We start from the raw sequence: 461,373 nt of genomic DNA on the forward strand, positions 1-461,373 counted from the left end.
GCAGCAGCCGCTGGACGTGCGCGCCGGCGCGGGCGCGCTGCCGCCGACGCTGGTCCTGGCCGCCGAGCGGGACGCGGCCACCCCGTACGGCGGGGCCCTGGAGCTGCACCGGCGGCTCGCGGGTTCGGCGCTGGTGACCGAGCGGGACGCCGGTACGCACGGCATCGCGGGCGGGCCCAACGCCTGCGTGAACGGCCATCTGGAGGAGTACCTGCTCACCGGCCGGGTCCCGGGGCGGCGCGCGTTCTGCGCACCGCGCCCGGAACCGGCGCCACGGGCGGAGCCGGAGCGGCGTACGGAGCCCCGGCCCGCGGCCTGATCAGGCGAGGTCCGCGACGAGTTCCGCGATGTCCTTGCGGCGGCCCGTGTAGAACGGGACCTCCTCACGGACGTGCATCTGCGCACCGCGCCCGGAACCGGCGCCACGGGCGGAGCCGGAGCGGCGTACGGAGCCCCGGCCCGCGGCCTGATCAGGCGAGGTCCGCGACGAGTTCCGCGATGTCCTTGCGGCGGCCCGTGTAGAACGGGACCTCCTCACGGACGTGCATCCGGGCCTCGGAGCCGCGCAGGTGCCGCATGAGGTCAACGATGCGGTACAGCTCGTCGGCCTCGAAGGCGAGGAGCCACTCGTAGTCGCCGAGGGAGAACGAGGGGACCGTGTTGGCGCGCACGTCGGGGAAGCCGCGGGCCATCCTGCCGTGGTCGGCGAGCATGCGGCGGCGGTCCTCGTCGGGCAGCAGGTACCAGTCGTAGGAGCGCACGAAGGGGTACACGCTCACGTACGCGCGGGGCTCCTCGTCGGCGAGGAACGCCGGGATGTGCGAGCGGTTGAACTCGGCGGGCCGGTGCAGCGCCATGTTCGACCACACCGGCTCGAGCGCACGGCCCAGCCTGGTGCGGCGGAAGAGGTTGTACGCCTCCTGGAGCCGGTCGCTGCTCTCGGCGTGCCACCAGATCATCAGGTCGGCATCGGCGCGCAGACCGGACACGTCGTACGTGCCGCGGACCGTGACGTCCTTGGCGGCGAGCTGGTCGAACAGGTCCTGGACCTCGTCGGCGTACCCGGCGCGGTCCTCGGGCAGCACGTCCTTCAGCTTGAAGACGGACCAGAGGGTGTAGCGGATGACCTCGTTCAGGTCCTTGGCCAGCTTGCCCTTGTTCGGGATCCGGTCGGGTGCGGGGGTGGTGGCGTCGTCGCTCATGTCCCTTATTCTCCCGCTCCCCCGTGGAGGGTTTCTCACCGGGTGGCGGTGACGTCCCGCACGTCGTGCGGGGCCTCACTTTGGTTCCGGCCGGCGGCGTCGGCGGCCTCGTACGCGCTCGCGATGCACGCGGGGATGCCGACGCCGTCGTAGGCCGCGCCGCACACGGCCAGCCCGGGGAGGGCCGCGAGGTGCTCGCGGACGCGGGCCACGCGCGCGTGGTGACCGACGGGGTACTGCGGCAGGCCGTCCTGCCAGCGGGTGACGCGGGTGGCGACCGGGGTGGCGGCCAGGCCGGTGGCGGCCAGCAGATCGTGCCGGGAGACCTCCACGATACCGGCGTCGTCGCGGTCGAGGATCTCCGTCTCGCCGTGCCGGCCGACGGAGGTGCGCAGGACCGTGAGGTCCGGGTTCTCCTCGTCGATCCAGCCCCATTTGCGCGAGGCGAAGGTGGACGCCTTGATGGTGCGGCCGTCGACGGGCGGCACCAGGAATCCGCTGCCCGCGGGAAGACCGGTCTCCGCGCGGCGGTAGGCGAGCGTGACGAGCGCCATGGAGGCGTACTCGACGCCGGCCAGCTCCGCGGCGGCGCCGGGTGCCTCGGCGCGCAGCAGCCGTGCGGCGGCCGGGGCGGGTACGGCGACGACGACGGCGTCGGCGCGCAGCTCCCGTTCCCCGGTGACGACCCGCCAGCCGCCGGCCGGCTCCCGGCGCAGTTCGGTGACCGGGGTGCCGGTACGGATCTCCCCGCCGCGGGCCCGTACCGACTCGGCGACGGCGAGCGGGAGGGTGCCCACGCCGCCCTCGATGCCCATGAACACCGGTCCGGTCGGCTGTGCGGCGGTGGCGGCGGCCTCGGCCTGGATCTCGCGGACGCCCTCGGTCAGGGAGGTGTGCGTCCGCGCGGCCTGGAACAGCCGGGGGACGGCGGAGCGCATCGAGATCCGGTATGCGTCGCCCGCGTACACGCCTCCCAGCAGGGGCTCGACCAGCCGGTCGACGACCTCGCGGCCGAGGCGGGCCGCCACGTACTCGCCCACGGCGACGTCGTCGCCGACCTCGGTGCGGGGCAGCTCGGCGTCCTGGCAGATCCGGGCGAGGCCCTCGTCGGAGAGCACCCCGGTCAGGGCGGCGGCGGAGGAGGGGACGCCCATGACGTGCCCCTTGGGCATGGGGCGCAGGGCACCGCGTGTCCACAGCGACGCGGTCGCGGTGGCCGGCGGCCGGAGCCGGTCGGTGAGGCCCACCTCCCCGGCGAGGGCCACCGCCTCCGGGCGGCGGGCCAGAATCGACTCGGCGCCGAGGTCCACGCGGGCGCCCGCGATCTCGCCGGGCAGCAGCTTGCCGCCGACCCGCTCCGAGGCCTCCAGCACGGTCACCCGTGCCCCTCGCCCGAGCAACCGGTGCGCGGCGGCCAGTCCGGCGATGCCGGCTCCCACGACGACGACCCGCTGCTCCGCACCCGTGTGTGATCCGCTCATGGCTCCACCCTCTCAGACGCCACCGGCGGTCCCACCGGGGCCGTCCGGCCCTGGTGGGACCGCTTCGGGACCGTTTCGGGCCATCGTTGCGCCGCCCTGCGGCGTCGTAGGAACGTCATCGGTCGCGAACCCCCGGGGGGAACCCGCATGCGCACACCACGATCCGCACGGCCGGCACACGCCACGGCGGTCCTGCTGTTGGCCGCCGTCCTCGCCCTGGCCGGATGCAGCGGCGCGGGCCCGAGCTCCGACTCCAGCGCCTCCGACGGCAAGGCCGCCGCCGCGCCGGCCGGCGCCCAGGAGGGCACGGAGGAAGGGGCGAAGGGGGCGCGGCGCGGGAAGGAGTTCCCGGCAGCTCGGGGGACGGCTCGGCGGCGGACGGCTCGCGCGCGAGTGCGCCGCCCGCGGACCGGTCCACCGCCGCCGGGCACGTCGTCCGCACCGCCACCCTGACCGTGCGGGTGAAGGACGCGCCGAAGGCGCTGGCCGGGGCCCGCACGAGCACGGAGACCGCGGGCGGCTACGTCGGCGACGAGAACACCCGTCTGGACGCGGAGGGCCACGAACTCACGCGTGTGGTGCTGCGCGTGCCCGCCGACAAGTACGACGAGGTCCTCGCGGACCTCGAGGGCGCCGGCAGGCTCGTCGAGCGCAGCGCGAAGGCGGAGGACGTCACCGACCAGGTCGTCGACGTCGAGAGCCGGATCAGGACGCAGCGCGCCAGCGTGGCCCGGATCCGCGAGCTGACGGACCGGGCCACCCGGCTCGGTGACGTGGTCACCCTGGAGGGCGAACTCAGCACCTGTCAGGCCGACCTGGAGTCCCTGCTCGCCCGGCAGGCCTCCCTGAAGGACCGCACGAGCCTGGCCACCATCACCCTGGCCCTGTCCGAGACGCAGGTGGAGCAGGGAACCAAGGACGACGACCCCGGGTTCCTGGACGCGCTCGCCGACGGCTGGGACGCGTTCGTGACCATGCTGCGCTGGCTCGCGGTGGCGATCGGCGCGGCGCTGCCGTTCGCGGCGGTGGCGGCCCTGCTCGCGCTGCTGCGGCTGAAGGCCCTACACCCCGGGCTGTCCCGCCGCACACGGCCGGCACCCGCCTCCCCGCCCCTTCCCGCGCCCCGGTCCTCGTCCGCGGGCACTACGGGCCCGGACCCCGCGGGAGGCCCCGAAGGAGGCCCCTGAGCCGGTTACGAAGTGACCGGCCCCCGTAACGTGGTCGCATGACCACGAGCACGAGCACGAGTACGGGCACGGAACGCCTGGTGGTGATCGGCGGTGACGCCGCGGGGATGTCCGCGGCGTCGCAGGCGCGCCGGCTGAAGGGGCCGGACGAGCTGGAGATCGTGGCGTTCGAGCGCGGGCGCTTCACGTCCTTCTCGGCCTGCGGCATCCCCTACTGGGTGGCCGGTGACGTCGCCGAACGCGACGAGCTGATCGCCCGCACGCCCGAGGAGCACCGCGCACGGCACATCGATCTGCGGATGCGCACCGAGGTCACGGAGATCGACCCCGGCCACAACCGGGTGCGCGCACGGGACCTCGATTCCGGCACCGAGTCCTGGACGTCGTACGACAAGCTCGTGATCGCGACCGGCGCGCGGCCGATCCGCCCGGAGCTGCCCGGCATGGACGCCTCCGGTGTGCACGGGGTGCAGACCCTGGACGACGGTCAGGCCCTGATCGACACACTGGAGCGCACGACCGGCCGCCGCGCGGTGGTGGTCGGCGCGGGGTACATCGGTGTGGAGATGGCCGAGGCGATGATCAACCGCGGCTACGAGGTGACCGTCGTCAACCGCGGCCGGGAGCCCATGGCGACCCTCGACCCCGACATGGGGCGCCTGGTGCACAGGGCGATGGAGGGCCTGGGCATCACCATGGTGAACGGCGCCGAGGTCACCGGGCTGCTCACCGGGGACGACGACAGGGTGCGGGCCGTGGCCACCGCGGACGCCGAGTACCCGGCGGACGTGGTGGTGCTCGGCATCGGGGTGCGGCCGGAGACGGGCCTGGCGCGGGCGGCGGGACTGCCCCTGGGCAAGCACGGCGGGCTGCTCACCGACCGGTCGATGCGGGTCCGCGGGTACGAGAACGTCTGGGCCGGCGGCGACTGCGTGGAGGTGCTCGACCTGGTCTCCGGGGAGGAGCGGCACATCGCGCTCGGCACGCACGCCAACAAGCACGGCCAGATCATCGGCTCGAACGCGGGTGGCGACTACGCCACCTTCCCGGGCGTGGTCGGTACCGCGGTCAGCAAGGTCTGCGACCTGGAGATCGCGCGTACCGGTCTGCGGGAGAAGGACGCCCACCGCGCGGGGCTGCGGTTCGAGACGGTCACCATCGAGTCGACCAGCCGTGCGGGCTACTACCCGGACGCCTCCCCCATGACGGTGAAGATGCTCGCCGAGCTGCGCACGGGCCGCCTGCTCGGGGTCCAGATCGTCGGCCGGGAGGGCGCGGGCAAGCGCGTCGACACCGCGGCGGTCGCCCTCACCGCCGGGATGACGGTGGAGCAGATGACCATGCTGGACCTGGGCTACGCCCCGCCGTTCTCCCCCGTCTGGGACCCGGTTCTGGTGGCGGCCCGCAAGGCCACCACGAAGATCCGCGCCACGGCGGGACGGCCGTCGCCGCGTACGTCCTGACAGCCGTCCTGCCGCGCGGTCCCGCCTACGCGGTCCCGTTGATCCGTTCGATCGCCTGCCGCGCCTGCTCCGCCGGAGGCCGCGCATGGTCCGCCGCGGTCCGGGGCGGCAGGGACGACAGGGACGAGACGGAGGCGCTGGTGCCGCCGGTACCGGGGAGACCGGCCGCGCCGGCGGCCCCCGCGCTCATGGCAGCCGGCGGCTGCTCCCCCGTCGGCTTCGCGTGGGCGGCGGTGGCCCGCGCCGAGCGCAGACGGTGGCGCACCGCCTCGTCCAGCGTCACCGGCCGCTGCATCTGGGAGGCGAGCTGCCCCGCCTCCTGGCCGAGCCGGGCTACGTCCTCCCAGGAGAGGCGCACCACGAGCGTGAGTTCCGCCTCCCCGTCGGGCAGCGCCTGCATCGCAGCGGTCACTCGGTCGTTCATGGTCTGTTCCTCACGTCGGCCCCGCGGTCCCTTCCCCGCGCCGCGGGCGGTTGGGAAGGGATACGCAGGGCCGGACGACGGTGTTCAGCGGGCGGCGGGTTCGCCCGGGGCCGCGCGGGCACACGTGGGACGTGGTCATCCCCGTTCATGACGTGAATCCGGCACGGCGCACCCCGTGGGTCACCTACGCGCTGATCGCCGCGAACTTCGTCGTCTTCGTGTTCCTCACGCCCGGTGTCGTCGGCTCCCTGACGGGCAGTGGGAGCAGTCTCGCAGAACTGTGCGACCTCCAGGCGTTCCTGGACCGGTACGCGGCCGTGCCGCAGGAGCTGATCCACCACCGGATGCCGCGCCTGGTGCCCACGGGCGACACGGGGGTGGGCCCGCAGGGACCGGGGTGCGTGGTGGGGCCGCCGGCGTACGACAAGTCACCCGGGCTGAGTGTGCTCACGGCGATGTTCCTGCACGGCGGCTGGCTGCACCTGCTGGGCAACCTGCTCTTCCTGTGGATCTTCGGCAACAACGTCGAGGACCGCATGGGGCACATGCGGTACCTGCTGTTCTACCTGCTCTGCGGGTACGCGGCCTCCTACGGGTTCGCTCTCACGAACACCGGCTCCGCCGCTCCCCTGATCGGCGCCTCGGGAGCCATCGCGGGCGTCCTCGGCGCCTACCTGGTGCTCTATCCGGCGGCACGCGTCTGGGTCCTCGTGCCCTTCCTGGTCTTCCTGCCGCTGCGGCTGCCGGCCTGGATCGTGCTCGGCCTGTGGTTCGTGCTGCAGGCGGCGTACTCGTCCGGTGCGGGCGTCACCGACGCCGGGACGGTGGCGTACGCGGCCCACGTGGTCGGCTTCGTGGCCGGCATGCTGCTCGCCTGGCCCCTCAAGCCGGGTACTCCCCCGCCCCCGGAGCCGCGCGGCCTGCTGTTCGGCAGGCGGGCGCGGCCCCGGCCCCCGTGGTGAGCGGCCCGCGTGGTCAGCGGGCGGTGACGGTGTGGACGTGGTCCACCAGGCGGGTCAGCGCGTCCGGGTCGGTGGTCGGCATGACGCCGTGGCCGAGGTTGAAGACATGGCCCTCGAGGCCCTCGGCCGCGGCCAGCACCTCACGGGTCTTCGCCTCCACCGCCTCCGTGCCGGCGAACAGCACGGTCGGGTCGAGGTTGCCCTGGAGCGCCTTGTCGGGGCCGACGCGGCGGGCGGCCTCGTCCAGCGGGACACGCCAGTCGACGCCGACGACGTCCGCGCCGGCCTCCCCCATCAGGCCGAGGAGTTCGCCGGTGCCGACGCCGAAGTGGATGCGGGGGACGCCGTGGCGGCACACCGCGTCGAGGACCTTGGCCGAGGCCGGCAGCACCGAGCGCCGGTAGTCGGCCGGGGCGAGCGCGCCGGCCCAGGAGTCGAACAGCTGGACCGCGGAGGCGCCGGCCTCGACCTGCACGGTGAGGAAGGCGGCGGTGATGTCCGCGAGGCGGTCGAGGAGGTCGGCCCAGAGTTCCGGGTCGCCGTACATCATCGCCTTGGCGTTCTCGTACGTGCGGGACGGGCCGCCCTCGACGAGGTAGCTGGCGAGGGTGAACGGGGCGCCCGCGAAGCCGATCAGCGGGGTGGCACCGAGCTCGGCGGTCAGCAGGCCGATCGCCTCGGTGACGTAGGAGACGTCCTCGGGGGTGAGGTCGCGCAGCCGGGTCAGGTCGGCTCGGGTACGGAAGGGCTCCTCGACGACGGGGCCGATGCCGGGCTTGATGTCGAGGTCGATGCCGATCGCCTTGAGCGGGACGACGATGTCGCTGAAGTAGATCGCCGCGTCGACGTTGTGGCGGCGCACCGGCTGGAGCGTGATCTCGGCGACGAGGTCGGGGCGCATGCAGGAGTCGAGCATCGCGATGCCCTCGCGCACCTTGCGGTACTCCGGCAGTGAGCGGCCCGCCTGCCGCATGAACCACACCGGAGTGTGCGGCACCGGCTCACGCCGGCACGCCTTGAGGAAGGCACTGTCGTACGTCTGGCTCGGCTGCTTGCCCCGCGGGCTGACATTGGCGCTCACCCGGCCAGTCTCCCACGGCCCGCCGGCCGTCCCGCACCGCAGGCCACCCGCGCGTCCCGACCCGCGCCGGGCCGTGTCCCGTCTTCCGCGCCACGCCGGTGCGACACGATCCGGACACCGTTGCCCGCCACGGGTGTCCCTCCCCGCGCCGGGGCCCGCTTCCGCTTAACCTTCCCCGCATGGCTGCGGCTCAGGGACGACTGTCGGACGGCACGGGCGGAATGGACGAAGCGAAGGACACCGATGCGGATCTCGGGCTCGGGGGCACGGCGCCCCCGTTGCCCTTCCGGACCGCCGTCGACGCGCTGCGGGGCGCGCGGCTGCGCCCGCAGATCGAAGTGGAGACCACCCCGGCGCCCAAACGGCTCGCCCCGTACGCGTACGCGCTGGAGGCGGCGGTCGTGGACGGCGACGAGGACCTGGCCGACGGCCGGCTGGTGCTGCTGCACAACCCGGCCGGGCACGACGCCTGGCGGGGCACCTTCCGTCTGGTGACGCTGGTGCGCGCGGAGCTGGAGCCGGAGATGGCGGCGGATCCGCTGCTTCCGGAGGTGTGCTGGTCCTGGCTGACCGGGGCGCTCGCGGCGCGCGGTCTGACGTACCGCGAGCCGGGCGGCACGGTCACGCGGGCGAGTTCGCACTACTTCGGCGGGCTGTCCGAGCGCCCCGCCGCCTCGCAGATCGAGATCCGTGCCTCGTGGACACCACGGGAGGGCCAGGACGGGGCGCCGGACACGGCCACGCATCTGGTGGCGTGGTGCGATCTGCTGGCGCAGGTCGCCGGGCTGCCGCCGGCCGCCCCGGGGGACGCGTCGGTGGTGACGCTGCCTCAGCGGCGGGGCCCGCAGTCGCGCTGAGCCCGCCGCGCCGCCGGAGCCCCCGCGGACGCTGATCCCGCACCCTGCACCCGCGGCCCCTGCAACATGCCGCGCCGGGCCCCGCGTGGGGCTCCCGGCGGTCCTCGAGACCGGTCTTCGGACCGGTCTCTTCGTCGTTCCCGGGCGGGGCGCCGAACCGGTCGCCGGGCCGGTCGCCGAACCGACCGCCGGACTGGTCGCCTTGTCGACTCACCGGCCTCCCCGCCGCCGATCTCCCCGGCAATCCCTTTGACGACCTTCTTGGGGATCTCTTTGTCGATACGGCCACTTTCGGAAGCGTTACGACGCGGACCGAAACCGTTCGGTCTTCGAATGATCGACCGTGCGTCCGAATTGCACGGATTGTTACTCACTGGATCGTGATCATTCTCTAAAGGAGATCGGGTCTGCTGCCGAAGACGACTGTGACCTTGAAAGCACGGTTGAGCCCGGCCCGCCCCCACGAGCCGGCCCCGTCCCGCCGCCACCCCAGGAGGCCTGGTGTCCGTTCTCCTCGAGCAGCCCGCAAGCCTGGTCGCCTACCGCCCGAACAAGCCGACCGCCATGGTGGTCGTGGCCGACCCCCGCGTCCGTTCCACCGTCACCCGCCATCTGTGGGCGCTCGGTGTACGCGACGTGATCGAGGCCTCGTCCGTCGCGGAGGCTCGTCCCCGCATCGGCAACCCCCGCGACATCTGCGTCGCCGAAGTCCACCTGCCGGACGGCTCCGGCCTCACCCTTCTCTCCGAGACCCGGGCCGCGGGCTGGCCCAACGGCCTCGCCCTGTCCGCCGCCGACGACCTCGGCGCCGTACGCAACGCCCTCGCCGGCGGAGTGAAGGGCTACGTCGTCACCGGCACCCGTACCAATCTCGGGCTCCCCTCCCGCCCCGGTGCCGCCCCCATCGGCGGCGCCCGCCTGCACCGCCGCCCTCCGGGTGCCCCGGGCCACCCGGGCGGCTACCGTGAACTGTCCGGCCGTGAGGTCGAGGTGCTGCGGCTGGTGGCGGAGGGGCAGTCGAACAAGGCCATCGGCGTCTCGATGGGCCTGTCCGCGCTGACCGTCAAGAGCCACCTCGCCCGCATCGCCCGCAAGCTCGGCACGGGCGACCGCGCCGGGATGGTCGCGGTCGCCCTGCGCACCGGCATCATCCACTGACCTCTCCCACCGGGCACGCGCCGGACTGACTTGTTTACGACCCCCTGGGGCCCGCCGACGGAACGTTCCGTCGGCGGGCCCCTTCGCGGCATGGATACTCTTGACAGGTGACCGACGCCCACGACACCGCAGCAGACAGTGCCCTGCGAACCACCGGAGGCGCCCCTCCGGACGACGACGGATCTTCTGCTACGGAGGCGCCGATCCCCTTGCTCGAACCGCGCGAGGGCATTCCGCCCGTGATCACGGACGACGCCGCCCTCGCCGAGGCGATCACCGCCTTCGCCGCGGGCACCGGCCCCGTCGCCGTCGACGCCGAGCGCGCCTCCGGCTACCGCTACGGCCAGCGCGCCTACCTCGTCCAGCTGCGCCGCCAGGGCGCCGGGTCCGCGCTGATCGACCCCGTCGCCTGCCCCGACCTGTCGGGCCTGGGCGAGTCGCTGTCCGGCGTCGAGTGGGTGCTGCACGCCGCCACGCAGGACCTGCCCTGCCTGCGCGAGATAGGAATGCTGCCCACCCGTCTCTTCGACACCGAACTGGCCGGCCGCCTCGCCGGTTTCCCCCGCGTCGGACTCGGCGCCATGGTCGAGAACGTGCTCGGCTTCGTCCTGGAGAAGGGCCACTCCGCCGTCGACTGGTCCACCCGTCCGCTGCCCGAGCCCTGGCTGCGCTACGCCGCCCTCGACGTCGAGCTCCTGGTCGACCTGCGGGACGCTCTGGAGAAGGAGCTGGACCGGCAGGGCAAGCTGGAGTGGGCGCGGCAGGAGTTCGACGCGATCGCGTCCGCGCCGCCGCCGGAGCCCCGCAAGGACCCCTGGCGGCGCACCTCCGGCATGCACAAGGTGCGCAGGCGCCGGCAGATGGCCGTCGTACGGGAACTGTGGCAGACCCGGGACCGGATCGCCCAGCGCCGGGACGTCTCGCCGGGCAAGGTGCTCTCGGACGCGGCCATCGTCGAGGCCGCGCTCGCCGTGCCGGCCACCGTGCAGGCCCTGGCGGCACTGAACGGGTTCGGTCCGCGCGTGGGGCGGCGTCAGCTGGAGCAGTGGCAGGCGGCCGTGGACCGGGCGCGGGCGCTGAGCGAGACGCAACTGCCGCAGCCCGGCCAGCCGGTGACCGGCCCCCCGCCGCCGCGCGCCTGGGCGGACAAGGACCCGGTGGCCGCGGCCCGGCTGTCCTCGGCCCGCGCGGGGGTGAGCGCGCTCGCCGGGCAGCTGAACATGCCGCAGGAGAACCTGATCACGCCGGACACGGTGCGGAGGGTGTGCTGGGAACCGCCGCAGCCCGCCGACCCGGAGTCCGTCACGGTCGCGCTGGCGGGGTACGGAGCACGGCAGTGGCAGGTGGAGCAGGTGACGCCGGTGCTTGTCGCCGCGCTTGCCTCCGACGGGTCAGCGGGGGCCTGAGCGCCGTCGGCAGTGCGGGTCCCGGAGCGGGTGCGGGTGGGTCGTGGCCGGTCGTGCCCGCCCGGCGGAGCCGCAGGTCCGCACAGCCCCGCGCCCCTTGGAGGTGGCCCTCGTTCAGCCGCCTGCGGCGGAGCCGCACGTCGATGCGGCCCCGTGCCCGTGCAGGACACCGTCGGCTCGGTCTCCGGTCACAAGGGACCCCCTTGGTTCGTCGCCCCCTCATGAGGCCCTTGAAGCGGATGAAGCGGACCGGGGACGTCGAGATCGCGCCAAGATCCTCGACGGCCGTGAAGCGTGCGCACCGGCCCCGTCCCTCGTCCCTGCCGGTTCGACGGACTCCGCCGACGGTGTGACCTTCACCGCTCGGACCCGCGGGACTGTGCAGCCACATTACCCGCAAGTAGCATAGGCTCTGAGCGCGCGCTCAGCGCAACGCAGCAGTGCCATCCCGCACCCTGGAGGAGAGCCATCGTGCCTCGTACCGTCAGGGACGTCGTCTTCGTCGACGGCGTCCGCACCCCGTTCGGCAAGGCGGGCCCGAAGGGCATCTACCACGAGACCCGTGCCGACGACCTCGTCGTGAAGGCGATCCGGGAGCTGCTGCGCCGCAACCCCGGACTCGATCCGAAGAAGATCGACGAGGTCGCGGTCGCCGCGACCACGCAGATCGGTGACCAGGGACTGACCATCGGCCGCACCGCCGGCATCCTGGCGGGCCTGCCGACCTCGGTCCCGGGCTACTCCATCGACCGCATGTGCGCGGGCGCCCTGACCGCCGTGACCACGGTGGCCGGCTCCGTCGCCTTCGGCGCGTACGACGTCGCCATCGCGGGCGGCGTCGAGCACATGGGCCGCCACCCGATGGGCGAGGGCGTCGACCCGAACCCGCGGTTCGTCTCCGAGAAGCTGGTCGACGAGTCGGCCCTGTTCATGGGCATGACCGCGGAGAACCTGCACGACCGTTACCCGACGATCACCAAGCAGCGCGCCGACGAGTACGCGGTCCGCTCACAGGAGAAGGCCGCCAAGGCGTACGCCAACGGCAGGATCCAGGCCGACCTGGTACCGGTGTCGGTGCGCCGCACCAACGCTGAGGCGGGCGAGACGGGCTGGGGCCTGGTCACCACCGACGAGCCGATGCGTCCCGGCACCACCCTGGAGAACCTGGCCGGTCTCAAGACGCCGTTCCGCGTCCACGGCAGGGTCACCGCCGGTAACGCGGCCGGTCTGAACGACGGCGCCACCGCCTCGGTCATCGCCTCCGAGGACTTCGCCCGCGAGAACGGGCTGCCGGTCAAGATGCGCCTGGTCTCCTACTCCTTCGCAGGTGTGGAGCCCGAGGTCATGGGCTACGGCCCGATCCCGGCGACGGAGAAGGCCCTCGCCCGGGCGGGGCTGTCCATCTCCGACATCGGCCTGTTCGAGATCAACGAGGCCTTCGCCGTCCAGGTGCTGGCCTTCCTGGAGCACTACGGCATCGCCGACGACGACGCGCGCGTCAACCAGTACGGCGGCGCCATCGCCTTCGGTCACCCGCTGGCCTCCTCCGGCGTCCGCCTGATGACGCAGCTGGCCCGCCAGTTCGAGGAGCAGCCGCACGTCCGCTACGGCCTGACCACCATGTGCGTCGGCTTCGGCATGGGCGCGACGGTCATCTGGGAGAACCCGCACTTCGAGGGGGACAAGTGAGCACCACCGCCGAACTGCTGAAGGGCGCGTCCGCGCTCTTCCCGGACGAGGTCGTCACGACGGCCCACGTACGCCACTTCGAGCTGCCCCTGGGCGCCGGGCGCTTCGCCCTGATCACGCTGGACAACGGGCTGGACCACACCAAGCCGACCACCTTCGGCCCGCAGTCGCTGGCGAACCTGGACGCCGCCGTCGACCAGGTCGAGAAGGAGGCCGCGGACGGCACGATCGTCGGTGTCGGCATCACCGGCAAGCCGTTCATCTTCGCCGTCGGCGCCGACCTCAAGGGCGTCGAGCAGCTGAGGGAGTGGGACCACGCCCACGCCATCGGCAAGGGGGGCCACGACGTCTTCAAGCGGCTGTCCACGCTCGCCGTGCCCACCTTCGCGTACTACAACGGCGCGGCGATGGGCGGCGGCGTCGAGGTCGGCCTGCACTGCGCCTACCGCACGGTGTCCTCGGCCATCCCGGCGTTCTCCCTGCCCGAGGTCTTCCTCGGCCTGGTCCCCGGCTGGGGCGGCTGCGCCCTGCTGCCGAACCTGATCGGCGCCGAGAAGGCCGTCTCGGTGATCATCGAGAACAGCCTCAACCAGAACAGGCAGCTCAAGGGCGAGCAGGTCTACGAACTCGGCATCGCGGACGCGATCTTCGAGGGCGCGGACTTCCTGGAGCAGTCGCTGATCTGGACGGCGGCCGTCCTCAAGGGCGAGATCGTCGTCGAGCGCCCGGTGATCGACCGCGGCGAGGCCTGGGACCAGGCCGTCGTCAAGGGCCGGTTCATCGCCGACTCCAAGGTGCACGGCGCCGCCCCGGCCGCCTACCGGGCGCTGGACATCATCGCCGCCGCCAAGGACGGTGACCTCCAGCAGGGCTACGACGCCGAGGACAAGGCGCTCGCCGACCTGATCATGGGCGGTGAACTGCGCTCCGGTCTCTACGCGTTCAACCTGGTGCAGAAGCGCGCCAAGCGTCCTGCCGGTGCCCCGGACAAGAACCTGGCCCGTCCGGTCACCAAGGTCGGTGTCGTCGGCGCCGGTCTGATGGCCTCGCAGCTCGCGCTGCTGTTCCTGCGCCGCCTCGAGGTGCCGGTCGTCCTGACCGACATCGACCAGGAGCGCATCGACAGGGGTGTGGGCTACGTCCACGCCGAGATCGACAGGCTGCTCGGCAAGGGCCGCGTCAACCAGGACAAGGCCAACCGCCTCAAGGCGCTGGTCACCGGTGTGCTGGACAAGGCCGAGGGCTTCGCGGACGCCGACTTCGTCATCGAAGCGGTCTTCGAGGAGATGCGTGTCAAGCAGCAGGTGTTCGCCGAGGTCGAGGCGGTCGCCCCGGCGCACGCGATCCTCGCCACCAACACCTCCTCGCTGTCGGTGTCCCAGATGGCGTCGAAGCTGAAGAACCCCGAGCGGGTCGTCGGCTTCCACTTCTTCAACCCGGTCGCGGTCCTGCCGCTGCTCGAGATCGTCCGCGGCGAGCAGACCGACGACGCCTCGCTGGCGACGGCGTTCGGCGTGGCCCGGAAGCTGAAGAAGACGGCGGTGCTGGTCAAGGACGCCCCGGCGTTCGTCGTGAACCGCATCCTGACCCGCTTCATGGGCGAGGTCCAGAACGTCATCGACGAGGGCACCCCGGTCGAGACCGCCGAGAGGGCCGTCGAGCCGCTCGGTCTGCCGATGTCCCCGCTGGTGCTCCTCGAACTGGTCGGCCCGGCGATCGGGCTGCACGTCTCCGAGACGCTCAACCGGTCCTTCCCGGACCGCTTCACCGTCTCGCCGAACCTCAAGGCGGTCGTCGAGGCCGGCAAGCGCGGCTTCTACGTCCACTCCGCCGGCAATCCCGCCGGGCCGGAGCTGGACCCCGAGGTCGCCGCGCTGCTCAAGCAGGGCGACACCGTCCTCACCGAGGAGCAGGTGCGGACCCGGGTGCTCGACGCGGTGGCGCAGGAGATCGGGCTGATGCTCGACGAGGGCATCGTCGCCGAGGCCCAGGACATCGACCTGTGCCTGATCACCGGCGCCGGCTGGCCCTTCCACCTGGGCGGCATCACGCCGTACCTGGACCGGGAGGGCGTCTCCGAGCGCGTCACCGGCAAGCGGTTCCTGGCCCCGGGCGTGGCGAGCGTCCCCGCCTGATCCGTCCCGGAGCACGGCAGGGGCGGTCCGTACGGAGTCGATCCGTGCGGGCCGCCCTCTTCGTCTCATACCGGACCCCGCCGGGCCCCACCGGACCGCGCCGGGCCGCGCCGGGCCCCACCGGACCGCGCCGGGCCCCACCGGGCCGCGCCGGGCCGCGCCGGACCGCGCCGGGCCCACCAAACCCCGCTTAACCGCGCCGGACCCCAGCGGGCCGTGGCCTTCGCGCGAGGTGGAGACAGGCAGAGAGGAACCCCGCGAGCGGGCACCTGCGGGCACCTGCGGGCACCTGCGGGCACCTGCGGGCACCTGCGGGCACCTGCGGGCACCTGCGGGCACCTGCGGAACAGCATTGCGTGGGAGCCTGGCCGCATGGAGAACAGCGCCGCCCTGCTCGTGATCGTCGACTCCGCGAACGTCGTCGGGTCGGTGCCCGACGGGTGGTGGCGGGACCGCCGGGGTGCCGCGGAGCGGCTGCGGGACCGGCTGGCCGAGCGAGGGCTCCCGGGCCGTACGGACCCTGCGGAGCCGGTGGAGATCGTCCTGGTGGTGGAGGGGGCCGCGCGGGGCGTGGAGTCGGTGCCGGGGGTGCGGGTGGAGTCGGCACCGGGCAGCGGCGACGACCACATGGTCGGCCTGGTGGCCGGTGCGGGTGAGCGGCCGGTCCTGGTCGTCACCGCCGACCGCGAGCTGCGGCGCCGGGTGACGGCCCTCGGCGCGACGGTGGCCGGCCCGCGGACGGCCCGCCCCTGAGGGCCTGTCCGGTGGATCATGCCGGAGACACGGGATCCGGCGTGCTCTCCACCCCCGAGCGCTTCGAGCGGGGGTACCCCCAGCCGCGTTGTCGTCGGTTGCCGGCTCCGGGAAGGACCTCCCCTCTCCCCCGCCCTGATCCGCCGGCCGGGCCCCGCCCGGCGAAAACCCCCGGCCCCGTGCTCCGCGCCGAGGGGCGGTCCGCGCGGGGCCGGGGGCAGAAGCCAGGAGCTCTACCGGGGCGCCCGGCCCGACGGTTCTGCGGGCTCGGCGGGGCCGGCCCCCTCACCGCGTCCCAGGCGGCTGTGGCTGCGGCTGTAGAGGAAGTAGACGACGACGCCGAGCGCCATCCAGACGCCGAACCGCACCCAGGTCTCGGCGGGCAGGTTCAGCATCAGCCACAGCGAGGCGGCGACCGACAGGATCGGCAGGAACGGCACCCACGGGGTGCGGAAGGCCCGCGGCAGGTCGGGGCGGGTCCGGCGCAGGATGATCACGCTGAGCGCGACGATGACGAAGGCGAACAGCGTGCCGATGTTGACGAGTTCGGCGAGTTCCGTCAGTGGGGTGAATCCCGCGAGAACCGCGATGACGACGCCGAGCAGGATGGTCGGCCGGTGCGGGGTCCTGAACCGGGGGTGGACGCGGGAGAAGAAGCGGGGCAGCAGTCCGTCCCGGCTCATCGCGAAGAACACCCGGGTCTGGCCGAGCAGCAGGATCATGCAGACCGTGGTCAGGCCGACGGCGGCACCGAAGCTGATGAAGCCCGCGTACCAGGGATGCCCGGTGGCCTTGAACGCGTCCGCGAGCGGGGCGTCCACGGAGAGCTCGCTGTAGTGCTGCATGCCGGTGACGACGATCGACACGGCCACGTACAGCACGGTGCAGATGAACAGCGAGCCGAGGATGCCGCGGGGCATGTCCCGCTGCGGGTTCCTGGTCTCCTCGGCGGCCGTGGCGACGATGTCGAAGCCGATGAAGGCGAAGAAGACCACCGAGGCGGCGGTGAAGATGCCCAGCACGCCGAAGTTGGACGGCGCCCATCCGAAGATCAGCTGGATGAGCGGTGAGCTGAGACCGCCACCGGCCTCGACGGGCTGTGCCTCGGGGATGAACGGGTCGTAGTTGTCGGCGGTGATGAAGAAGACACCGGCGACGATGACGACGAGGACGACGATCACCTTGATGGCGACGACGATCGAGGTGACCCGGGCTGACAGCTTCATGCCGAGGACGAGGACGCCGGTGAGGACCAGCACCAGGGCGGCGGCGAGGATGTCGAAGCCGAAGCCCTCGGCGCCGTCCCGGACACCGAGCGAGGCGGGCAGCTGCCAGCCCGCGTTGTCCAGCAGCGAGTGGATGTACCCGGACCAGCCGACGGCCACCACCGCCGTGCCGAGCGCGAACTCCAGGACCAGGTCCCAGCCGATGATCCACGCGGGCAGTTCGCCCAGGGACGCGTACGAGAAGGTGTAGGCGGAGCCCGCCACGGGGACGGTGGAGGCGAACTCGGCGTAGCAGAGCGCGGCGAGCGCGCAGACGACTCCGGCCACCGCGAAGGCCAGGGCCACCGACGGCCCGGCGTTGTTCTTGGCGACCGTACCGGTGAGGACGAAGATGCCGGTACCGATGATGACACCGACGCCGAAGACGGTCAGATCCAGCGCGGACAAGGACTTCTTGAGCGCGTGCTCCGGTTCCTCGGTGTCACGGATGGACTGCTCGACCTTCTTCGTCCGGAAGAGGGTGTTGCTCACGGCTGCCTCCCACGCTGCGTCGTCCCCGGCATGATCGAGAGGGGACCTGAAACGTGTGCCCCGGCACCAGCGTGTCCACGCGAACGGGCCGCCCGTACCACTCTTCGCAGTGGCGCGTACGACCCGTTCAGGCGTATCGGCGAAGGGAGCGGGTCAGTCGCGGGCCGGTTCGACCGAGTCGGCGGCGGAGCGCGCGTATCCGCCGTCCAGCTTCGAGACCAGGCCGGTGACCTGGCGGGCGATGTCCGGGGCGGTCAGGCCGATCTCCGCCATGACCTCGGCGCGCGAGGCGTGGTCGAGGAAGCGCGGCGGGATGCCGAAGTCGCGCAGCGGCAGGTCGACGCCGGCGTCGCGCAGGGCTTGCGCGATCGTCGAGCCGACCCCGCCGACGCGGGAGTTGTCCTCGACGGTGACGACGACGCGGTGCTTCTCGGCGAGCGGGGCCATGGCCTCGTCGACGGGCTTGACCCAGCGCGGGTCGACGACGGTGGTGGAGATGCCCTGCCGGTCGAGCAGGCCGGCGATCTCCAGGCACATCGGGGCGAGGGCACCCACGGAGACCAGCAGCACGTCCGGGGCGTCGGTGCCGGGCTCGCGCAGGACGTCCATGCCGCCGACGCGGCCCACGGCCGGTACGGCGGGTCCGACGGCGCCCTTGGAGAAGCGGACCACGGTCGGCGCGTCGGTGACCCGCACGGCCTCGCGGAGCTGGGCGCGGACCTGGTCGGCGTCGCGCGGGGCGGCCAGCCGCAGCCCGGGGACGACCTGGAGGATCGACATGTCCCACATGCCGTTGTGGGAGGCGCCGTCGGTGCCGGTGATGCCGGCCCGGTCCAGGACGAAGGTGACGCCGCACTTGTGCAGGGCCACGTCCATCAGCACCTGGTCGAAGGCGCGGTTGAGGAAGGTGGCGTACACGGCGAACACGGGGTGGACCCCGCCGTGGGCCAGGCCCGCGGCGGAGGCGGCTCCGTGCTGCTCGGCGATACCGACGTCGTAGACCCGGTCCGGGAACCGTTTGGCGAACCTGTCGAGACCGACGGGCTGGAGCATGGCCGCGGTGATGGCGACGACATCCTCGCGCTCCTCGCCGAGCTTGACCATCTCCTCGCCGAAGACGGACGTCCAGTCGGCGCCGGAGGAGGCGATCGGCAGGCCCGTGTCGGGGTGGATCTTGCCGACGGCGTGGAAGCGGTCCGCCTCGTCCGCGAGGGCGGGCTGGTAGCCGCGGCCCTTCTCGGTGAGGCAGTGCACGATCACCGGGCCGCCGAAGCCCTTGGCACGGGTGAGGGCGGACTCCAGCGCCCCGATGTCGTGGCCGTCGATGGGGCCGACGTACTTCAGGCCCAGGTCCTCGAACATGCCCTGTGGGGCGATGAAGTCCTTGAGGCCCTTCTTGGCGCCGTGCAGGGTGTCGTAGAGGGGCCGGCCCACGACCGGGGTGCGCTCCAGGACCTCCTTGGTGCGGGCCAGGAAGCGCTCGTAGCCGTCAGTGGTGCGCAGGGTCGCGAGATGGTTGGCGAGGCCGCCGATGGTGGGCGCGTAGGAGCGCTCGTTGTCGTTGACGACGATGACCAGCGGGCGGTCCCTGGCGTCGGCGATGTTGTTCAGCGCCTCCCAGGCCATGCCACCGGTGAGCGCGCCGTCACCGATGACGGCGACGACGTGGTCGCCGGCCTTCCGCAGCTGGTTGGCCTTGGCCAGGCCGTCGGCCCAGCCGAGGACGGTGGAGGCGTGGCTGTTCTCGATGACGTCGTGCTCGGACTCGGCCTGCGAGGGGTAGCCGGAGAGGCCGCCCTTCATCTTCAGCTTGGAGAAGTCCTGCCGGCCGGTCAGCAGTTTGTGCACGTAGGACTGGTGTCCGGTGTCCCAGAGCACTTTGTCCCGGGGGGACTCGAAGACGCGGTGCAGGGCGAGGGTGAGCTCCACCACGCCCAGGTTGGGGCCGAGGTGGCCACCGGTCTTGGAGACCGCGTCGACGAGGAAGGTCCGGATCTCCTCGGCCAGCTGGTCCAGCTCCTCCGGGGTGAGCCGGTCCAGATCGCGCGGTCCCCTGATGCGGGTCAGCAGCGGCACCCGTGCCTCCTTGCAGTAGAGCTGATCGAGCTGTTGCCGGGCTCGTCGAGTCTAATGTTCCGGTCCGGTGCCCTGCGTCCGGGCGGTGCTTCATACGTCACGTCCTCGGCCCTACCCATGACCGGACCGCGCTACAACACGTGACGCGACACGTGACGCGACATGCCTGTGCCCGGTACCGCACGGGTACCGGGCACAGGATGTGCTCCGCGGACGGTGCCGCCGCGGGAGCGGCAGGCGGGCGCGGCTAGGCGCGGCCCGCTGTCTTCTGGGTCTTGCGGGTGACGGCGTCGATGACGACGGTCGCCAGCAGCACGCCACCGGTGATCATGTACTGGACCGGCGAGGCGATGCCCTCGAGGGCGAGGCCGTACTGGATCGAGACGATCACCAGCACACCGAGGAGCGCGTTCCAGGTGCGGCCACGGCCACCGAAGAGAGACGTACCGCCGATCACGGCCGCGGCGATGACGTTCATCAGGAACTCACCGGTGCCCGCGCCCTGGTTGGCGGAGGCGATCTTCGAGGCGACGAAGAGGCCGCCGATCGCGGCGAAGGTGCCGGCGACCGCGAAGACCGAGATCCGGACCATCTCCACGTTGATACCGGCACGGCGGGATGCCTCGACGCTGCCGCCGAGCGCGAAGACCTTGCGGCCGTAGGTGGTGCGGCGGAGCACGAAGTCGGTGAGCACGAGCACCGCGAGGAAGATCACCACGGCGAGCGGGAGGCCCTTGTGCTGGTTGTAGACGATCGCCACCACGAAGGCGACGACGGCCAGCAGCACGGTGCGCACGATGATGTCGTTCAGCGGACGCGAGGGGATCCCGGCGGCCTCGCGGCGGCGGTTTCCCAGGAACGCGGCGAGGAAGTACGCGACGACGGCCACGGCGGCAAGGCCGTAGGCGGCCGCGACATCGGTGAAGTAGTAGCTGGTGAACTTCCCGACGATGCCGTCGCCGTCCAGGTTGATCGTGCCGTTGCTGCCCAGTATCTGCAGCATGAAGCCCTGCCAGAACAGCAGGCCGGCCAGGGTCACGGCGAAGGCGGGGACGCCGATGCGGGCGAAGAAGAAGCCGTGGATCGTGCCGGCCACCGTGCCGGTGAGGATGGCCAGCACCAGGGCCAGCACCTCGTTCATCCCGTGCGAGACGTTCAGCACCGCGAAGGCCGCGCCCGCGACGCCGCTGACCGAGCCGACCGACAGGTCGATCTCGCCGAGCAGCAGCACGAAGACGACGCCGACGGCGATCATGCCGGTGCCGACCATGGCGACGGACATGTCGGAGAAGTTGCCGGCGGTGAGGAAGTTGGAGTTCAGGCCGGTGAAGATGGCCCAGATCACCACCAGGCCGATGACGACGGGGACGGACCCGAGGTCACCGGCCTTCATCTTGCGCTTGAACTCGCCGAGGTAGCCGGCGAAGCCCTGCTCGCGGACCAGCAGCCGGGGGTCGACGGCGGTGACCGCCGCGGCGGCCGCCGCGGTGTTGTCGACGACGTGGCCGTCCGTCGGCGTCGAGGTCTTTTCGGTGCTCACTTGCTGACCTCCCCATGGGTACGCGCCGCACGACGGGTCACGGCGTTCTCCGTGGCGCCGGTGATGGCGGAGATGATCTCCTCCTGCGAGGTCGACTTGACCTCGAAGATGCCGTTGTTGCGCCCGAGGCGCAGGACGGCGACCTTGTCCGCCACGGCCTTGACGTCGGCCATGTTGTGGCTGATGAGGATGACTGCGTGGCCGCGCTCGCGCAGCCGCTCGACCAGGTCGAGGACCTGCGCGGTCTGCTCGACGCCGAGAGCTGCTGTGGGCTCGTCGAGGATCACCAGCTTGGGCTCGCCGAGCATGGACCGGGCGATCGCCACGACCTGGCGCTGACCGCCGGAGAGCGAGGCGATCGGGATGCGGACGCTGGGGATGCGGATCGACAGCGTGTCGAGCAGTTCCCGGGAGCGGCGCTCCATCTCCACCTCGTCCAGGACACCGCGCTTGTGGATCTCCCGGCCCAGGTAGAGGTTGCCGACGACGTCGATGTTGTCGCACAGCGCGAGGTCCTGATAGACCGTCGCGATGCCCAGGTTCTGGGCGTCGTGCGGCCTGTTGATCTGGACGGCCTTGCCGTCCCACTCGATGACGCCCTCATCGATGGGGTGCACGCCGGCGATCGTCTTGACCAGCGTGGACTTTCCGGCGCCGTTGTCACCCACCAGGGCGACCACCTCACCGGCACGGACCTCAAGCTCTACGTCGGTGAGCGCCTGGACGGCACCGAAACGCTTGGAGACCCCGCGCAACGCCAGCACGGGCGTAGCGGACACGTGAACCATCTCCTTCGCCGCCTGACCCGGCGGGAGGTTGTGCAGAAGTTGGGGGGTGTTCCGACCGGCGCCCCGCGTAGCCTGCGGGGCTGGTGTGTGCGGGGCGCCGGCGGAGCTCATGGCAGTCGGTCCCATACGGGAGTCCGGTGTGGGCTCCCGTACGGCTCGGGGGACTGGGGGACTGCTGGGATCAACCGGTCTACTTGAGACCGACCTTGTCGCAGGCGGCCTTGTACTTGGCCGTGCAGATCTCCTCGACCGTGTAGACACCGTCCTTGATCACGGTGTCGTTGATGTTCTCCTGGGTCAGCGACACGACCGGGACGAGCACCGAGGGCACGCCCTTGGTGGTGGGGCTGTCGACCGAGTCCTTGGCGATGGAGTCCAGCGACTTGCCCTGGGCCAGCGCGACGGCCATCTCGGCGGCGGCGTCGGCCTCCGGGGCGTACGGCTTGTAGACGCTCATGTACTGCTCACCGGTGACGATGCGCTGCACACCCGCGAGTTCGGCGTCCTGACCGGTGACCGGGACGTCGATGCCGGCGGCCTTCAGAGCGGTGATGATGCCGCCCGCCATGCCGTCGTTGGCGGAGTAGACGCCGACGATCTTGTCCTTGCCGATGGCGGAGATGGCGCCTTCCATGTTGGCGTTGGCGTTCTCCGGCTTCCACTCCTTGGTGTCGTACTCGCGGCCGACCTCGACCTTGCCGTCGAGGACGGAGTGCGCGCCCTCCTTGAACAGGGCGGCGTTCGGGTCGGTGGAGGAGCCGTTCATCATGACGATCTGGCCGTCCTCGGCCTTGTCGCCCAGCGCCTCGAGCAGGGCCTCGCCCTGCGTCTTGCCGACGGTCACGTTGTCGAACGAGGTGTAGGCGTCGATCGGGCCCTCGGCCAGGCGGTCGTAGGCCACGACCGGGATGCCGGCGTCCTTGGCCTTCTTGACCGAGCCGGCGATGGCCTTGGCGTCCACCGCGTCCAGGATCAGCACGTCGACCTTGTTGGTCACCATCGTGTCGACCTGCTGGTTCTGCTGGCTGGCGTCCTGCTTGGCGTTGGCGTAGACGACCTCGGCCTTGTTGTTCGTGAGCTCCTTGATCTTCTTCTCGATCAGGGGCTTGTCGAACTTCTCGTACCGCGCGGTCTGGTTCTCCGGCAGGAGCAGACCGACCTTGATGTCGTCGCCCTTGGCGGCGGAGTCGCCCGAGTCGCTGTTGTCGTCACTGGACTCGGCGGCACTGCCGCAGGCGGCGAGAGAGACGGCCAGTGCTCCGGCGGCTACGGCAATGGCGGTACGACGCATACGGGTGTTCACTTCAGAAACCTCCCTGACGAGGCCGCAACGTTGCGGCCGAGGTGGCTGGAAGTCAACTCGGCCACACGTGCGACGTCAAGAAGTAAATCCTTAACGAGATGGCAACGGTGCCAATCGTTCTCTAAGTGAAGGCGGGGGAGGTCGCGGCGAGGGTGTCGTTCACCGTACTGTCCAACAGGGTCGAATCGCCCATTTCGCTCAGGGCGAGGGCGAGGGCGCCGAGCACCTCCGCACGGCCCCCAAGTGCCCCGGGCAGTACGGACAGCTGGCGTGCGGCACTGGGGATCGCATAGCGGCCGACGGACTCCCTTATGGGCCCGAGGACCAGTTCACCGGCCTCGGCGAGGTCACCGCCGAGAACCACCCTGCTCGGGTTCAGCAGATTGCAGAGATTGGCGACTCCGCTGCCGATGTGACGGCCCACGTCGGCGATCACCCTGCGGCAGCCCGGATCACCGTCCCGCGCCAGCCGTACGACACCCTCCATGGTCAGTTCCGTGCCGTGGCTGGGCTGGAGCAGGGGCAGCACGTAACGGGCCGCCGTGAAGGTCTCCAGGCAGCCGCGGTTGCCGCAGCGGCAGACGGGGCCGGACTCGTCGAGCGTGATGTGCCCGATCTCACCCGCGGTGCCGCCCGGCCCCCGGTAGATCTTCCCGTCGATCACCAGACCGGCGCCGACGCCGCTGGCCACCTTGATGTACGCCAGGTCGCGCACGCCCCGGCCGCTGCCCCAGACCATCTCGCCGAGAGCCCCCAGGTTCGCGTCGTTGTCCACGTGCACGGGCACGCCGAGCCGCCCCCGCAGCTCCTCGGCGGGCCTGGTGCCGGTCCAGCCGGGCAGGATCGCGGTCGAGCCCAGGGTGCCGGACTCCACGTCGATCGGGCCGGGCACGCCGAGGCCGACCCCGGCGATCTTGGCGCGGTCCACGCCGGTCGCCCCGATCAGCCGGTTGACCAGTTGTTCCGCCCGGTCGAAGCCCTGGGCCGCGGAGGCGTCCACGTCCAGCGGCTCGGACTCCTCGGCGAGCACCTGGTGGGCCAGGTTCCCGACCGCGACCCGTAGGTGGGTGTGCCCGAAGTCCACGCCCACGACGATCCCGGCGTCCCCGCTGAGCGAGACGCTGCGGGCCCGGCGGCCGCCCGAGGAGGTGGGCGTGACCTCGACGGTCCCGCTCTTCTTCAGTTCCCGGACGATATTGGACACCGTCGCCGCCGAAAGGCCCGTGGTCCTCGCGATCTCGGCCTGGGTGAGCGAGCCGGCCAGACGTACTGCCCGGACGACCCGCTCAAGATTGGCTCGGTGCAGCGACGACTGCGACCCCGGAGTCTCCACGACGACCTCCTGCGCGCGGGGCCGCTTCGGTGGGGCCCCGTTCCGTGTCCAACTAGTGAACTCTAAGATGAGCTGTTCGGGTTGCCTCACGTCAAGAGGTTGAACCATTTCCGGGTCCTTGGACACACGTGCGCCCGTCGCCGGCCGGGGGAGAGCGGCGGGTGCGCGAGGCGACCCGGAGGGTGACGCCGGATCCGGCGCGGTCCGGGCGGCGGGCTCTACTTCAGGGCACCCGCGGTGAGTCCCTGCACGACCTGGCGCTGGAAGACGATGTACGCGGCGAGCACCGGGAGCATCGCCATCACGAGGCCGGCGAAGAGGCCGGACCAGTCCCCCTTGTAGCCCTGGCTGACGGCCAACTGCACCAGGCCCTGGGTGAGCACGTGCTTGTCCTCGTCGGTGTTGAGCACGGTGGGCAGCATGTACTGGTTCCACTGGCCCAGGAAGTTGAAGATCCCCACGCTGATCAGGCCCGGTTTGGCCATCGGGAGCATGACCTGGAAGAATGTCCTGCTGTGCGAGGCGCCGTCCACGAACGCGGCCTCCGCCACGCTGCCGGGCAGCGTCCGGAAGAACGCGGTCAGGAAGAACACCGTGAACGGCAGCGAGTACGCGACGTAGACCAGGATCAGCCCGTGGACCGTGTTCAGCAGGCCCATGTTGTTGACGACGTAGAACAGCGGGACCAGGGCGAGCATGATCGGAAAGCTCATGCCTCCGATGAACAGGTAGTAGATGAACCGGTTGCCCGGGAACTCGAAGCGGGCCAGCACGTAGGCGGCCATCGAGCCCAGCACCAGGGTGCCGATCAGGGAGCCGCCGACCACGAGGACGGTGTTGAGGAAGTAGTCGCTCATGTCGGCCTGGGTCCAGGCCCGCGACCAGTTGTCGAAGTGCAGCGAGTCCGGCAGCGACCAGGGTGAGCCGAAGATGGAGGCGTCGTCCTTGAAGGACGTCATCACGGCCCACACCAGGGGCAGCACCACCATGATCGCCCAGATCACCAGGATGCCGTGCGAGAAGACGTTGAGGACGCCGCCCTCCCGCTTCTCCCTCGGCTCCTTCGCGGGCGTGCCGGGCGGCGGGCCGGCCTTGGTGAGGGTGGCACCGGGCTCGGCGGGTACGGGCGCAAAAGGCTCGGTCGTCTTCATCGGATCAGTACTCCAGCCGCTCGCGCCGCCCCAGCCTCATCACGAGGGCGGCGAACGCCAGCGTGACGAGGAGGAGGGCGACACCGATGGTGGTGGCGTAGGCGGCCTGGCCGTCGCGGAACGCCTTCTGGTACACGTACAGGACCATGACGGTGGTCGAGTAGTCGGGGCCGCCGGGGCCGGTCGTCATGATCTGTACGACCGCGAACGACTCGGCGCCCAGCGCGAGGATGCCCATGTAGACCCAGCCGGACTGCACGGTGTCCCAGAGCAGCGGCAGGGTGATGCGGAAGAAGGTCGTGAAGCGGCCGGCGCCGTCCAGCAGCGCCGCCTCGTAGAGGTCCAGCGGGATGGAGGCCATCCCGGCGGAGAAGAGGACCACGAAGAAGCCGACCGTGGACCAGACGAGGACCGCCATCACGCACCACAGGGCGAGGTTCGGGTCGCCCAGCCAGATCGGCTGGACACTGTCGAGCCCGATGCCGCGCAGGAACGAGTTGATCGCACCACTGTCCGGATTGTACGCGAACGCGAACAGCAAAGCGACGATCGCAATGGAGAGCACCTGCGGGAAGAAGTAGACGATCTTGTAGAAGGTGGAGCCCCGGACCCCCGCGACCACCGGCCCGCCGCGGCGCCGCCGCCCGCCCACATTGATCATGAAGGAGAGGAACAGCGCCAGGCCGATCGTCGCCACCGGCACCAGCAGGGCGAACAGCAGGCTGTGCTGCAACGACTTCCAGAAGATGTCGTCGTCCAGCATGCGTGCGTAGTTGGCGAACCCGACCATCTCGAAGTCGGGGCTCAGACCGGTCCAGTCCGTGAACGAGTAGTAGATCGACTGGACGAACGGCCAGACGACGAAGAGCGCGTACAGCCCCAGGGGAACCGCCAGGAACCCCACGATGAAACGGTACTTGCCGTGCTGCATGTGCTGCGACCCCGATCTGCGCGCGGGCTGCCACCGGGGCCCGCCCGGCAACGGCGTACCGGACGGGCCCCGGTGACGGGTGCTCACTGCTTGTTCTGGTTGCTCCGGCTGTTCACTGGTGCTTGTAGTGCTTGATCGACGAGTCCTTGGCGGTCCCGTCGGCGAAGGCCTGGATCTTCTTGATGGTCTCGGCCGGGGTCGCGCGGCCGGCCATCATCTCGCCGAGCCCGGAGACACCGATCTTCTCCTTCTGGAGCTGCACGTACCAGTCCTGCAGGCGCGGGTTCACCACGTTCTCCCCGGCCGCCTCCAGCGCGGCGACACCGGACTTGAGGCCCGGGGTCAGTTCGATGCCGTCGGTGCCGCCGTTGTACGCGGTCAGTGACTTCACCTTGCCCGTGAAGTTCCTCGAGGACGCCTCGCCCAGCATGATGCGCAGTTGTTCCATGCCGCCGGCCGCGTTCGCCGCCTTGGCGGGGACGACGAAGGGCTCGCCGCCGGAGGCCCAGATGGTGCCGAAGGGCAGCTTGTCGGAGGAGTCCAGGCCGGTGGGCGCGGAGACGGCGAGGTCGAAGTCGTCGGGCATGACGTTGGCCGCCTCGTTCTCCACCCAGGAGCCGTTCGGGATGAACAGCGCGTCGCCCTTGGCCCAGGCGGTCTGGGACTGGATGTGGTCCAGGCCCGGGGTGCCCTCGAGGACGTATCCCTTCTGCTGGAGTTCGTAGTAGGCCTCGAAGCACGCCTTGACGGCGGGGTGCTTCCAGGCGTTCGGCTCCAGGTTGTCGATGGCGTCGAGCACCTCGCGCCCTCCGACCTTGCCGATCATCGGGTACAGCGAGAAGGGGATGTAGTACGGGTACTTGCCGGCGTAGGTCCAGCCGGCCATGCCCTTCCTCCTGGCCTTCGCGCAGACCGCGAGCATCTGGTCCCAGGTCTCGGGGTACTGCTCGTCGAGCGAGTCCAGCGCCTTCTGCGAGTACCAGACGCCGTAGACCGTGTAGGCGTAGTAGAGGATCCAGACCTGCTCGCCGTCGAACTGGCCCATCTCGACGATGCCGGGGCGCAGCGTGTCGCGGACCTTGGTGCCCGGGTCGTCGTAGGAGGGTGCGTCCAGCAGCGGGGTGAGGTCGGTGAGCTGCTTCTTGCCGACCAGAGTGCCCATGTCCATCTGCTCGGCGCCCGAGTTGTCGATGAGGTCGGGCGGGGTGCCCTGGTTGAAACGCGGCTGCAGGGTGGACTGGATCTTCTGGGTGGCGGAGAACTTCACCGTCGCGCCGGGGAATGCCTTTTCGTACACCGTCACGGCGTCCTCGGCGTACTCCTTGCCGAAGCCGCCGTCGAACAGGACGAATTCCATCTGCGCGGTGTCATTGACGCCGAGCGGGTTCTTCGCGGTCTTCTTGCCCGCCTCGGCCTTCTCCTGGTCGTCCCCGCCGCCGCTGGCGCACGCGGACAGGAAGCTCATCGTGGGGACGGAGATCAGGCCGAGCGCCGCAGACCGCTTGATCAGGTCGCGGCGGCCCACCCCCGCGGCCGGGCGGACGGGGGTGGGGTGGCCGGGAACGCCTCGCTCGCGGATGCCGTCGTACTCGGCGGAGTTGGATCCCATGCTCAAGTCCTCGCCTTCTCCAGGACTCAGGCGGTGAACCGGATCCTCCCCGGCACCGCGTTCGGGTCGTGCTGGGTCGTGCAGGAAGTGCGGGCAGTGCAGGACGGGGTGGCACTTGCTGTTCGGGAGCTGTGAAGAAGCCCGGAGTGCCGACAGGTATAGTCCACTTTCCGCCGACGGAGCAAGATCGAACACAAGGTTCACCGGTGGTCTTTTCCGAGTTGAGACCTGGCGGAAATATGAGCGGTCGTCGTGTTCCGAAACGGAAGAATCCCTGCCTCCGGGCCCGAAGGCCGCATTCAACACCCTTGACACCACGCACCCCTTGACCCACTACTGGTGCTTGCGCAGCAATTCTGACAACGTTGTCCAGCCCAGAGAGGGTGCTCGCGCATGCAGCACGGAGTTCGGCACAGATGGGGCCCGGTGGTCGTCGCGGCGACCGCCTTCGCCGTGGCGGGGGCCTCCCCGGGCGTCGCGGTCGCACTTCCCGGGGCACCCGCGAAGGCGGACCGGGAGTTCGCTTCGTCGTTCGAGGCCGGTGAACCCGCCCCCGACTGGCTGAACACCGTCGACACCACACCGGGCGGCAAGAAGCGCGCCTCGGGCGTCGACGGCGGTTACAGCAGCGGCATACCGGGCAATGTCACCGACCACGTCACGGACGTGCGCGCCAGCTCGGAGAACGCGGGCGGCGGGGAGGTGAAGGAGAACCTCGTCGACGGCGAGCCCAGCAGCAAGTGGCTGGCCTTCACGTCCACCGGCTGGGCCGAGTTCGACCTGGACGCACCGGTCGAGGTGGTCCGGTACGCGCTCACCTCGGCCAACGACTTCGCCCCGCGCGACCCGCGGGACTGGACCCTGAAGGGCTCGGCCGACGGCGAGAACTGGACGGCCCTCGACACCCGTTCGGGCGAAACGTTCGCCGAGCGCTTCCAGACGAAGATCTACGACCTGGACGCGTCGGCCGTCGCCGGGTACCGGCACTTCCGGCTGGAGATCACCAGGAACGGCGGGGCGGACGCGCTCCAGCTCGCCGACGTCCAGTTCTCCACCGGCGGCACCGAGGAGCCGGTCCCGCAGGACATGCTCTCGCTGGTCGACCGCGGCCCGAGCGGCTCACCGACGGCGAAGTCGGGCGCCGGATTCACCGGAAAGCGTGCCCTGCGTTACGCCGGCCGGCACACGGCCGACGGGCGCGCCCACTCCTACAACAAGGTCTTCGACGTCCAGGTGAAGGTCGACCGCCGTACGGAGCTGTCGTACAAGATCTTCCCGTCGATGACGGACGGCGACCTCGACTACGACGCCACGAACGTCTCCGTCGACCTGGCCTTCACCGACGGCACCTACCTGAGCGACCTGCGCGCCACCGACCAGCACGGCTTCCCGCTGACGCCTCGGGGTCAGGGCGACGCCAAGGTGCTGTACGTCAACCAGTGGAACAGCGTCGAGTCGGGGATCGGCTTGGTCGCGGCCGGCAAAACCGTCGACCGGATCCTGGTGGCGTACGACTCCCCCAAGGGCCCCGCGAAGTTCCGGGGCTGGCTGGACGACGTGTCGCTGAAGCCGGTGCGGCCCGAGCGGCCGAAGGCCCACCTGTCCGACTACGCGGTGACGACCCGGGGCACCAACTCCAGCAGCGGCTTCTCACGCGGCAACAACTTCCCGGCGACCGCCGTGCCGCACGGCTTCAACTTCTGGACGCCGGTGACCAACGCCGGTTCCCTGAGCTGGCTGTACGACTACGCGCGCGGCAACAACGCGGACAACCTGCCGACGATCCAGGCGTTCAGCGCGAGTCACGAGCCGAGCCCCTGGATGGGCGACCGGCAGACCTTCCAGGTGCTGCCGTCCGCCGCCTCCGGCACCCCGGAACTGGGCCGTGAGGAAAGGGAGCTGGCCTTCCGGCACGAGAACGAGACCGCGCGGCCGTACTACTACGGGGTGCGGTTCGAGAACGGCCAGAAGGCGGAGATCGCGCCGACGGACCACGCGGCGGTCATGCGCTTCACCTATCCCGGCGACGACGCGAGCGTCCTGTTCGACAACGTCACCGACCAGGCCGGCCTGACCCTCGACGAGGAGAACGGCACCTTCAGCGGCTACTCGGACGTGAAGTCCGGGCTGTCCACGGGCGCCACCCGGCTGTTCGTGCACGGCGAGTTCGACAAGCCGGTGACGGACGGCTCCGCCGAGGGCGTCAAGGGCCGTCTGCGGTTCGACGCGGGCAAGGACCGGACGGTCACCCTGCGCCTGGCCACCTCGCTCATCAGCGTCGGCCAGGCGAAGGACAACCTGCGCCAGGAGATCCCCGAGGGCCGCTCCTTCGACTCGGTCAAGCGCAGCGCCCAGCGGCAGTGGGACAGGCTGCTCGGCAAGGTCGAGGTCGAGGGCGCCACCCCGGACCAGTTGACCACGCTCTACTCGAGCCTCTACCGGCTGTACCTGTACCCGAACTCGGGCTTCGAGAAGGTCGACGGCACGTACAAGTACGCCTCTCCCTTCTCGAAGATGCCCCAGCCCGACACCCCGACGCACACCGGCGCGAAGATCGTGGACGGGAAGGTGTACGTCAACAACGGCTTCTGGGACACCTACCGGACCACCTGGCCGGCGTACTCCTTCCTGACCCCCTCCCAGGCGGGTGAGCTGGTCGACGGGTTCGTGCAGCACTACAAGGACGGCGGCTGGACCTCCCGCTGGTCCTCCCCCGGCTACGCCGACCTGATGACCGGCACCTCCTCGGACGTCGCGTTCGCCGACGCGTACGTCAAGGGCGTGAACTTCGACGCGGAGGCGGCGTACGACGCGGCCGTGAAGAACGCCACCGTCGTGCCCCCGTCGTCGGGCGTCGGCCGCAAGGGCATGGAGACCTCACCCTTCCTCGGCTACACCGGCACGGAGACGCACGAGGGCCTGTCGTGGGCGCTCGAGGGCTACCTCAACGACTACGGCATCGCCCGGATGGGCAAGGCCCTGTACGAGAAGACCGGCGACAAGCGCTACGAGGAGGAGTCCGCCTACTTCCTCGACCGGGCCCAGGAGTACGTCAACCTGTTCGACTCCGGGGCCGGGTTCTTCCAGGGGAAGAACCCGAAGGGCGACTGGCGCGTCGAGTCCTCGAAGTACGACCCGCGGGTGTGGGGCCACGACTACACCGAGACGAACGGCTGGGGCTACGCCTTCACCGCCCCGCAGGACAGCCGGGGTCTGGCCAACCTGTACGGCGGGCGCGACGGTCTCGCGGACAAGCTCGACGAGTACCTCGCCACCCCGGAGACGGCCTCCCCGGAGTTCAAGGGCTCCTACGGCGGGGTCATCCACGAGATGACCGAGGCGCGGGACGTCCGGATGGGCATGTACGGGCACTCCAACCAGGTGGCCCACCACGCCCTGTACATGTACGACGCGGCCGGGCAGCCCTGGAAGACGCAGAAGAACGTCCGTGAGGTGCTGTCGCGGCTCTACACCGGCAGCGAGATCGGGCAGGGCTACCACGGGGACGAGGACAACGGCGAGCAGTCGGCCTGGTTCCTGTTCTCCTCCCTCGGCTTCTACCCACTGGTGATGGGCAGCGGCGAGTACGCCGTCGGCTCCCCGCTGTTCAAGAAGACGACCGTGCACCTGGAGAACGGCCGTGAGCTGGTCGTCAAGGCGCCGAAGAACAGTGCGAAGAACGTGTACGTCCAGGGTCTGAAGGTCAACGGCAAGAGGTGGGACAAGACCTCGCTGCCGCACTCGGTGCTCGCGAAGGGCGGGGTCCTGGAGTTCGACATGGGCCCGCGGCCCTCGTCGTGGGGCACCGGCAAGAAGGCGGCGCCCGTGTCGATCACCCAGGACGACGAGGTGCCCACGCCCCGCGAGGACGTGCTGAAGGCCGAGGGCGCCCTGTTCGACAACTCCTCGGCGACCGGCGCCACGGCGTCCACGGTCGACCTGCCCGTGGGCGGGGAGACGAAGGCGGTCCAGTACACGCTGACGTCCTCGGGACAGGCCGAGGCGCCCACGGGCTGGGTCCTGCAGGGGTCGTCGGACGGCACGACGTGGAAGACCCTCGACAAGCGCGACAGGCGGGCGGACGACCCGGACGCCTTCCGCTGGGACCGGCAGACACGGGCCTTCTCGGTGGACAGGCCGGGGACGTACGGCCACTACCGGCTGGTCCTCAGCGGTGAGGCGGCGCTGACGGAGGTGGAACTCCTGAGCTGAGCCGAGCCGGCTTCGCGCCGGGAGGCGGGTCCGGGGCCGTGACGGCCCCGGACCCGCCTTCGTCGTGACGCGGGTTCAGCCGACCCGGCAGGGCAGACTCGTTCTGCCGTCGCCTCCGGAGCCGGAGGTGACGTAGCCGAAGGTGGCGCTCTCCCCCGGATCCAGCTCACCGTTGTAGCCGGCGTTGTGGACCATGACGTCCTGGCCCTGATAGGTGGCGTTGCCGCTCCACAGACTGTCGATCCGCTGGCCGGCCGGGAGGGTCCAGTCGACCATCCAGCCGAGCATGGGGACGTCACCGCTGTTGGTGACGGTCACCTGGGACTGGTAACCGCCGTTCCAGCTGCCCGTCGTGCTGCGGGTGGCGGTGCACTGGCCGGGGACGGGCTCGGTCGGCGGGTTGCCGGGCACCTTGATGCCGGTCACCTCGCCGTTGCCGCCGTCGAAGACGACGTCGGAGCAGGAGTAGAAGGTCTCCGCGCTGTCCGAACGCTGCCAGACCATGTAGACGATGTGGCGGCCGGACTTGCCCCCCGGGAGCTGCCCGGTCCAGGAGTAGTTGGCGTCGACGGTGCCCGGGGACCCGTTGAGCGGCGGGTGGTCGACGGAGAGGAACGGCTGCTCCTCCATGTCGTCCCAGGTGAGGGTCTGTGTCGGGTCGAAGCCGTCCTTGGTGATGTACACGTAGAACCAACCCGGGTGCGCGGCCCAGGCGTTGTAGGAGAAGTCGACGGTGGCGCCCGAGGTGAGGTGGGTGAGCGGCCAGTCGTCGCGCGGCTGGTTGAATCCGGTGAAGCTGGAGTTGCCGCCGCTGCACAGCTGCCCGTCCGGCACGAAGCCGTCGGTACGGCCGGCGCCGTCGGAGCGCAGTACGGAGAACCAGTTGTAGAACGGCGTGGTGCCGCTGACCTGTGCGGCGGCCTTGCACGCCGGGTTGACCGGCTTGATCTCGCCGGTGTCGGTCAGCCCGTCCTGCCAGCACAGGAAGGTGCGGCTGGCGGGCTTCATCGGCGTCCCGTGCGCCTCCGCCTCGCCGCCCGCGGTCATGACCAGGCCGACGGCGGGGAGGGTGGCGAGGAGGGAGACGAGGACCAGGAAGAGGGCTCTGGTACGGGTGGGGAGCGTGGGCCGGGGAGCGGTGCCGCCCCTCGTTCTTGTCGGGATCATGACACACCTGTCCGTCGCTGCGGGTGCTACGGGTCACGGGTCGTGCACATGGGTGCGCGCGCACTGCGCGCGCGGTTGCGTTGCGCGTGCGGTCGCACGGGTACGCGTGGGGCCGAGCGAGATGGGAGCATCCTGCGACGGGTTCCGGTCCGACGAAGGATGGGAGCGCTCCCATCCCACTCGTACGGGGAAGGTAGCGCCGCGGGCTCCGCTTGTAAACGGGTGGCGCAACGACGGCCGGGGCGAGGGGCGGTTACCAGCCGTTCCGCCGCGGCGGCGGGACCGGGCGGACCACAGGGGCCGCACCCCGTCGGGCGGGGTGCGGCCCTCGACTGTCCAGCGCTGTCGCTTACGTGCTGATCAGGCTGCGCAGCACGTACTGCAGGATGCCGCCGTTGCGGTAGTAGTCCGCCTCGCCGGGGGTGTCGATGCGGACGACCGCGTCGAACTCGACGCCCGTGTCGGTGGTGACCTTCACCGTGCCCGGGATGGTGCCGTTGTTCAGCTCGGTGACGCCGGTGAAGGAGAAGGTCTCCTCGCCGGTGAGGCCGAGCGTCTCGGCGGTGTGGCCCTCCGGGAACTGGAGCGGCAGGACGCCCATGCCGATGAGGTTCGAGCGGTGGATGCGCTCGTAGGACTCGGCGATGACGGCCTTGACGCCGAGCAGCGCGGTGCCCTTGGCCGCCCAGTCGCGGGACGAGCCGGAGCCGTACTCCTTGCCCGCCAGAACGACCAGCGGGATGCCCTGGTCGATGTAGTTGCGCGAGGCGTCGTAGATGAACGACACCGGGGCTCCGCCTTCGCCTTCGGCGGACCGTGTGAAGTCGCGCGTGTAGCCGCCCTCGGTGCCCGGCGCGATCTGGTTGCGCAGGCGGATGTTGGCGAACGTGCCGCGGATCATGACCTCGTGGTTGCCGCGGCGGGAGCCGTAGCTGTTGAAGTCGCGGCGCTCGACGCCGTGCTCCGTGAGGTACTTGCCGGCCGGGGTGTCGGCCTTGATGGCACCGGCCGGGGAGATGTGGTCGGTGGTGACCGAGTCGCCGAGCTTGGCGAGGACGCGGGCGCCGGCGATGTCCTCGACCGGGGCCGGGTCCATGCCCATGCCCTCGAAGTACGGGGGCTTGCGGACGTAGGTGGACTCGGTGTCCCACTCGAAGGTGTCGCCGGTCGGAATCGGCAGCGCCTGCCACTGGGCGTCGCCGGCGAAGACGTCGGCGTAGGACTTGGAGAACATGTCCTCGCCGATGGTGTTGGCGACGACGTCGTTGACCTCGGCCTCGGTCGGCCAGATGTCCTTCAGGAAGACGGGGTTGCCGTCCTGGTCCAGGCCGAGGGACTCCCGGGTGATGTCCACCGTCATCGAGCCGGCCAGGGCGTACGCGACGACCAGCGGCGGGGACGCCAGGTAGTTCATCTTGACGTCGGGGTTGATCCGGCCCTCGAAGTTGCGGTTTCCGGAGAGGACCGAGGTGACGGCGAGGTCGTGCTCGTTGACGGCCTTGGAGACCTCGTCCGGCAGCGGGCCGGAGTTGCCGATGCAGGTGGTGCAGCCGTAGCCGACCAGGTTGAAGCCGACCTTGTCGAGGTACGGCGTCAGGCCCGCCTTGTCGAAGTAGTCGGTGACGACCTTGGAGCCCGGGGCGAGAGTGGTCTTGACCCACGGCTTGCGGGTCAGGCCCTTCTCGACCGCCTTCTTCGCCACCAGGGCGGCGGCGACCATGACGTACGGGTTCGACGTGTTGGTGCAGGAGGTGATGGCGGCGACGGTGACGGCGCCGTGGTCCAGCTCGTACTCGGTGCCGTCGGGGGCGGTGACCTTCACCTTGTTGCTGGGTGCGCCGTTGCTGATGGCCGGGGCGTCGGAGGCCGGGAAGGACTCCTTGCTCGCCTCGTCGACGTCGCCGCTGTCCTTGACGTAGTTGCGTACATCCTGGGCGAACTGGGCCTTGGCGTCGGCGAGGACGATGCGGTCCTGAGGGCGCTTCGGGCCGGCGACGGAGGGCACGACCGTGGCGAGGTCGAGCTCCAGCTTCTCGGAGAAGTCCGGCTCGGCCTGCGGGTCCAGCCAGAGGCCCTGTTCCTTGGCGTACGCCTCGACGAGGGCGACCTGCTGGTCGCTGCGGCCGGTCAGGCGCATGTAGTTCAGCGTCTCGTCGTCGATCGGGAAGATCGCGGCGGTGGAGCCGAACTCCGGCGACATGTTGCCGATGGTGGCGCGGTTGGCCAGGCTCGTCGCGGCGACGCCCTCGCCGTAGAACTCGACGAACTTGCCGACGACGCCGTGCTTGCGCAGCATCTCGGTGATGGTCAGCACCAGGTCGGTGGCGGTGGTGCCGGGCTGCAGCTCGCCGGTCAGCTTGAAGCCGACGACGCGCGGGATCAGCATGGAGACCGGCTGGCCGAGCATGGCGGCCTCGGCCTCGATGCCGCCGACGCCCCAGCCGAGGACGCCGAGGCCGTTGACCATGGTGGTGTGCGAGTCGGTGCCGACCAGGGTGTCGGGGTAGGCCTTGCCGCCACGGGTCATGACGACGCGGGCCAGGTGCTCGATGTTCACCTGGTGGACGATGCCGGTGCCGGGCGGGACGACCTTGAACTCGTCGAAGGCGGTCTGGCCCCAGCGCAGGAACTGGTAGCGCTCCTTGTTGCGGCCGTATTCCAGGTCGACGTTCTGTTTGAACGCGTCGTTGGTGCCGAACTTGTCGGCGATGACGGAGTGGTCGATGACCAGTTCGGCCGGCGCGAGCGGGTTGATCTTCGCCGGGTCGCCGCCCAGTTCCTTGACGGCCTCGCGCATGGTGGCGAGGTCCACGACACAGGGGACACCGGTGAAGTCCTGCATGATCACCCGGGCCGGGGTGAACTGGATCTCCTCCGACGGCTGGGCCTGGGAGTCCCAGGAGCCGAGCGCACGGATGTGGTCGGCGGTGATGTTCGCGCCGTCCTCGGTGCGGAGCAGGTTCTCCAGCAGCACCTTCAGGCTGTAGGGAAGGCGCGCGGCGCCCTCGACCTTGTCCAGCCGGAAGATCTCGTACGACTCGTCGCCCACCTGCAGCGTGCTGCGGGCGTCGAAGCTGTTCGCCGACACGACAGTCTCCTTCATTGATGTGCGCGTACCACCACACCGCAAACCCTTTGCGGCTACCGCCACGTGGTGCCGCCACTACCCCTCGACGGATCCGCTAAGGTAAGGCCAAGTTAGGCATCCCTTACCGGATCGCGGCGGCTGCGGCGCACCTCGGCAGATATCTCGATGTCGAGATAACCCTAATACACTGCGGCCGAATGGTCATGCGCGGGCCCGCCCCGAATGTCCGCCGACGTCGAACCAAGTCCGTGGAGTTCCTTGCCATCCAACGTAGTCGTCGCAGGTCATAGCGTTGGTGAGCGGGCACGGCCACACCAGCGCCCTCGTCAGTCAAGTTAGTCGCCGCAGGTCAGCGCGGGCGGACGACTGGATTCGCTGTCCAAGGACACCCGCCCCGAATCTCCGCGTGCCCGGACTCCGGACGCCCCGCCCCTTCCGGACGCCCCGCCCCTTCCGGGCACCCCGCCCACCCCGGGCGCACCGACCGGAACGGCCCACCCCCGCACACTCCCCCGCAGTACCCGCAGCCCGTCGTCACCGGGCCCGGACGGGGTATGCGCACGGGGAGGGGCGTCGTACACCCGACGCCACGAACCCAGTGAGGGAGACAGGGGTGCCGCTCACGTTCCGCAAGAGCTTCAGGATCTTTCCGGGGGTGCGCCTCAACATCAACAAGCGCTCCTGGTCCGTCACCACCGGCGGCGGGCGCGGGCCGCGCCACACCACGAGCAGCACCGGACGTCGCACGACATCGATGGATCTGCCCGGGCCTTTCGGATGGCGGCGCACGCGCAGCACCCGACGCGGCAGGCGGCACTGACTCCACATCACCCGAACGGCCCAGCAGCGAGACCCTCGGGAGGCGCCATCTCATATCTGAGATAACCTAAGTCCCATGTCAGACGACTACCTCGTACGCATCGGCAAGCTCATCCGTGACGCCCGGCAACACCGCGGCTGGACACAGGCACAGCTGGCGGAGGCACTCGCCACCAGCCAGAGCGCCGTCAACCGTATCGAACGCGGCAACCAGAACATCAGCCTTGAGATGATCGCCCGCATCGGTGAGGCGCTCGACAGCGAGATCGTCTCCCTGGGCTACTCCGGTCCGATGCACCTGCGGGTCGTCGGCGGCCGCCGCCTGTCGGGCGCCATCGATGTGAAGACGAGCAAGAACGCGTGCGTGGCACTGCTGTGCGCCTCCCTGCTCAACAAGGGCCGCACGGTGCTGCGCCGCGTCGCCCGCATCGAGGAGGTGTACCGCCTCCTGGAGGTGCTGGGCTCGATCGGCGTCCGCACGCGGTGGATCAACGAGGGCGTCGACCTGGAGATCGTGCCGCCCGCCACGCTGGACCTCGACTCCATCGATGCGGACGCGGCCCGCCGCACCCGCTCCATCATCATGTTCCTCGGCCCGCTGCTGCACCGCACGGACCGCTTCATGCTGCCGTACGCCGGCGGCTGCGACCTCGGTACACGTACCGTCGAGCCGCACATGATCGCGCTGCGCCGGTTCGGCCTGGAGATCGCCGCGACCGAGGGCCAGTACCACGCGGTGGTGGACCGTTCCGTCAGCCCCGGCCGGCCGATCGTGCTGACCGAGCGCGGGGACACGGTCACCGAGAACGCGCTGCTGGCCGCCGCCCGGCACGACGGCGTGACCGTCGTCCGCAACGCCTCGTCCAACTACATGGTCCAGGACCTGTGCTTCTTCCTGGAGGCCCTGGGCGTCAGGGTCGAGGGCATCGGCACCACCACGCTCACCGTGCACGGCATGGAGACCATCGACGTCGACGTGGACTACTCCCCCTCCGAGGACCCGGTAGAGGCGATGAGCCTGCTCGCCGCGGCCGTCGTCACCGAGTCCGAGCTGACGGTGCGCCGGGTGCCGATCGAGTTCCTGGAGATCGAGCTCGCGGTCCTGGAGGAGATGGGCCTCGACCACGACCGCACCCCCGAGTACGTCGCGGACAACGGCCGCACCCGGCTGGTCGACCTCACGGTCCGGCCCTCCAAGCTGGAGGCGCCGATCGACAAGATCCACCCGATGCCGTTCCCCGGCCTGAACATCGACAACGTCCCGTTCTTCGCGGCGATCGCGGCGGTGGCGCAGGGCCAGACCTTGATCCACGACTGGGTCTACGACAACCGCGCCATCTACCTGACCGACCTCAACCGCCTCGGCGGGCGCCTCCAACTCCTGGACCCCCACCGCGTCCTGGTGGAGGGCCCCACCCGCTGGCGCGCCGCCGAGATGATGTGCCCCCCGGCCCTGCGCCCCGCCGTGGTCGTCCTGCTGGCGATGATGGCCGCCGAAGGTACGTCCGTCCTCCGCAACGTCTACGTCATCAACCGCGGTTACGAGGATCTGGCCGAGCGCCTCAACTCGGTGGGGGCGCAGATCGAGATCTTCCGGGACATCTGAGCAACGGCTGCCGCCGCACCCTATGTGACCTGCGCGAATGCGGGTCTGGAAGGGGTGCGGCGGCGCCTCTGGGACTTCTCTGGGACTTTGGGCCGGGGCCGGGCTGTTCCCAGTCGCTTGGGAGCTACCCGAAAACGGCGTCTATGGCGGCGCTGCCACGTGCGCCCGCGCGGGGCAGGAAGTGGGCGTACTTCCGGAGCGTGAACCCGGGATCCGAGTGGCCGAGCCACCGAGCCAAGGAGACGACCGACTCACCGGCCTCCAACTGCTCGGAGGCGTAGAAGTGACGCAGGGCGTGGTAGCCGTGCTCTCGCGAAGGCTCCCACACGCGGGCTCCGTCCGGAGCGTTCTCCTCCAGCGAGGCGATCACGCCGGCCTCGGCCAGAGCGGGCTTCCAGACGTAGGAGTTGAAGTAGTTCCGGTTGATCGCCTTCCGCTCGCGTCCGGCCACCAGGAGGTTGTGCGTCCTCGGCCGGCGATGCTTGGCTTCCACCGGTGTCTGCGGAGGGCTCGGGTCGTCCCACGGCATGGTGACCGGCACGGGCGTGAAGAGGTCGATGTGCCGCCACAGGGCCTTGGCCACGCTGGGAGGCAAGGGCACGTCACGCACCTTGCGCCCCTTGGGAAGTGCGAAGCACAGCTTCGTCCGCACCATCTTGACCTGCCGTCGGATCCGGACGACGTCTTGATCGAAGTCGATGTCCTCCCTGGCCAGGCCGAACGCCTCTCCTTGCCGGAGCCCGAGTCCCGCACCGATCTCGATGAGGACTCGGTAGCGCTCCGGCAGAGCGGCACGCACCGCAAGCACTCGATCTGGCGGCCACGCTTCGACCCGCCCGGGAGCGGCTGCCGGAGGTCGGACCGTACTGGCGCGGCAGGGGTTGCGTGCGAGCCGGCGGTCTTCGACGGCCGCTTGCAGGATGCCGGACAGCGTCGCCCAGACGAGCCGGATGGAGGTAGGACCGAGGTCCTTCTCCAACCGCTTCTTCCAGCTCCGCAGCGCTTCCGTTCCGACGCTGTTGAGCGGCAGCGCGCCGAGGTGGGGGACGATGTGCCGACGTACCCGCTGTTCGATGCGCTCCAGAGTGGACGGGTCACCGCTCTGGGTGGGCCACCAGTGGGCCGAGACATAGTGAACCCTTCTCGGTAACGTCTCGTGACGGTTTGTGATCTTCGTTCAGGTGGTGCGGCCGTGTTCCATCTGGAGCAGGACGAGGGCGGCTCGGGCGATCCGGGTGATGCTGCCAGGGTCGAGGCTGACCCGGCGCAGAGCCTTGAACGTGACTTTGAGCAGGGCATTGACTCTGCTGCTCAATTCGAGGGATGGTCACGCACCGCATCCGAGAGGGGCCGGACCGCCTCCTCGCGAGGCCCGTTCCACGCGCCCCGTCGACGGGCCGGCGTCACTCTCCGCAATTGAGCAACAGAGTCGGCATTCGCGCGCTCGGCGACGCCGTGGATGCCACGGATCACCTTGTTGAACGTCTGCTGTTCGAGGTCGAGTTCGCCGCCCTGCGGCTTCTTGGCCGGGTGGCGGAAGCCGTCGCCGGCGTTCTCGTAGCCGAGATCGGTCAGAGTCGGGATGTCCAGAGTGGCGGCGAGCCGGTTCAGCGCGCCGATCAGGTTGTGGGTGCGCGCGCAGGTGGTGTCGTGCTCGCGGCCGGGGCGGACCGGGGACACCCAGAGCGGCCAGCCGTCCGGGGCGGAGATGACCTGCACATTCCCGCCATGATGCTTGTGCTTCCCGGACCACCAGAGATCTGCCCCGTTGGGACCGGGGGCGGCGACGCGGTCGGTGCGGATGACAGTGCCGTCCAGGTTGAGGTGGGTGTACCCGGCGGCCGCCGCCCGCTCCAGTGCGGTGGCCAGGTCCGGGGCGTGGTCGGCGAGCACGGTCAGCCCCTCGTGGAGATAGCGGTAGGCGGTCGGCACCGAGATCCGGCTGTCCCGGGCGAGTTGGGCCAGCCGGGTTCCGTCGACGAACCACCGCAGGACGAGGATCCCCTGCTTGAAGACGCCCAGGGCGCGGGTGTTCTTGCGGGTGCCGAGCCGGTCGCGGTGCTCGCGCAGGAGCCGGGCCAGGGTCTCGGCGGTCTCCCTGCCGACATCGAGCACGGCGGTGTAGGTGATACTGGTCAACGTGTGAAGCCTCTGGCCGTACGGAACTTGATTTTCGCAGACCTGTTCCTACCAGGGGCTTCACCCATATCTGACAGCGGGGCACTCGACGCGGTCCGGCTCACCCCGCACGCGGTCACGCACTGCAACCGTCACGTTGCCGAGAAGACCTCAGTGACCTGATGCCCGTGTTCAATGAAGTCGGCTTCACTCCGTCGGTGTCGAAGGTCTCCGCGCTCTGGTCGGGCACACCGGTAACGGTGCGGTTGGACGACCTGGACCTGATCTGCGCTGCTCTTCAGTGCACGGTCGCGGACCTGCTCGTCGCCGAACCTGTGGCCGGGAAGACGCCGGTGGCCCAGGACGAGGGGCTCGCGACGGCTGCGGGCGAGCCGCCCAGGCCGGTGCCACGCCGGTCCACCGGGGCGGGGCGGCCCAGGTCACTCCCACCGAACTGAGGTGGCCCCAATACGAAAGCGCCCTAAGCGCCTGCCCTCGCTGGGGCAGTGCACCGGCTGCCTCGGCTGGGGGCTGCGGGTCCAGTCACCGTTCTGCTCCCCCTGCCACCAATGGCGCTCCAAACGGAACCACTCGGAGGGCGAGTGCAGACGGTGCAAGCGACTGTGGCGCATCAACGACGAAGGCTTCTGCCGGGCGTGCGTCGTAGCTGTCACCGAGTACGACGCGGCCTGGTACTTCGAACCCGCACAGGCCGCAGAGCAGCCGACATGGACCCAGCTCGCGTTCTGCCTGCCCGCTTCCGTCCGCCGGCCTGCTCTGCCCACCGGTACCTACCGCCTGCAGACTGACGGCCGCTACCACGCACCTGGCTGGGCACGCGCTCAGCGCCCCGCCCTCGCCGTGGACGACGAGCGGATCTGTCCGCCGCAGCGCGTGGACAGGTGGCCCTGTTCCCTGCGCCGTACCGGCTGCTGGAGCGCCACGCCATCGCGATTCGCAGCCGATTCCAAGACGATCTGATCCGACTCAAACCGCTGGTCGGTCAATTGCAGGCCGAGCACTGCCTCGGGCGTGCCTGGCGCGTCAGTGCCATGAACATGTTGGCCCTTGCGCTGGCGGCACGCGACGCGGCCGGCCAGGAGCTGGTCGACGCCGCGATCCTTGACGCCCTGCCTCACCGGCCCGTCGGAGTCACCCGGGTCCTGAACAAAGTCGGCTGGCTTGCCCCCGGCCTGGACCGCGAGGTGGTCCTGCTGCCGCACGCCCAGCGGGCGCGCCCCCAATCTGAGCCACGAAGTTGCCATCACTGCCTTTCGTGGGGCCGAAACCAAGTGTGCGACGCCTGTAGGAACTGGCGTCGTGTATACGCTGACCAGCAAGGATGCTGCGGTCGGTGTGGCGCCGGGCCGCTTCCTCTTCGGAACGGTCGATGCCGCGACTGCACTCGACAGCGCCTTCGCCTGGGTCCTGACACCGACGCCTCTACCTGGCGACAACTACGTTTTGCCGGACCGTCCTTGGCGAACGGCAGCGCGGCCCGTCGCAAGCTCCGCGCGGATCGCCCAGAGCTCAGTCCGCCAGCCGTACTTGAAGGTCAGGCGACGATCTTCGAGATCGAGCGGGACTGGCGCCCGCTGGCCGGAGCCCTGCTGCCAGCCCCGCTACCGCCGGTGAAGGCCCTGCTGGCGGACTTCGCCCGATACACCACCGAGAACCGCTGGAACCAGAAAGTCCACGAGCCGATGGCTCGGGTTCTACGAGTGGCCGCCACCTGGCTGGGCGCCGACACCGTCTTCCGCGAGGAAGATATTCGGGTGATGCACCGCGTGTTCGGCGGCAAGGGTCGCATCCGCGGGCTCGTCGCCTTCCTGGACCAACGCGAACAGCTCGTCACCTCGCCGCCGCGGCGCAACCGCCACGAGGCTTTCGTCCAGCGCACCATCGCCGCCTTCCCTCCACGAATCAGCGACGAACTCGGCACGTGGGTCGGGGTCTTGCGTGGCGCCAGCAGGCCCCACCACCGCGTCACCGACTACGCCACTCTGCGCCGCTACCTCATCTACCTGGCCGCGCCACTCGCTGACTGGACCACCCGCTACACCACCTTGCGTCAGGTGACCAAGGCTGACGTCACAGCCGCTGTCACCGCGGTCAAAGGCCCACGCGCCCACGAGCGTGCTGTGGCGATCCGGTCGCTCTTTCGAGCCCTGAAACACACCAAGCTCGTCTTCGCCGACCCCACCCGCGGCGTTCGCATAACCCGTCAGGAACTGTTGCCCACAACTCTGACCCCCGACCGGCTGGCCGGGCTCTTGGAGACCAGCTCCAACCCGGCCACCCGTCTGGTTCTCACCCTGGTCGCCCTCCACGCAACAAGCGGCACCGACCTGCGCGACCTCGTCCTCTCCGACGTGCTACTCACCCGACGGCAACTTCTGATCCGCCGCCCCCACGGCCGTCACGTCGTCCACCTCGACAACACCACGGATGCCCTACTGCATGCCTGGCTCCGCTACCGCCATCAGCGTTGGCCACGCACCGTCAACGCGCACCTCCTGGTCACTCAACAGACCGCCAGCGTGACCGATCCTGTCTCCGCGGACTACGTCTACAGGCGTTTCGAGCCCGCCGGTCTGACTCTGCGCGCAGTTCGCGCCGACAGAATCCTGGACGAGGCCCGCGAGACCGAAGATCCCGTCCACCTCGTCCGTGTCTTCGGAATCTCCATCACCACTGCCATGAAGTACATCCACGCTGCCCACCCCCACCGCGCCGGCCCTGTTCCTCGCTGAGGCAGACGGCCGCCCCCGGGAAGCACCTGCACCCCCAAATAGCGTCACTCCAGGACCCTGACCTGCCTTCACGATGGCGGCAGCTCAGTGTTGAGTCTCTCGGCAGGCACTCGCTCGATGCGGGTCCATCCCCTCCAGCCCCGCTCCTCCAGGATCGCCAACAGCCGCGCGGCGTGCGGTGAGGACTCGACCATGGTTGAGTCCAGCAGGTCGACAAACTGATCGTCGATGCCGTCATCGGCACCCACCTCGCCAGCCTCTACAGCGCGAACCATCAAGCGCTCCATGATGTCGGCGACCTCGACGACCCGCGGGTCGTCGGCCGACCAGTCGAGTGCCCCGCTGAGAAGGCCGTAGAGCTTCACCATGTCGGGGTCGTCCAGCTCCTCGTGCTTCTTGGCGATCACGGAGTCGATCGAATGCGGCACCTGTGCGGCGATCATGATCCAGGCGTCCCGTTCCATCTCGATGTACCGTTCCTCAACGCCGAGACCGCGCAGCCGGTCAAGGTAGTCCACGACGCTCTGCGGGAGCGCCAGGTGCTCTCCGGCGGCGAGCCTGGCGAGTCGGCTGCGGGAGTCCTGCAGCCGCCGGATCTCGGCACGCAGGGCCTTGTCGATCTCCTGGACGCCGCCGGCGAACTCCTCCGGGCCGGCGTCAAGGAGTTCCTGCACCCGGGCCAGCGGCACGCCGGCGTCTGCGAGGGTGCGGATCCGGATCAGTCGCACGACCGCGACAGCGTCGTAGGTCCGGTATCCGGACCGGTCGCGCTCGGGCTCCGGCAGCAACCCGATCCGGTGGTAGTGACGTACCGCCCGCACCGTCACCCCGGCGTACGCCGCGAGCTGGCTGATGGTGAGCATGGGTCTCAGCCTGCCTCAGGCGATCTTCCGGCGATAGGCGGCCATCGCGAAGATGTACGCCACGACGAGGATGCCGAGACACCACGCGAGGGCGGTCCAGATGTCGTCGCCGACCGGCTGCTGGGCGAACAGGTTGCGGATCGTGTTGACGATCGACGTCACCGGCTGATGTTCGGCGAACCAGCGCACAGGGCCGGGCATCGTCTTTGTGGGCACGAACGCCGAACTGACGAACGGCAGGAAGATGAGGGGGTAGGCGAACGCGCCAGCGCCCTCGACCGACGACGCGGAGAGCCCGGGGATCACGGCGAGCCAGGTCAGCGCCAGGGTGAACAGGAGCAGGATGCCGGTGACCGCGAGCCATGCCGACACGCCTGCCCCTGAGCGGAAGCCCATAAGCACAGCGACGCCCACGACGAGCACGAGCGCGATCAGATTGGCGACCAAAGAGGTGACGACGTGGGCCCACAGCACACCCGACCGCGCGATCGGCATGGACTGGAATCGTTCGAAGATCCCGCTCTTCACATCGGTGAACAGCCGATACGCGGTGTAGGAGATGCCTGAGGCGATGGTCATAAGCAGGATGCCGGGCAGCATGTAGTTCACGTACGGAACCGACCCGGTGTCGATGGCGCCGCCGAACACGTAGACGAACATCAGCATCATGGCGACCGGCGTGATGGCGGTCGTGATGATGGTGTCCATGCTGCGTGTGACGTGGCGTAGGGTCCGCCCCGTGAGTGCGGCAGTGTCGTTGAAGAAGTACGTGGTCATCCTCGTCCCCCAGTTGTCGTGCCAGTGACGTCGCTCTTGTCGCTGCCGCCGATGACTGCGAGGAAGATTTCCTCCAGAGTCGGCTGCTTCTCGACGTACTCGACCTTGGCGGGTGGGAAGAGCTGCTTGAGCTCGGTGAGGGTGCCGTTGACGATGATCCGCCCCTGGTGGAGGATCGCGATCCGGTCGGCCAGCTGCTCTGCCTCGTCCAGATACTGTGTGGTGAGCAGCACCGTCGTTCCGTGGCCGGCGAGTTCCTTGACCGCATCCCACACCTCGATGCGCGCCTCGGGGTCAAGACCGGCCGTCGGCTCATCCAGGAAAATCACCGGCGAATTCCCGATGAGGCTCATCGCGATGTCCAGTCGGCGGCGCATCCCACCCGAATACGTGGACACTCGCCGCGCACCCGCCTCGCTCAGGGAGAAACGCCTCAGCAGGTCATCCGCGGTCGCGCCGGGGTCCTTGATGTGGCGCAGCCTGGCGACCAGGGCGAGGTTCTCCCGACCGCTGAGGATCTCGTCTACGGCCGCGAACTGTCCGGTGAGACTGATGGACTCCCGCACATTCGCCGCTTGCGTGGCGACATCGAAGCCATTGACGCTCGCCGCCCCCGCGTCGGCCTTCAGGAGCGTGGCGAGGATCCTCACGGTCGTGGTCTTGCCCGCCCCATTGGAGCCGAGCAGGGCGAAGATGCTGCCCGACGCCACGTCGAAGTCCACACCGCGCAGCACTTCGAGCTTCCCGTACGACTTCTTGAGACCTTGCACGCGAATCGCCGGACCGGCGATCGATTGGGCTGTCATGGTCATCTGCCTCCTTCGCGGAGCTGTTCCAGGCGACTACGCGGAAAGCTCCTCCCGGAAGGATGGAGGGTTGACCCAGCGTCAAGGTCAAGCCCGTTCCGACCACGGCACTCAGATCGCCGACCGGCCAGACACACTGCAGCGATGACGGGCCGCTCGCCCCGAGCTCGTTCGGCCGCGAACCCGCCATACTCATAGCTGTCGGTGAACCACCCACGCGTCGGTTCCTGCGACTCACCGGCCAGAAATCGACGAACCCGCCTGCTTCGCCCGGCGGGCACGTCGACCCCGGCGAGACGAGCCTCGCGGCCGCGGCCCGAGAGCTCGCTGAGGAGACCGGCGTCCACGTCACCACCGACAGCCTGCGCCCGATCGGCGTCTGGGACGCGCCCGACCGCGACCCGCGCGGCCGGTACGTCACCGTCGCGTACGCGGCCGTCGTCCCGGCCGGCACCCAGATCGTCGCCGGAGACGACGCCCGCACCGCCCGCTGGTGGCCCCTGGACCACCTGCCGGAGCGCCTGGCGTTCGACCACGCCGACGTCCTCCGTGCAGCCACGGCCTCCTGACGCACCAGCACGAGACACCACAGCGCCGCGCCCCGGACCAGACGGCCGGGCGCGGCGCTTCCTGTTCCCCCTTCGCCGAGGAGCCGTCGCGTGTTAGCCACCGTCGTCACCGCCGGCCTCGCCGTCGTCGCCACCCTCTTGGGCGCGATCGTGTCCGGCCGATTCCAGGAACGCGCCGCCGAACGGCAGGTGCGCGCCACCCACGGCGAAGCGATCCGCCGCGACCGCCTGGAAGCCGTCTCCGCCCTCGCCTGCGCCGCCAGCGACCACCGCACGGCGATGTGGATGCGCGGCGACGCCATCCTCAAGGGCGCCGGCACCGACCGGATCGAGGCCCTGCGCAGCCAGAGCCACATGACCCGCAGTGCCGTCACCCGCCCCCTGGTCGCCCTGCGCGTCCTCATCGAGGACCAGGCCGTGCGCGCCGCCGCCGATCGCATGATCACGCTGACCTACGCGATCCGGGACGCGTACGCCACAACCGAGGACCTGACCTCCGCCCGCGAGGCCGCGAAGACCGCCCACGACGACTTCGTCAACGCCGCCGCCCGCTACCTGCGCCCCACGAGCAGCCGCCCCACCTTCGAGCAGGAGACCACCCGATGATCCGTCGCTTCCGCCGCTGCGGCCCCGGCACCCTCACACCCGAGGACCAGGCCGTCGTCGACCGGTTCCGCGCGATGCTCACCGCCCTACGCAACCCGCAGCCCTGGACGCCCGGCCACGCACAGGACATCGCCGTGCGGATCGGGCCCTTCGTGGAACGCGCCCACACCCGGCCCGGCGACGACCACGGCCCCGACATGATCGCCGTCGCCCTGGTCCACCCCGCCACCCCGCACGCCGACGCCTACCTCCACGGCCGCCAGCTCGGCTACACCGACCGCGGCTGGCTCCGCTGCCAGACCAACGCGATCCTCGGCTTCTGGCAGCCCGGCTACGCGATGCTCACCCACGCCGCCGCCGACCTGCCCCTGCCCGACGACACCGGCATGGAACCCGCGCACTACGCCCTCTACATCGAGGCCCGCAACCGCGACGACAGCCGCGACGGCTACACCCTGCTGCGCGTCGGCCCGTACACCCAGACCCGGCACGCCCAGCAGGACTACGACCGGCTCACCGCCGCGCTGGACGGACGCGATACCACCCTCGTGCCCGACTGCCGCGTCTCCGCGCGGTACGCACCGTTCGACGTCAGCGACCACCAGCTGTTCGCCGACCCGTACGAGGCCGACGCCGTGGCGCTCCTGGACGCCGCCGTCGCGGGGGTGAGCGCGTGTCCGCACCGGCCCTGTACGAGATCAAGACCAGCGAGGGCGACGACGGCACCGTGCACCCCGCCGAACAGGTCTGGACGCCCTGTGCTGACGGCACAGCCGACCACGGGTTCATCGCCCACCAGGGCCTGTTCGTCGCCGGAATCGACGGGGGCGCCGACGATGACCTCTACCCGGTCGGCTTCCTGGTCCCGACACCAGCGGTGGGCCGACATCATCGATGCCGCCGCCGCGTACATGGCCCGGACCCACGGCTGGCGCAACCTCCACCTCTACCCGGGCGACGACCCAGCGGTCCTCATCCCGCGCATCCCGCGCGCTGTCCACGCCCACGGCGTCTTCTTACGACACCCCGGCCCTTGTGTATAGGCGGTCAGTGACCAGCTGTGTAAGCGGTACCTCGGGGCGGGTGGCATATGTGCCATGAGGGCTTACCAGTCAAGGCGGACCACGAGCTTGAGTCGGTCGGTACAGGCGACTCCGGGCTATGGTGCTGACACGCGTTCACCAACGGCCGGAGCCTGTCAATTTTGGTGAGTCAGGATTTTGCGGCTATCCCTGAGCTGGGATCTCTGCGTCGGGGTGACGCGGGTCGGTCGGCTTGTTGATCCAGACGGTGCCGGGGAGTTTCGGGGGTTCGGGGGCCTTGCGGACGAAGCGTTCGGGGTGCCGGTCGTAGACGGAGGCCAGGACGTCGGCACGCATCTCGCGGAGCTGGTCGGCGAGACCGAAGTGGACGTCGAAAGGCGTGTGCATGCCGATCCCCGAGTGTCGGGGCGCCAGGTTGTACCAGTCGAAGAAGTCTTCGCACCAGGCGCGGGCGTCCTCGATGCACCCGAACCGGTCCGGATAGTTATGGCGGTATTTGAGGGTTTTGTACTGGCTCTCGCTGAAGGGATTGTCGTTCGAGGTTTTCGGGCGCGAGTGCGACTTGGTGACGCCGAGGTTGGACATCATCTGTGCGACGTTCTCGGCGACCATGGGCGAGCCGCGGTCGGAGTGGATCGTCAACTGCCCTTCTCCGATGGTGTACTTGGCGATGCTGGAGGACAGGAACTGCTCGGCCAGCTCCTTGTTCTCGTGACCGGCGAGCATCCAGCCCACCGTGTAGCGGCTGTAGATGTCCACGATCGTGTAGAGGCAGTAGTAGCTGCCCTTGACCGGACCCTTCAGCTTCGATATGTCCCACGACCAGACCCTGTTCGGGCCCTCGGCGACCAACTCCGGTTTCTTGCGCGGCGGGTGGGTTGCCTGCCGGCGCCGTTCGCGGACCTCGCCGTGCCCGCGCAGCAGCCGGTACATCGTCGACTCCGAGCACAGATAGGTGCCCCTGTCCAGCAGGACCGCGTAGATCTCGCCGGGCGCCATGTCCGCGAACTCCTCACTGTGCAGCACGTCAAGCACCTCCTCCCGCTCGGCCGCCGACAGCGAACGCGGGTGCGGCCGACGCTCGGCACGCGGCCGCACCGGCGCCGGGGACCGGCGATGATGCCGGTAGTACGTCGCCCGACTCACCCCGAGCGCGGCACATGCCCGCACCCGGCCGACCACACCTGCCAGCTCCTCCAACGCCGCAACCCTGGCCCGCTCGAAACCGGCCCGCACCTCCTCGGCCCGCACCTCCTCGGCTCCGGCTCCGGCTCCGGCTCCGGCTCCGGCTCCGGCTCCGGCTCCGGCTCCGGCTCCGGCTCCGGCTCCGGCAGGATCTTGGCCGACCGCCACTCCGGCGCCTGCCGCCGGGTCCAACTCCTCGCTGGAGATGGCTACTTCGTCTCGCCCGTGCTCGTCGCACCGCCAGTGGCGAACTGGTCCAGCAGTGCCGAGAGTCTTGACTGGACCTCGATCACCGTCTGGGCCTTGCCCAGCTCGTTCTCCAGCCGGGCGACCTTCGCCTCCAGGCGGACGATCTCCTTGTCCCGCGGATCGGCCTTCGGCCGCCCCGCCGGCGCGGCGAGCGCGGCCTTCGCGCCCGCGTCCCGCTGCTCCCGCCAGTTCGCGATCAGCGACGAGTACAAACCCTCCCGGCGCAGCAGGGCTCCCTTGCCCTTCTTGTCGAGTGTCTCGTACTCGGCGAGGATCCTCGCCTTGTACTCCGCGGAATACCGGCGCGGACCGGCTGAACGGGGCTCTACCTGCGGATCAGGGGTCCCGTGGTCGTTGATGCCGGCCACTTGGGCACTACTCCTTCTCCACCCTCAATACATCGAATCATCCAGTATGCCTGACCCGCCCAAGAATGACAGAGAGGGCAGTCACCCCGTTCCTGCCCCGGCGCGAACGATAAGGAAGCCACGCCTTCCAGTGCACAGCGTTCCATTCCGGCTTGACCTGAGCAGGGCTCGGACCGCGCGTGAGGGCAGGGCACGCGCGTGCCCTGCCCTCACGTCGTCGAACGTCAGGAAACGGGGAACCAGGCCGCCAAGCGCTTCGCGATGACCGGTACATCGATGTTGTCCTGCGCAACGTCCTCGACGAATGGGCCGGCAATGGAGACAGGCGGTGGGGCGGTGCTGGCACTGACGCCGTTGAACCGCAGGAAGACGCGCATGGCAAGCCAAGCGGTGCGCTTGTTGCCGTCGATCAGCGCGTGATTGCGGGCGACGGAGTGCAGCAGTGCTGCAGCCTTCTCGTGCAGCGTGGGATACAGCTCGGTTCCGAACACGTTCGTCCGGGGTCGTTCGATCGCTGACACCAAAGGCCCATGTCACGCACGCTGTGCTCCGTACCATTGACCGTACGGGCGATGGCCAGGATTTCGTCGAGCTGGATGTAGCGCACGTCGGTCACTTCAGGTAGTCCAGGATCTCCGTATCACTGTCCATGAGCTCGACCAGAACGTCATCGACCTTCAGCTCGGCCCGGTCCTGGGCGTCACGGATGGCCTCGATGGCGAGTTCCTGCTTGCTGCGGCCCTCTCGGCGAGCCCGCTCGGTGAGCTTCGCGTCAAGGTCGTCGGGGAGTCGGAGTGTCATCGCCATACACCCATGATACCAGTCCGGTATCAACGGTGCTCTTGGTGGGGATCCCATCCGAAGCGGCGTGACGCAGGGCCTTAGTGGTCTGCGTCGTAAGTCCTTCGGGGGTTGATCATGCGGCTGGGGCGGCGGAGGATTCTGCCTGGTGATCGGCGGTGTGCCGGTCGAGCCTGGCCAGTAGATCGTCCAGGTCGGAGGTGGTGAACTTCCACTGGAACGGCTGTGCCGTGGTGTTGTAGCGGTCTTCGAATGCTCGGAGCCTGTCCTCGACCTCGTTGAGGTCGGTGAAATCGTTGGGTGTCACGACCTTGCGCTGCACGACGGAGAAGTAGATCTCCACCTGGTTCAGCCAGGAGGCGTGGACCGGGGTGTGGACGAGGACCGCGTTCGGGTAGGCGACTCTCAGCCGGTCGTTGAGGTGCCCCGGAGTTTCCGGACAGGGACCCAATAGGGTTGTTGGGTCTTCGAATTTAGTCGGGGAGGGCCGCCCGTGACCTGTACCGCCGGTTGCCGAGAGTGACCGTCGTGGGTGCGTGAGGGGTGAACGCAGACCGCCCGCGCTGCTTGTGGATCATGACTGGTGTCTAGACAGCCGATCTTCAAACAGACACGGGCGGCATGGGCCACGATACCGGCGCGACGGCGCTGTTCGATCTGGAGGGGTCGCGGTGGCCGAGGTCGTCCGCGACGAGGACGGGATACGTACGGTGCGTCTGGTGACCACGGCCCCGGCGGCGCGGGCCTGCCCGGCGTGCGGGACCTTCGCCACCCGGGTCAAGGAACGGGCCGTGACGCGGCCTCGTGACCTCGCCCATGGCGGTGGCGCGGTACGGATCCGCTGGCACAAACGGCGCTGGCAGTGTCGTGAAGATGCCTGTGAGCGGGGCTCGTTCACCGAACAGATTCCCCAGATACCCGCACGGATGCGGCTCACCGAGCGGCTGCGGACCGCGTGCGGGCAGGCCGTGGCCGACGGCGGACGCACCGTGGTGCAGACCGGCCGCGACCTGGGGCCGTCCTGGCCGGTCGTCATGCGCGCCACCCGCACCTACGCCGAGCGCCACCTGCCCGCCGCACTGCCGACGACCGAGGCGATCGGGATCGACGAGACGAGGCGGGGCAAGCCGGTATGGAAGCAGAACCCGGACACGGAGAAGTGGGAGCTGGTCGCGGATGCCTGGCACATCGGCTTCGTCGACGCGATCGGCGGACGCGGCCTGTTCGGCCAGGTCGAGGGCCGCAACGCGGACTCGGTCGCCGACTGGCTCAGCGCCCAGCCCGCCGCCTGGCGCGAACACGTGCGCTACGTCGCCATCGACCTGTGCGCCACCTTCCGCGCCGCAATCCACCGCGCCCTGCCCCACGCCACCGTCGTCATCGACTGCTTCCACATCGTGCAACTCGCCCAGCGCCACCTCGCCGACCTGCGCCGACGCCTCACCTGGAAACAGCACGGCCGCCGGGCCCGCAAGGGAGACAGCGTCTACACCGTCCGCAAACTCCTGCGCCGCAACAAGGAAGACCTCACCGGAGAACAACTCGCCCTGCTCAAGGTCGAGTTGGAGTACATGGGCACCTACGGCCGTCAGATCTACGCGGCCTGGCAGGCCAAGGAACTCCTGCGTGACCTCCTCGGCCTGGCCGTCCACCGCACCCACGTCACCCCCGACCGCTCCGCGATCTCCGCAGCCCGCCACCGCTTCAACGCCCACGTCGCCGACCACGCCCACCTGCCCGAACTCGTCACCCTCGCCGAAACCGTCGATCAGTGGTGGAACGGCATCGAGGCATACGTCCTGACCGGGATCACGAACGCCGCCAGCGAGGGCAACAACCGCGTCATCAAGCTCGACGCGCGATGCGCCTTCGGCTATCGCAACCGCGCCAACCAACGCCTACGGTCACTCTGCGCGACCACGAGACGAGCCCGCCGCGAGGGGGTCCCCGACTAACTTCGAAGGGTGTGGCTCCTTTGGAGGGACAGGCTGAGCTGGGCATTTGCCGGTTGGGCTCGACTGCCGGTCGTGGAGATCCTTTCGGAACCAGCAGGTCACGCCCGCGCGTCGCATCAAGATCGACAGCGCGGAGGGTGCCGGTCACCGCGTGACCCGCTGTCGTGGTCGAGTCGATCACTCGGGCGTGCCTCAAGCCGCAGTTCACGCAGCTAGGGCCGTCCCTCCAAAGGAGCCACACCCAACTTCGAAGACCCGTGAAGCCCAGACTGAGCTCGCGCCACCTTCATGCCGGACACCGCCAGACCAGTAAACAGGTTCCCGTCTGGCTTGTCCCAGGACAGCATTGAGGCCCTGGTTTTGATGTCGTCTAAGCTTTACGACACGTCATCGGCGGTTCACTTGCGTTCGCCTTCTCAGCCCACACCTGCCATATTTAGTACGGCTTTTCCATGACGCTCACCACCACGGCTCATTCACCGCAGCAGCTCATGGTGGTTTGACACCTGCACCTGCATGCCGATGCCGAAGGACCTACCTTCATCTCCACAACAGCATGGCAACTGTTCGTTCCCGTCTTCTACATCAGAACCTCACAATCACCTTCTGGACACACCAACCTCGATTCTTCACTTGCGGTGTGACGTCGGTCGGTTCGGCGGTTTGCCCGTAATGTCCCCTGCCGTTCGAGGACGGGCCGTCGCGTGACGCTGCGGGGCGTCGGGTTCCACGGGCCCGAGGGTGCTGCGGGTCCTCTCCTCTCCGCTGTCGTCGGGGCGGGGCCGACCGTCAGGTGTGGGCCGGAAGCTGGGTGGCCCGCTGCCAGGCGGTGGCGAACGCCGGCGCCCAGGGCCAGGTGCGGTCGAGGTGGAGGGTGCGTCTGCGTGCGTGGGCGGTGAGCCGGGCGGGCAGGTGGTAGAGCCTCCTGCGGATCGTCTCCGGTTCGGCGGCGGCGAGTTCGGGCTCGTCATGCAGGAGAAGGAGCCTGGTCCATGCGTCGAGGTCCGCGGCGATAGTGGCAGCCAGCACCCAGGCGGCGTTCAGCTGCCAGGACTTCGAGGGCAGCAGCCCGAGGCCGATCCGCTTGATCGCCTTGACACGATCCTCGACCTCGGCATGATCACGGTAGAGAGCATCGACGAACCACACCTGCCCGGAGCCGGACACCCCGGAAAGCCCCTGGTGGGCGGGAATGTTCGTGGCGACGATCTGGTAACGCCAGCCGGTGCGCTGCTCGAACGCGGTCAGCTTCTTCAGATCGCGGCGCGAGGGCTTGACCCGGCGCACGATCAGCCGCATCCCCTCGGGCCAGCCGCTCAGGTCGCGCACCCCGGTCAGCTCGGCGACCTGGTAGGTGACCTTCTGTCCGTCCGGGCCCTTGATCTCGTGGACCTCGCCGTCCTGCCGCAGCGCGTCGTTCCACACGTCCGCGGGCAGCAGTGCGATCGCGGCCTCGTCGGCGGTATTGATGGCCCAGCCGGTCACCCAGCGCACTCGGCGGCGGCTGGTGGTCAGCGCCTGCAGATGCTCAAGGAGGCCGTGGCTGAAGGCCGCGCCGTCGATCCTCACCAGCAGCTTCGACCACAGCGGCAGCGGAGTTGCCGCAGCGCGGCGGCCAGCACCGTCTTGTGGTCGGCGACGTCGTTGGACGCCGCGTTGCCCGGCCGTAGCAGCATGGTCACGCACTCGCGGGTATTGGCCAGCCAGGCGCCCAGCGGGTGATGTCCGTAGCCGCCCTTGAACGTGCCGGCCGCGCCGTCCTTCTTGCTGGTGCAGGTCACCAAGGTGGCATCGAGATCCAGGACGTACCAGTTGGTGAGCGTGCGCCCGCATACCGAGATCCACGGGAACCCACCGGGCCGCAGGGCGAGCAGCGTCCACACCCCACGCCGTATCACGGCGCGCACGCGCTCCACCCGGGCTCCGACAGGGCCGTCGATGGCTTCCAGCGTGCGCCACAGGGTGCTGTCCGAGACCGGACGGGGGAAGAACGGCCTCCAGTGCTGCTGCAGTTGCTCGGCCTGCAGGACATTCCTCGCGCCGAGGACGATCGCGCAGGCCAGCTGGACCAGGGCCATCCCGCGATCCCGCCACCCCGGCCCGACGCCGCGGGGCAGCGCGGCGGCCAGGGCGCGGGTCAGCCCGACCCGGTCCGCGATCCGGTGCAGCAGCACCACGCCCGCATGCCCGACCAGGTTCTTGCCGTCGGCCCGCACAACGAGCCGACGATCCCATTCGGTAGCCTGCACCTGTTGGGTGCCCCCACTCTGCGACGTTCTTGATCTAGGAAGTTCAGATCATCGCAGGTCAGGGGCACCCTTCCGCTATCAGGGCGTCACATCACTGACGGACGGCCCTCGTAGCTGAATACACGAGGCCAACGCCATGGCAGAATCGTTCTTCGGGGCCTTGAAGAACGAGCGGGTTTCCCGCGTGACTTACCTGACCCGAGAGGCCGCCCGACAGGACATCACTCGATACATCGAACTCTGGTACAATCACAAGCGCCTCCACTCGACTATTGGTTACCGCCCGCCGCGAGAAGTCCACGCCGAATACACGGAGTTGCACATAGCTGCGTGAAATAGACGGTCAGCTCACTGTCCGGAAAACGCGAGGCCCCTCAAGCCCCACCCTGGGGCGCTTCCTGTCCGCAGACCCGGTCCCCGGTGGCAGCTGCAACGCCTACGACTACGCCTGCGCCGACCCGATCAACAACGAGGACGTGACCGGCTGCGCGACCTGCCGGGTCCCTAAGCACGCCTGGACCGGCCGCAGCTATACGACCGTCTTGCGTACCACCGGCTGGAGCTACGGCAGCTGGCAGAGCTACAACTACCACTGGTTCTGGGACGTCGTCAGCGGCGACTGGGGCCCGCTGCCCATCTCATCCTGGAAGCGCCAGTACAAGTACCGCAAGCAGTACGTCTTCAAGTGTAAGGTCGTGGCCTGGTACGGCTGGGGCAGGCAGAAGATCCTCGCATCCTTCGAAACCCGCTACCAGTACTCCTACCGCGACCGCACCACGTACCGCGTCGCATGGTCGGGCTACAAGTGGACCCGCACCGGCGGCTGGAGCTGGGCCCGAACATCACGGACCTACGTCTCCTACTACCGCATCGTCTACACCAAAGGCTGACCTGGACACTGAGGTCTTCTCGGCAACGTGACGGTTGCGGTGCGTGACCGCGTGCGGGGTGAGCCGGACCGCGTCGAGTGCCCCGCTGTCAGATATGGGTGAAGCCCCTGGTAGGAGCAGGTCTGCGAAAATCAAGTTCCGTACGGCCAGAGGCTTCACACGTTGACCAGTATCACCTACACCGCCGTGCTCGATGTCGGCAGGGAGACCGCCGAGACCCTGGCCCGGCTCCTGCGCGAGCACCGCGACCGGCTCGGCACCCGCAAGAACACCCGCGCCCTGGGCGTCTTCAAGCAGGGGATCCTCGTCCTGCGGTGGTTCGTCGACGGAACCCGGCTGGCCCAACTCGCCCGGGACAGCCGGATCTCGGTGCCGACCGCCTACCGCTATCTCCACGAGGGGCTGACCGTGCTCGCCGACCACGCCCCGGACCTGGCCACCGCACTGGAGCGGGCGGCGGCCGCCGGGTACACCCACCTCAACCTGGACGGCACTGTCATCCGCACCGACCGCGTCGCCGCCCCCGGTCCCAACGGGGCAGATCTCTGGTGGTCCGGGAAGCACAAGCATCATGGCGGGAATGTGCAGGTCATCTCCGCCCCGGACGGCTGGCCGCTCTGGGTGTCCCCGGTCCGCCCCGGCCGCGAGCACGACACCACCTGCGCGCGCACCCACGGCCTGATCGGCGCGCTGAACCGGCTCGCCGCCACTCTGGACATCCCGACTCTGACCGATCTCGGCTACGAGAACGCCGGCGACGGCTTCCGCCACCCGGCCAAGAAGCCGCAGGGCGGCGAACTCGACCTCGAACAGCAGACGTTCAACAAGGTGATCCGTGGCATCCACGGCGTCGCCGAGCGCGCGAATGCCCTGCTCAAAGTCACGTTCAAGGCTCTGCGCCGGGTCAGCCTCGACCCTGGCAGCATCACCCGGATCGCCCGAGCCGCCCTCGTCCTGCTCCAGATGGAACACGGCCGCACCACCTGAACGAAGATCACAAACCGTCACGAGACGTTACCGAGAAGGGTTCACTGACCGAACCTGATTAATGTGGCGCTCCGCGGATCCCTCTGCGGAGCGCCACATCCGCTTGCAGCCTTCAACAACTGGTGAAAGCCTGCCCACCTCCGTACGGGAGACACTCATGCTGTTCGTCATCGCCATTATCGGAATCTCCATACTCGGCTTCACCCTGTGGTACTCGGCGCGCGTCGCCAGAATGCGCGGCCTGCCCCCGTGGCGCAGGTTCCTCCCCCTCAGCCTTCTTGTGTTGTCCATCGCAGCCAGCCTGCTGCGAGCCGCCGACATCCCCCAGGTCGCGAACGCTGTCGCCTTCCCCCTGCTCCTGGCCGCGATCGCGGTGTCCCTGATGGAAGTACGGGCCGAGAGGAGCCGGCGCACACCAACGGTGACGCAGTAGAAAAACCCCACCCTTCGGGTACCCCGCGCCCCTGAGCTGCCCCGGCTGGCCTTCCCTAACCAGCCGGGGTCTCGCTTGGTTAGAGCTTCTCAGCCGATGATGGCGACAGGGGCGTCCCAGGCGTTGCGGTCGACTGTGATGGTGTAACCGCCCCGCGTTTCCTTGCTATTTACCATGTACTGGTGGCCGCGACTGTGGTTGGTGTACTGAGCGGGGTTCCACGGCCAGTCGGTGGTGGTCGTGTTCTTTTTGTCCCACAGTGCGTACCAGAGGTTGCCTGGCAGGTCCGTCTTGTTCGGGGCGGTGGCGATAGCCTTGGCACTGGAGCTGCTGAAGCCGTAGAGGCCGCCACGGTAGGTTGCGTTCCGCAGCGTCTTGGTGAAGGAGCGCACGTAGGTCAGAGTGGCGTCGTTGCACGCCTTGTCGGTGATGTCGTACGACTCCATGTTCAGGTAGATCGGGCTGCCGGCTTTCATCCCGAGGGCTGATGCCTTGGCCACCGCGTCCTTCGCGTTACTCGCACCGACGGAGGCCGCCGTGGAAGCGGTGAATCTTTCCGGGTTTGCGCTCTTCTGGCAGGGCGGCTGCGCGCCGACGTAGAGCGGAATGAGCTTCCAGCCGGTGGAGTTGACCGACTTCGCCCATGACTTGGTCAGGTTGGGCTGAGCGCAGCCACGGTTCTTGCCGCCGATGTAGACAGCGGCGGCGCCATAAAACTTCGTGTTCCACGCTTTCATCGCCGCGAGCGAGGGCGCAGTGCACGTATCGAACGCTCGACCGGTGTACGTCTTCTGTGCGGGCCAAACGGTGGCCGCCATGGACGTCTGCGCTGCGATCCCGGCACCCGCAGCGACGGCGACCCCCGCCGTCGCCCAGGCGATGTAGCGGCTCTTTTTGGACAGCCGATGACTGGACAATCCCCACCCCATTCGTATGGCAGCCTATGGCCGCCGTGAATCCGACGCGCCCGCAGAGGACAGCTTGCGCTACCCCGCAACTCGACCGCAGTACGGGTGCAGCGTCTGCGTAGTGGCGCGCCCTCCGCTTCGGATGCCCGAAGCGGATCGCAGAATAGCCGACGTCCGTGTCGTGAAGGTGAGCAGCTTCGCGTGGGCTCGGTTGGCGGCTGCACCAACGCTGACGCCGGTCCGTGTGCAAGCCGACAGCCTTGATTCCGATAAGTGACTTGCCTAATGAACTGCCGGGCACTGCGGGCGGAGGGAATCTGAACTCACCGACCTACAACTTCCTGGCTGCCCTGCCGGCCGATCCCGACGCTCTGCTGAAGCGGATCCGCGACGACGCCGAGGAGAATCACGGTGCCGGTTCCGACTCCACGACGGGACCGGACCAGGAAGCCTTCGTCACGATCGGCGACCTTCTGCGCAATGGAGCGACTCCCCCGAGACCACCGCGGCTCTCTACCGGGCCGCTGCCCTCATCCCCGGAGTCGACGCCGTTTCCGACGCTGTGGACGCGGCAGGCCGACACGGGGTCGCCGTCGCCCGAACACACGGCGGCGAACGCACTGAGTGGATTTTCGACAAGAGCACGGCCCGACTGCTGGGTGAGCGCACGGTCCTCGTGGAGGACAACGCGTGGGGGAAGGCCGGCACCGTCGTCACCTCCGTCGCCCTCATCGACAGCGGCATCGTCGACGAGGCCGGACAAACTCCCTAGCCTCATGAATTCACCAGGCGGGCGGCTGCTGGTGACGGTGTGTGAGATCAGCAAAGGAGGGTGCCTCGACCTGCGATGATTCAGCTTCTCTACGACTGGATCATGCTGGGAAGGAGGCACCCTCCGGGTGTCGAAGCTTACTGGGTGGGCGGAGGGCTTGTCGCTGTCGACGGGCGGGCGGAAGCTGGTGGGCAAGGCAGGAATCGTGCCGGTGCGGCGTCTCGCGGACAAGGTCGGGCTGACCGACGCGCTGTCGTCGGCGCTGGTGCGGCGGGACTTCCATCCGGTGCATGACCGGGGCGGGGTGTTGGTGTCGGCGGCGTGCGCGGTGCTGCTGGGGTCACGGTCGATCGCGGGGATCGATATGATGCGGCAGGCCGCGCTGATCCTTGGCCATCCGGCCTCCGCCTCCACGCTGTACCGCACGCTGGACGGGATCGGCCCTCTCCAGCTCGACAAGATCGCCTCGGCGCCGGCCAGGACCCGCTCCAGGGTGCACGACCTGATCGACCTGCGCCCCGGCGGGTTCCCCTGGATCCGGGTGGACGGCCGACCACTGACCGGCTGGACAGTCCTGGACATCGACGCCTCCTTCGTGCCCGTGCACTCCGACAAGGAAGGCGCCGAAGCCCACCGCAAAGGCTTCGGCCTGCACCCGCTGCTGATCTTCCTGGACAACACCGACGAGCATCTGGTGTGCCGGCTACGGCCGGGCAGCGCCGGGTCGAACACTGCCGTGGACCACATCGAGGTCGGCGCCGAGGCGATACGCCAGCTGCCCACCCGCCGACGCCGGAAGGTCCTCTTCCGCGCTGATGGTGCCGGCGCCACCAAGGAGTGGCTCACCTGGATCACATCAGGCGGCGGAAACAAGGCCAACACCTGGGATTACTCGGTGGGTTGGACCCGCGATGACGACTTCTGGACCGCGCTGGCCAAGGTCCCCAAGAAGGCGTGGACGCCCGCGCTCGACGCGAAGGGAAAGCCACGCGAGGACGCCGCCCTGGTCGAGATCACCGACCTGCTCGACCTCACCGGCCGGCCCGGGAGCCTGCGGATCGTCGTGCGCCGCGAGCCGATCCACCCCAAGTACGAAAAGGACCTCAAGCCCTACGAAGTGGCCACCGGCTTCCGCTACACCGTGATCGCCACCAACACCCCAGGCCGTCAACTGCAGTGGCTCGACGCCCGTCACCGCGTCCACGCGCACGTCGAGTCCGGCATTCGAAGATCAAAAGCGCTCACCCTGACACGGCTGCCCTCGGCCAAGTTCGCCCTGAACCAAGCCTGGTGCACCCTGCTCGCCCTCACCATGGACCTGATCTCCTGGCTGCAGCTCCTCGCCCTCGACGGCAAACTCGCCCGCGCCGAACCCGCCACCCTGCGCAGCGAACTCTTCGACATCCCCGCCAAGCCGGCCGACCACGCCCGCAGCCGGGAGCTCAAGTTCGACCCCGCCTGGCCCGCCGCCCACCGGGCCGTCGCCGCATGGGACCGCGTCCAGGACCTGCCCGACACCGGCTGACCACCAATCCGTCGCCCCAACAGCCCGGAAGGAGAAGACCCGCAGCACCCTCGGACCGTGGAAGCCGACGCCCACCGCGACGACACGCGGCACACCGCCCTGACCGGCACCGATCACCCAGCGGAACGAACCGCCGGAAACCGGACACCTCAGCCGACCCCCTCAAGCCGGCGCGCGCACGTGAATGATCGAGGGCTGGCCCCTGGAGAAGTCTCCGTGGACGGTCTCGCCGTAAGGAGTCGGCATCACACACCGCCGTCCGGTTGTGTTGATGTGCGCCAGACCCTCTGGCAGGGTGCGGACATCAAACGGGGAGGGACTCATGCTGAAGCAAGTCGCCGAGGGTGTGCTGATCCACCAGAGTAAGTTGCTCGAGAACAACACCGTTGTCGTGCAGGGCAAGGACGGCGTGCTACTCGTAGACGCCGGGATTACCGGTGCCGAAATGACCTGCCTGGCGAACGACCTTCGAGAGCTGGGCCGACCCGTGGTGGCAGGGTTCTCGACGCATCCTGATTGGGATCACGTACTCTGGCACGCCGAACTCGGCGAAGCGCCTCGTTACGGCACAGCCCGCTGCGCGGACTTTATGCAGGAGGTGCTGTCGAACGCGGACTGGAAGGCAGGCATCGTCGAGGGGCTGCCGCCGGAAATCGCTGAGGACACACCGCTCGACCTGTACGGCCTGATCACTGGTCTGCCTGCTGAAACCGCGCAGCTTCCCTGGGACGGCCCCAAGGTGCGGATCATCGAGCACCCGGCGCATGCCCCGGGCCATGCGGCCCTGTTGATCGAAGAACGCCGAGTTCTCATCGCAGGCGACATGCTCTCCGATGTCTTCGTTCCCATGCTCGACGACACCGATAACCCGACTGAGGACTACCTCATCGGGCTGGGGCTGCTTGAGGGCGTAGCGGACGACGTCGATGTCCTCATCCCCGGACATGGGTCCGTCGCCAAGGATGAGAAGGTACGCGCAAGGATCAAACTGGATCGAGCGTACGTGGAGGACCTACGTAACGCCCGGGTTTCCAGCGACCCACGGGTCGTATCGCCCAAACCCGGCTGGGAGTGGGCAAGCGGCATTCACGAAGGGCAGGCCCGAAACCTCGCCCGACGAAGCAAGCGCGAAGGGACGCCCTGACCAGAGAACTGCTTTTGCCACAAGACGCCCCTGAACCGATGACCAAGGCGACGACGATCACCACGACGAAGTTGTTCAGCGGGACCACGGGCACGACGAGCGGCATGGTGCCCGCATGCAAGCGACGAAGCTCAGTCAATCGCTGTCTTTCGGTCGGATGTTGTGGTTGAACCGGAACAGGTTGTGCGGATCGTGCAGCGTCTTCACGCGTCGCAGCCGCTCGAGGTCCTCGGCCGCGAAGAGTTCCCGCACCTGCTCCTGGCGGACCGGGGCGCCGTCGTTGTAGACGGAGTTGAGGCTGCGGCCGACGGTCCACTGCTTCAAGGCGTCGTAGACGCGCTGGTGGATCGGCCGGGCTGCGGTGGACGGCGCGGCCGTGCCGCCGGTCATCACTCGCAGCATGTACGCGGCGTCACGGCCCCCGACCGCGCCCGGGTCGGTGGGCCGACGGGCGAACGCCCCACCGAGGTGACGGATGTCGACGATGCAGGGGACGGCCGCATCGGGTCCAGCCACGTCCATGACGGTACGCAGGGCCGTCGGATCGAGCTCGCTCAGCAGGACGTTTCCGCCGAAGTAGGCGTGCGGGACGTGCGGGTCCTGGTAGATGGTGCCGACCTCCGTGTACGGCATTTCCCGGACGGTGTCGATCAGACGCGGGCCGAGCGCACGCAGGGGCGCCACGAGCCGTTCGCCCTCCTCGGCCGATCCCGTGAAGGCGATCCGGACGTGTGCGACGTAGCGTCCGCGCAGCGGCTCGGGGACGGACGGCATCGATGGGAAGGTCATGAGGCCGATCGAGGAGGTGAGTTCCTCGGGCAGCGTGAGGGTCCACGCGCGGTAGGCGTGCAGCAGGTCGACGGGGTGGTCCGCGGCGAAGTGGAGGCCGCCGCCGTAGAGCCTGGCCACCGGCACGAGGGCGGTCTCGACGGCGGTGACGGTGCCGAAGTTGCCGCCGCCACCGCGCAGCGCCCAGAACAGGTCGGGGTCGGAGCCGGCCGTGACGTGGCGCAGCGCGCCGTCGGCGGTGACGATGTCGATGGCGCGGACGTAGTCGCTGGCGTAACCGGTCCGGCGGCCGAGCAGGCCGACACCGCCGCCGAGGAGATAGCCGACGACGCCGATGTGCGGAGCTGAGCCGTTGACAGGGGCCAGACCGTGCGGGGCGGCCTGCTCGATGACCTCTCCCCACAGCACACCGGCCTGGGCGCTGACGGTTCCGCCGTCCGCGTCCACCACGACGGCCTTCATCCGGCGGGTGGTGATGAGTACGCCCTCACCGTCCAGGGCCGTGACGATGCCGTGTCCGGTGGACTGCACGGCGACGGGCAGTCTCCGCTCGGCGGCGAAGCGGACGGCGGCGCGCACGTCCTCGGGGCGGGTGGCGCCGACGACGACGGCGGGCCGGTGCCGGAAGCCGGTCTGGAATCCGGTCCGTTCCTCGTCGTACCCTCGGCTTCCGGGCAGTAGGACGGGGCCTCGTACCTCCGCGGCCAGCGTCTCCACGTCCGCGCTCATCCGTTGTTCTCCTCCCCGGGACGACGGGCCGCCGTCCCGTGTGTGCCGCTCGGTGGACTGGTCCGCTACCGCAGGTACGAGTTGTCCTGCACCCAGTGGAAGTCACGGCCGACCAGCGGGAAGGTGCCGAGGTCGCGGCGGCGCAGATGCAGGCGGAGGTGGTAGCCGTCGGCGTCGCCCTCAAGGATCAGGCGATCGTCGGCCGGGCGCTCGAAGGTGAACGTCACCTGCCACTTGGGGTCAGCCATCTTGGTCAGCGCGACCGAACGGGCGTTCATGTCGATCGCCGCCATGCAGGGGTCGAGCGAGTCGTCCATGTGCTGGATGACCACGGCGTCGGCGGAGTCCACGACGACTCGGCGCCAGCGCCGGCCGTCGGTCGTCATGGGCGGGTGCCGCTCGCCGTCGATGGAGAAGTCGGTGACGTCCCAGACGCCGTACAACTCGGGCTTTTCCTGTCCACCCCCGTGGTTCTTCCAGAACGACCAGTCGTTGCGCAGTTGTGCGCCGAGCAGCCAGAGCCCCGCCCCCGCCTGCAGTGCGGTGGCGATCCGGTTCACCCTGCGGGAGCGGAAGAGGTCCGTGGGGACGGCAGCGGGGACCGGGCGGTCCGTGAGCAGGGCTCCGGCCAGGCGAGGCGTGTGCGGGGCCAGCAGAAGCAGGCTGAGCAGGAGGAGGTGGAAGGAGTGGACCTTGACGGGGACGTCGAAGGTCATGTTGAGGAGGAGCACCTGTGCCATCTCCGCCGCTGACACCAGTGCGCCCAGCGAGGCCGTGCGCGGAACGATGAGCAGCAGCCCGCCCGCGATCTCCGCGCAGCCGAGCAGCATCTGGTACGGCTTGGAGGACCCCGTCTGCGCCCACAGCAGGCCCATCGGGCTGAGGTCGCCGAGCGGCTCGACGAGCTTGGAGGGCGGCAGCTGGAACTGGAGCGGGACGGCCTTGGCCGCACCGTAGGAGAACATCTGCCCCGCGAGGCAGAAACGGGCGGCCAGGCGGACCCACTTGTCCAGCGCCGCGCAGTCCGTCCAGTTCCGGTCCAGCACGGACCAGACCGGGGTGGCCACGGCGGCGCCCGCGAGCCAGCAGAGCTGCCCCGCCCAGGTGTGCGGGTCGTCGCCGCCGTCGAAGCGGTCACCCAACTCCCTGCCGAGGACCCGCACGGACATCCAGTTCCGCACCGTGCGTACCTCCCAGAGCTTCGCCCAGGAGTCGGCCGCTTCCTGGAGACGCCCCATGCCGCCGCCGCGCAGGGCCAGATAGACCTGAGGGGAAGTCAGGCAGTACAGGCCGGCGTAGGCGAAACCGAACCGGTAGGCGGCGCGGGCGGCCCCGGTCCAGGGAGGCGGGGCCGGGGAGGCGCCGGCCGACGGGACCACCCGTCGGGCCGTCCGGCCGGCCGGTGAGGACGCGACGGCCCGCAGCCACTTGCCTACTCGCACCTTCATCGTTCATCACCTTCGCAAGGGCCGTCTTCGGTGGTCGCGTCAGCTACGGCGGAAACGTCCGAGCCGGGCGTGCACGTCAAGGAGTTCGGACGTGGTCGGGATGATGCCGCGTATGTGGGTCTCGTCGATCGACTCCACCGTCCAGCCGTCGGCGAAGCCGTGCCGCAAGTGGTCGGCCGAGCGCTTGGGGCCGGGTGGCTCGTCGTTGTCCGGAAGCGGCGCCGGTATCTCCTCGACGGCCTCGGCGAGCCGCGCCTGCATCTCCGCGGACCCCCGGTCGCTGATCGAGAGGATGTGCGCCACCGCCCCCGGGCGGCAGGCCCGGTGCAGGGCCGCCGCGTAGGAACGCAGCGTGTCGCCCTCGAAGGTGTGGGCGAGGCCGGAGTCGATCACGGTGTCGAAGCACCCTTCCCAGCCCTTGAGGTCGAGGGCGTCGGCGACTTCGAAGACGGCGTCGAGTCCGCGTGCCCCGGCCTTGTCGCGGGCGAGGGAGATCGCCGTCGGGGACAGGTCCAGCCCTGTCACCGCGTACCCCTTGCCCGCCAGGTGGAGGGCGTCCTCACCGGTGCCGCAGCCCGCGTCGAGGACCGCGCCGCCGATGAGTCCCGCCTCCTCCAGGGCGGCGTAGGCGGGCTGGGGCGCCCCGATGTCCCACGGCGGGCGTTTGCCGAAAGGGCTCTCCCCACGGTAGACGGCGTCGAACACCTCGGTCATCGGGGCGGGTCCGTCGGGTGCGGCGACAGGTTCAGTCATGGCTGCCATGATTGCGTCGCCCCCCGGCGCGTCCCCGGTCTCTTGCGGACTTCTGTCAGGGAGGCATCCCCGCCGGTCAGCGCGAACCGTACTTGCGGACCGCGAGCGGGGCGAACACCGCGATCAGGCCGACCGACCAGGCCACGGTCTGGAGGACGTAGCTCGTCGCCGGGCCCCCGGTGAACAGTGCGCGCAGGGCGTTCACGGCCGCCGTCATGGGGCTGTGGGCAGCGTACGCCTGGAGCCAGCCCGGCATCGTGTCGGTCGGTACGAACGCCGAGGAGATCAGTGTGAACGGAAAGATCCACACGCCGCCGACCGCCTGAGCGGCTTCCGCGTTGCGCACCGAAAGCCCGAGGTAGGCGGCGAACCACGACACCGCGTAGCCGAACAGCAGCAACAGCAACAGGCCGGCCAGCGCGGGCAGGAGGCCGTTGTGGAACCGGAAGCCGACCATCACGCCGACTCCGACGGTCACACAGGCCACGCCGACGTTGCGGAAGATCTCCGACAGCGTGCGCCCGATGAGCACGGCGGTACGGCTCATCGGCATCGAGCGGAAGCGGTCCATGAGGCCCTCGTGCATCTCGGCGGCGACCCCGATGGTCGTGCCGGCCGCGGAGCCGTAGAGCGCCATCTGGACGAGGACGCCGGGCAGCAGGAACTGGACGTAGCGTTCGCCGCCGACGTCCATGGCGCCGCCGAAGACGTACGTGAACAGCAGGATGAACATCACCGGCTGGACCAGCGAGAACATCACCAGGTCGGGGCTGCGCAGCACGTGCCGTACGTTGCGCAGCGTCATCTGCCACACGTCGGAGAGCCACCACCCGAGGGTGTTCCGCGACGGCGTGTACGACGTGCCGCTCTCCCGTGTCAGGGTGGTGGAGGTCATGTGCGCCCGGTTTCCTTCCCGCTGTTGCGCTGGTCGACGCCGTGATCGGCGGAGCGGCCGGTCACGGCGAGAAAGACGTCGTCGAGAGTGGGCCGGCGGAGCGCCACGTCACCGATCGCGATCCCCGACTCCCTGAGCAGGTGGAGCAGGTCGGGCAGGGTGCCGCCGTCGGGCAGCGGAGCGTGGACCACCATCTTCTGCGGGTCGGCGACCGGGTCGGCGCCCAGCCGCTCCCGCAGGAGCCGCACCGTCTGTTCCATGCCTTCGCCGTCCAACAGCGTGATGCCGACCCGGTCCTGACCCACCTGGGCCTTCAGCTCGTCCGGGGTGCCGCCGGCGATGACCCTGCCCCGGTCGATGACCGACAGGGAGTCGGCGAGCTGGTCCGCCTCCTCCAGGTACTGCGTGGTGAGCAGTACGGTCGTGCCCTCCGCGACCAGTTCGCGCACGAGCCGCCACACCTCCATGCGGCTGCGCGGATCGAGGCCGGTGGTCGGCTCGTCGAGGAAGATGAGCCTGGGCCGCGCCATGAGGCTGGCGGCGACGTCGAGCCGGCGCCGCATTCCGCCGGAGTAGGTCCTGGGCTGCCGGTCGGCCGCGTCGTCCAGGCCGAAGCGTTCCAGCAGTTCGCTCGCGCGGGCCCGGCAGTCGGACTTCGACAGCCGGAACAGCCTGCCGATCATGTGCAGGTTCTCGCGCCCGGTGAGGAGTTCGTCGACGGCGGCGTACTGGCCGGTGAGGCCGATGACCGACCGGATCCGGCCGGGGTCGTCACGCACGTCCACGCCGAACACCTCGGCCGCTCCCTCGTCCGGCCTGATGAGGGTGGCCAGGACCCGGACGGTGGTGGTCTTGCCGGCGCCGTTGGGGCCGAGCAGGCCGTGCACCGTGCCCTCGGACACCGTGAGGTCGAGGTGGTCGAGTGCGGTGAGCGAGCCGAAACGCTTGCACAGTCCGGCCGTTCTGATCGCTGCTGGCATCTGCCGTGGTTCCTTTCCGATTCCGACGCAACCCCGAATCGAGTAGTGGCGGGGCAACCGGCTCAGCGGCGCACAGCACCGAGCAACGCCGACATGTGGATGGCGTCGGCGGCCGCGGCGCCCGCCGCGGCCGACACGGTGACCGACTGCTTCCAGCGGCTGGTCAGGTCCCCGGCCGCGTACAGGCCCGGCACGCTGGTGCACTGGGAGGCGTCGACGCCGATGAAGCCGGCGTCGTCGACCATCAGCTTCAGCTCTTCGGCCGCCTGCCTGACGACGGGTTGCTGCCGCTGTCGCGGCGTCCAGACCAGGGTCTCCCGCTCCAGGACCCGGCCGTCGTCCAACTCGACGGCGTACAGCGCCCCTTGGTTGTGGTGCAGGCGGCGGACCGTTCCCGTGACGACCTCGCCCCCGCTGCTCCGCGCCGTCGCGCGAGCGGTCTCCAGGCCGGGCATGGACTCCTGGCAGATCGCGATGGTGTCCTCGCTCCAGGCGAGGAAGGCCACGGCCGACAGTCCCGCGAGTTCCGCGTTGTCGGCGACGGTCGCCCAGCGCCCGCCGGCGTTCTCCTCGCCGAGGCAGAACGGGCAGTGGATCGCGCTGCGGCCCCAGCACTCCGCGAAACCGTCCACGTCGGCCGGGAGGACGTCCACGACACCGGTGGCGAGCAGAACGGTTCGGGCCTCGACGGTCCCGCCGCCGACGGCGACCCGGAAGCCTCCGCCCGGAGCGGGGGTCACGCTCTCGGCGTCGGCCTCCAGCCGCTCGACGGTCGCGTACCGGGAGAGTTCTTTCCAGGCGCGCGCCCGGAACTCGGCGGGTGTGACACCGTCCATTCCGACATGGCCGTGAACACCCGCCGACGCGCTGTTGCGCGGTGCCCGTGGGCTGTCCACGACGGTCACCGGGTGCCGGTATCTGGCCAGGCCGAGCGCCGCGGTGAGCCCGGCGGGGCCGGCTCCCACGATCACGGTGGTGTGGTCGGCGTGCGAGGACATCGGTCTGATCCCTTCCGTCGGGCGGCGTGAGCGGGTCCGTCCACCGTGGGAGCGGTCCGGCGGGTGCGCGGTGGGGAACGCCGGAACGGGCTGTCGGCGGGCGGAGGCCGTCGGCCCGCATTGTGGTCGCCGCCGCGGTGCGGGAGAGGTGCGGGCGAAAGAGGTGAGCCAGACAGTCGTGCGCGTACGGCGGTACGGGCGACGTCGGCTTTCGGCCCGGCGCGGGCCGACGACGGTCAGCGGCCCCCGCCCGCCCTCCCTGTCACCAGGCGGGAGGGCGGGCGAGGGCCGCATCGCGTCAGGCGCCGACGTACTGTGCGAGGTGCTCGCCCGTGAGGGTGGGGCGGTCGGCGACGAGCTCGGCGGGCGTGCCCTCGAAGACGATCTTTCCGCCGTCGTGGCCGGCGCCGGGGCCGAGGTCGATGATCCAGTCGGCGTGCGCCATGACCGCCTGGTGGTGCTCCACGACGATGACCGTCTTGCCGGCGTCCACCAACCGGTCAAGCAGGGCGAGCAGTTGCTCGACGTCGGCCAGGTGCAGGCCGCTGGTCGGCTCGTCGAGGATGTAGACGCTGCCCGTTCCGGCCATGTGACCGGCGAGCTTGAGCCGTTGCCGCTCTCCGCCGGAGAGGGTGGTGAGCGGCTGGCCGAGGCTGAGGTAGCCCAGGCCGACCTCGGCGAGCCGGTCGAGGACGGCATACGCGGCCGGCGTCCGTGCCTCACCGCTGCGGAAGAACTCGGCGGCCTCGGCCACCGGCATCGCGAACACCTCGCTGATGTCCCGACCGCCGAGCCGGTACTGGAGCACCGAGGTCTGGAACCGCTTGCCCTCGCACTCCTCGCAGGTGGTGGCGACGCCGGCCATGATCGCCAGGTCGGTGTAGATGACACCGGCACCCTTGCAGGTCGGGCAGGCGCCCTCGGAATTCGGGCTGAACAGGGCCGGCTTGACCCCGTTGACCTTGGCGAACGTCTTGCGGATCGGTTCGAGCATGCCGGTATAGGTGGCCGGGTTGCTGCGCCGGGAGCCCTTGATGGGCGACTGGTCCACCGTGACGACGCCGTCGCGGCCCGCTACCGAGCCGTGGATCAGGGAGCTCTTGCCGGAGCCCGCGACGCCGGTGAGTACGGTGAGCACACCGAGCGGGATGTCCACGTCGACGTCACGCAGGTTGTGGGCGTTCGCGCCGCGTACCTCCAGCACACCGGACCGCTCGCGCAGGGACGGCTTCAGTGAGGCCCGGTCGTCCAGGTGCCGTCCGGTGACGGTGCCGCTGGCCCGCAGGCCCTCGACGGTGCCCTCGAAGACGACTTCGCCGCCCTTGGTGCCGGCGTGCGGTCCCAGGTCGACGACGTGGTCGGCGATCACAATCGTCTCCGGCTTGTGCTCCACGACCAGCACGGTGTTGCCCTTGTCGCGCAGTTGCAGCAGCAGGTCGTTCATCCGCTGGATGTCGTGCGGGTGCAGGCCGACGGTGGGCTCGTCGAAGACGTAGGTGACGTCCGTGAGCGCGGAGCCCAGGTGGCGGACCATCTTGACGCGCTGGGCCTCACCGCCCGAGAGCGTGCTCGATGACCGGTCGAGCGAGAGGTAGCCCAGGCCGATCTGGACGAACGAATCGAGGGTCTGGCCGAGCACGGTGAGCAGTGTCGTGACCGACGGGTCGGTGAGACCGCGGGCCCAGGCCGCGAGGTCGCTGATCTGCATGGCGCAGGCGTCGGCGATGCTCAGGCCGTCGATCTTCGCGGACCGGGCGGTCTCGCTGAGCCTGGTGCCGTGGCACTCGGGGCAGACGGAGAACTCCACCGCCCGTTCCACGAAGGCACGGATGTGCGGCTGGAGCGTCTCCTTGTCCTTGGACAGGAACGACTTGCGCACCCGCGCGAGAAGGCCCTCGTAGGTGGTGTTGACGCCCTTGACCTTGACCTTGACCGGGTCCCGGTGCAGGAAGTCGTACCTCTCCTGCTCGGTGTAGTCGCGGATCGCCTTGTGCGGGTCGAGGAAGCCCGACTCGGTGAACGACTGCACCACCCAGCCGTCGGGTTTCCAGCCGGGGACCATGACCGCGCCGTCCGCGAGCGACTTGGAGTCGTCGAGGAGCTGGGCGGGATCGATGTCCGAGACGGTGCCCATGCCCTCGCAGCGCAGGCACATGCCGCCGACGACGCTGAAGCCCTTCTCGATCTTCTTGCCGTTCACCACGAGGACACCCGAGGCGTCGGCCGAGGCGACGTTGAAGGCGAACGCCTTCTGCGACCCGATGTGCGGCTTGGCGAGGCGGCTGAAGAGGATGCGCAGCAGTGTGCCCGCGTCGGTGGCGGTGCCGACCGTGGAGCGGAGGCTGCTGCCCATGGGCTGCTGGTCGACGAGGATCGCGGTGGTCAGCCCGTCGAGCACATCGACCTCGGGCCGCGCCAGGGTGGGCATGAAGCCCTGGATGAAGGCGCTGTACGTCTCGTTGATCAGCCGCTGCGACTCCGCGGCGATCGTGTCGAACACCAACGAGCTCTTGCCCGAGCCGGAGACCCCGGTGAACACGGTCAGCCGCCGTTTGGGGACCTCCACATGCACGTTCTTGAGGTTGTTCTCACGAGCCCCGTGCACCCGGATCAGATCGTGGCTGTCGGCGGCACACAGCCCAGGAGGCGGGGTGTCCGTCTCCGTGCCAGCGGTCATGTTGTCCCTCCCGTTCGTCGGACGCGGCATGCCTTCGTCAGGTGACGTGGTGACGAGTTCCTGAACGTCCCGGTTCATGGGACTCAAGCGTATACCTGCAAAGTCGGTTGAGGGTTTTGAAGAAGCTCTTCGAGAAGCTAAGCGGATTCCTTGGGATATAGTCTCAAACCGTGAAGCACCTGCGTCCGTTCGACCTGGCCCGTGAGCACGGCATTTCCACCCAGGCGGTCCGCAACTACGAGCGGGACGGGTTCATCCCGCTCGCCCGGCGCGCCCCGTCCGGCTACCGCACCTACACCGAGACCCACGCGGCGGCCCTGCGCGCCTATCTGGCGCTCGTCCAGGCGTACGGGTACGCCACGGGCGGAGAGATCATGCGGTCGCTCAACACAGGCGACCTCGACGCCGCGCTGACGGCCGTCGACCGCGGCCACGCCCAACTGCTGCGCGACCGAAGCACGCTGGACGCGGTGGGACGGGCGGTGGAGCACCTCACCTCCGCCCCTGGCCCCGCCGAGCACACGTCCGCCAGCAGCGAGCCGCTCAGCATCGGCGAACTCGCGCGCCGTCTGGGGGTGACCGCGGCGACCCTGCGGAACTGGGAAGCGGTGGGCATCCTCATCCCGGCGCGCGAGCCGGTCACCGGCCACCGCTCGTTCGGCGCCACGGACGTACGCGACGCCGAACTGACCCATCTCCTGCGGCGCGGGGGCTACCCGCTGGAGCACATCCGCACGGTGGTCCGGCAGATCCGCACGGCCGGCGGCACCGAGGCGCTGTCCGCCGCCCTCGACGACTGGCGGCGGCGGCTCACAGCCCGCGGCGTGTCCATGCTCGGCGCGGCGGCCCAGCTCGGCGGGTACGTGGCCCATCTGGGCGTCCCAGCCGGACCGCCGGCCACCACGGAACCGGCTCCCGCGCCGGGGTACCCGCCGACGGTTTGAGACCTCGCGGCCCGGCGGGTCCGCCCGCTGCACCGACGGCATCGCCGTAAGCCTCAACGGGTCTTTCAATGATTCGATTGACAGACATGAGCAAGGACTTTCACAACCTTTCCGTGGCCTCGTGCGCTGTGCTGGCGCTCGGCGAACCCACCCACCGGGAGCCCGCCTTCGGGTGGGTGCGCAACGAGTTGTTCGCCCGGCTGGCCGGCCTCGGCTTCCGCTCGATCGCCCTGGAGACCGACCGCGTGGCCGCGCTGCGCGTCGACGACTTCGTCAAGGGCGGCGACGGCGATCTCGACGAGGTGGCGCGAGAGGGCTTCTCCCACGACTTCGGGAACCTGGAGACCAACCGGCGCCTCGTCGCCTGGATACGCGAACACAACGCGACCCGGCCGCCGGAGGAGCGGCTGAGCTTTCACGGCTTCGACGTCCCTGCGGAGACGACCAGTGCCCCCAGCCCGCGGCGCTGTCTCGAATTCGCCCGGGACTACCTGCGGCTCGACCTCGACCTCGCCGGGCTGCTGGGCGCGGACGAGCAGTGGAGCCGTACGGAGGCGGTGATGGACCCGGCCATGTCGGTCGGCGCCACGCCCGAGGCCGAGCGGCTGCGGTCCCTCGCCGACGACATGCTCACCCTGCTCCACTCCAACGCCGCCGAGCGGATCGCGCAGACCTCGCGCGCGGAGTGGCTCCGGGCCAGGGCACACCTCACCGCCGGCCTCGGCCTGCTGCGCTACCACCGGCAGGCGGCCCAGCGCCTGGAGAACAACGACCGGCTGTCCCGGCTGTTCGCCACCCGGGACGCGCTCATGGCACAGAACCTCCTCGACATCCGCAGCATCGAGGGCTGAGGTGCCCCGAGGTTTCTTGCTGCTGCCGCCGGCCGGACGGTCGGGCCGGGTGCGGATCACCCAAGTCTCCGTCCCGTGCGGCAGGCGTGCGGGCTGCCGCGCCGTCGTATGGCCCGTACCGGTGAAGCTTCCGGTACCGGCCCTGCTGCCTCGGCGGTGAAGCCAGGTCGTGTCCTTATGCTCACGACATGGTCCAGGTACAGGAGCAGCCGGCGCTGAGCCGCAAGCTCGGGGTCGGCAGGCGGGCAGCCTGGTCGCTCGCCGCGGTCGCCGTGCTGTGCCAGATTCCCTACCCGCTCGTGTCCGGCTCGCTGCGTGATGTGCTCACCGTCGTCGGCGTGGTGGTCTTCTGCCTCGCGTCCATGGCGGCCGCCGCTCTGCGGCACGGTGTGCGGGGTCCGCTGGTGCTGTTGGCGGTGGCAGGGCTGGGCGGCCTGGCGGTCGAGGTCGTGGGGGTGCGTACGGGCTTTCCGTTCGGTACTTACGAGTACACGGGGACGTTGGGGCTGGGCGTGGCGGGGGTGCCGGTGGTGGTGCCGCTCGCCTGGATCATGATGGCCTGGCCCGCGCTGGAGGCGGGACGGTTGCTGGCCCCGGGCCGGGGGCATGCGGGGCCCCGTTCGACCCGGGTGCGAACGGCGGTGGCCGGAGGGTGGGCGCTGGCGTCCTGGGACGTTTTCCTCGATCCGCAGATGGTCGATGCCGGTCACTGGAGCTGGACGGATCCTCATCCGGCGCTCCCCGGGGTGGAGGGTGTGCCGCTCACCAATTTCCTCGGGTGGGTAGCCGTGTCCGTCGTCATGATCGCCGCGATGGACGCGCTCTGCGGGCACGCGGTGCGGCGCCCCGCTGAGGACGGCCGGCCCGCCGGCCCGGCTGTCGTGTTGTACCTGTGGACCTACGCCTCCTCGGTCATGGCGTGCCTGGTGTTCTTCAGCCGTCCGCAGGTGGCGCTGGTGGGTGGTGTGCTGATGGGGCTGGCCGCCGTCCCGCTGGCAGTGCGGGTGGCAGGTGCCGCCGGGAGGCGGAGGTGAGCCGGCTCCACGCCGCGCGGGCGTTGACCGCGGGGGGCGCGTTGCTGGCGGTCGCCGGCACGGTGCACAGCGCTCTGAACAGCAGGAGCCTACGAGTTCCCCCGCCGGATCCGGCGCCGGTGGGCGAGTCGGTGTCGCTTCTGCTGCCGGTACGCAACGAGGCCGGGCGTGTCGGTCCCGCGCTGCGGTCGCTGCTGGCTCAGGAACGCCTGCTCCGGGCAGAGGTCATCGTGCTCGACGGCCAGTCCACCGATGACACCGGCGCCGTGGTGCGCCGCCTGTGCGGATCGTATCGGCACGCCCGGGTCGTGCACGGCACGGCGCCGGAGCCCGGTTCGCCGGGCAAGGCCCATGCCTGCCATCAGCTCGCGTCGCTCGCGCAGGGCAGCGTGCTGGTCCTCGTGGACGCGGACGTGGTGCTCGCGTCGCACACGGTGGCCTCCTCAGTGGGCTTGCTGCGCTCGTCCGGACTCGATCTGGTCTCGCCCTTCCCCTGTCAGGTCGCCGAGGGGCTCGCCAACCGGCTGTTCCAGCCGCTGCTGCAGTGGTCGTGGCTCACCCTGCTGCCACTGCGGCGGGCGGAGACCTCACCGAGGCCGGGGCGGTCCGCGGCCAACGGCCAGTTCCTCGCCGTGGACGCCACCGCTCTGCGCAGATGCGGCGGGTTCGCCGCGGTCGACTCTGCTGCTCAATTCGGGGGAGGGTCACGCACCGCGTCCCAGAGGGACCGGCCGGGGCCGGACCGCCTCCTCGCGAGACCCGTTCCCTGCGCCCCGCCGACAGGCCGGCGTCCCTCTCCGCAATGGAGCAACAGAGTGACGGTCGCGGACAAAGCCCTCGAGGACACGGCGCTCATCCGGGCGCTCAAGCGCGTCGGTGGCCGGGGCGGTGTCGTGGACGGCAGCCAGATCGCGGTCTGCCAGATGTACGACGGCTGGCGCGAGCTGCGAGAGGGGTACGGCAAATCCCCGTGGGCGGCATTCGGGTCCGGCGGCGGCGCGGCAGCAGTGTGCACTCTCCTCACCTGGGCGTACGTGGTGTCGCCGTTGGCGGCATGCTGGGGATCGCGCTGGGGGGCGGCCGGATACGCCGCAGCCGTGACGGGGCGGGTGCTGACCGCGCGGCGCACGGGCGGGCGACGCTGGCCGGACGCGCTGGCCCACCCGGTGTCCGTCACACTGCTGGCGGTGCTGACGGGATGGTCCTGGCTCGGCCACCGCCGCTCCACGTTGTCGTGGAAGGGCAGGCCGCTGCGAGGGCGGTGCTGAGATGCCCCGCGTCGCCGTGATCGGAGCCGGCATGGGCGGGCTGGCAGCCGCTGCCCGGCTCGCCCGTCAGGGTCACCACGTCACCGTGTACGAGCGGGCGGCCACCTGCGGGGGCAAGCTCGGCACCGTACGCCGGGACGGTTTCGTCTTCGACACCGGGCCGTCGCTGCTGACTCTGCCCGAGGTCTATCGCCGCCTGTTCGCGGACACGGGGGCTCCCTTGGAGCGCTGCGTACCGCTCATGCCGGTCGAGCCGGCCTGCAGCTACCGGTTCGCCGACGGAACTCAGCTGGTGATGCCCGGTGATCCGCGCCTGGTGCCCGGTGTGCTGGACGACACTCTGGGGGGAGGAGCCGGGGCGCAGTGGGCCCGGCTGCACGAGGCCTCCGGCGAGTTGTGGCGGCTGGTGGGCGAGAGTGTGCTGCGCCGACCGCTCGGCGGCCCGGCCGGGCTGCTGCGTCGCTCGGCGCGGCCCCGGGGGCTGACCGCTGTCGCCCCCTGGCGCAGCCTGCGGGGCACCGGCCGGCACTATCTGCGCGATCCTCGGCTGCGCATGTGGCTGGAGCGCTACGCTACCTACAGTGGCTCCGACCCTCGACGCGCACCTGCCGTCCTGGCAGTGGTCTCCTACGTGGAACAGCGCTACGGCACCTGGTACGTGCCCGGCGGCCTGCGCCTGCTGGCCGACGCCCTCGAGCAGCGGTGCACCGAGCTGGGGGTGCGATTCCGCTACAACTGCCGGATCGCCGCAGTGGACGCCTCGGCCCGCGGTGTCACCGGTCTCCGCCTGGCGGACGGCGGCACGGCGGCAGCGGACATCGTCGTCTCCGGCATCGACGCGAGAACGCTCTACGGCCACCTGACGGCGGACCGGCGCGGGCGTCGCCCCCTGGCTGCCCTCGCGCGCGCCCAGTCCTCGCTCGCCGGGTTCGTCCTCCTGCTGGCGCTTCGCGGGCGGGATCCTCGGACACCCCACCATCGCGTGCTGTTCCCGGCGGACTACGACGCCGAATTCGATGCCGTGTTCGGTATGCCGGGCCGTCCCGCCATCGATCCCACGGTGTACATCAGCGCGCCGGACGACGCCGCGCTGCGTCCCGATGACGGGCATGAAGCCTGGTTCGTTCTGGTCAACGCCCCCCGGCACTCCTTGGACGGCACCCGCGGCACCGTCGACTGGACCGCTCCGGGACTCAGGGAGTCCTATGCCGAACGCGTCCTGGACGTCATGGCCGACCGCGGCATCGACGTGCGCCCACGACTGCTGTGGTGCGAGACCCGCACCCCCTTCGACCTGGAACAGCAGACCGGCAGCCTGGGGGGCGCCATCTACGGCAGTTCCTCCAACGGCATCCGGGCCGCCTTTCTCCGGCCGGCCAACCGCTCCCCCGTGCCCGGGCTCTTCCTCGTCGGCGGATCCGCCCACCCCGGCGGCGGTCTGCCGCTGGTGGCGCTGTCCGCGGAGATCGTCGCAGCCGACATCGGCAACGCCTGACCCCACCGGCCGTTGTGTCAGCGCCCGCGCCACCCCGGCCGTCAACTGTACGAAGCCGACCCCCTGCGGCCACCGTCCAGCCGATCACGCACACCTCGGCCCAGTTCCCCCCCCCTGTGCCCGGCGTACCGTCGGGCGACAAGCTGGTAGCCGACGAGCAGGACCGTGTGCAGCAGGTACATCCACAGGCCCGGCGCCGCGACGACTCCGGGCACGACGAGCCCGCCGAACGGCACGCTCCAGTCGACCGGGACAGCCAGGAACAAGACGAACCCACCGAGGAAACCGCACAGGAAGGCCCCCGTCACGAACGCGGCCAGAACCGTTGCCCGCAACCCCGCGACACCCACGCCGACGAACCGGAAAAGCAGGAACACCTCCGTGGAGAGCAGAAGCCACAGCAAGTGGAAGGCCAGGACGGCGGACCAGCCGAGGCGGTGACCGCCGGCATCGGCCAGTCGGGCCAGCGGCGGGGCGGCGTACAGAACGATGCTCATGAGCAGCGGGCCCGCCGCCAGTGCCGGCACCAGCCTGCCCCGCCATGCGGTGAACGTGTCGTCCCGCGCCGCCACGGGCGACAACGGCCGACCGACCGGGACGACAGCCCGTCGGGGCCGCCGGTCTTGTCGCACCGGACTCCTACGACCAGGCTCCAAGTCGATCGGCCGCTCCCGGAGAACGACCTCCACGAAGCGCAGACCTGCGGCTTTGCCTCGATGATCTGTCCGTCGTCGTCATGGCTTTCCGTCACCACGAATGTGAGACCGAGCCCGGCGAACGGTGCGACTCGCTTGTCCGGTCTCAGTCGTTGCTCATGTCGGTGCTGGCGGAGGACGGCAGTACCGACGCTGCAGCACCGAGAGAACGACTGGTCCGAGGAGAGGGACTCGCTGAAAAGCCGTACGACAGCCTGGGCACCCTGGGCACACACCCGCTGATCGTGTTCGAGAAGGGCTGCCTGCTGCCTCCCCGCGGCACCGCGCGAGGGCGCGCGCCTCAGGCATCACCGCCCGCTCTTCCACCGTCGGAGTACGGCGTTGCGGACTCGGGCAGCCCCGCCATCCGCGGCAGCAGTTGTGCGGCGATCAGCGTCGAGAGGGCGGAGTGGTCGCCACTGCCCCCGTCGGTGCGTACGACCACCGGCTGCGGCGCCTTCAGCACCAGTTCCGCTCCCACCTCGAGGCGGCGACGGGCCAGTTCGTACTGCAGCACCGCGCGGTTGTCGCGGTAGGCCTGGGCGAGGGCGCGCTGGGCACGAGCCTCGTTCTCGGCGGAGATCAGGCCGCTGCGGCCGCGGGTCTCGATCTCGAAACGTACCCGCTGGGCGTTGGTCTCCTGCTCCTCGAGCAGCTGGGCGACCTGCTCACGGGCCCTGTTCAACGCGGCCCTCACCTCGACGATGCGCGCGTCGCGCACCTTCTTCGCCCGCTCGATGTCCATGCCCAGGCTGTCGATACGGCGCTTGCGGATCAGGCCCCACTCCTGCTCGTACGCCGTGCGCTCCTTGGCGATGCGCTCCCTGGTGGCCAGGTGCTGCTGGTACTGGGTCGGCAGCTGGACGTCCGGGATGTTGGAGCCGGTGATGCGCACGCCGTAGCGCGAGAGCTGGCTGTTGAGCAGCTCCTGCATGTCGGCCACGTCCGAGCCGCGCAGGTCGTACGCCCGCTCCGTGCGCATTCTGCGCGCCCGCTGCCGGATGGCGTCCTGGACCGCGCTGGACAGGACCAGGTCGAAGTTGCCCGCGCCGATGGTGCGGACGAACAGCACCGCGTCCGTGATACGGAACTTCAGGAAGAACTCGATCGACCGCAGCGGGACGTTCTCCTGCGTCGGGCAGGCCATCACCGGGGCCGAGTACGGGATCTCGGTGGCCACGTCGACCACGAAGTCCACCCTCGACCACGGGTGCCAGAGATAGTGGCGGCCTGCGTCCAGAGTGCCGGTGACCGCGCCGTAGCGGGTCAGGACGCCGTGGGTGCCCTGCTCGATCTCGACGATCGAGGAACGCCACCACCAGAGCCCGCCGATCAGGAGGAGGGCGACCCCGGCGGTGTAGGAGAGGGTGGCGATCGCGCCGTACGCGATGTCCGCGGCGCCGTCGGCGTCCGCCTCACGCAGGGTCAGCATCACGCCCGCGAGGAGCGCGAACAGGCCGAGCCACAGCGGCAGCATCCACCACAGCCTGCGCCGGTGGCGGGGAATGATGACCGGGGTGAGGGCGCCGGACTCGCCGCCACGGAGCAGCTGGGCGATGTCGCTCCAGGGCGCCACCGCCTCGGAGATGACCGACCTGCGGTTCATATGTGCGGTACTCACTGACCGGCCTCCTCGGAGAAGTCGGTGGCGTCGGGGTTCTCATGCTTCCCGGCATGCTGTTGGGCTGTCCGACCCGCGGTGGTCGTCGCACCCGCGGCGTCCGCCGTCTCTCCGATCGGCGCCGACGGGACGGTCGGCCGCTCGGTCTCCCACAGCGTGCCGATCTCCGCCTGACGTCCGGCGACGCGGTCGGCGACCTCGGTCAGCCGCGACCGCACGGCGGACATGTCCGCCTCGGTGAACAACTCCTCCCCGCGCTCGCCGACCAGCTCCCGTGCCAGCTGCAGGAAGTCGACTCCGACGGCACCTCTGTCGTCCACCGAGCCTCCGATGCGGACCAGGCGCGGCAGGCGGTCGGCGACCTGCTCGAGGGTGTCGAGGATCTGCTGCTGGTAACGGTACTCGAGGATCTCCGGAGCCTCGGCCGCGGTCATCGCGCGGATGTCGAGGGCCTGTGCCTCCAGCAGCGCCGCGTTGGCCTTCGCCTCGGACTCGGCCTGGACGTAGCGCTGACGGGCCAGCGCCTGGGCGCGGTTGGTCTCCCGCTCCACGGCGGTGTCCATCTGTGCCTGGTACTGAGCGATGTCGGCCTCGATGGCGGAGAGCGTCTCGTGGCTGGTCGCCAGCTCCTTGCTCAGGTCGCCCTCGTCCTGCTCCTTGCGGAGCATCAGTGCGTACTCGTGGGTGTACGCCTCCTTCGCCATCCGCACCATCTCCGGCGCGGCCAGGTCCATGCGGTACGCACGGTCGGACGGTTCGGCGTGCGTGATGTTGGCGTTGGTCAGCTCGACCGCGGGCCGGAACTGCTGGTTCAGCTGTTCGAGGAGCCGGCCGGTGTCCTCGCCGACCATGTCGTAGATCCCGGCCGCCTCCTGCTCGTAGATGAGGCTGCGGATCGTCTCGCTGACGGCGTTGCTGAGCTTCTCCTCGAAGCCGCGTACCGCACCCAGCGTGTAGACGAACTCGGTCGGATCACTGATCCGGAACTGGATGAACAGGTCGATCGAGGCCTTCACCCCGCCCTTGGTCGGGGCCTCGCGCACCGGGGCGTTGAACGGGTACTCGCGGGTGGTGTTGAGGATGTACGAGACGCGCTTCCACGGGCTGATCAGGACCACCCGGCCGGGGCCGACGACCTTCTCCAGCTTTCCGAAGCGTGTGATCAGCGCCTGGGAGCCGTCCGGGACCATCACCATGCCCTGACGCCACCACACGAAGAGGGCCGCGAGCACGGAGATGATCCAGTAGTGCAGCCCGAAGAGCGGGTTGGTCAGCGGGCTGTCGTCCACAGTGGACACGACGGCGGTTCCCACCACGCCCAGGACGAGCAGCGACAGTACCGGCAGCATGCTCAGGAAGGAGCGGCCCTTCGGCAGCACCATGGGGCAGATCGCATGGACCTGCTCCCGGCCCTCGCGCTGCTGCTCGCTCTGGTTGAGCGCTTCGCCGGCCTCGTCGAGAGCGACGGTCTTCTGGTGCATGACCGTGGCTATGGAGCCGCCCTGTTCGCGGGCGGCCGGGAAGTCGGCGGGGTCCATGCCCTCTTCCTGCGGCGGGGACGCGTCCCTGCCGGAGCCGTCCTGCCCGTGGCTCTGCTGCCGCCCGGTGCGCCGCCGGATCTCCTCTTCGGCCGCCTGCCGCGGGTCGGCGCCGGACGCCACCGTCGAGGCCATCCTGCGTAGGTTCTGGGTCCTCGCTTGTGCCACAGTTCCCCCTTTCTTGTTCGTCTTTTCGTTCGTCTCGCTTCGGGACTTACCGCTTGTGCATGATTTCGATCGTGCTACAGGGTTCCGGCCATGTCACACCACAGGCGCGGGTGCGAACAGCCGGGAGACCGATCGTGACCACACTGATGAGGAGAGGGATGCCCACCGGCGGCGTCGACGGACACCGGAAGGCATGTCGTCGCCGGAGCGACCCGGGCTCAGCAGAAAAGATGTTCGCAAGCCCTCCCACGGGCTCCACCGCACGGATGAGAAGTGGCTCCACGGCGTACGAGGTCGACCTGGCCCCACCACTGAGCGGACGGAGGTGCTGGGCGCTGGTCCGACAACGGCTCCGCCGCCTCCTCGGATCCCTCGGAGAGATCGGTGGAGCGGTGGGAAGACACCGGTAGGGTGGGCCGTTGTGGACGTGGGGACAGGAAACGAGATGGTCACCGTCCCGTCGGGACGGGTGACGCTGTCGGACCGGCGGACACAGAGCAGTTGGCCGGTCGAGGTCGCGCCGTTCCAGATGTCGGCGTTCCCGGTCACTCAGTCCTGGTATGCGCTGGTCACAGGCCGATGGCCGGGTAGCACCCGAGGCGAGCGACTGCCGGTCGAGGGTGTTTCGTGGTGGGACGCGGTCCAGTTCTGCAACGCCCTGTCCCGGCGCGAGGGGCTGTCGCCCGCGTACGACTTGTGCGTCGACGCCGGGACGGCCGAATGGGACACCTCCGCAGACGGGTACCGGCTGCCGACCGAGGCCGAATGGGAGCACGCCTGTCGTGCGGGGACCACTGGCGCGAGGTACGGCCGGCTCGACGAGGTCGCCTGGTACCAAGGCAACTCCGACGGGCGGATCCGTGCTGTCGGCGGCAGGCAGCCCAACGCATGGGGTCTGTACGACATGCTGGGCAACGTGTGGGACTGGTGCTGGGATGTCTACGACGCCGAGGTGTACGGCACCTACCGGGTACTCCGTGGCGGTGGATGGGCCGACGAGCACTGGAGCTGCCGGGCGTCGGTGCGGCGGCGCAGCCACCCGACCTTCCGGATCGACGACGTGGGTTTCCGCATCGCGCGCTCCACACCACCGCCTCGGCCATGACTGAACCGTTCCGGGTTCGATGGGGGACTCTGATGTGCCCCGGGTTGCGTGAGTCGAGTTGCGGGGGTCCAGGCGATCGAGGGGGTCGACTTCGGTTCGAACTCGATGGGTGTGAGAGTACGGTTCGCGCCGTGATGCCCGATTCGCGATGAGGTCTGGGTGAGGTGCCCTGTTCGGTGGGGTGGGCTGGTGCTCAGGGGTGGGGCTGGGTGAACAAGCCGGGCTCGGGCTCGGTGAGGATGCCGCGGGTTACCAGGCGTTTCAGCTTGGACCGGATGCCCTCGGTGTTCTTCGGCAGGATCGGAAGGTCGAGGGCCTCGCAGCTGTCGCGGGCCCGCATCGGGGTGCCGGTGTCGGCGAGGACCGTGAGGATCTGCTGGTGGGCGGGGTGTTCCGGCACCTCGGCGTGGGGTGGATCGTCGACCGGTGCGGGGAGGCTGAGGAGGGTCTTGCGGGTGATCTGCAGATTCTCGCTCTCGGTGTCGAGCTCGCGGAGGCGGGAGTTGAGTTCGGCGATCTGGTCCCGGAGGCGTCCGGCCTGCTCGGAGACTTCGCTCATCCGGACCTCGACGTAGGCCAGTACGGCCTCGACCTGGGGGATCTCACTCACGCGTCCCTCCGGGAGGGGAGGGTGATGCCGGTGAGGCGGCGGATCATGACCGACGTCATCGCCCAGAACACCCGCGAGCGGGAGGAGGCGAGCCGGTGTTCGTAGTCACGCACGAGACGGCGGTAGAACATCAGGATCCCGTTCGTCTGTTCCACGATCCATCGCTTGGCCTGCGGGACGAAGCCCTTGTCGGCCGGGTTGCGCTCGACGATCTCGACATCGATGCCGAGAGTCCTGCCGTGGTCGACGACGCTCTTCTTGAAGCCCTGGTCGACCAGGGCCTTCTTCACCGTGTCGGTCTGCGCGGCCACGCCGTTCAGCAGGGCGATGCCGGCAGCGTTGTCGTGTGCGGACGCCGGCAGGGCGACGGCCTCGACGACGAGGCCCAACACGTCCACGGCCAGGCATCTCTTCCTGCCCGGCACCTTTTTCGAAGCGTCCTTGCCCGTTGTGCCGGCCGGGACGCCGACGGCCGCGTGGATGCTCTGGGTGTCCAGGACCACCAGACTCGGTCGGCTAATCGCTTCCGGCTCTCGCGCGGCTGCCGGCGCAGGAGGTCGTGCACGGTCTGGCCGGTCCCATCGTCACACCAGGCGGCGAAGCAGTAGTACGTCGCACTCTTCGGGGGCAGATCGTGGGGCAGGTACTTCCACTGACAGCCGGTGCGGTTCTGGTGGAGGATCGTGTTGACGATCTCCCGCATCGCGTATCTGCCCTGATGGCCGGTGGCCGAAGGGTGCTCGGCCTTCCAGGCGCTGATCACGGGCTCGATCAACTTGCACTGCTCGTCGGTGAGATCACTCGGGTACGGCTTGCGACCACTCATCCTGCCACCCAAGCGAACCCCGACCGAACGCCTGACCGGAAGAGACGCCCCAACGCCACCCCATCGAGCGACACCAAACCCGGTATCACAGTGCGAACCGCACTCTCACAAACCAGCCCACGGACCTCCTCGTACTCCGGTGAGGTTTCGTGATCAGGACGGTGCCGCCTTCCCGGAGGTTGAACGCGAGGTCGGATTCCCGCCGACTTCCGGCGCGGGTGCCGACAATGCTCGACGCCATGAACCGACTTGAAGGAAACGTGGCCCTGGTCACGGGCGGAAGCCGGGGTATCGGTGCCGCTGTGGCGTTACGACTGGCCGAAGCAGGTGCCGACGTCGTCCTGACCTATGAGAACAGCACGGAGCGCGCCACCGAGGTGGTGGAGCGGATCAGGGCCGGGAGGCGCCGGGCCCTTGCCGTCCAAGGCGCCGCGCCACCGTCCTTCCGCGCGTCCTCGTCGCGGCCCGCAGCCCGGCCCAGGCCGTGGCTTTCGACGCCCCACCGTTCCTCCCGAGTCAGGGGCCGACAGAACTGAAATGCGGAAGAGACGTTTGTTCGGGCGCGATTGGTGCACACGATGAGCTGACACAACCTTTACACGACGGAGCGGAGACACCTCATGGGCATCATTGCGTGGATCATCATCGGTCTGCTCGCCGGCGCCATCGCCAAGGCCCTGATGCCGGGCAAGGACCCGGGCGGCATCATCATCACCATGCTCATCGGCATCGCCGGCGGTCTGCTCGGCGGCTGGCTCGGCAAGGTCATCTTCGGCGTCGACTCCATCGACGGGTTCTTCGAACTCTCCACCTGGATCGCCGCGATCGTCGGCTCGCTCATCCTGCTCGCCCTCTACCGCCTCATCGTCGGCAACCGACGCTCGCACCGTCACGCATGACCCGTCGAGGCATACGCCCTCGAACCCACCTGGACGGCTCCCTCCCCTGTTCGCAGGAGCGGGAGCCGTCAGGGTGTACGGACAACGCGCTTCGGACGAGGGCTGAGCGCAGCCTCGTCCGGGCACCGCGGCCTGGTGGCGGGCGTGGGGCGGCGGCTCGCCGCGCTCCGGCGTGCGCGGCCCGGCGCTCGTCGCGCACGACCGGGCCGCGGAATTCCGTGACCCGGTGACGGCGTACGGGAAAAGGCGTCGCACCGCCTGCCGGACCGGGGACGACGACGGCGACCCCGACTACCGCGCCCCCTCCCCCGGCGACCGGGAGCGCGACAGCGCCTTCCCGAACGGCCTGCCGGACAGCTCGGGCAGCTCCGGGGGCTCGTCCGGCAAAGGCGGCGGCTGGAACTGCGCCCGCACCCGCTGGTGCTGACGCGGACACCCAGCTCCGCGCGACCGCCCCGCAGGAGGACGTCGCCACCGCCGGCTCCCTGCCGATGCGGTACGCCGGGTACGGGCCACCCGCGGAGCTGGTCGCGCTGTGGCGGCGGTGCGGCGGTGCACCTGGAGCCGGCCGGGGCGGGCAGTCGTCCGGGACGCGGGTGGCCCGCCGGGCGGTGACCACGGACACGCGGATCGCCCCCGAGCGCCTCGGCCACGTCGCTCCGGGCGCCCGCCGCCATCCGGGTACCCCGGCCTCGTCCATGACCACGGCCCTCCCATCCGGGGGAAGGGCCGGGTCGGCACCCGCGCTGGAAGCCAGCTCGCCGTGGTCACGACCACATCGCCGGACTCCAGCACCGGGGTTCTGGGCACTCGGGTGTCCCGCTGCCAACGGCCGATCGCCGCCATCAGCTCCTGGGCCAGCACCGAGTCGGCCGGCTGGATTCGCTGGGGCACGGTAGACGCAGCCGGAGAAGGGCTGCTGGAGACGGCGGGGTCCGGGGTGCCCGGAGCGGCTTCCGTTCCCTCCGGCCCCTTCCCCTCCTCCGGCTCCTCAGCGCCGCCCGATTCCTCAGGGCCCCCCGACTCCTGAGCAAGGTCGGCCCGCGACAGGGTGACAAGAGAGCCCGCCGAGGGCTGGACGCCGATGTCGTATCCCAGTGCCCGGAGGTTGTCAGCCACCACCCGCACGTCCGGGCCAACCATGCCCACCGTGTCCAGGGGCCGGTACAGCGGGGTGGACCCGTAGAACACCCCGGCCGGCCGGTTGTCGACCCGGTAGAGCTGGTGGCCACGCCTGACGGTCGCCCCGACCGCCGGCAGCCAGGTCACCATCCCCCGGCCGAGGCGCTGCTGATCCCACGGGGGCTGCCGTAGTCGAGCGTCCCGTCGAGGGACACCGAGTCCGACAGATCGGTGCACTGCACAACCGCCGTGCTCACCGGCGGAGTCGCGGCTTTCGACGGGGACCGGGCGACCTGAGCCCAGTGCGGGACGAGGACCACGCCGCCCGCGACGACTGCGATCACCACTCCCCCCACGATGAAGGCCGTTCGGCGGGTCGAGCGGTGCCGAGGTGCGTCCGGGTCCGCGGGGCCGGACTCCTGGCCGGGGTCGACCGGTCGGCGCGAGCCAGGTAGGGGCGACCTGACTTTCGAGGTGTGGCGCGGCATGGACGACAGCCCGTCGGCCGGATATGAAGGTCCGGTCAGGGCCGCATGAGTGCCCCGTCCGGGCGATTACAGTCCCGGCTATGTGCGCGAACGTCCTGGTTGCGGAAGACGACGTCAAACAAGCCGAGATCATCGGCCACTACCTTGTGCGAGAGGGCCATGCGGCCCGGCTCATTCACGACGGCCGCACCGCCTTGGAGGAGATTCGCCGCCGGCCTCCCGATCTCCTGGTGCTGGACGTCATGATGCCCAGCCTCGACGGACTGGACATATGCCGCATATTGCGCGCCGATCCCGCCCATGCGGGCCTCCCGGTGCTGATGCTCACCGCGCGTACCACGGAGGAAGACCTGCTGCTCGCCTTTGACCTGGGCGCGGACGAATACGTCGCCAAGCCCTACAGTCCTCGCGAGCTGATGGCCCGCATCCGCAACCTGCTCAAACGTGTGGAACGGCTGGCGGAAGCGGAACTGTCCTTGCGTGCGTCGATGGGTACGGCGGGCGATACCACCGGTGTACTCACGGCAGGGGCGATCGCGGTCGACCCCCGGCGCCACACGGTCACCGTCGAGGGGCGGCCGGTGCTGTGCACGGCCGGGGAGTTCGACCTGCTCGCCGCCATGGCCGCCGAGCCGGGGCGGGTCTTCACCAGGCGCCAACTGCTCGCCGTCAGCCGGGGCACGAACGCCTACATCACCGAGCGAACCGTCGATGTGCACGTGTTGAACCTGCGCAAGAAGATCGAAACCGACCCGCGTTCCCCGGTCCACCTGCTGACCGTCTACAAGGTGGGCTACAAGCTCAACGACCGCACTCCGGCGGGCGCCTCCCTCCCCTCGGACAGCCGGTGAACGCCGCCCCTGCCCCCGGGCCCGGGGGCAGGCTGCCGGTCCACCGCAGTCTGCTCTTCCGGATGCTCGCCTCCTCACTGCTCATCGTGGTCTGTGCCATCGCGGCCACCGCCTGGCTGGCGGTACGGACCACCACCAACGCCGTACGGGACCAGCAGGGGCAGGTCCTTGCCGACGACACCATGATCTACCGCACCCTGATGTCGTACGCCGCAACGCATCCCGACTGGAGCGATGCCGAACCGGTGGTGCGCGACCTCGCCCGCCGAACCGGCCGACACGTCACCGTGACTCCGCAGGACACCGCGCAATCGGTGACGGGCGGGCCGGTCCGTGCCTCCCGCTCCCACGGCAAGCCATTCGCCACCATCGACCCGCTGCACACCGATCCGTTCCTGTCACCGCAGGCCAAGGGCGGCAGCATCGACCCCACCGCGCTGGGCCCCTACGCACTTCGGGCATCAGACCGGCAACGTCTCGGCCATGCGGCGGACGCCGTCGCGACATGCCTCACCGACGCGAGCGTGCCCTTCGAGCGTTCGACCTCCCCGGCGGGCCGTCCGATCATCGCGCTGCTGCACGACGTCTCGCTCAAGGAGCAGATGACAGGCGCAGACCAACAGCAGCACCGCGCCAAGCGCGCCGACGAATGCGGACTGCTCGAACTGGACGTTCCGACCGCCGGCGAGGACCGCGCACTCACCACTCTCAACCAGGTGGTCAACGCCTGCCTGCGGCGCCAAAGGCTGCCCACGGTGCGCCTCGGACTGGACTTCACGTCCGGCACCACGGCGCAAGACACCGGCACGCACTCGGCGCAGAACTGCATCGACACCGGCCGCCGCGAACAACTCGCGCCCTACGTCGCCCCCGCGGCGCTGCTGTACGTCGGCAACACCTCCGGCTCGACGTCCGCTCCCTTCGACCTCTCGCCGGCCAACGTCCTTCGGACACTCGTGGTCACCGCGGCGGTCCTGCTGCTCGCCGCGTTCGTCACCGTCGTGACCGGCATCCATCTGGTCCGCCCGCTGAGAGCCCTGACCAGGGCGGCCCAGGACCGCGACGCACACCTGCCCCCGGTGCCGGTCGTCCGGCACGACGAGATCGGCCGGCTCACGGCGGCGTTCAACGAACTCTCCGAGCACCGAGCACGCACCGAACAGCAACGCAGGGTCATGGTCAGCGACATCGCCCACGAACTGCGCACTCCGCTGAGCACCATCCGCAGCGCCCTGGAAGCGACTCAGGACGGCATCATCGAGGCAGACCAGCACCTGACGGCCTCCCTCCTGGAAGAGGTCCTGCTGCTGCAGCACGTCATCGACGACCTGCAGGATCTCGCCGCCGCCGATGCAGGCACCCTGCGGCTGTACCCGGAACCGGTCCTGGCCGAGGCCGTTCTGCGGCATGTGACGGACGCCCACCGGACCGCGGCGGAGAAGGCGGAGGTCACGCTGCTGGTCCACAACCCGGCCCGACTGGACCTGTGGGCCGATCCACTGAGGCTTCGTCAGATCGTCGGCAACCTCGTATCCAACGCCGTCCGTCACACACCGCCCGGCGGCCGAGTCACCCTCCACACACACAGGGACGATGCCACGGCCGTCATCGAGGTGACCGACACAGGCACCGGCATCACGGAAGAGGATCTGCCCTTCGTCTTCGAGCGATTCTGGCGAGCGGAGAAGTCCCGCAACCGCAAGACCGGCGGCAGCGGGCTGGGCCTGTCCATCGCCAGGAAACTCACCGAGGCGCACGGCGGCGTGCTGTCGGCTGCCGGCGCGCCCGGACGCGGCGCCACCTTCACCATCAGACTTCCCCTGAGCGAAGAGAACGAAGGGACAGAAACATGAATGCGCCGTCCTCGGTCCCGGCCACCGCCTCGTCGGCGTGGTCGCACAGCAGGGTGGTCATCGGCTTCCTCCCGAGACGTTCTCCAGGACCACGGCGAGCGCCTGGCCGACTCCGATACAGATGGCGGCGACGCCCCACCGCTGTCCCGACTCCCGGAGCCGGTGGGCGAGGGTGCCCAGGATCCTGCCGCCGGAGGCGCCCAGGGGGTGGCCGAGTGCGATCGCGCCGCCCTTGGTGTTGACGGTCTCCGGATCGACGCCCCAGGCGTCGACGCAGGCCAGCGACTGGACGGCGAAGGCCTCGTTGAGCTCGACGGCGGCGACGTCGGACCAGGTGATCCCGGCCCTCTTCAGCGCCCGGTCCGCCGCCTCCACGGGGGCGTATCCGAACATCTGCGGGTCCAGCGCGGACACACCGCGGCCGGCGATGCGGGCGACGGGGTCGGTGCCGATGCGCGCGGCGGCGTCGCCCGAGCCGAGCAGGACCGCCGAGGCGCCGTCGCTCAGCGGGGAGGCGTTGCCGGCCGTGATGACGCCGCCGGGGCGGAAGACGGGCTTGAGTCCGGCCAGCTTCCCGGCGGTCGAACCGGGGCGGATCCCCTCGTCCCGCGTGACGGTCGTGCCCTTGGCGTCCGTGACGACGGGCACCACCAGGTCGTCGTAGAAACCCGCGTTCCAGGCGTCGTCGGCGAGGTTGTGGGAGCGGGCGGCGAACTCGTCCTGCCGGTCCCGGGCGATGGAGAAGCGGTCGGCGAGCTGCTCGTTCGCCTCGCCCAGGGAGACGGTCCACTCCTTCGGCATGCGCTGGTTGACCAGCCGCCACCCGAGCGTGGTGGACACGGCGCTCACGTCCCCGGCGGGGAACGCGCGCGAGGGCTTGGGCAGGACCCAGGGCGCCCTGGTCATCGACTCGACCCCGCCGGTGAGCACGATGTCCACGTCGCCGGTCTCGATGGCGCGGGAGGCGATGACGGCGGCGTCCAGGGAGGAGCCGCACAGCCGGTTGACGGTCGTGGCGGGGACCGAGGTGGGCAGTCCCGCGAGGAGTACGGCCATCCTGCCGACGTTGCGGTTGTCCTCGCCCGCGCCGTTGGCGTTCCCCCAGACGACGTCGCCGATCTGCGCCGGGTCGAGCGCGGGGGTCTTGGCCAGGGCCCCGGTGACAGCCACCGCGGCGAGGTCGTCGGGCCGGACGTCGGCGAGGGCCCCCGAGAACTTGCCGAAGGGCGTTCTCGCTGCTGCGTAAAGGTAACTGTCGCTCACGCCCTCACGGTACGAGCGCCCGCTTCACCATGTCCAAGACCTGGTCCGCATCGATTCATAAGGCCGCCTCACAAAATGGGGCGTATGGAACTCCGCCGGCTCCGCTGGACCCGTCGATGAACAAGTGACCTGCTTCCAGCGCCTTGTGGCGATCCGGCCAGCAATGTGACCTTGTGGAACACGCTACTTATTCTCCGCCGGTCTCCTTCTTCCTCGCCCTGGCCGAGGAGTGCCATTTCGGGCGCGCGGCCGCCCGGCTGCACGTGGCGCAGCCGGCCCTGTCCCGGCAGATCAAGCAGTTGGAGCGGGAGCTGGGCGGCCCGCTGTTCCACCGGTCCACCCGGCACGTCGAGCTGACCGAGGCCGGCCGTCACCTCACCGACTACGCACGCGCCCTCGTCACGGAGGAGGAACGCGCGCGGATCCCTCTGCGGGAACTTGCCACCGGTCACGCGGGCCGGGTCTCGGTCGGCTTCGTCGGCACGGCCGCCTACGACGTCCTGCCGAAGGTCGCCCGCACCGTACGGGCGAAGCTGCCGGGCATCACCCTGGACCTGCGGGGTGAGCTTCTGCCCCCGCTGTTCGTCGAGGGCCTGCTCTCCGGCACGTTCGACCTCGCCGTCCTGCGGGGCGCGGTGTCGAAGGAGAACATCCGCACCACGCCGCTGCGGTCCGATCCGCTGGTGGCCGTGCTGCCGCCCCGCCACCGGCTGGCGGGGCGCCGGAGCATCCCGCTGAAGGCCCTGGCCGACGAGCCGTTCGTCATCCACCCCTCGCAGTCCCGGTCCTCGATGTACGACCGGGTCCTGTCCGCCTGCCGGCGGGCCGGTTTCCGTCCCGCCCCGCTCATCGAGGCCGGCGAGACCGCCACCCTGGTCGGCCTCGTCGCGGCAGGGCACGGCGTGGCCCTCGTACCGCAGTCGGTGCAGAGCCTGAACCTCGACGGCGCGGCCTACGTACCGCTCACCGGCCCCGAGTCCGTCGAACTGGTACTGGCCCGCCGCACGCACCGCGTCCCGGCCGCGGCCGATCAGGTCGCCTCGGTGATCGAGGACCGTGTCCGCGGTCATCCGTGACGAGCATCCGTCCGGCCCGACGAGGGCGGGCTGCCGCGCTCTCGCGGCAGTGCGGGCACCCCGTCCCTCGTCCGTGGAGGTGTGCTGCGCTCCACGTCACTGCCGGGCGGCACCCCGGCGGAGGAGGAAGGCCACGGCGGCGGCCACGACGAGGACCACTGCGGCTGTCCCGGCCCAGGCCGCGGCGGACAGGCCGCCGTCCTCCGCCTCGGTGTCGGCGGACGCGGCCCGGGCGGGCGGCGATGCCGCCGTCTCCTCGGCGGCCGGGGCGGGAGACGGGGCCGGGGCGCTTTCGGGTGCGGTGGGCGAGGGACCGACCGATGCGGCTCCGGGGGCGGCGTCCTCGAGTTCGAGGACCGGGGCCTCGTTGCCGTGGCCATGACCGTGACCGTCACCGCCGGGCTCCGTCAGTTCGATCCACCGGTCGATGCGGCCGTCGCTGTAGCTCTGGAGCGTCTTGAAAGCCAGCTCCTCGACGTCGGGGAGCTGACGGACGACCACCGAGTACTCCACGTCCTCGCCGGCCTCCACGGCGGGGCCCCTGACGGTGTAGCCGTCGTCGGTGGCGGTGAGCTTCCAGCCCTTGGGGCCCTCGCCGTAGGTCACGTCCGTGGGCTCGATGCCCTCGGGCAGGACCACCCTCAGCTGGGTGATGCCGGCATCGGCGGACTCCGAGGCGGCGGCGAAGGTGAGCGTGACGTCCTGGGCGAGTGCCCGGGCGTTGTCGGACTCGACGTGGACGTGGGCGGCGGCGGGTGCGACGGCCAGCAGAAGGGCGGCGGCGGTTGCCGCGGTGACCAGGGCCGGACGGCGTACGGCACGCAGGCGGACGGGGGAAGGGAACACTGCTACTCCAGGCGTGGGTGGGTGGGGCGCGCTGTTCAGCGGCTGGCGCCCCGGCAGGGTCGGGTGGCGGGAGACAACCGCGCCCGGGGCGGCCCCCTCCGTGACACCACGTCCGCCAGCACCGCCCCGTCCGGCGGTACGGGCGCCGGCCACAGGGCTGTCGGGGGTGCCGGCGGTTCCCACCGCGCCGGGACCGGGCCGGCCCCGGCCAGGGCGCCGAGTGCCGTCATGGCGTCCCGGGCCGCGCCCACGGCCGCCGTCAGCCCTCGCGCCGGCGACCAGCAGACACGGTCGGCCCGGTGCAGCAGTACGGCGACCAGCACGGCGACGAGAACGTGCACACCGGTCATGGCCGGCGAGCCCGCCGCCCCCTCGTACCATCCCGGGTGGACGCCGGCCGGGTCGGCCACGTGGTGCACGTGTCCGGGCCGCGCGAGAGGGGCGGTCCGGTGTACGTGCCCCGCCATCAGCCACAGGTGCAGCCCGACCTGCGCGGCGGCGCACACGACCGTCACCGTGGCCAGGGAACGCGGCCGCCGGACACCGAGCAGCGCCACGGCGAAGAGCACGGCGACCGCCGCCCCTCCCTGCCGCCACGGCACCGGCCCCTCGGCCACCAGATGGTGCCCGCCGGCCCCCGACACCACGGAGACCACGGCGAACACCGCGGCCCGGAAGAGGGGCAGTGGCACACGGGGCGTCATGTCGGGTTCGGGCATGGCCCGCTCATCATGGGGCATCGGGCCTCCACTTGACAGGCGGTCCGACGACAAGCGGGCACTTCGGCTCGAACCACGCCTTCCGGTACGTCGTCCGTTCGCGGTGGCCGGCCGGACCGCGGTGACCGTGACCACCACCGTGACCACCAAAATCGCCGCATGCGTTGCCTTGCACCCGTTTCCACCCAGCGGAAGGATGCTGCTCATGGCAGGCAACGCCGCGACGCCCGGACGCTCGGTGACCAGTCGCGCGCTGGCGGTCCTGGGCGCCTTCGACGGACGGCATCGTCAGCTCGGTCTCACCGACCTCGCGGGCCGGGCCGGTCCTTCCAGTAGATCCCGGCGCCCGACCCGGGCCTTCACCTGCCGCTCCAGTTCCGGCCCTTTGATCCCGCCCGCCGCCAGCACCTCCCGTGTGTACCCCTCCGTCTGCAGCAGCCCCGGCACCACGCTCACCGCGAAGTGCCACAGGCTCACCGCCTGCGCCTCCAGCGCCATGTACCGCCGGTACTGCTCGCGGAACTGCGTGTGGTCCCCGGCGGCCAGCTCCCACAGGGCCAGCAGCATCCCCGGGGCCCCGTAGTACTGGTCGAGGGCCTGGGCAACCTCGGGGCTGCCCGGAGTGTCGCCCTTCTCCATCTTTCCGAAGAGCGGCCAGTCCCAGCCCAGCCGCTCTCCGAGCTGCCGCAGGCTGACGCCTTTCTGGGCCCGCAGCCGTCGTAGCTCCTCGGCGAACCGCTGACGCGGTTCCTGGCTGCGGCTCGTGACGACGCGGCGCTGCGACAAGGCCGTTCACCTCCACGGACGGTGCGGAAGGCGCGTCCTTCCTCGCTCTCGTGACGCGCCGAGGACGCAACCCGGTGCGCGGTGTTGGGGGAATACCGTCGTTTCACGCCGATTCACCCGGTCGTATTCCCCTACCGTGTGCCCGCCGTCGCCTTCTCCGGGGACACCACCGTGTTCCAGTGGACCGTGCGGTCGCACCAGTGGTCGAGGAGGACGTGGTCGTGGCCCACGGCCAGGAGGCCGGCGCCGGTTTCGGTGCGGTAGGACTCGACCACCGCCACCAGCGCGGCCGTCGTCGACGCGTCGAGCATCGCGGTCATCTCGTCGCAGATCAGCCAGCGGGGGCGGAGCACCAGTGCGCGGGCCAGGCAGGCGCGTTGGAGCTGGCCGTCGCTGACCTCGTGGGGGCGGCGGGTGAGGAGGTCGGGGGTGAGGCCGACGGCGGTGGCCAGTTCCGGGACGCGTTCGGGGACGGTGTCGCGGCGGCCGGTGGCCCGCAGGGGTTCGGCTATCAGGTCGGCGAGGCTCAGGCGGGGGTCGGCGGAGAGGCGGGGTTGCTGGAAGACCACGCCGAAGATGGTGCGCAGGTCTCGCGGGGCCCGGTGGCGCCAGTGGCGTACCGGGGTGCCGTCCAGGAGGAGGGTGCCCGCGTCGGGGCGGTGCAGGAGGGCGGCGACCCGGGCCAGGGTCGACTTGCCGCAGCCGCTGGGGCCGAGCAGGCCGACGGCCTCGCCGGGGGCGACGGTCAGCGCGGCGTCGCGTACGACGGGGGCCGAGCGTCGGTCGTAGCCGGCGGTGATGGCGCGCAGTTCAAGCACGGGCGTTCTCCGGAGCGGGACCGGCCTCGACGACGGGGTGGTGGCAGGCGGCCGTGGTGGTCAGGGGCGGGAGGGTGGCGCAGGTGGGGGTGGCCCGGTCGCAGCGGGGGGCGAAGGCGCAGCCTTCGGGGAGGGCGCCGAGTTCGGGGGGCATGCCGGGGATGGGGGTGAAGGCTCGGTCGGGGAGGGCGTTCAGGAGGCCCCGGCTGTAGGGGTGGCTGGGGCCGGGGGTGCCGAAGAAGGCTTTCGCGTCGGCGAGTTCGACGATGCGGCCCGCGTACATGACGGCGACACGGTCGGCGATGCGTTCGGCTGCCGCCAGGTCGTGGGTGATGATCAGGAGGGCTCGGTCGCCGGCGGCGTCGACGTGGCCGCGGAGTTCGTCGACGGTGTGGTCGACGAGATCGTGGTCGAGGCCGGTGGTGGGTTCGTCGGCGAGGAGGAGGGGGGCATCGCCGACAAGGGCGAGGGCGGTGGCGGCGCGCTGGGCGAGGCCGCCGGAGAGTTGGTGCGGGTAGCGGTCGAGGTGGTCGGCGGGGAAGGCCGCGCGGGCGGCGGCCTTTTCTGCTGCGGCGCGCAGGGCCGCGCGGCCTCGGATTCCCGTGAGGGCGGCGACCGTCTCCTCGGTCTGTGCGCGGATGGTGCGGACGGGGGTGAGGTGGGCGGCCGGGCTCTGCGGAATGAGGCCGACGCGCCGGCCGCGCACGGTGCGGGCGAGGGTGCGTTCGTCGGCCGCGAGCAGGTCGAGGTCGCCGAGGAGGGCGCTGCCGGCGGTCTGTGCGTTGGCGGGGAGCAGGCCGAGAAGGGCGGAGGCGAGGACGGACTTGCCGCAGCCGCTCTCGCCGACCAGGGCGAGGCATTCGCCGGGCACGACGTCGAAGTGGGCGTCGGTGACGGCGGCGACGGGGCCCGGGCCAGGCACCAGGAAGCGCACCGACAGTCCGCGGACCGACAGCACGGGAGGTCTCTCGGTCACAGCATCAGCTCCGATCGGCGGCGGGGGTTGATCCGTTCCCGCCACACTCCGGCGAGTCCGGCGATGGCGAGGGTGGGGATGATCAGGAACAGGCCGGGGAAAAGGGTGGGCCACCACTGGCCTGCGAGCAGGGTGCCGCGGGCGCCCTGGATGAGGGTGCCGAGGCTGGCGGTGTGGGTGGGCAGGCCGAGGCCGAGGAAGGACAGCGCCGATTCGTGCCACATGGCGTGCGGGATCATCAGGACGGCGGCGAGTCCCGCCTGCGGCAGTACTCCGGGGAGCAGGTGGCGCAGGACGACCCGCCGGCGGGAGGCGCCGCCGGAGACGGCCGCGTCGATGTACGGGCGGGAGCGCAGGGAGAGGACCTCGGCGCGGACGATGCGGGCGGTGGACAGCCAGTGGGTGGCGGCGACCGACACCACCACCGGCCAGACGCCCGGCCGGAACATGGCGACGATGAAGATGCCGAGCAGCAGGTGCGGGACGGAGGAGATGGTGTCGACCAGGCGCATGACGAGGCGGTCGACCCAGCCGCCGAGTGCTCCGGCGGTGGCTCCGACAGCGGTGCCGATCACGGTGGCGGTGAGTGCCGCCACGACTCCGACGAGCAGGGAGACCCGCAGGCCGTAGACACAGCGCAGCAGCAGGTCGCGGCCCACGTCGTCGGTGCCGAAGGGGTGGGCCCAGCTCGGCGGGAGGAGCTTCGAGGCGAGGTCGACGGCCTGCTGGTCGAGCTGGACCAGCGGCGGGACGAGCAGGACCGCGAGGGCCGTGAGGCCGACCAGGGTGGCGGAGACGCGCAGGCGCAGGGTGTGGGTGGAGCGGCGTGCGGTGCCGCGTGAGCGCCACCCGGCCCCCGCCGCGGGTACGGTCGCGCCGGCCTTCTCGACGGTGGTGTCAGTCATCGGAATCACATCTCACTGAGCTTCACCCTCGGGTCGGTCAGTCCGTACAGGAGGTCCGCCAGGAGGTTCCCGGCGAGGACGGCGGCGGTGGCGAGGGTCGTCAGCGCGGCCAGGAGCGGGAAGTCGACGGCGGTGGCCGCCTCGACGGTGGCGGCGGCGATGCCGGGCCAGCTGAAGACGGTCTCCACCAGCAGGGCGCCGGTGATGAGTTCGGGTACGCGGGAGCCGATCAGGGTGAGGACGGGCAGGAGTCCTGAGCGCAGGGCGTGGCCGAGCAGGACGGTGCGTTCGCCGAGGCCGCGGGCGCGGGCGCCGCGTACGGGGTCCTCCGCGAGGGCGTCGCCGACGCCTTGGCGTACGTACAGCGTGAACCAGGGGAGCTGGGAGAGGGCGAGGACGCCGGCGGGGAGGATCAGGTGGTGTGCGACCTGTCCGGCGGTGACGTGTTCGCTGCCGGTGTCGGTGAGGCCGCCGGCGGGGAGGACGTCGAGTTGGAGGGCGAACAGCCAGACGGCGAGCAGGGCGGTCCAGAAGACCGGTGCGGCCTCCAGGGAGTACGCGAGGGAGGTGACCGTGCGGTCGAGGGGTGAGCCGGGGCGTCGGGCGGCGAGCACGCCGAGCAGGGTGCCGAGCAGGACGGCGACGGCGAACGCGGCGGTGCACAGCAGCGTGGACCACACGATCCGCTCGCCGATGGCCTCGGCGACCGGTTGGCGCAGCACGCTGGACTGGCCGAGGTCGCCGGTGACGGCGGAGGTCAGCCATTCCCACCACTGGGCGGCGAAGGGGCGGTCCACGCCGAGGTTCTCGCGGAGCCGGTCGAGGGTCTCCTGGTCGGCGCCGAGGGCGGCGGTGCCGGCGTAGGCCTTGACGGGGTCGAAGGGGGAGGCGGCGGCGATGGCGAAGACGCCGAAGGTGACGACGAGGAGGACGGGCACGGCGAGCAGGGCCCGCCGTGCCACGAGGCGGGCCATGGGGCCCCAGGGCAGTGGGGTCACTTCTTGGGCTGCCAGTTCTCGGCGTTCCACCAGGGGCCGCTGGCGAAGCCGTGCTCGTGCGGTTCGACCTGGGTGGTGAGTCCGTCCCAGCGGTCGGCGAGGACGTAGAGGTGGTCGATGTGGGTGAGGAAGGTGTAGCCGGGGTTCTTGACGAGTTCACGCTGGAGGTCGTCGTAGGCGGCCTTGCGGTCCTCGGGGTCCTGGCTGCGGCGGCCGGTGTCGAGGGCCTCGTCGACGGCGGGGTTGTCGTAGCGGGCCATGTTGTTGAAGCCGTCACCGGCGAGGGAGGAGTGCAGGAGGGTGTAGAGGCCGAAGTCGGGGTCGCCGGTGCTGCCGAAGCCGGCGAGGACGGCGTCCTTGCCCATCCGGGGTTCGATGACCTCCCAGGTGGCGCCCTCGACCTTGACGTCGATGCCGGCCTTCTTGGCGTCGGAGGCGTAGGCGAGGGCGTGGTCCTGGCGGACCTTGTCGCCGGAGGGGTAGAAGAGAGTGAAGCCGGCCCGGACGCCGTCCTTGGCGCGGATGCCTTCCTCGCCGTCCCCGCCGGTCTTCCAGCCGGCCTCGTCGAGGATGCTGCGGGCCTCGTCGAGGTCCTGGGGGCGTTCGACGTCCTTGGTGTACCAGGGGTCGTCCAGGGGCAGCGGGCCGTAGGCGGGGCGGCCGGCTCCGTCGAGGATCTTGTCGACCATGGCCTCGCGGTCCACGGCGAGGTCGAGGGCGCGGCGGATCGCGGTGTCGCCGGTGACCTCGTTCGCGGTGGGGAGAGTGACGGCACGGAAGTCGTAGGAGGTGGCCTGGTGGGTCTTGAGGCCGTCGTCGTTCTTGAAGGTGGCGGCGAGGTTGGGCGGGAGGGTCGCGCCGTCGAGGTCGCCGGAGCGCAGGCGGGTGGCGCGGACGTCGTCGTCGGCGATGACCGCCATGGTGAGCTTTTTCACCTTCGGGGCGCCGCCCCAGTAGTCCGGGTTCGCCTTGAAGGTGAGCTTCTCGCCCTTGCTCCAGCCGGTGAGGACGTACGGTCCGGTGCCGACCGGCTCGGTGTTGAAGGCGCCGGTGTTGGGATCCTGCCCGGCGGTGATGTGCTCGGGGACGATGGGCAGGACGGTGCGGGCGGCGAAGGCCGCGTACGGGTACTTGAGGGTGAAGACGACCTTGTCGTCGCCGCCCGCGCGGACCTTCTCGACGGCGTCCAGTTCGCTCTTGGCGGTGTTGTTGGTCTTGTCGTCGAGCACCGTTTCGTACGTGTGGACGACGTCCTCGGCGGTGAGGGGTTCGCCGTCGCTGAACGTCACGCCGGAGCGCAGGGTGTAGGTGTAGGTGCGGCCGTCGTCGCCGATCTCGGGCAGGGCCTTCGCCAGGGCGGGCTCGAGTTCCAGGTCTGCGTCCCGGGCCAGCAGCCCGTCGAAGATCTTGGAGTTGCCGTCCTTGCCGTAGCCGAGCAGGGGGCTGAGGGTGTCGGGTTCGGAGGGAACGCCGATCACCACGGACTCGGCGGACCCGCCGCCGTGCACACCGGCGTCCGAGCCGCCGGTCGGCGCCGAGCAGGCGGCGGCCAGCGCGAGCGCGGCGGCCGTGGTCGCCGTGCCGGTGGTACGCCGTATTCGTCGGGTCGTCATCGAACCTCACACCTCTGCTGACTGGAATTCGTTGTTGCATATTAATTGCAGCAAGGTTCTGCCCAGGGCCCCGGCCCCTCATGCCGACGTTTCGGGGAACAGCGGCGCCGGGGTGCCGCCCTTGTCATCGGCGTGCGTCGGGTGTCAAGGCCGCAGGTGTGCGCCGGGGTGCGAGCTGTGCAGCGCCGTCCGCGCGCCGCGGCACCTGCTTGTCACCGGGCCGGAGCCGGTCTACTGTCGCCACGCCTTGGTGAACGGGAAATCCGGTGCGATACCGGTGCGGCCCTCGCCACTGTGATCGGGAAGTCCGGCTCCGGCCCCTGGTCCTGTCCCCGACAGGACCGACGGGCAGCCACTGGGTCCCCCTGGGACCCGGGAAGGCGGAGTTCGGGCGGTGGTACCCGTCAGCCAGGAGACCGGCCAAGGCGCGTCAACCATCCACGAGGTGCTGGAGAGGGTCTGCTGAGTCATGCATATTGCCGAAGGTTTTCTGCCACCGGCGCACGCGGTCGCCTGGGGTGCCGCGGCGACGCCGTTCGTCGTCCACGGCGCCCGGTCACTCATCCGTGACGTCAGGGAACATCCCGAGAGCACGCTGTTGCTCGGCGCCTCGGGAGCGTTCACCTTCGTTCTGTCCGCGCTGAAACTCCCCTCGGTTACCGGGAGTTGTTCCCATCCCACCGGCACCGGGCTGGGCGCCATCCTGTTCCGGCCGCCGGTCATGGCGGTGCTGGGCACCATCACCCTGCTGTTCCAGGCCCTGTTGCTCGCCCATGGCGGGCTGACCACGCTGGGCGCCAACGTCTTCTCCATGGCGGTGGTCGGGCCGTGGGCGGGGTACGGCGTGTACCGGCTGGCCCGGCGGTACGGGGCGCCGCTGATGGCGGCGGTGTTCTGCGGCGCGTTCGTCGCCGACCTGTCCACGTACTGCGTCACCAGCGCGCAACTGGCGCTCGCCTTCCCCGATCCGGGGAGCGGGTTCCTGGGCGCGCTCGGGAAGTTCGGCTCCATCTTCGCCGTCACGCAGCTCCCGCTCGCGGTGAGCGAGGGGCTGCTGACCGTGCTGGTGATGCGCCTGCTGGTGCAGTCCAGCAGGGGTGAACTGACCCGTCTCGGCGTGCTGGTGGCCAAAGCCGCCCGCAACAGGCCTGCCTCGTCGGCGACGGCGGGTACGGAATCGGAGGTGGCGCGATGACCAGGAACGCGAAGATCAACTCGCTGCTGCTGCTCGCCGTGGCCGCGCTCGCGGTGCTGCCGCTGGCGCTCGGGCTCGGCGACCACAAGGAGGAGCCGTTCGCCGGTGCGGACGGTGAGGCTCAGACCGCGATCACCGAGATCGAACCCGACTACGAGCCGTGGTTCTCGCCGCTGTACGAACCCCCGTCCGGTGAGATCGAGTCGGGGCTGTTCGCCCTCCAGGCCGCCGGCGGCGCGGGGGTCCTGGCGTACTGCTTCGGGGTGCGGCGCGGGCGGCGGCAGGGTGCGGAGCGGGCACGGGAGCAGCAGTCGGCGGCCGGCACCGGACCGGGCTCCGGCACCGGCACCGGCACCGGCTCCGGCTCCGGCTCCGGTGAAGCGGTCTCCCCCGGGCCCCGGGCCTGATCGCGCGTGCTGCCGATCGACGTGGCGGCGCACAGCAGTCGCTGGCGCCGCCGTCATCCGGTGGACAAGGCCGTGCTCGGACTGGGGCTCACCGTGCTCGCGGTCTCCCTGCCTCCATGGCCGGGCGCGGCTCTGGTGCTGGTGACCGCGCTCGCGGTGCTGCTGGGCCCGGCGGGGGTGCCGGGCCGGCGGCTGTGGCGTGCCTACCGGGTACCGCTGGGCTTCTGCGTCACCGGGACGCTCACGCTGCTCGTGCAGGTGGGCGGACCGGACGGGTGGGTGTCACCGGCCCCCGAAGGGCCGCTGCGTGCAGGCGAGTTGCTGCTGCGCACCTCGGCGGCGTCCCTCGGGGTGCTGCTGTTCGCGTTCACCACGCCGATGTCGGACCTGCTGCCGCGCCTGGTACGGGCCGGGGTGCCCGCACCCCTGGTGGACGTGGCCCTGGTGACGTACCGCATGAGCTTCCTGCTGCTCGACTCCGTGCGCCGGGTCGGTCAGGCGCAGGCGGCCCGGCTGGGGCACACCGCCCGGGCGGCGTCGTGGCGTTCGCTGGGCGGGCTCGGCGCGACGGCGTTCGTCCGGTCCTTCGACCGGGCGGCGCGACTGCAGGCGGGGCTCGCCGGGCGCGGTTACGACGGCACGCTGCGCGTCCTGGTGCCCGAGGCGCGGATCTCCGTACGGTTCACGGCCGTGAGCGTGCTGCTGCTCGTGACGCTGGCCACCGTCACCCTTCTCCTGGAAAGCCGCATGTCATGAGCGATCCCGCACCGAAAGGTCCCGCGCTGGTCGCCCTGCGGGACGCGTCCTTCGCCTACGAGGACGGCCCGGCCGTACTGAGCGGCCTCGACTTCGAGGTGCGTCAGGGGCGCGCACTCGCGTTGCTGGGCCGCAACGGCAGTGGCAAGACCACGTTGATGCGGCTGCTGAGCGGTGGACTGCGGCCGAGCGGCGGTGAGTTGACGGTGGAGGGCCGGCCCGTGCGGTACGACCGCAAGGGACTGACGCGGTTGCGGACGACGGTGCAGCTGGTGGTGCAGGACCCCGACGACCAGTTGTTCGCGGCGTCCGTGGGGCAGGACGTGTCGTTCGGGCCGCTGAACCTCGGGCTGTCCGACACGGAGGTGCGGGCGCGGGTCGCACAGGCGCTGGCGGCACTCGACATCACCGCGCTCGCCGAGCGGCCCACCCATCTGCTGTCCTACGGGCAGCGCAAGCGGGCCGCGATCGCGGGGGCGGTGGCGATGCGGCCCCGTGTCCTGATCCTGGACGAGCCCACCGCGGGCCTCGACCCGGACGGTCAGGAACGGCTGCTCGCCACCCTCGCCGGACTGCGTGAGCGGGGCACCACGGTCGTCATGGCCACCCACGACGTGGACCTCGCCCTGCGCTGGGCCGACGACGCGGCGCTGCTCACACCGTCCGGGGTACGTACCGGTCCGGCGGTCGTGATGCTGGCCCGTACGGACCTCCTCGCGGCGGCCGGGCTGCGGCTTCCGTGGGGCATCGCGGCCGCGCACCTGCTGCGTGCGTGGGGACCGCCGGCCGAGGGGGGTGCCACCCCTCGCACCCCGGAGGAACTGGCAGTGGTGGCCGCGGCCTGCCGGCGGAGTGCTCCACTCACTGATCGCATCATCCGGAAAATCCCCCTTGCGGGTGATCCCGACGACCCTGCGTCCTGACTCCGCGCGATCACAAAAACGTTCCGCGACTCTGCTGCGCAATTACCCGGCGTGATGACGCCGTGCCGATACGGCCTTCAGAGCGCGTCGCAGATGCAGGCAGGCCGGGCGCGGCCGAGCCCTGAAAGCACGGCACGTGATCGCTCGCCGAATTGAGCAGCAGAGTCTTCCGCTACCGCAAAGTCGGCCGAAAAGCAGTCGCCGGGAGGCGGGATGAAGACGTCGAACCGGCGTCGAAGCGAGGGGCGTTGCGGGTGCGAGGAGCAAGCGGTACCCCTGCTCCAAGCCTCCCGGACACGCTGGTAGCCACCGACATCCTTAACACGCTGCCATGTTCCACCAGCAAATTCGGGCTCTTCGCTCGCATCTGTGGGTCGGTCAGGTGCGGCCGGGTAGTGGTCGGGTGTAACCGGCCAGGCAGAGCAGGATCATGGCGCGGAGGGCGGCGACGCTGCGGAAGCCGTAGGCTCGGCGGATCAGCAGGCGGATCTTCGTATGCATGGCCTCCACGCGGGCGTTGGTCAGTGCGCAGGCCAGGGCGTTGGCGATGTCCGGGCGTCTGGCCCGGGTGGTGCGGGCCGGCTTGACGAACGGGGCGAGGCGGCTGCGGCAGGCCCAGCGAAGCCAGGCGTCCAGCAGGTACACCCGCTCCGGCCCGCCGGGCGCGAACACTGCCCGCAGTTGCTCCTTGAGCAGGTAGGCGCGGTACAGCGGCTTGTTCGTCTCCTGGATCAGTGTGGGCTTCAACTCCTGCTTCCCGGTGAGGTTTTCCGGTTTCTTCCACAGTGCCCAGGCAGGTGACGGTGGCACCGGCCGGCATGGTGCCGCCACTGAGGGAGACCTCGGTGGCCGACTGACGCATGATCATGTGGATGTCGGGCACCTGCTGCGCGGTGGACATGAAGCTCCCTGATGAGGTCCAACAACTGATGTAGTGCGCAGAGTTATTGATCGTTCATCGGCCGGGACAGTCCTGTCCCGGGTCCTCTCGGGTGCTTGGTGATCGTTGGCCGAAAGTCGCCCTGCGCGAACCGCTTCCGGTGCCCCGGATGCCCCGGTCCGGTCACAGGTCTCCCTCCTTGGGTGACGGCCCCGGTGCGGGAGGGGACGTGTGCCGGGTCGGCGGACCGGCCATGAGCCGGCGCGGGTCGGCGGCCCGGGTGATGGCCGACTCGACGGCGGCGATGCGGTCGCCGAGGAGGGCGAGGGCGGCGACGGCGCGGGTGAGGGCGTCGTCGTCGGGGCCGCCCAGGGCGTGGGTGCGGACGTGGGCGGCCTTGACCTCGGCCCAGCGGGCGGCCTGTGCGGCGGTGAGTGTGCCGCGCAGTTCGGCGAGCTTGAGCAGGTTCGCCTCGGCGCCGGTGGTGAGGGTCTGTGCCTCGGCCGCGTAGTGGTCGTCGACGACCGCGGAGAGTTCGGTGTCGTTCATGACCGGCTGGATCCGCTGGGCGATCTTGTTCATGTTGCGGTAGGAGCCCTGGAGCCGGAACGGCGGCTCGCTGCGGGCGTCGTCGGACTGGGCGGCGGAGGCGATGTAGGCCTCGTTGACCGCGAGGACCGTGCGGCGGGCGGTCAGCAGGTGGCGCAGGACGGTGAGGACGCGGTCCAGTTCGGTGGGCGCGTACGGGTGGGTGAGCCGGTCGGCGTGGGCGGTGGGGTCGCCCTCGGCGAGGCGGATCAGCAGGTCGAGATCGCCGCGGTCGCGGCCGGCGAGCGGGGCGAGGACGGTGTTGGCGGTGAGGGCGTTCTCGACGAAGCTGGCGGCGAAGGCGTCGTCCTTGCCGGTGAGGACGTCGCCGAGGTTCCACACGTCGGCGCGGTTGGCCAGCATGTCGGGCACCCGGAAGAGGTCGCCGGACTCGGTGTAGGGGTTGCCGGCCATGCAGACGGCGAAGCGCTTGCCCCGCAGGTCGTAGGTGCGCGGCGCGCCTTCCCACACGCCCTCCACACGGCGGGTGGCGTCGCAGAGCGGGATGAACTTCTGGAGGAGTTCGGGCGAGGTGTGCTGGATGTCGTCGAGGTGGAGGAGCGTGTTGTTGCCGGCGGCCAGCGCGAAGTTGATCTTCTCGATCTCCTGGCGCGCGGTGGCGTTCGGCGCCTCGGCCGGGTCGAGCGAGGTCACGCGGCGGCCGAGTGCCGGGCCGCTGACCTTCACCAGGACGAGGCCGAGCCGGTCGGCGACGTATTCCACGAGGGTGGTCTTGCCGTAGCCGGGCGGGGAGACGAGCAGGAGCAGGCCGCCGGTGCCGGTGCGGCCCGACTCGCCGGTGGTGCCGAGCTGTTTGGCGAGGCTGTCCCCGATGAGGGGGAGGTAGACCTCGTCGACGAGGCGGTTGCGGACGAACGACGACATCACGCGCGGGCGGTGGTCGTCCAGGCGCAGCCGGGTGCGTTCGGCGGTGACCAGGGCGGTGCGGCGGCGCTGGAAGGCACGGAACGCGGGGGTGTCGCGGTCCCTGAACTCCTCCGTGCGGGCGAGGAATTCGTCCAGACGGAGAGTGAGACGGCGGTCGGTGATGCGGGGGTGGGTGCCGAGCAGGCCGTCCACGGTGACGGTGAGGGGCGCGTCGCACTCGTGGCGGGGCGTGTCCGGGCAGAGTTCGGCGGCGACGGCTTCGGCCAGGTCGCCGGGGGTGAGGGGGCTGCCGGTGGCGGCGGCGTACGCGCACAGCCAGGCCTCGACGAGCTGGCGGCGGGCGGCGAGACCGGTGAGGGCGGGCAGGTCCTCGTCGTAGGCCTCGGTGGCGACGGTGCGGCGGAACTTGTCGAGCAGGGTGCGGGTCTGCGCGCTGATGACGAACCCGTCCGGGCCGGTGGTGAGTTCGTCGAGGAGGTAGGCGGCGGCGGCTTCCGGGCGGGCCGACGACGCACCACCCGTGCCGCTGCCGTCCCCGTCCCGGTCGGCGATCCCGCGGGCGAGTTCGGCGCGCAGGTCGGCGAGGGCCTGGGGTGGGCCGAAGGCGTCGCGGACGCGGGCGAGGGCGCGGGCCCGGCGGGTGAGGTCGGCGCGTTCGGGGGCGGTGGTGCCGTGCGTCCAGTGGAGCAGGGCGAGGGCGCGGGCGGCGGGCTCGTGGCGCAGGAGTCCGGCCCCGTCGTGCAGGGGCCGGACGGCGGTGATCAGGGCGGTCGCGTCGTGGTCGTGGATGCCGCGCTCGTATCCCTCGTCGTAGGCCTCCTCGGCCGCCCGGCGGACGAGGGCGGCGAGATCGTCGGGGCCGTGCAGGGCGTCGGGGCCGTGCTCGTGCAGCAGGCGGGCGGCCAGGTGTTCGGCGCGGTAGACCTCGGGCGACTCGGACGGCAGGTGCCGGTTCCAGTAGCGGCGGCCGTCGTCGAGGGCCGGGTCGGTGACGGGTGCGCGGTAGTCGGTGCCGGTGAGGGCGAAGGCGAGGCCGTCGCCGTGCGGGACGAGGGTGAGGTCGAGGGGCCGGGTGGTGACGGCGAAGCGGTGGCTGCCCAGGCGGACGGAGCGGCCTCCGTCGGCGTAGAGGTCGGTGCGGTCGCGCAGGGCGCGGGCGGCTTCCTGCCGGGCGGAGCGGAGCCGTCCGTCGAGTTCCTCGGCACGGACCCGGTCGCCGAGGTCGCGGAGTTCGTCGGCGGTGCGGCGGACCTTGTCGACCAGGGGGTCGGAGACGAAGTAGGTGCTGACCTCGTCGGCGTCGGCAAGGGTGGCGCAGCGGCGGGCGATGGTCTCCAGGACGCGTTCGGCGGCGGAGGCGAGCTGTTCGGCGCGGCGGGCGCGGGCGTCGGTGAAGCTCTGTTTGCGGACGGTGAACGCCTGGTAGATCTGGGTGCGTTGGTCGACGAGTTCACCCAGGACGTCGTCGAACTCCGCGAAGCGGGACTCCAGGGTTTCCAACTGGGCGAGAACGCGAGTCAGTTGTTTGTCACAGGACTCGGGGTCGGCGGCGGCCGCGAGGGCGCCGGTGACGGTCTGGCCGAGCAGGGCGAGTTCGGCGGCGAATCCGGCGCGGGCCTCGCGGTCGCGCAGGCCGCGGCGGCGGGCGTCGAGGGTGGCGCGGGCGCGGTTGACACCGCCGAGTGTTTCGGCGACGCGTTCCAGGACGGCGGTGCGGACGGTCGCGTCGCCGATCTCGAGTCCGGCGACGACCTCGGTCACCGTCCGCAGCCCGTCGGCGAGTTCGTCCAGGCGGGCGGCGACGGGTGCGGCCTCGGCCGCGGTGGCCGTCTGTTCGGCGTCGGCGACGAGGCGTTCGACGTCGGCGTGGTGGGCGGCGAAGGCGTCCTCGTGGGCGAGGTGGGTGACCGCGCGCCGGCCGAAGGAGTCGAGGTCGTGGCCGGCGTCGGCGGCGAGTTCGTCGATGCGGGCGTGGTCGGCGTACCGCATCTCCTTCAGGGTCAGCAGATGGCCCCGGGCGTGGCGGAGTTCGGTGAGACCCGCGACCCAGGCAGCGGCCTCGCGGGGCTGCTCGCCACGCAGCCGGCGGACCACGGAGCCGATGCGGCCGGCCGCCTCGTCGAGCGCGGCGGCGGCACGGCGGCTGAGGTCGCGTACGGTCTCGAACTCGTCCAGGACCTGTTCGGCGGTGGTCCGCACGTCCTCCAGCGGGCCGCGCAGGTCGCCCAGTTCGGGTTCGCCGAGCCAGTGGTGGGCGTCGGCCGTGCGGACGCAGGCGGCGGCCAGGGCCTCGTACACCTCGGTCGTCGGGGTGGTCTCGGTGACGGAGCGGACCAGGGCCAGACAGGCGGAGACGCCGCGGACGAGGTCGGCGTTGCCGACCCGGTCGAGGGGGCCGTCGCCGACGGGCTGGGCTGCGGCATGGGTGTCGGAGACGTAGGGCGAGTGCCACAGTTGGAGCGGGTGGACGCGGGCGGGTTCGTCGCCGTCGGGCCGCAGCAGGATGAGTGCGCCGTCGTCGAAGAGCGCCCAGCCGTGGCAGCTCAGCGGTGCGGCGACCTCCTTGCGGATCACGTTGTAGGGCAGGAGCAGGGCGCGGCCCCGGCCCGGGGCGTGGAAGGCGTACAGCACGTCCTCGCCGTTGGGCGAGCGCACCTCGTGCTCGAACTCCATTCCGCTGGTGTCGAGTGCGTACGTCTTGTGGGTGCCGGCGGCAAGGCAGTAGCCGCCGGGGAAGACGATGCCCTGGTCCTCGGGCAGACGTCGGCAGCCCTGGCCGATGCCGTCGAGGCGGACGACGGTCCGGGTGAGGGTGTTGAAGACGAGGTGGCGGTGCGCGGTCTCCTTGTAGGGCAGGACGCGCAGCAGGATCAGCGCGCCGACGCGGGCGTGGGCGATCTCCGCGTCGGCGAGGGACTGGAGCGGCTCGTCGACCGGTTCGGTGTGGATGCCGTCGGGGGTGCCGGTGTCGTTCTCCGTCTTGACGGTGAGGGTGCCGCCGAGGGTGTCGGCGAAGAGTTCGTCCAGGACACGCACGTGCGGGTGCCGACCGACGACGTGGTCCTCGCGGGTGGTGCGGGTCCATTCGATGTCCGGGGCCGGGGTGCGGGCGTGGTCGCGGTCGCCGCGCGCGTCGAGGAAGGCCGCCCGGCCGTCCTCGGACACCGACCAGTGCAGGACGCGGATGTCGCCGGCCTTCTCGCCGGTCTGGAACACGGCGAGGAGTTTGCCGTCGACGCGGCGCAGCCGCAGCAGGCGGGCCTGACGGTAGTAGCGGTGCAGGGCGCCGAACTCACGCAGGAACCCGGGATCGTCGAGGAGTCCGGGAACGGCGTCGTCGGGCAGCCGGTTCAGGGCGCGGTCGTGCACGGCGAGGACGTCGCCGACGGCGGTGTCCGTCTCCGGGCGCGGATGGGCACCGTAGCCGAAGAGGAGCACGTCGCCCACGGCGACGATGTCGCGGGGCACGCTGGTGCGGTCGGTGCGCAGCCGTTCGGTGCCGGTGAGGCGCAGTTCGGCGGCACCGAACGTCTCGATCCGGAGCCGGTTCAACTCCTCTGCGCGCCGCGCGAGTTCGGTGGCCTGCGCGGTGAGGCGGTCGCGCAGCACCTGGTAGGTGCCACCGTCGACGGTGTCGTGCACGGCGGTGCCCGCGCCCGCCGGGTTGCGCGCGCCCTCGGCAGACTGCTGGTCGGTGCCCGTGCCGGGTGTCTCGTGGGTGCCGGTGGTCATGGCTGCCTCCTGCCTTTCGAACGGGAGCGGCCGGGGAGCCGCCGTCCCCTGCGCGGCGGCTCCCCGACCGGGGGTGGTCAGGCCCTGGCGTGGTCGTTCAGCGCGGCCAGCGGGGTGTCTGCGAGGCCCAACTCCGCAGCTTTTTCGATCAGTTGCTTGATCCGGCCGGTGTTGTCGCCCCCCGTCTGCATCAGCTTCACGAGCAGCGCGGACACCGTCAGGTTCTGCACGTCGGCACTCGACACGGAGCCCAGGATCCGGCTCACGCCGTCGGTGAAGCTCGCCGAGCCGTCCAGCCACGGGCCGGCGAGGGCCTGGGCGGTCTCGGAGTGCTGGACGAACCCGTCGAGGCCCTTGCCGAGCGCGATGGAGGAGACCAGCCGGTCGAAGAACACGGACTCCCCGCCGACGATGTTGATGTCGGCGTTCTCCAGACCGGTCGCGAGCACCGTGGCCTGGGCCTCGGCGACCTGCCGCTGCACCTCGAGCCCGGCGAGCCGTACGTCCTTCTCCGCCTCGAGGCGCAGCCGGTACTCCTCGTGGCCGCGGGACGCCTCGTCCAGCGCGGCCATCGCCGCCGCCTTCTCGGTGAGGCCGGCGGCCTCCGCCTTGAGCCTGCCGCTGATGCCCTCCGCGTCGGCGAGCGCCTTGGCCCGCGCGCCCTCGGCCTCGGCACGCATCCGGGCCTCGGCCGCCTCGGCCTCGGCACGGCCGGCCTTCTCGATGACGTCGGCCTCCTTGTCACGGACCTGTACGAGGGCGAGTCCCTCGGCGGCGGCCTCGGCCTGGATGCCTTCGGCCAGCCGCACCTTGGCCTGGGCGTCGAGGTCGGCGCTCTTCAGCCGGGCCTCGGCCAGGGTCAGTTCCTCGGCGGCGCGGTGCGTGGCGGACACCTCGGCGGCCTCCGCGGCCTTGATGTCCTTGACCAGCTTCTCCTGTGCCTCGGCCTCGGCGGCGATGATGACGGCCTGGCGCTGGCGTTCCGCCTCCTCCACGGCCCGCAGCTTCTTGATCGACTCCTCCTGCTCGGCGACCGTACGGTCCACCGCGACGCGCTCCCGGACGACCTCGGCGATGTCGCGCTTCTGGGCCTCGACCTCCTTGTCGGCGGCGATCCGGGTCAGCTCGGTCTCCCGCTCACGGGCGATGACCTCGAGCATCCGGTCCTTCTCGATGCGTTCGCTCTCCACGGCGATGACCCGCTCGCGGTTCTTGGCGGCGACGGCGACCTCACGCGCCTGGTTCTCGCGCTGCACGCCGAGCTGCTCCTCGGTGCGCAGGAAGGCGCTCTGCGCGCGCAGCCGCTCCTCCTCCACCACCCGCGCCGTCTCGGCCTCCTCACGGGCCCGCACGGTCTCTATCTCACGGCGCTGCTTGATCTCGGCGTCGGTCTGCCGGCGCTCCAGCTCGAGGATCGCCTCACGCGCGTCGACGTTCTGCCGGGTGATCTCCTTCTCCTCGCCGCGCTGGGCCTCGTTGGTGCGGACGTGTTCCACGGCCGTCAGCTCGGTGATCTTGCGGATGCCCTGCGCGTCGAGCACGTTGCCCGGGTCGAGCTGGGCCAGCGGCGTCTGCTCCAGGAAGTCGATCGCCGCGTCCTCGAGGTGGTAGCCGTTGAGGTCGACGCCGATGACCTCGATGATCCGGTACCGCAGTTCCTCGCGCTTGGTGTAGAGGTCGGTGAAGTCCATCTGCTTGCCGACGGTCTTCAGCGCCTCGGAGAACTTCGCGTGGAACAGCTCCTGCAGCGTGTTCCGGTCACTGGCCCGCGCGGTGCCGACGGCCTGCGCGACCTTGATGACGTCCTCGACGGTCTTGTTGACCTTGACGAAGAAGGTGATGCGGATGTCCGCGCGGATGTTGTCCTGGCAGATCAGGCCTTCCTTGCCGGCCCTGGTGATCTCGATGGTCTTCACCGAGATGTCCATGACCTCGGCCCTGTGCAGCACGGGCAGCACCGTCTGCCCGGTGAAGGTCACGTCGACCTTGCGGACCTTGGAGACGATGAGCGCCTTGCCCTGCTCCACCTTGCGGAACAGCCGGGACATGATGAACAGCACGACGAGTGCGGCGAGCAGGCAGACGCCGACGAGCACGGCGATGCCCACGGTGGCAGCATCCATGGGATACGTCCTTCGGAGCTGGGTGACGGACAGAAGTGACAGGTCGGCGCCGGGCGCCGAGGAGTGCGGCGGCGGGGCCGCCCCGGTGCCTCCCGGCCCGGACCGTGCAGGTGGTGACGGCGTGACGTGGTCACGGTGTGGTGGTGACGTGACGGCCGTGCGGCGGTGGCGTGGTGGTGTGCGGCACGTGTGGCTCGCGCGGGAGCCGTTCGCCGGCTCCGCCACGAGACACGCCGGGCAAACCGCCCCGGTTCCCGCCGGGTCCGCGGAACTACCGGGAGGGCCCGGGTTCGTCGGGCACCAGACGGTGCAGCGGACGCACGAAGAAGCGGGTCAGCCGCCAGGCCGCGAGGAGGGCTCCGGCCAGGGCCGGAAGGCGCAGCAGTCCCCTGCCGGGCCCCTCGGGGACGTGCGCGTCCAGCAGCACGGTCACGCCGGTGGCGAGCAGCCAGGCGAACAGGGTCAGCAGGGAGAGCGCGAGAGCGACCGGCACTCCGCCCATCCCCCAGGCGTCGAGATCCGCGTCCGGGTCGAAGGCGTGCGGTGTGGTGACGCCGACGGCCACCAGCAGCCAGAAGCAGGCCGCCACGACGAGGGCTGCGGTGAGCAGAAGCGTGGGCAGGCCTGTGGCGGCCTCCGCGATCATGTGCATCCTCGGCCACCCCCTTTCCCGATCCCCGCGTCCCGCGTTCCGCGGGTCGCGCCCCTCTGACGGCTCGCGCCGACGGCAGCACCGGCCCCCGGTGGTTCCGGTGCCTCGCACCTGCCGGTACCAGGCACCAGAACCGTCCGCGGTGCTCCCCGCGGACCATGATGGCCGGTCAGGCACCGCTCACGCATTGCCGGTTTCCGGCAATATTCCCTAGGGTCTGCATGCCGGGTGCGTGATCGGCACCCGTCGGGACGGCGTCAGGGGCGCGTCGGGATTTGGGGAGTGACGTGGCGGAGCGGGAGATACCCGAGGACTATCTCGAAGGCTTTGCCCAGATCCTGGAGGAGGTCGCGGCTACCGGCCGGCACCTCTCCCGGGAGGAGCTGAGCTCCCGTCGGGCCCTGGGGGAACGGGCCGCGGAGGCGGGCTTCGGTCTGCGCGCCCTGGTACGCACGCACCTGACCGCCACGCGTGAGGTCTGGCCGCGCGGCCAGGGTGATTCGGCCGAGGAGGCGCTCTCCGCCGTGCAGCAGGCGGTGGACGCGTTCGCCGAGGGCTACGAGCGGGCGCAGCGCCTCGCCGTTCGCCAGGAGGAGGCGGCCCGGCGGGAGTTCATCGACGACCTCCTCTACGGCCGCAGTGACCTGGGCCGGCTCGCCGAACGCGCCGAACGCTTCGGCCTGCGGCTCTCCCATGAGCACGCGGTCGCCGTCGCACGGGGCCCCGTCGCCTACAACGAGGGCGACGCCGTCCCGCGGCGGGTGGAGCAGGCCCTCAACTCCCGGTTCGGCAACCGCAGCATCCTCCTCACCACCAAGGACGGCCGTTTGCTGTGCATAGCCCCGGGGCACCAGGGCGAGGTGCTCACGTACTTCGCCAAGCAGGCGCACGCCGCCACCGACGGCGGCCAGGTCGCCGTCGGCCGCCCGCAGTCCGGGGCCGGCGGGGTCGTCCAGTCCTACGAGGAAGCTCTGAGCACGCTGGAGATCGCCGAACGGCTGGGGCTGGACGAGCCGGTGCTGCACGCCGCCGAACTGCTCGTCTACCCCGTCCTCGCCCGCGACCGCCAGGCCATGTCCGACCTGGTGCACAGCACCCTCGGCCCGCTCACCTCGGCCCGGGGCGGTGCCGGGCCGCTCCTCGAGACGCTCACCGTGTACTTCGATTCGGGCTGCGTGGCGGCGGAGGCGGCCCGGCGGCTCGCACTGAGCGTGCGGGCGCTGACCTACCGGCTGGAACGCATCCACAAGCTCACCGGTGCCAACCCGGCCGACCCCGCCCACCGTTACATGCTCCAGACCGCGGTCATCGGCGCCCGCCTGCTGGACTGGCCGGCCGAGCAGCTCTGATCCGAGAGCCGTCGCGGCCCGGCCCGGCCGGACGGCGGGCGGGCGGGTGCCGCTCGTTCAGTCGCGGACCAGAGTGACGGTCCGCTGGTGGACCGCGTGGAACTCGGGCAGCAGAAGGCCGTCGACCGTACGCAGTTCGGTGAGAGTGACCTCGACGTCGGCGGCACCGGCCTCCACGGCGCCGTCGGGGGCCTTTCCGGTGTTCTCCCAGCCGTGGGTCTCGCCGTCGCACTCCGCCAGGGTGCCGCCGGCGCTGTACCGCGTGGTGGCGTCGCCCTGGTGGACGGAGGAGCCGACGAGGACCGGACCGGAGGTGTCCAGGCAGCGGTACGTGCCGGAGAGGGTGACGCTGCCGTCGGCGGCGATCCGGCCCTCGGAGTCCACCGTCACGGTCCCGCCGGGTGCGGCGGACGCCGCCGGGGGCGCGGCGACGCCGAGCAGCAGCGCCCCGCCGGCCGCGGCGGCGACGAGGACGGAGCGCACGGACACGGGTACGGCGACGGACGCGGGCAGAGACATGAGGAACCTCCCGAAGCTCACGGAATGGGGCAACCACCCATACCGGCGGAGCGGGCCGGAGGCGGTGACCTCACCCCTCCGGTGGCGAGTTGGCACCGGCCGTCGGGGAACCGTCCCGGCACTGTCCGGGAGCTGTCGCGCTTCGCGGCGGACCGTTCCGACGGGCTGCCGGCGGGGGCATGGTCCGGGTGGACGACCCGTTCGAATCGATCCGCCCATGCGGAGGTCCGCCATGTGTACCCACCGGACGTCATGCCCCGGCCCCCCGGGCAGGTCCCCCATGGGGTCGCCGCCCACCCTGAGCAGGGCCGGAGCCTGATGCGCGACGGTGCGACCGTCTTCGACGACCCGGGCGAACCGCTGCCCGGCAGCCGCGCGATCGCCCCGCACCGGCCCCCCGCGGGCCGCCCCACCGTCGCCGCCTGACCGGACGCGGTACGGCACGACGCACACACGGCACGGCGCGTCACCCGGAGCAGGAAACGCCCCGGCACCGGAACCTCCTTGTCCGGTAAGGGAGATGACCAGGCCTGATGCCGATGCCCCGGGGAAAGGCACCGATCGGCACGACCTAAGATGATCAACGTGTCCGACCAGTCTGCCCCACGGTCTCTCATCGTCACGTTCTACGGCGCGTACGGCCGCTTCGTGCCGGGCCCCGTGCCCGTCGCCGAGCTGATCCGGCTGCTGGCCGCGGTCGGCGTCGACGCCCCCGCCGTGCGCTCCTCGGTGTCCCGGCTCAAGCGGCGCGGGCTGCTCCTGCCGGCCCGCACCGCGCAGGGCGCGGCGGGCTACGCGCTGTCGCCGGACGCCCGTCGGCTGCTGGACGACAGCGACCGCCGCGTGCACGCCGCCGCGAGCCCCGGGGACGAGGGCTGGGTGCTCGCCGTGTTCTCCGTACCGGAGTCCGAACGGCAGAAGCGTCACATCCTGCGCTCCCGCCTGTCCGGTCTCGGCTTCGGCACCACCGCTCCGGGCGTGTGGATAGCGCCGGCCCGGCTGCACGAGGAGGCCAGGCACACCCTGGAGCGGCTGCGGCTGGACGGTTACGTCGACCTCTTCCGCGGCGAGCACCTCGGGTTCACGCCCACCGCCGAGGCGGTCGCCCGCTGGTGGGACCTGGCCGGGATGGCCAAGGAGCACGAGGCATTCCTGGACCGGCACACGCGCGTACTGGACACCTGGCAGCAGCGCGAGGACACTCCGCCCGAGGAGGCGTACCGCGACTACCTCCTCGCTCTCGACTCCTGGCGCCACCTCCCCTACACGGACCCCGGGCTCCCTGCCGGGCTGCTCCCCGAGGACTGGCCGGGTACGCGCTCGGCGCGCGTCTTCCACGGCCTGCACACGCGCCTGCGGGACGCGGGGGCGGCCTTCGTCGGCCTGTGACACGTGCCACATGGCACTTGACGTGCGACTCACGGCTCACGAAGCTTCCTTCCGGCATCGCACGTCACTGATCCGTGACCACCGTCATGATTGCGCGACAGAGGGGCCGGGCATGATCGACGCAACGGGCCCGAGAGCCTGTCCGGCGGGGCGGGGGCATACCGTTCACACACTCCGGAGACACGGCGTCCGTCACCGGCCGACGGCACCACCTGGGGGCTACGCCGTACCATTGAGTAATTGAAAGCAGGACCGCCCGCCTGCTCTCCATGATCGGATCCAGCGTGTACGAACCCTCGGCCTCCGCCTCCTGGCGCGTCGCGCTGCCGCACACCACCGCGGCCGTGCCCGTCGCCCGTGCGCTGGTCCGTACCGCGCTGGCCGAGCGGGAGCACGCCCCGGACAGGGACACGGCGGAGCTGCTCACCGCCGAACTGGTGGCCAACGCCGTGGAGCACACCGCCGGGGGCGCGCCGATCGAACTGGTGGTGGAGTTGCTGCCGACCGGCTGTCGGGTCGAGGTGCACGACACCGACCCGCGGCCGCCCGCCGAGCTGACCCGCCCGCCGCTCCGCGAGCCGGACCCCTGGCAGGAGCACGGGCGCGGGCTGCTGCTGATCCGCACCCTGAGTTCGTCGTGCGGCCACCGCCCGACCGCGTCGGGCAAGGCCGTGTGGTTCCGGCTGCCGGCGGTGCCACGCCAGCGCCGGCCCGACTGAGCCGGGCCGGCCGACGCCGCCCCGGCTCAGGCCAGGGTCGCCACCAGGACCGCCTTGATCGTGTGCATCCGGTTCTCCGCCTCGTCGAAGACAACCGAGTGAGCCGACTCGAACACCTCGTCGGTCACCTCCAGCGACTCCAGGCCGTGCTTCTCGTACACCTCACGGCCGACCTGCGTCCCCAGGTCGTGGAAGGCCGGCAGGCAGTGCAGGAAACGGACGTCCGGGTTGCCGGTGGCCCGCAGCACGTCCATGGTCACCGCGTACGGCGCGAGAGCGGCGATGCGCTCGTCCCAGACCTTCTGGGGCTCCCCCATCGAGACCCAGACGTCGGTGACGACGAAGTCCGCGCCCGCGACGCCCTCGGCGATCTCCCCGGTGAGCGTGATGCGGGCCCCGCTGGACTCGGCGAGCGTGCGCGCCCTGTCGATGACGTCCTGGGCGGGCCAGTAGCTCTTCGGGGCGACGATGCGGATGTCCATGCCCAGCAGGGCCGCGGTGACGAGGTAGGAGTTGCCCATGTTGAAGCGTGCGTCGCCGAGGTAGGCGAAGGAGATCTCCGTGACCGGCTTCCCGCCGCCGTGCTCGGTCATGGTGAGCACGTCGGCGAGCATCTGGGTGGGGTGCCAGTCGTCGGTCAGACCGTTGTAGACGGGCACGCCCGCGTGGGCGGCGAGGGTCTCGACGGTGGACTGGGAGTCGCCCCGGAACTCGATCGCGTCGAACATCCGGCCGAGCACCCGCGCGGTGTCCTTCGCGGACTCCTTCTTCCCGATGTGCGAGCCGCTCGGGTCGATGTACGTCGTGGAGGCACCCTGGTCGGCGGCGGCGGCCTCGAAGGAGCAGCGGGTGCGCGTCGAGGGCTTCTCGAAGATCAGCGCGATGTTCCTGCCCTGGAGGTGACGGGTCTCGGTGCCGGCCTTCTTGGCGGCCTTCAGCTCCGCGGCCAGGTCGAGCAGGCCGAGGAACTCCTGCGCGGTGAAGTCCACCTCCTTGAGGAAGTGGCGGCCGGCGAGGGCGGTCGGGACTGTCGCCATGGGGCGCTCCAGAGGTACGGGGGCAGGATCGGGCCAGATCGGACACAAGGACGCTTGGAAGTCTATACGATCATCAGCATTTATATGCACCCTCTCCTCTGCTCCTGGGTTTCCCCTAGACCGCCTCCCGCTCGACCGGGCAGCTCATGCACCGCGGTCCGCCCCTGCCCCGGCCCAGTTCGCTGCCGGGGATCTCGATCACCTCGATGCCCTGCTTGCGCAGATGCGTGTTGGTGGTCGCGTTCCGCTCGTAGGCGACGACGACGCCCGGTTCGACGGCCAGGACGTTGCAGCCGTCGTCCCACTGCTCGCGCTCGGCGGCGTGGACGTCCTGGGTGGCGGTCAGCACCCGGATCTCGCTGAGCCCGAGCGCGGCGGCGATCGCGCGGTGCATGTGCTCCGGCGGGTGGTCGGTGACCTTCAACTCCCTTTCCCCCGAGCCGGGTTCGATGGTGTACGAACGAAGCATGCCGAGGCCCGCGTACTGGGTGAAGGTGTCGCCGTCGACCATCGTCATCACCGTGTCCAGGTGCATCACGGCACGTCGCTTCGGCATGTCGAGGGCCACGATGGTCTCGGCGGAACCGGCGGCGAACAGCTTGTGCGCCAGCATCTCCACGGCCTGCGGGGTGGTCCGCTCGCTCATGCCGATCAGCACCGCGCCGTTGCCGATGACCAGGACGTCCCCGCCCTCGATGGTGGACGGGTAGTCGGCCTGCCCCTCGGACCAGAGGTGGAAGCTCTCGTCGCGGAACAGCGGGTGGTGCCGGTAGATGGCCTCGAAGTGCACGGTCTCGCGCTGCCGGGCGGGCCACCGCATGGCGTTGATGGAGACCCCGTCGTAGATCCAGGCGGAGGTGTCGCGGGTGAAGAGGTGATTGGGCAGCGGGCGGAGGAGGAAGTCGTCGAGTTCCATCGCGTGGAAGCGCACGGACGTCGGTTCCGGATGGGCGTCCAGGAACTCCCGCTTGGTCATCCCGCCGACCAGCGCCTCGGTCAGCTCGGCCGACGGCAGCGTCTCGAACGCCGCGCGGAGGTGGTCGGTCGCCAGCGGGCCGTACTCCTTCTCCTCGAAGACACGGTCCAGGACGAGCGAGCGGGCCGCCGGGACGTCCAGCGTGGAGGTGAGCAGGTCACCGAAGAGGTGGACGGTGACCCCCCGGTCGCGCAGGACGTCGGCGAACCCGTCGTGCTCGGCGCGCGCCCGGCGCACCCAGAGCACGTCGTCGAACAGCAGGGCGTCCTTGTTGCTGGGGGTGAGCCTTTTGAGCTCGAGATCGGGCCGGTGCAGGATGACGCGGCGCAGCCGTCCGGCCTCGGAGTCGACGTGGTAGGTCATGTCTCCATCCTGACCACCGGAGGGGCCGTTCACCCCTCCTCGGACGGGACGGACGGGACGGACGGGACGGAGGAGGGAGGAGGGCAGGCGTGAACCACACCTCGCGGCTGTTCATGACTATCTCGGCGTACGCGGGGAGCTGGTGCAGCCGCAGCCCCCGGAAATACCGGGAGTGCGACGCGCAGTAGCCGTACCCGGCCCAGCCCGCCAGGTCCGAGCGCTTGGCCGTCTCTCGGAAGCAGCCGCAGCCGACCGGGGTGGAGTCGACCAGCCACACGTCGTCGTTCCACAGCATGGTGTCCCGCGCCAGGATCCGGATCATGCTGGTGACCAGCGAGGACGCGGCACGCAGCCGCTTGTTGTCACCGGACTGCTGGGACACGTAGGGGAACAGGCGGCCGAAGTCCCGCTCGATGCGGCGAAGCCAGCGCCGCTCGGAGGTGTAACCGAGCAACGCCGACAGCACCGCGAGGGTGACCAGTTCGGCGTCACCGAGCGTGGGTGCGATCCCGACGGCGGGACGCCACGGGGCCAACCATGGCCGAGCCTTCAACTCGTCGTCGATCCGGGCACAGGGTGCCGGCGCGAGGGTGTCCAGGTCCGTCTTCACACACTGGCATTGGACGCCCTCGTCCCATGTCCGCAGGCCATCCCTTGGTGACGAACAAGCGGATACGGCGAGGTGTCCACAAGTCGTTCCAGGCGCTGGAGAAGGACATCCGCACATGGATCGACTCGTGGAACGACAACCCCAAACCGTTCGTCTGGACAAAGACCGCCGACCAAATCCTCGAATCGCTGGCCTCATACTGCCGACGAATTACAGACTCAGGACACTAGGGCAATGGCAATGCCCGCGCCCCGGCCGGGGCTGGCTTCGCCGTCGCGCAGCCAGTCGGCAAGCTTGCGTACGCGTGGGTCCTTCGGGCCAGCGGCTAGGTAGAAGAGCGACTCGTCCGCCGGGGAGTCGTCACCGCCCCAGCGGACCACCCCCGCGCAGTCGGTGACGATGTCCCGCACCATGGCCTTCTCCAGTGGGAAGAGGCTGCCCGGCGCGGACGCCCCTGGACGGATACGGACTGCGGTGCCCGACGCCAGGTTGGCCTGGGGGGTTCTGAGTTCGGGCTCGTTCACTTTCTGCCAGCCCACGAGTTCGCCCGAGCGGATCTCCGTAACCTCGTAGTGGTACCGGCGCACCACGTGCAGCAGGATGGCCTCCGGGTCGCCGATCCACACCGGCACGTCGAGTCCGGTGCCTGCCACCGCGCGGGTCCACACCTGGGTGTCGCGGTCGGCGTTCTGCTGCACTGGCCACCCGTTCGGGGTGGTGTCCGGGCGCTTCGGAGCAGTTTTCTGCCCCGACGGGCCGGTCTCAGCCGCCGATGCGGCGGTCGGTCCCGACGCCAGGCCGGCAGCGGTCATCGCGGTCACCACGGCCGCGGTCCTCACCACTGTCCGGCGCGATAGTCCGTCGTTCATAGCTCTCTTCCTCTCCTCGGATCTCGGTCTACGGATCTCATTGCGCAGGGTTCGCCCGGCAGCGTTCGCTCAGCCGAATCCGATGGCCAGGAAGAATGGGGCAAGGGTCAGCGTCGCTGACACGGGCCAGTACGGGTATGGCGGCGCCTCAGTGAACAGCCTGCGTCGTATCCACCGATTGATCAGGGCCCAGACGCCTCCGAAAAGGGCCACCACCGGGACAACGATGACCAGCCACAACAGCATTCCGTCGTCCTCGTTGGGGTCCCGCTGTGTCCATCCCAGCTCTGCCAGCGGCCCGTTGGACAGGAAATACCAGGTCAGGAAGATCGGCACCATGGCCGGAATTCCGAACAACAGGTTCGCCACCACCGGAACAAGGGACTTCCACAACCGCGCGTTCTTCACGAGCCCTCCGGGTTCAGCTGGCTCGGCTGAGCCTGTTGTAGTTCTCCAGCACGTGGTACAGGCCGATCAGCTCGCGACCGTACTGAGCTGCGGCGTCTCCGGTGCCGTTGTAGCGGGCCAGGAGGGCCTGGGTGTCAGCCTGGCCGGTGGTCAGGTTTGGGCGGGGCGTGCCGAGCCGGTGGGCGTTGTAGAGCGTGAGGTAGGCGACGGACGGCAGGTTGTACTCGGGTTCCTGGAGGTAGTTCCAGACGGCCCGCGTATCGCTGCCGCTCAGAGGGGTGCCGTTGATGATGCCCTCCTGCACGCAGTAGTTGCGGGCTTCAATGGTCGCCCAGGCGAAGATCTGCCCCCAGCCGGTGCTGCTGTCGTCCCGCAGCCCGAGCTTGACGGCTTCGTCGGCTACCACGTCGAGCGGGTTAAGCTTGCGCAGCTCCCACAGGACCGGGGCCTGGAGGAGGGCTTTTCGCACCTTGAGCGTTCGCGCCAGGTTCGTGAACAGCCAGTCGGCTTCCATGATCCTGTTGAATGCCTCCGTCGTGGACACCACGTTATACGTCACCCAGTCGCCGTCCGCCGTCCACCCTTCGCCACCGGTCTCCGGGACACCGATCGACGTCAGGTACGTCTGGACAGCGCTCAGCAACTGTGACCGGTAGGCAGCCTTGTCGAGGTCGACGTCGAGATCGCGCTCCGTCGGCCTACCGGGGTCGAAGTCACCCTGGCCGGTGTCGCGTCCGGAGGCGATGTTGTTGTCGATCTCGATCGACGAACTGCCTGATCCGATGGTGATCGTAGAGATTTGGTCGAACGCCCAGTTACTGGGCAGTGGGTAGCCAAGGTTGCCGGAGAAGCCCGAGGACATGTCGGAGACAAAGCTGGTCGCGGCGTAGCCGGCGTCGGCGACACGCTGGCAGACGTTGCGGGGACCGTAGACGCCGATCCCGTAGGCCGAGTTCTCGCCGATCGTCCGCATCACGCCCCGGAAGTGCGGCAGGATGAAGTCGGTGATCTCGCCGTCCATGGCGTCGTAGTCGACCGCGAAGTAGATGATCGTGCCCGGCCTGAAGCCGTGCATTCTGGCCCACTCGATGGCGTTGGTGGCATCGATACATCCCTGTGGGTAGCGGAAGTAGTCGGCCGAGCGGCTCCAGGTCTGGTAGATCGGGAAGCAGCGGAGCCCGTAGTCCTTGATGGTGGCCAGTTCGCCGGGCTGGATCTGCTTCTCCGGCAGGGAGGCGCTGGAGGGGTTGAAGAGGTAACGGCCGATGTAGGCGTAACCGGCGTCCTTCAAAGCCTGTGCACGCGGAGGTGTCACCATGGTGACACCGTCACAGGCGGTCCCCTTGCGGGATTGGTCACCGTAGGAGACGAGCAGCGAGGCCCACGTCTGGAAGTCGCCCAGCCCAGTGACAGGCAGCTTGGAGAAGGACTGGAAGCTCTCCACGCCGGTCTTCACTGTGGGGGTGAAGTTACCGAAGGGGACGCTGCGCTTGTTGAGGATCATGCCGGCGGTGAAGAGCTGCGCCCAGACTCCGGTGCTGCCGACCGAGACCGTGTGGGACTTTAGGCCGGCCTGGGTACCGGGGCCGAAGACTCCGTTCGCTGTACCGTCGGCCATGCCGAGCTCGTACTGGATCGCGAAGAGCATGGATTTGGCGACGTCCCGCGAGTGGTGGCCGTCGCAGGGGATGGCGTAGAAGTCCTTGCGCAGCAGGTAGCGACCGTTCAGCCATTGCTGGATGGACCGGATGGTGTCCGAGCCACCGCTGACGGTGACGTAGGCGTCCATGTTGAACAGGCCCTTGGTCGTCTTCGGCCAGAGGGAACCCCCCGGGTAGACGGCGTCGGCGCCCATGTCCCGGTGGAGCTTCGGCAACGGCGGCCTTGACCCTGGCGTTGTAGATGCCGTCGATCTCGCCGCCGTCGTAGCCCTTGCAGTAGAGGGCGGACTGGATGATGCGACAGAAGTTCGCGGACGGGACGGTGGTCTCGTCGATCTTGCCGTATAATTCGCCGATCTTTCCGAGGGTGGTTGGACCGAACGCATCGGAAAGCGCGGTGATGCCCATTTCGTACTGGAGTGCGCGAGTCAGTGCGTACATGGCAGGCCAGCCGGTCCGACCGTTCTCCGCCAGCTTGGATATGCCGAGGGTGGCACCGTTGTTGTATGTGAGGTTCACGAATCTCTGGGCGCGAAGCACTAAATCGTCGGTCATGACAGTTCCTCTCAGTGAAGGAGTACGGGAATGGGTGGCCGCCGACATGGAGAGGGCGGGGCGTCCGCCACGGGGCGGCCGTCAGCAACCACGTTGACATGGCACGTTTCGCAGAGGCTGCGGATTTCGGCGTGATCGCGGTTGTGACATCGGCGCCAGCCGGGTAGACGCCTGCGGACGGGGCAGCGCCAGGTCGTCGCGGACGGCATGCCCGGTTTGGGTGATTGGCCGGGCGGTGGGGCGATACACGCCTCCTGTCTACACTCTCGACTTCCGACGTTCTGGGGGGTCTGTGAGGTCACGCGGCGTAGTCGGGGCTGGCCGTGGCCCGCGCTTGTTGGACGGCGCGGATTTCCGTAGGGGTGGGCTGACCGGAGTGGGTGGGCATAAACCTCGATTCTTCACTTGCGGTGTGACGTCGGTCGGTTCGGCGGTTTGCCCGTAATGTCCCCTGCCGTTCGAGGACGGGCCGTCGCGTGACGCTGCGGGGCGTCGGGTTCCACGGGCCCGAGGGTGCTGCGGGTCCTCTCCTCTCCGCTGTCGTCGGGGCGGGGCCGACCGTCAGGTGTGGGCCGGAAGCTGGGTGGCCCGCTGCCAGGCGGTGGCGAACGCCGGCGCCCAGGGCCAGGTGCGGTCGAGGTGGAGGGTGCGTCTGCGTGCGTGGGCGGTGAGCCGGGCGGGCAGGTGGTAGAGCCTCCTGCGGATCGTCTCCGGTTCGGCGGCGGCGAGTTCGGGCTCGTCATGCAGGAGAAGGAGCCTGGTCCATGCGTCGAGGTCCGCGGCGATAGTGGCAGCCAGCACCCAGGCGGCGTTCAGCTGCCAGGACTTCGAGGGCAGCAGCCCGAGGCCGATCCGCTTGATCGCCTTGACACGATCCTCGACCTCGGCATGATCACGGTAGAGAGCATCGACGAACCACACCTGCCCGGAGCCGGACACCCCGGAAAGCCCCTGGTGGGCGGGGATGTTCGTGGCGACGATCTGGTAACGCCAGCCGGTGCGCTGCTCGAACGCGGTCAGCTTCTTCAGATCGCGGCGCGAGGGCTTGACCCGGCGCACGATCAGCCGCATCCCCTCGGGCCAGCCGCTCAGGTCGCGCACCCCGGTCAGCTCGGCGACCTGGTAGGTGACCTTCTGTCCGTCCGGGCCCTTGATCTCGTGGACCTCGCCGTCCTGCCGCAGCGCGTCGTTCCACACGTCCGCGGGCAGCAGTGCGATCGCGGCCTCGTCGGCGGTATTGATGGCCCAGCCGGTCACCCAGCGCACTCGGCGGCGGCTGGTGGTCAGCGCCTGCAGATGCTCAAGGAGGCCGTGGCTGAAGGCCGCGCCGTCGATCCTCACCAGCAGCTTCGACCACAGCGGCAGCGGAGTTGCCGCAGCGCGGCGGCCAGCACCGTCTTGTGGTCGGCGACGTCGTTGGACGCCGCGTTGCCCGGCCGTAGCAGCATGGTCACGCACTCGCGGGTATTGGCCAGCCAGGCGCCCAGCGGGTGATGTCCGTAGCCGCCCTTGAACGTGCCGGCCGCGCCGTCCTTCTTGCTGGTGCAGGTCACCAAGGTGGCATCGAGATCCAGGACGTACCAGTTGGTGAGCGTGCGCCCGCATACCGAGATCCACGGGAACCCACCGGGCCGCAGGGCGAGCAGCGTCCACACCCCACGCCGTATCACGGCGCGCACGCGCTCCACCCGGGCTCCGACAGGGCCGTCGATGGCTTCCAGCGTGCGCCACAGGGTGCTGTCCGAGACCGGACGGGGAAGAACGGCCTCCAGTGCTGCTGCAGTTGCTCGGCCTGCAGGACATTCCTCGCGCCGAGGACGATCGCGCAGGCCAGCTGGACCAGGGCCATCCCGCGATCCCGCCACCCCGGCCCGACGCCGCGGGGCAGCGCGGCGGCCAGGGCGCGGGTCAGCCCGACCCGGTCCGCGATCCGGTGCAGCAGCACCACGCCCGCATGCCCGACCAGGTTCTTGCCGTCGGCCCGCACAACGAGCCGACGATCCCATTCGGTAGCCTGCACCTGTTGGGTGCCCCCACTCTGCGACGTTCTTGATCTAGGAAGTTCAGATCATCGCAGGTCAGGGGCACCCTTCCGCTATCAGGGCGTCACATCACTGACGGACGGCCCTCGTAGCTGAATACACGAGGTAAATCGGGCGGCGATGATCGTGCGGCGGAGCTTGGCGATCATGTCGGACGGTGACGGGTCGATCTTGGTGGTGTACCAGGAGGGTACGCGTTCGCGGTGGGTGGCGGCATCGTCGGGCTGATGGCCGTGGAGGACGTACCAGATGACGGTGATCGTGTAGCAGTACAGGCCGAAGGGGACGGTGCGCTCGACGGCAGCCCGGGTGCGGTTGCGGGCCTGGCCGACGCCGAGGAGGTGGCGGCCTTCGGCGAAGATGACCTCGATCGACCACCTCCACGCGTGCCGGGTGACCAACTGCGGGGCGGGGGTGGTGAGGTCGGTGGTGATCAAGGCGAGGTCGTAGCCGGTGTCGGTGTGGTCGTCGCGCGGGAGAATCAGGCGGACGGTCTGGGTGTGGAAGGAGCCGTACCACAGGCAGGTGGTCTCGGCGAGGAACACGGTGTCGGTGCATTGGTAGCGCCTGACCTCGAACGATGCGAAGGCGAGCCTGGCCGCGAGTTCTTTGGCGGTGCCGAGGCGGTCGCACTTGAGGGCAGGTCGGCCGCGCCTGCCGGTGCGGGGTGGGGCGAGGTTGCAGAGGACGGCGGTGGCGGGCAGCCGGGTGGTGAACGTGACATTTGCGGGCAGGTCGCGCAGGGATTTGCCGTGGTGGGCGGCATCCGCGACGACGTGCAGGCGCCGACGGTAGTGACAGGCGGCCAGGAAACGGAGCATGGAAGCGGCGATGTCGACCTTCGACTTCTCCTGTCCGGGGCGCCACAGGCGGGCCATCACCGGCAGGCACACCGGCCGCGCCAGGACCGGGAGTTCGACGACCAGGCCGATGACGACGAAGCAGGTCCCGCGCCCGACCGGCTTCGGCCCTGGCGCGGCGCCGTCGTGCTGCCAGGCCGCACCGAACACACGCTTCCCGCGCCGCTTGAACAGGGTGTCGTCCACCGCCACCGTCAACACCGCACCCTCGGCAAGGAGCCGGCGGACGATCAGGTGGGACAGCGAGATGCCCAGGATGTCCGCGTTCCAGCGGGCCCGGGAGAAGAAGGCGTGCGCCCGGTCATGCGACCAGACGCGCGTCAAGCCGGCGCCGGAGAGCATCCCGGTCACCGTCGACTGGCCGGTCTGCGCGATCAGCCCCGTGACCATGGCGGAGAACGTGACGAACGTCGGAGCAGTGAAACTGCCCCCGACCGACTTCAAGACGGCGAGCAGCGAACTGGTTACGGTCGGATCCGGAAGCATCGGCGGGTCCCTCCCCGGAGGAGACGAAAGCACCGCCGATGCCTCTCTGCTGTCCACCGCCAACGCGGCCCAACAGCCTCACATCACCCACCCGGGCGACCCCCACGACGATCAGCCAGAACGACGAAAGTCGAGGGCCCGTGCCGGTACTTGATTACCTCGCAACAACAACGGCCCCCACCGGGCCGGCAGGCGTCCGGCCCCATGGGGAAACTCCAGTCCGCCGTCCGACCTTCCACGGGCAGAGACCAGGCAGGACTCGGACGCCGGATGTGACTACGGGTTCAGGCACCTGCGCCGGCTCCGGTCCGACGCCGCCGACGGTCCCGCCCCGGGCCGGACGTTCCGTAGGCGGTCGCGCCGGACTCGTCTGCGTCGGCCGCCGGCCCGTCCTGCCGCCGCATGCCCCCAACGACTCGCGTCACCGTCGTCCTGCCCAGCGGCCGGGTGGCCACCGCGGCCCTCGCACCGCCAGGAGCGGAACGCCGGGGTGGCCGTCGTGGCTCCCTGCCGTGCCGCCCGCACACCGGATCAACCGATGCCCCCGGCGGGGTCGGCGGCCGGTGCTCTGCGCCGATCGCCGATCCCCGGCTGCCGCGGAGACCGCGCCTGGAGGCGGTCGGCGTCCGCCTGGCATAGCGTTTGCCGTGAGGGGCCGGGTCGACAGCGGCGACAGGAACGGCGGACCAGCGGTGGAGCAGCACGAGGACGGAGCTTCCCCCCGGGCGGATGACGGATGGTGGTCCGGTCGGCTGCATGAGCTCTGGCGTGTCGCCGACACGGCGCAGGACGTGACGGAGCTGGAGGTTTTCCTCTACGGCATGCTGCTCCGCATGCCCGGTGTGCTGGCCGTCGTGGGCACCCGATGGAGCGGGGGGCTGCTGCGCTGTCTGCGGAGTGCCACCCTGGCGGAGCCGACGCCGTCGCTCATTGAATTCGAACAGAATGTTGGCGAGGCTGCCGCCGCCGGGGTTCCGGCCGACGATCCGACCGTCACGGTTCACGAGGTGTCGGAGCTCGACGGCTCCCTGCCGCATGTCCGGGTTCTGGTGGCGGCGGGCGCCCGGAACGTGGCCGGGTGTTCCGTGCAGCTGGGGCAGGGAGGCTGGGCGTCGCTCATGGTCGGCACCGCGGCCGGGAACACGGTCGATGCGACGCTGCGGGCCCGGTTGAAGCAGGTGGCCGAGGTCACCATGGTCTCCGACAGGCGCATCATGGCACGACGCGAGGACGAGCTGCGTCGGGTGAGCGACGCCTTCCTGGCGGAGGCGTCGTTGCAGATGGATTCGAGCCTCGATCTGGAGAGGACCGTGCAACGGGTGGCCCGGACGGCTGTTCCCGCTGTCGCCGAGGGGTGCGTCCTGCACCTGCGTCTTTCCGCCGGGCTGACTCCCGTGGCCCACTCGCACGTGGACGCGGGCGAGCAGCAGTGGCTCGGTGCGCTCGCGGCCGGGGACCGCTGGCTCGCCGATGTGCTGCAGCAGGTCGTCGACCGCGGGCAGGGGCTGGTGTTGCAGGGTGACGAGCTGGACGGCGGTCCCTTCGGGCCCGCCTCGTCCGGGGCCGGACCGGCCGTGCGCGCGCTCAGTGTGAATCCACTCAAGGCCCGGGGGCGGACTCTGGGCACTCTGACCTTCCTGTACCACCGGACGAACATCGCCGAGATGCCCTCGCGGTTCCTTGCCGATCTTGCCGACCGGGCTGCGTTGGCCATCGATACCAGCACCCTGTACGAACAGCGGCGCCGGCACGTGGTCTCCCTCCAGCGGCATCTGCTGCCGAGAGAACTGCCACGGATCCCGGGTCTCGTCCTGAGTTCGGCATACGAAGTGGGCGATGTCTCGCTCGATGTGGGTGGTGACTTCTACGACGCCGTCCCGGGGCCGCGGGGCGGGGTGACGCTCCTCATCGGTGACGTCTGCGGCCGCGGGGCGGAGGCTGCGGGACTCACCGGTCTGGCCCGCCACACCCTGCGCACCCTGCTCGAGGACGGCAGAACGCCCGAGCACGCGCTGGGACGGCTGAACCAGGCGCTGGTCAGGGAGGGCACGTCCCGCTTCGTGACGGCGCTCGTGGCGGCCCTGGTGCCGGACGGAAAGGGATTCCACCTGCGTTACTGGAACGCCGGACATCCGGCGCCTCTGGTGCGGCGCGAGGACGGCGCTGTGGAGGAGCTCGCCGCCCACGGCGATCTGCTGGGTGTGCTGGAGAAGATCGAGTACGGATCCGGGTCGGCACATGTGGCGCCGGGGGGTGCGCTGGTGCTGTTCACCGACGGGGTGACCGAGGCGAGAGCGGCTGACGGAACGTTCTTCGAATCCTGTCTGCGGGACGCGGTGACCCTGCAGGGAGCCGGTGAGGCCCAAGGGTTCGCCGAACGGCTGGCGGCGGCTGTGGTGGAATTCCGGGCCACGGGTGCGGACGACATCGCCGTGCTCGTCGCCCAGGCGGAGATGGTCGCGTGAGCGGGCCGGCCGGGGATGCGAGGGTCGATCACGGTCTCGTCTGGGTGGTCGAGGATTCGGCGGAGGACGCCGAGGCGATCCGGCGGGCGCTCGGGCGCACTCATCCGGATCTGACGCTGCTGTTCACGGACAGGGGGGCCGGGGTCGCCGAGCGGTTGCTGGAAGCCACCCGACGGCCGGGGCTCGTCCTCCTGGATCTGAACATGCCCGGTCTCAGCGGAGCCGCGGTGCTCCGATCGATCCGCACCATGCCCGAACTGGACAACGTGACCGTGGTTGTCTTCACCTCGTCCACCGCGCCGGACGAGGTCGACGCGACCTACGCGGCAGGGGCCGACAGCTACGTCTACAAGCCGGTCAATTTCGAACTCTTCCGCACCGTTCTGAAGGGGGCCGTGGACTACTGGCAGAGAAGGGCGAAGGGTGGGGGCGAGGGCCCTTCCGCTCAGTCGCCGCCTTCCTGACCCAGGGTGAAGCAGAAGCTGGACCCGCGGCCGGGTTCGCTTTCGAGCCACAGCTCGCCACCGTGCCGTTCGACGATCCGTCTGACGATGGCGAGACCCACGCCGGCGCCTCCGCCGCGTTCGTCCTGCCCGTGCAGTCTGCGGAACAACTCGAAGACCTCACCCTGTTGCTCGGCCGGAATCCCGATGCCGTTGTCGCGGACCACGACGGTCTGCCGAGGGGGCCCGCCTGCCGGCGTGCGGAGTGTGTCGACCAGGACCTCGACCGTGCGGTCTCCCTGATCGACGGCGTACTTGGCGGCGTTCACCAGGAGGTTGACCAGGACCTCGTAGAGCCGGTGCTCATCGGCGTACACCTCGGGCAGATCTCTTCTGACGACCCGCACGTGGGCCTCTGCCAGACGTTCCCCGGCCACGTCGAGTGCGGAGTCCAGCACCTGATCCAGTGGGACGCGGACGCGGCGCAGCCCGCCCCGGCCCAGCTGGGCGAAGCGCAGCAACGAGTCGAGCAGGTCGTCCATGCGGCCGGCCAGTCGCCGCATGGTGAGAAGCCGTCGGACGGTCGTCGCGTCGAGGTCCTCCGCGGCGTCCTCCATGACGAAGGTCACGGCGTTGGAGATGCCCCGCAGTGGTTCCTTGAGGTCGTGGGCTGCCACATGGGCGAACGAGTCGAGGTCGGAGTTGGTGACCCGTAGCTGTTCGTTGAGCGAGGCCAGTTCGGCCTCGTGCCGGAGTACGAGACCGGTCAGCGTGCTCCAGAGCTCCAGCGCGGTGGCGCGGTCGGTCGGCGTCCAGGGCAGGCTCTGCCCACGGACCGCCGCGCGGAAGACCGCACCCGACCCGCGAGGGGTGAGCCGTTCGCCCCGCGGGCCGACCTGGACGGGCCGGGAAGGGTCTGCGGCCCATCGGCGGGCGGTGGGGCGGTCCCTGCGGAACCAGGCGAGGAAGTCACCCGCGCGGCTCAGCGTCACCATCAGGATCCCCGCCGGGCCGCCTTCCGTCATCCCGCCGCCGGGCTGGTCCGATTCCTCGGACAGACGGTCCGTGCTCCAGACAGTGCCCGGTGACAGTCCTGCCGCGCGGGTCCGGAGGGTCTCCAGCAGAGCGGGCGCCACACTCATCCCGCTGGTGGTGCTGCGGCCGCCGCGGCGGAGTGCCGCGCCATCGGCGTCCAGCAGCTTCCTGAGTGCCTCGTCGTCCGCCAGGAGCGAGTGCTCCAGATCGGACGTGAGCCGGGAGGTGATCCGGTCGAGGCGCTCACGGGACGCGCGGAGCGCCTCGGCCTGCTCTCGTTCCTCGATGACCGCGAGTTGCAGGGAGAAGGCGACAGCGAAGAACTCACATGCCGCCCGCAGTTCCGGGGGGATCGTGGCGGCGGCGTCGCCATGACAGGCGATCAGCCCCCAGAGCCCTCCCTCACGAAGGACACTGACCGACATCGACGACTTCACACCGATGTTCCGCAGGTACTCCAGATGAAAGCCGGACACGGTGCGCAGTACGGAGTTCGACAGGTCCAGCGGCAGGCCGGAGCCGGCCTGCCGCTGGGAGTGCAGGCCCACACTGGTGTCGTCCACGTCGGCGATCACCCGGATCCAGTTGTCGCGGTAGAGCCGCCTCGCCTGGGGCGGGATGTCACTGGCGGGGAACCAGAGCCCCAGCCAGGGCTCGTGGCCGCCGGTGAGCGCCTCCGCGACCACCTCTCCCGGCCCGTCCTCGCCCTCGAAGCGGTAGGCGACCACTCGGTCGAAGCCGGTCAGCGCCTGGACCTCATGGGCGGCCGCCTGGCAGCACTCGGCCACTGTCGTCGACGATCGAAGCCGTGCCAGGGACCGCCGGACGCCCTGGTAGTAGCGCGCGAAATGCGGCAACGCGACGGTTCGGGGCTCGCACTCCAGGATGATGAAAGGCCCCTGCCGGTGTGCGGTCACGTCGAACACCCGGGGGACGCCTGCCACATCGACGGAGACGGGGAGAACCAGGCTTGCCGCCTCGTGCTGAGCGCTGACCTCCAGAGCCTGGGCCCAGTCCTCGGGAGACAGCACCCGCGTGATGGGGCCCCCGACCAGTTCCTCGGCCGCGATTCCCAGCAGGCCGCCGGTGTTCAGGGCTGCGGTGTCCACGGTGCCGGTATCGGCCTCCACCGCCAGCAGGGTGCCATGGGACTGGATCCGGCCGAGCAGGTGAATGGGCTCCTGGATGCATTCGTTGAGGTCGAAGCCGACGACCGCCGCGGCTTCGGCCTCCCGCCCGGGGTCCGGAAGGGACATCTCTTCTCCCATGTACCGTGTTCTCGATCCGGTCTGGTCAGCTGTCCGGCCCGCCGAGATCCTTCCACGGCGCCCTGGGATCGAGGGGCTGCTGCGGGTGCGTGTCGTCGCTTCCGGCGGCGGCCACCTGCATGACTCCGGACCGTCCACCGGTGAGGTGCCCCCGCGCACGGACGCGCACCACAAGCGCACCGGAACAAGCGGGGAACATCGGGGAACCACGGTGAAAAGGACCCGTCCCGAAGAGATCCCAGAGCCACCGTTTACCCGGCAGAGCATGGGCGTGGCCCGGCTTTCGGACGTCCAGGGCGCTCCAGGCCGCCGTGGCGGTGCAGTCGGCCGCCACCGGGAGGATCCTCTGCCGAACGCGTTGGACGGCCCCGAGCTTCTGCTTCTGCTTCTGCTTCTGCTTCTGCTTCTGCTTCTGCTTCTGCTTCTGCTTCTGCTTCTGCTTCTGCTTCTGCTTCTGCAGAGCCTCGGGCCTGCCGGGAGTGTGTGCAGGCCTGCCGACGGCCGGAGGGGCTAGCTCAGCTGGGGCTGGACCTGGGAGGAGATCAGTTCCAGGTGGTCGAGGTCGGACAGGTCGAGGATCTGGAGATAAATGCGGCCGGCGCCGGCCTCGGCGTAGCGGCCGATCTTGTCGACGACCTCGGCGGGGGAGCCGGCGAGGCCGTTGGTGCGCAGTTCGCCGGGCTCGCGGCCGATCGCGGCGGCGCGGCGTGCGATCTCCTGTTCGTCCTTGCCGACGCAGGCGACCAGCGCGTTGGAGTACACGAGGGCTCCGGGGTCGCGGCCCGCCTCCTGCGCGGCGGCGCGCACCCGGCCGAACTGGCGCTCGCTGTCCTCGGCAGAGGCGAACGGCATGTTGAACTCGTCGGCGTACCGCGCGGCCAGCCGGGGTGTGCGGACGGCGCCGTGGCCACCGATGAGCACCGGGATCTTGGGCTGGGCCGGCTTGGGGAGCGCCGGTGACCGCGTGAGGTCGTAGTACGTGCCGTGGAAGTCGTAGGTCTGGCCGGCCTCCGTGGCCCACAGGCCGGTGACGATCTCCAGCTGTTCCTCCAGGCGGGCCATCTTCTCCTTCGGGAAGGGAATGCCGTACGCCTTGTGCTCTTCCTCGAACCAGCCCGATCCCAGGCCGAGTTCGACTCGGCCACCGGACATCTGGTCCACCTGGGCGACCTGAATGGCGAGGACGCCGGGGAGTCGGAAGGTGCCGGCGGTCATCAGGGTGCCGAGCCGGATGCGCTTGGTCTCGCGGGCGAGGCCGGCGAGGGTGATCCAGGCGTCGGTGGGGCCGGGCAGGCCGTCCCCGGAGCCCATTTTGAGGTAGTGGTCGGAGCGGAAGAAGGCGTCGAAGCCGAGGTCCTCGGTGGCCTTGGCGACGGTGAGCAAGGTGTCGTAGGTGGCCCCCTGCTGGGGCTCGGTGAAGATACGGAGATCCATGCCCCCATCCTGCCTGCTCGGCCCCGATACGGCCCGGCCGACCCCTCGCGCCCCTCGCGCCCGTGCCGTGCCTAGCCGGTCTCGCGCTCGGCGAGGGCCCGGTCGCGGTCCGCCAGCTTGCGGAGCATCTCCAGGACGCGGTCGCGGGCCTCGTCCGCCGCGTCGATGGCCTCCACGCACTGCCAGTACGCGGTCTCGTCGACGGCCCGGCCGACCCCTCGCGCCCCTCGCGCCCGTGCCGTGCCTAGCCGGTCTCGCGCTCGGCGAGGGCCCGGTCGCGGTCCGCCAGCTTGCGGAGCATCTCCAGGACGCGGTCGCGGGCCTCGTCCGCCGCGTCGATGGCCTCCACGCACTGCCAGTACGCGGTCTCGTCCTCCGCCGAGGAGGCCATGCCGACCAGCGCGATGCCGACCTCGCCGAGCAGTCCGCCCAGGTGCAGCAGGGCCTGCCGGGTGTCGCCCAACTCGGTGAGCAGGGCGGCGCGCAGCTCACCCGGACCGAGTCGCGGGGTGTCCAGCACACGGCAGCCTCGTCCCGCCAGCTCGGTCAGCCCCAGTGCCTCACCGCGCAGTTCGGGCGGGCCGGTGACCGCGAGGCGACCGCCTATCGCCTGCGCGAGTGCCTGCGCCTGCCACACCTCGGCCGAGAGCTCCGGCATACCGCCGGCGGTGGTGAGGGCCCGCCTGCTCGTCACTACGAGCCGCACAGCGTCCATGCGCCGCCCCTGTCTGTCCGACGCGCTGCCCACGCGTCCGCCCAACTCTCCTGTTCACTACCCAGAGTGAGTCCGTTTGAGACGGAACATCGAACAGAAGGCGGAAATCTGGGGACAACAATTCGAAAACGGTCGGCATGTCGAATGCGGAGAGTGATAGCGGAGAAGTCCGCTCCGGGGGTGCTCCGCAGAGGGCGGTCCGCGGAGCACCCCGTTCAGACCGGGAAGCGGTGTTCGTTGCGGTCGATCTTGGCGTTCAGGGCGGCCAGGGGGTCGATGCCGAGCACCTCGCACAACTGGAGGAGATACGCGAGCACATCGGCCACCTCGTCGCCGACACGGTGCGCGGTGGCCGGGTCGTCCATGACGCGGGCCGACTCCTCCGGCGTCATCCACTGGAAGATCTCGACCAGTTCGGAGGCCTCCACACTGAGCGCGGCGACGAGGTTCTTCGGGGTGTGGTACGGCTGCCAGTTCCGTGCCGCGGCGAACTCGGCGAGCCTGCGCTGGAGTCCGGCCACGTCGAGCGGGGCGATCAGGTCCGCGGGGGCAGGGGGGCGCGTCGGGTGGGGCGTGTCAGTCACGGGTCAGGTGTACCACCGTCACCCCGTCCACCCCCGCGGCCCAGGACGCGTCGCTCACCGCGCCGACCAGCCGGATGTGCCCCCGCTCGCACATCCGCGCCGCCAGCCGCAGCAGTTCCGCGCGCTGGAGCGGGTCCATGCCCCGGTCGAGCCCGTCGGCGAGCACGGTGAGGGTCTGCAGCGCGGCCGGGACCTCGCCGGGCGCGTCGACCTCCAGCACCCCTGGTCCGGTGAGCAGCACCAGCGCGAGCGCGACGTACCGCAGCTCGCCGTCGCCCAGGCGTCCGAGCGCGGTACGGATTCCGTCGCCCCGGTCGAGCAGGGCGCGGACCAGGCCACCGCCGTACGGCTCGGCGAGCAGGCCGGTGACCGGCCCGGCGCATCCGGCGCGTACGGCGGAGACCAGGAGCCCGTACCGGATCGCGCACTCGGTGTGGGTGCGCCACAGCACGTCGGCGAGGTTGCCGCAGCTGCCGAGCAGCCGCCCGGTGCCGGTCGGCACGGGGTCGCGCATGCCGTCGGGCCGGGGGTCGCAGGCGAAGACCGAGCGCAGGGCGACCACCATCTGCTCGGCGGCGGCCAGCACCCTGCGCTCACCGGGCGTCCTGCCGGCGACGCGCAGCGGCAGCAGTGCCGTGCCCAACCGGTCGTCGGGCAGCGGGCCGCGGGTGACCGGGGCGGTCCCGGCGGTGTGCCACGCGGCCTGCACGGTACGGCGCCCAGGGTCGCGCAGCGCGGACTCCAGCAGGACCACCCCGTCAGCCGTCAGCCGCTCCCCCGCGATCCGCAGCGTGGGTTCGGCCTGGACGGCGACCTCGAGCCGGACCGGGCCCTCGGGGCCGTCGGCGGTGCAGCCGATGCGGAAGCCCCGGCGGTCCTGTGCGTCGGCACGGGCCCGTTCCGGCACGCACGCGTCCGGCTCGGAGAACGCCTCGCCGAGTTCGGCCCCGCCACCGAGCCGGGCGAGCGCCTCGTAGGCCCGCAGGGCGCTGGTCTTGCCGCTGCCGCTGGCCCCGGCCAGCAGGGTGAGGGGGCCGAGCGGAAGCCCGGTGTTGCGGTGCCCGGCGAAGGCGGACAGCAGCAGCTCGGTGATGTGCGGCCGGTCGGGGCGCCAGCGCTCCTGGGCACCGCCGTCCCCGGAGGAGGCCCCGGCGGACGGGACGGAGGGCAGGCGGGAAGACAGGGAGGGGGGCGGAGAGGAAGAAGACAGGGAGGACGTGGCCGGCGGCGACCGGTGAGGCAGGGTCATGCGCGGGACGCTAGAGCTCCGGAGCGGGGCGAACCGTTCCGCTTGTGCGCTCTTCCCACGATCGGGCGAAGCGCCGCCCCGCCCGTTCACTCTCCCGTGCCGGGCCTAACCGCTTCCGGGAATCCCCATCCCCTGCATCAGACCGGTCACCTCGGTGTCGGCCGGGGTCAGCAGGAAGACGTTGCGGTCGACGCGGTGCATGCCGCTTCCCAGGCCGAAGACGACGCCGGTGCTGAAGTCCAGTATCCGCTTGGCCACGTCACCCTCCGCGCTGGTGAGGTCGAGCAGGACCGGTATCCCGGACATCAGCGTCTCCGCGACGTCACGGGCGTCCGCGAACACGCTCACCCTCAAGACCACGAGGCGGCGTCGCGCCTCGGCCTCGGGGGCGGACCGGTGACCCACCGAGGACGGCCAGGCGTCGTGGCCCCGCAGCGGGACGACCTGGGCGAGTCCCTCCCACTGTTCGTCGGTGACATCGTGGCTGTTCACCGGCATGCTCCGTCCTGGGTGGTGCTGACTGTCTGCATCGGGCAATTCTTACGCATGGTCACCTGTTCGGCCCAACAGCGACACCCTCCGCCACCCCGGAACGCCCGGGTCCGGCACTTCTGCCCCGGGGCCGGGTCAGGTAACTTCTACCTCGCTGTAGATACTGACTGTCGACAGCGGCCGGGGACCGGTCCGGCGCGGGAACATGCTCCCTGTCCGAAACGTTGGATCGCAGACAGATTCAGTCCGGCCGACCGGCTCATCGGCCACCCGGTACATCCACGAGGAGTCATGCACGTGTCCGCCAGATCGACGGACCCCCCGGGGCACAGTCCCCGACCATCCCGTCACGCAACTGTTGAAATCGGCACTCGGCGGGGTGGTGTTCGATGAGTGCCGCAGAGGCCTTTCTGGGCCTGCTCGCCGTGTTCGTGCTCACCGCCGGCACCGGTTACTTCGTGGCCCAGGAGTTCGCCTACGTCTCCGTGGACCGGCTCGCGCTCGCCCGTGAGGCCGAGGCCGGGGACCGCAGGGCCGCCCGCGCTCTGAAGGTGCTGGAGCGGCTGTCCTTCATGCTGTCGGGCGCCCAGCTCGGCATCACCGTGACCGGTCTGGTCGTCGGTTTCATCGCCGAGCCGTCGGTGTCCGCGCTGCTCAGGCCGGTGCTGTCCGGTATCGGACTGCCGGATGCGGCCCTGAGCGGTATCTCGGTCGTGCTCGCGTTCGTGCTGGCCACGATCGTCCAGATGGTGCTCGGTGAGCTGGCCCCGAAGAACCTCGCCATCGCCGTGCCCGAACGGCTGGCGAAGGCGCTGGCCGGCTCGACCCTGGCGTATCTGAAGGTCGTCGGACCGCTGGTGCGGATCTTCGACAATGCCGCCTCCAGCCTGCTGCGCCGCATCGGCATCGAGCCGGTCGAGGAGCTGCACCACGGTGCCACGCTGGAGGAGCTCGGTCATCTGATCGGCGAGTCCCATGAGAACGGGTCGCTGCCCGGGGACAGAGCCACCCTGCTGGACCACGCGCTGGAGTTCTCCGAGCGGACCCTGCACGCGGTGATGGTGCCGCGCGCGGACGCCGTCTTCGTCCGCGGGGAGGCGGGCGCCGACGAGGCGGTCGGCCTGATCGCGGCGCACGGCCACTCCAACTACCCCGTGCTCGGTGACCACCCCGACGACGTCGCGGGGGTGCTGGGTGTGCGCGAACTGATGGCGGTGCCCGCCGACCGGCTGGCCGGCGTCACCGCCGGCCGGCTGGCCAGGCGGCCCCTGCTGCTGCCGGACACCCTTCCGCTGCCGGACGCGGTCGCGCGAATGCGTGAGCAGGAGGACGAGTTCGCGGTCGTCCTCGACGAGCACGGTGGCGTGGCCGGCATCGTCACCTACGAGGACATCGCCGAGGAGCTGGTCGGTGACATCGCCGACGAGTCCGACCAGGTCTCCGAACTGGCGGTCGCCGACGGCGACGGCTGGCTCGTGGACGCGGGCCGCCGGCTGGACGAGGTGGCCGAGGCCACCGGCGTCCAGCTGCCCGAGGAGGACGGCTACGAGACGGTTGCCGGCCTGATCGTGGACCGGCTGGGCCGTTTCCCCACCGTGGGTGACCGGGTCACCGTCGAGCTGCCCAGGGACGGCCACGCGGTGATCGACGTACGCACCCTGGACCGGCACGTCGCCGAGCGGGTGCGGGTCACCCGGACCGCGCCCCCGGTGGAAAACGACACGGAGAAGACGGAGGAGTCCGCATGAGTTTTCCGATGGCTCTCTTCGTGACCGTGCTGTTGCTGATCGGCAGCGGGTTCTTCGTGGCGGCCGAGTTCGCGCTGGTCGCCGCCAAACGGCACCGCATGGAGAAGGCGGCGTCCGAGGGACGGCGCGGCGCCAATGCCGCGCTGGCCGGCATGCGCGAGCTGTCGCTCATGCTGGCCGGTGCCCAGCTGGGCATCACGGTGTGCACGCTGGGCCTGGGTTCGGTGTCCAAGCCCGCGATCTCGCACGAGCTGGACCCGCTGCTGCACGCCCTGGGGCTGCCCAGCGCGGTCAGCTACGGCGTGGCGTTCGCCATCGCGATGATGCTGGTGGTGTTCCTGCACATGGTGGTCGGCGAGATGGCGCCCAAGTCGTGGGCGATCGCCCACCCGGAGCGTTCCGCGATGCTGCTCGCCCCGTCGTTCAGGGCGGTGGTGAAGGTCGTCCGGCCGCTGATCCACGTGCTGAACGTGGTGAGCAACGCACTGGTGCGGATGTGCCGGGTGAACCCGCGCGACGAGCTGGCCTCGGTCCACGACCGTGAGCAGCTCACCCACCTGGTGGTGGAGTCGGAGCGGCTCGGACTGATCAGCAAGACGGACTCCCAGCTGCTGACCCGTTCGCTGACCGAGCCCGACACCCCGGTCGGCGCCCTGCGGATCCCGGCCGAGGAGATCGACTCGGTGGAGGGTGACGCGGGGGTCGACGAGGTGCTGCGGGTGGCCACCGCGTACGACCGGACCCGGCTGCTCGTCCGTGACGGCGGCACCGTCCTCGGTGCGATCCACGCGCGGGACGCGCTGGTCGCCCGTGCCCGGGGCCGTGCCACGAGCGCCCGCGAGCTGGCCCGCCCGGTGCCCGAGCTGACGGACACCACAACGGTCGCCGACGCAATCGACGTGCTGCGCCGCCGCCGGGGCACGCTGGCGGTCGTCCGGGACGACTCGGGCCGGCTGACCGGCATGGTCACGCTGGACGACCTGCTGGCCCGGCTGATGCTCCCGGTCGGGGGCTGACCAGCACACCGGGCGCGAGCACGACAACGCGTCGGCCGGTCCGCGCCATGCGGGCCGGCCGACGCGCTTTTGCTCAGCGCAGGCGGCGATCGGGCCGGCCGGGCGGCCGGCCCGATCGCCGTCACCAGTCTGCCGCCGGGGCGCGCCGACGCGGCCGCGCAGAGCATCGCGTTCGACGTCCTGGGCAGCGGCCACAGCCTCGCCTGCCTGGTGTGCGGCATCGCCGCCCCGGTGGCCACGGTCGTGACCGTGGCGGGCATGGCCGGCATCCGTGCTCCCCGGACCCCGGGGAGGGGACACGCCGCCGCGAAGAACCCGTCGGCGCGGCCCCAGGCACCGACAGCGGTCCGACCAGGCCGTTCGCGCACCCCGTCCCCCTCACGAAGGCCCCGGCCATCGGCGCGCACCGCCGGACGGCCGGGGTCTTCCCCGCAGGTCAGCCCGCGACGACCGCCTCGGCCGCCGCGATCCCGCACACGCGCGCCGCCCCGTGCGTGGCGACGTGCAGCGCACCGCGCGGTGCGGACTGCGGCACGCCCATCTCCACGACCACGGTGTCCGGCCCGGCCGCGAGCAGGGTGTCCAGGGCCGTACGCATCCACACGTGCCGGTGCTCGTCGCGGACCACGGCGACCACGCGCCGGCCGGCCGCGGCCTCGAGTGCCCGCGCTCCCGCGTCGGGGCCGGTGAAGGAGCCGGTGGTGGTGCCCGGCAGCAGCCGCTCCAGTTCCGCGCCGACGCCCCAGGGGGTCTCGTCGCCGACGGCGATGTTGGCGGCGGGGTGGAGGGTGGCCACGTACACCGGTCCGGTGACCGGTGCGGCGGGCCTGCTGCGGGTGACGGTCACCGCGCGGCGGGCCGCCGTGAGGCCGATCCCCGGCTCCCGGTCACCCCCGGGGCCCTGGGAGCACCGCATCCCGGCGGTCCAGTCGGCCAGGGCCCGGACCCGGGCGGCGGCGTCGGCGAGCCGCTCCTCGGAGAGTTCGCCCGAGCGGACGGCGGCGACCAGCGCGTCCGTCAAACCCCGTACCGTGCCTTCGTTGCACAGCCCGCCGCCCACGCAGATCGCGTCGGCGCCGGCCGCGATGGCCAGGACGGCCCCGTGTTCGAGGCCGTAGGTGCCGGAGACGGCGCGCATCTCCATGCCGTCGGTGACGATCAGGCCCTGGTAGCCGAGTTCGCCGCGCAGCAGGTCGGTGAGGATGCGGCGGGAGAGGGTGGCGGGGCGGTCCGGGTCGAGGACGGGGACGCGGATGTGGGCGCTCATGACGGCGCGGGTGCCGGCCGCGATCGCGGCCCGGAACGGCTGGAGTTCGCGTTCGTGGAGCGTGGTGGCGTCGAGATCGATGTGCGGGACGGCGTGGTGGGAGTCGACGCTGGTGTCGCCGTGGCCGGGGAAGTGCTTGGTGCAGGCGGCGACGCCGGTGGACTGCAGGCCCTCGACCCAGGCGGCGGTGTGCCGGGCGACCAGGTCGGTGTCGCCGCCGAAGGAGCGGACGCCGATGACCGGGTTGTCGGGGTTGGCGTTGACGTCGGCGGAGGGAGCCCAGTTGAGGTTGACGCCGCACTCGGCGAGCCGGCGGCCCAGTTCGCGGGCGACGGCGTGGGTGAGAGCGGTGTCGTCGACGGCGCCGAGGGCGTGGCTGCCGGGGAAGGAGGATCCGGTGCGGACCTCGAGCCGGGTGACGTCGCCGCTCTCCTCGTCGATGGCGACGAGGAGGTCGTCCCGTTCGGCCCGCAACTGCGCGGTGAGGGCGGCGACCTGCTCGGCGGTCGCGACGTTGCGTCCGAAGAGGGCGACGGAGGCGAGCCCTTCGGAGAGCCGGCGGCGCACCCAGTCGGGCGCGGTGGTGCCGGCGAAGCCCGGCTGGAGCACGGCGAGGGCGTCGCGGGTGAGGGTGCCGGTGCCGGCGGTGGGTGTCGTCATCGAAGCGTCAGCCCTTCACGGCGCCGTCGGTCAGGCCGCTGACGGCCTTGCGCTGCAGGAAGATGAAGAGGATCAGGATGGGGAGCGCGAACAGGGAGGAAGCGGCCATCGTCGCGCCCCAGTCGTCACCGAAGGCGGTGCGGAACTGCGACAGCCACAGCGGAAGCGTCTGCGCCTCGATGCTCTTGTTGAGGATCAGGACGAGGGGGAACTCGTTCCACGCGGTGATGAAGCCGAACAGGGACGTGGCCATGAGGCCGGGCGCCAGCAGGGGGAAGATCACCTTGACGAACGCCTGGGTCCGGGTGCAGCCGTCGACCATGGCCGACTCCTCCAGTTCCTTCGGCACGGCGGCCACGTAGCCGCGCAGGGTGAGGAGCGTGAGGGGCAGCACCATCATCATGTAGAACGCGGTCAGCGGTACCAGGCTGTCGAGCATGTCGCTGTCGCGCACCAGCATGTAGAGGGCGATGACCATGACCTCCCAGGGCGCCATCTGGGCGAGCATGAAGGTCACGATGAAGCCGCGCCGCCCCTTGAAGCGCATCCGGGCCAGCGCGAAGGACGCGATCAGGGCGATGGCCAACGACAGCAGGACCGCGGCCACGGTGACGGTGACGGAGTTGCGCACCAGCGTCCAGAAGTGGTCCGCGTGCACGGCCCGGTCGATGTGCTCGAGGGTGACGTCGGTCGGGAACCACACGGGGTTCTCGGAGATGATGTCGCCCTGCGGTTTGAAGGCTGTGGCGAACATCCAGTAGACCGGGAACGCGAACCCCACGAAGAGGACGACGGCGGTCGCGTTGGGCCAGATACGGCCGAAGAGTGAGTGCTTCACAGCTCGTCCTCCTCCTGCTTGGTCACCGCGCGCAGGTAGTACGAGGTGATGACGATCAGCACCAGGATGGTCAGGAACGAAATGGCCGCGCCCATGCCGAAGTGCTGGTTTCCGACGCCCTCGACGAAGGCGTAGATCGGCAGGGTCTCGGTGAGCCGGTCCGGGCCGCCCTCGGTGACGGCGAAGATCTGCGGGAACGCCTTGAAGACCCAGATGACCTCGAGGAACGTCGTGGCGTAGAGGAAGGGCCGCAGGAACGGGAAGGTGACCGAGACGAAGCTCTTCCAGGCGCCGGCCCCGTCCAGGGACGCGGCCTCGTACAGTTCCCTGGGGATGGTGGTGCTGGCTGCGTACAGGTTGATCGCCACGAACGGGACCGACTGCCAGACGATCAGCAGGGTGATCACCGAGAACGCGGAGAACTGGGTACCGAGCCAGTTGTAGTCCGCCATGGAGTGCCAGCCGAGCTTGTCCAGCGTCCAGTTGACGACACCGAAGCGCTGGGCGAAGAGCCACTGGTAGACGGTGGTGGCGGCGATGACGGGCATGGCCCAGGCGAGGACCAGGCCCAGCAGGAGCAGCAGCCGCATCCGGCGTCCCAGCCGGGCGAGCAGAAGACCGATGAGGGTGCCGAACCCCATGATCAGCACCACGTTGGCCGCGGTGAAGTAGACGGTGCGCCTGACGACCGCCCAGAACTCCGGACCTCCGAGGGCCTCCCGGTAGTTGTCGACCCCGTTCCATTCGGTCAGGTGCTGGATGAGCTGCCGCGCGTTCAGGTTCTGGAACGACAGCATGCCGTTCTTCACCAGGGGCCAGCCGAGCAGGATCAGCGTGGCGGTCAGGGCCGGCAGCAGGAGCAGGTAGGGGACTGCGGCCTTCCGGCCGCGTGTGGCCCTGGAACCGCGTGTCCCACGCGGGCCCGAAGGGGCCTCGGCCTTGCGGACGTCGGGCTCCCCTGCCGTGTCCGTGTCGCGGGTCTGCACTGGCATGACTTGTCGTCTCTTCCATGGCCGTACGAGCAACACAGCTGATGCCGGGGGTGCCGTGCGACGGCGCCCCCGGCACGAGGCGTCAGCTCTCCTGAGCCAGACGCTTGTTGATCTCGGCTTCGACGCTCTTGGCGGCCTCGGCCGGGGACTTCCCCTTCAGCACCGCCGTCATGTAGGCCTTGATCGGGTTGGGGGTGTTCTCCACCGCGGCCCACTGCGGGATCAGCGGGGTGGTGCCACCGCCGGCGGCGGCCGGGGCCGCGGCCTCCGCGACCGCGTTGCCCTCCAGGCTGGACTCCAGGGACTGCTTGTTCGGGATGACGCCGTTGACCTTGGCGAGGGCACCCTCGAACTCGTCGGACAGAGCGATCCTCAGGAACTCCTGGGCCAGTTCCTGCTTCTCGCTGCCGGCGGCGACAGCGAGGTTGGAGCCGCCGAGGAAGACGCCCTCGGGCTTGTCCGCCGTCTCACCGGGAATGGTGAAGTAGCCGAGGTCCTCCTCGATCTCCGGGTTGGCCTTGACGGCGGTCGCCGCCTCCCAGCCCATACCGATGAACGCACCGGTCCTGCCCTTGGCGAAGACGTCGGCCTGCTGCGGGGTGGCCTCGTCCTTGTCCTTGGGGGCCTTGGAGAAGGAGGCGTACTTCTGGTAGATCTCCATCGCTGCGGTGACCTTGGGGTCGGCGAGGTTGGAGACGTACGTGTCGCCCTCCTTCTTCACCAGGTCGGCACCTTGGCCGATGATCAGGCCGTCGAGGAAGTACCAGTTCTGGCCGGGCATGTAGATCGGCTCGGCGTCGGTGTTCTTCTCGATGGTCTCGAGGGCCTCGAAGAACTCGTCCCGTGTCTTCGGCGTGTCCTTGATCCCGGCCTCGGCCCAGATCGCCTTGTTGTAGATGACGACGCGGTTGGCGAAGTACCACGGAGCGGCGTACTGCTTGCCCTCGAAGACGGAGGACCGGTTGACCGAGTCCGTCCACTCGGCGCCGATCTCCTTCTTCAGGGCCTCCAGTTCGGCAAGGCCTCCGGTCGCCGCGTACGACGGGGTCTGGGTGTTGCCGATCTCGATGACGTCCGGCGGGTCGTTCTCGGAGAGGGCCGTGGTGACCTTCTGCTGGATGCCGTCCCACTTCTGGGTCTCGAACTTCAGCTTCGCGCCGGTCTTCTTCTCGAAGGCGGCCTGCACGTCCTTGCTCCAGTCGGCCGGCGCCGAACCGTCCATCGTCCAGACGACCAGGGTCTGCCCCTCGAAGCCGTCTGCTCCGGTGTTCTTCCCGTCGCCGTCGTCTCCTCCGCACGCAGCGACGGAGAACACCATGCCCGCGACCCCGATCGCGGCTATCAGCTTGCGCTTCACGCGCCACCCCTCCTCAGGAATGCCTTCCACACCCACGCCCTCGGCGGTGACCCTCGCAGCGGCGCGGCACTCGGCGGGCTGGGACCCGGCTTCCGTAAATGGTTTAGACCAGCAAGGGGAGCTTGGCCTAGACCTATGACCCTGTCAAGGGTCGCGCAACCGATCCCCCAAGCCGTTACCGGCGTCTCTCACGGGGCCCGGAACTCCCCCCGGACGGGGACGTGTCGAGAGTTGGACTAGACCAGAAGAAGACGTGCGGCTATAACGGGACCGCCGAGCGTGCGGCGCCGAACCCGGCCGTCCGCCAACGTGCACCGCGGCCGGCGCCTGCCGTCCGCGCCGCCGGACCCCGCACCCGGAAGGCAGGTCATGAGCACGGACCTCAGCAGCGCCCAGGCCGAGACGGGGGCACCGGACCCCGCCGGCCGCGTCCCGAAGTACTACCGCATCAAGCAGTGCTTACTGGGGATGACCGAGGCGCGCCCACCGGGCTCGCCGATGCCGGCCGAGCGCTTCCTCGCCCTCGAGTTCCGCACCTCGCGCACCACCGTGCGCAAGGCCCTCCAGGAACTGGTGAGCGAGGGCCGGCTGGTCCGCATCCAGGGCAAGGGCACCTTCGTCGCCCGCCCCAAGATCTACCGGACCCTCCAACTGACCTCGTACACCGAGGACATGCGCAACCAGGGACTCACTCCCGCCTCCCAGGTCCTGGAGATCGGCCACATGGCGGCCGGTGAGGAACTGGCGGCGCTGCTCGAGGTGGAGCGGGGCGAGAAGGTGCTGCGGGTCGAGCGGCTGCGACTGGCCGGGGGCGAGCCGATGGCGATCGAGGCGACCCACCTGTCGGCGCGCCGCTTCCCCGGCCTGCGCCGGAACCTGGCCCGCAGTACCTCGCTCTACACCACGCTCACCGAGGTCTACGGCGTGCGCCTGGCGGAGGCTGACGAGACCATCGAGACCTCCCCCGCCACCCCGCGGGAGGCCGGACTGCTCCACACGGACGTGGGCCTGCCGATGCTGCGGCTCTCCCGCCACTCACGGGACGAGCAGGGAAAACCGGTCGAGTGGGTCCGCGCGGTGTACCGGGGCTCGCGCTACCGGTTCACGGCGACGCTGTCCCGGCCGGCCCCCTGCCCCCCTCCGGCCCCCGACGCCTCCCGCCCCTGATGCCGCCCGGACCCGGAGGGTGATTGGTCTGGACCTTTATGTGGTCCGGACGGTACACACGGATGGTCCATCTGGCTTCCACCCCGAGGACCCACCACATGGCCATTCGGCAACGCGCCATCACCCTCGGCACGTTGGGCTTCGGCACGAGCGTCGACGAGGAGACGTCGTTCCGGATCCTCGACCGTTTCACCGAACTGGGCGGCACCGTCCTCGACACGGTCGACAACTACGCGTTCTGGGTCGACGGCGCGATCGGCGACGAGAGCGAACTCGTCCTCGGCGCCTGGCCCGAGAGCCGCGGGGCGCGCGACCGCGTGTGGAGATCCCCGCCGCGTACGACCACCCGGGCACACCGCCCCGGCTGACGGCGCTCCGCGAGGTGGCCGGGGAACTGGGGGCGACCGTGAACCAGGTGGTCCTGGCCTGGCTGCTCGACCACACCCCCGGATCCTGCCGATCGCCGGGGCAGCCGGGTCGCACCGGCTGAGGAGGCCATGGCGGCGGGGCCCCACCTGTGACAGTGACGACTCCTACGCGCCCGAGCACCGCCACGTCCTCGCGCCGAGGGCGGTCGCGTCGGGCGACCCCGTGTGGGTGCTGTCCGGCAGCGCCTACGCCACCAGCTATACGACCCGTGGCTTCGACGGCTTCGCCCCGCTCCCCCACACCTGCGTGGGCGCGAGCAGCGGCGGTGCGGGGAGAGGTGGTTCACCGGAGGGCTCCGGTCGGGAGCAGGTGCCGGCCGGCCTGCGTGTCCGCACCCTCGCCGAGGGCGGCTGGCCGAAGGTCGCCGCCCTGGAGGCCGAGGTGTACGCGCCCGCCGGGCTGTCCGAGGGCCGAAAGGCACTGGAGTCCCGGGGCCGTGCCGTGCCTCCCCTGCGGCCTGCTTCGTCCTGGAGGCCGGCGACCGCATCGCCGGCTATGTACTCGTCCTGCCCTACCCGCCGTCGCGGTGCCCGGACCTGGAACGGCCCGAGGCGGAGTCCTTCGCCTCCTCCCATCTGCACCCGCACGACCTGGTCGTCGCCGACGACCTGCGCGGCCGGAGTCTGGGCAGCAGGCTCGTACGCCATCTCACCAGGGCCGCACGGCAGCGGTACGAGGAGGTCTCCCCGGTCGCCGTGGGAGGCACCGAGAGCTTCTGGGACCGGCACGGTTTCCGGCCCGACCGTCAGGTCGAACTCCCTCGTGCTACGGCGAGAACACGGTCTACCTGTCCAGCCCTGTCCCGGACGGCCCGGACGGCCCGGACCGACACCCCTGAAACGGAGGGCTGACGTCCGTGTCCCGTCCCCTCGCACCCCGCGCCCCGCGCCCCGCACCCCGCACCCCGCACCCCGCGCCCCGCACCCCGCACCCCGCACCCCGCACCCCGCACCCCGCAGGCTCGACGCCTTCCGGCGCGACCAGCTGGCCACCGCCGCACTGTTCTGCTTCCCCGGCTTCCAGTACGCCATGGGTCTCCCGGCTGCCGGCCCTCAAGAACCGGTTCGACCTCGGCGAGACACAGCTGGACCTGCTGCTGATGGTCTGCGGGGTCGGCGCCGCGGTGTCCTTCCCTCTGGCCGCCCGGCTGATGCGGCAGCTCGGTTCGCGGTGCCTGGCGCTCTGGTCGGCGCTGGCTCTGGCGGCGGTGCTGCCGGCGCTGTCCGCGACCGGTTCCTATCCCCTCGTCCTGCTGGTGGTGTTCGTCGACGGGGTGGCCGTCGGCTGTCTGAACGTCGCCATGAACGCGCAGGGCGCGGCACTCGAGGCCCGGTGCGAGCGGGCGGCGGTGGCGCAGCCGCACGCCAGGTTCAGCGCGGGCTCGCTCACGGCCGCGCTGCCCGCCTCGGGGACGACCGCCATGACGCATTTCGTATCCGCGCACCTCGCGGCCGCCGCGGCCCTGCTCCTCCTCCTGCTGCTCGCCGTCGCGCGCCCCGGCTGGCGGCGCCGGGGCCCAAGCCCGAGGAGGCTGCCGCCAAGGGCGTCCGGAGCTTCGTCGGTGCCTCCAGGGCGGCGCTCTGACTGGGCTGCGCGATGGTGTTCGGCACCGTCACCGAGGGCGCGATAAACGACGGGTCGGCGCTCTGCCGCACGGTGGAGACCGGGACGTCGGGGCAGCTCGCGCCGCCGGGCATCACCGTGGTCTCGGTGGTGATGGTGCTGGCCCGCCTCCTCGGCGACGGTTGGCGTGGCCGCCTGGGCGACGCCCGGGTCGTCCACGTCGGCGGTGTGGTGGCCGTACCGGTCTCGCGCTCGCCCTGCTGGCCGGCGGGACCTGGCCCGCGCTGATCGGCTTCGCCGGTGTGGGCCTGGGCATGGCGACCGTGACGCCCTGCCTCTACGTCGCCGCCGCGGAGGGCCCGAACGCCCTGACCCTGGTCGCGGCGATGGGCACGACCGGTCTGCTGGCGGGCCCGGCACTGATCGGCTTCGTGGCGGGACGCACGGATCTGACGGTCGGCATGGCGGTGGTCGCCGCCTCGGCACTGCTGGTGTCCGTCTCCGCGCGGCGCATCACCTGGCACAGGCCGGGCAAGCCCGCTCCGGCCGGTGAGGGGGGGGCGGGGCCGGTTGAGGCGGTGACGCCCGTGCGGCACAGAGGTCAGGCCTGTGCCGCACGGGCTGCCGGTGGCCCGGTCAGGGCTCCCGGGGCGGTGCGCCGCCGGGTGCCGTGATGCGGGCGATCGCCTCGAGGGTCAGGGCGCGGTCGTGGGGTTCCCTGGAGAGGGCGAGGTGGAGGGTCAGTCCCTCGATGAGGGCGTCGAGCTGGCGGGCGGTGTCCGGGGCGAAGTACTTCTCGAGGTGGACCCGGCTGCGGCGCATCCACTCGCGGGTGAGTTCCCGGTAGGCGGGCCTGCGGGCGGCGAGGGCGTACAGCTCCTGGGTGAGCACGAGGTCACGCGTGCTGTCCTCGGACAGGGCGTGGATGAGGCCGGCCACGGCCTCGCGGGCCTCCTCGGGGCCGGACGGCGCCGCGAGATGGGTGTCGAAGATCGCGACCACATGGCCGGTGAACTCGCTGAACGCCTCCCTGAGCAGCTCGTCCATCCCGCTGAAGTGGTACGTCATCGACCCCAGCGGCACCCCGGCGCGCCGGGCGATCTTGCGGTGCGAGACCGCCGCGAGCCCTTCCTCGGCGATGAGGTCGAGGGTGGCGGCGATGATGCGTTCGCGGCGCCGCGGGTCGGTGTGTCCGGTGGCCACGGGAGCCTCAGATGCTGCGGACCGGGCGGGCGGGGCTGCCGACGGCGACCACGTTCGCCGGCACGTCCTTGGTGACGACCGCGCCGGCTCCGATCACGGAGTTGTCCCCGACGGTCACCCCGGCCAGGACGACGGCACCGCCGCCGATCCATACGTTGTCGCCGATGGTGATCGGCTGCGCGGCTTCCAGCTTGTCGCGCCGGGGCCCGGGGTCCACGGGGTGCGTGGGGGTGAGGAGCTGGACGCCCGGGCCGATCTGGCAGTCCTCGCCGATGACGATGGCCGCGACGTCGAGTGCGGTCAGGTTGTAGTTGACGAAGGTGCGGGCCCCGATGGTGATGTTGCTGCCGTAGTCGACGTACAGCGGCGGTCGCACATGCGCCTCCTCGCCGACGGATCCGAGCAGCTCGGCGAGGACCGACTGCGCCGCGACGGCGTCCTCGACGAAGGCGGCCTGGAAGCGGGCGGCCAGGCGTACGACCTCCTGCTGCCGGCGGGCGATCTCGGGGTCGTCGGCGATGCAGGGGGCGCCCGCCCGCATCCGTTCCAGGTTCGTACGGGGGTCCTGTGCGAAGTAGTCCGTCGCCATGGGATGACGGTACCCTTCGGAGCGTACGAACGTACACCCCCTCGTCGCCACGTGCCCGGCCCGTGGGGCCCGTCTCGTCACGGCCGGGACGAGACGCCACACTCGGCACGTGGCATCGCTCTACCGCAGTACGGCGGGCAGGGAGTTCATCCGGCGCTGATGCCTCGCCCGTCTCGACGCGTGGCCGGTACCGCACGAGCGGAGGACCGTGACCGCCCAGGGCACGCGGACCCATGTGGTCCTCGCCGGATCCGGTGCGACGACGGTACTCGGCACGTGACATCGCTCTACCGCAGTACGGCGGGCAGGGAGTTCATCCGGCGCTGATGCCTCGCCCGTCTCGACGCGTGGCCGGTACCGCACGAGCGGAGGACCGTGACCACCCAGGGCACGCGGACCCATGTGGTCCTCGCCGGATCCGGTGCGACGACGGTACTCGGCACGTGACATCGCTCTACCGCAGTACGGCGGGCAGGGAGTTCATCCGGCGCTGATGCCTCGCCCGTCTCGACGCGTGGCCGGTACCGCACGAGCGGAGGACCGTGACCACCCAGGGCACGCGGACCCATGTGGTCCTCGCCGGATCCGGTGCGACGACGGTCGCGTTCGTCCCGGGCACCAGCTTCAACGCCGCCACGTCCCTGCCGCTGGCCACGGCCCCGGTGGACGCCGGCCACCGGGTCCTGCTGACGGCCCGTCCCCGGCCAGACCGGTCCCAGCTCCGGCGCACGCGGTCCGTCCGGCGGCCGGCTCGCGTGGTACGGAGCGTGGCTGGGCGAGGTGATCGAGCAGATCGCGTCCGGGCCGGTGGCCGTGATGGGCCACTCCTTCTGCGCCGCCGTCGCCCTGTCCAGCGACTCCCCCCGCGTCGACCGGCTCGTCCTGGTCTCCCCCGGCGGACTGACCCGGCTGAGGGTGACCCCCTGGGTGCCGGCCGCCTCGGCCGCCTGGTTCCTGCGGCCCGCGCCGGCACACAGCGCCCGGCTCCTGCGCCCCATGCTCGCGCCCGGCCTCCGCCCCGCGGGAGACTGGTCGGCTGGATGACCCTGGTCGCCCTCCACTCCCGCTCCAGCGGAGCACCCGGCGCCGCCGTCCCGCCCGCACGGCCGGTCCCCCGCCTGGTCGTCGGCGGGGAACACGACGTCTCCCTTCCTCCGCGGCGGCTCGGCCCGGCGGCGCGCACCGCACTCGGCGCCGACCTCCAGGTGATTCCCGGGGCAGGGCACCTCGCGGTCGAGGAGCACCCCGCGTACCTGTCCGCCCTGCTGGACCTGCCGGACCGGACCGCCCCCGGCACCCCTACGGGGTGGACGGGCGCGTGGACGGCCGGCGGCCGGATCCGGGCACCGCGGAAGCCCTCCCCCGCTCCGCTCCCCCGACACCACCTGCCGCCTACCGCTCCGCACGTGATGCGCCACCGGCCCGCAGCACCCTCGCGAGGACGACCACGAGCGCGCCCGCGAGGGGGACCACCAGCAGGCCGAAGCGCAGGCCGGCCTCATCGGCGACGAGGCCGACGACCGGTGGGGAGAGCAGGAAGCCGAGCCTCATCAGCCAGGAGACGATCGTCAGGCCCGATCCGGGCCTGAGGCCGGGCAGTTCGTCGGCCTCGTGCATCGCGGCGGGTACGAGGGTCGCCACACCGAACCCGGCTGCGGCGAAGCCGAGGACGGTGCCGGGCACCGTGGGCACCGCCAGCGCCAGACCCATGCCGGCCGCGGCGACGAAGCCTCCGGCGCGGGCGACCGCGCGCTGGCCGAACCGGTCGACGAGCCGGTCGCCGAGGACCCGGCCGACGAACTGGGCCCCGGCCAGGGCGATGAAGCCGGACGCCGCCAGCGCCGCCGACGCGTTCAGTGAGTCCGAGAGGTAGAGAGCGGCCCAGGAGTTGCCCGCGTCCTCGACGAGGGTGCCGGCGGTGGCGATGAGGACGAGCGCGGCCAGTACGTACCGCGTGCGCGAGGTCAGGCCGGGGCTGCCTCCCCTTGTGGGCTCCTTCTCCCCGGGCTCTTCCTGCACCTCCGTCTCCTCGGCCGGCCCGGTGTCGGGTCCCGGCAGGCAGAACCGCAGGGCGACACAGGCGGCGACGCCGAAGACCAGGCCCGAGATCAGCAGGTGTGGCCCGAGCGGGAGACCGAGCGCGATGGCGCCGGCGGCCATGGCTCCGCCGGTGACGGCTCCGATGGACCAGACGGCGTGGAAGGAGTTGATGATGGAGCGCCCGTAGCGGCGCTGCACCCGCAGCCCGTGGGCGTTCTGCGCGACGTCGGTGAACGCGTCCATCGCGCCGGCCAGGAACAGCGCGACCGCGAACAGCACCACCGACTGGACCAGTCCGGCGACGAGGATCCCGGCCGCGGTCAGCAGGGTGCTCGCCACCGCGGCCCGCGCCGAGCCCAGCCGGCGGACGAGGACCCCCGCCCCCAGCCCGGCCACGACGGCCCCCGCCGGGAACGCGGCGACGGCCAGCCCGTAGGCGGCGTTGCCGATGCCCAGATCCGCCTTGATCTGCGGATAGCGCGGCAGGAGGTTCGCGAACAGGGCGCCGTTGGTGAAGAAGAGCACGGCGACGGCCGCACGGGCCTGCCGCTCGGCCGGGCCCGTGCGGCGCAGCACGTCAGTGGTCATACGCCGGACCCTATCCGCAGAGCGTACGAACGTACACTCTCTTTTCCGGCGGCACGGCCGACGCCCGGTTCCGGCCCCCGGACGGGGACCGGAACCGGGCGCGTGGGGACTCTGGCGCGCCCCTAGCCGTTGTAGGTCTCGAACTCGGCGATCCGCGGGGTGCCGTTGGAGCTGGTGATCTCGAAGGTGACCTTGCGCAGCGAGGTCCGCGGGAAGGAGATGACACCCGCTCCGCTGCCGGATGTCAGGACGGCTCCGGTGTCGTGGTCGAGGACCCTCCAGTTCCGGATGGTGCCCTCGGCGCCCGCCGCCTCCCGGATGTTGATCTTCGACACCGAGGTGGCGGACGGCCACTTGACCGAGACGGAACCGGTCGAACCGCTCGGCGACCAGTAGCTGCTCATGTTGCCGTCGATCACGTTGCCGTAGCTCGTGCCACTGGCCTTGCTGGAGCCGTCGGCACCGGCGCCGAGGCTGAGGTTGATCCCGGTGGGGGGATCGGTCGGGCCGGTGGGCGGGTCGGTGGGGTCGGTGGGCGGGTCGGTCGGGCCCGGGTTCTGCGGGGTGCAGTTGCCGTTCGAGACCCGGTTGCCCTTGTTGGCGCCGGCCGTTCGGTTCACCACGTCCGGTACGCAGTTCGCGTTGTCGAGGCTGTGGGAGTAGGGGATGCCGACCGAGGTGTTGGACGTCGGGTTCGGGCCGGCGGGCTGCTTGTCGCCGCTGCGGCTGGACCAGGTCACGTTGTCGAAGATGTTCCCGCTGACCTGCCAGTAGCCGGCCTCGCTGGTGTAGAAGGTGCCGAGAACGTCCTTGGAGTCCTCGAAGTAGTTGTTGTCCACCTTCGCGCGTGCCCCGGCCCGGGAGTTGATGCCGGACTCGTGCACGTCGACGTAGTGGTTGTTGTAGATGTGCGAGATACCGCCGCGCAGCAGCGGGGTACGGGAGTCGATGTTCTCGTACTTGTTGTGGTGGAAGGTGACGTAGCCGTTGGAGCGGTCGCTCTCGCTGGACCCGATGAGGCCACCGCGGCCGGAGTTGCGCAGGATGCTGTACGACAGGGTCACGTACTGGGTGTTGTTCTTCAAGTCGAAGAGGCCGTCGTAGCCCTCCGACTCGCCGCCGGACGCCTCCAGCGTTGCGTGGTCGACCCAGACGTTGCGGACGCTGCTCTCCATGCCGATGGCGTCGCCGCCGTTGGAGGTGGGAGAGCCGGACTTCTTGACGTTCCTGACGGTGACGTTCTGGATGATGATGTTGCTGGACTCCCTGATGTGGATGCCCAGCTGGTCGAAGACGGCGCCGCTGCCGACACCGACGATCGAGACGTTGCTGATCTGCTTGAGCTCGATCACGCCGTCGGCGGTGTTGCAGCTGCTGCCCGACACCTTGCTGGTGTTGCCGTGGTTGATGGTCCCCTGGACCTCGATGATGATCGGGGTGCTGCTGCTGGCCCGGTTGCACAGGGCCGCGTGGATCGCGGTGCCCGTGGTGGCGCGCACCGTCTGCCCGCCGGCGCCGCCGGTGGTTCCGCCGTTCTGCGTGGCGTAGCCGGTGGCGCTGCCGGTGACGGCCGCCGACGCCGAGGACGTCGACGCCACCAGCCCGGTCGCGGCCGCGAGGGCCGCCGTGGCCAGCGTCGCACCGAGGCGCACTGCTGCTGATCTCTTCATCCGTGTCTCTCCCTGTTCGTCTGCACGTGCCGGGGGCGGACTGCATGGATGGACCGGGGCGACCACAACGGCCGGCCTTAATGGCATGGGCATGTCATGTAGAGCACGGCCGGATTCGCCGGACCTCTCTCCGGACGGCTCCGGCCACACTCGGCCGTACTGCGACCACGCCCTGCCGGCACCCTGGTCCTGCCCTGCTGCGGGTGCTGTTCTCCGAGGTGGTTCTTCGGCTCCTGCTCGGCTCTTGCTCGGCTTCGGTGCGACCGGACCGACCGCCGCCACGAGGGCCCGGGGGGCATGTCGGCCGACGCCGGCCGCGGGATCACCGCGACCGTGCTCCCGCGCCGGACCTGTGGCGGCTTCTGCGCGAAGTCCCCGGCGAACGCGGCGACTTCACTCCACTGGTCCCGAACCGACAACCGGGGAAAGCGCTTTCTCACCGCGAGAATAGGGCGGCCCGGACCAGCCTGGCAAGGCTCTGGACGCCATGGGTGCGCTCTTTCGTATCTCATACACCAGACGCTGTTCACACTCATCCGGCCCCCGGCAGAGGGGAGTCCAGAGGGAACCCGCCCAAGCCCTCGGCCCCGCAGCCGGGCCCGTTCCGGGCGGCGACGGCTTCCCGCAGCCACGCTCGACTCCTGCCGGCGGCGGTACCCCTGGAAGCGATCCCGGTCGGTCGGATCCGGCGAGGGGCCGACCCATGGACCACCCCTTCTCCGGCGAGGGCACTCGGACGGCAGTCCGGCCAGACGCATATGCCAGCCAAAAGATCGATACTGGCAGTCGATGCACGACAAAAGAAGGTTTTCAGCTTGCATGTGCGGCAGTATGATCGGCACGCGCATGGCCGTCGGACCGGGCCGTGAGAAGCAGCAGGCAGAGGGAGCAGCCCTGTGACGACCCGCCCCGCACACCGGACCCGCCCGTCCCGCTCGGGCTGCTCGGTCCGCCGGACGCCGAGGACGCGGGCGGCCGGTGCCGGCGCTGTCGTGCTGCTGGTTCTGGGGGCCTCGACCGCCTGTTCCTCGTCCTCCGACGACGGCTCCTCGCCGGCGCGCGGGGACACGCGCGTGTCGGGCACGGTGACCGTGTTCGCCGCCGCGTCCCTGACGGAGAGCTTCACGACGCTGGGCGAGCGGTTCGAGAAGGCGAACCCCGGCACCGAGGTCACGTTCAGCTTCGGCGGCAGCGACGGCCTCGCCGCCGGCATCACCAGCGGCGCCCCCGCCGACGTCTTCGCCTCCGCCAGCCCCGGGACGATGAAGATCGTCTCGGATGCGGGGGACGCCACCGGCACCCCGGCCACCTTCGTCCGCAACCGGCTGGAGATCGCCACCCTGCCGGACAACCCGGAGGGCGTCTCCTCGCTGAAGGACCTGACCGACGCGAAGCTGAAGGTCGTCCTGTGCGACAGGGAGGTGCCGTGCGGGGTCGCAGCGCAGACGGCACTGGACGCCGGCGGCCTGAAGCTCACCCCCGTGTCGTACGAGCAGGACGTCAGGAGCGCCTTGACGAAGGTCGCGCTGAAGGAGGCCGACGCCGCCCTCGTGTACAGGACCGACGTACGCGCGGCGGGTGACAAGGTGGAGGGCGTGGACTTCCCCGAGGCCGCAGAGGCCGTCAACGACTACTCGATCACCCTGCTCGAGGACGCCCCGAACGCCGAGGCGGCCGAGGCGTTCGTCGCGTACGTGCGGTCCGACGGGGGTCAGCGGGTGCTGGCGGACGCCGGGTTCCTGACGTCGTGATCCCGGCGGACACCTCCGGCACGCGGACCGGCACCCGCAAGGGCCTCCGCAAGGGATCCGGTCCGCGGCGGCGCCGCGTGGGGGCGGCGGGCGGGCAGGGCGTACCGCTGCCCCTGCTGCTGCCCGCGCTGCTCGCGCTGGCGTTCCTGCTCGTGCCGCTGCTCGCGCTGCTGGTCCGGGCCCCGTGGCAGAGCATGCCCGAGCAGCTGACCAGCCCCGCGGTGTGGCAGGCGCTGCGGCTCTCCCTGGTGTGCGCCACCGCGGCGACGGCGGTGAGCCTGGTCCTCGGCGTCCCACTGGCCTGGCTGCTGGCACGTACGGACTTCCCCGGCCGGGGCCTGGTGAGGGCACTGGTGACACTGCCGCTGGTGCTGCCGCCGGTGGTGGGCGGTGTCGCCCTGCTCATGGCGCTCGGCCGCAACGGCATCGTCGGGCAGCGGCTGGACCAGTGGTTCGGCATCAGTCTGCCGTTCACGACGGCCGGGGTGGTGGTCGCGGAGGCGTTCGTGGCGATGCCGTTCCTGGTCATCAGCGTCGAGGGCACCCTGCGGGCCGCCGACCGCAGGTACGAGGAGGCCGCGGCCACGCTGGGCGCGTCCCGCTTCACCGCCTTCCGGCGGGTCACGCTGCCGCTGATCGCGCCGGGCGTCGCGGCGGGCTCGGTGCTGGCCTGGGCGCGGGCGCTGGGCGAGTTCGGGGCGACGATCACCTTCGCCGGCAACTTCCCCGACCGGACCCAGACCATGCCCCTGGCCGTCTACCTCGCCCTGCAGAGTGACCCGGAGGCGGCCATCGCCCTCAGCCTGGTCCTGCTCGCCGTCTCGATCGCGGTGCTGGCCGGCCTGCGCGACCGCTGGTTGACGGCGTCATGACCCACACCGGGAAGCGTGAGCACGACGGCACCACCGGATTCGGCGAGGGCCCTGCCGGCCTCGACGCCCACCTCGTCGTCGACCACGGCACCTTCCGCCTGGACATCGCGCTCACCGCCGCGCCGGGCGAGGTCGTCGCCCTGCTCGGCCCGAACGGTGCCGGCAAGAGCACGGCACTGCGCGCCCTGGCCGGCCTCACGCCCCTCACTACCGGCCGTCTCCGCCTGGACGGGAGGGAGCTGGACCGCCTGCCGCCCGAGTCCCGTCCCGTGGGCGTCGTCTTCCAGGACTACCTCCTCTTCCCGCACCTCACCGCCCTGGACAACGTGGCCTTCGGCCCCCGCTGCCAGGGCGCCACGAAGGCTCGGGCACGGGCGACGGCCGCCGCCCTGCTGGACCGCATGGGCCTGGCGGACCACGCCGGTGACAGGCCCCGCCGTCTCTCGGGCGGCCAGGCCCAGCGCGTGGCCCTCGCCCGTGCCCTGGCCACCAGCCCCCGGCTGCTCCTCCTCGATGAGCCCCTCGCCGCCCTGGACGCCCGTACCCGCCTGGAGGTGCGCGCCCAACTCCGCCGCCATCTGGCCGCGTTCGAGGCCGTCGCCGTCCTGGTGACGCACGATCCGCTCGACGCGACGGTGCTGGCCGACCGTCTGGTGGTCGTGGAGCACGGCAGGGTCGTCCAGCAGGGAACTCCCCGGGACATCGCCCGTCACCCGCGCACCGACTACATCGCCCGGTTGGTCGGCCTGAACCTCTACACCGGCCGGGCCGAGGGCCACACCGTACGGCTGGACGGCGGCCCGGCGGTCACCATCACCGAGGACCTGGCCGGTCAGGTCTTCGTCGCGTTCCCGCCCGGTGCCGTGACCCTCCACAGCAGCCGCCCCACCGGTTCCAGCGCACGCAACCTCTGGCACTGCGAGGTGGGCGGAATGGAGACCCACGGCGACCAGATCCGCGTGGACCTCACCGGCGAACTCCCCCTGGCCGCCGACCTCACCACGGTCGCCGCCGCCGAACTCGGCCTCCACCCGGGCACGGACGTCTGGGCCACGGTCAAGGCGACCCAGACCCACGCCTATCCGGTCTGACCGGCGTCCGGACCGGTCGGCCCGGACGGCGGCGCCCCCTTTCACCGGCTCAGCCGGAGGGGCGTGGGTGGTTCTGGTCGCGCCAGGCCCGGGGCGAAACACCGTAGGCCTGCCTGAACACCTTGCTGAAGTGGGTCGCGTCCACGAAGCCCCAGCTCCGGCCCACTGCCGCGATGGTCCGCAGCCGGCCGTTCGGGCCGGCCAGTTCCCGTCTGCACTCGGCCAGGCGGTGCGAGCGGATCCAGTCGCCGAGGCTGATGCCCGACCGGGCGAGCACCTTGTAGAGGTGACGGACCGAGACGCCGTGCGCGGCGGCGATCCGCGCGGCCGAGAGGCCGGGGTCGGCCAGGTGCGCCCGCATGTACCGAGTGATCCGCAGGCTGAGCGTCGCCTCCAAAGGCTCCCTGGCAAGGCTGGAGTCGCCGAGTTGGGAGGTCACGACCGCGCGGACGAGCTCGATGCTGGGCTCCACGGCGGCGGCGTGCGGGCCTCGGTGCATCTCCTCGTCGTCGGCCAGTCCGGAGAAGTACGTGAAGGCGAGGCCGGCAAGCGGGTTGTCGGAACCGAGGGGAACCGCGGCAACGTCTCGCAGTAACCGCTCGGGAAGCGAGAGGACCGAGCGGGGGAAACGGATGAAGTGGTGGCCGACTCCCTCCTCGAAAAGAAGCGTGTAGGGAGTCGCTGTCTCGTAGAGAGCGAATTCTCCCGGTCTCAGCAGGCACTGACGGCCGCTCTGCACCACCAGGCTGGTGCCCGCCATCTGGAGTCCGAGGAAGACCGCGGGTTCCTCGTCCCTCCGGGCCAGCCGCTGAGTCCGTTCGACAGTCACCGCGGTCGCCCGCGCCGAGCAGATCCTGATGGGCCCGACGGTGCCGAGCCCGATGCGAACCGAGAGGTCATCGGCCGGAAGATGGTGATCGATGTCGACCGGCACGACGGATTCCCACACCGCGTGCCGGATTGTTTCCTCGCGTTCCCCGGGCGGCACGAACGCGGTGTCCAGGACCGGGCTCACAGGGCCGGCCCTCGTCCGCACCCGGCGTGGAGCCGGGCTGCCGACGCCTTCGCCCGTTTCCTCACAAGTCCCCTCTCGACACGGACAGTTCCCACGTCAGCATCGCAGCGATCCGGCCCGCCACACAACGGTTTCGAGCGGCGTGGCAGAGGCCGTGCGGAGTCTCTGCCTGGCACGACGCCGGTTCACGGGGGTCGCCACAGCGGGCTGCGAGCGCCGGACGCCGCCGTCGCCCGGTCCGGGTGCACCACTGACAAGGTTCCGTGCACGCATGGCAAATTCCGAGCCCCACGAGCCTCCTAGGGTCTGCTGGCGGAAGCCGTCGTCCTGAGGGCGGCACTGAAATCACGGGAACCGACATCTGGAGTAGAAGAATGCTGAAGGTTCGAGGCAAGCGCTCCAAGTCCGCCGTCGCCATGGGTGTGTTCCTCGCCGGTCTCGTCAGCGGCGCCCTCACCGGTGCTCCGTCCGCGACCGCAGCCGACTATCTCCCCTGTACTACCGGGGGATACCTGTACAACAAAGTGACGAACCCCACCTCCTACAAGTACATCCCCTACGTCGGGACTTCCAACTACTGCTGGCTCAAGAGCGGAATGAGCAACACGGCAGTCCGTGCGCTTCAGAAGAACCTGAACCACTGCTACGGCAAGAACCTGGCGTTGGACGGCGTCTTCGGATCCCTCACCAAGTCGGCACTCGTCTCCGTCCAGAAGAAGGTGGGGGTGACCGCCGACGGTGAGTACGGCCCCCACACGCGGAATGCGATGGTGTGGGCGAACTACAGCATGGAGACCGGAGCGAAGATCAACTGCAACTGACCGGTGGATCAACAGCAAGCCAGTCGGTATCGCTTCAGCACCCCCTCCGCGGGGCGGCGAACGCGAGGCCCTGACGCCTTCCCCGGAACCTGGACACGAAAAGGCCGTGGCCTCCGCACGCACCACCCGCGGAGGCCACGGCCTGTCGGTTCAGCTGCCCAACTGCCGCTCTCTGAAGGCCGACACGTAGGAGGACCATCCACCGGCCCGGAACACCAGCACCGGGCCGTGCGGCACCTTGCTGTCCCGCACGGGGACGACGGCGGCGAAGCCGTCGGAGACCTCGACGCACTCGCCTCCGTCCTGGTTGCTGGAGTTGCTCCTGCGCCAGGCTGCGGTACTCAGGTCCACGGGTCGTACAGCTCTTCCTCCCACATCGCCAAGGCGAACTTCCGCGACTCAGCGGGCGACAACGCCAGGTCGCGCATCGCATTGCATGCACCATGCAAACGCTCGACTCTTGCGTTTTCCTCAACGGGATCGCCCCGGTAGCCGCTCTCCGTGCAGGCCACCGAACGTCCGTTCGTCAGCCTCAGGAACATCACAGTGGCGTTCGTCAGGCCATGCAGCCCAGCATTCAACGGCAGCGCCTGCACCGTCACGTTCGGCCGCTCCGTCACGCCCGCCAGGTACTCCAACGGCCCTCGCCACTCCCCCGCATCACGTAACGGCGTCCGCAGCACCGCCTCCGACAGAATGGTCCGGAACGGAGGGGCCTTCTCGCCGTCCAGCAGCTCACGCCGTCCCATCCGGGCGTCGACCTGCACCGCAAGGTCCGCCGTCAGCGGCTCGACCACGCACACAAGACCGCCTCGGGTCTGGTCCGCGCACACGATGTCATCGCGCACGAAGACCTCAAGATCCGCGACATGGTCAAGGTCCCCAGGCCGAAGCCCGACCCCGAACAGCCGGGCGTGTCCCTGCCCAACGGGGCCGCCGCGAAAGCCGGACTCAACCACTCGATCCCGGATGCCGGACGGGGGGTGTTCCCGACGATCCTGCACGCCAAGGCTGAAAGCGACGGACGAGAAGTGATCGCCGTGGTCCCCCGCAACACCTCCCGGGCCTGCCCCGAATGCAGGCACGTATCGGCGGAGAACCCGGTCCGGCTCTTGTTCATGACTGACCCCGTGAGTGTCCTGGCGTTGATCAACGCGCCGGCGGAGTCGTTCTTCGCCCGCGTCGAACGGGAGCTTCTGCGCGAAGAACGGCGGTCGAGCGGTTCCGAAGCCCGAACGGCAGTCTTCTCCCGGCTGCCCGGCACGACCACCGAAGAAGGGGTTCCGCTCTTGGCCGTACCGGTCCGATCGAGCCCGCTCGGGTGGGACGCGCCGTCTGGTTCTTCCCTCGCCGCCCTTACCCGACGGCCTTCTCGGATCCCGGTCCAGGATCTTCGGGGCTCCCCGGTCCGGGGGGCGGCGGGGTGGGGGGCGGCGGGGTGGGGGCGGCGGGGTACGGGGCGATGGGGGACCGGCGGGGGATGCCTGCTCGGTCTGCTGGGGCGTGTGCGCCTGTGGAAAGAGCTGCCGGACTCCGGTGGTGTTCAGGAGGCGTTCCAGGGACGGGGGCGGGTTGTCCAGGTGCAGCCGTACGTCTCGCGCGGTGGTCTTGCGGTGGATCATCAGTAGGACGGAAATGCCCATGGAACTGCAGAACCGGAGTCCTGCACAGTCGAGACGCAGGTCCTGCAGGTCGGGGTGGGTGGTGAGGCATTGGGCGGCCTGCTCCACCAGTTCGTCGCTGGTGTCGTAGTCCAGATCACCGGCGAGACGGAGGTGTGCGGTGCCCTGCCCGGCTTCAACGGTGAGGGTGAAGGGGCGGTGGGGCAGGGGGGTCATGTGCAGGCTCCGGGGTGTGTTCCGGCCGGCACGGGTGCGCCGTCCAGGGCGGAGCGCGCCCGGTCGAGCAGCCGGGTGGACCGGGGGAAGTCCTTGAGTTCGGTGGCCAGGATGTTCAGTGCGGGCCGTAGGGACCGGGCGGGCACGTGGCGTGCAGTGAGAATGCCGGCGGTCCAGGTGATGAACGTGGTGAACACGTCGTCGTCATCGGTGTAGAGGGCCACCGTCAGAAATTCGACGATGTGCGCGATGTCCTCCGCGGTGCGCTCACGCTGTGGAGCGGTGTAAGCGGCCATCGCGGTGACGTGGTCCTCCAGTTGCGTGAGGACTTCCTTGACGAGTTGTCTCTGCGAACGGGCGACCAGTGTGTATTCCTGGTCGGCGAGGTGGGGCAGGTCATCGATCCGCTGCCGCCCGGCGGCGAGGACGGACGTGGGGATTCCGTCGGCGAGCCGCTGGGCCGCGGCGCGCGCGTCGGGGGCCCAGGCGTCGGCTCCGAGCAGACGGGCGAAGCGGCCGTCGGGCCCGAAGGCCGCTCCGCCGACGAGGACAGGGACCCCGACGGCTTGGCAGGCGATGATCGCCGTGTGGGCGACAGACAGCCGGGTGGGGACCGAGGAGGAGAGCGCGACCGCGTCCACAGCGTTGTTGTGGAGGTGGTCGATGAGGTGGGGGGTGGGCACCTGGGCGCCCAGGAAGTCGACCTGCCAGCCACGCAGGGTGAGGACTTCGGCGAGGAGACGGGCCGGCAGGACGTGCCATTCCTGGTCCACGCACGACACGGTGACGCGGCCCAGGACAGGCGGGGTGCGGGCGGCGGGGTGGTGGGCGAGGACGGCGATGATGCGCTCGGTTATGGCACTGGCGGCATGTTCCTGCGCGACGCTCAGACGGTTGGCCGCCCACTCGGTACCGACCTTCGCCTGCACCGGGGCCATGAGATCCAGCAGAACCGTTTCCGCGTCCACGCCGTCCTCCAGGGCGGCGAGGACGATCTCTGCGGCACGGTGTTCGTCGCGGCTGGTCACCGCCGTCCACAGCCGGCCCCGAAGAGCCTGTAGGTCGTCGGTGCCGAAGCCGTCGCTCGCGTTCATGCGGTGCGCCTGCCCTGGGTGTGCCCGTTCACCGCGCTCAGGGGGGGCGTGTGCGGGGCACCGATGACGACGACGGCCATGTCGTCGTGGCTGCCGTCGCGCAGCCACTGCGAGGCGAGCATCTGGATCCGCTCGACGACGGCCTCCCCGGGCAGGCCGGCGCACTCCGACAAGGCCTGCTTCAGGCGCTCTTCGCCGAACAGTTCGTCGCCGAGCGGCCCGCCGCGGGCCTCGGTGAACCCATCGGTGTAGAGCAGGCACGTCTCGCCCGGTTGCAGGACGGTCTCGGCCGAGTGGGCCTCGATCGTCGGAAGGGCTCCGATCAGGGTGCCGCGAGTGGGGACCTCCTCGACGCTTCCGTCCGTCCGGACCACCAGGGGGGCGGGGTGACCGGCCGAGGTGAGGCGCAGCCGTACCTGGTTCTCCGCGCGCTGTACCGAGGCCATCACCAGGGTCGCGAAGCGGGTGTGGTGAGAGGTCAGGAGTGCTCCGTTGAGAAGCTGCAGCATCCGCTCGTGGTCGTCTGCCATCGGCACCAGTGCCTGCAGGGTGTTGCGGATCTTGCCGGTCAGAACAGCCGCGTCCAGGCCCTTGCCGCACACGTCGCCCAGGACCACCAGCGACGCGTCGGCCTCGGTGCTGCCGGGGTGGACGTCGTAGAAGTCGCCGCCCACCCGCTCACGGGTCCCGGCGGGCCGGTAGCCGCCGGCGATCTCCACCCCGTTGAGCCGCCGCAGTCGGGGAGGGAGCAGATCACGCATCAGGGTCTGGGTTATGGCGCTCTGCTCGTTGTAGAGGCGGGAGGCGGACAGGGCGGCGCCGGCCCGGGCGGCGAACAGCCGGGCGAAGACCTCTTCGTTCTCACTGAACTGCGCGTGGTCCGTGCTGCGCAGCAGGATCAGGGCTCCGGCGGGCACGCCGTGGCCGGGCAGCGGGATCACGACGACCGACCGGATCGTCCCGCCGAATCCTTGCGGGACGACCCAGTCGGGCAGTGTCGCGGGGTCGATCCAGCGTGAGGGGACGGGCGGGAAATCCTGCAGCGCCTCGCTGAGGCCCGGGATCTGGGACGGATCAGCCGCGATTACGGTGCGGGTGACCTCCTGGCCCGCGATGCCGTGTGCGACGGGCAGCCTGGTGCCGGACGACGGGGCGACGACGACCGCCGCGTCCGCGAGGAACTCGGCGGCCATCTGTGCGGTGGCGGCCATGCATCTGTCGGTGTTCAACGAGGCCAGCAGGACGTTGGAAGCCTCCGCGAGGAACCTGGTGCGTTCGCGCTCGGTGGCGAGCGTCTCTTCGGCGAGCCGCCGGTCGGTGTCGTCGACCAGCCACCACAGCACGTTCCCGTCCTGGCTCCAGGTGGGGTGTGCCTCGAAGCTCTGGGCCGCGATCCAGCCCGATACCGGAGGCAGAGCCCTGGTGCCCTGGTGCCCCCGGGCAGAACGTGGTCCGTGCACGACCGCTTCCAGGTGGGCCCGGGCGAGCCAGCCCGGGACCGTGTCGAGCATGTTCGCCCCGGGCACCATGCCTTCCAGGAGAAGAGCGGCCGCGGGGTTCGCCTCCACGACGGTGCCGACCTCGTCGGCCATGATCACGGGGTGGGGGGCCAGGGTCCACAGACCGGAGGCGGGGCTCTGCGGGGGTCTCGAGACAGGGAATCCCTCGGTAGAGGCCATGAAGAGGGCCCGCCGGGGCGAACCACACCACCCTTCCCATTGGACGAAAAATACTTAGCTTGCGGCAAACATTACCCAGGCGCGTCCTCGATGGCAACCCGCTCCCGCGCGCGCAGCCTTCCAGGAAGGGAGTACCGTGCGCGCCCCTCACGAGGCAGGCCCGGAATCTCCGCGGAGAAGTCACATGACTGGTGTCCGGGGGCCGGCGGGGCCTGTCCGGCGGGCCGGGGCGGAGGCGTCCGCCGGCGTCTTTCGCGCCGGGGCGAGGGGGCCGCGGGCCCGGCCCTCCCGGCTTCCGCATGATCCGCCGGGCCGGCTCTAGCGGTCCCGGCCTGCGGCGGGACGGCCGTGCCAGTCCAGACAGACCACCAGAGAGTCGTCCGGGGCCGGGCCGGAGCCGCGATGTCCGAGCAGCTCCTGCAGCATCGCTCTGGGCACCTGCGAGGCGGGCAGCAGACGCGTGCTGGTGATGGACGCGGCCAGTGCGCGGAGGCTGTACTTCTCACCGCTCGGTGACAACGCGTCGTAGACGCCGTCACTGACGAAGAGCAGGCGGTCTCCGGGCTCGACCCTGAAGTGCTGCGGAACGTAGGCGGTGTCCTCGAACATGCCCAAGGGCATCTGCGCCTCCAGTTCGATCGCCTCGACCGTCCCCTTGCGTACCCGCCACACACGCGGCGAACCGGCGTCGATGATCTCCACGTCCCCGGTCGGGAGGTGGAACCGGAACAGCAGCGTCGACAGGTAGCGGCTTCCCTGGTACTGCCCGTAGACGGCCTGATCAGCCAGATAGGCCTGATCACTCAGGTCCAGGCCGGCACGGCGGGCATTGCGCAGGGCGTTGACCGCAAGGCTGGTCAGCAACGCGGCGTCGATCCCCTCGCCCATGCCGTTGCTGACGGTCACGTACAGGTCGTCGGCCGAGGCCGACCAGTCGAAGCTGTCGCCGAAAATGGCGTACGCGGGCTCCAGCTGGGCGCCGAGGCTGTACTCGGGCCGGGTGCAGGAGCCACCGGGCAGCAGCTGCCACTGCATCTCGGCGGCCAGCGTCAGTCGTTCCGCCCTGCGCGCCTGCAGGAACAGATCGGTGTCCCGTCCCGCGACCACCACCTCGTGCGCCAGCGCGTCGGCGCACTGCTGGAGCTCCTCCAGCACGTCCGCCGCCAGTCCGTCCTCGCCGGTCTGCACAGTGACGCTCAGGACCCCCAGCCTGTCCCCCCGGACACTGACCGGCAGGTGCACCGTCACCGTGGATGCCACGTCGTCGTACACACAGTGCGGTTCCTGGGCGCCGAACGCACGGCCCGAGGCACTCTCGTGCACCGACACCGGCGGATGGGTGTGCGGCAGTACCTCGACGGGCTGCAGCCTCTTCATGGCATAGTCGGCCATCAGCAGCTCCACCGACCGGGCATGATGGCGGCGCTCGATCAGGGAGCGGGTCACGTCGAAGATCTCGTGGGGCGCGGCCTCGCGCAGCGAGCGCTCGACCGCGCTGGGGCTGTCCACTGGTGCCGGTCCCTCTTTCCTTCGCATATCTTCGTCTGTGCGACTGCCCACATCGACCAGCCGGAACGGCCGCGAACGGCCCACTCGGGAGTGTCACATGCGCGAGGCCCCCACATCACTCCACCAGCACGACTCACGTACCGTGCCCGAAATCGGCCAGGTCCTGGAACTCCTCGAAATCGCCTGGGAGCGTAGCCGCGGCATGCTCGGTACCGCGCCGCTCTCCGCCGCTCAGACACGTGTGATGTTCATCATCGAACGCGAACCGGGTATCAATCTGAGCACGCTGGGCCGCCGCCTTTCCGCTGCCGCGCCGTCCGTCACCCGCCTCTGCGACCGTATCCAGGCCGCCGGGTTCCTCCGCCGGACCCCGCGCCCCCAGGACCGTCGCGAAATGCAACTCGAGCTCACCGACACGGGCATCGCCCACCTGCACGGCATCAGGCAGCGCCGGGAGCAAGCGCTCCATCAGGCCCTGAGCCGCATGACTCCCGACGCTCAGCACGCCCTCGCCACCGGAATCAGCGCACTGTGTGACGCGGTCAGTGAACCCTTGCAGACCTTCGGCCACCAGGAAACCGCCTGACCCACGCGCCTCGTCCGAGGGATCCGGCCCACCGGGCCATCCGGCTCAGTGGCCGTCGGACCCGCCCGTCATCGGCCACGGCGAGCCGGGCGCAGGCAGGGGTTCATGGTGATGCGACGGACCGCTCCCGGGGGCGACGGTGTCGTATCCGCCGGCTGCGTGCGCGTCGAGGCGTCCGGTGCCCCGGGGAGAGGGTTCCGCCACCCGTGGTCCGCCACGGACCACCAGCCTCTCCGGCCGCCGGAGTCCGGGATGCCGGGATGCCGGGATGCCGGGTGAACGGATCGGTGTGCTCAGAGGTAGCGGCGGATCGGCACCACAGCCGCTTCCCGGGCCCGCTGGAGGAGGTCGCGGCGCTTCCACCGCCCGCGCTCGATCAGCACGCTCTTCTCCCGGTCCTCGTCGAAGTGCCCGTCCAGGGCGGCGGTGAACTCGGAGTCCATGACCGCGAGCATGACCTCCTCGTCGTGGGAGAGCGAGCGCCGGTTGAAGTTGGTCGAGCCGACCAGCGAGGCGATCCGGTCGACGGTGACGACCTTGGCGTGCATCATCGTCGGCTGGTACTGGTAGATCTTCACACCGCAGGCGGTGAGGTCTTCGTAGTAGCGCTGTCCGGCGAGCTGGCAGACCCGTTTGTCGGTGTGCGGGCCGGGCAGCAGGATCTCGACCTCCACCCCGCGCCGGGCGGCGGCGCAGAGCAGCTCGGTGAAGTAGGCGTCGGGGGCGAAGTAGGCGGTGGTGAGGCGGACGCGTTCCTCGGCGGATTCGAGGACGACGCGGATCAGGGTCTGCATGTCCTGCCAGCCGAAGGAGGCGGAGCCGCGCACGACCTGGACGACGGCGTCACCCTCGGGGGCGGTGCTGACGAACCGGTCGCGGTCGTCGAAGAGGTCGTCGTGGCACTCGGCCCAGTTCTGGGCGAAGGCGGCGGCGAGGCCGTCGACCGCGGGCCCGCGGACCTGTACGTGGGTGTCGCGCCATTCGTTCTCGTTGCGCGCGTCGCCGCACCACTCCTCGGCTATCCCGACGCCGCCGGTGAAGGCGGTCGCCTCGTCGACGACGAGGACCTTGCGGTGGCAGCGGTGGTTCTGCTTGAAGGGCGAGAGGGCGAGCGGCTGGCGGAACCAGGCCACGTGCACCCCGGCCTCGTCCATGAGGTCCAGCTGGTCCTTCTCTATGGGCCGGCTGCCGAAGCCGTCGAGCATGAGCCGTACCCGGACTCCGGCACGGGCGCGCTCGGCCAGCGCCTCGGCGAACTTGTGCGCGATGTCACCCCGCCAGTAGACGAAGGTCATCATGTCCACGGTGTGCTCGGCGCCCCGGATGGCGTCGAGCATCGCGCCGAAGATCTCGTCGCCGTTGCGGAGCGGGACCAGCGCGTTGCCCTCGGTGGCCGCGATACCGATCAGCCGCTCCAGCCTGCGTCTCAACCGCAGTGAGCGTGCGTCGCGGGCTGCCGTGTCCAGATCCGCGCGGTCGTCCAGTTGCGTGTCTTCGGGTATTTCTGTGACGCCAGACATGTTCCACCTGTGTAGACAAAGGACGAGGGAACGGCCGGGTTCGAGCGCTCCCGTGCTCCGGAAGCCGGCATCCGTGAAGCGGCCTGCCGTGCTCCGGACCTGGTCAGCTGCCGCCGGCCGCCGGATCCAAGCAGAGGGCTTGTACCCCCGAAGCCCTCGGGGATGCCGCCACCCGGTTTCCTCGTTCCGGGACGAAGGCCGACTGCCCCTGTGCCGGGTCTCCCCCGTTCGTTCCACCCCCGGCGGCGCGGATCGTCCGGTTCCGACCCCGGCCGACGGACGCTTCCCCAACTGCGGTCGAGCAGGTAGGCGAACAACGCGTCCAGATCCTCGGCCGCGCCCCGCGCGAGGGGCACCCCGTGCGGACCGTGGCGCGCGGCGTCCGGATGCCGGCGCGCCTCCTCGCGGGCTGCGGCCCGCCCGCCTCCTCCACCAGCATGGCGCGTGCGCCGCCGCCGCGCCGTCCAGCAGCCCGGGCGCCTCCAGCAGCACCGCCAGTTCCCGCGCGGCCGGCATCCGGTGGGGCGGGAGCAGGCGCTGAGGATGCGTCAGCACCCAGGCTGTACCACCCGAGGCAGGGTGCACTCGGCCCAGACCGTCCTGCCGGGGCCGAGGCGGTCGCCGACGCCCCAGTCGACGGCGAGCGCGTCGGCGAAAACCAGGCGGGGAGGTGTGGGGGCGGTCGCGGGGTGGGCCCTCGGGGCGGCGGCGAGGAGTCTGACGCGAAAGGCGGGGCTGGCGTCGTGGTTCCGGCAGTGGGCAGTCGTTCGGCGCGTAGTGGCGCTTGCATGTCGAAGACCAGCAGCATCCGCACGAGTGACACCCTCGTCCTCCTCCGGACGCGGCGCAGGAGCGCCTCCGGGCCCGGACGGCGGCTCAGTCATCCTGCGCTCCCCGCCGGGGCAACCCGCGCCCCCATCGCTCGAGCGAGCGGCGGGCACCTTCGCCGAGTACCCCGTACGACCGGGCGTGGAACCTCACCGGCCTGGTTCTGCTCCTGGCCGGCCTGGTGCCCGGTGTCCGCACCGCCCGGCCCGGCAGGCCGGATCGAGGGCTCGGGCGCTGGTGGGCGCGGGCTCCGCAGTCCCTCGGGTCCCGATGATCAGCGGGCTGTGGAGCTGGGCTTGGTGGCTGTCGGCGTGTCGGGGTGGAGGGTGAAGACTCTGTCCAGGCCGGCGATGTGCAGGATGCGGGCGGTGTTGTCGGGGACTGCGGCCAAGGCCATGCCGCCGCTCTGTTCCGTGGCCAGGTTGCGTGCCACCAGCAGAGCGGTGATGCCGCTGGAGTCGCAGAATTCCAGGCCGGCCAGATCCAGGACCAGCAGTTGCCCGGCAACCAGGGTGAGACGGTCCAGGGCCTGACGGAGTTCGGGTGCCGTCGTGTAGTCGAGGTCCCCGGTGATTTCCAGTACGGGACCGGTGGCCGCGTCTCGGGCAGTGATCGTCAGCGGGCTCATGTCAGGTCTTCACTCGTGAGGGCGGGAGACGGGGCGGGCACGCCGAGGGCGAGCAGTGCCGTGTCGTCGTCGAGTCCGTCGCCGAAGCCGTCGAGGAGCCCGGCCAGGGCGGCGACAAGGGCCTGGGGCCCCGCCGCGGGCTGTGCCGAGATGAAGGCGCGCAGGGCGTCATCGCCGTAGAGCTCGCGCTTGGGCCCGGTGCGGGCTTCGGTCAGGCCGTCGGTGTAGAGCAGCAGGGTGTCGCCGGGGAACAGCCGGGTGCGGGCGGCCGTGAACTGTGCCCGGGGCAGGGCGCCGATGAGCATGCCGTCGGGGGTGGGCAGGTAGTGCGCGGCGCCGTCGGCACGCTGGACCAGTGTGGAGGGGTGGCCGCCGGAGGCCAGGTGCACGCCGACGTGGTCACCGCCCGGGTCGAGGAGGCCGAAGACGGCGGTGCAGTACCGAGGGTCGCCGCTGGTGTACCGCTCGTGCAGCACGGTGTTCAGGGTGGTCAGTACGGTGACGGGGTCCGGGTCGTGCAGGGCGGTCGCCCGCAGGGTGTAGCGGACCAGTGAGGTGACTGCGGCGGCCTGGGGGCCCTTGCCGCACACGTCGCCGAGGAAGAACGCCCACCGGTCCGCGCCGAGGGGGAACAGGTCGTAGAAGTCTCCGCCGAGAAGATCCGGAGAGGCGGTGTGGTAGTAGGAGCCGGCTTCCAGGCCCGGAACCGCGGGCAGCTCGGCGGGCAGCAGGCTCTGCTGCAAAACGGCGAGGGCTTCCTGAAGTCGTTTGCGGTCGACCTCGGCCTGTCGGCGCGCTTCTTCGGCTTCCTGGCGTCCGCGCAGCAGTTCGGTCTCGTAGGCACGACGGTCGCGGGCGTCGAAGACCGTGGTGCGGACGAGCATCGGTCCACCGTCGTCGCTGGTCTTCACCTTCGAGGTGACAAGCACCGGCATCCGCTGCCCGTCAGCGGTTCTGATGTCCAGGGCGACGCCGCTGACCTCGCCGTTCATCTGCAACAGCGGGGCGAAGTGCGTCTCGTGGTAGAGCTTGCCGCCCACGGTGAGCAGATCGCCGAACCGCATCCGGCCCGCCACCTGCTCCCGCGAAAGACCCAGCCACTCCAGGAGGGTGGTGTTGATCTTCGCGATGGTGCCGTCCATCAGCGTCGACAGGTAGCCGCAGGGTGCCTGTTCGTACAGCTCCTCCGCGCTGTCCTCCAGCAGGACGGTGAAAGCCATGTTGGTGGCCTCCGTATCCTGCTCCCCGTCCGGGCATTGACTGCCGCGGCCCATCAGCCGGCCTCTTCTATGAAGTCGGTGATCGCCACCGCGGTGGCCTGTGGTGCGCTCAGTTGCGGACAGTGCCCCGTCGCCTCCAGCGTGACCAGGCGGCTGCCCGGGATCGCTTCGTTGACGTAGGCACCGACCTCGCGGGGGGCGATCGCGTCCTGCTTGCACTCCAGCACCAGCGTCGGCACCGTGACCGTCTTGAGGTCTTCGCGGCTGTCGGACAGGAACGTCGTGCGGGCGAAGACCCGCGCCATCTCCGGATCGGTCGCGCAGAACGAGGTGGTCAGCTCCTGGCCGAGTTCGGGCCGGTCCACGTTCCCCATGATGACCGGGGCCATCGCCGCCGACCAGCCCAGGTAGTTCGACTCCAGGGATTCCAACAGCTCACCGATGTCGTCCGCGCTGAACCCGCCCCGGTACCCGTCCTCATCGATGTAGCGGGGCGACGGAGCCACCATCACCAGGCGGGAGATCCGCTGGGGCGCCTTGGCCGCTGCGAGAACCCCGACCATGGCACTGACCGAATGCCCCACGAAGATCACATCCCGCAGGTCCAGCTCCTCACAGATGTCCAAGACATCCGAGGCGTAGCCCTCCAACGAGTTGTAGCGCTGCTCGCTCCAGGCCGAAGGGTCCGAGCGGCCGGAGCCCACGTAGTCGAAGAGCACCAGCCGGAAGTCCTCGGCCAGCGTGGGGACCACCAGGCGCCACAGATTCTGGTCACAGCCGAACCCGTGCGCCAGCAGGAGCACCGGCCCGTCCACCCGGCCGGTGACGGTGACGTTGTTCCTGCGGCGGATATCCATGCCCACCGGTTTCCCCTCACCGACGGCGGGCGAGCCGAGAGCGGGGCCACTGGTCCGGCTGTGGAGGGAACGGCCGTCCGTGGATGCGGGGTTCATTCAGAACCTTCCTCGATGCGGCCCGTACCAAGGAATTCCCGCCACGCAAGAGAAGTGCGGGGTTCGCAGAAACGAGCCGAATGAAATGCGAAAACAAGTCCAACCTGCAGTGAATCCGGTACGGATACAGGCGGGGGTGACCCCACGCGTGAGCTCGGGACGGGAAACGTCCGCAGCGGGGCGCCCGCACCCCGGGAGGTGTCCCCCCGCTACGAGTGCGCGCCGCCGCGAGTGCGGGTCGGCGTCAGGCGGGAACGATGTTCTCGGCCGTCAGGCCCTTCCGGCTCGGCGCGATGTCGAAGGTGACCTTCTGACCTTCGAGCAATTCGTGGAAGCCCTGGGCGGCGACGTTCGAGAAGTGGGCGAACACGTCGGCGCCGCCACCGTCCTGCTCGATGAATCCGAAACCCTTTGCCACGTTGAACCACTTTACGGTGCCAGATGCCATGCCATACCTCCTTTGGGGCAGTAAGCGCACCGGGACCCGAAATGCGCGAGTATCGGATCGCCGCAATCACACCCCTCCCGGAACGACCGGAAATATAAAAGCGCTCCCAACGGCTGAACGTGCCGTTCGAGGCGCTTGAATGGGGAACCAGGTCTGCAACCGATATCGACAGTAACACACCACGAAGACCGGTACATATGACATGATTCCATTCTGCTCGTTGTGGTAAAAACACTCCCGGCGCGGCACGTTTAACCCTCACCTCGCGGTCGCAGCTATTGATCCGGCCGGAGCGCAACGTTCCGGGAAGACCGGTCGCTGTTCACGGACACGTCAGCGCCGCCGTCATCCTGATCGAGGAAGCCGAAGCCTGACTCCTGCGGCACAGCGCGGTGAACCGCGCATGCCGGCGGCGTGGGGGAAGGAGGGGTTCCGCACCATGACAGCCGACTCGGACACCGCCCGTACGTCACGCCCCGACACCCGTATGCAGGGCCCGCCGGAACCCGGGCACGCCGCCTCAGGACACGGGCGGGCCGGAGGGGGCGGCGGTCCGGCGGTGTTCGGCGTTGATGCGTTGGGCTTCTTCGAGCCGGTCCTCAGAGGATGATGATGCGGCAGGCGGCCTCGACGGGGGCGCCTTGGCCGACGAGCTCCCGGGCGCGGGCGGCGATGCGCAGCCGGCAGCGGGAGTAGCGGCGGTGGCCGCCCGCAGAGCGGAGCGGGGTGATCAGTCGGACCTCTCCGACGGCACGGAGGAAGCCCTGGGTGGTGCCGAGTATCTCGGCGGCCCGGCCCATGGCGTGGGCGGAACAGTCGTCGCCGTCGAGACGGCCGAACGAGTCGTGTGCCGTCATCGCACCTCTCTGCGAAACGCGTGGAGGGGCCCTGGCGCCGTACTGGCACCAGGGCCCCGAAGGAACTGCTACACCATCTGCCGGCCCTGATACTGCACCGGCCCTCTGTTTCCGCGGACCCGACCTGAACGCTGCCGGGGGTGCGGGGATCGCGGTTGCTCGACCGGAGACCACCTCACTGTCGATGTCCTGCGGTACCCGGGCTCAAGCCACCTGCCCGGGCGATCCTGATGGCGCCGAAGTCCTCCGTTCTTCCCTCTGAACCGATCACTTGCCAAACGGATACTGCGTACTGCTTGCACTGCTGATACTGCGGACCACCGGCGGCCTGGGACAGCGCCACCCTCCGGCAGCCAGCCCCGTCGCCCGTCCTGCGTCTGCTCTGGCTTGGAACCCCACTGCCGGACCTCCCGGTACGCGCGTCCGCGGCCGACGCCTTTACCGAGGAACCACTGACAACCGCACTGCTGGCACTGCGCTACTGCTCACGGCGGCCCCTGATCACTGCGGGCCACCCGGTCCGGTCGTCAGCCCCGTCACCATCCTGCGACAACCCTGGCTTCGGAACTCCACCACCGCACCGAACTGCGTGTACTGCTGCCCGGCAGTTCATCTCTGCCGGGCCCTGCTCGATCTCGGCTACAAGAGAAACCATAACCACACTGCCATCCAATGTCTACTCTCGACAGCATAGATTTTCGTGTGCCAGCCAGAGAGACAGTCGACCCCGGCCACTGTGGGGAGTACGCGACGGCCCCGCTGCAGCCGGGCCCCCACTCCGAGCGGCGCCGTGACGGACCGCGGCGGTGTCCACCACGCCACGCTCGGCACCGCTCGCCCGTACGACCTCAGCCGGGGAGGGAGAGGGGAACAACTCCGGCGGCGCCCGCCGGAGTCGCCGACCGGGTTGCAGGCCCCGCTCAGAGGGTGGTCGGGACCGCTGGCCCAGACCTCGCCGGGCACGCCGCCACGTTCCTGCTCCAGTGCTCCAACTCGGCTCGTGGGACGCCGTTTTGATCGTGAACACCCCTCGGGTATGAGGGATGTGCCGTCTCGTCACGGGGGCGGAAGCCAATTCCGCGGACCGATATCCGGCCAGGCGATCGAGTACCCGACTCCGGGCAACGCGTGCAGACGCACGGCCGGGATGCGGCCGTGGAGTCGCTCACCCCGTCCTCGGCCGATCCCTCCCGGCCCCGGAACATGCTGAGCACGGGGGAGAGTACGTCCTGATACGGAACTACGACGGCATGAAGGAACGCCGAGAAATCTGCTCGGCCAGGCGCGACCGGTTCGACATCGTCGATGTGCCGCGTATGGGCTTCCCGATGGCGGACGGCCGTGGTAACCCCAACACGTCGGCCGACTACCGCGCGGTGGTCGAGGCTCTGTACACCACCGCCTGCTCCGTGCGCCCGATCGCCAAGAAGACGGGTGGACCGGACGCACACCGTCGGCCCGCTGGAGAGGCTGTGGTCCGCGGGCGCCCCCGCCGTCACCGTGCCGAGGGGGCACCGGGCACGGACGGCACCCGGTCCGCCGGCGTGACGGTCACGGACCTCCTGCGGGGCCGGACCGCTCGTCCTGCACTCCCGCCGCCGGTTCCACCCGCCTCCTGCCGTCGAGTTCCGCCCCGAACCGGCCGGCACCGCCGTCAGCTCGTCGTCGTCCACACAGCTCATCCCGGTCGAGGAACCGTCCGGCGCGACCGCGAGTACTCGCGGTCGGGCAGTCGCCCCAGTTCCCCGTCACGTCGCCGCGTCACGGCCAGCTGTCCGGTGAACGGTGAATCCGGGTGAGTCGACGTGCAGTGGTCGGCCGCGTCCACATCGGCGGCGCACTGCGGGATCAGGGCGAACGAGTGGAGCAGGTTCTCCGCAGCGCCGGGCCGCTCCACGAGCCGGGTGTCCCCCTGCCCGTCCGGACAGGACGACCGGTCCCCCTGGGGCTTCCACCTGTCCGGGGGCCTCGGCAGCGGCTCCAGGAGACCGACCCCGACCCCGGTGTCGGCCAGCCGGTCGCCGTCCGCCCCCGAGGCGTGCGGTGTCGGACGGACGCGTGGCCATGGGCGTCCCACACGGCGGCAGCGGACCGTTCGTCGAGTGGTCGGCCGACAGGCACATCCGTTCAGGGGCTCTGTGATGCAATGGCACCTGCCCGGCACCGGGCTTGGCGTCGGCCCCTCGCACACGTGGGACGGAGCCCTGAGCGCCAGCGAGGAGTCACCGTGACCGTATGCGGGCCCGACGGAGACAGTGGGCCGGCCGTTCGTACTCCTGGGAACGGGGGTGGCCAAAGCAGGGTGATGACGTTGGCGGGGACGCTGGCGGCGGCGGAGGCCGCGGCGCCCGTAGAGTCGCTCGACGTGATCGCGCGCATGCTCAGGGAACGCCTCGGGGCCGCGTCGGTGTCGTTCCTGATCGCCGACTTCACCGGCAGCTCGGTCGTACGGCTGGGAGCCTCGAGCAGCATCGATACCGATGAGCCCGCCCGGCGCATCCCGCTGCGGGGCACCCTGTACGACGACGTGATCCGCACCCAGCGGTCGAGGGTGGAGGACAAGGGTGAGGGCGCGTTGGTGCGGATCGTCGCCCCGGTGACCAACCGGGGCGACGCCATCGGGCTCCTCGAACTGTTCCTGCCCGCGGTGCCGGACGCCGAGGTGATGCGGGAGATCGGCGAGACCGCGCACGCGCTGGCGTACATCGTCATCGCGAACCGGTCCTTCACCGACGTGTACCAGTGGGGACGGCGCACCACTCCGCTGAGCCTGGCCGCGGAGATCCAGCACCGGCTGCTCCCGGCGTCGCTGGCGTGCGAGGCCGCCCAGTTCACGGTCTCCGGCGCGCTGGAGCCCGCCGACCACGTCGGGGGTGACACCTTCGACTACGTGATCGACCGGGACACCGTCCAGCTCTCCGTCACCGACGCCATGGGCCACGAGGTCGCCGCCGCACTGCTGGCCACCCTCCTGGTGGGCGCCCTGCGCCGGGCCCGGCGGGCCGGGGGCGACCTCGCCGAACAGGCCCGCCAGGCCGACCGGGCCATGCTGGATCACGGCCGCCAGGGCTACGTCACCGGCCAACTCCTGCGCATCAGCCTGCTCGACGGCAAGACCGAGTTCGTCAACGCCGGCCACCCCTGGCCCCTGCGTATGAGGGACGGACAGGTACAGGAGATCGTTCCAGAAGTCGATATGCCGTTCGGCTTCCAGATCCCCCACACCTACCGGATCCAGTCGCTGGATCTGCGGCCGGGTGACCGGCTGGTGATGCTCACCGACGGCATGCTGGAGCGCAACGCAGGCAGCCTCGATCTGTCGGACCTGATCGTCCGAACCCGCGGTCTGCATCCCCGCGAAGCCGCTCGCACCCTCATCACGGCGATCTCCGACGCCAGCCAGGGCCACCTGCAGGACGACGCGACCGTCATATGCCTGGACTGGCACGGCATCGGCCACTCCCAGCGGGACGCCGACACCGGCGCCGACCTCGCCGACGCCTCCGCCCCGTCACGGACGGGGCGGGCCACTCCTGGGCACTGACTCGTGGGATGCCCGGGCACTGTCCGAGGTGCCGGAGGCAGGTGCCGAACGCATCGGCGCGGCCCCGAGGGCCCGATCGAGGACGTGGTGGGGGTGACGGAGGCTCGTCGACACCGGCAAGGTGAAGTACCCCGGTCTGTCCAACACCGGCACGACGCCATCCGGCGCGCCCACGCGGTACACCCGGCCCGGTCCTGCAGCACGAGTACTCGATCTTCGCCCACGCCTCCGAGCAGTTCTTCCCGCCCTGAAGGAGCTCGGCGGTCAGGCCCTGTTCTCGGGCCTTCCCGCCAGGCTCCACGAGTCGATGAGCGTCGCAGATTTCGATCAGACCTCCCCAGTACTTCGGGCACCGGCCGTTCTTGTCCGTGGCTCCTCCATCAGCTTCCGAACCGGCATCGAGGCATGCACCCGGGCCTTGAGGCGGCGGCGTCCGCCCTTGGACACGCCTGCGAACACCGGCACGATCAGGTCATGCACCTCGTTGTCCGGGTCGACCGACCCGCCCGCCCCCGGCACCCGCAGCGGCATGCCGCAGTGCGCGAACAGCGGGAGGCCGTTGCCGGACCGGGCGCCGTAGAAGGCCCGCTGCAGCTCGCCCGTCACTACCGCGCAGAAGCCGCGCCCGGGGGCCGGGCGAGCCGTCGGAGCGCGCGGTGGCGTCAAAGCACCCGTAGACGGTCCACCGATCGGGGGATCCTGCCTCAGAGATCGAGCACAAATCACACACGTCCCCTCTACATACTGGCCCCGATGGTCTAGATTGACCGTGCTTCAGCTGTTCGGACACAACGCGACCAATGATGATCTATAGGTCAGGCGCTACGGAGAGCCGGCAGTCGTTTCCCCGGCGCCAGACGTGGGGATGATCTGTTCTCGGAGCCCGAGAGAGAGCCCTGGGTGCGGGGAGCACCCGAGGCTTCGACGGGCTCCCCTGCACCTTGAGAGTCCGGCAGCACATGCGAGTGTGCTGCCACCAGGGCGGCTTGTTCCCACAGCTCTGAAATAGCGGGGACGTCATGCGGGGGGCGGGGGCCTCCCGGGGGGAGGAACAGTGCGGGGGGGCGGGGGCCTCCCGGGGGAAGGAACAGTGCGGGGGGCGGGGGCCTCCCGGGGGGGGGGAGGAACAGTGTTAGGCGAGCACGTCGAACCACTGGGGACCTGGGGGGTTCTGTGCGGCAAGGGGGATTAGTCGGCCCGTTCCCGTCGGCACGCGGGCGTCTGGCGAACGGGACAATCGGCCGGCCCGCGATCGACTGGGAGCAGCGGTACCGCCGTACCGTGATCACCAGCGATACCGTGACCACCGCCTTCGTGGTGGCGGCGATCGGCAACTTCTTCGGGGTCAGGGACGCGGCCAACTGGCACGAGAAATGGGGGATCCTCGCATTCGGCACCGAGCTGCTGGTGCTGGGAGCGCTTGCGGTGGGCCGGTCGTGGGCTCCGGCCGTGCTCGGCCAGGGCGCCGAGGAATTCCGCCGGCTCGGACGCTCGCTGTTCGCGGCGACCGTCGTACTGGCGCTCGGCGGGATCGCCCTCACCTCGCGCAACGTCAAGCTCTGGATCTTCGTCGTGATCCCCGCGATCGCGCTCATCACCATGACCGAGCGGTATCTGCTGCGCCTCTGGCTGCACAGACAGCGGAAGGAAGGACGGTGCCTGAGACCGGTGCTCGCTGCCGGGAGCCCGGCCACCGTGCGCGACCTGATCACCCGGACCCGCAAGTTCCCGCACCTCGGCTGGCGGGTGGACGCGGTGTGCACGACGGACGGTCCCGGGCTCGACGGCGACCAGCTGGACGGAGTGCCGGTCGTCGGCCCGCTGGCGGACGTCGCGGGCCACGTCCGCCGCGACGGCTACCGTGTCGTCGCCGTCACACCGGACCCGCACTGGTCACCGGACCGGCTGCAACGGCTGGCTTGGAACCTCGAAGGCAGCGACGCCGAGATGATCGTGGCCCCCGTGCTGATGGAGGTGGCCGGCCCGCGGCTGCACATCGACGCGGTGCTCGGGATCCCGCTGCTGCGGGTCAGCATGCCGACCTTCACCGGGGGCCGCCGGGCGGTCAAAGGGGTCGTCGACCGGATGGGCGCGGCGATCCTGCTGATGCTGTTCGCGCCGCTGATGCTGTTCGTCGGGCTGCTCGTGGTGGCGGACAGTCGGGGTGGGGCGTTCTACCGCCAGCGAAGGGTCGGCAAGGACGGCCGTGAGTTCACCATTCTCAAGTTCCGCACCATGGTGGCCGGGGCCGACGGGGCACGTGCCGAGCTGGCCGACCGCAACGAGGGCGCCGGTCTGCTGTTCAAGCTCCGCCGGGATCCGCGGGTGACCCGGGTGGGAGCGGTGCTGCGCCGGTACTCGATCGACGAGCTCCCGCAGCTTTTCAACGTGCTCACCGGATCGATGTCGCTCGTCGGTCCGCGGCCTCCGTTACCGGAGGAGTCCGCTGCGTACGGCCCGGACATCCGGCGGCGGCTGCTGGTCAAGCCCGGCCTCACCGGTCTGTGGCAGATCAGCGGACGCAGCGACCTGTCGTGGGAGGAGGCGGTCCGGCTGGACCTGCGGTACGTGGAGGACTGGTCGCTCGCCCTGGACACGGTGATCTTGTGGAAGACGCTGCGTGCGGTGCTCCACGGGCAGGGGGCCTACTGATGCGCGGAGGTCTGCAACTCAACGGTCCCGCCGGCGTGCGGACCGCAGGCCGGCAGGGCCTGCCTGGGGGGAGGAACGGGTCATGAGAGTGAGCGTTTTCGGGCTCGGCTACGTGGGCTGCGTGTCGGCCGCGTGCCTGGCCAGCATGGGACACGAGGTCATCGGGGTGGACGTGAACCAGGTGAAGGTCGGCCTGGTCAACGACGGCAAGGCCCCGGTGGTCGAGGAGCGGATCGGCGAGCTCATCGCCGAGGTCGTGCGGACCGGAGCGTTACGCGCCACCGGCGACGTCCGCGAGGCGGTCATGGGCAGCGAGGTGTCGCTGGTCTGCGTGGGCACGCCGTCGGAGCCCAACGGCAGTCTGTGCACCGCGTACTTGGAGCGGGTCACCGAGCAGATCGGCGCCGCGCTGGCCGAGCGGGGTGGGCGGCACACCGTCGTGTTCCGCAGCACCATGCTTCCGGGCACCTGCCTGAACCTGCTGGTACCGATCCTGGAGAAGCACGTCGGCGGCACGGCCGGGGTGGACATCGGGGTCGCGGTCAACCCGGAGTTCCTGCGCGAGGGCACGAGCGTGCGGGACTTCTTCGACCCGCCCAAGACCGTCATCGGCGAGCTCGACCCGGCAAGCGGCGATGCGGTGACGGCACTGTACGACGGCTTGCCCGGTGAGGTCTTCCGGGTGCCGGTCCCGACGGCCGAGGCGATCAAGTACGCGGACAACGCGTTCCACGGCCTCAAGATCGGCTTCGCGAACGAGCTGGGAGCGGTGTGCCAGGCGCTCGGGGTGGACTCGCACCAGGTGATGGACGTGTTCCTGGCCGACCGCAAGCTGAACATCAGCCCCGCCTACCTGCGGCCCGGCTTCGCTTTCGGTGGCTCCTGCCTGCCCAAGGACCTGCGCAGCCTGGTCCACGCGGCGCAGCGGGCCGACGTCTCGGTGCCCATCCTCGCCCACGTGCTGCCCTCCAACTCCGACCATCTGCAGCGCGCGGTGGAGCTGGTCGAGCGTACCGGCAAGCGCCGGGCGGGCCTGTTCGGGTTGTCCTTCAAACCCGGCACCGACGACCTCCGCGAGAGCCCGCTCGTCGAGCTGGCGGAGAGACTCTTCGGCAAGGGCTACGACCTGCGGATCTACGACGCCAACGTGAGCCTCTCCCGGCTGCTCGGCGCGAACCGCGAGTACATCGAGACCCGGCTGCCGCACCTCGCGCAGCTGCTCGCGGATTCCGTCGACGAGGTGCTCGAGCACGCCGAGGTGTGCCTGGTCGGGACCAGGGACCCGGCCGTGCTGTCGGCGCTGCCCCATGGCGACGGCCCGGTGATCGTCGACCTCATCCACCTTCCCGACGCCGAGGCGCGCCGGGCCGAACCGGGGTACGTGGGCCTTGCCTGGTGACACATCGTTCGATGACACGGCCGGCGGCGACCGGCCGGACCGGCGCGCGCTGATCCTGGTGGAGAACCTGTCGGTGCCGTTCGACCGGCGGGTGTGGCAGGAGTGCACGACGCTGCGCGACGCGGGCTGGAAGGTGCACGTCATCTGCCCCCGGGGGAGTAAACGGGACACGGAGCCGGAGGTGGAGATCGACGGGGTGCGGATCCACCGCTACCCGTTGCGCGCGGCCACCGGAGGGCCGGCCGGCTACCTGCGGGAGTACGGATCGGCGTTGTGGCATACGGTCCGGCTGGCCCGGAAGGTCGGCCCGGTCGACGTGGTCCACGCCTGCAACCCGCCCGACCTGCTGTTCCTGCCGGCACTGTGGCTGAAGCGGCGCGGAGCGCGGTTCGTCTTCGACCAGCACGACCTGGTACCCGAGCTGTACCTCTCCCGGTTCGGCCGCGGCAGAGACCTGCTCTACCGCGCCGTGTGCGCGCTGGAACGGCTGACCTACCGGGCCGCGGACGTCGTGCTCGCCACGAACGAGAGCTACCGGGACGTCGCGGTGCGCCGTGGCGGCCGGCGGCCGGCGGACGTCTTCGTGGTGCGCAGCGCACCCGACACCGGCCGGTTCCACCCCGTACCGCCGGAGCCGGAGCTGAAGCGCGGCAAGCCTCATCTGCTGTGTTACCTCGGCGTCATGGGCCCGCAGGACGGCGTCGACTACGCCTTGCGGGCCCTCGCGAAGCTGCGCGACGAGCTCGGGCGGACCGACTGGCATGCGGTGTTCGTCGGCGCCGGCGACACCTTCGACGCGATGGTGGAGCTGTCCCGGCAGCTCGGGCTCTCGGAGCAGGTGCAGTTCACCGGGCGTATTCCGGACGCCGACCTGGTGCGCTACCTGTCCACCGCGGACGTGTGCCTCTCCCCCGACCCGCACAATCCGCTCAACGACGTGTCGACCATGAACAAGGTTCTGGAGTACATGGTGATGGGCCGGCCGATCGTCTCGTTCGACCTCCGGGAGGCGCGAGTCTCCGCCGGTGACGCCGCCGTCTACGCGCCCGCCGACGACGAGGCCGGGTTCGCCCGGCTCGTCGCGCGGCTGCTGGACGAGCCGGAAACGCGGTCCCGGATGGGAAGGATCGGCCAGGAGCGGATCAACGGGCCGCTGTCCTGGCGCAATTCGCAGGCGTCGCTGCTCGCCGCCTACGCCGCCGCCTGCCGTGACCGCCCTCCGGTGCGGGCGGGCGGCCCTCACCGGACAGGGAAGAGGCCGCGCCGTTGAGCGACGACACGATACGCCTGGTGATGATCGGGCGGCTGATCCGCCGGCGCCGGCGGCTGCTCACCGTCCTCGCCGTGCTGGGTGCGCTCGTCGGCCACGGCACCTCCCTGGTGTTCCCCCCGCGCTACACGACGTCGGCGTCGGTCCTGCTTCCGGGGGCGTGGCAGGAGCGCGAACTGCTGACGCAGGCGGAGATCGCGGCCAGTTCGGTGGTGGTCGACCGCGCGGCCGCCGAGCTCGACTGGGACGGGGTCGAAGGAAGCGACCTGCGGGACCGGGTGGCCGCCAGGGTCACCGACGGGAACATCATCGAGGTCTCGGGCATTGCCGACACCCCCGAGCGCGCACAGCAGCTCACGGACCGGATGGCCGAGCAGTTCGTCACCTACGCCGCGCGTGTCGTCGGCGACACCACCGACCCCGAGGCGGCGGCACGGCCCGAGCAACTCCGGCAGCTCGTGCTGCGGACCAGCCGCCGCATCACCGAACTGGCCGACGCGGCCGACCCGGGGCAGACCGTGGAGAGCGTGCAGACCCGCACCGAGCTCGCGAAGCTGCGCACCGCGCTGCAGGAGGCCGTCACCAAGCTGGACCAGGCCGACCCCGCCGCGGCCGGGGCCGGCCTGGTCGTCATGGGGCCGGCGGCCCGGCCGGACGGCGAGGCACCGCCGACGAGGCCGCAACTCGTCGCCGCCGGGGCTCTGCTGTTCTTCCTCCTCGCGGTCGTCGGCCACCTCACCGCCGCCCGTAGGAACCGCCGGCCGCGAACCGGACCGGAGATCGCCGCGGCGCTCCGCTCGACGCCGCTGGGGACCGTCGACGTACCTGGTGGACGGCCCGCGCACCGACCCGGGGACCACGGTCCGTGGGCCCGGGTGAGCCGGCTGCTCGGCGCCGGCACCCGGTGGGACGTACCCCTCCCGCGGGCGTCCGGCGACGAGGCCGGCCGGCAGCTCCGCTACCGGCGGGTGTGCGCCCGCCTCCGGGACCGGCTGCCTGCCCCCCGGCGGCTGCTGGTCGTGGTTCCCGACGGCGACGGGATCGCCCTCCGGGCCGCCGAGCGGCTCGCCGACGTGGCCGGAAACGATCCGCGCCTGCGGGTGGTGCAGGTACCGGTGCCCCGGCCGATGGTGCCGGACCACGGCGGCGAGTCCGGCGCCCTCGTCGTGCTCGGCGCGGGTGACTGGACCTCGGAGGAGCTCACCGGCCTCGCCGAGGCGTGCGCGGACGCGGGGCACGAGGTCGTCGGGGTCGTCCTCGCCGGCCCGGTGCCCGCCCCTCCGGCACGGACCACCGGCCGTCCCCGGGACGCCGCGGTGCCGACACTCGCGGTGGGCGACAGCGCGACAGGGGGTTCGGCGTGACGATGCCTGCGACGCCGGGCTCACCGGCCTCCGCCCCCCTGCTGGACCTGCACGCGCTGGTGGTCGCGGTGCGCAGACGGCGCCGCCTCTGGTCCGCACTGGCCCTGCTGGGGCTGCTCGCCGGCGCGGCGGTGGCGGTCCTCCTGCCGCCGCCACCGACCGCGGTGACCAAGGTGCTGGTCGCCCACCAGCAGGACCAGCCGAACGACCCCGGGACACTCATCCGTACCGACGCCGCCCTGCTGCACACCACGCGGATCGCCGGTGAGGCCCTGAAGGTCCTGGAGTCCCCGGAGAGACCGGAGGACTTCATGGAGGACTACGAGGGGCTCGGCCTGACCAACAACCTGCTGCAGATCACGGTGACCGGTGACAGCGACACGGAAGCGGTGGCCCGCGCCGGGGCACTGGCCGACGCGTTCGTCGCGGACCACGTGCGGCGGATACAGGAAGCCGCGAACACCGAGGCCGAGACCCTGATCGAACAGCAGGACCGCATGCGGGAGGAACTCGACCGGGTCAACGAGGCGATCGGGGACGGACCGCCGCAGGGCGGGCCGCAGGATTCGGCGAACATGGAGTCGGTCTTCGCCCGCCGGGCCGAACTCACCTCCCGGATCACCGACTTCGGGCAGCGCGCCGCAGAGGCACGCGTCGGCACGCCCCGACTCGTCGCAGGCACCCAGATCGTGGACGTGCCGCGCGTGGTGCGGCACTCCCTGCCCGGGACGGCCGCCGCCAACGCCGCGATCGGGCTCGTCCTCGGGCTCGTCCTCGGGCTCGCGGTGGCCGCGGTCACCTCGGTGGTGGCGGACCGCCCCGTGCTTCGCCGCGACATCGCTGCGCACCTCGGCGCCTCGGTGATCGCTGAGTTGCCCCGCCGGACGGCCGCGCCGTGGCGGCGTCGCCGGACCCGGGCGGCACGCACACGGCTCACCACGTCCCTGACCCGCACCGTGCGCGGCTCCGCGGAGTCGGTGTCACTGCTGGAACTGGGCTGTGCGCACGGAGCGAGCGACATCGCCCTGGACCTCGCCCGCGCGCTGGCGGCGGAGGAACCCGTGGTCGTCGTCGACGGTCTGCCGGGGCCGCAGCTCTCGGGCCGCCGCCCGAAGCCCGGGGGCCCGGCCGTGGTTGACGCCGAGCGGGCCACGGACGTGCCGCCCGGGGATCGCCGGCTCGGCGTCGGCTCGGTGGCGCCCGGCACGGCGTGGACCGACCTGCGGTATCTCGGCACCCGGACCGTGCTCGTCGTGCGGGCCGGGCACGGCAGCGCCGCGTGGCTGCACACCGTGGCGCGGCAGCTCGCTGAGCAACGCGTCGCGGTGATCGGCGTGGTGCTGATCGACCCCGATCCGCGGGACCGGACCGACGGCACGCTGTGGGACGGCCCGCACACCGGCCCGCGCGGCCACGGTGAGCGGACGGCCCGGCAGGGCGGGACCGGCCCGCGGCGGACCGAGCGGCAGCCGATGCCGGCGGCACGGGTCCCGGACAGCGACCAGGAGGTGTGGTAGCACATGTGTGGCATCGCAGGCACGTACCGATGGCCGGACGGGAAGGCCGTCACCGACCGGCTCACCGACACCCTCGCCCACCGCGGCCCGGACGGGGCGGGCCGGTACGGCCACTCCGTGGGTGACGGCGAGGTGCACCTCGGGCACCGCCGGCTGGCCGTCATCGACCTGTCCGGGACCGGCGCCCAGCCCATGGTCTCCGGCGGCCTCGCCCTGACGTACAACGGCGAGCTGTACAACGCGCCCGAGCTGCGCGCCGAACTGGCGGCCGCCGGGGTGCGCTTCCGCGGCACCTCCGACACCGAGGTGCTGCTGGAGGCGTGGCGGCGCTGGGGCACGGGCTGCCTTCCCCGACTGCGCGGCATGTTCGCGTTCGGGATCTTCGACGAGCGGACCGGTGAGCTGGTGCTCGCCCGCGACCAGCTCGGCGTCAAGCCGCTGTTCCTGCTGCGGCGCGGCGAGGGTCTGGTGTTCGCCTCCGAACTCAAGGCGCTCGCCGCCGTGACCGGCGGATCGCTGGAGGTGGACCACGCGGCGCTGGTGGCCTCGCTGCTGTACTACTGGGTGCCGGACTCGCGGTGCGCGTTCCGCGAGGCGGAGAAGCTGCCGCCGGGGAGCTGGCTGAGGTGCCGGCCCGACGGCCGGGTGGAGCGCGGCCGGTACTGGAACCTGAGGGACGTCGCCGCCGAAGCCCGGGAGCGGGCCCTGGCCGGTGAGCAGCCGGACATCGCCGCCGTCGTGGAGGAGTCGACCCGGCGTCACCTGCTCTCCGACGTCCCCGTGGCGACCTTCCTCTCCGGTGGTCTGGACTCCAGCTATCTGACCGCGCTCGCGGCCCGTGACCGGCCCGGGATCTCCGCGTACACGATCGGCTTCCGCGCCGAGGACGCCAGGTTCGAGGCGATGCCGGACGACCTGCGTTACGCCCGGCAGGTGGCCGAGCGGTTCGGTGTCGACCTGCGCGAGATCGAGATCGCCCCGGACGTACTCGACCTGCTGCCGCGGATGACGTACCACCTGGACGAGCCGATCGGCGATCCCGCCGCGATCAACACGTTCCTGATCTGCTCGGCCGCCCGGGAGGCCGGGGTGAAGGTGATGCTCTCGGGGATGGGTGCCGACGAGCTGTTCGCCGGGTACCGCAAGCACCTGGCCAACCTGCTCGCGCTGCGCTACCAGCGCGTCCCGCGGCCCCTGCGGCGCGGGGTGTCCGGCGCCGTGGACCGGCTGCCGGTGGCCACGGCGCGCCGGGGGTACCGGTCGGTGCGCTTCGCGAAGCGGTTCCTGTCCTTCGCCGACCTGCCGGAGGAGACCGCGTTCCGGCGCAGCTACACCCTGTACGACCGGCACGAGCTGCTCGCCCTGGTCGATCCGGATCTCGCCGGGACGGTCGACGACGTGCTGACCGAGCACGCGGACGTCTACGGGGACAACGGTCTCGACGATTTCGTCAACCGCATGTGCCTGGCCGACGCCCGCATGTTCCTGCCGGGCCTGAACCTCGCGTACACGGACCGCTCCAGCATGGCCGCCTCGACCGAGGTGCGGGTGCCGTACGTGGACGTCGAGGTGGTGAAGGCGGCGTTCGCCGTGCCCGGCCACCGCAAGATCGCCGGGCGGCAGGGGAAGGCCGTCCTCAAGAAGGCGGCCGACTCCGTCCTGCCCCGGGAGATCGTCTACCGGCCCAAGGGCCTGTTCAGCGCCCCGCTGCGGGCCTGGATGAGCCGGGACCTCGCACCACTGGTGCGCGAGGTGGTCAACGACGGTGAGCTCGTCCGTTCCGGGTTGCTGCGCCGCGACGCGCTCCAGCGGCTCGTCGCCGAGGACGCCGCCGGACAGCAGGACTTCTCCAAGCATCTGTGGCACGTGCTGACCCTCGAGTACTGGTACCGCGGCGCGACCTCCGGGTCCGGCCAGAACCCTCCGACGGCGTAGAGAACAAGAGGACTTCGGGTGAAACAGGTCGTACAGAACTACAAGAGCGGCGAACTGGCCCTGCTCGACGTGCCGGTACCGGGGTGCAAGCCGGGCGGGGTGCTGGTCCGCACCGCCTACTCGCTGATCTCCACCGGGACCGAGCTGATGAAGGTGTCCGAGGCCGGCATGTCGATGCTGGGCAAGGCCCGTTCCCGGCCGGACCAGGTGGCCAAGGTGGTGCAGAGCGTGGCCGTCAACGGGGTGCCCGCCACCTACCGCAAGGTGATGGGCAAGCTGGACTCCTGGACGCCGCTGGGCTATTCGCTGTGCGGGGTGGTGGAGCAGGTCGGCGCCGGGATCGACGACGTCAAGGTCGGCGACCTGGTGGCCTGCGCCGGAAACGAGCACGCGCTGCACGCCGAGCTGAACTGGGTGCCGAAGAACCTCTACGCACCGGTGCCGGACGGTCTCGCGCCGCAGCACGCGGCGTTCGGCACCGTCGGGTCGATCGCGCTGCAGGGAGTGCGCCGGGGCGAGTCGCAGCTCGGCGACGTGGCGCTGGTCATCGGCCTCGGGCTGATCGGCCAGTTGGTGGTGCAGCTGCTCGCCGCCTCGGGGGTCCGGGTCGTCGGGGCCGATCCCGACCCGGTGCGCTGCGAGCTCGCCGAGCGGCTGGGCGCGGCGGCCTGCGGCGACCCCGGCTCCCCGGCCGTGGAGCAGGCCGTCGCCGAACTCACCGGCGGCCTGGGCGTGGACCAGGTGTACCTGGCCGCCGGCGGCGGCAGCAACCAGCCCGTCGAGCTGGCCGCCCGGCTCTCCCGGGACCGGGGCCGGGTGATCGACATCGGCAAGTGCCGTCTCGACCTGCCGTGGAACGCGTACTACGAGAAGGAGCTCGACGTCCGGTTCTCCCGCAGTTACGGCCCCGGACGCTACGACCCGGAGTACGAGCTGGAGGGCCGGGACTACCCGGTCGGCTACGTGCGCTGGACCGAGCGCCGCAACCTGGCGTGCTTCCTCGATCTCGCCGCCCGGGGCCGCCTCGACGTGGAGCCCCTGGTCTCCCACACGGCCGACTTCGACGACGCCGTCGAGACGTACCGGAGTCTGGAGGGAGGCGGGCTGAAGGCCGTGGCCGTGCTGTTCCGGTACCCCGGGCGGACGGTGGAGACGTGGGCCCCGGAGGTGACCGTGCCCTCGGTGCGACGTGGCGGCTCGATGTCCGCCCCGGTCCGGGACGCCGGGACGCCGGTGCGGCTCGCGTTCGTCGGCGCGGGCAACTACGCGACGTCGATGCTGCTGCCGCACCTGGCGGGGCGCGACGGTGTCGAGCTGTCCACGGTCGTCACCACGACGTCGCTGTCCGCGGCCAACGCGCAGCGGAAGTTCGGCTTCGCCGGGGCGACCACCGATCTCGACGCCGTGCTCGGCGACCCGTCCGTCGACGCGGTGTTCGTGGTCACCCGGCACAGTTCGCACGCCGGCCTGGTCGGGAAGGCGCTGCTGGCCGGCAAGGCGGTGTTCGTGGAGAAGCCGCTGGCGCTCACCGAGGACGAACTGGCGGGCGTGCTGGCGGCGGTGGAGGAGTCCGGCAACGACCGGCTCCAGGTGGGCTTCAACCGCCGGTTCGCGCCGCTGCTGCGGGAGGCCCAGGAACGCTTCGGTCCCCGCACCGGGCCGGGGCACGTCCGCTGCCTGGTCAACGCGGGCCGCCTCGGCCACGGCAGCTGGTACCTCCAACAGGACACGGAGGGCTCGCGGTTCGTGGGTGAGGGCGGACACTTCATCGACACGGCGAGCCGACTGCTCGGGGCCGACCCGGTCTCGGTGTACGCGCTCACCACGCCCGGCGGCGAGGACCTCCAGGTGGTGCTGCGCTACCCGGACGGGTCCACCGCCACCATCAGCTACGTCACCACCGGCCCGGCGGGCTTCCCCAAGGAGACCCTGGACCTGGTCGCGGACGGCCGTGCACTGCGCCTCGACGACTTCGTCCGTGCCTCTGTCTACGACGGCCGCAAGCGGTGGGTCAGTTCGCGGCTGCCCAAGGCCCGGGACAAGGGCCAGTCCGCCCAACTGGCCGCGTTCGTCAGGGCGGTGCGGACCGGCGGGCCGATGCCGGTGCCACTGGAGTCGCTGGTCGCCACCACGGCGGCGACCCTCGCCGTGCGGGCGGGCCTGGCCGCCGGCGCGCCGGTGACGCTGGCGGGCGCGCGATGACGATGAGCGCGGGCTGGTACCTGCGGCGGCTGTCCCGGATGGGGCCGCGGGAGGTCGGCGGCCGGGTGGGCGACGCGGTGCGCAGGCGGCGGTGGCGGTCGGCCCGGCCGCCGGACTGCCCGGGCGTGACCGGTGCCCGGTTCACCGCCGTCCTGCCCGCCGGGACGATCGCCGCGGTGCCGCCGGACGCCGCGAAACGCCTCGTCGCCGAGGCGGACCGGCTGATGGCCGGGCACACGGAGTTCTTCGGGGTGGAGCGCGCCGACCTGGCCGACCCGGACTGGTGGTTCGACCCGAGGACCGGGCGCCGGGCTCCGGGGGGCTACGCCTTCGACGTGCCGTACCGGGACGAGGACTCGGTCGGCGACATCAAGCAGATCTGGGAGCCGTCCCGGCACCAGTACCTGACCGTGCTCGCCGCCGCCTACGCGGTCACCGGGGACGAGCGGTACGCCGAGCGCGTCGCCGGGCACCTGCGGTCGTGGTGGGCGGCCAACCCGCCGCTGCGCGGGGTGCACTGGACCAGCGGCATCGAGCTGGGCATCCGGCTGCTGTCCTGGGTGTGGATCCGCCGACTGCTCGACGGCTGGCCGGGCGCGGCCGGGCTGTTCGAGGACGACCCGGTGGTACGGAACCAGATCTGGCACCACCAGCGCTGGCTGGCCGCCTTCCCCAGCCGGGGGTCCTCGGCCAACAACCACGTCGTCGCCGAGGCGACCGGGCAGTTCGCCGCGGCCTGCGCGTTCGGCTGGTTCCCCGACTCGGCGCGCCTGCGGGCCGACGCGCTGCGGTCGCTGGAGCGGCATCTGCGCGGCAACACCTTCGGCTCCGGCCTCAACCGCGAACTCGCCACCGAATACCACGGACTGGTGCTGGAACTCGGCCTGGCCGCCGTCGCCGAGGCCGACGCCGCGGGCGTGCCGGTGCCCGCGACCGTACGACTGGTGCTGCTGCGGATGACGGACGCGCTCGCGGCCGTCGTGGACGACCGGCTGCGGCCTCCCCGCCAGGGGGACGCCGACGACGGGCACGGTCTGGTCGTGGACGGCGCGGGCACCGACCGCTGGGGCTCGCTGCTGGCCACCGGAGACGCCGTGTTCGGCCGGCTCCCGTGGTGGCCGGAGGTGACCGGCACGGATGTGCGCACCTCGCTGCTGGCCGCGTTCATCCGGCCCGGAGCTCCGGTGCCTTCCGGCCGCGCTCCCACGCCCGGCATCCACCCCGGCCGTACGACACTCGTGGACAGGTGGCTCCGCCCGGCGGCCCGCACCCGCCGAGCGGCCCCCCTGGACAGGTGGCTGCGCCGCGTGACCGGCGACGCCGCCCGCCGGGGGCAGGCACCGATCCTCGCGGCGCCCACCCCTGGCGGGGACAGCGGGAACCCTCCGGCAGGCTCCACCCCGGCCGTGTCCCGCCCGGCGAGCCGGCCGGACCACTTCGCCGACGCGGGGCTCACCGTCCTGCGCGGTCCGGAGGGGATCTGGTGCCGCTGCGACGGCGGCCCGCACGGGTTCCTCTCCATCGCCGCGCACGCCCACGCGGACGCGCTGTCCGTGGAGGTCCGGCACGACGGGGTCGACGTGCTCGCCGACCCGGGGACCTACTGCTACCACGGGCAGCCCGAGTGGCGGCGGTACTTCCGTTCGACCCTCGGCCACAACACCCTGGAGCTGGACGGCGCCGACCAGTCCGTCTCCGGCGGCCCGTTCCTGTGGACCCGGCACGCCCGCAGCCGCGTCCTGTCCGTGGACACCTCCGGCGAGGACGTGGCCCGCTGGTGCGCCGAACACGACGGGTACGGGACATCCGTGCACCGCCGCCGGGTGGAACTGACGTACGCCACGCGGGAGCTGAGGCTGGTCGACGAGGTACGCGGCCCGCGCCGGGCCGTCCGGCTGGCGTTCCACCTCGGCCCCTCGATCACCGCGGACATGGCGGGCAACCGGGCGGTGCTCACCTGGACCCGGGGCGGCGAGGACCGCTCCGCGGTGCTCGACCTGCCCGCGCGGCTGGACTGGCGGGCGCACCGCGGCGAGAGCGACCCGCCGCTGGGCTGGTACTCCCCCGGCTTCGGCCGCAGGGAACCCGCCACCACGCTGGTCGGCACCGGCCTCACCGACGGCACGGAGGGCTTCACCACCGTGCTGGGGTTCAAGGACTGAGGGGAGGAGGGCAGTTGGGGAGCACTTGGCGGCGCCGGGCGTTACCGGCGGCAGCGCTGGCACTGGTCCTGCTGGCGGCGACCGGCTGTGACAGCACGCCGGACGCACGGCCAAAACCGACCGCCACGCCGTCCACCCCCGTGGCCCGGGTGTGTGCCGATCCCGAACCCGGGCCGGCCAAGGCGCCGGCGGGAGCGGTGACCGTGGACCCCGCGGTCACCGGTGACCTCGCCGCGAAGACCAGGAGCAGTCCCCCGAACACCACCTTCTGGCTCCGTCCGGGCACGCACCGGCTCGAGCCGGACCGCTATGCCCAGGTCGTCCCCAAGGAGGGCAACACCTACCTCGGCGCGCCGGGCGCGGTGCTCGACGGCCGGAAGACCAACCAGTACGCGTTCGGCGGCACCGCCCGGGACGTCACCGTCCGCCACCTGACCGTGCAGGGCTTCGTCGCACCGCACGACGAGGGCGTCGTCAACCACGACTCCGCCGACGGGTGGGTGATCGAGCACGCGACGATCCGGAACAACACCGGCGCCGGGCTGATGGCCGGCGCCCGCCAGCAAGTACGCGCCAACTGCCTCCGTGACAACGGCCAGTACGGCATGAACGCCTACCAGGCCGGCAACCGCATCACCGGCCTGGTGGTCGAGGGCAACGAGATCACCGGCAACAACACCGGCGACTGGGAGCGGAAGCGGCCGGGCTGCGGCTGCACCGGCGGCGTCAAGTTCTGGGCCGTCGACGGCGCCGACGTACGCGGCAACTGGGTGCACGACAACCGCGGAACCGGACTGTGGGCGGACACCAACAACAACGACTTCCGCATCGAGGACAACGTGCTCGAGGCCAACGACGGTGCCGCGCTGATCTACGAGACCAGCTACAACGCTGTCGTCCGGGGCAACACGATCCGGCGGAACAACTGGGTCGAGGGACGCAGGTACGCCGACCGCGGCGACACCTTCCCGTTCGCGACCGTCTACGTGTCCGAGTCCGGCGGCGAACCACGGGTGCGGGCCCGCACGGACAGGATCGAGATCCACCGGAACGTCCTGGAGGACAACTGGTCCGGGATCACCCTGTGGGAGAACGCCGACCGGTTCTGCAACAGCCCGGCCAACACCTCCTCCGGTGACTGCACGTTACTGGTGAAGGACACCGCCCGCTGCGCGCAGCCGGCGATCGCCGCCGCACCCCTCCACTCCGACTGCCGGTGGAAGACCCAGCGGGTGGACATCCACGACAACCGCTTCCTGCTGGACAAGTCCGTCGTCGACTGCACGGACCGGTGCGACCGCATGGCGGTACTGGCCAACTACGGCACCCACCCGGACTGGTCGCCGTACCAGGGCGAGCGGGTCGCCGAGGCGGTCACCCACGGGCAGCACAACCGCTGGCACGACAACGTCTACGTCGGAGCGTGGAAGTTCGTCGCCCACGACCCGAGCCGGGTGCTGGACCGAGGGCAGTGGCAGGGCGCGCCGTACCGGCAGGACGCGGGCAGCACCTTCCGTACCCGGGACGGTGGTTGACATGGGTGCCGACCGCATGCCGAGGGCCGTCAGGACGGCCTGGGGGCTGCTGGTCCTCAACACGCTCGGCTCCGCCGGCGCGAAGACCGTCGTGCCGCTGCCCCGCTCCCTCATCCAGATGGTCACCATGGGCGCGCTGGTCGCCGCGTTCGTGCTGGCGCTCACGGTCAATCTCCGGCTGTGCGTCCGGCCGAGCGCCTTCCTGTTCCTGCTCACCCTGCTGCTGGTGCCGAGCGTGCTCGCCAGCGCGAGCCTGGAGTCCGGGTTCGGCGCGCTGTTCCGCTGCGCCCGGCTGACTCTCTTCGTCGGCACGCTGTGGCTGCTCAGCCGCTGGTGGAACGGCGGCACGGCCTTCGTGCGGCACCACATCCGGATGTACTTCCTGGTGCTGTGCTCGGTGGCCGCCGGGCTGGCCGTCTCTCCGGGGGCCGCCCTGCCCGACCTCTACGGCGGGCGGCTGGTCGGCGCGTTGTGGCCGCTCACCCCGCCGCAGATCGGACAGTACGCCGCGGTGATCACCGGGCTCACCGTGCTGCTCCTGCTGGGCCGCCGCACCGACCGGGGCAGCGCGGCCCTGGTCGTCGTGCCGGCCCTGGTCCTGCTCTCGCTGACCCACACCCGTACGGCCACGCTCGGACTGATCGCCGGGCTGGGAGTGGCCATGGGCTCGCTCGTCCTGACCAGCGCCGCCGCCCGCCGGTTCTTCACCTGGGCGGTGCTGTGCGCCGCCGTGGCCGCGGTGGGGTTCGGCTCCGCGCTGCAGGCGTGGTTCCTGCGCGGACAGAGCCAGGAGAACCTCACCAGCCTCACCGGCCGGGCCAAGGTGTGGGACGCCCTGCTGGCGGCACCCCGGACGGCCTCGGAGTACCTGTTCGGCGCGGGCCTGGGCGACAAGTCGTTCGGCGGGTTGCCCATCGACAACAGCTGGCTGGCCGTCTACCACGAGCAGGGGACGACCGGGGTCACCCTGGTCGCGGCGATGATCGCCGTGCTGGGCGGTGTCGCGCTGCTGCGGCCTCCGTCGCTGTCGAGGGCCTGCGCGCTGTTCCTGATCAGCTACTGCGCCATCGCCTCGTACACCGAGGCCGGGCTGGGCGACGCCTCGCCGTATCTGCTGCATCTGACCGTGGCCGCATCCCTGTTGGCGGCGCCCGCCGCGGCCCCTTCCCTCGCGGCGCCCGGGGGCCCCCGGCGGCGCGTTCCGCGGTGGGCCCAGAGTTCGGAGGTGACCTGAGCATGCACGTCCTCGTGGTGCACAACCGCTACGCCTCGGCGCAGCCGAGCGGGGAGAACAAGGTCGTCGACCAGGAGACGGCGCTGCTGCGCGGGGCCGGCCACCGGGTCGGACTGTTCGAGCGGCGCAGCGACGACATCGCCGGCCGGTCCCTGCCCGGCAAGGCCGCACTGCCGCTGCTCGTGCCGTGGAATCCCGCGGTCCGCAGGGAACTCGCCGCGCGGCTGCGCCGCGAACGGCCGGACGTGGTGCACATCCACAACGTCTTCCCGCTCCTGTCGCCGGCGGTGCTGGCCGCCTGCGCCGACGCCGGCGTGCCCGCCGTCGCCACGCTGCACAACTACACCCAGGTCTGCCCGCCCGGCACGCTGCAGCGGGACGGCCGGCCGTGCGCCGAGTGCGTCGGAGCCTCGCCGCTGCCCGCCGTCCGGCACGGCTGCTACCGCGGCTCCCGGCTGGCCACGGTGCCGCTCGCGGTCAGCCTGTCGGTCAACCGGCGACGGTGGTGGTCCGGCGTGGAGCGGTTCTTCTGCATCTCCGCGGCGCAGCGCGACGTCCTGGTGGAGGCCGGCATGCCCGCCGGACGGCTGGCGGTGAAGCACAACTTCGTGCCCGACCCGGAGGTCCGCCGGGCGGGTGACGGTGAGCATCTGCTCTTCCTCGGCCGCCTCGCGGAGGCCAAGGGCGTGCGGCTGCTGATGGCCGCGTGGGACGAGATCGCCACCGGCGGCGGCGCGGGCGTGCCGCTCGTGATCGTCGGGTCGGGGCCGCTGGAGCGGGAGGTGGCCGCCTGGGCGGCGGGCCGGGACGACGTGCGGTACGCCGGCCTGTACGACACGGCTCAGTGCCGCCAGGCCGTCGCGCGGTCGGTCGCCGTGGTGGCTCCCTCGACGTGGTGGGAGACCTTCGGCCTGGTGGTCGTGGAGGCGATGGCGGCAGGGGTACCGGCCGTCGCCGCCGGGCACGGCGCCTTCGCCGAACTCGTCGAGGACGGGAGGACGGGGCTGCTGCACCGGCCGGGCGACGCCGCCTCGCTCGCGTCCTGCCTGCGCCACATCACCGCCGAGGCGGCCCGTAACCGGGAGATGGGGCAGGCGGCCCGGCGCCGTTACGAGCAAGACTTCAGCCCGGCCGTCGGGCTGGAGCGCCTGCTGGAGGGGTACCGCACCGCGGTCGCGGGGCGGTCGGGCGGCGGGGACGGCCCGCCGCCGGGGGACGGAAGCACTGGCTCGCGGCGGGATCACCCGCGCGGGCGGGATGGGGGCAGTAGATGACACGATGCCGACTCTGCGGCTCGGGGGCGCTCGCGAGCGTCGTCGACCTGGGGGCGACTCCGCCGTGCGAGAGCTTTCTCGCCGCGGACCGACTGGACCGGCCGGAACCGGCGTACCCGCTGCATCTGCGGGTGTGCACGGACTGCTGGCTCGCGCAAATCCCTCCGCTGATCACTCCGGAGGAGACGTTCACGCAGTACGCGTACTTCTCCTCCTACTCGACCTCCTGGGTGGAGCACGCGCGCACGTTCGTCGCCGACGCGGCGGCCCGGCTGGGTCTCGGCGCGGACTCTTTCGTGGTCGAGGTCGCGAGCAACGACGGGTACCTGCTGAAGCACGTGGTGGACCGCCGGATCCGCTGCCTCGGCATCGAGCCGTCGGTGAACGTCGGCGCCATCGCGCGGGACGCGGGTGTGCCCACGCTCACGGCGTTCCTCGACCCGGCCACCGGTTCCGGCGTCCGCGCCGAGCACGGCCCGGCGGACCTGGTCGTGGCCAACAACGTGTACGCGCACATACCCGACGTGGTCGGCTTCACCCGGGGGCTGCGCGCCCTGGTCGCCGACGACGGCTGGGTCTCCATCGAGGTGCAGCACCTGCTGACCCTGATCGAGGAGAACCAGTACGACACGATCTACCACGAGCACTTCCAGTACTACACGGTCGCGGCCGCGGCCCGGGCGCTGGCGAGCGGCGGACTCACGCTGGTGGACGTGGAGTTGCTGCCGACGCACGGCGGTTCCGTCCGGCTGTGGGCGCGGCCGGACGGGGTGGCCGGGGAGCCGTCCCGGCGGGTGGCCGACGTCCTGGACCGGGAGAAGGCCGCCGGGCTGCAGGAGCTCTCCGGGTACGCCGAGTTCGCCGCCCGGGTGGCCAAGGTACGCCGTGACCTGCTGCGGTTCCTCATCGAGGCGGCCGAACGCGGCGAGACGGTCGTCGGCTACGGCGCGCCGGGCAAGGGCAACACCCTGCTCAACCACTGCGGCATCCGGCCCGACCTGCTGCCGTACACGGTCGACCGCAACCCCTACAAGCACGGCAGGTTCACCCCCGGCACCCGCATCCCGATCCTGCCGCCGGAGCGGATCGCCGTCGACCGGCCGGACTACGTCCTCGTGCTCCCGTGGAACCTGCGGGCCGAGCTGACCGAGCAGCTGTCCTTCGTGCACGAGTGGGGCGGGCGGCTGGTCTTCCCCATACCGGAACTGAGCATTGTCGAGGTCGAGCGATGAAGGTCGTACTGTTCTGCGGCGGTTACGGGCTGCGGATGCGCAGCGGGACCTCCGACGACGTGCCCAAGCCGATGGCGATGGTCGGGCCGCGCCCGCTGATCTGGCACATCATGCGCTACTACGCGTACTACGGGCACACGGAGTTCATCCTGTGCCTCGGCTACGGGGCGCACCACATCAAGGACTTCTTCCTCAACTACGAGGAGACGACGTCCAACGACTTCGTCCTGCGGGGCGGGCGGACCGAGTTGCTGTCCACCGACATCGCCGACTGGACGATCACGTTCGCGCAGACCGGCATCGAGTCGCCGATCGGGGAGCGGCTGCGCCGGGTGCGGCACCACCTGGACGGCGACGAGATGTTCCTCGCCAACTACGCCGACGTGCTCACCGACGCCCCGCTGCCGGAGATGATCGACCGGTTCGCGCGGCGCGACGCCGGCGCGTCGATGATGGTGGTGCCGCCGCAGTCCTCGTTCCACTGCGTGAACCTGGGCGAGGACGGCCTGGTGGGGGGCATCACCCCGGTGAGTGAACTGCCGCTGTGGGAGAACGGCGGTTACTTCGTCCTGCGCCGGGAGGTCCTCGACCACATCCCCGAGGGCGGTGACCTGGTCGCCGACGGATGTGCGCAGCTGGCCAAGCAGGGGCGGCTGGTGGCCCACCGGCACCGCGGTTTCTGGAAGCCGACCGACACCGTGAAGGAGCGGGCCGCGCTTGACGAGGCCTACGCCCGGGGCGACCGCCCGTGGGCGGTGTGGGAACGGGACGGTGCGGGCGCCGGGGCGAGGGCGTGATCCGGCTCGGCGCCGGGCGCCTGGACCGGCTCGCCGCGGTGGGCGCGCACTGCGACGACATCGCCATCGGCGCCGGCGGCACGCTGCTGACGCTGTGCCTCGCCCGGCCCGGGATCCGCGTCGACGCGCTGGTGCTCTCCGGCGGCGGCGAGCGGGAGCAGGAGGAGCGGGCCGCGCTCGCCGCCTTCTGCCCCGGTGCCGACCTGCGGCTGACCGTGCTCAAGCTGCCGGACGGCCGGATGCCGGCGCACTGGGAGGAGGCCAAGGCCGCGGTCGAGGAACTGCGCGCACGGACCGAACCGGATCTCGTGCTGGCCCCGCGCACCGAGGACGCGCACCAGGACCACCGCGGGCTGGCGCGGTTGATGACCACCGCGTTCCGGGACCACCTCGTGCTCGGCTACGAGATCGTCAAGTGGGACGGCGACCTCGGCCGGATGGCGGCGTACCAGCCGTTGTCGCCGGAGACCGCCGAGCGGAAGGTGCGGCTGCTGCAGGAGCACTACCCCTCGCAGCGGCACCGGCCCTGGTACGACCGGGAGGCCTTCCTGGGGCTGGCCCGGATCCGCGGCATCGAATGCCACGCCCGCTACGCCGAGGCGTTCGCCGTCACCAAACTCACTCTCGACCTGGGGGAATGAAGCGTGCGTGTACTGCTGACCGGACACCAGGGCTACCTGGGCACCGTGATGGCCCCGGTCCTCACGGCCGCGGGCCACGAGGTCGTCGGTCTGGACGCCGGCCTGTTCGCCGACTGCGTCCTCGGCCCGGCGCCCACCGATCCGCCGGGGACACGGGTGGACCTGCGGGACATCACGGCCGAGCACGTGGCCGGGGTGGACGCCGTGATCCACCTGGCCGCGCTGTCCAACGACCCACTGGGCTCGCTGGCACCGGAACTCACCTACGACATCAACCACCACGCGTCCGTGCGGCTCGCCGAACTGGCCCGCGACGCGGGGGTCCAGCGCTTCCTGTACGCGTCGACCTGCTCGGTCTACGGGGCCGCCGGCGGCGACGACCTGGTGGGCGAGGACGCCCCGCTGCGCCCGGTGACACCGTACGCGGAGTCCAAGGTGCGGGTGGAGGACGACCTGCACGCGCTGGCCGACGGCGACTTCAGCCCGGTGTACCTGCGCAACGCCACCGCGTTCGGATACTCTCCCCGGCTGCGTGCCGACATCGTGCTGAACAACCTGGTGGGCCACGCGCTCCTGTCCGGGGAGGTGCTCGTGCTCTCGGACGGCACTCCCTGGCGTCCGCTGGTGCACGCCGCCGACATCGCACGGGCCTTCGCCGCCGCGCTGACCGCACCGCGGGTGGCGGTGCACGACCGGGCGTTCAACATCGGCGGCGAGATCAACAACGTCACGGTCGCGGAGATCGCCGGGCAGGTCGCCGAGGCGGTGTCCGGCTCCAAGGTGGTGATCACCGGGGAGACCGGCGCCGACCCGCGGTCCTACCGGGTGGACTTCTCCCGGTTCCGGGCCGCGGTGCCCGGCTTCGACTGCGAGTGGACGGTGAAGCAGGGCGCGCTCGAACTCGCCGACGCCTACCGGGAGCACGGGCTGACCCGGGAGGACTTCGAACGGCGCTTCACCCGCCTCGCCGTGCTGCGCGCGGCCTCCGGCACCGGGACCGTCGACGACACCCTGCGGTGGCGCCGGTGACCGAGGTCGGCGAGGAGATGCACGCGCTGGTGGAGCGGTTGTACCCGCTGTGCCGGAGCATCACCGGCGACGGTGTGCGCGCCACCCTGGAGATCGTCGGCGAGTACGCCCCGCTCGAGGTGCACGAGGTGCCGACCGGGACCCGGGTGCTCGACTGGACGGTGCCGCAGGAGTGGAACATCCGGGACGCCTACATCGCCGACACCGCCGGCAACCGGGTCGTCGACTTCGCCGCGTCCAGCCTGCACGTGCTCGGCTACAGCGTGCCGGTGTCGGCGACCATGCCGCTGTCCGAGCTGCGCGGACACCTGCACACCCTGCCGGACCACCCGTCCTGGGTGCCGTACCGCACCAGCTACTACAAGCCGGAATGGGGGTTCTGCCTGGCCCAGGAGACCCTGGATGCGCTGCCGGACGGCGAGTACGAGGTGCGCATCGACTCCACGCTCGCCGACGGCCACCTCACCTACGCCGAACACGTGGTCCCCGGGCAGGTCCCCGACGAGGTGATCGTCTCCTGCCACGTCTGCCACCCGTCGCTCGCCAACGACAACCTGGCCGGCATCGCGGTGGCGGTCTTCCTGGCCCGGGCGCTGGCGGAGCAAAGTCCCTACTACACCTACCGGTTCATCTTCGCCCCCGGCACCATCGGGGCGATCACCTGGCTCGCCCGCAACGCCGAGCGGGTGAATGGGGTATCCCCTGCTCAAGCGGAGCCGAGAGCTGGGGGAAGGGTCCGGCACGGCCTGGTACTGGCCTGCGCCGGCGACCCGGGCGACCTGACCTACAAGCAGAGCAGGCGCGGCGACGCGGAGATCGACCGGGTGCTGCGGCACGTGCTGGCCGCCTCCGAACGCCCGCACCGGATCGCCGAGTTCACTCCGTACGGCTACGACGAGCGGCAGTTCTGCTCGCCCGGGTTCGATCTCGGCGTGGGCTCGCTCAGCCGGACCCCGTACGCCGGGTACCCCGAGTACCACACCTCGGCGGACAACCTGGACTTCGTCTCCCCTCGGGCGATGGCGGACACGCTCGCCGTCTGCCGCGAGGCGTTCGCCGTCCTGGACCGCAACCGGCGGTACGTCAACCTCAGCCCCTACGGCGAGCCGCAGTTGGGCCGGCGCGGGCTGTACGACTCGCTCGGGGGCCGCAGCGACGCGAAGCACGCCCAGATGGCCATGCTCTGGGTGCTGAGCCTCTCCGACGGCGAGCACAGCCTGCTGGATGTCGCCGAGCGGTCCGGGCTGCCGTTCGACACCGTCGCGGTCGCGGCCGACGCCCTGCACGGTACCGGGCTGCTCAAGGCATGACGCCGATGACCACCGAGGGGGAGAAGGCAAGGCCGAGGGCGACGACCGCCAGGCGGGCCGTCGTCGGGCGGCTGTCCTGGGGACTGGCCGACCAGGCGGCCTCCAGCATGACCAACTTCGCGGTGGGCATCTACGTGGCCCGCTCGCTCGGGCTGACCGCGTTCGGCGTGTTCAGCCTCGCCTGGGTGACCTACGGAGTGGTGCTCAACGTCTCCCGCGGAGTGGCCACCGACCCGCTCATGGTGCGCTTCAGCGGCGTGTCGGACGCGTCCTGGCGCGGAGCGGTGGCCCGGTCGTCGGGTACCGCGCTCGGTGTCGGTGCCGCCCTCGGCACCGCGTCCGCGGTGGCCGGTCTCGCTCTCGGCGGCCGTGTGGGGACCGCGTTCGCCTGCCTCGGAGTCGTACTGCCGGGGCTGCTGCTGCAGGACGCGTGGCGGTTCGCGTTCTTCGCCGCCGGCACCGGGCGGAAGGCGTTCGTCAACGACGTCGTGTGGGGCGTCGCGCTCGCCCTGGCCATGGTGGCGGCGGCCCGCGTGGGCAGCGTGTCCGCCTTCGTGCTCGCCTGGGGCGGGTCCGCCGCGGTGGCCGCGGTGTACGGCTGCCTCCAGTCCGGCATCCGGCCCCGCCTGGCCGGAGCGCGCGAGTGGGTGCGCGAGCACCGCGACCTCGGCTACCGGTACCTGGTCGAGAACGTCAGCAACAGCGGCGCGAGCCAGCTGCGGGCGTACGGGCTCGGCGCGATCGTCGGGGTCGGCGCGGTGGGTGTGATCCGGGGGGCCGAGCTGCTGCTCGGCCCGTTCCTCGCGCTGCTGATGGGGCTTTCCCTGGTCACCGTCGCGGAGGCGGCGCGGGTGCGGCGGCGGGCCCCGCAGCAGCTCGGCAGGTTCTGCCTCCTGCTCGGCGGCGGGCAGGCCGTCGCCGCGCTGCTCTGGGGCGGGGCCCTGCTGCTGGTGCCGGACCGGCTCGGCGAACTCGTGCTCGGCGGTGTCTGGAGTTCTGCCGCGGAGCTCATCGTGCCGGTCACGCTCGGCGTCGCGGGCGCAGGACTCGGCACCGGCGCGGCGGCCGGGCTGCGCGCGCTCGGCGCGGCCCGGCTCAGCCTGCGCAGCCAGCTGTTCGCCTCCGCCTGTTACGTCGTCGGCGGGCTCGGCGGGGCGGTCGTGGCCGGTACGGCCGGCTCGGCCTGGGGCGTCGCCGCCGCGACCGTCTGCGGCTCGGCCGTGTGGTGGCTGCACCTGCGGTCCGCCCTGCGCGAGCACCACCAGAACACCATCCGCGAAGTGAGGACGCCATGACCGACCGACCCCGGCTGAGCATCGGCCTGCCCGTGTACAACGGCGAGGAGTACCTGGCCGAGTCGTTCGACGCCCTGCTGGGCCAGACCTACGAGGACTTCGAGCTGGTCGTCTCCGACAACGCCTCGACGGACGGGACCCAGGACATCTGCCGGAGGTACGCCGCGCGGGACTCCCGCATCCGGTACATACGGCTGTCCCGGAACATCGGCGCCGCGCCGAACCACAACCACGTGTTCACCGCGTGCCGCGGTGAGCTGTTCAAGTGGGCCTCGCACGACGACCTGTACGCCCGGGACCTGCTGCGGCGCTGCGTGCAGGCGCTGGACGAGCGGCCCGACGTGATCCTCGCGCACACCGACCAGGCGGTCGTCGACGGCGACGGCCAGGTGAAGGTCCCCTACGCATACGGGCTCGCCACCGCCTCGCCGCGTGCGCCGGAGCGCTTCCGCAGCATGCTGTTCGAGCCCGGCGGCGACGACTTCTACGGGGTGATGCGGGCCGATGTGCTGCGCCGGGTGAAGCCGCACGACAGTTACCACCACGCGGACCGCACGTTCGTCGCCGAGATCACCCTGCACGGCCCCTTCCACCAGGTGCCGGAGCTGCTGTACTTCCGCCGCGACCACCCCGCCCGCGCCGAGCGGGCGAACCCCTCCAAGCGCTCCCGGTGCGTCAATCTCGACCCGCGCCGGGCCGGCCTGCTGCACCCGACGCCCCGGCTGCTCGCCGAGTACGTCTGGGGCTTCGTTTCGGCGATCCGGCGGGCGCCGCTGTCCCCGGCCGACCGGCGCGCGTGCTACCGCCACCTGGCCGCGTGGATGACCAGCCGGGTCCGGCCGGGCGCCGGCGAGCGGGTCGAGGACCGCGCCCCGGTCGACCCGGCCGGGCTCACCGTCTCCGTCGACGCCCTCGTCGCCGGCCGTGAGGGGAGGCGGGCGTGACCGCTGCCCGCGTCGGGGTGTTCGGCCTGCTCGGCTCCGGCAACCTCGGCAACGACGGGTCGCTGGAGGCCGTGCTCGGGTACCTCCGCGCCGAGCACCCGGAGGCGGTCGTGGACGCGCTGTGCGGCGGACCCGAAGTCGTGGCGGCCCGGTACGGGATCCCCGCGACACGGCTGCACTGGTACCGCGGGGAGTACCGGACCGCGTCGCGGGCGGGCGCGATCGTGGGGAAGGGGCTGGGCAAACTCGTCGACGCCGTCCGCACCGCCGCCTGGGTGCGCCGGCACGACGTGGTGATCGTGCCGGGCATGGGCGTCCTGGAGGCCACGCTGCCGCTGCGGCCGTGGGGCTTCCCGTACTCGCTGTTCCTGCTCTGCGCGGGCGGCCGGCTGCTGCGCACCCGGGTCGCGCTGGTCGGCGTCGGCGCGGACACGATCAGCGACCGGCCGACCCGGACCCTGGTGCGCTGGTCGGCGCGGCTGGCCACCTACCGGTCGTACCGGGACGCCCTGTCCCGCGACGCGATGCGGGCGATGGGCGTGGACACCGCGCGCGACGAGGTCTACCCGGACCTCGCGTTCGCCCTGCCGACGCCGCCGGCGGGCGCGTCCCCGGGCCCGCCGGGCCACGTCTGCGTCGGTGTCATGGACTTCCACGGCGGCAACGACGACCGCGCCCGGGCCGAGGAGATCCACCGGCGCTACCTCGACGGGACGATCCGCTTCGTGCGCACGCTGGTCGGGGAGGGCAGGCCGGTCCGGCTGCTCACCGGCGACGCGTGCGACGCGCCGGTGGCCGGGGCGATCCTCGACGCGGTGGGCTCGCCGCTGGTCACCGCTGCCGAGGCGACCTCGCTGGCCGACCTGATGAAGGAGACGGCGGCTGCCGACACCGTGGTGGCGACCCGCTACCACAACCTGGTCTGCGCGCTGAAGACCGGCACGCCGACGCTCGCACTCAGCTATGCGGCGAAGAGCGACACGCTCATGGCCCGGATGGGGCTGGACGCGTACTGCCACCCGGCCCGCGAGGTCGACGCCGACCGGCTGCTCGGGCAGTTCCGGGCGCTGGAGCGGAGCTCGGCGGAGCTGCGGCGGACCCTCACCGAACGGAACCTGGTCGCCACCGCGCAACTCGATCACCAGTTCACCGCCCTGACGGCGGCCCTGTTCCCGGCGACCGGCCACGACCACGACCACACCCTGCGGGAGACCCCGTGAAAGCGACCGAAGTCCCGGCGATCACCGGCGCGTACCTGTTCGAGCCGACGCCTTACGCCGACGAACGCGGCTTCTTCTGCCGCACCTTCGACGCCGGCGTGGTCCGCTCGGTGGGCCTCGACCCGGACGCCTTCGTCCAGGACAGCCTGTCCCGCTCGGTCCGGGGCGTGCTGCGCGGCCTGCACCTGCGCTCCGGCGGCGGCGAGGCCAAGCTGGTGCGCTGCTCGTACGGGAGGATCTTCGACGTCGTCGTGGACCTGCGGACGGACTCGCCGACCTACCTGGGCCGGGCCTTCTTCGAGCTGTCAGGCGAGACGCAGGCGACCCTGTACATCCCGGCGGGGTGCGCGCACGGCTTCCAGGCGCTGACCGGCACCGCCGACACCTCGTACCGGATCGACCGTCCGCACGATCCGGCCGAGGACGTGACGATCGCCTTCGACGACCCGGAGCTCGCCATCCCCTGGCCGCTGCCGGTCACATCGATGTCCCTGCGGGACCGGGAGGCGCCGAGCCTCGCCGAGGTCCTGAAGCAGAAGGAGAGCTGAGACCGGCGTGGACACCCCAGACACCCCAGACACCGAAGAGTTCCTCCTGCCCCGGTCGCGGCAGGCGAACGAGCGGCTGCACGCCCTGGTCCCCGGGGGCGCGCACACCTACGCCAAGGGCGACGACCAGTACCCCGACAACCTGGCCCCGGTCATCAGCCACGGCCGCGGTGCTCACGTGTGGGACGTCGACGGCAACCGCTACATCGAGTACGGCTCGGGCCTGCGGTCGGTCAGCCTCGGCCACGCCCACCCACGCGTGATCGAGGCAGTGCGGCGGGAACTCGGCCGCGGCAGCAACTTCGTCCGGCCGTCCGTCGTGGAGGTCGAGGCCGCGGAACGCTTCCTGGCCACGGTGCCGACCGCCGAGATGGTGAAGTTCGCGAAGAACGGCTCCGACGCCACCACCGCCGCGGTGCGCCTGGCCCGCGCCGCCACCGGACGCCCGCGGGTGGCCCTCTGCGGCGACCATCCGTTCTTCTCCGTCGACGACTGGTTCATCGGTACCACGCCGATGCCGGCCGGCATTCCGGCGGCGACCACCGAGCTCACCGTGGCGTTCCCTTACGGGGACCTGGCCGCCACGGAGGAACTGCTCACCCGGTACCGGAACGAGGTCGCCTGTCTGATCCTCGAACCCGCCGGCCGCACCGAGCCTTCCCCGGGCTCTCCACTCCGTTCGAGCGGGGGAGACCCCACTCCCGGGTACCTCGCCGGTCTGCGCGAGCTGGCCGACCGGCACGGCTGCGTACTGATCTTCGACGAGATGATCACCGGATTCCGCTGGTCCGAGGCAGGCGCCCAGGGCCTGTACGGCGTCGTCCCCGACCTCTCCACGTTCGGCAAGGCGCTGGGCAACGGGTTCGCCGTCTCCGCGCTGGCCGGACGCCGCGATCTGATGGAGCGGGGCGGGCTGCGTCACTCCGGCGACCGGGTGTTCCTGCTGTCCACCACGCACGGTGCGGAAACGCACTCCCTGGCCGCCGCGACGGCCGTGCAAACCATCTACGTCGAGGAGGGCGTCACCGCGCGGCTGCACGCCCTCGGCGAGCGGTTGGCCGCCGGTGTCCGCGACGCCGCGGCCGCCATGGGCGTCGGCGACCACGTCGTCGTCCGGGGCCGGGCCAGCAACCTGGTCTTCGCCACCCTCGACGAGAACCGGCAGCCGTCGCAGCAGTACCGCACCCTGTTCCTGCGCCAGCTCATCGCGGGCGGGGTGCTGGCGCCGTCGTTCGTGGTGAGCAGCGCGCTCGGTGACGCCGACATCGATCACACCGTCGACGTGGTGGCCCAGGCCTGTGCGGTGTACCGGAAGGCACTGGACGCCGGTGACCCCGCTCCCTGGCTGGGCGGACGACCGGTGAAGCCCGTTTTCCGCCGCTTGGCGTGACGTCAGCGAGGCTCCGGGCGACCGGCGTCGGCCATCCGGTCAGCCGTCCGGTCGACCAGCCACGCGGTCGCCGGTGTCACCGCCAGTGCGGTGCACCAGCCGCCGAGGACGTCGGTCGGGTAGTGCGCGCCCAGGGCGACCTGCGCCCAGCCCATGGCGGCGCCGGCGACCAGTGCCGCGGCGAGCACGAGTAATGCGCCGGCCGTCCTGCCGAGGCCGAGCCTGCCGGTCGCGAGCAGCGCCACCACGAGGGCGAACGCGGTGAGGAAGGCGGTGTGCCCGCTCGGGTAGGACAAGTTGTCGTCGCCGTGGATGGTCCGTCCCACCAAGGGCTTGATCAGCTTCGTCGTCCCCACGGCCAGGCCGGCGCCGGCAACGACGAGCACCGCCGCGCGGGGCCACCGAAGCAGCAGGCAGCCCGTCACGGTGACCCCGACCAGCGTCGCCGCTCCCACCGGCTCCCCCAGGAAGTCCGTGGCCAGAGCGGCGTTCCGCAGCGACGGCCCCACGCCCTCCACCACCGCCCAGATCCACGTGTCCACTGTGCCGGGCTCGCTGCCGTCGGCGTACAGGGCCCCGAGCACGCCGACCACCAGCGCGCCGAGGACCGCCACCGCCCCGAGCCACCCGCGCAGCGACGGGGGCAGCACCACGGGCACCGGACGACCGGCCATACGCCCGCCGCGGGTGAGCCGGGTCAAATCTTCTTCCCACATCGGTCCATCATCGCCGCCGCGCCCGGCGGATGCTCCGCCCTGCGGACAACTCCCCCGCGACGACCGCGTCAGTGTCCCTTGCCGTCCAATCCGGAGGAGCGGGACTCCTGCCTGGTGGCCGACGTCACCGCGCCGGGGCCCGAACTGGCGGCTGCCCTCGGCCGCGCGGACCTCGTCCTGCTCGCCGTCCACCAGTACTGCAACGACACCTCGTGACCCGAAGCAGTCGTTGCAGTACTAGGCCGTGGCCTTCAAGGCCGTCGCCCCCGTGACCCGGCTCATGCCCCCGGGCGCGCTGCTCGCCGACACGCTCTCCGTCCGGACGGGCACGGCTGCGGAACTCGCGGCCCGTGCCCCCGGGGTCGAGCACGTCGGTCTCAACCCGATGTTCGCCCCGGCCGCTGGCATGGCGGTAGGCCCGTGGCTGCCGTGGTCACAAGGGAGGGGCCCGGCGTCGCCGCCTTGCTGCGGCTCGTTGAGCACGGTGGCGGGAGGCCCGGCCCCGGCCGGCCCCTCTGGGATGCGGTGCGTGACCATCCCTCGAATTGAGCAGCGAAGTCGCGAGGTGGGCCCGGAACATTCTTGCGGCGGTGCTGACCTGGGTTGGCCGACCGGCGGGAGGGCGGCGGCGGGTGTCAGGGAGGCAACTGCCGTCTGCTCCAGCTTGCACGCGGCGTGCATCATGAACTGACCGAGCATCTTGCAGTCGTCGCTGTCGGTAATGACCCCACCCCCTTCCGTCGCGATCCGCCTGCAGCCCGCTCCTCTCCCACTCCACGCCGGCCCCGCCATGTGTGCGTCGGTGCATCCGGTCGCCATCGTGGGGCAGAATCGCTTCCGGCCGTCCCTGCAGAGGCGTCCCGGACAGCAGACGAGGAAACAGTGACTGACACCGAGCAAGCCGACCGGCCGGACCCTCTCCGCGCCGCGCACCGCAAGGTCGGCGGAATCCATGTCGTGACCTTGCACGGCGAGATCGATCACGACGTCGAGGGCATCTTCCGCGATGCCCTGCTGGGAACCGCTGAAGCAGCACCGGCGCGGATCGTCGCCGACCTCAGCGGGGTGAGCTTCATGGACTCCACCGGCATCAACATCCTCATCGCCACCCATCTGCGGACAACGCAGGCACAGGGGTGGGTGCGCATCGCCGGTGCCCAGCAACCCATACAGCGCCTCCTGCAGGTCACCGGAGTCGACGCTTTCATCCCCTGCCACCCGACGACCGAGCAGGCTGTGGCCTCCTGACAGCGCCCCACGCCGAATCGGAGCACTGGCATGTGCAGGGGTCGAGCCGTCAGCCGAAGACTCACCGCAGTGGGCGAGGTCTTCCGGCGGCCTGCTGAGGCCCCCACCCCCTTCGCCAGGGCCGCCCGCGAAACCTCTGAGACCCCGCCCGCCGCAGGCCCTCCCCTGGTGTCACCACCGCGCAGACTCCGGCCGTCACCCCGACACCGGCCGACGAACCTCTCCGAGCCGACGGCGAAGCACACGACCGGCACTCCCCCGACCCCGGGCCGGCGCACGTCGCCGCCAGGATCCGGGCCGCCCGCAACGGCCGCGCCACGACGGTTCCCCTCCTCCGCAGCGACAGCCTCTTCCACCTGCGCCGGCTACGGGCCCGCGGAGAGCAGGCGCGTGTCTGCGTACTCGGCGCGATGAGCGCCCCGCCCGGCGTCTGCGAGGGCGACCGTGTCGCCGTGGCAGACGGCTCCGAGATCGCCGCTAAGGCGTGTGACCTGGTCGAACGTCGTGCGGTCCACAGACCGGCGGTCGCGCACGTCTCACAGGACCGGGGCATCCACAACGAGGCCGTGCGCGGCCGGGTCCGCCGCGCCGAGACCGAACCGCGGCGAGCAGAACGCGGTCGGGGCGCACTCGCGGTGAGGAGCACCCCGGCGGGTCGGTCTGCTGACACCCCGGCACTTGATGGGGTGCGGGTCGGCTACGGGTTCACGCACATGGCGTAGAGCCCGAAGTCGGCGTTGCTCCGGCCGTCCGTGGTCTGCGCCCACCAGCCGTCGTTCGAGCCGGTCTCCGCCGCCCTGGCAGGCCGGCCGGCGAAGGTGCTGCCCCCTACGCGTTCGGTTCCCTCGAGGCCACCGCCGGTGATGATCTTTCCGGCGGGGCACTTGAGGAGGCCGCCGACCGGGTTCTCGTCCGTACCGGCGCAGCGGTGGAGCGAGAGGTCGTGCACGGGCAGCGAGCAGATCGCGTAGACCGTCGCGTTCGTCGTGGCGCTGCCGAGGTCGTAGCCGCCGACGGACCACTCGTTCACCTGGGAGGAGCCGGCGCCGTAGGTGGGGCAGGACGAGCTGAGGCCCGTCCTGCCTCCCTGGTTTTCGCCACCGCCACCAATGACGGCCTTCCCCACCGGGCAGGAGGCTGTGGCGGTCTGCCCGGCGGGTGCCCGGGCTCGGCGCACCGGCTACCAGCAGGGGGACGACGGGCCCGAGCTGGGCCGGCAAGGTCTGGGGCCAAGGAGGATTCCGGCCAACCGCGCGCCGGGGGAGGCCACGCGCGGGGCCGTACGGGGGTGCCTCGAATCTGCCGAAGTGGCCCACGTCTACCGTCGTCTTCGTCGACGGGTGCCGGTCAGGGCGAGCTCCCGCGAGCAGGATCTTCCGTCCGTGAGACAAACCCGCCGAGTCGCCGTGGGTCTTCCACCGTCGCGTACCCGGCGGCGATCTCGTCGACCTGCCGGTAGCCGGTGCGCAGCAGAAAGGTGTTCAGGCGGCCGTGGGACTTGGCACCCAGGACGAAGAAGTCGGGCTCGGGGCTGCGGAGCTGGGCGATGCCGGTGGCCGGCTGAGTGAGGCAGTCACCGCCCGCCGCGCCGAGCAGGGCGGCGGAGAGGTTCATGGGGGCGCCGGTGGCGTAACACTCGTGGACCTGGAGCTGACGGTAGAGGGTGTGGTCGCCGGTGTAGCCGGTGAGCGACACGACGTGGTCGGCGAGCACCTCGCGCGGACCGTAGGCGGTGGCGAGGCGTACGAGTACGCGGTCACCGTCGGCGACGGTCGACAGCGAGTGGACGTGGGCTCCGGTGTGGACCGACACCCGGCGGTGTGCGCCCGATGCCAGAGCCTGTGCGGTGGAGACGAGTTCCTGGCGTCCGGGCAGAGTGTCGCCCGGGACGGCCCCCCAGTCGGGCGCGGGGCGGCGTACCACCCATTCGAGACGCGTCCCGGGGAGCGCGGCGAGGTCCCGCGCGGCGGTCTGGGCGGACTTCCCGGCGCCGACCAGGAGAACGGTTCCCGCCCAGCGGTCGAAGGAGCCGTTGACCGAGGGCAGGGTGCGGGTGATGCGGGAGTGCAGGGCCCGTTCACCCGGAGCGGGGATGCCACCCAACCCGAGGGTGTTGGGATGGGAGTAGGTACCGGTGCAGTCCAGGACCAGGCTCGCTTCGGCGGTCTCCTCTCCGTCGGGGGCGTCCAACAGGAGTCTGAAGGGGGCCGCCGCCCGGGTGTCGGTGCCGATCTGTTCGTGTTTGAGCAGGCCGGCGCGCGCGACGCCGGCCACGGGGGTGCGGTAGCGGATCCGCCCCTTGAGCGCCGGGAGTTGTGCGAGCGGAGAGAGCACCTCGTCGACGAGTCCGTCGCCCGTGGGGCACGCGTCGCCCGTGGGTGCGTGCGGGAGATGGGCACGCATCCGGCGCGAGACGTTCAGGTCCCATGGGGTGAAGAGACGTACGTGGCCCCAGTCGCGTACATGGGCGGCGGCGCTGTCCGCCGCCTCGTAGACCGTGAACGGCCATCCGGCGTCGGCGCAGGCGAGGGCGGCGTCGAGGCCGACGGGTCCGGCACCGAGGATCGCTACGTGCGGTTGGTGCTGCTGCATGGTGGTGGGCTCCCTCGGTGCACGCGTACGGGTCGGGTCAGACGGCGCAGTGGACGGGCCGGGGAAGGCTGCCGTCGTTCAGGCGGGCGGTGAAGAACCGTTCGGTGACCAGCTCCTTGCCCGCGGCGAGCGAAGTGCCCGCGGGGGCGAGATACAGGTCGGGGCTGGTGGCCAGGTCGGCACCGGCGGGGTGCCAGTGCAGGCCGTCGGCCGTGACGGTCAGTTCCGGGATGCTGGAGTCCTCGCCGATCTCCGTCCCGGTGTCCGAGAAGCCTCGGCGCAACAGCGGACGTACGGCGAAGTGGCTGGCGGGCAGGCCGAGTCCGGCCAGCAGTTCGGCGACCGCCGGGATCTCGTGCGTGTTGTCCGGGGTTTCGGTGAGGGCGATTCGCGGGGGCAGCCCGAGGTCGACGAGGTGGCGGATGCCGTCCAGGGTGCGCAGCCAGGAACCGGCGCCACGGTGTGCCTCGTGCGCGGCCGGCGTCGCGCCGTCGAGGGAGGTCTGGACGGTGAGTTTTCGGCCCGCCAGGGCGGGGAGTCCGGCGGCCCGCCGACCGCGCAGCAGCATCGCGTTGGTCATGACGACCGTGGGCAACCGCGTGGTGGCATGGTCGAGGAGGCCGACGATGTCGGGGTGGAGGAAGGGCTCGCCGCCGGTGACGTACAACTCGGTGAACCCTGCATTTACGGCCTCGTCGACGAGTGCGTGGAAGTCGGTCGCGGGCAGTGTGCGGGGGGCCGCCTTAGGGGACGAGGCGACCGCGCAGTAGTCACAGGCCAGGTTGCAGTGGAAGTTGGTGTAGACCCAGAGTCGTGACGGGAAGTACGCCGTTCCGAAGAGGGGGACGACGGGGCGGTCGCCTTCCACGGCGCCGGCGGACGCGGCCTCGCCCCAGCCGTCGTCAGCGGGTCGGAAACCGCTCGGCAGGGTGGAGCGGTACAGATGGAAGCGGCCGCGCGAACGTTCGCGCGGCGGGAGGATTTCCAGGCAGGTCGTCCACCAGCCGGTCTCGATGGTCTCGGTGAAGATCTCGGGCAGTCCGGCGGCGCGCATCGAGGCGGCCTGCGCCCGCCAGTCGTAGGAGAGCGGGACCAGCTCGGCGGTCGGGCGCCCGCCGTCCAGGTCGAGGATCGCGTACCAGACCTCACGGCGGCCGTCGTTGGCCGGCTTGCCGAGCACGCCGACGTTCACCACCAGGGTGTCGGCGACCCGACGCTGCCAGGGCAGGCCGCTGTGGGTGCACAGCACCACGTCGGCGCCCGAGGCCTCGGCGCGCAGGCGGTGCTGTTCGTCGGGGAGCGACTCCCACCAGAAGTCGTTCAGCGCCAGCGTCGAGCCGTGAACCATGTGCACGTCGACGCCGTCGATGGTCTCCCGGCTCTCGGTGGGCAGGGTGCCCATCCATGCGGCGAAGTCACGGCGGGTGGTGGCGAGCGTGTGGTCGTAGACGAGTTGGGCGTACTCGTTGTCCTTGGCGTCGCGATAGCCGCAGCCGCAGTCGGTGTCCCCGCGCGCGATCGCCACGTCGTAGTTCCCGGCGACGCACTCGACGTCGTTGTCGGCGAGGATCGGCCACAGCGCGTTCACTTCGGCGCCGAAGCCGCCCAGGTCACCCAGGCAGAACAGTCGCTCGCAGCCGCGGGCGCGGGCGTCGTCGACGAACGCCTGGAGGGCGTACGGGTTTCCGTAGGGGCCGCCGCTGACTGCGATGCGCATGGGACTGGTCTCCAGGAAGTCGGGGGAAGGGCGGAGAGGGCAGGGGGTGGTTCAGGGACGGGGGGTGCGCGCCGCTGCCGCGCGTCTGCGCCCGAACAGGCTGGGGCCCGCTGCGTAGCGGGTGCGGATGGCCTCCGGATCGACGCCGGCGAAGTACAGCAGTTTCAGGTACTGCATGAAGGCGATCATGCGCCAGGTGCCGTGTGCGACCAGACGGCGTGAGGAGGCCGTCGAGGTCGCGGGCAGCAGGCGCAGCCGGCCTCGGCGGTGCAGGCGCCTCGACATCTCCAGGTCCTCCATGATGGCCAGGTCGGGGAAGCCGCCGAGGGCGTCGAAGTCGGTACGTCGGACGAACATGGCCTGGTCACCGAAGATGTGGTGAAGGCACCGCGCGCGGGCGTTCGACGTCCGCGCAAGGTAGTTCAGGCCGGGGGTTCTGCGGTCGAAGCGGAGGGTGAGCCCGCCGGCGACGACGGCCGGGTCTGCGAGAGCGGCCTGGATCTGGTGCAGGGCGTCGGGGTCGACACTGGTGTCGGCGTGGACGAACCAGAGGATGTCGCCGCAGGCGTGCCGGGCGCCCTCGTTCATCTGCCTGGCCCGGCCGCGCTCGCTGGTCACCACCGTGGCGTGGAGGGAGGCGAGTTCGACGGTGGCGTCGGTGGAGCCGCCGTCGACGACGATCAGTTCGCAGCCGCGGAAGTCCCGGCACAGGCGGCTCACCGCACTGTGGACGGTGGCTTCCTCGTTCAGGACCGGGACGATGATCGAGACTCGGGGCGGGGTCAGGGGCATGACGTCTCCTCGGGCCGGAGCAGAGCGGCGATACCTGGCGGCAGCATCGGATCCCTCAGGAGCGCCGCCGCGTCCGCGGGGGTGTCCAGGTCCCGGAGCGGACGAAGCGTCCCCGTGCTCAGCCCGCCGTCACGGGCGAGGGCGCGGGTGGCGGTCAGGACCCGGTCCGTGCTCCAGACCTCCGGGTCGAGGGCGAAGAGGGAGGTGTGGGGGGCGCGCAGGCCGATCAGGTAGTAGCCGCCGTCCAGCGCGGGGCCCAGTGCCACGTCATGGTTCTGCAGGGCGGTGAAGGCGGCAGTCAGATGGCCGCCGGTGAGGGTCGGTGCGTCGGTGCCGACGACCAGCAGGGGTCCCGCGCCGTCGGCGAAGGCGTCGGCCACGGCCGCGGCCAGGCGCTCTCCGAGGTCGGTACCGCGCTGGAGCAGCAGGCGGACGCCGGCGGACACCGTCGTGCGGATGGCGTCCTCGCCCTCGTGCGGGGAGAGGGCGAGGTAGGTCCTGGGGGTGTGGGAGGTGGCCAGTTCCGCGGTGTGGCGGATGAGTTCGGCCTGGAGATCCGCGCAGCGCGGAGGGCTCAGCAGCGGGTGCAGCCGGGTCTTGACCAGTCCGGGACGGGGCGCCTTGGCCATGATCAGGACGGCGGGAGTGCCCTGGGTGGCGAGGGTGCTCATGCGTCGAACCGGTGGACGAAGCCGGTACCGGCCGTGCTGTCCAGTGCGGGGAGCGCGTGTGCCGCCAGCGTCGCGAAGACGTCCTTACTCAGGGCCATGCGGTCCAGGAGAGCCTGCACCGGTTCCGGTTCGGTGGCGACTCCGTTGGCGTGGTCGGTGACGAAACCGACCAGTGCCATGGGCAGTTCGGCCTCACCGGCCAGAACGACCTCCGGGCCCGCGGTCTGGCTGATGGCGGACACCCCGGCCGCGGTCAGGGCGGCCACCTCGGGGCGGGAGTTGAACCGGGGGCCGTCGACGTGCCCGTACACGCCCCGCGACACGACGGGCACTCCGGTCGCCCCGGCCGCGGAGATCAACGCCTGGCGCAGTGGTGCGCTGAAGGGACGGTCGAAGATCCAGTGCCCGCGACCGGCCGCGCCGGGTGTGTCGTACCAGGTGCACGGGGTGCCGTCGGGCAGCCGGTTGGCGGGGAAGTACAGATCGTCGAAGACCACCAGGGAGCCCGGCGGGACGGTCGGGTCGAGGGATCCGCAGACGGTGAAGGACACGAGGGCCTCCGCCTCGCGGGCCAGCAGAGCGGAGAGGTTCGCCTTGTGGTCGACCTGGCTGGAGAGCCGGTGGTGGCCGGCGCCGTGCCGGGAGAGCTGCACGATCTCCGCGTCCCCGAGGCGTCCCTCGGTGACGGTGACCTCGCCGTGGTCCGTGGTGACGGTCAGCTCCGTCGCACCCTGCAGGTGGGGCCAGTCGTAGCTGCCGGAGCCGGTGATCACGCCTATGCGCATGGTCTACTTCTTCTCCTTCGGTGACGTTCCGGACGAGCGATCGACGGTGGTGCGGACTCCGACGATCGGCAGCAGGGTACGCAGTGCCGCGTTCTCGGCCGGATCGAGTACGGCGTGCTGCACACAGGCGGGGACGAGAGCACCGTCCTCGGGGTGGGCCATGGCGTAGTGGCAGGCGGCCAGCCGCTCCTGGGTCTCGCGCAGCCCGGGGTCCTCCGCCTGCTCGCCGCGCTGCATCATCTCCCAGGCCGGGGCGACGACATCGGCGTCCATGAACTGGTGCATCACGAAAGTGACCGGGCGCGCCCGCATCCGGTGCCGGACCAGCCGCAACAGTCCGACGCGGCGGGCGGTGCGGGCCAGCCAGCGAAGCCCCGTCACCACGGTGGACGGGTGGCGGGCCACCACCCGCAGGAGCCTGGCCGTGAGGAGGGCGGGCGGGGTGCCCGTGAAGGTCACCCTCCCGAAGTACCGGAAGAACGCGTCGCGCACGGCGAGGTCGCGCGGGTCGTCGCCGTCGAGGAACGGATACCAGCGGCGGCCGGTGTAGAAGCCGTAGGCGGTGCGGTTGCAACGCACGTCGCCGTTCTCGAAGACCCGGTGGTCCAACCGGGTTCCGGCGCCACGCTCGATTTCCGCCCACACCGCGTCCGGGGTCGCCTCGCGGAACTCCTCCTTCCAGCGGCGCTCGTCGCCGAGGAAGGCGGCGGGCTGGAAGGAGAACATGCCGTAGTCCATGGCCCGGCAGTCGCGGATCACGCTCGCGACCTCGTCGAGGTTGCCCGGGGTGACGGTCATGTTGTGGGCGAGGAAGAACCGCACCCCGTGCTCACGCCGCAACCGGACGAACATCGCGGCGAACCGTGCCCGGTACGGGTGGAGCGCCTGCTCGTTCGGCGGGCTTTCGATGCCGCGTCTGCCGTACATGAACTTGTCGAAGTGCGCGGCGAAGGACAGCCGGCCGAAGCGCCGTGTGCCGTCCGGGCCGAGGGCGAGCCGGGTCAGGTAGCCGTAGTCGAAGTCGCCGTGGGTGAAGCTCATCGGTTCCCGGCCGTGCTCCCGCATGACTGCGAGCGCGGCGGCGTGGTCGTCTGGGGCGAGCAGGCTCACCTCTCCACCGATGAGCTGGGCGTGCGCGCGCGGGCCCCGTAGCTCACGCAGCAGGCGCATCTGGGCCGTGACCTGTTCGTGGGTGTGGGGGCCGTCGACGCGGACCTGGTTGGCGTCCCGTGAGTGGTAGCAGGGCGTGCACTTGAGGTTGCACTTGGGGAAGACGCCGTGGGTACCCTCGCAGCCGACGCCGTGCCGGCCGAGGATCTGGCCGGGAGTCCGGGCCACGGCGGGGAGCTCCGCCCAGCGGCGTTCCATGGCCGCGGCGAATTCGGCGTCGTAAGGGCGGGTGGCGCGCTCGAGGGCGCGCAGTTTCGCGGTGATCCGCATCAGTGGTTCTCCAACAGGGTTCGTTCCGTACGCGCTGTTGCGGGTGACGAGGCGGCCCTGGTCCGGCGCAGGCGGCGCCACAACAACCAGGCGTACAGCAGCATCAGAGCGTCCTCGACCAGTACGTACCAGCGCAGTGGCTGAGCCAGGTAGGTTCCGAAGCAGCCGCAGTTGTCCAGGACGAGTCCGCGGGCGAACGCCTGGGAGGCCAGGACAGCCCACACCACTGCCACGCCCGTGTACGACCAGACGGGTGCGGCGGCGCGGGAACGGGGCCGGGCGAGGAACCAGAAGGCCGTCACGGCCTCGGCGCCGATCAACGCCACCGTCAGGGCGGTCGAAACCGCGCCGGACGGCAGGCCGTAGGCGGTCATGACGGCGGGCATCGCGTTGAACGAGGCGAGCTGGCCCAGCGCCATCGCCGCGAGGACGGCGCCCAGGACGAGACGGAGGATCATCGGAGCACCGCCCTGCGGAGTTTGAGCAGCGCGCCTATGGGGCCGCTGCCCCGGGCCAGGCGGGCGTGGACGTCGGCCAGCGCGGTGTGCCAGGGACCGTCGGCGTACGTGGGGTACGGGTGCACGGTGCGGGCGTAGTCGGAGGGGGTCCAGCCCAGGCGTACCGCCGCCGCCGGATGGGCGATGGTCTCCCCCGCCCTCGGCGACACGACCGTCGCTCCGACGATCTTCCCGCGCGGGCCCAGCACCAGGGTGGTGAAGCCCTCCGTGCGGCCGTCGGCGACCGCCCGGTCGACCCGGTCGTTGTCCAGCGTGTGGACGCGTGCGGTGTCGCCGTACTTCTCGCGCGCCTCGTCGGTGGTGAGGCCGACGCGGGCGATCTCGGGGTCGGTGTACGTCACCCAGGGCACCGCGCGGTAGTCGATGGGACGGCGCACACCCAGGAGGGCGTCGGCGGCGGCAGCTCCGCCCTGCGTGCCGCCCAGGTGAGTGAAGGCCGAATGGCCGGTGACGTCGCCGGCGGCGTAGATCCGGTGGTTGGCGGTGCGCAGCCGGCCGTCGGTCCGGACGTGACCGGTCTCGGTCAGCTCCACACCGGCAGCCTCCAGGCCGAGCCCGTCGGTGTCGGCGCGGCGGCCCGTGACGGCCAGCAGTGTGTCGTACGGGAGAGGGCCGCCGGGCCCGTGGACGGCTCCGGCGTCGACCTTCTCGGCGCGGTAACCGGTCAGCACGGTGGCTCCCTCGGCCTCCAGCCGTTCCCGCAGTACCTGCGAGGCCCGCGGTTCCTCCCGGGGCACCAGGCGGTCCATCGCCTCCACAAGGGTGACCTGCGAGCCGAGCCGGGCGAACGCCTGGCCCAGCTCGCAGCCGATGGGTCCACCGCCCAGCACGACGAGACGCCGCGGGAGTGCGGTCAGCTCCCAGACGGTGTCGCTGGTCAGCGGCCCGGCCTCGGCCAGGCCCGGGACGGGCACCAGGGCCGGCGTGGAGCCGGTCGCGATCAGGGCGTACCGGAAGAAGACCTTCCGCCCGCCCGCGGTCAGGGTTCTCCGGTCGGTGAAGGAGGCCGCGCCTCGTGTCACCTCCACGCCGAACGGAGCCAGTGCCCCGGCCGAGTCGTGCGGCTCGACCGCGCCGATCGCCCGCTTCACCTCGCCCATGGCCGCCGCGAGGTCGGCCGGGCCGGACACCGTCGGGAGACCGTAGGCAGCGGCGCGGCGGGCCGCTTGCACGTCGGCGGCCACATGCAGCAGCGCCTTGCTCGGTACGCACCCCGTCCACAGACAGTCCCCACCCAGCCGGTCCCGCTCGACGAGCAACACACGGGCGCCGAGGCGCCCGGCGGTGCGGGCCGCGGTCAGGCCGGCACTGCCGCCGCCGATGACCACCAGGTCGTACGTACTCATCGAGTGGGCTCTCTCCGGTCGGTGCGCGGCAGGGGACGCGAGGGGAACCCGGTGACGCCTCCACGGCCTTCCCTTCTCGGTCACACGATTCCTGCCCGGTGGGCCGGCCGGAATCATCCAGCCCGAACCGGCGTGTCCGAAGCGGAATGTGGAGCCCTCCCGGCAGGGTTCCCGGCGGCAGGCACAGGGCGCGAGGGGTTCGCGGGCCGCGACAGAGACGAGGACCGGATGAACGAACAGGAATGGCGACGTTTCATCGCCGCCTACCACCACGCGCATCCCGGCATCACCGAACAGCTCTTCACCCTGGCCGACACCTCCCCGTACGCCTGGCTGGCCGAACCACTCCACGGCATCGAGGGCACGGTCCTCGACCTGGCCTGCGGTTCGGCACCCACCCGAGCGGAGCTTCCGTACGCCGAGTGGGTCGGGATCGACCTCTCGGCGGCGGAGCTGGCCGAAGCGGCGCGGCTTGGCCGAGGGCCGCTGGTGCGGGCCGGAGCGGACTCGCTCCCGACGGCCTCCACGAGCGTCGCGGGCGTGTGCGCGGCCATGTGCCTACCGGTCCTCACCCCCTTGCCGCAGGTGCTCGAGGAGGTTCGGCGCGTGCTGCGCCCGGGCGGGACACTCGCGGCGCTGGTGCCCTCCCAGACAGGGCTGACCACGTCCGGCATGCTCGGATGGCTCCGGGTGATGACCGCCCTGCGCGCCGTACGTCAGCCCTGGCCCAGCCCGCAGGCACGGGACGGGCTGGCCGCCCTGCTACGCGATGCGGGGTTCCACGTCCGCTCCGACGAGCGACACGTCTTCACCCTCGCCATCGACTCGGCCGACGCCGCGGCCCTGCTGCCCGACGCCCTGTACCTGCCCGGACTGACGCCTCGGCGCGCCGAGGCCGCAAAGCGCTCCCTGGCACGGTGGGCGGCCCCGGGGCGACGCCTTGAGCTGCCGCTGCGCCGCGTGGTGGCCTGCCTCCCCACCGGACAACCATCAGAGGAGCCCATATGAGCCGCCCGGCAGCCCCCTCACCCGCGACCGGGCCCCCGCCCTCCGATGGGGCGGCCCCGGACAGGCCGGCACCGCGGTCGGCGCGCGCGGCGTGGACACGGCTGGCACTTCTGGTGGTCCTGCTGGCGGCGCTCGGCTCCTTGGGTGTGTGGGGAGGAGCGGACCTGTTGCGGGAGGTGCGCCAAGGTGTCGATTCACTCGGCCCGTGGGGGCCGGTGGTGTTTGCCGTCTGCTACGCCCTGGCGGTGACGGCGTTGCTGCCCGGTTCGGTGCTCACCGCGTCTGCCGGGGTGCTGTTCGGGCTGCCGCTGGGGGTCGGTGCGGTACTCGTGGGAGCGACGGCGGGTGCGGCCTTGTCGTTCGGCATCGCCCGTCGGCTGGGGCGTCCGGTGGTGGCCCGGTACGCCGGCTCGGGACGGCTGGCCCGGCTGGACGCCCACCTGACACACCGCGGATTCGCAGCCGTCCTGCTCCTGCGGCTGGTGCCGCTGTTCCCCTTCTCGGTGATCAACTACGGAGCGGGAGTGGCCGGGGTCCGCTTCTCCTCCTACCTGACCGCCACAGCCCTGGGCATCGTCCCCGGCACCGTCGTCTACGCCGGGCTCGGCGGCTCGCTGCGCGATCCCATCTCTCCCGGGCTGTGGATCGCGTCGGGCGGCCTGCTGCTCCTCAGCGCGGGCGGCTGGTGGGCGGCCCGGTTCGTCCGCTCCCACGGCGGGGAGGTCACCGCGGCTGCCGACGGCCGGTGACGCCCGGGCGGACGCAGTCTGGTTCAGGCACAGCGGAGTCGGAATGGCGGGCCATGCCCAGCGGGTTTCCGTCCCGGCGGCGAAGTCCGCCGGGACTCACGGCAGCACGCGGCAGAGGAGAGACATGGCGACGATCGGCGTACGGCCGGAGCGACAGGAACCGGACTCGACCGTGGCGGAATCGGTCAAGGACTACTACGGCAGGGTCCTCGCGTCCTCCGCGGATCTGAAGACCTCGGCCTGCTGCACGGACGCGGTACCGGCGCCGCACATCGCCGCGGCTCTCGGCGCAGTACACGACGAGGTCATGGAGCGCTTCTACGGCTGCGGCTCGCCCATCCCACCCGCGCTTGAGGGGGCCACCGTGCTCGACCTGGGCTGCGGCAGCGGACGCGACGTCTACGTGCTGTCCCAACTGGTGGGTCCCACAGGCAGGGTGATCGGCATCGACATGACCGAGGAACAACTCGCCGTCGCCCGGCGCCACCAGGACTGGCACGCCAAACGGTTCGGCCACGCCAACACCGACTTCCGCCACGCCTGCATCGAGGACCTGGCCGCGGCCGGTATCCCGGACGTATCCGTGGACCTCGTGGTCTCCAACTGCGTGGTGAACCTCTCGCCGGACAAACCGCGCGTCCTCGCCGAGATCTTCCGGGTCCTGCGGCCCGGCGGCGAGCTGTACTTCTCCGACATCTTCGCCGACCGGCGCCTGCCCGCCGCTCTCCTGGACGATCCCGTCCTCGTCGGCGAGTGCCTCGCCGGCGCCCTGTACACCGAGGACTTCCGCCGCGTCCTTGAAGGCACCGGATGCCCTGACGCCCGCACCGTCGCCGATTCCCCGGTGACGATCAGCGACCCGGGCATCCGGCAGAGGATCGGCTTCGCGACCTTCACGTCCCGCACCGTCCGCGCCTTCAAACTCCCGCTGGAGGACCGCTGCGAGGACTACGGCCAGGTCGCCGTCTACCACGGCACCGTCGCCGAGTACCCGCACGCCTTCGACCTGGACGACCACCACCGCTTCCACACCGGTAAACCGAAGCTCGTCTGCGGCAACACCGCCGACATGCTGAGCGCCACCCGCTACGCGCCGCACTTCTCCGTCACCGGCGACAAGAACCGGCACTTCGGCCTCTTCCCCTGCGGCCCTGGGGACAGCGGCCCGGACGCGCAGGCGTCGCCGGGCTGCTGCTGACCGAAGCCGCCCCGCGTGCGGGATCGCCGCCGTGGGCTGTCCCGCCCTGAGCGCTGCGAGGACTGCGGCCAAGTCGCCTTCCTCTCCCACGTCGGCCACGAGTTCGACTCGGCGGGCACCGGACCACTCTCGGTATCAGCCGGCGGTTCAGCCCCCTGCGCTGCCGCGCCGGTCAGACCCCGCCGACGCGGTGAGCCGGTGGGCGAAGCGTCGTACCCGGGCGGACGCGAGGGGGACGGGCGCGCGCTGCGGGGTGCGTCGGAGAGACGCTTTGATCAGCTGGAGCAGTTCCAGGCTGCCGCTGCACGCCCAGCACGCGCCGACGTGCGCGGCAACCCGTGCCCGGCGCACACCCCTCAGCTGCCCGTCTGCGTACGCCTCCACATCACCGCGCAGGCATACGTGCCGCAGCTTCTCCCGGCACTCCGCCCACACCTGTACCGGCCTGGGGACGTGCTGCTTCCTCATGGACGGGAAACCCGGTTCGAGCCGCGGCGCATTCCCCTCGCACACGCCTCCGGGCCTTCGGTCGCCCAGCAGGCGCTGACGCAAGCGCGCCGACGTGCAGATGAGGGTGGATGAGGGTGGATGGAATGGGCCGAACAGGCCAGCGGGTTCCCCACGTGTGGAAGACCGAGTGACACCGCCGCCTGCCCCGGCGGACCCGCGGGGTGCGGCGTTCGCCGCCTACGTGCTGCCGGAGGTGGAGGTGCTGCTGCGGGTGGCGATGACGCTGACCACGCAGCGCGCGGACGCCGAGGATCTGGTGCAGGACACGCTGCTGCGGGCCTACCGGGCCATCGACGGGTTCGACGGCCGGCACCCTCGGGCCTGGCTGCTGACGATCATGCGGCGGGCCGAGATCAACCGGCACCGCCGGCGCCGCCCGCACCTCCTGGACGACCCGGACACCGACCTTGACCGCCTCAGCACCACAGGGTCCCAGGGCTCGGCGGAGGAACTGGTGGTCGGCGAGGCGTTCGACGAGGTGGTGGACGCGGCGCTGTCCGCGCTGCCCGACAAGCACCGGCAGGTGGTGCAGCTGGTGGATATCGACGGCCTCACTTACGCCGAGGCCGCACACCTGCTGGATGTGCCCGAAGGAACCGTGATGAGCCGGCTGCACCGCGCCCGCAGACGGATACGTGTGCGGCTGTCCGCGGCGGGACTGGCACCGAAGCGAGGTGTGACGTGAACAAGCGCCCATGGTGGGCTCGCCGCTCGGGCGAGCGCAGGATGAACTGCATGCAGGTGGCCCGGGTGCTCCAGAAGTATCTCGACGGTGAGACCGACGAGATCACCGCCCGCAGGGTCGCGGTCCATCTGGAGGACTGCCGGCGCTGCGGTCTGGAAGCATCGGTCTACCAGGAGATCCGCGGTGCGCTGGCCCGCCGCGCGGAGCCCGATGCGGACGCGCTGGCACGGCTCACCGCGTTCGGCCGGTCTCTCGTGCACGACGGGCAGGTCCAGGCCGGGGACGCACCGGACAGCGCCTCGCCGCCGGCCGGTGCGTGAGCGGGACCGATCCGACGGGGCGTCTGCCCTGATCGAACGGCTGCCTCGACCGTGCCTGCGCCCAGCACGCCGGTACCCGGACCGGCCGAGCCCGCGGTCCCGCGCGCCCCTGCTGCCGGTCGGCGAGGTCCATGGCTCGGTCGGCGGCTCATTTGTCACCCGGGCCGGGGGGGGAGGCGGTCCTTCCGCGCCTGTCTCGGCACCGCTCCGGGTATCGGCGTGCCACTCCTCTTCGAGGATGCTGAACACCAGGCTGTCCCGCCAGCCGTCCCGGATCCACGCCGTGTGCCGGTGGTGCCCCTCGTACGTCATGCCGAGCTTCTCCAACACGCGGGAAGATCCCCGGTTGCGGGGGTCGCACGTGGCGCGGATCCGGTGGAGTCCCCACCGGTCGAAGCCCAGCGAGAGCAACGAGCGCCCGATCTCCGTGCCGATGCCCCGCCCCCACACCCTCGGATGCACGACGTAGGAGATCTCGCCCTGGCGCTGTGTGTGACCGCGGAGGTGCAGCTCACCCATACCGACAACGGCGTTCCCGACGCGCGCCACATGGGCCAGCCTCCGCGGTGGTTCGTGCGCCCAGGCTTCGGCCGCCGCCCTCGCGAAGTCGCGTGTCCGCTCCTCGGTGTTCGGCCCCCAGGGCTGGAAGCGGCAGGCTTCGGGCAGGCCGGCCCACGAGTGGACCGCCTGCCAGTCGGTGAACACGATCCTGTGCAGGGTCACCGGGCGTCTACTCATGGGCTGGTCCTCTCAGCGGGAGCCGAGCGGGTACACGGTTTCGCGGGCACCCGCTCATCGCAGGACGTCCCCGGCCGTCAGGAAGGTCTCCAGTTCACCGCGGGTCGGGAGCAGTTCGCAGTCGCCGGGGACGGACACGGCGTAGGCGCCCATGGTGCAGGCTGTCCGGAGCCGTTGGACGGGATCGGCTCCGCGCAGGCGTTCTGCCAGGTATCCGGCAACGAAGGCGTCGCCCGCCCCGACGGTGTCGACGACGGGGACGGACAGCGCCGGTTCCTCGTGGACCGTGCCGTCGATGTGGGCCGTGCATCCCCTGACGCCGGTCTTCACGACGGCCTCCCGCGGCCCTGTCGCCGCCAGGTCCGCGGCCAGGGACTCGGGAACGTCCACCTGGGAATCGAGCACGAGTTGGGCTTCCTCGATCCCGGCGAAGACGATGTCCGCCTCCGCGACGAGCCGTCGCAGCTCGCGACAGGCCGTGGCTCGGTCCCAGAGCTTGCTGCGGTGGTTCACGTCGATGCCGACGCGTACGCCGTTCGCCTTCGCCGCGGCGACCGCGTCCCGGGCGGCCTGGCGGGCGGAGGCGCTGAGGGCCGGGGTGATGCCGGTGAGATGCAGGATCGCGGCCCGCCGGACCGCGTCGACCGGGATGTCGCGTGAGGTGAGGCGGGAGCCGGCCGATCCGGCGCGGTGGCAGTCGACACGGACCACGGCGGCGGCGCGGTGGTGGCGGACCATGAGGCCGGTGAAGGACGCGTCCCGGACCGCCAGGGTCCGGATGCCCTCCGCCCTCAGACGGCGTCCGACGAGATCTCCGGCCGCGTCGCTCCCCACCCGGCCGATCCAGGTGACCGGGGCCCCGAGGCGCGCGGCGCCGATGGCCACGTTGCTCTCGGCACCGCCGATACCGAAGGTGAAGTCGCGTGCGTACTCCAGGGTGCCGATCGTGGTCGCGGTGATCAGGCCCATCGTCTCGCCGAAGGTGAGCAGACCGCCGTCGGTTCGCGGTGCGGGTGTGGCTCGGGAGCTTGTCACCGGACGGCCCTGCCTTCGGAGACGGCTGCCAGGGCCTGGCGGCAGCGGGCCGCGAGGCGGTCGTCGACGCCCTCCGTCACCGCCGTGCCGATCAGCGGCGTGCCCAGGCCCACGGCGGCGACCCCGGCCGCGGCCCATGCCGGGACGTCGGTGAGGGAGATGCCGCCGGTGGGGATGAGGGGGATGCCGGGAAGCGGGCCGCGCAGGTCCGAGACGTACCGGGGCGAGACGGCCGAGGCGGGAAAGAGTTTCACGGCGGATGCGCCGGTACCGCCGGCGGCGTGGATCTCGGTGGGGGTGAGCGCGCCGGGGTAGGCGGCCACGCCCGCGGCGCGGGCCGTTCGGACGACGTCGGGCGCCGCGACGGGCGAGACGAGGAATCGGGCACCGGCATCGACGCAGGTCTGCGCCTGACCGGTGGTCAGGACCGTCCCCGCCCCGATGACCGCCTCCCGGCCGTAGGCGGCCGCGAGATCACGGATGCACCGCAGGGCGCCGTGAGTGGTGAGGGTGATCTCGATCGCGTGGATCCCGGCGTCGAGCAGCGTGTCGACGATCGCGGGGAAGTGTTCGGCCGTGGGGGCGCGCAGGATCGCTATCAGACCCCGGGAGGTGATCTCCGTGGTGATCGGGCATTCCGGCTGCGTGGGTGCCGGGTCGTCGGATCGGGTCATTTCCGCTTCGTGTCCTGTTCCGGGGAGAGGTGCTGCATTTCGGGGACCGGCCCCGTGCGGGCGATCGCGGGCGGTGTGCACCGGAGAGAGGTGGGATCGGCAGGAGCCCGCGAGGACACCCGTCCGGGAGCGGCTGCTCCCGGACGGGTGTCCTCGCGGGCGCGCGGGAGGCCGGTTCAGCCCTCGTTGTACCGTGCTGGGCGGTGCCGGGCCTCCTACTCCGAAGCCCGGCACCGCCTCGTCCCTCAGGTACGGGTGACCTGGAGCTCCGGGGTGTGCGTGCCCGCTCGGCACCGGTGGCTGCCCGCCACACCTCATGGTGTCGCGGGCAGAGCTGTTCCGGCCCTCTCAGGGGGCGTCGACCCCGACGTCGTCGGAGTCGAGCGGCGTGTGGACGACAGCGCCGGTGGACAGTTCGTCCGCGCCGGCATCGGCCGTTCCACTGCGTGACTGGCCGTCCATGTCCTCGGTGAGGAAGCTGTAGCCACCCGACGCAGCGTTCAGCGCGGGGCTACCAGTGCCGAGGCGGTACACCTCACCCTGCTTGACCAGGAGCGGATTCACGGTCCGGACGCCGGTAGTGATCCCGATGGCGGCGGAACCGGTCGGCCAGCCGATGTTGCCCGCGTACGTCATGTTCTTGGGCACCTTCAGCTCGTTGAAGAGCTTGCCGGAGGACCCGACGACGAGGTTGTCGGCGACCAGGCTGTCGACCGGGGCGAGACTGTAGTTGGCGCCGATCTCGACGTTCGAGACGTTGTTGACGAAGGTGTTGTGCACTGCCGTGGCCCGGTACACCCGCCAGTGCGAGGAGAGCGCGCCCGAGGTGTCGACGTCTCCGCCGTCGAGTTGCAGCGCCGCGTCGTAGCCGCTGCCGGTCAGTCCTTCGAAGTGGTTGTTGTAGATCTTGTGGTCCTGGCCGTAGACCCGGACGCCGCCGGTGCCGCTCTTGCCGCCCCCGAAGAAGAAGTTGCCGTAGACCTGGCTGCGGTTGCCGTGGCGCAGGGACAGGGAGCCCTGTGACGTCCGGAAGGTGTTGTACCGGACCGTGTTGGCGTTGCTCTTCACCGAGATGATCTCAGGGTCGCCGTCACAGTTCTCGAAGAGGTTGTTCTCGACCGTGGTGAACCCGTCCGACTTGGAGATCGCGCTCCAGCCGACCCGGATCGCCTCCATCTCGTTGGTGGCCCGCGGACCGATGTTGCGGAAGTGGTTGTGGTCGATCTGGTCGTACTGCGACTGCTGGGTCGAAGACCCGTCGACGGTGATGAAGTTGCCGAGCTGGTGCTTCTCCTCGAACAGATTGTGATCGATCCGGTTGTGGTGGCTGTCGGCTCCCTGGATGATGATCCACTTCAACGAGCTCGGTTCGGTGAGCCGGAAGTGGTTGCGAGTCAACCGGATGTGGTGCGAACTGTTGATCTTCAACGTGTTGCTGTTCGTCCACTTCAGCCCGGAGAACGTCACGTACGACGAGCTGAGAACCTCGAGCTGTCCTCCGGTGATGATCGCCTTGCCCTGTTGGGCGGCCATGATCGTGATGGGCGCGCCGGAGGTGCCGTTCTTGGCGTTGAGCTTGCCGATTGAATAGGAGCCGTTGGCGAGGACGATCGTCTGGCCGGGCACGGCGTCGGACATCGCGGCAGCCAGCTGCGCCGAAGAGGAGACGTTGACGACGGTGGCGTTGGTCTGTGAGGTCGAGGTCGCGCTCGGGGTGAGCGACGGCGTGTCGCCGGCGGAGGCGCGAGCGGGTGCTGCGGTGACGAGCGCCGTGATCGTGAGGGACGCGACAGCGATCGCGCCGGAGGTACCGAGTTTTGATCTGTTCATGTGGTTTCTCCGCACGGTAGGGACGGGCATGCGATGTCGAGCAACCCGGCGCTGGTCCAGAGGGCCGTCCGGTGCCAGCAGGACGTACCTGTGACGGTTGCGGATGGCGGCTACGGGCACACCGGTCTGGCGAAGGCCGGGTGACACGACGTGGCAGTCGGTGGCTCATATCGATGACGTGCGAATTCAGGGCGCCGACCGGTGTTCGCCGTTGGGATCAGGCTGGATCAGGGAGTGGGGTCCGGTGCGTGCGATCGCACAGCGGAGGAGGAGGACAGGCGGAGCCCTGCTGGCCGACGCCGCGGCTCGGGTGCCAGGGACCACGAGCCCGGCCCGGTCCAAACGACGGACACCGGACCGGTCTCTCTCCGCTTGTGGGACGGAGATCCGCGCCGCCCGTTGTACCGTGCTGGGTGGTGCCGGGCCTCCCAGTCCGAGGCCCGGCACCACCCCGTCTCTCAGCTGTGGGTGACCTGGAGCTTGTAGAGGCTCACCTGCCCGTAGTTGGAGCTGCTGCACGGGGAGGAGTTGCTGCAGTTGGCCTGGGTGTAGGCCCCGGCCTTGAAGTAGTTCCCGGACGCGGAGTGCGCGATGGTCGTCTGGAGGACTCCGTTGTAGTACACCTTGATCTGGCCGCCGCTGACGACGAACTTGCCCTCGAAGACCGTGTTCAGCTTGTAGTTGCTGGTCACCAGCTTGTGGTGGGTGGTGTTGCCCTTGGTGATGTAGAGGCTGGTGCCTTCCAGGCGGAAGACCGTCACGTCGTCGTCGCCGTCGTGGATCTGGGCGCCGACGACGTGGTCCTTGTCGTTGGGGAGCTTGTTGAACGCCTCCCTGAAGGTCAGGGTGTGGGTGCCGGAGGTGGACGACCAAGAGGCGTTCTCGGTTCCGTTGTCAGTCATCTCGCGCAGCTCGGCGCGCCCGTAGCTGGAGTTGGGCGTCGTGACGCCGTTGACCGCCGACCGGAACTGGACGCCGGTGCACTTGGAGTTCACGGTGAACCAGGGGCTGGCCGAGTAGGTGGCGAGCGCGGGCTGCTTGACCTCGGTGGGCGAGCCGCTCGAACCGGTCGGCAGGGTGACCTTCCAGTTGGTCAGGTTGAGCTGCTGGGCGGGATAGTCGCACGGGGCGGCGGCGGCGGCCGTGCCGCCCGTGACGAGCGGGAGGGTCAGGGCGGCCAGGGCGGAGAGTGCGGCCACGCCTGTGGTGGCGAGTGCACGCTTGCGGGTGCGGCTCATGTCTGCTGCTTCCTCACTGTCGGTTGTGACGATGGTTTGTCGGCTTCCTTCTGCGGCCAGCAGGGACGCGACGGCTCGTACTCGTCCCTGTACGTGCCCGTCGCGTCGCCACCGGTGTTGCCGGCCAGGGTGTTTCCGCACACCCGGCCCTGCGGGGTGGCCTCGAACTTGATGCCCCCCGCAGCGTTGAAGAGGAGGACGTTGCCCTCGATGGTGTTGTGGATGCCGTCGGCGGGGGTGTCACCGCCGACCCGGACTCCAGCGCCCACGTTCCCGTACGAGCGGTTGGCGCGGAACGTGTTGCCGCTACCGCGCGCGTCCAGGCCCGCGGAGTTGGGGTCGCGCTGGCCCGTGCACTCGTTGCGTTCGACGAGGTTCGCGGTGGAGTTCTCCTTGATGTCCACGCACTCGTTGCCCTGGGTGTCGATCCTGTTGTGATGGATCCAGTTGTCCCGGCTGACGTCCGGCCGGTCGTCCGGGGCGCCGTTGAGCCCTTGCTGTTCGGGGGCCGTGCCGAGGTAGACGCCCTCGCCGACCTTCCCGCCGTCGGCGAAGCGGAAGTCCCACACCCCGCATCCGGTGATCCGGTTGTGGGCGACCTCGGCGCCGGTGACCAGGTAGCGCAGCCGTACGCACTCCTCACCGGCGTTGCGGAAGGTCATCCGGGTGATGCGCAGGCCGTCGACACCGTCTCCAGGTGTCAGGCTCATGACATACAGAAGCTTCTTACGGTAGCCGGTTTTCTCGCCGGCGTCACCAATCAGGCCGTCGATGGTGAATCCCGTCAGCCGGACGCGGTCGTGCTGGATCTCCCCGATGGCACGACCCTCACCGGATCCCTGGACCACAGCGGAGGGGGGCCCGGTGAGGGTCACACCGGGGCTCCGGGTGACGAAGTTCTGCAGGTAGCGTCCCGGCGCCAGGTGCACGGTCGATCCGGGTCCGGCCACGTCCAGGGCCCGCTGGATGCCGGCGAAGGGAGCCCGGCGGGTGCCGGGGGCGGTGTCGCTGCCGCGCGGTGAGACGTAGATGTCGTGTCCGCCCCGGGGTGCGGCGGCTGACGCCGCCGGCACGGATGTTCCGGTCACGGCTAACAGGGCGGCCGCAGAAGCGAAGTACCGGATGAGTCTCATGCTGGTTTCCTCAGGTTCAGGGGTGCGTACAGGGACAGAGCCAGGAGGAGCGGGACGGTGGGCCCGAGCAGCAGGGGGCCGAAGGGAACGGGCAGCATCGCCGGCGGCACGAGCAGCAGGGCGAGCAGCAGAACCAGGCTGCGCCGCGGGGAGGCGAAGGCGAGGACGGCCGCGCGGCGGCGAAACCCGTCTTCGGTACCGACCCCGGCCGAGGCGGCGAGTGACAGCGCGTAGACCGCCAGGGCGGCCAGCAGGGCGAGCTGGACCGGGAGCAGGACCCAGGCCGTCGCACTTCCCCGGCCCAGCAGGAAGAGGGAGTTCGTCGCCAGGAGGGCGATCAGGGCGCTGGCCGCGAGTGCGTCCTTCCACAGGGCGTGCCAGCAGCGCGGGAAGGCACGCAGCGTCCCGGTGAACGGCCGGCCACCGCCGTCCCTGCGCCAGTCCTGCAAGGCAATCGCCGCGGCGGCCAGAGCCGGGAGCCAGGTGACGACGCCGAGTGCCAGCAGGCAGAACGCCGCTCCCGCGAGTGCCGGCTGTGCGACGAACTCCATGGCGCGCAGTGCACCTCGCTCCCAGCCCTTCATGGTGTGCTCCCTACGCGCCGGTGGTCTCGGTGGGCAGTACGCCGGTGAACGGCTCGTCGGACCGGAGCTCCTCGGCGCCGTCGATGGCGACACGGCGCGCCCGTACGGCGGCGACCCGCGTGCCGGAGAGGATGACCGCGGCAGCGTCGGCGCTGACACGTTCCGTCTCGATGACCCGGGCCCGGGGAGCGAGGAGGACCAGTTCCGTCTCGTCCCCCCGGCCGACGGACACCGCGTGCCCCTGGTCCGACTCCAGGAGCACGGCCGGGTCCGGCCTCGGATCCAGCGAACCCGTGCTGTCGAGGACGGTCAGGAACGTGGCCGTGCGGGCCCTGGGTGTGGTGAGACTCAGGGTGTGCATGGTCTTGCTGACCTTGAGGCTGGGGGTGCTGGAGGTCGGGTTCGCCTCCACCTCGGTGCGGTGACGCGTGGCCGTCGCGTCGGTGGGCAGCAGCCGGGTGAGCCGTGCGCTCGCCGGCCCGGAGTCCAGCCACCAGCCGTCGGGGTCCAGTTGCGTCGTGGGCCAGTCGGAGTGCAGCAGATACGTCCACTCGCGCGGTGCCTCGGCCTCGAGCTCGTCGAGGACGACCACACGTCCCAGAGGCGTCACCACCAGTGTGCGGTCGACGCGCCGTACGCCCAGCCGTTCGGGGAACATCGCCGCGGACTCCGCCGTGGCGTGGGCGAACCCGTCCTGGGCGAGCACGTCGCGTACCCCCGCCCGGCGCTCCTCGGGTATCCCCTCGTACACGTGGTAGCGGCCCTCGTCGGCCCAGCCCTCCCCGTCGACCAGGACCAGGTTGTGGTGAGCCGCTCGCTTGTGGTTGCTGTAGCCCTCGTCCACGGCGAGGAAGGCGCCGTGTGAGTGGAGGACGAAGGCGCCCGCGTCGGGGTGGTGGTGGCCGGCGCTCATCGCGTCCCATCCGCCCGCGGCCTTCAGCCGGTGCCCCTCGTCCCAGGCGCGGTGGCCGCCGCCGGGCGCGGCCTTGAAGCTGACGCAGGTGGCGGCGTCGTCCCAGCCGGTGCGTGCGGTGATCTGCCCCAGGTCCGGGAAGTACGCGGTGCCGGGCTCCCGGTCCGGTGCCACGGGTGTCACCCGCGAGTCGTACCAGAGCAGTTCGAGGAAGGCTTCGGGCATGACACCGGGACGTACGCCGGACTCGTACGCCTCGCGCCAGAAGTGGCGCTCCGCGACGAGGTTTCCCAGCCACTGCGCCGTGCCGTCCTGGTAGGCGGAGGCCAGGCGGTAGTAGAGGGCGACGCTGTGGCCGCTGCGCCGGTCGTGGCAGTCGCCGTGGTCGATGTTCTCCTCGAAGCCCGGCACGCTCTGGTGCAGGCGCCAGCGCGCGGTGTTGCGCAGGAAGCCGCCGGCCGACCACAGGTCGGCCCGCTCCTGGTGCTGGACGAGGTCGGTGTGGATGGCGAGCCAGGGCACTCCGTACCGCCAGTACACCACTCCCTCCGCGTCCGAACCGTCCTCGGGGAGCATCCTGAGGACGGTCTCCAGGTTGGTCCGGGCGGCCTTGCTCCATTCGTAACGTGCCAGCGCGTAGCCCGCGGTGGCGATACCGGTCCAGCAGATCCAGTTGTGGTTCTGCCAGTACGCGCTCGACCACCAGCGGCCGGTGGTCTCCTCGGCGAAGGAGTACAGCCGTTCGCCCTGGAGTTCCAGCTTGGCCCGCAGAACCTCGCGCCGCTCCGGCTCCAGGTCCTCCCCCAGCCAGGAGTACGCGAGGGAGAGACCGTGCAGCAGCCAGCCCGCGTCCAGGTCGTGGTCGGGCATGTGCGCACGCCCCCAGTGGGGGAAGGCCACGCAGGTGGAGATCCAGCGCCACGCCTCTTCCAGGTACCCGCGCTGGCCCGTGAGCCGGTAGGCGAGCGCCAGGTTCGCGGCGGCGGGGCCGAAATAGGTGATGCTCGCCTCGGGGTGCTCCGTGGGCGGGTTCTGGCGGCGGTACCAGTCGCACTGCTCGTGCAGCCTTCGCCACTGGGCGGCGTGCGTGCCGTTCAGCTCGCCGCGCAGTGAGTCGAGTCGTCCCTCGAGAAGCAGCATGCGTTCTCACGCTCCGATGGGATGGGTGGCGACGGTGCCGTCGGCCAGGTCGATATGGACGGTCCGTTCGGACAGGCTCACCCGGCGGACGGGTGGCGACGTCTCGGCGGACTGGTAGACGGAGACGAACACGGCGTGGCGGCCGGTGAGGGACCAGTCGACGCCCTGCCGGCTCCGTGCCGGGTCGTCGGCGGTCCCGGGGTGGGCGACGACGGTGAACTCCGCCTGCGGACGCGAGGCGTGGTAGCCCGTCAGGACGGCGGACTCCCCGTCGCCCCAGACCGTGCGGGCCCGGTCGGCCCCCTGGGCCACGACGTCGAGATCGGTGCCCGGACGCAGCTGGGCGGTGAGCCGGCGCTCGGTGGCGGCCTCGAGGACGAGGACGTCGAGCAGGTAGCGCCGGTCGGTGACGACGTGCCGTGTCGCCGTGACGCCGTCGTACGCCTGCTCGCACCGTCCGGTGTCGCCGTCGAGGACGGCGTCGCAGGGGCGCTGTTCCGTCCCGTCGGCCCGGAAGGTGGGGTGGGCCGCCGTGCTCGCGTAGTACGCGCGCAGGTTCCGGTGTGCGTACGGGACCTGTCCGGGATCCGGTTGCCAGGCGGTGCCGTCGTCCCCGTACAGGTAGAGCGACAGTTTGTCCTGGTGCCCGTGTCCGCCGCCGTGCGGTCCTGCGTCCAGCAGGGCGTGGACGCCCGCGGACCGGAAGACCGCGAACCCGGCGTCGGGGAAGGTGTGCCGCGGCGGCGGCGCGGGAAGCGGGACGCCGGTGAACCACCCGTCGAGGTCCGCGGGGAGTGCAGCGGCCGAGTCGCGTTCGGCCGCCTGCGCGACGGCCTTCAGCGGGGCGTCCGCGAACATCTGGGCGGTGAGCGCGGCCACCTCTCTGATCTCGGCCGCCTGTGCCTCGCGCCGGTAGGGACCGTCGTGCAGGGCCGGCAGGGTGCCGTCCGGGGCGGCGATGCCCCCGAGCGCCGAGACCATCGCGCCCAGTACGTCCGCGATGTCGTCGGGCAGCTGCTCCGGGCGGGCGCCACGCAGCGCGAGCAGGTAGGCGTGCAGGACGAACAGGTGGTAGTAGGTGCTTGCCTCCCACTCCCAGCCGTCCCGGTGGACCGCTGCCCGCATGTGGGCGGCGAGACCGTACTCCTGTGCGAGACCGATCACGTCGGGCTCCGCTCCGGTGATCAGCTCGGCCGCGCAGCGGCAGGAGATCTCCGCGGCGGCGAGCCAGGCAGTGTAGTTCGAACGGGCCTCTCCCTTCCGCAGGAGCTCGGTCCGCGCCGCCCCTGCCGCTTCCTGGAGCGATTCGAGGAAGGGGACGAGCTCGTCCAGTCGGGGGCCATCGGGGTCCGCCGTCAGCGTGCGTACCGCGTGGGCGATGTTGACGGCCCAGATGGCCTCGGTCAGCGCCTGGTGGAAGAGCCGTCCGCGCAGCATCCAGTCGTCACCGCCCGTGTGCGTGCCCGGCAGACCGGCGTAGAGCTCCGCGTACTCGCGCAGCATCGCCACGGCCTCGCGGCGTTCGCCGGTCGGGCCGGCTGCCAGGTCCCGCAGGCACCGGGCGGCCTCCTGATGCGCCAGTACGGTCCACGCACCCCGTATGGCGTCCGTGTCCAAACGGCAGCCGTACCGGCAGGCGGCACCGCCGACGGGGAAGGCACCGCCGAGCAGGTCGCCGTGGTCGAGCTCCACGCCGTGTGCCGGGCAGACGTAGGCGTGCCACCACCCGCCGGGCTCCGACGGGACAGTCAGCGCGGCCATGCGCCGCCGCCGATGTCGAAGGTGGCGCCGGTGACGTATCCGGCCTCGTCCGAGGCCAGGTAGACGGCCGCGCCCGCGACGTCCTCCACGGTGCCCGCGCGGCCGATGGGCAGTTTCTCCACGATGCCGTGGCGGGCCTCGGGCGCGGTGAACGTGCCGTGGAAGGCGGTGTCGCCGATGTAGCCGGGAGCGAGGGAGTTGACCGTCACCCCGGAGCCGCCGACCTCCTTGGCCAGCCCCTTGGCGAAGCCGACCACTCCGGCCTTGGCCGCCGCGTAGGCGGTCGCGCCGGGACCACCGCCGTCGTGGGCCGCCTGCGAGGCCATCAGGATGATCCGTCCCGCACGCCCGGCCTCCCGCACGTGCGGCAGGGCGGCCCGACAGGTGCGGAAGGCGGAGACGAGGTTGACGTCGATCACGCTGCGGAAGTGTTCCTCGGTCATGTCGGAGACGGGAACCCGTCCGACCAGATGCCCGGCGTTGGCGACGACGATGTCGAGGCCCCCGAGGAAGGCGACGCTCTCGTCGACCAGGCGCTCGACGTCGGTCGCGTCCGTGACGTCCGCGGTGACGGCGGTGGCCTTCCGTCCGAGCGCGCTGATGTCGGCCACGACGCGCTGGGCCGATTCGGCGGAGTGACCGTGGTGAACGATCACGTCGGCGCCCGCCCGGGCCAGCCCTAGCGCGACGGCCGCGCCGATGCCGTGCCCGGCACCGGTGACGAGCGCACGGCGCCCCGTGAGGTCAAAAGGCATGAGGAGTTCTCCGGTTGTATGTCGGATCTGATGTGTCGCGTTGAGCAAGGGGGCTATTTGATGCCGGAGTTGGCGAAGCCCTGCACGAAGTACCGCTGGGTGAGCAGGAACAGCGCCACCATCGGGACCGTGGCGAGCGTCGTGCCGGCCATCATGTAGGCCCAGGCGTTCTGGTCGGCCTGCTGGAAGGCGGACAGTCCCACCTGGATGACCCGCAGGTCGGTGTCGGTCGTGATGATCAGCGGCCACAGGAAGTTGTTCCAGCTGCTCTCGAAGGTGAGCAGGCCGACGGTGGCGATGGCCGGCTTGACCAGGGGTGTCATCACCCGTGCGTAGATGCCGAACTCCCCCATGCCGTCGATGCGGGCGGCCTCCTCCAGCTCCCGTGGCAACGAGAGGTAGAACTGCCGGAAGAGGAAGATGGCGAAAGGCGTGAGCGCGCCGGGAATGATGAGACCCCACCACGAGTCGAGCCAGCCGTGGCCGCCCCGGCCCAGATAGTCGTTGCCGCCGAAGAACGGGATGCCCTTGGCGATCAGGTACTGGGGCACGATCTTGGTGTAGGTCGGGATCATCATGGTGGCCAGGACACCCATGAAGATCACGGTGCTGCCCCGGAAGGGGAGGCGGGCCAGGGCGTATCCGGCCATGGAGGCCAGCGCCAGGTTGAGCGCGGTGTGCCCGAGCGAGATGAACAGGCTGTTGCGGAAGTAGGTGCCGAAGGGTGCGTACTCCAGGGCCTCCGGGTAGTTGTCCCAGTCCCAGATCCGGGGCAGCAGCCCCGGGGGGTAGGAGGCCAGGTCGGGATCGGTCTTGAGCGAGGTGATGATCATCCACAGAAAGGGGATGGCCATCGCCAACGACACCGTGCCGAGCACCAGGTGCAGCGCCACGCGTCGCAGTCGCCGGGCGAGCAGGGGTCTGCTCGTACGCGGGGTCACCGCGGTCGCGGCGCCGGCGGAGAGCTTCTCAGCGGACATCGTCTTCCTTCCCGGTGAGACGTCGGCTGATCAGCATGAGCACCAGCAGGAAGGCGAACAGCACCACGCTCTGAGCGCAGGCCGCACCCATGTTGAACTCCTTGAACGCCGTGCGGTAGATCTCGTACGTCATGACCGTCGTCGAGTTGCCGGGCCCTCCGTCGGGCGTCAGCACGTACAGTTGGTCGAACGCCTGGAAGGAGTCGATGATCGACACCACCAGGACGAAGAACGTCGCCGGTTTCAGCAGCGGCAGGGTGATGGAGAAGAACTGCCGCACCTGTGAGGCGCCGTCGATCTTCGCCGCCTCGTACACGTCGTTCGGCATGGCCTGCAGGGCGGCCAGGTAGATGAGCATCTTGATGCCGATGCCCTTCCAGATGCTCACCACGATCACGGCGGTCAGAGCCCAGTCCGGGTCGGCCAGCCAGACCGGCCCGTCGATGCCGACCCAGCCGAGCATCGTGTTCACGACACCGAGCCGGGGTTCGAACATCCACATCCACACCAGGGCGATCGCCACGGTCGCGGTGACGTGCGGCATGAAGACCGCCGTCCGGTACCAGGCCGACCCCCGCATCTTCACGTTGAGCAGGAGCGCCAGGACGACCGCGATCGCCATGGCCACCGGCACGGTGAAGAAGGTGAAGACGACGGTGTGCCAGATGGACGCGTTCCAGGTCGAGTCACTGAAGATCTCCTGGAAGTTGTCCAGACCGTTGAAGGTGACCGTGCCCGCGAGGATGTCGTAGTCGGTGAACGCCAGGGCGAAGGTCGCCACGACCGGGATGCCGATCCACCACACGAGGTGGATGACCGAGGGCGCCAGCAGGAGGAGGGCTACCCGGCCCCGTTCGTGTCCGAACTTCTTTGTGCGCCGGGGCCGTTCGTCGCGCTGCATCGACGTTGGCGATCTGGTAGATCGATGCACTGCGGGCGGGCGCGGACGTGCCGTGTCCACGGGCGGATGACTGGGCACCAGGGTCACGCCCCCTTGGCGATGATGGCCTCGGCCTTCTCGGCCAGCCCCCGCAGGGCGTCGGCCGGGCTGGACTTACCGAGCAGGGCGCTCTCCAGAGCAGGCTTGAACTCCTCCCGGATCTCCAGCCAGGTCGGCACACCGCCCTCGGAGAAGGCGTGATCCAGGTTGTCCACCGCGAACGAGACGAGCTTGTTGTTCCGCACGTAGTCGGAGTCCGCCGCGCTGAGGACGGCAGGGATGTTGCCACGCTGCTCGGCTGCCTGCGGCGACACCTTCTCCCCTGACAGGAACTCCACCAGGGCCTTGGCCTGCTCGGGGTACCGCGTCTTCGCCGACAGGGTGGCCAGCGTGCCGCCCTGGAACAGCGCCGGACGCTGCTGGTTCAGCATGAAGCCGGCGATCTTGTCCTCGGCGATCAGCTCCGGGGCGCTCTCGGACACCTGCCGCCACATGTCGTTGTGTCCGACCATCATCGCCGCCCGGCCCTGGACGAGGGGCGCGACGACCGCCCCCTTCTGGGTGAAGCCGTAGTCCTCGATCTTCTCCGTGCGGATGACGTCGACCATCCACTGGAGGGCGTCCACGGCCTCGGCCGAGTCGAAGACGGGCTTGCCGTCGGCGAACAGGTCGGCCCCGTGCGCCCACATGAGGGGAAGGTAGGTCTGGCGCAGGTCGTTGCTGAGGATGTCCACGCCGGCCCGCGTCAGCTTGCCGCCCTCGCGGACGGTCAGCTCCTTGCCCATCTCCTTCAGCTCGGTCAGGTCCTTCGGCGGCGCGTCGATTCCCGCCTCGGCCAAAATGTCCTTGCGGTAGATGCCTATCCGGGTGTCGAGCAGGATGGGGCGGGCGTATGTCCTGCCCTCGTAGATCCCGGGCTGCACCACCCGCGGGTTGTAGAGACGGTCCAGTTCGGACTGGCTCGTCCCGAGGTCGGCGAGCACACCCTTCTCGACGAAGGGCGGGATCCAGCCGACACCCATCAGCATGACGTCGTAGGGCTGTCCCCCTACGATTGAGGTGGCGAGCTTCTCGTTGAGCTTTCCGTACTCGGTGTAGTCCACCTGGACGGTGACGCCCGGGTGGTCCTTCTTGAAGTCGGCGAGCAGCGAGGTGAGCAGCTTCTGTCCGTCCGCCCGGTCGAAAATCGGGGTGAGCAGCCGCAGGGAGGCGTCACCGCCTCCCTCTTTCCGAGGTGCGGGACCGCCGCAGGCGGACAGTGCGGCGCCTGCCGCGGCGGCGGCGCCCAGTCCGAGGAGCCTTCTTCTGGAGAGGGGCGACGTACGTGGGCGCATAGGAGACTCCCGGCTGAGAGGTACGTACTGAGCGGGTGACGAACTTGCGTTTCGAGCAGTGCATCGATTTACTGGTGTTTCGATGCACGAGACTAGGAACGGCAGTACAGGCTGTCAACACAACGGAAACATTTGGTTTCCGATTCATAGGGAGTGGGTCAGTGGCCGGGGTAACGATCTACCAGGTGGCAGAGGAAGCGGGGGTCTCCCCGAGCACGGTCTCCAACCTGCTCAACGGCCGGACCGGCAAGATGCTGCCCGAGACACGGTCCCGGGTGGAGTCGGCGATCCGGCGCCTCGGCTACCGTCCCAACCGCGCCGCCCAGCAACTGCGCACCGGACGGATCCAGATGCTCGGCCTCATCGTGCCGTCGGTGGCCAATCCGTTCTGGGGCACGTTCGCCCGGCATCTCGAAGCCGCGGCGCTGGCCGAGGGCTTCTACATGCTCCTGTGCAACAGCGAACGGGACCCGGAGCGGGAGCGCCGCTACGTGGAGGAGCTCTGGTGCGACGGCATCGGCGGGGTCGTCCTGTGCTCGTCCCTGCCCTCGCTCGACCATGTGAAGCCCACCGTCGAGGCCGGGCTGGGGCTCGTGGCCTTCGACCGCACCGCCCAGCCCGGTGATCCGCACCGCGCGGTGAACATCGGGAGCGACAACGTTCTCGGCATGCGCCTGGCGACGGAGCACCTGCTGGCCCTGGGGCACACGCGCCTGGCCTTCGTGTCGGGCTCGATCGGGAGTGTCAACCGGGCCGAGCGCTACAGCGGTTTCCGGCAGGCCCTAGACGCCGCCGGTCTCCCCCGGTCGGCCGGCCTCGTGTGGTCGGGAGCCGACACGGTCGACTTCGACGACCGGGACGCCGCCGAACTCGGACGTGTCGCCGCGCTGGAGATCCTCTCGGCGCCCCGTCCGCCGACCGCGATCGTCGCCATCAACGACATGTGCGCGCTCGGCGTCATCGCGGGCGCCAGGGAGGCGGGCCTGGTGATCGGCCGCGACGTCTCCGTGACCGGCTACGACGACATCATGCTCGCGGGCATGGCCATGCCCGCGCTCACCACGGTGCGGCAGCCGGTGGAGGAGCTGGCGGCCACCGCGTTCGCCAGGTTGCGCCAGGTCATGGACGGTGACGGCGGGAAGACCGGCCAGTCCATCCTGCACCGGCCGACCCTGGTGATCCGCGACTCGACCTCGGCGCCCGCGACGTCCCCGGTCACGTAGCCGGACCGCTTCTCCTCGCCATGACACGGGCCTGCAGCTCTTCACCACCGCAAGCGCGTATGCAACCGGCCCGCTCCTCACGTCGGGGCGCCGGAGCCGCGCCCCGAAGCCCCGCCCCGGCGCCCATCGGACGACGACCAGGAGGCGAACCCTCTTGACTACGGAACCCGGAACCGGTTCCGCCCCCACACCCGACACGCGCGGCCCGTTCCGCCCCCTCGCCCCCGGGGGCCCTCTGCTGTCCTCGCTGAAGGTGAGGAACTACCGCCTGTTCTTCCTCGGCCAGGTCGTCTCCAACAACGGCACCTGGATGCAGCGCATCTCCCAGGACTGGCTGGTCCTCAGTCTCACCGGCTCGTCGACCGCCGTCGGTATCACCACCGCCCTGCAGTTCCTGCCCCTGCTGCTCTTCGGCCTGTACGGTGGCGTTCTCGTCGACCGCCTGCCCAAACGCCCCGTACTCGTCGCCACCCAGGTGGCCATGGCCCTCACCGCACTCGCGCTCGCCGTCCTCACCCTGACCGACCGGGTCCACGTCTGGCACGTGTACGCCGCCGCGTTCGCCGTGGGCCTGGCGACGGTGCTGGACAACCCCGCACGCCAGTCCTTCCTCTCCGAACTGGTCGGCCCGCACCTCCTGCGGAACGCGGTCGGCCTCAACTCCGCGAACTTCCAGTCCGCCCGGCTGATCGGTCCGGCCGTCGCGGGCCTGCTGATCACGGGCATCGGCACCGGGTGGGCGTTCCTCCTCAACGGCGTCTCCTTCGCCGCGCCGCTGGCCTGCATGACTCTGATGCGGCGCCGCGAACTGCACGCGGTCGAGCGCGCCCCGCGCGGAAAGGGACAGTTGCGCGAGGGCCTGCGGTACGTCGCCGGTCGCCCCGACCTGGTCTGGCCCATCGTCCTCGTCGGCTTCTTCGGGACCTTCGCCCTCAACTTCCCCGTCCACCTCTCCGCCTTCGCCGACGACGTGTTCCACGCCGGGGCGGGCGCATACAGCCTCTTCAACACCCTGGTCGCGGCGGGCTCCCTGGCAGGCGCGCTGCTCGCCGCCCGACACGAGAGAGCGCGGCGGCGACTGCCCTTCCTCGCCGCGCTGGCCTTCGGCGCGCTGCAGACCGTGGCCGCCGTGGCGCCGACCCTGTGGAGCTTCGCGCTGCTCATGATCCCCATGGGCCTGTTCGCCATGGTCGTCAACGTCACCACCAACGCCACCATGCAGACCTCGACCGCCCCGACCTTCCGCGGGCGGGTCACCGCGCTGTACATGATGGTCCTCCTCGGCGGCGCGCCTCTGGGCGCTCCGGTGGTCGGATTGATCACCGACACGTACGGTGCCCGGGCCGGCCTCGGGACGGCCGGCGCGGTGGCGGCTGTCACCGCGACGGCGACCGGCCTCCTCCTGGTCAGAGCCGGCGACCACCGGCTCGCGTTCCGCTGGAACCGCCGTGTCCCGCGGATCCGGGTCGTGCCCCGGAAGGCGGGCAGGGGAACCGACCTGCCCGCGTGACCTGGATCCGCCCACCGGAGGAAGGGGCGCCCGATCTCCCTCCGTCACGCCCCGGGCGCACACTCACCCTCCGGTCCGAGACCGCCGGCCGACGCGGCCGGATCAGCCGACGGCGACGGCATCCAGGGCGGCGTCCAGTCGGGCCGTGGCGTCGGCGGCCACCGGCTCCAGGGCGGCCAGGCCCGTGAGGGTGACCATGGTGCCCGGGTCGAGGGCCTGGACGAGCGTGGTGCCGCCGTCACGGCGGACGACGACGTTGCAGGGCAGGAGCAGGCCGATGCTGCGGTCGGCTTCCAGTGCCTGGCGGGCGAGCGGCGGGTTGCAGGCGCCGAGGATCAGGTAGTCCTCCATGTCGTGGCCGAGTTTGGTCTTGAGGGTGGCTTTGACGTCGATCTCGGTGAGGACGCCGAAGCCTTGATCGGCCAGGGCCTTGCGCACGGCGGTGACGACGGCGTCGAAGTCGGTGTCGAGACGGACGGTGCGGTCGTAGGGCACGGAGACTCCCGGATAGCGCGGAACGGCTGATTCCTCGATACCCCGTTGGGTACCCGCGCGAGGTCGGGCGATGCCTTGAGCGGACACCTTCACCTCTGGAATACCCCTCCGGGTATCGCTGTTAGAGTGAGCATCCAATACCCCCAGGGGTAAATCGTCCGAGAGGAGTCGTGCGCCGTGTTCTTTGTCGACACCCTGGAATTCGAGGGCCTGGGCAACCGCAGCTACCTGGCCGGCGGACCCGGCGTCGCGGTGGCCGTCGACCCGCCGCGCGACATCGACCAGGTCATCGCCGCTGCGGCCCGTCACGGGGTGCGCATCGCCTTCGTGGCCGAGACCCACGTGCACAACGACTACGTCACCGGCGGCCTGGAACTGGCCCGCGTCACCGGCGCCCGGTACCTGGTGCCGGCCGGGGCACACGTGGCCTTCGACCACACTCCCGTCACCGACGGCGACACCGTGACCGTGGACGAGGGCCTGGTGCTGCGCGCGATCGCCACTCCCGGGCACACCCCGCACCACACCTCCTACGCCCTGACCGAGGACGGGCGCGGTGTGGCGGCGTTCACCGGTGGCTCGCTGCTGATCGGCACCGTGGGCCGCCCGGACCTGGTCGAGCCCCGGCTGACCGAGCAGCTGGCCCGCGCCCAGCACGCCTCCGCCCACCGGCTGGCCGGCGAACTGGCCGACGAGGTGCCGGTGCTGCCCACCCACGGGTTCGGCAGCTTCTGCTCCTCGTCCCAGGCCGAGGGGGACGCGACCACGATCGGCAAGGAGCGCGAGACCAACGACGCGCTGACCCTGGACGCGGACACCTTCGTCGCCCGGATGCTCGCCGGGCTGGAGGACGTGCCCGCCTACTACACGTACATGGGCCCGGCCAACGCCGCAGGCCCCTCCCCGGTGGATCTCACTCCGCCCGAGCGGGCGGACGCCGAGGAGATCGCCTCCCGGCTGGCCGCGGGCGAGTGGGTGGTGGACCTGCGCAGCCGTACGGCCTTCGCCGAGGGGCATGTGGCCGGGTCGTTCAACTTCGAAGGCGAGGGCAAGCTCGCCACCTACCTCGCCTGGCTGATCCCGTGGGGCAAGCCCGTCACCCTGCTCGCCGACACCCCTGCGCAGATCGCCGCCGCGCAGCGGGAGCTGGTGCGGGTGGGCATCGACCGCCCGGCCGCCGCCGCCACCGGCGACCCGGCCGGCTGGATCCGCGAGGGCGGGCGACTCGCTTCCTTCCCTCGTGCCCGCTTCGCCGACCTCGCCGGTGTACGTGAACGCGGCGACGACGCGGCCGTGCTGGACGTACGCAGGGACTCGGAGCGTGCGGACGGCTACATCGAGGGCTCCCTCCACATCCCGGTCCACGAGCTGCACGGCCGCATCGGCGAGGTACCGGACGGAACGGTGTGGGTCCACTGCGCCGGCGGGATGCGCGCGGCGATCGCCGCCTCCCTGCTGGATGCCGCGGGCCGCGACGTGGTCGCCGTCGACGACGGCTTCGACGCCGCCACGAACGCCGGTCTGCCTCTGACCTCCGACTGATCCCCGACCGTCCCCCCGGCCAGGAAGGAAACGTGTGATGTTCCCCTTGCACCGAGACGGACCGCGCGTCACGGTCGACGAGGCACGCGGCCGTACCGGTGGCGATCAGCCCGAGGCGGTCCTGCTGGACGTCCGTGAGAGGCCCGAATGGACCGCGGGCCACGCCCCGGGCGCCGTCCACGTACCGCTGACGGAACTGGACGCCGGCGGCACGCTGCCCACCGAGGCACAGGGCCGGCCGCTGGTGGTGGTCTGCCGCAGCGGACAGCGCTCCCAGCGGGCGGCCGAGCTCCTCCTCGAGCGCGGAGCGCAGGCGGTCGACGTCGAGGGCGGCATGAACGCGTGGGCCGCCGCCGGACACCCGGTCGTCGACGAGCGCGGGAACAGCGGCCGGATAGCGTGACCGTTCTCGTTCTCGCCCTTGTCGCCGGGGCCGTCATCGGTCTCGCCCTCGGTGCCCTCGGTGGCGGTGGCAGTGTCCTCGCCGTGCCGGCGCTGATCTACCTGCTCGGCTTCACCCCGGCCGCCGCCACCACAGCAAGCCTGATCATCGTCACCGCCACCTCCATCACCGCCCTGTACGCGCGCACCCGCGACGGAAACGTGGTCTGGAAGACGGGCGCGTTGTTCGCCGCTGCGGGCATCGTCCCCGCCTTCCTCGCCGGCACCGTCGCCGGGCGCCTGCCCGAAGCGGTGCTGACCTCGGCGTTCGCGGTCGTCGCCGCGCTGGCGGCCCTGCGTATGCTGCGGCCGTCCGCGTCCGAGCCGCCGGACCGGATCCGTCCGGGCAAGGCGGCCGGCGCCGGCGCCGGACTGGGCGCCGTGACCGGCTTCCTGGGAGTCGGCGGGGGATTCCTCGCCGTGCCCGCCCTGGTGAGCGTCCTGGGACTGACCATGCGGCGGGCGGTGGGCACCAGCCTGCTCGTCATCACGGTCAACTCGCTGGCCGCGCTCGTCGCTCGCACCGGCACCGGTGGCGGACTCCACTGGGAGATCATCGGCCCTTTCACCGGAGCCGCGATCCTGGGTGCCTGGGACGGCAAGCGGCTCGCGACGAAGATCTCCGGCACCACCCTCCAGAAGATCTTCGCCGGCGTACTGCTGGCGGTGGCGGCCTTCATGCTCGTCGACGTGACCGTCTGAACACGGGGGGCGCCGACTGCTCAGGACAGCGACCGGGAGAGCAGGCCGGGCCGGCCGCGCGGGTCAGGACCGCCTGCGGCCCGGTCCCCTTCGGAACAAGCTCCACCACACCCCGACACACAAGGAGACCTGTGCCATGACCACACCCACCACCCTCGCCACCGACGAGGCGCGCACCCGCCTGCACGAGCTGACCGTCATCGACGTGCGCACCCCGGGCGAATACGCCGGCGGCCACCTCCCCGGCGCACTGAACGTCCCCCTCGGCCACATCCAGCGCGCGCTGCCCGACATCCGGCACGCCGCCGACCGCGGTGACGTCCTGATCGTCTGCGCCTCGGGCGCACGCTCCGAGAACGCCGGCCGCATCCTCGCGGAGAACGGCGTCTCCGCAGCCACCCTCGCGGGAGGCACCGGCGCCTGGGCGGCCGACGGTCACGAGCTCCACCGTCCCGAGGGCGCCCCGCGCGCCACCTGGGGCATGGAACGGCAGGTGAGGCTCACCGCTGGAGCGATCGTACTGCTCGGTCTGCTGCTCGGGCTCGTCGTCCACCCAGCGTTCCAGCTCCTCTCCGCCGGCATCGCGGGCGGTCTGGTCTTCTCCGCCCTCACCGACACCTGCGGCATGGCCGCCATGCTCGCCAGGCTGCCCCACAACCGCCCCCGCGCCACCGACCTCGACGAGACGCTGGCCGCCCTGCGCAACCGATGAGCCACGCGCGCAGGGGGAGGGGTCCGTAGCCGGATCCCTCCCCCTGCGTATGCCAGGGGGTATACGGCCGAGGGCCCGACACCGGTGCGCGGGTGTCTCCGCTTCCGGCTGCGGAGCGCGCCTTCTCGTCGGCCGGAGCGGGACCAGCAGTGCGGCCAGTGCCACCACAGCGGCCACGACCAGCGGAATCAGCCGGTCGGACACGGCCGCGCCGAGGTCGGACAACCGCTCTTCCAGAGGGAACTCGGAGGCGGTGCGTGCATGCGCCTGCTGCGCGAGGGACACACCGTGCCGACGCCTGAGGCGCAGCCCGCCGACACGATACCGGCCGCGGCTGCCTCCAGGGAGCCCTCACCCACCCGGCCAGCTGATCGGATGATCGGATGATCGGATGATACGACTCAGGCCAGGGAAAGGAACAGCTTCTCGAGCCGGGCACGCATCTGCTCCCGGTCACCGGAGGCGGCCATATCGGCATCGGTCAGGCAATGCTGCAGTCCGGTAGCGATGATTGCGAAACCCGCCTTGTCCAGAGCGCGGGACGCCGCCGCAAGTTGCGTGACCACATCCTCGCAGTCCCGCCCCTCCTCTATCATCTTGATCACGCCGGCGATCTGGCCCTGCGCCCGGCGCAGCCGGTTGACCACCGTCTTCAGTTCCTCAGCCGCCATCGCGAGTTCCACAGCCCACTCCTTCGAAATACCCCCGCGGGTACCCTATCGAAGAGAGGAACCTCAACGGCCCACAGGATGATTCCCGTCATCTCCCCCGGGGGCTCCCAGGGCCTGGGCGGGCCCGGCCTCGACGAGGGAAGCGACACCGAGGGCACTACGCACCGACCCATCACACCGGCGGCCTCCAAGCCCGGCCGACGTCGCCGACAGCCACCGCGAGGCGGCCGTCCCGAAGACCGAGCAGGTCGGTACCGGCCCCCACGCACGTTCAGGGCTCCGGCCGCCGGGCGGCACACGGGAGAGCATGACGCCATGGTGCTGCACCGCCGCGGCCCGGAGCAGGCCGAGCCGCCCTCGCGACGGTTCAGCAGCAATCGCACCCCTTGGCGCAGCCGCAGACTGTTGCGGTACTCGCGGCCGGGACGTGAGGGGTGGGCGCGCAGCAGCCCTTCCCCCGCCAGGCGTCGCGGCCTTCCTTGACGGCGATCGCAGCGATGACGAGGGCCGCGACCGGGTCGGCCCAGGACCAGCCGAGCAGCAGGTTGGCCAGCAGACCGAGCAGGAGCACGGCGGAGAGGTAGGTGCACAGCAGGGTCTGCTGGGAGTCCGCGACCGCGGAGGCGGAGCCCAGCTCGCGACCGGCCCTGCGTTGCGCTGCCGACAGGAAGGGCATGATCGCCAGCGACACAACGGCGAGGACGATGCCCGGAATCGAGTGGTCGGCCTCACCGGTGCCGGTCAGTGCACGGACCGCATCGACGGTGACGTAGACCGCGAGCGCGAGGAACGATACGGCGATGATGCGCAGGGCGCGCTCCTCGCGGGCTTCACGGACAGCGGGATCACCGGCGGAGAACTGCCAGGCGACCGCTGTGGCGGACGAGACCTCGATGACGGAGTCGAGTCCGAAGCCGACCAGGGCGGTCGACGAGGCAAGGGTACCGGCGGTGATCGCGACCACGGCTTCGATGACGTTGTAGACGATGGTCGCGGCGACGAGCAGACGTATGCGCCGGGTGAGCCGGTCACGGCGGGCGGGGCTGGGACTGAGGGAGATCGCGGTCATTCAGCAGCAACCCTTCTTGTCCGCGTCCGGACAGGTCTTGTCCGTCTCGACGGCGACGACGGCCGCCCTCAGGTCGTCGAGCGCGTGCCCCAGGCGCTCGTCGGCGAACTCGTAGCGTGTGCGTCGCCCGTCGGGAACGGTGACGACCAGGCCGCAGTCGCGCAGGCAGGCCAGGTGGTTCGAGAGCCGGGTGCGGGAAATGTCCAGGGCGTCGGCGAGGTCGGCCGGATAGGCGGGCGCCTGACGGAGGGCGAGCAGGATACGGCAGCGGATGGGGTCGGCGAGGGCGCGGCCGAACCGCGCCAGCACTTCGATGTCAGTGGCTAGTGTCAGCACCCCCTGAGAGTACACAAAGTTCTGAATTCAGGAAGTCATGAATCTTTGAGTCCGACCACCCCGGTGACGGAGGCGTTGTCCCGCCCTGCCGGGAAGCAGGGTGCGGTCCGCGGCGCCGACGGGTGACCGGCGGTCAGGCCGAGGCATTTTCGACTGGAGCATGCGGCTTGCCGGCCACGGTGTCGTTGACGATCTCGTGCCACACCAGGACCAGCTGCGGGTACGCCCTCACCTCGCCGCGATACTCCGGGCCGAAGACCGGATCGTCGTCGTCGAGGAAGCCGGCCTTGTTCGCCGGGACGAAGCGGGGCTTGTCGATGGAGGGGACGCCGTCCTTGCCCGGCCCGCCGGACACGGCGGCATCGGCGAGCGCCTCCAGGGACGGGTCCTGGCCCGGCTGCACGGCCGTCACCGGATCCGGGCGGCCGGCGAGGGTCTGCCAGCCGATCACGCCCCCGCCCACCAGCAGGACAACGACTCCCCCGATCACGCCCGCTCCCTTGAGTACCTGCCGGCGCGGTGGGCGGGGGAGGACGGCTGACCGTTCACCTGGCACCTCCCGATCCCCCGGGATGCGGGCTCGCGCGGCGGCGAACACCGCCGTCATCCCTTCGATCGTGCCGGGAGCGGGGGTGGTGGTTCGGTGAGCGCGCTTACAGTTCTCGCCGCCGCCGCCGGGAGCCTACGGCCGGATCATGGTGCTGAGGATCGTGCCCGGGACGGTGTACACGGCGATGGGCGTCGCCCAGCTCGCCTCCTTCGGAGACATGCCGCGGATTCTGTCCGCGTACGGGGGGTGTGTCAATTTAACGGCTGACCTTGGTTGTTGAGGTTCAGTTGTTGGCCGGGGTGAGCCGGCCCTCGAAAGCGGTCTGGCAGGCGTGGAGTGGCGCCTTCCAGCGCATGGTCCACCGCTTGCGGCCCTTGCCGCTCGGGTCCAGGCTCATCAGCGCCGTGTAGACGCACTTGAGGGCCGCGGCCCCGTCGGGGAAGGGGAAGTGGCCGCGGGCGCGGACGGCCTTGCGGATGCGGGCGTTGACGGACTCGATCGCGTTCGTCGAGCAGATCACCCTCGCGGATCTCGACGTCGAAGGAGAGGAAGGGGACGAACTCGGCCCAGGCGTTCTCCCAGAGCCGGATGACCGCCGGGTACTTCTTGCCCCAGGCTTCCTGGAACTCGCTGAACCGCCCGGTCGCGGCGGCCTCGTTCGGGGCCGTGTGGACGGGCTTGAGCGCCCTGGCCATCCTGTCCCGGTCCTGACGGGCCGCATGCCGGAAGCTGTTCCTCAGCAGGTGAACGACGCAAGTCCGGACAACCGCTCGAGGCCGGAGTGTCTCCACGGCCTCGGGCAGGCCCTTCAGCCCCTCGCAGACAGCATCAGGACGTCGTCAACACCCCTGTCCTCGAGGTCCGTGAACACGCTCAGCCAGCACTTCGCGCCCTCGCCTCCGTCACCGGCCCAGATCCCCAGGATGCCCCGGTGCCCCTCGGCCGTGACCACCATCACAACGTAGATGGGTGCGGATCCTTTCCAGGGATGGTTGAGCTGGGGTTTCGCTGATCCGGGTGTGGGTGGGGTGGCGGCTTGTCTACCGTGGCGGTAGAGGAGGCGGTGCCGGATGGGCTCGTTGATCGGTGAGCTGGAGGAACGCCAGGCGGCGGTGCGGTTGCGGGTGGAGGAACTCGAGCGGGAGGTGGCCGCGTTGACCGTTCGGCTGGAGGCCGAGCGGGGCCGGCTGGATCGGCTGACGGTGACGCGGGAGACTCTGGAGGAACTCGCGGCCGAGGAGTGGCCCTCGAAGTGGCCCGGCCGCCGGCGGAGACCTTGCCGGTGGGCGGGGGCCGGGTGGTGGGGGTGCAGACCGTGACCTTCTGGCGGGAGGGGATGACCAGCGTGGATCTCCCGCCGGTCTACCGCGACATCGTGGACGTGATCGACGACGCGCCGGGGGCGGTGCAGGCGAAGCAGATCGTGCCCAGGATCGGGCTGCCCGCCCAGACCTCGAAGATCGAGGCGACACGGTCGAAGCTGAAGAGGCTGGTTGAGCGGGGCTGGCTGGCCGAACAGGCGCCGGGGCAGTTCACCATCTCGGCCCACCGGGCGGCAGCCGGCTCGGTGAGGTAGGTCAACTCCCGGTGTTCAAGGGGCTCTTCTCCCTACATTCGTAGGTGCGAACCGAAACGAACATCAGGAAGAAGAGCCCGGATGGAACGCTACGGCACCAGCGATGTCCCCGACCCGTTTGCCTGCTCGATGGAGGCGGTGAAGTCGCTGGCAGCACGGCTGTCGGCGCGTGAGACCGCCGAGCTGGACCACGCCGCGGTGGAGCGTCTGATCGAGGTCGACGGCAGGGAGATCCTGCGCCGCTTCTTCCAGGACCACCTCGATCTGCGCGCGGTCCGCGAAGAACAGCACCCGCCGCCGGAGCCGGTCCTCGGTGCGGACGGAGAGAGGCGACCGTACCGCGAGCGGGGACACGAACGGCAGCTGACCTGTCTGTTCGGAAAGGTGACCGTGACCCGGTGCGCCTGGCGGAGCCGGGGGCGGGCCAATGCGCACCCGGCGGACGCGCGGTTGTCGCTGCCGCACGGCCGGTACAGTCACGGCATCAAACGCCTCGCTGTCCGCGAAGCGGTCCGCTCCTCCTACGACCAGGCCGTCTCGGCGGTCACCGACCGGTGCGGGAAGGTCCTGGGCAAGCGACGGGCCGAATCCCTGGTCGTTGAGGCCGCCGTCGACATCGACGCCTTCTACCACCACAAGATCGCCCCCGCGTGCACGGCCGACATGCCCCTGGTCATCCAGGTCGACGGCAAGGGTGTGGTGATGCGGCCCGAAGCGTTGCGCGAGGCCACCCGGCGGGCCGCCGAGGCCAAGAAGCGCCGCGGCCGACAGGCCCGGCTCGCGCCGGGTGAGAAACCGGACAGGAAACGGATGGCGACGATCGCCTGCGTCCACGACACCGTCCCCGCCGTGCGTCGTCCGCACGACATCGTCCACCCGCCGGGCGGCCGCAGCGGCCTGCGCACGCCCAGTCCCGGCCCGAAGGCGGTCAACCGGTGGTGCACCGCCTCGCTCATCCACGACCCGGCCGACGTGATCGCCGAGGCGTTCACCCAGGCCGCCGACCGCGACCGGGGCCACCTGCGGCCCTGGCTCGTCCTCGTCGACGGCGCCCACCACCAACTCGATCTGGTCGAGGCCGAGGCACGGCGGCGCAAGGCGACGATCCACGTCCTGATCGACTTCGTGCATGTCGCGGAATACCTCTGGACGGCCGCCCACGCCTTCCACCCGGTCGGCAGCGAGGCCGCGGAGACCTTCGCCGCGGAGAAACTCACCGCGATCCTGCACGGACACGCCGCCCGCGTCACCCGCGAGATGACCACGCAGGCCGAGAAAGACCAGCTCACCGGCTCCAAGCGCGAGGCCGTCGGCACCTGTGTCCGCTACCTGACCGGGCACCTCGCCCGACTCCGCTACGACATCGCGCTGAAGAACGGGTGGCCGATCGCGACCGGTTCCGTCGAGGGAGCCTGCCGCCACCTCATCGGTGACCGCCTCGACATCACCGGCGCCCGCTGGGGCCTCGACAGCGCCGAAGCCGTACTCAAACTCCGCGCCGTCCACGCCAACGGAGACCTCGACGACTACCTCGCCTACCACCACACCCGCGAGCACCAGCGCACCTACCCCGAACAGCGGGATTACCAACTCGGAGCCTGATCAACGACCTTCCCCCAGAAGGATCCGCACCCATACCGGGTAGGCCCACGCCTTCCAACCGTCCTGTCCGGCGGCGGAGGCAAGGTCGTGCAGGTGGGCGAAGGACAGCGCGGCGGCGATGAGCGCCTGGACGAGTACGGCGTCCACGCGGACGGGCAGGGCACGCACGGCGCGACTCCTTCCGGTTTCGGGCATGGGTGGGGTAGGGACATGGCGCGGGACGGTCGCGCCGACCGTGGGAGCGGGTGCGACTACTCGGCGACGGGGCGAGGAGTGGCTACCGGCCCGGACACCTCCACGGGCACGGGCGGGACGTAGGGACGGAAGGGCGCGAGCGCGGGCACGTCGGGTGCGAGGTGGGCCGTCTCGCGGCAGGTGGCCGCCGCTTCGGCGAGGGTCAGGTGAGGCGTGCGGATGCGGGACCAGCCGCCGGACGTATCACCCACGACGGCGAGGCCGGGCAGCTCGGGCGCGATGGCACAGGCCGCGTAGACCGCTTCGGGGGCGATGTCACCGAGCGCCATCTTCGCGGAGGCTTCGTCGTTGACGCGGTGGCAGACCCGGCCGGTCAGCTGGGCCCGGAGCATGGTGGCGCCCTTGCCCAGCTCGGCGCCGAAGCGCTGTCCGCACACCTCCAGATAGATGCCGGCCGCACGACCGAGCTGAGCGAGCCGGATGAGCTGAGTGACCATCTCGTCCCGCCGTTCCTCCTCCTTCCTGGTGGCGACGAGGAAGAGTTCCGCCACCTCGTCGATGAACAGCACGATGGGAACCGGGCGTTCGTCGTCCGGCAGGCCCCAGATGTCCGAGGTAATCAGCTCATCCGGAGTACCGGGGGCGATACCCTGCCTCGCCTTGATCAGGTCGTATCGGTCCTCCATTTCCTTCACCAGCACGGGCAGCAGCTCGGCCGCCTGTATCGGGTCGGTGGCCAGGGCGGAGAGCCGGGCCGCGAACGGCGCCAGCTCCACCCCGCGCTTGCAGTCGATCCCCACGAGGACGACCGGCTGAGCAGCCAGCCCGACGAGCAGGTTCCGCAGGAACATGGACTTGCCCGACAACGTGGCGCCGAGGACGAGTTCATGCGGAACGGCCCGGTAGTCCCGTACGAACGGCGTCGCATCCTCGCGCAGAGCCACCGGCACCCGAAGCGGCCCGGCGACGGTCCGACGAGGCCTCCGGACGTTCCGCAGGACGTCGAAGCCGACGAGCCGCAGTTCCACGACTCCAGGCTTGACGTCCCGCACGTACACGGCGTGAACGCCCCAGGCGTGCCGCAGCCGTTCGGCCGAGGCCGCCACATCCGCAGGTTCCTGTCCCGGAGCGAGCCCGCAGCCGGAGCCGCAGGCCGGTCGAGGTGGGCCGGATCATGCCCCGCCGAGGTGGTACGGGCCGGATCTCCCGTCGAGTGGTCGCCTTGACTGCCAGCGCCCGCAACCGGGACGGCGGGACCGTCAGGCCGCACGCGTCCATGGTCGAGGAGTATGAGGCCAGCAGCCGGGCCACCGAGACCGGCAGCCCGACCGTGGACCAGTACGCCGCAGGGTGGGCGTGCCGGGCGTAGAGAGCACCGCCGCCTATCGCAGCAAGCGGCGCGCCCCACTCGGCCAGCGTCACCAGGTCGGTCACGGCGATCAGCCCGCCTGCGCCATCGGGAAGGCACCCGGAGCCACGGCGGTGGCCCGGTAGGCGATGCCGTGCCGCTGCTGGCCGTTGAACACGCTCTCCCACGGTCGGGCGATGAGCCCCGGCAGCGAGACAGGAGCGCCGACCGTCAGCCCGTCGGTCACCCCGCTCTCGGGGATGGTGACCTGGATCAGGGACGACTCGCCCTCGTCGATGAAGACGACGCCGACCGTCATCAGTGCCTCACCGCTCACGGCATCCTTGGCGATCTCGCCGGTCTGCCGGTCGCGCACCTTGGGCGCCGGCGCTTCGGTGAGCAGGATCGTGGCGGACGAGGCGTCAACGCGGATCACACGCACAGAGATTTCTCCTTCGAGTCGATCAACTCGCCACCTGACAAATTGACTTAGCAAGTTCGAAGCTAGAGATGACAGGTTGACTTGTCAAGTGGAGTTATAGGTGAACTCGCCTGGAGCAGACGTCAGTTCAAGCGATAGGTGTCTTCGAGTTCCTGGCGGTCGGCCGGAAGCAGCACATCAGAGACTTGCAGCGCCTGCCCGGACGCGTCGCACGCGATGACCAGGATGCTGAGCACGGGCACACCGTCAGGCAAGCCCAGAAGCTCGGCTTCACCACTCTCAGGTAGTCGAGCCGAGACTCGTTCCGTCACGTGGTCATAGCGGACCTTCTTCCGAGCCTCCACATGCTCGCGCACACTGCCGCTGAGGGCATCAGGGCTCGCCAGCTCGGTCCCCTCGACCAGGCCGGCGGGGAAGTACGTCGAGACCAACTCGACCGCTTCACCGTCCTCTTCCGCCAGGAAACGGCGCATGAGGACCTTGGCTCGCTTCGGGAGCCCGAGCGCGGAGGCGACCCGCGCCGGAACAGGCATATCAGCGACTTCGACCAGGCGCCCGGACGACCGAGACTCGTCACGCTTCAGGACCTCTCGCCCCCGCCGGTCCTGCTGCTCAACAACTTCAGGACGGCCCCGGACGATCGTGCCGTACCCCTGCCGAGACTCCAGCCAGCCGTCCCGCTTGAGCAGCTCCAGGGCCCGCACGACGGTCGGGCGGGACATTCCGAAGGACTGAACCAGCTGATTCTCACTGGGCACCCGAGTGCCAGGCGGATACGTGCCGTCCTCGATGCGGCACTGAATCGTCTGCGCGAGGCGTACGTACTTCGGTGCCTCCACTTCATACGCCATGAACGCCGCCGTCTGTCGAGATTGGCCAAGTCAACTGGTCAACCAGACTAGCGACAACTTCGCCGTCAGAACAGAACGGGCCCGAAGACCTCATCGGGCGACCAGGCGTCGGCCATGGTGAACGAGACAACCGTCCCGCCGAAGCGGCTGGGACCGGAGTGCCACGAGTCGGCGATGGAGTCGACGAGGAGCAGCCCGCGCCCGTGGGCATCGCCGGCGTCCGGTTGCCGCATGCGCACACTCGCCGGGAACCCCGGATTATGCACCTCCACCCGAAGCGACGTCTCCACGCGGTACCACGCAACGCGCACCATCCAGGTCTCGTCAGCCCGCCCGTAGAGAATCGCGTTGGTCACCAGCTCCGAGATCATCAACACACAGTCATCGATCGAGCAGGCAGGGTTGTACGGGGCGATGAACTTCCGGAACCAGCGCCGAGCCCGAGGCACGGACTCCGCGACGGGGTGCAAGGTCATGGCACCGAGTCGCGGCGAGTCCGCAGAGGGATAGCGGTCGATCGAGTAGGCCATCCGCACTCACTCCTTGCCGCTGCCGTCGCAGTCGAGGCAGCGTCGTTTCGACGTGGCACGGACGCGGTCATTGGCCGTCGAGAGCGCCAGAGCCGTACGGGAGCCGACGCGCTTCCAACCGCGCCCCCGACACCCCCGGCAAGTTGCACGCGCGCCCTGGTCCGGCCGCTGACTCGTCACTCCGTGCCCCCTTCCGAATCCAAGTGGCCTTAGCCACTTTCTGGATAGTGGCATTAGCCACTTGGGCTGTGCAAGCGATTCGACACAACTTCCAGGCCATCAGGTGAGCGGGTAGCCCTGCTCGAACGCCCAGCGATGCGGCGGGTAGGTGGCTTCGGCGAACTCCAACGGCCTGTCCTGGAGGTCGAAGACGACGTGGTGAACGATCAGGACGGCTGAACCGGATTGCAGTTGAAGATCCGCGGCCTCCTCCTCCGTCGCATCACGAGCACACATACGATCCTCGGCATAGCTTCCCTGACGCCCAGTCATGTTCTCGACGTACATGAGCGTCCCTTCCTGAATCCGCTCCGGCTCCAGGAGCTTCGGCGCGCGCTGGCCGACATCCGGAGCGAACCACGACGTGGACAGCGTGATCGGCCCGTCCTGGTTGTTCGTCACCCGCCGCCGATGCACGGCCCGGCGGTCCTTGACCAGGCCCAGAGCCTCAACGACGTGATCCGGGGCCTCCATCCAACCGGCCGAGGTGATCACCGCGTACTCACCGGGCGTGTAGATCTTCCCGGTCTGCCGAGCCCGCCCGTACAACTCACGCGCCCGCCGGTTGACCTCCAGGCTCCGCACGTAGGTGCCCGACCCCTGACGCTTCTCAACGAGCCCCTGATGGCTGAGCGCCTCCAGTGACCGCGCGGCAGTCGGACGGGACACCTTCCAGTTCGCAGCCAACTGCCTCTCCGAGGGAACCTCGTCCCCTGGTCGCAGGTCACCCCGAAGAATCTGATCACGGATGTAGTGCGCGATCTGGAGATACTTCGGCTGAGCCTCCTCGATCTGCGGCATGCCGCCTCCTCACCTTTCCCATAGCCAAGTGGCTATGGCCAGTAGCCACTATAGGATGAGTGGTCAACCCCCGACCCCGTAGGCTGAACCGCATGAAGCGGTTGATCGTCGCAGCAGGAGGAGGGGGCGACGCAGTCGCCGCCGCAATGCTTCACACCGCCCTCTACGGCGACGAGGACCAGGCGGTGATCCTCACGTACGCGTGGGACCGCCTCTTGATCGACCCGGTACCGGGCCCCCGAGGACCGAACAACTTCACCGGCCTCCAGCGCCTCACCCCAACAGTCTGGACAGTGCCGGCCAACGCCCGCCCGATCGCTTCAGCAGGCTCCACCCTCCCCCGCCTCGCGGCAGAGCTCCCGCACACCTTCGCGCTGATCGACCCGCACCACGGAGTCGAGGGCATCACCCGCCAACTCGAAGAGCTGGTGATCCAGTTCTCACCCGAGTCGATCGATCTCTTGGACGTCGGCGGAGACATCCTCGCCCGAGGCGATGAGCCAACGCTCAAGAGCCCGCTCGCAGATGCCGTCACGCTCGCCGCGTCCTGCCAAGTGAACGCACCAATCCGCCTCCTCGTGGCAGGCCCCGGCCTGGACGGCGAACTGCCTCCTGATGACCTGCGAGCAATGCTCGGCCCGCTCGTCCACACCTTCACGGCGAAGGATGTAGAGCCAGTCAACTCGGTCCTGGAGTGGCACCCCTCCGAGGCAACCGGGATGCTCGCGGCGACAGCCCGCGGCGTACGCGGCACATGCGAGATGCGGGACGCCGGCCTTCCCGTCCCTCTCACCGACGAAGGCCCGACCGTCTATGAGGTCGACCTCGACGAGGCTCTAAGCCGCAACGAATTGGCCCGCGCCATCACGACCACCGCCACCCTGGACGAGGTCGAGGCATACAGCCGTGAGATCTGCGGGTACTCAGAGATCGACTACGAGCGCAACAAGGCCACGTGGCTCAAGAACCAGCCGCCGACGAGGCTTGACCCCGATGCTGCACTGACCCGACTCGATGAGTTCGAGGCGGAGGCCCAAGGCCGCGGAGTCACCCATACGTCGTTCCGCCGCATCACCGAGGCACTGAACTTCAACGGCTCCCTACGCGAGGACCTGCGCCAACTGCTGATCAACAGCCGTCCGGAGCAGTACGACGCGCCCTTGTGGCGGATCACAGCCCCTGCTGAGTAACAACCTTCTTCACGGGTTTCAAGGCGGCTCGCTCCGCTCACCGCACGCGGCCCGGCCCCCGGCCTGGCCTGCGCTCCTGTCTCCGCCCCGCTCCAGCCCGGCCGGCGTCCGTGCCGCGCGCACAGCAATCAGCCGCCTGACGTCAGAGAAGGGGTTCGTCGTGGCTGGGGCGGTCGGTTCCGCGGCTTTACGGAGCCACTTTGGCGCGAGCCTCGAAGATCATGGCCCCAACGTCGTGCTTTACCGGGCAGGTCCACTACCTGCCCGACGCGCCGGAAGCTTACGGGGCCATGATCACTCGCGCCAAAGCAGCGCCACCCCAAAGCCGCTCCACCGCCCTGGGTGGCGCACAGGAACCAGCCCTGCATTTCCGCTGGTCAGAAACGGTCATGGAAGGCCTTACTTCCGTATGGTTTCGGTCTTTTTCGATGTCTGAGGCGGTGCGGGAACTTCTCGGCCGGTGGTGGTCGTCTGCGCGGGTGCACCCTTTGGTGCGGACAGTGGTCTGTGCGGCAGCGGGAAAGGGAGGGGCCGGGGATGGCTGAAGAGATCGGGATTGCGGAGGCTGTGGAGCATCTGCGGGCGGAGTTGGTGGCCGCTGCGGCAGGCGGTGGAAGCGGTCCGCGGTTCGAGGTGGGGCCGGTGGAGCTGGAGTTTTCGGTGGAGATGCGCAAGGAGGGCAAGGCCGGGGTGAAGGCGTGGGTGGTGTCGGCCGGTGCGGGGACATCGAGAGTGTCGGTGCACCGGGTGAAGCTCGTGCTGACGCCGAAGGACACCACGACGGGCACGGCGTATCACGTGAACACCGACCTGCCGGATGAGACGGGTGAGGTGCTGGGGTCCCGGTTCGGCGAGTAACCGGGTGGCATCCACGCTGCCGGGTCGGCCCGCGCCTGGATCGGGGGCGAGGCCTGTAAGGACACAGATCGGGGAGGCAGGGCGGGGTGGACAGGGCGCGGGTGGTGGTGGTGCGGTCCGGTGAGGCTCGGGGGTCGGGGTATGTGCTGGGCGGTCGGCTGGTGCTGACGGCCGCGCACGTGCTCAAGGACCGCGGGCGGGTGTCGGTGCAATTGCCCGGCCGTGCCGGGCGGGTGCCGTGTCGGGTGGTGTGGGAACGGCTGGAGGCCGGCCCTCAGGGGTGGGACGCGGCGTTGCTGCTGGCCGGGGAGGATCTGTCGGACAGGCCTTTGCCCGGAGTGCGGTGGGGGCGGTTGGTGACGATGCAGGCCTGTCCCGCACAGTGCCTGGGTTATCCGGTGGTGGGGCAGGCCGGTGCCGATGCGGTGTCGCTGGTGCAGGCTGACGGGCGGGTGCTGCCGGAAAGCGGCCGGGACAGGGACCGGTACGTCCTGGTAGGTGAGGCGGGAGCCGAACTGTATCAGGGCGCTGCGCCGTGGGGCGGGATGTCGGGGGCGGCGTTGTGGTGCGGCAGCGCATCAGGAATGGCGCCACTGCTGACCGGGGTGGTGGCCGGTGATCCGCCCGGCTGGAGCCACACCCGGCTGGAGGCCATGCCGGCCTATGTCCTGGCGTCGGATCCGGTGGTAGGGGAGCTGATCGAGGAGCACACCGGGCGGGCGATGCTACTGGAGCCCGCAGACCTGCAACACCTCGCCGACCGCACCGCCATCCCCCGGCCGCCCCGATCCCCGGCCGATCTGCTGCGCCCGGAACAGGCGACGGTGTCCTTCATGCGCCGCGAAGATCTGCTCGAGAAGGATCTGACCCCTTGGTGCGAGCTGCCTTCCAGCCAGGCGCAGTCCGCCCCTCACGATGAGCCTGCCAGCGCATGGGGTTGGGGGCAGAGCCTGGTGCAGGCTCGGTTGCTGACCGGGCCGGGTGGTGCGGGAAAGACCCGGCTGGCGGCCGAACTCGCCACCCGGATGACGAGCCGGGGCTGGGCCGCGATCCGCCTGACCACCGATACCAGGGTGCCGCTGGATGTGCTGTCCCGGGTGCGCCGGCCGCTGCTGATCGTCGTCGACTACGCCGAGACCCGCGTCCCGCAACTGCATGCTCTGCTGGAGGCGGTCGACCACGACCAGGTCACCAGCCCCGTGCGGGTGCTGGCCCTGGCCCGTGCCGCGGGCGACTGGTGGACCCGGGCCACCGAGCACCCCCACAGCCAGGCCCTGGCCACCGCCCCTGTCACACCGGTTCCGGCCCTGCACCACACCTCCCAGGACCGCACCGCCGCCTACCGTCAGGCCCTGGGCGACTTCAGCACCCGACTGCGCCGGCTCTTCCCCGCCACCGACTGGGCGACCCTCCTGCCTGCCCTTACCACTGTGGACGCGATGCCCGCCCTGGCCGGCGCCGAGTTCGACACACCCTTGTCGGTGCAGATGGCCGCCCTCCTCGCCCTCCTCGACACCACCGGCACCCCGCAAACCCCAGGCCGGGCCACCGCGTTGGAAGGCAGGCTGCTGGGACACGAACGCAAGTACTGGGACGAGACCGCCAATAGCCCCGAGCGAGGCCTGACCGGGGAGCACAGCGGGACCGAGACCCGTGCCCTCGCCGTCGCCCTGGCCTGCCTGGCCCCCGCGACCGACCGTGATCACGCCAGGGCGCTCTTGGCCCGGCTTCCCGGTCTGGCCGACGACAGCGCGGCCGCCGTCCGCGGGGCACTGGCCACCTGGCTCGCGGATCTCTACCCGACCCCGGCAGGCTCCGTATGGGGCAGCCTCCAACCCGACCGCATCGCCGAATACCACCTCGGCACCCAGCTCAGCCGCGAACCCGCCCTGTTCACCCGCATCCTGACCACCCTCACCGGCGCACCTGCCGAACAGGCCCTGACCGTGCTGGCCCGCACCGCCCAGCACCCCCACCACCACAACGCGATCAACGGCATCCTGCGTGACGCCCTCACCACGGCCCCGACCGTGCTGGGACCGGCCGCCCTGACCACAGCGACCCGCACCGCCCATACCTCGCCCTTGATCGACGCTCTGACTCACCTGACCCGCGCTACACAGGACATCACCCTGCTGCACCACCTCAGCGACCAGCTACCGGAATCCACCCTGGCCCTCAGCGAGTGGGCAGCCGACCTCAGCACAGCCCTGGTCGAACACCACGACACACACGAACCCAGCCTGCCCGACCTCGCCATGTCGCTGAACAACCAGTCCAACCGTCTGGCGGACCTGGGGCGGCGCGAGGAAGCACTGACCGCCATCACCCGCGCCGTCGACACCTACCGCACCCTGGCCAAGCAGCAGCCCGACGCCTTCCTCCCCGAACTCGCCATGTCGCTGAACAACCAGTCCAACCGTCTGGCGGACCTGGGGCGGCGCGAGGAAGCACTGACCGCCATCACCCGCGCCGTCGACACCTACCGCACCCTGGCCAAGCAGCAGCCCGACGCCTTCCTCCCCGAACTCGCCATGTCGCTGAACAACCAGTCCAACTGTCTGGCGGACCTGGGGCGGCGCGAGGAAGCACTGACCGCCATCACCCGCGCCGTCGACACCTACCAGACCCTGGCCAAGCAGCAGCCCGACGCCTTCCTCCCCGAACTCGCCATGTCGCTGAACAACCAGTCCAACCGTCTGGCGGACCTGGGGCGGCGCGAGGAAGCACTGACCGCCATCACCCGCGCCGTCGACACCTACCAGACCCTGGCCAAGCAGCAGCCCGACGCCTTCCTCCCCAAACTCGCCGGTTCGCTGAACAACCAGTCCAACCGTCTGGCGGACCTGGGGCGGCGCGAGGAAGCACTGACCGCCATCACCCGCGCCGTCGACACCTACCGCACCCTGGCCAAGCAGCAGCCCGACGCCTTCCTCCCCGAACTCGCCATGTCGCTGAACAACCAGTCCAACCGTCTGGCGGACCTGGGGCGGCGCGAGGAAGCACTGACCGCCATCACCCGCGCCGTCGACACCTACCGCACCCTGGCCAAGCAGCAGCCCGACGCCTTCCTCCCCAAACTCGCCGGTTCGCTGAACAACCAGTCCGTCCGTCTGGCGGACCTGGGGCGGCGCGAGGAAGCACTGACCGCCATCACCCGCGCCGTCGACACCTACCGCACCCTGGCCAAGCAGCAGCCCGAAGTATTCACGGAACCTCTGAAGCGGAGTATCCAGCTACGCAAGTTGCTGGAAGAAATGCCAGAAGAGTGGCCCGTGACCGCTTCCGCACCACAACCGCACCAGATCGAGCAGGGAACAGCGGGGTATCACAGTGAAGCAGACATCGCCGACGAGGGTGCAGATCACCCATCGACGCAGGTCAACCTCGATTCTTCACTTGCGGTGTGACGTCGGTCGGTTCGGCGGTTTGCCCGTAATGTCCCCTGCCGTTCGAGGACGGGCCGTCGCGTGACGCTGCGGGGCGTCGGGTTCCACGGGCCCGAGGGTGCTGCGGGTCCTCTCCTCTCCGCTGTCGTCGGGGCGGGGCCGACCGTCAGGTGTGGGCCGGAAGCTGGGTGGCCCGCTGCCAGGCGGTGGCGAACGCCGGCGCCCAGGGCCAGGTGCGGTCGAGGTGGAGGGTGCGTCTGCGTGCGTGGGCGGTGAGCCGGGCGGGCAGGTGGTAGAGCCTCCTGCGGATCGTCTCCGGTTCGGCGGCGGCGAGTTCGGGCTCGTCATGCAGGAGAAGGAGCCTGGTCCATGCGTCGAGGTCCGCGGCGATAGTGGCAGCCAGCACCCAGGCGGCGTTCAGCTGCCAGGACTTCGAGGGCAGCAGCCCGAGGCCGATCCGCTTGATCGCCTTGACACGATCCTCGACCTCGGCATGATCACGGTAGAGAGCATCGACGAACCACACCTGCCCGGAGCCGGACACCCCGGAAAGCCCCTGGTGGGCGGGAATGTTCGTGGCGACGATCTGGTAACGCCAGCCGGTGCGCTGCTCGAACGCGGTCAGCTTCTTCAGATCGCGGCGCGAGGGCTTGACCCGGCGCACGATCAGCCGCATCCCCTCGGGCCAGCCGCTCAGGTCGCGCACCCCGGTCAGCTCGGCGACCTGGTAGGTGACCTTCTGTCCGTCCGGGCCCTTGATCTCGTGGACCTCGCCGTCCTGCCGCAGCGCGTCGTTCCACACGTCCGCGGGCAGCAGTGCGATCGCGGCCTCGTCGGCGGTATTGATGGCCCAGCCGGTCACCCAGCGCACTCGGCGGCGGCTGGTGGTCAGCGCCTGCAGATGCTCAAGGAGGCCGTGGCTGAAGGCCGCGCCGTCGATCCTCACCAGCAGCTTCGACCACAGCGGCAGCGGAGTTGCCGCAGCGCGGCGGCCAGCACCGTCTTGTGGTCGGCGACGTCGTTGGACGCCGCGTTGCCCGGCCGTAGCAGCATGGTCACGCACTCGCGGGTATTGGCCAGCCAGGCGCCCAGCGGGTGATGTCCGTAGCCGCCCTTGAACGTGCCGGCCGCGCCGTCCTTCTTGCTGGTGCAGGTCACCAAGGTGGCATCGAGATCCAGGACGTACCAGTTGGTGAGCGTGCGCCCGCATACCGAGATCCACGGGAACCCACCGGGCCGCAGGGCGAGCAGCGTCCACACCCCACGCCGTATCACGGCGCGCACGCGCTCCACCCGGGCTCCGACAGGGCCGTCGATGGCTTCCAGCGTGCGCCACAGGGTGCTGTCCGAGACCGGACGGGGAAGAACGGCCTCCAGTGCTGCTGCAGTTGCTCGGCCTGCAGGACATTCCTCGCGCCGAGGACGATCGCGCAGGCCAGCTGGACCAGGGCCATCCCGCGATCCCGCCACCCCGGCCCGACGCCGCGGGGCAGCGCGGCGGCCAGGGCGCGGGTCAGCCCGACCCGGTCCGCGATCCGGTGCAGCAGCACCACGCCCGCATGCCCGACCAGGTTCTTGCCGTCGGCCCGCACAACGAGCCGACGATCCCATTCGGTAGCCTGCACCTGTTGGGTGCCCCCACTCTGCGACGTTCTTGATCTAGGAAGTTCAGATCATCGCAGGTCAGGGGCACCCTTCCGCTATCAGGGCGTCACATCACTGACGGACGGCCCTCGTAGCTGAATACACGAGGTCAATGCCCTGACCGACCGCAAATGATCGCAGCTTCCCAAGCTGAGAGCGCGAGTTCGATTCTCGTCACCCGCTCCATGCGAAACCCCCAGGTCATCGACCCGGGGGTTCTTTGTTGTCGTCGTCGAGCCCGGCGACCGCCCGTTGCCGCTCCTCGTCGGGATGCTGTTGGACCGGCGCGGCCTTCCCGCACGGCCGGTAGGCCCGCACCATCGTTCCCCTGAGCTGCCGGTGCACGCGCTCACACACCGGCCGGTCTTTTCTCCTCTAGTACTCCAGCCGTAGTTCGGTATCTGGGCTGGTCAGCGGCCTGGTGGCGTGGAGTGTAGCGGGGACGCCGGGTGCGCGGGACGGACTTTGCCACCGCGCCCCGGCTAATAGGTAGCCGCGTCGTTCGTAGTGGCTCTGGCGGGCGCGTGCCTGGTGGCGTCGTCTCCACCGTGACCAGTTCAGGGTGTGGCCGCGGCGTGTGGGGCGGTGCGGGGGTTCAGCTGCCAGGAGACGGCGGATCTCGGCCGGCGTGAGGTCCACGAGGTCGGGAGTGTCGTCGTCGGGGCCCCTTTTTCGCGTTGGGTGCGGCTCTTCTTCAGTGAGCTGGTGATGCCGTGCGCCGTTGCCGTTCGTGCGCGGATGGCGGATCGTCGTGTCCTGAGACGTGGTCTTGGAGGCGGCGATGGTGTCGTGGCTGGAGGAGCTCGATCGGCGGGAGGCTGCCGCGCGGGAGGAAATCGCCGAACTGCGCTCCCAGATCGCAGAGTTGACCAGGCGAGTTGCTGACCGGGAGGAGAGGCTGTCCCGGCTGGAGATCACCCGGGAGACGATGACGGAGATCCTGTCCGGCGACGGGGCGGTGAGGGTGTCCGTGGACGAGGCCGCGGGGGAAGTGCCGGTGGAGGGGAGCGGGGCGGGATCGCCGGTCGGGGTGCGGCTGGTGCCGCAGTGGGAGCCGGGGCTTGAGGCGGATGTGCTGCCGCGCTCGTACCGGGACGTCGTCGAGGTGTTGCAGGACGCGGTGCATCCGATGCGGGCGCATCATCTGTGCGCCGCGCTGGGGTTGTCGACGGACAAGAACAAGGTGGAGGGGTTCCGTTCGAAGCTGAAACGGCTGGTGGAGCGGGGCTGGCTGGCCGAGGACGAGCCGGGCCTGTTCGCGTGGGGCGGCGCGCGGAGGGCGGGAGCGGGTGCGCCGGAGCGGGAAGCCGCGGCCGACGGGCGGCGTCGCGCCGGTGTGGGGCCGGGCTCTCGTCCCTAGCGTCGATGGTGCCAACCGAATTCGCCACTGTCCGAGGACGAGAGCCCGATGAACGCAGCGTATGAAACGGCCGCGGCGGCTGACCCCTTTGCCCGCGTGTTTTCTTCCCTCACTTTGCTGACCACCCGCCTCTCCGGCCCTGAAGCACTCACCGCGACGCATGAACAGGTGGAGGCCGACGTCGAAGCGGGCTCCCGGGAGCTGGGGCGACTGCTCCTGCAGGCCCATCTCCAGTGGCGGGCCCGCCACGAAGAGGACCACCTGTCCGCCCTCGGTCCGCGGGAGCGGGCTGCGCTCGCCGGCGGCCGGAGCCGGCTGGAGAAGGGCCACCGGCGGCAACTGGCCACCGTGCTGGGGCCGGTGACCGTGACCCGGTGCGCCCTGCGCGGCGCGGGCATGACCAACCTCTACCCCGCCGACGCCATGCTGGGCCTGCCCCACGGCCGGCACAGTCTGGGACTGCGCCGCCTCGCGGTCCTCGAAGCGGTCCGTAGTTCCTACGACACCGCGCTGGAAGCGATCGACCGCGGCTGCGGGGGCCGGGTGGTGGGCAAACGCCAGGTGGAGGATCTGGTGCGGGCCGCGGCCGTGGACGTCGCCGCGTTCTATACGGCCCGCACCCCCGCGCCGGCCCCGGCCGGGACGCTGCTGGTGCTCAGTGTCGACCAGAAGGGAATCGTGATGCGCCCGGGCCACCTGCGCGAGGCCACCGCGAAGGCCGCCGCCAGGGCCCGGCGCACCTTCCGCACCCGGCTCGCGGCCGGGGAGAAGTCCTGCCGCAAAAGGATGGCCACCCTCGCCGTCGTCCACGACGCCGAGCCTGCCGTCCGCCGCCCGCACGACGTCATCGCCCCGCCCGGCGGCCGCACCGGCCACCGCACCGTCCGCAAAGGACCCACCGCGCGGGCGAAATGGCTCACCGCCTCCGTCCGCGAGGACGCCGAAACCGTCATCGCCGCCGCGTTCGACCAGGCCGAAGCCCGCGACCCCGAGCACAGGCGGACCTGGGTCGTACTGATCGACGGCGCCACCCACCAGCGGGAGCTGATCCAGGCCGAGGCCGCCCGCCGCAATGTCACGATCCACATCGTCCTCGACATCGTCCACGTGATCGAGAAGCTGTGGGCAGCCGCTCGCTGTTTCCACACCGCCACCGATCCCGCCACCGAGGACTGGGTCGGCAGCAAGGCCGCCCGGATCCTGGCCGGCGACGCCCCCGGCGCCGCCCACGACATCCGCGCCGAAGCCGACCGCCACCACCTCAGCGACGACCAGCGCGCCGCCGCGGACAAAGCCTGCCGATACCTGGACAACAACGCCGACTTCGTCCACTACGACCAGGCCCTGGCCGCCGGCTGGCCGATCGCCAGCGGCGCCGTCGAAGGAGCAGCCCGCCATCTGGTCGCCGACAGACTCGACATCACCGGCAGCAGGTGGACCGTCCCCGGCGCCGAAGCCGTCCTCACCCTCCGCGCCGTCATCAGCAACGGCGACTTCCCCGACTACTGGATCTTCCACACGCGGAAGGAGCACGAACGACTCCATCCCTTACCCGACCAGCACATATACGCACTTCAAGCCTGACTCGGGATCTCACTCAGACAGAGCCACACCCTTTCGCGTTCCTGGGCGGCCATGGCGGCGAGGAAGGCGTGGGCGAGCATGGCGAGGGTGATGTGCCGGTACCAGCCGGTGTAACGGCGGACCTCGTACTCGTCGAGGCCGCATTCGTTCTTCGCGGACTGAAAACATTCCTCGATCTTCCAGCGGCATCCGGCGATCCGGGCCAGGTCGGCGAGCGTGGCGTCCAGCGGGGCGCTGGCCAGGAAATAGGCGATCTCGTCGGGCTTGCTGATGCTGCGCCGGGCCAGCATCCACCGTCTGCGGGTGGGCTTGTCGCCGTCGCGTTCCTCAACGACGGGCAGGAGGGCGCCGGCCCAGTCGTAGGAGCGCTCACCTTTCGCTCCGGGGCCGGCGGACAACCGTTGCCAGGCCTCCGGTGGGGCCTCGCGGCGGATGCGGTCCTCGATGCGCGGGCCGTGGACCTGCTGGGACTTGGGGACGGCCACGACGTAGTGGAGCTTGAGGTCGTCTTCGAGGAAGCGGCGGAAGCGGCTGTCCTGGCCGTAGGCGGCGTCCGCGGTGACCCACCGGAACCGGAGTGGGGAGGCATGGGCCCGGCGGATCATGTCGCGGGCGAGGTCGTTCTTAGTGGCGAAGGCACGGTCGTCGGGAATGTGGGCGGCCCGGCAGCGGTCGCGGTCGTCGGTCCAGGACCTGGGCAGATAGAGGTCACGGTCGACGAGGGCGTGTCCCCGACTGGTGGCATAGGCGGCGAACACGCCGATCTGGCAGTTCTCGGTCCGCCCGGCCGTGCCGGAGTATTGGCGCTGCACTCCGGCGGAGGTGATCCCCTTCTTGACGAAGCCGGTGTCATCGACAATCAACACACCGTCTTCATGGCCGAGTTGGTCGGCGACGTACTGCTGGAGGTCGTCGCGGACACGGTCGGCGTCCCAGCGGCTGCGGGAGAGCAGGTACTGCAGGCCGTCCGGGGTGGCGTGGCCGGCCCACTCGGCGAGCTGGTGAGGTCGACTCGGGGCGCCCTGCTGGTGTTTCCACCAGCGGGTTTCCCGAGCCGCCTCCCGAACCGGACGTGCCCGCTCTCCAGGCATCCGGCTCTCCACAAGCCCTCTCAGACGGCCGCGGCCGTCGTGCTCCCACTGGGCCAGGGCGAGGGGATCTTGTTCCCGCGATACAAATAGCGGTTGGTTCGCACCTTCGCGCACCTGAACAAGACCACCTCGTCATCAGCAGGCCACCATCGGCCCGCGCAGTAACGACGGCGAAGACTCTTCCAGTTGGACCGGCGGTGCTTTCGCCGCAGCCACCCGAAGACCTGCCGCCAGGTGAAGGCCGACAGGTACTGGAAGGTCGCGGACGACACCCCGTGCCGGAAGTACGCCGTCCAGCCGCGCAACACCGGGTTGAGATGGTGCAGCACGACTGCCAGCGGCAGGTTCGTGTCCTGTCGGCACAGCGTCTTGACCTTCTCCTTGACGGCTTGGAGGGCCTTCTTGGAGGGGTAGAGGTAGACGTAGTGCTTCTGGGTCCCACGTTTGCGGTGACGCTGGAGGCGCCACCCGAGGAAGTCCAGCCCCTCGTCGATATGGGTGATGGCCGTCTTCTCCACCGACAGACGCAGTCCCATCGGGGCGAGTACTTCCGCCACCTGGGTGCGCATGTCTTCGGCCTGCTCGCGTGTCCCGGTCACGGCGATCAGAAAGTCGTCCGCATACCGGAAGAGCCGGTAGTTGGGCAGATTCTGCCGACGTCGCCGGGCCCGCTGGCCTTGCGTGGAGTTCGGCCCGCCCGGACCGGCCGCGATGAACTCATCGAGAACCGACAGGGCGATGTTGGCCAGCAGCGGCGAGAGGATCCCACCCTGCGGAGTGCCGGAATCGGTGTCCTTGGACTGGCCAGCCTCGCTGAGGATGCCCGACTTCAAGAACGCCTTCACCAGGTCAAGGACGCGCCGGTCTCCGACTCGGCGACGCACCCGGCCCATCAGGGCCGCGTGGTCGATCGAGTCGAAGCACGCCTCGATGTCCCCCTCCACCATCCACTCATAGGAGTTCTTGGCGAAGTGGTGCGCCTCGGCGAGCGCGTCGTGAGCCCGGCGCTTCGGGCGGAACCCGTAGGAGCACGGGAGGAAATACGCCTCGAAGATCGGCTCCAGTACCAGCTTCAGGGACGCCTGGACCACCCGGTCCCGCACGGTCGGAATACCCAGCCGACGGCGCTTGGCCGTCCCCGGCTTGGGGATCATCCTTTCCCGCACGGGAAGCGGACGGAAGGTGCGGTCCTTCAGGTCGGACCGCACCTCGTCGAGGAATGCCTCGACGCCTTGCCCGTCCTCCACGGAACGGGCCGTCTGCCCGTCCACTCCGGCCGAGCGAGCGCCCCTGTTCCTCCTCACCCGAACCCACGCGACCAGCAGGAACGCGGGATCAGCAACGAGATTGAACAGGTCATCGAACCGGCGATCACGATCGTCGGTCGCCCAACAGTGCAGTTTGGTCTGCATCTCCAGTACCCGGCGCTCGGCCTTGAGCAGCCCGAACTCCAGCGCGTCGGTATTCACCAGCGACCTCCTGGCATTGCAGCATCCTCCCTGCCGACTTGCTGGCCCCCTTCGCCATGCACGGAGCTTTCCTCCGCTCGGACTACTACGAGGCCTCCGCCCCACCTGCGGACCTCAGCCGGCAACGGGCCTGCCCTCCTCGCCGGACCGGCTGTCCGGAAGGAAAGGGCGACCGCAGGCGGTTCCCACGTTCACCATGTGCCGATCGGCCAGGTCGGCGTCCCGCTACTACCCCGGCAGCATCACCACGCCTACGCCGCAGACCTTCAGCGTGGCCTCCCCACCGGCAGTTGGAGACCGGCTTCGGAGTTGACCGCCCCAGCCGAAGCAAGCGGTCACGCACTGCACCCCGGGCCCATATCCGCCAGATTGGAGCCCGGTGACAAGACTTACGGGGCTTTACACGGATTCCTCTTCGTACGCCTTCTGGCCTTGCTTGCCGAACCCGACGCGTCTGGCAGTACCGCGCCGTCCCGGCGTTGTCAGGGCTGCTTCCCGTCCTCACCGGCGTTCCCCGGCCCGGACTGCCCTCAGCTTCTACCCGGCCGCTGCGACGGCCCGGCGGTAGAGGTCTCCCACCTCCACTCGGTCACATGGCGCCTCGTGGCGCACCCACCCGTTCTTGCGGTCGACCGGGGCGAGCAGGCCGCGTACGTAGTCCCGCATCCGCTGCCGGGGCTCGATCCGGGTGAAGCGGCTCCCGGTCCGCAGGAAGAGTTCTTCGAGTTCCCGGTCCCACGCGCTCGTCGGCGCATCGTTGAGCATGCCGAGGGATTGCTCGGACCCGCTCACAGGCATGCGGCACAGGCACTCGTTCGTGGGCGCGGTGGCAAAGTTCCTCCCGCGCACCCGGCGCCCCCGCTACACTCCACGCCACCAGGCCGCTGACCAGCCCAGATACCGAACTACGGCTGGAGTACTAGGTCCTGTCTGAGATTCAGATCATGAGTTAGGTGGATCGCCTGCGCGCGGAGGCTCGGTCTTGATAGGTCATGAGTCATGGCGCGAGGCGATCTCACCGATGAGCAGTGGTCCCTGGTTGAACCCCATCTCCCGTATGCCGCGGTCGGGCCCATCCCTGATCTGCGAAAGTACTTCAACGCGGCGATGTGGCGGTTCCGCACCGGGGCTCCCTGGCGTGATCTGCCGACCGAGTTTGGGCCCTGGCAGAGTGCGTACGACCGCTTCCGGATCTGGGCGAAGCGGGGCATCTTCCAGCAGGTGATGGAAGCGATGATCGCCGAGGCTGCCGCCCGTGACCAGGTTGACATGGGTCTGGTCAGCGTGGACTCGGCAACCTCCCGCGCTCACCACCATGCCGCCGGGATGGTCCTCGATCCCGAGCAGCCGGCGGCCCTGAGGCCGCCGCCGAAGCGGAAAAGGGGGCGGCAAGGAGGGACAACAGCCGCAGGACGGACAAGGTGATGCCCAAGGCGAAGACGAGGCACGTACCGAGCGGCGACGGATCCGCAGACGGCGCCGGGCCCGGTTGAAAGCCGCTGAACTGGGACGTTCCCGAGGCGGGCTGACCAGCAAGATCCATGTTGCGGCCGATCGCCGGTGCCGGCCGCTGGTGTTCGTCCTCACCCCTGGACAGGCGGGTGACAGCCCGCAGTTCACCGCGGTCCTCAAGCGGATTAAGGTCCGCGGCCCCGTCGGACGCCCCGGACCCGGCCGGACGCCGTGGCCGGGGACAAGGCGTACTCCTCCCGGAAGAACCGCCGCTACCTACGCATACGCGGGATCAAGGCGGTCATTCCGGAGAAGGCCGACCAAGCCGCGAACCGCAAGAAGCGCGGCAGCGCCGGCGGCCGACCCATCTCCCACGACGCCGAGCTGTACAAGGACCGCAACACCGTGGAGCGCTGTATCAACCGGCTCCGCAACTGGCGTGGCATCGCCACCCGCTATGACAAAACCCCGCAGAGCTACGAAGCCGGACTCCATCTCTGCGGCGCGATGCTCTGGATCCGCAGCATCACACCGCACTCATGATCCGAATCCCAGACAGGACCTAGGTCCGCAGTGCCGTGACCGCTCCCACCGCGGCGAAGCAGAGCCCTGCTGCCGCACCGAACGCAGCCCCTGCGAACAGGACCGCGTCAGCGATTCCCGTGCCGGTCACGTACTTCAACGCGGCGACACACGCAGCGATCAATGCGGAGAAAAGAACGATGATCAGCAGCCAGAGCGCCCAGGCTCTGGAGGAGGAGGAGGAGGAGGGGCGCGAGGTGCCGGAGGTGGTCATGGCCGGGACTTCCTTTCACTGCCTCTGCGGGCTGGGTTGGCTGGGTCACGTGGTCGGAGGAATGGTGGAGGTACGGGAGCCCGTGAGTTGTTCGACGAGCAGTGCTCGGGTCCGGGTGATGGCTGCTGCCAGTTCTCGGTGAGCGGTAGACCGCTCCCGCAGGAGCACCAGCGACTCGACGATCTCCTGCTGCACCTCGACGGGCGGCAGCAGGACTTTCTGGCTCTCCAGTACGGCCTTGGTGATGAACGGGGCGGCGGTGGCGGCCGCGCGGTCCCTGACCCAGCCGATGGCCTCCGGACGGCTCAGAACGGCGAGCAGATAGCCGGGGAGGACATGGGCATCCTCTCGGCAGCGGAGCCTGATCACGTTCGAGCTCATGAGCCATCCCGTCTGGTCCCTCCGTACCAGGGCCGGCGGCCCCATGGCGCCTGCGCGGACGCAAACGATGTCGCCCTCCTTGAGCCGGTAGCGCCCCAACCGGTCGGCGAGTTCGGACGAGACGCGCTCGTCGCCGCTGTCACTCACCTCTCCGTCCCGCAGGTGCCTGGGAAAGACGACCGGCACCTCACCGTGCGGAATCCGGTCCTTCGGTGCCAGCAGCGCGTGAGACGGGCCGGTTTGGATGTCACACAGTTCTGCGAGGACGGCTTCGCGGCGGGGCGCCTGACACACCCGGTCGGTCTCGAGCACGGTCCTCAGGTCGGCGGTGCGCTCGTCCAGGTACCTGCAGTGCTCCGCCAGCCATGAAACCTCGGCCCAGACTTCCGCTTCCGCGATGCCGGACGGGCCGCTGTCCAGAACCGGCAACCCGCCGATGTGATCGATCGGATTGAGCGAGTAGCCGATACGGCGCAAGGACTCGCGGTCAACGCGTGCGCCGGGCACGGTCACCGGAGGAGGGTCGTACGGTCGGGCGGGGCCGTCTCCCGGACGAAAAGCCAGGTAAGAGTCGATGACGGAGCTGACGTCGTCGTACGCGAGCACACGTCGCCCGCCGCTCTGCACGGTGCCCAAGTCGCGTGCGTCCAGGAACAGGACGTGATCTCCGGCATCGGCGGGGTGCCGCAGCAACCACACGCACACCGGCACCGAAGTGCCCGAGAAAAGTCTGTCGGGCAGCGCGACAACGCACTCCACCACGCCCTGCTCCACCAGCGCACGGCGAATCGCCCGCTCCGCCGCGTTCCCCGAGTTGCCCGCCTTGTTCGGCATCACAAGTGCGGCGCGTCCGCCCTCGGCCAGGACGGACAGGGCGTACTGCGGGTAGGCCAGGTTGTCGTTACCCAGCGGAGGGGCGCCGTAGGGCCAGCGCCCGGTGCGCGTGGTCTCTTTCAGGGTGTCCTTCATGTTGAAGGGCGGGTTGGTGAGAACCAGGTCGACCGGCCCCTGAAGCCACGTCTGCTCCCACGGCCGCCCGCCGGTCTTCAACCGGAGGGCGGGCCGGACTCCGCGCAGCGCCAGATTCATGCTCGCCAGCGGCAAGGTGGCCCGCTTCGGCGTCTGCCCCAGCAGCCTGGGCAGCGGCACATCGGTGAACCCCGGCCTCCCACGTCGCACCCACATCGCCACGTCGGCTACTGCGCCGAGGAGTTCCCCACCGCGGAAGTACGGGTCGTACACACTGCCCGGGGCCGCCCCCCTGGCGGCCCGCCCCAATCCCGCCATCAGGTACGCCACGGGAAGCGGGGTGAAGAACTCCCGACTCCCCAGCTGTGCCTTCTCCTCGTAGCCCTCGATGATCAGCTGGAAGGCGTGCGGACCGAGCGAACCCACCAGCCGGACAACCTCCACGAGGTCCTCGAATCGCCTGGGTTCCAGGCGAGCCAGGGCATCCCTCGTCTCCGGAAGAGATCCCACGTCCCGCAGCGCCGCGTCCGCCTCCGAGCCGATGAGCCTGAGCAGTACGCTGCTGGACCGCGGACCGTCGCCGGACGTGGAGTACGCCTTCACCCGTTGCCAGCCCTCGGGCCTCGTCATCCGCAAGAAATACAGGGCGGCCAGCAGGTTCACATAGCCCATGGGCATGTCCGCGCCTCCGACCCTTTCGGCCAGGAGACCCATGAGCGTGCGGACGGTCTCGACATCACCCGGAGACGGCTTCTCCCGTGGACCGAGCGCGGGCCGGGCGTCGTACGCCGTCGGACTCTCCTGGGCCACGGAACTGGACGATCTGCGCTGCCGCGCCCGATCTCCGTAGGTGCTGTGCTCGTCCTCTCCCTGCGCCCGGTGGTGTGATGGCACCCGCCTTCTGTCGAGCCAGCTCAAGATCTCCGACTCGTGGAAGTAGTCCTGGCCGGCGGTACGCCGGGGGGTGGGGAAATCCGCCGCGCGCCGCTCCCAGGTGGTGACGGCCGCTCGCGTCACCTCTGCCATGGCCGCGATCTGCGTACGTGTGATCAGACGATCGCCGTCAGGCACACCGGGGTTGTTCTCCATCTCGCACCGCCACCCTTCTCAAGTGGTCCGGACGTCTGCTCTTTGGGCATGACTCTAGAGCTACTGCCGTAGGAGCATCCACTGAGTACTGGCAGTACTCAAGTGTCTTCGCACTCGGCACGCGGAACGAGAGACGAGAGGCTCCCCCACGCAGGCGTTACCATCACCGATCCCTGCACACGTCAACGATCTCGCCTGTGGACCCAGAGATGCATTGGCGTCAACACTCAACCGTCTCGTCACGCTCAAGGGCAGCCGATCGCGAGGGTTGGGCACGGGAGCACCGGCACCCGTCCGCGGTCACCATCCAGCAGGAGCGACATCCTTGTATATACTTGAAGGCACTCAATATATCCATGGAGGTGCATCAATGACTCGCACCGTAATAGACCTCGACGATCAACTGGTCGCTGACGTGGCCAAGGCCCTCGGCACCAGCACCAAGAAGGAGACAGTGAACACCGCGCTGCGCGAGGTGCTGGAGAACCGGCGGCGGGCTTTGGCCCTCACCCGCCTGCGGGCGGCGGCGGCCGAGGGTGCCTTCGATCTCGATCTCCTTGAAGACAAGGGGAACTACCGTCGGTGAACGCCGCTCAGTTCCTGATCGACACCAGCGCACTCGCCCGTCTGCTGCGCGGCGACGCCGAGCAATACGGATGGGACCGGGCGGCGGCAGCCGGGCTCATCGCCACGTGCCCCCTCACCGAGCTGGAGTTCTTCTACAGCGCGCGTTCCGCCGCCGACCGTGCACAAGGCATCGAGGACCTGCGCCTGCTCTTCGGCTGGGTGCCGGTCGACGACCGCGCCTACGACCGCGCCTGGCAGGTCCAGGAGATCCTCACCCAACGCGGACAGCACCGCAGTGCCGGAGCCGTCGACCTCGTGGTGGCGGCCACGGCCGAGTTGCAGGGACTGACCCTCCTGCACCGCGACCGGGACTTCGAATGCATCGCCGCCGTCACAGGCCAGGCACTCCAGTGGTACGGGCCAGAACCCGGCAAATGAACCCAGGGGGCCAGGCGTTCGGCTGTTCCGTGGAAGCCTCGGACACCGGCCTGTGGTGGCCGAGGGGCTGGGGCCGGGAATCGGCGCATGCGCGAAGGTGCTCCCCGACTGGATGCCCGCCTCTCCCGGAGATAGGTCCGCTTTACCGCGTCGGTGGCGTCCACCCGGAGCAGGTCCGCATCGCAGGATCCCTTCTACCGATCTCCGTCCTGAGTTCTGTGGCCGCCACTGAACCTTCTCCGCGTGCACCTGCACAGGGGTCCCTCCGCCACCGGGCCTAACCGCAGCCCCCTGAAAGAGCTCCCCCGGACACGGCATACGAAGTACGGTCGGGCTGGGGACGCCGACGATGAAGTCGGCTGCCATGGGGGCGGGAGGTATGAGGCTGTGACGGACGAAGAGCTGCAGGAGCGGCTCGCGTGGGCGCGCGAACAGATCGTCGGTATGGGCGTTCTCAAATCACCCGACGGGCTCCGCTGGGCGGCCGCCCACGGTCTCGTCCTGTCCGTGTGGTGAAACGGTCCAGTCGAGGATGCACACGCGTCCCAGCCGACCAAGCGACGCAAGAACCTGAGCGACGGCGTGGTGTTCGCCCGCAACACGTGGCTGACGAAGCAGGGATACGACACCTTGACCAGCCGTGACCGCTTCCGTCTCTACGGACTCGAAGACGTGATCCTGGACCGAGAGGCACTCTGGCCGGGCTGTGACGGGACGTTGACAGACTTCGGCTGGGGGTTCCTCGGAGAGATCAAGCAGCACGTCAAACAGCTCATCGACACGCTGAGGCACTTCGAAAAGCGACTGCCCCCGGACGGCTTCCTGCTCCTCCTCGCCGCCCCTCAGATCGGCACCCACGATGACCACTTCGGCATGCCGAAGTGGCCCCTCTGCGTGGAGGCCGCGATCAGCAGATCGCCGGAAGTGCGCGGAGCTCGAGCAGATCTGGTGGATGCCGCGGCCGACCGGAAGTCTCCGGCCCGGCGCCGTGGGGTTCGCCCTCAAGGTCCCGGCGGAGCATCGGCTTCGACGTCGAACCGTGGGAGGGCCGGCCCTGGAACGCGTACGTCAAGGCGCTGAAGACAAGCAAGGTCAAGGCCGGGATGCCCGGCGGCACCGGTCTGCTTCAGCATCGCCGCTCGCCGTCCGGATGCCGTAACCGTCCCTCAGCGCATACGTCCCAGCACCTCCCGTACCCGCCGGGCGTCCCGGATCCGCTGTTCGTACGTCGCGCCCAGCACGAGCAGCAGCAGCCCGGCGAGCGCGGGAGGCAGCCAGCGGGGGAACACGCCCGCCAACTGCACCAGGTAGGGGGCGAGTTCGTGCAGCGCGTCCAGCACGAGCACGCTCCCGCCGAGGACGAGCGGCGCCTGGAGCCGGTGGTGGGCACCCAGCAGGGTGAGGGCGAGGGCCGCCGTGCCGAGCAGCAGGGGGCGCGGCCAGTCCGCGTCGGCCCACGCCGCAAGCAGGCTCGGCACGAGCGTCGCCGAGAGCCCGGGACCGTATGCCGTCCACGACGAGGCCTCGGGGTCCCGGTGGCGCCGGACGAAGCCCACGACCAGCGCCGGGACGGTCACCGGCAGGGTGTACGCCTCCGGGGTGCTCACGGCCCACGACCCGAGCCGTACCCAGGTGGCCAGCACGAACAGCGCGGCGGCCGCGTACCCGGCCCGACGTCGGTCCGCGCGCACGGCGGTGCCCGCGGCGATCACCCCGCACAGGGCCAGCACGAGGGCCAGCACGGGTGCGTCGGTGACGGCCAGTCCGATGGCCAGGAGCCCCGCGACGGCGCCCGTGACCTCGACCGGAACCGCGGTCCGCGGGACCCGCGCCGCGAGCAGGGCCGCGGCGACCGGGACGATCAGGACCAGCAGCGCCGTGTGCGCGGGCGGCCGGCCCGCGGCGGCACCCACCGCACACGCCAGACCCGCCGCCCCTGCCAGGGACGCGCTTGCGCAGACGGCGGTCAGACACCGGTGTGCGGCGGCCACCGCGAAGAGTCCCGTCAGCGCGGCGAGCACGGTCAGGGTCGCGCCCTGGGAGGCGAGTGCGAGGAGCGCGAGGCCGGCCGCGGTGAGCAGGGAGAGGAGGACGGCGGTGAGGGACATCGGCGTCCGACGCGCGTACGCCGCCACGGCCAGCACCGCCACAGCCGTCAGCCCCTGCGCGAACATCCCTGCTACGTAAGGGAGTTGCAAAACGACCGGAAAGACGATCGCACTCGCCCAAACCAGGACCACGGCACCGGCCGCAGCCTGGTCGCGCCAGGTCGTGGCGGCGCGGGCCGCCCCGGCCAGAACCGCCGCGACGACCGCGAGCACCAGCGGCGCGGCCGCCGCGTCCGTCGGCCAAGGCGCCCAGACCGTCACCGCGGCATGCAGGTTTGACGGCGCCCCGGACCAGACCCGCCCCATCCATCCGACCGGCCCCAGCAGCGCCACGACGACCAGGGGCAGTGCCCACACCACCGCCAGGGCCTGGACGGAGGCCGACGCCCAGGCGACACCGCGCCGCACGGGTTCAGGGAGCGGAGCGCGGACGGCCGACAGCAGCCCGACCCCGCAGGCCAGATAGCCGGGCACCGTCCACACCCCGGGCAGCGACGCGCGCGGGACGCCGCCGAGCGCCGCGACCAGGAGCAGCCCGCCGGTCACCGCGGCGCCGGTGGCAAGGCCCTGCTGCGGGACGCGCCATGCGGCGTACAGCGCGATCGCCGCCGCAAGGGCGAGGAGCGCCGCCGCAAGGGCGGCGGCGCTCGGGCCGACGGCCTCCCAGGAGAGCACGCAGGCCGCCGCCACGCCCCAACCGCCTGTCCCGTACGCGCCGATGGCGGCGGCGATGCGCAGGGGCCTCGCGGACGTCCGGAGCGCGACGACCGTGTCGAACGCGGCCGTCAGCAACAGCGCGGCCGTGATCGCGTACGGGCCCGCGTCGGCTGCCACCGCCCACAGCAGCAGGGGGAACTGGGCGGCGGCCAGCGCGGCGGGGAAGGGGATGCGCAGGGAACCGAGTCCCCTGCCGTATCCCCACCACACCCCGGCCAGGAACGCCGCCGCGACAGCCGCGTACCCCGTGCCGTCGGCGGCCGTCAGCGCGACCTCGTGCAGCGCGTACGCGTCGAGCACCGTCAGCGCCAGACCGAGGCCCGCCAGCGTCTCCGCCGTCGAGCGCAGCCCGCGCTTCAGCAGGGGCACGGGAGCGCCGAGCGCCGCCACAGTCACCGTGACGAGCACCATGGACCGCCCGGTGATCCCCAGGTGCCCCCAGCTGACCAGGGTGAACGCGATCGCGGCGACGGTCAGCAGGACACCGCCGAGGACGAGGAGCACGTTCTGCACACGGGGCGCGGTGGTCTCGGGTCGCCGCGGCACCGGCGGAGCGGGCGGGAAGGCCGACTGGAGGAGACCGATCAGCTGGGTACGACGGGCCAGCAACTGGGCTCGGCGGGCCTCGAGTTGCCACAACTCCGCGTCGAGGATCCGCAACTCCTCAGCCGGTGGTGGTAGGTGGGTCATGCCGTGGAGTGTGGCGCGCGTCATGCCGCGGAGCATGAGTGAGCGTACTCAACTCCGTACTCAGACCCCGCGCGGCAAAGGCCCCGACCTGCGGGCTCGACGCATGGACTGGGGTCACTGCCGCTTCCGCGGTGTGCAGACGAAAGAAGCATGTGAAAACGGATCCGATGACGTTTCTGCGACCGGGCTCTCTGCCCAGAGCCAACGATTACGGGGTCAGCAGAAGTCTCGGATCACACTTCTCGCGCTGTCCTGGGTTTTCGAGAGCGGGTGACGCCGAGGGACTCGGCGAGCTTCTCGCCCCGGCAGGGTGGAGACACCGAGGAGGAAGGCGGTGGCGGCGTTCGCCTGGAAGTTTCCCGAGGGCAGGTGGGCGAGTGCGGAGGACTTCCCGTCCGCGATCGCCTGTTCCACGACAGCGTGTTGCCGGTGGTGCAGTTCGGCCTGAAGCATGCCGAAGGGGCTGTTGGTGAAGACGGGGTGGTAGCGCCAGGAGTCGAACAGTTCGCCCTGCCCGGTGGCTGCCTGCGGGTTGAGGCGTCGTACCCGGCGCACGATCAGACGGGCGGTGACCTGCTCGGTCTTCTTGCGTCCGGTGAACGCGGTGTACTCGGTCTCGGCGACCTCGGCGTCGGAGACCATCTCGCCGGTGTCGGGATCCACGAACGCCTCGGGGTAGCGGATCGGGACCCAGGTGTCCTCGGTGATGCGGCCGATCGCGGTGGCGATGGAGGGGTTCATGCCCGTGGTCAGGGAGAAGTGGGCACCGGACCTGTGGCAGGCGGCGGCCACATCGGCGGTGTAGAACTTGCTGTCCACCCGTACCATCCGGACTCCGGTTCCGCCCGCGTCCTTCGCGATGGCCAGGGCCTCACGCACGAAGCTTGTCGCGCCGCGGACATCGGCGGCCTTGCCGCGGCGCAGGCGGACCGCTCCGATCACCGGCCGGGCGAGCGGGGTGGACAGGGTGGCCATGATCGGGTGCAGGGTGCGCTGCCCCTTCAGGCGCCCGTGCTCGGCGCCCTGCTTGGCCCGTCCGTAGACCCGGCGGTGGGTGGGGTCGATATCGATGAGCAGTGTGCATCGTGAAAACTGCACGTCAGGTGGGCTGGTGTGCGCGGGGTTCGGTGTGCTCGGGCTGGTCGCTGGCGGGTGTCCACGGTGAAGATCGTCTGACTGGCCGGCGAGGAGGGTTCTCTGGTTCTGCTGCGCCTGCGTGAGCGGGCCGCCTACGATCCGTCACCGTGCCGATATGCCGTGGATCGTGGGGAGGGTGCGGGGATGTCCGATCTGGAGCGGATCACGGCTCGCCGCAGCGAACTGGACGCGCTCGCAGAGGAGTTGGCCAAGCAGCTGCAGGAGGTCCAGGCCGAGCGGGAGGAACTGCTGGTCGCCGAGCGGGTCCTGAACCGGCTGGCCGAACAGGACCGGGCCGAGACGAAGGCTGCTGAGGCGGCGGCTCCGGTGAAAGTGCAGGTGGCGGGGCGTGCGGTGCTGCTGATCCCGCACCGCGGTGAGGTTGGCGACGAGGCCGTGCTGCCCGCCGACTACCGCCGGATCCTGGCGATCGTGCGGACCGCCGGCGGGGCGGTGCAGGTCAAGGCGGTGGGTGAGGAACTGGGGCTTGAGGTGGGGGTGCGCGGGAAGCTGGAGCCACTGCGGGCGAAGATGACCAAGCTCGCCGATCGTGGCCGGCTGCACAAACGGCCCGACGGGAAGTTCACCGCACGCCTGTAGCAGCTGCGGACCCGGGGGCGGCAAGAGCGCGTAACCGGCGGGCCCCCGAAGTCAGTTGAGTTTGTGTGAAGAAAAACAACCATCCCGTCGAGGGCCCTGACGGCCTTGTCTGCACCGCCCGACTGCCGCTGTCGAGCGCCACCCTGAACTGGCTCGCCGACCTGATACGCGGCCACCTCAAGAAGATCGGCTCCCGGTGGCGGGCCCTGCCCGCAGGAAAGATCGCCACCATCGTGCTGGCCGTCCTGCGCTGTGACCAGCGGCCCGGCGACCTCGCCGGCGGCAACGGAGTACACCGCACCACCGTCACCCGCTGGGTCCGGGAAGTCGTCGGCCTGCTCGCCGCCCGCGCCCCGCGCCCCGCGCCTGGACCGCGCCCTGAAGAAGATCGCCCGAAAGGGTGGCGGCATCGTCCTGCTGGACGGCTCGGTGATACACACCCGTCGCAGAACCGGGACCGAGAACCGCAAGAACTACTCGGGCAAGAACAAATGCCACGGCCTGCTCGTGATCGCGCTCACCGACGACCGAGGCAGACTGCTGTGGGTCTCCGCGGCCCGACCCGGGCGGACCTCGGAGATCACCGCCTGCCGCCACGACAAGCTCACCGCGCACCTGCGTGCCGCCGGCCTCGGAGCTATCGCCGACCCGGGCTTCGTCGGCCTCGACAACAGCGGCCCGGACGACGACCCGGCGGTGATCACCGGCTACAAGGCCGCCCGGAACCGGCCCCTGACCCGTGGCCAGAAACTGTCCAACAAAGCACTGGCCGCAGTACACGCCCCGGTCGAGCACGGCTTCGCGCACCTGAAGAACTGGCGCGTGCTGGGCAAGGTCCGCACGGATCCGAGGTGGGCGACCGCGCTGGTGCGGGCCCTGCTGGTCCTCACGAACAAGGAAGTTGCCCGGTGACCGATGATCTCGCCGCTGGACTACCACCCCGGACCTGGCCGAGCGTCCCAGCACCTACGCACACCAGCCCACCCGACGTGCAGTTTTCACGATGCACACTGCTCAGTGGGCGTCGCGATCGATCGGCCGTCCTGCGGGGGGGGTGGCCGTCGTCTTTTGATCCGCCAGGCTCTCCTCCTCCATCGGTGAGACGGGCTCCGCGAGACCTGCTGGCGGCCGTCCGCGAGCAGGCCCTGGGAGGAGGAATAGAAGGTTCCTGAAAATGGCCTCTGGCCTACGGAAACGCGAGGGGTCGGTGCTTCAAAATGAGCACCGCGTGCCCAAAAATAGGCACCACTCCGGGTCCTCCTCGCCGACGCGGAGTGTTCCGCCCGCGCTGTCGGGGGTCAACGACCTCCAGGAGTCCACGCCGGCGCGGGGGCGTTCCGCTGCGCGGGAGGCTGTCGTCCCAGCCCTTGCCGTACTGCCCGCCGACGCGGCGCCAAGCCGGTCCCGAAGCAACCCGCCAGCTCGCCGCCGCTACGGGCCGGCGGTCAGGGGTGCACTCCGTGCCGACCAAGATCCGGGCCATACGCGGACCAGCCGCCTACAGTTTGGCCGCATAGCGGCCGTTTCCGCTGGTCAGGGGTCATGCGGGGCGTGTACCCCCATCAGACGAAGAACCTGCTGGCACTCCGCCCAGGCGGCTGATTGGGACCGCTCGGCACACCAATCCCCCGGCACCTTGCCACACCCGCACAGCCAGGAGGCCACCCGACCAGCGGGACAACATACCTGACGGCCCGTCAGAACGAGCGTCAAATGAGCGTCACGATGCCTCGGCGAGCGTCATTTCAGCGTCAAGATATCGCCCGTAACGCCCACAGCGCACATAACGCACATCACCCAAACCCGCAGGTCAGGCACCCTTTGCGATGGGTTCTAGGATCGCGACGCACTCCACATGGTGGGTCATCGGAAACAGGTCGAACGCCCGCAGCGTCCGCACCCGGTACCCCCCGTCCCGGAAGTACGCCAGGTCGCGGGCCAGGGCCGCCGGGTCGCAGGCGACGTACGCGATCCTCCGCGCACCCAGGGACGACAGGTGCTCCACCGTCTTGCGGCCGGCGCCCGCCCGCGGCGGGTCGAGGACGACGATGTCGGCCTCGGTGATACCGGTGCGGGGCAGGACGGAGTCGACCTTGCCCTGTTCGATGCGGACCCGGGGGAAGTCGGCGAGGTTGTGCCGGGCGTCCTCGACCGCGCGCTTGCCGGACTCGATGCCGAGGACCGCTCCCGCGTCGCCGACCCGGTCGGCGAGGGCGCCCGCGAACAGACCGGCGCCGCAGTACAGGTCGAGGGCCATGTCGCCCTTGCGGGGCAGCAGGCCCTGCATGACCGCGGTGACCAGGGTGTCCGCCGACTTCGGGTGGACCTGCCAGAAGCCGCCGTTCGCGACCCGGTGGGTACGTCCGTCGGCGCGTTCGCGGACGAAGGGGCGGCCGTGGACGCGGTGGACCTGGCCGTTGCGCTCGTCGATGCGCAGGACGGAGACCGGGTGGTCGAGTTCGACCAGCGGCAGGCGTGCCCCCGGCTTCGGGGTGAGGACGACCTGGCGGTCCTGTGAGCCCGTCGCGGCGATCGCCTCGACGGAGTCCGTGCCGGTCCAGTCCCGCTTCTCGATGCCGAGTTCGCTGACGCCCTGAGCGGCGATCATGCAGTGGTCGATCGGCTCGACCTCGTGCGAGCGGTGCCGTCGCAGGCCCGCGCGGCCGTCGGCGGTCACCGCGTACTGCACGCGTGTGCGCCAGTGCGGGACCTGGCCGGCGGGGAGCTTGTCGCCCTCGGCGGGCACGACCGTGCCGTCCCAGCCGGCCTCCTCGGGGGTGAGCCCGGCGAGCCGCTGGAGCTGCTCGGCGACGACCTCGCCCTTGAGCCGGCGCTGCGCTCCCGGCTTGGCGTGCTGCCAGTCGCAGCCGCCGCAGCGGCCGGGCCCGGCGTACGGGCAGGGGGCGTCGACGCGGTCCTTGGAGGCGTCCAGCACCGTGACCGCGTCCGCGCGCAGGAAGCGGGCGCCCTCCTCGCCCTCGGTCACCCGCGCGACGACCCGCTCGCCGGGCAGCGCGTGCCGGACGAACAGCACCTGGCCCTCGGACGTACGGGCGATGCAGTGGCCGCCGTGGGCGACGGGGCCGACCTCGACCTCGTACTCCTCCCCCACCAGCGATTTCCTCGGTTCTGCCTGCATGGCGGGGTGACTCCACAACATCGGGGGCGTAGGTGCGGGCGGTGGCCCGCGACAACAGCCGTCCAGTCTACGTGTGCGGAGAGGAGTCCTTCGACCGCTCCGCCGGTCCGCGCCGCACCGACCCCGGTGCCGTCCAGTCCGCCCGCTTGCGGGCACGCCGCTTCGCCACCTCGGAGGACTGCAGCTGGTACGGCACCGAGGTCACCATCACGCCCGGTGTGAACAGCAGTCGGCCCTTCAGCCGCAGCGCGCTCTGGTTGTGCAGCAGTTGCTCGTACCAGTGGCCGACCACGTATTCGGGGATGATCACGGACACCACGTCCCGCGGCGACTCCTTGCGCAGGTTCTTGACGTACTCGATGACCGGCCGCGTGACCTCGCGGTACGGGGAGTCCAGCACCTTCAGGGGCACCTCGATGCCGCGCCGCTCCCATTCCGCGTGCAGCGCCCGGGTCTCCGCCGCGTCGACGTTGACGCTGAGCGCCTCCAGAGTGTCCGAGCGCATCAGCTTGGCATAGGCGAGGGCGCGCAGGGTGGGCCGGTGGATCTTGGAGATCAGGACGACCGAGTGGACGCGGGAGGGGCGCACCATGTCGGGGCTGGGGCCCTCGGGGGCGGCGATCTCGTCGGAGACGCGGTCGTAGTGCCGGCGGATGGCCGTCATCAGCGCGTAGAAGAAGCACATGCCGAGCAGGGCGACCCAGGCGCCGTGGGTGAACTTGGTGACGAGTACGACGGCGAGAACCAGGCCGGTGAAGAAGGCGCCGAAGGTGTTGATGGCCCGGGAGCGGATCATGCGACGGCGCGCGGTCCGCTGTTTCTCGGTGGTCAGCAGGCGGTTCCAGTGCCGGACCATGCCGATCTGGCTGATGGTGAAGGACACGAAGACGCCGACGATGTAGAGCTGGATCAGGTGCGTGGTGCTGGCGCCGTAGGCCCACACCAGCACGATGGCCGCGCCCGCGAGCAGCACGATCCCGTTGGAGAAGGCGAGCCGGTCGCCGCGGGTGTGCAGCTGGCGCGGGAGGTAGCGGTCCTGGGCCAGTATCGAGCCGAGCAGCGGGAAGCCGTTGTAGGCGGTGTTCGCGGCGAGGAAGAGCACCAGTGCGGTCGCGGCGGCCAGGGCGAGGAACAGCAGGCTGCCCTCGCCGAACACGGCCTCGGCGACCTGCGAGATCACCGGGTGCTGTACGTAGTCGGGGCCGACCGGGACGCCGTCGCGGAACAGTTCCGTGGCCGGGTTCTCGGCCATGCGGACGTCGGTCGCGAGGGCCAGCGCGATGATGCCGCAGAACATGGTGACGGAGAGCAGACCCATCATCGCGAGCGTCGTCGCCGCGTTCCTGGACTTGGGCTTGCGGAAGGCCGGCACTCCGTTGGAGATCGCCTCGACGCCGGTGAGTGCGGCGCAGCCGGAGGAGAAGGCGCGCAGCAGGAGGAAGACCAGGGCGAAGCCGGCCAGGCCCTGGTGGTCGGGGTTGATCTCGTAGTCCGCCGTGGGTGCCCGCATGTCGTCACCGAGCAGCACCGAGCGGAACGTGCCCCACGCGATCATGGTGAAGACGCCGGCGACGAACACGTACGTCGGGATCGCGAAGAGGGTGCCCGACTCCCGTACGCCCCGCAGGTTCATCAGCGTCAGCAGCACGATCACGCCGACCGCACAGGCCACCTTGTGCTCGACGACGAACGGGATCGCGGAGCCCAGGTTCTCGATGCCGGCGGAGATCGACACGGCCACGGTGAGGACGTAGTCGACGAGCAGGGCGCTCGCGACGGTCAGGCCCGCCCGGGGACCGAGGTTGGCCGTCGCCACCTCGTAGTCGCCGCCGCCACTGGGGTAGGCGCGGACGTTCTGCCGGTAGGAGGCGACCACGGTGAACATCAGGACGACGACCGCGACCGCGATCCAGGGGCTGAAGTGGTAGGCCGACAGACCCGCGACGGAGAGGACGAGCAGGACCTCCCCGGGCGCGTACGCCACGGACGACAGGGGGTCGGAGGCGAAGACGGGGAGTGCGACACGCTTGGGCAGAAGCGTCTCGCCCAGCCGGTCGCTGCGCAACGCGCGCCCGATGAGAATGCGTTTGGGCACGTCGGTCAGTTTGGACACAACAGTGGATCGTAGGCCGTGGCACAAGGAGCGACCCACCCACCACCCCCTTCCATACGGCTTCCGTACGGCACTCGGGTGCACCGTCGGGTTGCGGAACCTCCGGCCTTCTGCTCTCCGGGTGAAAACGCGGGGCGGTGGCGTTGCGGGTTCCGCGAAGCGCACCGATTCCATGCCTACATGACTGGGTCCCTGTCCGCCGGCCCTGCTCGTCGCCGCTCCGTGGAGGTTCCCATGTACGCGCCCGCAGAACTGATCGGTGCCCTCGCCGCGCTGCTCGGCCTCGGGATCCTGACCCTGGCGAGCGTGCGCAGCATCACCCGCCGCTGACCGTCTCCCGATACGGATACGTTGGTCCCGGGTACCCGGGACCGGGCCCCGGAGGGGACCGGGATCGTGCCGTCCCGGCATGATGTTGCCCCGCGGCCCGTCATCGGGCCGCCGCGGGTTGCCCGGCGAGCCGAAAGAAGGACATGAGCACGATGGTCATGAAGGTCGACGGGCCTGCAGGAAGCGCGGTGTGACGCGATGCATGTTGTGATCATGGGGTGCGGGCGGGTGGGTTCCGCCCTGGCCCAGACTCTGGAGGAGCAGGGGCACACGGTCGCCGTGATCGACCGGGACCCGACCGCCTTCCGTCGGCTGGGCTCCTCGTTCAGCGGCCGCAGGGTCACCGGGATCGGCTTCGACCAGGACACCCTGCGCGAGGCGGGCATCGAGGACGCGGGTGCCTTCGCCGCCGTCTCCAGCGGGGACAACTCCAACATCATCGCCGCGCGGGTGGCCCGCGAGATGTTCGGCATCGAGAACGTCGCCGCCCGTATCTACGACCCCCGCCGCGCGGAGGTCTACCAGCGCCTGGGCATCCCCACGGTGGCGACGGTCCGCTGGACGGCCGACCAGATGCTGCGCAGGCTGCTTCCCTCGGGCGCCGAGCCGCTGTGGCGCGACCCGACCGGCGGTGTGCAACTCGCCGAGGTGCACACCTCGCAAGCCTGGGTGGGGCACCGGATCAGCAGGCTGCAGGAGCAGACCGGCGTCCGTGTGGCCTTTGTCACCCGGCTCGGTGAGGCGATCCTGCCCAGTTCCCAGACGGTGTTGCAGGAGGGTGACCTGGTGCACGTGATGATGCGCACCGACGAGATCGACAAGGTCGAGGCGGTATTCACCGAGGGTCCCGAAGACGAGGGCGGTCAGTGATGAGGGTCGCCATTGCCGGAGCCGGCGCGGTGGGCCGCTCGATCGCGGGCGAGCTGCTGGAGAACGGACACGAGATCCTGCTCATCGACAAGGCGCCGACCGCCATCTCGGTCGAGCGGGTTCCGCAGGCCGAGTGGCTGCTCGCCGACGCCTGCGAGATCACGTCCCTGGACGAGGCGGCGCTCCAGCGCTGCAACGTCGTCATCGCCGCGACCGGCGACGACAAGGTCAATCTGGTCGTCTCCCTGCTGGCCAAGACGGAATACGGCGTTCCGCGCGTCGTCGCCCGGGTGAACAACCCCAAGAACGAGTGGCTGTTCAACGAGTCCTGGGGCGTGGACGTGGCCGTCTCCACCCCTCGCCTGATGTCGGCGCTGGTGGAGGAGGCGGTCAGCGTCGGTGACCTGGTCCGGCTGCTGCACTTCAGCCACGGGGACGCCAACCTGGTCGAGCTGACCCTGCCGGAGGAGTCGGCGCTGGCCGGCACGCAGGTCGGCGACGTCCAGTGGCCGCAGGACACCTCGCTGGTCACGATCATCCGCGGGACACGTGTCCTCACCCCGACCCGGGAGGACTCGCTCGAGGCGGGCGACGAACTGCTCTTCGTGACCGCCCAGGCCCGCGAGGAGCAACTGGAGGACCTGCTGTCGGTACGCAGGACCGACACCGCACGCTAGGCACGCGAGGACGTGACCACGTGAGTGGGGGCGCCCGGGAATCTCCGGGCGCCCCCACTCACGTACGTGCTCACGGCGCTCAGGGGCGGCGGTGCCGGCCTGTCGTCGTCGCGTCGTCGTCCTCCGCTTGCTGCGCCTTCTCCTGCTCGCGCGCGGCCCTGCGCTCCTCCTCGGCGCGCTCCTCCGCCTCCATCTCCGCGAACACGTCGATCGGCGGCGGCGCCTTCGCCAGGAACACCCAGGTCAGGTATACGGCGAGCAGGAACGGCGGGATCTTCAGCGCGACCAGGACCCAGCCCAGCTGTGTCGTGTCCGCCCACCAATACAGCGGGAACAGGATCGCGCTCTTGCCGAGCAGGATCAGGCCCCAGGCCCAACTGGCCTTGGTGTAGGCCTTCTTACGGCCCGGGTTGCGGGTGCGCCAGGAGAGGTTCTCCCGGAAGATCGGGCCCAGCATCAGACCGATCAGCGGGACGCCGGCCATCGCGGTGATGATGTACGCCAGGGCCAGGCCGGTGGTGTAGAGCATGCCCGGCAGGTAGAAGTCCTTGGCGTTGCCGGTCATCATCGCGAAGACCACACCGAAGCCGACGCCGAAGACGCCGCTGAAGGCGTGCTTGACGGTGTCCTTCCTCGCCAGCCGGACCACGACCATCGCCAGCGACACGGCGAGCGCCGCGAGCGCCGCCATGTGCAGGTTCTTGTTGATCGTGTAGATGCTGACGAACAGGAGGCCGGGCAGCACCGTCTCGACCATGCCCCGCACCCCGCCGAACGCCTCGAACAGGGCGGCTTCGGTCACCGCCCTGGCGTCGTCGGCGGATGTGTCTTCGGTTGTCGGCTTGTCGAGTGACGTCACCGGCTACTCCCGTCCGAGGGGTCTCAGTTCGTATTTCGGGTTGAACAGCACCCTGCGGCCTCTGCTCAGGGAGATCCTGCCCGATGCGATCATCCTGCGGCCCGGTTCGATCCCGACGATGGAGCGCCGGCCGAGCCACACCACGTCCAGCGCGGCGGAGCCGTCGAACAGTTCGGCCTCCAGGGCGGGGACTCCCGCACGCGGCCGCAGTGTGACCGTGCGCAAGGTACCAGTAACCGTCACTATCTGCCGGTCCTGGCAGTCACCTATTCGTGTACAACCGGCAGTCTCGGCGTCCTCACGCAGCTCCTCGGACTCCAGGTCCTCCTGCGACGAGGAGAGCCGGTCGAGCATGCGCCGGAACCGGCCCGTCGGTTTCTCCGAGCGAGGAACAGCACCCATACGTGAAGCGTACCGGGGCGCCCCCACGGTTACGTACCCGCTGCCCGCCCGGTCCGAACCGGCCGCCCCCAGACCCGCGCGCGCAGCGCGCACACCCCGGGCGGGCACTCATCGTTCGAAGCGGTAGCCCATGCCCGGCTCGGTGATGAAGTGCTTCGGGTGGGACGGGTCGGCCTCCAGCTTGCGGCGCAACTGGGCCATGTACACGCGCAGGTAGTTCGTCTCCGTCCCGTACGACGGCCCCCAGACCTCCCGGAGCAGCTGCTTCTGCGCCACCAGCCGGCCGCCGTTGCGCACGAGGACCTCCAGCAGATGCCATTCGGTGGGGGTCAGCCGTACGTCCCTGCCGTCGCGGTGCACCTTCTTCGCGGCCAGGTCGACGGTGAACCCGTCGGTCTCCACCACCAGGCCGCCCTCGTCCTCGCCCGAGGGCTCGGCGCGGCGCACGGCGGCCCGCAGCCTGGCCAGCAGCTCGTCCATGCCGAAGGGCTTGGTGACGTAGTCGTCGGCTCCCGCGTCGAGCGCCTGGACCTTCTCGTCGGAGGCGTGCCGGGCGGACAGCACCAGGATCGGCACCCGGGTCCAGCCGCGCAGTCCACGGATCACCTCGACGCCGTCCATGTCGGGCAGTCCCAGGTCGAGGAGGACCACGTCGGGGTGGCGGGCGGCGGCCAGGCGCAGGGCTGCGGCGCCGTCGTGGGCGGAGTCGACCTCGTACGAGCGGGCCTTGAGGTTGATCACGAGGGCACGCACGATCGCCGGCTCGTCGTCGACCACCAGCACACGGGTCATGAGAAGTGCCTTTCCGGTTCGGCGGGGCCCACGGGCTCCGGTTCTGCTGGGCGGAGGGGCTCCGGGCCCGCGGGGGCCACGGGCTCCGCGGGTGTTGCCGTCGGAGCCCCCGTCGCGGCCGTTGCCGCGGGGGCCGCCGCGCGGAGGGTCAGTGTCATGGTGAGGCCGCCGCCGGGGGTGTCGTCGGCGTTCAGGGAGCCGCCCATGGCCTCGGCGAAGCCCCGCGCCACCGCCAGACCGAGGCCCACCCCGGCCCCGCGCGGAGCGTCGCCGTAGCGCTGGAAGGGCTCGAAGATGCGGTCCTTCCCGTCGTCGGGAACGCCTGGACCCCGGTCGACCACCCGGACCTCGACCCGGCCGGCGAGCGCACTGGCGGCCACCAGGACGGGGGTACCGGCAGGAGCGTACTTGACGGCGTTCTCGACCAGGTTGGCCATCGTCCGCTCCAGCAGCCCGGGGTCGACGGCGACCATGGGCAGGGTCTCCGGGACGTCCAGGGTGACACTGCCCTCGGGCACCCCGCCGAGCGCCATGGGCGCCACCTCGTCCAGATCGACCTCGCGGATCAGCGGGGTGACCGTGCCGGTGTGCAGGCGGGACATGTCGAGCAGGTTGCCCACCAGGTGGTCCAGACGGTCGGCGCCGTCCTCGATGCCCTTGAGCAGCTCGGCCCGGTCCTCGGGCGACCAGTCGACGTCCTCGGAACGCAGCGAGGAGACCGCGGCCTTGATCCCGGCCAGCGGGGTGCGCAGGTCGTGGCTGACGGCGGCCAGCAGGGCGGTGCGGATGCGGTTGCCCTCGGCGAGGGTGCGCGCCCGGTCGGCCTCGGCGCGCAGCCGGCGGCGGTCCAGGGTGACGGCGGCCTGGGCGGCGAAGGCGCCCAGTACCCGGCGGTCCTCGGCGGGCAGGGCCCGGCCGGTCAGCGCGAGCGCCAGGTGGTCCCCGACCGGGACGTCCACGTCGGCGTCGTCGGGCCGTTCGAGGGCCGGTCCGGTGCCGGTCCGTCCGGCGCAGGTCCACGGCTCGACGTCGCCGGCGCGTTCCAGCAGCGCCGCCGACTCCATGCCGAACGTCTCACGGACCCGTTCCAGCAGTTCCTCGAGGCCGGTCTCGCCACGCAGCACGTTGCCGGCGAGGAACGACAGGATCTCCGACTCGGCGCGCAGCCGGGCCGCCTGATGGGTGCGGCGGGCGGCGAGGTCGACGACGGACGCCACCGCCGCGCCGACGGCGACGAAGATGGCGATGGCGATGATGTTCTTCGGGTCGGAGACCGACCAGCGGTGCAGGGGCGGGGTGTAGAAGTAGTTCAGCAGCAGCGAGCCGGACGCCGCCGAGGCCAGGGCCGGCCGCAGCCCGCCGAGCAGCGCCGCGGCCACGGTCAGTGACAGGAACAGCAGCATGTCGTTGGCCAGGCCCGGGTCGAAGGCGCTGAGCAGCACGGCCAGCAGCGCGGGGCCCGCCATCCCGACCGCCCAGCCCCACGCCACCCGCGACCGCCCGAGCCGGGCGCCCCGGGCCACCGGCAGTCCACGCCCCTTGGCTATCGCCTCGTGGGTGACGATGTGCACGTCCAGGTCGGGACCGGAGTCCCGCGCGACGGTCGCGCCGACGCCGGGGCCGAAGACGTACTGCCACGTCTTGCGGCGCGAGGAGCCCAGCACGATCTGGGTGGCGTTCGCCGCGCGGGCGAAGGCGAGCAGGGCGGCCGGGACGTCGTCCCCCACCACGTGGTGGAAGGTGCCGCCCAGGCTCTCCACGAGGGTCCGCTGCCCGGCCAGCTCGCCGGGCGAGGCGGCGGTGAGCCCGTCGCCTCGGGCGACGTAGACCGCGAGCACCTCGCCCCCGGCGCCCTTCTCGGCCAGCCGCGCGGCACGGCGGATCAGGGTGCGGCCCTCGGGGCCGCCGGTCAGGCCGACCATGATCCGTTCGCGTGAGCCCCAGATCGCCGAGACGTCGTGCTCGCTGCGGTACCGCTGGAGGTACTCGTCGACCCGGTCGGCCACCCACAGCAGCGCGAGTTCCCTGAGCGCGGTGAGGTTGCCGGGACGGAAGTAGTTCGAGAGGGCGGCGTCGACCTTGTCCGGCTGGTAGACGTTGCCGTGCGCCATGCGGCGGCGGAGCGCCTCGGGCGTCATGTCGACCAGTTCCGTCTGCCCGGCCCGCCGCACCACCTCGTCCGGTACGGTCTCCTGCTGCCGGACGCCGGTGATGGATTCCACCACGTCGCCGAGGGACTCCAGGTGCTGGATGTTGAGGGTCGACAGCACGTCGATACCGGCGGCCAGCAACTCCTCCACGTCCTGCCAGCGCTTCGCGTTGCGCGAGCCGGGCACGTTGGTGTGAGCGAGTTCGTCGACGAGAACCACCTGGGGGCGGCGGGCAAGGACGGCGTCGAGGTCCATCTCGGAGAGCACGGCTCCGCGGTGCTCCAGTTCCCGGCGCGGTATCTGTTCCAGGCCCTCCAGCAGCGCCCTGGTGCGCGGCCGGTCGTAGGGCTCGACGAAGCCCACCACGCAGTCGGTGCCCCGCTCGACACGGCGCCGCGCCTCGGACAGCATCGCGTACGTCTTGCCGACGCCCGGTGCCGCGCCGAGGTGGATCCGAAGTCTGCCGCGTCCCATTCCCTCACTGTCCTCCGGTTTCCGGACAGCACGGCTGCCGCCGGTTGCCGGTCGCCGGTTCACCGCTGTCTGCGCGGAGTCGACCCTACGTTCGTCCCGGGCGGCCGAAGGCGCCGGCCGAGGTGCGGGATCCGGCCTTGACGGAACTCTGACGGGGCTGCGGCGGACTCCGGCCCCGGGCACCGGCACGGCGAAGCCGCGGCGGCGGTGCGGCGGCGGTGCGGCTTCGCCGTGCCGGTGCCTCAGCCGCTCACCGGCGTCGGTGCCGTACGGGGTTTCGCAGCCACGACGACGGGGCCGCACCCTGTCGGGTGCGGCCCCGTCGTCGTGGCTGCGAAAGCGCTCGGAGGCCGGGCTCAGCGGACTTCGGTGATCTCCGGTCCGCGCGCCAGCTGCCCCATGCCGCCCGCGAAGCGGGAGCCCTCGGGCGTCTCTTCCTGCTGCACACCCTCGGGGACCATCTGCGCGTCGTCCGGCAGCTTCAGGACGATCGGGTCGCGCGGCGCCATCGGGCCGTCCCCGCGTACGACGACCGTGTCCCGGAAGATCTGCTCCAGCAGCCCGGCGGCCTGCGGCTGCACCGCGCCCTGACCCGAGATGACCCCGCGCAGGAACCAGCGGGGGCCGTCCACGCCGACGAACCGGACGACCTGGGAACCGCCCGTGCCGTCCGGCAGCTGCACCGGCACCTGGGCCCGCAGTTCCCAGCCCAGCGGGCCCTCGACCTCGTCGATGATGCCGCCCTGCTGGGTGATGCCGGACGCGATCTCCTCGCGGACCTCGGTCCAGATGCCCTCACGTTTCGGGGCCGCGAACCCCTGCAGCTGGATGGCGCTGTCACGCAGGACGACGGTGGCCGCGACGATCGCGTCACCCGCGACCTCGACCCGCAGCTCCATACCGTCCACTCCGGGCACGAACAGACCGCCCAGGTCGACCCGGCCCTCGCCGGGCCGGCTCACCTCGGAGCCGTCCCAGGGCCCGTCGGGCCGGGGGGCCGGTTCGAGCCTCAGCCGCTCGCTCCCGCCGTCCGCCTCCGTGTCGACACCGTCGACGACCTGCTCGGCCTCGCCGGCCGCGTCCTCGGCGGCATCCCTCTTCTTGCGACGTCCGAACACGTCACTGTCCTTCCCGGTCGGATACGACCGAAGCGTATCGATTCCCACCCGCTGTGCCGCCGGCGGCGGCCTGAACGCTTGTGCCGCTCTTACCTTCCACCGCGGCGTGGCCTCCGGTGGATCCGAAGCCCCCCTCGGCCCGTGCCGAGCGGGGCAGCTCCGCGACCGGCACGAAGCGGACCCGCTCGACCTGCTGGACGACCAGTTGGGCAACCCGGTCGAAGCGCTCGAACCGCACGGCCTCGCGCGGGTCGAGATTCACCACGATCACCTTGATCTCCCCACGGTACCCGGCATCAACCGTCCCCGGGGCATTCACCAGGGCGACGCCGCAGCGCGCGGCCAGTCCGGATCGCGGGTGCACGAAGGCCGCGTACCCCTCAGGCAGGGTCACAGACACTCCGGTGGGCAGCACGGCCCGTTCCCCGGGTGCCAGCTCGCACGCCTCGGTGGTCCGCAGATCGGCACCCGCGTCACCGGGGTGCTCGTACGCCGGGAGCGGTACGTCCGGGTCGACGCGCCGGAGCGGTACCCGGAGTTCGGGGCGGCGGGCCCCGCTCACGGGTTGACCTCGAAGGCACGGGCGCGACGGACCTGGTCCGGGTCGTCCATGGCCGCCTTGATCTCCTCCTCGCGGCCGTGGTCGACGAAGTGGTCGACCTCGACCTCGATGAACAACGCGTCGGCACGGACGGCGACCGGACCGTCGGGGCCGCCGATGCGTCCGGTGGCGGTGCAGTAGATCTTCCGTCCGGCCACCGCGGTCACCTCCGCCCGCAGGTGGAGGACCGCGTCGACCGGCACAGGCCGGACGAAGTCGGTCTCGAGCCTGCCGGTCACGGCGATCGTGCGCAGCAGCCAGTTCAGCGAACCGAGCGTCTCGTCCAGGGCGCTGGCAAGCACCCCGCCGTGCGCGAGGCCGGGGGCGCCCTGGTGGGCGGGGCGCACGGTGAAGGCGGCGGTGACGGACACGTCTTCACCGGCCCGCGCCTCGATGTGCAGCCCGTGGGGCTGCTCGCCGCCGCAGCCGAAGCACTGGCCGTAGTGCGCGCCGAGGAGCGCACCGGGTGCGGGGGCGTCCGGGTGGCGCACCGGCGTCACAGCGTCGGCGGGGGGCTGAAGAGTTGAGGAAGTACCACTCACAGGCGCAGACCTTACCCGCCCGCCCGTCACCCACCACCGCCCTGCCCGACAGCGCTCCGCCCCGGCTACCCGGACTTCGGCTCCGTCCCACCACCGTGCCAAGCTTGGATCCATGCAGCTCTCCGTCCTCCCCTACGAAGAACGCCTGACAGCTCCTCGCTCCTGGTGGCTGATCTCCCTGCTCGTGGGTGTCTCGATGGCGCTGATCGTGCTGCCGTTCGGCATCCTGCCGATGCTCGGGGGTCTGGTCGGCGGCACGGCGGCGGCCGCGGTCGTGGCCAGCGCGTACGGCTCGGTGCGGATCCGGGTCGTGGGCGGGCTGCTGATCGCCGGTGAGGCGAAGATCCCGGTGACGGCTCTGGGCGACGTGGAGATCCTGGACGCCGAGGAGGCTCTCGCCTGGCGTACCCACCGGGCCGACCCGCGCTGCTTCATGCTGTTGCGGGCCTACGTCCCGGGGGCGCTGCGGGTGAAGATCACCGACCCGGACGACCCGACACCGTACGCCCTCCTGTCGACACGCGAGCCCAAACGGCTGGCGGAAGCCCTGCAGGCGGCGAAGGCCGCCGCGTAGCACGGCGGAAACACCCGGCAGGCTCAGCCTCTCCTGGGTCCGTCGTTGCCGTCCGGGCGGCCGTAGCCGCCGCCGAGTGCTCTGCGGAGGGCGCCGCCGCTCAGCCTGTCCCTCTCCAGGGCGTCGGCCGGAATCTCGAGCGCGGGAAGGGCGGGGAGCGCGTCCCAGGGGACCTGGATCCTGCGCAGGTCGGCCTGGATACGGGTGGCGAGCTTTCTGGTGTCCCGGCGGTTCATGGCCGCGCCGACGGCGGCTCCCACCAGGAAGGGCATCAGGTTCGGCAGGTTGCGGACGGTGCGCTTCATGATCCGCTGGCGCAGTTCGCGCTTCATGCGGCTGTTCATCGCCGTGCGTACGGTCGAGGGCCTGGTCGCCTCGATCCCGCGCTCCTGCGACCAGGAGTTCAGGTACACGGTGCTGCGCTGGGTGAGGTTGCCGGCCGGGCGTACACCGTAGACCTCGTGCAGTTCGGCGATCAGCTTGAGTTCGATCGCAGCGACTCCGGTGACCTCGGCGGCCAGCTCCGTCGGCATCGCGGGCGGTACGGGCATCGCCGCAGCGGCACCGACGCCGGCACCGACCGCCGCCGTCGCCCTGGTGGCGCCCGCCACGAGCTTCTCCGCGAGTTCCTCGGGACCGAGCCCCGGGAACTGTCTGCGCAGCGCCTCCAGGTCCCGTACGGGTACCCGCGGGGCGAGTTCGATGATCCGGTCCGCGAGGTACGCCAGGCCCGCACGCGCGCGTGCGCCGCCCTTCTGGGCGCCTTCCCTCGCCTTCTCCCGGAAGGCGGTGGCGCGTCTGCGGGTCACCGGAGCGGTGGCGGTGGCCTCCGCGGGTGCCGGGAGGTCACCGCGGCCGGCTGCGGGTTCGAGCGAGGCCGCCCCGGTATCGGCCGGACCTGGGTCGGTCGAGCCGGTATCGGTTGAGCCTCGCTCGTGGTCAGGCGCGTCGCGCAGGGGGCCGTCCTGCGGCCCCGGGTCCGCTCCCCTCGAGAGGAAGCGGCGCTTCCGAGGAGGGGTCGAGCCAGTCACGGCCGACCCGCCCTCAGTCGCAGTCGCGGCAGATCGGCTGGCCGTTCTTCTCCCGGGCCAGCTGGCTGCGGTGGTGCACCAGGAAGCAGCTCATGCAGGTGAACTCGTCCTGCTGCTTCGGCAGGACCCGGACGGCCAGCTCTTCGTTCGAGAGGTCCGCGCCGGGCAGCTCGAGGCCTTCCGCGGCCTCGAACTCGTCGACATCCACGGCCGAGGCCGACTTGTCGTTGCGGCGGGCCTTCAGCTCTTCGAGACTGTCCGAGTCGACGTCGTCGTCGGTCTTGCGTGGAGTGTCGTAATCGGTTGCCATGGTCGCTCTCCCCCTCTGGGTGTATGCGGTCTCTTCAGCGCACGTAACGCGCGAGGGGCCGGACTTGTGCCCGACCCGAGGCGGAGATTTTGCCTCACATCAAGGCCTGTTACTCAATCGACACCCAATCGAACCCCTCGCGGGTGATCGGCTTGGATGGCGAGGGGGACCGTACACGGTCCGAACGCGGCACTTCAAAGCCGCCTCACCGTGTACTTCCCGTAGTCGAAGCCGCTGGAAACCGGGACTTACCCGACCTTTCGAAGGCTCCAAGATCACGGAGAGTCAATGGATCGAAAATCGCCCCTGTGATCGATCCCACACGGGGGCACTGGAGAGGCCCTCCGGAAATTCCGCTCAAAGCGAACACCTCGTCGCGTCGGCGACATAATGTCAGATCGGCAGGGTGACGCGCATCACGAGCCCGCCGCCCTCACGCGGCTGGGCATAGATGTGCCCGCCGTGCGCCCGCGCCACCGACCGGACGATGGAGAGTCCCAGGCCGACGCCCTTGTCACTGCCCGTCCGCTCGGTGCGCAGCCGCCGAAAGGGCTCGAACAGGTTGTCGACCTCGTACGCGGGTACCACCGGGCCCGTGTTGGACACCACCAGGACCGCCTGCCCGTGCTCGAGGTCGGTGGTCACCTCCACCCAGCCCTGCTCGGCCACGTTGTAGCGCACGGCGTTCTGGACCAGGTTCAGGGCGATCCGCTCCAGCAGGACGCCGTTGCCCCGGACGACCGCGGGTTTCCGGGCCCCGCGGATCTCCACACCCTTGGCCTGCGCCTCGGCGTGCACCTGGTCGGTGGCCTGGGAGGCCACCTCGGCGAGATCCACCGGCTTGCGCTCGACGATCTGGTTGTCGCTGCGGGCGAGGAGCAGCAGGCCCTCCACGAGCTGTTCGCTGCGCTCGTTGGTGGCCAGCAGCGTCTTGCCGAGCTGCTGGAGCTCCACCGGCGCGTTCGGGTCGGAGAGGTGCACCTCGAGCAGCGTGCGGTTGATCGCCAGTGGGGTGCGCAGTTCGTGCGATGCGTTGCCCACGAAGCGCTGCTGGGCGGTGAAGGCCCGCTGCAGCCGCTCCAGCATGTCGTCGAAGGTGTCGGCCAGTTCCTTGAGCTCGTCGTCCGGGCCGTCCAGCTCGATCCGGCGGGACAGGTCGGAGCCCGCCACCGCGCGCGCGGTGCGGGTGATCCGGCCCAGCGGCGACAGGACACGGCCGGCCATGGCGTACCCGAAGGCGAAGGCGATGACCGCGAGGCCGAGCAGGGCGAGGAGCGAGCGGCTGAGCAGGTTGTCCAGGGCGTGCTGGCGCTGTTCGTTGACGCAGGCGCTCAGCGCGCTGTTCAGCTCGTCGGCGGGCAGTTGCGCGCTGCGCAGCTGACAGGTGTCGCTGGAGACCTGTCCGGACAGGATCCGGAAGGGCAGGTCGCTGCCCACGTTCAGCGCGTTCGCGGCGAGCAGGTAGATGATCGACAGCAGCAGGATCCCGGCGATCAGGAACATGCCGCCGTAGAGCAGGGTGAGCCGTATCCGGATGGTCGGGCGCAGCCAGGGGAACGGCGGTACGGGCCTGCGCGGGTCCCAGGTGGGCTTCGGGGGAGCCGGCGGGGACGGCGGGGCGGGAGTGGGCGTGGTGGCCACGGAATCAGATCCGGTAGCCCGAGCCGGGCACGGTCACGATGACCGGCGGCTCACCCAGTTTGCGGCGCAGCGTCATGACGGTCACCCGCACCACGTTGGTGAACGGGTCGGTGTTCTCGTCCCAGGCCTTCTCCAGGAGCTGCTCCGCGGAGACGACGGCGCCCTCGCTGCGCATGAGCACTTCCAGGACGGCGAACTCCTTGGGTGCGAGCTGGACCTCCTTGCCCTCGCGGAAGACCTCGCGGCGGTTGGGGTCGAGCTTGATCCCGGCGCGCTCGAGCACCGGCGGCAGCGGTACGCTGGTACGCCGTCCCAGGGCACGTACGCGCGCGATGAGCTCGCTGAACGCGAAGGGCTTGGGCAGATAGTCGTCGGCGCCGATCTCCAGGCCCCCGACGCGGTCGCTGACGTCGCCGGAGGCCGTGAGCATCAGCACACGCGTGGGCATGCCGAGCTCGACGATCCTGCGGCACACGTCGTCGCCGTGCACGAGGGGGAGGTCGCGGTCGAGGACGACCACGTCGTAGTCGTTGACGCCGATGCGCTCGAGGGCGGCCGCACCGTCGTACACGACGTCGACGGCCATGGCCTCCCGGCGCAGTCCGGTGGCCACCGCATCGGCGAGCAGTTGCTCGTCCTCGACGACGAGTACGCGCACGTCGGTTGTCCTTCCTACGTCCTGCCGGGCAGCGCTCCTCAGCGCACGCGCGCAGGGGTCTGGTGGGTGTGTTGCCTCCATCCTGCCCTTTTCGACCGTAAGTCGGCTGTAAGCCGGGGAGCGAACGGACAGCGGGAGGCGGACGGCACGGGGCAGGACAGCAGGCTGCGGCGGGCGGACACCCGGGCGGGAAGCCGGCGGTGGCCGGCCGGCACGGACCCGCCGGCACGGACCCGCCGGCGCGGAACCGGGGAACGGAGGGTGACGCGAGGGCGGGAGACCGGGGAACGCCCCGGAGAACGGAACGGGAATACGAGATTTTCCCGTCCGGTTAGGTTTCCGCGGAAGGGAGCTTGGGGAGGACGGGTTTTACATCCCGCGATCACGCTCTGCTTGCACCGCGCCACCATGCGGTGCGCTTCAGTCCGTTTCCCGCAGAGCGGACCGGATGCCCGAAGTCGTAGCCCCCCGGCCGAGCGGCGGCGGTCATCCACCAGAGGCGTGATCGTCCCTTCCGAACCGGCACACCCCCGTGCCATCGACCCACGACCCAGGACGAGGGGGCGCAGCATGGACGCTTTCACCGCAGGACTTCTGCAGCGCATAAGGACAACCGAGTCCGATCTGTCCCGGGCCCTCGACGAGGGCGACGACTTCCTCGTCGAGGTGGAGCAGGGCGAGCTCGACGACCTGCGCCGGCTCGCCGCCGAGCACGGTGTGGAGGTCGGCGTGTCCTGCGTCTGATCAGCCCGACGAGCCAAGGCGGCTCGGCGAAGCGGGCCCCGGCGAATCCAGCGTCGGGGCCCGCTTCGGAGTTCTCGGAGTTCTCAGGACTCGTAGGAGTCCCAGGGATCCAAGAGCCATCGAGGATCTCCCGGTTCGCCTCCCGGCCGTCCGTCAGTCGTGCCAGGCACCGAAGTCCTCCAGCAGCCGCTGAAGGGGCTCGAAGACGCCCGGGGTGGCCGCGACCGCGATATCCCATGAGGGACGCTCACCGGGCCGTCCACCGGTCAGCGCGCCCGCCTCCCGGACGATCAGGTCCCCCGCGGCCAGGTCCCAGGGGTGCAGTCCCCGCTCGTAGTAGCCGTCGAGCCGCCCGCAGGCCAGGTCGCAGAGGTCGACCGCGGCCGAGCCGCCGCGCCGGATGTCCCGCAGCAGCGGGATCAGCCGCTGCGCGACATCGGCCTGGTGGGCGCGGACCCCGGTGACGTAGTTGAAGCCGGTCGAGACCAGCGCCCGGTCCAGGGGCGGCGACGGGCGACAGGTCAGCGTGCGCTCGCCCGCCCACGCGCCGGTGGCCCGTGCCCCGCCGCTGCGGACCGCGTAGTACGTCTCACCCCGCATCGGGGCGGCGACCACCCCGACGACGGTCTCGCCGTCCTGCTCCGCGGCGATGGAGACGGCCCAGGTCGGCAGCCCGTACAGGTAGTTGACCGTGCCGTCGAGCGGGTCGATCACCCAGCGGACGCCGCTGGTTCCCTCGGTGGAGCCGCCCTCCTCGCCGAGGACGCCGTCGTCGGGCCGGCGCTCGGTGATCAGTCCGGTGATCAGCTTCTCGGCCGCGATGTCCATCTCGGTGACGACGTCGATCGGGCTGGACTTGGTCGCGGCGACCTCGAGGTCGACCGGGCGGCCGTCCCGCAGCAGCTCACCCGCGCGGCGTGCCGCCTCTCGGGCCAGTTCCAGCAGTTCCGCGTGCAGGGGGTCGGTCGCGGCAAGGGGGTCGGTCACGGCGCTCCTCAGGTGTACGGGCTGTCGGCGCCCGCGGCGGCGGGGCGCGGGGCCCGGGCCGGGCAGCAGCCCACCGGGCAGAGGTGGTGGCTCGCGCCGAGACCGCCCAGGACGCACGGGGTGACGTCCTGGCCGCGTTCGGTGGCGGCACGCTCCGTGATCAGGTCGCGGACCGCGGCGGCGAACCGCGGGTCGGCGCCCACGGTCGCCGAGCGGCGCACCGGCAGTCCCAGCTCCCCGGCCTTGGCCGTGGCCTCGGTGTCGAGGTCGTAGATCACCTCCATGTGGTCGGAGACGAAGCCGATGGGGGCCATGACGACGGCCGGGACCCCGGCCGCGTGCCGCTCCTCGAGGTGGTCGCAGATGTCTGGCTCCAGCCAGGGGATGTGCGGGGCGCCGGAGCGGGACTGGTAGACGAGCTGCCAGGGGTGCTCCACGCCGGTGCGCTCCCGTACGGCGTCGCCGATCACCCGGGCGACGTCCAGGTGCTGGGCCACGTACGCGCCACCGTCGCCGTGCCGCTCGACCGGTCCGGAGGTGTCGGCGGAGGCGACGGGGATCGAGTGGGTGCAGAAGGCGAGGTGTGCGCCGTCGCGCACCTCCTCGGGCAGGTCGGCGAGCGAGCGGACGATCCCGTCGACCATGGGTTCCACGAAGCCGGGGTGGTTGAAGTAGTGCCGCAGTTTGTCGACCCGGGGCAGTTCGAGGCCCTCCGCCTCCAGCGTCGCCAGGGACTCGGCGAGGTTCTCACGGTACTGACGGCAGCCGGAGTAGGAGGCGTAGGCGCTGGTGGCGAAGACGAGGATGCGGCGGCGTCCGTCACGGACCATCTCGCGCAGGGTGTCGGTCAGGTACGGCGCCCAGTTGCGGTTGCCCCAGTACACCGGGAGGCCGAGGCCGTGGTCGGCGAAGTCCTCGCGCAGGGCGTCCAGCAGGGCGCGGTTCTGTTCGTTGATGGGACTCACCCCGTCGAACAGGAAGTAGTGCTCCCCGACTTCCTTCAGTCGTTCTTTGGGGATGCCCCGCCCGCGCGTCACGTTCTCCAGGAACGGGACGACGTCGTCCGGGCCCTCGGGGCCGCCGAAGGAGAGCAGGAGCAGTGCGTCGTAGGGGGTGGGATCGAGCTCGTCAGGCATGCCTCGATCCTGCCACCTGCCACCGGCGGCCGGGCGACGGCGGGGGGCCGACCGGGCCTACCTCTGCGGCCAGGAGACATTAGGGTTACCTAACCCGTAAGCTGTATCGCCTGTGGTCGCGCCTTACTGAGATCTCCGGAGACCTCGTGCCCAGCCCTTATCTCGCCCTGTTCGCCGCCCCCGGCAGCAAGGCCTTCTCGGCCGCGGGGTTCATCGGCCGGATGCCGTTGTCCATGATGGGCATCGGCGTGGTCACGATGGTTTCCCAGCTGACCGGCCGGTACGGGCTCGCCGGCGCCCTGTCGGCCACCATCGCCCTGGCCGCCGCGGTCGCGGGCCCGCAGGTCTCCCGTCTGGTGGACCAGTACGGGCAGCGGCGGGTCCTGCGTCCGGTGACGCTGCTCGCACTGGCCGCGGCGGCGCTGCTGCTGTTCGCCGCGCACTACGGCTGGCCGGACTGGGCGCTCTTCGTCGCCTGCGCCGGTATCGGCTGCGTGCCGAGCCTCGGCGCGATGATCCGGGCCCGCTGGGCCGCCGTGTACCGCGGCACCCCTCAACTGCACACCGCGTACTCCTTCGAGTCCGTGGTGGACGAGATGTGCTTCATCTTCGGGCCGATCATCTCGATCGGGCTGTCCACGGCGTGGTTCCCCGAGGCCGGCCCGCTGTTCGCGGCCTGCTTCCTCGCGGTCGGCGTCTTCTGGCTGACGTCCCAGCACGCCACCGAGCCGGCCCCGCACCCGCGTGAGCGCTCGGACGACGGCCGCAAGGGCGCGGGGGGCGGTACGGCGCTGAGCTCCCCGGGCCTGCAGGTCCTGGTGGCCACCTTCGCGGCGACGGGGGCGATCTTCGGCGGCGTGGACGTGGTCACCGTGGCGTTCGCGGAGGAACGCGGGCACAAGGCCGCCGCCAGTGTGGTGCTCGCGGTGTACGCGCTGGGCTCCTGCGTGGCAGGCCTCGTGTTCGGGCTGATGCGCTTCGCCGGGGCGCCCGAGCGACGCTGGCTGCTGGGCATATGTGCGATGGCCGTGAGTATGATCCCCCTCCTACTGGTCGGAAACCTGCCGTTTCTGGCTGTGGCGCTGTTCGTTGCGGGTCTGTCCATCGCCCCCACGATGATCACGACGATGTCCCTCATCGAAGAGCACGTACCACGCGCGCAGCTCACCGAAGGCATGACCTGGGTGAGCACCGGGCTCGCGGTCGGGGTCGCTCTCGGCTCCGCCGCGTCCGGCTGGGTGATCGACGCGGCAGGAGCGCGCGCCGGGTACGGGGTTCCGACGGTGTCGGGAGCCGTCGCGGTCGCGGTCGGTTTCCTCGGGTACCGCCGGCTGAAGCGGCCGGCTCCGGGTCGGGGAGGCTCCGTTGGGCAGCACGGCGAGCACGAGGAACGGAACATGGCGTAACTGGGGAGGCACCGTCCTCGCCCGCCCCGCGCGGGAGGTCACGCCGGCCTCCGTCGACGAACTGGCGGCGGCCGTGCGCCGGGCCGCCGAGGACGGCCTCCCGGTGAAGGCGGTGGGCACCGGGCACTCCTTCACCTCCATCGCGGCGACCGACGGTGTGCAGATCCGCCCGCATCTGCTGACGGGCATCCGGCACATCGACCGCGCGGCCGGTACCGTCACGGTCGAGGCCGGCACCCCGCTCAAGCGGCTCAACGCTGCTCTCGCGCGGGAGGGGCTGTCACTCACCAACATGGGGGACATCACGGAGCAGACCGTCTCCGGGGCCACCGGCACCGGCACCCACGGGACCGGCCGCGACTCGGCATCGATCGCCGCGCAGATCCGGAGCCTGGAGCTGGTCACCGCCGACGGCTCGGTACTCACCTGCTCGCAGAAGGGGACCGACGAGGAGCGTGCGGTCTTCGCCGCCGCCCGGATCGGTCTCGGCGCCCTCGGCATCGTCTCCGCGATCACCTTCGCCGTCGAGCCGATCTTCCTGCTCACGGCCCGTGAGGAGCCGATGCCCCTGGACCGCGTCCTCACCGAGTTCGACGAACTGCACGCCGAGAACGAGCACTTCGAGTTCTACTGGTTCCCGCACACCGGAAACACCAACACCAAACGGAACAACCGCAGCGCCGGACCGCGGCAGCCGGTGCATCCCGTCCGGGGCTGGTTCGACGACGAGTTCCTCTCCAACGGCGTCTTCCAGGCGGCGAACTGGGTCGGCCGCGCGGCGCCCGCGACCGTCCCCGCCATCGCGCGGGTCTCCAGCAGGGCCCTGTCCGCGCGGACCTACACCGACATCCCGCACAAGGTGTTCACCTCGCCGCGCCGGGTCCGCTTCGTGGAGATGGAGTACGCGGTGCCGCGCGAGGCCCTGGTGGACACGCTGCGCGCGCTGAGGGCCATGGTCGACCGCTCCCCTCTGCGGGTCAGCTTCCCCGTCGAGGTGCGCACGGCCCCGGCCGACGACATCACCCTGTCCACGGCTTCCGGTCGCGACACCGCGTACATCGCGGTCCACATGTTCCGGGGCACTCCCTATCAGCGGTACTTCACGGCGGCGGAGCACATCTTCACCGCCCACGAGGGACGGCCGCACTGGGGGAAGATCCACACCCGGGACGCCGGGTACTTCTCCCGGGTGTATCCGCGCTTCGCCGAGTTCACGGCGCTGCGGGACCGTCTCGATCCGGAGCGTCTGTTCCGGAACGACTATCTGCGGAGGGTCCTGGGGACGTAGCGGACGCGTCCGGTTCCGGGCTCGCGGTGTCGCCGGCGTCCTGGCCCCCGGTGCCGTCCGGGGTGCCCTCCGGTGCGTCGCCCTCGTCCGGCGTGGCACCCCGGAGCCGGTGGCCGCTCCCCCGTCCTGCGCCGTCGCGGAGGGGGCGGGCGCCTCTCCGTCCCCGCCGGACTCCCCGGAGCCACCGGAGCCACCGGAGTCCTCCGCCGTCCCGGAGCCGCCGGAGGTGCCGGAGCCGCCGGAGGTGCCGGAGGTGCCGGAGCCGCCGGAGCCGCCGGAGCCGCCGGAGGTGCCGGAGGTGCCGGGGTCCTGCTCGCCGGAGCCGTCCGGGTCACCGGAGCCGCCGGAGGTGCCGGAGGTGCCGGGGTCCTGCTCGCCGGAGCCGTCCGGGTCACCGGAGCCTGACGTGTGCTCACCGGTGAACGCGTTGCCGACGGTGGTGTCCGGTGCGCCGCTGAGGCTCTGGCCGGAGGCGAGCTCGTAGGTGGTGATTCCGGCCATCGTGACGCCCAATACCAGCGCCGCCGCGACCACCGTCCGTTTCCGGCCCCGCCGCACTCCCCTGGCCCTGCCCCGGTACACGGTGCCCCCGGTGAACTCGCCGGGTGTCCGTGAGGACCCCTCCCCGGCCGGCTGCCCCGGTGCAGCGGGCGCCACGCGCAACTGCTCGCCGGTGTGCGTGAAGAAGTGCTGGAAGGTCGTTCCGCCGCAGGTGGCGACGATGCTCATGATTCCGGCGCCGATGATCGTCCCGTAGACGCCGAACGACGAGGCGAGCTGGGCGCCGAGCACCGCGGCCACCGCGCCGCCCGCGACCTGCGGCACGCTCAGGTCGATCCGCGCACGCTTCCCCTCCTCCGCGTCACCGTACTCACCTGCGACAACCGGCGTTTCCCGCTTTTCTTGACCTTTCCCGCCTTCCCCTGCGTTCCCGCACACGAACGATCAACTGCACGACAAGTGGACGCCCGGACGAAACCATAAGTTCCGTTTCTGGTGATTGCGCAAGGTGCCCCACGCCGGGATCGGTGCATCCGGGCCGTGACGGCCAAGTAGCACCCCTTGCGCGAAGTCGGGCGGCGCGCCAATCCACGCACATGGCCCGAATGGAGTACTGTTGCGAGCCCTGGATCCGGTCGCCCATCAGGGCGCCCGGACCCCTTGCGGACCGCCAGGAGGGGGCCAGTTGCACAGGGTGACACGGTTGGTCACTCAGCGTTGCGAATAGGTAACCGTGCCATAACGGCGAGTCCGGGCCCACGCCCGACACGCCGGGCAACTCGGCAAGGTTGTGGCAGGCTGCACCCGGGCAGGCCACACTCGACTAGCGGAAGCAGCGACGCACGTGACGTCGGCAGGCACCACCCGGGAGGTCCCCATGCCCGAACTGCGTGTCGTGGCCGTCTCGAATGACGGCACACGGCTGGTGCTGAAGGCTGCGGACAGCACGGAGTACACGCTTCCGATCGACGAACGTCTGCGCGCCGCGGTGCGTGGCGACCGTCCCCGCCTCGGCCAGATCGAGATCGAGGTGGAGAGCCATCTCCGCCCCCGCGACATCCAGGCGCGTATACGAGCCGGTGCGACCGCGGAAGAGGTCGCCCAGATGGCCGGCATCCCCGTGGACCGTGTCCGCCGCTTCGAAGGCCCCGTACTCGCCGAGCGCGCCTTCATGGCGGAGCGCGCCCGCAAGACCCCCGTCCGTCGGCCCGGTGAGAACTCCGGTCCGCCGCTGGGCGAGGCCGTGCAGGAGCGGCTGACGCTGCGCGGTGCGGAGAAGGACACCGTGCAGTGGGACTCCTGGCGCCGCGACGAGGGCACCTGGGAGGTGCTGCTGGTCTACCGGGTCGCGGGTGAACCGCACTCGGCGAGCTGGACGTACGACCCGCCCCGGCGGCTGGTCCAGGCCGTCGACGACGAGGCGCGCTCGCTGATCGGCGAGTCCGACGACCTCGCCGCTTCGCCCGAGCCCAGCTTCCCGTTCGTGCCGCGCATCGCCCGGCTGCCCCGTGACCGTCCGGGTGACCGTGAGCGGCAGAGCCTGCCGTCGGGTCAGGACTACGAGGCCGACGAGGAGTCGGTGGTCACCGTCGGTGGTGAGCGGGACTCGCTCACCAGCCTGCTGGAGGCGGTGCCGAGCTTCCGGGGTGACCTGGTGGTTCCCGAGCGGGCCCCCGAGCCCGCCGCGGAGGACCCCGACAGCGAACCAGAGGCGGAGGAGCCGCCGGCTCCCGCGGCTTCGGCCGGTTCCGCCTACGCGGACGTCCTCATGCCCCGCGCCGTCACCAGTCACCGGGACCGTCTCGTCGGGTCCACGGACCGTCAGGCGGAGGCGGACGGAGTCCGTCCGGGCCGCCGCGCGGCGGTGCCGAGCTGGGACGAGATCGTGTTCGGGACCCGGCGCAAGAAACAGGAGTGACCCTGCGGGGGCGGCCGACGAGGCAGAGGGACCCGCCCGAGACGTCGTGAAAGGGGCGCTCGTCATGCGCGAGCGCCCCTTTCACGCTTCCGGTCTACTGAGGGTCGGGTCCCACCGCGACCGGCCGCTCCGGGTCCGACGACCACTCCGACCAGGAGCCGACGTACAGCTCCGCCGGGATGCCCGCCACCGCCAGCGCCAGTACCTCGTGCGCCCCCGAGACCCCCGAACCACAGTACACGCCGACCTGTGTGTCCGCGGACACGCCCAACTCCCTGAACCTCGCTCCCAGTTCCCCGGCGGGCAGGAAGCGGCCGTCCGGGCCGACGTTCTCGGTGGTGGGCGCCGAGACCGCGCCCGGGATGTGGCCGCCGACGGGGTCGATCGGCTCCACCTCGCCCCGGTAGCGCTCCCCCGCGCGGGCGTCGAGGAGCAGCCCGGACCGGGCCAGGGCCGCCGCGCCGTCGGCGTCGAGCAGCCCGGCCGGACCGGGCACGGGCACGAAGTCGCCCTCGGGCGGTTCGGGTTCCGTGGTCTCGAGCGGACCGTCCCAGGACGGCAACCCGCCGTCGAGGACCCGCACGTCCGGGTGACCCGTCCAGCGCAGCAGCCACCAGGCGCGGGCAGCCCCCCAGCCCAGCCCTCCATCGTATACGACCACCGGGGTGCCCGCCGACACGCCCGCCCGGCGCATCGCGGCGCCGAACTCCTGCGGACCGGGCAGCGGATGGCGTCCCCGTCCAGTCGAAGGTCCGGCCAACTCCTTGTCCAGGTCGATGAATACGGCGCCGGGAAGGTGCCCGTCGCGGTACGCGGCCCGTCCGTCGAACGGCGGCTCGCCGGCCGCCGCGGCCGTGCTCAACCGCCAGCGGACGTCGAGCAGTACCGGAGGGTCACCGCCCGCCAGTACGGCGGCGAGTTCGGATGCGGAGATGAGGGCGTTCATGGCCACCATCCTGACGTACGGGGTGGCCGTCTCGTCCAGGTCCGGCTACTCTGCTCGGCCGGGCAGAACCGGTCACGAGGCGTATGGGATCGGGCACATGCTGTACTACCGATCGACATCATCCGGCAAGCGCGCCGAAAAGGACGGGGACCCGCGCATCGGGCATCCTCCGGATACAGGAACCGCCGTACGGGGCGGTCCCGGAGCGCGCGACACCGTGGCCGATGCCTGTACCAGCACGGGGACGAATCCGCAGAGCGGACGCGGCACGACCCTCGCCGGGTCGAGAAGAGCACGGCCACCGCGAGGGCGGCCGAGAAGAGAGTGACGATGACCGACGCACGGTGGCCCGCCCGCCGAGACGGCGAAGCACCCGTTCGGCACGCACCCGGTACACCCTGCTGGGTGAGTCTCATGGTGCACGGGCCGGACAGGGCCCGGATGTTCTACGAAGCGCTGTTCGGCTGGGAGTTCCGGTCCGGTCCGCAGCAACTCGGTCCCTACGCGCGTGCGCTGCTCGACGGCTGCGAGGTGGCCGGCATCGGGCTGCTCCCGCCGGATGCGCGTCTGCCGGTGGCCTGGACACCGTACTTCGCCTCGGTGGACGTGGACCGCACCGCCGAGGCGGTGCGGTGGCGCGGCGGCACCATCGGCGTCGGCCCGCTGGACGCCGGCGAGGCCGGGCGGCTGGCGATCGGCTCCGACCCCTCGGGCGCCGTCTTCGGCATCTGGCAGGCGTCCGTGCGGCTGGGCAGCCGGGCGGTCACCGGGGTGCCCGGCGCGCCCGCCTGGTACGAACTGACGACCCGTGAGTCGGAGCGTGTGGCCAAGTTCTACGCGTCGGTGTTCGGTCACACCGCCCAGCCCGAGGTCTCCGCCGACATCGACCACATGACCCTGAGCGTGGACGGCCGGCCCGTGGCCGGGATCCACGGCATGGGCGGCGGCCCCCTGAGGGACCGGGGGCCGTACTGGACGACGTACTTCACCGTGGCCGGTCTCGACGACGCGGTGGACCACGTCCTGCGCCTGGGCGGCCAGGTCCTCGAGCGGCCCCACGACGGCGCCCGGGGCCGCGTCGCGACGGTGGCGGACCCGGAGGGGGCACGGTTCTCGCTGCTGCAGGGCCCGTAGGGCTCGTGCCGCGCCTCTCCCGCCGGTCCGCTGTCATGCCGACCACCATCCCGTCGGTCGCGCATCGGGACCCACGGTGACGCAACGACAGAGAGCTTCTGTACACGCTGCACGCATGAGGAGCCGCGCACCGCAACGGCTTCCCTTGCGGAGGCGTTGGGCGAAAGCGGCGGTGGTGGACATGACGGAGCGCAGAAGCACGGTGGCAGATGCCGGGACGGCAGCCGGGGGATTCCGTCGCCGGGCCGCGGTGGCCGAGCCCTGGCCCGGGGCCCGGTCCGCCGCGGAGGTGTGCGGAGCCGGGCCCCGGCCTGGGGCTCACTTGTCCAGGTGCGCCCAGAACTCTTCGAAGGACAGGAGCTTGTCGCCGTCCAGGTCGCGGGACTTGATGACGGCCTCCGCCACCGGCTCGGTGACGTTCCAGTCACCGCCCTGGGCCAGGGCGGTCTTGAACTCGGCAGCGGTGATGAACCCGTCCCCGTCCGCGTCGATCCGCTCGAACTGCCTGCGCGCTTCCTCGATCTCCGCCACCGGTCCGCCCCTTTGTTCCTCGTACTCCGCCGGACTCCCTGGGAGTCCTGATGACGCAGGTCAGACTATCTGCCCGTGCGAGCCCTCGGTACGGCGATCCCCCACGCGGACTCCGCCTCGTGGGAGGCCGGTCACGCCGGTCAGGTGACCGGCAGGACGTCCGGGGCCAGGGCGGCCGCGTGGGACGTGGCGGCCGTCATGCGGCGGCGGTGATGGCGGCGGCACAGGACCTCGTAACCGACCTCGTCCGGGGAGCCCGTGACATCGCCGACGACCACTTGCGCGCCTTCCACCACCATCACCCCGCCGACCGTCCGGGCGTTGTGGGTGGCGCGGGCGCCGCACCAGCACAGGGCCTCGACCTGGAGCACCTCGACCCGGTCCGCCAGCTCCACCAGCCGCTGGGAGCCGGGGAACAGCTTGGACCGGAAGTCGGTGGTGATGCCGAAGGCGTAGACGTCGAGCTCCAGGTCGTCCACCACCCGCGCGAGCTGGTCGATCTGCTCCGGCGCCAGGAACTGCGCCTCGTCCGCGATCACGTAGTCGGCGCGCCGGCCCTGCGAGAGATGGTCGACGAGGTGCGCGTACAGGTCCGCGTGCTCCCCCACCTCCACCGCGTCCGTGACCAGGCCGAGGCGGGAGGAGAGTTTGCCCTCGCCGGCCCGGTCGTTGCGGGTGAAGATCATGCCCGCCAGGCCACGCGCCGAACGGTTGTGCTCGATCTGGAGGGCCAGCGTCGACTTCCCGCAATCCATCGTTCCGGAGAAGAACACCAGCTCGGGCATGGGAGGTCGGGCACCTTTCGGCGGGAACGGGCGGTGAGGGCGGACCGGGTGGGCCTCAGGAGCGTACTTCGAGGAGGGGGACCAGTTGTTCGGCAGGGGTGAGGGAACCGTGGTTGCCGACCATCTCCGATTCCCCGGGTTCCCGCTCCGAGGCGACGATCAGGACGTCGTCCCGGGCGGCGGCGACCACGTCGCCGATGCGGTGGTAGACACGGTCCTCGATCCGGCGGCCGAACCAGCCCGCGTCGATCGCCTCGTCCCGCGAGGCCACCCAGAACTGCTCGCCGAGCACCTCGCGCCAGCAGGTCAGGACGTCCGTCGCGGCGCCCGGTACGGCGTAGACGTGGCGGGCGCGGCCCTCGCCGCCGAGCAGGGCGACTCCGGCGCTCAGCTCCCAGTCGTGATCGAAGTCGATGCGGTGCTCCTCGTCGAAGGGCACGTCGACCATTCCGTGGTCGGCGGTGACGTAGAGCGCACTGCGCGGCGGGAGTTGCCCGGCCAGCCGCTGGACCAGGCGGTCGACGTACATGAGCTGGCCGCGCCAGGTGTCGGAGTCGAGGCCGAATCGGTGCCCGGCGCCGTCGACCTCGGCGTAGTACGTGTAGACCAGGGAGCGGTCGGCGGCGGCCAGTTGAGCGGCCGCGAGGTCCATGCGCTCCTCGCCGGACAGCCGCCCGTGGAAGGCGCCGCCGCTGAGCGCGACCTTGGTCAGCGGGGTGTTCGCGAACGCGGGTGAGGACACCTGGGCGGCGTGCACCCCTGCCCGGTGGGCCAGTTGGAAGACGGTGGGGTGGGGCTGCCAGGTGTCGGGCCGGGTCCAGGGCTGCCAGCGCAGCTGGTTCATCAGCTCGCCGGTGTCCGGGTTGCGCACGGTGTAGCCGGGCAGGCCGTGCGCGCCGGGCGGCAGGCCGGTGCCGACGGAGGCCAGGGAGGTGGCGGTGGTCGCCGGGTAGCCCGTGGTGAGGGGACGCCCGGTGCCGCCGCGTGAGGTGGCCATCAGGGACGCCATGAACGGGGCTTCCTCCGGGTGCGCCTTCAGCTGCTCCCAGCCGAGACCGTCGATCAGGAACACGCAGTTCCGGTCGGCGGGGGTGAGTTCCGGGATCGCGGCGGTGGTGCCGGGGACGCCCATGCCCGCGGCGAGGGTGGGCAGCAGGTCGGCCAGCGAGCCGGTGCCGTACTCGGGCAGGGGGGCGGAGTCCGGGGCGAGGGGCTCCGGGTGGACGTCCCAGCCGGTGGTGTGCGGGGACGGCGGGGTGTGCGGGGTCGGGGAGGTGTGCGGCATCAGCGTGCGGAGTCCGCGGTCGCCTCGGAGAGAGCCTGTGCGAAGGCGAGCGCCTGACGCACCGTCTCCGGGCCGTCCCCGGCCTCGCTGACCCTCAGGCTGAGGTCGTCGGCCGTCGAACTGCCCGTGTAGCCGTGGTCGGCCTCGCAGTTGGGGTCGCCGCAAGCGGCCGGCTCCAGGTCGAGACGGGCGACCGCTCCCCAGCCGATGGTGAGCACGATCTCACGGGGCAGTGTGCCCGGCTTGTACGACTCCGGGTTGGCGACCACCCGGCTGACCACGATCGACGAGATCCGGCCGAGCTTGACCGACTCCGTGGACGTGGTGGCGTACGGGGTCGGGGAAGTGGTGTCGGCAGCCTGCTCGTCGGTGTGGCTGACGATGAAGCGGTTACCGGTGAGGACGAGCACGGTCACATGGCGCCGTACCTCGTTCTGGTCGAATGTCGTCTCCTGGTGGACCAGGTACGACCGGACGGGCTCGCCGCCCACGGCGGCCTCCACCGCCTCGGCCACGAGGGCCGGGTAGTAGCCGCTGCGCTCGATCGCCGCCCGCAGCCCCTGGGTCGTCGTACTGGTCTTGGCCATGGTGCCCATCCTACGGGGGAGCACTGACTGCGAGGCACCGGTCACGGCACTCCCTCGTGCGCACCGGGTCCGGCCGGCCGGGAACGGCCCGGCCGGTACGGCCGGCGGGACTCACCGGCCCGTGTCCTCGCGCGACGGCTGTTCGTCCACCCGAGTGCCGTCCCGCGCGAGACGGTCGGCCAGTTCGTCCCGGAACAGCGCGCCGCGGTCGAGTGCCTGGACGCGGTAGGCGGTGCGGCCGACGATCTGGCTGGTGATCGGCGCGGTGAGCAACTGGAACAGGACGACGAGCAGCAGCATCGGCGCGTAGCGCAGAGGCATCTGCACGGCGGTTCCCACCAGGATGAGCATCAGGCCGAGCGTCTGGGCCTTGGCGGCCGCGTGCAGGCGGCTGCCGATGTCCGGGAAGCGGAGCAGGCCCACGGAGCCGAGCAGGCAGAAGATCGCGCCGGCCGGGAGCAGGACGGCGGTGATCACGTCGGACACCGCGGTCACCGCAGGCCTGCCCGCTTCTCGACCAGGTGGGCGGCCGTCACCGATCCGGTGAAGGCCAGCAGGGCGAGGACGACGAGCACGGGCAGGGGTGTGGTGTCCCCACGCAGGACCATGCCCACGGCGGCCCCGGCGATGATCATCGTCAGGAGGACGTCCAGCGCCACGATGCGGTTGAGCGCGTCCGGACCTCGCACGAGACGCAGCAGGGTCAGCAGGCCGGCCACTGACACCACGGCCAGGGTGGCGGTGTACACGACGGTCATGGGGTTCTGCCTCCTTGATCAGGGTGGTCGGGAGGACCGGGACGGTCGGACGGCCCTGGGCCGACGGCGGGCCCGGAACCGCCGCCGGGGCCGGGGCCGGTGGCAGGCTCAGGGCCGGTGGCAGGCTCAGGGCCGGTGCCAGGCCCGAGGTCGCTGGAGGCCCCAGGGGTGGTGGCAGGCCCTGAGCCGCCGGCAGGCCCCGGGCCGGGAACCGGCCCCGGGCCGGTATCAGACCCGGAGCCAGACCCGGAGCCAGACCCGGAGCCAGACCGGGTGCCAGACCCGGGGCCAGGACTGGGGCCAGACCCGGGGCCAGGACTGGGACCGGGCCCGGCGGAAGGCCCGGAGGTGTCGTCGTCACCCGTCGCTCCGCGTCGTCGGCCGTGGCCGACCGCCCGCGCCACTCTGTGCTCCACGGTCTGCACCAACTTCCTGCGGCGGGCGAGGTCGGTTTCGTCGCGGACCGGGAGCGTGTGGACGTACAGCCGCTGCCGGCGCCGGTCGATCTCCACCACCAGGGTGCCGGGGGAGATCGTCGTGAGTTCGGCCACCGCGGTGATCAGGAGGTCGCTGTCGACGTGCAGCGGGACCTCGATGATCGCCGCGGACGTCTTCCCTCCGTATCTCAGGACCTGCCAGGCGACGGTGACCCCGGACCCGACGAGATCCTTCAGCAGGTCGACCAGCAGGCGCGCGATCTGCAGCGGCCGGGGCACGGCTCCCGGCAGGACCGGCGGCAGGCGGAAGGACCCGACGACGGTCACGGCGACGAGCAGACCTCCGAGGAGGACCAGCGGGCCGACGGAACCCCACAGCACGATCCACAGCAACCACAGCCACCCCATCATGGGCAGGCGGCGCAGGACTCGGCGGGCGTACTCCCGGCGGGTCAACGGCCCTCCTCGGTCATGACGGCGGAGCGGTACTCCCGCGGGTCGAGCAGTTCGTGTGCGGCTCGTTCGCCGACGCGGGCGAGCGGACCCGCGCAGACGGCGACCGCGACACTGGTGGCCACCATGACGACGGTGGCGGCGGTCATCAGTCCGGTCCCGCGCCGGACGGCGCGGCGCTCCGGGCGGAGGGCGGTGCCGGGGGCCGGCTTCCCCGGCGGTGGCTCGTCGTGGCGGTCCGGGTGCGGGTCCTGCCGCATGAAGGCCCTGGTCCAGACCCGGGTCATCGCGTAGAGCGTCAGCAGGCTGGTGAGCAGGGCGGTCGCAGCCAGGGCGTACGCCGCGGTACCGCCCTGCCACGCACCGGCCCGCAGCAGGGTCAGCTTGGCCACGAACCCGGAGAACGGCGGGATCCCGGCCAGGCTCAGGGCGGGGAGGGCGAACAGCGCGGCGACCAGCGGCCTCGGGGGCGGCCCCTGTGCCATGCGCCTCATGCCTGTTGTCCCCGCGTGGCGCACGGCGAGGGAGGCGGCGAGGAAGAGCGCCGCCTGGACGATGATGTGGTGGACGATGTAGAGGACGGTGCCGGTGAGTCCGAGCGTGTCGAACAGCGCGAGACCGAACAGCATGAAGCCGATGTGGCTGACGAGGGTGAAGGACAGCAGCCGGTTGATGTCGTCCTGGGCCAGCGCGCCGAGGATGCCCACGATCATGGCGGCGATCGCCACACAGGCCAGCAGGGTCCACACGCTGGAGCGCGGAAAGAGCAGGGTCTGGGTGCGCAGCAGGGCGTAGACGGCGACCTTGGTCAGCAGGGCGGCGAACACGGCGGTGATCGGCGCCGGTGCGGTGGGGTAGCTGTCGGGCAGCCAGAAGTGCAGGGGGACGATCGCCGCCTTGATGCCCAGGACGGCCAGGAGCAGCAGGGCGAGTGCGCCACGCAGGCCGTCGGGGAGTTCGGCGAGCCGCGGTCCGAGCTGGGCCAGGGTGACCGTGCCGACGGCCGCGTACACCAGGCCGACAAAGGTGAGGAACAGCAGGGAGGACGTCAGGCTGGTGATCATGTAGGTCATACCGGCGCGGGTGCGGTTTCCGTCGGCGTCCAGGGTGATCAGGACGTAGGACGCGGCGAGCAGCACTTCGAAGGCGACGAAGAGGTTGAACAGGTCACCGGTGAGAAAGGCCAGGCTCACTCCGCTGACGAGCATCAGGTAGGCGGGATGGAAGACCTCCGCCGAACTCCGGCGTTTCTCCGCGGTGCCCTGGCCGATGGCGAAGAGCAGCACGGCCAGGGTCACCAGGAGCGACACGGCGAGCAGGAGCGCCGACAACCGGTCGGCGACGAGCGTGATGCCCAGCGGGGCCGGCCAGCCGCCGACGTGCACGGCCTGCGGGCCGCGGGTGTCGACGAGGACGAGCAGAGCGACGGCGTCCGCCAGTACACAGGCCAGTACGAGGGTGCTCATGGGGCGGGTCACCCGGACGGGCAGTCCGAGCAGGGCCGTGGCGGCGCCCAGGATCGGCAGCACCACGGGCACGGCGAGCAGCAGTGCGGTCATCGGTGTTCCCCCGGGGCGGTGCCGTGGTCGCGGTGGTCCGGCCAGTCGCCGTCGGCATCGTCGCCGTCGACAGGGTCGTCGGTGTCGGTGTCGGCACGTCGCCGGGCGATGCGCCGGTCCTCCACGTCGTCACGCACCTCGTCGCTGCCGGACAGCCGCCAGGAACGGTAGGCGAGGACCATCAGGAACGCCGTGAGACCGAACGTGATCACGATCGACGTCAGCGCCATGGCCTGGGGCAGCGGATCGGCGGGCTCAGCCGGGTTCACCGGCTTCCCCTCCAGCACCGGGGGGCGGCCGGGGGTGCCGCCGGCGACCAGGAGCAGCACGTTGGTGCCGTGACCCAGGAGGATGAAGCCGAGGATGATCCGCATCAGGGACCGTTGCAGCATGAGGTGGAAGCCGATCGTGAACAGGCCGCCCACTACGAGGGCCATCGTCACGTCGAGCGTGTTCAGCGTGATGTCGCCCGCGCCGTTCACCGGGCGGATCCCTTCTCCTGCCGGTCCGCCGCCGCGCCGGCCACTTCGAGTGAGACACCCACTGCCGACAGGAGTTTGAGCACGACGCCGACCACGAGCAGGTAGACGCCCACGTCGAGGAACACGCTGGTCGCCCACTTCACCTCGCCCAGCAGCGGCAGGTGCCACGTCACCAGGTCGCTGTCCAGCGGCGTACCGCCGAAGGCCAGCGGCACCAACCCGACGACCGCCGCGGTCAACAGGCCCGTGCCCGCGACCGCGATCGGGCGCAGGCGTACGGCGGCGCCGAGGTCGGCCTGTCCGCCCACCAGGTACCGCAGGACGAACGCCAGCCCTGCCACCAGACCGCCGGAGAAGCCTCCGCCGGGGCGGTAGTGCCCGGAGAACAGCAGGAACAGCGAAAGCACCAGGATGGAGGGGAAGAGCAGCCGGGTGGCCACTTCCATCAGGACCGAGCGCTCGCCGCCGGGCCGTTCGCCCGCTCCCGGCAGCCAGGTCTGCCGGGGCTCGTCCCAGTGCGTCGTGGGGAACCGGGCCGGCGGCTCCTCGCCGGTCATCCATACCGCGCCGCGGTTGCGGAACCGGACCAGACTGCCGACTCCGACCGCCGCCACCAGCACGACCGAAATCTCGCCCAGCGTGTCCAGGGCCCGGAAGTCGACGATGATCGCGTTGACGACGTTGTAGGCACCCGTCTCCGACGCCCGGCGCAGGTACTCGGGTGAGATCGCCGGGGCCGTACGCGCGGCGGACGTCGCCAGCGCGAAGCAGGTGACGACGAGGCCGACCCCGACAGCCACCGCGCCCCGCAGCACGCGCCCCGGGGCCGCCGTCCGGCCGGGATCGAACCGGGTCGGCATGCGGCGCAGCACCAGCACCACGACGACCAGCGTCAACGTCTCGACCAGGAACTGGGTGAGCGCCAGGTCCGGGGCGCCCCGCACCAGGAACAGACCGGCCGCGCCGTATCCGACGGCCCCGGCCAGCAGCAGGGCGGCGAGCCGGTGCCGGGCGGCCACCACCGCCGCGGCGGCCGTCAGTATCACCACGGCCAGGACGGGTTCGAGCGGATACCGCCACAGCGGCGGTGACCCCAGCGAGGGGCCCGCGGCCACGAGTGCCGTGCCGGGCACGGCGACGACCGTCGCGAGCAGCACGGTCAGATAGACGGGCAGCGAGCCGACCTGGGTGTGCCGGGTCAGTGTCACGGACAGCCGGTCCACGCCCTCGGTCGCACGGTCGTACGCGTGCTGCACGTCGGGCAGGCGCGGCAGGCGGCCCGTCACGGCACCGCGGCGTTGCACCGCGTGGATCAGCAGACCGGTGACGAGCGACAGTGCGGACAGACCGAGCACGGGCGTGAACCCGTGCCACAGGGACAGTTCGTACGGACCGTCGGCTCCCGGCGGATAGGCGTCGGCGTAGGCGGTGGCGAGGGCCGCCGTACCGGTGTACGCCACGCCCAGCACCAGGCCCGCCGCGGACAGGACGGCCACCGGTGCGACGAATCCGGGTTCCGGGCTCCGTACGGAACGCGCCGCCTTCTCCGGCGGTCGCCGTCCGCCGAAGGCGCCGTGCAGGAACCGTGCCGCGAACGCCACGGTCAGCGCGGAGCCGCACACGAGCACCACCGTCAGCGGGTAGGGGGAGGCCAGTCCGGTGCCGTGCAGGAAGGCTTCCAGGGCGGCTTCCTTGCCCAGGAAACCTACGAGGGGCGGCAGGCCCGCCATCGACGCGGTGGCCAGTGCCGTGACCCAGAACAGCACGGGCAGCCGGCGTCCCAGTCCCGACAGCTCCCGGATGTCACGGGTGCCCGTGCTGTGGTCGACGACCCCGACGGACAGGAACAGCGCCGACTTGAACGCCGCGTGCGCCAGCAGCATCACCACCCCGGCCAGCGCCGCCGTCCGCGTTCCTGCGCCCAGCAGGGCGGTCAGCAGGCCGAGTTCGCTGACGGTCCCGTAGGCGAGGAGCAGTTTCAGGTCGGTCTCGCGCAGTGCCCGCCACGCGGCCACCACCATCGTGGCGAGTCCCACGCCGAGCACCATCGGCCGCCACGGGGCCACGTCGGCCAGGGCGGGCGCCAGCCGGGCCACCAGGTAGACCCCTGCCTTGACCATCGCCGCCGCGTGCAGGAAGGCACTGACCGGTGTGGGGGCGACCATCGCCGCGGGAAGCCAGCCGTGCAGCGGCATCTGCGCGGACTTGGCGAACGCGCCGACCAGGACGAGCACCACGGCGGCGGGGACCGCGCCGCCCCGCGGGGGGTCGGCGAGGATGGCGGAGACGCGGTACGTGCCGGCCGCCTCACCCAGCACGACGAAACCGAGCAGCATCGCCAGGCCGCCGGCCGCGGTCACCAGCAAGGCCTGACGGGCGGCGCGCCGCTGCTCCGCGCCCTCCCCCCGCCCCGCGATCAGCAGGAAGGAGGCGACCGTGGTCAACTCCCAGAAGACGTACAGCACGAAGAGGTTGTCCGCCAGCACCAGCCCGGTCATCGCCCCGGCGAAGGCCAGCAGCAGGGCGGCCAGCCGGCCGGCGTCGCGCTCGACGTAGTACCGGCAGTACAGGAGCACCATGGCTCCGACACCGGCCACCACCCACAGCATCAGGAGCGACAGGGCATCCAGACGCAGGTCGATCGTCAGGCCGAGCGACGGGGCCCAGGACAGGGACTCCCGGTACGCGCCGCCGTCCAGCACGCGGCCCGCCCGCGTGCCCGCCCAGACCACGGATGCCAACGGCACCAAGGCAGCCACGACCCACATCGCACGGCCGAGCCGCCTCTCCCACCACGGCATCGACGCTGCGGCCACCGCGTGGACGGCCAGCAGGACCAGCACTTCAGCACCAACTCCTTCGCGGGGGCCGACCGCTGACACGCGGTCGGCCCCCGCCCGAGCCCCGGGGACTGTGCCCCGGTTTGTCATTGATTGGGCACTCAGTGCTCTGTGTAGCAGGGAGAGCCGTCCGACGGAGCACCGCCGCGCCATACCTCACCGGCGGAAGCGCGGGCAGGGGCTTCGTGCTGCGGGCGATGTGCCGGGCGAGGGGGGAACCGGTCCTGCCGGCGTCGATGGCCCCGAGATGCATGCCGTTCTCTCCGTCCTGTGCCCGCGGCAGGTGCCGCTGCCGGCCGGAGGCACGGATAACCCGCCCAACGCACCGTCAAACCCGCGGCGGACTGCCGGGGTGGAACGGTCGGGGGTTCACGCCGCTCTCAGTACGCCGGGAGGGTCCGGGGGCCGAGGTCGTCGCGGGCGGGGGGCGGGGCCAGGCGTACGGAGGCGCCGAGGACGCTCACCCCGCGGGTGGCGACGACGACCGGCTCGAGGTCGGCCTCGACGACCTCGGGGTGGTCGTCGACCAGCCTCGACACCCTCAGCAGCAGCTCCTCCAGGGCGGGGGTGTCGACCGGGGCCGAGCCGCGCCAGCCGAACAGGAGGGGTGCGGTCCGGATCGACCTGACCAGGGAGGTCGCCTCCCGGTCGGTCACCGGGATCAGCCGGTGCGCCATGTCCCCGAGCAGTTGCGACGGGGGGCCGGCGAGCCCGAAGGAGAGCGCGGCCCCGGCGGCGGGATCGATCACCGCGCGGACGATGGTGTCGACACCGCGCGGTGCCATCCGCTGCACGACGAGGCGCAGTTCCTCGGGCGTGCCGAGCTGCTGCGTCAGCTCGGCGTAGGCCCGGCGCAGTTGCTCCTCGTCCACGATGTCCAGCCGTACACCGCCCAGGTCGGCGCGGTGCCTGAGGTGCGGGGCGGTCACCTTGAGGGCGACGGGCCGGCCGAGGGTCCGGGCGGCCTCGACTGCGGCGTCGGCGGTGGGGGCGGGGAGGGCGCGGTGGACGTGGATGCCGTAGGCGCCGAGCAGGGCGCAGGTCTCCTCGGGGCCGGGGGTGAGGCTCTCCCCGCGCGTGAGCTGCGCGTCGATGAGGGCGGCGGCGCTCCGCTCGTCGATGTCCTCGTACGCGGGGACCTTGCCGGGGTCGGCGGCGTCCCGGCGCCACTGGGCGTAGGCGACGGAGTGGGCGAGGGCCCGGACCGCTCGTTCGGCTGCGGGGTAGGCGGGGATGAGATGGGCGTCCTCGGGGAGACTCACGGGCGTGGACGGGGTGGCCGGGCCGGGGCTCCCGGGGGCGGCCGGTCCGGCGGCGGACGGCGCCCCGGGGGTGGCCGGGCGCTGACCGGCGGAGGGTGCGGAGCCGGGGTTCTGCGCCCCGGGGGGGTTCTCGGCGGCCGGAGTGGGCTGCGGGGCCGTGCCGGCCGCCGCCGAGAGGGCCTCGGCCAGGCCACCGAGTTCCACGTGGACCACCAGGACCGGCTTGGACGGCGTCGCGACGGCGGCCGAGCGCAGCGCCCCGGCGAGTGCCGCGTCGTCGGCCGGCGGCTCCCCCAGCGCGGGGATCGCGGTCACGACGACCGCGTCACAGGTGTCGTCGGCGAGCGCCAGGGACAGCGCGGCGTGGAAGTCCGCCGCCGACGCCCCGGTGGTGAGGTCCAGCGGGGGGTGCGGGCGCAGCCCCTCGGTGAGGCAGGCGTCGTAGGTGAGCAGGCCCAGGGACTCGGAGTTGCCCAGGATCGCCACGCGGGGGCCGGACGGCAGCGGCTGACGGGCGAGCAGGAGGCCCGCGTCGACCAGTTCCGTGATGGTGTCCACCCGGATGACCCCGGCCTGCCGCAGCAGCGCGGAGACGGTCGCGTGGGACAGTCGCGTCGCGCGTACGGCGTGGCCGCGGGGTCCGGAGCCGTGGCGGGCGCCCTGGACCACGACCAGCGGCTTCGCGGCGGCGGTCCGGCGGGCGAGACGGGTGAACTTGCGGGGGTTGCCGATGGATTCCAGGTACATCAGGACGACATCGGTGTCGGGGTCGTCGTCCCAGTACTGCAGGACGTCGTTGCCGGAGACGTCGGCCCGGTTGCCGGAGGACACGAAGGTGGACACGCCCGTGACACCGGTGACGCCCCCGCCACGCCGGTGCAGCCGCGACAGCAGGGCGATGCCGATGGCTCCGGACTGGGCGAACAGGCCGATGCGGCCGGAGCGCGGCGTCTGCGGTGCGAGCGAGGCGTTCAGGCGTACGTCCGGGGAGGTGTTGATGACGCCGAACGCGTTCGGCCCGACGATCCGCATGCCGTACGAACGGGCCTGGCGGACGAGGGCGCGCTGGCGCTCCCGGCCGTCGGGGCCCGCGTCGGCGTACCCGGCGCTCACAACGACGAGCCCCTGCACACCGTGTTCGCCGCATTCGGCGACGACCTCGGGGACGTGTCCGGCGGGCACCGCGACGACGGCGAGGTCGACCGGGCCGTCGATCTCCCGCACCGAGCGGTGGGCGGGCACCCCGGCGGCTCCGTCGAGTTCCTTCTGCTCCGGCGGCAGGGCCTTGTTCACGGCGTACAGGCGGCCGGTGTATCCGGCCGCCCGGATGTTGTCGAGGAGGCCTCGGCCCACGCCGCCGGGCGCGCGGCCGGCGCCTATGACGACGACCGAGCCCGGGGCGAGCAGCCGCCGCACCGAGCGGGCCTCTGCGCGCTGCTCGCGCGCCTGCTGCACGGCCAGGGAACGGTCCGTGGGTTCGAGGCCGAACTCCAGACGGACGACGCCGTCCTCGAAGCTGCGCTTCTGGGTGTATCCGGCGTCCGTGAACACCTTGATCATCTTACTGTTGGCCGGCAGCACCTCGGCGGCGAACCGGCGGATGCCGCGCTCCCGCGCGACGGCGGCGATGTGCTCGAGCAGGGCGGAGGCGATGCCCCGGCCCTGGTGGGCGTCCTGCACGAGGAAGGCGACCTCGGCCTCGTCGGCCGGCCCGGACGCGGGAGCCCCGTCGGGGCCGATCCGGTCATAGCGTACGGTGGCGATGAACTCGCCGCCCACGGTGGCTGCGAGCCCCACCCGGTCCACGAAGTCGTGGTGCGTGAAGCGGTGCACGTCCTTGGCGGACAGGCGGGGGTAGGGCGCGAAGAAGCGGTAGTACTTCGACTCGTCCGACACCTGCTCGTAGAAGCTGACCAGGCGCTCGGCGTCGTCGACGGTGATGGGGCGGACCCGCGCGGTGCCGCCGTCGCGCAGCACCACGTCGGCCTCCCAGTGGGCGGGATACTCGTGCCGGTCCGACGAGGTCTGCATGGGCCCCAGAATACGGCTCGCGTACGACAACGGCGCGAGGCAGTCTGTGGGGGCACGCACCGGACCGAGGCCGCGGTCCGGTGCCGCCGGGGAGTGGGAGCGAGTGCCCTTCCCCGGCTTGCTTCACGATATGGAAAACTGGTCTAGACAACATGAACTCCGAAGGGCAGCAACACATGGCTGAGCGCCGCGTCAACGTTGGCTGGGCCGAGGGCCTCCATGCCCGCCCCGCCTCCATCTTCGTCCGATCCGCCACGGCGACAGGCGTCCCGGTGACGATCGCCAAGGCCGGCGGCAACCCCGTCAACGCGGCCTCCATGCTGGCCGTTCTGGGTCTGGGCGCCCAGGGGGGCGAGGAGATCGTCCTCGCCTCCGACGCCGAGGGGGCCGACGCCGCCCTCGACCGGCTGGCGAAGCTGGTCTCCGAAGGGCTCGAGGAACTCCCCGAGACCGTGTGAAACACCCGGCAGCGGACAGAGCCGCGTCACCCCTTGCGGGCGACGCGGCTCCGTTGTTTTCCGTGATCTCCGGTTCACCTGCCCGCCGGTTTCCCCGCGCACCGCTCCCCCACACGCAATCCCGCGCTCACGAAAAATGGCAGGCGGATTCCACTTCCGCCGAATTACATTCTCTTGTATACGGTCTTTGTGTTAATGCCGGAGACTCGGTGTGTTTACGGGGTGTTGCGAGTTCCTCACGCGCTCGGGGCGGGCCGTCCGGTCGGCCCTCGCGGTGAAGCGCAGCCGGTGGGCGGCGGTGGCGCGCTCGGTGTGCAGTGCCATGACCGCACGCGCGCGCTCACCGTCACCGCGCACCACGGCGTCGACGATCGCGCCGTGCTCCGCCCAGCACTCCATGGGATCCCTCGTCCCGCGCACCTCGTACATCCAGCCGATCTTGTGCCGGAACTGGATCAGCGTCGACGTCAGCGCCGGACTGCCGGACGCCTGGGCGAGCGTCTCGTGGAACCAGCCGCCCAGTGAGCGCAGGTCGTCGCTGCTGCCCTGCCGGGCCCGCTCCTGGCCCAGCCGGACCAGGCCGCGCAGCACCTTCAGATGGGCCTCGGTGCGGCGCTGCGCGGCACGCAGGGCACCGAGCGGCTCCAGCAGCAGCCGCATCTCCAGCAGGTCGGCGGCCTCCTGCTCGGTGGGTTCCGCGACGCACGCGCCCGCGTGCCGCCGGGTGACCACGAAGCCCTCGGCCTCCAGGGTGCGCAGGGCCTCCCGGACGGGGACGCGCGAGACACCGTAGCGGCGGGCGAGGAGCTCCTCGGTCAGCCGGCCGCCACGCTCGTAGACACCCGAGACGATGTCGTCCCGGATCGCCGTGCACACCGAGTGCGCCGGAATACGCATGACCGACCTCCGAATTAATCCCCGCATAACGTCAACGGGTGACACCTGCTCCGTGACTCTATTGCAACGCGCGGGAATTTCCGACGGCGGACCGGGAATCATGTCCATTTTTTGGACAACGGGCAGCCGGAAACGCCGAAAGCCCCGACTCGGAGAGCCGAGCCGGGGCCGTTCCACGGAAAACGGGCACCTGGGGCGTCAGGTGATCACGCGGACATCGAGGTGTACACGGAGGTCAGGGAGACGCGCCCCCGGTCAGACGTTCGCGCCGTGAGCACGGAGGTACGCGACGGGGTCGATGTCGGAGCCGTACTCGGCGGTGGTGCGGGCCTCGAAGTGCAGATGCGCGCCGGTGACGTTGCCGGTGGCGCCGGAGACGCCGATCTGCTGGCCCGGGGTGACCTGCTGGCCCACCGAGACACCGACGGACGACAGATGGCCGTACTGGGTGTACGTGCCGTCGTGCATCTTGATCACGACCTGGTTGCCGTAGGCGCCGCCCCAGCCGGCCTCGACGACGGTGCCCATACCGACCGAGAGCACGGGGGTACCGCTCGCGGCGTGGAAGTCGACACCGGTGTGGGTGCCGGAGGACCAGACGGCACCGCCGGACAGGTAGCCGGTCGAGACGTAGGAGCCCGCGATCGGGGACACGAAGGTGTTGAGACGCTTGCGCTCGGCCTCACGCGCGGCGCGTTCCTCGGCCTCACGGGCCTTGGCGGCCGCCTCGGCCGCCTTCTCCCTGGCCGCCTCCTCGGCGGCTACGCGCGCGGCGGCCTGGGCCGCCTCGCGTGCGGCCTCGTGCTGGGCGGAGGCCTGGGCGTCGACCCTGGCGGCGACCTCGTCGCCCATGGTGACCACGGGGGTCAGGCCGGTCTGTGCGGCGGGTTCGGCGGCGAGCGCCGGAGCGGAGAGGGAGCCGATGACACCGGTGCTGGTGAGAGCCGCGACGCCCGCCGCCTTGGCGGTGCCGCGATGCACACGGCTGGGACGACGGTGCTTCCCGGTGGCGCGGGTGAACGCCATGTACAGGGTGGTCCTTTCCTTCCTTCTCGCCTACCGGGTTAGCTGACGGGTTCGGAGCAGGAAGGTCTCCTACGGACCCCCTCGCGACACGCGCGGGCGTCCGATTCACCCCAGGGACTGCTGATGGGTCCCCGGCTCCCCTGGTTCGCACCGTACGGGGACTCGGCGATGACTGTCCGGTGCCGCGGGTGCGGCGCACTGCCCGACGAACAGACCGCCTGACGCTAAGCGGGACGTCTTTCAATTCCCAAACGAATCCCGGTTTTTGTAGCACATCCCACAGGTCATACAGGTACCTCCCATCCCAATTCGGACACAAAGGGGCCCTGGTGGCGTTCGCGTCACCAGAGCCCCGCGCGCGTGCGCGTACGGTGTGCGGCCGGACGGCCGCCGACAGCGCGCCGACGGGCCGTCTACTCGGCGGACACCACCGTGACTTCGCCGATACCGAGCGCCTCGACGGGCTCCTTGATCTGCGCCGCGTCGCCGACCAGGACGGTCACGAGGCGGTCCACCGGAAAGGCGTTCACTACCGCCGCGGTCGCCTCCACGGTGCCGGTGGCGGCGAGCCGCCGGTACAGCTCGGCCTGGTAGTCGTCGGGCAGGTGCTGCTCCACCTGGTCGGCGAGGGTGTCGGCGACAGCCGCGGCGGTCTCGTACTTGAGCGGTGCCACGCCCACCAGGTTCTGCACGGCGACGTCGCGTTCGGCGTCGGTGAGGCCCTCCGCGGCGAGGGTGCTCAGCACCGTCCACAGGTCCTGCAGGGCAGGGCCTGTGTTCGGGGTGTCGACGGAACCGCTGATGGCGAGCAGCGACGCGCCGGCGCCGTCCGGGGCGGACCTGAGGACCTGGCCGAACGACCGCACACCGTAGGTGTAGCCCTTCTCCTCGCGCAGGACGCGGTCCAGGCGGGAGGTGAGGGTGCCGCCGAGGCAGTAGGTGCCGAGCACCTGCGCGGGCCACACGCGGTCGTGCCGGTCCGCGCCGACGCGGCCGATGAGCAGCTGCGTCTGTACGGCACCGGGGCGGTCCACGATCACGACGCGGCCCGTGTCGTCGGCGGCGACCGGCGCGACGGGCTGCGGCTGGGCGGCCGATCCGGTCCAGGCTCCGAGGGTGTCGCCGAGCAGCTCGTCCAGGTCGGTGCCGGTGAGGTCGCCGACGACCACCGCGGTGGCGGTCGCGGGACGGACGTGCTTCTCGTAGAAGGCGCGTACGGCCGCCGAGTCGATGCCGGTGACCGTCTCCTCGGTGCCCTGGCGCGGGCGGGACATGCGCGACGCCGCCGGGAACAGCTCCTTGGAGAGTTCCTTGGCTGCGCGGCGGGACGGGTTGGCCAGCTCGTGCGGGATCTCGTCGAGGCGGTTGCGGACGAGACGCTCGATCTCGCTGTCGGCGAACGCGGGCGCCCTGAGTGCGTCGGCGAGCAGCCCGAGCCCTCTGGCGAGCCGGGAGGCCGGCACCTCGAGGCTCAGACGGACGCCGGGGTGGTCGGCGTAGGCGTCCAGGGTCGCGCCGCAGCGCTCCAGTTCGGCGGCGAACTCCTCGGCGGAGTGCTTGTCGGTGCCCTCGGAGAACGCCCGCGCGGTGATGGTGGCGACACCGTCGAGACCGGCCGGCTCGGCCTCCAGGGGCGCGTCGAGGAGCACCTCGACAGCGACGATCTGCTGGCCGGGGCGGTGACAGCGCAGCACCGTCAGACCGTTGCCGAGGGTGGTGCGCTCGGGGGCCGGGAAGGCCCAGGGCCGGGCCTCGCCCGCCTGCGGCTGGGGGTGGAAGTCCATCGTGGCGAGCTCGGTCACTTCGCCGTCTCCTCGTTCTCGTCGGTGCCGGCGGCTGCGGCTTCTTCGGTCTCCCCGGCCTCGGGAGCGACGGGCTCGTAGACGAGCACCGCTCGGTTGTCGGGACGCAGGCGGGCCTCGGCGACCTCCCGCACGTCCTCGGCGGTCACGTCGAGGATGCGTCCGACGGCGGTGAGGGCGAGTTGCGGGTCACCGAACAGGACGGCGTACCGGCACAGTTCGTCGGCCCGGCCCGCGACGGTGCTGAGCCGGTCCAGCCACTCGCGCTCCAGCTGGGCCTGGGCGCGCTCCATCTCCTCGGCCGTGGGCCCCTGCTCGGCGAACCGGGCGAGCTCTTCGTCGATCGCGGCCTCGATGACGGGCACCTCCACGTCACCGGACGTCTTCACGTCCAGCCAGCCCAGCGAGGGCGCCCCGGCCAGCCGCAGCAGGCCGAATCCGGCCGCCACCGCCGTGCGGTCCCGTCGTACCAGCCGGTTGTAGAGCCTGGAGGACTCGCCGCCCCCGAGGATCGTGAGCGCCAGGTCCGCGGCGTCGCTCGCGCGGGTGCCGTCCTCGGGCAGCCGGTAGGCCGCCATCAGCGCACGCGCAGGGACCTCCTCCTCGACGAGCTCACGCAGCTCCTCACCAATGATCTCGGGCAGCGAGCCGTCGCGGGGCTCGGGCTTGCCGTCGTGGGAGGGGATGGAACCGAAGTACTTCTCGATCCAGGCGAGCGTATGCTCCGGGTCGATGTCACCGACGACGGAGAGCACGGCGTTGTTCGGCGCGTAGTACGTGCGGAAGAAGGCGCGGGCGTCCTCCAGGGTGGCCGCGTCCAGGTCCGCCATCGAGCCGATGGGCGTGTGGTGGTACGGGTGGCCGGCCGGATAGGAGAGAGCGGTCAGCCTCTCGAAGGCCGTGCCGTAGGGGACGTTGTCGTAGCGCTGGCGGCGCTCGTTCTTGACGACGTCCCGCTGGTTCTCCATGGACTCCTCGTCCAGGGCGGCCAGCAGGGAGCCCATGCGGTCGGCCTCGAGCCAGAGGGCGAGCTCCAGCTGGTGGGCCGGCATGGTCTCGAAGTAGTTGGTCCGCTCGAAGCTGGTGGTGCCGTTGAGCGAGCCTCCGGCGCCCTGGACCAGCTCGAAGTGACCGTTGCCCTTCACCTGCCCGGAACCCTGGAACATGAGGTGTTCGAAAAGGTGGGCCAGGCCGGTACGGCCCTTGACTTCGTGACGCGAACCGACGTCGTACCAGAGGCACACCGCCGCGACGGGGGTCAGATGGTCCTCGGAGAGCACCACGCGCAGGCCGTTGGACAGCCGGTGCTCGGTCGCTGTCAGGCCGCCGGAGCCTGCCTGGGCGGTGGCCGTGTGACCCATGGGCATGTACGTCCCTTCGATCGCGGAGGCGGTCGTCGCATCCGCCGTTTGTGCCGGTCCTGCCACTGTATGCAAGCGTGCGGAGCACCGGTGAAGTTCCCGGACGGGACCGGCTACGCCGAGAGCGAGAACCACGGGTACGGGTGGGACGACGCGGTACACACGGGTTTCGTGGGGCGTACGGGATCGCAGGCGGCGCACGGGGTGTGCACCCGGTCCCGGTCCTCTCCTCCCCCCCCGCCCGCGGCGCAGGCGGGAAGTGCGCGTACCCTGCCGGCACCCCGCCCCCGGTCCCCGACGGAGGGCAGCGGCGGGGGTCATGGTCCCGGTTGTCGGTACGGCGGTCCACAATGGTCCGCGTCAGATACCGTCCCACGCTTCAGCAAGGAGCCGGCAGCGATGGCCCGCCGCAGCACGAAAACCCCGCCGCCCGACGACTCGTACGAGGAGCGGATCCTCGACATCGACGTCGTCGACGAGATGCAGGGCTCCTTCCTCGAGTACGCGTACTCGGTCATCTACTCCCGCGCCCTGCCGGACGCGCGCGACGGCATGAAGCCGGTGCACCGCCGCATCGTCTACCAGATGAACGAGATGGGCCTGCGCCCCGACCGCGGCTACGTGAAGTGCGCGCGCGTGGTCGGCGAGGTCATGGGCAAGCTGCACCCCCATGGCGACGCGTCGATCTACGACGCTCTGGTGCGCATGGCACAACCCTTCTCGATGCGGGTCCCCCTGGTCGACGGCCACGGCAACTTCGGCTCCCTGGGCAACGACGACCCTCCGGCCGCCATGCGGTACACCGAGAGCCGGATGACCGAGGCCACGAGCCTGATGACCGAGTCCATCGACGAGGACACGGTCGACTTCGCGCCCAACTACGACGGCCAGGAGCAGGAGCCCACGACCCTGCCCGCCGCGTTCCCCAACCTCCTGGTGAACGGTGCGTCGGGCATCGCGGTCGGTATGGCCACCAACATGCCGCCGCACAACCTCCGCGAGGTGATCGCGGCCGCCCGCCACCTGATCCGGTATCCGAACGCGGACCTCGACGCCCTGATGAAGCACGTCCCGGGCCCCGACCTGCCCACCGGCGGCAGGATCGTCGGCCTCCCGGGCATCCGGGACGCGTACGAGAAGGGCCGCGGCACCTTCAAGATCCGCGCGACGGTCACCGTGGAGGAGGTGTCGGCCCGCCGGAAGGGCCTGGTCATCACCGAGCTGCCGTTCACGGTGGGCCCGGAGAAGGTGATCGCCAAGATCAAGGACCTGGTCGGTTCGAAGAAGCTCCTGGGCATCGCCGACGTCAAGGACCTCACCGACCGCGCCCACGGCCTGCGTCTGGTCGTCGAGATCAAGAACGGCTTCGTGCCGGAGGCGGTCCTGGAGCAGCTGTACAAGCTGACGCCCATGGAGGAGTCCTTCGGCATCAACAACGTGGCCCTGGTGGACGGCCAGCCGCTCACCCTGGGACTCAAGGAACTGCTGGAGGTCTATCTCGACCACCGCTTCAACGTGGTCCGCCGCCGCTCGGAGTTCCGCCGCGGCAAGCGACGCGCCCGTCTGCACCTGGTCGAGGGCCTGCTCACGGCGCTGCTGGACATCGACGAGGTCATCCGCCTGATCCGCTCCAGCGACAACTCCGCGCAGGCGAAGCAGTGTCTGATGGACCGGTTCGCGCTGAGCGAGATCCAGACCCAGTACATCCTGGACACCCCCCTGCGCCGCCTCACCAGGTTCGACCGCATCGAACTGGAGGCGGAGCAGGAGCGGCTGAACACGGAGATCGAGGAACTGACCCGCATCCTGGAGTCGGACGCGGAGCTGCGCAAGCTGGTCTCGTCCGAACTGGCCACGGTGGCGAAGAAGTTCGGCAACGACCGTCGTACGGTACTGCTGGACGGGGCGGCAGCCCCGGTCGCCGCCGTGCCGCTTCAGGTGGCGGACGACCCGTGCCGGGTGCTGCTGTCCGACACGGGCCTGCTCGCCCGTACGGCGGACGCGAAGCCGTTCCCCAAGGGCGCGCACGCCAAGCGGGTCAAGCACGACATGATCGTCTCGGCGGTGCCGGCCACCGCCCGTGGCGAGGTGGGCGTGGTCACCTCCACGGGGCGCCTGCTGCGGGTGAACGTCATCGACCTCCCGCAGCTGCCGGAGTCGATGCCGACCCCGAACCTCTCGGGCGGGGCGCCGGTCTCGGAGTTCGTCTCCCTGGAGGACGACGAGCGGGTGATCTGCCTGACGACGCTCGACGAGTTGTCGCCGGGCCTCGCGCTCGGCACGGAACAGGGTGTCGTCAAGCGGGTGGTGCCCGACTACCCCTCCAGCAAGGAGGAGCTGGAGGTCATCACCCTCAAGGAGGGCGACCGGATCGTCGGCGGCGTCGAGCTGCGCACGGGTGAGGAGGACCTGGTCTTCATCACCGACGACGCGCAACTGCTGCGCTACCAGGCCGCGCAGGTCCGTCCGCAGGGGCGTCCCGCCGGCGGCGTGGCGGGCATCAAGCTCGCCGAGGGCGCGAAGGTCATCACCTTCACGGCGGTGGATCCGGGGGCGGACGCGGTGGTGTTCACGGTCGCCGGCTCGCGCGGCACGCTGGACGACTCCGTCCAGACGACGGCCAAGCTGACGCCGTTCGACCAGTTCCCGCGCAAGGGCCGGGCCACCGGCGGTGTGCGCTGCCAGCGGTTCCTCAAGGGCGAGGACTGCCTGTCCCTGGCCTGGGCCGGCGCCACCCCGGCCCGCGCCTCCCAGAAGAACGGGACACCGGTCGACCTGCCGAAGCCCGACCCGCGCCGCGACGGCTCGGGAGAGTCCCTGCCGAAGACGGTGGCGGTGGTGGCGGGCCCGGTCTAACCCTGCGGGTCGTCCTGGCCCCGCGGGTCGTCGGGCTCCCGTACGTACCGCAGCACGCCCCACATGCCCCGCTCGTCGGCGTGTGGGGCGCCGGGGTCATCGAGGGCGTCGCTGCCGCAGGCCTCCTCCAGTTCCTTGCGGAGGGCGGCGGTGTCGATGCCGGTCCCGATGAGCACCAGTTGCGTGAGCCGCTCCGCACCGGCCGGCCAGGGCTCCGGGGAGAACCGGAGGAACCGCCCGACGGCATGCACCGCGTACCGGTTCCCGGCGTCGTACGGCCCGAAGTCGACGTATCCCTTGATCCGGTAGAGCCCTTCCGGGCGGCTGTCGAGGAACCGGATCAGCCGCCGCGGACCGAGGGGCGTCGCGGAGGCGAAGGACAGGCTGTCGTACCGGGCGTGCAGATGCCCGGCGTGCTCGTCGTCCGCGGCGGACTCGTGCCGGTGCAGGTCGTCGAAGGAGAGCTGCCCGACACGCTCCTCACCGGGCCGGCAGTCGAAGAGGAACTCCGGATCGACGCGGCCGTGCACGGCGGGAACGACGGCGGCGCGGTCCACGAGCGACCGCACGGCGCCGAGCACGCCGTGCGCGTCCGCCGCCCGGTCGAGCTTGTTCACGACGACCAGGTCGGCGAGGCCGAGATGCCGGTCGATCCCGGGATGCCGGGCCCTCGTCTCCTCGAACTCGGCGGCGTCCACGACCTCTACGAGCCCGCCGTACACGATCCGGGGGTGTTCGCAGGCGAGCACCATCCGCACGAGTTCCTGCGGCTCGGCGAGACCGCTGGCCTCGATGACGATGACGTCGATCCCGGCGGACGGCCGCGCCAGCCGCTCGAGATACACGTCCAGTTCGCTGCCGTCGACGGCACAGCACAGGCACCCGTTGCCGAGCGAGACGGTCGAGTCTCCGAGCGCTCCGGCCACCGCCATGGCGTCGATCTCGATGGCACCGAAGTCGTTGACGACGGCCCCGATACGGCTGCCACCGCTGTGGTGGAGGAGGTGGTTGAGCAGGGTGGTCTTCCCGGATCCGAGAAATCCGGCCAGGACGACGACCGGAATCTGCCGACCACTGCTGCGCTCCACCACGCGACCCCTCTCATGCCCACGCGTACCCCGGCTCGCGCCTCGGCGTACGTCCGGGAATCGACTGACTCCCCAGGATACGAGCGGTGGGGACAGTGACGAAGTGAACGATTGTTAGCAGCGTTCGCGGGGCAGACGTGGGACAGGGCGACGGATTGCGCGACCCTCGCTTCCCTCCGTGCGCCGCCTCTCCGCCTTTCCGCCGATCAGAGCCGCTCGGCCCCCTGGAAGGCGGCAAGTGCCGCCCACCGCTCGCCGGTCCCCTGCAGTCGACCTGCATCCCGACGGCCGGCGGACGGCCGCCTGATCGGGGGCAACTGACATGGCCACACGGAAAACTGGCAAGCGCGGGCTTGACGTCGCCGCGGTGGCGGGACTGGGGATGGCCGCGGGCATCCTCGCCACCGCGGCGGTTCGACGCCACACGCCGGAGTACCTGCACTCCCGTCTGGAATGCCTGGAACAACAGGCGGACACCCGGCGGCAGGCCAATCTGGCGAGCCAGCAGCGCCAGCACTGGGAGTTGCTGGGCAAGGCGATGGACGACCCCGAACTCGCCGCGGTCCTGGACATCTTCGAGATTCCTGTCACCGCGCAGAAGCGCCGCCAGTACCTCTTCGCCAACGCCCTGTACACGAACCTGCTCTGCTACCACCGTATCGGCAACCTCAGCCGGGACGAGTTCTTCAAGCACGCCCGGGGCATGTTCCAGAACCCGATCGCCAGGGGAGTACGGGTACGCGACTCGGCAGCAGCGCGCGAGCCTCACGGGAACCGAGGAGGCGGAACTCGGCCGGCTGATCGACGACCTGCTGCTTCGGCTCGACGAGGCCGACACCGACGAGTGGTGGGTGGTCGGGGACCCACCACGTGAGCCGCGGGGGCCGCCCCGGAGCGACCCCGCCGCGAAGGGCGGACCTGTCCGGACGGCACGCCCAGGCGTCCGGGATATCCGTCTTCGCCCTGGTCAGGGTCTCCCGGGGGATCACGACGATGCGTTCGTAGTCGGCGCGCGCCGCGTCCTCGGGCAGTTGGGTATCGAGCGAATCAGTCGCATCCGTGCCGATGACCGCGAAGTTCCCGTCCACCAGCTCGAAGGTGTCGGGGCATGTCCCGCCACCCGTACTGCCTCGATGACGTGGAGCGACACCGAGACGGCGGATGATCTGACTCACTGTTGAGTTTCCCTTGTTCTCACGGCACAAGCGGGCCCGCGCCCGCAACCACGCGATGCGCGATGGATCGTCGCGGCCGGAGCACGGCACAGACACGGGACTCACCACGGCACAGCCACCTCGCACCCCGACGGGCGCAACGCCTGCGCGCATCCATATCAGCTCCGGAGTTTCTCCCACGGCGGGTTGCGCCAAGGCATGCCGCCCTGCACACGGGAGCAACTCAGGTTAGGCTCACCTCTGTGAGTACGTGCTCAACCGCTTCCCGCGAGCTCGACGAGCCCGTTGCGGGAACCGCAGCCACCGCGAGGACCTGGCTCCTGCTGGAACAGCCCGGTCCCTGGGGCCCCAAGGCGCTCACCTCGAGCCACCTCGACCCGGCCCTGGGCCGGGCCCTGGAGGCCGCCGCGTCGGGCACCGGGGTGCGTATCGCCCTGATCAGACGCTCCGGACGGCACGCGGACCACAGGACGTCCGCCACCCGTCAGGTGTACGTGGCCCACACCGTGCCCGACAGCACCTGGCTGCACACCGCCACGACCACGGACCCGGAGCGCCTGCTCGACCTCGACTTCGCCGCCCTCGGCAGGGGACACAGCGGCACCTTCGCCACGGCGCTCGACGGGCGGCCGCACGAGGGCGCCCCGCTCGCCCTCGTCTGCACCAACGGCAGGCGCGACCGCTGCTGCGCACTCCTCGGCCGCCCCCTTGCGGCCGAGCTCGTCGCCTCCGGCGTCGAGGGCGTCTGGGAGGTCACCCACCTGGGCGGACACCGTTTCTCGCCCACGGTGCTCGTGCTGCCCCACGGCTACGCGTACGGCAGGGCCGAGGCGCATGCCGTCAAGGAGGTGCTCCACGGCGCGCAGGAGGGCCGGATCGTGGTGGAGGGGTGCCGAGGGAGCTCCGCCTGGGAACGCCCCGGCCAGGCGGCCGAGCTGGCCGTGCGCAGCGAGGTGGGCGAGTACGCCGCCGCGGCGCTGACCGTCGTACGGACGGACGGCGCGGCCCCGCGCTGGGAGGTGCTCGTCGCGCACGCCGACGGGCGCCGCTGGCGGGTGGAGGTGGCACAGGGCTCGTCCCTGCCGCCCCGCGCGGAGAGCTGCGGGTCCGCACTGGGCTCGCCCGCGCGGATGGACGTGGTGGCGGTCCGCGAGGTGACCCTGGCGGCGCTCGCGAGCTGACCCGCCGCGCGCGGTCACGCGCGGAGACCGGCTCCTCCCCGCGCGTGGGAGCGCACGCGGGCTCCTCTCCGCGTGTGCGAGGCGATCCGCGCCACCTGCCCGCGGCCCCCGGCGGCCGTCCACGTACCGTCATGAGTATGCGCACCACTCCCTTCGCCCGCCGTCTGCGCCTCGGTCTGCCTCGGTCTGCCTCGGCGGGTCTTCTCGCAGGTCCTGCTGATGCAGCTGGCGATCGCCGCGGGGGTCGCGGTGCTCGCGACCGGGCTGTTCCTCGCCCCGCTCGGTGGGCAGCTGGACGACCAGGCGATGCGCCGCGCGCTCGCGGAACTGGTCCGTCAGTGCCTGATCAGTGCCGACGGCACGCTGCCGGCCCAGGAGATCGCCGAGCGCACGGGGGTGAGCCGTCAGACCGCCCAGCGCTATCTCAAGCTTCTGGAGCGGACCGGCCGGGCCGTGCTGCCCCTCAGGTACGGCGACGCGGGCCGCCCGGAACACCGTTACGTGTGGGTGACCCGTACCTGAGCGTCGTCGCACGGCCCGGCATCCCACAGGCCCCCGCCACACGTGCTCGCGTCACACCGCCCCCGCGCCCGTCAGCGACCGCACCTCGGCCTCCGCGTGCTTGGCCTCGTCCGGGGTCTCGGCCGAGGTCACCGTGCCGAGCCAACCGGCGAGGAAACCGAGCGGGATGGAGACCAGGCCGGGGTTCTGGAGCGGGAAGAGGTGGAAGTCGACGCCGGGAAACAGGGATGCCGGGCTGCCGGAGACCACCGGGGAGAGCAGGACCAGCGCCATCGCCGGGATCAGCCCGCCGTAGACGGCCCACACGGCGCCCCTGGTGGTGAATCCGCGCCAGAACAGTGAGTAGAGCAGCACGGGCAGGTTGGCGGAAGCGGCCACGGCGAAGGCCAGCCCGACGAGGAAGGCGACGTTGAGATCGCGGGCCAGCAGGCCGAGCGCGATCGCGAGCACGCCGATGCCGAGCGCGGCCGCCCGGGCCACGGCCACCTCGCTGCGCGGTTTCCTGTCGCGGCGCCGCAGGGACGCGTACAGGTCGTGGGCGACGGACGCCGACGAGGCGAGCGTGATCCCGGCGACGACGGCGAGGATCGTGGCGAAGGCTGTCGCGGCGACGACCGCGAACAGCACCGTCCCGCCGGTGGAGCCGGCGCCGCCGCCGAGGTCGAGCGCCAGCAGCGGAACCGCCGTGTTCCCGGCCGTGTTGGACCCGCGTACGGCATCCGGTCCGACGATGGCCGCGGCACCGAAGCCGAGCACGATCGTCATCAGGTAGAACCCGCCGATCAGTCCGATCGGCCAGATGACCGAACGCCGGGCCGCCCGCGCGGTCGGGACGGTGTGGAAGCGGGACAGGATGTGCGGCAGCCCGGCCGTGCCCAGCACCAGCGCGAGTCCCAGGCTCATGAAGTCGAACCGGGAGGTCCAGTCCCCGCCGTAGGCGAGCCCGGGGGCCAGGAAGGCCTCCCCGTGACCGCTGCGCTCGGCCGCCGTGAGCAACATCCGGTTGAGGTCGCCGTGGAACCGCAGCAGGACGAGAACGGTCAGCGCGACGGTGCCACCGAGCAGCAGGACCGCCTTGACGATCTGGATCCAGGTGGTGGCCCGCATCCCTCCCATCGACACGTAGATCACCATGAGTGCCCCGACGCCGACGACGGTCCAGGCCTGCGCCGCCTCGCTCCGGCTGCCGGGCAGCAGCGCGACCAGGCTGCCCGCGCCCGCCATCTGCGCCACCAGGTACAGGACGGACACGGTGACCGACGACGTTCCCGCGGCGATACGCACGGGCCGTTCCCTCATCCGGGCCGCCACCACGTCGGCGAGGGTGAACCGGCCGCAGTTGCACACCAGTTCCGCGACCAGGAGCAGTACCACGAGCCAGGTCACCAGGAAGCCCACCGAGTACAGCATCCCGTCGTAGCCGAAAAGGGCGATCAGCCCGGAGATGCCACGGAGCGTCTTTCGGCATGTCCGGCGGGACTCTCGGGACCGCCTCCGCCCGAGTGGGGGCGGTCGTCTCTTTGGCGCATGCCCAAGGATGAACAGAACGGGTGGACCCCCGGCTCTTCTTCCCGTTCTGCTTCACCCCATCAGGTGACCGCTGGACCCCCTACGCGTCGATGCGCGACCGGTCCAGTGTCGCCGCCGAGTTGGAGATGAACTCCTTGCGCGGGGCGACGTCGTTGCCCATGAGCAGATCGAAGACCTGCTCGGCGGCCTCCAGGTCGGTGAGGTTGATCCGGCGCAGGGTGCGGTGGCGTGGGTCCATGGTCGTCTCGGCCAGTTGGTCGGCGTCCATCTCACCGAGGCCCTTGTAGCGCTGGATCGAGTCCTTGTAGCGGATGTTCCTGGTCTCGAAGTCCATCAGTCTGTCGCGCAGCTCACGGTCCGAGTACGTGTACACGTACTTGTCCTGGCCCCTCCTGGGCTGGACGAGCTCGACGCGGTGCAGCGGCGGCACCGCGGCGAACACCCGGCCGGACTCGACCATGGGCCGCATGTAGCGGTGGAACAGCGTCAGGAGCAGGGTGCGGATGTGGGAACCGTCCACATCGGCGTCGGTCATCATGATGATCTTGCCGTAACGCGCCGCGTCGATATCGAACGTCCGCCCGGATCCGGCCCCTATGACCTGGATGATCGCCCCGCACTCCGCGTTCTTCAGCATGTCCGTCACGGACGACTTCTGAACGTTGAGGATCTTGCCCCGGATCGGCAGCAGCGCCTGGAACTCGGAGTTCCGGGCGAGCTTCGCCGTGCCGAGCGCGGAGTCTCCCTCGACGATGAACAACTCGCTGCGCTCGACGTCGTCGCTGCGGCAGTCGGCGAGCTTGGCCGGCAGCGAGGAGGACTCCAGGGCCGTCTTGCGGCGCTGGGCATCCTTGTGCTGACGGGCGGCGATGCGCGTACGGGCCGCGGCGACCGCTTTCTCCAGGACCACACGGGCCTGCGGGGCGTCGTCGCGTTTGGTGGAGGTCAGGAAGGCCTTGAGCTCCCGGGAGATCACGGTGTTCACGATGCGTCGGGCCGCCGAGGTGCCGAGGACCTCCTTGGTCTGGCCCTCGAACTGCGGCTCGGACAGGCGGACGGTGACGACCGCTGTGAGGCCCTCCAAGGCGTCGTCCTTGACGACGTCGTCCTCGGCCACCCGCAGCATCTTCTTCGTACGCAGCACCTCGTTCACCGTCTTGGCGACGGCCTGCTCGAAGCCGGCGACATGGGTACCCCCCTTGGGGGTGGCGATGATGTTGACGAACGACCGGAGGGTCGTGTCGTAGCCGGTTCCCCAGCGCATCGCGACGTCGACGCCGAGCTCTCGGGTCACCTCGGTGGGGGTCATCTGGCCGCGCTCGTCCAGGACCGGGACCGTCTCCTTGAAGGTGCCCTGCCCAGTGAAGCGGAGGGTGTTGCAGACGGCCTTGTCGGTGGCCAGGAACTCGCAGAACTCGCTGATGCCTCCGTCGAAGCGGAAGGACTCCTCGCCCTTGCTGCCGCCGTCACCGAGCCCGAGTTCGTCGCGGACGACGATGGTCAGGCCGGGCACCAGGAACGCGGTCTGGCGGGCGCGCTGGTGCAGGGTCTCCAGGGCCGGCTTGGCGTCCTTGAGGAAGATCTGGCGGTCGGCCCAGTAGCGCACGCGCGTGCCGCTGCGGGCCTTCGGGATCTTCTTCGTCCTGCGCAGCCCGCTCCCGGCCTCGAACTTCGCGTCCGGCCCCAGGGCGGCGAAGGCGCCGGGAACACCGCGGCGGAAGCTGATCGCGTGGGTGTGCCCACCGCGGTCCACCTCGACGTCCAGCCGCGCGGAGAGCGCGTTGACCACGGACGCGCCGACGCCGTGCAGGCCGCCGGAGGCGGCGTACGAACCGCCGCCGAACTTGCCGCCGGCGTGCAGCTTGGTCATGACGACCTCAACACCCGAGAGGCCGGTCTTGGGTTCCACGTCGACCGGGATGCCCCGGCCGTTGTCCCGGACCTCCACCGAGCCGTCGTCATGGAGGATCACATCGATGTGGTCGCAGTGGCCCCCGAGGGCCTCGTCCACCGAGTTGTCGATGATCTCCCAGAGGCAGTGCATCAGACCGCGGCTGTCGGTCGACCCGATGTACATCCCGGGGCGCTTCCGCACGGCCTCGAGCCCCTCGAGGACGAGCAGGTGCCGCGCGGTGTAGTTGGAACCGTCCCGGTCTGCTCCTGCCAGCAGCGCTGTGGACGGCACGGACGTCTCGGCGGTCACGCGGTTCGCTCCTCGCTGAATTTCAGATGGGGCCCTCATGGGTAAGGGCACGTCACTTGTCACCGGTGAGAGGGTACCGAGGCCTGGTAGAGCCGTTGTCACGCCACCCTCGTCCGAAATCTAGACTAGTCGAGAGCCGTATATCTGTTCGATCTCTCGACGGAGTGAAGCACACATCACGTTCCCTTCCAGGCATGAACCATTTAGGCTCCGGGCACGTCCTCAAGAACAACCGGCAACCCAGCCGGGAGGGCCGACCACCACCCATACCACGCGAATCCGTACGACACAGAGACACGCGATACGGCACATTCGCCGCCAACCGGCAGCACCCAGCCACCTCGGAAAGATTTTTTCGAAGAGGAGCCACGAGCGGGAACGTTTTGGGGCTGGTTGGATGTTGACCCTGGTACGACAGCTCGTCGAGCTAGAGAAGAGGCGACGTGACTACTGTTCTGACCCCCGCGAGCCCACTGACGGCCGCCGATCGCTGCGACCGCTGCGGCGCCCAGGCATACCTGCGCGTCGTCCTGCTGAGCGGCGGAGAACTGCTCTTCTGCGCCCACCACGGCCGCAAGTTCGAGCCGGAACTCAAGAAGATCGCCGCCGAGATACAGGACGAGAGCGAGCGGCTGACCTCGCCGTCGGCCCCCGCCATCGAGGAAGAGCGCTGACACGGTGACTCTCTGACACCTCGCGTACGACGACGAGCCAACCCGGCACAGGCGGGCGAGAAGGGCGGCTGCCTCCCCTGCGGAGACAGCCGCCCTTTTCTCGTGCGTTCGTTCTCGTGCACTCGTTCTCGTCGTCTCGCGCGCTCCCGCTCCCCCAGGAGCTCTGGCGTCCCGGAAGCCACGGGGCGCCGGGATGAGGGCCCGGGAGACCCGCCCAGGGCCCGTCAGGCACCGTCGGGCGCCTTTCCGGCCTGGCGGGCCCGAGGCCCGTCGAGCGCCCGCATGACCTCGGACACACGCGTGTAGACCCCGGGAGAGTCCGCCCAGCCGCATCCGCTGCCCCAGGACACCAGGCCGATCAGCCTCCCCTCGGCCACCAGCGGTCCGCCGCTGTCCCCCTGGCAGGCGTCCGGCCCGCCGGCCTGCTCACCGGCGCACAGCATCGTCCCTGCGCGGTACGTGCCCTCGGCTCCGCCCGGGTACGCGGCCTCGCACACGGTGTCGCGCAGCACGCGCACCCGTGCCGCGTGAAGGCTGCCGGCGTAGGTCCCGAAGCCCGTGGTGTCCCCCCAGCCGTAGACGGTCGCCGGGGTGTCGGCCCAGTATCCGGGATCGCCCGCGCCGGCCATGCCGATCACCGAGCCGGAGGGCAGCGGTGAGGCCAGGGTGAGCACGGCGAAGTCGCCGGAGTTGCTGACCGGGTCGTATCCCGGGTTCACCCAGGCCTCACGCACCGCTGTCTCCTCGCCCTGCTCCGAGAGCAGGTCCGTACGGCCCGAGATCACTCTGAGGTCGGGCACCCGGTCCGGACGCGCCCCCAGGACCTCTTTGTCCATACAGTGGGCAGCGGTGAGCACGGTGGTCCGGCCGACGGCCACACCCCCGCAGAACTGTCCCGCCCGGGTACCCCCGAAGCGGTCACGGCTGGACAGCGCCACGGTCCACGGGCTCTGGGCCGCATCGACCGGGAAACCGCCGACGACGATGCGGTCCGCGACCGCCGGAGCAGCCGCTGCCAGGGGCATCGCGGCCGCGGCGGCGGCAAGGACCAGCGGCCGGACCAGAACCCGGGCCAGGCGACGACACATACTCTCTCCTCACACTGGGACATCGATGGGAAACACAGAGTGATCCACCTCGTCCCGCGCCGCACCCGCGGATCAGCACCTGGGCCCGTCCGGCGGACCATGCCGGACGGGCCCAGGACTCCGTTGCTCAATTCGGGGGAGGGTCACGCACCGCATCCGGGAGGGGCCGGCCGGGGCCGGACCGCCTCCTCGCGAGGCCCGTTCCCTGCGCCCCGTCCACGGGCCGGCGTCACTCTCCGCAATGGAGCAACAGAGTCGCCCAGGACCACAAAGACCACAGGCCCGGTCCCGCGAACGGGACCGGGCCTGTGGTCGGCCTTGTGGGGCTGTCGTGCTCGCCGCCGTGCTCGCTGTCTGTCCTAGTCGAGGTAGTCGCGCAGGACCTGGGAGCGCGAGGGGTGGCGCAGCTTCGACATGGTCTTGGACTCGATCTGGCGGATCCGCTCGCGCGTGACGCCGTACACCTTGCCGATCTCGTCGAGGGTCTTCGGCTGACCGTCGGTGAGACCGAAGCGCATGGAGACGACGCCCGCCTCGCGCTCGGACAGGGTGTCCAGGACGGAGTGCAGCTGCTCCTGCAGAAGCGTGAAGCTGACCGCGTCCGCCGGGACGACGGCCTCGGAGTCCTCGATGAGGTCACCGAACTCGCTGTCGCCGTCCTCGCCCAGCGGAGTATGCAGGGAGATGGGCTCGCGACCGTACTTCTGAACCTCGATGACCTTTTCCGGGGTCATGTCGAGTTCCTTGGCCAGCTCCTCCGGGGTGGGCTCGCGGCCCAGATCCTGGAGCATCTGGCGTTGCACACGCGCGAGCTTGTTGATGACCTCGACCATGTGCACCGGGATACGGATGGTGCGGGCCTGGTCGGCCATCGCGCGGGTGATCGCCTGACGGATCCACCAGGTGGCGTAGGTGGAGAACTTGTAGCCCTTGGTGTAGTCGAACTTCTCCACCGCGCGGATCAGACCGAGGTTTCCCTCCTGGATGAGGTCCAGGAAAAGCATGCCGCGGCCTGTGTAGCGCTTGGCCAGGGAGACCACCAGGCGGAGGTTGGCCTCCAGGAGGTGGTTCTTGGCGCGACGCCCGTCCTCTGCGATGATCTCCAGCTCGCGCTTGAGCTTCGGCGCCAGCTTGTCGGAGTTGGCCAGCTTGTCCTCGGCGAACAGACCGGCTTCGATCCGCTTGGCGAGCTCGACCTCCTGCTCGGCGTTGAGCAGGGGCACCTTACCGATCTGCTTGAGGTAGTCCTTGACCGGATCGGCGGTGGCACCGGCGGCGGCGACCTGCTGGGCGGGCGCGTCGTCCTCGTCCTCGTCGGAGAGGACGAAACCGGCGTTCTCCGTACCCTCCGGCTCGTCCGTCGCCTTGACCTCCTCGACGGCCTCCTCGTCGGTCGCCTCGGCCTCGTCCTTCTTGGCCGCGGTCTTCTTGGCGACCGTCTTCTTCACCGCCGCCTTCTTGGCGGGCGCCTTCTTCGCGGTGGTCTTCTTGGCAGCCGCCTTCTTGACAGGCGACTCCTCCTCGGCGATGGCGTCCGCGTCGGGCGCGGCCGGCATGGCGGCACTGGCCTTCCGCGGGGTCGTCGCCTTCGCCGCGACCGTCTTGGTCGCCGTGCGCTTGGCGGGACTCTTCGCTGCGACGCTCTTTCGGGTGCGCTTGGGCTCTGCGGCACTGACCATCAGCGTCACACCCTCTTCCTCGAGGATCTGGTTGAGGCTGCGCAGTACGTTCTTCCACTGAGTGGCCGGAATCTGGTCAGCTTCGAAGGCCCGACGCACGTCATCGCCGGCGATCTGCCCCTCAGCCTTTCCCCGCTCGATGAGCGCCATGACAGAGACGGATTCGGCGATCTCCGGCGGGAGCGTACGGGATGTGCTGGCCGACACGAACAACCTCTCGGGACGTTGAAAAACGACTTCCGGCCCCGTCCACGAGGGACAGGAGCCGACCGCCGGCTCGGGGATGGGCCGACGATGCGGGCGGGGGCCGGGAGATGCAACAGCGCCGTGAACGGCGTCCGTGTTCCCTCCGCGACTGCCACCTCTTAGGTCATCGCGTTCTTTCCAGGAGCGTTACGCCCAATCCGCGTGGCCCGAGTCACACCTCGTAAGCGCCCAGAATCGATCAGATCGGGACAAAGAGGGTCACTCGGGGGTGACGGCGACACCATGCCGGACCTTACGGCCCCTTCATCGCTGTAGGGCCCCGCGCGATCGAAGGTGATCGCGCGGGGCCCTACAGCGGGCGGCCCACCGGTCGGGCGTTGCCACAGGAGGGGGCGGCAGACCGGGCCGGGCCGCTCACGGAAGGCGGTCAGCGTTCGCGCGGGGCGGGCACCACTCGCTCGACCTCGGGGTGGACCGTCAGCAACTGGCGCATGGCCGCCTCGGCCGCCGCGCCGTCACCGCCGGCGAGCGCGTCGACGATCCGACCGTGATGCCCGAGCGACGCCTCGTTCGGCCGCTCACAACCCGCGACCGGGCCGCCCGAGACCTGCAGCGCGGCGGACACGATCCCGGAGAGGTGCTCCAGCATGCGGTTGCCGGCGACCTGGATCAGCAGCGAATGGAACTCGGCGTCGGCGCGGGCGAAGGTCAGCGCGTCCCCCTGCCCCATGGCGTGGCCCATGATCTCCACCATGTCGGACAGGCGCTGCTGGACGTCCTCGCGCCCGTGCCCGGCGGCGAGCCGGGCGGCCAGTGGCTCGATCGTCCAGCGCAGCTCGCTGAGCTCGCGGCGCTGGTCGTCGCGCTGCGGCCCGAAGGCCCGCCACTCGATGATGTCCGGGTCGAGAAGGTTCCAGTCGCTGACCGGGCGCACCCGCGTGCCGACATTGGGCCGGGCACTGACCAGGCCCTTGGCCTCCAGGACACGGAGCGACTCACGGACGACGGTGCGGGAGACCTCGAAGCGCTGGCCGATCTCCTCGGGGACCAGAGGGCGGTCGGCGCCCAGATCCCCCGAAACGATCATCTGACCCAGCTGCTGGACGAGCTGGCCGTGCAGCCCGCGGCCGCGGCTGCCCGCGCTGCGTCGCCCCGGGCGGCCCAGCTCGGAATCGGTGCCCCAGACAGGGGCCCCGGCACGGCCGCCGACGAGCGCGTCGGCGTAGGGGTAGCGGTCGAGTTCGCCCGGACCCGTGAGGCCGGAGTCTGCGGAGCGGGCGGTGGTCGTCATGGTGTGCGCAAGGGTACTCACGCATCTTTTGTCGGCGTGGCTCCCAACTCCCTTGAGGAGTTTGGTGAAAAGCACACGAAAGGGTGATCGCTCACCCTGTCGCAATTGACGCCTTATCGGAAAGAAGCGGGCTCCCTCGGGGGAGTTGCAGGCATGGAGGAACCGATCGGGGCGCGCCCGATCGTCATCGGACCCTGCTCCGGAAAAAGGCGAGCAGATACGCGCAGAGCAGCACCGCGAGGGACAACGCCAGTGCCCCGCCCACCGGTTGGGCGATCAACCGCAGCGCCCCCTCCAGATACCGTTCGCCCCCGAAGGGCCAGTGGGGCAGGGACACCTCACGCATCCGCAAAGGCGCCCCGGCCCCGGTCCGCACCGACGTCTCCTCCAGCAGCCTGCGCATGAGGGGCACGATGAGGAGGGGTACGGCGAGGACCGCGGCAAGACCGGCGGCGGTGGACCGGAAAACCCCCGCGGCCAGCACGCCCGCCCACGCACACCCGATCACGAGTCCGAGCCAACTCGCGCCGAGCGAAAGCCCGTCGGGCGGGATCTCGACGAGCTCCCGCCCGTAGACGAGGTAGAGCAGTTCGGCATCGCACCCGATCGTCAGGACGGCCAGCACGAGGGCGGAGACCGAGGCGACGAGGAGTTTGGCGGTCAGCAGTCCCAGCCGCCGGGGCACGCCGCCCCGGCCCGCCGCCAGGGCGGGGTGACGGAACTCGTCGCCGAAGGCCAGCGCCCCGAGCAGCCCCGCCCCTAGTGCTGCGGGCGGCAGAGGCAGTTCCCTGGGCCACGCGGCCAGCAGGCGCGGCTGCGGGGTGTGCCCGATCCGTGCCAGCAGTACGGCGGTGAGCGCTGACACCACGAGCACGGCCACCCCGACGAGGAACCCGGTCCCGATGCCGGTGGCCCGGCGAATCTCGTAGAGCAGCGGACGGAGGGGACGGAGGGCGGGGCGGACGGAGATGGGAGGCGGCAGCCCCGCCGTGGACCCGGACTCCGGCACCCGGACCTCACCTCCGGCGCGGAGGCCCGAGGGTGGAGGGCCGTCGGGTGGAAAGTCGGCGAAGCCGCCGGGATGCGCGGCATCAGGAACGGCGGCGGGGGCCGGCGGCGCGGTGGACGACGCTTCACCGTCCGGGGCAACCGGCTTTCCGGCGTGGGACGGGGTACCCGCACCCGGCCCCATGTCCCCGATCTCGTCCGCGAGTCGGTGGACGACGATACCGTGCCGAAAGGCGGTCTCACCGACGTCCGCGCAGGTACTGCCGTAGACGGAGATGCGGTTGCCGCCGTCCTCGGCCACCTCCACGGAACGCCGGGCGGTCCGGGCCTCCTTGGTGAGCAGCGCGGAGAGCCGGGCGGCGTGCGGGGTGCGGACGGCGACGCGGGGACGCAGCCGGGTACGCGAGAAGTCCGCGGCCGGCTGATCGGCCACGAGTCGGCCCTGATCGAGGGTGACCACACGGTCCGCGGTGCGCGCCGCCTCCTTGGGGTCGGCCGTTGTGCTCAAAACGGTGCCGCCCTGGTCCGCGTAGGCCCGGAGCATGCCGTGCAGCCAGCGGCTCTCGCCGGCGGACAGTCCGCGCGCGGGTTCGTCGAGCACGAGGGTGTGCGGATCCGCCAAGAGTGCGCAGGCGAGCCCGAGGCGTCGGTCCATGCCCCGCGAGAGGGCGCCGAGGCGTTCCTCCCGCAGGCTCACGAGCCCGACGGCTTCCAGGACTTCGTCCCCGCGCCGCACCGGAACCCCCGCCGCGGCGCACAGCATGCGGATGTGTCCGCGCACGGTGCGTGCGGGGTGGCCGGGCACCTCACCCAGCAGTACGCCGACTTCGCGGGACGGGTGGGCGATGCGGTGCAGTGGACGGCCTCTGAAGTAGGTGATGCCGCGGCCCGGTTGGAGTTCGAGCATGAGTCTGAGAGTCGTCGTCTTGCCCACGCCCGGTGCTCCGAGCAGCATCGTGACGCGACCTGCGTGCGCGTCGAAGGACACGTCGTCGACAGCGGGCGGAAGCTCTTTGCGCGGGCTGCTGGTCAGTCCGATGGCCTGGATCACCCGAAGCAAGATAGCGCGCCATATCGGATTTTTCGGGCACCGCAAGGCCTGCCGGCCACGGGGAATTCAGCCGCGCGGGGCCCGTGTCCACGACCCGCCCCCGTCCGGGGCCGGATGCCCCTGCAGTCGTCTCCGCTCTCCCACCCGTCCCCACCCGTCCCCACCCGCTCCCGACGTCCAGGCCGCTCGGTCCGATGCGGTCACACCTCGGGGCGCAGCATCGGCGGATTGAGCAGGGTGGCTCCGCCGGCCCTGAAGAGCTGGGCGGGACGGCCGCCCTGCCGGGTGGTCGTGCCACCCGTCGGCACGAGAAAGCCCGGTGTGCCCGTCACCTTGCGGTGGAAGTTGCGCGGGTCCAAGGCCACACCCCACACGGCCTCGTAGACACGGCGCAGCTCGCCGACGGTGAACTCGGGCGGACAGAAGGCCGTGGCCAGCGACGAGTACTCGATCTTGGAGCGGGCTCGCTCCACCCCGTCCGCCAGGATCTGCGCGTGGTCGAAGACGAGCGGCGCCACCGGCTCGCCGTCCCTGCCATAGCCCGCCTGTTGCAGCAGCTCCCCGACCCGGGCCCAGCGTGCGTTGCTGGCGTCGCCGCCCGCCCGGGGGGCGGGCAGGTCGGGGGCGAGGACGAGGTGTGCGACGCTGACGACCCGCATCCGGGGGTCGCGCTTGGGATCACCGTAGGTGGCGAGCTGCTCCAGGTGCGCACCGCCGGCCTGGGCGGGGACGCCGGGGTCGTGCACGCGCAGCCCGGTTTCCTCCGCCAGCTCACGTGCCGCCGCCTGCGCCAGGTCCTCGTCGGCCCGGACGAATCCGCCGGGAAGCGCCCAGCGTCCCTGAAACGGCGGTTCCCCCCTGCGTACCGCCAGCGCACACAGCACGTGGCGGCGCACAGTCAGCACGACCAGGTCCACGGTGACGGCAAAGGGCGGAAAGGCTGACGGATCGTAGGACATGCGGCGATCATAGTCGTCTGCCTGACGATAAACACTCCCCTCGCCGACGCCGTCGACAGCCGATCGGCTTCGGTCCGGTACTGCCCCGCCACGGGCGGACGACGGTCAACTCACCTGCGGGACGGGCTCCGGAGACGCCTGCGCCGCACCTCTCGCCCAATCGGCTGCCACCTCCCCTCCCGCCCGGTCACTCCTCCCCGGCACCGCCTTGGCTCCGGATCTGCATGCGTCCCCGCGAGGGTGCGGGGCGACGGCGTACAGCATCCGGCCTCTCGGTGCCGGGACGTACACCGCCCGGACGCGCGTCACCCACCGCCGTGCGAGGATGCGGAATCCGTACATTCGGGCGGCTGCCCTCCGCCCGCCCCCGACGCGGGGAACCGCCACCGGCGCCAGCGCCGGAGACGCGCTCGCGTCGTCGGCGGCGCGAGCGCGCTTCCCGGCCCAGGGCAACCGCGGGCCCGGAGGATGTGGACTCCCCCGCCGCACCGGGCCCGCCGTCTCCCGGATCCTCGCTGTCCGGATCCTCGCTGTCCGCACCGGTGGACTCCGGACCGTCGCCGTCCGTCTGCCCTTGGCCGTCGCGTTCCGAGCGCAGGCAGCGGCGGATCGATTCCGGATCGAGGCCCTCATTGCAGGCCTGGTGCAGCAGGCGGGCGAAGAGATAGTCGGGATCGGCGCCCAGGGCCATGGCGAGTGCCTCCCTGGCCTCCAGTTCGTCGCCGATGGACCAGGCGACCCAGCCGGCGAGTGTCAGGGGGGCCGCAGCGTGCTCACCGTACGATCCGACGCAGCGGCGGGCCAGCGCCCGCCACAGGCGGAGGGCGGGACCTGCCTCCTCGCCCTCCATCCACTCCGCCGCCCGGTCCCGGGTTGCGCGGTCCTGCAGACCGAGGATCAGCGTGGCGGCCTCGTCGTGCCGGAGCACTTCGTCGTCCCGCAGGTCCGCCGGGAGCGTGCCGGACACGGACGGGGCGCAGGCCAGCCTGCCCATGACACGCTCGGCCAGTTCCAGCGTCTGCCGGGCGACCTCGCTCCGTGCCGCCGCGTCGAGGATCTTGGGGACCAGCGTCCGGTGGGCGGAGTCCAGGGCGGTTTCCTGCTCGAGGGCGGCGGCGCGCTCCCACGGGAGGAACCTCGCCCGCAGTTCGCTCAGCGTGCCCCGGACCTGAAGTCCGGCGTAGGTCGCGGCGGCGGCCAGCACCGAGGTGCCCGGCAGTCCCATCGGCGTCCCGGCCTCGGGGCAGCACCCCTCGTCGTCGCAGCAGTACGACCAGAAACGGCCGCCCGAGAGGCACAGGGCCTCCACCACGGGAACGTCGAGGGCACCGCACTCCAGGCGCAGCGCGTGAGCGAGCGGGCCCAGCCGCTCCTTGACCCGCTGTCCGGGCTCGCGGTCCTCCGGTTCCTGGCAGAGGAAGACGACCATCTGCTCGGGCTTGGCGCCTCGGCGCTCGCTGCCCGTGACCAGCCCCTGGACCAGCTGGCGGGCGGCGGCGGGCCAGTCGTCCCGGTTCGCGGGGATACCGAGCCTGGCCCGGCCGCCGAACCTGCCCCGCCCGTCCTTGCCGTACAGGGCGACCAGGACGATGCTGTCCTCGGGGCGGTAGCCGAGCAGATAGGGCAGGGCGTCGGCGAGTTCGGCGGGGGTGCGCAGCGTGACCTGCTGTTCGCCGCCGTGGCTGCCGTAGGCGGTACAGGCGATGTCCGGCGCGCGCCCCGCGTGCGCGCTCCCGTTCTTGTGGGTCCTCGGCCCCGCAGCCCCGGCACCCTCGTCGTTGTCGTCGCGCCCCGGTAGGCCGGCGTGCTCGGCCCGCTCCCGACCGGTGATGCCGCCGTTTTCGGAGGATTCGTTCGTTTCGCTGCTGTTCGTCATGGGAGGACGGTCGCTCGGATCAGGAAATTCCGCTCGCCCTGTGGACAACTTCCTGCAGGGACACGTCAGGCACCCCATGTGACCTGCATTTTCCATCTCACTGTGGTCCGATTTCCACACCATCACGCGAGCGTCTCCGCCACAGAGAGGAGGGGTGAGCGAACAGTTTCCCGGCACTCTCCGGATCGTCGCGGGCGCGCAAGGTGCCGACGACGGACGGGAAGGCGGAACCTCGGCCGGTGGCCGCGCGAGAGTCCTGCGGGCCGGACTGGCCCGGTCCGCGGGACGCGGACGCTCAGCCCGCCGCGGCGAGGACCAGAGGAAGGACTTGTGCGGCGCCTGCCCTGCGGAGCAGGCGGGCGGCGACCGCGAGGGTCCAGCCGGAGTCCGTGCGGTCGTCCACCAACAGGACAGGCCCCTGCTCGTGTGCCAGGGCGTCCGCCAGTTCCTCGGAGACGGCGAAGGCACCGGACAACGTCTTCAGACGTTGGGCGGAGTTGCTGCGGCGGGCCGTGTGGACGCCGTCCGGCGCGGTGTACGTCAGGGCGCCGAGGAGGGGCAGGCGGCCGACGGTCGCGATGCCCTGGGCGAGGGAACCGACCAGCTGCGGACGGGTGAGGGACGGCACGGCGACGACTCCCACCGGCCGGGCGGAGGCGTCCGGGCCGTCCGTCGCCCAGCCGCCCGGAGAACGCGCCCAGTCGGCGAGGACCTCCACCGCGGCCCGCAGGACGTCGTCGGGGACCGGCCCGTCGGGCGCGTTCTCGGCCAGCAGCGGGCGCAGCCGGTTGCCCCAGCCGATGTCCGAGAGCCGGCCCAGGGCGCGCCCGGTGGAGCACTGTTCTCCTGCCGGGATGCGTCCCTTGAGGTCGATGCCCAGGGCCGGCATCCCCGTCGGCCACATCCGGCGCGGCTCGACCTCCACCCCTGGGCGGTCCAGCTCCTTCGCCGCCGCCGTCAGGGTCTCGGTCGAGACGGAGGGATCGGCCCAGGGCCCCACGCAGTTGTCACACCGGCCGCACGGGACCGCTCCTTCGTCGTCCAGCTGCCGCCGCAGGAACTCCATCCGGCACCGGTCCGTGCTCACGTAGTCGCGCATGGCCTGCTGCTCGGCGGCCCGTTGCCGGGCGACCCAGGCGTACCGCTCGAAGTCGTAGACCCACGGTTCACCGGTGGAGCTCCAGCCGCCCTTGACCCGCTTGACCGCGCCGTCCACGTCGAGCACCTTGAGCATGGTCTCCAGGCGGGTGCGACGGAGGTCGACCTGGGCCTCCAGGGCCGGCACGGAGAGGGGGCGTCCCGCCTCGGCCAGGGCCGAGAGGGTCTGCCGGACCTGTTCCTCGGGCGGGAAGGCGGTGTCGGCGAAGTAGCGCCAGATGGCCTCGTCCTCCTTGCCCGGCAACAGCAGCACATCGGCGTGGGCCACGCCCCGGCCCGCCCGGCCGACCTGCTGGTAGTAGGCGATCGGCGAGGACGGGGAGCCCAGGTGGAGCACGAAGCCCAGGTCCGGCTTGTCGAAGCCCATCCCCAGCGCCGAGGTCGCGACCAGCGCCTTGACCCGGTTGCCCAGCAGGTCGGCCTCGGCCTGCAGCCGGTCGGCGTTCTCCGTGCGCCCGGTGTACGAGGCCACCCGGAAGCCACGCTGTCGCAGGTGGGCGGTGGCCTCCTCGGCCGCCGCGACGGTCAGCGTGTAGATGATCCCGGAGCCCGGCAGCTCGTCCAGATGTTCGGCGAGCCAGGCCAGGCGGTGCGCGGCGTCCGGCAGCCGGACCACGCCCAGCCGCAGGCTCTCACGTTCCAGCGGGCCGCGCAGGACCAGGGCCTCGCCGGCGCCGGTGCCCAGTTGCTCGGCCACGTCCGCGGTGACACGTGCGTTGGCGGTCGCGGTGGTGGCCAGCACCGGCACACCGGGGGCGAGGTCGGCGAGCATGGCCCGCAGCCGGCGGTAGTCGGGGCGGAAGTCGTGTCCCCAGTCGGAGATGCAGTGCGCCTCGTCGACCACCAGCAGGCCGGTCGTGGCCGCGAGCTTGGGCAGCACCTGATCGCGGAAGTCCACGGAGTTGAGGCGTTCCGGGCTGACGAGGAGAACGTCGGTCTCGCCGTGCCCGACCTCCTCGTAGATCGTGTCCCACTCCTCGGGGTTGGCCGAGTTGATGGTGCGCGCCCGGATACCGGCCCGCGCCGCCGACTCGACCTGGTTGCGCATCAGTGCCAGCAGCGGTGAGACGATCACCGTGGGGCCGGAGCCACGGCGGCGCAGCAGAGCGGTGGCGACGAAGTAGACCGCCGACTTGCCCCAGCCGGTGCGCTGCACCACCAGGGCGCGCCGGCGTTCCTCCACCAGGGCCGCCACGGCCTGCCACTGGTCCTCCCGCAACCGCGCCGGGCCATTGGGGTCGCCGACGAGCTCGGCGAGGACGGCGTCGGCTTCGGTGCGCAGCTCCAGGGTGTTCATGCCCCCATGCAACCCGATGGCTACGACGGTCGGCCACTTCACCCCCGCGTTCATCTCGCGGCGGCACCCCGGCGTCCTCGAAGCCGGCCACTGGTCACCGGACCCGCACGTCACGTACGGACACGGCGGGACCGGGCACCGCCTGTGTGCTCCGACGGCACACAGGGCAGGGATATAAACTCCCAATCATCTGATATCGATCGGCTCGCACGATTGCTCGTTGCCGCATCCTGGTTCGACAGGAAGAATTGAGGTCCGCACCCGTACGGCTCGTCCGCCGCTCAGGTTGGGCTCCGTTGCGTGCGCACTCCCCCGAATCCGACCCCGCCCGTCGTCCGGGCGTAGCCGAAGGGAGGACCATGACCTTCGGATTCGCTCCGTCCTCGGCGGCATCTCTGTCCGCACCCGCCGCTTCCGCCACTCGTCTGCTCGAACCCGCGGAGTGGGCTGCCGCGGGAATCCCGCTGCTGCGCAACCCGCGTGAGGTCGTCAGCGGACTGCACGCCCGGCATCACCCGGGGCCGGCGACCGCGATCGTCGCCGTACTCGACCAGGACGAGCGGGTGCGGGCGAGCGCTTCGTTCACCCGCCGCGCCGCCCCGCCCGACGGCTGGATGTTCCGCAACGCGCTGCTGTCCCAACTGCGCCGGGTCATTCCTCACGACCTGCGGCGCCGCACACCGGTGCGGACCGCTGTCCTGCTCTGCTGCCGTGACGGCGACGCACGTTGGACGGAGGAGGACGGCGCGTGGATGTGGGGGCTGCGGGACGCCTGCACGCTGCACGGGCTGCGCTGCGGGGCGTACATCACGCTGACCCGCGACGGCTGGCAGGTGCTCGGCGAGGACCGCGGCGGGCGTCGGCCCAGCACCGGCTCCGCACCGGAACCGTTCGCCACGGCCGAGGCACCGCCGCACACACCGCACACACCGCGCACCGGTGGTGTCGCGTCCGACGTCCTGCGCCGCGCGGCAGCGCGCTGAGAGCCCACCGGACGCCCGGGAGCCAGGGCTCCTTCGACGCCGCTACCCGCGCGGCGGAACAGCTATGTCATGGCGCCCGTACGGACGGGCGCCATGACATCGTCTCAGACGCCCGTACCCGTCATCGAGTTGATCCGCTGCGGATCACCGCAGACGATCAGCAGGGTGGTGGCCTTGGTGTGCGCCACGGCCAGGGCCGACGTGATCACCGGCTCGGCCCCCCCGTTGACCGCGACCACGACGACGGGGCGCGCTCCGGCACGGTCCGCGACAGCGGCGTCCGCGTAGAAGACGTCGTCGGCGGCAGCGTGCAGGGCCCAGTAGGAGGCCTCGCCGAAGGAGCGTTCGTGGGTGGCCCACGGGTGCGGCTCGCCGGTGGTGATCACCAGCACGTCACCCGGGGCGCGGCCCGCGTCCAGCAGCAGGTCCACGGCTTCCTCGGCGGCATCGAGCGCCCCCTGGGCGGGTGCCGGGATCAACTGGATCTGGGCGCCGGCCGCAGCGGGAGCGGTCGGCTTCGAAGGGACGGGGTCGGCCGCCGCAGGAGCATCACGCGGCGTACGTTGCGCCGAAGGCGCAGGCCGGACCGGGCCGGGCCGACCGGGACGCGGCGGTGCCGCGGGGCGGGGACCGGGTACGGGGCGGGGGGTCGGCGCGGTACGGCCGCTGGCCGGAGTGGCGCGGGGACCCTGGGCACTCTCGTGAATCTGAGGCTCCTCGGGAATGAGAGGCATGGGCTGATTTTTATCAAACATTGGTACGGCTTGCGCCGCCGGGTGGCACATGAGTGCGAACGGAATCGTCAGAAATCGAAGCCGAGCTGACCCTCGATCGCCGGAACGCTTCCATCCGCCCAGCTACGGACCTTCTTGAGATGCCGCCACTGGGGCAGCGCATCAAGATACGCCCACGACAGCCGGTGGTAGGGGGTGGGCCCCCGGACCTCCAGCGCGGCCCTGTGCACGGGTGACGGATACCCCGCGTTGTCCGCAAAACCGAAGTCTGCATGCTCGGAACCCAGTTCGGCCATTATTTTGTCGCGGTGCACCTTGGCGATCACCGAGGCCGCCGCGACCGCCACGCACGACTGGTCACCCTTGATCACGGTGCGGACCCGCCAGGGCGCCCCGAGATAGTCGTGCTTGCCGTCGAGTATCACCGCGTCGGGACGCACCGGCAGCCCTTCGAGCGCGCGCACCGCCGCCAGCCGCAGCGCGGCCGTCATCCCCAGCTGGTCGATCTCCTCGTGGGACGCGTGGCCCAGGGCATACGACGTCACCCAGTCCCGCAACGTCCGGTCGAGTGTGTCCCGTCGCTTGACGGTGAGGAGCTTGGAGTCGGTGAGGCCCTCGGGGGGCCGGCGCAGTCCGGTGACCGCCGCGCAGACGGTGACGGGGCCGGCCCAGGCGCCGCGCCCCACCTCGTCGACACCTGCGACGGTCTTCGCCCCGGTCGTGGCGCGGAGGGAGCGCTCGACAGCGTGAGTTGGTGGTTCGTACGGCATGGCGCCCTTAGCGTACGCCGCCCGTGACGGCCCGCGACACCCAGGTTCCCCGAGCGGTGGCAGAGTGTCGGCGACCTCGGGCCAGGGGCCTGCCGGCCGCAACAGCAAAACCATCAGCAGGTCGATCGTCTCCTCCACGCCGACGTCCGTTCATTCACTTCCGCACATCTCGGACCGGTACCTCCTCATCGCCGGGACGACCTCGAAGACGTAGCTGTTCGCCGCGCCGGCACGTATCTCTCCGCACCCGGTTCCTCGCTCGATCACTTCTCGGAGCATCACGATGGCCGGTTCCACGACCCCTTCGAAGATCGCGGCACGAAACCGCTCGACCTGCATGGAATCGCACTCGTGAATGACCGAGCGCAGGGCGGGGCCCGGTCGGGAGAACATCCCGTCGCGCGCTCGCGGGCACAGGGCCGGCAGGTTGCCACGCACGTCGCCCGCGTCCGGCGCCACGTCGAGGGGGCGGCGGCCCGCCGGCCGCCCGAGCCCTGGGGACACGAAGTGCTCCCGCAGGGCATCTCGACGGCCTTCATTCCGGCCGCCGTCATGGCCGCACTCGCCCTGCTCACCGCCCGGTCGGTGATCCGGGTGCGCAGGAGCGGCCTGGAGAGGCTCGCCTGCTCCGCCGGACCGGGCGCCGGCCGACGGGGCCGCCCCGGAGGACGCCGAGCCGCCCCGCGGCTGTCAGGACGGCGGTCACGGAACCGAGCAGCACGGTGAACTGCTCGTCCACGACCACCTCTGACAGGGCTCGGGACTGCACAGCCGCCGCCTCGTCCCGGGCCTCATGTCCCACACGGCTGATGTCCCGACAACGAGCGGACGGTCACGGAGAGTTCTCATAGCGCACGGAGAGTTGCGGAAGCTCGCGCGCCCGCACCGGCGACCGTCGGCAACGGCCCTCCGCGCACGCACCTGCCGGACCGGACCGCTCCCCGCACGGCCGGGCCTGCCGGAGCTACACCGGCATCCAGTTCGGGAGCGCCTCGACCCGCTCGGCCCACCCGGCGGGCGGCGCCCCGGCCTTCCCTGCCGCGATCACCCCGCCCACGATGGCGCAGGTCGTGTCGGCGTCCCCGCCCGCCTGGGCCGTGGTCCAGAAGGCCTCTTCGTAGTCGCTCAGGGCTCGGGCGGCCGACCACAGTGCGAAAGACACGGTGGCGTGGGCCGTCGTCCGCCGTCCGCACCCCAGTACGGCGGCGACGGTGGCCGCGTCGCCGTAGTCGAACATGTCCCGGGCCCGGCGCAGTCCCGCACCGACCGCGCTCTTCCTGGGCACCAGCGCGACGACCCCGTCGAGCAGCGCTTCGGGACCGGGCGGCCCGCCGGGGGCCGCGGCGAGTGCGGCCGCCGCGGCGACGGCCATAGCGCCGACCACGGCCTCGCGGTGCTGGTGGGTGGGATAGGCCGAGATCTCGGCCTGGTGGACCGCCTGCTCCGGATCGTCCGCGTACCAGGCGCCCAGAGGTGCGATGTGCATCGCGGCGCCGTTGCCCCAGGACCCCTGGCCGTTGAAGAGGCCGGCGGCGAGTTCGCGCCAGTCACCGCCTTCGCGGACCAACCGCAGCAGCCGGTCGACCGCGGGCCCGTAGCCGCGGTCGAAGTCGTGACGCCGGGCGAAGGACTGCGCGAGGGCGTCCTGGTCGACCCGCCGGTGGGCGGCGAGGACGGCGACGACCGAGCAGGCCATCTCCGTGTCGTCCGTCCACGGCCAGGAGCCCGGAGGCAGCTCACGGTGCATGAGCAGCGGATGGTTCACCGGGACGAAGAACTGCGAGCCCAGCGCGTCCTCCACGGACAGTCCGCGCAGACTGGCCAGGGCGCGGTCGAGGCGCCCGGCGGTGGTGGAGGTCGGCGGTCATCGCTCTGCCGCCCTATCCGGTGATCCCGTACGGTTCCGGCTGCCGCCACTGCTCGAAGGGCCGGTCGAGCGTGTACTTGCCCTCCTCCCCCAGAACGAGCACCCGCATCTCGGCGTTACCGGGGTTGGACAGGGACTCGAACTCCGCCACGGTCCAGTGGAACCAGCGCATGCAGAACAGCCTCATGGCAAGACCGTGCGTCACGATGAGGACGTTCGGCGGGTGGTCGGGGGCCTCGAAACTGCGGAACAGGCTCTCCAGGAAGCCTCCGACCCGGTCGTAGACGTCAGCACCGGACTCGCCCTGGGCGAAACGGTAGAAGAAGTGGCCGTACGCGTCCCGGTACACCTTCTGCAGACGGACGTCCTTCTGGTCCTGCCAGTTGCCCCAGTCCTGCTCACGCAGTCTCGGCTCCTCACGTACACGTATGAGCTCCGGATCGAGACCGAAGGCGCACAGCGTCTCGTGCGTGCGGCGGTAGGGGGACACGTACACGCTGACGTGTTCCTCGCCGAACAGGTCGTGCAGCCGTCTGCCGGTCTCCTCCGCCTGCCGTCGGCCCCGCTCGGTCAGGGCCAACGCGTGATCGGGTTCGCGCTCATAAACGGTGTCGTCAACATTGCCCGTTGATTCACCGTGCCGGACAAGGACGATGCGCCGTGGTCGTACCATACTGAAACCCTAGAACGGCTGACGGCAGACCGAGCACCCGTATGCGACCCATACGGCACAGGTCACACACTTCCCGCGCTTCGGGGCCGTTCCGCGCGCTGGGACGTCAGACCGTCCAGACCGGCTCCATGTCCACGATGTCCCCCGTGAGCGCGGCGATGTCGGCCTCCGTCTGCGCCCGCAGGGCGAGGCGTTCCACGCGCTCGGTACGGTACTTGCCGTGCTCGGCCGCCGACCACCACATCGACAGCACCAGGAACTCATGGCCGGGGGCCTCGCCGAACAGTCCCCGGACCATGCCGGGCGAGCCTGCCATCGCCGGGTTCCAGACCTTCTCGTGCATCAGCACGAAATGCTCCGCCCGCTCCTCGTGGACGCGGCACAGGGCCACTCTCAGCAGGTCGACGTCCGTGAAGCGCGGTTCGAAGCCGGTCTTCACGTCGAAGCGGTGGTCGAACAGCCTGACCCGGGCGTCCTTGAAGGTGCCCGACTGAGACGAGGCGAGCCGGTCGTGGGACCGCGCCATGAAGGAGTCGTAGAAGGCGCGGCTCTCCCAGAAGGAGAAGATGTGCGCTACATCCTGTCGTCCCCGGCTCCAGCCCCCGCCCTGTCCACGAAATCCCGGCTCCCCCAGAAGCCCCGCCCACTTCCGCTGTCCCCGTTCGAACCCGCGGCGGTCCACCACGGTGCAGCGAATCCACTTGACCAGCACCGCGCCATCGTAAGGCCGCGGGGCTCAGCCCCGGTCACCCTCGGCGGGACTGCTTCGCCGCACTCACCCGGCCCGGCATGACAGGATGGGCAACCTGCCGGGTTTGCACGGCAGTTGGACAGCAGCTTCTGAAGGGGCACAACGGTCCCAGGGGGAAGGAGAAGACTGGTGAACGGCGTCAACAAGGGCATCGGCAAGGTCGAGATCGCGCTGAGGTGGGACCCGAGTCCCGCGGGACAGTCGGCCACCGACCTGGATCTCGTTGCCGCGCCCTACCCGGCAAGCGATCCGCACGGTGCCCCCTCGTACGTGGTGCACTTCGGCAGCCGCTCTCCCGACGGCACGATCACTCTCAGCCGGGACAGCCAGGACGGCAAGGGCTTCGGCTTCGACGAGGTCATGATGCTGGAGCTGGACCGGCTCGACGCGCGGTACGCACGCGTGGTGGTCGGGGTCGTCATACAGCAGCATCAGGAGCAGCGCACCTTCGCCGGCGTGGGCCGCCCCGGTCTGCGCATCCGCGAGGGGTACACCGTCCTGGCCGAGGACGACTTCAGGGGTGTCCTCGGAGCCACGGCAGCCACGGTCGCCGAGTTCACCCGGGACAGCACCGGCGCCTGGGACTTCCATTCCGGCGTCCAGGGCTTCCAGGGGGATCCTCTGGCCTTCACCCGCTCCATGGGAGCCACCCGCCGCCCGTGAACCGGACCCGGCCACCGCCGGGGTCCGGTTCGGCGGGAAACCGCAGCAGGAACGAGGGAGGGGCACCGGCCGAAGCCGGTGCCCCTCCCTCGTCGGCTCAACCGGTCGCAGCGGGCGGGCACGCCCGGACGAACGGTGTCACACCCTGTCTCAGCTGCAGCCGCTGGTCGAGCCGCAGCCCTCGCAGATGTAGCAGGAACCGGCGCGCTGCATCTTCGTCCCGCAGGAGAAGCAGAGCGGGGCGTCGGCCTGGATACCCAGCTGCATCTCGACCAGCTCGGCGCTGGTGTGGGCCTGCTGCGGGGCGGGCTTGGCCGCCTCCTCCTCGGCCTTCGGCGTGGAGACCGCCTTCAGCTCCTGGGCCGCCCGCGGTGCGGACTGGGCCAGGCCCTCGACGTCGACCTCGTCGTCGGTCGGCTCGTAGGAGCCGGTCTCGAGGTGACGCTGGCGCTCCTCGGCGGAGTGGATGCCGAGCGCGGAGCGCGTCTCGAAGGGCAGGAAGTCCAGCGCGAGGCGACGGAAGATGTAGTCGACGATGGACTGCGCCATCCGCACGTCCGGGTCGTCCGTCATGCCGGCCGGCTCGAAGCGCATGTTGGTGAACTTCGAGACGTACGTCTCCAGCGGGACGCCGTACTGGAGGCCGACGGAGACCGCGATGGAGAAGGCGTCCATCATGCCCGCGAGGGTCGAGCCCTGCTTGGACATCTTCAGGAAGACCTCGCCGAGACCGTCGTCCGGGTAGGAGTTGGCGGTCATGTAGCCCTCGGCGCCACCGACGGTGAAGGACGTGGTGATGCCGGGACGCCCCTTCGGCAGACGCTTGCGGACCGGACGGTACTCGACCACCCTCTCGACCGCGGCACGGATCGTGTCCTCGGTCCTCCCGGTGATCTCGGCCTTCTCCTTCTCCTTGGTCTTGGCGGAGAGGGGCTGGCCGACCTTGCAGTTGTCGCGGTAGATGGCGAGCGCCTTGACGCCCATCCTCCAGGCCTCGAAGTAGACCTCCTCGACGTCCTCCACGGTCGCCGACTCCGGCAGGTTGACCGTCTTGGAGAGGGCGCCCGAGATCCACGGCTGGATCGCGGCCATCATGCGGACGTGACCCATCGCGGAGATGGAGCGCTCGCCCATGGCACAGTCGAAGACCTCGTAGTGCTCGTGCTTGAGACCCGGGGCGTCGATCACGTTGCCGTGCTCGGCGATGTGGGCGACGACCGCCTCGATCTGCTCCTCGTGGTACCCCAGGCGGCGCAGGGCCTGCGGGACGGTGCCGTTGACGATCTGCATCGAGCCGCCGCCGACCAGCTTCTTGAACTTGACCAGGGCGAGGTCGGGCTCGAGGCCGGTGGTGTCGCAGGACATCGCGAGACCGATGGTGCCGGTCGGGGCGATGACGGATGCCTGGGAGTTACGGAACCCGTTCTTCTCGCCGAGGCTCAGCACGCCCTGCCAGGCCTCGGTGGCGGCCGTCCAGATCGGTGTGTCCAGGTCGTCCACGCGGACGGCCTTGTCGTTCTCGTCGGAGTGCTGCTTCATGACCCGCAGATGCGGCTGCGCGTTGCGGGCGTAGCCGTCGTACGGACCGACGATCGCGGCCAGTTCGGCGGAGCGCTTGTACGACGTGCCGGTCATCAGGGAGGTGATGGCGCCTGCCAGGGCGCGGCCTCCGTCGGAGTCGTAGGCGTGCCCGGTGGCCATCAGCAGGGCGCCGAGGTTGGCGTAGCCGATGCCGAGCTGCCGGAAGGCGCGGGTGTTCTCGCCGATCTTCCGGGTCGGGAAGTCCGCGAAGCAGATGGAGATGTCCATCGCGGTGATGACCAGCTCGACGACCTTCGAGAAGCGCTCGACGTCGAAGGACTGGTGGCCCCTGCTGTCGTCCTCGAGGAACTTCATCAGGTTCAGCGACGCGAGGTTGCAGGACGTGTTGTCCAGGTGCATGTACTCGCTGCAGGGGTTCGAACCGTTGATGCGGCCGGACTCCGGGCAGGTGTGCCAGTGGTTGATGGTGTCGTCGTACTGGATGCCCGGGTCGGCGCAGGCCCAGGCGGCCTCGGCCATCTTGCGGAAGAGTGCCTTGGCCTCGACCTCCTCGATCACCTCGCCGGTCATGCGGGACGTCAGGCCGAACTTGCCGCCGTCCTGGACCGCCTTCATGAACGTGTCGTTCACACGGACCGAGTTGTTGGCGTTCTGGTACTGGACGGACGTGATGTCGTCGCCGCCCAGGTCCATGTCGAAGCCCGCGTCGCGCAGGGCGCGGATCTTCTCCTCTTCCTTGACCTTGGTCTGGATGAAGTCCTCGATGTCGGGGTGGTCGACGTCGAGGATGACCATCTTGGCGGCCCGGCGGGTGGCACCGCCGGACTTGATGGTGCCGGCGGACGCGTCGGCCCCGCGCATGAAGGAGACCGGGCCGGAGGCGTTGCCGCCGGAGGACAGCAGTTCCTTGGAGGAGCGGATGCGGGAGAGGTTCAGGCCGGCGCCGGAACCGCCCTTGAAGATCATGCCCTCTTCCTTGTACCAGTCGAGGATCGACTCCATGGAATCGTCGACGGACAGGATGAAGCAGGCGGAGACCTGCTGCGGCTGGGGCGTGCCGACGTTGAACCAGACAGGGCTGTTGAAGCTGAAGATCTGGTGCAGGAGGGCGTAGGCCAGCTCGTGCTCGAAGATCTCGGCGTCGGCGGGAGAGGCGAAGTACTTGTGGTCCTCGCCGGCCTTCCGGTACGTCTTCACGATGCGGTCGACCAGCTGCCTGAGACCGGTCTCGCGCTGCGGGGTGCCCACGGCACCGCGGAAGTACTTGCTGGTGACGATGTTGACCGCGTTCACCGACCAGAAGTCGGGGAACTCGACGCCGTACTGCTCGAAGTTGACCGAGCCGTCGCGCCAGTTGGTCATGACGACGTCACGGCGTTCCCAGGCCACCTCGTCGTAGGGGTGGACTCCGGGAGAGGTGTGGATGCGCTCGACTCGCAGCCCCTTGCCGGCCTTGCTGCTGCCCCTGGCCCTGGAACTCCGTGTCGGACCGCTCGCCGTCTCTGTCATGCCGCCTCCCTGGTACGGGCGAAAACGCCCTGAAGTGCCCCGATGTTCCCGTGGCACGGTGTTTGTCCTGATGCTGCGGGCGCTCACGCACGTCACCCGCAACAGGTCTTCTCATCGCCGCGGCCCGGCCGTCCCCGGCCGCAGGGCCCGCCGGTCAGCCGACGGGCTGGGCGGGTTCCGGGACCTGGGCGGTCCCGCCGGACCCTCCGCCGTCTTCCCGGCCCCCCGCGGCAGCCCTCTCACGGTCTTCGTCGTCCGCGGTGGGGTGCTCCACCTGCCTGAGTTCCGTGATCGCGGCCTCGAAGTCCTCGAGCGACTCGAACGCCCGGTAGACGGACGCGAACCGCAGATAGGCGACGAGGTCGAGTTCCTGCAACGGGCCGAGTATGGCCAGCCCCACGTCATGAGTGGTCAGCTCGGCGCTCCCGGTGGCCCGCACCGCTTCCTCGACGCGCTGGCCGAGCTGCGCGAGCGCGTCCTCGGTGACGGGACGCCCCTGGCACGCCTTGCGCACACCGTTGATGACCTTGGTGCGACTGAACGGCTCGGTCACGCCGGACCGCTTGACCACCATGAGCGAGCACGTCTCCACGGTCGTGAAACGACGGGAGCAGTCGGGGCACTGGCGACGCCTGCGGATTGACGTGCCGTCATCGGTCGTACGACTGTCGACGACACGGCTGTCGGGATGCCTGCAGAAGGGGCAGTGCATGAAATCCCAACCCTCCCTCGCAGCAGACTCCATGGCCCCACAGGGCCCGTTCGGCCCCGCGAAGCTGCTCCAGCATAAGCGATCTCCGAAGACCTCAGGACCGCGGGACCACAACTTCTGGGCAGCTGCTGCAATCCAACCACTAGATGTGGTGATTGACTCATTCATCCACTCCAGCGTGCGTGTCGTTCGGCGCCGGGCGCGAGGCATCCGGCAGACCCTCCTCACGGTGCGCTCACGCGGGGCCACGGTACGGACCCGCGAGGGCTTCGCGCGAGTCCGCGCGGAGCCCCGAGAAGGCCACGCGTGAGGAGGTGTCGCGCGCGCCGACAAGGAGGCGGCACGCGACTCCCGAAGAGACCCGGGAAGGGCCGGGCCGCTCCCCGCGGCAGGTGGCACGTGGCACGTGGCAGGTGGCACGTGGCAGGTGGCACGTGCCACCCGATGACAGACTGGCCCCCGGCCGGGAGGCCGCCACCTCGGCGGCGAAGAGTACGGCAATGGAGGCTTTTACCGACGGGGAAATCGCAGTCAATACACCTCGACGAGCGACCGCAGAGGGCAATTCGCTTTTTTTCACTCGAACGTGTGTTTGGCGCAACCTTTCGAAAGCTACTACCGTTGTCCTGCAGGGAGACCATCGAGAGGGGCCGACGTGACCACCACCGCAGACAGCGCCAGCATCACTGCCCAGGGCCGGCTCGAGCCGGTGCATGCGATGAGCGAAGCCACGCAGCATCCTGAGGGACGGAAGCGCTCCTTGCCGGGCCGACCTCCCGGCATCCGGGCGGACAGCTCGGGACTCACCGACCGCCAGCGTCGGGTGATCGAAGTCATCAGGGACTCGGTGCAGCGCCGCGGGTACCCGCCGTCGATGCGCGAGATCGGCCAGGCGGTCGGCCTCTCCAGCACGTCCTCCGTGGCACACCAGCTGATGGCGCTGGAGCGCAAGGGATTCCTGCGTCGCGACCCGCACCGTCCCCGCGCGTACGAGGTGCGCGGCTCCGACCAGGCCACCTCCGTGCAGCCCACGGACACCGCGGGCAAACCGGCCGCGTCGTACGTGCCGCTGGTCGGCCGTATCGCCGCCGGTGGCCCCATCCTCGCCGAGGAGTCGGTGGAGGACGTCTTCCCCCTCCCCCGTCAGCTCGTCGGTGACGGTGAGCTGTTCGTCCTGAAGGTCGTCGGCGACTCCATGATCGAGGCCGCGATCTGTGACGGCGACTGGGTCACGGTCCGGCGCCAGCCCGTCGCCGAGAACGGCGACATCGTCGCCGCGATGCTTGACGGCGAAGCCACGGTCAAGCGCTTCAAGCGCGAGGACGGCCATGTCTGGCTCCTCCCGCACAACGCGGCCTACGAGCCGATCCCCGGCGACGACGCGACCATTCTGGGCAAGGTGGTGGCCGTTCTGCGCCGCGTCTGAGTTCACCGCGGGGACCGGCCGGTCCGGCCCCGCCCCTGGTCCGGGCCCCGGAACCCCTGCGCCGGTTCCGGGGCCCTGCACTGTCCGGATCTGCCGGTCCTGTGCGCTGTCAGGTCCTGCCATGTCGGTTCACGGCCCGGCACGACCCCCTCATGGCACACGCCGGGCCCGCGCGTCTTCCGTCCACGCCGGTACGTGCCCCCGGCGGTCCCGGCCTGGTTGCTCTCGGCCCGCTTGTCCCTCAGTCCGCTTGTCCCTCAGTCCGCTTGGCTCTCGGCCTGCCCGGCCGCCGCGTCGATCGCGGCCAGGGACCTCCTCACCTGGTTCCGGTCCGTGGTGAACCAGAAGTCGGGCAGCGAGGCCTTCAGGTAGCTGCCGTAGCGCGCCGTCGCCAGTCGCTGGTCCAGGACGGCGACCACCCCGCGGTCCCCCGTGGCCCGGACGAGACGACCGGCGCCCTGCGCCATGAGCAGCGCGGCGTGCGTGGCGGCGACCGCCATGAAGCCGTTCCCGCCCGCCTCCTCCACGGCCTTCTGGCGGGCGCTCGTCAACGGGTCGTCCGGGCGCGGGAACGGGATCTTGTCCATGACGACCAGTTGGCAGCTGGGGCCGGGGACGTCGACGCCCTGCCAGAGCGACAGCGTGCCGAACAGGCAGGTCTTCGAGTCGGCGGCGAAGTTCTTGATCAGCTCGCCGAGGGTCTCCTCGCCCTGGAGGAGGATCGGGAACTCCGGAATGCGGGAACGCAGTTCCTCGGCGGCGAGCTGGGCGGCCCGCATCGAGGAGAACAGGCCCAGGGTGCGACCGCCCGCGGCCCGGATCAGTTCGGTGAGCTCGTCGAGCATGTCCGCGCGGTCACCGTCGCGGGCCGGGCGCGCCAGGTGCTGGGCCACGTAGAGGATGCCCTGCCGGGGATAGTCGAACGGAGAGCCGACGTCGACGCCCTTCCACCGCGGAAGGTCGTCCCCCTCGGTGCCCTCGGGGCCCAGGCCCAGAGAGGCGCCCACGCCGTTGAAGTCGCCGCCGAGCTTCAGCGTCGCGGACGTCAGGACCACCGAGCGGTCGGAGAAGAGCTTCTCCCGCAGGAGGTCCGAGACCGACAGGGGAGCGACACGCAGCGAGGCGCCGCTGTGTCGATATGCGGCTCCGCCGCGGGGTTCGTGGCGCTCGTACCAGACGACATCCCATTCGGAGCCGTTGGTGATGCGCTCCGCCACGTCGTGCACGCTCTCCACCGAGGCGAGCGCCTGCTTACGGACCGCGTCCTCGTCCTGGACGGACTTGTCACGGGTGCCCCCGATCGCGGAGATGACGGTCCTGCAAGCGTCACGCAACGCCATCAGTGCGTACCCGAGGTCCTCCGGGATCTCCTCGAGACGGCCCGGAAGGGCCAGCTCCATCAGACGTTCGAAGCCTTCGGCCGCGGTCTGCAACTGGTCGGCCGCCTTCTCGTCGGCCAGTTTCGCGGCACGGCGCACCGCGCGGTTGACCTGACCGGGGGTGAGCTCCCCGGTGGCGACTCCGGTGGCCCGGGAGACCAGTTCGTGGGCCTCGTCGACGATCAGCACCTCGTGCTGCGGGAGCACCGGAGCGCCCTCGATCGCGTCGATCGCCAGGAGGGCGTGGTTGGTGACGACGACGTCGGCGAGCTTGGCGCGCTCGCGGGCCGTCTCGGCGAAGCACTCGGCGCCGTAGGCACACTTCGTGGCGCCCAGGCACTCCCGCGACGACACCGACACCTGGGACCAGGCACGGTCGGAGACGCCCGGGGTGAGGTCGTCCCGGTCCCCGTTCTCCGTCTCGTCCGCCCAGTCGCGCAGGCGCAGCAGGTCCTGTCCCAGCTTGCTGGTGGGGGCGGCCGCCTCGAACTGGTCGAAGAGCCCTTCCTCCTCGTCCTGCGGTACGCCTTCGTGGAGCCGGTGCAGACACACGTAGTTGGACCGGCCCTTGAGCATGGCGAACTCCGGGCGGCGGCGCAGCAGCGGGTGCAGCGCCTCCACCGTGCGCGGAAGGTCGCGCTCGACGAGCTGGCGCTGCAGGGCCAGCGTGGCCGTCGCCACGACGACCCTTTCCCCCTGCGCGAGCGCGGGCACGAGATAGCCGAGCGACTTTCCGGTGCCGGTGCCGGCCTGGACCAGCAGGTGAGAGGCGTCGTCGATCGCCTCGGCGACGGCTTCGGCCATGGTTACCTGGCCGGGGCGCTCCGTGCCGCCGACGGCGGTGACGGCAGCGTGCAGGAGTTCAGGGAGTGAGGGCTTCGTCATAGCGCGACCACCCTACGGCCCGGCACCGACAATCGTGCGCCGACCGCGAGGACAGTGGGCCGTGGGCGCACAGGTGAGCGCGGCACAGGGTGCGGACGAACGCATTTCCGATCGGATGTGTGTCATCGGGCACCAGGCGCCGGCCGGGAGTCGGGAAGACGTCGCATCGGCCGTTCTCCGGCGAATGTCCAGGCCAGGAAGCTCGTAGCGAAACCGTTGCCGTTCCGGCGGTTGTCCACCACAGCGACCGCATAGTGTGTGGTGCCGTTCCCGGTGGTCGTGCGACGGGTCCGAACTCCGTTCGGGTCCGCGATGCGAGCACGGCCGAAGCACCAAGTTCGTCCACATCAGGGGGAGTCAGATCATGCGATCCATACGGCCGTCGTCCGCCAGTCGCCGAGGTGGGAGGGCGCGCCGCAGAACCTCCCCCGTGCTGACCGCCCTCGCGCTCGCCTCGGTGCTCGCGCTCACCGCGACCGCCTGTGATTCGGGTGGCGAAGCGGCGGACGGCGAGGCCTCCGCGACCGCCGCGGCCGGGGACGGCAAGCTCCGGATCCCCGACGACATCGCGGACCGGCTCAGGGAGCACGGGATCGATATCGACAAGTGGAAGAACGGCGACTGGAAGAACTGGGACAAGGACGACTGGCTGCGGGAGGCCAACGACTACATCAACCCGGTCATCGAGGACCTGTGGGACCCCGACCGTATGCGGGACGCCGAGCAGCCGGACCCGGAGGTCGACGAGAGCGACATCTCCGGTGACCAGGGCGTGACCGACCCGACGCCGGAGCCGGTGCAGGCGCAGGCCGTACCGCCGTCCTACCACGCCAACGCCCCCACGGCGGGCAAGGTGTTCTTCGACGCACCCGAGGGCACGATGGTGTGCTCGGCGACCGTGGTGCAGGACCCCGCCAATCCGGGCAGGTCCAACATGGTGTGGACGGCCGGGCACTGCGTGCATGCCGGCAAGAAGGGCGGCTGGTACCGCAACATCGCCTTTGTGCCGTCGTACAACGACGCGGGCAGACCGACCGGCGAGCTCGAAGGCGCCGCCGAGGAGGAGGTCGCTCCGTACGGCGTCTGGTGGGGTGACTGGGCGCAGACCTCCGACCAGTGGATCGAGCAGGGCGGTGCGACCGGCGGTGACGGCGCCTCGTACGACTTCGCCGTCATTCATGTGACGCCGGAGAAGGGCGGCGACGGCAAGTCGTTGGAGGAGACGGTCGGTTCGGCACTGCCGGTGGACTTCCGGGCCCCCGCCGTTCCCGACGTGAAGAGCGTGACCGCGACCGGTTACCCGGCCGGCGCGCCGTACGACGGCCAGACGCTGTTCAGCTGCGAGGACCAGCCGGGCCGGCTCTCGCTCAGTGCCTCCGACCCGACGATGTACCGCATCGGATGCAGCATGACCGCCGGCTCGTCCGGCGGCGGCTGGGTCGCGGAGGGCTCCGACGGCCAACCGGCGCTGGTGTCCAACACCTCCATCGGCCCGGTGACTTCGGGCTGGCTGGCCGGCCCGCGGCTGGGCGACGAGGCCAAGGGCGTGTACGACGCGGTCAGCGACAAGTTCGCCGGCCAGTGACCCGGGGCCGCTCCGGCGGGCAGCGGCAGGACGTTCATCCACAGCACCCGGGGGACATCGCACCATGCGTTCCACAGGTACGTCCGCTCCGCGTCGGCGTGGCCGTCGCAAAGCCCTCGCCGCCACCGGCCTCGTCGTCGCCCTGGCGCTCACCGCGACCGCGTGCGGCGGTTCCGCCGACGACAGGGCCGACGCGAAGAAGTCCGGTTCCGGCGCCTCGCAGACCGCGGGCAGCGAGGCCGACAGGGCCAGGGTCCCGGCCGACATCGCGGACCGGCTCAAGGAGCACGGGATCGATGTCGACGAGTGGAAGGACGGCGGCTGGCGGGACTGGGACAAGGACAAGCGGCTCAGTGACGCCAAGGCCTACGTCAACCCGGTGATCGAGGGTCTGTGGAAGCCGGAGCGGATGCGTTCCGCCGAGGAGGCCGGCAAGACCCTCTCGACCAGGGACGCGGGCGCAGCCTCCGGCGTCAGCGATCCGGAGCCGGCCCCGGTGGAGGCACAGGCCGAGCAGACGCCGTATCGCGGGAACGCGGCCCCGGTCGGCAAGGTCTTCTTCGACTCCCCCGAAGGCCCGAGCGTCTGCTCCGGCACGGTCGTCGAGGACGTGAACCACCCGGGCAGGTCCAACCTCGTCTGGACGGCCGGACACTGCGTGCACGCCGGTGGCGACGGCGGCTGGTACCGCAACATCGTCTTCGTCCCCGCGTACAACGACCTCGGCAAACCCGCGGCGGAGCTGGACAACGCGAATTCCTCGGAGATCGCCCCGTACGGCAGCTGGTGGGCGGACTGGGCCTCGACCTCCACCGGCTGGATCGAGGGCGGAGCGCGGACCGGCGGCGCCGGGGCGCCGTACGACTACGCGGTCCTGCACGTGAAGCCGGAGCAGGGCACCACGTCCCTGGAGGAGACGGTCGGTACCGCCCTGGACGTGGACTTCTCGGCCCCGCCCGCGGCCGGGGCGGGTCGGACGGGTGCCTGGGGCTACCCGGCGGCGGCGCCCCACGAGGGTCTGCAGATGTTCAAGTGCCTGGATACCCCGGGCAGGTTCTCCCTCGCCTCGGACCTGCCCACCATGCACCGTATCGGCTGCACCATGACCGGTGGTTCGTCCGGCGGCGGCTGGTTCCGGGTGGTGAACGGCGAGACCGTGCTGGTGTCGAACACGTCGATCGGCCCGACCGACAACACCTGGCTGGCGGGCCCGCAGCTGGGCCGGGACGCCGAGGCACTGCACCAGAGCATGAGCAGGGCCCATGGCGGCCAGTGATCATGACGGTACGTGATCAGGGCAGCCGGTGATCCGCACACACCGACGGCCCGCCCCCTGTCAGCAGCAGGGGGCGGGCCGTCGGCGTTGCCGTGGGCCGCGGACTCAGCCGGCGGCCGGCGTGGGCAGGTACGGCGTGAGCTCCGCCGCCAGTTCCTCGTGCACCCGCACCTTGAGCAGGGTGCCCTCCGCAGTGTGCTCCTCGGAGATCACCTCACCCTCGTTGTGTGCGCGGGCCACCAGCTTGCCCTGGGGGTACGGCACGAGTGCCTCGATCTCCACGGCCGGCCGGGGCAGCTCGTCGTCGAGGAGGGCGAGCAACTCGTCCACGCCCTGGCCGGTGCGGGCCGAGACCGCGATGGAGCGCTTCTCCTCCCGCAGCAGCCGCTGGAGCGTCAGCGGGTCGGCCGCGTCGGCCTTGTTGACCACGACGATCTCGGGTACGCCGGTGGCGCCGACGTCCCTGATCACCTCGCGCACGGCGGCCAGCTGCTCCTCCGGGACGGGATGCGAACCGTCCACCACGTGCAGGATCAGGTCGGCGTCGCCGACCTCCTCCATCGTGGAGCGGAACGCCTCGACCAGGTGGTGCGGCAGGTGCCGGACGAAGCCGACCGTGTCGGTCAGCGTGTAGAGCCGTCCGCCCGGCGTCTGGGCCCGGCGCACGGTCGGGTCGAGAGTCGCGAACAGGGCGTTCTCGACCAGCACGCCCGCGCCCGTCAGGCGGTTGAGCAGCGAGGACTTGCCGGCGTTGGTGTAGCCCGCGATGGCGACCGAGGGCACCTTGTTGCGTCGGCGCTCCTGGCGCTTGATGTCGCGGCCGGTCTTCATCTCCGCGATCTCCCGGCGCATCTTCGCCATCTTCTCGCGAATCCGGCGCCGGTCGGTCTCGATCTTGGTCTCACCGGGACCACGGGTGGCGAGGCCGCCGCCCTTGCCGCCACCCATCTGCCGGGACAGCGACTGACCCCAGCCACGCAGCCTCGGCAGCATGTACTGCATCTGCGCGAGCGCGACCTGCGCCTTGCCCTCCCGGGACTTGGCGTGCTGGGCGAAGATGTCCAGGATCAGGGCCGTACGGTCGATGACCTTGACCTTGACGACGTCCTCGAGGTGGATCAGCTGGCCGGGGCTCAGCTCTCCGTCGCAGATGACCGTGTCAGCACCCGTGTCGAGCACGATGTCACGCAGTTCCTCGGCCTTGCCGGAGCCGATGAAGGTCGCCGCGTCGGGCTTGTCGCGGCGCTGGGTCACGCCGTCGAGCACGAGGGCGCCCGCCGTCTCCGCCAGGGCGGCGAGCTCCGCGAGGGAGTTCTCCGCGTCTCGCACGGTTCCCGACGTCCACACGCCGACGAGTACGACGCGCTCCAGGCGGAGCTGTCGGTACTCGACCTCGGTGACGTCCTCGAGTTCGGTGGAGAGGCCGGCGACGCGGCGCAGGGCCGCGCGCTCGGAGCGGTCGAGCTGGTCGCCGTCCCGCTCTCCGTCGATCTCGAGGCTCCAGGCGACGTCCGCTTCCATCAGGGCATCGGCCCGGAGGCCCTCGGGGTAGGTCTGCGCGAGGCGCTTGGTGTCCTGGGAAGGGGAAGAAGAGGAGGTCATTGGGTCCTTACGTCGATACGTCGATGGGAATTCGCAGAGGTGACGGGCGCACCCGTCACCCTCCACAACGCACGGGTCTGCCGGGAGATTCCCGTGCCCCGTGCCGTGGCGTCCTGATGATGGTGGCACGGCACGGCACGTCTCGTCACCGTGTTTGTTCCCGGATCACGCCGGTTCGATGCCCGGTCGGGGCAGAGCGTTCCGTGGGCTTGCGGGCCGTGGACTTCCAGTCCGGGTGGCCGGGCATCGGTGGGGTCCTCGCGTCGTGGAGCCAGGCGTTCAGAAATCCGGTCAGGTCCCGTCCCGCGGTGTCGGAGGCGAGCTTGACGAAGTCGGCGGTGGAGGCCGTGCCGTCCCGGTACCGGGTCACCCAGCGCCGTTCCAGGCGGTCGAACGAGGCGCGGCCGATCTCCTCGCGCAGGGCGTACAGCACGAGCGCGGCACCGTCGTAGACGATCGGCCGGAAGATGCCGATCTTCCGGCCGGGCTGGGGGGCGTTGGGCGCGGCGGGCGGTCCGCCCTCCGCGCGCCAGCGGTCGGAGGCCTCGTAGGCTGCCTTCATCCGGGTCTCGAGGGACCGGCCGCCCCTCTCCTGGGCGTACAGCGCCTCGTACCAGGTGGCGTGGCCCTCGTTGAGCCACAGGTCGGACCAGGTGCGGGGGCTGACGCTGTTGCCGAACCACTGGTGGGCCAGCTCGTGCACCATGATCGATTCGACGTACCACGCGGGGTAGGACGGATCGGTGAAGGGGGCCCGCTCGAAGAGGGACAGCGTCTGGGTCTCGAGTTCGAAGCCGGTGGAGACGTCGGCCATGAGCAGACCGTACGTCTCGAAGGGGTAGCGGCCGGCCCTGGCCTCCATCCAGGCGATCTGGTCGGGGGTCTTCGACAGCCACGGTTCGAGCTGTTCGCGGTGGGCCGTGGGGACGACGTCGCGCAACGGCAGCCCGTGCGGACCGGTGCGGCGCAGGACCGTGGAACGGCCGATGGACACCTGGGCGAGTTCGGTGGCCATGGGGTGCCGGGTGCGGTACGTCCAGGTCGTCGTCGCCGCCCGGGTGCGGTCGACGTGGATCGGCAGACCGTTGGCGACAGCCGTGTGACCGTCGGGTGCGGTGATGCGGAAAGTGAAGAAGGCCTTGTCGGACGGGTGGTCGTTGCACGGGAAGACCAGGTGCGCGGCGTCGGTCTGGTTCGCCATGGCGAGACCGTCCGCGGTGCGCACCCAGCCGCCGTCACGGCCCTCGGCGGCCACCGGATCGCTGGTGTGACGCACGGCGATACGGGTCCGGTCGCCGGCGTCCAGCCCGCCGACGGGTGTGATCACGAGGTCCTCACCGGCGGTGGTGAAGGTGGCGGGGACTCCGTCGACCTCGACCGAGTGGACCCTGCCGCGGGCGAAGTCGAGGTTGATCCGTTCCAGGTCCGCAGTCGTCCGGGCGTGGATCGTGGTGGTGGCCTGGAGCGGTGTGTCGTTGGTGCCGGGGTAGCTGAGGGCGAGGTGGTACGACGTCACGTCGTACCCGGGGTTGCCCAGGTACGGGAAGAGACGGTCGCCGATGCCCAGCGGCGTGGCGGGAGCACTCGCGGCGAGGAGGCAGACGGAGACGGCCGACGCGAGCAGTGCCGCGGACGCCCGCCGGCGACGGCCGCGGGGGACCGGCCTGCGGGCGGCCGGGACGGGGACGGCCTGCGCCTCGACGGAAACGGCCCGACGGGCGGAGGCCGGACCGTGCGGGGTGGGATGTTCAGAAGCCGGTTCCGGGGCAGCGGGTCCGTGAGGGGTGAGCAGCATGGGCCCACGGCTATCAGGGCGCGCGTGCGTGATTCCGGCGGCGCGCTCCCGGTCCACCCGATCGGGTGGACCGATGGCCGAGCAGGCGCGCCGACAGGGTGTCCGGCCGCGCAGGGCACCTGACCGCGGCGCCCTGCGCGGCCCGCGGTCAGGTGCCCTGGGTCTGCGGTTTGGCCCGGCTCACGTCGTACACGCCCGCCACCTTGCGCATCGCGCGCATGAGGGTGGGCAGGTGGGCGGCGTCCGGCAGCTGCACGGTGTAGGTGTGCCGCACCTGCTGGTGGGTCGGTGGATCGACGGTCGCGGAGACGATCTCGGCGCCTTCCAACGCCATGGCCTCGGTGAGGTCGGCGAGCAGATGGGGGCGGACGAACGATTCGGCGACCAGGGTGACCCGGCACTCGGCGCCCTCCCCCCAGCGCACGCCGACCTCCGCGCGCCCCGCGCCTTTCATGTGTGCCACGGCGGCGCACTCGACGCGGTGCACCGTGACCGCTCCCCCGCGCACGGCGAAGCCGGTCACCTCGTCGGGCGGTACGGGCGTACAGCAGCCGGCGAGCCGTACCGTCGCGCCGGGCCGGTCGGCCAGGACCCGGGCACCGCCGGAGGAACCGGGCACCGCCTCGGGAGCGTGTCCCGCCGCGGGCTCGCCCGTGGCAGGGCGGGGACCCTGCTGTATCACCGCGGGACCGGCCGGATCGGCGGGGCGGGCGGGGTGGGCGGTCAGCCATCGCTGAATGGCGATCCGGGCGGCCGGGGTGTGGGCGTGCTCCAGCCACTCCCTGGAGGGCTCGGACGCGGGGTCCTGGCCCATCAGGAGCTGGACGGTGTCCCCGTCCCTCAGCACGGTGCTCAGCGTCGCCAGACGGCCGTTGACCCGGGCGCCGATGCACGCGTGCGCGTCCTCACCGTACTGCGCGTACGCGGCGTCCACACAGGTCGCGCCCTCGGGCAGGCCGATCGTGCCGCCGTCGGGACGGAACACGGTGATCTCGCGGTCCTGGGCGAGGTCCTCGCGCAGCGTGGACCAGAACGTGTCGGGGTCGGGCGCACCGCGCTGCCACTCGAGGAGCCGGGAGAGCCAGCCGGGCCGGGTCGGGTCGACGCGTTCGCCGTCGCTCGTCGACTGTTCCTCCGCCGGGGCGGCGTAGGGGTTGCCGAGAGCGACGACACCGGCCTCGGCGACCTTGTGCATCTGGTGCGTGCGGATGAGGACTTCGACGACCTGGCCGTCGTCGCGTGCGACGGCGGTGTGCAGCGACTGGTACAGGTTGAACTTGGGTACGGCGATGAAGTCCTTGAACTCCGAGACGACGGGCGTCATGCAGGTGTGCAGCTCGCCCAGGACGCCGTAGCAGTCGGCGTCCTCGTTCACCAGCACCAGCACGCGTCCGAAGTCGGCGCCGCGGAGCCGGCCGCGTTTGCGGGAGACACGGTGCACGGAGACGAAGTGACGGGGACGGATGAGGACCTCGGCGGCGAGGTCCGCCTCGCGCAGCACCTTGCGCACCTCGTCGGCGACCTCGGCGAGCGGGTCGTTCGCGCGGGAGGCGTTGCGGAGGATCAGCTCACGCGTGTGTTTGTTCTCCTCGGGACGCAGGATCGCGAAGACCAGGTCCTCGAGTTCCGTCTTGAGCGCCTGGACACCGAGCCGTTCGGCGAGCGGGATGAGGACGTCCCGGGTCACCTTGGCGATGCGTTCCTGCTTCTCGGGGCGCATCACCCCGAGGGTGCGCATGTTGTGCAGCCGGTCGGCGAGTTTGATCGACATCACGCGGACGTCGTTTCCGGTGGCGACGAGCATCTTGCGGAAGGTCTCGGGCTCGGCCGCGGCACCGTAGTCGACCTTCTCCAGCTTGGTGACGCCGTCGACGAGGTAGCACACCTCCTCACCGAACTGCTCGCGTACCTGCTCGAGGGTCACGTCCGTGTCCTCTACGGTGTCGTGGAGCAGGGAGGCGGTCAAGGTCGTGGTCTCGGCGCCGAGTTCGGCGAGGATGAGGGTCACGGCGAGCGGGTGGGTGATGTACGGCTCGCCGCTCTTGCGCATCTGTCCCCGGTGTGAGGACTCGGCCAGGAGATAGGCGCGGCGCAGGGGGTCGAGATCGGCGTCGGGATGGTGGGCGCGATGGGCGTCGACGACATGGCCGATGGCGTCGGGAAGCCGGCCGCGGGAGGTGGGGCCGAGGAGCGCGGCGCGGCCCAGCCGACGCAGGTCGAGCCGGGAGCGGGCCTTCCTGCGTGTCCCTGCGGGCGTGACGTGACCTGGGGTCACGGACCCTGACGTCACAGGACCTGGGGTCGCAGGTTTCGCGGCCTCCGCATTCAATGGGCACCTCCGGCTGCGTTGACCGGCGGACGTATGCCCAGGGCGGACTCGGGCTGAGGAGACGGTGTTCGTCCCCCGTCCGGGCCGGTGCTTGATGCTACCGAGCCCAGCATGCGCGACCGACCGCCTCTCGCGGAGCGTGAAACGGATCACCCCATCGAGCGAAGACCGTCACGGCGGCGATTTCACGCCACGGGGCCGACGGCATGCCATGCTCCCGAAGCCCAACCGTTCCCCGCACCCCACCGGTGCGGGCGGCCGGACCGCACGGCTCTTGGATACCAAGCCGGTGCAGGGTTCAGCGGGACAGGTTCTCCAGCCACTCGCTCTCGATCACTCCCTCGGCGACGATCACCGCCGGCCCGGTCATCTCGATCTCCCCGTCGGGCTGTTCCGTGATCACCAGGGTACCGCCGGGTACATCCACCGTGTACGTCACCGGGGTTCCGGTCCTCCGCGGGTCGACGCCGTCCCGGCGGGCCGTGGCCACGGCGACCGCGCAGGCGCCCGTGCCGCACGAGCGGGTCTCGCCGGCGCCCCGCTCGTGGACGCGCAGCGCCACGTGCCGCGGACCGCGGTCAACCACGAACTCGACGTTGACGCCGTCCGGATAGACCGGGGCAGGGCTGAACGGGGGCGCGGTGAACAGGTCACCGGCGTGGTCGAGGTCGTCCACGAAGGCCACGGCGTGCGGGTTGCCCATGTTCACGTTCCGCGCGGGCCAGCTGCGCCCGCCGACGCTCACGGTGACGCCGTCGTCGGGCAGCAGCGCCCGGCCCATGCCGACGGTGATGTCACCCGCGGCGGAGCCGCTGCCGGACACGGTCTTGGCGATGTGAACCGCCTTCACGCCCCCGCGCGTGGCGACCGCGATGTCACCCTCGGCCACATGTCCCGCGCGCTGGAGGTAACGTGCGAACACACGCACACCGTTGCCGCACATCTCGGCGACCGAGCCGTCGCCGTTGCGGTAGTCCATGAACCACTCGGCCTCGGCCGCAAGGTGCCGCGCCTCGGGGTGTGCCGCGGACCGCACCACGTGCAGCAGTCCGTCACCGCCGATGCCCGCGCGTCGGTCGCAGAGGGCCGCGACGGAGGCGGGAGGCAGGTCGACGGCGTTCTCGGGATCCGGGACGATCACGAAGTCGTTCTCGGTGCCATGTCCCTTGAGGAAGGCGATCCGCGTGCTCATCTCTCGATCGTACGTGGTGGCCGCGGCACCGCGTCCCGGCGACTTCTTCGCGCGGGGCCCGCGCGAAGGGAACCGGCGGAGGGCGCGGGCCTCAGCGGAGGCGGGCGACCCGCCAGACGGCCAGGGCCACCACCGCGGCGACCAGCACGGCATAGGCCGCCACGACCCGCCAGTCGGGTCTGCGGCCGGAGCTCCGGGCCGGCAGACCGGGCCAGGTGTACCCCACCCTGCGGGCGGCCATCATGCCCCAGCCGGCCGAGCAGAGGCAGATCAGCAGGCCCAGCATGGCGATCACGGCGCCACTGTCGCCGAAGTCGAAGGCGAGCGGGAAGGCGAACATCAGGGATCCGACCGCGGCCAGGCCGACGATGGGCGCGAGTTGCCAGATGCGCAGCCGACGCTGCGGACGCAGCTCGACCTCGACCTCGTCGCCGCCCGCGAACATCTCGTCCGGCTCGGGGCCGTCGTCGGTCACCTGGCCCTGTGTCTCGTCCGGCCCGTCAGGACTGAGACGGTCAGGTTCCTGCTCCGGTGCACCCCGCTCGGTGGCGAGGTGTTCTGTGCCGTGTGCGGTGTCGCGAGGGCCGGCCTCCATCGCCACGCGCCCTCCCAACTTGGACTCCACTGGTCGATCGAAGCTCGATGATGGCACGGCGCCGGAGGCCCGGATGACGGCCTGGGCGTCCCGATGCCATGACGTGATCAGGCTGTAACCGGTCGTTCGACCAGCGACAGCGCGAGCTGCGGAAGTTCCGTCAGATCCGCCGCGGCCCCACTCAACCAATGCACTCGCGGGTCGCGCCTGAACCACGAATCCTGGCGGCGCGCGAAGCGTTTGGTGGCACGGACGGTCTCGGCCCGCGCGTCCTTCAGGGTGCACTCTCCGGCCAGCGCGGCGAGCACTTGCTGGTAGCCGAGCGCGCGCGAGGCCGTACGCCCCTCGCGCAACCCCTGCGCCTCCAGTGCGCGTACTTCGTCCACGAGACCCGCGTCCCACATCCGGTCGACCCGGCCGGCGATCCTCTCGTCCAGCTCGGGGCGAGCCACGTCGACACCGATCTGGAGGGTGTCGTAAACCGATTCGTGGCCGGGGAGGTTGGCGGTGAAGGGCAGGCCGGTGATCTCGATCACTTCGAGCGCCCGGACGATACGGCGGCCGTTGCTCGGCAGAATGGCCCGCGCGGCCTCGGGGTCGGCGGCGGCCAGGCGGGCGTGCAGCGCGCCGGATCCGCGCAGGGTGAGCTCGCCCTCCAGGCGCGACCGCACGTCGGGGTCGGTGCCCGGGAACTCGAGGTGATCGACGGCTCCGCGGACGTAGAGGCCGGAGCCCCCGACCAGGACGGGCCAGCGCCCTGCGGCGAGCAGCGCGTCGATCCGCTCCCGGGCGAGGCGCTGGTACTCGGCGACGGACGCGGTGACGGTCACGTCCCAGATGTCCAGGAGGTGGTGAGGGACTCCCCCGCGCTCCTCGGGCGTCAGCTTGGCGGTGCCGATGTCCATTCCCCGGTAGAGCTGCATGGAGTCGGCGTTGACGACCTCACCGCCGAGCTCTCGGGCCAGGAATACGCCCAGATCGGACTTTCCTGCTGCGGTGGGGCCGACGACGGCGATGACCCGGGGGGCGGGGGGTGCGCTGCTCACCGGTCCAGTCTCGCAAACCTCCCAGCCGGCCCTCCGTCGAGCTGCGTGTCGCGCCGGACAGGGACCCGCGCGCATGGCCGGGTTTCGGCCACCGGAGCACCCCGCGACAGGGCGGAACCACATCCGCACGGGTACCGTGTGGGGTGGATATGGGCGTTTTCGCGTATGAGCCCGCATGAATCCCGCACGTATCCCGCACGTATCCCGCACGGCATGAGCGCACGTGAACCGCACCGCGAGGGAAGGTGGACCATGGGTCTCCTGGACAACATGAAGGCCAGGCTGGGGCCGGCCAAGGACAAGGTCTCGGACCTCGCACAGCAGCACGAGGGCAGGATCCAGCACGGGCTGGACAAGGCCGCGAAGACCGCCGACGAGCGGACCAAGGGCAAGTACAGCGACAGGATCCAGAAGGGCACCGGCAAGGCCAAGGACGCCATGGGCCGGCTCGCGCACAAGAACGACCCCGGTGCGGACGCGGGCGGCACCACTCCCCCGGCGGGGCCGCCGCCCGCTCACTGAGTGATGCACCGGCATACGGCCGGGAGCACCGACGGGCATCGGGCGTTCCCGGCCGACGGTCGTTTCGGACGGCCTTCTCAGGCCGCCCCCGTGCCGGGTCCGGCGGAGCCGGCTGTCAGGACCAGATGGCCACGATGTAGCCCACCCCGTACGGGGCGTCCTCGTACAGCAGCGTGCCCCGGAGAGCGCGTCCCCCGGCTTCGGCCGCGCCCGCCAGGACCTGCCAGGGAGCCCGGCCGGACGCCTTGAGTACGTGTGCCAGGCCGCCGTCCAGCGCCCGTAGGGCCACCGTGTCGGCCGCTCCCAGTGCCCGCGCGGCCTCCGCGTCGAAGGGTGCCGCCCGCTCGTCGAGGTAGCCGGGCGCCTTGAGCGTGCGGCAGGTGCTGCCGTCGCCCATGACCAGCAGCGCGACACGCTCCGCGCGGGTGGCGATGTCCCGTCCCTCCTCGAGGCACCTCCCGGCCGCGAGGGACTCCCCCACTCCGAGTCCTTCGACGGGTGCGTCCGCCCACCCTGCCCGCTCCAGCAGCCAGGCGCCCACCGCGAGCGCAGCGGGCAGCTCGCGGCCGGCCGCCGTGTCGCGGTCCGCTCCGAGCCGTACGTCGGAACCGGCCCCGAAGCCGCGGAAGGACCCCGTGCTGCCCTCCGGGTAACGCTCGGCGTCCACGTCGTCCGGCGCCGGACCGACGACCACCAGGAGGTCGGGCCGGGCCGCGGCGAGCACACCGACCGCGTCCGCGCACGCGGCCCGCGCGGCGTCCAGCTCGGGGGCGGCGCCTGTGGCGACCTCGGGCACGAGCAACGGCGGACAGGGACAGACTGCGGCGGCGACCATCATGATCGGCAGCGTAGCCCTCGCGGGTCGGCCCACCGCCGCAGCCCGCCCTGCCTGCTCAGCCGCGGCGCGATGCCTGTACGCCTGTACGCCCGCACGTTCGTATGCCCGGACGGCGTCCCGGGCGCTTCCCGTGACGCCGTCCGGCCGGGCCGGTGTCAGTCGCAGCCGCAGCCGCTCGCCACGGCCGGGAGCGGCTCGGGGACGCCGGTCTTCGGCAGCCCGAGCATCACGCCCGTGGGCTGCGCCGCCTTCTCCGCGTTGCGCTTCTCCCAGGCGTCGCCCGCGCGCGTGCGGCGTACATCCGGGGTCGGGCCCTCGGCGAGGAGGTGGTGGGGCGCCGCGTACGTGATCTCGACGGTGACGACGTCGCCGGGACGGACGTCCTGCTCCGGCTTGGTGAAGTGCACCAGGCGGCTGTCCGGGGCACGGCCGGAGAGACGGTGGGTGGCGCCGTCCTTGCGGCCCTCGCCCTCGGCGACCATCAGCTCCAGGACACGGCCGACCTGCTTCTTGTTCTCCTCCCAGGAGATCTCCTCCTGGAGGGCGACGAGCCGCTCGTAGCGCTCCTGGACGACCTTCTTGGGGATCTGGCCGTCCATCCCGGCGGCCGGGGTGCCCGGACGCTTGGAGTACTGGAAGGTGAAGGCCTGGGCGAAGCGGGCCTCGCGCACGACGTGCAGGGTCTGCTCGAAGTCCTCCTCGGTCTCGCCGGGGAAGCCCACGATGATGTCGGTGCTGATCGCCGCGTGCGGGATGGCGGCGCGGACCTTCTCGATGATGCCGAGGTAGCGCTCCTGCCGGTACGAGCGGCGCATCGCCTTGAGGACCGTGTCCGAGCCGGACTGGAGCGGCATGTGGAGCTGCGGCATCACGTTGGGTGTCTCGGCCATGGCGGCGATGACGTCGTCGGTGAAGTCGCGCGGGTGCGGGGAGGTGAAGCGGACGCGCTCCAGGCCCTCGGTCTTCCCGCAGGCCCGCAGCAGCTTGCCGAACGCCTCCCGGTCACCGATGTCGGAGCCGTACGCGTTGACGTTCTGGCCGAGCAGGGTGATCTCCGAGACGCCCTCGGCGACCAGGGCCTCGATCTCGGCGAGGACGTCGCCGGGGCGCCGGTCCTTCTCCTTGCCGCGCAGCGCGGGGACGATGCAGAAGGTGCAGGTGTTGTTGCAGCCGACGGAGATGGACACCCAGGCCGCGTAGGCGCTCTCGCGGCGGGTCGGCAGCGTGGAGGGGAAGGCCTCCAGGGACTCGGCGATCTCGACCTGCGCCTCCTCCTGGACGCGGGCGCGCTCCAGGAGGACCGGCAGCTTGCCGATGTTGTGCGTGCCGAAGACGACGTCCACCCAGGGGGCACGCTTCACGATGGTGTCGCGGTCCTTCTGCGCGAGGCAGCCGCCGACCGCGATCTGCATGCCGGGACGCCGTGCCTTCCTGGGTGCGAGGTGACCGAGGTTGCCGTAGAGCTTGTTGTCGGCGTTCTCGCGCACGGCGCAGGTGTTGAGGACGACGACGTCGGCGTCGCCGTCGGCGTCCTCGGGGGCGCGGACATAGCCCGCGTCCTCCAGCAGCCCGGACAATCGCTCGGAGTCGTGGACGTTCATCTGACACCCGTAGGTGCGTACTTCATAGGTGCGCGTGCCGCCCGCTGACTGGCTCCGGTCGATGCTGCTCATGCCCTACAGGGTAGGCGGTCGGCACGACACCCCCGGGGCTCCGCCCTCGACCGGCCTCCGCCCGGGCTCCCGCTCAGTCGGCCGCCCGGGACTCCGCGCCCGGCCTCCACCCCTGCCGGCGCAGCACCCGGGACACGTCCGGTGCCTCGTAGTGGTCCCCCTTGAGGACCTTGCCGTCAAAACGGCGGGCGATCTCGCCGCCGGGGCCGCGCTTGCTCATGTTGGCGCGGTGGATCTCGGAGATCACCGCGTCGAGGTCGATGCCGTGGACGAGCGCCGTGCCGTAGGCGACGTAGACGACGTCGGCGAGTTCGTGCGCGAGCCGGTCGAGGGGTCCGTGCACCGCCGCCTCCGCGACCTCGGCGGCCTCCTCGGCGAGCAGTTCACCGCGGTGGGTGGCGAGTTCCGGCGGGACCTCGGTCGGTGTCTCCCGCGCGTCCAGCCCGAAGGCGCGGTGGAACTCACGGACGAGGTCGGCGGGTGAAGCACTCATGCCGTGACTCTAGAGCCTGTCGCGCCCACCTCCGGTACTCTCCCGGCCTGGTCAGAAGAGCGTACGGACTGGCAGGATCGCCCATATGTCCATCGCGCCGTCCCGTGTCGGCAGGCGCCGGGTCCTGCGGGGCGCGGTCGCCGGCTTCGTGGCGCTCGGGCTGCTGCTGTGGTGGCTGGCGCCCTGGAGCGGGGATCCGCCGCGCGGATCGGTCACGCTGAGTACGGGAACACACGCGGGGGTTTACCAGAAGTACGGGGAGCTTCTGCACGCGTCGCTCGGTGCGCACATGCCCGACCTCGAGGTGCGGCTCCGGACGAGCGACGGTTCGCAGGAGAACGTGCGACGGGTGGCGACCGGGCAGGCGGACTTCGCGATCGCCGCAGCCGACGCGGTGGAGACGTACAAGCTGGACGGCCGGCGGGGAGCCGGTGAACTGCGCGGGGTCGCCCGTCTCTACGACGACTACGTGCAGCTCGTGGTCCCGCCCGGCTCGGACCTCCGCTCCGTCGCCGACCTGCGGGGCAAGAGGGTCGCCATAGGGCCGCCCAAGTCGGGTGTGCGGCTCATCGCCAACCGGGTGCTCAGAGCGGCCGGCATTGACCCGGAGAAGGACATCAGCCCCTCCGCGGACGGCATCGACTCCGGCCCCGGGCGGCTCGGGAAGGGCCTCGACGCGTTCTTCTGGTCGGGCGGGCTGCCCACCGACGGCCTGCGCACGCTGTCCGAGGACGCCGGCCTGCGGTTCGTGCCGATCACGGCCGATCTGGTCGCCGAGCTGCACGAGCAGGGTGGCGCCACGCGCTACTACCGTGCCACCAACATGCCGGAGTCCGCGTACCCCGGCAGCCAGCACGGCTCGACCATCCCGACGATGGCCGTGTCCAATCTGCTGATCACGCGGGCGGACATGGACCCACGGCTCACCGAGTGGCTGACCCGGATCGTGCTCAAGAGCCGGGACAACATCGGGGCGCACGTGCACTCCGCCCAGCTCGTCGACGTACGCACCGCGATCTACACCGATCCGCTCCGGCTGCACGACGGCGCGCGCCGGTACTACCGGTCCGTCAAGCCCTGAACCGTCGCTTCACCCGTGGGGGCGCTCCTGGGCACCGTCACCGTCACTCGCAGCCCGTGCGGCTCGTGCCGGTCGTACGCGATCGAGCCGCCGCCCGCCGTGAGCAGGGCTCGGGAGATGGACAGTCCGAGGCCGGAGCCCTTGATGTTCTGGTGCCGCGAGCTGCGCCAGAAGCGGTCGCCGACGCGGGCCAGCTCCTCGTCGGTCAGACCGGGGCCCTGGTCGGTGACGACGACGGTGGAGGTGTCCCCGTTGGAGGCGACGGCCACCTCGACGGTCCGGTCCTCGGGCGTGAACTTCACCGCGTTGTCGATGACCGCGTCCAGGGAGCTGGACAGGGCGACCGGGTCAACCCACGCCGTGGTCGGCGGGCAGTCCCCGGCCAGCAGGACGCCCTTGGCCTCGGCGGTGGGCGACCACGCCGCCACGCGTTCGGCGGCCAGGGCGCCGATGTCGGTGATCTCGAGCTGAGCCTCGAGGTGTTCGGCCAGCGCCAGGTCGAGCAGGTCGTCGAGAACCCGTGCCAGACGCCTGCCCTCGGCCTGGACCGAGGCGATCTCCTCGTTGCCCTCGGGCAGCTCCAGGGCGAGGAGTTCGATCCGCAGCAGCAGCGCCGAGAGCGGGTTGCGCAGCTGGTGCGAGGCGTCGGCCACAAAGGCGCGCTGCTGCTCCAGCACGCTCTCGACGTTGTCCGCCATCTCGTTGAACGACCGGGCGAGCCTCCTCAGTTCCGGCGGTCCGCCGGCCGCCGCGACCCTGGACTTCAGCCGCCCGGTGGCGATGTCGTGGGTGGTGGCGTCCAGGACCCGTACGGGCTTGAGCACCCAGCCGGCCAGCCGCAGGGCCGCGCCGACGGCCAGCAGCATCGCGGCCGCCTCGCCCGCCGCGATGACCAGCCAGCCCCGCAGGATGCGGGACCTCATCTGCCCGGTGGGCGAGCCGGTGACGACGACGGCGACGACGTCACCGTCCCGGATGACCGGCGAGGCCACCACGAGGCTGCGCCGCTCCCAGGGCCACACCTGCTCGGGATCGTGGCTGCGGCGGCTGAGCAGCGCCTCCTGGAAGGCGTCGCGTACCTCACCCGTGCTGGGCAGGTACCAGTCGTCCGGCGCGTGCGCCATCGGGACGTCGTTGCGTCGGAAGACGCCGGCCCGGATGCCGTACACCTCGTAGTAGCTGTGGAGTTCGCTGCTGAGGGCCTCCCGGCGCTCGTTGACGTCCCCGGTCCTGGGGTCGGCGGGTTCGGTGACGAACTGGGCGAGGGCGGCGAAGCGTGCCGTGTCGTCGATCCGGTCGACGATGACCTGCTGCTGCTGTGCGCCGGCCAGGCTGACCGCGAGCGGGACGCCGAGGGCGAGCAGGACGGCCGCCATCAGGATGATGAGCAGCGGCAGCAGACGTGTGTGCACCCGGTCAGGCCTGCCCTAGGCCACGGGCTCGACGAGCCGGTAGCCGACTCCGCGCACGGTCTCGATGAGGGCCGGCATACGCAGTTTGGAGCGCAGGGAGGCGACGTGCACCTCCAGGGTGCGCCCAGTCCCCTCCCAGCTGGTCTGCCACACCTCGCTGATGATCTGCTCGCGACGGAAGACGACTCCGGGGCGCTGGGCGAGCAGGGCCAGCAGATCGAACTCCTTGCGGGTCAGCGGGACGACCGCACCGTTCACGCTGACCTGCCGGGTCGGCAGCTCGACGCGCACGGAGCCGATCCGCAGCTCTCCCTCTCCACTGCCGGGGGCGTCCTCCTGGACGGTGCGCCGGCTGACGGCGTGGATCCGGGCGAGCAGCTCGCCGGTGTCGTAGGGCTTGACCACGTAGTCGTCGGCGCCGAGGTTGAGGCCGTGGATGCGGGAGCGCACGTCGGCACGGGCGGTGACCATGATCACCGGGGTGCCGGTGCGTTTGCGGATCTTGCCGCACACCTCGTAGCCGTCCTGGTCGGGCAGGCCCAGGTCGAGGAGGACGACACCGAAACCGTCGGGGTCGGGGACGAGCGCCTGGAGAGCCTCCTCGCCGTTGCACGCATGGGTGACGTCGAAGCCGTGCCGCGCCAGGACGGCCGACAGGGCGGCGGCGACGTGGTTGTCGTCCTCGACGAGAAGCAGTCTCATCCGGTCCCCCTTCGGTTCATCGGCCGTACGATTCGGGTGTGGAGAAAAACGGGTGCACGCGTGGGCGCACCCTGCAGTGACGCCGATGAACGAGGACGGCGTCAAGAGGGTTCCGGTTGCTCTTCGGTACCGTTACCCGGCCGGAATGAGCCCTGCTCACAAGTGCTATGACACGTGTCCGATTGCTATCGGATCGTGATGCTCAGATTCCCCTCAGATGTGATGACGCAGGTCTGAAGGATTACTAATGTCCTCCCAAACCGAGGAGGACGGAGCCTGAGAGCGATGACCGAAGTATCGGTGGCCAAGGAAGATGTGGCCGCGACCGGCGATCTGGTCGTCCTGAAGAGCGTCAACAAGCACTTTGGCGCGTTGCACGTACTCCAGGACATCGACCTGACGATCGCCCGCGGCGAAGTCGTCGTCGTCATCGGGCCCTCCGGGTCCGGTAAGTCCACCCTGTGCCGCGCCATCAACCGGCTGGAGACGATCGACGACGGGTCGATCACGATCGACGGCAAGCCCCTGCCGCACGAGGGCAAGGAGCTCGCCCGGCTGCGGGCCGACGTGGGGATGGTCTTCCAGTCCTTCAACCTCTTCGCACACAAGACCGTGCTCGAGAACGTGACGCTGGGCCAGGTCAAGGTCCGCAAGAAGGACAAGAAGGCCGCCGGGGAACGGGCCCGTGCCCTGCTCGACCGGGTCGGCGTGAGCTCGCAGGCCGACAAGTACCCCGCGCAGCTCTCCGGCGGCCAGCAGCAGCGCGTCGCCATCGCGCGGGCCCTGGCGATGGAGCCCAAGGTCATGCTCTTCGACGAGCCGACGTCGGCGCTCGACCCGGAGATGATCAACGAGGTCCTGGAGGTCATGCAACAGCTCGCCCGCGACGGCATGACCATGATCGTCGTGACCCACGAGATGGGATTCGCCCGCTCGGCCGCCAACCGAGTGGTGTTCATGGCGGACGGCCGCATCGTCGAACAGGCGACGCCGGACCAGTTCTTCGGCAACCCGCGCAGCGACCGTGCCAAGGACTTCCTGTCGAAGATCCTGCACCACTGACGTCCTGCGCCCGGCGCTCGGACGACGTGCGTCACCGGATGGCCGGGGCCGCATCGCCCCACCCCTGAAACGGGCCGCATCACCTCACCAGTCAAAAGGATGTGCACCATGAAGCTCCGCAAGGTCACCGCCGCCTCGGCCGCCGTATTCGCCCTCGCCCTGACCGCCACCGCGTGCGGCGGCGAGGACAGCGACGACAGTGGTTCGTCCTCCGCCTCCGGGGGCGGCGAGAAGATCAAGGTCGGCATCAAGTACGACCAGCCCGGTCTCGGCCTGAAGACGCCGGACGGCTCCTTCACCGGCTTCGACGTGGACGTGGCGACCTATGTCGCCAAGGAGCTCGGCTACGAGGCCGACCAGATCGAGTGGGTCGAGACCAAGAGCGCCGACCGCGAGAACGCCCTCGCGCGCGGGGACGTGAAGTTCATCGCGGCGACCTACTCCATCACCGAGGAGCGCGAGGAGAAGGTCGACTTCGCCGGCCCGTACCTGCTGGCCCACCAGGACCTGCTGGTGAAGGCGGACTCGGACATCACCGACGCCACGGACCTGAACGACAAGAAGCTGTGTTCCGTGACCGGCTCGACCTCGGCGCAGAACGTCAAGAGGGACTTCGCCCCGAAGGCGCAGCTGAAGGAGAACGGCACCTACTCGGAGTGCATCGCCGGTCTGCAGAGCGGTGCCGTCGACGCACTGACCACCGACGACTCGATCCTCGCCGGTTTCGCCGCGCAGGACCAGTACAAGGGCCAGTTCAAGCTCGCCGGTCTGAAGCTGAGCAACGAGAACTACGGCATCGGTGTCAAGAAGGGCGACACCGAGACCGTGAACAAGATCAACGACGCGCTGGAGAAGATGGTCGGCGACAAGGCCTGGGACGAGGCGGTCGAGGCGAACTTCGGTCCGGCCGAGTACGAGAACGAGCCGGCCCCGAAGATCGGCGACATCGTTCAGTAGGCCCCCCGGGCCGTCCAGTAGTAACGCGGGGTTTCTGAGGCACGCCGCCGTCCGTCGCGATCAGGACGGCGGCGTGCCGCGTCCGCCACGTACGCCACACACCCGGAAGCGCGGGAGATCGTGTTCGACTTCATTTCTGACTATGACGATCCAACCTTGTTGGGCGCCTTCTGGATGACGGTGAAGCTCACCGTGTTCTCGGGCGTCGGTGCCCTGGTCTGGGGCACCCTGCTCGCGGCGATGCGGGTCAGCCCCGTCCCGCTGATGCGGGGGTTCGGCACCGCCTACGTGAACATCGTCCGGAACACCCCCCTGACGGTCATCATCGTCTTCACCTCGCTCGGCCTCGCCGACATCTTCGGCATGACCATGGGCGCGCCCGACGACTTCGCGCTCCAGGGCTTCCGCCTCGCGGTGCTCGGCCTGGCCGCCTACACCGCGGCCTTCGTCTGCGAGGCACTGCGCTCCGGCATCAACACCGTGCCCGTCGGGCAGGCCGAGGCGGCCCGCGCCATCGGCCTGAACTTCTCGCAGGTCCTCGGCTTGATCGTGCTGCCGCAAGCGTTCCGCTCGGTCATCGGGCCGCTCGCGAACGTGCTGATCGCACTGACCAAGAACACGACGGTGGCGGCCGCGATCGGTGTGGCGGAGGCCGCTCTGCTGATGAAGGAAATGATCGAGAACGAGGCACAGACGCTGCTCATCGGCGCGGTCTTCGCCTTCGGATTCGTGGTACTGACCCTGCCCACCGGCCTGTTCCTCGGCTGGCTGAGCAAGCGACTGGCGGTGAAGCGGTGACCTCCGTTCTGTACGACGCCCCCGGCCCCCGGGCCAAGCGGCGCAATGTCATCTTCTCGGTCGTGTTCGTCGCCCTCCTGGGCCTCGCCCTGTGGTGGGTCTACCGGACGATGGACGACAAGGGCCAGCTGGAGTGGTCCCTGTGGAAGCCGTTCACCGAGTCCCAGGCGTGGACGACATACCTGCTGCCAGGCCTCGGCAACACCCTCAAGGCCGCCGCGCTCGCCATGATCATCGCCCTTCCTCTGGGCGCGGTCCTCGGCATCGCCCGCCTCTCCGACCACCGCTGGGTACGGGTTCCCGCCGGCGTCGTGGTCGAGTTCTTCCGGGCCATCCCGGTGCTGCTGCTGATGCTGTTCGCCAACGAGGTCTACGTCCGTTCCACGGACATCTCCAGCGACGACCGCCCGCTGTACGCGGTGGTCACCGGTCTGGTGCTCTACAACGCCTCGGTGCTCGCCGAGATCGTCCGGGCAGGCATCCTCTCCCTCCCCAGGGGTCAGTCCGAGGCGGGTTACGCCATCGGGCTGCGCAAGGGCCAGACGATGAAGAACATCCTGCTGCCGCAGGCTGTCACCGCGATGCTGCCGGCCATCGTCAGCCAGCTCGTCGTCATCGTGAAGGACACCGCGCTGGGTGGCGTGCTGCTCAACTTCACCGAGCTGCTGAACGCGCGCGGCACGCTCGCGGCCAACTACGCCAACGTCATCCCCAGCTTCATCGTCGTGGCGCTCATCTTCATCCTCCTGAACTTCCTCCTCACCTCCTTCGCCTCCTGGCTGGAGGCACGGCTGCGCCGCAGCAAGCGCGGCACGGGGGCGGTACTCGGCGCCGACGAGGTCGACGACCTGAACGCGGCCGAGGTCGGGGACACCCACAAGGCGGGCGGGGGCGGCCCCGCCTGACGCACGCCCCGCCGTGCGCCCGTCGTACGGCATGACTGTGGCCCGCCGTTGCCCGGCGGGCCACAGTCATGCCGGGGGCCGGTCCGCACCACCGGTGCGAACGAGCGGTACGGACCGGACCCATGTGATGAGCAGTCAAGTGAGGGGACGGGCCCCGCCCCATTTCATGATCGCCACCGGCCTTCGGTCACTTGACGCAAGCACCGGCAATAGGTTGCATACGTTCTGTGATCGTGCACCCTGCTCCATCTTCCTGTTCCTCCCCGTCCCTCCGGACGTCACTTCGAGCAGGGGGCGTCGCGCCGTGGACCCGGTGATCATCGTCGGAGCGGGGCCCGTCGGGCTCACGCTCGCCCTGGCGCTGGCGCGTCAGGAGGTGCCGTGCGTGGTCCTCGACGAGGGACCGGGCACGGACGAACCGCGCCCCGCCCGCTCCGTGGTACTGCGCGAGGACACCACGGAACTCGTGGAACGACTGACCTGTGCGCCGCTCACCCACGCCGGTTCGCCATGGGCCGGATGGCGGTCGATGCGGCGCAAGCAGGTGACACACGAGATCACCTTCGCCGACACCGAACCCGGCCCTGTGCACGTCGCCCAGCACGTCCTGACCGGCGCCCTGCGCGCAGCTCTCGCCGACGAGCGGCTCGTCAGGGTCGTCGTGGACAGCCGTCTGGACTCCCTCGAACAGGAGCCCTCCGGTGTCACCGCGCACACCCGCGGTCCCGGGGGCACCTGGTGGCGCGGCAGCTATCTGGTCGGCTGCGACGGCCCTCGCTCCACCGTGCGCAAGCTCCAGGACATCCGCTTCCCCGGCCGCACGGCGGTGGAACGTCACGCCGTGGCCGTGCTGCGTACGGAACTTCCCTGGCCCCAGGAAGCGGTGCTGCACCGGATGCCCTCGTGGCGCACCTCCGGTCCCTTCGCCGGGGAGATCAGCGCCCGCCCGCTACCGGACGGTGTGTGGCGGCTGGACTGGCTGATGCCTCCGGGCAAGGAACTGGTCACCCCCGAACTGCTCCTCGCCCGGGTCCGCGAGACCCTGGCCGGCTGGGCCGAAGGCCCGACACCGCCGTACGAGCTGCTCGACACCGGGGTCCACACCGTCCACCACCGGCTCGCCCGGCGCTGGCGGTCCGGCCGTGTGTTCCTCGCCGGGGACGCCGCGCATCTGCTCGGCACCCTGGGCACGCACGGGCTCGACGAGGGGCTCCGCGACACGGACAACCTCGCCTGGAAGCTGGCCCTGGCCTGGCACCACGGTCCGCACGAAGCGCTGCTGGACAGCTACCAGACGGAGCGTCGGGCGATCGTCGCCGCCCGGCTGCGCGCCGCCGACCAGGCGTTGCCGCTGGTGCGGAGCGGCGGAGGCCTGCGTTCCTACGTCCCCGGCGCCGCCCGCGGTCATGACACGCTCCTGGTGGAGGGGCATCTGGGGCAGGGGACGGTGGGCGCGCCGGGCCGGCACGCCGGCTCGCCCCTCACGCCCTCGCCCCTCGAGGGCGAGGTCCCCGTGGACACGCCGGTCGGGGCACCGGTCACCGATGTACGGGTCACGGCGGAGGACGGCACCTTCGTCCGGCTGCGGGACCGGCTGGGCCGGGGGGCGCTGCTGGTGGTGCTGGTCGCGCCGGGCACCGGGGTGTGGGAGCGCAGACACTGGGTGTCCGCCGGGATCATGCCCCGGCTCGCGTCGGCGGTGGCGGCGCTCCCGCACCCTGCCGAGCTGCTGGTCGCGGAGAGCTATCCGGGCGCGGCGGCCCACACCGTGCTGCTGGTACGCCCCGACGGGCACCTGGTCACGGCACTGGGCGGGGTCCGTCCCGAGTCCCTGTACGCGGCGGCCGGGACGACGGTCGGCAGACCGGCTTCGGCTGAGGCAGGGACGGGGACGGCGGCGGGGGCCACCGGAACGGACACCGGGGCGGAGACGGGAGCAGGAGCGCGGGCAGGGGCGGGGGCCAACGCCGGCACCAGGTCGCGCTGAGGTTTCGCCGCGCCGGGATCCGGTGCGGGGACCGGGTGGGAGTGCTGTCACGGGTCGTGCGGCGCGGATGATCCGGCGTCGCGGCCCGCCTGTCCCGTACCCGTCCTGTCCCGTCCCGGCGTCCCTCTGTGTTCTCCGGCCTTCCTGCCGACTCCCCGTCGCCGCCGTGTCCGCCGTGGGTGTCCGCATGCTGACGACGAGTTGTTCCCGTGCGCGGTGTCGTGGTGTACCCCGGCCCGTGACCGACGCCTGTGTACGCCTGTGACGGAGGGGCCGTATGGACCCTCTCCGCTGTGCCGACTGTGTGTCACCCGTCCTTCTGGAGTCGCTTCCTCCCCTGCGTACCGCGCTCCGCTTTCCTGCCGCTGCTGCCGTGCGCGCTGCGCGAGCCCTTCTCCAGGACGGTGCCCCGTGTCTGCTTCCCCTGCCCTTTCCCCGTCACCCGCGGTCTCCTCCTCCGATACGGCTCCCGGTACGGCCGCTGCTCCCGGTACGGATGCCACTCCTGCCGCCGGCCCTTCGCAGGCGGAACTCCTCGACTTCGTACGGGACGTCGCCGCCGACGCCGAGCTGGTCGTCTCACTGCCGCTCGATCCGCAGAGCCGCACCTGGGTACGGCTCGACGGTCCTGCGGGCAGCGGGGTCTGGCTGATCGGCCGGCCGCCCGGCACGGGCACCGGCTGGCACGACCATGGAAATTCCCTCGGCGCCTTCATGACCGCGTCGGGTGAACTGAAGGAGAACTCGCTCGCCGTGCGGATGCCCACCGAGGGCTGGAAGACGCTGGAGCTGAACGACGGAGTGGACCGGGAGCGCCGGCCGGCGGCCGGCGAGGGCCGTGCCTTCGGCCGGCACCACGTGCACGAGGTGCTCAACGCGTCCCCGGAGCAGCACGCGGTCTCCGTACACGCCTGCCATCCGCCGCTTCCCCTGATGCGCCGGTACAGCCGCACCGGCCCGACGCTGCGTCCGGAGCAGGCCGAGAGCCCGGAGGGCTGGCAGTGAGCGGGGTACCGGAGAGGGGCGTCGGCGCCCCGGGGACCGACGAGCTGCTGGAGCGGGTCCGCGCGGGCTACGAACGCATCGAGGCGGTCCTCGCCCACGAGGCCGCCCACCACGGGGAAGCGCTGCTGGTCGACATCCGCTACGCGTCCCTGCGCGACCGGGACGGGACGATCCCCGGCGCCCTCGTCGTCGAGCGCAACGAACGGGTGTGGCGTCTCGACCCCCGGGGCGGCCATCGCCTCCCCGCGGCGACCGGCCACGACCTGCGCGTCGTCGTGATCTGCAACGAGGGCCACGCCTCCAGCCTGGCCGCGGAGTCCCTGCACCGGCTGGGACTCCACCGGGCCACCGACCTGATCGGCGGCTTCCGGGCCTGGCGAGCAGCGGGGCTGCCGGTACGGACGTAGGGCACGGGCTCTCAGTACCCGCCGCCCTCCAGGAATTCCGTGTCCTCGCCCTCCTCCAACGCCTGCCTGACCACGCGCAGGGCGAGGCCCTCGGGGTAGCCCTTGCGGGCGAGCATGCCGGCGAGACGGCGGATCCGCTTGTCGCGGTCGAGTCCGCGGGTGGAGCGCAGCCTGCGGGCGACGAGCTCGCGCGCGGTGGCCTCTTCCTGTTCGGAGTCGAGCTGGGAGACGGCTGCGTCGATCAGCGTGGAGTCGACGCCCTTGGTCCGCAGCTCCTGGGCGAGGGCGCGCCGTGCCAGGCCCCGGCCATGGTGCCGGGACTCGACCCAGGCGTCCGCGAAGGCGCTGTCGTTGATCAGTCCGACCTCTTCGAACCGGGACAGCACCTCCTCGGCGGCCTCGTCCGGGATCTCCCGTTCGCGCAGGGCGTCGGCGAGCTGTTTCCGGGTGCGCGGGGTTCCGGTGAGCAGCCGCAGACAGATCGCCCGCGCCCGCTCCACCGGGTCCCCCGCGGGCTCCTCCCGCTCGGCCCTCGGTGAGGAGGAGCCGTCCCCGTCCGCCGCGGCCGCCTCGTCGGAAGCCCGGCTTCTGCGCCCACCGCTCGGCCCGCCGCCACGCGAGCCGCTCCCCCGCGAGCCCTTTGCGCGACGGGACCCGGCGCCGGGTCGGCGCCGGGTCCCGCCCTCGTCCTCACCGGAGAAGTCGTCGAAGAGGCCGTCGCCGGCGTCCCCGTGTACTCCGTCCCCGCGCGCGGCCGGGTTGTCGCCGCTTCCGGCGTCCGCCTCCCGTGGGGCTCCGGAAGCAGCGAACTCGTAGTCGGCCCAGTCGGCCCAGTCGGTTCGTCGGGTCACGGGTCAGCTCTTGGCCGCGGCGGCCTTGGACTTGGTGGTCTTGGCCACCGGGACCGGAGTCACGGCTGTCCCGGCCGGAGCGGCGGTGACGGCGGCATCCACGCTCTTCTCCTCGGCCGGCTCCTCGGGCTGCACGCCGACGCCCAGCTTCTTCAGGATCTTCTTCTCGATCTCGTTGGCGAGGTCGGGGTTGTCCTTGAGGAAGTTGCGGGAGTTCTCCTTGCCCTGGCCGAGCTGGTCGCCCTCGTACGTGTACCAGGCGCCGGCCTTGCGAACGAAGCCGTGCTCCACGCCCATGTCGATCAGGCCGCCCTCGCGGCTGATGCCGTGGCCGTAGAGGATGTCGAACTCGGCCTGCTTGAAGGGCGGCGCCACCTTGTTCTTGACGACCTTGACGCGGGTGCGGTTGCCGACCGCGTCGGTGCCGTCCTTCAGCGTCTCGATCCGGCGGATGTCCAGACGCACCGAGGCATAGAACTTCAGCGCCCGGCCACCGGTCGTGGTCTCCGGTGAGCCGAACATCACACCGATCTTCTCGCGGAGCTGGTTGATGAAGATCGCGGTGGTCTTGGACTGGTTGAGCGCGCTGGTGATCTTCCGCAACGCCTGGCTCATCAGACGCGCCTGCAGACCCACGTGGCTGTCGCCCATCTCACCCTCGATCTCCGCGCGCGGCACGAGCGCCGCGACGGAGTCGATCACGATGAGGTCGAGGGCGCCGGAGCGGACCAGCATGTCCACGATCTCCAGCGCCTGCTCACCGTTGTCCGGCTGGGACAGGATCAGGTTGTCGATGTCGACGCCGAGCTTCTGCGCGTACTCGGGGTCGAGGGCGTGCTCCGCGTCCACGAACGCGACCTGGCCGCCGGCCTTCTGCGCGTTCGCCACCGCGTGCAGGGTCAGGGTCGTCTTGCCCGAGGACTCGGGGCCGTAGACCTCGATGACGCGGCCGCGCGGCAGGCCGCCGACACCGAGGGCCACGTCGAGCGCGGTCGACCCGGTCGGGATGACCTCGATGGGCTCCTTCGACCGGTCACCCATACGCATGACCGCGCCCTTGCCGAATTGTCGTTCGATTTGCGCGAGTGCGGCGTCGAGCGCCTTCTCGCGGTCGGTTCCTGCCATGGGTTCCACCCGATGTGCTTGAGTCGATCGCTTCACGTCAATGACGCTAGCGCCTGCCACTGACAACGCGCTCCGACGCACCTCCAGCCTGTGGACAACCGGAGTCCATTACGGACTCAACCGGGTTAAATCACCCACTCTCGGGCTTCGCCGGTACACCCATAAGAATAGATGTTCGATTTTTGTGTCAAGCGCGACACCCGGCACTCCCACGAGTCGTTCACCCTCCGGCAACGGCTCCGGCCGGCGGTCCACATCGTCGGCCGGAGCCGCCCCCAGGGTCCGCGACGTTCAGGAGTCCTCGGTCCCGAGGCGCGCCGAGGCCGGTCGGCGGTCCCAGAGGTGCCGGGCGCGGACGAGGAGGGTCCGCCGCTCCGCGGAACCGCTCTCACCGGGCCCCGCCCCGCGGTGGCCTTGCACGCGGGGGTCGTCGGTGACGTCGTAGCGCTTCACGTACGCGCCCATGAACGCCTGGAGGGTGGCGACCGCGGGAATGGCGATCAGCGCTCCGACGGCGCCGAGCAGGGCGGTGCCCATGACGACCGAGCCGAAGGCGACCGCCGGGTGGATGTCGACGGTCCTCGAGGTCAGCTTGGGCTGCAGCACGTAGTTCTCGAACTGCTGGTAGATCACCACGAAGATCAGCACCCACAGCGCGTACCAGGGGTCGACCGCGAAGGCGATCAGCATGGGCAGGGCCCCCGCGAGATACGTGCCGATGGTGGGGATGAACTGCGACACCAGGCCCACCCACACCGCGAGCACGGGCGCGTAGGGCACCTCCAGGATCTCCAGCAGCACGTAGTGGGCCGAGCCGGAGACCAGCGCCATCAGCCCGCGCGAGTACAGGTAGCCGCCGGTCTTGTTCACGGCGATCTCCCACGCGCGCAGCACCTCGGCCTGCCGCGCGGGCGGCAGTACGGAGCAGATGGTGCGGCGCAGCCGCGGGCCGTCGGCGGCGAAGTAGAACGAGAACAGCCCGATGGTCAGCAGTTGGAAGAGGCCCCCGAGGACCTGCGTGGAGACGTCCAGGACGCCGGTGGCGCTGTTCTGCATGTAGCTGCGCAGCCAGTCGGAGCGGAGCAGGCCCTCCTGGATGTCCACCCGCCGCAGCTCGGTGTGGAAGTGCGCGTTGATCCAGTTGATGACGGAGTCGAGGTACTCCGGGAAGTCCTCGACGATCTTTATGATCTGTCCCGCCAGCATGGATCCGAGGAGCGTGACGAAGCCCGCCGCCGCGATCAGCACGCCCAGGAAGACCAGGAAGGTGCCCAGTCCCCGGCGCACCCCGCGCGCGGCCATCCAGCTCACCGCGGGTTCGACGGCGAGCGCCAGGAAGAACGCGATGAGAATGTTGATCAGCAGTCCGGTGAGCTCGTGGAAGGCCCAGCTGCCCAGCTGGAACAGGGCGATCAGCGCGAGCGCGAGCACCATGGCGCGCGGCAGCCAGCGTGGCATGCGGGAGCCCGGCGGCGGAGCCGCGCCGTCCACCCGAGGGCCGGGGAGCGGCGGCGTGCCCGGCGCGGAGGGATGCTGGGCTGCCTGCCCGGTCTCTTCAGTGGGTGCCACAGGCCAAGTCTCGCCCACACCGCCGGCAGCCGTCTGCCTTCCGGCGGTCTCTGTGACGATCAGCGCTTTTCCCGGGGGACCTCCATCACCGCGCAGACCACCTGCCAGACGTCCTTGGCTGCCCAGCCGGCTCCCAGCGCCTCGTGCACGGTGCGCCCGCCGAGTTCCGACATGACGTGATCGCGCGCGAAGGTGTCGGCGGAGCCCGTACCGAAGTGCTCCGCCATCCGTTCCCAGAAGACCGTCAACCGCATGCCTCCCAGTATCCCGCCCTCGGGTCCGCCCGGTGACGGCCGCCGACGCGCTGCGCACGCTCACCGCGTACGGCCGCGCGACCGGCCGGCCCTGCGCCGCCCGGCCACCTGCCCGGCCACCCGGCGCCGTCTCACCCGCCGAGGGCCCGGACTCCCGCCGTCACCGCCACGGCCGCCCCGACGACGACCAGGAACGGGGCGCGCAGCACCAGCGCGACGGCGGCAGCCGCGAGACCCGCCGCCCGCGCGTCCAGCACGAGCGTCCGGCCGTCGGCGAAGGTCTGCTGGGCGGTCAGGGCGGCGAGCAGGGCGACGGGCAGCAGCGCGGCGAGGCGCCGGACGAGCGGCCGTTCGAGGGCGCCGGCGGGCACCAGGAGCCCGGCCAGCTTGACGGCGTAGCAGCCGAGGGCCGTCACGCCGATCGCGATCCAGATGTTCAACGGTCCTCCTCCGGCGCGTCACCGTGCGGTGTGCCCCCGCGGTGGCCCCGGGCCCACAGGACGGCCGGTACCGCGAGGGCGGCCACCAGAACCGGTACACCGGCGGGCAGGACCGGCAGCAGGCCGAGTCCCGGCAGGACGGCGAGCCCCGCGACCAGCCGTTCGGTGCCGGTCCGCAGCATCGGCGCGAGCAGGGCCAGGAAGACCGCGGGGCCGGCCGCGTCCAGGCCCCAGGCGTCGGTGTCCCCGATGGCCTCGGCGCCCAGCGCGCCGAGCAGGGTGGTGAGGTTCCACAGGACGTACAGGCTGAGCCCGGTGACCAGGAAGCCGGTCCGGGCGCTGCGCCGGGTGGGCTGGGCGAGGGAGACCGCGGCCGTCTCGTCGATGACCCACTGGGCCGCGAACGGCCGCACCGCGCGCGGGAGGGCCAGCAACTGGGACAGGCGCAATCCGTAGAAGGCGTTCCGCACGCCCAGGAAGAACGCTCCGGTGGCGGCGGTGAACGGGCTTCCCCCTGCCGCCAGCGCCCCCACCAGGGCGAACTGGGACGCGCCGGTGAACACCAGCAGGCTGAGCGCACAGGTCTGCGGCAGCGTGAGTCCGCTGCCGGCCGAGGCCACCCCGAAGGCGAATCCGGAGAGTCCGACGGCGATCCCGACCCCCAGGGCGTCCCGGACTACGGCGCCGTCCGGTTTCCCTCCCGGGGTTCCCCCGTCGCGTGCCTCTGCGAGTGCTGTCCGTTGTTCTGCTGCCACACTCCGGACGGTACGTGGAGCGTGCTCCCCGCGTCTTGTACGTTCTTGCGCTCTCGCCGGTAGGCGCCCGGCGGCACTCCGACGATCCGGCCGAAGTGCCGGTTCAGGTGCGGCTGGTCGGTGAACCCGACGGCGACGGCGGCCTCCGACGGCAGCGTGCCCGCGTCGAGGAGCCGGCGCGCCCGCCGTACCCGTGCGTCGGTGAGCCAGGCGTGCGGCGGCATCCCGTAGGTGTCGCGGAAGGCCCGCAGCAGCGCGAACGGGCCGGTGCCGAGTTCGTCGGCGAGTTGCTCCAGCGTCGGCGGCGCGGTCATCCGTTCCTCGAGCAGGGCACGCGCGCGTGCGGCGGTCCGGGCGCCGGCCGTGCGCACCCGGCGCCGGGGCAGCGGGCCGCCGTTCAGCCGGAGCAGCCGGGTCACGGCCACCCTCAGAAGGGTGTCGGCGGCGAGCGCGTTGCCCTCGTCGGTGGCCCGCAGCACCTGGTGCACCAGGCGGACGGCGTACGGGTCGTCGAGCACCGGTGCCGCGAACCCCGGGGTTCCGCGCAGGATGGTGGTCTCGGCGGCGATGGCCGCGACCGCCTCGGGCGGCGGGTAGAGCGCGCCGTACCGCCATCCCTCGGGTGCCCCCGCCCGTCCGGAGTGCGGGGTGTCCGGGTTCACCAGCGCGAGTGTTCCGGCGCCGGCGTACTGGTCGGCCCCGCCGTGGTGGAAGACATCCACCCCGTCGGCGATGGCGGCGATGACGAAGTTCTCGTGGGTGTGCCGGGCGAACGTCTTGCGGATGTAGCGGGCCCGGAGCAGGTCGACGCCGGGCAGCCCGGCGTACTGCCAGTGCCGCGCGCGCTCCGTTCCCGTTTCCGCCATGCGGCCATTGTCGCGCGCTCCGGGCAGCGCGCTCCCCGCCGGCCCCCGGGGCCACGGCACACCGGGGTCCGGGCGTCCGCCCGGCTCAGCCCCGTTGTCAGTGTCCGGGTGCAGGATGGACGCATGCTGAGTACTCCGCACCCGGCCCTGGACGGCTTCTCCGCCGCGACCCGCGGCTGGTTCACGGGGGCGTTCGCCGCGCCCACCGCGGCCCAGGCAGGCGCGTGGCGTGCTCTCCAAGAGGGTTCGGACGTGCTGGTGGTCGCCCCCACCGGCTCCGGCAAGACGCTGGCCGCCTTCCTCGCGGCCCTGGACCAGCTGGCCGCCGCGCCCCCGCCCGCGGACCACCACAAGCGCTGCCGCGTCCTGTACGTCTCCCCCCTCAAGGCTCTGGCCGTCGACGTCGAGCGCAATCTGCGCAGCCCGCTGACCGGCATCCGCCAGGAGTCCGTGCGCCTGGGGCTGCCCGAGCCCGAGGTGAAGGTCGGGATCCGTTCCGGCGACACCCCTCCCGCCGAGCGCCGGGCCCTGTCCACCCGCCCGCCGGACATCCTGATCACCACCCCGGAGTCCCTGTTCCTGATGCTGACGTCAGCCGCACGCGACGCGCTGACCGGCATCGAGACGGTCATCCTGGACGAGGTGCACGCGGTCGCCGGGACCAAGCGCGGGGCACATCTGGGGCTGTCCCTAGAGCGGCTGGACGAGCTGCTGCCCCGGCCGGCCCGCCGTATCGGCCTGTCGGCGACGGTCCGTCCGGTCGACGAGATCGCCCGTTTCCTGTCCCCGCGCGGCAAGGTGGAGATCGTCCAACCGGATTCGGGCAAGGAGTTCGACCTGTCCGTCGTGGTCCCGGTCGAGGATCTGGGGGAGCTGGGCGGCTCTCCGGCGACGGACGGCTCGGGCGGGGCCGGGGGGGCGGAGCGCCCGTCGATCTGGCCGCACGTCGAGGAGCGGATCGCCGACCTGGTCCAGTCCCACCGTTCGACGATCGTGTTCGCGAACTCCCGCCGTCTCGCGGAGCGCCTGTGCAACCGGCTCAACGAGATCGCCTATGAGCGGGCCACCGGCGAGCCCCTGGACGAGCACCACTCCCCCGCCGAGCTGATGGGCGGCTCCGAAGCCGCCCGGGGCGCACCCGCAGTCATCGCCCGCGCGCACCACGGCTCGGTGTCCAGGGAGCAGCGCGCCCAGGTCGAGGAGGACCTCAAGGCGGGCCGGCTGCCCGCGGTGGTGGCCACATCCAGCCTTGAGCTGGGTATCGACATGGGCGCGGTCGACCTGGTGGTCCAGGTGGAGTCGCCGCCCTCCGTGGCCTCGGGGCTCCAGCGGGTCGGCCGCGCGGGGCATCAGGTGGGAGCGGTCTCCACGGGGGTGGTCTTCCCGAAGTACCGGGGCGACCTCGTCCAGGCCGCCGTAGTCACCGAGCGGATGCGGACGGGCTCCATCGAGTCGCTGCGCGTTCCCGCGAACCCGCTGGACGTCCTGGCCCAGCAGATCGTCGCCATGACGGCCATGGACACCTGGCAGTTCGACGACCTGCTTGCGCTGGTCCGCCGGGCCGCGCCCTTCGCCTCCCTGCCCGAGTCGGCCTTCACGGCCGTACTGGACATGCTCGCCGGACGCTATCCCTCCGACGCGTTCGCGGAGCTGCGCCCGCGCGTGGTGTGGGACCGGGTCACGGGCGGGATCACCGGCCGCCCCGGGGCACAGCGGCTCGCCGTCACCTCCGGGGGCACCATCCCCGACCGGGGCCTGTTCGGGGTGTTCCTCGCGGGCTCCGACCCCAGGAAGGGCGGCGGACGGGTCGGCGAGCTCGACGAGGAGATGGTCTACGAGTCCCGCGTCGGCGATGTGTTCACCCTCGGCACCAGTTCCTGGCGCATCGAGGACATCACACGCGACCGGGTGCTGGTCTCCCCGGCCCCGGGCGTGCCGGGCCGTCTCCCGTTCTGGAAGGGGGACCAGCTGGGCCGCCCGCTGGAGCTGGGCCGCGCGGTGGGCGCCTTCCTGCGTGAGGTCGGCTCGCTGTCTCCGAAGGAGGCGCGTCCTCGGCTCCTCGCCGCCGGCCTCGACACCTGGGCCGCGGACAATGTGCTGTCCTACCTCGGCGAACAGCGCCAGGCCTGTGGCCACGTCCCGGACGACCGCACGATCGTCGTGGAGCGCTTCCGTGACGAGCTCGGCGACTGGCGGGTCGTCGTGCACTCCCCGTTCGGCGCCCAGGTGCACGCCCCGTGGGCGCTCGCGCTCGGGGCGCGTCTCTCCGAGCGGTACGGCATGGACGCCCAGGTGATGCACGCCGACGACGGCATCGTGCTGCGCCTGCCGGACGCCGACCTGACGGGCCTGGACCTGCTCGACCAGGAGCCGGTGCGCGCGGGTACCGGGTACGACACGGACCAGGCGCCCCTGGGAGCGGCGGACGTCCTCTTCGACAAGGGGGAGGTCGACCAGGTCGTCACCGACCAGGTGGGCGGCTCGGCGCTGTTCGCGTCCCGCTTCCGCGAGTGCGCCGCCCGCGCGCTGCTGCTGCCGCGCCGCAGCCCCGGCAAGCGCACCCCCTTGTGGCAGCAGCGTCAGCGTGCGTCCCAGCTGCTCCAGGCGGCGGGCGAGTTCGGCTCGTTCCCGATCGTTCTGGAGGCGGTCCGCGAATGTCTCCAGGACGTCTTCGACGTCCCCGGGCTCGTCGAGCTGATGGGCGACCTGGAGTCCCGCAAGGTGCGGGTCGTCGAGGTCACCACCCCCGAGCCGTCCCCCTTCGCCCGCTCGCTGCTGTTCGGGTACGTCGCCCAGTTCCTGTACGAGGGCGACTCCCCGCTCGCCGAGCGCCGCGCGGCGGCCCTGTCGCTGGACTCGCGGTTGCTGGCCGAACTGCTCGGCCGGGCGGAGCTGCGCGAGCTGCTGGACGCCGAGGTGCTGACCGAGCTGGAGCGTGAGTTGGAGTGGCTCACCGAGGACCGGCGGGTCAAGGACGCGGAGGGCGTGGCCGACCTGCTGCGCGTGCTCGGCCCGCTCACCGGGGCCGAGCTGGCGGAGCGGGGCGCCGAGCCGCGGTGGGCGGCGGACCTGGCCTCGGCACGCCGCGCGATCCGGGTCCGCATCGCCGGCACCGAGCGCTGGGCGGCGATCGAGGATGCCGGGCGGCTGCGCGACGCGCTGGGCACGGCGCTGCCGGTCGGTGTGCCGGAAGCGTTCACCGAACCGGTCAAGGACCCGCTCGGCGACCTGCTCGCGCGGTATGCGCGCACCCACGGCCCGTTCACGTCGGCCACGGCCGCGGCCCGCTTCGGGCTGGGCGTGGCGGTCACCGAGGGCGCCCTTCAGCGGCTCTCGGCGGCGGGCAGGGTCGTCCAGGGCGAGTTCCACCCGGCCGGGATCGGCCAGGAGTGGTGCGACGCCGCCGTGCTGCGCCGGCTGCGCCGCCGTTCCCTGGCGGCCCTGCGGCACGAGCTGGAACCGGTGCCGCCCGCCGCGCTCGCCCAGTTCCTCCCCCAGTGGCAGCACATCGGCAGGGGGCACACGCTGCGCGGCGTCGACGGTCTGGTGCGGGCGATCGAGCAGTTGCAGGGTGCGGCCGTGCCCGCGTCCGCCCTGGAGAAGCTGGTCCTGCCCTCCCGGGTGGCGCACTACGCCCCGGCGATGCTGGACGAGCTCACGGCCACCGGCGAGGTGATGTGGGCGGGTGCCGGTTCCCTCCCGGGCAAGGACGGCTGGGTTTCCCTCCACCTCACGGATGCGGCCGACCTGCTGCTGCCACCACCGCACCCCCTGGAGACGACCGCCCTGCACCAGTCGGTCCTCGACGCCCTCTCCGGCGGCTACGGGCTGTTCTTCCGCCAGATCGCCGACCAGGTCCGCGCCGCCACCCACCCGGAGGCCACTGACCCCCAGCTGGCCGACGCCCTCTGGGACCTGGCCTGGTCCGGCCGGCTGACCAACGACACGCTCGCCCCCCTGCGCTCGCTGCTGGGCTCGGGCCGCACCGCGGGCTCCACCGCCCACCGTGCGAAGCGCCCGGCCCCGCGCGGGCGATACGGCTCGCTCACGGCAACCGCCCGCGGTACCTCCCGTACCGGCCCTCCGACGGTGGCCGGTCGCTGGTCGCTGCTGCCGGACCGGGAGACCGATCCCACGGTCCGCGCCCACGCGCTGGCCCGCATCCTGCTCGACCGGCACGGCGTGGTCACCCGGGGCGCGGTCGCGGCGGAGGGCGTCGAGGGCGGTTTCTCCGCGGTCTACCGCGTGCTGTCGGCCTTCGAGGAGACCGGGCAGGCCCGTCGTGGCTATGTGGTGGAAGGGCTGGGGGCCGCCCAGTTCGCCGTGGACGGCGCCGTGGACCGCCTTCGCGCGGCGGCCAGCGCCCGCGAGCGGGGCGACGCCCTGTCCGGGCCCGGCCCGGAGGACTCCTTCGGTGGCGGCACCGGTCCCCTCGCTCTCCACGGCTTCGCTCCGCCCGTCGATTCCGCCGACGGCTCTCCCGAGCCCGCCCCCGGCCACGACGGCTTCCCGCACCTCCCGGACGGCGGCGACCGGGCACCGTACCCACGGCCGTCGCCGGGCGACTACGTCTCCCCGCGCGACCTCGCCGCGCAGGCTCCCGGGCCCTGGCAGCAGGGGGCGCGCCCGTCGTACGATCCGTTCGCGGGCCGGCGCACCGGCCCTGAGCGCGCCCTGCGGGCCGTGGTCCTGGCTGCCGCCGACCCCGCGAACGCGTACGGCGCCGCCCTGGGCTGGCCCGAGCCCCCGACGGGCGCCGGACACAAGCCGGGGCGCAAGGCGGGCTCGCTGGTGGTCCTCGTCGACGGTGAGCTGACGCTCTACGTGGAGCGCGGTGGCAGGACGGTGCTGGCCTGGCCTGCGGACCCGGACGGCGAACCCGCCGACGACCCCCGTCTCCCCGCCGCGGCGGAGGCCCTCGCCGGGGCCACCCGCGCAGGCTCCCTGGGCACGGTCACCGTGGAGCGGGTCAACGGCGCCCCGGCCCTGACCTCCCCGCTCGGGGCGCTCCTGGAGGCCGCCGGCTTCGTCGCCACCCCCAGAGGTCTGCGCCTCCGCGCCTGACCCGGTGGTCCTGCCGGCCGCCCACGGCCCCGCTCGAGTCTGCTCGGTCCGTCCGGCCGATCATTCCGGGCGAACGAGGTGGCACGCACTCCCTCCCGCTCGGGTCCACTCGAGCGGGAGGGATCGTGCCCGGCCCGTGAGGGGCCTTCCTCGATTCGGCTTCCTCCTCCTTGCGTGCGGAGAACCGGGCCGAACCCGGCTCACCCCAGCCGGACAGCCCCGGCAACCCATCCGGCCACACGCTCCCCCGGCCACCGCACGCCGATATGCCACCCTTGGCCCATGCCCGAAGGAGATACCGTCCTGCAGGTGGCGAAGCGGCTGCACAGCGCCCTCGCGGGCACGGTGCTGACCCGCAGCGACCTCCGGGTGCCCCGGTTCGCCACGGCCGACCTCACCGGCCGCACCGTCCTGGACGTCACACCGCGCGGCAAGCACCTCCTCACCCGCGTCGAGGGCGGTCTGACCCTGCACTCGCACCTGCGGATGGACGGCTCCTGGCGGGTCTACGCGAGCGGACGGAGCTGGAGCGGCGGCCCCGCCCACCAGATCCGCGCGATCCTGGGCAACGCCGACCGCACCGCCGTCGGCTACCGCCTGCCCGTCCTCGAACTCCTGCGCACCACGGACGAGGACCGCGTGGTCGGCCACCTCGGCCCCGACCTCCTCGGCCCGGACTGGGACTCCGTCCTGGCACTGGCCAACCTGCTCCGCGACCCGGCCCGCCCGCTCGGCGAGTCCCTCCTCGATCAGCGCAACCTCGCCGGTATCGGCAACGTGTACAAGAGCGAGCTCTGCTTCCTGCTCGGCGTCACGCCCTGGCTCCCCCTCGGCGACCTGCCCGCCGAACGCGCCGCGCAGTTGCCCGAACTCGCCAGGAAGCTGCTGGAGCACAACCGCGACCGCCCTGTCCGCAGCACCACCGGCCGCCGCGACCAGAACCTGTTCGTCTACGGCCGCGCGGCCCGCCCCTGCCTGCGCTGTCGCGCCCTGATCCGCCGGGCCGACCAGGGCGACGGCTCCCGCGACCGCCCCACCTACTGGTGCCCCGCCTGCCAGCAGGGCCCCGCCCCCGGCTCCTGAACCGGCAACCCGCCTCGTCAGGTTCTCTCGTACGGTCCCGCACGGCACCCGCGCCGTACAACCTCACCGTCCACACCCCCTCCGTCCCCGGTGCCACCGGCGGCATCGGCCGCGACGCAGCGGCCTTCACCACGGGCCGGGCTCTCCGCCCGAACGAAGGTGTGGCGATGTCCTGGTGACGCCTTGGGGCGAAGTGCCCCCCGACGAGGGGGCGGGCGGCGAGCCGTCTCCGGCCGCGATGCCCGCGGCCGAGCTGTCGTCTCCCGCTCCCGCTCTCCGGGTCCGGACCCGCCGCCACCGCCCGTCAGCAAGGGCTCCTTGTGCCCGGCCCTTCGGCATGCAGTGCACCGGAAGCAGACTCAGTCCCCAGCCACCGGCCGCGAGCGCCGCCGCCGGCACTCCGGCGTCGGGCACGAGCACCAGCCTCGTCACGGCCCACCACCACAGGGCCCCGAGCCCCAGCACAGCACCTCGAGCACCCCAGCGAACCGCCCGCGCCCTCATGGCCTCCACCTCCAGCCGGACGCTATGAGGCGGCTCACCCGGGCGGCCAGGGCGCACCGACGGCACACGGACGCATCACGCCCCTCGTCGGCCGCCGCACCGGCGCTCCCACGCGTCCCCGGGACTCCGCGCGTTCCGCGGGCCTCGCGTGCTGCGCGCCCGCCCGGCCCGGCCCGCTGCCGCTCGGGGCAGCGGGCCGGGGCCACGTCACCCGTTCTCGGCCTGGAACATCCAGTGCTGCTTCTCGAGATCCGCCGTCACCGCGATGAGGACGTCCTGGCTCACCGGGTCCGCCTCGCCGGTCGCACCGACCCGTTCGCGCATCCGCGCGATCACCGCGCCCAGCGCCTCCACCAGGGCGCCCACCGCGGCCGTGTCGTCGACCCAGCCCTCGGGTGTCACCCCGATGCCGCTGCCGACGGCCACCGTAGCGGCGCGCCCGTCGGGTGAGACGCCCAGTGCCGCGGCGCGCTCCGCCACGGTGTCGGCGTGCGTCCGCGCGAGAGTGACCACCTCGTCGAGCTGCAGGTGTACGGAACGGAAACGCTGCCCTACCACGTTCCAGTGGATCTGCTTCGCCACCAGGCTGAGGTCCACCAGATCGACAAGGGCTCCCTGGAGAGCCTCGGACACGGTCTTCAGGTCCCCGTCGGACAATGGGCTCTTCACGACGTACATCCGCACCTCCGTTGCTGATCCCCCGCATGGTCCCTCGTTCCCTCAACCATGGCGGTCACGCCTCGGACCGGCAAACGCACGCACGGGCGGGAACCGGAGAAGGCTCGGCCACCGGACGCGGGCAAGCGAAAACCCCGGCGACGCCCCTCCGGAACTCCCGGAAGAGCCCCGACCGGGGCCTGTCACACCACACCGCGTTAAGCGGCGACGACGTCCACCGCTTCGGCGGGTGCCTTGATGGTCACCCGCTCCGGTGGCACACCGGCCACCGAGACGGAACCCAGCATCGGGCGAACCGGCGCGGGTACGGGTTCGCTGGGGGTCGCTGCAGCCGACCGGGCCAGCTCGGCGAGGGCGAGTTCGTCACTCACTTCCCGCATGAGCTCGGACATCCGTACGTCCAGCGCGTCGCAGATCGCGGAGAGCAGCTCGGAGGAAGCCTCCTTCTGCCCCCGCTCCACCTCGGAGAGATAGCCGAGTGAGACTCGGGCGGACGAGGAGACTTCGCGCAGAGTACGGCCCTGGCGCTGGCGCTGCCGACGCAGCACGTCACCCAGCAGGCGACGGAGCAGAATCATCGGTGGCTCCCTCCTCGGGCCGTGTATCGGGATCCTTCTCGCCCCACCGTACCGCCTTGCGCCGCGGCCGTGCGGGGAGCGATGTCGTGTTCACTCTGGGCTGTAAACATCAAAACCCCCCGTTCCGTTCCGTATCCTGTGCCCGCTCATTTCCGGTCTGTTCGCCCGCAAGCTCCTCAAGAAGCAGTGCGAGTACGCTCCGTACACTCTCCATACGAATTTCCGCCCGGTCACCGTTCAACCGCAGGCACTCCACTTTTCCGCCACCGGCAGAACCCGAAGCCGGCCCCGACGGCCCGTTCACGGCCACGTAGACGGTTCCGACGGGCTGTCCGTCCTGGGAATCCGGGCCGGCGACGCCCGTGGTAGCGATTCCCCAGTCGGCACCCAGTGCCCTGCGGACACCGGCCGCCATCTCCGCCGCCACCTGCGGATCCACCGCTCCGCTCCGCGCCAGCAGGGTGGCGTCGACGCCGAGCAGTTCCCGCTTGAGCTCGGTGGCATAGGCTGTGACCGAGCCCCGGAAGGCCTTGGACGCCCCGGGGACAGAGGTGATCTCCGCCGCCACCAGGCCGCCGGTCAGGGATTCCGCGACAGCGAGCGTCATGCCCTTCACCATGAGTATTCGCACCACTTCGGTGGCCGGAGAACTCACGCCCTCGTCTCCTCCAACGCGGCCTTCCGCTCCGCGATTCCCTGCCGGCGCAGCACAATGGCCTGTCTCACATAGTCAAGACCGGTCACGACCGTGAGCACGACGGCCGCGGCCATCACCCAGAACCGCAGAGTCGCCAGCCATCCCGTCAGCGCGAGTACGTACATGCCGACGGCCACACCCTGGGTGAGGGTCTTCAGCTTGCCGCCACGGCTTGCCGGAATCACGCCGTAACGAATGACCAGAAGGCGCAGGAGCGTGATGCCGAGTTCCCGGCCGAGGATGACTCCGGTGACCCACCAGGGGAGATCGCCCAGCACGGAGAGACAGATCAGCGCCGCTCCCATGATCGCCTTGTCTGCGATGGGATCGGCGATCTTCCCGAAGTCGGTCACGAGGTTGTAGGTACGCGCCAGATGACCGTCGAACAGGTCGGTGATCATGGCGACGGCGAAGGCGGCCCAGGCGAACGAGCGCCAGGCGGGGTCGTACCCCCCGTCGGCCAGCATCAGGACGACGAAGCCCGGGACGAGCCCCAGCCGGAACATGGTGAGCAGGTTGGCGATGTTCCAGACACTGGCCTGGCTGACGGCCGCCGCCGTGATCTTCCTGCCCCGCGCCGGGTGACCGTCGCCGTCACGCCCGACGCCGTCGTGCCCCTCACCGCCCGGAACGTCGTGGGAACCACTGTTCGACGTGCTGCCCGTGACCGGGACACCGCCCGGGACACCGCCCGGGACACTGTCCGCGGTACTGCCGGTCGCGCTCGCGGAGGCCGGGGTACGGGCCCAGGAGGCCTCACCGCCAGGAGTCCCGCCGGGCCTCGGACGGCCGGCCGGACTCGCCGCCGCCCTCCTCGCACCGGGGGAGCCTCCCGCCGCCGATGCCGGGACACCCGTCATCTGCCCGCCTCCTCGCTCAGCGCGGGCGAACCCTGGAACAGCGGCTCGGCCACCAGGTCGACACCTTCCGTGCCGACGACCTCCGCCTCGACCATACGACCCGGACGCAGGCCCGTGCCGCTCGTGAGCAGCACCTGGCCGTCGGTCTCGGGCGCCTGGTGCGCCGCGCGGCCGTACACACCCTCTCCCTCGTCGACGGACTCCACCAGCACGCGCACGGTCTCGCCGATCCGCTCCTCGGCGCGCTGCGAGACGAGCTCCTCGGCCAGCCGGGAGACCCGGGCCAGCCGCTCGTCGACGACATCCTCGTCCAGCTTGTGCTCGTACGTCGCCGCTTCGGTCCCCTCCTCGTCGGAGTAGCCGAAGACGCCGACGGCGTCCAGCCGCGCGTGGGTCAGGAACCGCTCGAGCTCGGCGAGGTCGGCCGCGGACTCGCCGGGGAAGCCGACGATGAAGTTGGAGCGCACGCCGGCCTCGGGCGCCTTGCTCCGGATGGTGTCGAGGAGCTCCAGGAAGCGGTCGGTGTCGCCGAAGCGGCGCATCGCGCGCAGCACGTCGGGCGCGGAGTGCTGGAAGGACAGGTCGAAGTACGGGGCGACCCCGGGGGTGGAGGTCAGCACGTCGATCAGGCCGGGACGCATCTCGGCGGGCTGGAGGTAGCTGACGCGGACCCGCTCGATGCCGTCGACCTCGGCGAGTTCGGGCAGCAGGGACTCCAGGAGGCGGATGTCGCCGAGATCCTTGCCGTAGGAGGTGTTGTTCTCGGAGACCAGCATGACCTCCTTCACGCCCTGCTCGGCCAGCCAGCGCGTCTCGCCCAGCACGTCGCCGGGACGGCGCGAGACGAAGGAACCGCGGAAGGAGGGGATGGCGCAGAAGGAGCAGCGCCTGTCACAGCCGGAGGCGAGCTTCACCGAGGCGACCGGGGTGCCCTCCAGCCGGCGTCGCAGGGGCGCGCGGGGGCCGGAGGCCGGGGCGAGGCCTTCGGGCAGGTCCACCGGGCCGTGCCCCGGGAGCGCGACGGACGCGGCGGACGCCTGCCGCTCGGCGGGGCTGATCGGCAGCAGCTTGCGCCGGTCGCGCGGGGTGTGGGAGGCATGGATGCCGCCGTTCAGAATGGTCTGGAGGCGGTCCGAGATGTCGGTGTAGTCGTCGAAGCCGAGCACGCCGTCGGCCTCGGGAAGCGCCTCGGCGAGTTCCTTGCCGTACCGCTCGGCCATGCAGCCCACCGCCACCACGGCCTGCGTTCTCCCGTGGCCCTTGAGGTCGTTGGCCTCCAGGAGAGCGTCGACGGAGTCCTTCTTGGCGGCTTCGACGAAACCGCAGGTGTTCACGACGGCGACGTCCGCGTCCTCGGCGTCCTTCACGAGCTGCCAGCCGTCCGTCTCCAAACGGCCTGCGAGCTCCTCCGAGTCCACCTCGTTACGGGCGCAGCCAAGGGTGACGAGTGCGACGGTGCGGCGATCAGGCATGGACTCAAGACTACTTCGTCCCGCCGGCACCCCACGCCGACGGGGTTGGCCGGTCTTGGCCGGCCCCGTCGACGAAGCGCCCTTTCGGATGCCGTACCGCTATCCGGCCTGCGGGTCGCCCTTGGTGTAGGTCAGACGCTCCACGGCGCCCGGCTGCCAGTCGTCCTCGATCTTCTTGCCGTTGACGAAGAGGTCGATCGCCCCGGCGTCACCGAGCACCAGGTTGATCTTCGTGCTGTCCTCGAAGGTCTTGGAGTCGCCCTGCTTGAGCAGTCCGTCGAAGAGCAGCCGGCCACTGTGGTCCTTGGCGGAGATCCAGCTGCGCCCGTCGGGGGCGCTCACCTTGACGATCACCTTGTCCTGCGGAGCGGCCGCGATGGCGCTGTCGGAGGGTTCCGGCTCGGGGACGGCGGGCTTCCCGGACTTGAGGGTGGAGGATTCGGACGCGCTCGGAGTGGCGGCACCGTCGGCGACGTTCTCCTTGCCGCCGTCGCCGCCGTTGACCATCGTGAATCCGACGAAGCCGATGACGACGACGATCGCGGCGACCATCGCGGCGGTCCAGTTGGGACCGCGCCGCTCGGGCCGGATGCGCTCCGCCTCGAACAGAGGGGCGGCCGGGGTGGGCGCCGGACGGCCGCCGTGTTCGGCGTCGTACTGGGCGATCAGCGGGGCGGGGTCGGTGCGCACGGCCCTGGCCAGGGTTCGGATGTGGCCGCGCGCGTAGACGTCGCCGCCACAGGGCTCGAAGTCGTCCGCCTCGATGGCGTGCACGATGGCGATACGGACCCGGGTGGCGGTGGTGACGGCGTCGACGGTGAGGCCGGCGTCGATGCGTGCCTGCTTCAGCGCACGTCCGACGGAGGGACGGACTTCCTCGGACACGTCGGACACGTCGGACACGTCGTCGGACGGACGCTCGTCTTCAGGGGAGTTGCCGATGGACACGGGGGCGCCTTTCGAGCGTGTAGCCACCTGTGCTGGAGGTTCAGTCTAGGGGGGTGACGGAAGGGTGGGGCAACCGGGCGGTAGGGCTCTGTACGCCATCGGAATGGCCCGACACGCCGATGGCGGCACTGCTTTTCGTCGTTTCCCTCAACTTGACGTGCGACCGAGGGAAACGGTTGCACGCCGATCCCTCACGGATGGGTCACGATCGGCCACCCGGGTGAGCCGGAGCAACGACCGTGTCTCCGCTGCCTACCCTTCAGACTCCCCCCGGATCACGGCGAGCACGCCATCCAGCTCGTCAGTCTTCACAAGAACGTCACGGGCCTTCGAACCCTCACTCGGTCCGACGATGTTCCGGGACTCCATGAGGTCCATGAGCCGGCCCGCCTTCGCGAAGCCCACGCGCAGCTTGCGCTGGAGCATGGACGTCGACCCGAACTGGGTGGAGACGACCAGTTCGGCCGCCTGGCACAGCAGGTCGAGGTCGTCGCCGATGTCCTCGTCGATCTCCTTCTTCTGCTTGGTCCCGACGACGACGTCGTCCCGGAAGACGGGCGTCATCTGGTCCTTGCAGTGCTGGACGACGCCGGCGATCTCCTCCTCGGTCACGAACGCGCCCTGCATACGGGTCGGTTTGTTCGCTCCCATCGGCAGGAAGAGGCCGTCGCCCTTGCCGATCAGCTTCTCGGCGCCGGGCTGGTCGAGGATGACCCGCGAGTCCGCGAGGGACGAGGTGGCGAACGCGAGCCGGGACGGCACGTTCGCCTTGATCAGACCGGTGACGACGTCGACCGAGGGCCGCTGTGTGGCGAGCACCAGGTGGATGCCGGCCGCCCGCGCGAGCTGCGTGATCCGCACGATGGCGTCCTCGACGTCCCGCGGGGCGACCATCATCAGGTCGGCCAGCTCGTCGACGATGACCAACAGGTACGGGTACGGCTGGAGTTCGCGCTCGCTGCCCTCGGGCGGCTTGGCCTTTCCCTCGCGCACCGCGCGGTTGAAGTCGTCGATGTGCCGGTAGCCGTAGGCGGCCAGGTCGTCGTAGCGGAGGTCCATCTCGCGGACGACCCACTGGAGGGCCTCGGCGGCCCGCTTGGGGTTGGTGATGATCGGCGTGATCAGATGCGGGATGCCCTCGTACGCCGTCAGCTCCACGCGCTTGGGGTCGACCAGGATCATCCGGACGTCCTCCGGTGTCGCCCGCATCATGACCGACGTGATCAGGCAGTTGATGCAGGACGACTTGCCGGAGCCGGTGGCACCGGCGACCAGTATGTGCGGCATCTTCGCCAGCGAGTGCATGACGTATCCGCCCTCGACGTCCTTGCCGAAGGCGACCAGCATCGGGTCGTCGTCCTCGGCGGACTCCGCGAGCCGCAGCACGTCTCCGAGGTTGACCATCTCCCGGTCGGTGTTCGGGATCTCGATGCCGACGGCGGACTTGCCGGGAATGGGGCTGATGATGCGTACGTCGGGGCTGGCGACGGCGTACGCGATGTTCTTCGTGAGTGCGGTGATCCGCTCGACCTTCACGGCCGGGCCCAGTTCCACCTCGTAGCGGGTGACCGTGGGCCCGCGCGTGAAGCCGGTGACACGGGCGTCGACCTTGAACTCGGTGAAGACGGTGGTGAGCGAGGCGACGACGGCGTCGTTGGCGGCGCTGCGCGCCTTGCCGGGGCCACCCCGCGTGAGCAGGTCGAGGGCCGGCAGGGAGTAGGTGATGTCACCGGACAGCTGGAGTTGCTCCGCGCGCGGGGGGAGTTCGCGGGGCGCGGACGGGGTCTTGGTGAGGTCCGGGACTCCGGAGTCCGCCTGCTTCCGGTCCGGCCCGGCCGGTCCGCCCTGCTGCGGCGCGTTCTGCCTGACGCCCGGCCTCGGCCTGTCCTGCCGTGAGCTGCCCTGCCGGTCCCGCTCGGGGCGGGCGGCCGGTACCGGCGTCGGGGTGGTCGGCTCGCGGTCTCCCACGCGCACGCCCTGGGTCAGGTCGGCGACGACCGGCGAGGGCGGCATCCCGTGCAGGACGGCGCCGTCGAGCGAGGCGGCGGCCTCGGCGGCCACGTCCACGGCGTCCATCGGCCGGTTCATGTCGGGCTGGGGCACCGCGGACCTGCGCGGCCGACCGCGGCGTCGGGACAGCGCCTCCTGCTCCGCGAGGTCGGGGTCGTGCTCCCGGGGCTCCCGCCGACGGCCCCGGTGGCTCACGGGCAGCGCCTCGCGCCACTGCTCGTCGTAGCGCTCGTCGTCCTCGCCGAACTCCTCCGGCTCGCGGTCGTGCACGAGCCCCAGCCTGGTACCGAGCAGCCTCAGTCGCTGCGGAATGGCGTTGACCGGAGTGGCCGTGACGACCAGCAGACCGAAAACGGTGAGCAGTACCAGCAGGGGCACGGCGAGCACATCGGTCATGGTGTACGACAGCGGCGTGGCCGCGCCCCAGCCGATGAGTCCTCCGGCGTCCCTTATGGCTTGCATGCCGTCGCTGCGGGCGGGCGAGCCGCAGGCGATGTGGATCTGGCCGAGCACACCGATCAGGAGCGCCGACAGGCCGATCACGATGCGGCCGTTGGCCTCCGGCTTCTCCGGGTGCCGGATGAAGCGCATCGCGACGACCGCGACCAGGATCGGCACCAGCAGGTCGAGCCGGCCGAACGCGCCGGTGACCAGGATCTCCACGAGGTCGCCGACGGGCCCCTCGAGATCGGCCCAGGTGCCCGCGGCGACGATGAGTCCGATGCCGAGCAGGAGCAGCGCGAGGCCGTCTTTGCGGTGGGCGGGATCGAGGTTCCTGGCGCCTTGTCCCATGCCCCGGAAAACCGCCCCGACTGCGTGCGCCAGGCCCAGCCACAGGGCGCGCACGAGCCGGTAGACGCCGCCGGTCGGGCTGGGAGCCGGTTTGGGCGCGGGCTTCCTCACCGCGGGCTTCCTGGCAGGAGCCTTCTTCGGGGGCGGCTTCTTCGCCGGAGCCTTCGCGGAAGCAGCCGCCTTCTTCGCGGGTGGCTTCTTGGCTGCGGAGGGACGTGAGGCCATGGGGGTGAGGTTACCGGTGGAGACGCCAGTGGACACGCGTGCCGACCGCTTCACCCGTTCGTGTCGCTTCCACGGAGGCGCCGAACTGACGCGGGAAGGGCCTGTCCGGCGGGCCGGGTCGGAGGCGACCGACGCGACCGACGGTATCTGTCCGGTCGGGGGGAACGAGGGCTGGTGCGTTCACCTGCAGGGCGGAGGAGGAAGTCGACGCGATGGGTCCCCTCCCACGTATGAGGGCCCTTCCTGCTCGAGCAGAGCCGGGAGCGGGGAGCCGGGGAAAAGCCGAGAGGGGGCGGGTGACGACAACGACGCTGGGGGCACCCCTGCTCGAAGAGCTTGAGAGGGCCTTGCCGGCCCTCTCGTCTTTGGCGCGATCACCGGACAGGCCCCACGGCCCGGGGGCCGTCCCGGATGAGCCGCAAGGCCCGTACGCCGTCGGTCAGTTCTGCGACGGCATCGGCGACGCACTGCCCGTGCCCGGTTCCAGCGCGTCCAGTGCCCGCCGCAACCCCGTGAGCTTGCGCTCCAGATGGGCCGCCGTGGCCACCGCGGCCGCATCGGTCGATTCGTCGTTGAGCTGCTTGGACAGGGCCTCGGCCTGTTCCTCGACGGCCGCGAGCCGCGCGGAGAGTTCGGCGAGCAGGCCGGCGGACTCCTTCTGCTCCCCGGCGTCCTTCTCGTCGCCCTCCAACTGGAGCCGCAGCAACGCCGCCTGCTCCCTCAGCTGGCAGTTCTTCATGTACAGCTCGACGAAGACCGAGACCTTCGCGCGCAGCACCCACGGGTCGAACGGCTTGGAGATGTAGTCGACCGCACCCGCCGCGTACCCGCGGAACGTGTGGTGTGGGCCGTGGTTGATCGCGGTGAGGAAGATGATCGGGATGTCCCGCGTCCGCTCCCGCCGCTTGATGTGCGCCGCGGTCTCGAAACCGTCCATCCCCGGCATCTGGACGTCCAGCAGGATGACCGCGAAGTCGTCCGTGAGCAGTGCCTTGAGTGCTTCTTCCCCGGACGATGCCCGTACCAGCGTCTGATCGAGCGCCGAGAGGATCGCCTCCAGCGCCAGCAGATTCTCCGGCCGGTCATCGACCAGGAGGATCTTGGCCTTCTGTACCATGGCCCGCCCTCCTCGCCCCGGCTTGGGGCCTCCCCTGTCCGCAGGTCCTGGGGGGACACCGGCGGGTGCCGACCCAGGGGACGGCTCCCTTGCGCCGCCCGTCCTTGTGCCGGTCATCGTAGCCGCACCCCGCCCGTCGACACACCCTGTCACCGCGATGTCACCGCGCACCTAGCAGAAACGCGGAGCGAGACCAGAAGGTTCCCCGCATCCCGTACTTCTACACGACTTCGCACACACCGTGTCAGCAACTCCACATGAACGGCGAAGCCCCCCTCCACCATCGCACGCCCCGGGCCACCGCCTTCACGCACCCCTCCCACGGGGCGCCACGGTCACACGCCTCCCATCCACTGCCGCATCACCGACAGCAGGTGATCGGGGTCGACCGGCTTCGTCACGTAGTCGGAGGCTCCCGACTCGATCGCCTTCTCCCGGTCGCCCTTCATCGCCTTCGCGGTGAGTGCGATGATCGGAAGTCCCGCGAACTGCGGCATCCGGCGGATCGCCGCCGTCGTCGCGTATCCGTCCATCTCGGGCATCATGATGTCCATCAGGACGACCGCCACGTCGTCGTGCTGCTCCAGCACCTCGATGCCCTCGCGGCCGTTCTCCGCGTACAGCACGGAGAGCCCGTGCTGTTCGAGGACGCTGGTCAGCGCGAACACATTGCGGATGTCGTCGTCGACGATGAGCACCTTCTGCCCGCCGAACCGGATACCGCGCTGCGGCCGGGGCGCCGAATCCTGCTCCAGCTCCGCGCCCGGCGTCGCCGGCCACTGCTCCGGCTGCTGCCGCGCGGGCCGCTGCTCCAGCTCGGGCAGGGGCCTGCGGCGCCGCCGGAACAGTGCGGCCGGACCGTTCTGGGTCTCCCGGTAGGACGTCACCTCGGCCGGCGCATCCACCCCCGCACCTGAGGAACCAGCCGACGCGGCGGGGCCGCCGCCCTCCAGGGCAGGCATGGACTGCTGGTAGCCGTGCGGCGGCAACTCGCTCGGGTGCAGTGGCAGATACAGCGTGAAGGTCGAGCCGCGGCCCGGCTCGCTCTGCGCGTGGATCTCACCGCCGAGCAGTTGGGCGATCTCCCGGGAGATGGACAGCCCGAGCCCCGTACCCCCGTACTTGCGGCTGGTCGTACCGTCCGCCTGCTTGAACGCCTCGAAGATCACCCGCATCTTGCTGGCGGCGATCCCGATGCCCGTGTCGGACACCGAGAAAGCGATCAGGTCTGCGTCCGGGTCGGTCAGCGAACCGGCCTCCAGCAGTTGCTCTCTGATGGCCTGTGGGACGTCGCCGCGGGCCGGCCGGATGACCAGCTCGACGGACCCGGAGTCGGTGAACTTCACCGCGTTGGACAGCAGGTTGCGCAGCACCTGCAGCAGCCGCTGCTCGTCGGTGTGCAGCGTGGCCTGAAGCTCCGGGGAGACCCGCACCGACAGGTCCAGGCCCTTCTCCGCGGTCAGCGGCCGGAAGGTGGCCTCCACATAGTCCACGAGCTGGACGAGCGCGATGCGCGTCGGGGAGACGTCCATCTTGCCCGCCTCGACCTTCGACAGGTCGAGGATGTCGTTGATCAACTGCAGCAGGTCGGAGCCGGCGCCGTGGATGGTCTCGGCGAACTCGACCTGCTTGGGGGAGAGATTCCCGTCGGCGTTGTCGGCGAGGAGCTTGGCCAGGATCAGCAGCGAGTTGAGCGGGGTGCGCAGCTCGTGCGACATGTTGGCCAGGAACTCGCTCTTGTAGCGCATGGAGACCGCGAGTTGCTCGGCGCGCTCCTCAAGGACCTGCCGCGCCTCCTCGATCTCGGTGTTCTTCACCTCGATGTCGCGGTTCTGCTGGGCCAGCAGCTCGGCCTTTTCCTCCAGTTCGGCGTTGGAGGCCTGGAGTGCCTTCTGTCGCTGCTCCAACTCGGCCGAACGTTCCTGGAGTTGCTCGGTCAGCTCCTGTGACTGTGCCAGCAGCAACTCCGTCTTGGTGTTCACCGAGATGGTGTTGACGCTCGTCGCGATCATCTCGGCGATCTGGTTGAGGAAGTCCTTCTGGATGTGCGTGAACGGAGTGAACGAGGCCAGCTCGATGACGCCCAGCACGGTCCCCTCGAACAGCACCGGAAGCACGATCACCTGTGCGGGCGGCGCCTCCCCGAGACCCGAGGAGATCTTCAGGTAGCCGCTGGGCGCGTTCTCCACCAGGATCGTGCGCTTCTCCATGGCGGCCGTCCCGATGAGCCCCTCTCCGGGCCGGAACGACGTCGGCATCGAGCCCAGCGAGTAGCCGTACGAACCGAGCATGCGCAGCTCGTACTGGTCGTCGTCGGCAACATTCGCGTCCTCCCCGTCGGCCAGGGGCATCGAGAGGAAGAACGCCCCGTGCTGTGCGGAGACCACGGGCGTCAGCTCACTCATGATCAGCGAGGCCACGTCCTCCAGGTCCCGGCGACCCTGCATCAGCGCGGAGATACGGGCCAGATTGCCCTTCAGCCAGTCCTGCTCCTTGTTGGCGATCGTGGTGTCGCGCAGGTTGGCGATCATCTTGTTGACGTAGTCCTGCAGTTCCTGGATCTCTCCGGACGCGTCCACGTCGATCTTCAGGTTGAGATCACCGCGTGCCACCGCGGTCGCCACGCGCGCGATGGCACGCACCTGCCGGGTCAGGTTCCCTGCCATCTCGTTCACGGACTCGGTCAGGTCCCGCCAGGTGCCGTCGACGTCACGCACGCGGGCCTGCCCGCCGAGCCGGCCCTCCGTGCCCACCTCACGGGCCACACGCGTGACCTCCTCGGCGAACGACGACAACTGGTCGACCATCGTGTTGATGGTGGTCTTCAGCTCGAGGATCTCCCCGCGCGCGTCGATGTCGATCTTCTTCGTCAGGTCGCCCTTGGCGATGGCCGTCGTCACCATGGCGATGTTGCGCACCTGACCGGTCAGGTTGGACGCCATCCGGTTCACGGACTCGGTGAGGTCCTTCCACGTGCCGGCCACGCCCGGTACGTGCGCCTGACCGCCGAGGATGCCGTCCGTACCCACCTCGCGGGCCACCTTGGTGACCTGCTCGGCGAACGAACTCAGTGTCTTCACCATGATGTTGATGGTGTCGGCGAGCTGCGCCAACTCGCCCCGCGCCTCGATGGTGACCTGCCGGGTGAGGTCACCACTGGCGACCGCGGCGGACACCTGGGAGATGTTCCGCACCTGCGTGGTCAGGTTCTTGGCCATCAGGTTGACGTTGTCGCTCAGGTCCTTCCAGATGCCCGTGACCCCGGGCACGTGCGCCTGGCCGCCGAGGATGCCCTCGGTCCCCACCTCGCGGGCCACCCGGGTCACCTGCTCGGCGAACGACGACAGCTGGTCCACCATCGTGTTGACAGTGGTGACGAGTTCGAGGATCTCGCCCTTGGCGTCGACGGTGATCTTCTTCGACAGGTCCCCCTTCGCGACCGCGGTGGTGACCTCGGCGATGTTGCGCACCTGGAGGGTCAGGTTGTTCGCCATGCCGTTCACCGACTGGGTGAGGTCCTTCCAGGTGCCGGAGACACCCTGCACCTCGGCCTGGCCGCCGAGGATGCCCTCCGTCCCCACCTCGCGGGCCACCCGGGTGACCTCCTCGGCGAACGACGACAGCTGGTCCACCATCGTGTTCAGCGTGTTCTTCAGCTCGAGGATCTCCCCGCGCGCGTCCACGGTGATCTTCTGCGACAGGTCGCCCCGGGCCACCGCCGTCGCCACCTGAGCGATGTTGCGCACCTGCGCGGTGAGGTTGCCGGCCATGCCGTTGACCGAGTCGGTGAGGTCGCGCCACACACCGGCGACGCCGGGCACCTGCGCCTGGCCCCCGAGCCGGCCCTCCGTACCCACCTCACGGGCCACGCGCGTGACCTGGTCGGCGAACGACGACAGCTGGTCCACCATCGTGTTGATCGTGTTCTTCAGCTCGAGGATCTCCCCGCGCGCGTCCACGTCGATCTTCTGCGACAGGTCGCCCCGGGCCACCGCCGTCGTCACCTGGGCGATGTTCCTCACCTGACCGGTCAGGTTGGACGCCATCGAGTTGACGGAGTCGGTGAGCTCCTTCCAGGTGCCCGACACGCCGTCCACCCGGGCCTGACCGCCCAGCCGTCCCTCCGTGCCCACGTCCCGGGCCATGCGCGTGACCTGGTCGGCGAACGACGACAGCTGGTCCACCATCGTGTTGACGGTGTTCTTCAGCTGGAGCATCTCGCCGGACACGTCGACGGTGACCTTCTGCGACAGGTCGCCGTTGGCCACCGCCGTCGTCACCTGGGCGATGTTCCTCACCTGACCGGTGAGGTTGCGGAACGCGGTGTTGACGGAGTCGGTGAGGTCCTTCCACGTACCGGCGGCACCCGGCACCTGCGCCTGGCCGCCCAGCTCACCCTCGACCCCGATCTCGCGCGCTACGCGGGTGACCTCGGCGCCGAAGGAGGACAGCTGGTCGACCATCGTGTTGACGGTGTTCTTCAGCTCCAGCATCTCGCCGGCCACGTCCACGGTGACCTTCTGCGACAGGTCGCCGTTGGCCACCGCCGTCGTCACCGCGGCGATGTCCCGCACCTGCGTCGTCAGGTTCCGGAACACCGTGTTGACGGAGTCCGTCAGGTCCTTCCACGTACCGGCGGCGCCCGGCACGTTCGCCTGACCGCCCAGCTGCCCCTCTGCCCCGACCTCGTTGGCGACCCGGGTGACCTCGTCCGCGAAGATCTTCAGCGTCTCGGTCATCTGGTTGATCGTCTCGGCGAGCTGCGCGACCTCGCCACGCGCCGGAACGGTCACCTTCCGTGACAGATCGCCGTTGGCGACCGCGGTCGTCACCTCCGCGATCCCGCGCACCTGGGCCGTCAGGTTCCCGGCCATGGTGTTGACGGAGTCGGTGAGCTCCTTCCACACGCCGTCCACACCGGACACCTGCGCCTGCCCGCCCAGCGCGCCCTCGGTGCCCACCTCGCGTGCGACGCGGGTCACTTCGGAGGAGAACGCCGAGAGCTGGTCCACCATCGTGTTGACGGTGTTCTTCAGCTCCAGCATCTCGCCTTCGACATGCACGGTGACCTTGCGGGACAGATCACCCCGGGCGACCGCCGTCGTCACCAGCGCGATGTCGCGCACCTGCGCCGTCAGCCGTTCCGCCATGGTGTTGACCGAGTCCGTGAGGTCCTTCCACGAACCGGACATGCCCCGTACCCTCGCCTGACCGCCCAGTTTGCCCTCGGTACCGACCTCGCTGGCCACCCGCGTGACCTCGTCGGTAAAGGTCGACAGCTGGTCCACCAGATTGTTGACGGTACGCCCGACCTTCAGGAACTCGCCGCGCAGCGGCTGTCCCTGCCCGTCGCCCCCGCCCAGCTGTGCCCGCAGCTCCATCCGCGGCGACAGATCACCGTCGGCCACCGCCGACAGCACCCGGCTGACCTCGGAGACGGGCCGTACCAGATCGTCCACCAGCGCGTTCGCATTGTCGATCGCGGTGGACCAGGAGCCCTCGCAGGCCCCCGTCTCCAGGCGCTCGGTGAGTTTCCCCTCGCGCCCCACCATGCGCCGCACCCGCGCCAGCTCGCCCGTCAGATGGAGATTGCGGTCGGCCACCTCGTTGAAGACCGCCGCGATCTCCGCCATCACGCCGTCGCCGGAGACCGTGAGCCGTTTGCGGAAGTTGCCGTCCCGCATAGCCACCAGAGCGACCATGAGGCGGTCCAGGGCCGCGGTGTCCACCGCGGTGGTCCCGCCCCGGGACCTGCCCTGCCTACTAGGGGACTGTCCGCCTTTCGCGCGCGTGTTCGTGCCCCGCGTCGCTGCGCCAGACTCCACTGTGTCCCTCCCGCAGGGGTCGACCGTTACTGCTGTGCTCGGGTACCACCGCACGGGCGTACCTGTGACTGCTGACTGCTTGTGCCTGCTCTGCTTACTCGCGCATATGCATGTACTACTGCGATACCTGCCCTGCCTACCTGGGCGCTACCCGGGCCGCTGTCTGTCCGGCCGGAGGACACCCGCCCGTCCGGACCTTCGCGACAGCCTGCCTCCCAGTGTTTCACCCCCACCGAACCAGGCCATAACAGTTCGGCAGCTTCGCACACCGTCCGCACAGCCACCGGCCGCCGGACACCTCCCGACGGATACACGGCAGACCGGCATCCGCTCGGACCGCGAAGGTAAGTAACCTTGCATCCGGCTGTCCAGCCACACCGGTCCGTCCGGTCTGGGCGGTGGCACGGAGACGAGCGGGCATCGGAGGGCGGCCGCACACATGACCACCGGACTGATCCCGGGGGAACAGCCCCCGGACCCTCGGCCGACGAGCGGCCTGCCGCACCAGCGGCACGAGCCGGTCGGCCATGGGACCATGCCCGTCGAGAACCGGTCGAGGAGTTCTGTGATCACCGCGCGTGCGGCCGCCAGCTTCCAGCCTGTCGGGCGCTCGGTCGCGAGTGCCCGCTCCTTCGTCCGCGACACCCTCCAGGGGTGGGGGTTCGCCGACATCATCGACGACGCCGTGGTCCTCACCAGTGAGCTCGTGACCAACGCCGTGATCCACACCAGCACCTGGGCCGACCTGCTGTGTCTGCGCTGCGACAACGGTGTGCGGATCGAGGTTACCGACCGGTATCCGGAGCGTGAGGTACCGCTCCAGATGCCGGCCGCCGACATGGGCGGCCCCGACCGCGAGGGCGGACGAGGCCTCCAGCTCTGCGCGGCCCTGGCCGGCCGGTGGGGCGTCGAGTACGCCCCCGCCCACAAGACCGTCTGGTTCCAACTCGACGTCCCCGACCGCCCGGTGGGCGCCCGCTCGGCCGGACCGGCGCTGCCGTCCGAACTCCTCCCGATCGCCGATGCCCGGGTCCGCGTCGCCGTTGTGCAGATCGACCGAATCGGCGCGATCTCCTCCTGGAACGAGGACGCGGAGGAACTCTTCGGACATACGGCCGACCAGGTCGTCGGCAAGCCCCTCACCGACCTCGCGGCCTGGCCGCACACCCCCGGCACCGGCACCGGCATCGCGGAGGCGCTCCAGCTCTCCCGCTGGGAAGGCAGCTACGGCATAAGGGACACCACCGGCCGGGTGATCCCCGTCTACGCCTCGCACCTGCGCGTCCGCGACACGGACGGCGATCCGTCGACCGTGTGCCTTCTCGTCAGGGACCACGAACGGGCGGTCCTGCAGACCCCGTTGCGCGTCCCCTCCGACTCGGGCGCCTCCTCCGAGAGCCAGAGCACCGACCCCTTCGAGGTGTTCATCGGCTCCCCCGCGCCTGACGACCTCGACGGCCTCCTCCAGCGCACGGTGGAACGCGCTCGCGATATGCTTGACGGCGACTCCGCCTTCCTGCTGCTTGCCACCGACGACGAGACGGAACTCGAGGTACGTGCCTCCACCGGCCTGCCCTCGGCCCGTCAGCGCTTCGCCCGCGTTCCGGTGGAAGCCGGCTCCGGCCGTTACGGCTCCGCCCGTATGCCGGCCGTCCACGACGACCTCGCCGCCCTGCCCGGCGCGGTCCCGCTCCTCAACGGCACCGGCATGCGCTCGGTCGTCACCGTCCCGCTCAAGGTCGAGGGCCGTCTCACGGGCTCCCTGGGCGTCGCCGCGGAGGGAGCGGGCCGGTACTCCAACGAGGAGGCGCTGCGGCTCCAGTTCGCCGCCGACCGCATCGCCCTGGCCGTCGAGTCGGCCCGCCTGGGAGAACTCGAACGACTGCGCAGAGGTTCGCTGAGTTTCCTCGTCGAGGCGTCCGACCTGCTGGCCGGCACCCTGGACCGCGACCAGACCCTGGCCCTCATGGCCCAGATGACCGTTCCCACCCTGGCCACCTGGTGTGCCGTCTACACGATCGCCGACCAGGCCTCCGAGCCGTACCTCTCCTACGTGCTGCACGAGGACGAGGAGCTCATCGACGGCATCAAGTCCCTGCTCTCGAAGATCGCCCCGCCCGACCCGGTCCCCACTCCCGGCGCCCGCGTCTGGTCGGCACCCGGCGAGGTGGCCCATCAGGCGGCCCTGCGCACGTCCATGCGCAGTCTGGGGCTGAGCGGCAGCCCGGACACCCGGGTCACTCCCGGCATCGGCCCCACCCTCACCACTGCCTCCGCGGTCGGCGGCGAGACGGTGGTCCTCCCGCTGGTCGCCCGTAACCGCGTCATCGGCATGCTGACGCTCGGCAAGCCGACTGACGAACACTTCCGCCAGGAGGACCTCGAACTCGCCGAGGACCTCTCCCGCAGGGCCGCCCTCGCCCTGGACAACGCCCGCCTCTACTCCGAGCGCACGGCGATCAGCCAGTCCCTCCAGCGCAGTCTCCTACCCCCCGAGCTGCCGACGATCGAGGGCGTCGAGGTGGAGGTCATCTACCGCGCCGCCGGCGAGGGCAACGAGGTCGGCGGCGACTTCTACGACCTCTTCCCGATCAGCGACGGCGCCTACGGCTTCGCCATCGGCGACGTCTGCGGTACAGGACCGAACGCCGCGGCCGTCACCGGTCTCGCCCGGCACGCGCTCCGGCTGCTCGCCCGTGAGGGCCTCAGTGGCCCTGCGGTCCTCGATCGCCTGAACTCCGCCATCCTCGACGAGGGCGCCCGCAGCCGCTTCCTCACCCTGCTCTACGGCGAACTGCGCCCGCAGGAAGACGGCAGCGCGGAGTTGAAGGTGGTGTGCGCCGGCCACCCGCTGCCGCTGCGCCTGCGCCAGGACGGCACCGTCGAACCGGCCGCCGACCCTCAGCCCCTCCTGGGCGTCCTGGAAGACCTGGAACTGTACGAACAGACGGTCACGCTCGATCCGGGCGACGTCCTGCTGTGCGTCACCGACGGTGTCACCGAGCGCCGTGAAGGCCCGCGCATGCTGGGCGACGACGGACTCGCCGACGTTCTGACGACCTGTACGGGCCTGACAGCCGGCGCGGTCGCCGCCCGCATCATGCGCGCGGTGGAACGCTTCGCCTCCGACGCCCCTTCGGACGACATGGCGATCCTCACCATGCGTGTCCCGGAGCTCCACAAGAACTGAACCGGGTCGGATCAGGGCATGAGAAAGGCCCCGCCCGGAAGGGCGGGGCCTTTCTGCCGGAGCCCCCAAACGGAATCGAACCGTTGACCTTCTCCTTACCATGGAGACGCTCTACCGACTGAGCTATAGGGGCCTGTCGCTTTCCGCGGTTTCCCGCCCGGCAACGGAATAGATCATACCCCGAGCAGACTCGTGCTCCCAACCACCGGCCCGCGACCGAGGTTCAGACAGCCGGCTGCAGCAGTCCGCCCAGTGCGTTGCACGCCGACGCGACGCGCTGCATGTCCCGCTTGGTCAACGAGGCGTCCACGGGCAGGGCGAGCGTCACGTCGGCGGCCCGTTCCGTCTCGGGCAGAGACACGCACCGCCGGAACTCCGGCAACCGGTGCACCGGCGTCTTCACCGGCACCCTGCACTCGACTCCCCTGGCCCGCACGGCTCGTGCGAAGGCGTCCCGGTCTGGTCGTCCATTGCCGGGGACCCGCACGACGTACTGCTGGTAGGTGTGCCCGTCACCTCCGTCGGGCGTCCGCACACCCCGCAGCTTCGCGTCGAGGTAGGCGGCCCGCTCCCTGCGTCGGGCGACCTCGTCGTACGGAGCTTCGGACTCCCCGTGCTCCAGCACCAGCAGACCGTGCCGTTGTCCGAGCGCGTGCAACCGCGCCATGTCGGCGTGTCTGCCGAAACGATGGACGGCGACAACGGCCGCCGTGCGCGAGGTGATGGCCGTTTCCACAGCGGCCGGCGCGAGGCAGTAGGTCACCGGATCTATCTCGGCGAACACCGGCAACGCACCTGCGAAAATGACGGCTTCGGCAACTTCCACGTTCCCGAAGGCGGACACGATCACCTCGTCACCGACTCCGACACCGGCGGCCCTGAGCAGTGCAGCAGTACCCATGAGATGGATGTTCGTTGCGCAACGTGAACTTCAAGTGACGCAGAACAAAAAAGGGTTGGACCCCGAACCGAAGTTCGGGGTCCAACCCTGTCAAAGATTGTTCGGCGGCGTCCTACTCTCCCACAGGGTCCCCCCTGCAGTACCATCGGCGCGGTAGGGCTTAGCTTCCGGGTTCGGAATGTAACCGGGCGTTTCCCCTACGCTATGACCACCGAAACACTATGAAACAGACAACCGCACCGCCCACCACCGCATACCGGTGACGACGGGGTCGTTCGTGGTTTCAGAACCAACACAGTGGACGCGAGCAACTGAGGACAAGCCCTCGGCCTATTAGTACCGGTCAACTCCACACGTTGCCGTGCTTCCATATCCGGCCTATCAACCCAGTCGTCTACTGGGAGCCTTACCCTCTCCAGGAGGTGGGAGTCCTCATCTCGAAGCAGGCTTCCCGCTTAGATGCTTTCAGCGGTTATCCCTCCCGAACGTAGCCAACCAGCCATGCCCTTGGCAGGACAACTGGCACACCAGAGGTTCGTCCGTCCCGGTCCTCTCGTACTAGGGACAGCCCTTCTCAAGACTCCTACGCGCACAGCGGATAGGGACCGAACTGTCTCACGACGTTCTAAACCCAGCTCGCGTACCGCTTTAATGGGCGAACAGCCCAACCCTTGGGACCGACTCCAGCCCCAGGATGCGACGAGCCGACATCGAGGTGCCAAACCATCCCGTCGATATGGACTCTTGGGGAAGATCAGCCTGTTATCCCCGGGGTACCTTTTATCCGTTGAGCGACGGCGCTTCCACAAGCCACCGCCGGATCACTAGTCCCGACTTTCGTCCCTGCTCGACCCGTCGGTCTCACAGTCAAGCTCCCTTGTGCACTTACACTCAACACCTGATTACCAACCAGGCTGAGGGAACCTTTGGGCGCCTCCGTTACTCTTTAGGAGGCAACCGCCCCAGTTAAACTACCCATCAGACACTGTCCCTGATCCGGATCACGGACCCAGGTTAGACATCCAGCACGACCAGACTGGTATTTCAACGACGACTCCACCACCACTGGCGTGACAGCTTCACAGTCTCCCAGCTATCCTACACAAGCCGAACCGAACACCAATATCAAACTGTAGTAAAGGTCCCGGGGTCTTTCCGTCCTGCTGCGCGAAACGAGCATCTTTACTCGTAGTGCAATTTCACCGGGCCTATGGTTGAGACAGTCGAGAAGTCGTTACGCCATTCGTGCAGGTCGGAACTTACCCGACAAGGAATTTCGCTACCTTAGGATGGTTATAGTTACCACCGCCGTTTACTGGCGCTTAAGTTCTCAGCTTCGCCACCCCGAAGAATGACTAACCGGTCCCCTTAACGTTCCAGCACCGGGCAGGCGTCAGTCCGTATACATCGCCTTACGGCTTCGCACGGACCTGTGTTTTTAGTAAACAGTCGCTTCTCGCTGGTCTCTGCGGCCACACCCAGCTCAGAGGGAAAACCCCATCACCGGACATGGCCCCCCTTCTCCCGAAGTTACGGGGGCATTTTGCCGAGTTCCTTAACCATAGTTCACCCGAACGCCTCGGTATTCTCTACCTGACCACCTGAGTCGGTTTAGGGTACGGGCCGCCATAAAACTCGCTAGAGGCTTTTCTCGACAGCATAGGATCATCCACTTCACCACAATCGGCTCGGCATCAGGTCTCAGCCCCGTGTGCGACGGATTTACCTACCGCACGGCCTACACCCTTACCCCGGGACAACCACCGCCCGGGCTGGACTACCTTCCTGCGTCACCCCATCACTCACCTACTGACCGCTTGGACCGGCGGCTCCACCACTTTCCCTTCCCCGAAGGGTCCGGAACGGCTTCACGGCCTTAGCATCACGATGCTCGATGTTTGACGCTTCACAGCGGGTACCGGAATATCAACCGGTTATCCATCGACTACGCCTGTCGGCCTCGCCTTAGGTCCCGACTTACCCTGGGCAGATCAGCTTGACCCAGGAACCCTTAGTCAATCGGCGCACACGTTTCTCACGTGTGTATCGCTACTCATGCCTGCATTCTCACTCGTGAACCGTCCACAACTCGCTTCCGCGGCTGCTTCACCCGGCACACGACGCTCCCCTACCCATCACGATCCCCGTTGGGGGCACATATCGCAATGACACGACTTCGGCGGTACGCTTGAGCCCCGCTACATTGTCGGCGCGGAATCACTAGACCAGTGAGCTATTACGCACTCTTTCAAGGATGGCTGCTTCTAAGCCAACCTCCTGGTTGTCTGTGCGACTCCACATCCTTTCCCACTTAGCGTACGCTTGGGGGCCTTAGTCGATGCTCTGGGCTGTTTCCCTCTCGACCATGGAGCTTATCCCCCACAGTCTCACTGCCGCGCTCTCACTTACCGGCATTCGGAGTTTGGCTAAGGTCAGTAACCCGGTAGGGCCCATCGCCTATCCAGTGCTCTACCTCCGGCAAGAAACACACGACGCTGCACCTAAATGCATTTCGGGGAGAACCAGCTATCACGGAGTTTGATTGGCCTTTCACCCCTAACCACAGGTCATCCCCCAGGTTTTCAACCCTGGTGGGTTCGGTCCTCCACGAAGTCTTACCTCCGCTTCAACCTGCCCATGGCTAGATCACTCCGCTTCGGGTCTTGAGCATGCTACTGAAACGCCCTGTTCGGACTCGCTTTCGCTACGGCTTCCCCACCCGGGTTAACCTCGCAACACACCGCAAACTCGCAGGCTCATTCTTCAAAAGGCACGCAGTCACGACGTCGAGTGCACGCACTCGACGCGACGCTCCCACGGCTTGTAGGCACACGGTTTCAGGTACTATTTCACTCCGCTCCCGCGGTACTTTTCACCATTCCCTCACGGTACTATCCGCTATCGGTCACCAGGGAATATTTAGGCTTAGCGGGTGGTCCCGCCAGATTCACACGGGATTTCTCGGGCCCCGTGCTACTTGGGTGTCTCTCCAACGAGCCGCTGACGTTTCGACTACGGGGTCTTACCCTCTACGCCGGACCTTTCGCATGTCCTTCGCCTACATCAACGGTTTCTGACTCGCCCTGTTGCCGGCAGACAACAGAAGAGAGATCCCACAACCCCGCATGCGCAACCCCTGCCGGGTCTCACACACATACGGTTTAGCCTCATCCGGTTTCGCTCGCCACTACTCCCGGAATCACGGTTGTTTTCTCTTCCTGCGGGTACTGAGATGTTTCACTTCCCCGCGTTCCCTCCACATACCCTATGTGTTCAGGTATGGGTGACAGCCCATGACGACTGCCGGGTTTCCCCATTCGGACACCCCCGGATCAAAGCCTGGTTGACGACTCCCCGGGGCCTATCGTGGCCTCCCACGTCCTTCATCGGTTCCTGGTGCCAAGGCATCCACCGTGCGCCCTTAAAAACTTGGCCACAGATGCTCGCGTCCACTGTGCAGTTCTCAAACAACGACCAACCACCCACCACCCCCGGCAACAACCGGAGTTCACTGGGGCCGGCATCCAGAGGGATCATTCCCTCAGACACCCAACAGCGTGCCCGGCCGACCTCCGCCCGAAGATCATGCTTTCCCCACTCCGCAGAGCAGTACTCACACACCCCCGACCCGGAAAACCCGGCCGACTAATCAACGTTCCACCCATGAGCAACCAGCACCGGACACGCGCCGGTGTACTGGCCCCTGGACCACCGGGCAAGCCCGGCAGCCTGGAAGTGCTCCTTAGAAAGGAGGTGATCCAGCCGCACCTTCCGGTACGGCTACCTTGTTACGACTTCGTCCCAATCGCCAGTCCCACCTTCGACAGCTCCCTCCCCACAAGGGGGTTGGGCCACCGGCTTCGGGTGTTACCGACTTTCGTGACGTGACGGGCGGTGTGTACAAGGCCCGGGAACGTATTCACCGCAGCAATGCTGATCTGCGATTACTAGCAACTCCGACTTCATGGGGTCGAGTTGCAGACCCCAATCCGAACTGAGACCGGCTTTTTGAGATTCGCTCCACCTCACGGCATCGCAGCTCATTGTACCGGCCATTGTAGCACGTGTGCAGCCCAAGACATAAGGGGCATGATGACTTGACGTCGTCCCCACCTTCCTCCGAGTTGACCCCGGCGGTCTCCTGTGAGTCCCCATCACCCCGAAGGGCATGCTGGCAACACAGAACAAGGGTTGCGCTCGTTGCGGGACTTAACCCAACATCTCACGACACGAGCTGACGACAGCCATGCACCACCTGTACACCGACCACAAGGGGGGCACTATCTCTAATGCTTTCCGGTGTATGTCAAGCCTTGGTAAGGTTCTTCGCGTTGCGTCGAATTAAGCCACATGCTCCGCTGCTTGTGCGGGCCCCCGTCAATTCCTTTGAGTTTTAGCCTTGCGGCCGTACTCCCCAGGCGGGGAACTTAATGCGTTAGCTGCGGCACCGACGACGTGGAATGTCGCCAACACCTAGTTCCCACCGTTTACGGCGTGGACTACCAGGGTATCTAATCCTGTTCGCTCCCCACGCTTTCGCTCCTCAGCGTCAGTAATGGCCCAGAGATCCGCCTTCGCCACCGGTGTTCCTCCTGATATCTGCGCATTTCACCGCTACACCAGGAATTCCGATCTCCCCTACCACACTCTAGCCTGCCCGTATCGACTGCAGACCCGGGGTTAAGCCCCGGGCTTTCACAATCGACGCGACAAGCCGCCTACGAGCTCTTTACGCCCAATAATTCCGGACAACGCTCGCGCCCTACGTATTACCGCGGCTGCTGGCACGTAGTTAGCCGGCGCTTCTTCTGCAGGTACCGTCACTTTCGCTTCTTCCCTGCTGAAAGAGGTTTACAACCCGAAGGCCGTCATCCCTCACGCGGCGTCGCTGCATCAGGCTTTCGCCCATTGTGCAATATTCCCCACTGCTGCCTCCCGTAGGAGTCTGGGCCGTGTCTCAGTCCCAGTGTGGCCGGTCGCCCTCTCAGGCCGGCTACCCGTCGTCGCCTTGGTGAGCCATTACCTCACCAACAAGCTGATAGGCCGCGGGCTCATCCCTCACCGCCGGAGCTTTTAACCCCCACCCATGCGAGTGGAAGTGTTATCCGGTATTAGACCCCGTTTCCAGGGCTTGTCCCAGAGTGAAGGGCAGATTGCCCACGTGTTACTCACCCGTTCGCCACTAATCCCCACCGAAGTGGTTCATCGTTCGACTTGCATGTGTTAAGCACGCCGCCAGCGTTCGTCCTGAGCCAGGATCAAACTCTCCGTGAATGCTCTCCCGTAACCGGGAAGGACACATCACGAGAGCGGAACAGTCGAGCGGAACAGGCCCGACCGTTCACAGCGTCCTCGCTGTGTTTTCTTCAAAGGAACCTCGTCCCGGCCGAACGGCCGAGGACGGGGTATCAACATATCTGGCGTTGATTTTTGGCACGCTGTTGAGTTCTCAAGGAACGGACGCTTCCTTCGTACTCACCCTCTCGGGCTTTCCTCCGGGCGCTTCCCTTCGGTCCTGCGTCCCCGACTCTACCAGATCTTTCCGATCCGATTTCCTCGGGCCTTTCGCTTTCCAGGCTCCCGCTTTCGCGTTCCCCTTTCCGGCGGATCCGACTTTATCAGAGATTCCGGGTCGGACTTCCCGCCCCTCCGGGGAATGGATCCGATGCTCGAAGCGATCGGGTTCCCGGTCGGGGAGAGCTGTAAACGTACTGGAGCGGGGCGCCCCGATGCAAATCGAGGCGCCCTGCCCCCAGTTCCGGTGTACGGACTGCCCTACGGGTCGTCAGACCTCCACGACCACAGGCAGGATCATCGGCCGGCGCCGGTAGGTGTCGGAGACCCACTTGCCCAGCGTGCGGCGAACGAGCTGCTGCATCTGGTGCGGTTCGACGACGCCGTCCTGGGCGGATCGCTCCAGGACCTCCGTGATCTTCGGCAGCACGGCACTGAAGGCGGAGTCCTCGATCCCGGAGCCGCGCGCCTGGATGTGCGGCCCACCGGTGATCTTTCCGGTGGACGAGTCGAGCACCACGAAGACCGAGATGATGCCCTCGTCACCGAGGATCTTGCGGTCCTTCAGGGCCGGCTCGCGGACATCACCGACGGAGAGGCCGTCGACGTAGACGTACCCGGCCTGGACCTTGCCGGCGATCTTCGCCCTGCCGTCGATCAGGTCGACGACGACTCCGTCCTCGGCGATGACGATGCGGTCGTGCGGGACACCGGTCAGGGCGCCCAGCTCGGCGTTGGCCCGGAGGTGGCGCCATTCGCCGTGTACCGGCATCAGGTTCCGCGGACGGCAGATGTTGTAGAAGTACAGCAGTTCGCCGGCGGAGGCGTGGCCCGAGACGTGCACCTTGGCATTGCCCTTGTGGACGACGTTGGCGCCCCAGCGGGTCAGGCCGTTGATGACGCGGTAGACCGCGTTCTCGTTGCCGGGGATGAGCGACGACGCGAGGATCACCGTGTCACCCTGGACGATGCGGATCTGGTGGTCACGGTTGGCCATCCGGGACAGGGCGGCCATGGGTTCGCCCTGTGAGCCCGTGCACACCAGGACCACTTCGCTGTCCGGCAGGTCGTCCAGTGTCTTCACGTCGACGACCAGGCCCGGTGGAACCTTGAGATAGCCGAGATCGCGGGCGATGCCCATGTTGCGGACCATGGAGCGGCCGACGAAGGCGACCCGGCGGCCGTATTCGTGTGCCGCGTCCAGGATCTGCTGGATGCGGTGGACGTGACTGGCGAAGCTCGCCACGATGATCCGCTTGCGGGCTCCGGCGAACACCTGGCGCAGGGCGTGGGAGATGTCGCGTTCGGGCGGGACGAAGCCCGGGACCTCGGCGTTGGTCGAGTCGGACAGGAGGAGATCGATGCCTTCCTCACTGAGCCGGGCGAACGCGTGGAGATCGGTGAGGCGGTTGTCCAGCGGGAGCTGGTCCATTTTGAAGTCGCCGGTGTGGACCACCGTGCCCGCGGGCGTACGGATGGCCACGGCGAGAGCGTCGGGGATCGAGTGGTTGACCGCGACGAACTCGCAGTCGAACGGTCCGATGCGCTCGCGGTGCCCCTCCGTCACCTCCAGGGTGTACGGACGGATGCGGTGCTCCTGGAGCTTCGCCTCGATGAGGGCGAGGGTCAGCTTGGAGCCGATCAGCGGGATGTCCGGCTTCTCGCGGAGCAGGAAGGGAACGCCGCCGATATGGTCCTCGTGGCCATGCGTGAGGACGATGCCCTCGATGTCGTCGAGGCGGTTCCGGATGGACGAGAAGTCCGGAAGGATCAGGTCGATCCCGGGCTGCTCCTCCTCGGGGAAGAGCACACCGCAGTCGACGACGAGCAGGCGGCCTCCGTACTCGAAGACCGTCATGTTGCGGCCGATTTCACCGAGACCGCCGAGTGGGGTGACGCGCAGGCCGTTCGCGGGGAGCGGCGGCGGCGGGCCGAGTTCAGGATGCGGATGACTCAAAAGACTCTCCTCACCACGCACGCCACGTCCCGGTGGGGCACGTGGCGCGTGTGACGTTCGTGCAGAAGCAGTTGTGGTGGTGCGCGGGCACCGGTGGCCCGCCGCTTATTCAGTTGTGGAGTCAGGTTGCGCGAGCGGTCGCGCGAAGTCTGTTGTCAGAGCTGTACCCCGCCGGCGGCAAGATCGATCTTGAGCTGCTCGATCTCTTCCGGCGTGCACGCGGCCATGGGGGCACGCAGGGGGCCGGCGGGCAGGCCCTGCAGGGTGAGCGCTGCCTTGGTGGTCATCACGCCCTGGGTACGGAACATGCCCGTGTAGACGGGAAGCAGCTTCTGGTGGATCTCGGTGGCCTTCTGGACGTCCCCCGAGGTGTACGCCTCGACCAGGGCACGCAGCTCGGGCGTGACGAGGTGGCCGACGACCGAGACGAAGCCGACGGCGCCCACGGAGAGCAGCGGCAGGTTCAGCATGTCGTCACCGGAGTACCAGGCGAGGCGCGAGCGGGCGATGGCCCAGCTGGCGCGACCGAGGTCGCCCTTGGCGTCCTTGTTGGCGACGATCCGCGGGTGCTCGGCCAGACGGACGAGCGTCTCCGTGTTGATCGGGACACCGCTGCGGCCGGGGATGTCGTAGAGCATGACCGGCAGCCCGGTGGTATCGGCGATGGCCGTGAAGTGCTGGTACAGGCCTTCCTGCGGAGGCTTGTTGTAGTACGGGGTGACGAGCAGCAGGCCGTGTGCGCCGGTGCGCTCCGCGGTGCGGGCCAGTTCGATGCTGTGGCGGGTGTCGTTGGTGCCGACCCCGGCCACCACGTGCGCGCGGTCTCCGACCGCCTCCAGGACCGCTCGTACGAGGTCCGCTTTCTCCGCGTTGCTGGTGGTGGGGGACTCGCCGGTGGTGCCGTTGATGATCAGGCCGTCGTTGCCTGCGTCCACCAGGTGGGTGGCGAGCCGCTGGGCGCCATCGAGGTCGAGTGCGCCGTCCGCCGTGAAAGGCGTGACCATGGCGGTGAGGACCCTCCCGAAGGGGGTCTGCAAAGTGGAGGTCGGAGCCATGGGTTACACGCTACTCGCTGCTCGGGGCGGGGTCTGCCCTCGGGGGAGGCGACAAGCAGGAACAAAGGGAGAGCCCGGCACTGCCTGCTCGGGGGTTCAGGCAGTGCCGGGCCCGTTTGATCAGGCTAGATGAACTACTGGAAATACCGCAATTCGGACACCTCGGAGGGTCGATCGTACATGTGTGCCCGACCGGGGTTCAGGCCCCGTAGCGGAGACTACGGGGCCACGCGCCCGTTGGCGTTGAAGGCGGCGTGGGTGAGCGGCATGAGCCGGGCCCATTCGGCCTCCATCCTCTCGCCGACCATCTCGATCTCCCGCTGCGGGAAGGACGGGACCTTCGCCAGTTCGTGCTGGGTGCGCAGGCCGAGGAAGTGCATCAGCGAGCGTGCGTTGCACGTGGCGTACATCGAGGAGTACAGGCCCACCGGGAGCACCGCCCGGGCCACTTCGCGGGCGACGCCCTCGGCCAGCAGCTTCTGGTAGGCGTCATAGGTCTGGCGGTAGGTGTCGCCGAGCACGTCCTGGACCGTCTCGTGCTGGGCCTCGGTGCCCTCGACGAAGACGTACTTGCCCGGACGCCCCTCCTGGACGAGCTTGCGCGACGCGTCGGGGACGTAGAAGACGGGCTGCAGCTCGCGGTAGCGCCCGGACTCCTCGTTGTAGGACCAGCCGACCCGGTGGCGCATGAACTCGCGGAACACGAAGATCGGGGCGCTGACGAGGAACGTCAGGGAGTTGTGCTCGAACGGGCTGCCGTGCCGGTCCCGCATCAGGTAGTTGATCAGGCCCTTGGACCGCTCCGGGTCCTTCTCCAGTTCTCCGATGGACTGCTCGCCCAGGGTCGATACACGGGCGGCGAACAGGACGTCCGAGTCCGAGGCACTGGACTTCACCAGTTCGACAGTGACGTCACTCTGCAAGGTGACGCCATCGGGCGTTGACGGCTGGGGATCGTCGGCGAAGGTCAAGAGGGTCCTTCCGGTCACATCACGGCTGCAGTTCGGCGACCACTCTACGGGGCACCCGTCACAACGGGAGAAGGGTCGTGCGGGACGGATCCTCCCCGTCTGGGCACCTTCTGCCGGTGTCGCTCGTTTGTGTCGGTGAGAGTGATTCGTTCGAGGTTCGAGAGGAGAGGCACCACTGATGTTCGGTCGACGGGAATCCGTGCCGTTCGCCTTCCTTGCCCATACCGACAGGTTCCGCAGCAATGTCACACCTCCGCCTCGCGAGCGGGCTTCCGCCGGTGAGCTGGCGGGGCGCTGGCTGCTGGGGGTCTGCATCGTCGCCGGGCTGGTGGGTTCCCTCGTGATCGGGATGCCCGCCTTGTCCACGGACCAGTCGGCCACGGGGACCGAGCAGTCAGAGGCGTCCGACAAACACTGACCGGACACGGACGGGCGTCGAACCGCGCGGAGGGCGGAGCGGCTCCAACCGGACCCCCAGGGTGGTGAGGGGTACCACAGATCGGTAGCCTCACCGGGCACTGCCCACGCATGGATCGAGTGAGGACCCAGCCGTGCCCCTGCCCTTCCTGACGGCCGACCGCGCCTTCGAGACGGCTGACGATGTCGCGCTGCCGTACGACGACCGTGACCGCTGGCGGCGCCCGTACCGGCCGGGTCCGTGGCGGGTCGGCGCGGCGGCGATACTGCTGCTGCTCGCCTCGTTCGTGCTGTTCTCGGCGGTGATCATCGCGGCCACGGCATCGCTGTCGTCGGCCGGCGTGGTCTTCGGGGTCGCACTGGTCGCCGTCGCCGCCGCCCTGCGGTTGCTGCGCATGGGCACGTGGGTGAGCGCCCGCGGGCTGCGGCAGGTGGGTCCGCTCACCACCCGTACGACGCCGTGGGACCAGGTCGTCGCGGTGCGCACGGTGCAGCAGCCGGTGCGCTGGCTGGGGCTACCGCGGACAGTGCAGGGACAGGCGCTGCTGCTCGTCCGGCGGGGGCGGTCGGCAGAGCCCCAGCCACCGCTGCTGACCTCGCACAACGCCGACTTCCTGGGACGCGAGGCGGCCTTCGACCGGGCGGCCGACTCGGTGGAGGTCTGGGCCGACGAGTACCGGCGGGACTGAGCGGGACCGAACCGTCGCGCACCCGACGAACCGGGTCGCCCTGCGTCAGGAGGCCGTCCTGCGCAGGGCGATCGCGCGTTGCATCGCCTTGCGGGCACGCGGGGTGTCCCGGGCGTCGTGGTAGGCGACGGCGAGCCGGAACCAGCTGCGCCAGTCGTCGGGGGCGTCCTCCGTCTCGGCCTTGCGCCGGGCGAAGACCTCGTCGGCCGAGTCGCGGTCGACACGGCCGCTGGGCAGGCGTTTGAGCTCGTCCACGGGCAGTCCGCCCTGGGCGTCGAGCTCGGCGGCGAGCCGGTGGGCGTTGCGGACGAACTCGGTGTTCTTCCACAGGAACCACACGCCGATGACCGGCAGGATGAGCACCGCCACCCCGAAAACGATGGTGAGGGGTGTTCCGGCCTGGATGAGGAGCACACCGCGGCTGCCGACCAGGACGAAGTAGACGACCAGGACGGCTGCCGTGACGGCGTAGGAGATCTTCGCGCGCATGGATTCGGCTCGGGCTCAGTTCAGGTCGAGGAAGTGTTCCAGGCCGAAGGTCAGGCCGGGATTGGTCACCACGCGGCGGGCGCCGAGCAGGATGCCCGGCATGAAGCTGCTGTGGTGCAGGGAGTCGTGGCGGACGGTGAGGGTCTCGCCCTCGGCGCCGAGCAGGACCTCCTGGTGGGCCAGCAGGCCGCGCAGCCGAACGGCGTGCACCGGGACGCCGTCCACGTCGGCGCCGCGGGCGCCGTCCAGGGCGGTGACCGTGGCGTCCGGGGCGGGGGCGCTGCCGGCCTTGCGGCGGGCCTCGGCGATGAGCTGGGCGGTGCGGGTGGCGGTGCCGCTGGGGGCGTCCACCTTGTTGGGGTGGTGCAGTTCAACGACCTCGACGGACTCGAAGTACGGGGCGGCGATCTGCGCGAACTTCATGGTCAGCACGGCACCGATGGAGAAGTTCGGCGCGATGAGCACGCCCGTCTCCGGCGACTGGTCGAGCAGGCCCGTCAGTTGTGCGAGGCGGTCGTCGGTCCAGCCGGTGGTACCGACGACCGCGTGGATGCCGTGGCGTACGCAGAAGTCGAGGTTCCCCATGACCGAGGCGGGGGTGGTGAGTTCGACGGCGACCTGGGCGCCGGTCTCGGCGAGGGCCTCCAGCCGGTCGCCCCGGCCGAGCGCGGCCACCAGTTCCATGTCGTCGGCGGCCTTGATGGCCCGTACCGCCTCCGAGCCGATGCGGCCCTTGGCGCCGAGGACCGCCACACGCAGCTTGCTCATCTTCCTTGCTTCCTTACCGGAGAGGTCGAAACCGTGGGATCCGGGCCGGCCGGTCAGGCGACCGTGTCGTGCAGCCGGGCCGCCTGCTTGTCCTTGAGCGGGCCGATGACCGACAGTGAGGGCCGCTGTCCCAGGACGTCGCGGGCGACCGCGCGGACATCGTCCATGGTGACCGAGGTTATCCGGGCCAGCATGTCGTCGACCGACATCTGCTCGCCCCAGCACAGTTCGCTCTTGCCGATACGGTTCATCAGCGCTCCGGTGTCCTCCAGGCCGAGGACGGTGGAGCCCTGGAGTTGGCCGATGGCGCGCCGCAGCTCGTTCTCGGGCAGGCCGTGCCCGGCGACCTGGTCGAGTTCGTCGCGGCAGATCTTCAGCACGTCGTGCACCTGGGACGGCCTGCATCCGGCGTAGACGCCGAAGAGGCCGCAGTCGGCGAAGCCGGAGGTGTACGAGTAGACGCTGTAGGCCAGGCCGCGCTTCTCCCGTACCTCCTGGAACAGGCGGGAGGACATGCCGCCGCCGAGGGCGGTGTTGAGCACGCCGAGGGCCCACCGGCGCTCGTCGGTGCGGGACAGGCCGGGCATCCCGAGGAGGATGTGCGCCTGCTCGGTCCTCCGGTCGACCACCTCGACGCGGCCCGCGGTGCGCAGGGTGCGTCGTCCGCCGCGCGGGGCGATCGGCTGGGCGTCCGGGTCCTTGAGGGCGCCGGCCGCCTCGAAGGCGGCCTGGACCTGGCGTACGACGTCGTCGTGGTCGATGTTGCCGGCACAGGCGACTACGAGGTGGGTCGGGTCGTAGTGCTTCTTGTAGAAGCGGCGGATGCGGTCGGCGGTGAGGGCGTTGACCGTGTCGACCGTGCCGAGGACGGGACGGCCCAGCGGATTGTCGCCGAACATGGTGTGCGCGAACAGGTCGTGGACACCGTCGCCCGGGTCGTCCTCGGTCATCGCGATCTCTTCGAGGATCGCGCCGCGCTCGACGTCGACGTCCTCCTCGAGGATGCGGGAGCCGGTCAGCATGTCGCAGACCACGTCGATGGCGAGCGGCAGGTCCGTGTCGAGCACGCGCGCGTAGTAGCACGTGTACTCCTTGGCCGTGAACGCGTTCATCTCGCCGCCGACGGCGTCGATGGCGGCGGAGATGTCCAGTGCGGACCTGCGGTGCGTGCCCTTGAAGAGCAGGTGCTCCAGATAGTGGGTGGCGCCGTTCAGCGCGGGCGTCTCGTCGCGGGAGCCGACGTGCGCCCAGATACCGAAGGTCGCCGAGCGGACCGAGGGCAGGGTCTCGGTGACCACGCGCAGGCCCCCGGGGAGGGTGGTCCTGCGGACGGTGCCGATGCCGTTCTCACCCTGGATGAGGGTTTGGGTACGGGCGACGGCCCGCGCCTTTGGGGAGGTGCGGGCCGTCGCCTTGGAGCCGTGGGACGTCACTGGTCGGTGTCGGCCTTCTTGTCGTCGTCCTCGCCCTCGATCACGGGGATGAGGGAGAGCTTGCCGCGGGAGTCGATCTCGGCGATCTCGACCTGGACCTTGGCGCCCACTCCGAGCACGTCCTCGACGTTCTCCACGCGCTTGCCCCCGGCGAGCTTGCGGATCTGCGAGATGTGCAGCAGCCCGTCCTTGCCGGGCATCAGGGAGACGAACGCACCGAAGGTGGTCGTCTTCACGACGGTCCCCAGGTAGCGCTCGCCGACCTCCGGCATGGTCGGGTTGGCGATGCTGTTGATCGTGGCGCGGGCGGCCTCGGCCTGCGAGCCCTGGGCGGCACCGATGTAGATGGTGCCGTCGTCCTCGATCGTGATGTCGGCGCCGGTGTCCTCCTGGATCTGGTTGATCATCTTGCCCTTGGGGCCGATGACCTCACCGATCTTGTCGACGGGGATCTTCACGGTGATGATCCGCGGCGCGTTCGGGGACATCTCGTCCGGGGTGTCGATCGCTTCCATCATCACGTCGAGGATGTGGAGGCGGGCGTCACGGGCCTGCTTGAGGGCGGCGGCCAGGACGGAGGCGGGGATGCCGTCCAGCTTGGTGTCGAGCTGGAGGGCGGTCACGAACTCCTTGGTACCGGCGACCTTGAAGTCCATGTCGCCGAAGGCGTCCTCCGCACCGAGGATGTCAGTGAGGGCGACGTAGTGCGTCTCGCCGTTGGTCTCCTGGGAGATCAGGCCCATGGCGATACCGGCGACGGGTGCCTTGAGCGGCACACCGGCGTTCAGCAGCGACATGGTGGAGGCGCAGACCGAGCCCATGGACGTCGAGCCGTTGGAGCCGAGGGCCTCGGACACCTGACGGATCGCGTAGGGGAACTCCTCGCGGGTCGGGAGCACCGGCACGATGGCGCGCTCGGCGAGAGCACCGTGGCCGATCTCACGGCGCTTGGGGGAGCCCACCCGGCCGGTCTCGCCGACGGAGTACGGCGGGAAGTTGTAGTTGTGCATGTAGCGCTTGCGGGTCACCGGGGAGAGGGTGTCCAGCTGCTGCTCCATGCGGAGCATGTTGAGGGTGGTGACGCCCAGGATCTGGGTCTCGCCACGCTCGAACAGCGCGGAGCCGTGCACCCGCGGGATGGCCTCGACCTCGGCGGCCAGGGTGCGGATGTCGGTGACACCGCGGCCGTCGATGCGCTTCTTCTCCTTGATGACACGCTCACGGACCAGGGACTTGGTCAGCGCGCGGTACGCGGCGGAGATCTCCTTCTCGCGGCCCTCGAACTCCGGCAGGAGCTTCTCGGCGGCGAGCTGCTTGACGCGGTCGAGCTCGGCCTCGCGCTCCTGCTTGCCGACGATGGTGAGCGCCTGGGAGAGCTCGGGGCGGACGGCGCCGGTCAGCGCCTCCATGATGTCGTCCTGGTAGTCCAGGAAGACCGGGAAATCGCCGGTCGGCTTGGCGGCCTTCGCGGCGAGGTCGGCCTGGGCCTTGCAGAGGACCTTGATGAAGGGCTTCGCAGCCTCGAGGCCGGCGGCGACGACCTCCTCCGTGGGGGCCTCGGCACCGCCCTCGACGAGCTTGACGGTCTGGTCGGTGGCCTCGGCCTCGACCATCATGATCGCGACGTCGCCGTCCTCCAGGACGCGGCCCGCGACGACCATGTCGAAGACGGCGTCCTCGAGCTCGGTGTGGGTCGGGAACGCGACCCACTGGCCACTGATCAGCGCGACGCGGACGCCGCCGATCGGGCCGGAGAAGGGCAGACCGGCCAGCTGTGTGGACGCGGAGGCGGCGTTGATCGCCACGACGTCGTACAGGTGGTCGGGGTTGAGCGCCATGATCGTGGCGACGACCTGGATCTCGTTGCGCAGGCCCTTCTTGAAGGACGGGCGCAGCGGGCGGTCGATGAGGCGGCAGGTGAGGATCGCGTCCTCGGAGGGCCGGCCCTCCCGGCGGAAGAAGGAGCCGGGGATCTTGCCGGCCGCGTACATCCGCTCCTCGACGTCCACCGTGAGGGGAAAGAAGTCGAGCTGGTCCTTGGGGTTCTTCGAGGCCGAGGTGGCCGACAGCACCATGGTGTCGTCGTCCAGGTAGGCCACGGCGGAACCGGCGGCCTGCCGGGCGAGGCGGCCCGTCTCGAAGCGGATGGTGCGGGTACCGAAGGAGCCGTTGTCGATGACGGCTTCGGCGTAGTGGGTCTCGTTCTCCACCAGTGGGTTCTCCGTTACTTGTCGTCTTTTGTCCCGCCTCGCCCGTGTGGCGGGGGGACGGGGTGGAGAAGCGCGCCGTCTGGTGCGGGCCGGTCTTCGATCGAAGCTCCCGGGTTCATTCGCCCGGGGGCCACTACCGAGGACCGGCGGCGGCGAGGTGCGCTTCCCTCGTACGTCGGGACGTCCGGGGGACGTCGGGGTGGTGCCGGTGACGGCCGCGACCTGGTGCGGTACCGGTCGTCGCAGCGAGTCGGTGTCTTGTTTCCGTGTTGCGCTACCACACTACAAAGACGTGGTGACACTCCGCACGTACAGGCACGTACAGGCACGTACAGCAAAGGGAGCGGTCCCCTTTCCTCAGGGGAACCGCTCCCGTCACGGCGTCTTACTTGGCGCCCGCCGCACCACGGCGGATGCCCAGGCGGTCGACCAGTGCACGGAAGCGCTGGATGTCCTTCTTGGCGAGGTACTGCAGCAGCCGGCGGCGCTGACCGACCAGGATGAGCAGACCACGACGGGAGTGGTGGTCGTGCTTGTGGGTCTTGAGGTGCTCCGTCAGGTCGGAGATCCGACGGGACAGGAGAGCGACCTGGACCTCGGGGGAGCCGGTGTCACCTTCCTTGGTGCGGAAGTCGGCGATGATCTGGTTCTTCGTAGCGGCGTCGAGCGACACGCGTACTCCTCATGGTCTGTGACTGGCCACCGAGCGCCCCCGGTCTTCGCCTCGGGGGATCTTCCATGACTCGGAAGGCGGGATCCGCAGGGCGCGGCCTCCGGAGCAGGGCTCCGAGGGTGCGTACGCATACGGCCGTCAACCAGGGTACCAGCCGGCGGTGGACCCCTTTACCACGGTCCGCGGAACCGCCCAGGTGGGACGCGGGGTGCCACTAATGTGAGCGCTCGTACCAGTCCACCGGACCAGTCATGTGTCAGGAAGGGGTCGCTGCGACATGGCGGAGACGACTGAGGAGATCAAGGCGCGCAAGGAGCGGGAGAAGGACGAGCTCTACGCCCTCGACATCTCCGGCGTCGAGTGGCACAGCGCGCCGGGTACCGAGGAACACGAGGAGCGGGTCGAGATCGCCTATCTGCCCGACGGCGCGGTGGCCATGCGGTCGTCCCTCGACCCGGACACGGTGCTGCGGTACACGGAGGCGGAGTGGCACGCGTTCGTGCTCGGCGCACGGGACGGCGAGTTCGACCTGGAGCCGACGCCGGGGGCCGACGGGGCGGGCACCGGGGGGACGGTGGCCGAGTCCGCCGAGTAGTCCAAGGCTCCGAGCGGCCCGAGCGGCCCGAGCAGTTCGGCCCGGTCCGGCGCTCCGGACCGGGCTCGATGAGGCGACCGCCCATGGTTCTTCTTCCATGGGCGGTTTCTTTCGTTTGTGCAGTGAATGTGTATGCCCCTTGACAGTGACGGGTGTTGTGGGTGGCACTGGCTGAGGGTGGGCAGGGCTGACGGGGTGGGGCTACCGGTGATTAGGCTGGTACCCGACGCGACGCCGGAACCCGCGAACCGGGTACCGGCGTCCCAGGCCCGGGGGAGGCCGGTTCGGACGATGTCGTCCTCGTGCAGGGCCATTTCGGACCACTGCAGGTGGTCGCCCCCGGCACAGCACGACGGCACAAGGGTGCTCGACCAGACCAGGAGGAACTGTGGGCAGCGATCGGGACGGGATCCGCGGGGGCTGGGCAACACCCGGCGATGACCAGCCCGATGCGGAGTCCTCCGTCGAGGCGACGGGCGAGTTCACCATCGACTACGCGCCGCCGGCCTGGTACACGCAGAACGCTGCGGGAAGTTCGGAGTCGGATTCGAGGCCGGGACAGACCGGGCCGGGGACCGATGCCTCGTCCTCTTCCTCTTTTTCCGCCAGGCCTGTTTCGCCGTTGCCCGGGCTGACTCCGCCGCCGCACGCGGTCGGCGCTTCGGGGCCTTCGTCCCTTCCTCCGGCTCCGGCACCGGGAGCGCCTTTCACTCCGCCCGTTCCCGCTCCGGGTGCTCCTTTCACCCCGTCGGCTCCCGCGCCGGGAGCGCCTTTCACGCCGCCTGCTCCGCCGTCCGGGAGGCCGGGTGCCGTACCGCGGCTTCCGGTGGACAGCGGGTTCGAGCCGACGCCGGGGCCGTCGTCGACACCCATGCCGGAACCGGGCTCCGTTTCGCCTGCGGCTGTGCCGGATCCTCCGGTCGGCGGGTTCGACCGGGACTCCGACAGCGGTGGCCTCGCGAGCGGTGCCACCGTCCGCTTCTCCGCCGCCGCACTGAAGCAGGAGATCCAGGACCGTGAAGCGGAGGCGGAGGCGGAGGCCGGTGCCGAAGCCGCCGTCGGGCCCGCCGGGTCCCAGGCGGACGCGAAACCGGACACGTGGCGGGAGCCCGCCGACGACCAGGAGCTGCCCACCAACGGCGAGCGCACCGGAGGCACGGGCGAACCCAAGGACGACGTCGAGGACGACGACACCGACGTCGCCGAGCCGTCCGCGGAGGTCGCTGACGGCGACGCGGGCGACGACTTCGACGAGCGCAGGTCGGAGGCGAAGTCCGAGAAGCCCGAGACGGAGACCACGGCCGAGGCGGACGCGCCCGTCCCCGGGCCCGGGGGCATGGTGTCCACGACGACCGTTCCGGCGGTTGCCGAGCCCGAGGACACGAAGCCGGGGGACGACGAGCCGGTGGACCAACCGGCACGTTCCGCGTCCGGCGCCCTCGGCGAGCCCGAGGACTCCGGACCTGCCGCGTCCGGCACCTCGGCCTCGGAGGTCTGGACTCCCCCGGCACCGCCGGTCGTTCCTCCTCCCCCGTATCCCGCCGCACCGGCGCCGGCGAGCCAGTGGCCGGCACAACCGCAGCAGTCACCGCAGGTTCCCGCAGCGCCCCCGGCACCGGTCGTCCCGGCACCGGCGCAGCCGGCGGACGCGGGCGCGGGCGTGCCTGCCCAGCAGCAGCCGTTCCAGCCGCCGGCGGCGCAGCCCTCGCCCGCCGCATGGAACACGCCGGACGGACCGCCGCCCCCGCACCAGGCACCCGCCCCGTCCACGCAACAGTCGCAGCAGCCGCCGTTCCAGCCGCCGGTGCAACAGGCCGCTCCGCCGGCCGCATGGAACACGCCGGACGGACCGCCGCCCCCGCACCAGGCACCCGCCCCGTCCACGCAACAGTCGCAGCAGCCGCCGTTCCAGCCGCCGGTGCAACAGGCCGCTCCGCCGGCCGGATACGGCTTCCCCCAGTCGGGCGCTCCCCTCCCTGGTTACGGCTTCCCGCCCGCCGGCACCACTCCTGTCTCCCCGGTTCCTCCGGCCCAGCCGGGCGGTGCCGGCTTCCCACAGCGGCCACCGGCACCGCAGGAACACCCGCAGCCGCTCGTACCCCCGCAGGCCCGGCCCCAGCAACCACATGCCGCCCAGCAGGGGTTCCCCCTCCAGCAGCCCCATGCCCCGCAGGCCGGCCAGCCGCCGCAGCCGTCGCCCGTCGATCCGCGTACCGGGGCCGCCTGGCCGCAGCCCATCCAGCACGACCAGCGGCAACCGACCAACCCCGGTGCCGCACCGCTCGGTTACACCGCGGCTGTGGAGCTCTCGTCGGACCGGCTCCTCAACAGCCGCAAGCAGAAGGCGAAGAGCAGCCGTTCCACGGCGGGTGGGTCCCGGTTCAAGCTGGGCGGCAAGAAGGAGGAGGCCGAGCGGCAGCGGAAGCTGGAACTGATCCGTACTCCGGTGCTGTCCTGCTACCGGATCGCCGTGATCAGTCTCAAGGGCGGCGTCGGCAAGACGACCACGACGACCGCGCTCGGGGCCACTCTCGCCAGTGAGCGGCAGGACAAGATCCTCGCGATCGACGCCAACCCCGACGCCGGTACGCTCGGCCGCCGGGTGCGGCGGGAGACCGGGGCCACCATCCGTGACCTGGTGCAGGCGATCCCGCACCTCCACTCGTACATGGACATCCGGCGGTTCACCTCGCAGGCGCCCTCCGGTCTGGAGATCATCGCCAACGACGTGGACCCCGCCGTCTCGACGACGTTCAACGACGAGGACTACCGGCGGGCGATCGACGTCCTGGGCAAGCAGTACCCGATCATCCTCACGGACTCGGGTACGGGCCTGCTCTACAGCGCCATGCGCGGGGTGCTGGACCTGGCCGATCAGCTCATCATCATCTCGACGCCGTCCGTGGACGGTGCGAGCAGCGCCAGTACGACGCTGGACTGGCTGTCGGCCCATGGGTACGCGGATCTCGTGTCGCGGTCGCTCACGGTCATCTCAGGGGTGCGCGAGACCGGCAAGATGATCAAGGTCGACGACATCGTCTCGCACTTCCGGACGCGGTGCCGCGGCGTGGTCGTCGTACCGTTCGACGAACATCTGGCCGCCGGTGCGGAGGTCGACCTGGACATGATGCGGCCGAAGGTGCGGGAGTCGTACTTCCACCTCGCGTCGATGGTGGCCGAGGACTTCGTTCGACACCAGCAGGCGCACGGCCTGTGGACCTCCGACGGCAACCCGCCGCCGGTCGCCGCCCCGCCGCTGCCGGGCCAGTACGCCCCGGGTCAGCCCTATGCCGGCCAGCAGGCCCCACACCCCCACCAGTCGCCGCAGCACCCCCGGCAGCCGCAGCCCGGCCAGCCGTACGCCCCGCCCCCGGGACAGCCCCACCCGCAGCCGGGTCCCGGTCAGCCTCCGGCACAGCCCGGCCAGGGGTATCCGCAGGCCGCTCCGGGCCGGCCGTACCCCCAGCCGTCCGGTTACGGCTACCCGCAGCCGGACGGGACGGATCAGCACGGCCTACCCGGTCGGTACGGTCAGCCCGGCGGCGGGCAGACTCCGCCTCCGCAAGCGCCGCCTCCACAGGAGTAACCGCCGCGTATGTCGGGTGAGCCATAGTCCCCGAGTTCCGCGTTCGTCCGTAGCGCGCTGGCGCCGCTGAGAGTGTCTGGACCTGGACCTGTTACCTCTTCCGGGTGACCGCAGGCCGTTCTGACCCAACTTCATCTGACAGCAACACGGGTTTCCTGGTCCATTACTACTCGGGCCCGAACCCGGCGGGTCTCTGCCGGCGGCCGGATGCCCGCTGGCTGACGGGACCGGGGCGACCGAAAGGCGAACCTCTGGTCAAGGACATCCAGCCTCTGCGCGACGATGCTCGTGGTGCCGGCCTCGTTCACTGTCGGCACCCTCAGCCGTATCTCTACCGCCTGTACCCGAACAAGGAGGCACTGTTCGCGGCGGCGGTCGACCACCTGTCCGTCGTCATGACCGAAACACTGGTCGCGCACGCACCGGCGTCGGGTGGGGCGGGGTTGGCGCCCGAGGCGGCGGTGGATGCCGCACGCAGCGCCTATGCCGCGCTCGTCGCGGACCGGAACATCCTGCGTTTCCTCCTGCACGCGAACTGTGCCGTCGGCGAGCCGCTCGTGGCACAGGCCGTGCGCCGGTGCTATGCCAAGCAGGTCGACACCGTCCGGGAACTGCTGGGCGACGACGACGGCGTGCGACGCTGGTTCGGCGCCGGAATGCTCGACAACGTGGTCGCCGTGCTGGATCTGGCCGACACCGATGAGCCGTGGGCACACGTCCTCACCGCTCGATGACCCGCCACCGGGCCCCCGGCGTCATCAAGGATGACGAGGACTGACAACCGGCGCGCCCGGCGTCACCGGAACAGGCCGCGGGTGTCGGCGCTCCTGTCCTGGCGGCCGACGTGGGTGGCGGGTGAGCCCCGGTGCCCGGAAGGGGTGCCCTGCCTAGCCGGCTGGGCCGGGCAGCAGAGCCTTACAGGCCATGGGCGAAGGCGCGGGCGGCCACCAAAACGCTCCTCGTCCTCTGACGCGCCTGCCTACGGCCTCTCGGCCGCTGCCACCAGTTCCTTGCAGCGCCTGACGTCCGCGGCCATCTGTTCCATCAGCGCCTCGAGCGAGTCGAACTTCGCCTGGCCGCGGACGAAGGCGAGGAAGTCGACGGCGACGTGGAGGCCGTAGAGGTCCAGGCCGACGCGGTCGATGGCGTAAGCCTCGACCGTGCGCTCGGTGCCGTCGAACTGGGGGTTGGTGCCGACGGAGATCGCCGCCGGCATGGCCTCGCCCTGGGCGTGCAGCCAGCCCGCGTAGACGCCGTCGGCCGGGATCGCGGTGTGCGGGAGCGTCTCGACGTTGGCCGTGGGAAAGCCGAGTTCACGGCCGCGCCGGGCGCCGCTGACGACCACGCCCTCCACCCGGTGCGGACGGCCCAGGATCTCGGCGGCGCCCTCGACCTCGCCCTCTGCGATCAGGCGGCGGGTGAGCGTGGAGGAGAACGGCTCACCGCCGCCCGCCTCACCGCTGACGTACAGGTCTACGACTTCCACGTCGAAGTCGTAGACCTTGCCCCGTTCGGCGAGGAAGTCCACGGTGCCCGCGGCCCGGTGGCCGAAGCGGAAGTTGGGGCCCTCGACGACCGCCTTGGCGTGCAGCTTGTCGACCAGGACCTTCCCCACGAACTCAGCCGGCGACAGCTTCGAGAACTCCATGGTGAAGGGGAGGATCAGGACCGCGTCCACTCCCAGTCCGGCCATGAGTTCGGCGCGGCGGTGGTGCGGGGCGATCAACGGCGGGTGGCTGCCGGGGCGGACGACCTCGCTGGGGTGCGGGTCGAAGGTCACGACGACCGCGGGGACGCCGAGCTCGCGGGCGCGGTCCACGGCGTGCCTGATGATCAGCTGGTGCCCCCGGTGGACTCCGTCGTAGGAACCGATGGTGACGACGCTGCGCCCCCAGTCCTGGGGGATGTCCTCCAAGCCACGCCAGCGCTGCACTGCCTGCTCCTTGTCGAAACCTCGTCGGGCCGAGTCCGCGGACCTCTCCTGCGCAGGTCTAAGGGTGCCATGCCGACCGCAGTCGGCTCGCATCGGTATCGGCGCTCCGGCACTGTGACGCTGTGCACTCCCCGTCACGGCTCAGGCGGGGACGCCCACTCCCGTCCGGGTCTCGATCACCAGCCGGGTGCCGGGGCCGACCACGTCCTCCCATTCCTGGGGTTCGTCCGCCAGCCAGTGGGCCAGGGCGGCGGCGAAGCCCGGGACGCGCCGCCCCAGGTCGGCCAGGACGTGGTCGAAGCGGGCGGCGCCGCCGGGGGTGCGGACGAGGAGCAGGCCGGTGTGGTGGACGAGCTCGCGCGCGGGGTCGCCGGTGTGGCGCGGGCCGCCGGCATGGTGGGGGCCGTCGGTGTGGCGGGCGGCGGCCCGCACCGCGGCCAGTGCGTCGGGATCGTCGTCACGGGTGAGGAGCGGGTCCAGCAGCGCACGGCGCAGGGGGCGCGAGGCCGGGGGTGCCGGGCTCGGCGGGGCGCCGACGAGAGCGGCCCGCAGCGGCTGCGGGCCGGCGTCCAGCAGACCGGTGAGCAGGGGCAGGAGTACGTCGCGGTCGGCCTGCTCCTGGTCCAGGCGCCGGTCCGCGTACGCGGCCGGCTGTCCCACGGGATCCGGCCGCCGCTCCTCCGCCGCGCTCACCAGCGCGGCGACGCGGAGGGCCAAGCCGGGCGTGTCGGCCTCGGCCTGGGCGTCAGCCTGGGCGTCAGCCTCGGCGTCAGCCTCGGCGTCAGCCTCGGCGTCAGCCTCGGCGTCAGCCTCGGCGTCAGCCTCGGCGTCAGCCTCGGCCTCGGCCTCGGCCTCGGCAGGAGCGTCGGCAGGGGCGGCCGGCGCCGCGGGCCAGGGCGGCGAGGCGCGTCGGGCCGGTCTCGCCGAGACTTTCGGGCCCGGCCGGGAAAGGGACGCGGGACGCGGGACGCGGGACGATGCGGGCGACCCGGTCGAGCGCCCGCCGGGCCGCGTCGGCGACGGAGAGGTCGTCCTCCCGCAGATCGGCGCCGCGCAGCCACAGTGTGGGACCGCCGGCGCGGTGGCGGCGGGCGGCGAGTGCCGCGAGCTCCGTCGTACGGCCGCTGCCGGGCGGTCCGACCAGACCGAGGACCGCGGCCGGGCCGTGCTCGAACGCGGTGAACTCGGCGGTGGTGGCCGCTCGTTCCACCGGGACGACGTCTCCGGGGCCGAGGGCGCCCGACGGGCCGTCCTGCCCGACCGAGGTGGCGGTGAGTTCCAGCACGCCGGCGAGGTTGAGGTCGGGGCCGTATGCCGGGACCGTCGCCGCGTTCTCGGCGAGCAGTGCGGCGAGGGGCCCGGGACGGGGCGGAGCGGCACGGCGAAGCCGCCGTCGCGGCCGCCGGTGTGGAGCGCGGTGCCGAGGACGCCGAGGACGCCGAGGACGGCGAGGACGGCGAGGACGGCGAGGACGGCGTCGGGGGCGGCGCCGATCACCGGGCCACCGGCCGTTCCGCCGCCGGTGCGCAGCGCGTCGCGGCCGGTGGTGCCGATGGCGAGCTCCAGCGCGTCGTCGAGGGTGTGGCAGCGTCCGGTGGCGGTGTACGTCACGGTGGTCGTGCCGAGTACCCGTGCCTCGCGCCAGCACCCGGCGGCGATCCGCACGTAGGCCCCGCTGTCGACGCGGTCCCGCGCGGTGACGGGCAGCGGGTCGACGCCGAGTCCTTCGGCACGCAGGAGCGCGAGGCCGAGCCCGGGCAGCGGGATGACGGCGTCGGCACCCACGACGCGGCAGCGGTCGTCGGAGGCGTGCAGGACGAGGCCGGGGAGGCCGTCGACGGCCTCGTGGCTGGTGATCAGCGTGCCGCGGTGGTCGGCGGGGAAGGCGAGACCTCGCGGGCGGCCGGCGATGTCCCGGACGCGGATGAGGGCATCGGCAGGCGACGGCTCCCGCCGCGCCGGAGGGGCCTCCCCCGGGCCCCGGTCGGCCGGGGCGTGGAGTGGGCCCCGCTCATGACGGGACGGATCGCGCGACGTCATCGTGGAACCTTCATGCCGTGCCTTCATGCCGTGCTGTCGACTGCCTCGGCCTCGACAGCAGGGCCGGATGATCAGTGGAACGGCACCCCGGTAAACGCGCCCCCTCCCACTCCCCCGTTCACTCCGAGCGCCTGCACTTACGGGTGAACGGGGGCCCAAGTGGACACTCTCAAGGTGGGGGGAACCGAGGGGGACCGTGGAGCGACGGCATGCAATCCCCGTGACGCCGCTCCACCGCCGGGTCCGCCCGTCAGCCGAAGACCGCCAGGCTCTTGGCCTTGCCCCGGTGCTCCTCGACGAGGGCGAGGAAGGTGCCCTCGGGGTCGAAGACGGCGACCGGGCCTGTGCCCGCGTACTCCTCGGGCATCTCCAGGCGCACGCCGTTGGTGAGCAGCCGGGCACGCCGGACGTCGACGTCCCAGCGGGGGAAGGCCGCCGCGGCGGCCTCGGTGATCGGCAGCACGGCCAGTTCCTGCTGGAGCTGGTCGAGGGTGCGGGCCGTGTCCAGTCCGTACGGGCCCACGCGGGTCCTGCGCAGCACCGTGAGGTGACCGCCGACTCCCAGGTCCGCGCCCAGGTCGCGGGCGAGGGCACGGATGTACGTACCGGAGGAGCAGACGACGGAGACGACCAGGTCGAGCACCGGCGTGCCGTCCTCGGCGACGGCCGGGCGGACGTCGTGGACGGTGAACGAGGAGACGGTGACCGGCCGGGCCGGGATGTCGAACTCCTCGCCCTCGCGGGCCCGCTTGTAGGAACGCACGCCGTCGATCTTGATGGCGCTGACCTTGGACGGCACCTGCATGATGGCGCCGGTCAGCTTGGCCACCCCGGCGTCGACGGCCTCGCGGGTGACCTTGGAGGCGTCCGTGGACGAGGTGATCTCGCCCTCGGCATCGTCCGTGAGGGTGTCCTGCCCGAGCCGGATGGTGCCCAGGTACTCCTTCTCGGTCAGCGCGAGGTGGCCGAGGAGCTTGGTGGCCCGCTCGATGCCGAGGACGAGGACGCCCGTCGCCATCGGGTCGAGGGTGCCGGCGTGGCCGACGCGGCGGGTCCGGGCGATGCCGCGCATCTTGGCGACCACGTCGTGCGAAGTGAAGCCCGACGGCTTGTCGATGATGACAAGGCCGCCGGGCGTGGTGTGCTTCTGGGTCATTCGGCGGTGTCGTCCGTCTCGGAGTCCTCGGAGTCCTCGGAGTCCTCGGGCTTGCGGTACGGGTCGGCCCCGCCCGCGTACGCGGCACCTGCGGACGCCTCGCGCACCTTGGCGTCGGACTGGCGCGCCTTGTCGAGGAGGTCCTCGATGTTGCGCGCGGTGTCCGGAAGCGCGTCCATGACGAACTCCAGGGTCGGCGTGAACTTCACGCCCGCCGCCCGGCCCACCTCGGAGCGCAGGACGCCCTTGGCGCTCTCCAGGCCCGCCGCGGCGGCCTTGCGTTCCTCGTCGTCCCCGTACACCGTGTAGAAGACGGTCGCCTCCCGCAGGTCACCCGTGACCCGGGTGTCCGTGATGGTGACGTGCGTGCCGAGCCGCGGGTCCTTGATCCCACGCTGCAGCTTCTGGGCCACCACCTCTCGGATGAGGTCCGCCAGCCTTTTCGCCCGCGCGTTGTCGGCCACTGGTCCGTCTCCCGTTCTTTCCTGTCCGCGTTGTCGAAGCCCCGCGTTCCCGGGGCTGGATTCGTCAGTCGTCCTCAGTCGTCCTCGCCGTGGAAGCGCCGCCTGACGGACAGCAGCTCCACCTCGGGGCGCCCGGCGACCAGCCGCTCGCACCGGTCCAGTACGTCGGTCAGGTGCGCCGCGTCGCCGGACACCACCGCCAGGCCGACGACGGCCCTGCGGTGAAGATCCATGTGATCCACCTCGGCCGCGCTCACCGCGTACTTCCGCTGGAGCTCGGCGACGATCGGGCGGACGACGGAGCGCTTCTCCTTCAGCGACCTGACGTCGCCGAGGAGGAGGTCGAAGGACAGCGTCCCCACATACATGCACAACCGGTTCACCCGCCGGTACGGGATCGGTGCCCCCGCCGTCCGTGGTGGGCAGGGACATCAGAACCGTACATCGAAGGGGCGTGCCGATCGACGGATATGGTGCTCCGCCGACCGGTCCGCCGGCCCCGGACGCACGAGCCGGCCGGCGGGACAGGGGTCCCGCCGGCCGGCACACACCGTGGGATGTTATCCCCGCGGCTTCTCGCGCATCTCGTAGGTCGCGATGACGTCGTCGACCTTGATGTCGTTGAAGTTTCCGAGGTTGATACCGCCCTCGAAGCCTTCCCGGATCTCGGTGACGTCGTCCTTGAAGCGGCGCAGACCGACGATGTTGAGGCTCTCCGCGATGACCTTGCCGTCGCGGAGGAGGCGCGCCTTGGTGTTGCGCTTGACCTCGCCGGAGCGGATGAGAACACCCGCGATGTTGCCCAGCTTGGACGAGCGGAAGACCTCGCGGATCTCCGCCGTGCCGAGCTCGACCTCTTCGTACTCCGGCTTGAGCATGCCCTTGAGGGCTGCCTCGATCTCCTCGATCGCCTGGTAGATGACCGAGTAGTACCGGACATCCACGCCTTCGCGCTCGGCCATCTGCTGTGCCCGCCCGGCGGCGCGCACGTTGAAGCCGATCACGATGGCGTCCGAGCCCATCGCCAGGTCGATGTCGGACTCCGTGACCGCACCGACGCCGCGGTGCAGGACGCGGATGTCGACCTCTTCGCCGACGTCCAGCTGGAGCAGCGAGGACTCGAGGGCCTCGACCGATCCGGACGCGTCACCCTTGATGATCAGGTTCAGCTGCTGGATCTCGCCGGCCTTGAGCACCTTGTCCAGGTCCTCCAGCGACACGCGGCGCGTGCGCTTGGCGAACGCGGCGTTGCGCTCGCGGGCGGCGCGCTTCTCGGCGATCTGACGGGCCGTACGGTCCTCGTCGACGACGATGAAGTTGTCGCCCGCACCCGGGACGTTGGTCAGGCCCAGGACCTGGACCGGTGTCGCCGGGCCGGCCTCGGCGACGTTGTTGCCGTTGTCGTCGAGCATGGCGCGCACGCGGCCGTAGGCGTCGCCCACCACCATCGTGTCGCCGACCCGCAGGGTGCCTCGCTGCACGAGGACGGTCGCCACGGCACCGCGGCCGCGGTCGAGCCGGGACTCGATCGAGATGCCCTGCGCGTCCTGCGTCGGGTTGGCCCGCAGGTCGAGCGAGGCGTCTGCGGTGAGGACGACGGCCTCCAGGAGGCTGTCGATGTGCAGACCCTGCTTGGCGGAGATGTCGACGAACATGGTGTCGCCGCCGTACTCCTCCGCCACCAGACCGAACTCGGTCAGCTGACCGCGCACCTTGGTCGGGTCGGCGCCCTCGACGTCGATCTTGTTGACCGCGACGACGATCGGGACCTCGGCCGCCTTGGCGTGGTTGAGCGCCTCGATGGTCTGCGGCATGACGCCGTCGTTGGCCGCGACGACCAGGATCGCGATGTCGGTCGACCGCGCACCACGGGCACGCATGGCGGTGAACGCCTCGTGCCCCGGGGTGTCGATGAAGGTGATCCTGCGCTCTTCCTCGTTGACCTCGGTCGCGACCTGGTAGGCACCGATGTGCTGGGTGATGCCGCCGGCCTCGCCCGCGATGACGTTCGTCTTGCGGATGGCGTCGAGGAGGCGGGTCTTGCCGTGGTCGACGTGACCCATGACGGTGACGACCGGCGGACGGACCACCAGGTCGTCCTCGCCGCCCTCGTCCTCACCGAACTCCAGGTCGAAGGACTCCAGCAGCTCGCGGTCCTCCTCCTCCGGGCTGACGATCTGAACCGTGTAGTTCATCTCGCCGGCAAGAAGGTGGAGCGTCTCGTCGGAGACGGACTGGGTCGCGGTGACCATCTCGCCGAGGTTCATCATGACCGCGACGAGCGACGCCGGGTTGGCGTTGATCTTCTCCGCGAAGTCGGTGAGCGAGGCACCGCGCGACAGGCGAATGCTCTCGCCGTTGCCGCGGGGCAGCATCACACCGCCGACCGACGGGGCCTGCATGGCCTCGTACTCCTGGCGCCTCTGCCGCTTCGACTTGCGGCCACGACGGGCCGGACCGCCGGGACGGCCGAAGGCGCCCTGCGTGCCACCACGGCCACCGGGACCGCCGGGACGGCCACCGAAGCCGGGACGGCCACCGCCGCCACCGAAGCCACCGCCACCGGGACGACCGGCGAAACCGCCGCCACCACCGGGACGACCGCCACCGCCGCCACCCGGGCCGGCCGGGCGACCGGCGAAGCCGCCGCCACCGGGACGACCGCCGCCGGGACGACCGGCACCGGCCGGACCACGGCCACCGCCGGGACCGCCACCGGGACGGGGACCGGCAGCCGGACGCTGCGGCATCATGCCGGGGTTGGGACGCGGACCGCCGGGGCCGGCGCCACCGGGACGGGGGCCGCCGCCCTGCGGACGCGGCATCGAGCCCGGGGAGGGACGCTGCCCGCCCGGAGCCTGCGGACGGGGACCGCCACCGCCCTGGCCACCGGGAGCCTGGGGACGGGGACCGCCGCCGGGGGCACCCGGACCGCCGGGACGCGCGCCCTGCGGGCGGGGCGACTGCGGGCGGGCCATACCGGTGGAACCACCGGAGGTGAAGGGATTGTTGCCCGGACGCGGGCCGGCCGGGCGTCCACCCGAACGCTGACCGCCGCCACCGGGACGCTGGCCCTGACCGGCCGGACGGCCGCCCTGATTACCCTGGCCGCCCTGACCGGCGGGACGACCGCCGGGCTTGGGAGCGCCGGGACGCGCGCCGGGCTTCGGTCCGGCCGGAGCCGGAGACGGAGCCTGAGCGGCGGCCGGCGCCGGCGGGGCCTGGAACTCAGGGGCCGCCGGAGCCGGCCGCGGCGCGGGACGTGGGCCCGGCGTCGGACGCGGGCCGGCGGGGGGCGTCGGAGCGGGCTCCGACGAGGCCGCGGGCTGCTGGGCCGCGGCGGGCTTGGGTGCGGCCGGCGGCCGCGGTGCTGCCGGACGTGCCTGCGCCGGGGACGGCGCGGGCCTGGGCGCGGCCTTCCTGGGCGCGCCGGGCTTGGCACCGGACTTGCCGTTGCCCCCGCCCTGCTGGAACGCGTCGGTCAGCTTGCGTACTACGGGCGCTTCGATCGTCGAAGACGCCGAACGGACGAATTCACCGAGCTCCTGGAGCTTGGCCATGACGACCTTGCTCTCGACACCGAACTCCTTGGCGAGTTCGTAGACCCGGACCTTAGCCACTTCGCTCCTCTGAGGTCCGGGTTGCGTCCGGACCGTCGCTAGTTCATGGGCGTACTCATCGCGTACTCATCGAGTGCTCATCGCAATCTCGACCTGCTTTCGACTCGCGAGGTACCAGACCGCACGGGGGGTTCCGCACGGCATGTCTTCTTACGGGTTGCTGTCGCAACCCTGTGCCTGCTCGACGTAGTGGCGCAACGCCTTTACGTCGAGCGGTCCCGGGACGCGGAGCGCCCGCGGAAACGCCTTTCGGCGTACCGCCTGGTCAAGACAGACCGGGGCGGGGTGTACATACGCACCCCGACCGAGCAGCGTACCGCGTGAATCGGGGACACACACCTCCCCGATCGCCACGATCCGCAGCAGTTCGTTCTTGACCGCTCGCTCCCGGCAGCCCACGCAGGTGCGCTCTGGGCGCGCGCGGGTAGGTGTCCGGCCAGACACTCCTGAGTCTACCTCCCCGGGCCGACCTCCCCCCTATGGGGCAAGCATCGGACACATGCCACGCACCAGACTGTCGTGATCTCAGCGGACGGCGGCTTGGATCTATTCCCCGGGCTGTTCCGTGTCCGGCCGGATGTCGATCCGCCAACCGGTCAGGCGGGCGGCCAGGCGGGCGTTCTGCCCCTCCTTGCCGATCGCCAGGGACAGCTGGTAGTCCGGCACGGTCACCCGGGCGGACCGGGCCGCCAGGTCCACGACCTCCACCTTGGTGACGCGGGCCGGGGAGAGCGCGTTGGCCACCATATCGGCCGGGTCGTCCGACCAGTCGACGATGTCGATCTTCTCGCCGTTCAGCTCGCCCATCACGTTGCGTACGCGGCCGCCCATGGGTCCGATGCAGGCGCCCTTGGCGTTCAGCCCGGGCCGGGTGGAGCGGACGGCGATCTTCGTACGGTGGCCGGCCTCGCGGGCAATGGCGGAGATCTCCACCGAGCCGTCGGCGATCTCCGGCACTTCCAGGGCGAAGAGTTTCTTCACCAGATTGGGATGGGTGCGCGACAGGGTGACGGACGGGCCGCGCACGCCCTTCGCCACCCGGACGACGTAGCTGCGCAGCCGCAGCCCGTGCGCGTAGGTCTCACCGGGCACCTGCTCCTGCACCGGCAGGATGGCCTCCAGCTTGCCGATGTCGACCAGGACGTTCTTCGGGTCGCGGCCCTGCTGGACCACACCGGTGACGATGTCGCCCTCACGGCCGGCGTACTCGCCCAGCGTCGCGTCGTCCTCGGCGTCGCGCAGGCGCTGCAGGATGACCTGCTTGGCCGTGGTGGCGGCGATGCGGCCGAAGTCGGACGGGGTGTCGTCGAACTCCCGGGCCTCCTGGCCCTCGTCGAGATCCTCGGGGTCCTCCTTCGCCCACACCGTCACGTGTCCGGTCTCCCGGTCGAGTTTCACGCGCGCGTCGCGGCGGCTTCCCTCGGTGCGGTGGTAGGCGATGAGGAGGGCCGATTCGATTGCCTCGACCAGCAGGTCGAGGGAGATCTCCTTCTCCCGTACCAAGAGCCGAAGGGCACTCATGTCGATGTCCACGGTTACGCCTCCTCTTCCGTCTCGTCGTTGGTGTCGTGCGCGGCGTGTGCGGCGGACTTGTCGTCCTTGCGGTTGAACTCGACCTGGACGCGCGCCCTGCCGATCTCCTCGAAGGCGAGCCGGCGCGCGGTGGGCTTGCGGCCCTTGACTCCGGGCACCTCGAGGTCGAGGCCGTCGCCGTCGGCCCGCAGGATCCGGGCGGTCAGTTCGTCGCCCGTCGTCAGCCGGAAGCTCACCAGGCGGCCCGTGGCACGCACGTAATGCCGGTGCTCGGTGAGGGGGCGCTCGGCGCCCGGGGTGCCGACCTCGAGGGTGTACTCCCCGCTGCCCATCGCGTCGGTCTCGTCGAGCTTCGCCGAGAGCGAGCGGCTCACATCGGCGATCCGGTCCAGATCCGCCCCGGTGTCCGAGTCCACGACCACGCGCAGCACCCGCCTGCGGCCGACCGCGTCCACGGCGATCTCCTCGAGATCGAGGCCCTGCGAGCTGACGAGCGGTTCCAGAAGTTCTCGAAGCCTCTCGCTCTGGCTGCTGCTCATCCGGGTGACTCCTCGGCCGCGTGTGCTGTTGTGGTGTGGGGCGCGTGTCTGGTCAAAGGGTATCCGGTCGCGAGGGGTGATGCCGTCCACCCGGTCGCGGAGGGTGCCGCTGAGCGCCGTCGGGGAGATGCACGGGTACCGTGCTCACGGGACCGGGCCCTGCCGTCGCCCGGCAGACGGGAGTACGGCGACAGCGCCTGCGGGTCCCGCTTCCGTCGCCACGTTCCGTACGAGCCCCCGAGGACGTCTGCCGTGCCGTTCCCCCACACTCCGCGCGCCCGTACCGGACCGCGCAGAAGGAGCCTGCTCGCCGTCGCCCCGGCGGCCCTGTTCGCGGCGGGCTGTTCCGCCTCGGCCGAGGATTCCGGCCCCACCGCCGGCAGCCACCCCCCGGCCGGCGAGCAGGCACGCGTGCGTGCGGCGCGCGACAGCAGGGGACTGGCCGAGCGGTACGACGCGGTGATCGCGGCGCACGCCGGGCTCGCGCAGCGGCTGGGTCCGCTGCGCGAGGTCACCATGCGGCACGCGAAGGCCTTCGAGGGTTTCGAGACCGCGGCGGGTACGGCGTCGGCCTCGCCCGAGTCGCCGGAGCCCACCAGGGCGGGGCGGTCCGCCTCGTCCCCGGTGCCGGTGCCCGCGAAGGAGAAGGACGCCCTCGCCGGGCTCGCCGCCGCCGAGCGGGAGATCGCCGACCGGCGCCTGGAGGCACTGCTCGATGCGCCGGCCGAGCTGGCCAGGCTGCTGGCGTCGGTGGCGGCGGCCGGGGCGGCACACGTGTTTCTGCTGACGGAGGGCTGACGGGTGAGCGAGGCGAAGGACCGGGAACTGCGGGCGCTGCAGGGCGCCCTGGCGGCGGAGCACGCGGCGGTGTACGGCTACGGGGTCGTCGGCGGGCTGGTCGCCGACGACCGGCGCGCGGACGCGCGCGCGGCGTACGACGCGCACCGCGCACGCCGGGACGCGCTGGTACGCGAGGTGAAGGACACCGGCGCCGACCCCGTGGCGGCGGCCGCGGGGTACGCGCTGCCGTTCCAGGTGCCGGACTCGCCCGCGGCCGTGCGGCTCGCGACGGAGCTGGAGAACCGGGTGGCCGGGGTGTACGCGGACCTGGTGCGCGCGAGCGGGGGCGAGCGGCGCCGTGCGGCGGCCGAGGCCCTGCGGGAGGCCGCGGTGCGGGCGGTGCGCTGGGGCCGGGAGAGCGTAGCCTTCCCTGGGCTCGACGAGCGGGCCGAACCGTCCTCGGGGGCTCCGTCGACGCCGGCGGTGTGACATGACCGCACGCGAAGGCGTGCGGGGCGGCGGGAGCGGACGGCGGCAGGTGCCGCGCACAGCACGAAGGGAACGACTCGCGCATGGTCTTCGAACCGCCGCAGCGTCTGGTGAGGGCACTGGGTGAGACGGCTCCCGACGGCGGTGGGGACTGGCTGGAGAAGCTCCCCGGGGCGGCGCGCGAGGTCGTCGCACTGCGCGGGCTGACCGTGGAACGGGTGCAGGTGCCGGGGGGACGCAGCAGTCTGGTGGTTCTGGTGCGGACCGCCGACGACCTGCCCGCCGTGCTGAAGCTGGCCCCGGCACGGGCCCGGCCGAAGAGCGAGCGGGCCGCGCTGGCCCACTGGAACGGCCTGGGCACGGTCCGGTTGCTGGAGCCCTTCGCCGCGGACGGGGCGCTGCTGCTGGAGCGGCTGCATCCGGATGTCTCGGTGCGGTCCCTGCCGGAGGCGAGGGCACTGCTCGAGGCCGCCGGGACGCTGCGGCGGCTGTGGGTGGAGCCGCCCGCCGGGGACACCGCTCACGTCTTCGAGACGGTGGCCGAGCGGACCGGCCGGCAGGCCGGGGCCATGCGGACGGGTGCCGCCGGCGACCCGGAGGTGGCGCCGCTGGTCTCGGCCGCGCTGACGGCCCGCGAGGAACTGCTGGCCGGGCCGCCCGAACACCGGCTGCTGCACGGCACCTTCCGGCAGAGCAAGGTGCTCTCCGGCGAGCGGATGCCGTGGCTGGCGGTGGGCCCTGACCCGGTGGTCGGGGAGCGCGCCTTCGACCTGGCCCGGCTGGTCCGCGACCGGGTGGAGGACCTGGTCGCCCAGCCGTCCGGTGCGACGACGACCCGCCGCCGGGTGAAGCGCCTGGCGGAGTCCCTGGAGATCGACCAGGAGCGTCTGCGCGGCTGGACCCTGTTCCGCGCGGTGGAGTCCGGCGTACGCGCCCGGCGCGTCGGCCGCGACCGGGACGCGGAGCTGCTCCTGGAGTTCGCGAGCTGGCTCTGACGGTGCGCGGGAACGCCGGGAGCCGCCGGGAGCCCCCGCGGGGAACGTTCCCGTGCGGGCTCCGGTCTCGTCCACGGTGCTGGTGTTCCTCCCGTCCGCAGGGGACGGGGCCACGCGGTGAGCCACGGCGTACGGCCCGGCCCTCCGGCGGCGCTCACCGCGCGGGGTCCTCCCGGAGTGCGCAGACCGGCTCCGGCCTCGGCACGGTGAGGCCGGAGCCACGCCACGGAACGAGCCGGGGCCTCGCCCACGGTGAGTTCCTCGCGTTCGCCGGTGCGGCGGCGGCCGGGCTGCGGGTGTCGGCCGGGATCGCCGGAGCCCACGCGGAGGGCGGTTCCGCGCGGGCTCCTGATGGCGGGGTGGTCAGGCCGTGAGGCGGGTGATCGCCTCGCCCACGGTGAGTTCCTCGCGTTCGCCGGTGCGGCGGCGGCCGGGCTGCGGGTGTCGGCCGGGATCGCCGGAGCCCACGCGGAGGGCGGTTCCGCGCGGGCTCCTGATGGCGGGGTGGTCAGGCCGTGAGGCGGGTGATCGCCTCACCCACGGTGAGTTCCTCGCGTTCGCCGGTGCGGCGGCGGCCGGGCTGCGGGTGTCGGCCGGGATCGCCGGAGCCCACGCGGAGGGCGGTTCCGCGCGGGCTCCTGATGGCGGGGTGGTCAGGCCGTGAGGCGGGTGATCGCCTCACCCACGGTGAGTTCCTCGCGTTCGCCGGTGCGGCGGTCCTTCAGTTCGAGGACGCCCTCGGCGGAGCGGCGGCCGGCGACCAGGATCTGCGGGACGCCGATCAGCTCGGAGTCGGTGAACTTCACGCCCGGTGAGACACCCGCGCGGTCGTCGACGAGGACGCGGACGCCGGCGGCGGCGAGCCGGCCGGAGACGTCGAGGGCGAGTTCGGTCTGCAGGGCCTTGCCGGCGGCGACCACGTGGACGTCGGCCGGGGCGACCTCCTTGGACCAGCACAGGCCCTTGTCGTCGGCGGTCTGCTCGGCCAGGGCCGCCACCGCGCGGGAGACGCCGATGCCGTAGGAGCCCATGGTGACGCGGACGGGCTTGCCCTGCGGGCCGAGGACGTCGAGCTTGAGTGCGTCGGCGTACTTGCGGCCCAGCTGGAAGATGTGGCCGATCTCGATGGCGCGGTCGAGCCGGAGCCCGGTGCCGCACCGGGGGCAGGGGTCGCCCTCGTCGACCACCACGACGTCCACGTACGCGTCGACCTCGAAGTCACGGCCGGCGACCACGTTCTTGGCGTGGGTGTCGGCCTTGTTGGCCCCGGTGATCCAGACGGTGCCGGGTGCCACGCGCGGGTCGGCGATGTAGCGGACCTTCTCCAGGCTCTGCGGGCCCACGTAGCCGCGCACCAGGTCGGGGCGGCCGACGAAGTCCTCGGCGGTGACCAGTTCGACGGCGGCCGGGGCGAAGTGCGCCTCGACCTTGCCCAGGTCGACCTCCCGGTCGCCGGGGACGCCCACGGCGACGATCTCGCCGTCGACCTTGACCAGCAGGTTCTTCAGCGTGGCCGATGCGGGGACGCCGAGCGAGGCGGCGAGGGTCTCGATGGTGGGGGTGTCGGGCGTCGGGATGTCCTCGGCGGCCGGCACGGCGGAACCGTCGACGGGCTTCAAGTCGTAGGAGATCGCCTCGGTGTTCGCGGCGAAGTCGCAGTTCGGGCAGTCCGCGAAGGTGTCCTCGCCGGCCTCGGCGGGGGCGAGGAACTCCTCGGACTTGGAGCCGCCCATGGCACCGGCGGTGGCGGCGCAGATGCGGTAGTCGAGGCCGAGGCGCTCGAAGATCCGCTGATACGCCTGGCGGTGCAGACCGTAGGACTGCCCCAGACCCTCGTCGTCGAGGTCGAAGGAGTAGGAGTCCTTCATCAGGAACTCGCGGCCTCGCAGGATGCCCGCGCGGGGGCGGGCCTCGTCACGGTACTTGCTCTGGATCTGGTAGAGGATCACCGGCAGGTCCTTGTAGGAGGACGCCTGGTCCTTCACCAGGAGGGTGAAGATCTCCTCGTGGGTGGGGCCGAGGAGGTAGTCGCCGCCCTTGCGGTCCTGGAGGCGGAACAGCTCGGGGCCGTACTCCTCCCAGCGGCCGGTCGTCTCGTAGGGTTCACGCGGCAGGATGGCGGGGAGCAGGACTTCCTGGGCTCCGATGGCGTCCATCTCCTCGCGGACGACGCGTTCGACGTTGGCGAGGACCTTCTTGCCGAGGGGCAGCCAGCTCCAGATGCCGGCGGCGGTCCGGCGTACGTAGCCGGCGCGGACGAGCAGCTTGTGGCTGAGGACCTCGGCGTCCGCCGGGTCGTCGCGCAGCGTCTTCGCCATCAACTGGGACATGCGCTGGACCGGTGCGTTCGCCATGGTTTTCGTACTCCTGCTGCGTCTGGGTGATGACAGGAGGTTAGCCGGGCGGGACCGGGCGGTGGAAATCCGTTATCGGCGAAGGAGTGGCAAGGGAGCACCCATCACTGCGTACGGCTTGGGGGCGCTGGGGAAGTGGACTCGGCGGGCGAGGTCGTCGTAGCCGAGGGAGCGGTACAGGCGGCGGGCGGGACTCTCGACGTCGATGGCGGAGAGGATCGAGCGGGGTTCCTCGGCGCCGTCGGTGATCGTGGTGATCAGGGAGCGGCCGATGCCGTGCTTCTGGTGACGCGGGTGGACGTGGAGTTCGGTGATGACGAAGGAGCCGTCGAGCCAGTCGCCGTGGCCCCGGGCGCGCAGAGAGGGCTCGACGACCGTGGACCACCAGTGCGCGCGGTCGTTGGGCATGCCGTAGACGAAGCCGACGAGACGGCCGTTGACGGTGGCTCCGAAGGCTCTGGCGCCCGGCAGGGTCATGTGGCGCAGCACGATCTGCCGGCGGACGGCCACCTCGTCGGGGCCGAGGCCGAACGCCTTCGCCTGGACCGCCAGTGCCTCGTCGACATGGGCGGCGAGGTCGAGGGGGCCGATCACGATGTCGTCGGGGCGGGGGTGCCCGTGACCGGGAAAGCGCAGCATGCCGGGGAGACTACAGGGGGCGGTGGGAGACCGTGGGGTCAGAACAGGATGCTCATGAACTCGCCGACCTCCTGGAACCCCACCCGCTGGTAGGTCCGGCGCGCGGCGGTGTTGAAGTCGTTGACGTAGAGGCTCGCCACGGGGGCGACATCCGCGAGGGCGTAGCGGAGCACAGCCGCCATACCAGGGGCGGCGATCCCCTTGCCCCGGTGTTCGGGTGCCACCCATACGCCCTGGATCTGGCAGGTGCGGTCGGTGGCGGCACCGATCTCGGCCTTGAAGAGGACCTTGCCGTCGGCGTCGAAGCGGGCGAAGGCACGTCCGGCGCCGACGAGTTCGGCGACCCGGGCCTGGTAGAGCAGGCCGCCGTCACCGGCCAGCGGGGAGATCCCGACCTCCTCGGTGAACATCGCCACGCAGGCCGGCACGACCTTTTCCATCTCGTCCTTGCGGACGCGGCGGACGTAGGGGTCCGGGGCGATGTCGCCGGGCAGGCGGTCGGTGACCATCAAGGGCTGGTGGGCGCGGACCTCACGGGCGGGGCCCCACTGGGGTTCGAGGAGCCGCCACAGTGCGGCGGTGGGCGCGGCGGGGCCGACGACGGAGGAGCAGCGGCGTCCGGCCCGGCGGGCGCGGTCGGCGAAGGCGCGGACGGCCCGGGGGGTGGCGCAGATGGGGACCAAGTTGGCGCCCGCGTAGCACAGGGAGGTGAGCATGCCGCCCTCGTACCAGCCCCACATCTCGCCGCCGAGGCGCCACGGGTCCAGGCCGGCGACCTGCACCCGGGATGCCACGAAGGCGTTCGCCACAGGCTCGCGGTCGAGGATGGCGAGGGCGGCGTCCAGGTCGCTCGGTTCGAGGACCCGGGAGGTGGTCTGCGTCAACACGTGCGGGGGCCTCACACACTTGGGTCTGCTGGTTTCCGCACTGTACCCGCCGAATTTGTGTGCTGCCGACTCGCGGGAGGGAAACGGTCCTGCCCGGGGTCTCCCGGGCAGGAAGCACCAAGGAGCCGGTCGGCCCGAGCGGGCGGACCGGCCTGGCGGGCCTGGGGGCGAGGCGGCCTGACGGGCTCCGTCAGCCGGCGACCGAGATCTGGGGTTCGCCGGAGGTCACGCCGTCGGCCTCCATCTGCTCGGCGATCTTCATGGCTTCCTCGATGAGGGTTTCCACGATCTTCGATTCCGGGACGGTCTTGACGACCTCGCCCTTCACGAAGATCTGCCCCTTGCCGTTGCCCGAGGCCACACCCAGGTCGGCCTCGCGGGCCTCCCCCGGACCATTGACCACACAGCCCATCACCGCCACCCGCAGCGGAACCTCCATGCCCTCCAGACCGGCCGTCACCTCGTCCGCGAGCTTGTACACGTCGACCTGGGCACGCCCGCAGGACGGGCAGGAGACGATCTCCAGGCCGCGCTGCTTCAGGTTCAGCGACTCCAGGATCTGCAGGCCCACCTTGACCTCCTCGGCCGGCGGCGCCGACAGCGAGACCCGGATCGTGTCACCGATGCCCTGGGACAGCAGCGCCCCGAAGGCCACCGCCGACTTGATCGTGCCCTGGAAGGCCGGACCGGCCTCGGTGACACCCAGGTGCAGCGGGTAGTCGCACTGCGCCGCCAGTTGCCGGTAGGCCTCCACCATCACGACCGGGTCGTTGTGCTTCACCGAGATCTTGATGTCCCGGAAGTCGTGCTCCTCGAACAGCGAGGCCTCCCACAGCGCCGACTCCGCCAGCGCCTCCGGCGTCGCCTTGCCGTACTTCTGCAGCAGCCGCCGGTCCAGCGATCCCGCGTTCACCCCGATCCGGATCGGCGTGCCGTGATCCTTGGCCGCCTTCGCGATCTCCTTGACCTTGTCGTCGAACTGCTTGATGTTGCCCGGGTTCACCCGCACCGCCGCACAGCCCGCCTCGATCGCCGCGAACACGTACTTGGGCTGGAAGTGGATGTCGGCGATCACCGGGATCTGCGACTTCCGCGCGATCGTCGCCAGCGCGTCCGCGTCGTCCTGCGTCGGACACGCCACCCGCACGATCTGGCACCCCGACGCCGTCAGCTCCGCGATCTGCTGCAGCGTCGCCCCGATGTCCGACGTACGCGTCGTCGTCATCGACTGCACCGACACCGGCGCGTCCCCGCCCACCGCCACCGACCCGACCTGGATCCGCCGGCTCTTGCGCCGAGGGGCGAGCGTGGTCGGAACGGACGGCATGCCGAGAGAAATCGCAGTCATCTGCTGTGCAACCCCAAGTCGTGGATCAAGGTCCGGCTCCCGGTGAGCAGCGGGCTCCGGACTCCGGACTCCGAGATTACGGCACCGGCATCGGCCCCGGCACATCCCGGCCGTAAACCCACCCAAAGGACGATGGCCCGGAACGAAAGGGTTCCAGGCCATCGTGAACGACAGGTGTCCGGCGGATGCGTGCCGGTCGGGCGCTACGAGATCCGTATCGGGTTCACCAGGTCCGCGACGAGGACAAGAAGGGTGAAGCAGACGAAGACCCCGGCCACCACGTAGGCCACCGGCATCAGTTTCGCCACGTCGAACGGGCCCGGGTCGGGGCGGCGCAGCACCCTGGCGAGGTTGCGGCGCAGCGACTCCCACAGGGCGCCCGCGATGTGTCCGCCGTCGAGGGGCAGCAGCGGCAGCATGTTGAACAGGAACAGGGAGAGGTTGAAGCCCGCGAGCAGCATCACGAACATGGCCATCTGCTGCGAGGCCGGGATGTCGAGCGTGGCGATCTCTCCACCGACCCGGGCCGCTCCGACGACGCCCATCGGGGAGTCCTGCTCGCGCGGGCCGTCACCGAAGGCGGCGTCCCACAGGGCGGGCACCTTGGACGGCAGGGCGGCGAGGGAGTCGATCGCGTCGCCGACCCTGTCGGTCATCCAGACCACGGAGTCGCCGAAGTCCTGCTTGACGACGCCGGTGGCCGCGCTGAAGCCGAGGAAGCCGGCCTTGACGTACTCGCCCTCGACGTAGAGCCCGTGGGAATCCTTCTTGGCGACCAGGTTGGTGGCGATCTCCGCCTGGAGGGTGACCTCCTGGCCGTCGCGGTCGACGACGATCGGCACGGCCTTGCCGGCGCTGTCGCGGATGAGGTCGGAGAGCGTGCCCCAGTCGTCGGTCCGGACACCGTTGAACGCGACGATCCTGTCGCCCGCCTCCATACCGGCCGCGGCGGCCGGGGACCGGGGGTCGGACCGCTCGCACTCCTCGCGGTTCTCGCTCTGCGAGATGACGCAGGGGGAGACCGAGCTGACGATGGTGGTCTGCTGCTGGATGCCGAAGCCCATCAGCACGGTGAGGAACAGCACGACCGCGAGGATCAGGTTCATGAAGGGGCCCGCGAACATCACGATGACCCGTTTCCAGGGCTTGCGTGTGTAGAACAGGCGCTTCTCGTCGCCGGGCCGCAGTTCCTCGAAGGCGGCGGAGCGCGCGTCCTCGATCATGCCGCGCCACGGCGAGGTGGAGCGGGCCTCGATGCGTCCGTCGGCACCGGGCGGGAACATGCCGATCATGCGGATGTAGCCGCCGAACGGGATCGCCTTGACGCCGTACTCGGTCTCGCCCCGGTGCCGGGACCAGAGGGTCGGGCCGAAGCCGACCATGTACTGGGGCACCCGGATACCGAACATCTTGGCCGTGGACAGGTGTCCCAGCTCGTGCCAGGCGATCGAGAACAGCAGGCCGACCGCGAAGACCACTATGCCGAGGATGAACATCAGGGTCGTCATGCACGCGCCTCCGCGCTCGCCGTACGGGCTGTCAGTTCCCGGGTCCTCGCTCGCGCCCAGGCCTCCGCTTCGAGGACGTCCGGGACCGTCAAGGAGGTTCCCGGTCGGGGGGTGCCGTGCTCCTCGACCACCCGGGTGACCGTATCGATGATCCCGTTGAACGGCAGCGCGCCGGCGCGGAACGCCTCCACGCACTCCTCGTTCGCCGCATTGAACACCGCCGGGGCGGTTCCCGCGAGCCCGCCGACGTGCCGGGCGAGGTTCACCGAGGGGAAGGCCTCGTTGTCGAGGGGGTGGAACTCCCAGGTGGACGCCTTGCTCCAGTCGAAGACCGGGGCGGCGTCGGGGACCCTTTCGGGCCAGCCGAGGCCGATGGCGATGGGCCCGCGCATGTCGGGGGGCGTCGCCTGGGCCAGTGTCGATCCGTCCGTGAACTCAACCATCGAGTGGACATACGACTGCGGGTGGACGACGACCTCAATGCGATCGAAGGGAATGTCGTACAGCAGGTGCGCCTCGATGACTTCGAGGCCCTTGTTGACGAGGGTCGCGGAGTTGATGGTGATCACCGGGCCCATGGCCCAGGTGGGGTGGGCGAGTGCGTCCTCGACGGTGACGTTCGCCAGTTCGTCCCTGGTACGGCTGCGGAAGGGGCCGCCGGAGGCGGTGACGACGAGCTTCCGGACATCCGCGCGGGTTCCGGCGGCCAGCGCCTGGAACAGTGCGGCGTGCTCGGAGTCGACCGGGATGATCTGGCCCGGCTCGGCCAGCGCCTTGACCAGCGGGCCGCCGACGATCAGCGACTCCTTGTTGGCGAGCGCGAGGGTGCGGCCCGCCTCCAGGGCGGCGAGGGTGGGGGCCAGCCCGATGGAGCCGGTGATGCCGTTGAGGACGGTGTGGCAGTCGGAGGCGGCGAGCCGCGTGGCCGCGTCCGCTCCGGCCAGGATCTCGGGCAACGGCTCCCCCACGCCGTACCACGCGCTCAGGGCGTCGCGCAGCGCGCCGACGACGTCCTCGCGGGCGACGGCGACCGTGCGCACCCGCAGCCGGTGGGCCTGCTCGGCGAGGAGCGCGACGCGGCCGCCGTTGGCGGACAGGCCGGTGACGCGGAAACGGTCGGGGTTGCGCAGTACGAGATCGATGGCCTGGGTGCCGATCGACCCGGTGGAGCCGAGGATCACCACGTCCTTGGGGCCGTCCCCCGCCACGGGGTCGTACACCAGGTGCGGGTCGGCGAGCGGAGCTGGAGCGTCGGTCATGGGCACCATTGTGTCCGGTCGCGGGCGCTGCCGGGGCCCCGCCCCGGCAACTCGCGCGTCAGCGGATCGGCCGGTGCCGGTTCTCGTGGGTGCTCGGGCCGGGGGCGGCGTCCGCGATCCAGGGGCCGTCGCCCGAGGGGTCGACGACGCCCTGCTCCAGCCACGTGTAGGTGCCGGAGAGCACGCCCTTGACGACCTTGCGGTCGATGTCGTCGGTGTTGGTCCACAGCCGGTCGAAGAGCTCCTCGACGCGGATGCGGGACTGGCGGCAGAAGGCGTCGGCGAGCTGGTAGGCCTCGCGGCCGTTCTCGCCGCGGGTGCGCAGGAGTTCGGCGCGGACGCAGGCGGCGCTCATCGCGAACAGTTCGGCGCCGATGTCGACGATCCGGCCCAGGAAGCCCTGCTTGGTCTCCATCCGGCCCTGCCAGCGGGACATGGCGTAGAAGGTGGAGCGGGCGAGTCTGCGGGACGTGCGCTCGACGTACCGCAGGTGCGGGGAGAGGTCGATCCCGTGCTTGAACTCTCCGTAGGTGCCGGGGAGCTGTCCGGGGCCCGCGACGAGCCTGGGCAGCCACTTCGCGTAGAAGACGCCCGCGTTCGCCCCCGCCCTCGCCTTGTCGCCCAGGGTCTTCTCGGGGTCGATGAGGTCGCCGGCGACGGACAGGTGGGCGTCGACGGCCTCCCGCGCGATCAGCAGGTGCATGATCTCGGTGGAGCCCTCGAAGATGCGGTTGATGCGCAGGTCGCGCAGGATCTGCTCGGCGGGGACCGCCCGCTCGCCGCGCTCCCGGAGGGAGTCGGCCGTCTCGAAGCCGCGTCCGCCGCGGATCTGGACCAGTTCGTCGGCCATCAGCCAGGCCATCTCCGAGCCGTACAGCTTGGCGAGGGCGGCCTCGATGCGGATGTCGTTGCGGTTCTCGTCGGCCAGCTGCGAGGACAGGTCGAGCACGGCCTCCAGGGCGAAGGTGGTCGCCGCGATGAACGCGATCTTCGAACCGACCGCCTCGTGCAGGGCCACCGGTTTGCCCCACTGTTCGCGGGCCGCCGACCATTCGCGGGCGATCTTCAGGCACCACTTTCCGGCGCCGACGCACATCGCGGGCAGGGACAGCCGTCCGGTGTTCAGCGTGGTGAGCGCGATCTTCAGGCCTTGCCCCTCCTCGCCGATGCGGTGGGCGGCAGGGACCCGGACGCGGTGGAAGCGGGTGACGCCGTTCTCCAGGCCGCGCAGGCCCATGAAGGCGTTGCGGTTCTCGACGGTGACGCCCTCGGAGTCCGCTTCCACGACGAACGCGGTGATGCCGCCCCGGTGACCCTCGGACTTCGGCACACGGGCCATGACGACGAGGAGGTCGGCGACCACACCGTTGGTCGTCCACAGCTTCACGCCGTCGAGGAGGTAGGAGTCGCCGTCCGGGACGGCGGTGGTCGCGAGCCGTGCCGGGTCGGAGCCGACGTCGGGCTCGGTGAGCAGGAAGGCCGAGATGTCGGTGCGGGCGCAGCGCGGCAGGAAGGTGTCCTTCTGTTCCTGGCTGCCGAACATCTTCAGCGGCTGCGGGACGCCGATCGACTGGTGGGCGGAGAGCAGGGCGCCGATCGCGGGGCTGGCGGAGCCGACGAGGGCGAGGGCCTTGTTGTAGTAGACCTGTGTCAGGCCGAGGCCGCCGTACTTGGTGTCGATCTTCATGCCGAAGGCGCCGAGCTCCTTGAGGCCGGTGACCACCTCGTCGGGGATGCGCGCCTCGCGGTCGATCAGGGCACCGTCGATCCGGGTCTCACAGAAGTCGCGGAGTTTGGCGAGGAACTCCTCGCCGCGTTCGGCTTCCTCGTGGGCCGGGAGGGGGTGGGGGTGGACGAGGTCGAGCCGGAAGCGGCCGAGGAACAGTTCCTTGGCGAAGCTGGGCTTGCGCCAGTCCTGTTCCCGGGCGGCCTCGGCGACCTGGCGGGCCTCGTGTTCGGTGACGGTGGGTCGGGACGGAGACTCGGGTGTTGCGGACATGAGGCTCACCTCGCCGCGTATCGGAAGGTCGGAGGGCGTGCGGACTGCGTGAAGCTCGGCACCGGCCCCGGGTATCGTTCTACGCGATCTCAGGGGTTACGTCACCGACTGCTGCCACCCGTACGTATCTACCCGATTCGTAGTGGCCCCGCCACCCTTCGTGCACCCGTTCGGCCGACCCTCCGTGATCTTCCGGCCGGGCCGGGTCCTCTCGGGGTCACGGCGGCGCGCTCGTGGCAACCTGGGGGCACGGAAGTCCGGCTCGTATCCGGTCCGCGAAGTCCCGGACAGGCGACCCCCATCAGCCATCGAAGCGCTTCGACAGTTATATGGACACGCACTCGTGCTGGTACTAGGGTCGAGTCACCGATCGGGCCATCCTCGCCCGCCGCGTCGCCCTGACGCACTGTCGAAGCGCTTCACAACAATGGGAGAGCTGGATGGTCACCCTCGCCGAGGTCGCCCAGCACGCCGGAGTCTCGGCGAGCACGGTGAGTTATGTCCTCAGCGGCAAGCGGTCCATCTCCGCGAACACCCGGCAGCGGGTCGAGGAGAGCATCCAGAAGCTCGGGTACCACCCGAACGCGGGGGCCCGCGCCCTGGCCAGCAGCAGGTCCAACATCATCGCGCTGATGGTTCCGCTGCGGACGGACATGTACGTACCCGTGATGATGGAGATCGCCATCGCCGTGGCCACCACGGCCCGCACCCACGGGTACGACGTCCTGCTGCTCACCGGCGAGGAGGGTCCCGATGCGGTGCGCCGCGTCGCGGGCAGCGGACTCGCCGACGGGATGATCCTGATGGACGTCGAACTCGAGGACGAGCGGCTGCCGTTGCTGCGCGGCGGGGACTCCCCCGGTGGAGCGCGGCCGGGCGTACGGGCGGACCAGCCGGCGGTGTTGATCGGACTGCCCGCCGACACCTCGGGCCTGACCTGCGTCGATCTCGACTTCCGGGCCACCGGCGCGCTCTGTGTGGAGCATCTGGCGAAGCTGGGGCACCGCGACATCGCCGTCATCGGCGAGGCCCCCGCGGTGTACGAACGGCACACCGGCTTCGCCGAGCGCACCCTGGACGGACTGCGCTCCGCGGCACGGGATCTGGGTGTGCGCCTGCTGCACCGGCCGTGCGAGGGCGGGTACGACGCGATGGCCGTGACGCTCGCCCGGATCCTCGACGAGCGTCCGGGCACCAGCGGGTTCGTCGTGCAGAACGAGTCGGCGGTGGAACCGCTGCTCGCCCTGCTGCGGCAGCAGGGGCGGGCCGTGCCGGAGGACGTCTCGGTGGTCGCGGTCTGCCCCGAACAGGTCGCCGTCCAGGCGTCGGTGCGACTGACGTCGGTCGCCATCCCCGCGCAGGAGATGGGCCGGTACGCCGTGGAGCACCTGGTCGCCAAGCTCGACAGCCGGGGCGGGGACGAGGTCGTGCTGATCGCGCCCGAACTGACGGTCCGGGCGAGTTCGGGCCCGGCACCCGCCCGCGCGTGACCCGCACAGCCTCCGCCACCTCGCACAGCCACTCCCGCCGCCTCGTTCCCGCTCCTCCGTCCGGTGGCCGGCCCTGCCGCCCGCCGGGCGGAGGCAGGGATCAGCTGCTGCTGACCGGCAGGTTGTCGGTGCGGAAGGCCAGGCCGCCGGACGCCGAGGCGATCTCCTAGCCCCATCCTCCGCAGGTCACCCGTTCGGGGAGATCAACTGATCACAGCTGGTCGGCCACCGATCAGCGCAGCGGTCCGCGGTGCAGAACCCGCCGAAGCACGATCGCTTCAGGACCGTGATCCAGCCCGGAGGCTGTGCAAAGGAGTGACCCGCGGAGGACGGACCTAGCCGAACTGCACGTCACCGATGGTCTCGTTGCCCATCCAGCACTTGGTGTCCTTGATCCCGTCGAGGATCGGCAGGATGTCCACGGTCCCGGAGTCCGAGTCGGACGTACGCAGGGACGAGAAGACCTGGTGGGCGCCGTTGTCGCCCTTGTAGACGTTCCGGGTGTGGCCGCCGGGGCTCACCGTGTCCTGCGGACTGCCGAGCAGGCCGACGGCACCGTGGTGGTTGCCCCAGAGCATGATCTCGTAGTCGTAGTCCGTGTCCCAGACGTCGTACGACGTGTTGTACGCGCCCGCGGACGGGACGGTCACGTGTAGGTGCTGGTGAGCGAACCGAGCGAGCCGATGGGCTTGTTGACCACCTTCTTGGCGTTCGGGTACGACTTGATGCCCCCGGTATTGGGGTGGTTGGCCCACGCGCCCCGGTTGGTACC

The 461,373-nt window shown here is 70.7% G+C and carries 379 protein-coding genes, 1 tRNA gene, 3 rRNA genes, 27 pseudogenes and 2 riboswitches (2 of these 412 only partly in view); of the genes and pseudogenes, 156 read left to right on the forward strand and 254 right to left on the reverse strand.

The features are described from left to right. Positions 1-319 carry the final stretch of an alpha/beta hydrolase gene (locus HUV60_RS06195; RefSeq protein WP_257853830.1) on the forward strand. The gene continues 1,286 nt to the left of window position 1, outside the view, so 319 of the gene's 1,605 nt are visible here — the last part of the coding sequence; its start codon lies off the left edge, out of view; the stop codon is at positions 317-319. Here the strand turns inward: HUV60_RS06195 and HUV60_RS33850 are convergent. From HUV60_RS33850 to hemG, 3 genes and pseudogenes are all read right to left on the reverse strand, one after another. Next, positions 320-403, reverse strand: a pseudogene (locus tag HUV60_RS33850) (hydrogen peroxide-dependent heme synthase); the annotation flags it as partial. A gap of 67 nt (positions 404-470) precedes the next feature. Next, on the reverse strand, positions 471-1,202 hold the full coding sequence (gene hemQ, locus HUV60_RS06200; RefSeq protein WP_257853831.1) for a hydrogen peroxide-dependent heme synthase: 732 nt from the start codon (positions 1,200-1,202) through the stop codon (positions 471-473). A gap of 35 nt (positions 1,203-1,237) precedes the next feature. After that, complete coding sequence (gene hemG, locus HUV60_RS06205) at positions 1,238-2,683, reverse strand: protoporphyrinogen oxidase (RefSeq protein WP_257853832.1); 1,446 nt, start codon at positions 2,681-2,683, stop codon at positions 1,238-1,240. Between the two features lie 461 nt (positions 2,684-3,144). Between hemG and HUV60_RS06210 the strand changes: the two genes are divergently transcribed. Together HUV60_RS06210 and HUV60_RS06215 are read left to right on the forward strand one after the other, a co-directional pair. Beyond that, positions 3,145-3,870 carry a DUF4349 domain-containing protein gene (locus HUV60_RS06210; RefSeq protein ID WP_331461978.1) on the forward strand — a complete coding sequence of 242 codons (726 nt, stop codon included), beginning with the start codon at positions 3,145-3,147 and terminating at the stop codon, positions 3,868-3,870. A gap of 38 nt (positions 3,871-3,908) precedes the next feature. Next, complete coding sequence (locus HUV60_RS06215; RefSeq protein WP_257853834.1) at positions 3,909-5,333, forward strand: FAD-dependent oxidoreductase; 1,425 nt, start codon at positions 3,909-3,911, stop codon at positions 5,331-5,333. Positions 5,334-5,358: 25 nt separating this feature from the next. Here the strand turns inward: HUV60_RS06215 and HUV60_RS06220 are convergent, their stop codons facing one another. Further along, positions 5,359-5,757: a hypothetical protein gene (locus HUV60_RS06220; RefSeq protein ID WP_257853837.1), complete on the reverse strand. Its 399-nt coding sequence runs from the start codon at positions 5,755-5,757 to the stop codon at positions 5,359-5,361. A gap of 131 nt (positions 5,758-5,888) precedes the next feature. On the opposite strand from HUV60_RS06220, the gene HUV60_RS06225 reads away from it, so the two are divergent. Next, the gene (locus tag HUV60_RS06225) at positions 5,889-6,719 is read left to right on the forward strand and encodes a rhomboid family intramembrane serine protease (RefSeq protein WP_257853838.1); all 831 of its coding nucleotides are present in this window, start codon (positions 5,889-5,891) and stop codon (positions 6,717-6,719) included. A 13-nt stretch (positions 6,720-6,732) separates the two neighbouring features. Here the strand turns inward: HUV60_RS06225 and hemE are convergent, their stop codons facing one another. Next, complete coding sequence (gene hemE / locus HUV60_RS06230) at positions 6,733-7,800, reverse strand: uroporphyrinogen decarboxylase (protein ID WP_257853839.1); 1,068 nt, start codon at positions 7,798-7,800, stop codon at positions 6,733-6,735. 179 nt (positions 7,801-7,979) lie between these two features. Here hemE and HUV60_RS06235 point away from each other — a divergent pair, with 179 nt between their 5' ends. The 6 genes from HUV60_RS06235 (at position 7,980) to HUV60_RS06260 (ending at position 15,798) form a co-directional block, all read left to right on the forward strand. Beyond that, positions 7,980-8,657 (forward strand): DUF3000 domain-containing protein, encoded by a 678-nt coding sequence (locus tag HUV60_RS06235; RefSeq protein WP_257853840.1) that lies wholly within the window; start codon positions 7,980-7,982, stop codon positions 8,655-8,657. A 501-nt stretch (positions 8,658-9,158) separates the two neighbouring features. Then, the gene (locus HUV60_RS06240; protein WP_257853842.1) at positions 9,159-9,815 is read left to right on the forward strand and encodes a response regulator transcription factor; all 657 of its coding nucleotides are present in this window, start codon (positions 9,159-9,161) and stop codon (positions 9,813-9,815) included. A gap of 107 nt (positions 9,816-9,922) precedes the next feature. Next, positions 9,923-11,221, forward strand: a complete 1,299-nt coding sequence (locus HUV60_RS06245) for a ribonuclease D (RefSeq protein ID WP_257853844.1) — start codon at positions 9,923-9,925, stop codon at positions 11,219-11,221. 471 nt (positions 11,222-11,692) lie between these two features. Beyond that, on the forward strand, positions 11,693-12,910 hold the full coding sequence (locus tag HUV60_RS06250; protein ID WP_257853845.1) for a thiolase family protein: 1,218 nt from the start codon (positions 11,693-11,695) through the stop codon (positions 12,908-12,910). Next, positions 12,907-15,045 carry a 3-hydroxyacyl-CoA dehydrogenase NAD-binding domain-containing protein gene (locus HUV60_RS06255; protein ID WP_257853847.1) on the forward strand — a complete coding sequence of 713 codons (2,139 nt, stop codon included), beginning with the start codon at positions 12,907-12,909 and terminating at the stop codon, positions 15,043-15,045. The genes HUV60_RS06250 and HUV60_RS06255 overlap by 4 nt, the downstream gene beginning before the upstream one ends. Positions 15,046-15,417: 372 nt before the next feature. After that, a complete protein-coding gene (locus HUV60_RS06260; protein ID WP_257853848.1) occupies positions 15,418-15,798 on the forward strand; it encodes an NTP pyrophosphohydrolase in 381 nt (126 codons plus the stop codon). Positions 15,799-16,031: 233 nt separating this feature from the next. Here the strand turns inward: HUV60_RS06260 and HUV60_RS06265 are convergent, their stop codons facing one another. From HUV60_RS06265 to ngcE, 9 genes are all read right to left on the reverse strand, one after another. Next, positions 16,032-17,555 (reverse strand): amino acid permease, encoded by a 1,524-nt coding sequence (locus HUV60_RS06265; protein WP_257853849.1) that lies wholly within the window; start codon positions 17,553-17,555, stop codon positions 16,032-16,034. Between the two features lie 153 nt (positions 17,556-17,708). Continuing rightward, complete coding sequence (gene dxs, locus HUV60_RS06270) at positions 17,709-19,631, reverse strand: 1-deoxy-D-xylulose-5-phosphate synthase (protein ID WP_257853853.1); 1,923 nt, start codon at positions 19,629-19,631, stop codon at positions 17,709-17,711. A 247-nt stretch (positions 19,632-19,878) separates the two neighbouring features. Then, complete coding sequence (locus tag HUV60_RS06275; protein ID WP_257853855.1) at positions 19,879-21,171, reverse strand: sugar ABC transporter permease; 1,293 nt, start codon at positions 21,169-21,171, stop codon at positions 19,879-19,881. Continuing rightward, positions 21,168-21,959 carry an ATP-binding cassette domain-containing protein gene (locus HUV60_RS06280; RefSeq protein WP_257853856.1) on the reverse strand — a complete coding sequence of 264 codons (792 nt, stop codon included), beginning with the start codon at positions 21,957-21,959 and terminating at the stop codon, positions 21,168-21,170. Before HUV60_RS06280 ends, HUV60_RS06275 begins: the two co-directional genes overlap by 4 nt. 190 nt (positions 21,960-22,149) lie before the next feature. Beyond that, complete coding sequence (locus HUV60_RS06285; protein WP_257853993.1) at positions 22,150-23,250, reverse strand: substrate-binding domain-containing protein; 1,101 nt, start codon at positions 23,248-23,250, stop codon at positions 22,150-22,152. A 133-nt stretch (positions 23,251-23,383) separates the two neighbouring features. Next, positions 23,384-24,595, reverse strand: coding sequence for an ROK family transcriptional regulator (locus HUV60_RS06290; protein ID WP_257853857.1), 1,212 nt, complete (start codon positions 24,593-24,595; stop codon positions 23,384-23,386). Between the two features lie 218 nt (positions 24,596-24,813). After that, complete coding sequence (locus tag HUV60_RS06295; protein ID WP_257853858.1) at positions 24,814-25,746, reverse strand: carbohydrate ABC transporter permease; 933 nt, start codon at positions 25,744-25,746, stop codon at positions 24,814-24,816. A gap of 4 nt (positions 25,747-25,750) precedes the next feature. Further along, a complete protein-coding gene (locus HUV60_RS06300) occupies positions 25,751-26,677 on the reverse strand; it encodes a carbohydrate ABC transporter permease (protein WP_257853859.1) in 927 nt (308 codons plus the stop codon). Positions 26,678-26,789: 112 nt separating this feature from the next. Next, on the reverse strand, positions 26,790-28,286 hold the full coding sequence (gene ngcE, locus HUV60_RS06305) for an N-acetylglucosamine/diacetylchitobiose ABC transporter substrate-binding protein (RefSeq protein WP_257853861.1): 1,497 nt from the start codon (positions 28,284-28,286) through the stop codon (positions 26,790-26,792). 393 nt (positions 28,287-28,679) lie between these two features. Here ngcE and HUV60_RS06310 point away from each other — a divergent pair, with 393 nt between their 5' ends. Then, entirely contained in the window at positions 28,680-32,498 is a 3,819-nt protein-coding gene (locus HUV60_RS06310; RefSeq protein WP_257853862.1) for a GH92 family glycosyl hydrolase, read from the forward strand. Between the two features lie 75 nt (positions 32,499-32,573). Here HUV60_RS06310 and HUV60_RS06315 read toward each other — a convergent pair whose 3' ends face one another. Beyond that, positions 32,574-33,665 (reverse strand): lytic polysaccharide monooxygenase auxiliary activity family 9 protein, encoded by a 1,092-nt coding sequence (locus HUV60_RS06315; RefSeq protein ID WP_257853863.1) that lies wholly within the window; start codon positions 33,663-33,665, stop codon positions 32,574-32,576. Between the two features lie 349 nt (positions 33,666-34,014). After that, the gene (gene acnA, locus HUV60_RS06320) at positions 34,015-36,753 is read right to left on the reverse strand and encodes an aconitate hydratase AcnA (RefSeq protein ID WP_269441142.1); all 2,739 of its coding nucleotides are present in this window, start codon (positions 36,751-36,753) and stop codon (positions 34,015-34,017) included. Between the two features lie 613 nt (positions 36,754-37,366). Between acnA and HUV60_RS06325 the strand changes: the two genes are divergently transcribed. Both HUV60_RS06325 and HUV60_RS06330 read left to right on the forward strand, forming a co-directional pair. Further along, the gene (locus tag HUV60_RS06325; RefSeq protein WP_257853867.1) at positions 37,367-37,573 is read left to right on the forward strand and encodes a DUF4236 domain-containing protein; all 207 of its coding nucleotides are present in this window, start codon (positions 37,367-37,369) and stop codon (positions 37,571-37,573) included. A gap of 75 nt (positions 37,574-37,648) precedes the next feature. Beyond that, on the forward strand, positions 37,649-39,178 hold the full coding sequence (locus HUV60_RS06330; RefSeq protein ID WP_257853868.1) for a UDP-N-acetylglucosamine 1-carboxyvinyltransferase: 1,530 nt from the start codon (positions 37,649-37,651) through the stop codon (positions 39,176-39,178). 124 nt (positions 39,179-39,302) lie between these two features. Here HUV60_RS06330 and HUV60_RS06335 read toward each other — a convergent pair whose 3' ends face one another. From HUV60_RS06335 to HUV60_RS06345, 3 genes and pseudogenes are all read right to left on the reverse strand, one after another. Next, the gene (locus HUV60_RS06335; RefSeq protein ID WP_257853869.1) at positions 39,303-39,977 is read right to left on the reverse strand and encodes a tyrosine-type recombinase/integrase; all 675 of its coding nucleotides are present in this window, start codon (positions 39,975-39,977) and stop codon (positions 39,303-39,305) included. Positions 39,978-40,355: 378 nt separating this feature from the next. Next, positions 40,356-40,525 (reverse strand): annotated as a pseudogene (locus HUV60_RS06340) (IS5/IS1182 family transposase); the annotation flags it as partial. A gap of 90 nt (positions 40,526-40,615) precedes the next feature. Next, positions 40,616-41,317 (reverse strand): annotated as a pseudogene (locus tag HUV60_RS06345) (transposase family protein); the annotation flags it as partial. A 161-nt stretch (positions 41,318-41,478) separates the two neighbouring features. Between HUV60_RS06345 and HUV60_RS06350 the strand changes: the two are divergent. Beyond that, positions 41,479-41,754: a helix-turn-helix domain-containing protein gene (locus HUV60_RS06350; protein WP_257853871.1), complete on the forward strand. Its 276-nt coding sequence runs from the start codon at positions 41,479-41,481 to the stop codon at positions 41,752-41,754. Positions 41,755-42,138: 384 nt separating this feature from the next. On the opposite strand, the gene HUV60_RS06355 is transcribed toward HUV60_RS06350, so the two are convergent. Then, positions 42,139-42,519, reverse strand: coding sequence for a hypothetical protein (locus HUV60_RS06355; protein ID WP_257853874.1), 381 nt, complete (start codon positions 42,517-42,519; stop codon positions 42,139-42,141). Between the two features lie 255 nt (positions 42,520-42,774). Here HUV60_RS06355 and HUV60_RS06360 point away from each other — a divergent pair, with 255 nt between their 5' ends. Continuing rightward, positions 42,775-44,049, forward strand: coding sequence for a hypothetical protein (locus HUV60_RS06360; RefSeq protein WP_257853875.1), 1,275 nt, complete (start codon positions 42,775-42,777; stop codon positions 44,047-44,049). Between the two features lie 68 nt (positions 44,050-44,117). On the opposite strand, the gene HUV60_RS06365 is transcribed toward HUV60_RS06360, so the two are convergent. The 3 genes from HUV60_RS06365 to HUV60_RS06375 are packed head-to-tail and all read right to left on the reverse strand — an operon-like array spanning position 44,118 to position 46,495. Then, entirely contained in the window at positions 44,118-44,912 is a 795-nt protein-coding gene (locus tag HUV60_RS06365; RefSeq protein ID WP_257853877.1) for a MerR family transcriptional regulator, read from the reverse strand. Positions 44,913-44,927: 15 nt separating this feature from the next. Next, a complete protein-coding gene (locus HUV60_RS06370; protein WP_257853878.1) occupies positions 44,928-45,689 on the reverse strand; it encodes an ABC transporter permease in 762 nt (253 codons plus the stop codon). Then, positions 45,686-46,495 (reverse strand): ABC transporter ATP-binding protein, encoded by an 810-nt coding sequence (locus tag HUV60_RS06375; protein ID WP_257853995.1) that lies wholly within the window; start codon positions 46,493-46,495, stop codon positions 45,686-45,688. The genes HUV60_RS06370 and HUV60_RS06375 overlap by 4 nt, the downstream gene beginning before the upstream one ends. 227 nt (positions 46,496-46,722) lie before the next feature. Here HUV60_RS06375 and HUV60_RS06380 point away from each other — a divergent pair, with 227 nt between their 5' ends. From HUV60_RS06380 to HUV60_RS06390, 3 genes are all read left to right on the forward strand, one after another. After that, positions 46,723-47,064 (forward strand): NUDIX domain-containing protein, encoded by a 342-nt coding sequence (locus tag HUV60_RS06380; protein WP_443047501.1) that lies wholly within the window; start codon positions 46,723-46,725, stop codon positions 47,062-47,064. Between the two features lie 90 nt (positions 47,065-47,154). Further along, entirely contained in the window at positions 47,155-47,670 is a 516-nt protein-coding gene (locus HUV60_RS06385) for a hypothetical protein (RefSeq protein ID WP_257853880.1), read from the forward strand. Next, entirely contained in the window at positions 47,667-48,713 is a 1,047-nt protein-coding gene (locus HUV60_RS06390) for a hypothetical protein (protein ID WP_257853882.1), read from the forward strand. Before HUV60_RS06385 ends, HUV60_RS06390 begins: the two co-directional genes overlap by 4 nt. 183 nt (positions 48,714-48,896) lie before the next feature. Here the strand turns inward: HUV60_RS06390 and HUV60_RS06395 are convergent, their stop codons facing one another. The 5 genes and pseudogenes from HUV60_RS06395 to HUV60_RS06415 all read right to left on the reverse strand — a co-directional run bounded on the left by HUV60_RS06395 (position 48,897) and on the right by HUV60_RS06415 (position 51,767). Beyond that, positions 48,897-49,964 carry an IS3 family transposase gene (locus tag HUV60_RS06395; protein WP_269441143.1) on the reverse strand — a complete coding sequence of 356 codons (1,068 nt, stop codon included), beginning with the start codon at positions 49,962-49,964 and terminating at the stop codon, positions 48,897-48,899. Between the two features lie 143 nt (positions 49,965-50,107). Next, the gene (locus HUV60_RS06400; protein ID WP_269441144.1) at positions 50,108-50,515 is read right to left on the reverse strand and encodes a transposase; all 408 of its coding nucleotides are present in this window, start codon (positions 50,513-50,515) and stop codon (positions 50,108-50,110) included. Between the two features lie 224 nt (positions 50,516-50,739). Continuing rightward, positions 50,740-51,131, reverse strand: a pseudogene (locus tag HUV60_RS06405) (type II toxin-antitoxin system death-on-curing family toxin). Beyond that, positions 51,128-51,322 (reverse strand): ribbon-helix-helix protein, CopG family, encoded by a 195-nt coding sequence (locus HUV60_RS06410; protein ID WP_269441145.1) that lies wholly within the window; start codon positions 51,320-51,322, stop codon positions 51,128-51,130. The pseudogene HUV60_RS06405 and the gene HUV60_RS06410 overlap by 4 nt, the downstream one beginning before the upstream one ends. Before the next feature lie 109 nt (positions 51,323-51,431). After that, a complete protein-coding gene (locus tag HUV60_RS06415; RefSeq protein ID WP_257849232.1) occupies positions 51,432-51,767 on the reverse strand; it encodes a hypothetical protein in 336 nt (111 codons plus the stop codon). A gap of 220 nt (positions 51,768-51,987) precedes the next feature. Between HUV60_RS06415 and HUV60_RS06420 the strand changes: the two genes are divergently transcribed. Next, positions 51,988-53,271, forward strand: a complete 1,284-nt coding sequence (locus HUV60_RS06420; RefSeq protein WP_269441146.1) for an ISL3 family transposase — start codon at positions 51,988-51,990, stop codon at positions 53,269-53,271. Positions 53,272-54,060: 789 nt separating this feature from the next. On the opposite strand, the gene HUV60_RS06425 is transcribed toward HUV60_RS06420, so the two are convergent. Both HUV60_RS06425 and HUV60_RS06430 read right to left on the reverse strand, forming a co-directional pair. Further along, positions 54,061-54,840, reverse strand: a complete 780-nt coding sequence (locus tag HUV60_RS06425) for a transposase (RefSeq protein ID WP_257853091.1) — start codon at positions 54,838-54,840, stop codon at positions 54,061-54,063. Continuing rightward, a complete protein-coding gene (locus HUV60_RS06430; protein ID WP_269441099.1) occupies positions 54,837-55,520 on the reverse strand; it encodes a transposase in 684 nt (227 codons plus the stop codon). Before HUV60_RS06430 ends, HUV60_RS06425 begins: the two co-directional genes overlap by 4 nt. Before the next feature lie 136 nt (positions 55,521-55,656). Between HUV60_RS06430 and HUV60_RS06435 the strand changes: the two genes are divergently transcribed. The 4 genes from HUV60_RS06435 (at position 55,657) to HUV60_RS06450 (ending at position 57,830) form a co-directional block, all read left to right on the forward strand. Then, a complete protein-coding gene (locus HUV60_RS06435) occupies positions 55,657-55,854 on the forward strand; it encodes an IS3 family transposase (protein ID WP_443047228.1) in 198 nt (65 codons plus the stop codon). A 208-nt stretch (positions 55,855-56,062) separates the two neighbouring features. Then, entirely contained in the window at positions 56,063-56,410 is a 348-nt protein-coding gene (locus HUV60_RS06440) for a hypothetical protein (RefSeq protein ID WP_257849234.1), read from the forward strand. A 186-nt stretch (positions 56,411-56,596) separates the two neighbouring features. Further along, positions 56,597-57,397, forward strand: a complete 801-nt coding sequence (locus tag HUV60_RS06445; RefSeq protein ID WP_443047502.1) for an HARBI1 family protein — start codon at positions 56,597-56,599, stop codon at positions 57,395-57,397. Between the two features lie 157 nt (positions 57,398-57,554). Continuing rightward, the gene (locus HUV60_RS06450; protein WP_257849235.1) at positions 57,555-57,830 is read left to right on the forward strand and encodes a hypothetical protein; all 276 of its coding nucleotides are present in this window, start codon (positions 57,555-57,557) and stop codon (positions 57,828-57,830) included. Positions 57,831-57,919: 89 nt separating this feature from the next. On the opposite strand, the gene HUV60_RS06455 is transcribed toward HUV60_RS06450, so the two are convergent. Continuing rightward, a complete protein-coding gene (locus HUV60_RS06455) occupies positions 57,920-58,747 on the reverse strand; it encodes a glycoside hydrolase domain-containing protein (protein ID WP_257849236.1) in 828 nt (275 codons plus the stop codon). 553 nt (positions 58,748-59,300) lie between these two features. On the opposite strand from HUV60_RS06455, the gene HUV60_RS06460 reads away from it, so the two are divergent. The 3 genes from HUV60_RS06460 to HUV60_RS06470 all read left to right on the forward strand — a co-directional run bounded on the left by HUV60_RS06460 (position 59,301) and on the right by HUV60_RS06470 (position 62,179). Further along, the gene (locus HUV60_RS06460; RefSeq protein ID WP_257853888.1) at positions 59,301-59,510 is read left to right on the forward strand and encodes a hypothetical protein; all 210 of its coding nucleotides are present in this window, start codon (positions 59,301-59,303) and stop codon (positions 59,508-59,510) included. 127 nt (positions 59,511-59,637) lie between these two features. Further along, the gene (locus HUV60_RS06465) at positions 59,638-61,035 is read left to right on the forward strand and encodes an IS1380 family transposase (RefSeq protein WP_269441147.1); all 1,398 of its coding nucleotides are present in this window, start codon (positions 59,638-59,640) and stop codon (positions 61,033-61,035) included. Between the two features lie 322 nt (positions 61,036-61,357). Then, on the forward strand, positions 61,358-62,179 hold the full coding sequence (locus tag HUV60_RS06470) for an MBL fold metallo-hydrolase (protein WP_257853890.1): 822 nt from the start codon (positions 61,358-61,360) through the stop codon (positions 62,177-62,179). 135 nt (positions 62,180-62,314) lie between these two features. Here the strand turns inward: HUV60_RS06470 and HUV60_RS06475 are convergent, their stop codons facing one another. The 7 genes from HUV60_RS06475 to HUV60_RS06505 all read right to left on the reverse strand — a co-directional run bounded on the left by HUV60_RS06475 (position 62,315) and on the right by HUV60_RS06505 (position 71,448). Then, positions 62,315-63,697, reverse strand: a complete 1,383-nt coding sequence (locus tag HUV60_RS06475) for an FAD-binding oxidoreductase (RefSeq protein ID WP_257853892.1) — start codon at positions 63,695-63,697, stop codon at positions 62,315-62,317. A gap of 65 nt (positions 63,698-63,762) precedes the next feature. After that, positions 63,763-65,145, reverse strand: coding sequence for a DoxX family protein (locus tag HUV60_RS06480; protein ID WP_257853893.1), 1,383 nt, complete (start codon positions 65,143-65,145; stop codon positions 63,763-63,765). 39 nt (positions 65,146-65,184) lie between these two features. Next, complete coding sequence (locus tag HUV60_RS06485) at positions 65,185-65,898, reverse strand: class I SAM-dependent methyltransferase (protein WP_257853894.1); 714 nt, start codon at positions 65,896-65,898, stop codon at positions 65,185-65,187. A 76-nt stretch (positions 65,899-65,974) separates the two neighbouring features. Next, positions 65,975-66,793 (reverse strand): ABC transporter permease, encoded by an 819-nt coding sequence (locus HUV60_RS06490; RefSeq protein ID WP_257853895.1) that lies wholly within the window; start codon positions 66,791-66,793, stop codon positions 65,975-65,977. Next, the gene (locus tag HUV60_RS06495) at positions 66,790-67,773 is read right to left on the reverse strand and encodes an ATP-binding cassette domain-containing protein (protein WP_257853896.1); all 984 of its coding nucleotides are present in this window, start codon (positions 67,771-67,773) and stop codon (positions 66,790-66,792) included. The genes HUV60_RS06490 and HUV60_RS06495 overlap by 4 nt, the downstream gene beginning before the upstream one ends. Before the next feature lie 62 nt (positions 67,774-67,835). Next, positions 67,836-68,771: an NAD(P)/FAD-dependent oxidoreductase gene (locus HUV60_RS06500; protein WP_257853897.1), complete on the reverse strand. Its 936-nt coding sequence runs from the start codon at positions 68,769-68,771 to the stop codon at positions 67,836-67,838. A gap of 298 nt (positions 68,772-69,069) precedes the next feature. Beyond that, entirely contained in the window at positions 69,070-71,448 is a 2,379-nt protein-coding gene (locus HUV60_RS06505; protein WP_257853898.1) for an excinuclease ABC subunit UvrA, read from the reverse strand. Positions 71,449-71,618: 170 nt separating this feature from the next. Here HUV60_RS06505 and HUV60_RS06510 point away from each other — a divergent pair, with 170 nt between their 5' ends. The 5 genes and pseudogenes from HUV60_RS06510 (at position 71,619) to HUV60_RS06530 (ending at position 77,040) form a co-directional block, all read left to right on the forward strand. Further along, entirely contained in the window at positions 71,619-72,392 is a 774-nt protein-coding gene (locus HUV60_RS06510; protein ID WP_257853900.1) for a TioE family transcriptional regulator, read from the forward strand. 68 nt (positions 72,393-72,460) lie between these two features. After that, a pseudogene (locus tag HUV60_RS06515) lies at positions 72,461-73,240 on the forward strand (erythromycin esterase family protein); the annotation flags it as partial. A gap of 191 nt (positions 73,241-73,431) precedes the next feature. Further along, complete coding sequence (locus tag HUV60_RS06520; RefSeq protein ID WP_257853902.1) at positions 73,432-74,277, forward strand: carotenoid biosynthesis protein; 846 nt, start codon at positions 73,432-73,434, stop codon at positions 74,275-74,277. After that, entirely contained in the window at positions 74,274-75,545 is a 1,272-nt protein-coding gene (locus HUV60_RS06525; RefSeq protein WP_257853903.1) for a glycosyltransferase, read from the forward strand. Before HUV60_RS06520 ends, HUV60_RS06525 begins: the two co-directional genes overlap by 4 nt. A 1-nt stretch (position 75,546) precedes the next feature. Beyond that, a complete protein-coding gene (locus tag HUV60_RS06530) occupies positions 75,547-77,040 on the forward strand; it encodes a phytoene desaturase family protein (RefSeq protein ID WP_257853905.1) in 1,494 nt (497 codons plus the stop codon). 41 nt (positions 77,041-77,081) lie between these two features. On the opposite strand, the gene HUV60_RS06535 is transcribed toward HUV60_RS06530, so the two are convergent. The 3 genes from HUV60_RS06535 to HUV60_RS06545 all read right to left on the reverse strand — a co-directional run bounded on the left by HUV60_RS06535 (position 77,082) and on the right by HUV60_RS06545 (position 81,029). Further along, positions 77,082-77,612 (reverse strand): hypothetical protein, encoded by a 531-nt coding sequence (locus HUV60_RS06535; RefSeq protein WP_269441148.1) that lies wholly within the window; start codon positions 77,610-77,612, stop codon positions 77,082-77,084. A 424-nt stretch (positions 77,613-78,036) separates the two neighbouring features. Then, positions 78,037-79,356 (reverse strand): SPFH domain-containing protein, encoded by a 1,320-nt coding sequence (locus HUV60_RS06540; RefSeq protein ID WP_257853907.1) that lies wholly within the window; start codon positions 79,354-79,356, stop codon positions 78,037-78,039. Next, complete coding sequence (locus HUV60_RS06545) at positions 79,353-81,029, reverse strand: SPFH domain-containing protein (RefSeq protein ID WP_443047229.1); 1,677 nt, start codon at positions 81,027-81,029, stop codon at positions 79,353-79,355. Before HUV60_RS06545 ends, HUV60_RS06540 begins: the two co-directional genes overlap by 4 nt. Before the next feature lie 478 nt (positions 81,030-81,507). Between HUV60_RS06545 and HUV60_RS06550 the strand changes: the two genes are divergently transcribed. Then, positions 81,508-82,167: a formylglycine-generating enzyme family protein gene (locus HUV60_RS06550; protein ID WP_257853910.1), complete on the forward strand. Its 660-nt coding sequence runs from the start codon at positions 81,508-81,510 to the stop codon at positions 82,165-82,167. 193 nt (positions 82,168-82,360) lie between these two features. Here the strand turns inward: HUV60_RS06550 and HUV60_RS06555 are convergent, their stop codons facing one another. Both HUV60_RS06555 and HUV60_RS06560 read right to left on the reverse strand, forming a co-directional pair. Next, positions 82,361-82,777 (reverse strand): hypothetical protein, encoded by a 417-nt coding sequence (locus tag HUV60_RS06555; protein ID WP_257853911.1) that lies wholly within the window; start codon positions 82,775-82,777, stop codon positions 82,361-82,363. Further along, a pseudogene (locus HUV60_RS06560) lies at positions 82,774-83,603 on the reverse strand (IS5 family transposase). The gene HUV60_RS06555 and the pseudogene HUV60_RS06560 overlap by 4 nt, the downstream one beginning before the upstream one ends. Positions 83,604-83,842: 239 nt before the next feature. On the opposite strand from HUV60_RS06560, the pseudogene HUV60_RS06565 reads away from it, so the two are divergent. From HUV60_RS06565 to HUV60_RS06575, 3 genes and pseudogenes are all read left to right on the forward strand, one after another. After that, positions 83,843-84,025 (forward strand): annotated as a pseudogene (locus tag HUV60_RS06565) (SDR family NAD(P)-dependent oxidoreductase); the annotation flags it as partial. Positions 84,026-84,223: 198 nt separating this feature from the next. Beyond that, positions 84,224-84,502 carry a GlsB/YeaQ/YmgE family stress response membrane protein gene (locus HUV60_RS06570; RefSeq protein WP_257853912.1) on the forward strand — a complete coding sequence of 93 codons (279 nt, stop codon included), beginning with the start codon at positions 84,224-84,226 and terminating at the stop codon, positions 84,500-84,502. A gap of 172 nt (positions 84,503-84,674) precedes the next feature. Then, positions 84,675-84,929 (forward strand): hypothetical protein, encoded by a 255-nt coding sequence (locus HUV60_RS06575; RefSeq protein ID WP_269441149.1) that lies wholly within the window; start codon positions 84,675-84,677, stop codon positions 84,927-84,929. Between the two features lie 838 nt (positions 84,930-85,767). Here the strand turns inward: HUV60_RS06575 and HUV60_RS06580 are convergent. Further along, positions 85,768-85,971, reverse strand: a complete 204-nt coding sequence (locus HUV60_RS06580) for a hypothetical protein (RefSeq protein ID WP_257853915.1) — start codon at positions 85,969-85,971, stop codon at positions 85,768-85,770. 221 nt (positions 85,972-86,192) lie between these two features. Here HUV60_RS06580 and HUV60_RS06585 point away from each other — a divergent pair, with 221 nt between their 5' ends. Continuing rightward, the gene (locus HUV60_RS06585) at positions 86,193-86,963 is read left to right on the forward strand and encodes a response regulator transcription factor (RefSeq protein ID WP_257853916.1); all 771 of its coding nucleotides are present in this window, start codon (positions 86,193-86,195) and stop codon (positions 86,961-86,963) included. After that, on the forward strand, positions 86,960-88,816 hold the full coding sequence (locus HUV60_RS06590; protein WP_331461979.1) for a sensor histidine kinase: 1,857 nt from the start codon (positions 86,960-86,962) through the stop codon (positions 88,814-88,816). The genes HUV60_RS06585 and HUV60_RS06590 overlap by 4 nt, the downstream gene beginning before the upstream one ends. Positions 88,817-88,873: 57 nt before the next feature. On the opposite strand, the gene HUV60_RS06595 is transcribed toward HUV60_RS06590, so the two are convergent. Continuing rightward, entirely contained in the window at positions 88,874-90,079 is a 1,206-nt protein-coding gene (locus HUV60_RS06595) for a thiolase family protein (protein WP_257853917.1), read from the reverse strand. Positions 90,080-90,252: 173 nt separating this feature from the next. On the opposite strand from HUV60_RS06595, the gene HUV60_RS06600 reads away from it, so the two are divergent. Further along, entirely contained in the window at positions 90,253-91,155 is a 903-nt protein-coding gene (locus HUV60_RS06600; RefSeq protein WP_257853918.1) for a LysR family transcriptional regulator, read from the forward strand. A 96-nt stretch (positions 91,156-91,251) separates the two neighbouring features. Here the strand turns inward: HUV60_RS06600 and HUV60_RS06605 are convergent, their stop codons facing one another. The 8 genes and pseudogenes from HUV60_RS06605 to HUV60_RS06640 form a co-directional block, all read right to left on the reverse strand. Then, positions 91,252-92,001 (reverse strand): YcnI family protein, encoded by a 750-nt coding sequence (locus tag HUV60_RS06605; RefSeq protein WP_257853919.1) that lies wholly within the window; start codon positions 91,999-92,001, stop codon positions 91,252-91,254. Positions 92,002-92,036: 35 nt separating this feature from the next. Continuing rightward, positions 92,037-92,741, reverse strand: coding sequence for a hypothetical protein (locus tag HUV60_RS06610; protein WP_269441150.1), 705 nt, complete (start codon positions 92,739-92,741; stop codon positions 92,037-92,039). A 291-nt stretch (positions 92,742-93,032) separates the two neighbouring features. Continuing rightward, positions 93,033-93,506 (reverse strand): annotated as a pseudogene (locus HUV60_RS06615) (Scr1 family TA system antitoxin-like transcriptional regulator); the annotation flags it as partial. A 131-nt stretch (positions 93,507-93,637) separates the two neighbouring features. After that, on the reverse strand, positions 93,638-94,324 hold the full coding sequence (locus HUV60_RS06620; RefSeq protein WP_257853921.1) for an ABC transporter ATP-binding protein: 687 nt from the start codon (positions 94,322-94,324) through the stop codon (positions 93,638-93,640). Further along, positions 94,317-95,300: an ABC transporter ATP-binding protein gene (locus HUV60_RS06625; protein WP_257853922.1), complete on the reverse strand. Its 984-nt coding sequence runs from the start codon at positions 95,298-95,300 to the stop codon at positions 94,317-94,319. Before HUV60_RS06625 ends, HUV60_RS06620 begins: the two co-directional genes overlap by 8 nt. Further along, the gene (locus tag HUV60_RS06630; protein WP_257853923.1) at positions 95,297-96,205 is read right to left on the reverse strand and encodes an ABC transporter permease; all 909 of its coding nucleotides are present in this window, start codon (positions 96,203-96,205) and stop codon (positions 95,297-95,299) included. The genes HUV60_RS06625 and HUV60_RS06630 overlap by 4 nt, the downstream gene beginning before the upstream one ends. A 5-nt stretch (positions 96,206-96,210) precedes the next feature. Next, positions 96,211-97,179, reverse strand: a complete 969-nt coding sequence (locus tag HUV60_RS06635; protein ID WP_257853924.1) for an ABC transporter permease — start codon at positions 97,177-97,179, stop codon at positions 96,211-96,213. Between the two features lie 20 nt (positions 97,180-97,199). Beyond that, positions 97,200-98,816 (reverse strand): ABC transporter substrate-binding protein, encoded by a 1,617-nt coding sequence (locus tag HUV60_RS06640; protein WP_257853925.1) that lies wholly within the window; start codon positions 98,814-98,816, stop codon positions 97,200-97,202. A gap of 231 nt (positions 98,817-99,047) precedes the next feature. After that, positions 99,048-99,255, forward strand: a riboswitch (cobalamin riboswitch). 30 nt (positions 99,256-99,285) lie between these two features. Here HUV60_RS06640 and HUV60_RS06645 point away from each other — a divergent pair. The 4 genes from HUV60_RS06645 to HUV60_RS06660 are packed head-to-tail and all read left to right on the forward strand — an operon-like array spanning position 99,286 to position 102,097. Continuing rightward, positions 99,286-100,011 carry an energy-coupling factor ABC transporter permease gene (locus tag HUV60_RS06645; protein WP_257853926.1) on the forward strand — a complete coding sequence of 242 codons (726 nt, stop codon included), beginning with the start codon at positions 99,286-99,288 and terminating at the stop codon, positions 100,009-100,011. Continuing rightward, positions 100,008-100,418 carry an energy-coupling factor ABC transporter substrate-binding protein gene (locus tag HUV60_RS06650; RefSeq protein ID WP_257853927.1) on the forward strand — a complete coding sequence of 137 codons (411 nt, stop codon included), beginning with the start codon at positions 100,008-100,010 and terminating at the stop codon, positions 100,416-100,418. Before HUV60_RS06645 ends, HUV60_RS06650 begins: the two co-directional genes overlap by 4 nt. A gap of 6 nt (positions 100,419-100,424) precedes the next feature. Further along, the gene (cbiQ, locus tag HUV60_RS06655) at positions 100,425-101,174 is read left to right on the forward strand and encodes a cobalt ECF transporter T component CbiQ (RefSeq protein WP_257853928.1); all 750 of its coding nucleotides are present in this window, start codon (positions 100,425-100,427) and stop codon (positions 101,172-101,174) included. Then, a complete protein-coding gene (locus HUV60_RS06660; protein WP_257853930.1) occupies positions 101,171-102,097 on the forward strand; it encodes an energy-coupling factor ABC transporter ATP-binding protein in 927 nt (308 codons plus the stop codon). The genes cbiQ and HUV60_RS06660 overlap by 4 nt, the downstream gene beginning before the upstream one ends. Positions 102,098-102,475: 378 nt before the next feature. Here HUV60_RS06660 and HUV60_RS06665 read toward each other — a convergent pair whose 3' ends face one another. The 4 genes from HUV60_RS06665 to HUV60_RS06680 all read right to left on the reverse strand — a co-directional run bounded on the left by HUV60_RS06665 (position 102,476) and on the right by HUV60_RS06680 (position 110,960). Beyond that, positions 102,476-102,907 (reverse strand): transposase, encoded by a 432-nt coding sequence (locus tag HUV60_RS06665; RefSeq protein ID WP_257853931.1) that lies wholly within the window; start codon positions 102,905-102,907, stop codon positions 102,476-102,478. 253 nt (positions 102,908-103,160) lie between these two features. Next, positions 103,161-108,185 carry a DNA repair ATPase gene (locus tag HUV60_RS06670; protein ID WP_257853932.1) on the reverse strand — a complete coding sequence of 1,675 codons (5,025 nt, stop codon included), beginning with the start codon at positions 108,183-108,185 and terminating at the stop codon, positions 103,161-103,163. A gap of 77 nt (positions 108,186-108,262) precedes the next feature. Next, positions 108,263-110,308 (reverse strand): SPFH domain-containing protein, encoded by a 2,046-nt coding sequence (locus HUV60_RS06675; protein ID WP_257853933.1) that lies wholly within the window; start codon positions 110,306-110,308, stop codon positions 108,263-108,265. Positions 110,309-110,579: 271 nt separating this feature from the next. Beyond that, positions 110,580-110,960 carry a hypothetical protein gene (locus HUV60_RS06680; RefSeq protein WP_257853934.1) on the reverse strand — a complete coding sequence of 127 codons (381 nt, stop codon included), beginning with the start codon at positions 110,958-110,960 and terminating at the stop codon, positions 110,580-110,582. Between the two features lie 287 nt (positions 110,961-111,247). Here HUV60_RS06680 and HUV60_RS06685 point away from each other — a divergent pair, with 287 nt between their 5' ends. Continuing rightward, the gene (locus HUV60_RS06685) at positions 111,248-112,309 is read left to right on the forward strand and encodes a PucR family transcriptional regulator (protein ID WP_257853936.1); all 1,062 of its coding nucleotides are present in this window, start codon (positions 111,248-111,250) and stop codon (positions 112,307-112,309) included. A 57-nt stretch (positions 112,310-112,366) separates the two neighbouring features. On the opposite strand, the gene HUV60_RS06690 is transcribed toward HUV60_RS06685, so the two are convergent. After that, entirely contained in the window at positions 112,367-112,828 is a 462-nt protein-coding gene (locus HUV60_RS06690; RefSeq protein WP_257853937.1) for a DUF6299 family protein, read from the reverse strand. 252 nt (positions 112,829-113,080) lie between these two features. Here HUV60_RS06690 and HUV60_RS06695 point away from each other — a divergent pair, with 252 nt between their 5' ends. From HUV60_RS06695 to HUV60_RS06705, 3 genes are all read left to right on the forward strand, one after another. After that, the gene (locus HUV60_RS06695; protein WP_257853939.1) at positions 113,081-113,254 is read left to right on the forward strand and encodes a DUF5999 family protein; all 174 of its coding nucleotides are present in this window, start codon (positions 113,081-113,083) and stop codon (positions 113,252-113,254) included. A gap of 150 nt (positions 113,255-113,404) precedes the next feature. Further along, positions 113,405-114,217, forward strand: a complete 813-nt coding sequence (locus HUV60_RS06700) for a PaaX family transcriptional regulator (RefSeq protein WP_257853940.1) — start codon at positions 113,405-113,407, stop codon at positions 114,215-114,217. A 269-nt stretch (positions 114,218-114,486) separates the two neighbouring features. Then, positions 114,487-114,936: an ATP-binding protein gene (locus tag HUV60_RS06705; RefSeq protein WP_257853941.1), complete on the forward strand. Its 450-nt coding sequence runs from the start codon at positions 114,487-114,489 to the stop codon at positions 114,934-114,936. Positions 114,937-114,962: 26 nt separating this feature from the next. On the opposite strand, the gene argF is transcribed toward HUV60_RS06705, so the two are convergent. The 3 genes and pseudogenes from argF to HUV60_RS06720 all read right to left on the reverse strand — a co-directional run. Then, positions 114,963-115,973 carry an ornithine carbamoyltransferase gene (gene argF, locus HUV60_RS06710; protein ID WP_257853943.1) on the reverse strand — a complete coding sequence of 337 codons (1,011 nt, stop codon included), beginning with the start codon at positions 115,971-115,973 and terminating at the stop codon, positions 114,963-114,965. A 115-nt stretch (positions 115,974-116,088) separates the two neighbouring features. Further along, on the reverse strand, positions 116,089-117,312 hold the full coding sequence (locus HUV60_RS06715; protein ID WP_257853944.1) for an arginine deiminase: 1,224 nt from the start codon (positions 117,310-117,312) through the stop codon (positions 116,089-116,091). A 142-nt stretch (positions 117,313-117,454) separates the two neighbouring features. Next, a pseudogene (locus tag HUV60_RS06720) lies at positions 117,455-117,922 on the reverse strand (IS982 family transposase); the annotation flags it as partial. Between the two features lie 47 nt (positions 117,923-117,969). Between HUV60_RS06720 and HUV60_RS06725 the strand changes: the two are divergent. Then, positions 117,970-118,152, forward strand: a pseudogene (locus HUV60_RS06725) (IS630 family transposase); the annotation flags it as partial. On the opposite strand, the gene HUV60_RS06730 reads toward HUV60_RS06725, so the two are convergent. From HUV60_RS06730 to HUV60_RS06760, 7 genes and pseudogenes are all read right to left on the reverse strand, one after another. Continuing rightward, positions 118,141-118,791: a hypothetical protein gene (locus tag HUV60_RS06730; RefSeq protein WP_257853945.1), complete on the reverse strand. Its 651-nt coding sequence runs from the start codon at positions 118,789-118,791 to the stop codon at positions 118,141-118,143. The pseudogene HUV60_RS06725 and the gene HUV60_RS06730 sit on opposite strands and share 12 nt — an antisense overlap. 69 nt (positions 118,792-118,860) lie before the next feature. After that, a complete protein-coding gene (locus HUV60_RS06735) occupies positions 118,861-119,199 on the reverse strand; it encodes a hypothetical protein (protein ID WP_257853946.1) in 339 nt (112 codons plus the stop codon). Between the two features lie 13 nt (positions 119,200-119,212). Continuing rightward, a pseudogene (locus HUV60_RS06740) lies at positions 119,213-121,415 on the reverse strand (glycoside hydrolase domain-containing protein). A 561-nt stretch (positions 121,416-121,976) separates the two neighbouring features. Then, positions 121,977-122,756: a transposase gene (locus tag HUV60_RS06745; protein ID WP_257853091.1), complete on the reverse strand. Its 780-nt coding sequence runs from the start codon at positions 122,754-122,756 to the stop codon at positions 121,977-121,979. Continuing rightward, complete coding sequence (locus HUV60_RS06750) at positions 122,753-123,094, reverse strand: transposase (protein ID WP_257853090.1); 342 nt, start codon at positions 123,092-123,094, stop codon at positions 122,753-122,755. The genes HUV60_RS06745 and HUV60_RS06750 overlap by 4 nt, the downstream gene beginning before the upstream one ends. After that, entirely contained in the window at positions 123,082-123,435 is a 354-nt protein-coding gene (locus HUV60_RS06755; protein ID WP_257853088.1) for a hypothetical protein, read from the reverse strand. The genes HUV60_RS06750 and HUV60_RS06755 overlap by 13 nt, the downstream gene beginning before the upstream one ends. Positions 123,436-123,513: 78 nt before the next feature. Continuing rightward, positions 123,514-124,803, reverse strand: a complete 1,290-nt coding sequence (locus HUV60_RS06760; RefSeq protein WP_257853948.1) for an IS701 family transposase — start codon at positions 124,801-124,803, stop codon at positions 123,514-123,516. Between the two features lie 791 nt (positions 124,804-125,594). On the opposite strand from HUV60_RS06760, the gene HUV60_RS06765 reads away from it, so the two are divergent. Then, positions 125,595-127,268, forward strand: a complete 1,674-nt coding sequence (locus HUV60_RS06765) for a PP2C family protein-serine/threonine phosphatase (RefSeq protein WP_257853950.1) — start codon at positions 125,595-125,597, stop codon at positions 127,266-127,268. Continuing rightward, positions 127,265-127,732, forward strand: coding sequence for a response regulator (locus HUV60_RS06770; RefSeq protein WP_257853952.1), 468 nt, complete (start codon positions 127,265-127,267; stop codon positions 127,730-127,732). Before HUV60_RS06765 ends, HUV60_RS06770 begins: the two co-directional genes overlap by 4 nt. On the opposite strand, the gene HUV60_RS06775 is transcribed toward HUV60_RS06770, so the two are convergent. The 7 genes from HUV60_RS06775 to HUV60_RS06805 form a co-directional block, all read right to left on the reverse strand. Then, positions 127,714-130,002, reverse strand: coding sequence for an ATP-binding protein (locus HUV60_RS06775; RefSeq protein WP_257853953.1), 2,289 nt, complete (start codon positions 130,000-130,002; stop codon positions 127,714-127,716). The two genes, HUV60_RS06770 and HUV60_RS06775, sit on opposite strands and share 19 nt — an antisense overlap. Positions 130,003-130,524: 522 nt before the next feature. Then, positions 130,525-131,448, reverse strand: coding sequence for an LLM class F420-dependent oxidoreductase (locus HUV60_RS06780; protein WP_257853954.1), 924 nt, complete (start codon positions 131,446-131,448; stop codon positions 130,525-130,527). Between the two features lie 71 nt (positions 131,449-131,519). Then, on the reverse strand, positions 131,520-131,801 hold the full coding sequence (locus tag HUV60_RS33855) for a DUF6099 family protein (protein WP_443047230.1): 282 nt from the start codon (positions 131,799-131,801) through the stop codon (positions 131,520-131,522). Continuing rightward, positions 131,693-132,163 (reverse strand): DUF6099 family protein, encoded by a 471-nt coding sequence (locus tag HUV60_RS06790; RefSeq protein ID WP_257853955.1) that lies wholly within the window; start codon positions 132,161-132,163, stop codon positions 131,693-131,695. Before HUV60_RS06790 ends, HUV60_RS33855 begins: the two co-directional genes overlap by 109 nt. A gap of 215 nt (positions 132,164-132,378) precedes the next feature. Continuing rightward, positions 132,379-132,702 (reverse strand): nucleotide pyrophosphohydrolase, encoded by a 324-nt coding sequence (locus HUV60_RS06795; RefSeq protein WP_257853998.1) that lies wholly within the window; start codon positions 132,700-132,702, stop codon positions 132,379-132,381. Positions 132,703-132,739: 37 nt separating this feature from the next. Next, on the reverse strand, positions 132,740-133,996 hold the full coding sequence (locus HUV60_RS06800) for an ATP-binding protein (RefSeq protein WP_257853956.1): 1,257 nt from the start codon (positions 133,994-133,996) through the stop codon (positions 132,740-132,742). Positions 133,997-134,101: 105 nt separating this feature from the next. Further along, complete coding sequence (locus tag HUV60_RS06805; protein WP_257853958.1) at positions 134,102-134,494, reverse strand: cell division protein SepF; 393 nt, start codon at positions 134,492-134,494, stop codon at positions 134,102-134,104. Between the two features lie 383 nt (positions 134,495-134,877). Here HUV60_RS06805 and HUV60_RS06810 point away from each other — a divergent pair, with 383 nt between their 5' ends. Together HUV60_RS06810 and HUV60_RS06815 are read left to right on the forward strand one after the other, a co-directional pair. Further along, positions 134,878-136,236 carry a hemolysin family protein gene (locus tag HUV60_RS06810; RefSeq protein WP_257853959.1) on the forward strand — a complete coding sequence of 453 codons (1,359 nt, stop codon included), beginning with the start codon at positions 134,878-134,880 and terminating at the stop codon, positions 136,234-136,236. Beyond that, positions 136,233-137,252: a hemolysin family protein gene (locus HUV60_RS06815; protein WP_257853960.1), complete on the forward strand. Its 1,020-nt coding sequence runs from the start codon at positions 136,233-136,235 to the stop codon at positions 137,250-137,252. Before HUV60_RS06810 ends, HUV60_RS06815 begins: the two co-directional genes overlap by 4 nt. A 436-nt stretch (positions 137,253-137,688) precedes the next feature. Here the strand turns inward: HUV60_RS06815 and HUV60_RS06820 are convergent, their stop codons facing one another. The 4 genes from HUV60_RS06820 to HUV60_RS06835 form a co-directional block, all read right to left on the reverse strand. Further along, a complete protein-coding gene (locus HUV60_RS06820; protein WP_257853961.1) occupies positions 137,689-139,179 on the reverse strand; it encodes a glycoside hydrolase family 3 protein in 1,491 nt (496 codons plus the stop codon). A 7-nt stretch (positions 139,180-139,186) separates the two neighbouring features. Then, positions 139,187-140,017, reverse strand: a complete 831-nt coding sequence (locus tag HUV60_RS06825) for a carbohydrate ABC transporter permease (protein WP_257853962.1) — start codon at positions 140,015-140,017, stop codon at positions 139,187-139,189. After that, complete coding sequence (locus tag HUV60_RS06830) at positions 140,014-141,009, reverse strand: carbohydrate ABC transporter permease (RefSeq protein WP_257853963.1); 996 nt, start codon at positions 141,007-141,009, stop codon at positions 140,014-140,016. Before HUV60_RS06830 ends, HUV60_RS06825 begins: the two co-directional genes overlap by 4 nt. An 82-nt stretch (positions 141,010-141,091) precedes the next feature. Further along, positions 141,092-142,366 carry an extracellular solute-binding protein gene (locus tag HUV60_RS06835; RefSeq protein WP_257853964.1) on the reverse strand — a complete coding sequence of 425 codons (1,275 nt, stop codon included), beginning with the start codon at positions 142,364-142,366 and terminating at the stop codon, positions 141,092-141,094. A 369-nt stretch (positions 142,367-142,735) separates the two neighbouring features. Here HUV60_RS06835 and HUV60_RS06840 point away from each other — a divergent pair, with 369 nt between their 5' ends. The 4 genes and pseudogenes from HUV60_RS06840 to HUV60_RS06860 all read left to right on the forward strand — a co-directional run bounded on the left by HUV60_RS06840 (position 142,736) and on the right by HUV60_RS06860 (position 146,199). Then, positions 142,736-143,533, forward strand: a complete 798-nt coding sequence (locus tag HUV60_RS06840) for a GntR family transcriptional regulator (RefSeq protein ID WP_257853965.1) — start codon at positions 142,736-142,738, stop codon at positions 143,531-143,533. Positions 143,534-143,631: 98 nt separating this feature from the next. Beyond that, the gene (locus HUV60_RS06845) at positions 143,632-143,901 is read left to right on the forward strand and encodes an aldo/keto reductase (protein WP_257853966.1); all 270 of its coding nucleotides are present in this window, start codon (positions 143,632-143,634) and stop codon (positions 143,899-143,901) included. Between the two features lie 225 nt (positions 143,902-144,126). Next, entirely contained in the window at positions 144,127-144,813 is a 687-nt protein-coding gene (locus HUV60_RS06855) for a GNAT family N-acetyltransferase (protein WP_257853968.1), read from the forward strand. A 133-nt stretch (positions 144,814-144,946) separates the two neighbouring features. Continuing rightward, positions 144,947-146,199: pseudogene (locus HUV60_RS06860) on the forward strand (MFS transporter). Here HUV60_RS06860 and HUV60_RS06865 read toward each other — a convergent pair. The 3 genes from HUV60_RS06865 to HUV60_RS06875 all read right to left on the reverse strand — a co-directional run bounded on the left by HUV60_RS06865 (position 146,162) and on the right by HUV60_RS06875 (position 147,972). Then, positions 146,162-146,728, reverse strand: coding sequence for a TetR/AcrR family transcriptional regulator (locus tag HUV60_RS06865; protein WP_269441151.1), 567 nt, complete (start codon positions 146,726-146,728; stop codon positions 146,162-146,164). The pseudogene HUV60_RS06860 and the gene HUV60_RS06865 overlap by 38 nt on opposite strands. A gap of 7 nt (positions 146,729-146,735) precedes the next feature. Beyond that, positions 146,736-147,317 carry a sugar O-acetyltransferase gene (locus tag HUV60_RS06870; protein WP_257853970.1) on the reverse strand — a complete coding sequence of 194 codons (582 nt, stop codon included), beginning with the start codon at positions 147,315-147,317 and terminating at the stop codon, positions 146,736-146,738. Positions 147,318-147,771: 454 nt separating this feature from the next. Beyond that, the gene (locus tag HUV60_RS06875; RefSeq protein ID WP_269441152.1) at positions 147,772-147,972 is read right to left on the reverse strand and encodes a hypothetical protein; all 201 of its coding nucleotides are present in this window, start codon (positions 147,970-147,972) and stop codon (positions 147,772-147,774) included. 125 nt (positions 147,973-148,097) lie between these two features. Between HUV60_RS06875 and HUV60_RS06880 the strand changes: the two genes are divergently transcribed. Further along, complete coding sequence (locus tag HUV60_RS06880) at positions 148,098-148,361, forward strand: hypothetical protein (RefSeq protein ID WP_257853972.1); 264 nt, start codon at positions 148,098-148,100, stop codon at positions 148,359-148,361. A gap of 348 nt (positions 148,362-148,709) precedes the next feature. Here the strand turns inward: HUV60_RS06880 and HUV60_RS06885 are convergent, their stop codons facing one another. Next, positions 148,710-149,945, reverse strand: a complete 1,236-nt coding sequence (locus HUV60_RS06885; protein WP_257853973.1) for an MFS transporter — start codon at positions 149,943-149,945, stop codon at positions 148,710-148,712. Positions 149,946-150,067: 122 nt separating this feature from the next. After that, entirely contained in the window at positions 150,068-151,615 is a 1,548-nt protein-coding gene (locus HUV60_RS06890) for a pectate lyase family protein (protein ID WP_257853974.1), read from the reverse strand. 896 nt (positions 151,616-152,511) lie between these two features. Between HUV60_RS06890 and modA the strand changes: the two genes are divergently transcribed. From modA to HUV60_RS06905, 3 genes are read left to right on the forward strand one after another with little or no spacing between them, the layout of a single operon-like run. Then, positions 152,512-153,366, forward strand: coding sequence for a molybdate ABC transporter substrate-binding protein (gene modA, locus HUV60_RS06895; RefSeq protein WP_443047231.1), 855 nt, complete (start codon positions 152,512-152,514; stop codon positions 153,364-153,366). Beyond that, positions 153,366-154,238 (forward strand): molybdate ABC transporter permease subunit, encoded by an 873-nt coding sequence (gene modB, locus HUV60_RS06900; protein WP_443047503.1) that lies wholly within the window; start codon positions 153,366-153,368, stop codon positions 154,236-154,238. The genes modA and modB overlap by 1 nt, the downstream gene beginning before the upstream one ends. After that, positions 154,235-155,329 carry an ABC transporter ATP-binding protein gene (locus tag HUV60_RS06905; protein ID WP_257853975.1) on the forward strand — a complete coding sequence of 365 codons (1,095 nt, stop codon included), beginning with the start codon at positions 154,235-154,237 and terminating at the stop codon, positions 155,327-155,329. Before modB ends, HUV60_RS06905 begins: the two co-directional genes overlap by 4 nt. Positions 155,330-155,378: 49 nt before the next feature. Here HUV60_RS06905 and HUV60_RS06910 read toward each other — a convergent pair whose 3' ends face one another. Then, on the reverse strand, positions 155,379-156,344 hold the full coding sequence (locus HUV60_RS06910) for a helix-turn-helix domain-containing protein (RefSeq protein WP_257853976.1): 966 nt from the start codon (positions 156,342-156,344) through the stop codon (positions 155,379-155,381). 374 nt (positions 156,345-156,718) lie between these two features. Between HUV60_RS06910 and HUV60_RS06915 the strand changes: the two genes are divergently transcribed. Continuing rightward, positions 156,719-157,165 (forward strand): peptidoglycan-binding domain-containing protein, encoded by a 447-nt coding sequence (locus tag HUV60_RS06915; RefSeq protein ID WP_257853978.1) that lies wholly within the window; start codon positions 156,719-156,721, stop codon positions 157,163-157,165. Between the two features lie 150 nt (positions 157,166-157,315). On the opposite strand, the gene HUV60_RS06920 is transcribed toward HUV60_RS06915, so the two are convergent. Both HUV60_RS06920 and HUV60_RS06925 read right to left on the reverse strand, forming a co-directional pair. Then, the gene (locus HUV60_RS06920; RefSeq protein ID WP_257853979.1) at positions 157,316-157,516 is read right to left on the reverse strand and encodes a DUF397 domain-containing protein; all 201 of its coding nucleotides are present in this window, start codon (positions 157,514-157,516) and stop codon (positions 157,316-157,318) included. Next, positions 157,507-157,914, reverse strand: a complete 408-nt coding sequence (locus tag HUV60_RS06925) for a Scr1 family TA system antitoxin-like transcriptional regulator (RefSeq protein ID WP_331462044.1) — start codon at positions 157,912-157,914, stop codon at positions 157,507-157,509. Before HUV60_RS06925 ends, HUV60_RS06920 begins: the two co-directional genes overlap by 10 nt. A 12-nt stretch (positions 157,915-157,926) precedes the next feature. Between HUV60_RS06925 and HUV60_RS06930 the strand changes: the two are divergent. After that, positions 157,927-158,265: pseudogene (locus HUV60_RS06930) on the forward strand (zinc ribbon domain-containing protein); the annotation flags it as partial. A 426-nt stretch (positions 158,266-158,691) separates the two neighbouring features. Here the strand turns inward: HUV60_RS06930 and HUV60_RS06935 are convergent. The 4 genes and pseudogenes from HUV60_RS06935 to HUV60_RS06950 form a co-directional block, all read right to left on the reverse strand. Beyond that, positions 158,692-159,003 (reverse strand): annotated as a pseudogene (locus HUV60_RS06935) (STAS domain-containing protein); the annotation flags it as partial. Further along, entirely contained in the window at positions 159,000-160,097 is a 1,098-nt protein-coding gene (locus tag HUV60_RS06940) for a cobalamin B12-binding domain-containing protein (protein WP_257848251.1), read from the reverse strand. The pseudogene HUV60_RS06935 and the gene HUV60_RS06940, both read right to left, overlap by 4 nt. After that, a complete protein-coding gene (locus HUV60_RS06945) occupies positions 160,094-161,776 on the reverse strand; it encodes a SpoIIE family protein phosphatase (RefSeq protein ID WP_443047232.1) in 1,683 nt (560 codons plus the stop codon). Before HUV60_RS06945 ends, HUV60_RS06940 begins: the two co-directional genes overlap by 4 nt. Before the next feature lie 318 nt (positions 161,777-162,094). After that, positions 162,095-163,285, reverse strand: coding sequence for a PP2C family protein-serine/threonine phosphatase (locus tag HUV60_RS06950; RefSeq protein WP_257848249.1), 1,191 nt, complete (start codon positions 163,283-163,285; stop codon positions 162,095-162,097). A gap of 97 nt (positions 163,286-163,382) precedes the next feature. On the opposite strand from HUV60_RS06950, the gene HUV60_RS06955 reads away from it, so the two are divergent. Continuing rightward, a complete protein-coding gene (locus HUV60_RS06955) occupies positions 163,383-163,871 on the forward strand; it encodes a MarR family transcriptional regulator (RefSeq protein ID WP_257848248.1) in 489 nt (162 codons plus the stop codon). A 293-nt stretch (positions 163,872-164,164) separates the two neighbouring features. Here HUV60_RS06955 and HUV60_RS06960 read toward each other — a convergent pair whose 3' ends face one another. The 7 genes and pseudogenes from HUV60_RS06960 to HUV60_RS06990 form a co-directional block, all read right to left on the reverse strand. After that, the gene (locus HUV60_RS06960) at positions 164,165-165,391 is read right to left on the reverse strand and encodes a phospholipase D-like domain-containing protein (RefSeq protein WP_257848247.1); all 1,227 of its coding nucleotides are present in this window, start codon (positions 165,389-165,391) and stop codon (positions 164,165-164,167) included. 1,102 nt (positions 165,392-166,493) lie between these two features. After that, the gene (locus HUV60_RS06965) at positions 166,494-166,847 is read right to left on the reverse strand and encodes an STAS domain-containing protein (protein WP_257848246.1); all 354 of its coding nucleotides are present in this window, start codon (positions 166,845-166,847) and stop codon (positions 166,494-166,496) included. After that, positions 166,844-168,121 (reverse strand): PP2C family protein-serine/threonine phosphatase, encoded by a 1,278-nt coding sequence (locus tag HUV60_RS06970; protein ID WP_257848245.1) that lies wholly within the window; start codon positions 168,119-168,121, stop codon positions 166,844-166,846. The genes HUV60_RS06965 and HUV60_RS06970 overlap by 4 nt, the downstream gene beginning before the upstream one ends. Continuing rightward, complete coding sequence (locus tag HUV60_RS06975) at positions 168,121-168,924, reverse strand: alpha/beta fold hydrolase (RefSeq protein ID WP_257850134.1); 804 nt, start codon at positions 168,922-168,924, stop codon at positions 168,121-168,123. Before HUV60_RS06975 ends, HUV60_RS06970 begins: the two co-directional genes overlap by 1 nt. Before the next feature lie 340 nt (positions 168,925-169,264). Beyond that, positions 169,265-169,468, reverse strand: a complete 204-nt coding sequence (locus tag HUV60_RS06980) for a cold-shock protein (protein WP_257848244.1) — start codon at positions 169,466-169,468, stop codon at positions 169,265-169,267. Between the two features lie 520 nt (positions 169,469-169,988). Beyond that, a pseudogene (locus tag HUV60_RS06985) lies at positions 169,989-170,325 on the reverse strand (MerR family transcriptional regulator). Between the two features lie 1,678 nt (positions 170,326-172,003). Next, on the reverse strand, positions 172,004-172,402 hold the full coding sequence (locus HUV60_RS06990) for an arylamine N-acetyltransferase (RefSeq protein WP_257848243.1): 399 nt from the start codon (positions 172,400-172,402) through the stop codon (positions 172,004-172,006). Positions 172,403-172,630: 228 nt separating this feature from the next. Here HUV60_RS06990 and HUV60_RS06995 point away from each other — a divergent pair, with 228 nt between their 5' ends. After that, positions 172,631-173,869: a PP2C family protein-serine/threonine phosphatase gene (locus HUV60_RS06995; protein ID WP_257848242.1), complete on the forward strand. Its 1,239-nt coding sequence runs from the start codon at positions 172,631-172,633 to the stop codon at positions 173,867-173,869. A 327-nt stretch (positions 173,870-174,196) separates the two neighbouring features. Here the strand turns inward: HUV60_RS06995 and HUV60_RS07000 are convergent, their stop codons facing one another. Further along, a complete protein-coding gene (locus HUV60_RS07000) occupies positions 174,197-174,475 on the reverse strand; it encodes a hypothetical protein (protein WP_257848241.1) in 279 nt (92 codons plus the stop codon). 567 nt (positions 174,476-175,042) lie between these two features. Between HUV60_RS07000 and HUV60_RS07005 the strand changes: the two genes are divergently transcribed. The 21 genes from HUV60_RS07005 to HUV60_RS07105 all read left to right on the forward strand — a co-directional run bounded on the left by HUV60_RS07005 (position 175,043) and on the right by HUV60_RS07105 (position 202,819). Further along, positions 175,043-176,521, forward strand: coding sequence for a sugar transferase (locus HUV60_RS07005; protein ID WP_257848240.1), 1,479 nt, complete (start codon positions 175,043-175,045; stop codon positions 176,519-176,521). Positions 176,522-176,603: 82 nt separating this feature from the next. Next, the gene (locus HUV60_RS07010) at positions 176,604-177,920 is read left to right on the forward strand and encodes a nucleotide sugar dehydrogenase (protein ID WP_257848239.1); all 1,317 of its coding nucleotides are present in this window, start codon (positions 176,604-176,606) and stop codon (positions 177,918-177,920) included. Beyond that, complete coding sequence (locus tag HUV60_RS07015) at positions 177,910-179,190, forward strand: glycosyltransferase family 4 protein (RefSeq protein ID WP_257848238.1); 1,281 nt, start codon at positions 177,910-177,912, stop codon at positions 179,188-179,190. Before HUV60_RS07010 ends, HUV60_RS07015 begins: the two co-directional genes overlap by 11 nt. Continuing rightward, positions 179,187-180,554: a polysaccharide biosynthesis protein gene (locus HUV60_RS07020; protein WP_257848237.1), complete on the forward strand. Its 1,368-nt coding sequence runs from the start codon at positions 179,187-179,189 to the stop codon at positions 180,552-180,554. Before HUV60_RS07015 ends, HUV60_RS07020 begins: the two co-directional genes overlap by 4 nt. 2 nt (positions 180,555-180,556) lie before the next feature. After that, positions 180,557-182,071: a Wzz/FepE/Etk N-terminal domain-containing protein gene (locus HUV60_RS07025; RefSeq protein ID WP_257848236.1), complete on the forward strand. Its 1,515-nt coding sequence runs from the start codon at positions 180,557-180,559 to the stop codon at positions 182,069-182,071. 3 nt (positions 182,072-182,074) lie between these two features. Then, positions 182,075-184,006: an asparagine synthase (glutamine-hydrolyzing) gene (gene asnB / locus HUV60_RS07030; RefSeq protein ID WP_257848235.1), complete on the forward strand. Its 1,932-nt coding sequence runs from the start codon at positions 182,075-182,077 to the stop codon at positions 184,004-184,006. An 18-nt stretch (positions 184,007-184,024) separates the two neighbouring features. Then, positions 184,025-186,208 carry a bi-domain-containing oxidoreductase gene (locus tag HUV60_RS07035; RefSeq protein WP_257848234.1) on the forward strand — a complete coding sequence of 728 codons (2,184 nt, stop codon included), beginning with the start codon at positions 184,025-184,027 and terminating at the stop codon, positions 186,206-186,208. After that, positions 186,205-188,370 (forward strand): alginate lyase family protein, encoded by a 2,166-nt coding sequence (locus tag HUV60_RS07040; RefSeq protein ID WP_257848233.1) that lies wholly within the window; start codon positions 186,205-186,207, stop codon positions 188,368-188,370. The genes HUV60_RS07035 and HUV60_RS07040 overlap by 4 nt, the downstream gene beginning before the upstream one ends. Before the next feature lie 14 nt (positions 188,371-188,384). Next, a complete protein-coding gene (locus tag HUV60_RS07045; RefSeq protein WP_257848232.1) occupies positions 188,385-189,905 on the forward strand; it encodes a right-handed parallel beta-helix repeat-containing protein in 1,521 nt (506 codons plus the stop codon). 1 nt (position 189,906) lies between these two features. Beyond that, positions 189,907-191,139, forward strand: a complete 1,233-nt coding sequence (locus HUV60_RS07050; protein WP_257848231.1) for an O-antigen ligase domain-containing protein — start codon at positions 189,907-189,909, stop codon at positions 191,137-191,139. A 2-nt stretch (positions 191,140-191,141) separates the two neighbouring features. Then, entirely contained in the window at positions 191,142-192,413 is a 1,272-nt protein-coding gene (locus HUV60_RS07055; protein ID WP_257848230.1) for a glycosyltransferase, read from the forward strand. Next, positions 192,410-193,645, forward strand: a complete 1,236-nt coding sequence (locus tag HUV60_RS07060) for a class I SAM-dependent methyltransferase (RefSeq protein WP_257848229.1) — start codon at positions 192,410-192,412, stop codon at positions 193,643-193,645. Before HUV60_RS07055 ends, HUV60_RS07060 begins: the two co-directional genes overlap by 4 nt. Continuing rightward, positions 193,642-194,442: a glucose-1-phosphate cytidylyltransferase gene (locus HUV60_RS07065; protein WP_257848228.1), complete on the forward strand. Its 801-nt coding sequence runs from the start codon at positions 193,642-193,644 to the stop codon at positions 194,440-194,442. The genes HUV60_RS07060 and HUV60_RS07065 overlap by 4 nt, the downstream gene beginning before the upstream one ends. After that, a complete protein-coding gene (locus HUV60_RS07070) occupies positions 194,439-195,083 on the forward strand; it encodes a PIG-L deacetylase family protein (protein WP_257848227.1) in 645 nt (214 codons plus the stop codon). Before HUV60_RS07065 ends, HUV60_RS07070 begins: the two co-directional genes overlap by 4 nt. Before the next feature lie 3 nt (positions 195,084-195,086). Beyond that, positions 195,087-196,112, forward strand: coding sequence for an NAD-dependent epimerase/dehydratase family protein (locus HUV60_RS07075; protein ID WP_257848226.1), 1,026 nt, complete (start codon positions 195,087-195,089; stop codon positions 196,110-196,112). Continuing rightward, positions 196,100-197,422, forward strand: coding sequence for a DUF4910 domain-containing protein (locus HUV60_RS07080; RefSeq protein ID WP_257848225.1), 1,323 nt, complete (start codon positions 196,100-196,102; stop codon positions 197,420-197,422). Before HUV60_RS07075 ends, HUV60_RS07080 begins: the two co-directional genes overlap by 13 nt. A 5-nt stretch (positions 197,423-197,427) precedes the next feature. Next, the gene (locus HUV60_RS07085) at positions 197,428-198,717 is read left to right on the forward strand and encodes a hypothetical protein (RefSeq protein WP_257850133.1); all 1,290 of its coding nucleotides are present in this window, start codon (positions 197,428-197,430) and stop codon (positions 198,715-198,717) included. Continuing rightward, complete coding sequence (locus HUV60_RS07090; RefSeq protein WP_257848224.1) at positions 198,714-199,661, forward strand: glycosyltransferase family 2 protein; 948 nt, start codon at positions 198,714-198,716, stop codon at positions 199,659-199,661. Before HUV60_RS07085 ends, HUV60_RS07090 begins: the two co-directional genes overlap by 4 nt. Next, the gene (locus tag HUV60_RS07095) at positions 199,658-200,881 is read left to right on the forward strand and encodes a polysaccharide pyruvyl transferase family protein (RefSeq protein WP_257848223.1); all 1,224 of its coding nucleotides are present in this window, start codon (positions 199,658-199,660) and stop codon (positions 200,879-200,881) included. Before HUV60_RS07090 ends, HUV60_RS07095 begins: the two co-directional genes overlap by 4 nt. Next, a complete protein-coding gene (locus HUV60_RS07100) occupies positions 200,878-201,429 on the forward strand; it encodes a dTDP-4-dehydrorhamnose 3,5-epimerase family protein (RefSeq protein ID WP_257848222.1) in 552 nt (183 codons plus the stop codon). The genes HUV60_RS07095 and HUV60_RS07100 overlap by 4 nt, the downstream gene beginning before the upstream one ends. Positions 201,430-201,436: 7 nt before the next feature. Beyond that, on the forward strand, positions 201,437-202,819 hold the full coding sequence (locus HUV60_RS07105) for a glutamate-1-semialdehyde 2,1-aminomutase (RefSeq protein WP_257848221.1): 1,383 nt from the start codon (positions 201,437-201,439) through the stop codon (positions 202,817-202,819). Between the two features lie 2 nt (positions 202,820-202,821). On the opposite strand, the gene HUV60_RS07110 is transcribed toward HUV60_RS07105, so the two are convergent. Then, positions 202,822-203,493, reverse strand: coding sequence for a phosphatase PAP2 family protein (locus HUV60_RS07110; protein WP_257850132.1), 672 nt, complete (start codon positions 203,491-203,493; stop codon positions 202,822-202,824). 117 nt (positions 203,494-203,610) lie between these two features. On the opposite strand from HUV60_RS07110, the pseudogene HUV60_RS33545 reads away from it, so the two are divergent. The 3 genes and pseudogenes from HUV60_RS33545 to HUV60_RS07125 all read left to right on the forward strand — a co-directional run. Next, positions 203,611-204,033 (forward strand): annotated as a pseudogene (locus HUV60_RS33545) (hypothetical protein); the annotation flags it as partial. 384 nt (positions 204,034-204,417) lie between these two features. Then, positions 204,418-204,783: an STAS domain-containing protein gene (locus tag HUV60_RS07120; protein WP_257848219.1), complete on the forward strand. Its 366-nt coding sequence runs from the start codon at positions 204,418-204,420 to the stop codon at positions 204,781-204,783. Positions 204,784-205,193: 410 nt separating this feature from the next. Next, a complete protein-coding gene (locus HUV60_RS07125) occupies positions 205,194-205,505 on the forward strand; it encodes a hypothetical protein (protein WP_257848218.1) in 312 nt (103 codons plus the stop codon). Here the strand turns inward: HUV60_RS07125 and HUV60_RS07130 are convergent. From HUV60_RS07130 to HUV60_RS07170, 9 genes are all read right to left on the reverse strand, one after another. Next, positions 205,481-205,909, reverse strand: a complete 429-nt coding sequence (locus HUV60_RS07130) for a hypothetical protein (RefSeq protein WP_257848217.1) — start codon at positions 205,907-205,909, stop codon at positions 205,481-205,483. The genes HUV60_RS07125 and HUV60_RS07130 overlap by 25 nt on opposite strands. Positions 205,910-206,130: 221 nt before the next feature. Then, positions 206,131-207,375 (reverse strand): NAD(P)-binding domain-containing protein, encoded by a 1,245-nt coding sequence (locus HUV60_RS07135; RefSeq protein WP_257848216.1) that lies wholly within the window; start codon positions 207,373-207,375, stop codon positions 206,131-206,133. Positions 207,376-207,412: 37 nt separating this feature from the next. After that, entirely contained in the window at positions 207,413-209,092 is a 1,680-nt protein-coding gene (locus HUV60_RS07140) for a radical SAM protein (protein WP_257848215.1), read from the reverse strand. Between the two features lie 51 nt (positions 209,093-209,143). Beyond that, on the reverse strand, positions 209,144-209,884 hold the full coding sequence (locus HUV60_RS07145; protein WP_257848213.1) for a TIGR04283 family arsenosugar biosynthesis glycosyltransferase: 741 nt from the start codon (positions 209,882-209,884) through the stop codon (positions 209,144-209,146). After that, positions 209,875-210,555 (reverse strand): TIGR04282 family arsenosugar biosynthesis glycosyltransferase, encoded by a 681-nt coding sequence (locus tag HUV60_RS07150; protein ID WP_257848212.1) that lies wholly within the window; start codon positions 210,553-210,555, stop codon positions 209,875-209,877. The genes HUV60_RS07145 and HUV60_RS07150 overlap by 10 nt, the downstream gene beginning before the upstream one ends. Beyond that, entirely contained in the window at positions 210,552-211,340 is a 789-nt protein-coding gene (locus HUV60_RS07155) for an MTAP family purine nucleoside phosphorylase (RefSeq protein WP_257848211.1), read from the reverse strand. The genes HUV60_RS07150 and HUV60_RS07155 overlap by 4 nt, the downstream gene beginning before the upstream one ends. 3 nt (positions 211,341-211,343) lie before the next feature. Further along, positions 211,344-212,780, reverse strand: coding sequence for a radical SAM domain-containing protein (locus HUV60_RS07160; RefSeq protein ID WP_257848209.1), 1,437 nt, complete (start codon positions 212,778-212,780; stop codon positions 211,344-211,346). After that, on the reverse strand, positions 212,780-213,238 hold the full coding sequence (locus HUV60_RS07165) for a MauE/DoxX family redox-associated membrane protein (RefSeq protein WP_257848208.1): 459 nt from the start codon (positions 213,236-213,238) through the stop codon (positions 212,780-212,782). The genes HUV60_RS07160 and HUV60_RS07165 overlap by 1 nt, the downstream gene beginning before the upstream one ends. Further along, the gene (locus HUV60_RS07170) at positions 213,235-214,644 is read right to left on the reverse strand and encodes a dihydrolipoyl dehydrogenase family protein (protein ID WP_257848207.1); all 1,410 of its coding nucleotides are present in this window, start codon (positions 214,642-214,644) and stop codon (positions 213,235-213,237) included. Before HUV60_RS07170 ends, HUV60_RS07165 begins: the two co-directional genes overlap by 4 nt. A 228-nt stretch (positions 214,645-214,872) precedes the next feature. Here HUV60_RS07170 and HUV60_RS07175 point away from each other — a divergent pair, with 228 nt between their 5' ends. From HUV60_RS07175 to HUV60_RS07185, 3 genes are all read left to right on the forward strand, one after another. After that, the gene (locus HUV60_RS07175) at positions 214,873-215,652 is read left to right on the forward strand and encodes a class I SAM-dependent methyltransferase (RefSeq protein ID WP_257848206.1); all 780 of its coding nucleotides are present in this window, start codon (positions 214,873-214,875) and stop codon (positions 215,650-215,652) included. Continuing rightward, positions 215,649-216,401, forward strand: a complete 753-nt coding sequence (locus HUV60_RS07180) for a TVP38/TMEM64 family protein (protein WP_257848205.1) — start codon at positions 215,649-215,651, stop codon at positions 216,399-216,401. The genes HUV60_RS07175 and HUV60_RS07180 overlap by 4 nt, the downstream gene beginning before the upstream one ends. Before the next feature lie 124 nt (positions 216,402-216,525). After that, positions 216,526-217,599, forward strand: a complete 1,074-nt coding sequence (locus HUV60_RS07185; protein ID WP_257848204.1) for a methyltransferase domain-containing protein — start codon at positions 216,526-216,528, stop codon at positions 217,597-217,599. A gap of 147 nt (positions 217,600-217,746) precedes the next feature. Here HUV60_RS07185 and HUV60_RS07190 read toward each other — a convergent pair whose 3' ends face one another. Beyond that, entirely contained in the window at positions 217,747-218,067 is a 321-nt protein-coding gene (locus HUV60_RS07190) for a hypothetical protein (RefSeq protein WP_257848203.1), read from the reverse strand. A gap of 169 nt (positions 218,068-218,236) precedes the next feature. Between HUV60_RS07190 and HUV60_RS07195 the strand changes: the two genes are divergently transcribed. Continuing rightward, entirely contained in the window at positions 218,237-218,794 is a 558-nt protein-coding gene (locus HUV60_RS07195; protein WP_257848202.1) for an RNA polymerase sigma factor, read from the forward strand. After that, a complete protein-coding gene (locus tag HUV60_RS07200) occupies positions 218,791-219,114 on the forward strand; it encodes an anti-sigma factor family protein (protein WP_257848201.1) in 324 nt (107 codons plus the stop codon). The genes HUV60_RS07195 and HUV60_RS07200 overlap by 4 nt, the downstream gene beginning before the upstream one ends. A gap of 318 nt (positions 219,115-219,432) precedes the next feature. Here HUV60_RS07200 and HUV60_RS07205 read toward each other — a convergent pair. From HUV60_RS07205 to HUV60_RS07265, 13 genes and pseudogenes are all read right to left on the reverse strand, one after another. After that, positions 219,433-219,852: pseudogene (locus tag HUV60_RS07205) on the reverse strand (GNAT family N-acetyltransferase); the annotation flags it as partial. A gap of 54 nt (positions 219,853-219,906) precedes the next feature. Next, positions 219,907-220,887, reverse strand: coding sequence for a sugar kinase (locus HUV60_RS07210; protein ID WP_257848200.1), 981 nt, complete (start codon positions 220,885-220,887; stop codon positions 219,907-219,909). After that, positions 220,884-221,561, reverse strand: coding sequence for a bifunctional 4-hydroxy-2-oxoglutarate aldolase/2-dehydro-3-deoxy-phosphogluconate aldolase (locus tag HUV60_RS07215; RefSeq protein WP_257848199.1), 678 nt, complete (start codon positions 221,559-221,561; stop codon positions 220,884-220,886). Before HUV60_RS07215 ends, HUV60_RS07210 begins: the two co-directional genes overlap by 4 nt. Positions 221,562-221,909: 348 nt before the next feature. Further along, positions 221,910-223,391 (reverse strand): polysaccharide lyase 6 family protein, encoded by a 1,482-nt coding sequence (locus HUV60_RS07220; protein ID WP_257848198.1) that lies wholly within the window; start codon positions 223,389-223,391, stop codon positions 221,910-221,912. A 458-nt stretch (positions 223,392-223,849) separates the two neighbouring features. Then, complete coding sequence (locus HUV60_RS07225; RefSeq protein ID WP_257848197.1) at positions 223,850-224,629, reverse strand: polysaccharide lyase family 7 protein; 780 nt, start codon at positions 224,627-224,629, stop codon at positions 223,850-223,852. After that, the gene (locus HUV60_RS07230; protein WP_257848196.1) at positions 224,626-225,762 is read right to left on the reverse strand and encodes a right-handed parallel beta-helix repeat-containing protein; all 1,137 of its coding nucleotides are present in this window, start codon (positions 225,760-225,762) and stop codon (positions 224,626-224,628) included. The genes HUV60_RS07225 and HUV60_RS07230 overlap by 4 nt, the downstream gene beginning before the upstream one ends. Beyond that, positions 225,759-226,346 carry a hypothetical protein gene (locus HUV60_RS07235; protein WP_257848195.1) on the reverse strand — a complete coding sequence of 196 codons (588 nt, stop codon included), beginning with the start codon at positions 226,344-226,346 and terminating at the stop codon, positions 225,759-225,761. The genes HUV60_RS07230 and HUV60_RS07235 overlap by 4 nt, the downstream gene beginning before the upstream one ends. 10 nt (positions 226,347-226,356) lie before the next feature. After that, complete coding sequence (locus HUV60_RS07240; protein ID WP_257848194.1) at positions 226,357-228,399, reverse strand: heparinase II/III-family protein; 2,043 nt, start codon at positions 228,397-228,399, stop codon at positions 226,357-226,359. A 6-nt stretch (positions 228,400-228,405) separates the two neighbouring features. Next, positions 228,406-230,160, reverse strand: coding sequence for a heparinase II/III family protein (locus HUV60_RS07245; RefSeq protein WP_257848193.1), 1,755 nt, complete (start codon positions 230,158-230,160; stop codon positions 228,406-228,408). Beyond that, positions 230,148-230,915 (reverse strand): SDR family NAD(P)-dependent oxidoreductase, encoded by a 768-nt coding sequence (locus tag HUV60_RS07250; protein WP_257848192.1) that lies wholly within the window; start codon positions 230,913-230,915, stop codon positions 230,148-230,150. The genes HUV60_RS07245 and HUV60_RS07250 overlap by 13 nt, the downstream gene beginning before the upstream one ends. A gap of 53 nt (positions 230,916-230,968) precedes the next feature. Continuing rightward, positions 230,969-231,895 (reverse strand): carbohydrate ABC transporter permease, encoded by a 927-nt coding sequence (locus HUV60_RS07255; protein ID WP_257848191.1) that lies wholly within the window; start codon positions 231,893-231,895, stop codon positions 230,969-230,971. Next, the gene (locus HUV60_RS07260; RefSeq protein ID WP_257848190.1) at positions 231,885-232,796 is read right to left on the reverse strand and encodes a carbohydrate ABC transporter permease; all 912 of its coding nucleotides are present in this window, start codon (positions 232,794-232,796) and stop codon (positions 231,885-231,887) included. Before HUV60_RS07260 ends, HUV60_RS07255 begins: the two co-directional genes overlap by 11 nt. A gap of 83 nt (positions 232,797-232,879) precedes the next feature. After that, positions 232,880-234,169, reverse strand: coding sequence for an ABC transporter substrate-binding protein (locus HUV60_RS07265; RefSeq protein WP_257848189.1), 1,290 nt, complete (start codon positions 234,167-234,169; stop codon positions 232,880-232,882). A 161-nt stretch (positions 234,170-234,330) separates the two neighbouring features. Between HUV60_RS07265 and HUV60_RS07270 the strand changes: the two genes are divergently transcribed. Continuing rightward, complete coding sequence (locus tag HUV60_RS07270; RefSeq protein WP_257848188.1) at positions 234,331-235,392, forward strand: LacI family DNA-binding transcriptional regulator; 1,062 nt, start codon at positions 234,331-234,333, stop codon at positions 235,390-235,392. Between the two features lie 154 nt (positions 235,393-235,546). Next, positions 235,547-236,902, forward strand: coding sequence for an MFS transporter (locus HUV60_RS07275; RefSeq protein ID WP_257848187.1), 1,356 nt, complete (start codon positions 235,547-235,549; stop codon positions 236,900-236,902). A 102-nt stretch (positions 236,903-237,004) separates the two neighbouring features. On the opposite strand, the gene HUV60_RS07280 is transcribed toward HUV60_RS07275, so the two are convergent. Further along, positions 237,005-237,397 carry a DUF302 domain-containing protein gene (locus tag HUV60_RS07280; protein WP_257848186.1) on the reverse strand — a complete coding sequence of 131 codons (393 nt, stop codon included), beginning with the start codon at positions 237,395-237,397 and terminating at the stop codon, positions 237,005-237,007. A gap of 177 nt (positions 237,398-237,574) precedes the next feature. Here HUV60_RS07280 and HUV60_RS07285 point away from each other — a divergent pair, with 177 nt between their 5' ends. The 4 genes from HUV60_RS07285 to HUV60_RS07300 all read left to right on the forward strand — a co-directional run bounded on the left by HUV60_RS07285 (position 237,575) and on the right by HUV60_RS07300 (position 240,794). Then, positions 237,575-238,939, forward strand: coding sequence for an MBL fold metallo-hydrolase (locus HUV60_RS07285; RefSeq protein WP_257848185.1), 1,365 nt, complete (start codon positions 237,575-237,577; stop codon positions 238,937-238,939). 37 nt (positions 238,940-238,976) lie between these two features. After that, on the forward strand, positions 238,977-239,342 hold the full coding sequence (locus tag HUV60_RS07290) for a rhodanese-like domain-containing protein (protein WP_257848184.1): 366 nt from the start codon (positions 238,977-238,979) through the stop codon (positions 239,340-239,342). After that, on the forward strand, positions 239,339-240,082 hold the full coding sequence (locus HUV60_RS07295; protein WP_257848183.1) for a sulfite exporter TauE/SafE family protein: 744 nt from the start codon (positions 239,339-239,341) through the stop codon (positions 240,080-240,082). Before HUV60_RS07290 ends, HUV60_RS07295 begins: the two co-directional genes overlap by 4 nt. 136 nt (positions 240,083-240,218) lie before the next feature. After that, on the forward strand, positions 240,219-240,794 hold the full coding sequence (locus HUV60_RS07300; RefSeq protein ID WP_257848182.1) for a rhodanese-like domain-containing protein: 576 nt from the start codon (positions 240,219-240,221) through the stop codon (positions 240,792-240,794). Between the two features lie 401 nt (positions 240,795-241,195). On the opposite strand, the gene HUV60_RS07305 is transcribed toward HUV60_RS07300, so the two are convergent. The 5 genes and pseudogenes from HUV60_RS07305 to HUV60_RS07325 all read right to left on the reverse strand — a co-directional run. Further along, on the reverse strand, positions 241,196-241,477 hold the full coding sequence (locus tag HUV60_RS07305) for a metal-sensitive transcriptional regulator (protein WP_018845516.1): 282 nt from the start codon (positions 241,475-241,477) through the stop codon (positions 241,196-241,198). 355 nt (positions 241,478-241,832) lie between these two features. Further along, complete coding sequence (locus HUV60_RS07310) at positions 241,833-242,534, reverse strand: cation transporter (protein WP_257848181.1); 702 nt, start codon at positions 242,532-242,534, stop codon at positions 241,833-241,835. Further along, positions 242,535-242,870 (reverse strand): ArsR/SmtB family transcription factor, encoded by a 336-nt coding sequence (locus tag HUV60_RS07315; protein WP_257848180.1) that lies wholly within the window; start codon positions 242,868-242,870, stop codon positions 242,535-242,537. A 133-nt stretch (positions 242,871-243,003) separates the two neighbouring features. Then, positions 243,004-243,360 carry a DUF3179 domain-containing protein gene (locus tag HUV60_RS07320; protein WP_257848179.1) on the reverse strand — a complete coding sequence of 119 codons (357 nt, stop codon included), beginning with the start codon at positions 243,358-243,360 and terminating at the stop codon, positions 243,004-243,006. A 343-nt stretch (positions 243,361-243,703) separates the two neighbouring features. Then, positions 243,704-244,390 (reverse strand): annotated as a pseudogene (locus tag HUV60_RS07325) (IS256 family transposase); the annotation flags it as partial. A gap of 100 nt (positions 244,391-244,490) precedes the next feature. Between HUV60_RS07325 and HUV60_RS07330 the strand changes: the two are divergent. From HUV60_RS07330 to HUV60_RS07340, 3 genes are all read left to right on the forward strand, one after another. After that, positions 244,491-244,739, forward strand: a complete 249-nt coding sequence (locus HUV60_RS07330; protein WP_269441292.1) for a hypothetical protein — start codon at positions 244,491-244,493, stop codon at positions 244,737-244,739. Further along, positions 244,727-244,996 carry a hypothetical protein gene (locus tag HUV60_RS07335; protein WP_269441293.1) on the forward strand — a complete coding sequence of 90 codons (270 nt, stop codon included), beginning with the start codon at positions 244,727-244,729 and terminating at the stop codon, positions 244,994-244,996. Before HUV60_RS07330 ends, HUV60_RS07335 begins: the two co-directional genes overlap by 13 nt. Positions 244,997-245,077: 81 nt before the next feature. Beyond that, a complete protein-coding gene (locus tag HUV60_RS07340; RefSeq protein WP_269441137.1) occupies positions 245,078-246,598 on the forward strand; it encodes an ISKra4 family transposase in 1,521 nt (506 codons plus the stop codon). A gap of 15 nt (positions 246,599-246,613) precedes the next feature. Here the strand turns inward: HUV60_RS07340 and HUV60_RS07345 are convergent. The 6 genes and pseudogenes from HUV60_RS07345 to HUV60_RS07370 all read right to left on the reverse strand — a co-directional run. Further along, positions 246,614-246,766 (reverse strand): annotated as a pseudogene (locus tag HUV60_RS07345) (DUF2637 domain-containing protein); the annotation flags it as partial. An 83-nt stretch (positions 246,767-246,849) separates the two neighbouring features. After that, a pseudogene (locus tag HUV60_RS07350) lies at positions 246,850-248,227 on the reverse strand (FtsK/SpoIIIE domain-containing protein). 5 nt (positions 248,228-248,232) lie between these two features. Continuing rightward, the gene (locus tag HUV60_RS07355; RefSeq protein WP_123542199.1) at positions 248,233-248,583 is read right to left on the reverse strand and encodes an SCO3933 family regulatory protein; all 351 of its coding nucleotides are present in this window, start codon (positions 248,581-248,583) and stop codon (positions 248,233-248,235) included. A gap of 122 nt (positions 248,584-248,705) precedes the next feature. After that, positions 248,706-249,434 (reverse strand): GntR family transcriptional regulator, encoded by a 729-nt coding sequence (locus HUV60_RS07360; protein ID WP_257848176.1) that lies wholly within the window; start codon positions 249,432-249,434, stop codon positions 248,706-248,708. Positions 249,435-249,499: 65 nt separating this feature from the next. Next, positions 249,500-249,964 carry an ATP-binding protein gene (locus HUV60_RS07365; RefSeq protein WP_159770597.1) on the reverse strand — a complete coding sequence of 155 codons (465 nt, stop codon included), beginning with the start codon at positions 249,962-249,964 and terminating at the stop codon, positions 249,500-249,502. A 279-nt stretch (positions 249,965-250,243) separates the two neighbouring features. Further along, positions 250,244-250,984 (reverse strand): GntR family transcriptional regulator, encoded by a 741-nt coding sequence (locus HUV60_RS07370; RefSeq protein WP_257566018.1) that lies wholly within the window; start codon positions 250,982-250,984, stop codon positions 250,244-250,246. Between the two features lie 92 nt (positions 250,985-251,076). Between HUV60_RS07370 and HUV60_RS07375 the strand changes: the two genes are divergently transcribed. The 3 genes from HUV60_RS07375 (at position 251,077) to HUV60_RS07385 (ending at position 256,442) form a co-directional block, all read left to right on the forward strand. Further along, entirely contained in the window at positions 251,077-252,174 is a 1,098-nt protein-coding gene (locus tag HUV60_RS07375; protein WP_257848175.1) for a DUF1152 domain-containing protein, read from the forward strand. Between the two features lie 537 nt (positions 252,175-252,711). After that, entirely contained in the window at positions 252,712-253,032 is a 321-nt protein-coding gene (locus HUV60_RS07380) for a trypco2 family protein (RefSeq protein ID WP_257848174.1), read from the forward strand. Positions 253,033-253,118: 86 nt separating this feature from the next. Continuing rightward, entirely contained in the window at positions 253,119-256,442 is a 3,324-nt protein-coding gene (locus tag HUV60_RS07385) for a tetratricopeptide repeat protein (RefSeq protein WP_269441153.1), read from the forward strand. A 145-nt stretch (positions 256,443-256,587) separates the two neighbouring features. On the opposite strand, the gene HUV60_RS07390 is transcribed toward HUV60_RS07385, so the two are convergent. The 3 genes from HUV60_RS07390 to HUV60_RS07400 are packed head-to-tail and all read right to left on the reverse strand — an operon-like array spanning position 256,588 to position 258,046. Further along, positions 256,588-257,367: a transposase gene (locus tag HUV60_RS07390; protein ID WP_257853091.1), complete on the reverse strand. Its 780-nt coding sequence runs from the start codon at positions 257,365-257,367 to the stop codon at positions 256,588-256,590. Then, the gene (locus HUV60_RS07395; RefSeq protein WP_257853090.1) at positions 257,364-257,705 is read right to left on the reverse strand and encodes a transposase; all 342 of its coding nucleotides are present in this window, start codon (positions 257,703-257,705) and stop codon (positions 257,364-257,366) included. Before HUV60_RS07395 ends, HUV60_RS07390 begins: the two co-directional genes overlap by 4 nt. Next, a complete protein-coding gene (locus tag HUV60_RS07400) occupies positions 257,693-258,046 on the reverse strand; it encodes a hypothetical protein (protein ID WP_257853088.1) in 354 nt (117 codons plus the stop codon). The genes HUV60_RS07395 and HUV60_RS07400 overlap by 13 nt, the downstream gene beginning before the upstream one ends. Before the next feature lie 800 nt (positions 258,047-258,846). On the opposite strand from HUV60_RS07400, the gene HUV60_RS07405 reads away from it, so the two are divergent. Beyond that, positions 258,847-259,425: a hypothetical protein gene (locus tag HUV60_RS07405; RefSeq protein WP_257848171.1), complete on the forward strand. Its 579-nt coding sequence runs from the start codon at positions 258,847-258,849 to the stop codon at positions 259,423-259,425. Between the two features lie 48 nt (positions 259,426-259,473). After that, positions 259,474-261,009, forward strand: coding sequence for an ISKra4 family transposase (locus tag HUV60_RS07410; protein WP_257848170.1), 1,536 nt, complete (start codon positions 259,474-259,476; stop codon positions 261,007-261,009). On the opposite strand, the gene HUV60_RS07415 is transcribed toward HUV60_RS07410, so the two are convergent. From HUV60_RS07415 to HUV60_RS07425, 3 genes and pseudogenes are all read right to left on the reverse strand, one after another. Further along, positions 261,000-262,100 (reverse strand): IS701 family transposase, encoded by a 1,101-nt coding sequence (locus HUV60_RS07415; protein ID WP_269441154.1) that lies wholly within the window; start codon positions 262,098-262,100, stop codon positions 261,000-261,002. The two genes, HUV60_RS07410 and HUV60_RS07415, sit on opposite strands and share 10 nt — an antisense overlap. Before the next feature lie 20 nt (positions 262,101-262,120). Beyond that, positions 262,121-263,569, reverse strand: coding sequence for a group II intron reverse transcriptase/maturase (ltrA, locus tag HUV60_RS07420; protein WP_257848168.1), 1,449 nt, complete (start codon positions 263,567-263,569; stop codon positions 262,121-262,123). Positions 263,570-264,181: 612 nt separating this feature from the next. Further along, a pseudogene (locus tag HUV60_RS07425) lies at positions 264,182-264,334 on the reverse strand (IS701 family transposase); the annotation flags it as partial. Positions 264,335-264,568: 234 nt separating this feature from the next. Here HUV60_RS07425 and HUV60_RS33860 point away from each other — a divergent pair. Continuing rightward, positions 264,569-265,564: pseudogene (locus tag HUV60_RS33860) on the forward strand (IS5 family transposase). A gap of 19 nt (positions 265,565-265,583) precedes the next feature. Here the strand turns inward: HUV60_RS33860 and HUV60_RS07440 are convergent. Together HUV60_RS07440 and HUV60_RS07445 are read right to left on the reverse strand one after the other, a co-directional pair. Then, positions 265,584-265,817 (reverse strand): hypothetical protein, encoded by a 234-nt coding sequence (locus HUV60_RS07440; RefSeq protein WP_257848167.1) that lies wholly within the window; start codon positions 265,815-265,817, stop codon positions 265,584-265,586. Positions 265,818-265,862: 45 nt separating this feature from the next. Continuing rightward, positions 265,863-268,256: a type I restriction-modification system subunit M/S gene (locus tag HUV60_RS07445; protein ID WP_257848166.1), complete on the reverse strand. Its 2,394-nt coding sequence runs from the start codon at positions 268,254-268,256 to the stop codon at positions 265,863-265,865. Positions 268,257-268,626: 370 nt separating this feature from the next. Between HUV60_RS07445 and HUV60_RS07450 the strand changes: the two genes are divergently transcribed. The 4 genes from HUV60_RS07450 (at position 268,627) to HUV60_RS07465 (ending at position 270,341) form a co-directional block, all read left to right on the forward strand. Continuing rightward, positions 268,627-268,842 (forward strand): type II toxin-antitoxin system VapB family antitoxin, encoded by a 216-nt coding sequence (locus tag HUV60_RS07450; protein WP_046249112.1) that lies wholly within the window; start codon positions 268,627-268,629, stop codon positions 268,840-268,842. Then, a complete protein-coding gene (locus HUV60_RS07455) occupies positions 268,839-269,261 on the forward strand; it encodes a PIN domain nuclease (protein ID WP_257848164.1) in 423 nt (140 codons plus the stop codon). The genes HUV60_RS07450 and HUV60_RS07455 overlap by 4 nt, the downstream gene beginning before the upstream one ends. Before the next feature lie 387 nt (positions 269,262-269,648). Beyond that, a complete protein-coding gene (locus HUV60_RS07460; RefSeq protein WP_257848163.1) occupies positions 269,649-269,777 on the forward strand; it encodes a hypothetical protein in 129 nt (42 codons plus the stop codon). Positions 269,778-269,891: 114 nt separating this feature from the next. Further along, the gene (locus HUV60_RS07465; RefSeq protein ID WP_257848162.1) at positions 269,892-270,341 is read left to right on the forward strand and encodes a hypothetical protein; all 450 of its coding nucleotides are present in this window, start codon (positions 269,892-269,894) and stop codon (positions 270,339-270,341) included. A gap of 86 nt (positions 270,342-270,427) precedes the next feature. On the opposite strand, the gene HUV60_RS07470 is transcribed toward HUV60_RS07465, so the two are convergent. Beyond that, a complete protein-coding gene (locus HUV60_RS07470; RefSeq protein WP_257848161.1) occupies positions 270,428-272,776 on the reverse strand; it encodes an SCO7613 C-terminal domain-containing membrane protein in 2,349 nt (782 codons plus the stop codon). Positions 272,777-272,992: 216 nt separating this feature from the next. Then, positions 272,993-273,874: a transposase gene (locus tag HUV60_RS07475; RefSeq protein WP_257848160.1), complete on the reverse strand. Its 882-nt coding sequence runs from the start codon at positions 273,872-273,874 to the stop codon at positions 272,993-272,995. A gap of 183 nt (positions 273,875-274,057) precedes the next feature. Between HUV60_RS07475 and HUV60_RS07480 the strand changes: the two genes are divergently transcribed. Together HUV60_RS07480 and HUV60_RS07485 are read left to right on the forward strand one after the other, a co-directional pair. After that, the gene (locus HUV60_RS07480) at positions 274,058-274,513 is read left to right on the forward strand and encodes a hypothetical protein (RefSeq protein ID WP_257848159.1); all 456 of its coding nucleotides are present in this window, start codon (positions 274,058-274,060) and stop codon (positions 274,511-274,513) included. Positions 274,514-274,765: 252 nt separating this feature from the next. Further along, positions 274,766-275,425: a transposase family protein gene (locus HUV60_RS07485; protein ID WP_257848158.1), complete on the forward strand. Its 660-nt coding sequence runs from the start codon at positions 274,766-274,768 to the stop codon at positions 275,423-275,425. Between the two features lie 898 nt (positions 275,426-276,323). Here the strand turns inward: HUV60_RS07485 and HUV60_RS07490 are convergent. Both HUV60_RS07490 and HUV60_RS07495 read right to left on the reverse strand, forming a co-directional pair. After that, a complete protein-coding gene (locus HUV60_RS07490; protein WP_257848157.1) occupies positions 276,324-277,652 on the reverse strand; it encodes a class I SAM-dependent RNA methyltransferase in 1,329 nt (442 codons plus the stop codon). A gap of 67 nt (positions 277,653-277,719) precedes the next feature. Next, the gene (locus HUV60_RS07495; RefSeq protein ID WP_257848156.1) at positions 277,720-279,765 is read right to left on the reverse strand and encodes an APC family permease; all 2,046 of its coding nucleotides are present in this window, start codon (positions 279,763-279,765) and stop codon (positions 277,720-277,722) included. A gap of 528 nt (positions 279,766-280,293) precedes the next feature. Here HUV60_RS07495 and HUV60_RS07500 point away from each other — a divergent pair. Together HUV60_RS07500 and HUV60_RS07505 are read left to right on the forward strand one after the other, a co-directional pair. Further along, complete coding sequence (locus HUV60_RS07500; RefSeq protein WP_257848155.1) at positions 280,294-280,965, forward strand: potassium channel family protein; 672 nt, start codon at positions 280,294-280,296, stop codon at positions 280,963-280,965. Next, on the forward strand, positions 280,965-281,642 hold the full coding sequence (locus HUV60_RS07505; RefSeq protein WP_257848154.1) for a potassium channel family protein: 678 nt from the start codon (positions 280,965-280,967) through the stop codon (positions 281,640-281,642). The genes HUV60_RS07500 and HUV60_RS07505 overlap by 1 nt, the downstream gene beginning before the upstream one ends. A 79-nt stretch (positions 281,643-281,721) precedes the next feature. Here the strand turns inward: HUV60_RS07505 and HUV60_RS07510 are convergent, their stop codons facing one another. From HUV60_RS07510 to HUV60_RS07540, 7 genes are all read right to left on the reverse strand, one after another. Next, the gene (locus HUV60_RS07510) at positions 281,722-282,501 is read right to left on the reverse strand and encodes a DUF3159 domain-containing protein (RefSeq protein ID WP_257848153.1); all 780 of its coding nucleotides are present in this window, start codon (positions 282,499-282,501) and stop codon (positions 281,722-281,724) included. Between the two features lie 3 nt (positions 282,502-282,504). Beyond that, positions 282,505-282,903, reverse strand: coding sequence for an OB-fold nucleic acid binding domain-containing protein (locus HUV60_RS07515; RefSeq protein ID WP_257848152.1), 399 nt, complete (start codon positions 282,901-282,903; stop codon positions 282,505-282,507). Between the two features lie 108 nt (positions 282,904-283,011). Further along, positions 283,012-283,695, reverse strand: coding sequence for a response regulator (locus HUV60_RS07520; RefSeq protein WP_257848151.1), 684 nt, complete (start codon positions 283,693-283,695; stop codon positions 283,012-283,014). Then, entirely contained in the window at positions 283,692-286,319 is a 2,628-nt protein-coding gene (locus HUV60_RS07525) for a sensor histidine kinase (protein ID WP_257848150.1), read from the reverse strand. The genes HUV60_RS07520 and HUV60_RS07525 overlap by 4 nt, the downstream gene beginning before the upstream one ends. 356 nt (positions 286,320-286,675) lie before the next feature. Next, positions 286,676-287,437 (reverse strand): DUF3710 domain-containing protein, encoded by a 762-nt coding sequence (locus tag HUV60_RS07530; protein ID WP_257848149.1) that lies wholly within the window; start codon positions 287,435-287,437, stop codon positions 286,676-286,678. Between the two features lies 1 nt (position 287,438). Then, a complete protein-coding gene (gene dut / locus HUV60_RS07535; RefSeq protein ID WP_257848148.1) occupies positions 287,439-287,999 on the reverse strand; it encodes a dUTP diphosphatase in 561 nt (186 codons plus the stop codon). Further along, on the reverse strand, positions 287,996-288,580 hold the full coding sequence (locus HUV60_RS07540; RefSeq protein WP_257848147.1) for a PaaI family thioesterase: 585 nt from the start codon (positions 288,578-288,580) through the stop codon (positions 287,996-287,998). Before HUV60_RS07540 ends, dut begins: the two co-directional genes overlap by 4 nt. A gap of 112 nt (positions 288,581-288,692) precedes the next feature. Between HUV60_RS07540 and HUV60_RS07545 the strand changes: the two genes are divergently transcribed. Continuing rightward, on the forward strand, positions 288,693-289,154 hold the full coding sequence (locus HUV60_RS07545; RefSeq protein ID WP_257848146.1) for a DUF3093 domain-containing protein: 462 nt from the start codon (positions 288,693-288,695) through the stop codon (positions 289,152-289,154). A 23-nt stretch (positions 289,155-289,177) separates the two neighbouring features. On the opposite strand, the gene HUV60_RS07550 is transcribed toward HUV60_RS07545, so the two are convergent. The 4 genes from HUV60_RS07550 to HUV60_RS07565 form a co-directional block, all read right to left on the reverse strand. Continuing rightward, positions 289,178-290,185 (reverse strand): hypothetical protein, encoded by a 1,008-nt coding sequence (locus tag HUV60_RS07550; RefSeq protein ID WP_257848145.1) that lies wholly within the window; start codon positions 290,183-290,185, stop codon positions 289,178-289,180. A 13-nt stretch (positions 290,186-290,198) separates the two neighbouring features. Next, positions 290,199-290,495, reverse strand: a complete 297-nt coding sequence (locus HUV60_RS07555; RefSeq protein WP_003993510.1) for a DUF4193 domain-containing protein — start codon at positions 290,493-290,495, stop codon at positions 290,199-290,201. 393 nt (positions 290,496-290,888) lie between these two features. Further along, positions 290,889-292,136, reverse strand: a complete 1,248-nt coding sequence (locus HUV60_RS07560; protein ID WP_257848144.1) for a sensor histidine kinase — start codon at positions 292,134-292,136, stop codon at positions 290,889-290,891. 4 nt (positions 292,137-292,140) lie between these two features. Then, on the reverse strand, positions 292,141-292,794 hold the full coding sequence (locus tag HUV60_RS07565) for a response regulator transcription factor (RefSeq protein ID WP_257848143.1): 654 nt from the start codon (positions 292,792-292,794) through the stop codon (positions 292,141-292,143). A gap of 570 nt (positions 292,795-293,364) precedes the next feature. Between HUV60_RS07565 and HUV60_RS07570 the strand changes: the two genes are divergently transcribed. Beyond that, entirely contained in the window at positions 293,365-293,538 is a 174-nt protein-coding gene (locus tag HUV60_RS07570) for a hypothetical protein (protein ID WP_257848142.1), read from the forward strand. 153 nt (positions 293,539-293,691) lie between these two features. Here HUV60_RS07570 and HUV60_RS07575 read toward each other — a convergent pair whose 3' ends face one another. Together HUV60_RS07575 and HUV60_RS07580 are read right to left on the reverse strand one after the other, a co-directional pair. Next, positions 293,692-294,525, reverse strand: a complete 834-nt coding sequence (locus HUV60_RS07575) for an inositol monophosphatase family protein (RefSeq protein ID WP_257848141.1) — start codon at positions 294,523-294,525, stop codon at positions 293,692-293,694. Positions 294,526-294,533: 8 nt separating this feature from the next. Next, a complete protein-coding gene (locus tag HUV60_RS07580; protein ID WP_257848140.1) occupies positions 294,534-295,661 on the reverse strand; it encodes a ferrochelatase in 1,128 nt (375 codons plus the stop codon). A gap of 146 nt (positions 295,662-295,807) precedes the next feature. Here HUV60_RS07580 and HUV60_RS07585 point away from each other — a divergent pair, with 146 nt between their 5' ends. The 4 genes from HUV60_RS07585 (at position 295,808) to sepH (ending at position 300,774) form a co-directional block, all read left to right on the forward strand. Then, positions 295,808-297,067 carry an MFS transporter gene (locus HUV60_RS07585; protein ID WP_257848139.1) on the forward strand — a complete coding sequence of 420 codons (1,260 nt, stop codon included), beginning with the start codon at positions 295,808-295,810 and terminating at the stop codon, positions 297,065-297,067. Beyond that, positions 297,027-298,355, forward strand: a complete 1,329-nt coding sequence (locus HUV60_RS07590) for a D-arabinono-1,4-lactone oxidase (protein WP_257848138.1) — start codon at positions 297,027-297,029, stop codon at positions 298,353-298,355. The genes HUV60_RS07585 and HUV60_RS07590 overlap by 41 nt, the downstream gene beginning before the upstream one ends. Before the next feature lie 484 nt (positions 298,356-298,839). Continuing rightward, on the forward strand, positions 298,840-299,112 hold the full coding sequence (locus HUV60_RS07595; RefSeq protein WP_257848137.1) for a hypothetical protein: 273 nt from the start codon (positions 298,840-298,842) through the stop codon (positions 299,110-299,112). A 621-nt stretch (positions 299,113-299,733) separates the two neighbouring features. Next, positions 299,734-300,774: a septation protein SepH gene (gene sepH / locus HUV60_RS07600; RefSeq protein WP_257848136.1), complete on the forward strand. Its 1,041-nt coding sequence runs from the start codon at positions 299,734-299,736 to the stop codon at positions 300,772-300,774. Positions 300,775-300,868: 94 nt separating this feature from the next. Here the strand turns inward: sepH and HUV60_RS07605 are convergent, their stop codons facing one another. Then, positions 300,869-301,720, reverse strand: coding sequence for a sulfurtransferase (locus HUV60_RS07605; RefSeq protein WP_257848135.1), 852 nt, complete (start codon positions 301,718-301,720; stop codon positions 300,869-300,871). A gap of 330 nt (positions 301,721-302,050) precedes the next feature. Here HUV60_RS07605 and HUV60_RS07610 point away from each other — a divergent pair, with 330 nt between their 5' ends. Further along, positions 302,051-302,854 (forward strand): VOC family protein, encoded by an 804-nt coding sequence (locus HUV60_RS07610; protein WP_257848134.1) that lies wholly within the window; start codon positions 302,051-302,053, stop codon positions 302,852-302,854. Positions 302,855-303,172: 318 nt separating this feature from the next. On the opposite strand, the gene HUV60_RS07615 is transcribed toward HUV60_RS07610, so the two are convergent. The 11 genes from HUV60_RS07615 to HUV60_RS07665 form a co-directional block, all read right to left on the reverse strand. Further along, on the reverse strand, positions 303,173-303,385 hold the full coding sequence (locus HUV60_RS07615; RefSeq protein WP_257848133.1) for an EF-hand domain-containing protein: 213 nt from the start codon (positions 303,383-303,385) through the stop codon (positions 303,173-303,175). 140 nt (positions 303,386-303,525) lie between these two features. Continuing rightward, positions 303,526-304,170 (reverse strand): thymidine kinase, encoded by a 645-nt coding sequence (locus HUV60_RS07620; protein ID WP_257848132.1) that lies wholly within the window; start codon positions 304,168-304,170, stop codon positions 303,526-303,528. A 55-nt stretch (positions 304,171-304,225) separates the two neighbouring features. Beyond that, a complete protein-coding gene (locus tag HUV60_RS07625) occupies positions 304,226-305,455 on the reverse strand; it encodes an alkaline phosphatase family protein (RefSeq protein WP_257848131.1) in 1,230 nt (409 codons plus the stop codon). Next, positions 305,455-306,042, reverse strand: coding sequence for a DUF5998 family protein (locus HUV60_RS07630; protein ID WP_042173127.1), 588 nt, complete (start codon positions 306,040-306,042; stop codon positions 305,455-305,457). Before HUV60_RS07630 ends, HUV60_RS07625 begins: the two co-directional genes overlap by 1 nt. 111 nt (positions 306,043-306,153) lie before the next feature. Beyond that, positions 306,154-306,537, reverse strand: coding sequence for a monovalent cation/H(+) antiporter subunit G (mnhG, locus tag HUV60_RS07635; protein WP_257848130.1), 384 nt, complete (start codon positions 306,535-306,537; stop codon positions 306,154-306,156). Next, positions 306,534-306,800, reverse strand: a complete 267-nt coding sequence (locus tag HUV60_RS07640) for a monovalent cation/H+ antiporter complex subunit F (protein ID WP_257848129.1) — start codon at positions 306,798-306,800, stop codon at positions 306,534-306,536. The genes mnhG and HUV60_RS07640 overlap by 4 nt, the downstream gene beginning before the upstream one ends. After that, a complete protein-coding gene (locus HUV60_RS07645) occupies positions 306,797-307,693 on the reverse strand; it encodes a Na+/H+ antiporter subunit E (RefSeq protein ID WP_257848128.1) in 897 nt (298 codons plus the stop codon). Before HUV60_RS07645 ends, HUV60_RS07640 begins: the two co-directional genes overlap by 4 nt. Beyond that, on the reverse strand, positions 307,690-309,249 hold the full coding sequence (locus HUV60_RS07650) for a Na+/H+ antiporter subunit D (RefSeq protein ID WP_257848127.1): 1,560 nt from the start codon (positions 309,247-309,249) through the stop codon (positions 307,690-307,692). Before HUV60_RS07650 ends, HUV60_RS07645 begins: the two co-directional genes overlap by 4 nt. Further along, on the reverse strand, positions 309,246-309,731 hold the full coding sequence (locus HUV60_RS07655) for a Na(+)/H(+) antiporter subunit C (protein WP_257848126.1): 486 nt from the start codon (positions 309,729-309,731) through the stop codon (positions 309,246-309,248). The genes HUV60_RS07650 and HUV60_RS07655 overlap by 4 nt, the downstream gene beginning before the upstream one ends. Continuing rightward, on the reverse strand, positions 309,728-312,574 hold the full coding sequence (locus tag HUV60_RS07660) for a Na+/H+ antiporter subunit A (RefSeq protein WP_257848125.1): 2,847 nt from the start codon (positions 312,572-312,574) through the stop codon (positions 309,728-309,730). The genes HUV60_RS07655 and HUV60_RS07660 overlap by 4 nt, the downstream gene beginning before the upstream one ends. A gap of 377 nt (positions 312,575-312,951) precedes the next feature. After that, entirely contained in the window at positions 312,952-315,864 is a 2,913-nt protein-coding gene (locus HUV60_RS07665; RefSeq protein ID WP_257848124.1) for a bifunctional acetate--CoA ligase family protein/GNAT family N-acetyltransferase, read from the reverse strand. 176 nt (positions 315,865-316,040) lie between these two features. Here HUV60_RS07665 and HUV60_RS07670 point away from each other — a divergent pair, with 176 nt between their 5' ends. Continuing rightward, complete coding sequence (locus HUV60_RS07670) at positions 316,041-316,322, forward strand: HPr family phosphocarrier protein (protein ID WP_042172977.1); 282 nt, start codon at positions 316,041-316,043, stop codon at positions 316,320-316,322. A gap of 192 nt (positions 316,323-316,514) precedes the next feature. On the opposite strand, the gene HUV60_RS07675 is transcribed toward HUV60_RS07670, so the two are convergent. The 4 genes from HUV60_RS07675 to HUV60_RS07690 all read right to left on the reverse strand — a co-directional run bounded on the left by HUV60_RS07675 (position 316,515) and on the right by HUV60_RS07690 (position 321,414). Then, the gene (locus HUV60_RS07675) at positions 316,515-317,219 is read right to left on the reverse strand and encodes a GntR family transcriptional regulator (protein WP_257848123.1); all 705 of its coding nucleotides are present in this window, start codon (positions 317,217-317,219) and stop codon (positions 316,515-316,517) included. A gap of 255 nt (positions 317,220-317,474) precedes the next feature. Beyond that, on the reverse strand, positions 317,475-318,245 hold the full coding sequence (locus HUV60_RS07680; RefSeq protein WP_257848122.1) for a M23 family metallopeptidase: 771 nt from the start codon (positions 318,243-318,245) through the stop codon (positions 317,475-317,477). 13 nt (positions 318,246-318,258) lie between these two features. Continuing rightward, a riboswitch (cyclic di-AMP (ydaO/yuaA leader) is annotated at positions 318,259-318,423 on the reverse strand. 235 nt (positions 318,424-318,658) lie between these two features. Next, entirely contained in the window at positions 318,659-320,047 is a 1,389-nt protein-coding gene (locus tag HUV60_RS07685; protein WP_257848121.1) for a M16 family metallopeptidase, read from the reverse strand. Further along, positions 320,044-321,414 carry a M16 family metallopeptidase gene (locus HUV60_RS07690; RefSeq protein ID WP_257848120.1) on the reverse strand — a complete coding sequence of 457 codons (1,371 nt, stop codon included), beginning with the start codon at positions 321,412-321,414 and terminating at the stop codon, positions 320,044-320,046. Before HUV60_RS07690 ends, HUV60_RS07685 begins: the two co-directional genes overlap by 4 nt. Before the next feature lie 393 nt (positions 321,415-321,807). Here HUV60_RS07690 and HUV60_RS07695 point away from each other — a divergent pair, with 393 nt between their 5' ends. Next, entirely contained in the window at positions 321,808-324,264 is a 2,457-nt protein-coding gene (locus HUV60_RS07695; RefSeq protein ID WP_257848119.1) for a DNA gyrase/topoisomerase IV subunit A, read from the forward strand. On the opposite strand, the gene HUV60_RS07700 is transcribed toward HUV60_RS07695, so the two are convergent. Continuing rightward, positions 324,261-325,352 (reverse strand): CobW family GTP-binding protein, encoded by a 1,092-nt coding sequence (locus HUV60_RS07700; protein WP_443047234.1) that lies wholly within the window; start codon positions 325,350-325,352, stop codon positions 324,261-324,263. The genes HUV60_RS07695 and HUV60_RS07700 overlap by 4 nt on opposite strands. Before the next feature lie 322 nt (positions 325,353-325,674). On the opposite strand from HUV60_RS07700, the gene HUV60_RS07705 reads away from it, so the two are divergent. Next, on the forward strand, positions 325,675-326,226 hold the full coding sequence (locus HUV60_RS07705; protein ID WP_257848117.1) for a DUF6082 family protein: 552 nt from the start codon (positions 325,675-325,677) through the stop codon (positions 326,224-326,226). 64 nt (positions 326,227-326,290) lie between these two features. Here the strand turns inward: HUV60_RS07705 and HUV60_RS07710 are convergent. Beyond that, a pseudogene (locus HUV60_RS07710) lies at positions 326,291-326,527 on the reverse strand (hypothetical protein); the annotation flags it as partial. 242 nt (positions 326,528-326,769) lie between these two features. Here HUV60_RS07710 and HUV60_RS07715 point away from each other — a divergent pair. Together HUV60_RS07715 and HUV60_RS07720 are read left to right on the forward strand one after the other, a co-directional pair. Then, entirely contained in the window at positions 326,770-327,708 is a 939-nt protein-coding gene (locus tag HUV60_RS07715) for a sucrase ferredoxin (protein WP_257848116.1), read from the forward strand. Positions 327,709-328,029: 321 nt separating this feature from the next. Further along, positions 328,030-328,230 (forward strand): annotated as a pseudogene (locus HUV60_RS07720) (helix-turn-helix domain-containing protein); the annotation flags it as partial. Positions 328,231-328,281: 51 nt separating this feature from the next. Here HUV60_RS07720 and HUV60_RS07725 read toward each other — a convergent pair. Together HUV60_RS07725 and HUV60_RS07730 are read right to left on the reverse strand one after the other, a co-directional pair. Next, complete coding sequence (locus tag HUV60_RS07725) at positions 328,282-329,775, reverse strand: solute symporter family protein (RefSeq protein ID WP_443047504.1); 1,494 nt, start codon at positions 329,773-329,775, stop codon at positions 328,282-328,284. 64 nt (positions 329,776-329,839) lie between these two features. Next, a complete protein-coding gene (locus HUV60_RS07730; RefSeq protein WP_257848115.1) occupies positions 329,840-331,963 on the reverse strand; it encodes a DNA gyrase/topoisomerase IV subunit B in 2,124 nt (707 codons plus the stop codon). 443 nt (positions 331,964-332,406) lie between these two features. Here HUV60_RS07730 and HUV60_RS07735 point away from each other — a divergent pair, with 443 nt between their 5' ends. After that, a complete protein-coding gene (locus HUV60_RS07735; RefSeq protein ID WP_257848114.1) occupies positions 332,407-332,637 on the forward strand; it encodes a DUF7455 domain-containing protein in 231 nt (76 codons plus the stop codon). A gap of 224 nt (positions 332,638-332,861) precedes the next feature. On the opposite strand, the gene HUV60_RS07740 is transcribed toward HUV60_RS07735, so the two are convergent. The 7 genes from HUV60_RS07740 to HUV60_RS07770 form a co-directional block, all read right to left on the reverse strand. Continuing rightward, positions 332,862-333,725, reverse strand: a complete 864-nt coding sequence (locus HUV60_RS07740; RefSeq protein WP_257848113.1) for a S1 family peptidase — start codon at positions 333,723-333,725, stop codon at positions 332,862-332,864. Between the two features lie 359 nt (positions 333,726-334,084). Next, positions 334,085-335,611, reverse strand: coding sequence for an RNA polymerase sigma factor (locus HUV60_RS07745; protein ID WP_257848112.1), 1,527 nt, complete (start codon positions 335,609-335,611; stop codon positions 334,085-334,087). 427 nt (positions 335,612-336,038) lie between these two features. Then, positions 336,039-336,923 (reverse strand): FadR/GntR family transcriptional regulator, encoded by an 885-nt coding sequence (locus tag HUV60_RS07750; protein WP_257848111.1) that lies wholly within the window; start codon positions 336,921-336,923, stop codon positions 336,039-336,041. Positions 336,924-337,086: 163 nt separating this feature from the next. Then, entirely contained in the window at positions 337,087-338,961 is a 1,875-nt protein-coding gene (locus HUV60_RS07755; protein WP_257848110.1) for an ABC transporter ATP-binding protein, read from the reverse strand. Positions 338,962-339,161: 200 nt separating this feature from the next. Next, a complete protein-coding gene (locus HUV60_RS07760; RefSeq protein WP_257848109.1) occupies positions 339,162-339,920 on the reverse strand; it encodes an NUDIX hydrolase in 759 nt (252 codons plus the stop codon). Positions 339,921-340,107: 187 nt separating this feature from the next. Further along, positions 340,108-341,796: a DUF4192 domain-containing protein gene (locus HUV60_RS07765; protein WP_257848108.1), complete on the reverse strand. Its 1,689-nt coding sequence runs from the start codon at positions 341,794-341,796 to the stop codon at positions 340,108-340,110. Positions 341,797-342,091: 295 nt separating this feature from the next. After that, on the reverse strand, positions 342,092-344,251 hold the full coding sequence (locus tag HUV60_RS07770) for a RecQ family ATP-dependent DNA helicase (protein ID WP_257848107.1): 2,160 nt from the start codon (positions 344,249-344,251) through the stop codon (positions 342,092-342,094). 359 nt (positions 344,252-344,610) lie between these two features. Here HUV60_RS07770 and HUV60_RS07775 point away from each other — a divergent pair, with 359 nt between their 5' ends. After that, entirely contained in the window at positions 344,611-345,234 is a 624-nt protein-coding gene (locus HUV60_RS07775) for a hypothetical protein (RefSeq protein ID WP_257848106.1), read from the forward strand. 104 nt (positions 345,235-345,338) lie between these two features. Here HUV60_RS07775 and HUV60_RS07780 read toward each other — a convergent pair whose 3' ends face one another. The 3 genes from HUV60_RS07780 to HUV60_RS07790 all read right to left on the reverse strand — a co-directional run bounded on the left by HUV60_RS07780 (position 345,339) and on the right by HUV60_RS07790 (position 347,242). Then, on the reverse strand, positions 345,339-345,968 hold the full coding sequence (locus HUV60_RS07780; RefSeq protein ID WP_257848105.1) for a hypothetical protein: 630 nt from the start codon (positions 345,966-345,968) through the stop codon (positions 345,339-345,341). A gap of 68 nt (positions 345,969-346,036) precedes the next feature. Continuing rightward, a complete protein-coding gene (locus HUV60_RS07785) occupies positions 346,037-346,738 on the reverse strand; it encodes a ribonuclease HII (protein WP_257850131.1) in 702 nt (233 codons plus the stop codon). Positions 346,739-346,888: 150 nt separating this feature from the next. Then, a complete protein-coding gene (locus HUV60_RS07790; RefSeq protein WP_331461982.1) occupies positions 346,889-347,242 on the reverse strand; it encodes a TetR-like C-terminal domain-containing protein in 354 nt (117 codons plus the stop codon). Here HUV60_RS07790 and HUV60_RS07795 point away from each other — a divergent pair. After that, positions 347,225-347,386, forward strand: a pseudogene (locus HUV60_RS07795) (MFS transporter); the annotation flags it as partial. The gene HUV60_RS07790 and the pseudogene HUV60_RS07795 overlap by 18 nt on opposite strands. A gap of 316 nt (positions 347,387-347,702) precedes the next feature. Here HUV60_RS07795 and HUV60_RS07800 read toward each other — a convergent pair. From HUV60_RS07800 to HUV60_RS07810, 3 genes are all read right to left on the reverse strand, one after another. Further along, positions 347,703-348,539, reverse strand: a complete 837-nt coding sequence (locus HUV60_RS07800) for an ADP-ribosylglycohydrolase family protein (protein WP_257848104.1) — start codon at positions 348,537-348,539, stop codon at positions 347,703-347,705. 79 nt (positions 348,540-348,618) lie between these two features. Next, complete coding sequence (locus HUV60_RS07805; protein ID WP_257848103.1) at positions 348,619-349,278, reverse strand: histidine phosphatase family protein; 660 nt, start codon at positions 349,276-349,278, stop codon at positions 348,619-348,621. A 106-nt stretch (positions 349,279-349,384) separates the two neighbouring features. Beyond that, positions 349,385-349,990, reverse strand: coding sequence for a YdbC family protein (locus HUV60_RS07810; RefSeq protein ID WP_257848102.1), 606 nt, complete (start codon positions 349,988-349,990; stop codon positions 349,385-349,387). A 168-nt stretch (positions 349,991-350,158) separates the two neighbouring features. Here HUV60_RS07810 and HUV60_RS07815 point away from each other — a divergent pair, with 168 nt between their 5' ends. Further along, positions 350,159-350,692: a TerD family protein gene (locus HUV60_RS07815; RefSeq protein WP_257848101.1), complete on the forward strand. Its 534-nt coding sequence runs from the start codon at positions 350,159-350,161 to the stop codon at positions 350,690-350,692. Between the two features lie 150 nt (positions 350,693-350,842). On the opposite strand, the gene HUV60_RS07820 is transcribed toward HUV60_RS07815, so the two are convergent. Further along, positions 350,843-353,743: a vitamin B12-dependent ribonucleotide reductase gene (locus tag HUV60_RS07820; RefSeq protein WP_257848100.1), complete on the reverse strand. Its 2,901-nt coding sequence runs from the start codon at positions 353,741-353,743 to the stop codon at positions 350,843-350,845. Between the two features lie 154 nt (positions 353,744-353,897). Beyond that, positions 353,898-354,455, reverse strand: a complete 558-nt coding sequence (nrdR, locus tag HUV60_RS07825) for a transcriptional regulator NrdR (protein ID WP_257848099.1) — start codon at positions 354,453-354,455, stop codon at positions 353,898-353,900. A gap of 655 nt (positions 354,456-355,110) precedes the next feature. Between nrdR and lexA the strand changes: the two genes are divergently transcribed. Then, positions 355,111-355,881, forward strand: a complete 771-nt coding sequence (lexA, locus tag HUV60_RS07830) for a transcriptional repressor LexA (protein ID WP_257848098.1) — start codon at positions 355,111-355,113, stop codon at positions 355,879-355,881. Between the two features lie 257 nt (positions 355,882-356,138). Here the strand turns inward: lexA and HUV60_RS07835 are convergent, their stop codons facing one another. Further along, on the reverse strand, positions 356,139-358,145 hold the full coding sequence (locus HUV60_RS07835; RefSeq protein WP_257848097.1) for an ATP-dependent DNA helicase: 2,007 nt from the start codon (positions 358,143-358,145) through the stop codon (positions 356,139-356,141). A gap of 364 nt (positions 358,146-358,509) precedes the next feature. On the opposite strand from HUV60_RS07835, the gene HUV60_RS07840 reads away from it, so the two are divergent. Next, complete coding sequence (locus tag HUV60_RS07840) at positions 358,510-359,730, forward strand: trypsin-like serine peptidase (protein ID WP_257848096.1); 1,221 nt, start codon at positions 358,510-358,512, stop codon at positions 359,728-359,730. 64 nt (positions 359,731-359,794) lie between these two features. Then, on the forward strand, positions 359,795-361,006 hold the full coding sequence (locus tag HUV60_RS07845) for a trypsin-like serine peptidase (protein WP_257848095.1): 1,212 nt from the start codon (positions 359,795-359,797) through the stop codon (positions 361,004-361,006). A gap of 105 nt (positions 361,007-361,111) precedes the next feature. On the opposite strand, the gene hflX is transcribed toward HUV60_RS07845, so the two are convergent. The 6 genes from hflX to miaA all read right to left on the reverse strand — a co-directional run bounded on the left by hflX (position 361,112) and on the right by miaA (position 369,565). Continuing rightward, positions 361,112-362,608, reverse strand: a complete 1,497-nt coding sequence (gene hflX, locus HUV60_RS07850; RefSeq protein WP_257848094.1) for a GTPase HflX — start codon at positions 362,606-362,608, stop codon at positions 361,112-361,114. 145 nt (positions 362,609-362,753) lie between these two features. After that, positions 362,754-364,403 carry a M1 family metallopeptidase gene (locus tag HUV60_RS07855; protein WP_257848093.1) on the reverse strand — a complete coding sequence of 550 codons (1,650 nt, stop codon included), beginning with the start codon at positions 364,401-364,403 and terminating at the stop codon, positions 362,754-362,756. Positions 364,404-364,551: 148 nt separating this feature from the next. After that, positions 364,552-366,732, reverse strand: a complete 2,181-nt coding sequence (locus tag HUV60_RS07860) for a RelA/SpoT family protein (protein ID WP_257848092.1) — start codon at positions 366,730-366,732, stop codon at positions 364,552-364,554. 298 nt (positions 366,733-367,030) lie between these two features. Beyond that, a complete protein-coding gene (gene dapF / locus HUV60_RS07865; RefSeq protein ID WP_257848091.1) occupies positions 367,031-367,924 on the reverse strand; it encodes a diaminopimelate epimerase in 894 nt (297 codons plus the stop codon). A gap of 91 nt (positions 367,925-368,015) precedes the next feature. Next, positions 368,016-368,519 (reverse strand): hypothetical protein, encoded by a 504-nt coding sequence (locus tag HUV60_RS07870; RefSeq protein ID WP_257850130.1) that lies wholly within the window; start codon positions 368,517-368,519, stop codon positions 368,016-368,018. A gap of 107 nt (positions 368,520-368,626) precedes the next feature. Further along, positions 368,627-369,565 carry a tRNA (adenosine(37)-N6)-dimethylallyltransferase MiaA gene (gene miaA / locus HUV60_RS07875; protein WP_257848090.1) on the reverse strand — a complete coding sequence of 313 codons (939 nt, stop codon included), beginning with the start codon at positions 369,563-369,565 and terminating at the stop codon, positions 368,627-368,629. A gap of 252 nt (positions 369,566-369,817) precedes the next feature. On the opposite strand from miaA, the gene HUV60_RS07880 reads away from it, so the two are divergent. Next, positions 369,818-370,087 (forward strand): antitoxin, encoded by a 270-nt coding sequence (locus tag HUV60_RS07880; protein WP_257850129.1) that lies wholly within the window; start codon positions 369,818-369,820, stop codon positions 370,085-370,087. 115 nt (positions 370,088-370,202) lie between these two features. Here the strand turns inward: HUV60_RS07880 and HUV60_RS07885 are convergent, their stop codons facing one another. From HUV60_RS07885 to HUV60_RS07895, 3 genes are all read right to left on the reverse strand, one after another. Continuing rightward, a complete protein-coding gene (locus tag HUV60_RS07885; protein WP_257848089.1) occupies positions 370,203-370,925 on the reverse strand; it encodes a class III extradiol dioxygenase subunit B-like domain-containing protein in 723 nt (240 codons plus the stop codon). Between the two features lie 155 nt (positions 370,926-371,080). Continuing rightward, entirely contained in the window at positions 371,081-372,598 is a 1,518-nt protein-coding gene (gene miaB, locus HUV60_RS07890) for a tRNA (N6-isopentenyl adenosine(37)-C2)-methylthiotransferase MiaB (RefSeq protein WP_257848088.1), read from the reverse strand. A gap of 73 nt (positions 372,599-372,671) precedes the next feature. Then, positions 372,672-373,091, reverse strand: a complete 420-nt coding sequence (locus HUV60_RS07895) for a MazG nucleotide pyrophosphohydrolase domain-containing protein (RefSeq protein ID WP_257848087.1) — start codon at positions 373,089-373,091, stop codon at positions 372,672-372,674. 85 nt (positions 373,092-373,176) lie between these two features. Between HUV60_RS07895 and HUV60_RS07900 the strand changes: the two genes are divergently transcribed. Next, a complete protein-coding gene (locus HUV60_RS07900) occupies positions 373,177-374,172 on the forward strand; it encodes a TAXI family TRAP transporter solute-binding subunit (RefSeq protein WP_257848086.1) in 996 nt (331 codons plus the stop codon). Here HUV60_RS07900 and HUV60_RS07905 read toward each other — a convergent pair. Together HUV60_RS07905 and HUV60_RS07910 are read right to left on the reverse strand one after the other, a co-directional pair. Further along, positions 374,151-375,584, reverse strand: coding sequence for a sensor histidine kinase (locus HUV60_RS07905; protein WP_257848085.1), 1,434 nt, complete (start codon positions 375,582-375,584; stop codon positions 374,151-374,153). The two genes, HUV60_RS07900 and HUV60_RS07905, sit on opposite strands and share 22 nt — an antisense overlap. Before the next feature lie 15 nt (positions 375,585-375,599). Then, positions 375,600-376,286: a response regulator transcription factor gene (locus tag HUV60_RS07910; protein WP_257848084.1), complete on the reverse strand. Its 687-nt coding sequence runs from the start codon at positions 376,284-376,286 to the stop codon at positions 375,600-375,602. Positions 376,287-376,571: 285 nt separating this feature from the next. On the opposite strand from HUV60_RS07910, the gene HUV60_RS07915 reads away from it, so the two are divergent. From HUV60_RS07915 to HUV60_RS07945, 7 genes are all read left to right on the forward strand, one after another. Continuing rightward, entirely contained in the window at positions 376,572-377,348 is a 777-nt protein-coding gene (locus HUV60_RS07915) for an amino acid ABC transporter ATP-binding protein (RefSeq protein ID WP_257848083.1), read from the forward strand. A 108-nt stretch (positions 377,349-377,456) separates the two neighbouring features. Then, on the forward strand, positions 377,457-378,305 hold the full coding sequence (locus HUV60_RS07920) for a glutamate ABC transporter substrate-binding protein (RefSeq protein WP_257848082.1): 849 nt from the start codon (positions 377,457-377,459) through the stop codon (positions 378,303-378,305). A 120-nt stretch (positions 378,306-378,425) separates the two neighbouring features. Then, on the forward strand, positions 378,426-379,103 hold the full coding sequence (locus tag HUV60_RS07925; RefSeq protein WP_257848081.1) for an amino acid ABC transporter permease: 678 nt from the start codon (positions 378,426-378,428) through the stop codon (positions 379,101-379,103). Further along, the gene (locus HUV60_RS07930; RefSeq protein WP_257848080.1) at positions 379,100-380,008 is read left to right on the forward strand and encodes an amino acid ABC transporter permease; all 909 of its coding nucleotides are present in this window, start codon (positions 379,100-379,102) and stop codon (positions 380,006-380,008) included. The genes HUV60_RS07925 and HUV60_RS07930 overlap by 4 nt, the downstream gene beginning before the upstream one ends. A gap of 304 nt (positions 380,009-380,312) precedes the next feature. Further along, positions 380,313-381,995, forward strand: a complete 1,683-nt coding sequence (locus tag HUV60_RS07935) for an FAD-dependent monooxygenase (RefSeq protein WP_257848079.1) — start codon at positions 380,313-380,315, stop codon at positions 381,993-381,995. A gap of 411 nt (positions 381,996-382,406) precedes the next feature. Next, entirely contained in the window at positions 382,407-383,000 is a 594-nt protein-coding gene (locus HUV60_RS07940) for a cysteine dioxygenase (protein WP_257848078.1), read from the forward strand. Continuing rightward, complete coding sequence (locus tag HUV60_RS07945) at positions 382,997-383,407, forward strand: rhodanese-like domain-containing protein (protein ID WP_257848077.1); 411 nt, start codon at positions 382,997-382,999, stop codon at positions 383,405-383,407. The genes HUV60_RS07940 and HUV60_RS07945 overlap by 4 nt, the downstream gene beginning before the upstream one ends. A gap of 11 nt (positions 383,408-383,418) precedes the next feature. Here the strand turns inward: HUV60_RS07945 and recX are convergent, their stop codons facing one another. From recX to HUV60_RS07980, 7 genes are all read right to left on the reverse strand, one after another. Continuing rightward, positions 383,419-384,258: a recombination regulator RecX gene (gene recX / locus HUV60_RS07950; RefSeq protein ID WP_257848076.1), complete on the reverse strand. Its 840-nt coding sequence runs from the start codon at positions 384,256-384,258 to the stop codon at positions 383,419-383,421. Positions 384,259-384,261: 3 nt separating this feature from the next. Continuing rightward, entirely contained in the window at positions 384,262-385,383 is a 1,122-nt protein-coding gene (gene recA, locus HUV60_RS07955; protein WP_257848075.1) for a recombinase RecA, read from the reverse strand. Positions 385,384-385,674: 291 nt separating this feature from the next. Continuing rightward, a complete protein-coding gene (locus HUV60_RS07960) occupies positions 385,675-386,952 on the reverse strand; it encodes an AI-2E family transporter (RefSeq protein WP_257848074.1) in 1,278 nt (425 codons plus the stop codon). A gap of 59 nt (positions 386,953-387,011) precedes the next feature. Beyond that, entirely contained in the window at positions 387,012-387,206 is a 195-nt protein-coding gene (locus HUV60_RS07965; RefSeq protein ID WP_257848073.1) for a DUF3046 domain-containing protein, read from the reverse strand. 131 nt (positions 387,207-387,337) lie between these two features. Continuing rightward, positions 387,338-387,646 (reverse strand): AzlD domain-containing protein, encoded by a 309-nt coding sequence (locus HUV60_RS07970; protein ID WP_257848072.1) that lies wholly within the window; start codon positions 387,644-387,646, stop codon positions 387,338-387,340. After that, entirely contained in the window at positions 387,643-388,401 is a 759-nt protein-coding gene (locus HUV60_RS07975; RefSeq protein WP_257848071.1) for an AzlC family ABC transporter permease, read from the reverse strand. Before HUV60_RS07975 ends, HUV60_RS07970 begins: the two co-directional genes overlap by 4 nt. Then, the gene (locus HUV60_RS07980; RefSeq protein WP_257848070.1) at positions 388,323-389,267 is read right to left on the reverse strand and encodes an AraC family transcriptional regulator; all 945 of its coding nucleotides are present in this window, start codon (positions 389,265-389,267) and stop codon (positions 388,323-388,325) included. The genes HUV60_RS07975 and HUV60_RS07980 overlap by 79 nt, the downstream gene beginning before the upstream one ends. Before the next feature lie 123 nt (positions 389,268-389,390). Here HUV60_RS07980 and HUV60_RS07985 point away from each other — a divergent pair, with 123 nt between their 5' ends. Both HUV60_RS07985 and HUV60_RS07990 read left to right on the forward strand, forming a co-directional pair. Continuing rightward, on the forward strand, positions 389,391-394,331 hold the full coding sequence (locus HUV60_RS07985) for an ATP-dependent helicase (RefSeq protein WP_257848069.1): 4,941 nt from the start codon (positions 389,391-389,393) through the stop codon (positions 394,329-394,331). A 282-nt stretch (positions 394,332-394,613) separates the two neighbouring features. Next, positions 394,614-395,414, forward strand: a complete 801-nt coding sequence (locus HUV60_RS07990; protein WP_257848068.1) for an Fpg/Nei family DNA glycosylase — start codon at positions 394,614-394,616, stop codon at positions 395,412-395,414. Positions 395,415-396,125: 711 nt separating this feature from the next. Here the strand turns inward: HUV60_RS07990 and HUV60_RS08000 are convergent. The 9 genes from HUV60_RS08000 to HUV60_RS08040 form a co-directional block, all read right to left on the reverse strand. Then, a complete protein-coding gene (locus HUV60_RS08000) occupies positions 396,126-396,596 on the reverse strand; it encodes a Dps family protein (RefSeq protein WP_257848066.1) in 471 nt (156 codons plus the stop codon). A gap of 197 nt (positions 396,597-396,793) precedes the next feature. Further along, entirely contained in the window at positions 396,794-397,174 is a 381-nt protein-coding gene (locus HUV60_RS08005; RefSeq protein WP_065001703.1) for a helix-turn-helix domain-containing protein, read from the reverse strand. Positions 397,175-397,283: 109 nt separating this feature from the next. Beyond that, on the reverse strand, positions 397,284-397,829 hold the full coding sequence (locus tag HUV60_RS08010) for a CinA family protein (protein ID WP_257848065.1): 546 nt from the start codon (positions 397,827-397,829) through the stop codon (positions 397,284-397,286). Beyond that, a complete protein-coding gene (gene pgsA / locus HUV60_RS08015; protein ID WP_257848064.1) occupies positions 397,826-398,731 on the reverse strand; it encodes a CDP-diacylglycerol--glycerol-3-phosphate 3-phosphatidyltransferase in 906 nt (301 codons plus the stop codon). Before pgsA ends, HUV60_RS08010 begins: the two co-directional genes overlap by 4 nt. Continuing rightward, on the reverse strand, positions 398,728-400,203 hold the full coding sequence (rimO, locus tag HUV60_RS08020) for a 30S ribosomal protein S12 methylthiotransferase RimO (protein WP_257848063.1): 1,476 nt from the start codon (positions 400,201-400,203) through the stop codon (positions 398,728-398,730). The genes pgsA and rimO overlap by 4 nt, the downstream gene beginning before the upstream one ends. 99 nt (positions 400,204-400,302) lie before the next feature. After that, a complete protein-coding gene (locus HUV60_RS08025) occupies positions 400,303-401,151 on the reverse strand; it encodes a helix-turn-helix domain-containing protein (RefSeq protein ID WP_257848062.1) in 849 nt (282 codons plus the stop codon). 252 nt (positions 401,152-401,403) lie between these two features. Continuing rightward, complete coding sequence (locus HUV60_RS08030; RefSeq protein ID WP_257848061.1) at positions 401,404-404,178, reverse strand: DNA translocase FtsK; 2,775 nt, start codon at positions 404,176-404,178, stop codon at positions 401,404-401,406. 439 nt (positions 404,179-404,617) lie between these two features. Continuing rightward, positions 404,618-405,295 (reverse strand): response regulator, encoded by a 678-nt coding sequence (locus tag HUV60_RS08035; RefSeq protein ID WP_062192794.1) that lies wholly within the window; start codon positions 405,293-405,295, stop codon positions 404,618-404,620. 335 nt (positions 405,296-405,630) lie between these two features. Then, the gene (locus HUV60_RS08040) at positions 405,631-411,120 is read right to left on the reverse strand and encodes a HAMP domain-containing protein (RefSeq protein ID WP_257848060.1); all 5,490 of its coding nucleotides are present in this window, start codon (positions 411,118-411,120) and stop codon (positions 405,631-405,633) included. A 439-nt stretch (positions 411,121-411,559) separates the two neighbouring features. Here HUV60_RS08040 and HUV60_RS08045 point away from each other — a divergent pair, with 439 nt between their 5' ends. Beyond that, a complete protein-coding gene (locus tag HUV60_RS08045; protein ID WP_257848059.1) occupies positions 411,560-414,310 on the forward strand; it encodes a SpoIIE family protein phosphatase in 2,751 nt (916 codons plus the stop codon). Positions 414,311-414,370: 60 nt separating this feature from the next. Here HUV60_RS08045 and HUV60_RS08050 read toward each other — a convergent pair. The 8 genes from HUV60_RS08050 to thyX all read right to left on the reverse strand — a co-directional run bounded on the left by HUV60_RS08050 (position 414,371) and on the right by thyX (position 424,708). Next, positions 414,371-414,443: transfer RNA gene (locus tag HUV60_RS08050), tRNA-Thr, on the reverse strand. Positions 414,444-414,533: 90 nt separating this feature from the next. Continuing rightward, the gene (locus tag HUV60_RS08055; RefSeq protein ID WP_257850128.1) at positions 414,534-415,196 is read right to left on the reverse strand and encodes a DegT/DnrJ/EryC1/StrS family aminotransferase; all 663 of its coding nucleotides are present in this window, start codon (positions 415,194-415,196) and stop codon (positions 414,534-414,536) included. Between the two features lie 114 nt (positions 415,197-415,310). Next, positions 415,311-415,427: ribosomal RNA gene (gene rrf / locus HUV60_RS08060) — 5S ribosomal RNA — on the reverse strand. Positions 415,428-415,524: 97 nt separating this feature from the next. Next, positions 415,525-418,646, reverse strand: a 23S ribosomal RNA gene (locus tag HUV60_RS08065). Between the two features lie 311 nt (positions 418,647-418,957). Continuing rightward, positions 418,958-420,485: ribosomal RNA gene (locus tag HUV60_RS08070) — 16S ribosomal RNA — on the reverse strand. Together the 16S, 23S and 5S rRNA genes form the textbook arrangement of a ribosomal RNA operon. A gap of 511 nt (positions 420,486-420,996) precedes the next feature. After that, entirely contained in the window at positions 420,997-422,682 is a 1,686-nt protein-coding gene (locus tag HUV60_RS08075) for a ribonuclease J (RefSeq protein WP_257848058.1), read from the reverse strand. Positions 422,683-422,837: 155 nt separating this feature from the next. Beyond that, complete coding sequence (gene dapA / locus HUV60_RS08080; RefSeq protein ID WP_257848057.1) at positions 422,838-423,737, reverse strand: 4-hydroxy-tetrahydrodipicolinate synthase; 900 nt, start codon at positions 423,735-423,737, stop codon at positions 422,838-422,840. Between the two features lie 218 nt (positions 423,738-423,955). Next, the gene (gene thyX, locus HUV60_RS08085) at positions 423,956-424,708 is read right to left on the reverse strand and encodes an FAD-dependent thymidylate synthase (RefSeq protein ID WP_443047238.1); all 753 of its coding nucleotides are present in this window, start codon (positions 424,706-424,708) and stop codon (positions 423,956-423,958) included. Between the two features lie 178 nt (positions 424,709-424,886). Here thyX and HUV60_RS08090 point away from each other — a divergent pair, with 178 nt between their 5' ends. Next, the gene (locus tag HUV60_RS08090; protein ID WP_257848055.1) at positions 424,887-425,126 is read left to right on the forward strand and encodes a hypothetical protein; all 240 of its coding nucleotides are present in this window, start codon (positions 424,887-424,889) and stop codon (positions 425,124-425,126) included. A gap of 133 nt (positions 425,127-425,259) precedes the next feature. Continuing rightward, entirely contained in the window at positions 425,260-425,814 is a 555-nt protein-coding gene (locus tag HUV60_RS08095; RefSeq protein WP_257848054.1) for a hypothetical protein, read from the forward strand. 45 nt (positions 425,815-425,859) lie between these two features. On the opposite strand, the gene HUV60_RS08100 is transcribed toward HUV60_RS08095, so the two are convergent. The 5 genes from HUV60_RS08100 to rpsO all read right to left on the reverse strand — a co-directional run bounded on the left by HUV60_RS08100 (position 425,860) and on the right by rpsO (position 431,387). Further along, positions 425,860-426,303, reverse strand: a complete 444-nt coding sequence (locus tag HUV60_RS08100; protein WP_257848053.1) for a hypothetical protein — start codon at positions 426,301-426,303, stop codon at positions 425,860-425,862. A gap of 15 nt (positions 426,304-426,318) precedes the next feature. Continuing rightward, positions 426,319-427,071, reverse strand: a complete 753-nt coding sequence (gene dapB, locus HUV60_RS08105; RefSeq protein ID WP_257848052.1) for a 4-hydroxy-tetrahydrodipicolinate reductase — start codon at positions 427,069-427,071, stop codon at positions 426,319-426,321. Between the two features lie 53 nt (positions 427,072-427,124). After that, entirely contained in the window at positions 427,125-428,504 is a 1,380-nt protein-coding gene (locus HUV60_RS08110; RefSeq protein WP_257848051.1) for a M16 family metallopeptidase, read from the reverse strand. Beyond that, a complete protein-coding gene (locus tag HUV60_RS08115) occupies positions 428,501-430,714 on the reverse strand; it encodes a polyribonucleotide nucleotidyltransferase (RefSeq protein ID WP_257848050.1) in 2,214 nt (737 codons plus the stop codon). The genes HUV60_RS08110 and HUV60_RS08115 overlap by 4 nt, the downstream gene beginning before the upstream one ends. A 385-nt stretch (positions 430,715-431,099) precedes the next feature. Then, positions 431,100-431,387 (reverse strand): 30S ribosomal protein S15, encoded by a 288-nt coding sequence (gene rpsO, locus HUV60_RS08120; protein WP_042168273.1) that lies wholly within the window; start codon positions 431,385-431,387, stop codon positions 431,100-431,102. 277 nt (positions 431,388-431,664) lie between these two features. Here rpsO and HUV60_RS08125 point away from each other — a divergent pair, with 277 nt between their 5' ends. The 3 genes from HUV60_RS08125 to HUV60_RS08135 all read left to right on the forward strand — a co-directional run bounded on the left by HUV60_RS08125 (position 431,665) and on the right by HUV60_RS08135 (position 436,302). Beyond that, the gene (locus HUV60_RS08125) at positions 431,665-431,982 is read left to right on the forward strand and encodes a DUF397 domain-containing protein (protein ID WP_257848049.1); all 318 of its coding nucleotides are present in this window, start codon (positions 431,665-431,667) and stop codon (positions 431,980-431,982) included. A gap of 388 nt (positions 431,983-432,370) precedes the next feature. Beyond that, positions 432,371-435,568 (forward strand): SCO5717 family growth-regulating ATPase, encoded by a 3,198-nt coding sequence (locus HUV60_RS08130; protein WP_257848048.1) that lies wholly within the window; start codon positions 432,371-432,373, stop codon positions 435,566-435,568. A 104-nt stretch (positions 435,569-435,672) separates the two neighbouring features. Further along, on the forward strand, positions 435,673-436,302 hold the full coding sequence (locus tag HUV60_RS08135; RefSeq protein ID WP_257848047.1) for a TetR/AcrR family transcriptional regulator: 630 nt from the start codon (positions 435,673-435,675) through the stop codon (positions 436,300-436,302). 245 nt (positions 436,303-436,547) lie between these two features. Here the strand turns inward: HUV60_RS08135 and HUV60_RS08140 are convergent, their stop codons facing one another. From HUV60_RS08140 to rimP, 10 genes and pseudogenes are all read right to left on the reverse strand, one after another. Further along, positions 436,548-437,501 carry a bifunctional riboflavin kinase/FAD synthetase gene (locus HUV60_RS08140; protein WP_257848046.1) on the reverse strand — a complete coding sequence of 318 codons (954 nt, stop codon included), beginning with the start codon at positions 437,499-437,501 and terminating at the stop codon, positions 436,548-436,550. A 141-nt stretch (positions 437,502-437,642) separates the two neighbouring features. Further along, positions 437,643-438,218: a hypothetical protein gene (locus HUV60_RS08145; RefSeq protein ID WP_257848045.1), complete on the reverse strand. Its 576-nt coding sequence runs from the start codon at positions 438,216-438,218 to the stop codon at positions 437,643-437,645. Between the two features lie 154 nt (positions 438,219-438,372). After that, a pseudogene (locus HUV60_RS08150) lies at positions 438,373-439,541 on the reverse strand (serine protease); the annotation flags it as partial. 250 nt (positions 439,542-439,791) lie between these two features. After that, positions 439,792-440,697, reverse strand: coding sequence for a tRNA pseudouridine(55) synthase TruB (gene truB / locus HUV60_RS08155; protein ID WP_257848044.1), 906 nt, complete (start codon positions 440,695-440,697; stop codon positions 439,792-439,794). Beyond that, a complete protein-coding gene (rbfA, locus tag HUV60_RS08160; protein WP_257848043.1) occupies positions 440,694-441,161 on the reverse strand; it encodes a 30S ribosome-binding factor RbfA in 468 nt (155 codons plus the stop codon). Before rbfA ends, truB begins: the two co-directional genes overlap by 4 nt. Before the next feature lie 74 nt (positions 441,162-441,235). Continuing rightward, positions 441,236-441,529, reverse strand: coding sequence for a DUF503 domain-containing protein (locus HUV60_RS08165; protein ID WP_042168337.1), 294 nt, complete (start codon positions 441,527-441,529; stop codon positions 441,236-441,238). A gap of 192 nt (positions 441,530-441,721) precedes the next feature. Next, a complete protein-coding gene (gene infB, locus HUV60_RS08170; protein ID WP_257848042.1) occupies positions 441,722-444,781 on the reverse strand; it encodes a translation initiation factor IF-2 in 3,060 nt (1,019 codons plus the stop codon). A 150-nt stretch (positions 444,782-444,931) separates the two neighbouring features. Further along, positions 444,932-445,225: a YlxR family protein gene (locus tag HUV60_RS08175; RefSeq protein WP_257848041.1), complete on the reverse strand. Its 294-nt coding sequence runs from the start codon at positions 445,223-445,225 to the stop codon at positions 444,932-444,934. A 102-nt stretch (positions 445,226-445,327) separates the two neighbouring features. After that, a complete protein-coding gene (gene nusA, locus HUV60_RS08180) occupies positions 445,328-446,314 on the reverse strand; it encodes a transcription termination factor NusA (protein ID WP_257848040.1) in 987 nt (328 codons plus the stop codon). Positions 446,315-446,316: 2 nt separating this feature from the next. Next, the gene (gene rimP / locus HUV60_RS08185) at positions 446,317-446,853 is read right to left on the reverse strand and encodes a ribosome maturation factor RimP (RefSeq protein WP_257848039.1); all 537 of its coding nucleotides are present in this window, start codon (positions 446,851-446,853) and stop codon (positions 446,317-446,319) included. 252 nt (positions 446,854-447,105) lie between these two features. On the opposite strand from rimP, the gene HUV60_RS08190 reads away from it, so the two are divergent. From HUV60_RS08190 to HUV60_RS08200, 3 genes are all read left to right on the forward strand, one after another. Further along, the gene (locus HUV60_RS08190; protein WP_257848038.1) at positions 447,106-447,651 is read left to right on the forward strand and encodes a hypothetical protein; all 546 of its coding nucleotides are present in this window, start codon (positions 447,106-447,108) and stop codon (positions 447,649-447,651) included. A gap of 3 nt (positions 447,652-447,654) precedes the next feature. After that, complete coding sequence (locus HUV60_RS08195; protein WP_257848037.1) at positions 447,655-448,122, forward strand: ferritin-like domain-containing protein; 468 nt, start codon at positions 447,655-447,657, stop codon at positions 448,120-448,122. A gap of 83 nt (positions 448,123-448,205) precedes the next feature. Then, a complete protein-coding gene (locus HUV60_RS08200; RefSeq protein WP_257848036.1) occupies positions 448,206-449,117 on the forward strand; it encodes an aminoglycoside phosphotransferase family protein in 912 nt (303 codons plus the stop codon). Between the two features lie 653 nt (positions 449,118-449,770). On the opposite strand, the gene HUV60_RS08205 is transcribed toward HUV60_RS08200, so the two are convergent. The 7 genes from HUV60_RS08205 to HUV60_RS08235 all read right to left on the reverse strand — a co-directional run bounded on the left by HUV60_RS08205 (position 449,771) and on the right by HUV60_RS08235 (position 459,111). After that, complete coding sequence (locus HUV60_RS08205) at positions 449,771-451,471, reverse strand: proline--tRNA ligase (RefSeq protein ID WP_257848035.1); 1,701 nt, start codon at positions 451,469-451,471, stop codon at positions 449,771-449,773. A gap of 72 nt (positions 451,472-451,543) precedes the next feature. Then, the gene (locus HUV60_RS08210; RefSeq protein WP_257848034.1) at positions 451,544-452,110 is read right to left on the reverse strand and encodes a GNAT family N-acetyltransferase; all 567 of its coding nucleotides are present in this window, start codon (positions 452,108-452,110) and stop codon (positions 451,544-451,546) included. A gap of 38 nt (positions 452,111-452,148) precedes the next feature. Further along, a complete protein-coding gene (locus tag HUV60_RS08215) occupies positions 452,149-452,997 on the reverse strand; it encodes a GNAT family N-acetyltransferase (RefSeq protein ID WP_257848033.1) in 849 nt (282 codons plus the stop codon). A 190-nt stretch (positions 452,998-453,187) separates the two neighbouring features. Beyond that, positions 453,188-454,345 carry a flavodoxin-dependent (E)-4-hydroxy-3-methylbut-2-enyl-diphosphate synthase gene (gene ispG, locus HUV60_RS08220; RefSeq protein WP_257848032.1) on the reverse strand — a complete coding sequence of 386 codons (1,158 nt, stop codon included), beginning with the start codon at positions 454,343-454,345 and terminating at the stop codon, positions 453,188-453,190. Between the two features lie 203 nt (positions 454,346-454,548). Continuing rightward, complete coding sequence (locus tag HUV60_RS08225; RefSeq protein WP_257850127.1) at positions 454,549-455,841, reverse strand: M50 family metallopeptidase; 1,293 nt, start codon at positions 455,839-455,841, stop codon at positions 454,549-454,551. 8 nt (positions 455,842-455,849) lie between these two features. Further along, complete coding sequence (dxr, locus tag HUV60_RS08230; RefSeq protein ID WP_257848031.1) at positions 455,850-457,112, reverse strand: 1-deoxy-D-xylulose-5-phosphate reductoisomerase; 1,263 nt, start codon at positions 457,110-457,112, stop codon at positions 455,850-455,852. Between the two features lie 58 nt (positions 457,113-457,170). After that, entirely contained in the window at positions 457,171-459,111 is a 1,941-nt protein-coding gene (locus tag HUV60_RS08235; RefSeq protein ID WP_257848030.1) for an acyl-CoA dehydrogenase family protein, read from the reverse strand. Positions 459,112-459,551: 440 nt separating this feature from the next. On the opposite strand from HUV60_RS08235, the gene HUV60_RS08240 reads away from it, so the two are divergent. Then, entirely contained in the window at positions 459,552-460,601 is a 1,050-nt protein-coding gene (locus HUV60_RS08240) for a LacI family DNA-binding transcriptional regulator (protein ID WP_257848029.1), read from the forward strand. Beyond that, on the forward strand, positions 460,598-460,771 hold the full coding sequence (locus HUV60_RS08245; protein WP_257848028.1) for a hypothetical protein: 174 nt from the start codon (positions 460,598-460,600) through the stop codon (positions 460,769-460,771). Before HUV60_RS08240 ends, HUV60_RS08245 begins: the two co-directional genes overlap by 4 nt. Positions 460,772-460,939: 168 nt before the next feature. Here HUV60_RS08245 and HUV60_RS08250 read toward each other — a convergent pair. Next, a pseudogene (locus HUV60_RS08250) lies at positions 460,940-461,373 on the reverse strand (GH12 family glycosyl hydrolase domain-containing protein) (its annotated part continues 210 nt past the right edge of the window); the annotation flags it as partial.

Origin of the sequence: Streptomyces sp. KMM 9044, assembly GCF_024701375.2 — a bacterium.
Taxonomy (GTDB): Bacteria; Actinomycetota; Actinomycetes; order Streptomycetales; family Streptomycetaceae; genus Streptomyces.

Coding starts and splice junctions, on each gene's coding strand:
- HUV60_RS07900 (WP_257848086.1), top strand. CDS start 373,177: ATGTCCATCGCGCCGTCCCGTGTCGGCAGGCGCCGGGTCCTGCGGGGC.
- HUV60_RS07055 (WP_257848230.1), top strand. CDS start 191,142: ATGCACGTCCTCGTGGTGCACAACCGCTACGCCTCGGCGCAGCCGAGC.
- HUV60_RS07250 (WP_257848192.1), bottom strand. CDS start 230,915: ATGCCTTTTGACCTCACGGGGCGCCGTGCGCTCGTCACCGGTGCCGGG.
- HUV60_RS06695 (WP_257853939.1), top strand. CDS start 113,081: ATGCCCCGGCCCCCCGGGCAGGTCCCCCATGGGGTCGCCGCCCACCCT.
- HUV60_RS07290 (WP_257848184.1), top strand. CDS start 238,977: ATGTTCCCCTTGCACCGAGACGGACCGCGCGTCACGGTCGACGAGGCA.
- HUV60_RS07570 (WP_257848142.1), top strand. CDS start 293,365: ATGGACGCTTTCACCGCAGGACTTCTGCAGCGCATAAGGACAACCGAG.
- HUV60_RS06640 (WP_257853925.1), bottom strand. CDS start 98,816: ATGACGACCCGACGAATACGGCGTACCACCGGCACGGCGACCACGGCC.
- HUV60_RS06500 (WP_257853897.1), bottom strand. CDS start 68,771: ATGTCCTCGCACGCCGACCACACCACCGTGATCGTGGGAGCCGGCCCC.
- HUV60_RS06475 (WP_257853892.1), bottom strand. CDS start 63,697: ATGAGCGCGGACGTGGAGACGCTGGCCGCGGAGGTACGAGGCCCCGTC.
- HUV60_RS06885 (WP_257853973.1), bottom strand. CDS start 149,945: ATGACCACTGACGTGCTGCGCCGCACGGGCCCGGCCGAGCGGCAGGCC.
- HUV60_RS07365 (WP_159770597.1), bottom strand. CDS start 249,964: ATGGCCTACTCGATCGACCGCTATCCCTCTGCGGACTCGCCGCGACTC.
- HUV60_RS08030 (WP_257848061.1), bottom strand. CDS start 404,178: ATGGCCTCACGTCCCTCCGCAGCCAAGAAGCCACCCGCGAAGAAGGCG.
- HUV60_RS07180 (WP_257848205.1), top strand. CDS start 215,649: ATGAGCCGCCCGGCAGCCCCCTCACCCGCGACCGGGCCCCCGCCCTCC.
- HUV60_RS06330 (WP_257853868.1), top strand. CDS start 37,649: ATGTCAGACGACTACCTCGTACGCATCGGCAAGCTCATCCGTGACGCC.
- HUV60_RS07150 (WP_257848212.1), bottom strand. CDS start 210,555: ATGAGCACCCTCGCCACCCAGGGCACTCCCGCCGTCCTGATCATGGCC.
- HUV60_RS06690 (WP_257853937.1), bottom strand. CDS start 112,828: ATGTCTCTGCCCGCGTCCGTCGCCGTACCCGTGTCCGTGCGCTCCGTC.
- HUV60_RS06585 (WP_257853916.1), top strand. CDS start 86,193: ATGTGCGCGAACGTCCTGGTTGCGGAAGACGACGTCAAACAAGCCGAG.
- HUV60_RS07170 (WP_257848207.1), bottom strand. CDS start 214,644: ATGAGTACGTACGACCTGGTGGTCATCGGCGGCGGCAGTGCCGGCCTG.
- HUV60_RS06680 (WP_257853934.1), bottom strand. CDS start 110,960: ATGCACATGATCGCGGAGGCCGCCACAGGCCTGCCCACGCTTCTGCTC.
- HUV60_RS06845 (WP_257853966.1), top strand. CDS start 143,632: ATGGCCATTCGGCAACGCGCCATCACCCTCGGCACGTTGGGCTTCGGC.
- HUV60_RS06375 (WP_257853995.1), bottom strand. CDS start 46,495: ATGACAGCCCAATCGATCGCCGGTCCGGCGATTCGCGTGCAAGGTCTC.
- HUV60_RS06815 (WP_257853960.1), top strand. CDS start 136,233: ATGAGTTTTCCGATGGCTCTCTTCGTGACCGTGCTGTTGCTGATCGGC.
- truB (WP_257848044.1), bottom strand. CDS start 440,697: ATGACCCAGAAGCACACCACGCCCGGCGGCCTTGTCATCATCGACAAG.
- HUV60_RS06285 (WP_257853993.1), bottom strand. CDS start 23,250: ATGCGTCGTACCGCCATTGCCGTAGCCGCCGGAGCACTGGCCGTCTCT.
- HUV60_RS06980 (WP_257848244.1), bottom strand. CDS start 169,468: ATGGCATCTGGCACCGTAAAGTGGTTCAACGTGGCAAAGGGTTTCGGA.
- HUV60_RS07360 (WP_257848176.1), bottom strand. CDS start 249,434: ATGGCGTATGAAGTGGAGGCACCGAAGTACGTACGCCTCGCGCAGACG.
- HUV60_RS07235 (WP_257848195.1), bottom strand. CDS start 226,346: ATGAAGGGCTGGGAGCGAGGTGCACTGCGCGCCATGGAGTTCGTCGCA.
- HUV60_RS06505 (WP_257853898.1), bottom strand. CDS start 71,448: ATGACCGCTGGCACGGAGACGGACACCCCGCCTCCTGGGCTGTGTGCC.
- HUV60_RS06390 (WP_257853882.1), top strand. CDS start 47,667: ATGATCCGTCGCTTCCGCCGCTGCGGCCCCGGCACCCTCACACCCGAG.
- HUV60_RS07240 (WP_257848194.1), bottom strand. CDS start 228,399: ATGCTGCTTCTCGAGGGACGACTCGACTCACTGCGCGGCGAGCTGAAC.
- HUV60_RS06470 (WP_257853890.1), top strand. CDS start 61,358: ATGCTGAAGCAAGTCGCCGAGGGTGTGCTGATCCACCAGAGTAAGTTG.
- HUV60_RS07845 (WP_257848095.1), top strand. CDS start 359,795: ATGCGTTCCACAGGTACGTCCGCTCCGCGTCGGCGTGGCCGTCGCAAA.
- dapF (WP_257848091.1), bottom strand. CDS start 367,924: ATGAGCACGCGGATCGCCTTCCTCAAGGGACATGGCACCGAGAACGAC.
- HUV60_RS07330 (WP_269441292.1), top strand. CDS start 244,491: ATGGGCTCGTTGATCGGTGAGCTGGAGGAACGCCAGGCGGCGGTGCGG.
- HUV60_RS07920 (WP_257848082.1), top strand. CDS start 377,457: ATGAAGCTCCGCAAGGTCACCGCCGCCTCGGCCGCCGTATTCGCCCTC.
- HUV60_RS06660 (WP_257853930.1), top strand. CDS start 101,171: ATGAGCGATCCCGCACCGAAAGGTCCCGCGCTGGTCGCCCTGCGGGAC.
- dapA (WP_257848057.1), bottom strand. CDS start 423,737: ATGGCTCCGACCTCCACTTTGCAGACCCCCTTCGGGAGGGTCCTCACC.
- HUV60_RS06905 (WP_257853975.1), top strand. CDS start 154,235: ATGACCCACACCGGGAAGCGTGAGCACGACGGCACCACCGGATTCGGC.
- HUV60_RS06840 (WP_257853965.1), top strand. CDS start 142,736: ATGAGCACGGACCTCAGCAGCGCCCAGGCCGAGACGGGGGCACCGGAC.
- HUV60_RS07780 (WP_257848105.1), bottom strand. CDS start 345,968: ATGCCTCTCATTCCCGAGGAGCCTCAGATTCACGAGAGTGCCCAGGGT.
- HUV60_RS07505 (WP_257848154.1), top strand. CDS start 280,965: ATGAGGGTCGCCATTGCCGGAGCCGGCGCGGTGGGCCGCTCGATCGCG.
- HUV60_RS08235 (WP_257848030.1), bottom strand. CDS start 459,111: ATGTCCGCAACACCCGAGTCTCCGTCCCGACCCACCGTCACCGAACAC.
- HUV60_RS07620 (WP_257848132.1), bottom strand. CDS start 304,170: ATGCCCGAGCTGGTGTTCTTCTCCGGAACGATGGATTGCGGGAAGTCG.
- HUV60_RS07415 (WP_269441154.1), bottom strand. CDS start 262,100: ATGCCTGGAGAGCGGGCACGTCCGGTTCGGGAGGCGGCTCGGGAAACC.
- HUV60_RS06955 (WP_257848248.1), top strand. CDS start 163,383: ATGCGCGAGGCCCCCACATCACTCCACCAGCACGACTCACGTACCGTG.
- HUV60_RS06610 (WP_269441150.1), bottom strand. CDS start 92,741: ATGCCCCATGATGAGCGGGCCATGCCCGAACCCGACATGACGCCCCGT.
- HUV60_RS06960 (WP_257848247.1), bottom strand. CDS start 165,391: ATGTCTGGCGTCACAGAAATACCCGAAGACACGCAACTGGACGACCGC.
- HUV60_RS06700 (WP_257853940.1), top strand. CDS start 113,405: ATGATCAACGTGTCCGACCAGTCTGCCCCACGGTCTCTCATCGTCACG.
- ispG (WP_257848032.1), bottom strand. CDS start 454,345: ATGACTGCGATTTCTCTCGGCATGCCGTCCGTTCCGACCACGCTCGCC.
- HUV60_RS07770 (WP_257848107.1), bottom strand. CDS start 344,251: ATGAACACCCTGGAGCTGCGCACCGAAGCCGACGCCGTCCTCGCCGAG.
- HUV60_RS06940 (WP_257848251.1), bottom strand. CDS start 160,097: ATGAACGCGAGCGACGGCTTCGGCACCGACGACCTACAGGCTCTTCGG.
- HUV60_RS06800 (WP_257853956.1), bottom strand. CDS start 133,996: ATGACCCTGCCTCACCGGTCGCCGCCGGCCACGTCCTCCCTGTCTTCT.
- HUV60_RS08045 (WP_257848059.1), top strand. CDS start 411,560: ATGACCACCGGACTGATCCCGGGGGAACAGCCCCCGGACCCTCGGCCG.
- HUV60_RS06410 (WP_269441145.1), bottom strand. CDS start 51,322: ATGGCGATGACACTCCGACTCCCCGACGACCTTGACGCGAAGCTCACC.
- HUV60_RS06760 (WP_257853948.1), bottom strand. CDS start 124,803: ATGCTTCCGGATCCGACCGTAACCAGTTCGCTGCTCGCCGTCTTGAAG.
- HUV60_RS06495 (WP_257853896.1), bottom strand. CDS start 67,773: ATGCCAGCAGCGATCAGAACGGCCGGACTGTGCAAGCGTTTCGGCTCG.
- HUV60_RS07695 (WP_257848119.1), top strand. CDS start 321,808: ATGGCCCGCCGCAGCACGAAAACCCCGCCGCCCGACGACTCGTACGAG.
- HUV60_RS06220 (WP_257853837.1), bottom strand. CDS start 5,757: ATGAACGACCGAGTGACCGCTGCGATGCAGGCGCTGCCCGACGGGGAG.
- HUV60_RS06870 (WP_257853970.1), bottom strand. CDS start 147,317: ATGGCGACGGACTACTTCGCACAGGACCCCCGTACGAACCTGGAACGG.
- HUV60_RS07785 (WP_257850131.1), bottom strand. CDS start 346,738: ATGCCGTACGAACCACCAACTCACGCTGTCGAGCGCTCCCTCCGCGCC.
- pgsA (WP_257848064.1), bottom strand. CDS start 398,731: ATGACGGGTGTCCCGGCATCGGCGGCGGGAGGCTCCCCCGGTGCGAGG.
- HUV60_RS07665 (WP_257848124.1), bottom strand. CDS start 315,864: ATGCAGACCTCGTCGGACCGGCACGAGTATCCCGCCCACTGGGAGGCC.
- HUV60_RS06705 (WP_257853941.1), top strand. CDS start 114,487: ATGATCGGATCCAGCGTGTACGAACCCTCGGCCTCCGCCTCCTGGCGC.
- HUV60_RS06300 (WP_257853859.1), bottom strand. CDS start 26,677: ATGCAGCACGGCAAGTACCGTTTCATCGTGGGGTTCCTGGCGGTTCCC.
- HUV60_RS07190 (WP_257848203.1), bottom strand. CDS start 218,067: ATGAGGAAGCAGCACGTCCCCAGGCCGGTACAGGTGTGGGCGGAGTGC.
- dxr (WP_257848031.1), bottom strand. CDS start 457,112: ATGACCGACGCTCCAGCTCCGCTCGCCGACCCGCACCTGGTGTACGAC.
- HUV60_RS06775 (WP_257853953.1), bottom strand. CDS start 130,002: ATGTCCCTTCCGGACCCCGGGCGGGAGGCCGAAGCCGCGGCGGTCGTC.
- HUV60_RS07225 (WP_257848197.1), bottom strand. CDS start 224,629: ATGAGCCGCACCCGCAAGCGTGCACTCGCCACCACAGGCGTGGCCGCA.
- HUV60_RS07085 (WP_257850133.1), top strand. CDS start 197,428: ATGACCACCGAGGGGGAGAAGGCAAGGCCGAGGGCGACGACCGCCAGG.
- HUV60_RS07220 (WP_257848198.1), bottom strand. CDS start 223,391: ATGAACAGATCAAAACTCGGTACCTCCGGCGCGATCGCTGTCGCGTCC.
- HUV60_RS06945 (WP_443047232.1), bottom strand. CDS start 161,776: ATGGCCTCTACCGAGGGATTCCCTGTCTCGAGACCCCCGCAGAGCCCC.
- HUV60_RS07835 (WP_257848097.1), bottom strand. CDS start 358,145: ATGACGAAGCCCTCACTCCCTGAACTCCTGCACGCTGCCGTCACCGCC.
- HUV60_RS07340 (WP_269441137.1), top strand. CDS start 245,078: ATGGAACGCTACGGCACCAGCGATGTCCCCGACCCGTTTGCCTGCTCG.
- HUV60_RS07690 (WP_257848120.1), bottom strand. CDS start 321,414: ATGCCCATGGGTCACACGGCCACCGCCCAGGCAGGCTCCGGCGGCCTG.
- HUV60_RS06520 (WP_257853902.1), top strand. CDS start 73,432: ATGGTCCAGGTACAGGAGCAGCCGGCGCTGAGCCGCAAGCTCGGGGTC.
- HUV60_RS06650 (WP_257853927.1), top strand. CDS start 100,008: ATGACCAGGAACGCGAAGATCAACTCGCTGCTGCTGCTCGCCGTGGCC.
- HUV60_RS06820 (WP_257853961.1), bottom strand. CDS start 139,179: ATGACGACACCCACCGCCGGCACCGGCACCCTCACCCGCGACGCCCTC.
- HUV60_RS07605 (WP_257848135.1), bottom strand. CDS start 301,720: ATGAACGCCCTCATCTCCGCATCCGAACTCGCCGCCGTACTGGCGGGC.
- HUV60_RS07640 (WP_257848129.1), bottom strand. CDS start 306,800: ATGACCGTCGTGTACACCGCCACCCTGGCCGTGGTGTCAGTGGCCGGC.
- HUV60_RS06810 (WP_257853959.1), top strand. CDS start 134,878: ATGAGTGCCGCAGAGGCCTTTCTGGGCCTGCTCGCCGTGTTCGTGCTC.
- HUV60_RS07775 (WP_257848106.1), top strand. CDS start 344,611: ATGACCTTCGGATTCGCTCCGTCCTCGGCGGCATCTCTGTCCGCACCC.
- HUV60_RS06365 (WP_257853877.1), bottom strand. CDS start 44,912: ATGCTCACCATCAGCCAGCTCGCGGCGTACGCCGGGGTGACGGTGCGG.
- HUV60_RS06490 (WP_257853895.1), bottom strand. CDS start 66,793: ATGACCTCCACCACCCTGACACGGGAGAGCGGCACGTCGTACACGCCG.
- HUV60_RS07490 (WP_257848157.1), bottom strand. CDS start 277,652: ATGCAGGCAGAACCGAGGAAATCGCTGGTGGGGGAGGAGTACGAGGTC.
- HUV60_RS07885 (WP_257848089.1), bottom strand. CDS start 370,925: ATGATGGTCGCCGCCGCAGTCTGTCCCTGTCCGCCGTTGCTCGTGCCC.
- hflX (WP_257848094.1), bottom strand. CDS start 362,608: ATGACCTCCTCTTCTTCCCCTTCCCAGGACACCAAGCGCCTCGCGCAG.
- HUV60_RS07010 (WP_257848239.1), top strand. CDS start 176,604: ATGAGAGTGAGCGTTTTCGGGCTCGGCTACGTGGGCTGCGTGTCGGCC.
- rimO (WP_257848063.1), bottom strand. CDS start 400,203: ATGCCTGATCGCCGCACCGTCGCACTCGTCACCCTTGGCTGCGCCCGT.
- HUV60_RS07555 (WP_003993510.1), bottom strand. CDS start 290,495: ATGGCAACCGATTACGACACTCCACGCAAGACCGACGACGACGTCGAC.
- HUV60_RS06235 (WP_257853840.1), top strand. CDS start 7,980: ATGGCTGCGGCTCAGGGACGACTGTCGGACGGCACGGGCGGAATGGAC.
- HUV60_RS07185 (WP_257848204.1), top strand. CDS start 216,526: ATGGCGACGATCGGCGTACGGCCGGAGCGACAGGAACCGGACTCGACC.
- HUV60_RS06890 (WP_257853974.1), bottom strand. CDS start 151,615: ATGAAGAGATCAGCAGCAGTGCGCCTCGGTGCGACGCTGGCCACGGCG.
- HUV60_RS07110 (WP_257850132.1), bottom strand. CDS start 203,493: ATGGCCGGTCGTCCGGTGCCCGTGGTGCTGCCCCCGTCGCTGCGCGGG.
- HUV60_RS06645 (WP_257853926.1), top strand. CDS start 99,286: ATGCATATTGCCGAAGGTTTTCTGCCACCGGCGCACGCGGTCGCCTGG.
- HUV60_RS07500 (WP_257848155.1), top strand. CDS start 280,294: ATGCATGTTGTGATCATGGGGTGCGGGCGGGTGGGTTCCGCCCTGGCC.
- HUV60_RS06925 (WP_331462044.1), bottom strand. CDS start 157,914: ATGGGACGGCGTGAGCTGCTGGACGGCGAGAAGGCCCCTCCGTTCCGG.
- HUV60_RS08000 (WP_257848066.1), bottom strand. CDS start 396,596: ATGTACGTCGTGAAGAGCCCATTGTCCGACGGGGACCTGAAGACCGTG.
- HUV60_RS07625 (WP_257848131.1), bottom strand. CDS start 305,455: ATGCCGCACACCTCCCCGACCCCGCACACCCCGCCGTCCCCGCACACC.
- HUV60_RS07025 (WP_257848236.1), top strand. CDS start 180,557: ATGCCTGCGACGCCGGGCTCACCGGCCTCCGCCCCCCTGCTGGACCTG.
- HUV60_RS06730 (WP_257853945.1), bottom strand. CDS start 118,791: ATGAACGACGGACTATCGCGCCGGACAGTGGTGAGGACCGCGGCCGTG.
- HUV60_RS07215 (WP_257848199.1), bottom strand. CDS start 221,561: ATGACCCGATCCGACGACCCGGCACCCACGCAGCCGGAATGCCCGATC.
- HUV60_RS06790 (WP_257853955.1), bottom strand. CDS start 132,163: ATGGACGCTGTGCGGCTCGTAGTGACGAGCAGGCGGGCCCTCACCACC.
- HUV60_RS08035 (WP_062192794.1), bottom strand. CDS start 405,295: ATGGTACAGAAGGCCAAGATCCTCCTGGTCGATGACCGGCCGGAGAAT.
- HUV60_RS07765 (WP_257848108.1), bottom strand. CDS start 341,796: ATGACGAACAGCAGCGAAACGAACGAATCCTCCGAAAACGGCGGCATC.
- HUV60_RS07060 (WP_257848229.1), top strand. CDS start 192,410: ATGACACGATGCCGACTCTGCGGCTCGGGGGCGCTCGCGAGCGTCGTC.
- HUV60_RS06280 (WP_257853856.1), bottom strand. CDS start 21,959: ATGGTTCACGTGTCCGCTACGCCCGTGCTGGCGTTGCGCGGGGTCTCC.
- HUV60_RS07255 (WP_257848191.1), bottom strand. CDS start 231,895: ATGTCCGCTGAGAAGCTCTCCGCCGGCGCCGCGACCGCGGTGACCCCG.
- HUV60_RS07805 (WP_257848103.1), bottom strand. CDS start 349,278: ATGGTACGACCACGGCGCATCGTCCTTGTCCGGCACGGTGAATCAACG.
- HUV60_RS07650 (WP_257848127.1), bottom strand. CDS start 309,249: ATGACCGCACTGCTGCTCGCCGTGCCCGTGGTGCTGCCGATCCTGGGC.
- HUV60_RS07050 (WP_257848231.1), top strand. CDS start 189,907: ATGGGTGCCGACCGCATGCCGAGGGCCGTCAGGACGGCCTGGGGGCTG.
- HUV60_RS06675 (WP_257853933.1), bottom strand. CDS start 110,308: ATGGATGCTGCCACCGTGGGCATCGCCGTGCTCGTCGGCGTCTGCCTG.
- HUV60_RS07450 (WP_046249112.1), top strand. CDS start 268,627: ATGACTCGCACCGTAATAGACCTCGACGATCAACTGGTCGCTGACGTG.
- HUV60_RS07915 (WP_257848083.1), top strand. CDS start 376,572: ATGACCGAAGTATCGGTGGCCAAGGAAGATGTGGCCGCGACCGGCGAT.
- HUV60_RS07840 (WP_257848096.1), top strand. CDS start 358,510: ATGCGATCCATACGGCCGTCGTCCGCCAGTCGCCGAGGTGGGAGGGCG.
- HUV60_RS07610 (WP_257848134.1), top strand. CDS start 302,051: ATGACCGACGCACGGTGGCCCGCCCGCCGAGACGGCGAAGCACCCGTT.
- HUV60_RS06310 (WP_257853862.1), top strand. CDS start 28,680: ATGCAGCACGGAGTTCGGCACAGATGGGGCCCGGTGGTCGTCGCGGCG.
- HUV60_RS07630 (WP_042173127.1), bottom strand. CDS start 306,042: ATGGCCAAGACCAGTACGACGACCCAGGGGCTGCGGGCGGCGATCGAG.
- HUV60_RS07090 (WP_257848224.1), top strand. CDS start 198,714: ATGACCGACCGACCCCGGCTGAGCATCGGCCTGCCCGTGTACAACGGC.
- HUV60_RS07135 (WP_257848216.1), bottom strand. CDS start 207,375: ATGCAGCAGCACCAACCGCACGTAGCGATCCTCGGTGCCGGACCCGTC.
- HUV60_RS08200 (WP_257848036.1), top strand. CDS start 448,206: ATGGTCTTCGAACCGCCGCAGCGTCTGGTGAGGGCACTGGGTGAGACG.
- HUV60_RS07895 (WP_257848087.1), bottom strand. CDS start 373,091: ATGAGTGCTTCACCCGCCGACCTCGTCCGTGAGTTCCACCGCGCCTTC.
- HUV60_RS06370 (WP_257853878.1), bottom strand. CDS start 45,689: ATGACCACGTACTTCTTCAACGACACTGCCGCACTCACGGGGCGGACC.
- asnB (WP_257848235.1), top strand. CDS start 182,075: ATGTGTGGCATCGCAGGCACGTACCGATGGCCGGACGGGAAGGCCGTC.
- HUV60_RS07670 (WP_042172977.1), top strand. CDS start 316,041: ATGGCTGAGCGCCGCGTCAACGTTGGCTGGGCCGAGGGCCTCCATGCC.
- HUV60_RS07370 (WP_257566018.1), bottom strand. CDS start 250,984: ATGCCGCAGATCGAGGAGGCTCAGCCGAAGTATCTCCAGATCGCGCAC.
- HUV60_RS07705 (WP_257848117.1), top strand. CDS start 325,675: ATGGCCACACGGAAAACTGGCAAGCGCGGGCTTGACGTCGCCGCGGTG.
- HUV60_RS06670 (WP_257853932.1), bottom strand. CDS start 108,185: ATGACCACCGGCACCCACGAGACACCCGGCACGGGCACCGACCAGCAG.
- HUV60_RS07675 (WP_257848123.1), bottom strand. CDS start 317,219: ATGCGTATTCCGGCGCACTCGGTGTGCACGGCGATCCGGGACGACATC.
- HUV60_RS08100 (WP_257848053.1), bottom strand. CDS start 426,303: ATGCGCGCGAAGATCTCCTACGCCGTCACGGCAGCCGTCCTGGTCGTC.
- HUV60_RS07910 (WP_257848084.1), bottom strand. CDS start 376,286: ATGAGACTGCTTCTCGTCGAGGACGACAACCACGTCGCCGCCGCCCTG.
- HUV60_RS07470 (WP_257848161.1), bottom strand. CDS start 272,776: ATGACCCACCTACCACCACCGGCTGAGGAGTTGCGGATCCTCGACGCG.
- HUV60_RS07880 (WP_257850129.1), top strand. CDS start 369,818: ATGGGTCTCCTGGACAACATGAAGGCCAGGCTGGGGCCGGCCAAGGAC.
- HUV60_RS07260 (WP_257848190.1), bottom strand. CDS start 232,796: ATGCAGCGCGACGAACGGCCCCGGCGCACAAAGAAGTTCGGACACGAA.
- HUV60_RS06350 (WP_257853871.1), top strand. CDS start 41,479: ATGCCCGTGTTCAATGAAGTCGGCTTCACTCCGTCGGTGTCGAAGGTC.
- HUV60_RS08005 (WP_065001703.1), bottom strand. CDS start 397,174: ATGATTCTGCTCCGTCGCCTGCTGGGTGACGTGCTGCGTCGGCAGCGC.
- HUV60_RS07140 (WP_257848215.1), bottom strand. CDS start 209,092: ATGCGCATCGCAGTCAGCGGCGGCCCCTACGGAAACCCGTACGCCCTC.
- HUV60_RS06970 (WP_257848245.1), bottom strand. CDS start 168,121: ATGGGCCGCGGCAGTCAATGCCCGGACGGGGAGCAGGATACGGAGGCC.
- HUV60_RS07375 (WP_257848175.1), top strand. CDS start 251,077: ATGAAGCGGTTGATCGTCGCAGCAGGAGGAGGGGGCGACGCAGTCGCC.
- HUV60_RS07820 (WP_257848100.1), bottom strand. CDS start 353,743: ATGACAGAGACGGCGAGCGGTCCGACACGGAGTTCCAGGGCCAGGGGC.
- HUV60_RS07445 (WP_257848166.1), bottom strand. CDS start 268,256: ATGGAGAACAACCCCGGTGTGCCTGACGGCGATCGTCTGATCACACGT.
- dapB (WP_257848052.1), bottom strand. CDS start 427,071: ATGAGCAAGCTGCGTGTGGCGGTCCTCGGCGCCAAGGGCCGCATCGGC.
- hemQ (WP_257853831.1), bottom strand. CDS start 1,202: ATGAGCGACGACGCCACCACCCCCGCACCCGACCGGATCCCGAACAAG.
- HUV60_RS06715 (WP_257853944.1), bottom strand. CDS start 117,312: ATGACCTACCACGTCGACTCCGAGGCCGGACGGCTGCGCCGCGTCATC.
- HUV60_RS06805 (WP_257853958.1), bottom strand. CDS start 134,494: ATGCCGGTGAACAGCCACGATGTCACCGACGAACAGTGGGAGGGACTC.
- HUV60_RS08240 (WP_257848029.1), top strand. CDS start 459,552: ATGGTCACCCTCGCCGAGGTCGCCCAGCACGCCGGAGTCTCGGCGAGC.
- HUV60_RS06260 (WP_257853848.1), top strand. CDS start 15,418: ATGGAGAACAGCGCCGCCCTGCTCGTGATCGTCGACTCCGCGAACGTC.
- HUV60_RS07040 (WP_257848233.1), top strand. CDS start 186,205: ATGACGATGAGCGCGGGCTGGTACCTGCGGCGGCTGTCCCGGATGGGG.
- HUV60_RS07125 (WP_257848218.1), top strand. CDS start 205,194: ATGAGCGCCCCGCCCGGCGTCTGCGAGGGCGACCGTGTCGCCGTGGCA.
- HUV60_RS07680 (WP_257848122.1), bottom strand. CDS start 318,245: ATGGCGTTCACCCGCGCCACCGGGAAGCACCGTCGTCCCAGCCGTGTG.
- HUV60_RS07855 (WP_257848093.1), bottom strand. CDS start 364,403: ATGCTGCTCACCCCTCACGGACCCGCTGCCCCGGAACCGGCTTCTGAA.
- nrdR (WP_257848099.1), bottom strand. CDS start 354,455: ATGCACTGCCCCTTCTGCAGGCATCCCGACAGCCGTGTCGTCGACAGT.
- HUV60_RS07985 (WP_257848069.1), top strand. CDS start 389,391: ATGCTGAGTACTCCGCACCCGGCCCTGGACGGCTTCTCCGCCGCGACC.
- HUV60_RS08210 (WP_257848034.1), bottom strand. CDS start 452,110: ATGCTGCGCTTTCCCGGTCACGGGCACCCCCGCCCCGACGACATCGTG.
- HUV60_RS07310 (WP_257848181.1), bottom strand. CDS start 242,534: ATGACCGCGATCTCCCTCAGTCCCAGCCCCGCCCGCCGTGACCGGCTC.
- HUV60_RS07065 (WP_257848228.1), top strand. CDS start 193,642: ATGAAGGTCGTACTGTTCTGCGGCGGTTACGGGCTGCGGATGCGCAGC.
- HUV60_RS07245 (WP_257848193.1), bottom strand. CDS start 230,160: ATGGCCGCGCTGACTGTCCCGTCGGAGCCCGGCGGGTGGTGGCACGCC.
- HUV60_RS08090 (WP_257848055.1), top strand. CDS start 424,887: ATGTTCGGTCGACGGGAATCCGTGCCGTTCGCCTTCCTTGCCCATACC.
- HUV60_RS06780 (WP_257853954.1), bottom strand. CDS start 131,448: ATGGATCTCCGTATCTTCACCGAGCCCCAGCAGGGGGCCACCTACGAC.
- HUV60_RS06975 (WP_257850134.1), bottom strand. CDS start 168,924: ATGGATATCCGCCGCAGGAACAACGTCACCGTCACCGGCCGGGTGGAC.
- HUV60_RS07740 (WP_257848113.1), bottom strand. CDS start 333,725: ATGTGTCGTCGCCTGGCCCGGGTTCTGGTCCGGCCGCTGGTCCTTGCC.
- HUV60_RS07580 (WP_257848140.1), bottom strand. CDS start 295,661: ATGCCTGACGAGCTCGATCCCACCCCCTACGACGCACTGCTCCTGCTC.
- HUV60_RS06635 (WP_257853924.1), bottom strand. CDS start 97,179: ATGGCCCGCCTCGTGGCACGGCGGGCCCTGCTCGCCGTGCCCGTCCTC.
- HUV60_RS06550 (WP_257853910.1), top strand. CDS start 81,508: ATGGTCACCGTCCCGTCGGGACGGGTGACGCTGTCGGACCGGCGGACA.
- HUV60_RS08125 (WP_257848049.1), top strand. CDS start 431,665: ATGGCGGAGACGACTGAGGAGATCAAGGCGCGCAAGGAGCGGGAGAAG.
- HUV60_RS06530 (WP_257853905.1), top strand. CDS start 75,547: ATGCCCCGCGTCGCCGTGATCGGAGCCGGCATGGGCGGGCTGGCAGCC.
- HUV60_RS07155 (WP_257848211.1), bottom strand. CDS start 211,340: ATGCGCATAGGCGTGATCACCGGCTCCGGCAGCTACGACTGGCCCCAC.
- ngcE (WP_257853861.1), bottom strand. CDS start 28,286: ATGGGATCCAACTCCGCCGAGTACGACGGCATCCGCGAGCGAGGCGTT.
- HUV60_RS06995 (WP_257848242.1), top strand. CDS start 172,631: ATGACGTTGGCGGGGACGCTGGCGGCGGCGGAGGCCGCGGCGCCCGTA.
- HUV60_RS06450 (WP_257849235.1), top strand. CDS start 57,555: ATGCTGTTCGTCATCGCCATTATCGGAATCTCCATACTCGGCTTCACC.
- HUV60_RS08165 (WP_042168337.1), bottom strand. CDS start 441,529: ATGTATGTGGGGACGCTGTCCTTCGACCTCCTCCTCGGCGACGTCAGG.
- HUV60_RS07160 (WP_257848209.1), bottom strand. CDS start 212,780: ATGCGGATCACCGCGAAACTGCGCGCCCTCGAGCGCGCCACCCGCCCT.
- HUV60_RS07990 (WP_257848068.1), top strand. CDS start 394,614: ATGCCCGAAGGAGATACCGTCCTGCAGGTGGCGAAGCGGCTGCACAGC.
- HUV60_RS06630 (WP_257853923.1), bottom strand. CDS start 96,205: ATGACTGACACCACCGTCGAGAAGGCCGGCGCGACCGTACCCGCGGCG.
- HUV60_RS06570 (WP_257853912.1), top strand. CDS start 84,224: ATGGGCATCATTGCGTGGATCATCATCGGTCTGCTCGCCGGCGCCATC.
- HUV60_RS07410 (WP_257848170.1), top strand. CDS start 259,474: ATGAACGCAGCGTATGAAACGGCCGCGGCGGCTGACCCCTTTGCCCGC.
- HUV60_RS07380 (WP_257848174.1), top strand. CDS start 252,712: ATGGCTGAAGAGATCGGGATTGCGGAGGCTGTGGAGCATCTGCGGGCG.
- miaB (WP_257848088.1), bottom strand. CDS start 372,598: ATGAGCAGCATCGACCGGAGCCAGTCAGCGGGCGGCACGCGCACCTAT.
- HUV60_RS07175 (WP_257848206.1), top strand. CDS start 214,873: ATGAACGAACAGGAATGGCGACGTTTCATCGCCGCCTACCACCACGCG.
- HUV60_RS07300 (WP_257848182.1), top strand. CDS start 240,219: ATGACCACACCCACCACCCTCGCCACCGACGAGGCGCGCACCCGCCTG.
- HUV60_RS06215 (WP_257853834.1), top strand. CDS start 3,909: ATGACCACGAGCACGAGCACGAGTACGGGCACGGAACGCCTGGTGGTG.
- HUV60_RS07870 (WP_257850130.1), bottom strand. CDS start 368,519: ATGGAGGCCGGCCCTCGCGACACCGCACACGGCACAGAACACCTCGCC.
- HUV60_RS07525 (WP_257848150.1), bottom strand. CDS start 286,319: ATGGGACGCGGCAGACTTCGGATCCACCTCGGCGCGGCACCGGGCGTC.
- HUV60_RS07965 (WP_257848073.1), bottom strand. CDS start 387,206: ATGCGGTTGACGGTCTTCTGGGAACGGATGGCGGAGCACTTCGGTACG.
- HUV60_RS07230 (WP_257848196.1), bottom strand. CDS start 225,762: ATGAGACTCATCCGGTACTTCGCTTCTGCGGCCGCCCTGTTAGCCGTG.
- HUV60_RS08225 (WP_257850127.1), bottom strand. CDS start 455,841: ATGTTCATCCTCGGCATAGTGGTCTTCGCGGTCGGCCTGCTGTTCTCG.
- HUV60_RS07520 (WP_257848151.1), bottom strand. CDS start 283,695: ATGACCCGTGTGCTGGTGGTCGACGACGAGCCGGCGATCGTGCGTGCC.
- HUV60_RS06830 (WP_257853963.1), bottom strand. CDS start 141,009: ATGCCAGTGCAGACCCGCGACACGGACACGGCAGGGGAGCCCGACGTC.
- HUV60_RS06965 (WP_257848246.1), bottom strand. CDS start 166,847: ATGAGCCCGCTGACGATCACTGCCCGAGACGCGGCCACCGGTCCCGTA.
- HUV60_RS07980 (WP_257848070.1), bottom strand. CDS start 389,267: ATGGCGGAAACGGGAACGGAGCGCGCGCGGCACTGGCAGTACGCCGGG.
- argF (WP_257853943.1), bottom strand. CDS start 115,973: ATGGCGACAGTCCCGACCGCCCTCGCCGGCCGCCACTTCCTCAAGGAG.
- HUV60_RS06435 (WP_443047228.1), top strand. CDS start 55,657: ATGGCAGAATCGTTCTTCGGGGCCTTGAAGAACGAGCGGGTTTCCCGC.
- HUV60_RS07165 (WP_257848208.1), bottom strand. CDS start 213,238: ATGATCCTCCGTCTCGTCCTGGGCGCCGTCCTCGCGGCGATGGCGCTG.
- HUV60_RS06295 (WP_257853858.1), bottom strand. CDS start 25,746: ATGAAGACGACCGAGCCTTTTGCGCCCGTACCCGCCGAGCCCGGTGCC.
- sepH (WP_257848136.1), top strand. CDS start 299,734: ATGCCCGAACTGCGTGTCGTGGCCGTCTCGAATGACGGCACACGGCTG.
- HUV60_RS07405 (WP_257848171.1), top strand. CDS start 258,847: ATGGTGTCGTGGCTGGAGGAGCTCGATCGGCGGGAGGCTGCCGCGCGG.
- HUV60_RS07515 (WP_257848152.1), bottom strand. CDS start 282,903: ATGGGTGCTGTTCCTCGCTCGGAGAAACCGACGGGCCGGTTCCGGCGC.
- HUV60_RS07440 (WP_257848167.1), bottom strand. CDS start 265,817: ATGACCACCTCCGGCACCTCGCGCCCCTCCTCCTCCTCCTCCTCCAGA.
- recA (WP_257848075.1), bottom strand. CDS start 385,383: ATGGCAGGAACCGACCGCGAGAAGGCGCTCGACGCCGCACTCGCGCAA.
- HUV60_RS08205 (WP_257848035.1), bottom strand. CDS start 451,471: ATGGCGAACGCACCGGTCCAGCGCATGTCCCAGTTGATGGCGAAGACG.
- HUV60_RS06480 (WP_257853893.1), bottom strand. CDS start 65,145: ATGAAGGTGCGAGTAGGCAAGTGGCTGCGGGCCGTCGCGTCCTCACCG.
- HUV60_RS07480 (WP_257848159.1), top strand. CDS start 274,058: ATGTCCGATCTGGAGCGGATCACGGCTCGCCGCAGCGAACTGGACGCG.
- HUV60_RS07760 (WP_257848109.1), bottom strand. CDS start 339,920: ATGTCCTACGATCCGTCAGCCTTTCCGCCCTTTGCCGTCACCGTGGAC.
- HUV60_RS07265 (WP_257848189.1), bottom strand. CDS start 234,169: ATGCGCCCACGTACGTCGCCCCTCTCCAGAAGAAGGCTCCTCGGACTG.
- HUV60_RS06915 (WP_257853978.1), top strand. CDS start 156,719: ATGCTGAAGGTTCGAGGCAAGCGCTCCAAGTCCGCCGTCGCCATGGGT.
- HUV60_RS06485 (WP_257853894.1), bottom strand. CDS start 65,898: ATGACTGAACCTGTCGCCGCACCCGACGGACCCGCCCCGATGACCGAG.
- rimP (WP_257848039.1), bottom strand. CDS start 446,853: ATGAGCAGCAGCCAGAGCGAGAGGCTTCGAGAACTTCTGGAACCGCTC.
- HUV60_RS07145 (WP_257848213.1), bottom strand. CDS start 209,884: ATGCCCCTGACCCCGCCCCGAGTCTCGATCATCGTCCCGGTCCTGAAC.
- hemG (WP_257853832.1), bottom strand. CDS start 2,683: ATGAGCGGATCACACACGGGTGCGGAGCAGCGGGTCGTCGTCGTGGGA.
- HUV60_RS06545 (WP_443047229.1), bottom strand. CDS start 81,029: ATGGCCTCGACGGTGGCGTCCGGCGCCGACCCGCGGCAGGCGGCCGAA.
- HUV60_RS06315 (WP_257853863.1), bottom strand. CDS start 33,665: ATGATCCCGACAAGAACGAGGGGCGGCACCGCTCCCCGGCCCACGCTC.
- HUV60_RS07545 (WP_257848146.1), top strand. CDS start 288,693: ATGCAGCTCTCCGTCCTCCCCTACGAAGAACGCCTGACAGCTCCTCGC.